The sequence below is a fragment of the Robbsia andropogonis genome (assembly GCF_034047095.1).
Taxonomy (GTDB): domain Bacteria; phylum Pseudomonadota; class Gammaproteobacteria; order Burkholderiales; family Burkholderiaceae; genus Robbsia; species Robbsia andropogonis.
The window spans coordinates 1-461,373 of record NZ_CP139164.1; the positions used below are offsets into that span (position 1 = coordinate 1).

Genomic DNA, 461,373 nt, shown 5'->3' on the forward strand with positions numbered 1-461,373 from the left:
GGCTAAAAGTGCCCAACGCCCATAAATGGAAAATCCCCCTGTACCTCCTGCCAGACAAGGCTTTCGGGAGGACGTATCGGGTTTACGGGCGCTGAACCTGGGTGCGAAGGTTTTCGATCCGCAGCGCCATGGGCTCAAAGATGGCGCGCATCGTTTCCCGGGAGACTTCCGGGACATCGGCCTGCAGCAACAGGGCAGGCAATTGCGCAAGCAAGGTGGTCCACTGCTGCCAGGTGTGCTCCAGCAGTTCGGCCTTCACCCAGAGATCGCGCTGCGGACGGGCATCGAGAATCGTCTGGAACTCGCGCTCGAGCGTCGCGCCGTCCGAGAGAAGGCGCAGGACGGTGGGCTTGATGGAATCAGGCAGCTCCTGTCCGGACTTTGTCCTGCCGGCATCCTTGAGCCATGCCTGCTCGAAGAGCTCGCCATAGCGGTACAGGCCTGGGTACGTCTGGCACAGCGACACGAGCAGTTCGTTGGAGGTGGTGTTCCAGAGCCGTTGCAGCTCGGGCGTATAGGCAGCCATATGCGCAAGCAGGGCTGCGCCGCGGATGCCGTTTGCTTCAAGTTGACGCACGCGCTGGTCGATCGCGGCGGCGATCCGGTGCTCGTCGGCAAATCTTCGCTCCTTGCCGGGCACCTGAATCTGCCCCGTTGCAATACCTGAGGCAACCGTTTCAACGATTTTCGCATAGCGATAGAAGCCGGCAAACTCACGCGCCAGAAGATTGATGGCGGCGTTTTCCAGCTCCGTCATCAGGCGATGGAAGTCAGGCATATGGTCGACCATTGCCGCCATGATCTCCGCTTCGTCCAGCCCTGCGGCCTGGAAACGTTGCATCTGCGCGTCGATGCGCTCAGCGAGCTCCCGCTGTTGCGGTGTAATCGATGCAGCAGCCTCGTTTGCCCGGCGTTTTGCCTCACCCATGCGATTCTCCGTGATCGGTCCGCCGGACTTCCCGTGGGGCGAATGCTGCGCATGGCAGCTATACGTCCGGCCGTGTCTGCCCCGGCCGGGCAATCCTGCTCCACCACGCTGGATCGGCATAGAACGCGGCCAGCGCATCGATGTCGACGTTGGCACCGCCCGGCGTGAACTCGAATGCCCCGAACAGGTTGATGTGCTGCCAGGCGACGGGCGACATGCTGGCGATCAGCGCCATTGCGGCATCGTCGCTCGCGGCGCGCTTCTGCTCGTACACCCGCGAAAGCAATGCCGTGTTGTAGTGAATGATCGCATTGGCAATCAACCGCGAGCATTCATTCCAGATCTGCTGTTCAGCCTCTGTCTGCACGCGAAACCTGCCAGCGTTGACGAAGGCAATCGCACGGCGCAGGCGGTGATAGGCTTCGCCGCGGTTCAGGGCTTTCTGCACACTCTGGCGCAACCCGACATCATCGATGAATTCCAGAATGTAGAGCGTGCGGCACAGATTGTCGAGTTCCCACAGCGCCTTCTTTGTCTGGTTCTGGCGGGCATAATTGCTGAGCTTGCGTACGATGGTTGCCTGCGTCACATTCTTCTGCGCGAGCGAGGCCATGATGCGCTGGATGTTGGGCCACTCGCGGATAATCAGTTCGTCGTCGGACCTGCGCGACGGCCGGATCAGCCAGTCTTCATTGTAATGACCCGGCGGGTGACGGGCGACCAGGCGATCGATCTTTTTGTGCAGATTGCGATAGCGCGGCGCGAACTGGTAGCCGAACGTGAACAGCGTGAAGAAATTGACCTGATTCGTGCCATGCGTGTCGGTCGAGTGGCGATCGGGCTGGATGTCGGACGTGTTGTTGTAGAGCAGGTCGAATACGTAATGGGATTCGTGCTCGTGTGTGCCGATGATGGTCGCATTGGCCGGTACATGATTGGCGACCAGCGTGCTGGCGCTCACGCCCTTGTCCAGACCGAAGTACTTTGGCGAGTATCGGGCGTTGAACGTGTCGATCTGCGTTTCGAAACGCTGTCCATCGCTGCTCGAATGAATCTCGTCGCGGATGTCGAACAGCCGGAACGCCGGCAGGCTGGCCGTGGCGTTGCTGATCGCATCGTTGGCCCCATGCAGGGTTTCCGGGCGCAGGTAGTTCCTGGCGGCGGTGAGCAGGCTCGCGTAGCTCAGGCCCGAGACTTCGGCCATCCGGCGCAGCCCCATGTTCGTGCCCATGGCGACCACGCAGGCGAGTATTTCACGTGGATCGGCATCCTGGCGTGCGTTACGTTCGAGCACATGAGTGAATGCCTTCAGGAAATCCGTACGGCCCGCGACGAACCACAACAGATTGGCGATGCTCACGCCTGGCAACTGGCCGTAAAACGATCCGTTGACCGTTTCGTCGATTTCAGGGTAGAGCAGCGTCCACCGGCGCACGCCCTTGCGCTGGCCGATGTTGATGTGCGTGTTCTCGCCGCTGTCGATACGCTCGTTGACGCGTTTGAAGCTGGCGTCGATTGCATCGTGGAACATCGTCAGGGTCTGTTCGATGGGCGCGAGCAGAACCGGCGCGCCGATGTCCCTGAGCAGCGCGTCCTTCTGTTCCCAACGGACATCGCTGATCAGATCGTCCTCGAACCGGCGATACTCCGTGCTGTCCTCGCCGTACACGTCACCCGCTTCAAGCGCATTGCGCAGGAGCCGATAGACGAGGAATTCATAACGGTCGACATCGAGCTGTTTCTTCCGGCCCGGCTCCGATGTATAAAGATAACGCTGCAGGTTCTTCGGGATCAGCGCCACGGGAAACGTGGCCGGTTTCACCTGCCGCAGCGAGCGGCCATTGCGCAGCAGATCATGCAGGAATGCGATGGCCTCTAGGAGCGGCGCATCCTCGATGCGACCGGAGAACTCAAGTTCACAGAACAGGTGCCGCAGGTTGCGCTTGATTTTCGCTGACAGCGTTGCGTAGTGCGCCCACTCGAAGCCGGCGCGATCAAAGGCGACGTTGCGCAGATAGCCCGACACCGGCTCGAACTGCTCGCGCTCGAGTAGCGCAAAGGCCTGCTTTCGAACTTTCGAGAACGGCGTGCTATCCGCAATCGTCTCGTCGACGAACAGGCCCAGCACCTTGCCCGCGGCCTGAAGGCGCGAACCCGCATCAGACTGCGCCTTGAGCATGGCCTCCTGGGCTGCAGCGCGAGCCCACTTCTCGTACTGGCGAACAAGATGGATGAATGCATCGATCAGGTTGTCGTTGATCTGCCGGAACCGGTGAAACGCAAAGCACAGCAGATAAAGTCTCGCGACCCGCGCCGGCATGCGTCCGAGCTTGTAGACGGTGTAGTACCGGACGAGCGACGCGTAATACCGGCCACTCTCGGTTGAGATGCCGGCGAGCTCGAGAAAGCTTCGGGCAAATTCGTGCAGGCAGGCGAAGGACTGTCGGCGGGCCACTTCCTCGCGCAGTTCACGCCAGCTGAAATCCCGCGGTTCGCGCTTCAGAAGCGTGATCCGGTAGGCGGATTCGTCGGCCTGCAGCAGCGCGTCAATCTGGTGTGCGATGTCTGGCGTGAGCGCCTCATCCAGCAGTGCAGTGATGCGCTGGCGCTCGCTGGTCACGACCCGACCGGTCATGTCCTGCAGGATGGCGTAGGCCGGGGCGACGATGTGTTGCTGGCTCAGGTACTGCAACATCTCGCGCAGGAGGTAGACAGGTTGCGTCGAGCGCATGGCGATACGCTGTGCGCGACGTTCAAGGTCCTCGCGCGCTACGCTGTCGCACAGGCGATATCCGGACAGATCGAGAATGGTGTCCCTCAGGGCTCGCCGTGTGGGACGGGACGGCAGACTGATAGTAGCCGGATCTACCTCGGGAAAGTGCCGCCGCACGACATAGTCCAGATCCTCCCGCACCGCCTCCAGGCTGTAATCGAAGAACTGCCGCTTCGCCCGGAAGTACCCAAGCTGCAGCGTCAGGTGAACGGCAACAGGTGTCGTGCGGGAGTGGACCGCACGCGACTCCGGTTCGTCGAGTTCAAAATACGTCTGACGCTCCTCGCCGGTAAAGCGCGGCACGCCATAGAGATCGTCGATCTCCTGCCGGGTGAGGATCGACAGACGGTGCGAGCGCTCCGGTGCATGCATGGGCGGTTTCTGGTTACCAGTTCGGGTCAGGCCATTCAACGCCTTCCCATCGCTTTAGTTCGCGAGGTGATATCGATTCCGGGGTGTGCCGTCCGTTCGCAGGCGTGGAATAACGGTCGTACATAAAGTCGAAGCTCAGCAGCAGCGAAGCCAGGCGACCCGCCCGCTCGGCCTTCGACCAGGAACAGAACATGGCGCCCCGGCTGTCGAGTTTTTCGAAGATGTCCGCAGTGGGATCGATTCGTAGCCAGTGATCGACCATCGCTTGCCCCTGCGCACCAAAGTCTTCCCGCAATGCCGCCTCGATGACCGCTTCCAGCGAGTAGGTGATGGCCTGATGCCGCCTGGAATGGTCAAGGTATCCGAGTGAGACCCGAAGCATCCGATGCTGCACGAGGAGAACGGGCCAGAGAATCTCCACACCGTAGCGCACGCCCATTTCCTCGTAGCCTTCGGGCGGTTGCAGGATTTCCCGCTGCTGCTCATAAACCTTGCGCACATCATACGCGAGGCCTAGAAATGGCCCTTCTTCCTGCGGGATCAAGGGAGAGCGTTCATTGACGTCATGGACGACCTCGTGCAGCTCGATGAGCGAATGGTAGTCGCCGACGAGCAAAATGCCGGCATGATTTTTCAGCAACTGATAGTCAAGCACAGGCGTCTCCTTCCACATCAAAACGGTGCAAATTCGAACTCTGGCCTGGCGCGTACGAGCTTGCAGCGTTTCAGGTTCCTGACATCTTCGAACGCTGCAAGGTCCTGCTCGAGAGTCCAGATGTTGTTCTGGAATTCCCCGATCTCGCTGGCAAGATCACGCAGGACCGTATCGGGTGATATCGGGCCGAACGGATCCATCCCATACGCATCCCGGAAGGCCGATTCGACGTGAAGGATTTCCTGATCGAGTTCGCGCACCTGACCCCGCAGGATCGTGTTGTAGTGCTTCAGCCGCTCCTCACTCAGGCCGTTGAGCGCGTGCTGGTCAATGTGCTCGAGTTCAAGCTGCAGTTCCAGTAACTGCAGCAGATTGTTTTTCTGGTAGACCTCGTTCACACGCTGCATCAGACAGGTCTTGCGCTCCCGCTCCTGAGGGTCGGTTTCACGATCAGGATGCAACGCGCTGGCCAGTTTGCGGTAAAACCTCGCGCAGGGACAGGTTGACCTGCGCCTGCTGCTCCTGTGCCCGCGCCTCGGCGGCCTGCTGTCTGGATGATTTTTTCCGTTTCGCACGCCGGGTATCGCGTTGCACATTCTCGCTTTCCCATTGCGCCTGGGCCTGCTGGAGATGGACCTGCGCACGCTGCAGCAGATCTTCCGGGGAATTCAGGTCTTCATCGTCTCCCAGGTCAACGCCGAACATCGTCTCGATCATGCTCTTCATCCCGTCGACCTCAGCGGCCACCTGACTGTCGTAGCTCTCTGGACTGTATCTGTCGTGGATGATCTTCATCTGCCCTTCGTCGTCTTCGCCGCCTATCAGCTCGCCCGCCAGATCGACAATCACGAGCGCCACCTTGCGGCGTTCAGCCTGGGTCAACTGGTCATGGGCCTGGTCGAGACGGCGCGCCATCCGGTGCCTGCAACTGTGCCGACGTTTTATCGAGGGGCAGAATTTCATCGACATATTGCTTCTGGAAGACTGGCGTCACCGTTTCCCAGTCGCGCAGGCGCTTGCGTCGTTTGCCTATCTGCCCGATCAGTGAGTTGAATGTCTTCCGGGCTTTTGACAGTGCTGACGGAGTGTGGTCGTGCGCAATGCTGATGGACCGCGATGTGCTGGTCATGAGGAGATTTTCGCTGAAGACAATGGAAGGCAATCGCTGCGCACATTTTACCCGACGGCACAGCGTCTGAATCGGTCCGTCGGTCACATGGAGGTGAGCGCTCTCGAATGTCTATCGCTAAGGCTTATTAGCGATAGACTTCTGTTTTATACTAAAACTTCCGTTTTGCAAAACGCGTCTCACCTGGCTGGCACACCATCGCGCTGTCGTATCTATAATCGAAAGATGCCGAACATAGACCCATCCTTCACATTTCCCGATACCCCGTCGTTATCCGTGCTGCGCGCGTGGTACGCTGGCATGGGTTCGCGTGAGGCTGTCGAGCGCTATCAACCTGAAGCGCTCGGGGACGGTACGTCAGCACGCGGCGTAATCGGCCGCATTCGCCGGCAGATCGTCGAATTTGCCCTCAGTCGGCATCGCGAGGATGTGGCCAGACTCTTCCAGTGTCCCGCGGATGAACGTGAGTCTTATCGCAAGGCGGCCAGCCGGGCGCTTGATATACTGCCATCGCTGCAGATCCCACAACCTCAGGTCTCTGACCAGGTCGACGTCTGGCTACCGGCACGGGTTGTAGCAGTCCTGCATCGGCACGGTATCCATACGCTCGCCGATCTGACCGTACGCATCCCCCGCCGGCGGCGCTGGTGGCTTCCGGTGGCCGGACTCGGCGAGCGCAGCGCACGCTGTATCGAAGCATTCTTTGCGGCTCATCCCGCGCTCACCGAGCGGGCGCGCGCACTGGTTGCCGTTACATCCCCCGAGGGTGTGGTGCCGTGGGAAAACATCCTCGTACCACGCGAAGTCGATGGTTCGCGCGGCCTTTTTCGTGCGCCGAAATCCATGTGCGCGCTCGAGGCCGATAACGACTGGCAGGCCATCAACGCGTGGCTCGAACGGCACGAAGCCCGTGACACGCAGCGCGCCTACCGCCGCGAGGCAGAACGGCTGCTGTTGTGGGGCATTGTCGAACGCGGCAAGGCGTTATCGTCACTGACCAGCGAGGATGCGGCGGCCTGGCGTGCCTTCCTGCGCCACCCCGCGCCCCGCGCTCGCTGGGTTGCACCCGCGCGGCCACGATCGTCGCCCGAATGGCGGCCGTTTACGGGGGCACTGTCGTCGGATTCCATCGCCTATGCGCTGTCGGTGCTCGGCGCCATGTTCCGCTGGCTGATCGAGCAACGTTATGTGCTGGCCAATCCGTTCGCGGGTCTCAAGGTGCGTGGTGCGCGCCGCAAGGGCAAACTGGACAGATCCCGGGCCTTTACGACTGGCGAATGGGAGCTGGTACGCACGATCGCCGACGGGCTCGAGTGGTCGTATGGCTGGGCAGTGCCGGCTGCACAGCGCCTGCGATTTCTGCTCGACTTCGGTTACGCGACCGGCCTGCGGGCCGCCGAACTGGTTGGTGTGACACTCGGCGGCATCGAGCATGGCGCACGCGGTGAGCGCTGGCTTCACCTCACGGGTAAGGGAGCGAAACCCGGCAAGGTGGTCCTGCCGTCACTCGCAAGCTTCGCGCTGGACCAGTATCTGGCACAACGCGGTTTGCCCGTCACGCCGTCCCGATGGGCACCTGATACGCCGATACTGGGTCACCTCGGCGAGCCGTGCGGCATCACCACGCCGCGCCTGAGGCAGATGCTGCGCCGGTTCTTTAGCGACGCGGCCGATGCCATCGAAGCCGACCATCCACCTCTCGCAGACAAACTGCGACAGGCCACGCCGCACTGGATGAGACACTCGCACGCGACACACGCACTGGCCGGTGGGGCAACGCTCACGACCGTGCGCGATAACCTGCGGCACGCATCGATTTCCACGACCTCGGTCTATCTCGACGACGACGAGGTGCGGCGCACGCAACAGATCGAGCATGTCTTCACGCGACGCTCGCCCGCGTAACGACTCGCCCGCCCTCCCCAAAGCCTCATCTGACAAGGGTTACGGATGGATTTTCCATTTATGGGCGTTGGGCACTTTTAGCCAAGCTGCGCGAGGCGCACGGCTTTGGCCTGTCGGTGGCGACCGTTCGTCGGATAATGACTGCGGCGGGCTTGTGGATACCGCGCAAACAGCGCCCACCGAAAGTGTATCAGCCGCGCAATCGCCGAGCGTGTTTGGGCGAGCTGATCCAGATCGACGGCTGCGACCATCTGTGGTTCGAGGATCGCGCGCCATCTTGCACATTGCTGGTGTTTATCGACGACGCGACGAGCAAGCTGATGACGCTGCATTTTACCGAGACCGAATCGACGTTCAGCTATTTTGAGGCGTTGCAGAAATATCTGACGGCCCACGGTAAGCCTCAAGCCCTGTATAGCGACAAGTACTCAGTGTTTCGCGTCAACGCCAATAACTATGCAGAAAAGACCTTTGGCAAAGGCATTACGCAGTTCAGTCGGGCCTGCTACGAGCTCAACATCGACACTTGGTGTGCCAATTCGAGCCAAGCCAAGGGCCGGGTTGAGCGCGCCAATCTGACCTTGCAGGACCGGCTAGTCAAGGAGTTACGCCTGCGGGGCCTCAGCACGAAGGAAGCGGCCAACGCTTATGCGCCCTCCTTCATTGCCGATTACAACCGGCGTTTCGCCAAACCGGCCAGAAGCCCGCATGACGCTCATCGTCCCATGCGCGATGACGAGGTCTTGCGTTCAATCTTGACAGTGCGCGTGCTGCGTAAAGTCACCAATACGCTCACAGTGCAGTACGACCGCGTGATGTATCTGTTGAATGATACGTCGTTGAATCGTTCGCTGATTCACACTTACGTCGATGTGCTCGAGTTTCCCGATGGCGAGGTGGAGATCCGCGCGGCCGGATGCTCCCTGCCCTATACACGCTACGATCGGCTCGCGAACGTCGATCAGGGGGCGATCATCGACAACAAGCGGCTGGGGCACGCGTTACGCATTGCGCAAGTGATGCAGGCACAGCGCGACAATCGTCGCATCGGCACCGCCCCGTCGCGAACGCATCGAGGCGAAGCGGTCAATCCAAAACGTACACTACCGGGCCTGAAAAAGCAGCGTGCGATCACGCAAGAGGACCTCAACGAAGCCATTGAGAAGACTGCCAAAGTCTGGCAAAGCCCTGAACAGATTGTGATAAAGCAGACAGCAAAACCCAGAAAAAAAGCAGTCTATAGAAAGGTAAAACCGCACTAAGGCCCGACATTTCTATTAATTTCTAGGTACGACATTTGAATTCAGCCTAGACACGTGTGTAGAAACTTTTTAGATGGAATGGCCGCCTCCCGCCAATCCCAGGTGCCAACCTAACGAATCGACAGCGCCACAGTGCTAGCATGACCTGACCCGCATAAGAAGCCTTTCACTAGGAGATGCAAAATGAACGAGATTATCGCAATCGATTTGGCGAAGACGGTGTTCCAGTTGCATTTCGTGGAGGGCTCACCGAGCGTCATCCAGCGCAAGGTCTTGAAGCGGCAGCAGATATTGACTTTCTTCTCGAATCGCACACCTTGCCGCGTCGTCATGGAGGCGTGTGGTAGCAGTCACTATTGGGCACGCAAATTACGAGCGTTCGGACACGACGTCCGATTGATCGCCGCACAATTCGTCCGGCCATATGTCAAATCGAATAAAAATGATGCCGCCGATGCAGAGGCGATCTGGGAGGCCGCACAACGACCCGGAATGCGCTTTGTAGCCGTGAAATCTGCCGATCAGCAATCTATTCTGGCGCTGCACCGGATTCGCCAGCAGATAGTGCGAATTCGTGTCATGCAGATAAATCAGCTTCGTGGATTGCTCTACGAGTTTGGATTTATATTTCCGGCAGGTCGCAGTGCATCGATCAAGGCAATCAGAGATCAACTTCCGGAAATGGAAGCTGATGTCCCCAGAATGTTGCTCGATAGCGTCGAGGAACAACTTGGGCGATTAGCATTACTTGACGAACAGGTTGCCCGCATCGAAATGCGAATCACCGAATGGCGACGCAACGACGAAGCGTGTCGCCGCATTTCCGAAATCCCTGGGGTCGGGCTATTGACAGCGACGGCAGCCGTGGCGGTGATTGGCGATGCAAAAACCTTCCGCTCCGGTAGGGAGTTCGCGGCCTATTTGGGACTCGTCCCGCGACAAACCGGAACGGGAGGTAAAATCCGGCTTGGGGGCATTAGCAAACGTGGGGACGTCTATCTCCGCACGCTGTTGATTCACGGCGCTCGATCCGTGATTGCCTGTGCGAAGCGTCTGCCAGATCAGACCCAAAAGCTTCTGGCGCGACGCCCTACGAATGTCGTGGCTGTCGCACTTGCTAATAAAGCGGCTCGGATTATCTGGGCCCTATTGGCCCATGACCGACGTTACGAGCCAATCGCAGCTTGACCGCATCGCACAATTCTTTTCTTCGTACCTTCTACATAGTTGCAGAGGCGTTATCGATCGATGGCAAGATAGGTTGGACCGCGCAAAGGCAAACCTGGGACATTACATGAGCTTCGAGCTCGTTATTTAGATTAGGACCTTTGCGGCGCATGCCATCGGGGCCACAAGCAAAATGCTTGTTAGAGTCCGGATATAAGTCCGCAACTACCCTCCTCGCCTAGAACGAAATCGCTTTGCAAATGGGAGGCGACCATATAAGTAATGTCTGGTTTGGGGGTGCGGCGGATTTCTTGGACTACCTGGAGGTAGTTCATGTATTCGTACGAAGACCGTATTCGCGCTGTCGAACTCTCCATACGACTTGGCAAGAGGTGGCACCGGTCATATTGGCACGTAGGGCTTGCGCCATCAAACCCACCGAGCGGCGAACTACCGAAACTGGAACGGAGACAAGCAACCCATCTGACATGTTAAGGGACAGCGACAAAACGTCCCCGCACGCATCGAGGCAAGCGTCGCTTGATAATTGAGAGAGGTCATTGGTGACACATTGCCCCACGAAAGACGCTTGCGTATCTCGAACGCAGCCGTTCGAAATGTCCTGAGTGTCGCCGGTTGTGCTCCTTGGTGCTGTGCTTGCGTTTGCGTTTGCAAAACTGTTGCAGTGACCACCCGAGGTTAAGAAAAATGAACTATCAAGGCTCGCTATTCTCTTCGACTATGTCGCCATCCAGAGATTCACCGAATTTCAATCACTTATTCTCTTTTCTATAAGGCTCAAAGCGACGCCCACTCGCACTCACAGATGAACGTCCTTTTTCTGTCCGCGCTTTGTTGGTCGACACACGGCGCTCTTGCTCTTGCAAATGCTTTTCTAGCTCTGGCTGATACTTACGTAAGCGGCTGGTGATCCCATCTTGACGATGGTGGATGACGGGTTAGGTTGCCGTGGGCTGCCAGTTGTGCGGCAAGAGATCATCGATCTGCCGTGCCGGATGGGTTGGCAATCGATTTAGTACGTCTTTGAGATAGGCGTACGGATCATGGCCATTGAGCTTGGCCGACTGAACGAGACTCATGATTGCCGCCGCGCGTTTGCCTGCCCGCAATGAACCCGCGAACAGCCAATTCTTCCTGCCCAGCGCAATTTCCCGTTCATTCTGCCCATATCGGGCAGGAAGTCGAGATTCATTATCGTTGGCATCCGCTGTATGGGCGTCGCGTCAAGGTTAAAGACATCGAGCGTCGCGGCGGAGGTCAGGTCGTCCATGTGGAGGCGGACCCCGGTGTAATCAGGATGATCGCGGGATGGATGCTCGATGCCGCGATTTGTTCAGCGATGGTTCTCGGCGAACCGAGAGTTACCGTAGCGACACTGCATAATCTGCATCAATTGCTGGTCGATCTGCATTTGCGGGGAAACTCTCCGGACGGTTCCACCAACGTCCGGGAGAAACGCAATGGGCAATCTGCCAAACGTCGCTCCAGCAGGTCAACAGTTATCGCGGTCGATGCCGCCCCAGATGAACCTGATGTTCGACGCGGTCGAGCTTCAGGGGATGAACGCGGTGCAACGGGCAAACACGCTCAGGCATCTCGCATGCCTGTTGATGCAGGCGGCGGGCATCCCGACTGCGAAGGGGCGTAACGATGACGAATGATGATCGTTTGCCCGCAGATCTTCTTAAACGCAAGGCGGTAGTTTATGTCCGACAGTCCAGCCGAACGCAGGTCCAACTGAACCTCGAGAGCCGGCGCCGGCAGTATGACCTCGTGCAGGAAGCAAAGCGACATGGATTTCGCGACGTCGAAGTCATCGACGACGACCAGGGACGCTCGGCGAGCGGCACAGTTGCGAGACCGGGCTTTGATCGTCTGGTCGCGTTATTGTGTGCAGGCGATGTCGGCGCAGTGCTTTGCCTGGACGCCTCACGCCTTGCCCGCAATGGACGCGACTGGCATCATCTGCTCGAGCTCTGTGGTCTCGTTCAAGCGCGGGTAATCGACCTTGACGGTGTGTACGATCCTTGCCGGGCAAATGACCGGCTATTACTTGGCATGAAGGGCAGCATCAGCGAATTCGAACTCAACGTGCTTCGAACGCGCATGCACGACGCCAAACGAGAGAAGGCACACCGTGGTGAATTACGTATCAGCGTGCCGGTCGGCTATATCTGGCATCGTGATGTTGGTCTGGGTTTCGATCCAGACGCACGGTTGCAGGAAGTCATACGCCTGATTTTTACTCGTTTCCGGCAACTGGGCAGCGCGCGGCAGGTTCTGCTGTCGATGAACGCTGAACAGGTCCACTTCCCGCGCCCCTCTGACGGCCGGACGCTGACGCGGGTCGACTGGACTCCAATACGCTACCGTAACGTGATTTCGGTGCTCAAGAATCCGTTCTATGCTGGTGTCTACGCGTATGGCAAGAGCGGCAAGCAGATGACGATCGTCGAAGGCCGGGCACGCAAGAGCTACAAGCACCGCAAGCCGTTTGAGAACTGGGACGTCATGCTCCGGGAACACCACGAAGGCTACATCGACTGGGCGGAGTTTGAACGCAACCAGAAGAAGCTCGCGACAAATGCTTACGGCAAGGCGGGCGACGTAAAATCCGGTCGTGGTGGCCGCGCGCTGCTCGCTGGCCTGCTTGCCTGCGCACGCTGTGGACGTCGCCTGTCGGTGGCCTACGCTGGACGTATCCCGCAGGCCGTGTACCGGTGTGACCGCTTCGACACGTCAGCGCGATGTATGAGGTTCGGTGGTTCCCGTATCGATGCGACTGTCAGCAAGGAGCTTCTGCGCGTCGTGGAGCCATTGGCGATCGAAGCGGCACAACAGGCTGAGCAAATGCACATGGATACCCTGAACGAGCAGCAACAGATCGTGGAACTCGAACTGCAGCAGGCCCAGTACGAGGCCACGCTGGCTGAGCGGCGCTACGCCGCCTGTGATCCCGAGAACCGCCTGATTGCCGCGCAGCTGGAGAAGAACTGGGAAGCGGCATTACGTCGTGTACAGGCCTGCCAGACGCGCGTGGAGACGGTGACTGCACCAAAGGCGCAGGCTCCCCTGCCTGACTTTACGAAGCTCGCCGAAGATCTTCATGCTGCGTGGAATGCACCGAGCGTCGCCATGCGCACACGTCAACAGCTTGTTCGCGCGCTCATCGTCGATATCGTTGCCGACGTCGACGAGGCTACACGCGAAATCATTCTGACGATCCACTGGCAAGGCGGTCAACATTCCCGGCTACGGATTCGCAGGCCGCGAACTGGCGAGCATGGCTGCAGTACGTCAGACGAAGCGCTCGCGGTTATTCGCAGCATGGTAACCCGATGGTCCGACGAGGACATTGCTGCATCACTGAACCGCATGGGAATACGCACAGGACAGGGCAAGACCTGGACCGCACATCGTGTCAGCTCTGTACGGCATGTCCGCGATATCCACGCCTACAAGTCGGCAGATAAGGATGGCGACTGGCTGACGATGTCTGAGGCAGCGAAGGAGCTTGGTGTCACTCACTACATGATCCGGCGTTTGATCAACGATCGGATTCTGCCTGCCGAGCAGGTCGTGCCTGATGCCCCATGGCAGATTCGGACGATCGATCTGCACAGCGAAGCGGTTACCGCAGCACTGGCGCGCAAGTATCGCCCGTGTCGCAACGATGTCGAAGGCCAGATCCCAATGTTTATCCAGGTTTCAGAAGGAGGTGCACAATGAACGCCCCGTTGCGATCGGGCGAATTTGATTTTCTGCCCAGTTGTTATCAATGGGCAATTGGCTATCGTCCAAGAATCGCGTGAGCGCTTCCCAGCGACGTAGGCTGTAGTCGAGCGCCTTGGCAATCGCCGAGCCTTCGCTCACTTGCTGACGGTGCAGCAGCATCCAAGTATGAAGCGCATCGGCAATGGGCCGACTTCGTTTCTGTCGTCGTTCGTGACGCTCATCGGGTTCTAGATTTTGTACTTCGCGCTCGATGTCGTAGAGCTGCCCAATGTGGGTTAACGCCTCTTCGGCAATCTGGCTTTTATTGCTCGCGTGCAACTCGTAGAACTTGCGCCGTGCATGCGCCATGCAGCCGATTTCCGTCACGCCCTGGGCGAATGAGGCTTTGTATCCGCTGAAGTCGTCGCAAACGAGCTTGCCCTGCCAGTTGCCGAGGAAGGCACGAGCATGTTCTCCCGCACGGCTCTCAGCGAAGTCGTAGACCACGCCCTTCATTGACTCGAACGCGCCAGGACAGTAAGTCCAGAGATAGGATCGGTGCGTCTTCTGTTTGCCTGGCACCAGCATCGAGACCGGTGTTTCGTCCGCTTGCAGCACGCGGTGCTGAACAATTTGCGCACGCAGGGCGTCAACTAACGGCTGCAACTGCACCCCGCATGCGCCAATCCACGCGCCCATGGTGGAGCGAGGGATGGCGAAGCCCGCGCGCTCGAAGATGCGCTCTTGGCGGTAAAGCGGGAGATGATCGCTGTATTTCGCGACCAATACGTGGGCCAACAGCCCCGCCGTAGGAATGCCTTTATCGATGACGTGCGCGTCGACGGGGGCTTGGATCAGCGTCTCGCACTTCGCACACGCCCACTTGCCCCGGATGTGTCGCTCGACCGTGAACACGCCCGGCGTATAGTCCAGCTTCTCGCTGACATCCTCGCCAATGCGTTTGAGTTGGCAGCCGCACTGGCACAGCGTTGACTCGGGTTCGTGGTGTAAAACGACGCGCGCCAATGCTGCTGGGAGCGCCGCGCGGCGCGGCTTGTTCGCCTCGGTCTCGCGCGGCGGCTGCCCGGACATGTGCGCGAGTTCGTGTTCGACGGCAATCAGGTCGGCATCGATTGCCTCGTCCAGCAAGCTACGCTGCTCGGGCGGCAACTTCTCGCTCTTGGCGGCGAACTGCAAACGCCGCAGTACCGCGATCTCGTGGGTGAGCTTCGCGTTGACGGCCTCTTTGTGACGCACATCCGATATCAACTGCACGGCCAGTGCACGCAGTTCTTCTGCGCTCATGGACTGGAGTTGTGTCGGATCGATCATAGGCGCTATTGTGCCAGGGCAAGAGGACCTCGCCTATTGGCGCACGTGCCGATTGTCCTTCAGGTGACACGCACGACCGCGTCTTCTCCCAGGCGTTGCCAAGGTAGGCCGAGCACCAGTGCTGCGAGTTGTTCCGAGGACAGTGGCAATGGTTGCCCGACGCCACGTTGCGGCCAGACGAAGCGGCCCGTGTTCAAACGCCTGGCTGCCAGCCACACGCCAAATCCATCATGCACAAGCACCTTGATCCGATTGGCTCGGCCATTGGCAAACACATAGGCATGGTGCGGGTGTGCGGCGCCGAAGACCTTGACCACACGTGCCAGTGCGGTCTCGGTGCCGGCACGCATGTCCATGGGCTCGATGGCGAGCCAGATGGCGTCGATACGGATCACCGTAAAATCTCCCGCACCCAGGCGGCACTGTCGTTCAGGCGCTCAGCAGGCCAATCAATGGCAATCGTGATGCCGTTGCGCTGCACTTCGATGCGCATCGGCACCGCAGGGCTCTCGGGCGCAGGTGGCGTGAGCGCGATTGGCAACGGGATGAAGGCCGGCACCGTATCAATGTGCTGCGTTGCCTTCTTCGGTGCGGGTGTCTGCCCAGATTCTTTGATCCAACGACGCAGCACATTGGGATTCATGCCATGCGAGATCGCGAGTGCGGAGCACGACATGCCGAGTTGCTGACTTTGTGCGACCAGATCGGAGCGAAATTCACGCGAATAGGTACGACGGGTTCTGCCTTTATGGGACTGCTCTTCTATAGGGTACACGTGCCCGCTTCCATGATCGTGGAAACGTATGCTCTTACACGCTAATGTCGGACGCTAGATGGGATGACCGGCCGCTTACATACTTACCGTGTTGTCTCTCGACCCAACCCTTTATTTCATCGGTCATATCATTCCTTCGGAGTTCGAATATGTCCTTCGCACCCGACTGCAACCGATCGATCTTAGTGTGGCGGATCGTTCCTGGCTCCGTTCCGTTCGCGTGCATATGGATTTCAGTTAAACTACCTGACCTGTGGCGAACATTAACAGATGACAGATGCTTCCCTGGCGTGTAATTTATTGACTCAGCCTCTAGCAAACCATTTCGTGTTCCGTGCTTCGAAAATATCTCTTTAAATAGCGTGCTGTTTATCCGCGTAAAGCTATCTACGGTAGGCTGGCTCCAGTGATTTACCGTTTCTGCACGCACCTTCGGTTTATCCTCGCTTATCTCTGGCTGCGAGTAATCACGCCCTTTTCTTCTGCGGTCCATCCGTTTCTCCTTAAATAGTCGGAATCGGTGATTGAATGCCTATAATGCGCGGTCTTTAAAACTACAATTACTGATCGACGCAGACATGGCGCGTTTTGCAATTTCCGGGCCATCGTCCATTTCAGCACGTCGCAATATCGATATGAGCAAGCAAGGTAGGTACACGTCTCAGGCCGGCAATCGGTAACACCATAAATTTGCGGTGACGATTACTTCGCTAATACCGACAAATCACGGCAAGCGGAATCACTTTCTAGGCGCAGCATAGCCAATACACTGGTCGATCCGACACCCTGCGAATTTAAGCGCACACACCATGAGGTCGGGAACCTCTAACACGAGACGCTCGCCTATTCGGGCGGAATCACAGGCACACCACGCGTCGTCACGGCTTCGCTAGCGTGACGGGGCCCTTTTCTGGGGCATCCAGTGCTTTCATGTTCTCTGTCACTTGTTTGAACATAGATGGAGCTACCTGTATATCACCACGGAAGGCCAATCAAGTACAACAATGAGTACCAGCACGAGCATCGTGGCGACAGTCACACCGCTCGCCATCACCATGTGCATATGCAAGCTCGGCATGCCAAACAAAAACGTGAACCCGATCGTCAGCACCATACCGAGAAGGACAATAATCCATACCACCGGTTCGAGGCCATTTTCCGACGCGTTAAGGCGCTGACGGCGGATGTCGTAGAGCGTGTTCAGTTCGTCGAGAATTTCGCGCATGTATACAGTTCGTCCGCTGTCACTCGGCTCATACTCTGAAAGCATTCTCTGGATACGCTCCAGGGGCCGCCATCCTGCGACAGGTTCTTCACCGCGAGACATCGCTGGCCATTCGTCTTCGATGACCGTGCGCACGTAGGACCTGAGGTTCGAACGCAACTCCTGTTCCACGCCTGGCCCCAGTCCCCGGGGCATCTCGATACATATTGCCTGCTAGTTCTGCTTCCTTGCTGGCGACAGCCGTGGCGTTGTCGTATGCGCCCCAAACGGCAACTGCGACGAACGCGAGCAATACGGCGTAGTTGATGCCGATAATCGCGACGACATAGCCTGTGTACTCGTTGTGTGCTCGACGCGTCTCCAATGGAAAGAAACGATGAAACACCCGTAAGGCGAAACACACCACGATCACTGGCACGAAGATAAGTACGATTCCAACTAACCATGTCGGATGGTCGTAAAGTGCATTTAGAATGCATTTCCGTCCTGGATTAGGTTCATTATTGAGAAACTACGGTTTACTTACCATTTATTTACATCCATCCACACCACACAATAAAAGCAGTTTTCGTACCATGAAAAAATCCCGATGAAATGACGATGAACATAAGAGATCGCCAATTTATTTGGGTATAAACTCACCAAGGGCCGGGCGAAAATATGCCTCAATATGATCAGAAGATCACGCATTGCACGCGACATCTGCATTGCTATTCGGCACACGTCCAGGGTGATCGCTCACCCATGTGTTCCGCATCGGCCCAGTCTACCGCCACGGGCATCGCGTTCAAGCATCACAAGCTTCGAGGCTCCATACACTTGCGTTGCTGGCTGGGTAGCGACCTGCCCACTGACTCTTACGCGCCAAGAGCCAATTACCGGAATAATCAACCGCTTGCGAACATGGCACAGTCATTGCGTTATACAAGGCGCGAAACGGTTAGCCATCGCCCGGATTAGATCCACGGGAAAGCGGGATTACCGCTAAAAATCGAAATGGTCTACATCTCCGACGCTGCGCGACATTACCCAGTGCTCCGGGCTAGTGTCGTGCAGGCATCGGGCGTTTAGAACGCGTATCACGCGGACCGCGAGAACGTTTCGTAAGCGACTATTTTGTGTTTGAGAAGTGTGCCGTCGATGTCCGTCGGTCGTCTTCGATGATTGGCCTACCTATCTCATGGCCCTGGGTCGTTCCGAGGCCAGAGGTCAACAGTTCGCCGTGAAAGTTACGTTCACGGAGCGTTTTTTAAACCGCATTTAAGAGTCGACAACTCGAGGTCAAATCATGAGTGAAAGCGTGCAGAAGAAGCTCCTGCGTATCCGCCCTCCCCGGGTCAAGATCACGTATGACGTGGAAACCGGCGGCGCTATGGAGAAGAAGGAGCTGCCTTTCATCGTCGGCATTCTCGCCGACCTGCAGGGCGAGCGCGCGAACGCTGAGAACTATCCGGCACTCAAGGAGCGCGCCATGATCGAGATCGATCGCGACAACTTCAATGACGTGATGTCGAAAATAGCACCGCGTGCGACTTTCGACAATCTGAAGAAGGTTGATACTGCGATCGCCACTCTGCTCAAAGCAGACGGTAACAACGAGCTGACATTCTCCAAACTAGAAGCATTCGAGCCGCTACAGGTAATCAAGGCGCTGCCAGCACTGAAAGCCATCTACGACAAGCGCGGCAAAATCCGCGACCTGCAGGCGCGCGCGGAAGCGTCGGGGGCGATCAGCGATCCGCTCACCTTGGTCATCTCAGGCGCCGACGTTAAGCCGGGCACGGCGGCAATAGCCGCAGTCGACGATAAGCCGGGCCAAGACGCGGCACCTTCGCTTAAGGCTGACGCGGAAAACATCGTCAAGGCCAGAGCTGCCCTTGTCGCGCTCGATCCTAAAGACGACAAGACCTCAACCGTGACGAAGCCGTCAAACGGAGAGATGTTTGACGTGTTCGTAGAGCAGTTCAACCTTTATTACGTCGGTGCCCTCACCCAGACCACCACCGTGCCCGGCACGCCACCTTCCTCGCTCGTACGACAAGGCCCCCGTTCCTCCGCGGACCAGATCGAGAGCGTGCGCGCACGCGGTGCAATCGCAGTGATCGACACGCTTGTCTCGTTGATCGACGAGCAACTGAGCAGTGCGCTATCAAGCATCATGCACTGCGATGCGTTCACGAAGATGGAGGCGACCTGGCGCGGCCTGAACCATCTCGTGATGAACACCGAGACCAGCACGATGTTGAAGCTGCGTGTGTTCAATGCGACCAAGAAAGAACTCTGCGACGACATGATGAAAGCGGTCGAGTTCGACCAGAGCGCCCTCTTCAAGATGATCTACGAAGCCGAGTACGGCACTTTCGGCGGCAATCCGTACAGCCTGTTAGTGGGCGACTACGCAATCGGCAACGTGGATGCCGACATCGACTTTCTGACGAAGATGGCCGAAGTCGCCGCTGCCGCGCATGCGCCATTCCTTGCACAGGCTTCGGCCAATCTTTTCGGCCTGAGTGGCTTCGACCGGCTCGACAAGCCGCGCGATCTGAAGAAGATCTTCGAGGGCGTGACCGCTGAAAAATGGCGCGAGTTCCGCGAACTCGAGGACTCGCGTTACGTCACGCTAGCCCTGCCGCGCGCACTGCTTCGACTGCCCTACGGCACACCCACCAAGCGCAACACGACGCCCTGTGAAGGCCTCAACTTCGATGAGCATGTAGGTCCAAGCGGCATTGACGAGACGTTCTACGTCAAGAAAACGAACGAGATTCAGAGCTACCCCGAGCCAGAACAGAACCACTTCCTGTGGGGCAACCCGGCCTACTTGCTGGCCGAGCGCATCACCAACGCGTTCGCACTCTATAGCTGGACCGCAGCAATCCGCGGCGTGGAAGGTGGTGGCCTGGTAGAGAACCTACCAATCTACACATTCACTTCAGAACACGGCAGTGTTGAACTGCTCTGCCCGACCGAAGTGTCGATCACCGACCGCCGCGAGAAAGAACTGAACGATCTCGGCTTCATCACGCTCTGCCACTGCAAGGGCACCGGCAAGGCGGCATTCTTCGGTGGCCAGACCACTAACCAGCCAAAGAAATACTTCTCTGACTCGGCCAACGCCAACGCCCGCATCTCCGCACTATTGCCGTATATGCTGGCTGCGTCGCGATTCGCGCACTACATCAAAGTGATCATGCGCGAAAAAATCGGTAGTTTCATGACGCGCGGCAACGTTGAAGATTTCCTCAACTCATGGATCTCCAACTACGTTCTGCTCGACGACAACGCCTCGCAAGACGCCAAGGCCGCCTATCCACTGCGCGAAGCGAAGGTGATCGTCACGGAAGTCCCCGGCGAGCCTGGCTCATACCGCGCGACCGTACTGCTCAAGCCGCACTTCCAGCTTGAAGAACTGACCACTTCGATCCGTCTTGTGGCCAACCTGCCAAAATAATTTTTCTCATCTTTCCATTTCTAGGAGTTGGTTATGGATCTGATTCTCTTCCAGCCGGGTGATCAATCGATCATGAATAATGAGGGTAGCGAGATTGACAATGCGGGGTGGATGGCCGACGGCCCAAGCGGGCTGTGTATCGAAATCGTATCACTGCATCAGGGCATGAAGCAGCAAGTCACCACGGACGTCAGCAACAATGCACGAACCTCCGGCCGGCCCATCATTACCGAGTTCACGCTGGTCAAGTACGTCGACCAAACCTCAGTGAAGCTCTACGACTACTGCCTCGGTGCCAAGCTACTCGGCGACGGAGCGGGCGCGCCGAGTACCATCTACATCGGGCGGGAATCGGGCGGCAAGACGATGAACATCATCAAGATCCAGTTGAAGGACGCAATCATCAGCGAGATCCAGTTGCAGACGCACCCGAACGACATGCCTACCGAGCAGTTCAAGCTTAACTTCACCGAAGTGATCTGGACGTACACGCAGCAGCTCAACAACATGAAACCGAAGGGCGTGAAGACTACCGGGTGGAGTCTCGCTAAAAACGCACCGATAGGAGGCACGTTCTCGCAGCTCGTTTAACGCAGTACGGCTCAGTTACTCATCCGGCGACGCACCGCCTAACCACAAGGAGAAGGCATGCAATTCCTGTTCGAGCGCTTGGCGGATCCTCCGTCGTTCGACGGCTCGCAGACATTTGATTTGCGCGCCGCCGTCGCAGCGCAAATCCAGCGTCTCGTCAGTGCACGCACTACACGCGTGGGCAGCGACCTGGACCTGCTCGACTTCGGCTCGCAGAGCGTGGTCGAGATCGCACTAGAAAGCAAGCCTCAACTTGAGTTGTACGCGCAACGCCTTGCCCGCCTCGTCTGCCGCTACGAACCACGCCTGAAGTCGCCGAAGGTGCAGATCGAAGCGTGCAGCGAGACGCTCCGGCCGTATCGCCTCGCAATCTACGGAACGCTTGATCAAACCAACGGAGTGGACGTCTTCCACTTCGAACTACCCTCCCACTGAGGTCCTGATGCAACCTGCCGCCGCCGTCACGCTGAGCGACTGCTTCCGCGAGGAACTGGCCGCACTGCGCACCGAGTCGTTACAGTTTAGCGATAAGCATCGCGAACTGGCCCGCACGCTTGGGCTCAACGCGCGCGAGGCGAGTGACCCCCAGGTCGAGTTGCTATTGCAGTCGTTTGCGTTTCTCACCGGGCGCCTGCGTCATCAGGTCGAACAGGACAAGATGCGCCTGCCCGACACGATGCTCGCGTTCCTGTATCCGCACCTGGAAGCACCGATCCCGTCGATGTTAGTTGCCCGCATCGACGTCAAACCGAACGGCACTGATTTCTCAAAGGAGCAGTTGCTGCCGCGCGGCCGCACAGTCACAGCGCTGACCACCAACCACCTCGGACAGAGCACCGAATGTCGTTTCCAGACCTGCTACGACACGCCGCTGCTGCCGCTGAGGCTCGACACGGTCGCGCTTGAATCGGCGCGCGAGTACCCATTTCTCGGCGGCACCTCGTCGTCGCGTTCGGTGCTGCGCATCCGCGTGCGTCCCGACGGCATAGGCACGCTGCAGGCCAAGGGCCGGGGCCCGTCACGCCTGCGCTTCTACATCAGCGACGCTCAGCCCGACGCCGTAGCGCTCTATGAAATGATCGCGCTGCACCTGGAAGGGATTTACGTGCTGCCACACGCCGCTGCGCGGCAACCGCGCCGACTGCCGCCCGAGGCACTACGCTGGCTGGGCATGGCACCTGACGAGGCGGTACTTAGCGCCAACCCGCATACGCATCCGGGTTACCGGCTGCTGCAGGAATATTTCGCATTCCCGGAGAAGTTCTGCTTCTTCGAAGTAGGTCGGCTCGACGAGCTCGACTTTGCAGAGGTCGGCGACTATTTCGACCTATTGCTATTGCTCGACATGCCACTACAGCTACATCTGAATTTTTCTGCCGACTCGTTGCTGATGAACTGCGTGCCGCTTGTTAACCTGTTCTCGCAGCGCATCGAGCCGATCGCACTAAGCCACAGTGAATACGAATATCACGTGCAGGGTGACCTTAAGAACCACCGATACTGCGAGATTCATTCGATTCGCGACCTCGAATCGATCTCAAGCGAAGGCAAGCCGCGGAAGATCGCGCCGTACTTCGCGATGGACAACTTCAGCCAGCTCGACGGGCAGGATTATTTCTATTTGTGCCGGCGTCTACCAGCCACCGCCCCAAACGTGACGGGCAGCGAAACCTACGTGTCGTTTCTCGACGAACAGTTCAACTTAGGTCACCCTAACGACGAGGTGGTGGGCGGCACTGCGCTCTGCACTAACCGGCGCTTACCCGAACGGTTGATGTCAGGCAGCGCGCTGCATCTGGAGGGCGGTGGACCGGTAAAGCGGATTGTCGCGCTGACCAAACCGACGCCGCATCATACCCCTGCGCAGATCGGCCATCGTCCGTGGTCGCTGATCTCACAGCTCTCGCTTAACCATCTCTCGCTAGACGGTGGAACGGTCGCGCTTGCGGCGCTGAAGGACATCTTACGACTACACGTAGGCCCTCACCGGGAAGGTGGTTGGAAACAGATCGATGCGATCACCGAGCTGCGCAGCCGCAGCATCATGCGCCACGTCGGGCGCGACGGCTGGCGCGGCTTCGTCCGCGGTTCGGAGTTGACCGTGGTGATGGAGCCGATCGACATCGGTGCTGGCAGCGTGGTGCTGTTCTGCTCCGTGTTGCGCCAGTTCCTGCGCGGCTACGCAAGTGTCAATCATTTAATCGAAGTCGCGCTCGAAACGCGTAACCTCAAAGGGAGCCCGAAGCAATGGCTAGCATTGGCCGGCACCGCTATCGCACTGTAAGGGAGTACATGCTCCAGCAGCACGAGGACTTCAACGTGTTCCAGTTGATGCGCCTAATGGTGCGCGATACCGACAAGCGCCTGCCGATTGGGCGGCGCCTACGGTTTCACGCTGACCTGTCGGCTGCCTTCCCGGCTAGGGAGTTCGCGAGCGTCAAACTGCTCCCTTATGGCACGGACGACGACTTCGTTGCCGACACGCCCGAGCAACGCTTCGAGATCAGTACCGCGAACTTCTGCGTGGCGAGCGTCACGGGGCCACTACCCGAGCCTTTCACGGAGTGGGCACGAGAGCTATCCGCGCTACGCGCCACGGCGATGGCCGATTTTTTCGACATCTTTAACCAGCGCGCCAATGTGCTGCGCTACCAGCTCAAGCAGGAGTTGACGCCCAGCCTCGACGACCAGCCACCGGCCCAGACCGAGATGGCGCAACGCCTTGCGGCATTGGTCGGTCTGGGAGATGTGAAGCTGGCCAATCAAGTGCCGCTACCCAAGCGCGCCTGGCTCGGCATTGCCGGGCTGCTCGCTAATCAACGTAAACAAGCGTCCACGCTGGAGCACGTACTTGGGATCGCGCTCGGCGCGTCCGCCAGACTGACCGAGAACGTCGGTGCATGGCACGAACTGGACGGGCGCGACCGCTGCGCGCTTGGCCGTCGTAACCACAGCCTCGGCCAGACCTGCGTCGTCGGCCGCCGCGTATGGGATCAGCAGGCGCGCGTGCGTCTTGAGATCGGCGTACTCGATTACAAGACGATGTGTCAGTTGCTTCCCCCGGCACGCGGCATCAGAGCGGCTGCCATGCCGCAGGACTCGATCGGCACGCCCCAGCCCGGCTACGCTATGTTGCGCGGCCTTGTAAAGTTGCTCGTCAATTGCCTCGCCGACGTCGAAATCGTGCTGCACGTAGCGGACTCAAGCGTGCCGCCCACGCCGCTGCCTCAGCCCGCTCACTACACCGACAGCGGCGCGATGCGGCTCGGCCAGAGCGCCTGGCTTGCAGGCACGCCCGTACATCGCCATGCCACACGCCCTGTCAGTTTCCTTATCAAGACGCGCCATCCCGGAGAGTTTGCATGAACGACATCATCGGTGTCAGCTCGGCTAGCGCGTTTTCCGTCAATCAGCTTGGCGCACCGGAGCCCGACGTCTACCTGCATTGCGCAGTGTTCGTGACGCGCAATCAGATCCTTGGTGCAGAGACGTTCCGCCTCGAAAAATTCCAAGGGCAAGAGAAAGTGTCGGAGCTGTTTGAGTTTCAGCTCGAACTGGTCGCCAACTCAGATGGCCCTGACTTCATCGCGCTACGCTTCGACGATCTGATAGGCCGTCCGATCACGGTGGGCATCGGCAAACGCCGCGAGCCTGGCGCAAGCGCCGTGGAATTCCGCGCGGCGCTCCAAGGCAACCCCGTGCCAGGTGCGCAACTCTCACTGTTCAGCGGCATCGTGACCAGCGTGGCGGTGAAGAACCGTGGCACCTATACGATTACAATGAAACCAACGCTGCATCGGTTGAGTCTGACCAACAACTATCGCGTGTTCCACCGCCGCACTGTGTGGGAAATGATCGAGCAGTTGCTCGACGCGCATCACATCGCTTATCAGCCGTTCCAGCACACGTCGCGTAACCTGGCCGTGATCCGGCGCCAGGACTGGATGCAGGCCGGCGAGAGCGACCTGGAATTCCTCAAGCGGTTGATGAGCAAGGCGTTACTATATTTCTACTTCGTCCACACCGGTGACGACCACGCGCTGGTCTTCTCGAATCTGGCGCAATATCCGCCGGCGGTGCCGGACGACCGGCCGCTGCGCTATACCTACACCGATGTGACAGCACTCGGTATGGAACAGGAGGATGTTATCTCCGAGTTCAGCATGAAGCGCTCGATGGGCAGCACCGGCGTGCAGGGCGTACTCACACAACAGGATGGCGCCTGGTTGACCAATCCGGTGGTGGAGTTCAATTCGTACTATGCCAATGATCGGCAAGATGCAAACCCGCTGCCGTTCAACCTCTATAAAAGCTACCAGTACGGCGGCAGCACCGAGGAGGCGCAGCATCTGTCGAGCGCGACGCGCAGCACCCTCGACAGCAGCCGCAACGAACTGTCGGGCACCAGCAATTGCGCCGCGTTCCGTGTCGGGCATCGCTTCACGTTGAAAAGTAGCGCGGTGCCGACCAATCCGCGTGAACCATTCCTCGAAAACGGCACATTCGTGCTGACGTCAATCGAGCACCAAGCGAGCGCCGACGGCACGTATCGCAACGAGTTCCAGGCGGCCGACGCGTCCTACCTCATCACGCCCTACTCGATCCAGTCGACTCAGCAGGGCAGCGTGCTGGCCAAGGTCGTATCAAGCGGCACCACCGAGGCAATCAATGCAGTCGATTTCGGCGCGCCGGGCTCGTTTGAAGTCGGCAACAGCAGTTTCGGTGACGCACAGAACGGCGCCACCTATCCGCAGATCGGCGTCTACGTGCGCTTCTCTACGGCGGCACGCGACGCTCTACCAGTATGGGTTAAGCTGTCGCCATCGATGCAGACCGCACCGACTGTCGGCTCAGTGGTGGTGGTCGGGCGCGCCCAGGACGAATCGGAACTGCCCGAGATCCAGAACGTGATCCAATCCAATGGCAACGCACTGGTCGTGCCAGGTGGTTGGCTGTCGAACACGCACGTAGGTAACAACTACTCGACCAATTACGGCGACAACAAGAGCGTCAGCTACGGCGCAAACTCGTCCGCCGACCTTGGCCAAGCCACGCAGATCGTCACGAACGCCTACGGCACATCACGCTTTAACAACGCCAATTTCTCGCAGGGATCCAGCTACAGCTTCTCCACCGCTAATTCGCGTGCGGACGGTGCAAGCTCGAACACCGTCGAACTGTACGGCGGCGTGGTGGCGGACGATCTCCTCAGCGCCTCGGAATCGCTCGGCTCGACCTACAGCCGCCAGGTCGGCAGCATCAGTCACAACTACTCGCAGATCGACAACGCCACTGCGGTCAACATCAACGTGACCAATACCTCGACCACAACGATCGGCGCATCGACTACAAATTCCAACATCGGTACCTCTACCACCAATTCGAATATCGGCGTCTCGACCAATGTCTCGTTCACCGGACAGGTGATTACAACCAGTGTAACCGGCGATTCGCGGGAAAACATTACGAGCGGCAACACCACCCGCACCTCCGAAAGTGGCAATCTGAATGAGACCAGCGTATCAGGCAACATCACGCGTACTTCGACCTCCGGCGATATCAACGAAAAAGTATTCACCGGCAACACCACACGCTTCACGGTGACCGGAAACGTCTTTGAGAACAACGAGGTCGGTAACACAAACCGCACGTCGATCTCGGGCGATATAGAAGAAAGAATCGTGGTGGGCAACACGATCCGAGACTCGTTGGCTGCCAACATCACCGAGACTTCCGTGCAGGGCGACATCACACGCGACACTGTCTGCGGTGCCTTGACAGAAAACGGTGTGCTTATCTCCTACAACGGCGTAAAGACGGCAGGCACCGCCGAAGAAGTGGAGGTGAAGGGCTCCGCTACGGTCACGTCAACGACTGGCGACGCCACTCGCATCGAAACATCGGGGGCCACCTCGAACATCATCACCAATGCCGAGCTCACCGAGGTGGCAACGGCTGGCCCCGGCGCACGCGTATCGAACAATGACGAGACGCCGCACGTCGACAACATCGTCACGCGCGTCTACATGATTGAAGCCACTGTCATCTTCATGTGAGCCGCGATGAAAATCATCAAACCCCAATCGCTCGGCGTACTCCAAAAGCCCTACACCTATCTCGGTCGGCATCGGCTATCGGTGGCGGTGCTCGGTTTCTTCCGGCTTGGCGCGCCAAACGAACGCTTTCTCGCCGAAAGCACCCAATGGCCACGTGTGCTCGCAAGCTTGCCCGCCGGCCAGGTGCTCGACGAGGTAATGCCACGTCAAGGCGCCGAGGTGCTGCTACTGGGCTCGGCCTATGCACCTGGCAAGCAGGCAGTCACCGGCGTTGACGTACTGCTGCGCGTGGACACCGTTGACGGCCAGCCCGCCATTGGCAAGTGTCTTTCCGTCTGCGGCGAGCGTGAATGGCGCGGCGCGCTTAGCAAACGCCGCACTGGTCGCGCCAAGCCGTTCCTTGCAATGCCGATTACGTACGCGCGCGCGTTCGGCGGAGCGCGTAACCCCATCAACCCGGTCGGTTGCGGCAGCCGCGAATCGTGGTTCGGTAAAAGCGGTGGCGCAATGCCGAACGTGGCCTACGCAGCCGGCACAGTTGACGCCCGCTGGCGCACCAGCGTGCCAGCCGGCTTCGGACCGATCCCTGTCATCAACCAGGCGCGGCGTGACAAGTTCGGCAGCTACGGTCGCACTTGGCGCCGCTATGACGCTCCCGGTTTCGCACGCGACATGGACTGGAGCATCTTCAACATGGCGCCACCCGACCAGTGGCTGCCGGCCCCCCTTCAGGGGGGAGAACGCTATTTACTGCGCAACCTGCATCCGCAACACGCTGAACTGACGGGGATGCTACCGGACCTGGCCGCGCGCGCGTTCGTGACAAAGCTCAACGAGACGCCTGAGGCAATGCGCGAGGTCCTACTTGTAATGGACACGATCTGGTTCGTGCCTGACCACAATCTCGGCATCGCGATCTACCATGGCACGATCGAGATCGACGACAGCGACGCGCTCGACATTGGTACGCTAATGGTTGGCTACGAATACCGCGACAGCCCGAAAAGCATCGGACACTACCGTGACGTAATGCAGCTGCGCCTCGATCCAGAAGTCGGACGCATGCACGTATTCAACGAAAGCCAGCTCGCGCCAGAGCGCTCGGCGGCCGAGCAGGCACGTCGCGCTGCCGAGCAGGAACGCGCCGAACAGGCGGTGCTCGCCCGCGGTCAGCGTCGCCTAGATCTGCTCGACGCACAACACTGGGCACGGCGCGGCACGGTGCCCCCGGCCGACCATCAGGTCGCCCGCGCGACACTGCCAGCGCTTGGCATCATGACCTCGCAAACCGTAGCCGAAGGTGACTTCGACCTGACAGAGATCGTGACTCGCGCCAAGGCGCTAGCGGCCGACGCTGAGCAACGCGGCAAGGAAGCGCTAGCGCGCCTGCCAGCCCGCACGCTGGCGCCGGTCGACGCCGCGAAGCTACTGATCGACGCGCTTGAGCGTGCGGCCATACCAGCGTACGACCTGCTACCGCCGGAGCTGACAGGCCGCGATCCGCAGGTCGAAGGCATGCTGGCGCGGTTGCCGGTGCCGCCAGAGGGTGCCGATCCGAAGCAGCAGGCGCACTATGACAAGTCACGCGCCGCAATTATGAAGATTCCGTCGCTGCACCGGCAGGCGCGGCGCGCGGCGCCGAAGGTCACGGTCGCAGCGCTGCCCTATCCACCCGAGACCGCGCGCGGGCTCGGTGATCGGGTCCGGAAGTGGCGCGCGGCGGGCGTGCCGCTCGCCGGGCGCGACCTAGCCGGCGCAGACCTAGTAGGGATTGATTTCTCCGGTGCCGACTTACGCGAGACGATGTTCGATGGCGCCGACCTGAGCGGCGCGAAGTTCGTCGGTGCCAACCTGCAGGGCGCCGTGCTGGTGGGCACGCGCCTTGATCGCGCCGATTTCTCAGGCGCCGATCTCACGCGCGCGAATCTCTGCGCGAGCAATGGTCGAGCCATTTTGTTCGAGGGCGCGGAGCTCGCCTACGCGCAGGCGCTCGATGCACAGTGGCCGCAGGCCAACCTGCGTCGTACCCGACTGTACCGCCTGTTGGGCCTGCGGCTCGCTTGCCCTGGCGCGACGTTCGATGGCGCCGACGCAAGCAAGGCCACACTGTTCGATATAGAGGCCGACGACAGCAACTGGGAAGGTGCGACGCTCGAGAAAGCAGTGTTCATGCGCGCCCACCTGCAGCGCGCGAGCTTCGCGCACGCAACGCTGAAGAAAGCCGTCTTCAACCTAAGCAACCTGCAGGCGAGCCGCTGGGAGCGTGCCATACTCGACAGCGTGCAGGGGGGTGGCAAGACAAATTGGCGCGACGCCACACTGACCGGCGCGATGGCGCGCAACTGCGGCTTTCACGGCGCCGATCTGTCGCACGTCGACATGGAGGCGGCCCGCTTCCTGCGCTGCGACTTCGGGCAAGCCAACCTACGCGCCGCACGTCTTGTGGCGAGCCTATTCTCACGCTGCGGCTTCCACGCCAGCCAACTGCGCATGATTGCGGCGGCGCAAGCCGAATTTTTTCAATGCCAGTGCCGCAAGGCCGACTTTACTGGCGCGCGGCTCGCCGACGCCACGTTCGTGCAGTGCGAACGCACCGGCGTAGTTCCACCAGAAGGCGTGGCCAGCGGGAGCCCCACATGACGACGATCTGGGACGACATCGCGCTCGCGATCGAACTGAGTCAACCTGTCGCGCGACGCGACCTGCACGGATTCGATGCGCGCCGCCGCGACCTGGGGCGCGCGATTTTCAGCGAGGTTGATTTCTCGGGCACCTCATTCGTCGACGCCGAACTCGCACGCGCAAAGTTCGTGAATTGCAACCTAAGCGGCGCCGATTTCGGCAACGCCGGCCTCGACCACGTGAACTTCATCCAATGCGACCTGTCGCAGGCCCGCATGAATGGCCGCAACATGGAGCACGCGTGCTGGGTGGACTGCAACCTCACCGATAGCGATTGGTCACATGTTCAGCTACAGGTCAGCTCGCTCGTGAACTGCACGCTGCACGGCGCACGCTTTGACGCCGGCTCGCTCACGCGCTGCACACTGATCAACGACCGTTTCGACGGTGTCAGCGTGGCCAATGCAAAGTTCGAACAGTGCGTAATCAGCCCCGCTGACTGGCGCGCTGTGACGTTGCGCGGTCTAGACGCAGACGGCGTAACGTTTTCGAACGCGAACTTCACGGGCCAGGTGATGACAGGACTGCGACTGCGGCGCTGCACGCTGAGCGCAGCCGAGCTGGTGCAAGTCGATCTGGCTGGCGCCGACCTCACGCGGTCGAGCTTTTATCAGGCGCATCTTGCCGAGGCCAACCTTAGCAACGTCGAGGCAACGCACGCAATGCTTTACCAAGCGCGGCTCGAAACAGTGGATATGTCCGACGCGAAGCTAGAAGGCGCGATCTTTCAGCAAGCGCAGCTCTCGGATTGCCGGCTGGACGGTGCAAAACTGAAAACCAGTATCTGGAACAAGAGTCGTCACCAGAACGTGTCGTTCCAGAGCGCCGATCTCTCCTACGCACGCCTCGAACACATCATAGGCGGCGAGGTAGATTTCTCGGGCGCTAATCTCGATCACGCCCAATTGCATAACGCGACGCTCACCGACGCGCGGTTCCGCGGCACCAGCCTGCGCCAAGTAGGTCGTACGAATCCCGCGCGCCTCGCAATCGAAGCCCGTACCCTTACCCTGGAGAATGAATGATGGGCGCCTCCCAGACCACCAACAAACTTCCGCAACCGCTTCCGCTACATCTACTCGAGGCCAGGGTGATCGTGGCGCTGGAGCAGCATGCCTATTTACTCGACGACGGACGCGTCGCCTATCAGGCGCTCAGTTGCCTGATCCGCCCGGAGGTGGGAGACCACGTACTCGTGGCCACCTGCCAAAACGATGCGAGCTACATCCTGCACGTGTTGCATCGCACCGACGCGAAACAGGTGCAGCTAAGTGTGCCAGGTGCAGAAATGCTGCGCATCGAGCAGGCCCGCATCCAACTGACAGCCATCGAGTCGATTGCGCTCGACGCATTGAGTGACGTTGAGATCCGCGCCGCCACCGGCACGTTGAACCTCGCCGCACGCAACCTGTTCACCAGCGCACAGGACACCCTCGTCGAGAACGTGGGGCAGTTCGTCGGTCGCGCCGATCGCTATCTGTTGGAGGTGAACGAATTGCTGTGCCTGCATGGGCAGCACGCGATCATCACTGCCGATGAAGACGTCAAGGTGGACGGCGAACGCATCAGTATGGGCTGACGCACCTCGTACGCCACCTTTATTCAGGAGCCTTCATGTTCGCCACCAATAGCCTTGACGCAATGTCGATGTCGACGATCCCTGACGTCTGTAAGACGCCAGCGCTCGTGCCAGTCCCCATTCCCTACGTCAACATCACGTACTCATCGATGCATATCCCTTCGGTGTTCAATGTGATGATTTGCGGCGGTTTCGCGGAGAACCTGCTGACCGAAGGCACTACCAGCATTGGCGACGAGCCCGGCGTACTAGGTGGCATCGTCTCGAACGTATTCATGGGCCCCGACACCTACCTGACCGGCAGTCTCAAAGTAATGTTCGGTCCCGCCTTCGCGGCGCGCATGACCTCACTGGTCGGCATGAACGGCATGCCATTTAACACCGTCGGCATCTCAATCGTGCCAGCGCAATTTCGTGTACTTCTGCTGGCCTGACCATGACTCGTCCATTCCGCTTCTTCCGTCCGTCCGGCACCAGCGCGCTCCCGCAACTCGCCGTACTTGGCGCCAGTATCCTGTTGGCTGCATGTAGTTGGCTCGGCCTTTCGAAGTCCACCGCAGTCTCGCAGATCAAGATCGTGGCCGAAGTCAATGCTAACCAGAACGCCGCCACTCAGCTCGACGTGGTGTTCGTGTACGACAGCAACGTCACAGCGATGCTGCCCGCCACTGGCTCCGACTGGTTTCAAAAGAAGGGCGCGCTGATGGCCGGGCTCGCCACTGCAATCGACGTAGTGAGCCTGCAGGTGCCGCCCGCGACGTTGAGTACGGCAAAGCTGCCCAAGCGCCACGGCAAGGCGATCGGCGTCTACGTCTATGCCAACTACCTGAGCGCAGCCGGACAACCTAAGGGCAACATCACACCCTACAAGAACGTAACGATCTGGCTCACGCCAACGACGGTGACCTACCAGTCGCAGTGATGCCAGCTAGCCCAGGAGCGATCAGGCCATGACACAAACCACTCACCTCCCAGACGCGGTCCAATGGTCGGAAGGTATGATGCTATCGCCGCAGCATCTGCAGCAAAACGACCGTTACTGGCACGCGCACCTGCGCCATCGCGTGCAGGCCGTTGCGCCACATTTCTGGGGCTTGTTGACGCTGCGCTTCGAGATGGTCAAAGGGATTCTCAGCATCGGCGAACTCGAATGCATCCTGCCTGATGGACTACTCGTAGCGTTCCCCGGTGGCCTGCCACGCAATCCGCCTGGCAACGTCGAGATCGACGTCGGCGCCGCTTGCAAGAGCGGCCAATCCCCCGTAAAAGTTTGGTGCTGGGTTAATCCACGCGGCCCGTACGCGGCCGTGCAGGACAGTCAGGAGCGGCGCTACAACTCGGTACTCGACGAACCGAGCGTGGATGAGAACACGGGCGACAGCGCACTCGCGCTGCCACGCATGCAAGTGCGCTTCCAGCTTTACCTCGGCGCGAACTCGCCCGCGCCGGCCAGCGCGGTGCCACTACTCGAATTCGTGCGCGGCGAAAATCAGTCGCTGCAGATGACCACCTATCATCCGCCGATGCTGCACATCGATGCAGCAGACTGTCTTGGCACCTCGAACCTATGGCGCAGCCTGCACGACCTCCACGACCGTCTGTGGGAGAAGCTTGCGCAGCTCGCCGAGTCAGGCAAAGGCGGCGACACCGATGACAGCATCGGCAACGAACGGCGCCAGCACCTGTTGGCCGCGCGTGCAATCGGTATCTGCCTGCCACCGTTCTCGACACTGCTAGATGGCCGCACTCACCCAGCAGCGTTGTACGAGGCGCTCGCTTGCATCGTCGGCGCGGTGTCCGCTATCGGCACCAATCCGCTCCCGCTCCTGATGAAGCCGTACCAGCACGATGACTGCCTCCCACAATTCCAGCAAGCGATAGACTTCGTGCAAACGCGCGTCGATACCGTCGACACTCGCTACGAGACGCTGCAATTCCTTCGCACCGACCAACACGACCCGGGTCTGCTCGACGCCTGCTTCGAGCGCCGAATACCGAGCGGCATGGGCGATGAGCTGATCATCGAAGTCGAACCGCGTGAGGGTCAGACGGCAGCGCAGTTGCTGGCGTGGCTCAACGAAGCGCTGATCGCCGACGCCTCGGTGATACCGCTGTTGCGCCGCGCACGCGTGGCTGGTGCCTCGGTGCGGACGCTGCAGCCGCACGAGATCGAGCGCGAAAAACTGCGTTCGCAGGTCGGTCTGTTCGTCCTAAAGAACCAATCGCTCGATCTCGACGACCAGGGCACGCAGCACGTGTTCGGGGACGGCGTACTACTTCAAATCGTAGGCCGCAAGAATGACGCTCTGCCAGCCTCGATTGTGCTTTATCGGGACAAGCAGAATCACGGCGCGGTGACCGCGTCCGCTCAGCCTCAACCGACCACCGAGGCGCCCATAGAATCGGTCACGCCCCCAACCAGGTTGGGAGAGGGCCATGCGTGACGCCCCAACCTGGCCACAGCAGCGCCACAATCATTCCAACCTGGTGGCGCGCTTTGCTGATTTCTATCAGGAACTGGCCGCAATCAAAACGGCCCAAACGGGCGGCTGGCTAGCAGCCTATCTGGCCAGTGGTGACCTGCCTCAACCCGTCACTGACATCGAGTTCGCCAAGCGGGTAAATGCACGGCTGCTCGCACGGCTGCAGCGCCAAGCGCGGCGCCACGCTGACGACACAGGCACCCCGGCCGGCCACGCCGCACGACAGGCCCGCTACTTGATGGCAGCGCTGGCCGACGAGGTGTTGATCTTCGAGCTCGATTGGCCGGGGCGCGACGCTTGGCTGTCGGTGCTGCTTGAGCATACGATGTTCGACTCCAGCAACGCCGGCTCGCGTTTCTTCGTGATGGCCGAGCAGCTAGTCGGCGAAACACCGCGCACGCCGCTGCAAGCCGAACTTGCCTCGGTGTTCCTCCTCGCGATGGAACTCGGCTTCAAGGGCCGCTATCGCTCGCGCCAGGCGCAGCCTCACTTGGAGAAGATCCGAGGCCAGCTCTACGAGGTCGTGTTCGTCGCAGGCGGCAGACTGAACGACGAGCAGCCTGCTTTCGCCAACGCCTACGCCTATCCGCTCACGGGTCGTTACGACGAGCGACTCGCGCCGCTTTCACCGTGGCGCAATCTAGCGCTCTACGGGCTGATCGGCTACCTGGTGTTGTCACTGGTAGCGTGGTTCGTTCTGATGCACCCATTCGAACATTACTTGAATAGCTAGCAGCGTCAGGCAGGAGCGCAATTCGTGGACGCATTACAGAAACCGATCGCTTGGCTGAAGGCACAGACCGGCTGGGCTCCCAACGCTGGAACGCTGAAGCTCGTGCTGATGTCGGCCGCCGCCGCGCTCGCCTTGCTTGTCCTGCTAAAGCTGGCGGGGAAGCTGTGGGCCAAGCTCAAGCCACTCGTCATGGCACCAGCCGTACCGCCGCTGTGTGGCTGCGAACCGACCGCCAAGCCCTATGTAAAAGGGTGGATCGAGCGCGCCACGCTCGCCCTCGACTACCTGCGCACTTCCCGTGAGTGGCGCTACGGTACGCCGTGGGTGCTGATGCTTGGCCAAGCCGGTGCTGGCAAGACCAGTCTGCTCGAATCGATCGGCCCGCAGCACACGCAGCCGCTCGACGAACGCCAGAAACAACTGGAACTCGAGGGTGCCACTTGGTACGCGCTCGACCAGGGCTTAGTGCTCGATCCGGACGCCAAGTGGCCAGAGTCGGCCGCCGCCGTGGCGCTCGGCGACGGCACATCCGACGGTGCAGACTTGCGCCGCTGGCAAAAATTCCTTGATCAGCTAGACGCGCTGCGCCCCGAGCGCGCGCTTGACGGCATCGTGTTGGCAGTGTCGGCAGGAACCTTCCTGCAGCGCGATCCGGCACGATTGATGGCTCTAGCGCAGAACGCGTGCCAGCAACTGCGCAGTATCGAGGAGCGGCTCGAGTTCGCGCTGCCCGTCTACGTGGTAGTGACCGCCTGTGATCACGTTGAGGGTTTCAGCGCGTTCTGGCGCTCGCAGTCGCCGCAGCGGCGCACTGAGATGGTCGGATGGTCAGCGCCGAGCCAGTTGTTCGAGACGCCGCCCGAGCAGTGGGGCGCCGCCATCTTCGAGGCCATCGGTGCGCAATTGCAGGCACTGCAAGTGGAAACGGCGGCGCACTGCGAACGGATCCCCGAATACGACGCCGATCCAATGTTCCTCTACCCCCTGCGCTTCGCTCAACTGCAAATGCCGTTCGAGCAGTGGCTTGCCATAGTGTTCCAGGTCTCGGCCTGGGAAACCACGTTTTTTCTGCGCGGCGTCTACTTCACCGGCACTGTGGCGGGACACGGCGACCAAATCGAGCATCGCGACGGCCCACGCCACGACGTGGCGTTCGTGCGCGACCTGATCATCGACAAAGTTCTCGCCGAGAAACATCTTGCGCGCCCGACACGGGCCGGCGTCTGGTCGCGCAACCTGCTAATCAGGCGTGTGCAGTGGCTCGGCGTGCTCGGCTTTTCGGTGTTGGTGATCGCGTTCGCAGTTCGGGTTTGGATAATCGATTCCCGGATCGGACACGTGATACAGGCGCTCGAAAGGATGCAACAGTTGCAGGCGCCCGCGCCCGGCGCCGGCTGCATCGCGCAGGCCCCTGCTTACCAATTGATCGAACAGGTTGCACAGATCAATGCTGATGTGAGCAATTGGCTGCTGCCGGTGTCGCTGGTCGATTCACGCCTAAGCCGTCAGAGCGCGCGACGCGTGATCGACACCGCGTTCCGTAAGGTGATACTGCCGGGGCTTGCGTGCCAGTTATCGCAGCGCGCCGACAAACTCGGCTCAGAGGCAACCCGCGGTATCACGGCCGAGCTCGACTATTCGCAGGCGCTCCGCAATTTGAACAGCTTCGTGCAACGCGTGGATCTGTACGAGCGTAACGCCAGTCGCTTCCAACGCTTGCTCGGTAAGACACCCTACGCGAAAGACCGCGTGCCGCTGCCAAGCTTCTTCGATCTGCTCGAATACGCCTACCACACACCGGTACCACCCTACGTACGCAGCCGCCCCGGCTTGCTGCCGCTCACCTTAGCGGCGCTCACCGACGAGGATTTCACCGGCACGATCACCACCCCACCGCAGTTGAAACAGAATGTCAGCGATCACATCGCCGCACTGGCCGCGCAAGCGAGCATGCTGCTGCAGTCTGAATTGCGGGCCGGCCTGCCGCTGCTCCAGCAGTTGCAAGTGAAGGAGCAGCCAATCCTGCCACACGTGCAGCAGTTCACGCGCTGGTTGAACTGGATCCGCACAGAGTGGCTCGGCTCCAGCGCTGACAACAACCCAATCCTGAGCGTGCAAAACCAGTTGGTAGCAAGTCTCAAACCGCTCGTCACCGATTTCGGCTATCCGTCCTATCTTCAGTCGCAGGTCGGCACACAGTTCGACGCCGCGCATCAATACCCACTGGCAATGCAGACGCTCAACAGTCTGTCGCTGCCTGGCTACGGCGCACTGTTCGTCAACCTCAACGGACAGATCGCACTGAACCCAGCAATGCAGGGCGAGCTGACCGGCCTCAACGCGCTGAGCAGCCTCAGCTACATGTCCATGGCCCCTCTCACCGAGTTCAACTGCACGGGCAACCTCGCCAACTGGAGTCCGAGCCCGCTGAAGGACGCGAATCAGAACGTGGCAGACTACCAGAAGTTCCTGGCAGAGCCGACGCTGAAGGGAGACCGGCCCGACGCGCTTTATCGGCAGCTAGCCCGCTACCAGCTCGAACTGGCAGTCAACAACAACCTCGCACAAGCGCAGGCCGCCGCTGACCTCGCCATGAGCAGCACTGAGGCACAGTTGAGCGCCGACAGCGGTAACTTCGCCACGATCTCGCCGCTGGCGCTGAACATTGAGAAGCAGTTCCGCACGCTCGGCATGGACGGCAGTGCCACGCAACTCACGCAGTGCGCGCACCAGTACGCCAACGGTCAGCTCGGTCGCATCTCGCTGCTAGCCGATCAGAGCCAGCTCTACCAACCCAGCTACCTTCCCGCCTCGCAGGACCCAGAGGCGTACTTCTTCGATCTCGGCAGTACGCCGGTGGTGACCGACATGCTAGCGCGTCAGGTCAGCCGCGTGCAGGTTCTGGTTGGCTACGCCCAGCCATTCCTCACCTATCTTGGGCAGGCGGAGTCCTGGGCCTCGAGCGCCAGCGCTAACACCGCGAACGCAGCCTACTGGAACAATACCGCGAGCGAGATCAAACGCTATACCCAGGGCAAAGACACGAACTCGCAGCCGGCAGTGCTCGATAACCTGTTCCTGAAGGTGCTGTCGACGCTGCAGAACAACAACTGCAGCGAGCAACTGACCGCGTATTCATCGCCCCCGCTCGGCAACGACCTGTTCTCAAACTATCGCGGCCGACTCATGCAGAGCGTTCAGATGCGGTGCAAAGGCGAGCGCTACGCGCAGGCGCAAAACGCCTACCAGCCGGTGGCGAGTCGCTTCAACCGCGAACTGGCTGGCCGCTATCCGTTCGGTGCACTCGACGCCGACGACGCGGGTCTCGATGCCGTGAAGCGCTTCTTTACCGACTACGAAAGCCGACGCGCCGCACTCGAGAAGCAAGTGACGGGGCTGAAGGAGCCGTACTGGAAGAACGTGCGGCAGTTCCTGGCACAGCTCGACCAAGTGGACGCGTTTCTGCAGGGCAACATGGTGTCGACGACGGTGCCGGGCGACACCGCTGCCACAGGCAACGTGGCAGCCACCGCCGACGACGCCCCGCTCGTCAGCCTGAACGTGAACTTCCGCGCGCTGAAGCCCGGCGCGAACGGCAGCAACCAGATCAGCGAGATGACCCTAGTGTCGGGTACCAAGGGCGTCTCGTTCCCTAACGGTGGCAGCGCCATGGACTGGCAGTTCGGTCAGCCGCTGGTGCTCGACCTGTCGTGGGCTGGCTTGTCGCTGTGGCGACCGTCGCTGGCAATCACAGCGCCTGACCTGCAGGTGGACGGCAACACCGCGACGTTTGCCGCCACCGGCAACTGGGCGCTGCTGCGCATGATCGAGCGCCATCGCCCGGACTCGGAACCCGCCACCGATCCACGTGATGCGTCGCGCGCGCTGCTGCAGTTCGACGTGCCAGTGCTGCAGTCAAAGCCAGCCGGCAGTCCCGCCACCGACACCGCGCATGTGTTCCTCAGCATTCGCGTGTCGAACGTGAATGCAAAGACAGCAACGCCGCTAAAACTGCCGGCGGCATTCCCAATTTCCGCCCCCCAATGAACGCCATGACGACGAATTTAGCTCAGCTCGCCGACGCCGACCGGCATTTCCAGGCCACCCTTAACATCAGCCTAGACACGCTGCTTGCACCTATCAAAGCGGCGATGCCATGCGGGCGACCGGCGCGAGACAGTCCGAGTTACAGTCAGATCGCGCAAGAACGGCGCCACGACGACCCCAGCCTGCCGATGGGCGCCTGGCAGCGCGACCTGAAACGCGCCGACTGGCTCAAGGTTAGCCAGTTGATAACCGAGATGCTGATGTACGAAAGCAAGGACATACAGTTGCTTGCCTGGCTCTACGAAGCGCAGCTCAAGCAGTACGGCATCGCCGGCATCGCGCCAACCCTGGTGTTGCTGTGCGAGATGATCTCGCGATACTGGGATCACATCCATCCGTCTCCGAGCCAGGGTGACTACGAACATCGCGCCAACCTCATACGCTCGATCTCCGACAAGAATCTGGCGGCACTGCGGCTTGCACCGCTGATCCAGCTTGAGGACGGGAAGACTTATTGCTGGGCTGACTGGGAGCGCGCGCACTATCACGAACGCGCACGCGGCGGCAGCAGATCTGACGTAGACACAGAGAGCGCCACACTGGCACAACTGCAAGAGGCACTAGATGCCACCTCGGCCGCCGACTTCCTAGAGCTGCGTGCACGCCTGTCTGACGCACTGAACCGGATCGACGAAATGAACACGGTGCTCGATCAGCGTTTCGAAGGCGAAGCGCCTAGCCTGCACAAAACAACAGAACTGCTAGGGTCGATCCGTTCACTCGTCGACGGTGAACTGCACAAACAGGGCGTGCCGCTCAAACCACCGGCGGTGCACGAACCGCTCGCAGCGGGTGTTGGGCTGGACAGTGCGGAAACTTATACCGCGCCCCCCCCACCCGTAAGCGGCACGCCCGAGACGCTGGCTGTAGCAACCGCGGTCCGCGATCGTGCCGACGCCTACGCGCGACTCAAGGAAATCGCCGAGTTCCTGATCCGGCTGGAGCCGCATAGCCCAGTGCCATACCTAGTACTACGCGCCACCCTCTGGGGCCGCATGAACACGACCGAGCTATATCAGGAGGTGTTCATGCGATTGGGCGGACAGCTCAATATTTTTGAGATGGTGGGCATTGAAAGCGCACAGCCAAGTAATCCGTCCTAATGCACCACCGCGTCGCCTCTTTCGGGTCGACACAACCGCTCTCCGGACCGGGTCCGGAAAAGGAGATATAGATGGTTTTCCTCGCTAGACAAGCCGGCATGGAGCTCGCCCCGATGCTCGGCAATGGTTCTCGGTTCGCGTCGTCACGGTTTGCTTCGTCTACGTCGCAATTCAGCTCACTGCTGTACACGCAAAAACGCAGCATCAGCTACGCATCCAAGGCTGCACAGCAGCATGTGGAGGCCCAGCGCATGCGGGCTCCCGAGGTCAACGAGATATTTTCCCGCATCGAAGACCACGAGCGGCAGCATCCAGGACGCCCAGAGCTTCACGTGCAATTAGGAAATCAGAACATCTACCAGCCTCAGAACAACACACTCACCGTCAAGATGTCGAGCCCGTATCCTGCGGGCGATCTCGCGCATGAAGGCCGCCATCGCCACGACGACAACCTTGGCCTGCTGACCGACGACTTGCTGATCCAAGGCGAGTTAAATGCCATCGAGTCTCAGCGCCGGGCCTCAAACCAAGCAGGCGAATCGCATCATCCGATCCTCAGTTGGAAGGAGATAGACGTCAAGCGAGCGTATGCCAAGCAATACGCTATCCCCAGCCTGCCGACGACGACGCCGGGCAAATCCTTAACCTGATCGGAGCAATCCGGATCAATCACGAACGCGTCGTCCTTGGGCGATGCAGGAGCAACCGGGATGTTAATGCATGCGCCGAAGGCCGACACGCACCGCCAGGCGTCCCCCTTGCCAGCAGACGCTGCCCCGCTCGCCGCTGCCATGCGGGCGCTGGACGCTGCAGACTGGCACTCGTCGAGCGTGCTTGTTTACCTGCCCTCTTTACTCAAGCACGCCGAAGCCCTCGCGCCGTCGCACCGCGCAGGCTGGCTGATCGGCCTGAATCGCTGCTGGGAACACCATCACGCCGCGTTCGACTCGGTAGCCAAGCGTACCTTGCTGACACTGGCAGCCGCATGGTCGTACTGGCCGCTCGTACTAGCCGTGGGCGACACCCTCACACCGTTCGAGCGACGTGAGCCTGACGTGCTTAGCCTAGTAGGCCACGCCTACCACCTGACAGGTGACGTTGACGCCGCGATCGACATGGCAGTGATTGCGCAGCTCGCCGAGCCGGGCCACCCAGGCCACGCAGCCGCCTATCGCAACCTGATCGCTTGGCGCAACTGGCGCCGCAGCTTGCTACCGATGCACAGCATCGGGAACGACGATGCGATGCTCTACCTCGAACCGCTCGGCCATCACCACGTCGCCGATTTCTGCTGGCAGTATTACGATCCAGCGATCGCCGAATGGTGCGGCCTGCCGCATTTCCACGAAGCCGCCGCATGGCACCGCTGGCTCGATGCCGGCTATGCCCAGGGCGACCAGCAGTTCGCGGTGATTCATCGTGCATGGGGATTCATCGGTAACGTCGGCCTTACACCGTATCGCGACATCGGTTTTTTTTACTACTGGATCGGTCGCGATTTTCAGGGCCACGGCTTCGGCTCTAGCGCCGCGGCCCTGCTAATAGAGGCTGCGCATCGGCACCGCTGCATGCGCACTTGCTACGCCACTGTCTACGAGACCAACACCGCGTCACGCCGGGCACTGGAAAAGATTGGCTTCATTGATACAGGCGTCCGCGGCGCAGCGCCGCACGATAACCACCTGTTCTACCGGATCGGACAGCCGAATACACAAGCGCGAATCGCTTGCGAGTTGCATACCCTGACCGACTGGCTCGACCTCGACGTGCGAGCCGCAGTGCCACTGACTAGTCGAGATACATAAAAACAGACATTGAGTATAAACGCTACGACCATCCGTCCCATTATGTTTCAACCACGTGTACACAAGGAGATAGCGCATGAGCTTCAGACGCAAGGCAATGACCCTGGTTCCACCGATTGGTGGGTTCTTCCTGTCCGCCTTAAACCATCCCGATGCAAAAGTGCAGCGCACCGAGTTCAAGCAGCAAATCGCACACCACGATTCGCCGTATGGAGATGCCGTCAAGTTCGCGAACGACGGGCTGCTGGCGGCTAAGGTGCCCCTCTCGCCAATCGCAGGCGGTGCTATGAAAAGCGCAATGGATGCTATAGCGGAAAAACGCATGTCTAACACCACGGCGGCAACGTTTGCAGAAACGGCGGGATTCATGCACAGCGCTGGCAACGCCGCCTGGAACCTCGACGTGCGCGGGCTGGCCGCAGCCACGCTCGGAGTCATCGCTACGCCTCTGCGTGGCATCGCCGTCCATCTGCACGCCGCCGAGATACCGGGCACGCCGGAACACGATTACTACAAGAGCGGCCGCCATCTCAACGAATAGCCCCTGCAATCCGTACGCTCAGTGGCTGGCCAGCACTCATTGCACAAGCTAGGCGTTCAATCAGACTCGCGCAGTTCTGGCACGATCAATGTCTCGCCGCCCGTGCCGCCAACATCGCCATTGCGCGTCGACGCATCGCGTCCCGCCCCGTCGCCGTCCAGGCGCTCGCGCACCTCGCGCGGCAGCCGTTGCGTGAGGATGGTCTGCGCACGACGCGACAGTTCGACTTCAATCGCGACGAGCGGCTGTTGGCGCGGCGAGCGCCCCGCGCTGCCCGCGTGCTCGATGGTGGCGGCGCGCCGGTCCTCGTCGCCACCAGGACTACGCGTACCGAGCACCGGTCGCGTCGTGCCATTCGGCATGATTACCTCGACACGCTGGGCATCACCACGCAGGCGCAAAATAGGAGAAAATGATGTGTCTTTTCGCATGACGGCCCATCGGGTTTCAACATATTGGTGGTATATCTGCGCAACACAGAGCAACCGAAGCAGTCTCCTGCTGCTCGCGCGGCACTAGCACAACTTGCTTTTCTGACTGCCATCTTCTGATCAGGAGTAACTCATCCAATGGCACGCATCTATCAGACCAGCAACATGGGCGAGGCACATTTTCGCGTCAACCTATCCGACCGTGGCACCGCGGACCTGCTTGTCCACCGCGTCAATAGTTACGGGCTCGCGCACGGAGACGCACGCTGGTACATCACCCGCGACAAGCAGGAAGCCGACATCTGGCTGTACTTCACGAGCCTGGGCATGGCACAATTCAAGGTCTGTTTCGTCGACAGCTACGGTGAGGCGGGCTGGCAGCGGCCGCACCCGTTGCAAGGCCGCCTCACGCGCTGACCCCTTGGGAAATCACGCGTAGGCGCAACGCTTTATCAGCCGCCATCGCGCGGCGCATGCCACAGTATGCGGTTGCCGATCGGTATGCGTACCACCTCACCGCGCGCAAGCAGGTACTCAAGCGCTGCCTGCGTGACGTCGAGCGAGTGTTGCGCGGATTGCGCGCCGACCCAGAAATGGTGAATGCCTTCGACCGTGTCGGCCGCAACGGGATTCATCTGCAAATAATGCGCAATCTGGGTGGCGACGTTCTGGACCAACGCATCATTCATGGAACGTACCCTGCCATCGATAATTCGTAAAGCCAACAGCTTACCTCAATCGCTACGCCCAACTCAGTTTGAGCGATCCCGCACGAGACCATGCTTGCGCACCAGCTTCCCAAACGCGCTACGCTCTTCACCCGCGAGCCGCGCTGCCAACGACAGATTACCGTTGGCTTCAGCTAACAGTCGCCGCAAGTAATCGACTTCAAATCGGGTGATCATCGCTGAGCGCTCCGCCTTGAACGGACGTCCGGCAGTTGGCTCTGCTCCGCCGAGATCTTGCGTGCTGACCACGCTGCCGAGCCGCACAAAACCGTCCTCGCTCAACAGGAAAGCGCGATGTACGCTGTTTTCAAGTTCGCGCACGTTGCCTGGCCAAGTATGGCTGCGCAGATGCGAATACGAGGTGTCGTGAAAGCGCATCGCAGATTTTGTGTAGCGCGTGCGCAATCCATCGAGGAACGCCTCGGCCAACTCAACCGCGTCATCAGCGCGATCGCGCACAGACGGGATCCTCAGCGTCACCACGTCCAAGCGATACAGCAAATCGCGTCGGAACTGCCGTGCTTCCACCAGAGCGGCGAGATCTGCGTTGGTCGCAACCACCACACGTACATTCGCGTAGCGGATCTTGGTACCACCCACACGCCGGTAGCCGCCGTCCTGCAGGAACCGAAGCAACGCAGCCTGCGCCTTTAGCCCGAGCGCGTCGATTTCGTCAAGGAACAGCGTGCCGCCCTCGGCTTCTCCGATCAGACCGCCGCTGACAAGCTTGGCGTCGGTGAACGCGCCGCGTTCGTGGCCGAACAGCTCGCTTTCGACAAGCGCCTCCGGTAATGCGCCGCAATTAACAGGGACGAACGGCGCCTGACGGCGTTCACTGCAATAATGGATGGTCCGCACGGCGAGTTCTTTGCCAGTGCCGGTCTCCCCCAACACCGTGACCGGCACGTCAACACCTGCGATTTTTTCGATCTGACGCCTGAGGGCCTCCATAGCGTCGGACGAGCCGAGCATCTTGAGGTGGGTACACTGGTTCATACGCACTCCGAATCTGGTCGATTAACTGTTCAGAGACGTGCGATAGCGAACGTCATCTAGCAGTCGTTTATTTTATTTCAGCTGGTACGGATGCACTTCGATGTAATGCCGGACTGCTGCGCTTTCGATGCTCCCCGATATGGTCGCCGTTCACACGACACCTTGCATCATGCGCGAGCATAATCTTAATTTGGATTTAGCAAAGTGAAAAGACCTCTCTTTAATAAATCTCACAAATATAAACGATAAATGACATTGTCACACTCACGAACGCCAACTGACCGTCAAGAGTTAAAACTATCCCGCATCTTGTTCGTATTTCATGAGATCAGAAGTTTGTAAAAACAAAGCAAAAAAATTCATAAATGACCGCGTGCGCGCCAGATCTGGAGACGTTGGCGGTTAGTCGTCTAGCGCACTGGTTAGTTAAAGTGCAACGGAGGCCGGTGATATACCACCAGTGAGTGGCATCGCATGCTTTTTTAGCCACTGCGTCAACTGCTCGTGATGTTTGCACTCGCGGAAAGTTAACAAATAAATGGGTATTTCAATCGAATCCTTAAGCAGATCGTAACCGCGAGGAAATCGCCCGGATCGCCGCCCTCCCTGGAAAAGAAAACGGGGCGTTCATTGTGCACCTCCTTCTGAAACCTGGATAAACATTGGGATCTGGCCTTCGACATCGTTGCGACACGGGCGATACTTGCGCGCCAGTGCTGCGGTAACCGCTTCGCTGTGCAGATCGATCGTCCGAATCTGCCATGGGGCATCAGGCACGACCTGCTCGGCAGGCAGAATCCGATCGTTGATCAAACGCCGGATCATGTAGTGAGTGACACCAAGCTCCTTCGCTGCCTCAGACATCGTCAGCCAGTCGCCATCCTTATCTGCCGACTTGTAGGCGTGGATATCGCGGACATGCCGTACAGAGCTGACACGATGTGCGGTCCAGGTCTTGCCCTGTCCTGTGCGTATTCCCATGCGGTTCAGTGATGCAGCAATGTCCTCGTCGGACCATCGGGTTACCATGCTGCGAATAACCGCGAGCGCTTCGTCTGACGTACTGCAGCCATGCTCGCCAGTTCGCGGCCTGCGAATCCGTAGCCGGGAATGTTGACCGCCTTGCCAGTGGATCGTCAGAATGATTTCGCGTGTAGCCTCGTCGACGTCGGCAACGATATCGACGATGAGCGCGCGAACAAGCTGTTGACGTGTGCGCATGGCGACGCTCGGTGCATTCCACGCAGCATGAAGATCTTCGGCGAGCTTCGTAAAGTCAGGCAGGGGAGCCTGCGCCTTTGGTGCAGTCACCGTCTCCACGCGCGTCTGGCAGGCCTGTACACGACGTAATGCCGCTTCCCAGTTCTTCTCCAGCTGCGCGGCAATCAGGCGGTTCTCGGGATCACAGGCGGCGTAGCGCCGCTCAGCCAGCGTGGCCTCGTACTGGGCCTGCTGCAGTTCGAGTTCCACGATCTGTTGCTGCTCGTTCAGGGTATCCATGTGCATTTGCTCAGCCTGTTGTGCCGCTTCGATCGCCAATGGCTCCACGACGCGCAGAAGCTCCTTGCTGACAGTCGCATCGATACGGGAACCACCGAACCTCATACATCGCGCTGACGTGTCGAAGCGGTCACACCGGTACACGGCCTGCGGGATACGTCCAGCGTAGGCCACCGACAGGCGACGTCCACAGCGTGCGCAGGCAAGCAGGCCAGCGAGCAGCGCGCGGCCACCACGACCGGATTTTACGTCGCCCGCCTTGCCGTAAGCATTTGTCGCGAGCTTCTTCTGGTTGCGTTCAAACTCCGCCCAGTCGATGTAGCCTTCGTGGTGTTCCCGGAGCATGACGTCCCAGTTCTCAAACGGCTTGCGGTGCTTGTAGCTCTTGCGTGCCCGGCCTTCGACGATCGTCATCTGCTTGCCGCTCTTGCCATACGCGTAGACACCAGCATAGAACGGATTCTTGAGCACCGAAATCACGTTACGGTAGCGTATTGGAGTCCAGTCGACCCGCGTCAGCGTCCGGCCGTCAGAGGGGCGCGGGAAGTGGACCTGTTCAGCGTTCATCGACAGCAGAACCTGCCGCGCGCTGCCCAGTTGCCGGAAACGAGTAAAAATCAGGCGTATGACTTCCTGCAACCGTGCGTCTGGATCGAAACCCAGACCAACATCACGATGCCAGATATAGCCGACCGGCACGCTGATACGTAATTCACCACGGTGTGCCTTCTCTCGTTTGGCGTCGTGCATGCGCGTTCGAAGCACGTTGAGTTCGAATTCGCTGATGCTGCCCTTCATGCCAAGTAATAGCCGGTCATTTGCCCGGCAAGGATCGTACACACCGTCAAGGTCGATTACCCGCGCTTGAACGAGACCACAGAGCTCGAGCAGATGATGCCAGTCGCGTCCATTGCGGGCAAGGCGTGAGGCGTCCAGGCAAAGCACTGCGCCGACATCGCCTGCACACAATAACGCGACCAGACGATCAAAGCCCGGTCTCGCAACTGTGCCGCTCGCCGAGCGTCCCTGGTCGTCGTCGATGACTTCGACGTCGCGAAATCCATGTCGCTTTGCTTCCTGCACGAGGTCATACTGCCGGCGCCGGCTCTCGAGGTTCAGTTGGACCTGCGTTCGGCTGGACTGTCGGACATAAACTACCGCCTTGCGTTTAAGAAGATCTGCGGGCAAACGATCATCATTCGTCATCGTTACGCCCCTTCGCAGTCGGGATGCCCGCCGCCTGCATCAACAGGCATGCGAGATGCCTGAGCGTGTTTGCCCGTTGCACCGCGTTCATCCCCTGAAGCTCGACCGCGTCGAACATCAGGTTCATCTGGGGCGGCATCGACCGCGATAACTGTTGACCTGCTGGAACGACGTTTGGCAGATTGCCCATTGCGTTTCTCCCGGACGTTGGTGGAACCGTCCGGAGAGTTTCCCCGCAAATGCAGATCGACCAGCAATTGATGCAGATTATGCAGTGTCGCTACGGTAACTCTCGGTTCGCCGAGAACCATCGCTGAACAAATCGCGGCATCGAGCATCCATCCCGCGATCATCCTGATTACACCGGGGTCCGCCTCCACATGGACGACCTGACCTCCGCCGCGACGCTCGATGTCTTTAACCTTGACGCGACGCCCATACAGCGGATGCCAACGATAATGAATCTCGACTTCCTGCCCGATATGGGCAGAATGAACGGGAAATTGCGCTGGGCCGCAAGAATTATCTATTTGCTGGCTCGGAGTCAGGGGGCGACAGGGCTGCTGCCATGTACAGCCTGATCGGTACGGCCAAACTGAACGGCATCGAGCCCGAAGCGTATCTGCGCGAAGTGCTCACGCGCATAGCCGACCACCCGGTGAATCAGATCGACGATCTGCTGCCGTGGAACATCGCTTCCAGCAAACTCCACGAGGCTTAAAAAGCTTATTGAAGTGCCCATTTATTTTTTAAATGGGCACTACCGGCATGCCGCCAATCGATACCCGGCCACATGAAATACGCGGCTGACAAGATGCCTTCGGTCGACGCTTACCTTATTGCAGCAGTACCGATAATGAACAACTGTTTATAAGTCTCTCCCTCGTGCGTAAAAGGATAGAAAGCCCGTACGCGGCAACGGCCTGAAAGAGCGCAAATCCCACCGTGGCGGTTCGCCAAGCTGGTCCATGTAAAGAAGGATGATGCGCAAGGATCTCGTGAATGCGCCCGAGGACGAGCGGGACAGTACCAGTGACAAACGCCCCGACAATGATGCTGGACACGATCAACAACGAGGCGGCGACAGTCAGCGCGGGAATGACAATGCCAAAAATTTCCAGAACGAATCCAATTCGAAGTGCAAGGCCGAATCCTGTTTTGTCAGCCAGCATGCCTGCCAGCACTGGGCCGACCGCTGCAGGGCAGCCTTTTCCAAGCAATTGACGTCAAGATAAGCGACAACGACGACGCATACGTATCAAGTGCAATGACCGCGTTCTTGAATATAGCGAACCTGGCGCACAAGTAAAGGTCTGGTGGATGAGTTGATGCGGCGCGTGGTTGAATCGGCCGTGGCGGATTCAACCGGTCGACTTATACAAACCCAAACAATCTGCGCGGGGTTTCCCACAAGATTGTCCTACGAACGACGCCGTCAGGCACCAAGGTTTCAAACAGGCAAAGCAACGGCGCATAATCAAGGCGTTCGGGGGCTCGCAAAAACGGCCAATCCGAACCCCATACGCAGGCCTCCGGGCCGAACGTGGAGATAAGCGCACGCGCGTACACCTGCGCATCTTCGTATGGATGTGATTCGCTGGAGATCTTTTGCAGCCCGGATATCTTGACGACCGTACGGCCATTCTTCGCCAAGTCGAGCAGTGCTTTGAATCCGGCCTGATGCAGACCCTTTTGAGGATCTGGTCGTCCGCAATGATCGATCAAGATACGCGTTCGTGTCTTGTCGATCAAGCCAGTCAATGCCAATAGTTGATCGCCGGCTACCTGAATCTGCGCGAACATATCCAGGTCAGCCAAGCGGTGAAAAAGTGGTTCGGCATCGGCAAGCGCCTGGACACCTTCCATCGCGGGATTGAATGCGATGCCGACCACACCGGCATCACGCAGTGCCAGCAGTCCGCGTTGATCGATCTCGTTTTCAACTACCGCAATGCCTTTAAATCGCCCTTGCCCCTGCGCAATGGCATCGAGCATGCAGGCATTATCGGTGCGATAGCCACTCGTAGGACCTACCAATAATGCATGCTGCACGCCGCTGGCGTCCATGACCGTTTTAAATTGGGCCGATGTGCCCACTTCCTGGCCGGACGGCCGATACACGGTATCACTGCGGTAGGGAAAACGCACGGGATCGAATAGGTGGTTATGGCAGTCTATCTTTTTTTCGTCGAAGATACCCATCCCACTCCTCTATATCCCGTGCGTTTGAAAGCAGGCCTAACGCCCAGAACGGCGTATCTCGAAAGAGGGCCCGTGGCGTTATCGTACTACGCACTTCCGCTATCCGAAACCACCCTCCTCGATTCCATGACCCTATCCACGCATAACATCAACGCCTGCGAAAAATCCACGCCACCTCAGCGCATCCATGCCCACTGGACGCCCTCTCCGAATGACTACCAGGAATCTCGCCATTTCTGTTCTGCTTCGGCTGCATATAAAGCACGCCCCACGGAAAACAGCACATCCAGATCCGAGTGGTCCAAGCGTGCCGAATTTTCAGCGATCCATTTCGCCAAGTCACGTGACGTGCCATTCGGTACCTGTGCAAAAGGTTCTGCTTCGCCGCGGAACTGCTTGCTGATGTGTGTAGCGTTCATTGCTCCCTCGTAGCAAATCATCCGCGTCTCCAACCCGACGCGCAGGTTTTGGCGTATCCGACGGAACATGTCACCGACCAGTTCTCGTGAGTCCGATAAACATCAACTCGGACGCCATGCTTGGATAACGACCAATTTGACTACTCCTTTAAGGTAAATTACAGATATCGCAGTTTTTAGGTATCACATATGTTGATTACGCCATCAATAAACGCCGTAAATTACCCGCAAAATTGGCATTTATTCATACAAATGAATATTCATTAAATATTTCACCATAATTAATGCCTAGGCATATAATTTCTCGATGTGAGCGTGATCGGAGACGTGTTGAAGCATCCGATGGCATCATCAACCGTACTCAGGAGGGAAATGTGCATATTGACGTCGACGGAACCGGCCGGCCAGACCTGATTTCAGAACAAGGTTATTTGTTTCTAGGAAGTCGGCTAAAACGCCTGGCCGAGCATATGCAGTCAGATGTAAGTCGAATTACGCAACGTGCGGGCATCAGTGTATTTCCGGGGCAATTCCCTCTTCTTGCGATGTTGTCCGATGGACCACAAACGGTAGGGTCGTTATCTCAAGCCACTGGCATCAGCCAACCCGTCACCACGCGTAACGTAAAGAAGTTGATCGAAGCTGGGCTGGTCACGGCAGACCCATCGACCTTCGACGGACGAAGCAAACGGTTATCGTTGACCACGGCAGGTATGCAAGTGATGGATCGTTCGAGAAAGACGATCCTTCCGTTTGTGGAAGCCGCGGTCAAACAAGTCGCCGATGGTCTGTCGGGCCCGTTGCTGAATCAGCTCTCGACCATCGAAAAGGCACTTGCCGATCTATCGCTCGAAGAGCGATCACGACAGATCGCCGCGCGCCAATTAACACCCGCGAACGAAAGCGACATCCCGACAATTGTCTTGATGATGAACCAAGCCTATCGTGGATCGGGCTCCGAATCCAACTGGGCAACCGAAGCGGCATACATCTCCGGAGATCGCACGAGCGAGGTATTACTCCGCACGGAGATACGCGATAGCCCAACCGGGTCGCTTTTAACATGGCGTGACTGTCCTGGGATGCCGTTAAAAGGGTGTGTATGGCTTGAACCGCGGGAAAAGGACATCTGGTATCTCGGCTCGCTGACCGTCGATCCACAACAGCAGAACCGTGGTCTGGGCCAAGCCTTGCTCTATTGCGCCGAACAGTGGGTTCTGGAGCACGGGGGTACCCTGGTCCAAATGACGGTCGTGAATGTGCGCGATAAGTTGATCGAATGGTATGAACGGCGCGGATATCGTGATACGGGTGAAAGATGGGAATTCCCTTACGACGATAATCGATTTGGCACACCGCTACGTGACGATCTCAACTTTGTTGTATTGGAAAAAAACCTTGTTCTCGCGTGAACTCAGCACTTTCATCTCATCCGGGTTGAATCGAGCAGCCTTGTCAGCGAAGTATTGCAACCGTCGATACACGTTCTTATAGATCACCAAACAACGCCGCGACACCTTCTTCCGACGTCAACATGCTGTCTCCATCATGTCCGACGCCGGGCACGACCTTCAGATGATGCGCTATTTGCCGGGCATCGTCTGGACTTGCCATCGTATCGGTGATGCCGGCACGTGTATTCGCATGTCGTCTCTGAAGATATCGAAAATAGTATTGTCCACGCGCTAACCGATGTGGACCTTGTGCCATGGCTGCGCAGGATACATCAAGCGCAGGATGTGTCGGAGAACAATCATGCTCTCCTAGAAGATACCAGACATCGCGACGCATATATTCGCGTTCCAATAAGGCAAAGTCGCGATCACCGATGTACTTCGGGACGGCCTTCGGACCATACTTCCAATGATTGAACGCAGGGCAGCGTGACGCATCGAATGGCACGAACACGCCATCGGCGCATGGCCTTTGGTCGTCAAAATATACATAAGACGACGGATTTGCTATCACAAACCGTGCACGCAGACGATGCGTCGCCAGAACTGCCCCGACACGGGTAACGACGGCATATCGATGCACCACCTGCGCGCCGCCGGAATGGCCCGCAATAATAACTTGTCGCAACGATGGAAAGCGCCCGGCCGTTGCAATCTGTTCCACGATCGCGTCCAGCACTTCAAAGGAACTGACCGGAACCGGGCCAAGCGATGTATCCCCGCCCATCCAGCTTGTCCATTCCCAATGCAGAACATTGCTCGGTAAGTTATGTCGTTCGATGTCAGCATGCGCAAGATATTGCGGCACGACCACAACCGTATTATCCAATGATCGTCCAGCAGCTTTTACTGCACGTAACGCGGAGGCGTAGTACGCATCCGCGTTACGTAGCCGACCATGCAGGATAATCAAAGCCGTGTCGACGGTCGACGCGACGGCGCAAGACGACCACGCCGACGAGGCGTAAACAGGCACACAATGCGTTGCGTCCACTGTCAAGAAGGACCTTGCAACCGTTTCTACCGGACGTTCGTTGGGAGCGCGTTCATCATTACGATCTAATGCGTTGGAAAACATATCGGAATGAGCGGTCATCGGGAAGCAATTTCCGTTTTTGCAGAAAAGTCGATCGAATGCCCTTGGTCGACACGCAACGCGCCTTTTCCGGTACGCGTGAAATGCACCAGCCCCAGCGACACGACCGCCGCGAAAATGATATAGAAAGCCGGCATCATTGCGCTACCAGTCCAGTTTATTAGTGTAGCGACACTCAGCGGCGCAAGCCCGCCAAACAACGTAACGGCAATGTTGTACGACAACGCAACGCCGGTGGAACGAGAGCGAACAGGAAAGATCATAGCCAGCATACCTGGATGGGAACCCGACATCGCTGCCAAAAACACCGTGGAAACAACCTGCGCGAACATTAAACGCCCTGGAGACGGTGCGGACACTACAAACCAGAATAGTGGGTAGACGCACGCGGCCCAGCACAATACGACTGGATAGAGCAATCGATACCCGCCGAAGCGATCCGCAAGCTTTCCCGCCAGGGGATACAGAAACAAATTCATGAAGCCCGATACGAAAGCGCCGACCAGGGCGGACGACAAAGGCAGGTGCAATTCACGCTCGGCATATACAGGTATATAGGAATGCCATATATAGTTTGTAGCAGCGCCAACGATGATCACGCCCATCGCGCACAATGCAGCATCACCATTTTCTCGAAAAAATTGACCGACCGTCATTTTCGATCGAGGATGGGAAGCGCTTTGAGCCTGCAACGCGAGAAATTCCGGCGACTCGTCCACGCGATGCCTAATATAAAAGCCCAATGGTCCGACCAACGAGCCAAGCAGGAACGGCACACGCCAGCCCCATGCGATCAACGCATCGTGCGACAGACCCGTGGTCAACAGCCAGCCGCACCCAGATGACAGCAGTAACGCCAATGCCTGTGACGCCATATTGAAACTGCCATAAAACATCTTCTTGCCGGGCGGCGCGAACTCTACCAGCATTGCGGATGCCGTCGCGAACTGTCCGCCAACCGCCAGCCCCTGAATCAATCGTGCAAAAACGATAATCAGCGGCGCCGCCAGACCGATCGATGTATAACCCGGTGTGATGCCCATCAGGAATGTGCCCGTGGCCATCATCATGATCAGCACGGACATCGCACGTGTCCGACCGCATCGGTCGGCATATAGACCGAACAATACGCCTCCCAACGGCCGCACAATGAATCCAATGGCAAACGTCGCCAATGTCAACGCGAGTGAGACAAAACCATTTGCACTCGGGAAAAACACATTCGCGATGGTTTTTGCAAAATAACCATAGGCGAGGAAATCGAACCATTCCAGCCCGTTTCCGATAACCGACGTCACAATTGCGCGCTGAATCTGCCGTCGGGTCAGCATGGAGGGAGCTGAGTCAAGTGTCCCGGTATCGATGGTGTCGTTCATCTTCTTGTCTCCGTGCTGCCATATTGGGCTTCTATCGTTCTATTGCTTTCAATCACATCCCGCCGTACCGAAAAGTACATGGCGCGCGCATACCGATTTGAACATCCTTGATTCGTTATGGCCGACACCCGGCACAATGTAGAACGGTTGCGCTACCGTCAAATTGTCCCGTTGATGCAAATAGGCTTGATATGCTGCCGCACGCGCGACGCGCTGCGGCCCTTGCGCCTCCGCGGCGCAACTCTTGTCCAATGCGCTTTGCTGCGGATCGTCATCGTTACCGCCCACCAGATAGGTCAGGTCAAGCCGCATATACGCTTGCTCGCGCTTTTCCGCGCCCTCTTTTGTCTGTGCCCACTGATCCCGAACATACGGCGATAGCGCATTCGTGCCGTATTTCCAGTCGTTAAAATTTGGGCAATGCGCGCCGTCAAACGGTTCGAAATTCACGGACAACGGCGCTGTCTTCTCATAGCCTGCCGCTACCTCCGAAGGACTGGGCGCTGACACATCCGGTGTGCTTACCGGACGCTTTTCATCGAAATACAGATAGCTCGATGGGCTGGCAACAAGAAAACGGACGGGAATCCCTTGCCGCGTCAGTGCGGCCGCGGCCTGCGACGCAAACGCGTAGCGCTGTACCACCTGGGCGCCCCCCGAATGACCGGCCAACACGACCTCCCGCAACTGTGGAAAACGTGATCGATCGGATAATATTTTAAGAAATGCATCCAAGGCGGCATATGAACTCACCGGTGAGGGCGCCACCGCAGGTTCACCGGCCATCCACCCATTCCCCCGCCAACGCAGCACATCAGGCGCAACGTGATTCGGTGCCGTGTCCAGCATTGACAGGAATTGCGGCGCGATAACCAAGATTTCACGAGAGGCCGACGTGCCCTCCACCTGCGCCGCCTCCTCATGCATGTTCGCGTAGTATTGGTCAGCATTGCGCAGCTTGCCGTGGATCACGATAATCGCGCGCCGGATGTTTGGCTGCGGCTGCTGCAAATCCTCCGACGCGTAATAGGCCAGCGCTCCGCCCGCGACGGTCAGCGTGGTATGGGAAACGGCTTGGACGGGCCGCAAATGCGATTGATGCGCATCCCGGGACGCTGCCAACGCCGATGAACCGGCAACATAAGGACCGCTCAAGGCGAGTGCTGCCGCCCACGCCGCCACATGACGGGCAATAAAAGGACATTTCGCATGCAACCGCTTACGAGCGTGAACTTTCCAATGCCACATGCCGTCTCCCTTTTTATCGATTTTTCCATCCCCGCGATTACTTATAGCCGCAGCGCGCGATCTTTACGATGCCTCATGCATATCGAGGAACAACATCATCTTAGAAACCTGGATGCCGGATGTAAAATACATAAAAATGGCACCTGCCATATGATATTTATATGACAGCAATGTCCATATACCAAAGGCATGCAAGTTCCTTCTTCGGGATTTGGGAGTCACTTCATGGAATTAAGGCAGCTACGATACTTTCTTGCAGTGGCTGAAGAAAAACAGTTCACGCGCGCCGCCTCGCGCCTGTTCATCGAGCAGCCGCCCCTTTCACAACAAATCAAGGCGCTTGAAGCGGAACTCGGGTTTTCCCTATTCTCCCGCTTACCGCGAGGCGCAGAGCCTACCCCGGCTGCCGTCTCATTGGAAGGAGATGTCCGGGATATTCTTGTAATGCTCGATCGCGCCGTGCGCAAAGCTGGCCGGATTGCGCAAGGCGAGTTGGGCCAGGTCACGATGGCGATGACAAGCTCCGCGACATTTCATCCGCTGTCTTTGTCCACCGTCCGTCTGTTTCGTCAGCAATATAAAGACGTCACGGTCGATCTGCTAGAACTCAATGCAGCCGAGATTATCGAACGCATGCTGCTTAATCGCGTACAGGTAGCCATTCTCAGAAAACCGACCAATACGCCGGATGAGATTGTATTCACTCCATTGGTTGATGAAGAAATGGTCGTTGTTCTGCCGGAAGCCCATCGCTGCGCCAACGACAATGACATCACGTTGGAAGCGTTGCGTGGCGAAGGCTTCGTGCTGGTGCGTCGACCCGGAGCACCGGGCCTGTACGCGGATTTCATCGCCGCGTGCCAATTGCAGGGCTTCGAGCCAAGGGTCCTTCAGGAAGTGCCTCGAATGGGCGCGGCCATCAACCAAGTCGCGGCTGGCTTGGGCATCACATTGGTACCGGCGTCGATGCAACGATATGGCCAACATGGAGTGGTCTATCGGCCATTCGCGGCCGATTCGCGGATCGGAGCGCCGCTTCATATGGCAACGCTTCGTGACCAAGCGAACGAGGCCGCCGCAAAGGTCGCGGAACTCCTTCGTGAAAAAGCCAGGAAATATCGATAAGTACAAACGTTCTTAACCCCTACAAAACCTATTGGGAAAGAGCACGGCATAATATCGTCACAATAGCAAGGAGCCTTCCCGATGACCGATCATTCAAACAGCGCGCAAGCGCATGCCCATCGTTCCGCCGACGTCACGCCGGAATCCATCCGGTCCATGTACTTCCAGCGATACCGTGAGGCATTACCCACTCAACAGTGGAACGAAACACTTTCTTTGCTGTTGCAACATCGATCTATACGAAGCTTTCTTTCAACTCCCTTACCTGAAGGCACGATAGAAGCACTCGTTGCGGCAGCATCATCGGCACCGACTTCATCGAATGTACAAGCGTGGAGTGTTGTCGCAGTCACGGACCCCGTAACACGCGCGCAACTTTCAGAGGTTGCCGGTAATCAGCGTCATATCGTGGATGCGCCATTGATCCTGGTCTGGATTGCAGACCTGGCCCGCGCCGACGCGATTGGTGCCGCTGCAGGCCAGAAGCTCCAGTCGCTCGACTTCACTGAAACGGCGATTGTCGCCATCGTCGATGCCGCTCTCGCGGCGCAAAACGCGCTTACCGCAGCGGAATCGTTAGGGCTTGGCACCGTCTATATCGGTGCACTACGCAATGATCCGGAACGCGTTGCGGCCTTGCTCGGTTTGCCGCAGCGCGCATGGGCCGTCGCGGGGCTTGTCGTGGGCCATCCAGACCCTGCCGTGCAAACCGCCGTGAAGCCGCGTTTGCCGCAGCGTGCCGTACTGCATAGGGAGCGATACCAGCCAGACCAACACACTGCTATTGCCGACCACGACAGGGCAACGGCAGCGTTCCGCGACGAGCAGGGTTTGCCGCCGCAATCATGGAGCCAGTTGATTCTGGGTCGCTTAGGCCCTATTTCCGCATTGAAAGGTCGGGATCGTCTGCGACAGGCACTGGCGAAACTTGGCGTGCCTCTGGTTTAGGCCGGCCGATATTTTCATTGCCATACACGCGCCGCATAGTCTGCAAATTCGAAATCGCTTGGCACATCCAACGCCAAGCGCTGCGTATGTTTCTCGATATCTGCTAAAAACAGATCCCGACTGATACGGCGAACGATTGCGGGAATATCTCTTCGCATACTCGGCACGTCACCGATGGGAACACCACCACTTACAAATCCAGCTGGGTTGTAGACATGGATGTGTTTTAAATAAGGCACCATGCCCGGTGTTTTTTCGAGGTATTTGTGCGCACTCCCTACACCCGTGTAGCGTAACGTACGGGAATATCCAAAAACGTACGGTACCACGCCAAGTATTCGGCCCAATCCTGACGCGTCGCGCGATCTAAGGCGTTATATGCAGCCTCGCTATGTCGCGCTTAGTGCCATGCTTGAAAGCCCAACTCTGCTATTGCGCCCTCACGCCCAACCAAGATCTTTGGCGTTCGCAACTTCTTCATTCGGACGCGAGGCAACCAGACACCTGTGAGGCTTGCGTTCGGCGCCGCGTCGACAATGCTGTCCCGATCAATGCCCGCGCGTTGCAATGCGAAAGCAAAGGCCGTCCCGCTCTGCCCGTCAACAATCAGCACGCTGTGATCAATTCCTTCACGTTCCGGTACCCATTTTTGGTCGCGACGTCCACAACGCGCGCGCGGATAAACACGACCGATACAACTGCGGCGTCGCTGTCTTCCAAAAATGACTCATTGATGTCAAGCCACAATGCATACAGCGATCTGACCTCAGATGTCCCCTGTCATTGATAACGCAGCGCGCTGCGTTGCCGCTCCGTGCGATGCCTGCCGAACCTCTTACATGCACAGCGTCGTCGCATGCATTAGCGATAGGTCGTCCATATTTTTATGTCGCTCAATAAAGTCTGTTAGTTGCATAAGTTACAGCGAAAAACGAATAGCGACGCCCGTACTAAAAGCCGTGATCAGCTTTCAAATGAGCCGGCAAGCAAACCGCACGTGCTTTCCTCCGTCTTTGGATCTTGACCGCTTATACGATTCGATTGCGGCGCTGGGGCAGCTCCAACAGCACGAGGAACCATGTGCCGATCAAACAGATTTCAGATAAGACAATCTCTGCGCTGTCATGTCGCTACGCTCTCTCTTGAACGGGCAGCGCCTGATATTTGCTGCCATTAGCGCGTTTATCGATACGCGTCTAAAAATAGATCAGCCGATGTAAAAATCGAACCTGCCTAAGATCAACCCCTCAATCCACATGTAGAAAACGCAAAAGCGTATGATGAAATAAAGGAATCAAGATGGAGACAAGCATGACGTTATACGACGGTCCAGTCGTAGATTCACATATTCATCTATTTGACACACGTCGTCCCCAAGGTATTCCGTGGCCAGAGCCAGGCGATGTGCGTTTTCACCCCAGCCTGCCCGAACACTACGGTCCGCTTGCCGCGTCGCACAGAATCCAACGCGCAATCGTTATTGAAGCAAGTCCATGGTATGACGACAATCTCTGGCTTTCTCGAATCATTCAAGGCGCCCGGACTGGACTTATCAACAATGGCGTCGAAATGGCGGGCTTCGTTGGTAATCTCGATCTTCGCGATATGTCAGCCTGCCAAAGGCTCGGCGAACTGCTGCAACTACCGCCCTTCCTCGGTATTCGTTATGGCAATCTTTGGGGGCGTGATCCACTAAACGATCTGCAACGCCCACACTGCGTCGCAGCCTTGCGCACGCTGGCGGCCGGTGGATATGCATTCGATAGCGCCAACCCAGATCCGAAGTTGATCAAGGCGTTATTGCATGCAACCGATGCCGTTCCGGATTTAACCGTCATTGTCGATCACCTGCCCAATGCAAACGTTCCTGAAAAGGAGCGTACGAGTTACGAACACGACCTCCTGGAACTCGCTGACCGCCCCACTGTGTTTGCAAAATTATCAGAAATTCCAAAGCAAGTAGATGGAAAGACGAATTTGGACGTTACCGGTTACCAGACGCGCTTTGATGACCTGTTCGACTGTTTCGGTGAAGACCGGGTAATGTTCGGCAGTGATTGGCCTAACAGCAATGCACTGGCGTCATTTGACAATACCGTGACGCTTACAAAGCAACTGATGCTGCAACGAACCAGGGAGGCGTGCCGAAAGTTCTTCGCAGATAACGCCGAGCGCACTTACAAGCTTACATCCCGTAAGACCGAACCGCGTTAGCCAACGCGATCTATCCCTCGACAAAAACGTGAGCCAAACATCCCCCGTTTTCGTTAGACATCCATCGATAACATTTTCGGATCGGTTTCCATGTTTTTGTGATTGGAAGATACAAGTCACCGTCGATTAGACTCCTCCTACGAATCGGCGGGCGTACGCTTGGCCGATCCGAGACGGGACATCGCGCCACCGCAGACGGTACTGAACCCTGGCTGGCAGGGGCCGCCTGGTGCGACTCTCCATAAAAAAGTAGGAGACAGATGGAAGTTATATTTCTCGGCGTGCTGCTGCATTTCATCGGCGGCTTCGCATCAGGCAGTTTTTATATCCCTTATAAAAAAATCAGAGGATGGTCCTGGGAGAGCTACTGGATTGTCGGCGGCCTATTTTCATGGTTGGTCGTACCATACATCGCAGCCACATTGACGGTCCCGGATTTCACACAGATCATTCGGGATGCAGATAGCGGCACATTGCTATGGACATATTTGTTCGGTGTACTATGGGGATTTGGTGGTTTAACATTTGGCCTCACGATGCGCTACCTTGGCTTATCGCTGGGTATGTCGATAGTGCTCGGACTGACGTCGGCCTTGGGCGCATTGATGCCGCCACTGTACCGCGACTTGTTTACGTCCGAGCGACATGGCACCTTGACCGCCATGTTTCATTCCATTGGTGGGCAATGGGTCTTGTTTGGCGTCGCGGTATCTTTGCTCGGCATTGCCTTATGTGGACGTGCCGGCGCAATCAAGGAAAAAGAAGTCCCGGACGAAACAAAGTTTGAAAGCGTCGCCGAATTCGCCCTGATCAAAGGCATGATTGTCGCATTGATTTCAGGCATCCTGAGTGCCTGCTTCAGCTACGGCATCTCCTCCGGCAAACCCCTTGCCGATGCGGCAATCGCGCACGGCGCAAACAGTTTATTTCAGAACAACGTTACGTTCATGGTGATCATGTGGGGAGGGTTGACCACAAACGCAATCTGGTGCGCCTTCCTGAACGTTCGCAACAAAAGCTTCAGCGATTATAGGAACCGTCAAACACCTTTACTTGCCAATTACGTATTGGCGGCTTGCGCGGGAACACTGTGGTTCTTGCAGTTCTTCTTTTATGGGATGGGCGCGAGCCGAATGCATAACGACGCCAGCTCATGGGTGCTACACATGTCATTCATCATCATCGTCTCGAACCTGTGGGGCCTGGTTTTCCGCGAATGGCGTGGCACAAGTCGGCGCACGCAAAGGGTCCTGATGTTCGGCATAGCCGTCATTCTCGGCTCCATCTGCATGGTCGGTTACGGCAACTACCTGAGTTGATGGCAATAGCATGGTAGGTAGTACCCCCGTATCAGGCAGTTACCCTGTTTGCTTACGCATTAAGGAGTTGCGATGCTTCTCAAAGACAAAACAGTCATCATCACCGGCGCATCGCGCGGCATTGGCCGTGCTGCCGCATTGGAGTGCGCACGCCAAGGCGCGATGGTCGTAATAGGCCATAGCGGCAGCGATGGCGGCAAACGCGCCGCAGCTTCATTGATCGACGACATTACCGCCATTGGCGCTCGCGCCGTTGAGGTTGGTTCCGATGCGGCCGATCTCGGTACCGGCGACCGTCTGGTCGACGCAGCCGTGGATGCATTTGGTAGTGTCGATGTGTTCGTAAACAATGCCGGAATCTGCCCATTTCATTCATTTCTCGATATGCCACGCGAGATTTATCTGAAAACGGTAGACACGAATATGAGCGGTGCCTACTTCGCCGTACAGGCAGCGGCAAAACAGATGAAACAGCAAGGGCGAGGCGGTGCAATCATTGCCGTCAGCTCGATCAGTGCCTTGGTCGGCGGCGGTATGCAAACGCATTACACGCCGACGAAAGCCGGTCTGCTGTCCCTGATGCAATCCTGCGCCATCGCGCTCGGCCCTTACGGCATTCGCTGTAATGCGGTGCTACCAGGCACAATCGCCACCGATATCAATAAAGAGGATCTGAGCGACGTGGAGAAACGAGAAAGAATGATCCAGCGAACGCCGCTTGGGCGCCTGGGAGAACCGGAAGATCTGGCAGGACCAATCGTTTTCCTGGCCTCCGATATGGCGCGCTATGTTACGGGCGCATCCCTCTTGGTGGACGGCGGGTGTTTTGTGAATTTGCAATAAAACAGAAAAACGTGCCGATATGGCCTTTCAGCGCACAAAGTGCGCTCAGCTGTTCCGTACAAACGTGAACAGATTGGAAATCAGGCCCGCGATTGTCGTCCTATAGTTCGTACCCAGACCAACGAGCGCCATCACGGCGATTCCAGCTAGCAAGGTATATTCAATTGCGCTGATGCCGCGTTCGTCACGGACGAACAATTTTAGAAACTTCGACATGACGCCATTCCAGGGAGCAAAGCCCACGTTACCCAACGACTCGGGAAGATAATAAACGCCCCGGAAAAACGGGTGTTAGACTTCGTTTCGAAAAGTCCGGCGTTCGACGGATTATACCGAACTCGCCCTACAGTGTAAGCAAATGTAATTTTAGATCGTGCAGCGGTCGATGTTACGCCGCAACGCATTCTCGGCCGCTGTTTGGCAATATGCGCCATTTTTGGGAATGATCGCCTTGCACAATTAACCCAGTGCCCGGCAAAATGCGGTACGGTCTGATTTACTCCTTGTCACATTCCCTTTCGCTTATGAATTTCCCGTCGCAGGCCGATGCGTATCATTTCGCATTTGCAGGCGTCCAGTGGAGCCTGATCCTCCAATTGCTTATTCTCGACATCACGCTCGGACTAAACAATATTGTTGGTATCGCTCCGGTATGTGCGTCGATACCCCGTGGCCAACGCCGTCGCGTGCTGGTGCGCGCTTGTATCAGTGCATTTCTATTACGGGTGACAATGCTAACGGCTGCGCAAGCGTTGACGCTGGTACCACACCTGTCGTTTTTTGCGGGTATCTACCTCTGCTACCTTGCCTATCGCCTCGTTGTGGAGCACCGCCCACATCGCGAACCCGTGGCGGACTCGATCCCCGTCATCCGCCCTACAAGGAATCAGTGGCGTATCGCCGGGACCATTGCCTTTGTCGATGCGTCATTAAGTATCGACAACGTTATTGCACTCGCTGCGGCAATTCACGCGCTGCAGGGCGCGAACATGGTGCTCACGCCCGTTTTTCAAGACACCATAGGCTCCGGCGCATCCACTCTCTCGGTATCGATCATGGGACTCTTGTATGCCGCCACCGCTGTCGCCATCAGTATCCCGTTGGTGCTGACAAGTGCTGTCGCGATCGCCCCTGTGCTCAATCGATCGCGCTGGCTGACCTGGGGCGGCGCGGTGCTCCTTGCATGGGCCGGCATCAGCGTAGCCGTCGCGGATTCCTGGTTCCAGGAGACGTTGCGATGGATACAACGTCTCCACGGACATTAGCCAATTACAGCGCATCTTTATCACACAAGCGAGTAATCTTACTGCACCGTGGCGCGCCAATGCGCAAGCGCAAAAGCCTTTCGACGATTACTGCGTCAGGCGCAATATTCCCAGGTTACCTGCGATCTGGTTGAAGATCGTATTCAATGAAGCGTTATCTGGTGCGTGATAGTAGTTGCCGCTGGTGGCACAACTTTGCATGGTCGCCTGAGCCACGTTTGACACCGATCCAAACGTGATGGCATAGATCGTAATGCCGCTATTCTTGATCGCCGTACACGCGGCTAGCTGGAAGGTATTGATATCGTCCGGCCAGCCGTCACCGCCCGATTGCAACGTGTTGTTATGCAGCTCGATCGAATCCATCCGACCGTTGGAGAGCGTCGTGCCGTCATTCCGGACCACTGTTGGGGCAGTCAATGTTCCGTCACCCACACCAGATAGACCGTTGAAATAGAGATCATTCGGTGTAAGGTATTGCACCCCTACATCGTTTTCGCCATCAGTCAACACGATCATTACCCGTTGCAGGCCGGTTGTCGTTTCCGGCTTCGGGAAACTTGTATCGGTGTTCACCCACCCATTTCCGGAACCGGCAATCGCTTGCGACCAGGTGGACGAAAGCATGCGCCAGCCCCACAGCACACCGACCGGAATAATGGTCGAACCATTAGGCGTCATGTTGCTGATCGCTGTCTTCAATGTGTTCGAGTTACTGGTCAGGAACGTCACAGGCTGAGAAATACAGTCCGTATTCTGAGACACTGATTCATCGTAAAGGTTGTACGACGATGAAGTATCCCAGTAATACGTAATGCCATTGCCAACAGCGTCCCCAGAAAACCCACAATAGTTGGGCACCCCGTTGGACAACGTTATGGAACCGCCTAATGGCAGACCATACACAGTCGATGCGTTGAAGGTATTGGTACACAAGGTACCGTTGCTAATACCATTTCGCCCGATTGAACGGGAGTAGTCACGTGTTGTCAGACCGCTAGGTGGAACGTTGTAGTAATAAGGCGTAAACTTCGTCGACGAATTCGGTGTATAGGCCTGCGGGTACAGATACTTGGTGGATGCTGTCCGCGGTTCAGCCACGCAACCGCCCCAGTTAGCCATGTTCACGCCGTTGCTGTTGTAGCTGAACGTCTGCGACAACCAAGACCCGCTGGTAGACAATGCACCCTTCACGTTGACGGTGCTAGCGAAGGGTACGAGGCCAATGTACGTATTCGTCGAAGTGGACGTCAATAGATTAGCGATCAACGTGTTAGCGGCGGCCTTCAGGCCATCCATCTTGCTCGCGCTTGAGCCAGTGGCCGCTGCTTGTGCCATCGATCCCGTGTTATCGAGGACCATGACCAGTTCAAGCGTACTTTGCGGGATGCTGACGACGGTGTTCGTTACCGTCAGATTCGCGGTCGAGCCGGAAGTGGAACTCGTGCCGATAACCGAACTACCTTGCAAACCAAACGCACTCGTGACTGCATTGGGCGCAATCAACCCGACGGTGCCCGTTACCTTCAGTGAGAAGGTCTGCTGGGTTGACGGCGTCCCACTGATTGTGAGGACAAAATTCGATGCCGGGATAGAGGAGTCGGCGCCATCTCCTTGGGCGTTGGCTTTATAGTAATTTGCCGCATCCGCTTGCAGTTGTGCCGTAGTAAGCGAGGTCTTTCTAGCCGATAACGCCGTCGCGATAGATGCGACGTCGATGGCGTTTTGCGTTCGCGACTGACTCCAGCCATACTCGATCAGCGACACCATTCCGGTCATCGCCAGCACGAGCATGCCACCCATCACGGCAAACATCAGGGTGACGGCGCCACCTTCGTCCGCCACCCATGTGGATTGCGGTGCAATACTACCCGATGTCGTGTCACGCAGCACCGGTGCTGGAGCGAAGACTGTCTTCATGGCTTACTCCAGACTTTGGTCTTTCAGTGGCAGGGGCACATTCGTACGCGGCCTGGCGTATACGCGCTTGTACAAAGTCGTTTTCCCCGGTGCCGAAGGCCAGAAGCCGCGCACCAGCGGGAACGGATCGTAGACATAGAACACTTCAACGACGATTGCCGAATCGCCACTGCGGAATGGCCAATACGTCGGCAGAATCGTCGACGTCGTTTCCTTGGTCACCGCCTTGGATGTGTTCCATGGTGCCGATGCCTGCCACCAGATCTTGGGGGTGCCCGCCGTCGTAGCGGTATTGGGTGTCGTAGAGGTACAAAGTGGACTGTCACATACGGAAGTGATGATCACGCCACCATTTGTCGACAGTGCGAGTGGCTGGGCGATCAAATTAGCAGCGTTCCATACCGATCCGAGGGCATTCGCGTTGGTTGTCCCGGTGTCATTGAACACAGTCGTCATCATCGACAGTGAATCGGCCAACATAAAGGCCGTGTGTTCGACCGTACTCTGGGTCCGCATGAAATTATAAATGTCGAGAAAGCCCAACAGCACCATCAGCATAAGTGGCATGATGATGGCAAGTTCGAGCGACGCGGCGCCGCGCTCCAACAGCGACCCACGCCTCACGCGACGTCCCCTGGCCCCGATGCGCAGGACATCCGCCTGCCGCCTTTCAATGGAGAAATGGGTCATTTTTCGTTCTGCACCATGAACTTACGCGAGAAAGTCAGGGTATTGATACCGAATACTTTCAATATCCCGGTCATCCCTGTAGTAGTCAACGTGACCGAATACACGACAATATCGCCGTACGTACCTTGGCTACCCGACGTGCCTCCTGTCCCTGCGCTCGCCGCGCCATAGCTAGAATACGAGACGGTGGAGTAAGACATTGTCGTGCCGGGCAGCTTCAACCAAGGTCCCATAACGCGATTCAGTACCGCCAGGGTTTGCGCGTCACGCGTGCTGTTCGCTGGCACCGTTGTAGTCATGCCAGCCCGCCCGGCTTGCTGGGTTGCTGTCTGGAGAGTCGCGTCCATCATCATGTCGAAACTGATTTCGAACGACGCCAGTACGACCAGCATCATGAATGGCGCAGCCACCGCAAACTCGATAGCCGTAACACCGCGCTCCTCGCGAGCAAACTTGCTAACGAGATCGCGCAGACGTGGCACGACGCCAAACCGGTGGCAAGAAGACCTCATTTCATATCCCGCGTATCAGTCAAGGGACCACGCAGTTGCGTCAACGGTGCGGAAATCACGCCAGACTGCCCGTCCGGCGATGCCGCGCTGTGATAGCCACGATGAGTGCGCAGATATTCGTAGTACTTCAAGTTATTGTTGACGTCTTCCCGCGACATGTTCTGTTGTGTCAAAAGTTCCGTTGCCACTTTGTCATCACCCAGCATGGCGTAAGCCAGCGCCAGGTCATCTTTCGCCTGCGGTGGCGCCGCGGGAAAGCGTGTAACGTCCAATAGCACAACGGTCGCGGCCTTTGGATCGCCCCCGCTCAGTAACGACATACCAAGGTTTGTCGCCAAATAAGGGTCACCGGGATTTGCAACGAGTGCTTGCCGTAAAACGGCTTGCGCCCCGGCATGATCACCGCTCATGTCCAACGCGGTACCCAGACCCGCGGCGGCCGCGGAATTATTCGGGGACATCGTCAGCGCCAAGCGATACATCCGAATCGCTTCGTCGAACTTACGTTGACGAATGGCGATGCGCCCGAGATCGACAATCGGTTCGAGCTCATTCGGCGCAAGTTGATGCGCATGTTCGTACAGCACGGCCGCCCGCGTGAAATCACCGACGGCATACAAGGTGTCGCCAAGCCCCACCAACCCTTCTACCGAGTCCGGGTTATTGGCAACAAGCCGTTCGTAAATCGTGCGCGCCATCTGCATATCGCCATGCGCCAGCGCAATTTTTGCGATCCTTACTTCTTCGGCCGGCGTTGCCTGCGACTTCAGCGGCCCTGATGCCGTTCCCGAGGCATGCACCGTCATCTGCGTCGTGCAAGCGCTCGTCGCGATCAGGAGCGCACACCCAATAATCAACACGGTCGGCCGGGGGAACTTCTGCGGCAAGAGAAACAACCACGGCATAGAGGGTTTCTGGCTCATTGCTGATTCACATAGGAGAGCAACTGGATAACCGCGGGGCCAGCCGAAATCACGACCACCGCAGGCAAAATAAAAACCAACATCGGTAACACCATCTTTGGCGCCAGTTTCGCAGCCTTCTCTTCAAGATTCACGATATGGGCCAGACGCTCGGTACGCGAAAGTGTCCGTAGCGCTTGTGTAATCGGCGTCCCGTAACGCATCGACTGAATCAATGTCCCGATCAATGCTTTGATCGAAGGCAGATCCACACGTTTTCCCAAGGCATGAAGTGCCGTGGCCGTATCCCCGGACAATTTCAGCTCGTCGGCCGTCAAGGCAAACTCTTGCGCCAGCGGCGGGCAGATATTGGTCATTTCATCGGCAACACGGCGCAAGCTCAATACAAAGCTATTACCGGCATTCGTACAAATCACCAGCAAGTCCAGCGCATCCGGCAAATAACCGGAAATCGCCTTCATGCGACGTGCTCCAATCCACATCAAGACGTATTCGGGGAGGATCATGCCAACCATGAACGCGCCGAGCATCGCCACACCCCGCGCAGCGGGAAAGCTGCCGACGAGTGGCAAGCGGGACCCCATCAAGATAGTCGTCACGGCAACAATGACGCCAAACGAGAATTTGATCGCCAACACGATCGACACCGCGTTCCGACTCCGCATGCCGGCTTTCAGGACCGTGCCTTGCAATTTCGCACGGGTCTTTGCATCGAACAACGGCATCTTGTCGCCAAACGTGGCGAGGCGACGCGCCAATCCGCTAAAGCGCCCTGATCCCCCGGCATGTTCGTCCTCGAGGACCGCCAATGCGTTCTCGTCTTGTTGATCGATTGCGGCCAGTCGCGCGCGTTCTCCGATGCGGCTACGCGCACTACCATGCTTCACCATCCACCACACAGCCAATGCAAGAAAACCGGCAAGCATGATCGACAAATTAATCAAGATATCGAGTTCATGTTTCATCGCGAGGTATCCAATTTCGACATCTTCGTAATGACGATCACACCAAAGATCATCGCGATAGCGGCGGCGCTCAGCAGCTTGTGTCCGGACTCCGTGGTGAAGAGCACGAGCAGGTAATCGTAGTTAAGGAAGTACATCCCACCCATCACCGCGAAGGGCAATGCAATAAGGATCTTGGTCGTGATTCGCGCTTCACCGGTCAGCGCCTTCGTCTTCTGTCGGATTTCGCGACGCGTACGGACGATGTTGGCGAGATTATCCAACGTCTCGCCCAACTGACCGCCTGTTTCACGCTGCAATGTCAGGCACACGCAGAAGAACGCAAAATCGGCTATTTCAATACGGCGTGTCGCCGTCTCCAACACGTCCGTGATATCACGCCCCACTTGCAATGAGTCCGCCATGATGCGGAACTCGCCGCTCAGCGGCGCCGGCGATTCATCCGCCACGGTGGCGATCACCTGCGTGACGGGAACACCGGCGCGAACTGCACGGAGAATCGTATCGATGGCATCCGGAAACGCTTCGAGGAACCGACGACGGAATCGCTCCACCAGCATACGATAGGTTGCAATCACCGCCAACGGCATCTCCACGACGACCGATATCACACGCACCCAGCCTGGAATCGGCACGAGCTTCGCGGCGATCAACGACTCGACAAGAACGATTATTGCCACACCGAAAATGATCTTCAGGCCATTCTTTCCGGCCACCGTCGATAAACGGACCAGTTTTGGCGTCATGTACGTTGCCCACAAACCCTCTTCCGGCCTGTCGACGGTGAACAGCACTTCGTCCTGTTTTGGTTTCCTGGAACGCCTCGATTTTTCCTTCTCGATGCCGAATTCGCCTTCCACCCGCTGCCGGATGCGGGCATCGGGTAGTTGCTTGCGCAAGTCCTGTAACAACAGCACCATCGCGCCGACAATGAACGTCAGCAGCGCGGCAAGCAGCGGGATGATCGTATCGAGCGTCATGCGCGCATCGCATCCATCAGCGCCTGTTCCAAACCGTAATATGCCGCGCGTGGCATGAACGCCGGGCGAATCGCCGCGCACTCGAACGTCCCCTTCACTTCCTCGCTGTATGCGGACGCATCGTACTTGAATGCAAACAGATCTTGCGTGATGATCACGTCACCCTCCATACCGACAATTTCGGTGAGTCGCGTAACCCGACGCATCCCGTCACGCATCCGCTCAACCTGCAGAATCATATGGACAGCACTGGCGATCTGGCGACGAATCGACAGTAGCGGCAAGTTGCCATTCGCCATCATCACCATGCTTTCGAGACGCGTGATGGCGTCACGTGGTGAGTTCGCGTGGATCGTCGTCATCGAGCCATCGTGCCCCGTGTTCATGGCCTGCAGCACGTCGAACGCTTCCGCGCCCCGGGTTTCACCCAGAATAATTCTGTCCGGCCGCATCCGCAGCGCGTTCTTTACAAGATCGCGTTGATTGACCGCACCGAGACCTTCTGTATTCTCTGGCCGCGTCTCCAGACTGACCACGTGGGGTTGCACCAATTGCAGTTCAGCTGCATCCTCGATGGTCAACGTCCGCTCACCGAGACCGATAAAATGCGACAGTGCGTTGAGCAGTGTTGTTTTCCCGGACCCGGTACCGCCGGAAATCAAGATATTGAGCCGACAGGTACTTGCCAATTTCAAGACATTCGCCATTCCTTCGGACAAGTTGCCTTGTTGCGCCATTCGGAACAACGTAATGTTGCGCTTCGAGAACTTACGAATCGAGATACAAGCCCCATGAATCGCCAAGGGCGGCAGCACCACGTTGACCCGGCTGCCGTCGGCGAGGCGAGCGTCCACCATGGGACTGCTTTCGTCCACGCGACGCCCGACGTTCGCGGCAATCCGCTGCGCAACCGTCACGACATGGCTGTTGTCTCGGAATTTATACGGACTCAGCTCTAGCTTGCCACCCCGCTCGACATAAATCTGGTCGGGGCCATTCACCATGATGTCGGTCACCGCTTCATCAGCAAGCAATGGCTCAATCGGGCCGAGCCCGAACATATCGTTGAGCAATTCGCCAACAATCTGGCGCTGCTCGGTCATCGTGATATTCAGTTGCTCACGCTGCGCGATGGTCGCAACGAGTTGATCGACAACCGGCTGCATCTGCTCGCGCGTGCGGCCCACCGCAGCGGAAGCGTTCATTGAAACAAAAACGCCCTGCCGGATGGCTTTGTATTCTTCCGATCGGATCAGTGCGGCATTGCCTTCGCCAGGCTGCGTTTGCGAAGCGGCGCTGGTGGGGGGAGTGACCAACTTGGTCGCGGCGCCAGTGCCAGGCGCGCTCGCCGCCGGCGGTGAAACAGGCTTCACGGGAACCGGCATCACGGATTGCGCTTCCATCGCTGGCGTCATGGCGCTGGACGAAGTTGCAAGCGCCAGCATGGCCTGCGTCGCCATCTCGGTTGCCGATGCGTCGATTTCAGCGGAAACGAGTGTCTCGTCCACCATGCTGGTGGACTCCGGCGCCTCCAAATTAATCGCTTTCGCGCGTCTCTGTCCGAACATCACGCCCTCTTCAGCTTGCCTTTCATCTTGTCCATCCAACTGAGCGTCTTTTCCGTGCGCTGGCCAGTCAAGTCGTTCGCCAACGTGGTGATCGCCTGATTGAACTGGCTGCCACCACCGTCTTTCGGCGCCTCGCCCAGGTTCTCCGCAACCATCAGCGTCTTCGGCTCGAACCGGAACTCCTGCAACGTAGTACGTCCCAGCGCCGCATCCAGATCACTGATATCCACTTTTCCCGCCACGGCGCCATTCGGATTGTTGACCAACACCGATGTCTGCGGGTTGTGATCGCGTTGTTCGATATGCTTTAGCAAGCGCACGGTTTGGCGTGCCGAATGCACCGTGCGATCCGACACCACATAGACGCGAGCCGATCGATCGAATGCTTCCTCGATCAGCGGCGTCAGCGTACGCGGCGCGTCCATGAGCACATAGTGAAAGCTGTTGCTCAACAACTCCAAGACCCGTGTCAACGACTGCGCCGCAAAATTCGCTTGCTTGTCCAGATCCAGCTCGGCGCTCAGCATGAACAAGCGATTTTGATTCGACGTCAACGTGCGTTCGACATATTGCGGGTCCAGTCGGTGCGCGTTTTCCAGTACATCAACCAGTCCACCATTGCTTTTAAGGCCGAGCATCGCATTTGCACCGCCACCATGCAGGTCGAGGTCGACGTACACGACACGGCGGTGCGTGCGGCCGGACAGATGTCGGGCGAGGCCAACGGCCAACGTTGTCACGCCCACACCACCGCGAGTACCCGTGAAGGTGATGATCTTGCCGGTGCGCGACGACGCGACATCCCGCACACGCCCCTCAGAAAAGTCGAACGTACGAGTAAGCAGTTCGACGGTCAGCGGCTTGACCAGATAATCACGTAATCCAATCTTCAGCAAGCTGCGATAAAGGCCGACGTCGTTGCGCTCACCCAATGCAACCACTTGCACTGACGGCTCGCAAACCTCGGACAATCGCATCAGATCAGACAACGGCATTGCCGAACCATGCAGGTCGATCATCAACAACATCGGCGATCTGTCGACCTTCGCGAGATAGGCGATGGCTTCATCGATCGTCCCTATCGCGACATGCACATGCGGTAACGCCTGATCCAGCACGTAACGCCGTAATACCTGTTCCGTTTCCTTGTCGGAGACGAACGCGACAAAGTCCGCCACGCGTGCAGCGCTTGCTTTGCCGGTAACAGGAATAGCTGGACTCATCTTTTGCAACGCTTTTTAAACAGTAGTGATCGATTCCGAAATAGGGACAGCCCGACCCTTGCCTGCTACATGCCCCCGGAAGGTCAGGCATGCGACATGGCGTGGCTTATGACCCGCCCGGTTTCACCGAATTATTGTCCTTCAACGGCATGACCGCGCCGTTCTGATACCGATGCACCGCACTTGCCGCAACCGCTGCATCCGCAGGCGTCAAGGCATGCGGGGCAACCAAGTCTGATGGCTGCGCCAATTGCGCGGCCAGATTCGTATATGTCGCACAACCCCAGGCCATCTTCGGTCGCGGTGTCGTGCCGCCGAAGACCACCGAATCCTCCGACAATTGAGAGCAATCCGGTGCAACCGCGTGCTTGCCGTCATAGCCGATCACGTCGACGTCACGCATCCCAAGCGGGGGCTCGGCGCAACCGCACACCAGCAGTGCGGCCAGGATCGACAACCGTGCCCGACGAGATCTTCCGCGCCGGGTACGGGAATCGGTATAAGTAGGAGTCTTCATGATCTTCATCTCAATACACGTAACCGGCGCTGCCGCGCAGACGCGGCGCGTTGTCATCCGGTGACGCGCCGCTCGCGCGGCCCATGCTGTACTCGGCGTCATTACGAATACCGGTCAAGCTGTCGAGTGGATTGCGCAATTGCCCCGGATCGGTCGGCTTCGCCAGATAAGGGGTGACCGTGATGACTAACTCGGTCTTATTATTCGTATACTTCTTCGACGTGAATAGCTTGCCGATAATCGGAATCGACCCCAAACCTGGCACCTGCGATACCGTATCGCTCGACATCGCTTGCAACAAACCGGCGATCGCGAAACTCTGGCCGCTCGCCAGTTCCACCGTAGTATCCGCGCGGCGCACCGAGAGTCCGGGAATCGTGATCGAATTACTCGTCACACTCACGGTCGAATCGATCTGGCTGACCTCGGGACGAACCTTCAGGCTGATTCGGCCATCATTGAGGACGGTCGGCGTGAAATCGAGTTTGACGCCATACTGCTTGAATGACACGCCGATCGCACCGTTCGTCTCCGATACCGGCACCGGATACTCGCCGCCGGCAAGAAAGCTCGCGGTCTGTCCCGACAACGCCACCAGATTCGGCTCGGCCAGCACGGAGATCAGCCCTTCCTGGTTCAGCGCATCAAGCACGCCTTCGATATCGGTATTGCCCACCTTGAATCCGCCAAGGAACGAGTACACGTTGCCGGACTGGATCGTGACCGGATACGTACCTGCCGCCTGACCCGTGACTGTCTGCGAATAATCGTAAATCGACCGTCCGTTATACACTCCGCCAATAAACTTTCCCGCCGCGGTGCCGAAGGCGTTCCAATTGATGCCCAACTGCTGCGTGACATTACGATCCACTTCCGTGATCCGCACGCGCAACTGGATTTGCTGCGATTGACTGACCGTCATGCGATTCACGACACTGGTCGTGTTGTTCGCGTATTGCTTCACTGCCTGCACCACAGCATCCGCATCCGACGCAGTGGGCGCGGAACCCGTCAAGATGATCGCACCATCAGTGACATCCATTCGCACCGGCATCGACGGGAAACGGGTCCGAAGCACCTCGCGCAAGCTGTCGAGCGCCGGTCCGACTTGCACGGCCCGCTCCAAGATCGTCCGTCCATCAGCAGCCATCACATACACCGTGGTGGTACCCCATTTCTTGCCGAGCACGAACAGGTTGCGCGCCGTAGGGGCCTGTACGTCCGCAATCGCCGGGTCCACGACAAAAACGGATGCAGCGGGGGCCGGCAACGTCAGCATCGCGCCCTTGCCCACTTCCAGCGATAACACTTTGGCCGGCACCGCATTGATGCCCATGCCCGGACTATTGATTGCGCCCTTGCCAACCACGGGTGCCGGCGACGAGGTATCGACGGTACTGCCCGTCCCACTCATGATCGTGACACCCGGCGCCGCAAGCACCGGCAACGTCCACACGCTCGCGCTGGCCAGCGCGAGCAAGCAGTACGGGGCCATCCGATGCGTATTACAAGACTTGCTCATGTGAGATGACATCCAGACTGACCGACGCCAGACCGGCGTCTCGAAAAGCGGCGTGTCGGACCTACCGACACGAATAAGGCTGCCGGGTTGGCCAAGCCGACAGCGAAGCCGCGCGGATATCTATGCGGCGGTGCTGCTTTCACGCACTATACCGTGCTGCATAACCTCGCCAAGCGACCCATGACTGCTGGCGATACCCCATCATTGCGCGCGGGGCGTCATCATACCCTGCGGTAACGGCGGTGTGCCTGCGCCACCGGACATCGATCCACCCGCGGTATCGGTGCCCGCCGACGACCCGCGGTAAATCACGACCGGGCGTTGCACGGGTGCGACGCTAGCAGGCGCCCCTGACGGCGGCGGCGCCGGGGCTTGCAACGCCCGCGTCACATCGCGTGACCATACAGGCGGCGGCAGCGCATCGGTCGTCGGCCCGACAGGCGTGATACCTTGCAGCCCGCTTGCCGCCAGCAAACCAGGGTTATCCCGACTCGTGGTGGCAAAGCTACGCAATGCCAACGACAAGCTGCCAAGGCGCCCCGCCACGGAGACCACTTCACTCATATGCGGCGTGACCTCCAAAGTGACCGTTCGCGCGGAACGCCGTTGATCGCTACTGCCATCCGGATTTTTGGGACGCTCCAGTTCCGAGCCGGACGCCAACACGCGGACATGCTGCAGGACGGTCTCGCTGACATACGAATGCGCATTGCCGCTGTTATCGTAATCCGGTGCTTGCTGGGTAAGGAGAAGATCGACGTAGTCACCGGGTTCGATGAGCCCCGCATTGCCGGACACATCATCCACGGCAACCGACACCGCCAACATGCCGGGCTTCAACGTCGCGGCAAGAAAGCCAGGGGCATTCGGGAGAATCACATCGGCGGCATGGAGCACCGTGCCTGCGACAACGGCATGACGCAGCAATGCGCCTTTCAAATCCGGTGCGCCCGCCGCGCCAAGGATGATGGCATCGGATGGTACCCGATCGGCGGGAACGTTCTTCCACTGGAGGTCGTCATCGCGCAGCAACAAACCTTGCGGCAAGTCGGCGGCACTGACGCGAATTTTGGGTTCGGGGGGCGCCTGCTCCGGACCACGCGTGCTTAGCGAGATCACCGTCTTCGCAATGAACAGCACGAGGACCGAGCCCACCAGCAATAACAACAACTTGATGAAATTCGACATGACAACCTGAGCGTGGGCGTCAGTGGAGCGGATACTGCTGGGTCATCAGCAACGGCATAAGCCCAGGCAGTATCCATGGCCACAGTACCATGCAGCTTCCCCCGGAGGCTATCGCCACCCCGTAAGGTACACCGCGGACGGCCGAAAACAACGCCAGCACGCGTGCGACGCCGCTCCCTTTGCCCGGTTCGAGGCGTCGTGTGGCGAAACTCAAAATGCCCACGACGGTCCCCGTCAGCGAGATCACGGTCAGCATCGGTGCGGCAAGAAGCGGGCCGGACCAAAGAAACAAGACGGATAACAATTTTGCGTCGCCGCCGCCCAATACGCGCAACGCGAATAAAGCCAAACAGATTAGCAGTGCGACACCACCAGATAGCAGATGCATGCCGAACGCATGCCATCCAAGCTGCTGCAAAGCTGCAAATATCAGAAACGCAGCACCAATCGCCACGACCCATGCATTGGCCAGACGACGATACCTGACATCCGACACGGCCAGCCAGAGCAACCCTGCCAACACGAATACCCGCAGACCCGATGAGACCAATTGAATTGTCACGATATCGCCCCGGGTGCTCGTGTTGGCATCCTCCTCCGACGAGAAGGATGCTGTGTGCGCCAAACCAGCGATTAGCTGCCGCTCTGCGTCGTGTTTGCCTTGCTGAACAGCGTGGCGAACATCGTGCTTACTTGCGTCTTGAAGGAGGTGCCGATACCTGCCAGCGCCAAAACGACGATACCTGCCAGCACTGCGTATTCCATTGCACTGACACCGCGCTCGTCACGAACAAAAGCCTTGAAGAACTTTGACATCTGGGATTCCCCAATAAATAAATACAACTTGAATAGAGCAGCCTTTCGGTGCCACTGTCACACCAACCCGTACCGCATCGCCAAAAGGATCAGTAATTTATCCCGATCGCTTTTCAGCAAACCAACATGCAGCGCACACATTTGCTGAAGAATTTACGTATTCTGATGGTTACGTTGAATTCGACCGCATTATATACAAGCACTTACGCCAAGGAAGTGAATTTTATGCAACATGACGCCATGTCGCAAAAATTACCTAATATCCCTTATTGCTCGACCTGTCTCCGACGCGTCACACCGATTTCACCGGGACTGACCTACTCGATAACGGCCCACCCCCGATGAACTTGAGTATATATTTGGTCACGCGCGGGCAATTGCGCTAAGTGCGAGGTTTTTCAGGCTTTTATTGACGAATTGGAGAAACGGCGGGGTTCGGCTCGATGACGGATTCGGCTCCCAAACCAACGCTTGTCAAGCCACCATCGGTCACATAAGGGATAAAACCTAGCTGGACAATTTTTATTACCGTTTCTTTCCTGCAATTAGCGTTATCAATAGAACAATAGTCTATTGCGATAATAGGTATTTTATATTGCTCACGAATTTTATTCACTTGCCCGAGCAGCCAGTCACGATCATTTTGGGGTACCGCCACATAACGTTTTTCTGATGCGTTCCATCCTTGATACAACGATTCGAACGCGACCATCTGCACGAGTGAATGCACATCGGGCAAGATTTCGAAGCCACGATTGAATATCAGTTTGGCCTGCGGGTAGCGTCGTGCCATCAGACGCACGACTCGCTCGAGTCCGTCTTTCTGCGCGGCACGCTCGGCATCAGTGGTGGCGATCAATTGGAAGGAATCCAGCGTATCAAGGAAAAAACCGCGATAGCCTTTCTTCCAGAGTGGCGTCACGACCTTGTCGACAAAGAAAGCTGGCCAACCCGGGGCGGTCTGGTCGATGACATCCGACGCCCATGCCTTGTTTTGAGATGGTCGCCACGATTTTGGAATCGCTTTGTAGTAACTGCGATTTGGATGAACCTCACCAACGCTTACATAGGCATACCACTTTGTATGGCCGACGGATTGCGTCCGCGGATCAAATTGCGCATCCGGGTCCAACACGACGATATCGAAGCGGCTGAGGTCATCGATCGGCGGCGTGACACCGTAGTACAGCGCCACTGATGGCAACGGCGCGCTAGCATCGGCCGTGGCGAACTTCGCCGGAAAGAGCACGGCAAGCAATGCCATGGCAACATTGGCGATATGTCCGATGCCACGTGACGTGGCGGTGCTGCGATACAACGGCATCAACTCATTCTCCTTCAGAACAGAACAGCGCCATACGGAGAGCAAGACCCGCCCCGCCGATCGTCGCGCTTCAACGATGCAGCATATAGGTCTCGTATTCCAGCGTGCTGAACTGGCGATCCAGAATGCGTACCGATAGCATCACCACGATCAACAATGCCGCCGCGAATCCATAACCGAACGCATCAGGACCGATGACCAGGGTAATACCGGTGAAGAGCGCGTTCAATACCGCGAACAGCGCCGTCAGAAACAATACGGTACGGCGGCGGTCCAAATAAAAAAATACGTTCAGCAATCCTAGCAGTAACACCTGCAGGCTTGCGGACACGACGTCGATCACCAGCAAGGGTAAATAGAGAGGCGTGATATTCAATGCGTTCAACAACGGAACGCCGATGGCGGCGATCAACAGCATCACCAGCAATTGCACCTTGATGATCTCGTACAACCCTGCACGTACGCTGGATACCATCATGTTACGCATGTCCTGGATATGCGCATAGGTCGCACCATTACGCACCGCATCGTAGAAGCCATCGTAGAACTCGACAAAGTCGGCTTCGATACGCACAAGGAAGGCCGCCATCCCGGGCATCACGCAGACATAGGCAATGAAAATCGGGATGTCGTAGATTACCGATGCCCGCAATGGTCCGATCACCGGGCTGCTGGTGGCCGGCCAGAACCAGAACATGAACTTGTCGATCCACACGCCAAGATTGAACAGAAAACCGACCCACGCCAGTGTCGGGTAGGTGAATTGCCGGTCGAACACCTCGAACGAGACGAACCGGTGACTACGATAATCGCGATAGATCAACGCATTCAGTCCTCCGAGAAGCACGATATGACCAATGACGAAACCCGCGAGCAGCCCCACCAGCCCATACCGGTTCAACGCCAGCGCAAGTCCGACCACACAGCCATAGCCGATCGCGAAGACAATCAGTATCTGCCGATACTGCTTGACGCTCGAGAGAAAAATCACCGCAATCCAGATGTTGCTCACCACGGTGAATCCGATGACCATCAAAACCCGATACGTCAACGGCGTCTCGTGAAAACTGAATACCATCGCCCCGACGCCAACGATTCCGGACAAGATCGCCGCCACCAATACCACGGCGTTGTAGTTCGACAGCACCAGATCGTGACGCTTCTCGAACAGACGATCCGAAATGAAACGGGTGAATGACAATTGCAACGGGCCGGTCAATATCAAGCTCAACGCAATGAGATACGTCACCGACACCTGAAACTGCACAATGGCGAATTTCGGTACGACGGTGGCAATGCTCAGCAGACCAATGATCAGAATGCCAAAGATCGACAGAATCAGCGGTCCTGAACTGATCAGCCCCGCGTACGCGTAAGCGCGCGCAGCACCGGCAAGCGTTTCCCGGCGCAAGATCTTGCGCAGTTCGAATCCGATGCCGGCCATTTACGTCACACTCCCGGATTCAAGGGATGCGTCATTCCGCGAACGTAAAGCCGGCATGAAGAGCGCTTTCAACCTGGCGGCAATGCGGGCGACGTCACGCTCAGCATCTTCCGCCTCGATCACCTGGCCACTTCGACCGAACCCCATCGGACATTGACCGCCTCCCATCGCATTTACCCGGCCTGGTGTGGTGTCCATCGGAAGACGTGTATTTCCAGCGGCGACAAACGCGTTCAATGCCGCAATACCCGCATCGGTTTTCGCGACGTGCTTATCCCGAGCGCTCGTATTGAACCAGAAAGCAAACCGACGCCGAGACGTCCCACGTTTCGATGCATCACCAGCCCCGCCCCCATCGGAGCCGGAATCATTTCCGCCGGACGGAGCCATCGGCATCGACAGCGTCGGCGCGCGTGACAGCTTGTCGTATAAATCCCGATAGCTGCCCACCATCTGCGCCTTTGTGTAGTATCGGCGTACTCGCGCGATCCCTGCCTGCTGTGCCTCGATCCACCGGGTTTCGTCGCCGAGCAACGCAACGGTGGCTTGCGCGAACATGGCGGGATTGGCGATTTGCACTACCACGCCGGATGCGCCAAGCGCGCGGTCAGCTTCATCGTTACCCTCGATCAACTGCCGGCATGAACCGACATCGGTCGTAATAGCGGGAACACCGGACGCGAACCCTTCCAGCAACACCAGGGGCAACGCTTCGCTGATGGACGTCAGCGCGATCAGGTCGATCTGCGGCATCATGTCGTCGATGCGCTGGAATCCCATGAATTTCAGGCGTGACTGCAAACCGAGGCTTTCAACCAAGGCCCGACACTCCTTGGCGTACTCGGGATCCTCCTCTTCCGGTCCGATGATCCACCCCTCGATATCAGGCATTGACCGCGATGCGATGAAAATACCGCGAATGAAGGTCTTGATGTCCTTGATGGGAACCACACGCCCAATCAGCCCGACAATCCGGCGGCGCCCTTGCGTACGCTTGGCGATCAAAGGCGCGAGCCGTTCGACGTCGATCCCGTTTGGAATGCTGCGGGTGCGCTCCGCGCGCGCGCCGTCGGCGACTTGCCGCAAACGATTCGTCTCATATAGCGCGACGATATCCGACGATGCATCGTAAGCAAGTCGGCCGATCGCCTCGAAGAACCGCACCCACAATTCTCGAAAATAACTAACGCGAGAAATATCGCGTTCGAAGAGCCCACGGTTATCGCGTATCCACTGGCTCTGAAGCAAGTCGATCTTGCGCTCCTTCGTGTAGATGCCGTGTTCCGAGATCAGCAGTGGCCGTCCCGATCGATAATGCAACAACGCGCCCAGGAAGCCCGCATAGCCCGTCGAGACCGTGTGATATACCTGCGCCTTCGGCACCGTGCGGGCCACCTCGGCCAGTAACCATAGCGGACGATGCATGGTACGCACCGTCCAGAAATAATCGGTGAATGATGGGTCCGTGCAGAACCGTTCGTAGCGATCGACAATCGATTCCCATGCACGCCGACTGTTCAGGAAGTGTGCTTCACTCAAGCCCCCATCGGCACTCAACATCGGAATCAAATCGGCAATCAAGCTACCGATCGTCTGCCCCCCTCGCGGATCACGCATGGCGTCATGCAACGCGGACGCACGTTCAAAGGCATCGTGATTACCGTCCACCGCAAATGGTCGAGCCGCATCGACCGCCACCGGTGCATACAGGAAGTGCGTCTCTATATGCACCACATTGTCAGGTAACTCATAAGCGGGCGCACCGTAGTCCGACCGCTGGCTTCCAATGAAGACAATCGCGAAACGGATATCTGGAAATGCACGGATCATCTCGTTCACCCAGCTGGACACGCCACCGCGAACATATGGGAACGTGCCTTCCAGCAACAGGCAGACATCGGCATGCGCCGATCGACGTTCAGGGAGTGCTTTCATGTCGACCAGTACTCCACGACGGGTTTGAAAACAGGCAAGGCATTTCGGCCCCGCAACGCTTCCAGCAGCACATGCACGGACGCGTAGTCGCGGTTGAGGAAGGCCGCTTCGGCCATCCAAGGCGCCAACCGATCACTCGGGAAACCCAACTCGCGCGCGTGCTCGAACGCTTCCCTGGCAAGTACCGGATCACCGTTGACAAGTGCCAGGCGGCCGCGGCGTAACCATAATGCGGCGTCGCCGCCGCCGATCGCGAGCGCGGCCTGCGCATGCTGGTCCGCCTGTTGCAATGCGTGGGTCTGAACCGCACCCTGCACGATATTTTGATACGCCAATTCGAAATAGAGCTCCGCAAGCAAGCGGTGCACGGCTTGCAGTTGCGCTTCATTTGCAGCATAGGCTATCTGCTTACGCGCCGCGAAGATCTTCTGCATGATTTCATTTTCCGCCTGGTCCATCCGACCATAAGCGATCAGGCGTACATCCTCCAACGGGTCTGTCAGCAGTTCACGCAGTAAGGGGCTGGTTGTCCGCGTGGGCATCTGCTGAATGGCAACCAGCGCGGACAAACGATCCGACGCTGGCACCGCGACATTGGATACGCGAGCCTGCAAGCGGGCGCCACTGCCATGCGTCACTTGAGAGACGAGATTGGAGACAAATGTCGGACGCGGCACCGATACGATCTGTACGCTCGGTACCCGACCTGGGAACCACTTCGCCCATCCGCAGGCGAACAAGATCACGAAGCCGCCGATCAACGGCACAAGGGTGCAAGTCAGCCATAGCAACAGGAACGTGGCCTTGCGGGGAAACCGATACGCAAGCGGCAAGCACTCGCGAAACATGACCGCTTCAGCAAGGCCCGCGACACATTGCCATCCGAAATACAGCAGGAACGGCGTGCGATCGCTCGAGACGTCGATACCGCGCACCAAAATGGAGACAGCAACTGATTGCGCGATGATCGTGCCGACAAAACCCAACACGAAAAGCAATATGCGCCGGGCACGTTTTTCCTCGGCATGCGCGGTGCCGACTGGGTCGTTGGCATCACGATGCCCTGTCTCAGACGGAGCAGGTGCCCCAGCTTCTCCGGTGGCCCGATCGGTAGGGGTTGGCTTAGTCATCAACGCCGCTGAGGGTCAGAATACGTTGTAAAGCCAGCGCCGGGTCCAAGTCTCCGAGCAACTGTGTGTGCACGGCGACACGCGCGGTTTCAAGGTCCATCGCAAACTGCGCGCGCAAGCTGGATTCGATCCGCGCCAGATACCCGTTGATGCCGCCCATGTCGGTGACCGGCATCAGGTTTACGACGATCGAGTGCTCGGCCGTCTGGATTTCCCAGAAAACATCCAACGCCCGTCGTCGGCGCGAAACATGCTCGAACAGCGAGTCGCTGGCTTCGGTCCGCGGGAACGTCAACGATACCAGTGATGAATGTACGCCGGTACGCGCCGCCATTCGCCCGAGGCGGCTTAATTCGAGCGCGAACTCCACAGGACAATCGGGCACCACGTCAATGACGTGGCGCACCAGTTCGGCATGCTCCAGACCATCGCCAAAATAACCAAGCAATACCTGGATCAACTGTAGGTTGTCAAATGTCAGCGACAGGAATGGCATCCGTCTGATCACCAACACACCACGAATCGAGCCGTCGGCCGCCAACAACGGCGCACAGACCAAATAGAGGCTATCAGGCAATTCCCCCTCGTCCATTTTCAAATGGGCGAGCGCGCCGTTCTCCAATGCATGCGTGATCAGTGCATCGCCGGGCACCAGGTCGAACGGATCGCCCACGATGGCCATCGCGACGGTGCTGACACGGCCATTGCGCACGGTATAAAACGCGGCCTGTTCGAGACGACAGATCGGCGCGATATACCGCATCAACTGTTCGGCCGACATCTTGCTTTCACCGGGGTCTTGCAAGCCGCCTTGCACCGACATCCTCCGCAGCTCGACGATCGAGTCGCGCAAGGTCGTTGGCTGCGACAGCAGGTCCTTTTCGAGACGATCGTGCGACATCCGCAACAAGTAATGATTGTTCGTCAGCGCGACGAGTCGATCGCTGAGATAGTCGTTTTTCGCACCGGCCTGGATGGCACGGGCACCCCACGTATCACCGAAATGGCCGACGACGATCACCTGCACCATCCCACCGGCGAAGAATCCCACCGGGAACGCACCGCTTCCTACACCCGAGTGTCCTATCAACACCCATTCCACCAGCATGAAGGCCCCTCCGAACAGCCCGAGTAATGTGCCATAGCGCAACGCCAGCACCATTGGCGCCAACCATATCCACGGGAATGCCGCAGCCAGGGCGAGCGGATCATGAGGACGCAGCATGGCCAGGATCGTCAGGACGATCAGCATGAAGGCGGCACTTTCCACCAACGCGAACGGACGCTGCACCGCCGGCGCGATCATGCGCCGGATGCGGCCGACGTTACCGAAGGCGCCGGTCTTTCGCAGCGCGCTACCCTCCGTGGGTGCGTCGGCGGCACCTGCGGTGCGCCCTTCGCCCTTGGACGCCTGCTGTGGCGTGGGAATGGCCATGATGTATCCGTCTATTCCGTTGGAACCTGCCGTGTCGCCGATCAGCGTTGCCGCGCCAGCGGCGCCAGCGTCTTGAAGATCAAGCGCGTGGCAACCGTCGACAGGCTCGAACGGCTGAAGCCGCTCTTCGTCCCCGTGGCGCTCCAGACCACCTTGCCGGAATCCACATCGGTCAGTTCGTATGTCACCCCCACGACCGGCTCGCCGTCCACGCCGGTCTTATAACGCCACTCTTCCACCGCGCCACTCAATACATAACGTGCCTTCTGCGAACGTGCCCACGTCATCGTACGCTCGACATCCGCCCGGGCGCTTGCCGTGAACAATGCACTGGCGCTGCCATTGCCCGTTGCAACCGGCGCAAGGCGCACGTCTATACCGGATGCCCGCAGCGCATTGGCCGTAATGGACTCGGCGCTATGTCCGGCATCGGGCGTCTCCGTAAAGTTTGCCATCGTCGCCAGCACGATCTGGTCACTGCCGCTCAGGGCCGGCGCACCACTTTGCCGCACGGTTCCGCACGCCGCCAACGCGACGGCCAGCATTATCACCGTTGCGGCCTGTGCGCCGCGCTGCATCAGTTTCGTCATCATGTCTCGACTTCCTCGCTTGTCGTCACTTACGGTCGTTACGTACTGTCGCCTACCTCAACGACGTCACGCCTAATAAAAATAGATATAGTTGACGCCCATCAGCGTCACCGCCGTACCCACACCGGATACCTGCTGGCGCGAGAAATAAAACACCAGCCGATCGCCGCCAAATACTGATCCGCCGATACCCACGCTTGCCTGAGGGCCCCAGCCCTGATTCGAGTCGTGCACGATGCCAATATCGGCGTACGGACGCCACGACCGCGAATACGTGTCGCGCGCATCGGTGCCAAAGCCGATGAAGGCGCCGTATTGCGTATAACTCTGCGGCATCACGGTGGCCGACGTCGGCGTGCCGGCATCCGACGGGATCAAGCGACCCAACAAGCCGTCAGGCGATCCGCTCGCGTGATAGTCCCCCCGCACACCGATCACACGCACCGTGTAATCAGGATAGGTCGTCCGGACGCGATATCCCAATTCCGCGGACACGTTGGTGCCGCTACCCACATTATTCCGGGCTTGACTGTAGTAACGCGCTGCTTCGAACGTGGCCGATGCGTAAATCCGGTTCGTCGCATTCCACCGAGCACTGACGGTGGCATTGTCCTTGACGCCCCCCACCGATAGAATTTGCGATTCGTTTGCCGCCTGATCCCGCCCAAGGCTGACCTGGCCGGACAAGACGCCGCCCCGGTTCACCTCGGCCGACACCGACATCGGATAGACGGTCGACGCGCCATGGCGAACCCCTGCGCTTGCTTGCACAGCCGTCGATTGCGTCTGGCGTCGCACATACACGCTCGTGGTGGTATCGAGGCCTGGAACGTTGGTCAACTGCGTGCTGTCGGCCGAACGTTGAAAACGTTGGACGTTGTCGACGCCTACCATGTAATGCTCGCCAATCTTCACACTGCCCGACGCGCGCTGTTCAATCGTATCCAAAGGGTGCGCCGTCGTGCTGTCGACACCGGCGCTCAACGACTGCGGCCAGTTCATCGCGGTATCGAGCAAACGGTTGTGCAACACGTCCGACGCCGACGCGCCATCGAGCCCCCGATAGGCCAATTGTTCCGCCTGCGCCGGACGATCCAGCGCGATGGCCGCGTCAATGGCGCCAGTGACCGACAAATTACCTTTTCCCTGATCCAATAACTGCTGGATGCGGGGCTTGTCATCATCGGCCAGCGCAATGGCCATCGCCTGTTCCCGCGGAATCATCAACGCACCGGCGTACTGTCGCGCGAGCCAGCGGCGTGCAATGCCATTGCCTTCATGTGACAAGGCCCATGCCAGTGCCACATCCTTTGCCACCGACGACGTTAACTTGTCGCTGGCAACGTCTTTGCCAGCGGCGCCGACGTCGGTCGCTGCATCGGCGGCGGCGAACCCCGTACCACGCAGCGCCGCGCGTAAGGGCGCCAACCCCGGCGGATCGCCGATCATCGACGCGCGTGCCGCATTCGCCTGGCCTGTCATGTCGCGGCGACCGGCGTCGCTGTCCAGCACATCGCGCAACAAGGCGCGCGACGCATCGGCATTCTCAAAAATCGCGGCCAGCGAGGCCTGCTGGCCGATGATCTGTTCGCGCGCCTCGGCTTCTGCGGCAAGACGTCCCGACGTTGGCCGCCCACCAGCGTCCGTCGCGGTACGTTGCACGCCCAGCGGGCCGGAACCATCGCCACCTTTTGCCATGGCATCACGCATGCCGCGCCACACCGTGCGGCGCAGTGTCCAGGCCTGCTCGTCGTGACCAGCCTGGTCCAACGCCTCCGCATACGCCATCAGCCACAGCGGATCACGCGACATCGATGCCGCCTGCAAGCGGAAATAACGCAACGCGGCATCGGGGCGATTCAAGCGCAATTGCGCAGCGGCAAATGGTCCCCACAATGGTGGCGCGGACTGAACGCCATCCGGCCAGGTAGCCAATGCACGACGGATATCGTCATTCGTGCCGTAGTCAACGAGCGACCAGAGCCAGGACACTTGCACGTCCTGCGTTGCACCAGGCAGCTTGACGGCGCGATCGAGATCCGCCAATGCCTTGTCCGGTGCGCCGATCGCCCGATAGTAATCGGAGCGCACGCGCAGGAATTGCGGATCGCTCTCCAACGGCGGCAGACGATCGGGCGCAATGCCGTCGAGAAGATCCTTGGCAGCGTCAAGCGCCCGGGCATCCGTGTAGTAATGCAACGCCGCCTGCAACGATTGCGACGAGTGATCCAAACGATACTGTGCCTCCGCGGTGCGCGCGGCATCGATCGGGAATGGATCGTAGAAGAACGTCATCGCGGCAAGATCATCCGGCACCACCTTGCCGGTCGCCAATAAACGTCGGTACGCGTCATTGGCAATCTCATCCTTTTGCTGGAGTCGGGCGAGTTCCGCCACTGCCCGCCAATAGAGGGCGGCATTGTCATCGTTGGCGGCAATATTTCCGCGCACCGACACCAATGTCTGCAACGCGGTTGCGTAATCGCCGTGACGATACTGCAGGTTGGCCATGCGCAACGCGTGTTCCGCATTCGCGGGGTCGCGGCGCAACAGATCCTGATACGTCGCAATGGCGTCGTCGTCATGACCCGCACGCGTCTGCAGGGTCGCCATCCGGCTCTCCACGGCAATCAACGCCGCGCCACGCCGTACTTTCATCCGGGCCTTCAGATACGCAATGCCATCGTCGGGACGACCCAGTCGCTCATAGGTCGCCGTAACCGCATCCAGCAGTTTCAAGTCGTCAGGACGGGCGTTCGATGCCCGGGTTACCGCGGCCAGATAGGCATGATCGTCATTCAGCATCGGTGCTAGGCGCAGGACGTTCTGCCAGCCTTCGGGGTCCTGCGTACGCTCCGCGTAAGCCATCCACATCTGCAACGCAACGGTTGGCGCACTGTTCCATTCGGCAACCTGCGCCAGGCGACGGGTCCAGATCGGATCATCCGGATGCTTTGCTAGCTGTTCGTTGGCAAGGCGTTGCGCACTGGCCAAATCGCTTGCCTCAAGGAACGATTGGTACAGCAGGGAGGGCACATCGCCCTCATGTCCCACTCCTGACTGCGCCGCGTCCGACGCCGCCGTGGGCTTGGTCGCCCCCGTGTTGGCCGGCGGCACGCCGGGCACCGCCGATGCGGCCTGCGGCTTCACTGGGCCATCCGACGACGTATTGGTCGCGGCCCGGATTCGGTTCGGGTCACGCGGGTCCACGACAAACTGTACCCGGACAATCGCCCCTTCTGCCTCGTCCATCGCCGTGCGAGGCGCCGCAGGCGAGCGCGCGCGCACACGGTAGCCGGCAGGATGCGTGCCGTCCAGATACCCGCCCTCACGCGCCGCATGCAGCGAGGGTCTGGCCAAGCCGAGCGCGTCATACCACGCGCCGGACATGACAATAATCCGGCTGCCGTGCCCATCATCTTTTATCTCCGGCGCGGCGGCCAGCAATGCCGCATCCGGTGCAGGGGTCGCCTGCGCGTATCCGGCCAGGGCCTTCGCATATCGGTCGACCCGATCGGTCGCCCGGGCCGCGCGCGCGAGATTCAACAGCACGATAAGCACCTGCCGATCGTGCATGAATGCACCGCCATAGCGGTCAGCAGCGCCCAATGCAGCGTCGAGCATATTGCCGGACTGCAGCACACGGATGCCGGCGATGAAACAGCGGCGCTGCTCGTTGACATCCGTCGCCCGCTGCTGCGCGCGGAACCAGCCGTCGGCGGCGGTACGATAGTCGCCGTCGAACATGGCATAGCGGATCACCTCGGCGTTCCAGCGCTGGGCATTCGCCTTGTCCTGATTTTCGAGGCGGGCATATAACTGCTTGGCCACCTGCTGCGCATTCGTCGACGCCGCGGTCGCCGCCAGACGCTGCAGTTCCGGCGTCGACCAGTTCAGTCGCGCGGCATCCGCCAGCTCCTGGCGCACGATATTCAACTTCACGGCTCGCCCCGGATCGCTTTCCTTCAACGCGTTGGCAGTCCGGACATCTACGGCGATCTTCAACAGCACGGCGGTGCGCTTGACCCCGTCACCAGGCATGGTCGCCAGCCGATTGGCGATATTCCGCGCATCGTTGTCACGTCCTACCTCGTAATACTGGTTCCCGAGGAAAGTCAGCAAATCGACGTCGGTGGGCTTCGAACGCAGCAACGCTTCGAGATACGCGATGCTTAGCGCCGTAGGCGAATCGGTCGCCGCCAGACGCGCCTGGATACCGCCCCGCGGATGCGCGACATAGAGCAAGCCGACGACGGAAACCGACATCACACCGACAAGCCAGGTAGGCGCGATGCGCAGACGTTTAGCGGCCACAGTGCAAATCTACCTGGTCGTACTGCATCTTCTCCGGCAACTGCGCCGGCAGGTCGATCCGCAACGCACTACCGGCCACGCCGTCCGTGCCCGCTTCGCGCCGCGCGTCACGACGTTGTCCGTTTACCGTTACCGAACACTGACCGGCGTTTTCAAATCGGATATAGGGTTCATAGTGCCCCGCGAAAGAAAACCGCATGCCGTCAGGCCGCACGACAGCATCCTTCACAAACCCCCGGGCGAACGGAATATAAGGCTGGGTCGGTCGCGCCGACGCGTTCGGATTGATCGCCACGCGCGCATCGCCATCCTCTATATGGATGTAGATGCCGTCCGGGCCGGGCGCATAGCCGGTCACGTTGTAAGCATGGCGCAGATCCGGCGCGCCGCCCGGCTGCCAATGCACCTCGCGCACGGCACCGTTACCACGGAATCGCCATGCCGCTTGACCGGTTGCATCCGCCTGAACATCGCGCGACACGGCGAAGGAACGCCAGTCGAGCACTTTCTGGATATATTCCGTCACATACACCGGCAGTACTGGCTGCTTCAGCACGGCATCGAAAATCTGTTCCAACGAATGAAGCGATGCCTCCTTCGTGCCGGTGTACATGTGGTAATAGATATCGATAGGCTTGAAACGCAGCGGTGCATCGGTCATTGCAAACGTTTCGAGCACGCGCGAAAAACCATAGAACGGCCCTTGCCAGTCATTCGTATAGACATTTTCGTCTTGATTTGGCGCATAGACCTGGTAAGCACCCGGCCCCTTGTCAACACCTACCGGTGAGATATTGGTCCAGCTGTTCGCCGATTTCGTAATGACGGTATCGCCGCCGTTAAAATTATAGACTCCGGCTTCGTACACCTTGCGAATCGCCAGCGCTGGCGGGTGGCAATCGCCGGACCATTGCAGTACCTCGACCTTCTTTCCGGGTGGTGCGAGACGCGTATTGATGTAATCAATCGACCCACCAATCTCGCGATCCAGGTTGAACGTATAGTTCGGGATATTCAGTGAGAAAGCCGCGTCGCCACCGCCGGCATCGGTCTTGGCGCCCGTCTCCGCATCGACCTCGTCCCACTGGAATGGATGCGAGTATGTGTGGCTGCCGATCTGTACATTCGGCAAGGCGAACATCGCTTTCGCGATCTGCTCCAATCGAGGCGAGATCTTCGGATAGAGCCCCGTGGGCCCCACTTCCCCCTCGATCACCGATAGCAACATCGGTATCTTGTAACGCGTGAAGATACGGTCGTACAACGCCTGCCCGGAATAATCAGGGCCCGGGAATTCGGCCCGCGAGGCGAAACCGTCTCCATCGACGTGCGTCATGAGCAGTCGCAAGCCATTCTCGGTGGTCAGGCTCGGCGACGGCAACGTCGGCAACCGCAGGGCACGTGTCAGGAAACTGAGGGGATTGATGGCCCAGCGCTGCAACTCGATACCATTCAGTGACACCACTTTATAGGGCGCGAGTGCATATCCGCCCCACGGCATCATCCCGATTTCATCGACCTGCTGGCCGTTGACATTCAAACGCAGTAACGACTGTCCTTGCGGGTCCGTGATCCGCACCCCTTGAATGTCCCGCGGATCAACATTTGGTTGAATCTCAAAGCCCACCAACGGATCACTGTGCACCACGTTGACCGGGGCAGTGAAAGGACCTTGCACGGAACGTAAGCCCAACGCCTGCCCCGCACCATCATTCAAGTTGAAACCGAATCGTCCCAAAAAGGCGATCGGTACATGCGCATCAATACGCCCGCCAATCCATTCACGCCACGCCTGCACATTCGGTACGTTCTCATCGTCGATCCAGACAACAATACCGGCGTAACGATCCGGATTGACATTCTCAGGGAACGGTTTATCCAGATCCGCGTATTCCGCTTCATAGCCAAGGTAATTCAGCGGCGCGGCAATATTGTGAACACGTACAGCAAGATCCAGCGCCTCATTGGTATTTCGGTCTTGAACGACCAGAACCTTGCGCGGCATCACCTCGATGCGGCCCATACCCACTACATCGAACGCACGATCCGTAACATAGGGGAAGCCACCCGTGCCAACCACCTGTTTTGCAACACGACGCGCGCAGTCACGATCCGGTCCGTCGCAAAATTCGACATCGATGACCGGCACACCGGTCTTTGCGGTGAACGCGCGCGATGCGGCGAGGCGCTGCGCACGCGCGTCATCGGACACCGGAACCAATGCGCCACCGCGATCCACCTCCAGGATCAGCGACGGGCCTACCACGGCATACAGCGACGCCGCATACCCGGCCGCGCGCGTGACCGCTTCATCACCTGCCACCATCAGCTTGGCATCTGGATACTGCGCGTGAACGCGTGCGATAACGTCGCCGCCCACCGTGTCATCCAGCATGAAACCGCGAAATCCACGTTGCCACAACGGCTGAAGGACATTCTGTATCAACGCCGCGGCATCCGCGCCCGACGCGGCGGACGAGTTTGGAGACACACGGGCGATCCATGTCGTGTGCGGCAAAGGGCGCGTGCCGGGGTCAAACGCATTACGCGGATCGAGCACGACGGCATCGAAAGCCTGCAGCATTCCGACTGGCGCCTGCGCACCGTAGTAGAACGCAATATTCGGCGTTGCCAGGGGGCCGGTTACGGTCGTCGACCCTCCGGTCGTCACACCGCCGTTTGCATTGAACGTTTGATTGCCGTCGGTGGCGGCCACTGTGAACGCAGACGGAAACGTGAGCGCGAGTGCCAGCAAGATGCCGCGTGTCCAGAAAGATGCCATCTGGATGGGCCGGTGCCGGCTAGGACCGATCGCCCGCCATTCCTGGCGGACCTGTAAAGCATGATTCTCTGCCACGTGTTAGAGCCCGATGCGTGGTTCGTCGAGGTACAAAGTCGGAGCGACATCCAGCATACGATATTCGCTGTTCAAGAGCCCGGTCCATGACCCCTTGCGCAGCACGCGGTAGGGTACGCAACGCGCCCATCACCCCGTATCACACGTCCGATCGACCACCGGTCAATATCGGAGCGCCGCCCTTCGTTACCAATTTTTGTAGACGCATCGATTATGCGTCGTCCGAGCGGATATGGCAGCATGCGGCAAACAAACTGTCGTCGTTTCGAGACAACATCGTTGTTCCACTCCTCCCCCGGCACCATGGTCAAACACACGCTTGTCAGTTATCACGAGGGTAGACGACACAACGACGTTCATGACAAAAGGCATGAAGAATGTCGAACGTCAAAGCAACGTGGACGTCGACGTCATGCCCGGCGGCGGCTGCAATGAAGGGATACCAAGACACAATTCGCTTAGCCAATCAGAAAACGCCACGACTTTACGCAGCGGCGTACCCGGCGCGCGAAGCAGCCACATACGCCGCGGCGGTGGCCGGTATGTGCTTAATACTTCACGCAGCGTGCCATCGTCCAGGTGTTTTTGCAGGGAGAACAAGGACGTCATGACCAACCCCAAGCCAGACAAGGCGCATTGTGCAAATGCATTCGCATCCGAGACGACCACGGCATCCTTCATATCGATCAAGACATCGGCACCGGCGTCATCGCGCAAGGACCATGGACGAATCCGCCCTGTCTGGGCCGACCGATAATTCACCGCGCGATGATGCGCCAGATCGGCAAGCGTCAGAGGCGTGCCATGCCGGGCCAGATAGTCCGGTGTCGCGCACACCAGGGTTGTCGCCGCCCCGAGCGGCTTTGCCACCAGATCAATGTCATCTAGCATGCCCGTCCGAACAATGCAATCGAGCCCTTCCTTGACCAAATCCACGCGCCGATCAGTCGTGCTTAACTCGACACGCAAGTCGGGATAACGCGCAAGAAAGTCAGGCAAAGCGGGAATGACGATGTGGTGTGCCACGATTGCCGGCAAGTCGACCCGCAAAACCCCTCGCGGCGAGGCATCCGCGTCGATCATCTCGTCTTCTAGCGTGTGCAGGTGCTCCAGAACAGCGCGGCAATGCGCAAGACAGCGCTTGCCATGCTCGGTCACGCTGACATGGCGGGTCGAACGATTCAGCAGGCGGGTATTGAGGTGCGCTTCCAGCGACTGCACGGCCCGGGTGACGCGGGGCACCTCCATCTGTAACGCATCGGCAGCCCTTGTGAAACTGCCCGTCTCCGCCACACGGACAAAAACCTGCATCGCGTTCAACAAATTGATAGCCACCAACGTTCCCTTGTTCACATCCGATGTACGTCGCGCGGCGTCCCGGAATACGCGCCAGGCGAGCGTCCACGCCAACACCCCCACGGCATGCCGCTTCGTCAAATTATAAGATGCCCAAAACGGTGCCTGACAGGATGGCGCCGTGTGCGTGAGTGTAGCGTATCCGCGTCGGTGAAGTCATGACAGGCGCGCGGAATGGATCGTCGTCGCGGCGAGTCAACGCTCAGCAAGGAAAATGTGATGGATTACACCGCCCCAGGTGGGGATACAGGTAGAATTCGGCTGCACCCGGCGCGATTGCGCTGGATTGCATGTTTTTGTAGCGCGTATCCGCCCAGGCGCGATGACAGCCATCTTTTTACCGGTGTGCTCGATGCCTGTGCGGGTTCCCCACCTATCGTCGCGCCCTGTCGCATGCCCCGCCCGCTTTTGTTGCGTACTCCGGCGATGATCGGATCAATACTGATCGTCGTGTTTTGCACGTTGGCCGGTGCGGCCATCGGCACTGGCATTGGCCAGACGACCGCCGTCGCCCAACAGCGTACGGAAGCTGGCGTGCTCGCGCAGTTATGGCTACGCCGCGTAAAGGAGATCGGCGCTGAAGCAGACCGTGCGCTGGCAGCCATCAACCAGTATCCCGCCCCCCTTTGCTCCGATGCCGACATTGCGCATCTCCGTGCGATTGTTCTGGAGTCACGGTTCCTGAAGAGTGCCGCCAGAGAGCGAGACGGCAAAATCATCTGCACATCCACGGATGGCCGCGCTGATGATCCCATAACGGTTCCCACTGTCGATTTCGTCAACAGCAAGGGACAGCAGATTTTGCTGAACCCGAACGTTGACGGTGTGAGCGGTGCGCAAGCCATTGTAATCCGGCAGGGGCACGCCGCGATCGCTATCCATTACCCCGCGTACGACGTCATCGTCGACCCGCGTGTCGACTATATGGGCGTCAGTATTCAAGGCACGCAACGTTTTTTGTTGACCAGCTCCGAGGTCAGCGCATTGCCGTCCGGCATCGTGCTGCATGACAAGACACCGGTTCGCCTTGCGAACCATCGCTTCGAAGTACGCTGCACGCAGGGGGGCGACGAATGTATTCTGGCGCGCATGCGCGATGCATCTTCCGCGTCCGGCCTCGGCTTGAGTCCCGAACTATTGGGCTTCCTGACGTTGGGGATGATGGCCGGTTTCGGCATCGGCATGGGGCTGTGTTCCGCGATGCGCCGCGCGAATTCAATGGCACGGCGGATGCGACGTGACTTGAAGCACGGCAAGTTGACACTTGAATACCAGCCCGTCGTGCGACTTGCCGATGGTCAATGGGTCGGGGCGGAGGCGTTGCTGCGCTGGACCGAAACCAATGGCCGCCACATCAATCCGGACCTTTTTATTCAGCTTGCCGAGGACGAAGGCTTTATCCAGGAAGTTTCACGCTATGTGGTGACGCGAGTTCTCGATGAACTGGGCGACACGCTACGCGCCCGCCCCGACTTCAAAGTCGCGATCAATATCTCCGCAACCGATGTCTTGACGGCCAGTTTCCCCGCGTGGGTCGCGCTGCGGCTGGCTGCCGCCAACGTCGCACCTTCATCGATCGCTTTCGAAATCACCGAGCGGACCACCGCGGAACACTCGGTACTTGCACGTGGCATCAAACGCCTTCGCGATAACGGACACGCCGTTTATATCGACGATTTCGGCACGCAATATTCCAGCCTGTCCTACCTGTCGTCGCTACCGGTCACCGCGGTCAAACTCGACAAGTCTTTCTGCCGTGGGCTGCCGGAAGACGAAAAGCTCGGCGTCGTCGCCTCGCGTATCGCCGCAATGGTGGCGGCGCTGAAACTCGACTTGATCGTCGAGGGGATAGAACACGCCCCGCAGGCGGTGTGGTTCCAGCATCTCTATCCGCCGCCACTGGGACAGGGTTGGCTCTTTGCACGCGCCATGCCGGCAGCCCATATCGCCGCACATTGTCACTGCCAACCGCCGAAGAACGAACCCACCACGGCGAGCATCCACGCGTCGTTGGCATAGAACAATACGATGTGACTCGTCTACAATCGGCAATCCGACCCACTTGCCGATGACGCCCATCATGCCCGACTCCCCCGCTTCCATCACCCTCCCGACCTATGACGACGTGGTCGCCGCAAGCAACCGTATTACCGGCCATGCGCATCGCACGCCGGTCATGACGTCACGTATCCTGGACGAGGGATCAGGCATGCACTTGTTTTTCAAATGTGAAAACCTACAGCGGATCGGGGCCTTCAAATTCCGCGGCGCCTTCAATGCCCTGTCCCGATTCAACGACGCACAACGCCGTGCCGGCGTGATCGCCTTCTCCTCAGGCAATCATGCGCAAGCAATCGCACTGTCGGCGAAGTTGCTTGGCATTCCCGCGACGATCGTCATGCCGGAGGATGCTCCTGAAGTGAAGGTGGCGGCGACGAAAGGCTATGGCGCGGAGGTCGTTTTCTACGATCGCTATACCGAAGACCGGGAAGCCATCGGTCGCGCCCTGGCGTCCGCCCGCAACCTCACGCTGATTCCGCCCTACGATCATCCAGACGTCATTGCCGGGCAGGGAACAGCCGCCAAAGAGTTATTTGAAGACGTCGGCCCACTGGACGCCTTGTTCGTCTGCATGGGCGGCGGCGGCCTGCTGTCCGGCAGCGCGCTTGCGGCCCGGGCGCTCGCACCACAATGCAAGGTGTTCGGCGTGGAACCGGAAGCCGGCAATGATGGCCAACAATCATTTCGCTCCGGCCGGATCGTTCATATCGATACACCGAAAACAATTGCCGATGGTGCCCAAACTCAGCATCTGGGCCAGTACACGTTCGCGTTGGTACGTCAAAACGTCGATGACGTGCTCACGGCCAGCGACGCACAATTGGTGGCGGCCATGAGGGAGATCGGCAGTTATATGAAGCTGATCGTCGAACCGACGGGTTGCCTGGGTTATGCGGCCGCCCTTGCCGCGAAAGCGCAATGGGCCGGCAAGCGCGTAGGCATCATCCTTAGTGGCGGCAACGTGGACATGCAGCGCTACTGCGCGCTTCTCGCACAATAATACTTGCGCCGCTTTTAAAGTCACCAACACCCCAACACGCCGACGAAAAGCAGATGCATGCCGTCCGGCGCCAATCTTTTCTTACCGTGCATTGGACGCATCCTGGAGGCGTCAGGGCGAACAGACTTACCAGAAATTGCATCCAGACGACATTACCACTCGCGCTGTTATTCGCCATTCACCGTTTTTTTGACAGTCGTCATCATCAGGACACTATTTCAAGTCTTGCCGTATCGTTCTTAAAAGCCACATGCGCTGGAGATTTGTTTCCGCAAACCGTCTCGCGTCATGGTTCAGTCCTCGATTCCCAAAAAAATTAACAAATCCCTCACCGATCTTTGCATTTCGGAAAAAATGATATGTCCCCACCATTCGCTGGAGACAAAATCTTTAAAGATATTTATCTCAATTTATTCATTGATTTACGTGACAACAACGGAATGATTGTACGAATCGTCCTACGAGATTCGTACCGTTGATACCGCTAGGCCAACTACACGTGTCATGGTTCGTCGCATTTTCTTATTGACGTCTCAAAGACATTTGCCAACAATACACACGCAGTACTCATTTTGTGGCGGCGCGCTTTCCATATCGATTGTTCCGCGCTGTCCGTCTCAATGCACAACTTGGATGAAACATGGCAACCGGTATTGTTAAGTGGTTCAACGACGCGAAGGGTTTCGGCTTCATTACGCCTGACGATGGTGGCGAAGATCTGTTCGCGCACTTCTCGGAAATCCGTGCTGACGGCTTCAAGTCGTTGCAGGAAAACCAGAAGGTCAGCTTCGACGTGAAGCAAGGCCCGAAGGGCAAGCAAGCGTCGAACATCCAGGCGATCTGAACCCGATACGTCCGGACAGCCCGCCCTGAAGGTCCGCTTGTGGTGGACACCTTCCTGCGAGTTGCTTGCGGTTTACCGTTACGACTCGCCGCCGAGTAACGCCTTCAGGGTCCGATGGGTGAGGGGCGGCACCGCTGCTGCAGTGCGTCATCCGTTGGTACCGCTCATCATGGCTCCCGCATGAGCGCACTCATTACCGCGAAAGCACCTTACCCTCGCGTCACCCTTCAAATCTCCCACCGCTTTCACCATCCTGTCATACCCGCCTCGCTGCATCTCTCTGTTCTTCTGGGACGTTAGCCTGCTGGTGCCAAGCAGCAATGCGCCAAAGCTGTCACACTTACGCCGTTCCGTGGCCGATCGACATTCATGAGCGTATCTCCTCCCACATCTCCCTCGACAAGCGTCGGTTCGCCTTCGCATGCCAGTGCCCAGACACCTGCCGCGCCTGCCCCGTTTACCGGTGGCAAGCTTATTTTGGCCACCCTCGCGGTCGCGTTGGCAACGTTCATGAACGTGCTCGATTCATCGATTGCGAACGTCGCCATTCCGACCATTTCCGGCAATCTCGGTGTTTCCGTGGACGAAGGTACGTGGGTAGTCACGGTATTCGCCGCCGCCAATGCCGTCTCTATTCCTTTGACGGGCTTTCTCACTCAACGGCTTGGACAGGTCAAGCTCTTCGTCGGCTCGATCGTGCTGTTCGTGATCTCCTCCTGGCTATGCGGTCTGGCGCCGAACCTGCCCGTCCTGTTGGCGGCGCGTATCTTGCAGGGGGCCGTCGCCGGACCGCTGATCCCGATGTCGCAATCAATCCTACTCAGCTCCTATCCCAAGGAGAAATCGTCCATGGCGCTTGCGCTATGGGGAATGACCGCGGTGGTAGGCCCTATTGCGGGACCGTCATTGGGCGGCTGGATTACGGACAGCTATAGCTGGTCCTGGATTTTCTATATCAATATCCCCGTCGGCATCTTCTCGGCGGGTGTAACGTGGATGCTGTACCGGAAACGCGATACGCCCACGCGCAAAGTCCCTATTGACCTGATAGGTCTGGCATTGTTGATCACCTGGGTCGCATCCTTGCAGATCATGCTCGACAAAGGCCGGGACCTCGATTGGTTCGCCTCCCCCGTGATCCGCATTTTGGCTATCTGCGCGGTGATTGGGTTTGCGTTCTTCGTTGTATGGGAGCTGACAGAAAAGAATCCCGTAGTGGACCTGCGGCTCTTCCGCGGTCGAAACTTCTTTGGCGGCACCGCGGCTGTGGGTGTTGCGTATGGCGTGTTCTTCGGTAATCTCGTGTTACTGCCGCAATGGATGCAGCAGTACCTCAATTATCGATCGGTGGACGCCGGACTGGTGACCGCGCCCTTGGGGATTTTTGCTTTGATCATGTCCCCTATCATCGGCAAGGTGCTACCTAAAATGGACGCCCGGATCATTGCGACGGCGGCGTTCGTCGGGTTCGCGATCTGTTTCTTCATGCGCGCGAACTACGTGCTGGAGGTGGATACGTTCCATCTCGTCTTGCCCACCTTGTTGCAGGGTATCCCAATGGCGATGTTCTTTGTCCCGTTGACCTCGATCGCGTTGAGCGGCTTACCGCCAAGCCGCATTCCAGCGGCAGCAGGCCTGTCGAATTTCGTGCGGGTCTTCTGCGGTGCGGTGGGCACGTCGCTCGCAGGCAATGAGTGGAACAATCGTATCGCCCTCCATCATGAGCGGCTTACCGAACAGGCGAACATCTATAACCCGACATTCCAGCAATCGTTGCAACAGTCGCAGCAACTGCTACATATCAACGAAGCACAAGCACGGGGTTTATTCGATCTCAATCTGACGGCGCAGGCCGCGATGATGGGCTTGAACGATATTTTCTTCATCTCGGCCATCATCTTCCTGGCGATCATTCCGCTTATCTGGATCACCAAGCGTTACCGTTCAGGCAGCGCGGCCAGCACGGATACCGCTGCTGGTGCGCACTAACTGGCCCGATTTCAGTCGTTGGCCTGCTGGTCCTGCTCCTGCCAGATCTTTTCGGCCAAATGGAAGGCCGAGTTTGCAGCAGGCACGCCGCAATAAATCGCGCACTGCAACAACACCTCCTTGACCTCCTCGCGCGACACGCCGTTGTTGCGCGAGGCACGCAGATGTAGCGCCAACTCCTCGCCCCGGTTCAACGCGATCATCAACCCAATGGTCAACAGACTGCGGGTATGCCGCGGCAAGCCGTCGCGGGTCCAGATGCCGCCCCATGCGTAGCGGGTGATCAGATCCTGGAATTCCTCGTTGAACGGTGTGAGATGCGTAAGCGATCGATCGACGTGCGCCGAACCAAGGACTTCACGGCGTACCGCCAGTCCCATTTGGTAGCGAGTCTTTTCCTGCAAGGCGCCACGATCGAGAAAGTCCAGCAGCACTTGCGTATAGTTAGAGGCTTGCTCGATATTGGCAATATGGCCGGTTGCCAGCTCCTTGTACCGCGCGCCTGCTATCTGCCCATGCAGCCAACGGCCCTGCTCGGCACTGGTCGATAAATCATAGGTGCCGGCGATGACGAGCGTAGGTGTCTTGACCAAGGCCGCCTGCTCACGCAAATCTGCGCTCGCCAGCGCGCCGCAGTTCGCGCAATAGCCGTCCTGCGACGTGGACTTCAGGACGGCACGCAACGGTGTCAATGCTTCAGGATGCGCGGCCCGAAACCCTTCCGTGAACCATCGCGACAGGATCGTATCGGCAAACCCCGCCAGCGTCTTTTCCCGCACCGTATCGACACGCGTTTGCCAGGATGCGTCCGTGCCGACCTTCGCCGCGGTGTTGCTCAATACCAGTCGGTCCAGGCGATCCGGATGATGGATCGCCAACGCAAGCCCGGTCAACCCTCCCATCGAGATACCGCAAAAATGGCTACGCGTCACGCCGAGATGATCCCATAGCGCGATGACGTCGTCGCGTAATTGCTCGATCGTATAGGGGCCCTGCGGCGCGCTCGACTGGCCGTGTCCCCGCGTGTCATAGCGCAGCACGCGGAAATAACGCGATAGCACATCGGCTTGTGACCACCACATCGTCAAGTCCGTTCCCAATGAATTAGAGAACGTCAACCACGGCGCACCGTCGGGTCCTTCGACACGATAGCGCAGGCGCACACCATTGACGTCCGCCCATTGGTCTTGCACCTGAGGTGTCGCGCGATCCGTCGCGTTTGGCTCCATCGATTGTCTCCAGTCAGAATATGCGAATGTTGGTGTATCAGTTTGCAGCGTCAAATCGGGCGAGCACGGCATCGACGAACGCGCCGGCCTGGCCCGTGTAGTGCGCCGGGTCCAGCAACCGCGCAAGTTGCGACTCGGACAATTGTGCGCGGACTTCCGGCTGCTCCTGTAGCAGATCGCGCAGTGGCCGCTTTTGCGCTACCGCCGCTTTTGAAGCGGCTTCCACGAGATGATGCGCTTCCATTCGGCCCAGGCGCTCGCCCAACGCCAGCATTACCGCCTCGCCGAGAATCAAACCGCGGGTCAGCTCCAGATTCGCCGACAGCCGCGCCGTATCCACATTCAACCCATCAAGCATCGCGTTTGTCGCATCCAGCGCGCCGCTGGTCAGCCGTGCGATGTCGGGGAGCGCGTCCCACTCGGCTTGCCATCCCCCCAAGGCCCGCTCGTGTTGCTGCACCATGCCACCCAGCATCGTAGCCACCAGCGACGGCACCCGGTGCGCCGCGGTCAGCACCGCAGCGCAGCCGACAGGATTGCGCTTATGGGGCATCGTCGACGAACCGCCTTTGCCCGCGCCGGCAGGCTCCGCCAATTCACCTATCTCGGTTTGCATCTGCAAGGCGACGTCATTGGCAAGTTTGCCTAGACTTCCTGTCAGCATGCCCCAGCCGCATGCCAACTCGGCCAAGCGATCGCGCTGAGTATGCCAGGACACATCCGGCACCCGCAGATCAAGCATCCGCGCCAAGGTGACGAGCACCGGCTGCGCAAGCGCCCCAAGACTGGCCAACGTCCCCGCGGCCCCCCCGAACTGCAACACGCGCACTTGCTCGCGAGCGCTTGCGAGCCGGGCGCGATGGCGCAACATCGCATCGAGCGCTTGCGCGAACTTCAGCCCCAATGTGATCGGTAGTGCCTGCTGCAGCCACGTTCGCCCGACTTGCGGCGTGTCACGATGGGCGCGTGCCAGCGTCGCGAGCTGGTGGCTGAGGCGCTGCAACGCGGCGTCGATCACGTCACAGCTTTCCAGTGCCTGCAGGACGGTCGCCGTATCGATGATGTCCTGGCTCGTCGCGCCCCAATGCACGAAGCGCGAAGCATCCGCGTCGCGGACCTTGACCACCGCTGTCAACTGTTTGACCAAGGGAATGGCTGTGTTACCGGCCGTCGCGCTGGCATCCAGCAGTGCGGGTATGTCGAGGTTCTCGACACGACACGCGGCGGCAATCGGCTCTACCGCCGATCGTGGCACGACACCGACTTCCGCGCTGGCCCGCGTCAACGCCGCTTCCACATCAAGCATGCGTTGTAGCGTGGCTTCGACATCCCAGATCGGCAGCAGCGCCCGGCCACCGTAAAGCGTGTCGGTCAGGCGCCCGCTGGCTTTTGCCTTACCGGAATGCGGAGTCTCGGATATCGGATGCATGAATAAACTCGTGTATGTTCGAACAGCGAACGTATATTCTTTAAGCGAACAAGTTTTTTATAGTAGGGGTCCGCCAAGACCGTTGTCAACGGACGCAATCGTGCAAGGAGAAGAATCACCGTGATTTTTCCCGTTTCACGGGTAAACCATAGCCACCGCCTCTTGGCACAGCCCGATGTCGAGCAATCGCATGAAATGCATCGGTGGATCAAGCAAACGTACCGCAACGCCAGCGAGGTGCGTCATCGGTCCGCTTGTCTGGCCAGATGCTCGCCGTTCCGACCGGAACGCTTGCATCCGGCATGCCGAAACACACTGCACTACCCATTCGCGCTATCTTAATTTAGCAGCGTCGCGCAGGCAGCTCAGCCAGCCCAGCAATGCAGCGGGAGCTTGACGATCCACTGGCAAGATCATCCCGACAGGCTCTTCGGAGCCGGCGGTGGAAATCGGAAGGGTGGCGAGCACACCCCGTGTCACATCCAGTCTCACCGCACTATGGGGCACAAACCAGACAAAATGATGCTCGCGAGTCAGCTGGCGACCTACCGAAACCGATACTGTCTCGATATTCGGCCCATTGGCCAGCGCGGCGCCATCCTGCAGCGTTGCGAGGATGCGATTGGCCGCTTCCCTTATCAACGTGCCCGCTGGCGGCAATATCAACGGATGGCGCTGCAATAGCGTGGCCGTGATACGGCCTTCCGATAGCAATGGATGCGTCGGGGACACGCACGCGCACAGCGGCTCGCTGCGCAGGAATTCGAAATTGAGCCCGGCCATGGCCGCCGGATCAGCAATACGCCCCAGCGCCATATCGAGCTCCGCGTCGCGCATACTGTCCAACAGCATGCGATTGGTGCCGGTAGTCAGTGACAACGTGACATGCGGCCAGGCTTCGCCGAAACGACAAATCGCGTCACTCACCCAGTCACTGACGAGTGTGGGCAAAACACCCACCCGGAGGCGTTCGGGACCGAGATCCGCTGCATGCATCGCCGCATGCACGCCATCCTGAAGACTGATCATGCAGGCGGCGGCGTGTCGTTGAAAGACCATGGCCGTCGGCGTCGGGGTCGCGCCGTTACGGCCGCGGGCAAACAGCGATACCCCCAGCGCGTCTTCCAACTCCGTCAAAGTCTTCGAGGCCGCGGGTTGGCTGATCGACAAGGCATCGGCGGCCTTCTGCAGGCTGCCCTGTTGCAAGACGGCCAGGAAACATTGGAGATGACGCAACTTGATACGATTGAGCGTATTCATGAAAACGGCTTCGACTTGAAACAGGGTGGCTTTAAAGGGAATAGGTTGCGATATAAGGGTTAACACCCTGAAACCGCCGGTTTGGATAACCCTGAAAAAACACCATTTTGCATGCGAATCAGTTAAGCATACAGTGTCGACATTGCAGCGCCGATTAAAAACCCCGCAATAAGCGGCACCGTTCCGCTGCTCGGATACACGACGCGCCCCTAATAATAGGAGACATGACATGTCCACGGTATTGATCACCCCACGCGATTGGGAAACGCAGCCCGCGTATTCCACGCCCCCTTATCGCTCAACCGCACTGCGCGCGCCGAGCCACGGGTTGATTCCGCTCCCTGCGAAACTGCGTGACCTGCGTGCGCCGGTCTATGGCGCTGAACGGCTTGGTGCGCTCGATCACGACTTGACGCGCAACGCGGCCCGTAACGGTGAGCCTCTCGGCGAACGCATCATTGTCACGGGACGTGTGCTGGACGAAGGCGGCCAACCAGTCCGCAACACCTTGGTCGAAGTCTGGCAAGCGAACGCCGCCGGACGCTACGTGCACAAAGTGGATCAGCACGGTGCACCGCTCGATCCGAATTTCCTCGGCGCCGGGCGATGCATGACCGACAACGATGGACGCTACCGTTTCATGACGATCAAGCCGGGCGCGTACCCGTGGGGCAACCATCCGAATGCGTGGCGCCCGCAGCATATCCATTTTTCATTGTTCGGCGATTACTTTGCCTCGCGGCTGGTGACCCAGATGTATTTTCCGGGGGATCCGCTGTTTGCATTCGATCCTATCTATCAAGGTACGCCGGAAGCCTATCGCGACCGGCTGGTCGCACGCTTCGATCTGGATACGACGGAGCCCGACTTCGCCCTGGCATATCAATTCGATATCGTCCTGCGCGGTCCGCAACAAACGCCGATGGAGTAAGCCGACATGACCACAACCACACAAAACGCCACCTCGGCCAAGCACAGCACGACGTCGGATCATCCGCTCAAGCAGACACCGTCGCAGACTGTCGGTCCGTATTTTGCCTATGGCTTGACGCCGACGCAGTATAACTATGGCTTCGAAAGCCTGTTCACGCCCGTCATCGCCCAGCCTGAGGCAAAGGGCGAACACATCACGATCACGGGACAGGTGTTCGATGCGAACGGGGTGCCCATCGCTGATGCCCTGCTGGAATTTCTGCAACCGAATAGCGAAGGTCGATATATCGGCACGCCGCAGGAAGCCGCTGAAACCGGCTTCAGCGGCTTCGGTCGCGTTGGTACCGGAACGGACCCGAAGGCACGTTATACGATCGACACGTTGAAGCCAGGCGTTGCCGTCGCGGGAGACGCGCCGCACATCAATGTCATCGTGCTGATGCGCGGTCTGCTGGTGCATGCGTTCACGCGCATCTACTTCGATGACGAAGCGGCCGCGAACAGCAATGACCCGGTGTTGAGCACGGTGCCCGCCGAACGCCGTGCGACACTGATCGCCAAGCGCGAACCGATTTCCGGCAAGAAGACCTATCGATTCGATGTCCGCATGCAAGGCGATGGGGAAACCGTGTTTTTCGACCTGTAACGCGACAACGTCGGTTATCTCGCTCATGGCCTATCGTGGCGAGAGATAGCATGATGAAAGGAAAGAGGCCGGGATCATGCGTCCCGGCCCCTTTCCTTTTATTCAAGACCCCCGGACGACTCGCGTCGGCGCGTGGGGCACCGCCTTATTCGTCGGCGTTCGCCAATTCGAAGCGAACTGGCTGAGCACCTTCCCATAGCGTGCGCACGCCCAGGTCACGCAGCTTCTCCTTGCCTTCGACGATGGTCAGGAAGTGATTGCCGGCCAGTTGCCCTAGCTTGCTGGCAAAGCAGCAGGAACCATATGCAAGAATGATTTCGGTCTCGCTATAGCCGCCCGGATAGAACAAGACGTCGCCGACGGACGGATGGCTCGTGTGATTCTCGAAACCCACGGGCTGTCCGTCGAGTTCCAGTTTCCAATCACCCAGCGGTACCCAGCAACCCTCGCCGCTCCACCGGACATGGATCAGCTTTTGTTCGTACGGTAGCAACGATAGGAAGGCCTTGACCGTATGCGGTGCATCGGGGTGGGTTTCAGCAATGAATACGTCGTCGCCAGAGGTGATCTTGATTCGGGTCATGGTAGTGGTGTGGTGTTCGTATCGAGCGCGGGCCTAGCCAAACGGGCCGGACACCGCTGTTTTATGCAACCCGGCAATGATGCCTTCGCCGCTTTCCGTACGCAACTCATCGTACCAGGCTTGTGTCGCGGTCGCGTCGCTCCCGTGAAGCAATGCGGCGCGGGCGCGGGCGCGCTCAATCACCTGCCTGACGCGCGGCAAGCGTGCTTGCGCAAATATCTGCAATGCCTCCGGCAAGTCATCGTGCCGTCCCGCGTCCAACGCTCGCGCCAGCAGCCACGCATCCTCCATTGCGAGGCAACCGCCCTGGCCGAGGTCCGGTGCCATCGCATGCGCCGCATCGCCGATCATGACCACGCGACCGTCGTTCATCCGGGGAACCGGGTCCGTATCATAAATCGCCACCCGCGCAATCGTCTCGGGGTCGAGCCGCTCTATCAAACGCTTCACCTGCGGCGCCCAACCCGCGAAATGCATTTCCAACGCGCGACGATGTTGCTCCGGATCCGTCTCCGCCGGCATGTCCGCCTCGGCTTCCGTCATGGGTACATCGAAAAAGAAGTAAAACTCGCCGATTGCCCCCCCGCGTCCTCCAGGGTGACCTCCGGTTCCCATCGGCATCAATGACACCCGCTTGCCTTCCCCAACAAATTGCTCCCACGCATCGGGCTCCGCCAGGTCACGCGACACTGGAATGCGCCCATTCCAATTGACGTACCCCCGATAGCGTCGCGGGACCGGCACGCCAGCCACCTGGTCGCGCAATCCGGACCGATTGCCGTCCGCCACCACGAACACGTCCGCGCGGTGCATTTCCCCGTCGTCCAGCGTCACGGTCACACCATCGGCGTCCTGCGAATAGCCGACGCATGCCGCCCCAAGCACCACATGCGCCGGATCCACCGCTTCGAGCAATAGTCGCTGCAGCGCGGTACGCGCAATAGGTTTGGCGCGCTCGTGTACCGATTCGTAGAGAGGCCGCAGCGCGAAACGCGTCATCAGATGCCCCCCCTGATCGCGATAGCTCATCGTGTTCATCGTGCCTGCCGCGACGTCCATGCCGACGCCCAAGCCGAGCGCGCGCAGCACCTTCACACCGTTCGGCCAGACGGAGATGGCAGCTCCAATCGGCTGCAGCGCACGGGTGCGCTCGAAAACACGAACCAAGTGACCTGCGCGGCGTAATGCGAGCGCCGCGCTCAACCCGGCGATGCCCGCTCCCGCGATAATGATATCGAGTGGTTTGTTCGTATCCATTGCGGCATCTCTCACGATCAATGCAACGTCTCGAAAACAACGCGACGGATCAGGTTCGAATGCGATCCAGCTCCGCCACACTCCGCCATTCCTCGGCAGCCAGGCCATCCACCGTGTCCCGAAACGCTTCGCCCGCAAGATCGAGATCCTCGGCTGACACGGTCTCCAGTGGATTATGGCTGATACCGCCGTTACCGCAACGAACAAATAACATCCCGACATCCGCGATGCGGCTCATTTCCACCGCATCGTGCCCCGCCCCCGACGGCAGGTAACGCACAGGCACGCCCAGTCGATCCAATGCCCGGCCAAACCGGGACTGCAACCCCGCCGCGCACGGCACCGTGTCCGATGCCAATATCAGTTCCGTCTCCACAAGCACACCACGGCGATTGCAAATTGCCTGTATCCGTGTCATGACATCCGACACTGCGGCATCGCGCACCACGTCGTCTCCCGCGCGGATATCGACCGACAACAAACAGCGGCCCGGCACCACATTGACCGACCCGTTCGGCACCTCCAACCGTCCCACCGTCCCGACCAACGTCGGCACACCGCTACAGCGCTGCTCTACATACAGGGTGATTTCCGCTGCCGCGGCAGCGGCGTCACGCCGCAAATCCATCGGCATGGCACCGGCATGTCCGGCCACGCCGGTCAGGTGTACCAAATAGCGCTTGCTACCAGATATCGCCGTTACCACGCCTACCGGCAATTGCTCGGTGAACAGTACGGGTCCCTGTTCGATATGCACTTCCAGGAACGCCACTAGGGTGGCCGGATCTCGCTTCGCTTCACGTAGCGCCAGATGCAACAACGTAGCGGGATCATCGATAACGCGACCGTTCGGCCGCCCCGCCTCGGCAAGTTGCGCCGCGTGCGTGACGATGACATCACGCAGCGTCTGACCGGTTTCGTCCGCGCGCGCAAGCACCGTATCGTCGATATTGCCGGTCAGCGCGCTACTGCCGAGAAACGACGTCTTGAAACGGACGCCTTCCTCTTCGGCGAACGCGATCACATCGATATGAAACGGGAATTGTTCGCCGCGCCGATGCATTTCGGCGATCAGCGATATCGGCAACAGGATGCCCACGCGACCGTCATACTTGCCGCCATTGCGTACCGTATCGTAATGCGAGCCCGTGATAAGCGTGCGCGCCCCCGCCACCGACGACCGATATCGGCCGATGACGTTGCCAAATACATCGACATGCGCTTGCATGCCGGCTTGCAGCATCCACCCCATGATCAAGACGGCACAGGCGCGATGCGTCGGAGTCAGGTAGGTACAGGTAAGTACCGGAGTGCCATCCGCTCCGTCGCCGGGGCGGTCCTCGCTATGCTCGGCCAGCAATTCGCACCAGCGCATGACCTCCCGGCCATGAAACGCCTGACGGCCAAGCAAGTGGTTCAGCCGCAATTCGGCGATGCGATTGACCTGGCGGACGGCCTCCGCAAGTTCATCGCGACGTTGCGCACGCATCCGTCGCCGCAGCGTCGCGAGTACCGAGTCAAACGATATGCCGGCGGTCCATTCCGCGTCCCGTGATCCTTGCCCCGCGCCGTCAGACCACCCGGAAGCAGCACGGCTGTCATGACCTTCCACGGCCAGGACGAACGGAAAACCGAATCGTTTGTGATAGGCCCGCTTTTCCGCGGCCAACGCCTCGCGCCGCGCTTTCGCAGCGGCGGAAGCGTCTCCTGGCACATCCGGATTTCCATCATGGACAGTCGATCTCGCGGCCGTGGCGGGCACGGTCCAATCGTCATCCAGCGTCGCCGCACCGTCCGCCCCGTCCGCAAGGTCCGCGTGTGCCCGAATCACGGTCAACTGCTCGTCCTCGGTGGCGGTCGACACGCAGCGCCACAATGCGTGCAGCAACGCAGGCGCACTGACAAACGGGCGCGCCACAGAGATGCGACGAATGACCCATTCATTGTGGGCGTACAACCCTTGCAATGCGACGAGGAACCCGTCGTCGTCCTCCGCATTCAACTGTTCGATCGTGATTTTTCGCTTCATCATGGCCTTCCCCCGCTGCGCCGCATTATCGCTCAAGCGCGGCCCTGGCGTCAGGCTCACTGCATTGGTGTTGCTGAAAACGCGCGCCCAGGGGTGCGGAACATCAGCCCGCATCGCCCCCGGCGAGTTTTCTCAGCAGGAACAGCACCGCCACTCGCTCCACCGCAGTCAGTTCGGCCATTGTCAGTTCGCTGATGCGCGCGGCCGATGGCGTTGCCTCGGCCACCCGTTGCACGCCGGCCTCGGTCAGTTCGACGACAGTCTTGCGCCGGTCCGACGCATCGGTACGCAGCGCGATAAGGCCACGGGCGCGCAGTCGCTCGATGATGCCGCGTGCGGTCGCCGCGTCGATCGCCGTCGCCTTCCCCAAGTCGCTCATCGATGACGGCCCCATGCGCCGGCTGGCGCTCAGCACCGCGAATTGCACGGCGGTGAGTTGTGGATCTGCGATGTTTTGACTGAAGATCGCGAGGTGACGTTGATAGGCCTTGCGTAACAGATGGCCGATCTGCTGCTGCACGTCGTAGTCCGCCGGCATCTTGGCATCGGGGCGATCCGGTTCTGCATCGGACGGAAAAAGGGAGCGGGGAGAGGATTCGGTCTGCATGGCGCGATTGTAGTCGATCGACGTGGTGGATCTACCGCGTTGCGTGTTCGTGAATCAACGCGGCACGTACGCGCGCGGAAGCGGCACGCAGGTCCGTCCAGGCGCCCCGCGTTGGCGCATGTTCCGCCCGGAGATAGCCGGCAAGCGCGGCAATCTGCGTGTCGTCATAGGCATCCGCGAAGCCGGGCATGAAACCCAGCTCCGGTGTGGCCGGCGCGTCTATACCCGCGAGAATCACGCGTAGCAGGTTATCGGGATTATCGGCTTGGATACTGCTGTTCAAATGCATTTCGGGACGTACGCCGAAATGACCGACCCCCGTTTGCGGCACGTGGCAGACGGCGCACGCGGCCTCGAAAACACGCTTTCCGGATTGCAACGCAGCGTGCGACACCATGGTGCGCGAGGGTCGAACCCTATCGGTGGGCGTCGCCAGCGTCGTTGTCGCTGATCGTTCCACCGCCGCCTCCGACGCCATAGGTGACGATGCGACGATCGTCCCCGCCTGTCGGCGTATCGGCGCCGATGTGGTGGATGGATCGATCGTCGCCCTGCTCGGCTTACTATCGTCCCGCCACGATGCGATGTAATGCGCGATGGCCCGGATATCGGCATCCGGCAGCGTATTCAGATTACGCACCACGGGTGCCATCGGCCCGGCCGCCACTCCATGTTCCGGTGAAAACCCCACGCGGAGATAGTCGAACAACGCCGACTCCGTCCACGCTTTTGGCGCATCGCCTCTGCCGATCAACGCCGGTGCGCGCCAACCGTCGGCGTCACCCCCGCCGAGATACGCCTTGCCGCCCGGGCCGCTGCGTTCGGCGCCCAGGGCGTTACGTGGTGTATGGCACGCGCCGCAATGTCCCAGGGCCTCGACCAGGTAGGCGCCCCGCGACCATTCGGCGCCTCGGGACGGATCAGGAAGAAACGGCTTGTTATTGAGATAAAGCGTATTCCAGGCGGCCAGCAACGGTCTCACCCGCCAGGGAAAACCAAGAACGGTATGGCGTCCCGCCAATTCCGCTGGCGTGCGCTCGGCCGGGCGCGTCATCAGAAACGCATAGAGCGCCATCATGTCGGCATCGGTGATCTTATTGAATGCCGTGTACGGAAAGACGGGATAAAGATGCCGCCCGTCGCGCGAAATGCCCTCGCGCAGCGCACGCTCGAAAGCCACGAAAGACCAGCCGCCAATGCCATCCTTTACATCGGGCGTCAAGTTGGTGGAATAGACGACCCCGAAAGGCGTATCGAACGGCCGTCCCCCGGTGTTCGTCACGGCACCTTCAGCCGTGTGGCATACCGCGCAATCCGCCGCCGCGGCGAGACGTCTGCCCCGTTCGATCGTCGCGGCACTCCAGGTATCGAGCGGCGGCGGCGCCACGCGCGCGATCTCGCTACGAAACGGTCGCAGCGGACCGAGCAGACGCAGCGCACCGTCCGACACCAGCGCTTGCCAAGACAGCGCCCCGACGACCATGGCACCAGCGGTGGCCAGCAATCCCCCTATCCATCGACGATCGGCCCGTGCCATCACGCCGATATCACGCGACGCCTGCGTGTCGACCGAGTGTGTGGCCGCATGTTGCAAAGGAGCGCGCGCGTGAACAGCATCCTCCGGCTGCGGTGCCGCAGTCTGCGCTCTGACCGCCACGTCCAAATCACTGAATGCCGCCGGCATCGACCGTTGGCGTCGACCCGTCACGGCAAATACCGCATTGGCGACCGCCGCCGCGGCCAGACCGGACGCAATGCGCTGCCAAGCCGGCGTCCCGCCGCCGTTGCATGGCGTGGCATCGTCAAGCAAGGCTGCCGGCCCGGAAAGGGTGACGGCGGATCTGGTTGACGAATGGGGATGCAAAGCACGCACGCCCCCTGCCGACATCGCGGTCCTGATCCATGGTGTGCTGCCTATGGACTCGTCGAATGGCACGGACAATAGCGGCACGGACCTGCCCATCGAATTCACCAGCCCGCGCAATGCCTGGGACACCAAGGCCTCGGTGAAACCCTCGATGCGAAACGTGCCGTCGGCGCCATGCGCCGGCGGGGTACCCTTTGCACGACCGGCGACCACCCTCCGTAGTTGCATGTCTCCAGTGCGCGAATCGAAGGCAAGGTCCACGATCCATGCCACATACGATGGCGCCGCATGGTCGTCAACCTCAGATCGGATAGAGCGATCGACTGCCCCGTCCACCCCTGCCACGTCATTGCGCAACGTCGCGTAACCCACGCCGCGACCGACCACATAGCCGGCAGCATCACGCGTACCCCGACCATCCATCGATGCGTTCGCCGGGCCTGATCGTTCCGCAAGCGCGCGTAACAAAACCTTGCCGCCAGCCTCCTCCACCGGATCGAGTAACGCACCCCGCCATGCAATCGGATCGCTCGTCGCAGGGCCCGGCATGCTGCGGTCCCGCGCATCGCGGCCGTCGCGATCGGCCACCGCACGACTTGCCGGCCCCGTGGGCGTTACCGGCGTACCGGCTTGGGCGACGGCCTCGCGCAGTTCGTCGATCAGGCTTTCATGCGCGAAATGCCACCCCGCGTCGGCAAGATCAGATGGCGCGCCGGCAGCGCCGATCGCGACATCGATCAATCGATAGCCGACACCGTCCTGCCCCTCGTCCGGTAAGACGCCATCCTCGCAAGCAATGGCCGCGGATGCATCCAAAGCGACCGTCGATGCGCCGTCACCACGCCAGCGATAGTGTGCTCGTGCCTCAACGCGGCGTACTTTCACAGGATCGATCCGTGCATGTGGCGCGCCGCTCAAGGGGGCCTCTGTCATTGCGGCACCTGCTTCATGTAGATGGCCGCACGCTTGACTGCGCGCAACACCTCTACATGACACCCGCAGCGGCACAGATTGAAACGCAGCGCACGCCGGATATCCTCGTCGTTGGCATCAGGCGAACACGTCAGCAGGGAGACGGTGCTACAGATCATGCCATTCAAACAATAGCCGCATTGCGCGGCCTGCTCTTCGATGAAAGCCCGCTGCACCGGATGCATCGAAGCGGGACCGGCGACGCGGCCATCGATCGCGTCCGACAGCCCCTCCAATGTCGTCACCGCACGGCCCACCGCTGCTTTCACCGGCAGCACGCAGCTCCGTACGGCCGCCCCGTCCAGGAGCACCGTACACGCACCACACTGCCCTAGGCCACAACCGTACTTCGGACCGTTCAGTAAAAAATCGTTCCGCAATATGTACAGCAACGGCGTTTCCGGCGTGACCTCAACGTCCCGAACCGCGCCGTTCACCTGCAAGCACAGTACCTCCGCACGCGGCCAGCGCGGTGGCTCACGCATCGCGCAGCGGTGCCTCGAACACGTCATAGCCGAACACCCAGGCCGGATCTTCGTTCGTTCGCAGCCATGTGTTGTTATGCGATACAAGCTGAACCTTCGATGCCCGCTCCGCACGATTCGCCTCGTAGAGCCTGAACGCAGTTTCGTAATCGCCGACGCCGGTCTCGCCGAGACAGCGTACGAGCATTGCCGCGTCTTCGATGGCCATGGCGGCGCCTTGCGCCATATGCGGTTTCATCGGATGACACGCATCACCTAACAGAACGATACGGCCTCGGCTCCACAAAGGGAGCGGATCGCGTTCGAGCAATGGCCATTTCGTTACTTCCGGCGTGGCATCGATCAGCGCCTGGACGGTGGGATGATATCCCTCGAAAGCCGTGCGCATTTCCTCACGACTACTCGGCAGCATCGAAACACCAGCCGGCCATTCCGGATGCGGCACACCTGTCACGTAGTAAATCTCGTCCTTCGCGCTGGTCACGTAATAGACCATCATATGACGGTCCTCTGACCACCACTTCACGCATAGATCGACATTGGCGGCATGCTTGCCCAACAAGTGCGCCGGATACACCGCGCGGTGTGCAACCCAGCCGGTGTAACGCGGTGGCTCGGGGCCGAGCAAGTGCTCGCGCAGTTTCGAATCGACACCGTCCGCGCCGATCGCCAAGTCCGCAGTCTCGGTCGAGCCGTCCGAGAATGTCATCCGGACGCCGTCGCCGTGGTCCGCGATGTCGACCAACCGCTTATCGAAGGCGATCGTGCCCGCCGCCAGTTTTTGCGTCAGCAGTGCATGGAAATCACCACGATGCACCGTCAGATAACACGCGCCATACTCTCGAACGGCAAAATCGCCCAGCGGGATCCGCGAAATCGCTTCACCGGACTGCCAATCACGGCTGTACCAGAAATCGGGATGCGAACCCATGATGTTCATTTCATCCTCGATCCCGATACGACGCAGGATCTTCATCACGTTTGGCCCCACGTGGATACCGGCACCCAGGCGCGAGAACATCGGCGCCTGTTCGTAGACCCGTACGTGATAACCCGCCTGCTCCAGAAGCGCTGCCGCCGCGCAGCCCCCCAAACCCGCACCAATGACCGCAATACGTGGTTGACCAGCCTTGCTCATCGTTCCTCTCCTTGTTGCGGCAAGCGGAATATCGGTGGAAACGCGCGTCGGATGGCGCGCTGTAGATTGAGTGTACACATCGTATTTTTCTGGGTAAAGCCTCTCAAAAAAACCGCATATTGCGCGCCGCATTTTGGTGTGTACACTATATTCACCGATTCAAACGGGTACCTGGGAGAAGTGCATGCCGATATCTGACTTTGCGATGATTGATGCCTGGAAGCAGGTGTTGACCCTGTCGAAACTCGAAGCAGGCCAGACGGTCACGGTCTTGACCGGTGCGGCAACGCATCCGCAAACCTTGCAAACCGCCTTGATCGCCGCCCAGTCCATGGGGGCCATTGTCAATCGTCTCGATCTGCTGCCTGTGAATGGCGAGAAAGCATTGAGCCGCGACGCGCTGTCTTTCCTGGGCGAAACACCGCTCACCGGCAACCATGCGGCCATTGCGGCATTGACGGCCAGTGATCTCGTGCTCGACCTGATGACGCTGCTCTTTTCTCCCGAGCAGTTGGATATCTTGAAAACAGGTACGAAGATCCTCCTCGCAGTAGAACCGCCGGAAATACTGGCGCGGATGGTACCAACGCTGGAAGACCGCGAACGCGTATGTGCCGCGGCGGAACGGATCCGCGCCGCGCGGGAAATGCGCGTGACATCGCCGGCTGGAACGTCGCTCATTTGTCCGTTGGGTGAATTTCCGGTGATCACCGAATATGGATTTGTCGATGAACCGGGACGCTGGGATCACTGGCCAAGCGGCTTCGTCCTGACCTTCCCGAACGAAGGGAAGGCGAGTGGCCGCATCGTCATCGATCGTGGCGACATCTTGCTGCCACAGAAGAAATACGTCAGCGACCGGATCGAATTGACGGTGGAGCATGGATATGCGACGCATATCACCGGGGGCCTTGATGCGGATTTGCTGAAGGACTATATGGCGTCGTTCAACGACCCAGAGGGATATGCGATTTCACACATCGGATGGGGCCTGCAACCGCGCGCAAAGTGGTCGACGCTCGGTCTCTACGACCGCGAGGCGACAATCGGCATGGATGCCCGCGCCTTTGAAGGAAACTTCTTGTTTTCACTCGGCCCGAATAACGAGGCCGGCGGCAAGCGCACCACGGCTTGCCACATCGATATTCCATTGCGGCATTGCGACGTTTCGTTGGACGACGTGGCCGTGGTGCGGAACGGGCGCGTGGTGGGAAGGTAGCGCGTGCGTCCGGCCGTCAATCCGCGGGGCGAAGGGTCTTCACCTCCTCATCTGATGGTTGAACGCTGGCACCGTTGACGTAATGGTAGTCAACCATGACGCCCTTGCCATCCTTCAGCGCCGTGGTACCGACATAGGCGCCCATTGTCGATTGATGGTCCTGCGCCCGATACGTAATCGGCCCTAGCGGAGACGGCACCGTCAGGTTCTGGAACGCGGCCGACAGCGCATCGGAATCCGTCGACTTTGCCTTTGCAATACCTGCCGCCAGCGACTTTAATGCCAGGTAGCCGACGACCGAGCCCAAACGCGGATAGTCGTGATATTTGGCCTGATACGCTGCGACAAACTGCTTATGTTCCGGCGTCGTGATCGAATACCATGGCCAACCCGTCACCGTCCACCCGACCGGTGCCTCGGCCCCTAATGGATCGAGATACTCGGGCTCTCCAGTCAGCAGCGAGACCACCGCGCGGTCCTTGAAGAGCCCGCGTGTATTTCCCTCTCGAACGAACTTACCCAGATCGGCGGCAAATTCCACGTTGAAGATCGCATCTGGTTTTGCGTCGGCGAGTGCCTGTGTCACGGCACCCGCATCCAACTTGCCGAGCGGCGTAGCCTGATCCGCAACAAATTCGACATCCGGCTGCGCCGCCTTAAGCAACTTCTTGAACGTGGCAACGGCCGATTGCCCGAACTCGTAGTTCGGATACACCACCGCCCACCTTTTCTTATGAAGCTTGATTGCCTCGGGCATGAGCATCGCCACTTGCATATACGTCGAAGGACGCAGGCGATAAGTGTATTTGTTGCCATTCTGCCAGACGATCTTATCCGTCAACGGCTCGGCTTCCAATGTGAATATCTTCCGTTGTTTCGCGTAGTCCGCAAGCGCAAGTCCGGTGTTCGACAGGAAGCCGCCAAACAACATCTTCACCTGCTCTCCAGCAACCAGTTCCTGCGCAACCCGAATCGTATCACCAGGGTTGCCGTTGTCGTCTCGTGAGATCACTTCCAGCTTCCGACCGTTCACGCCACCTGCGGCGTTGATCTCGTCAAGCGCCATGTTCCAGCCATTCTTGTACGGAACCAGGAACGCCGGCTGCGCCTTATAGCTATTGATCTCGCCAATTTTGATTGTCTGCGCGTAAGCGCATACCGGCACCATGAGCAACATTCCCATGGTCACCGCGATACCTGCTGTCGATTTACGAAACAGGGGAACGCATACACCGTCCTTCTTCCCTATCCCCCATACCCCCCCGCGCCCCACCCCCGAACCCTTGTTCATCAATGGCTTCTCCAAGAAAAAGACGAATACTCCTGCCCCGCGCGTGCCCCGATCCGGGCACTCTGCCTGTAATAACGGCCGTTTAGCTTTTCAAACACTCAGGTAAGCGCGCTGCACCGCTTCATCCTGTGCAAGTGCATCGATACTCCCGCTGAAGCGCACTTGCCCCTTTTCCAACACATAGGCACGATCGCTGACCAGCTCGGCAAAGTGCATGTTCTGCTCCGACAACAAGATCGATAAACCCTCGCGCTTTAATTCGAGGATCATATTCGCCATCTGCTCGACAATCACCGGCGCCACGCCCTCCGATGGTTCGTCCAGCAATACCAGATAAGGATTGCCCATCAACGTGCGGGACACCGTCAGCATTTGCTGTTCCCCACCGCTCATGCGGCTGCCAGGACGGTGCGGCATCTCACCCAAGTTCGGAAACAACGCGAACAGTTTCTCCGGGGTCCAGTACGGGGCATCGGCGCGACGTGGCTGCCTGCCCATATCCAGATTGTCCAGCACCGATAAATCCCCGAACACGCGCCGGTCTTCCGGCACGAAGCCCATGCCGAGTCGCGCGATTCTGTACGGTGCCCAGTCATTGATCGATTGCCCGCGGAACGTGATATCACCGGTGCGCGTGGGTAACATTCCCATCAGCGCTTTCATTGTCGTCGATTTACCAGCGCCGTTGCGCCCCATCAGCGCAACCACCTCGCCTCGCCTCACTTCAAGCGAGATATCGTAAAGCACCTGCGCACGGCCATACGCGGCATTCAGGTTGCGCACACGTAGCATTGGGCTCGTTGCCCCACAGATGTCCGCCTGCGTACCCACGTCGGTCGCCGCCAGGGTCGCATGTCCGACAGGAGACGAGGAAACCACCTCTTCGCGCGCACTCATCGCGCCACCGTCATTGGCGACGCTGCGGGGCTTACCACCTGCGTGTCTGTCTCCTTGCGCCGTGGCATGAATGTTTTTCCCGTCCCGAAATAGACTTCGCGCACGACGGGATCATTGCGCACCGTCTGCGGATCGCCCGCCCCGATGAGCCGGCCTCGCGCCAACACAATCATCGTATCCGCATAGGCAAATACGACATCCATGCTGTGCTCCGTAAATAGCACAGCGAGTTGCTGCTCGATCACGAGTTGCTTCGTCAATGCCATCAGCGCGTTGCGCTCCTTCGGCGCCATTCCCGCGGTAGGCTCGTCCATCAACAACAGACGCGGCTTATTCGCAAGCGCGATAGCCAGCTCCACGCGTTTGACATCACCATACGCCAATACGCCGCACGCCCGTCGAGCGTGGGCCGCCATGCCGACGCGGTCCAATAAGACCATCGCTTCATCTCGGTACACATCCGCCACGGAACGCCAGACATTGAACAGTCTGCCCGCATGCGACAGCAACGCCATCTGCACGTTTTCCAGCACGGTCATCGACGCGAAGGTAGCGGCAATCTGAAATGTACGCCCTATGCCCATGCGCCAAATGTCCTTCGGCTTGCGCCCCGCTATATCCTGACCATCGAAACGAATGCTCCCGCCGCTCGGTTTCAACTGCCCGTTCAGCATGTTGAAACATGTCGATTTGCCGGCCCCGTTCGGGCCGATCAAGGCGAGCAGTTGCCCTGCAGGCAACACAAAACTGACGTCGTCGACAGCCTTGACACCGCCGAACGCCTTGCTCAGATGGGACACCTCCAACAAACTCATTAGCCCTCTCCGCCATGCGCCACTTGCTGCGTACGATTAGACGGCGCGCCAGACAGGTCGGACACCGAGAATTCAACGGGATTACTAAGCGAGGACGCCTCTGCTGCTCCCGACGGCCCACGTTGTTCCGTCTTCACGTCCCTCCCGGCATCCATATCGCCGTCCCCCGGAAGATCGAAACGCGCACGGACGAAACCAACGATGCCTTGCGGAAAGGCCATCACCATCAGCAACATCGCCAGGCCCAACAGGGCCTCCCAGTAATCCGTCTGACGCGCCAGGGTATCCTGAAGCCAGGTAAATACCGCCGCTCCGACAATTGGTCCGCTCAATGTCTGAATCCCGCCCAGCAATACCATCACCAATCCGTCCACCGAACGTCCCACGCTGATCGTTTCCGGTGAGATCGTCCCTTTGGAAAAGGTATACAGCGAACCGGCCAACCCGCCGAATATCGATGCAATGACAAACGCCAACCATTGCACGCGCTTGATATCGATGCCAATTGCCTCGCTCCGGAGTGGCGAATCACGGGCGGCACGCAGTGCATACCCCATTGGCGCAAACAGCATGCGACGCATCAGCCAGACGCCCCCCAACGCAATGACGACCGAGAGGTAATAATACGCAACCGGGGAACCGAGCCAGCCGGACGGCCACATCCCGAAGATCCCGTTGCTGCCACCAGTCACATCGTCCCATTGGTACACCACGGACCAGACAATCTGCGCAAACGCGAGCGTCAACATCGCGAAATACACACCGGACAACCGTACGCAGAACCAGCCGAACACCAAAGCGCCGAGTGCCGCAAGCACGGGCGCCAGCAATAAAGCGGCTTCCATCGGCAGATTGAACACTTTCAGGCACAACGCCACGCCATAGGCACCCAAGCCAAAATAAGCGGCATGGCCAAACGAATGCAGTCCGCCAGGACCCATGATGAAATGCAAGCTTGCGGCAAACAACACCGCCACTAGGATTTCAACCATCAGGACGGGAATATACGGGAAGCGCCCTGCCACCAGCGGCAGGGCCAGCAACACGATCACGGCCACGCCGGCCGCGTAGCGAGTACGCATGGCCGCCGGACGCAGCGGCGTATCGGGCAGCGCAGCGGACCGGACGGCGGCATGCGGACGTCCGAATAGTCCCCATGGGCGAAGCACCAATACCACCGCCATCACGACAAACTCCGCCACCAGCGTAAATTTGGTCAGGGAAAACGTCAGGCCGAACAACGACACGGTACCGATGCCAATACACATCGCCTTGATCTCGGCGATTAATACCGCGGCGACGAAAGCCCCTGGAATCGAACCCATGCCGCCCACCACCACCACCACGAATGCATTGCCGATGGTATCGAGGTCCAGCGAAAGACTGGCAGGTGACTTCGGCACCTGCAATGCGCCGCCCAGGCCCGCGAGAAAGGCACCGACAAAGAACACGCCGGTAAAGAGCCAGGCTTGGTTGATGCCGAGTGCACCTAGCATCTCCCGATCGCTGGTGGCCGCGCGAACGAGGCGCCCCCAACGGGTACGCGCAAGTGCATACCAGAGCAGGCCGAGCACGACAGGCCCCACGACCATCAGCAAGACGTTATAGCTTGGCACCGCGTTGCCGAACAGGGTAAAAGCGCCGCCCAATCCAGGCGCACGCGGCCCAAGCAGATCTTCCGGCCCCCAGATAAAGAGCGCGCCATCGCGAAAAATCAGCAGCAACGCAAACGTGGCGAGCAGATGAAACAACTCCGGCGCGCGGTAGATACGTCGCAACACCACGCACTCGACCAGTGCGCCAAGACACGCCACAACGAGCGCGGACAACAGCGCTGCTCCCCAGAATCCCACCACGCTGCCGCCAAGCCGTGTCGTCAAGCTGTAAGCCACATAGACGCCCAGCATATAAAACGAGCCGTGCGCGAAGTTGACGATCCGGGTAACGCCAAAAATCAGCGATAGGCCCGCGGCGACAAGAAACATCGCCGACGCATCGGCGAGCCCATTAATCAACTGAACGAGTAGATTCGAAAACATCGATGCCCCATGTCACGACTCGACTTGCACACGCGCTCTCACGGCTACCGCTACTGAAAGCGGCCGATGATTCCTTCGCGACGCACATAATTGGTTCGTCGCCTCACAGCGCATTGCGAGACCAGCATAGCATGTCAAAAAACGTGTACTACCTATTCACCGCCGAAGAGCGCCATGCAATACAATGTACACATTTGAATTCCCCTCCATGTCTGACATGGCTAGATACATCACCGCCGCAGATTAAGGAAGCAACGCAGGCAGCCGGCGGCAATATGGTGCCCCGGCTGTCGGAAGCATGAGCACACGCTCGGCAAGCTCGGCAAGCTCGGCAAGCTCGGCAAGCTCGGCAAGCTCGGCAAGCCGGGATTATAAGCAGATCAGGGAACGCGTTGGCGCGCGCCGGTGGCAGCGCGGGGGAGAGACGAAACGGGAGTCAGGCGTGGTGAGCGGAGGCGGCGGGAAAGGCGCAGTCCCGCGATTCGATAACAAATGGGATACGCCGGAACTGCAGATACAGGACCACTAACGCCCGGTGTGGACTCGCGGCGGCAACACTGGCACATAACTGACGTCGGGCATCCAGCGGCTCGGCCGTAGCTGCACTTGCAGAAGAGATGGCCACGGACATCGCCGACGAAAGCGCATGCATCCGAACGTCACCCCTGCGATGTGCCAGATGAAATGCACGGCGCGCACGACGACGCAGGGAAACAATCGATACCGCAACAGCCAATACCATGCCGAATCGAAAAGTCGGCCCCTGAAACACGGACTCCGGGACCTGGAACAACATCATCGCAAGCAGCATAAGAACTTGCGCTGAGCAGACAGTCGCAATCGAAGGGAACAAGTAGGCCCTGGCCGTGTCGGCAATGGACGGTTTCATCGCTTTGCTTCACTGAAAAGGTGGTCGGTCGGACGTACCATCCGAGAAACAATCCTGCAAAGCACAAAACATTCCAACAAGCCGTGAAGGTATGAAATATTGTAGGATGCGCGCTACGCGCCATGACATCACACCGTGCAACGTGCCTTCGCTCGCGATGGCATTACTCCGCGCTACGCCGGCACATCAGGCGGGTAAGACTGTGACCGCAACCGTCGGGGCGCGGACGCTGCGCACGTAGTAAATATCGACATCTTGCTCACCTGTTTTTACAAACCCGTGACGCAAGTAAAACGCATTCGATTCGCTACCGCGCAGTGCGCCGAGGACAATGGGCAGGTGCAGCATTGCCGCCTGGTCGATGATCATGCGCAATACGGCACTACCAATGCCACAACGCTGAAACCCCGGCAGGATATACAAATGATCGAGCAGAAGATGATCGGCGCGGATGCGCGTGACCGTACAACCGGCACGGAACCCATCGACGAGGATATGTTGCGCGCATGCGGGATCGAAGTTGTCTAACATACGGGCCCGAGCGCGATGCAAATCAAACCGCCCTATTCGCATCAAGCTATCTCGCATGGCCGCAACGCGCAGATTCGCCAGGTAGTCTGCGTCCTCCCACTTACTTTGCTCGAGACGGATGTTCACCGCGAGACGCCCCCGCTACGCGCCACTACTCACAGAATAAGCAGGATTGCCCGGACGCTGGATGGTCTGATGCACCCACTTTTTTCAACATGATAAGCGAGAAGAGAACGTACGCGCGATCGATACTCATCGGGAAAGTGTGGACAAAATGGCACGCTGTAGAAAAACAGCGCCACGCATTATTTCAACGCGTGGCGCTGCGCGCATGCGGCGGTGACGTCGGACATCAACCATTGAAATGCGCGAAGCGCGTAGTGCACGCGGCCCACAACACGGATGGAACCAGGCACGGTAATGCTCGGTGGATCAGCCGGAGCACCGATAGGATGCCCTTCGCAGGATGGGAGCGCAGCCCTCACTGCTTGCCTGATGTTTCGACGTAAAAACAGTGTACTGCGGCTTAGCGAGAATTCGGTTCCTGATTTCCTATAGAATACGGACATAAAGGAAAGAATCTTTCTCGATAAAGGTATTTTTCGAAAGAAATGTTTTCAGGAGAGACATGCGATGCCTGCCGCCTTGGATGCATTGGATCGTCATGACCGTGCGATCCTCCGTGAACTGCAACAGAACGCACGCCAGCGTAATGCAGAGCTCGCTGAAAAAATTGGCATCTCGGCTAGCGCATGCTGGAATCGCACCCGTCAGTTGGAAAAGGACGGGTATATACAGGGATACACGGCACTCCTCGATCAAACCAAACTGGGCTTTTCAGATACCGTACTGATCGAATTGACATTGGACGGCCACGAAGACGAAAGGCTGGCCCGGTTTGGAGAGGAACTCGCGGCATTGCCGGAAGTGATCGAGGCCTATTTGATCTCCGGCGAATATGATTATCTCGTGAAGGTAGCGGTCGACGGCACTGCTGGCTACGAACGTTTTCTACGAGAAAAACTCTACAAGATCAGCGGCATACGACACAGTCGATCGATGTTTGCCCTGCGCTGCATGAAGCAGATTCCGTCGGTGCAGCTATAGTTTATTGACGCGTGGTTTGTGTTCGCGATCGTTTGTTTTCCCGTGGGCGACGCGGTGCGCGACGATATGGCCGATATGCGTCTGCACCCAATCCGCAAGACCTTCGAGTCGTGTAGCAACCGCTTCACCCATCGATGTGAGATGGTATTCGACCTTGGGTGGCACCACCGGATATGCAACCCGGCGTACGAAACCATCCGCTTCCAAGGTCTGCAGCGTCTGCGCCAGCATTTTCTCGCTGATACCTCCGACTTTTCGCCGCAATTCGCTGAAGCGATGCGTACCCGCCATCAATCCCACCAATACCAGCACCGCCCAGCGACTGGTAAGGTGTGTGAGCACCTCTCGCGACGGACAATCCTGTGCAAATACATAGCCTTGACGCATCAAATCGGCGAGGCGAACGCCGTCTGCGTTGATCCGCATGTCTGTGGCTGCTTCCGCACCAGCTGCGCCTTTCATGCCGACGTTGTCCTGTCCGTCTTCGGCGCTTTCCACTGTTCCAATATGCTGTCTTCGTGTCACCACACCCTCCGCTTCACGCCCACCATGCTTACTTTTTCGTGCGTACTTTCGGAAAGTAAGCACTTACCGTATTCTGCCATGAGGATCGCGTGCCCCTTACACAAAAACGGAGTTCCATCATGATCGTCATCACAGGTGCAACAGGTCAACTGGGCCGTCTCGTCATTGCCGCACTGCTGCGCCGTGGCGTGGCGGCAAATCACATCGTTGCGGCAGTGCGCAGTCCCCAAAACGCCACGGATCTGGCCGGACAAGGTGTGATCGTCCGACGCGCGGATTACACCGAACCGGCCAGTCTCGATAGTGCCTTTGCCGGCGCGGAGAAGGTACTGCTGATTTCAGGCAATCAAGTAGGTCAGCGCGTCCCGCAGCATCAAGCCGTGATCGACGCGGCGAAACGCGCCGGCGTCGCGCTGCTGGCATACACCAGTCTGGTGCACGCGACACAATCGCCACTGGCCCTGGCGGCCGAGCACCGTGCCACGGAAACCGCGATCGCAGCGTCCGGCCTGCCTACGGTCATCCTGCGTAATGGCTGGTACAACGAAAATTTTGAGACGCGCATTACCGGCGCAGTCGCGACCGGTGCGATCCATGGATGCGCCGGCACGGGCCGGTTTTCGTCTGCATCGCGTGCCGATTACGCGGAAGCAGCGGCTGCGGTACTGACGCGCAGCACGTCATCTGACATCCAGATCCTGGAATTGGCGGGGTCTGAAGGGTATTCCCTAGCCGATCTTGCCGGCAAGGTTGCCACGGCATCGGGAAAACCGGTGCAGTACCATGATCTTTCTCAAGTGGAATACGAAGCTGCATTGCTGAAACATGGTCTACCGGATGCGTTCGCCAAGATCCTCGCAGACTCGGATGCGGGCGTCGCGACCGGCGCACTGTTCGACGAAGGCAAGACGCTCGAAAACCTGATCGGGCGGCCGACGACATCCATTGACGAGACGATCGCCGCGATCCTCCAGCGCTGATCGCGTTCTTGAACCGGAGGGGTTTTGCCTACAACCTTAGAGGGTCACCACGAAGCGCGCTTCATGGTCCTCGAAAATGGCATCGAACGTGCCACCGTGGCCCGTGAAAATAGCATTGGCGATGAAAAGCCCCAGACCCAGACCGGAACGGTTGTTCAAATTGAGCGGGCCGCCCTTGAATGGATCGATCAGACGACGGAATGGTACCGTCACACGATGGGTTGTTTTGTTTTTGACCTCGATTCGTCGACGCCCGCCATCCACGCGAGCAACAATCTCAATGGGTGCATTGGGGTCACCGTGCTGTCGCGCATTGCTGAGCAAATTGCTCATCCCCTGCACAAAGCGGTCTTCATCGAGATCGGCCTGCCCAAGCGCATCGCAGTCCAAGCGCACATCGTTTCCAGGATAGCTGAAACGTATTTCCTCGACCATGGCGAGCAATACCGCATCCAACGAGGTAGGTTGTCGGGCGAGGCTCAAGCCGATACCCGAGCGGATGCGGCTGACGTCCAAAATATAGCTGATCAACGATTGCATGCGACGGGTCGAGCCTTCTACACGCTTTGCCGTATCGGTCGACGTCGCCAACCCCTTACCCATCAACTGCACGGCCAGATTGATTGCCTGTAACGGGTCACGCAAATCGTGCCCCAACGTAGCCAACAACGTCATCCGTTCGCGGTCGCTTTCCCGCAGCCGTTCCAGCGCGACATCCTGCAACACCGCCTTCACCGCACGCGCCGCGCTTTGGTCCACATCTGTCCACTCGCGACAACTGCCGCGGACAATCTGCTGCCAGACTTCAAACGAGCCCCTCGGCGTCAGCCGACGGCCATTAGGCCCCGACGCCACGATCTTATCTGGTGGTCCGGCCCAACAAATCGTCTCGACCAACTCGTCGCGAAGCCAGGCCACGGTAATGCGCGACTCGCTGGATACCTGGATTGCCAGCAGGCCCGCCGCTTCACCATTTCGCGTTAACGGCCGCGGCACATCAGGAAGATCGTGCGAAATGGAGCGTGCGACCACAATATCCAAACGGGCATCCGCCATATGCTGCGCCAGTTCCAACATTCCCTGCCCGTTGGCACCTGCACCCAGCAACAATACACGCTGGTCGATGACCACGGACACACCGTCGCAATCCATCATCTTGCCAATGGCGTCGCCGGCTGCAGCGAACCCGGCCGACAGTTCGGGCGCGTCCGCCATCAAGCTGGCGATTTCCAACCCTAACGCGTTCCACGACACCTCGGCGGACATGCGACGCTTGAATTCGATCCGTTCGATCAGTATCGATAATACTTGCGTCAGTACCGTGCATGAAAGGCGCACCGCGAGCGGCGAGCGGTACGGCTGCATGTGATGGCAAGCAATTAACCCCCACAAACGGCCGTTGATCACGATCGAAATACTCATGGACGCCTTGACGCCCATGTTTTTCAGATACTCGATGTGAATCGGTGACACACTGCGCAGGATCGACTGACTGAGATCGAAGGCTTGGCCCGTCCCCGAATGGAGTGCCGGGAAGATAGGAGATGGAATCGCTTCGACCGACGTGATTTGCCGAATCGGCTGGAGTACATAAAGCCGACGCGCTTGCGCAGGGATATCACCGGCCGGATAGCGTTGCTGCAGAAACGGAGACAAATCATCGCGCTTGGCCTCGGCAATCACTTCACCGCTGTCATCCTGGAGAAAACGATAGCCCATGACACGATCGAAGCCGGTCATCGACCGCACGGCTTCCACGGCATCCTGCAGCAGACCCGATACCGAATCGTAATCGGTGCGTTGCAACCGCTGGATTGCCCGCTGGGCAAGTGCTGCATAGTGCCCAGAATGCGACATCCCTGGTGGTACGTCGCTAATGGACTCCCACTCGGCAATCAGCACATCCCCGGACCAGTGCACGACCATGTCGAAACGCATCCCGGCGTGACCCGCCACCTCAACGGACTCAAGCAGCGCACGCCGGTCCGTCAACGCCAGAGAAAGCAATTGCCGGGCTTCCACGCTGAAATGCTTCTCGGCGAACCGAGCCCTCAACGGCGGGAGCTCGCCGAGAAACCGGGCCGCGGATTCACTGGCAGCCAATAAACGACCAGCGTCATCAAAGCAGAGCAACGCACCGTGCGGCTGCACACTGCCCAGGGCGTGGATCGGCTCCTGGTCGCAATTCGCAATGACGTCCGTCAAACCGTTCTGCATTCGAACTCGTTTCCGTGTTGAAATGCCCTCCCCATTGACGGCACTTTGCAGATTGTAATCTTGATTTCAACAGCGGACGAGCCGTCACAACGAGAATACAGTCAACTGTATTTTTTTCACTTATGCAGTGTCAACGCAAGGTAAAGCACGTAGAACGCGCCGTTCACGGCGAGCGCGCCCACCCACAGTCCGTTGCGCCTCGACATCACCCGTAGCCACGCCGCGGCCGCAATAGTTATCAACACGCCCGTCAGCACTTCCACGCGCGGCTCCCACGGCGTCAGCAGGATGCCGATAGCCGGTAGCAGCGTTCCCTGAAACACCATCGCGCCTGTGATATTGCCGAACGCCAAGGTATCCTTTCCCCGCCTGATCCAGACAATACTGTTGATCTTCTCGGGCAGTTCCGTCGCGATCGGGATGATCAGCAACGAGAGCAGCAACGGCGAAATGCCCCACAATGCCGACACGCCCCGCACGCCATGGATAAAGCCTTCCGCGCCCAACAGCAGCAGGAGCACGGCAGCCAGCAATTGCAGCACGATCGTCACGAGATTTGTCGGCAGGCCGAGTTTCGCCGCGAACATCGCTTCGGGTGCCTCGGTACCATGCCCGGCATCCACCAGCGAGGCCGATGCCCTGAACGTCATCACGACATACACGACGTACACCATCACCAATGCGACACTCAGTCCGATGCGGATGGCCAATTGATGATGCGGGACGAACATCGCCACAGTGGCCAGGACGAATGCGGCAAGGAAGTATTGCAGGTCCCGGTTGAACCCCGTACGCTCCGGCACGATGCGACCGGACGGTCGCCGGCTGCGCCAGACCGCCAGGGCCATCAGAAAGGTCGACAGCGTCCCCAGCATCAACGGCGCGCCCAAAATGGCGCCAACCCCAATTTCCTGGTTGACCTGCTGCGCCCCACCACCGCCAAGCACCGCAAGCAAGGGGACGATGGTTTCCGGCAATGCCGTACCCACCGCTGCAAACAGCGATCCGGTCACACCCTCGGATATCTTGAGACGCTCACCGAGGTGTTCCAACGCATTCGTGAACAACTCGGCGGCGGCGAGAATGATCGCCAGCGTCACGAGCAGTTCCAGCATCAAGCGCATCATGCCTGGCCTGCCTTTACCGCTGCGGCGCGATCGATCGTCAGTAGGCGCTCCAAGCATGCCGAAGTGACGAGGCGGGTGCGGTGATGATTGACAAAGACGTGACAAGGATGGCGGACAAGCGAAGTGACGACCAGGGCACATGCGCCGGGATGACGACGTATCATAATTATGGGAACTCTCCAGGGCCGGACGGTGCGAAACCATGACGCCGACCTCCCGCCCAGCCCTGGACAAGATCAGCGTCGATAGTCTCGCCAAACCGGTTGGTTGGACACGCCACGGCAAGCGCCGAGAATGTTGACGTGTCCGCCCCCCATTGCAGGAGGCAGGCTACTCCCTAAAGACGGCGCGATTGTAACCGCGCTTTCGTGACACGTGCAAGTAGAAGGGAAAGATTTCCGACTAAGTCGATGAGGGAGCCTGCGACCGCTGCAGCGCCGCCAAATTGCCTTCGCCGAAACCAGGATGCCCACGCCGTTCGACGATCTCAAAAAAAATCTCGCCGGGCGCATGACGCAGGAAAGCCTGCAGGAACAAACGCGGCGTGCCATCGGGGTCGATATGCCCATCAACCAGTATCTGGCGCGCGCGCAACGCGGCGACATCAAGGCCGTGCCCGGGCAGACGTGCGTCCATCTGATCGTAATAGGCATCAGGCCAGGCGATGAACGTCATCCCCCGCGCCAGCAATGCATCGACGGACGCGACGATGTCGTCGCTCGCCAGCGCAATGTGCTGGACACCTTCGCCGGGATGATCGGGCAGAAATCGGTGCATGGTTTCCGTCGGCTGGGCGCCCTCCTCATACAACGGGATACGGATGCTGCCGCAGGGAGACACCACCACGCGAGCGCCCGTCGGCGCCAATCCATCCGGATGCAGATCTTGCAGCGCATGGAAATGCAAGAGTTCCGCATAGAAACCGAGCCACTCGTCCATCCTGCCCGCGCCCACCGTCTGCGTGAAATGGTCGACTCGCTTCAAATGCGTCGACGCCGCGTTCCCCGCGGCACGTTCCGCGTTCGCCGTGAGGTCGGCACCATCGATCGGGGCGAAATCGACCTCGTACAACGATGGTGCGTGCGTCCCATAGGCATCGTCCGGACGTCCCGGCCAGCGATCGATGAAGTAAATATGCGAATCACCGATCCCTTGAATCGCGCGCAACTTCAATTCGTGCGGTCCCGTGCGTTCTCCCTCGAAAGGCCAGGCTCCCATGGTCAACGCATGCTTGAAAGCTTGCTTTGCGCTCAGCACGCGGACCCCGAGCGCGCATACGCCCACGCCATACTCACTGGCATAACGCTGTGCGAACGAGTCAGGCTCGCCGTTCACGAGAAAACGTATGTCGCCTAATCGGTAAAGCGTCACCGCCTTGCTGACATGCCGTGCGACGGGCTTGAGGCCCAGCCGCTCGAACATCGCGCCGAGCCGTTGTGGGTCCGGCGCGGCGAACTCCACGAATTCGAGGCCGATCATGCCGAGCGGGTTGTTCGGGTCCACGGGTGGCCGGTCCGGCTGCACATCGGGCGTGGTCAAGGGCGTGGTTGTCGACGTTGTCGACGCAAACGCAGGGTCTTCAGACGGTGAAGGGCTCATAGTCAAGATGTCAGTCACCCGGGCACAAAGATAGATCGCGCAATTATTCTATCGCGTCATGCCGTCGGCAAACGCAAAATCAGCGCAACACCGCGGCACGTCCCAAATATTGGCACCACGAATGTCGATACATATAGCAGGCAGCTTCCCTGATGTTCAGGCCGAATGGGGTAAGTTGTGCCACAATGCGCACCGTATTGCGTCCGCATGCCGTGTGGCATCCGGGATGCATATCGCTTCCTTGCAGCCGCTTCGTCGTGGCTACCGCGTGGCCGGGCGAATTTATTTGATCGGTGCGGCATGCGTGAGCCTGCTACACTCGGCGTAAGGGACGTTACAATACGCCGCCAGCGTGCTTTCGACGCCGGCGACCGTCTCCCCGTCACATGCGCCGGTTTTCGGCGTGCGTGACGCGTTTTCTCTTTTTGGCCGTCGGGGTGGGACGCTGTCATTGGACGATGCTGTCACGATGACAAATAGGTCAGGTCCGGCCGGACTTGGCCTATCACACCGCCTGTCGGCCAACTGCATCGACGCGATTTAGACGACTGAACATGGGTTTTGAAGAACTGGCAGCACTGAAGCAGCAGCTCAGCAAGCAATCTCGGGGCAAGCGCGAGGGGAACAGCGACACGTCCCGAAACGTACGCGCGACGCAACCTGAACGCGAAGCCCCGGCCGCTGCTGCGGCACACAGTGCGGAGCAGTCGCGCACGACCGAGCCACGGGCGGAGGGCGGCGCTCGCCACGCCCCACACGATGGTCGAAAGCGCGCGCCGGGCCAGGCACCGCGGCCCACCGGCAGTCGCGGGCCGCGGCCTGAAGGCGCGCGTGCCGACGGCGCACCCCGCCAGGGGGATGGCGCACGTCATGGACCGCGCAGAAACCATGGCGCGCCGAATCGCGATATGACATGCGGTGAGGCGAATTCGAGCAATGTCACCCCGGCGGAGTCGAAAGCCGGCACTGGCCAATTTCCGGCCCGGTCTGGGGCCGGCAAGCGGCCAGCACGTGACCGACAACCGGGCGTGGGGCATCCCACCCGCCCGACGACACGACCGGAACGACAGGTAGATCCGGTCGTACTTACCATCGGTCAATTGCAAAAGCATTTCCCGCTGGCTTTCCCCAAAAACCCGGAACCCAAGAAGCCGCTGAAGTTAGGTATCAGCAAGGACTTGGCGGCGCAGGCGGAAACGCTGTCACTGACGGAGCCTGCAATCCTGGAAGCGATCAAGGTCTGGTGCCAAGGAAGTCGTTATTGGGCTGCCATGACCAATGGCGCCGCGCGCGTCGGCCTGGACGGTCAGCCCGACGGCACGGTAACACCGGAACAGGCAGGCCATGCGCGGTACCTGGCCGCTGCAGCACGCCGCGCGAAACGGCAAGATAAGCAGCCGGACGCTACTGCCGCGAGTGCCGACAGCACCGGCACGCCTGTTGCATCAGGTGGCGTACCCCCTGATGCCGACGCCCCCGTTGGGGACAGTGCCGACGCCGACGGCGCCACATCGGCTACGTCGACAGACGTGCCGGCGGCCAAGGAAGGAGCGCCTGAAGAAATAACGGCGACTGCTTCCACGACAACGACGGAACCGACCGCCAAGCCAGCAGATAACACCAACATCGATACCCTGTCGGTGTCCAAACCAGCCGCACACTGATTGGACGCGGCGGCCATGCAAAGGGGCCGCCATGAACCTGTCTTCACGGTACTGCGCGAATAGTGCGTGGCAAATTCACGACACCCCACCTCGCTACGCACTTTTTGAGACTTGCGCTATTGCGCCGTAAGGTCGGTATACCGACCCGCCGGGCAAGCCCACCTGCATTGCCAACAGCGAACCGCACACTTGTCGTTACTGGCATGGAGATCGATTTGCGTAATCCTGCTCCCGACCCGACTGGCCAGGGGTCGCTTGCCGAGAGACAGGACATGCCGAGGCCCTACTGACCAATCGGCCTAGTAGACTCGCATCCACCACGCATTACATCGGCGGCGCGACGCCGTCCTTCTCGACAGCGATACGCGTGGCGGTGTACATGCCATCACTACCTTTCGTCGCAACGACAAACACTTTCTTGCCCGACACCAAGTCAGCGTGGGTCGCTGGTGCAAACGTCACGACCGGTACATTGTCCGGCACGGCGATCTGGCTCGTACCGCCTTTGTACGAAACGGTGAGGCTTCGGCCGTCAGCCGACTTCACTTCGGCGTCCACGTTGCCGTTGGTCATCGTGCTGTTCGCACCCAGGTCCCATTCGTAGTGACCTTCACCCGTACCGCGCGCCGACTCGGGAAAGACCACTACTTCACGCGCGGTCATCTTGCCGTCGACACCCGTCGTCGCGGCGGTACCGATAAATGCGCCCGCCTTGATATCGCTCAGCTTGATGTTCTTAAAGGCGCCGATCGGAGTCTTGTCCGAGATCATGATCTTGACGTCGTCACCGCTGTTCCGGTGCACGGTCAGCTCGTTCGGCGAGACAGCCGTGATGGCGCCCCGAATGCGGGTCGGCTTGGTCGTCTGCGCGGAAGCTTGCGACGATGCCAGCATGCACGCGGTGGATACTGCGACGGCGGTAAAGGCGGCAAGCGCGCGGATACGGGAAAACGTCTGGCGTTGCAACTTCATGGGAAAACTCCTTCCTTGGGTGATCGATCGTATGACGGTCATGAACCGCCGAACCAGTTATAGCCCTGATTCTCCCAGTAACCGCCGGGATAAGTGTTCGTCAGCGAAATCGCGACGATATGCTTGGGATTTTTATAGCCCAATTTTGTCGGCATCCGCAATTTCATCGGAAAACCATATTTCGGGGGCAACGTCTGGCCGTCGTAGCGCAACGTGAGCAGCGTTTGCGAATGCAGCGCCGTAGGCATATCGATACTGGTCGTGTAGTCATCGGCACAATGAAACGCCACGTATTTCGCATGCGTGTCCGCACCGCATGCGGCCAGGAAACGCGAGAAACGTACCCCCTCCCAATGACCGATCGCACTCCATCCTTCAATGCAGATATGTCGCGTGATCTGGCCCTCTTGCGGGAGCGCGTTCAATTCATCCAGCGTCCAGACCTTCTTGCCTCCCACCATGCCCCCCACTTCGAGCTTGTAGGTCGCCGGATCGACCTGGGGTACGTCGTCGATATCGTAAAACGCATTGAATGGAAACGGCCTCGTGATCATCGACTCTGGATACGTCGGCGCCATCGTGTCCGGATTGAACATCCAGCCTTGCACCGTATCGTTGAATGACGAGATACGCCGCAACGCGGTGTTGACCGACTTGTCGTTGCTCAGGTCACAGCCGGACAACATCGCGATGCCGCCCAGCGTCAAGAGGCGTTGCCCGAACAGACGGCGTGACGGGACCGACAACGTACGTTGGACGTCGTGGACGATATCGTCTGCATTCGGAATCTCGCGGCCATACAGAAACGCGCGGCGTGATGGGGATTTCTTGGGGGACATGCTGGCTCGATTCCGCGGAAGAATGATGGACGATCAACGCCCACGCAGCATCAATAGCAAACTGCGTGGAACCAAGAGCACCATCAGCAGGTGAATGACGATGAAACCCACCAGGAAACTCATTGCGGCGAAATGCACATATCTTGCCGCATCGTAGCCCCCCATCAAGATGCGCAACCACGACAACTGGACTGGCTTCCACAACGCGAGCCCCGACAGAACGAGAATCACCAGATCAAGCATGGCACACAGATACGCCACTTTCTGCACGGCGTTATAGCGACTTGGATCCGCGTGCTTCAGCTTCAGTGTCAGGGCGGCGACCAGGTCCACGATAAATGAACGCGGCCGCCACTGTCCGAACCGCCGCACGAGCCGCCCGGTCAGCAAATTAACCAGTAAATAGATACTGAAACTGCCAAATAGCAGCCACATGCCAGCGAAATGCCACTGCAAGGCGCCGCCCAGCCATCCACCCAGTGTGACGCTGGACGGGAAAACCCACCACGCGAATAACGGCGACGCGTTGTAGACCTGCCAACCGCTGGGAACCATGATCACGATCGCCAGCGCGGTCAGCCAATGGGTCAAGCGGACCCACCATGGCTGAATGATCTTGCGGCGCCCCTGCCCTGCGGCACCGACTTCTTCCGGTATCGACTGCTGAACATTCATCCAACTTGCTCCCTTCTGGGATACTCATAGTATGAAAAGCGTTCTGACAGGCACATGACGCAACGATGACTTTTTTGTCATTCCGCGCCCATCTGATTCCCCTAGAATACAGGGACGTGAAGAAAAGCATCGTCCACCGATTCGATTCGGTCCACGTTCATTCCGAGAAGTATCCTCTGGCGCGGCAAGCGGTCCGCGCCGCTTATCCCGATTTTATTGCGATCATGACCCTGCTCGTTATTGAGGACGACCCCAAAACCGGCGATTACCTGAAAAAGGGCCTGGGTGAATCCGGCTATCAGGTGGATCTCGCCCGCGACGGGGCGACGGGACTACAGTGGGCATTGAACCAGGACTATCAATTGATCATTCTGGACCAGATGTTACCCGGCATAGATGGCTGGCAGATCATGGCAGCGCTGCGAGCAAAACGCGATACGCCGGTCATTTTTTTGACGGCGCGCGATCAATTGGAAGATCGGATACAAGGACTGCAACTTGGCGCTGACGACTATCTTGTCAAGCCCTTCTCCTTTATTGAGCTGACCTTGCGCATCAAAACGCTACTGCGACGCGGCGTGACACGCGAGTCCGATACCTTCCAGGTCGCGGACCTCCATGTCGACGTGCTAAAGCGCAAGGCGAGTCGTCAAGGCATGGACATTACCCTGACCAATAAGGAATTCGCGTTATTGCACCTGTTCTGCAAGCGCGAAGGCGAGGCGTTGTCCCGAACGTTGATTGCATCGGAGGTCTGGGACATGAATTTCGATAGCGACACGAATGTCGTCGATGTGGCCGTGAAGCGGCTTCGCGCGAAGATCGATCAACCCTTCCCTATCAAGTTGATCCATACCGTGCGCAGCATCGGTTATTCGTTTGGAATCGTCGAAGGTGGCTGAGGCGCGCGAACAGCGCGAATGGCAACCGGACGACGTGCGCGGGTCAGCCACCCCGGCCGGGAGCGCCGCCACGCGGGAGGCCCTCCCCGCTCGAAAATCCGGTCTACGTCGGCGCTGGCGTCGTGCATCGATCACCACGCGCGTCAGTTGTTTGATCGGGGTATTGGTCTATCTGGCACTGGCCGGGGTGGGAATGTCGCTCTATGATGCCACGCGGGTCGCCTTGAACAAACGCGCGGACCTCCAGTTGATTGCGCGTATCGAGCACATGCGCACCCTGTTACGCGACTTGTACACGGTGCAGGAAATCGAATCACGGCCTGCCCTATTCGAGACGATGATGGGCAATGAACAAGACGTCATCGTCATCCGTCGACCCGGCACGACGCCCTTTATCAACGTCAATCCGCAACACACGCCCTTACCTGCACTGGCACCTGTACGCCCAGGTCAGCCCATTACGTTGACAGCGCTCGCCGACGGTCGCAGCCCCGACGGTTGGCGTGTGCGCTGGATCGCGGCCAATGCGGTCATCGGCAACCATGGCGAGACCATCGAGATCGTCGCCGCACATGTAATGACACAGGAAGAGCGCGTACTGGCGCTATATCGTCAGCGGGTCATCGCCACGATGTTGGCAGCATTGGTCGCCACGCTGACCTTGGTTGCATGGAGCCTTAGACGCAGCCTGGCACCGTTGCGGCAAATGGCCGCTCGCGCGGCCGATGTAACGCCGGAGAATCTAGCAGTACGACTCGACGCAAGCGCGGCACCGGCGGAACTCGAAACCTTCGCCGCATCGTTCAATGCAATGCTGGATCGCTTGACGGCCGGCTATCAACGGTTGCTGCAGTTTTCAGCTGATCTGGCCCACGAACTTCGCACCCCCATCGGTGTACTGATCGGGCAAACCCAGGTATTGCTCGTGCACCCACGTAGCGCGGCCGACTATCGGCAGGTGCTGGAATCCAATCTCGAAGAACTGGAGCGACTCGCGCGAATTGCGGAAAACATCCTGTTCCTGGCCCGCACCGATCACGAGCGGCAAGGCCTGCCAGACAACGCGCGTACGCAGATGCCGCTACAGCCTCTTCTCGAGACAATCGGCGCCTATTTCGAAGGACTGGCCGAAGAGCGTAACCTGCGCTTCGATATCATGGCAACCGGCACGGTAAGTGCCGATGCGCTGATGTGTCGGCGAGCCATCAACAATGTCGTCGTCAACGCGGTGCGCTATGCAACGCCGGGAACCTGCATCACGCTGCGCGGCGGCGAGGGCCGGATTGTAATCGGCAACCAGAGCGAACCGATTCCGAACGGTGAGCTTGCCCGTTTATTCGATCGCTTCTACCGCCGCGACCCGTCCCGCACTGCCTCGACCGAATCCAACGGCCTTGGACTCTCGATCGTCCACGCGATCATGCGTGTGCATGGTGGCGGGGTCTGGATACAATGCGACGTCACCGGATGGATCACCGTTACGCTGGATTTCCACGTCAACACCCCCCCCACCGAACCGACCGTTTCCCCTGTGGCATAACCTAATGACGATAAGTGATTTCCCCCGCTGGCACGGGTATGGGACGATGCCGTGCTGTGCTGCTGGCGTCTAGGACCGCCCGCAATGCACTAACATCCCACGGCAGCAAGGAAATGGCTTCATGAAACGTCGTCACTGGCTTCACCGCATTGGTTTCGCATCGCTCGGCCTGGCCGTCTCGCTTCCCGGCATCACCGCGCCCACCGCATACGCTGCGGACGCGGCAGTGACCAAAATCGTCCGCCTGGGCACGATGAGCGGCCCCGATGCCGATATCTGGCAAGTAGCGCGGTCGGAAGCAGCCAAGCACGGTCTGACCATCAAGATCGTAGAATTCAACGACTACGTACAACCGAACGCCGCGCTGGACGCGGGTGATCTCGACGCCAACGCTTTTCAGCATAAGCCCTATCTCGATAGCCAGCTACAGCAACGAGGTTACAAGATTGTCAGCGTGGGCCTGACCTATATCGCGCCGCTGAGCATCTATTCCCATAAAATCAAAGACCTGTCAGCATTACCGAATGGTGCCTCCATCGGCATTCCCAATGATCCGTCTAATGAAAATCGTGCACTATTGCTACTTAAAGCGCAGCATTTGATCACGCTGCGACCGGGCGCCGGCCAAGATGGCCATAACGCCACGGTCCTCGACGTCGCCGGCAATCCGAAGAAACTGAAGTTGCTTGAAATGGACGCGGCGCAACTGCCCCGTGCGCTGGGTGACCTGACCGCGGCGGCGATCAACAACAACTTCGCGATCGATGCGGGCTTGAAACCGCAATCGGCATTGGCCCGCGAAGGCGCGGACAGCCCCTATGCGAACCTGATCGCCGTTCGAACACAGGACCAGCATGCGCCGTGGGTGAAGACACTCGTTGCGGCCTACCAGTCCGCGGCAGTCAGTGCCTATATAAAATCCCACTACCACGGCGCGATCCTGCCGGCATTCTAAGGACGCACGATGAATTTCCAGCAATTGCGTTATGTTCGCGAAGCCGCACGCCGCAACCTCAACCTCACCGAGGTGGCGAACGTCCTGCACACCTCGCAATCCGGAGTCAGCAAGCAGATCAAGGACTTCGAGGATGAACTCGGCATCGAGATATTCGTTCGCCGCGGCAAGCGTCTGACCGCGTTGACGGACCCGGGCACCGGGGTGCTGAAGCTGATCGAGCGCATCCTGCTAGATACCGAGAACCTGAAGCGTGCGGCAAGCCATTATGCGGCACAGGAAGCCGGCCGCCTGGTGCTTGCCACCACCCACACCCAGGCACGCTATGCATTACCGAAAGTCATCGAGCGTTTCCGCGAAGCCTACCCGAAGGTGCATCTGGCGTTGCGCCAAGGCAGCCCGACGCAAGTCGCCGAAATGGTGCTAAGCGGCGAGGCCGATCTCGGCATCGCCACCGAGGCGCTGAATCGCTATCCCGATATCACCACGTTCTCGTCGTATAGTTGGCACCACGTCATCACCGTCCGGCGCGGGCATCCACTGGCGGAGGCCAAGCAGGTCGGCCTTGCGGACATTGCCGGCTATCCGATCATCACCTACGACAAGGATTTTTCGGGTCGGCCGCATATCGACGCTGCTTTCGAGAAAGCGGGATTGGCGCCCGACATCGTCCTCACCGCGATGGATGCCGACGTGATCAAAACCTACGTGGAAGTGGGTTTGGGCGTAGGTATCCTCGCCGCGATGGCCGTAGACCCGGTGCGGGATGACCATCTCGTCGTGTTCGATACGCCTGATATGTTCGAACCGAACACGACGCGCATCGGTATCCGTAACGGCACCTATCTGCGGACATACACATATCGCTTGATCGAAATGCTCGCACCGCATCTTCGGGAGGACGAGATCCGCTCAAGGCTCAGCGAAGAGGACTGAATCGATCGGCCGCGCAACGATCCCCTACAATGGGATTCCTCACCTTTCCGGAATCCACTTTCTCATGCGTCCGCGCTCGCTTATTACGCACTACCATGCCCGTCGCGACGATATCGGGGATCTCGTGACTCGCCGTCCGCTGCCCGGACCCGGTATTGACCAGCTAGACCCGTTCCTGTTTCTCAATCATCACGGCCCACAAAATTACCCCCCCGCATAACGACGGATTACCATTCGGGCCACACCCGCATCGCGGTTTTGAAACGGTCACGTTTATTCTGGAAGGCGACCTCGCGCATCTTGATACCGGTGGTCACGAAAGCGTTATCAAAGCGGGGGGCGTGCAATGGATGACTGCCGGAAGCGGTCTGATTCACGCTGAAATCTCTCCCGATACGTTTAAGCGCGAAGGGGGTCCACTAGAAATGCTGCAGTTGTGGATCAATCTTCCCCGTCGCTTGAAAATGACGCCACCACGGTACACCGGACTGCAACGCGACGCGCTGCCAACGGTGCGAACGAGCGACGGAGGCGCCGATGTCACCGTTATCTCCGGCGTATTCCAACATGGCGACACCCGGATCAGTGGGCCTATCGCATCGCTTACCGGGGTGCAGGCGCTTGTGATGTCGCTAAAGGCGGGCGCAACGCTCACGGTCCCGGCTCCGAAGGACAAACAGGTGTTCCTTTATACCGTGTCTGGCCAGGTCGACGTTGCAGGAGCAACGCTGCCCGAACATCATCTGGCACGTATTGACAACGACGGCGATGCGTTGCTATTGCATGCAACGGAGGCGCCAACGCGCCTGCTTTGTTGCCTGGCGGATCCGATTGGCGAGCCCGTGGTGTCGCATGGCCCATTTGTCATGAATACCCGGGAAGAAATACATCAAGCGATCCGTGACTACCAAGCGGGGCTTTTTGGCCACGGTTTGGAACATCTAGGCTAAACGCACCGATTTGCTAGGGGTTAACCCTTGCGCTCGGCAATGAACGTCCTATAATAGGGTTAACACTTAGGGAAACAGCTAGACAACGGCGCCGGGCGGCGTCGACTGACCCTGAAACGTGTGAATCTGTTCAAATAGGACCTATCATGAGCGCCTCGCCGACTCCCTCCTTTGCTTCGAACGCTGCAAAATCGCGCGCACAAGGCAGTGGTGTGCGTCGCTTCTTCCGGGAAGTGTGGCAATCGTACCTGCGCCATTCCGAACTGCGTGTCATGCTTGCCAGCGGACGCTGGTCGCCACAAGCCGAATTGTCGATCCGCAAGCGCACCGACATGTAAGCTTATCAGCCGTGTAAAACGCGTCGCTTCTTTTGCGGGCGACGCGGCCGTTCAGGACAGGCCGTGGACTGGATGTCCCGTCATGTCGAGAATTGAATTACCGGCTTGCGTCATTATTGCATGCGGTAAAGCGTAATGAAAACGCTGTCATTTTCCCGCTCATTCCGTGCAGCCGTACTGTTTTGGCTCGCTCGCAGCGTACAGGGCGCGTTCGTTTCCACAATGCGATGTTCGATCATCTCGCGTACGTTCGCACGGGCATTCTCAACGCCGAATAGCGTGTTTTTTTGCAATAAATATGGCTGTTAGTTGCAATCCACCAGTGCATCATCCTTTAGCAATTCGCCTTCGACGACTGGCTTTCAACGGCCGGACTGACGGCAGATCTCCCGATCAGGGTAGCGTTAACGTTATCAGATGAGGTGGTACGCAGCGGCGGTGACTCTTGGGGAATGTCGAACCACCGAATCCAATCGCTCTCCGGTTCGACGCAATGGCTGTCCGCCACGCGCTGCGTAAAGCCGATGCGATCGAAAAACTCAAGAATCTGAATCGCACGTTTGCGACCGACACCCGTGGCGTCGCGAAAGATCGCTGCTGCCACCTCGCCTTTAGCGCCACTGTTCGATCCCACGCCCAATTGCGCGAGTGAATGTAGCAGGCGCGCAAGGATTGCGATCTGGAATCGGTCGTAGAATAGATCGGGAACAACTTCATAGACGCGGCCTTCATGCGCCAACTGCTGCAGGATCCGTCGCACCCTGGCCTCCGGCAATTGTCTGTTCGCGGCAATATCACGCACCCACGGTGGATTAAAACGGCCCGTCGCAAGGTCAGCGACGATGCCGCTGACCGGCACGCCATCCGCATCCGGCATCTGCCGGCGATGCTCCGGCAACTGCAAGCAGGCACCCGATCGTACCAAGCGCCCTTGCATACATAACGCGTCGGTAATGGCACGCCAAGCGGCATTCGGTATGTCGATCTGCAGAAGCTTGCGCAATAAGGACGCGGCCAGCCCTTCGTCGTTTGGTACAAGCGCATGATGCGCCTGTAGCGCATCGATTGCCGCGCCCGTCCAGGCCACGAAATCGTGCGCGTCAACCAACCAGGTACCGTGCTCCCTTGACGGTACGAGCGTTACGCTACTCCGCCCCTCGAGGTCGGCGCGAACTTCCGCCACGCGAATACCCGTACCGTCGTAAGAAAGCACGTGTTCGACGCACACCGTCCGGAGCGCGCGCGGCGTCGCGGTGGCCGCTAAAGCGGTGAGATGGTGCCGCAGTGCGTGGACTCCCACATCGAAAGGATCCGTGGCACATGTCTCAAAAATAGTGAGGTGCGTGTCACCGTTCGCTCCCAGACGCTGCCGTAACGCCCTGCGCGCTTGCTCGGCGGCAGCGGGGGCCAGCGTGTCAAGACGCGTGAGAACCACGATGCAATGGAGACCGTCAGGACATGCGCGGGCGCAAAAAGCCTCGGCATCGATCTGGGCGTCGATGTCGTCGGCAGCATCGACCGCCCACAGCACGACATCGACGGCATCCCAATGCGCCTGACGCACACGGGTGCTGGGCGGCCCGTCGAGGACCGCAAGCACTGCGTCAACACCCAAGCGGACACCATTTACTGGTGCCGGTGCTGACGAAAGATAACTATACGCCGGGATGACCCACATACCTCCACGTGATTCGTCCGAGAGGCCGGCAGAATCAACCCCCGTCAAAACACGTGTCAATGTTGTCTTACCCGATCCCGCCCGGCCCGTCATTGCGACAATCATCTTCGCCCCCCTCGTTCCCGAACGCGCAGTGGGGACACATCGCGTAACAGGCCGATCATGCATTGCGATCTATTGCCGCCTCAAAAGACGACATCACGCCCGCATATAATTGCGTACGCAATAAAAATCGCGAATCGGTTGGCAGTGCCAACGACCAAACCGAACGAACGTCCGTTCCAGCACCGATTCTTTCGCCTGCCGCACTATCCCAGTGCAACGCCGCACGGCGCAAAACGGCGTGGCCGCCGACCAGGGATGCCCCCTCAAACGACGTGTCATTCGCAACAACATGACCCCCCACCGCGATGCATGCGTGCCACCCGATGCATCACTGCAGCTTGCTTATCACGACCAGCAGTTGACTGCTTCGAGGATGGAATGAGTATAGAGTCTTTCGTCGCGCTTGCGGCCGCGTTTCACCGTTCGCCTTAGGCCCGTAAGCCGGCGCGGGCATAAAACAACAGTTTGCTCGGCGCGACGGCAACACCCTAGCGTTACCGGATAGGACTTTTGACCGGATGACGCACCGCCATTACAAGGGCGGCTACTACTCGCGCGGCGGGATTTCTTGCTCTCAGTCCCCAATGAAACTGAGGATTTCGCGATTGAATTCGCTTGCATGTGTCAGGTTCATGCCATGAGAGGCGCCGCGCAGCACGATACGCTGTGCGTAAGGTAACCACTCGGCCAACGTTCCCGACGTGGCTAGAAATCCGGGTGGACTCTTGTCGCCATTGATGATCAACGTCGGGACCGTCACACAGCTTGCCAGTGCCCGCGTGTACAGTGGCAAAACATCACGAACTTGCCGTGGCAAGGTGGCCGCGTTATCGCGTGCCATTGTGCGGAACGCATCACCACTGCGGCCCCAATAACCTGGGCGGCTCACCGCATCGACAAACATCTCCAAGCCACCATCGATGTCCCCGGACTCCACACGACCCGCGGCGACCATCCGCGGATCATCGGCGGAATAGGCACCCTGCGGGCGCCCGTTCGCGTCGATTTTCACGGTCGGGCGTGGGTCCTCGCCTGCTTTAGCCGGCTTACCGCCCGGATCAGCCAATACGAGGCGATCCACGAGCGACGGATCCTGGCTCGCCGCGTGAAACGCCACGCAGCCGCCACGTGAATGTCCCACCAACGTCACTTGCCCCCAACTACGCGAATGTATCAGACCGAGCAACGCGTCAACATGTGGTTGTATTCCGAAAACGGCACCCTGCGGCGCAGAGACTGGATAGAAATACGGAAGGCTGACAGCAATAACATGCCGCCTCTCGGCCAGCGCTGCAATCTGCGGCTCCCAATAGCGAAAATCGCAGAGAGAACCGTGCACCAATAACAATGGCGGGGCATCACGGTGCTCGGTTCCGGTCTCAAAATAGGCGATCCGACTCGCCGATGGGAGTTCGACGATCCGGGTGTGTTCAAGTTCAAACATAGTCGTTTCCTGCGCTGCAGGGAGTAGCGAGAAGTCTTATTGTGGGGAAACCGTTCCGTGGCACGCGGCCCGTAAATCCCTCTCACAGTGCGGTGAATGGGTAGGCGGTCCCCTTTTGTCATCCGACGATACTGCATTGCAGCATAGTCTGTGTAGAGCGGATTATGCCTGTCCTGCCCGCAAATCGCTTGCATTCACAAAAAAACAGCAGCAAATAAAACAATCGATGCGTGTCTGACACACGGACAGCACACTCGAAAGCGGGCGACGGGATGAAGCACATCCTTCACCGAGGCGCAATCACACACCGGACGCCATCGATGTCGATTTGCCTGCGGCCCATCGCAAGGCAATCCCGTTGCGCTTTTCTTAACGGCTATCAGACACCTCCTAAATCGCATTACAGACAAAACAGAATCTCTTGATACCAACGCATTGGAGCAGGACGCTGGCAAATCGCTTGCGGGACCGGTCACACGCAACATCACGCCACAGGCGCGCGTTGCAATCGCGCAGCCCCGCCATTCCAATACAGCAATCCATGGCACTGCAGCCTGGTCCGCCTATCCGCTAGAGTCCCCTTGTCGATTCATCTTGCCTATTCTCGCGATCCATCGTACCGAACCGACAACGCCGGGCCCATGCCGGTCGACGATACACGGTCGCACGAAGCGAATCGTCGTACCTCGCGTCGGATGCGACAATGGCCTCAATACGTCATTCATTCGTTCTCCTTATGGATCATGCCTAAGAAAATGAATCAACCTGACCCGAACGTACCGCCTCGTACAGGCTCCAAAGTCGACGACGCTGCCAATACCTACGTGCAGCGGGATAAGGTCACCGCACCGCCGGCGCCTGACGGGATCGACCCCGACAATGCGTCGCACCTTCAACGCGGTCTGCACGACCGACATCTACAACTGATCGCGATTGGCGGTGCCATCGGCACGGGGCTTTTCATGGGTTCGGGCAAGACGATTGCCCTTGCCGGCCCTTCGATCGTCCTGGTGTATCTGATCATCGGCGTAATGCTGTTTTTCGTCATGCGCGCGCTCGGTGAATTATTGCTATCGAATCTTTCATACAAGTCGTTTACGGACTTCTGCGGCGACCTGCTGGGTCCGTGGGGGGCTTTTTTTGTCGGGTGGACATACTGGCTCTGCTGGGTTGTAACCGGAACAGCCGATGTGGTTGCCATTGCCGCCTACATGCAGTTCTGGTTGCCCGACCTGCCCGTCTGGATACCGGCGCTTGCTTGTATAACGTTATTACTGTGCCTGAACGTTGTCCATGTGGCTTTGTTCGGAGAGATGGAGTTCTGGTTCGCAATGGTCAAGATTATTGCCATCGTGGCATTGATCATCACTGGCGCCATCATGGTTGGAACCGGCTTCATGGTACCTGGCTCGCCACCAGCATCGATTTCACATTGGTGGCGAAATGGCGGGATCTTTCCTAACGGGGTGTCAGGCTTCTTCGCAGGCTTCCAGATTGCCGTCTTCGCCTTCGTCGGCATTGAACTTGTCGGCACCGCAGCCGCCGAGACGCACGATCCACGACGTGCCTTACCACGCGCCATCAATGCCATTCCCATTCGTATCCTGGTGTTTTACATCGGCGCATTGCTGGCGATCATGGCCGTGACCCCGTGGTCTAGCGTGTCCCCGGACCGCAGCCCATTCGTCGCGTTATTCTCGCTCGCCGGGCTGCCAGCAGCCGCGAGCGTGATCAATTTCGTCGTGCTGTCATCGGCGGCGTCATCGGCGAACAGTGGCATTTTTTCCACCAGCCGGATGCTATATGGCCTCGGCTTGCACGGGCAAGCGCCGCGCGCGTTGACGCAATTATCCGCACGCGGGGTACCGGGACGGGGATTACTGTTTTCATGTACATGCCTGCTTTTCGCGGTCGCTTTGATCTATTGGATTCCCGACGTCATGAAAGTCTTCACGCTGATCACCACCGTATCGGCGCTCTTGTTCATGTTTGTCTGGACCATGATCCTGCTTAGCTATTTGCAATACAGACGTACGCGACAGGCGTTGCACGCAAGCTCCAGTTATCCCATGCCCGGCGGACGGCTGATGTGCTGGGTGGTGCTGATATTCTTCGCCGCTATTTTGGTGATGTTGTGGCAACGCCCGGATACGCGGGCAGCCCTGTGTGCCACACCGATATGGTTCGGAGTGTTGGCGTTAGCCTGGTGGCGCGTACGCCGCTACTGAAAGAACTGCGGGCATGGGGCGGGAAAGACGGCCGCAACGCGCCGCCGCCCAATAAACCTAGCGCACTTCCGATGCGCCAAATACTCGCTCGCCGAACGGACGAGCCGCCGTCACGGTATTAGGGGCATCACCACACGATAGATCCGCTAGCCTCCGCACGATTAGGCTTTATCTTAAGCCGTTAGGCTAGCTTGAAAGCACGACAAGAAACGTATTAAATAGCTATATGCCTTGATCGTTGGTATCACATGCCGCCTGGCTAGCGTACAGACATCCACATTGATCGGAAAACCCACATAGATGATGAGTCGTCAGCGTAAGGATGCAATGGGACGACATACGATGGATGACGCTTCACCGCAGATTTTTACGGTTTGCTCGCATCGCCGACCTGGCGATTCACCTACACCGGAAAACGCAATGGAAACAAGAATATCCAGGCTTGAAGTAGCCATCGAATACATTCAACGCGACCTCGGCGATTTGAAAAAAGACATGCGTTCGATGAGGTGCCACATCGAGACCGATTTTCGTATTTTATTTGGCGCCATCACGGCTGTCGCTATCGGCCTTGCTGGCTTGATGGCCAAAGGCTTTCAATGGTTGTGATCGATCACATACGCGTCGTTCAGGACGGGCTATTGTCAAAAAACGCCAGGCGGTCGCGATAAGCGGCAATAACATTCACATGAATAGCACCCGTAACTACTCAGTGCCATCGGCTGTCGTCGCCCCATTCGGTTTCAAACCATCCCAGCGACGGATATCAGGATGCACCAAGCCAAATTGGTCGAGTAGGCGCGCCGCCATCTGCGTATTGACGTCATCCATGCTGGTGGGAAGCAAATAATACGCAGGCATCAAGGGATAAATCGTCACGCCCATATTCGACAACGCCAGCATGTTCTCGAGGTGGATCGAATTGAATGGCGTTTCGCGCACGGCGAGCACAAGTTTGCGACGCTCTTTCAACGTCACGTCAGCGGCACGCGTAATGAGATTATCGGACAAACCGATACGGATGGACGCCAGCGACTTCGTGCTACAAGGTACCACCAACATGCCATCATGCCGAAATGAGCCGCTGGACACCGGTGCTGCCAGGTTTCGCGCATCGTGTACGACACTAGCCAACGCCCGCACGTCCTGTACGCTCTGGCCGCACTCGGTCTGCAACGTCACCGAGCCCCATTGCGACATGATCAGGTGCGTTTCCACCCGGAGCAACTGCAACGCTTCCAACACTTTTACCGCAACGGGCGCGCCCGTCGCACCGGTCATACCCACGATCAATCGCATAATCACCCTGGCCCGCATTCCGAGCCGCCTGCGTCTAAATCGCCAGCTTACCGGATTTCTCACCAACCTGGCCTGTCCGAGGCCCATACCAATGGCGCCCGGAGCAGTCGGGGCAGACTCCCTCCCTCAGGCCGCGTGATCGTTGTGCGCATGCGGCAACCGTGCGACCACGGCATGAAGCGCATGCATGCCGGCAGACTGCGCCAGCGACGCATTGCGGATCTCTCCAAGCTTCCCGGTCACACGCTCCACCGAACCGACAATCTCGAACATCGTCTCACCCGCGGCGGCCACCCGCTGCGCGTTGACACCGACCTGCTCCACCGAATTACTGATACGGTCGCGGACCTCTTTCGCCGAATCCGCACTGCGTTGCGCCAGTGCCCGCACCTCATTGGCGACGCCGGCGAACCCCTTTCCTTGCTCACCGGCCCATGCGGCTTCGATCGACGCATTCAATGCCAGCAGATTGGTCTGAAAGGCGATGTCATCGATGACGTTGACGATAGACGAAATCACTTCCGCGCTTTCCTTCACTTCGCGCATTGACTCGATCACTTCATCCATGACTTGTCCTCCGCGCAGCGCCACCTCCGACGCATCCTGCGCCATATTGCTGGCTTCTTTCGCATTCGCAGCGCTGGTACGCAATGCCGCCGAAAGCTTCAGCACCGCGTCCTGCAAGGTCCGTGTCGCAACCGTCTGCTCGGTCACGTCAGTCGCGTATTTGATGACCTTGAACGGTCGGCCATTGCAATCGAAAATCGGATTGTACGTCGCTTGCAGCCATACCGTGCGACCGCTTTTCGATACGCGCGGATAACAGCCCGCATCGTATTCGCCCTGGCCGAGCTTTTCCCAAAAACGTTGATATTCAGCATTCTCGCGATCCATTGGCGCAACGAGGCGTCGATGATGCGTGCCATGCAACTCTTCCATGCGATAACCGAATGTCCGCAAAAAATTGTCGTTCGCCGTCAGCACATTGCCGTCCAGATCGAATTCCGCAACCAACTGGGCTTTGCGTATGGCCGCAATCTGCCCGTCCAGTTCCGCCGTGCGTTCGTGTTCCTCGGTAATGTCCGTCGCGTACTTGACTACCTTGAATGGGCGGCCGTAAGTATCAAGCAGCGGATTGTACGTCGCCTGCAACCACATTTCGCGACCGTCCGCAGCCAAGCGTTTATAGATACCGGCATCGAATTCACCGCGCCCCAGCTTGTCCCAGAAACGCCGATCTTCTGCGCTGGCGCGCATTGCCGGTTCAACGAATATCCGATGATGCTTACCAATCAGAAATTTACGTGAATAGCCGGAAAGACGACAAAAATTCTCATTGGCGTCCAATATCCTGCCATCAAGCGAAAATTCGACCACCGATTGCGATTTGTCGATCGCCGCCACTTGCCCGGTCAGATCGTCTACGGAATGTGAACCCATCAAACGTTCACGGAACGAGCGGAAAAACGAGGTAACGTTCATGACTGAAATCGGAAACGAGGATACATGGAAGCACGCGTAACCGAATCGCGTGCGGACATTCGAGGCGGAATACATCCCGCATTACATACTTCGCCATGCTGGCAACCGGATACCGCCGGCGCGTCGCCCACCTGGCGCAACAACGGCACGGCATGCCTCGCGAGCGGAACATTGGCTGAACCGGTCATCACACCGTTTGATGCGCGAGCCAGTGCCGGTCGAATGGCGCTGTCACTTTCGAGCACGTGCGCCACGGCGTCGCCACTGCCCTCATCGATCCCAAGGCCCCTTGCGATGCGCAACGCTTCCTCGCTTTCCAGGCCTTCGACGCTGACGCGCATTTCCAATGTGTGGGCCAGTGAGACCAAGCGCTGCACTACCCGTGCGTGCTTTGGCGTGCTGCGCACGGCTTCGATGACCCGAAAATCAAAGCACACGGCCGTCAGGGGCAGCGTTGGCAACCAGCGCACCGTATCGAAGCCTGCGCCAAATCCGGTGACGACAACGCCGATCCCCAATTCGCGCCATGCCCGAATCCGCTTTTGCGTATCGGCAAAGCGCTCGCAAAGGTGCGCGAGCGGTACCGCTATTTCCACTTGGGCCGGCAGTAAGCCGACATGCAGCAATGCATCGAGCCATTGTCTTGGCGATTGCGCCAGCAACGTCGCCCCGCCTCGGATTTGCAGTCGCGCGGAAGTGCGCCGCTCCATCGTCCACCACCGTGAAAACCAATCGAGGAGCCCATGCCGTTGCGTCGCATCCAGCACGGCGCACAACTTTTCTCCAACCACACCTTGAGCCGCTGATGTCAGCGACACCACCCCATCTGCCGTGTAAAAGCCGGTACCGGGTGCCTGGCCCGTGCCATCATCAATACGCTCTTCCGGCAAAATCACGTCAAATCCTTCAGCAATGGCCGCACAGAGATTGACACGCATCTGGCATCCATCTCGAACCGGTGTGTAGGACCCGGCCATGCGAGGCGATTTCGTGAGCGCGCCGATCGTGCTTACGGCATACTCCTGGCCCGCGCCCTTACCTGCGCCGGACGCATGCGCGGTGCGGCTTGTATCGAACGCGATGGACCGGCGTACTTCCCGGGTGTGATGCACGGCGACACGCGGCGCCATCAACGCGGTGATCAGATCGTGACTACTGTTACACGCGTCCACCCGCATCGCCACGAGTTGCATCTCACCCGCACACGCATTCATTTGATCATCGTGCGGCCCCTCGGCAATGGCCGTCACCATGCGTGCAAACCGGGCTCGCGTACCTGCCGCGTCATCAGGATGCAAATCAGATGCGAGCGCGGCAATCGTTTTCGCTATATCGGCACGCGGCATGGTCGCAAAAAAGGCCAGATGTCGTGCTGACAACCGGTACACACCATCGCGGGTCACGACAGCGGATCGGAGCCAAGCGGCCATATGCTCAATGTGCTGGTCAATTCGCTCCGGCTTGCCGCACGCCAGCCAGTCTTCCGCGCGTCTGGCCGGCACGGCCTCGAGACAAACGGCCCAATATGCACTCGCCATGTCGCTCGAGGCAGGCAGCAAGCCCTGCCGGGCGGCATACGCCCGCCATTTGCCCGTACCTGGAGACTTGCTCGTTTCCGCGCCAACGTCATGGCCTTGCCCGCAGGCCAACGTCGTATGGTCGCCTTCCGTCGCCAACAAGGCACTCTCGCGCAATGCTGCGGCGTTCTCGTGGAAGCGGCGCTGGTTTGGCAGATTCGACGCGCGATCGACATAATGCGACGAGCGATGCATCCGGATCATTACCTCCACCGTCTCGGCCATGTCCTCGAGCATCTTCAGCACGTGTGGCTCGACACTGCCACGAGGCGCGACATCGGCAACGCACAATGTGCCAAGCGGCATGCCATCTTCACTACGCACCGGAACACCTACGTAGAACCGAACGCCTGGCGGCGAGGTGACCAAGGGATTGTCCGCAAACCGCGCGTCGCAGCGCGCATCCAGTACGATCAGGGGCTCGCGCTGCAAGATCGCATACGCACAAAACGCATCTTCGCGTGCAGTGTCGGTCAGACCCACCCCGACCGACGCCTTGAACCATTGCCGATGCTGGTCGACCAACGATATGCCCGCAATAGGTGCCTGCAACAGCTCCGACGCCGCCTGCGCAACCGCATCGAACGCGGGATCTCGCGGTGTGTCGAGGATGCAGCTGTCCCACAACGCGCGCAGGCGTTCTGCATCGTTGAATGGCAAAGGAGGCGAGATTCGGTGCAAGGCATCCATCGTATGGCCTGACATTATGTGCCGCGAAAAAGCAATCGCGACGATTGGTTGTTGCGTGTTAAGACAATATATACACGAGATTATCGAATTAACGCATCATTTTCGAAGACGTTACGTACCGTTACGGTTACGTAACATACAGACGAGCGTTTGAAAAATCGACTCGAATCGAGGGGATGCAAACCTCGCGGCACCACGGGAACGATTTCACTAAACCACGGAGTTACCGCTCAATCGCTGCCAAATCGACGATGTAATCAACCCTTTCACCGATCACTTTCAATGTGTCTTCTTGCACCGATACTTTCCGTAGTCATTTAGAACCGTATACGGCCAGTCATTCAATTCGGATCAGCCATATTTCCGCTTTGCGACAAAAGAACTGTGCGATGCAATTTCGCAACATTCAATCCGAAAAGCTTGATCAGGCAAGGCTTAGCAGCCTGCCTACGTTATGACGTCTCGTCACCTCCGTTGCTCAACGTCAAGCCTCAACCACGGAATACATCGCAAAACACCGGAAGAGGACGGGCTTATTTATCTAATTGATTATTCATTATCCACTCACTTCGAGTGCAGACCGAAAAAGGAAGCGGCGTGCTACCGCGTAGCGGTACGTCGCTGCCTGTTACCTTCCTTTATCGCGGCAATACGAAACACCTGACGTAGCTGTGCACCTGGCATGACATTTTTGCTATGGTGTAGGCTCGCCACTGATGGCCCATGTCCCGCATCGATGCAGGGGCAGACGACAAACCGGCCGCCGCTTAACCGATACAATGCCTGACGCCTTTACTTCCGCTGCCCCCTCCGCAATGCCCATCCGCACGGCTCCCGAACCAACGTCTTCGATCGCCCCCCTTCACGTCGGCAATGCCTTACCTGCCCGCTGTCACACGCTGATGGTGCAAGGCACGACATCGGATGCAGGCAAAAGCACGCTGGTAGCGGCGCTTTGCCGATTGCTGGCAAGACGCGGCGTCAAAGTCGCGCCGTTCAAACCACAAAACATGGCGTTGAACAGCGCGGTCAGTGTGGACGGTGGCGAGATCGGACGCGCGCAGGCCTTGCAGGCCTATGCGGCTGGTATTGCGCCGCATACGGATCTGAACCCCGTGCTGCTGAAACCGGGCAGCGACCGCACGGCGCAAGTGATTGTCCACGGCAAGCCAGTCGCCAACCTGAATGCGCGCGATTATCACGCCTACAAACCCGTTGCGATGGACGGTGTCCTGCGCAGCTACAGGCGATTGCAACAGCAATACGACGCAATATTGGTGGAGGGTGCGGGGAGCCCGGCGGAGATCAATCTGCGTGAAGGCGACATTGCCAATATGGGATTCGCCGAAGCCGTCGATTGCCCGGTCATCCTGGTCGCCGATATTGATAAAGGCGGCGTATTCGCACATCTGGTGGGCACCCTGGACGTCTTGGCACCGTCCGAACAGGCGCGCATTGTCGGCTTTGTCATCAATCGCTTTCGCGGCGATCCGGCGTTACTGGAACCCGGCCTGCGCTGGCTTGAGGCCCGTACCGGCAAGCCGGTGCTGGGCGTACTGCCTTTTATGCAAGGCCTGTATCTGGATGCGGAAGATGCGCTACCGGACACCCGAACCCCCATGTCTGCAAACGCGCTCATTCGCATAGTGGCGCCCGCTTTTCCTCGGATCTCGAACGCGACGGACTTCGACGCGCTACGATTGAACGAGTCAGTGGATTTCCGTTTTGTTCGAGCAGGCGAACCGTTGCCACCCGCCGATCTCGTGATCTTGCCCGGCAGCAAAAGCACGCGCGCCGACCTCGCGTGGCTGCACGCACAGGGCTGGGCTCCCGCATTGCGCCGTCACCTGCGGTACGGAGGCAAAGTCATCGGTATTTGCGGTGGATTCCAAATGCTTGGGCATCAAGTTCACGATCCCGAGGGGCTCGAAGGACCACCCGGCAGCAGCCCCGGCCTCGCCTTGCTTGATATCGAGACAACGATCGGACGGCACAAGCACTTACGCAACGTGCGCGGTACGCTGACCCTTGCATCGCACGGCACGCCGAGCAGTAGCTTGCAACCCATGTCGATTCCCGTGATCGGCTATGAAATTCATATGGGTACCAGCCATGGTGCCGGCCTGTCACGTCCGCTTGTCCGTATCGAGGAGACACGCGCCGATGCGATCGCCCCCCTGTCACCGACGACGGGAACGGGCGACGCCAAGTGCCGGGAAACCGATCCAGGCGCACCGTTACCCGATCGCGCGGGCGCTTGCGAAACAGATGTGCCTGATCCCATCAGTGTTCGATTCGATGGTGCGCAATCCGACGACGGTCAGATTCTGGGGACCTATCTACATGGCCTTTTCGATCATCCCGACGCCGCCCAGGCCCTGCTCGGATGGGCAAGTGCTATCGATGCGTCAACGGTACTTCCTCCGTGCTTATCGGAAGGGACAACCAGCCCCTCTTCCGCATTGGCCGGTTTAGACCTGGCGGCTCGCCGTGAGCGCGACCTGAATCGATTGACCGATGCCGTGGAATCGCACCTTGATCTTGCACGGCTTGCAAATTGGCTGCCGCTACCCTTGACCGTCGTGCCGGATAGCGGCAATGGTTCGCAGATGGACGGTTCGGCGACATGATCGGCGCATTTTCGTTCCTGACGGGCAGCCTGCTTGCCCTTGCCGCGGTCGCCGTTGACCGATGCCTCGGCGAGCCTGCACGCTGGCATCCCCTGATCGGTGTCGGGCGAGTGGCCAACGGCATCGAGCGCGCATTCAATCGAAAGGCCCCCTCGCGGACGCACCACGTGCACGTGCCACGCTGCGGCGAGGATGAATGTGACGATGTTCGCGCGCAGTCAGCCGATCGCGCCGCCGCCGCGATAAGCGCACGGATGCGTGGGTTCCTTGGATGGGCATGCGTGGTGCTTCCGCCCACGGCCGCCGCCGCGTTCATCCTGCACCGTTGCCCCTGGCCAATAGCGGCGTTACTGCATGTGCTGTTGTTGTGGTTCGCCTTGGGCGCGCGCAGTTTGCGCGATCACATTGCCCCGGTTGCGCAGGCATTGGCGCGGGCGGACCTCATGTCCGCCCGGGCAGCGGCGGCGCGTGTCGTGTCGCGCGACCTGACCCATGCGGACGAGACTGCGGTCGCCAAAGCCGCGGTCGAGTCCACGCTGGAGAACGGCAGCGACGCGATCTTCGCACCACTGTTCTGGTTTCTCATTGGGGGTGGCCCGGCCGCGTTGGCGTATCGCCTGATCAATACGCTGGATGCGATGTGGGGCTATCGAACGCCACGCCTGCTGCATTACGGCTGGGCCGCGGCACGAATAGACGACATCGCGAATTGGATCCCGGCGCGGCTGACCGCGATGGCCTACCTTGCCCTTGGAGCCGCGGGTGACGGATGGCGTTGCTGGCAACAACAAGCCCCTGCCTGGGACAGTCCCAATGCCGGGCCGGTGATGGCGGCGGGCGCGGGGAGCCTGCAAGTACAGCTGGGCGGTACCGCACGCTACCACGGTCGTGACGAGCACCGCCCCTTGCTGGGCTGCGGTGCCCCGCCGATGGCACGGGATGTGACACGCGCCCTTGCCTTGGTCCAGCGTACGCTTCTGCTTTGGCTGGCGATTGCCATGGGCATCGGCGTCACCCTGGCCCTATGGCCACGCGCCTGGTCATGAGCGACCATTACGCCAGCATCCCATCATTACCGCCGCGCCCGTCCGTGCGACGCGACGTTGTCGTACATGGCGGTGATTTGCAGCGTGCCATCGACCGCTACAAACGCCCCCGGGGAGCCTGGCTGGACCTGTCGACAGGCATTAATCCGCAGGCCTATCCGGTATCGATGCCGCCCCCCGGAATCTGGCGCATGCTACCCGATGACCACGACGACTTGGCCGAGGTTGCGGCCGCCTATTATGGCTGCCACGCAAGCGCGATATTGCCGGTGGCGGGCACGCAAGCCGTCATCCGCGCCCTCCCGGGCATTCTCGCGGCCATGGGGTCCGTCCCGAACGCGATGGCGCCGGAAAGCACTTGCAGCCCGCCAGCGCCACTGCCGCTCGGCGACGCCGCCGTGGCAACGTTGACTTATGGTGAATATGCGCCCGCATTCACCGCCGCGGGGATTCGCGTACATCGATTCGATCCAGCGGACCCCGCGCCGCTCGATACATTGCCGGATACGGTGCGTTATCTAGTCGTCGTCAATCCGAACAACCCGACCACGGATCGGCACACGGTGGCACGACTGCATCGCTGGCGCGAGACGCTCGCACGGCGCGGCGGCACATTGATCGTCGACGAAGCATTTGCGGACGCCTATGCATGTGCCCCCGTCGACGCGGCGATGGACCGTGACGTGGCGGAAACGCCGACGGACGTCCCGACGCACCCTACCGCGCCGTTGTCTCCACCGGAGCCGGGATGTGCTTCAATCATCTCGAAAGACATCACACAGGATGGCTTGATCGTGCTGCGTTCCGTGGGGAAGTTCTTTGGTCTTGCCGGTATACGCGCCGGCTTCGTGGTGGCGTCACCCGCTGTGTGCGACGCCTTACGCGGACACCTCGGCGCGTGGACCGTCGCCGGACCGGCCCGGCATGCGGCGCGCGAGGCGCTACAGGATCGGCCTTGGCAGGAAGCCATGCGCCAGACACTGCGCGCCCAAAGCCGCGGATTGTACGCAATACTGGTAAAACACGGCTTCCCCGCGCGCATCACACCGTTGTTTGCCTGGTGGCCGTACGCCGAAGCGCTGACCTTGCAAGCCCAGCTCGCGGAATATGGCATCTGGATACGCTGTTTTCCAGCGCCCTCCTTCCAGACATCGCCAAGCGTGGCACCGGATAGATCGGCCGATCGCGCAGACGGTTTGACGCCGACACCCAGCCTGCCGAGCGTGCGAATAGGGCTACCGGGCACCGATGCCGCGCTGACACGACTGGACCAGGCGTTACAAGCGATCGGACAGGCCAAACGCAGCGCATCGGCATGAGCCATGACGCTGAACCGTGGTAACGAGGCCCCGCGCCGAAGGTCGGCAATCGGGACCTCGACAAGAAAAGAAACAAAGGAGACAGATGAGGGATGCCGTATGAAGTCGCTTACCACGCTTCGCACACTGGCGCCGGCCGTGCTGCGTATTATGCGCACGCACGGCCGCATGGTGGCCCGGCTGTTGATCGGCGCTTTCGGGTCCTACGCCTGCGCCGAGTATTTCGGCTTCGCGCAAAGCTTCTGGTCGGTCATCACCGCCTTGGTCGTGATTCAGGCCAATGTGGGAGGAACCGTTACCGTCAGCATCGACCGCCTTGTCGGAACTGTCGCGGGTGCCCTGGTCGGCGCATTGGTCACGCCCCTCCTCGCGCTGGCGGCCCCGGTATGGCTCGCACTCTTGATTGCACTGGTACCGCTCGCCTTCATGGCGGCCACCCGCCCAGGTTATCGTATCGCGCCGATCACCGCGGTGATCGTGATTCTCGCCGGCGCGGACTTTCATCCGTTTTGGCTCGGTGCAGCGTATCGGGTGCTGGAAATCTCCCTCGGCACGGTCTTTGGCGTGCTGGTCTCGTTGTTGGTATTCCCATCACATGCGCATCGGGCGATTCGCCGACAATGCGCGCGGGCCATGGGCCCACTGGCCGATCTGCTCGATCGCTTCCTGGTCGAGCGTGGTCGTATACAAAGCGATCGCATCATCCCGCTTCATGACAAGGTACGCGCGGCGATCGCCGCCGCGGAAAAAAGTGTGCAGGACGCCCGTCGCGAGCCCGGCGCACGTCATCTTGATCTGGGCGTGGAAATTCGCGCGCTGCGTCGCATCCATAGCGATGTGATCTTTGTCGGTCGGGCAACGGATGACTGGCCGCAAGCCGCGGAGTGGCCCGAACTGGACAGTGCGATCGAAGGACTTGCCGACGTATCCCATCGCGCCTTCGAGGCGTTGGGGCATGCGCTGACCCATGGCGGATCGACGAGCGCAATCAAGGATCTCGACCAGGCCGTCGGCAAGGTCATCGAGGTGCTGTCGATGGCCTCGGAAAGGGCCCCGGATCTGGCTGCCGCCGCGCAGCAGAAACTGGGAGTGTTGCCGTTCACGATTCAGACGTTGCGCCGCGATATCACGGATTTGGCCGATCTGCTGCAAGGCGCCACGGACACCGAAACCAAAGCCGGCGAGAAAAATGACGGTCAAGACGATGACCGGGACAGAGACGAAGATGGGGACGACGGGATGGAAAACACGCCGCGTAACACGCGCGTAGGGGAATCTACTGGCGGCGCCGGCCACGCGGCGCTATCATGACCAGTTGCCATTGTCGTCGCCGTCCTGCTGCCATGCGCCACGCACTCCAATCCCTGTCGTCAATGTCACCACGCCGCTTGTTTGCCGCTATCCCATGGGCGGTACCCGTGGCGCTATCATCGCTTGCCTTGCTTGCGGGCTGTGGCTCTTCGCAGAAACCGTTCCAGCCGGATCTGTTTTCCACCAACATCAGTCCGTATGCGCATACATTCAACGCGACCAGCGCGCAAGCCTGCGAGGCCGCGCGCCGGGCAGTCTTGAGCCAGGGCTATACGACATCCACGTCGACATCGGATACCGTGGACGCGACAAAGGGGTTCCAACCGAGCGCGGAAAATCACGTATCAGTGTCGTTTCACATCGTCTGTACGCCGAGCGAGTCGTCGTCCAGCGCGAGCGTGCTGTACGTCAACGCGGTACAGGACAATTACGCGCTTAAAAAGAGCGACACGTCCGCAAGCGTGGGACTGAGTGTCCTCGGTTCCGTTTCGCTGCCGATTCGTTCGAACAATGATTCGATGGTGAAAATTTCGAGTCAGACCATCCCACCAGGATTGTTCTATGAGCGATTCTTCGGTCTGGTGGATCACTATTTGAAAACGGTTGTTCGCGCAACGCCTGTGTCGGATGCGGACGTGATCAGCAATAGGCTCGCACCACTTGCATCGCCGAAGCTCGGTAATGCGGAGCCAGTGCCGGTCGTGATTGGCACGACACCCTCGACGACCGATACCATCGCCCCCTTGCCCACACCCGCGCCGCCACCGATAACCCAGCCGGCCGCGGGTACACCAAATGCGGCCGCGGCATCATCCGCACCCGCGAGCGCCGCCACATCGGCTTCAAGCGCCTCGGCCCCGGCTGTTCCTGCCGCCACCGCGGCGGCGCCTACAGCCTCGTCAGCCGCATCCGGCGTTGCGGCCGCGTCATCGCCTACGGCGCCCAGCGCGGCAAAATAGCCCGTATCAGACGCGTTGCGCGTCTGGGGCGATCCAATCCACTACCTCCATTATGTTTTCGATCACGGGCACCGGGCGGCTCAAGCGCGCCTTCACGTGGTCCTCAAGTCGGTAGCCGACAACGTGCACACCGGCCGCAAGTCCCGCCTCGATACCAACGACACTGTCCTCGACGAGTAGGCAGTCCAGTGGCGCTACCCCCATCGCGCTGGCCGCATGCAGGATCAACGCAGGATCGGGCTTCCACGCGCCAACCTCATAGGCACTGAAAATGCGATCCGGGAAATACGCAAGCAGACCGGCCGCACGCAGGCAGACATCCAACTTATCGCGTGGCCCGTTCGATGCAACGGATATCGGCACCCGCAGTTCACGCACAAGGGCGACCGCATTCGGCATTGCCTGCAATTGGGCGGCATAGCGTGCCTTACTGCGATCACGGAATCCATCTGTGAAAGCGTCCAGCTCGGTCAAACCCGTGTCTTGCGCCAACGTTGCGAGAAATTTGGCGAACTCGCACCCCCGGAATCGACGCAATGCGTCTTCCTCATCCATGGTGATGCCCTGTTCGGCCAGCATTTCCACCACGACTTGAGCCGACAAGATTTCGCTGTCGACCAGCGTACCGTCGCTGTCGAAGATTACGCCGCGGATCTGTCCTTTACCGGACAGATCGATATGCGCTGCCTCCCCTGCAGGGGATTGCATTGCATGAGTCCCAGCGCGTACAACTGCGGTCATTCCTTATTCCCAGGAGTGTATCTATCGTTCCGTGATCTGCCGCCGAGACCAAACAGGAGATACGGCAACATGACACGCCATCCCTTCAGGCGGCGCGCCCCTCCTGAAGCAAGGCCAACACCTCGGTCGCCCCCATCGTACGGGCCGCGACCCGGGCATCATTTCCCTGGGCGTCGCGTGCGTCGGGGTTGGCGCCGCGCGCAATCAACTGGCGCACGATATCAATACGATTGAACATTGCCGCGATCATCAATGCGGTGCGACCGTCAGGCGATGCCCCCTCCACGTCAGCGCCATGCTCGAGCAAGGTATCGATGATCTGCCGATAACCCTTGAAAGCCGCGCCCGCAATGGGCGTCTGCCCCTTATCGTTGCGTAGATCGGGATCAGCGCCGCCGGCAAGCAAAACCTTCACTGCATCGACGTGCCCGTGATAACTGGCAAGCATCAACATCGTGTCGCCGTTTTCGTTGCGCAGATTCACGGGCAGGCCTTTCTCGATGAGCTTGCCGAGCATTGCGGCATCACCGCGGCGAGTACAGTCAAACACCTCGCGGGCAAATGCCATCGCTTCCTCGTCGGGTGCGGGTCCGCCCTGCCCGGAGGCATTGGTCGCGCCGGTTTCGCGGCTATTGGACGCTTCATTCATTGCGACTGTATCCAAAAGCGGTTTTTATTCACCACGTTGATCGGCAGGCTGCAATAGTGCGTTCACATCGCCGCCAAAAGCGCCATAGGCACTGGCGGGTTGCCCGGAATGCTGCGCAACCGCGGCGGCAATCTTCCGGGCCGCGGCATAATGCGACATATGTCCCACGCGGGGCAGGATACGCAGATCACTATGGGGGATGTCACGATGCAGCCGCAGCGATTGCGCCCCGGGATCGACGACCGCATCGGCGTCACCCACGAAGATCGTCGTGGGCTGCAGGATTTCCCAATAGCGTTTGCGCAACTTGAAAACGCCCGGGAGCATCAAGGCTTTTTCCCGTGCCGCCGCGCTTACCTGGGACGGGCGCGCACGCATGCCGCGCGGCACCAGCGCTTCAAAGCTCGGTGTCACCGAGTGCGGTGCAAACATACGCTTGGCAGCCCGACGTGCCAGCAGTCGAACCGCGAGTGGGGTGACAGACTGGCCGATCAATCTGCCAACCAATGGTAACTGCTGCAAGCTCGCCAATGCCTCCAGATGCATGCCAGGATAGAAATAGCCCCCCAGCAGAACGAGGCCTTTCACGGATTCAGGAGAAGTCAGTGCCAATGCCGCAGCGACCGTGGCGCCAAACGAATGTCCAACGACCACCGCCTCGTCGATTTCCATGAAATCGAGGAAGTTTCGGATGGTGGCTGCTTGCGCCATGGGCGACACGGGCATATCGGGGTGCGCCTGTTCCGCCGGCGTGAATGGGTCCGCAAGCAACCCCGCTTCACCATATTCGTCATCGGCGATGCGCAGGCCATGCAGGACCGGACCGCCATCAGGCGACACGCCGCTATAGCCGAATCCCGGGCGGTCGATCGCAATCACACGATGGCGGCGCGCCAACACATCGAACAAACCGCTGGCGACGAAGTCCGTGGCTTGCAAGCCCGTCCCGTGCAACAGCAATACGACCGGACCCTGCCCCTTCTCAAGATAATGCAGGCGGACCCCCGCGATATCGACGAAGCGCCCTTGTGCCGGTGCCCGTCGCTCAGCGCGGCTGGCCTGGCGTTTGTTCCACAGAGTCGTTCCTGCCAGCGCCACCGCGGTCAACGCGACGCCTCCGAGGATCCAAGGCAAGCTCCCGCCGCGTTCCGTACGCTCCGTCATTCGTCCGTCTCCTTGTTTGCCATGCGTGAGGGGTCGGGAGCGGAACGCCACCGGCCGGCCCATGCGCTAATTTACCGGGCGGGCGGACTGTGTGGCGCAAAATTTACACTTTGAAGCGAAATGTGGGACACAGCAGCGCGCCGACGTTCGGCATCTCTCCCTTATGCTATAGCGAAACCGCAATGGCTGCGCATTCCGTGAATCAATCGCAGATTACCCTTGTCCGTATAAAGCCGGGCTCGGCACGCAGCGCGTCGATGGCTTGCACGGAAGGCGTCCGGTCCAGATCCGTTACGACATACCCCAACTCTCCCCGGGTTTGCAGCTGTTGGGACACGATGTTCGCTTCATTGGTCGCAAACGCCGTGTTCAAACGCGCAAGCGCACCCGGGACGTTGGCATGCAGATTCAGCACGCGGCACCGTCCCTCCAAGGGCCCCGGCGTGATTTCGGGCACGTTGACCGCACCAGTGGTGGCGCCGGTTCGCATGAAACCAACCAGTTTCGCCGCAACCTCTACCCCGATGTTTTCCTGAGCTTCCTGCGTGCTGCCACCGATGTGCGGCGTCAGAATCGTATTTACGGCACCGCGCAGCGGGCTTTCGAACGGCTCTTGATTGTTCGCCGGTTCGGTTGGATATACGTCAATCGCCGCGCCACCGAGTTGACCATCGTCAAGCGCCGCGCGCAGGGACGGGATATCGACAACCTTGCCCCGCGATGCATTGATCAAGATCGCTCCGCGCTTGAACTTGCGCAACAGGTCGCCGTCGATGAGATTCGTCGTGGCCGCAGTGGCAGGTACATGCAGTGTGACGATGTCTGCCTGCGACACCGCGTCGGCCAGCGTCGGTGCCGCCCGCGCAGTGCCCAATCCCAGCTTCGCCTGCAAATCGTAATAGACCACACGCATGCCGAACGACTCTGCCAATACCCCAACCTGGGAGCCGATATTGCCATAGCCCACGACGGCGATCGTCTTACCGCGCGCTTCATAGGCGCCAGCCGCGCCCTTGGCCCAGATACCGGCATGCGTCAATGCCGTCTTCTCCGGCACGCGGCGAAGCAGCAAGACGGCTTCGGCGATGACAAGTTCAGCGACCGATCGGGTGTTCGAGAACGGTGCATTGAATACCGGGACGCCGGCACGGGCCGCGGCGTCGAGCGCGACTTGGGACGTGCCGATGCAAAAACAACCCAACGCTTGCAACGACGGCAACGCTAGAAAGTCATCCGCGCAGAGGTGGCTTGCTGAACGGATGCCCAGCAGCGCGCTGTCGCCCACGGCGTCATGCAGTGCTTTACCCGTCAACGCCGAGGCGTGCCGACGTACATCGAGGCCGGCGTCTGTCAACAGATCCGACGCGGTTTTATGTATCCCTTCCAACAACAGAATAGACGTCATTGATGCACCAAATGAAAAAGGCCGGTGAAAGTCGGCGGCCGATGCCGTACCGCCATAAGCGTTGCAAAACGTCTGCGCCTTATAATCGGAGGATATCGGCAAACGCGGCCCACCGTATGACACCGCGCCAAAGACCCTTTGGAGGCTAATGGCGATCACGTCTTCGGCTGCGCGCGCCCTCTCGATCCACCACCTTCACGTTGATCCCGGTCACCCATGTCTTCGTCACCGCAGCCTTCCTCGCCATCGTTGCCGCAGTTGGCATCGACCGATCAGAACGGCGACATCCGTGCGCAATCGCCGACGAAGCAGGCTTGGGACGTGGACCCTCGTCGAGCATTCGACGACTGGCTTGCGTTGCAACGTTTCCGCACCTCGTCGGTACTCGTCTATCGTGCGCAATGGCACCACTTCCTGGATTGGCTTGCCGCACGCGGACGAACACTACGCGGTGCCGAACCGGCGTTGATCGATGAATTCGCCGCAACGATCGATGTCAAACGCCAGCAACGCGCGCGTTACCTCCGAATCATGGAGCGGGTATTCGATGATATGACCGGGCAGTCGCAAGCACAAGGCAACCCAGCGCGCGCGGTGACGCGACGGATCGATGCTCCTTGGACCGATACCGTGTCGAATGCGCCAACCGGCTTCCTCGATGCAACGGAACGCGGGCGCCTATGGGAAGAATTGGCGCGTACGATATCGCCCGAAGGGCAGGTACTACCGTGGCGTGACCTACGGGACCGGGCGATGGCGGCAATGTTGCTCGGCGCCGGTCTGAAGTTGAATGAACTCGAATCGATGCATCTGCGCCAGTTACGGATTGCCTGGATGCCACCGAATACCTTGGCGCGGACAGATAGCGACGCAAAACCGGAGCGCGCGGACGATGCTCCGGCCCTATGGTCCCCTGAACAGGAAACCGATGAACGTGGCGGAGTTGTCTTGATCCCCCGAGCTGCCGCGGGCGGAAATGGCCGCGCCGGCAAGGGATCCGAGACAACATCAAAGGCGACGACGGGCGGGTATGTCCACGATGATGCCGAAGACGCGGATAGCACCGTCGGCGTAAACGGCACCGCCGGCGGCGACGGACAGCGCACCGTGCCATTTCCCGCTCACGCGGCCGAGATCCTGCTGTGCTGGTTGCGGGCGCGAACGGATCAGGGCGTGGAAGGCGAACTGGTATTCCCCGCGGGACGAAGTGGCCTGAAAATGCATAAGGCCACCGCACTACGGGCGATCGACGCGTTGGTCGAACGCTGTGGATTACATGCATCCCATCATGGCCGCATCAGCCCGCAGACGTTACGAAATGCATTTGCCGCCGCGCTGTTCACAGCGGGCCATACGGACGAACAGGTCGCGGAACGGCTAGGCATGATCAAAACGCTGTCGGCGCGGCGTTTGCGGGCCGCATGGGATCTGGCCCGCGCCGCACCGGCAGCACTTGCGGCGGGCGAAGGTGCCACAAGCGCTCGCCCCTCCCGACGACGCGACAACGATCAAAAGGTGCGGTAAAACCACGAAATCACGTCAATAACGCAATGGCATCGGATAACTGTTTCTGTCCATTTGCAAACTTGGCGATGTCAGGCAAGTTCAGTGCATCGGGGCCGATCGTACCGAGGCGATTGGCGCGGAATGCCGGCATCCCGAGCCGCATCGCCTGCACCAGATGCATTGCATAGCAGACAAAACCGTATGGGTAGGTGCGGCGCAACTCCTGAACCTGCTCATCGCTCATGTCGTTCATCCACTTCAGTGCGCGCTCGTGTTGACCACTGCGATAGCAAACGATGCCAAGGTTGCCGCGATACACTACGTCTCGCAACGATTTACGAATTGCGGACTCATAGCAATCCGCTGCCTTGTCGATACGATTCTGTTTCGAATAGCAAACACCACCCAGGTTATCCAGCGTATGGTGGACAAAGTTGGCCTCGCGGAAACGCTCATAATCGACAATCCCCTGCGACGCCCGCACCGCATACAATGCCTTTAACAATTCCCGTGCACGCGGCAGGTTGAACGGGATCAAGTTGATCTTTGCCCGATCCATCCGATCCACTCGCTCCAAGCCATAATCAGACGCCGCGTATTGCGCGAAATCAACCGCATAGCGTGGATCGACGTCCTTCAATCCCACCCCTACCGTGGCATCGTCGGCGAAGAAATAACCGCAAATCAATTCCAGATCGTCCAGTGCCGCACACGCCACAAGCGCCTTGCGCAACACCCCCGGCGTAATCGATACTTCCCCGCCCGCCACACAGATCGAGGTCTGGTCGAGCACCCCAACGGTGACATCGGGAAAGATACGGTTCAAATCCGAATACAGCTTGGCGAGATTCCGGTTGAACGCACCCGTTCCAAATTTCTTCGTGAAAGTCGCGGCGTTCTTGAAACGAAACACCGCCGCGGCGGGCATTTCATTGCGACGCAGTGCATTGAACACCGCCGTGTTCAATTCCTCACTGCCTTGCGTGGCGGCATTATCGAAGACCGTACCGGGAAAGCCCTGATCGCTGGACAATCGAATCAAATGGGAAATACTCCCCAACGGCACGGCTTCCAGATGCGCCCCCACCGGAACCGGCACCAAACGGGTGTGGTCCGCCGGCAAGGCAAACGCGATTTCATTCTGAACGTTGAACACCACCACTCGCACCAGTTCGCGCTTGGGATAGTGACCGACGACCTTTCGGGTACGGCCGTCATCGGTGACAAACGGCACCTTGCCCGAATACGTTTCGGGATAGACAACGAATTCCTGTCCAACCGCCACGCCCACTTTCGAACCGATATCGATCGCGGTTACACCGGTCTGGCCATCGTATTCGAGGACTCGCCCGCAGTTATGGATGATCTCGTCGAATACGGTAACCATATTGCGGCCCCGTGCTTTCGACCGCGACAAAGCGGTGTCCGCGTTATCAAGCAATGCCAACACCTCGGCATCGGCGCTGTTCGAGTGATTCGGCGTATAGATGGCCACGCCGGCGCTGGTCGTCAGATGCCGTTCGCTTGCCAACGGAAACTCGATTTCCTCGATCTCAGGCTGCTGACTGATCAAAGCCGACCATTCCGCTTCCGAAGGCAGCGGCTCATCCTCTATCCGAAAGCAAAACCGCTCGGCCATTTCGCGGATCATGCTCGCTTCCACGGCACCTTCGATCAGCACCAGATACTCTTCACCAGACGGGTGGGCAACACGAATGTCCACGTCATCGTGCTCGGCCATGATGGCGCGCGCGACCTGATCCAGGCGACGCGCGAACGTTTTCAATACCTGATCGCCGTACAAGTGACCGAAGTTGTCGTTCACCTGCTTGAACCGATCGACATCAAGGGACATCACGGCCAGGATCTGCGACTTGCCTCCTTCCTGAGCGATCTTGCCGTTGTTCAGGTAATGCTTGATCTGGTCTACCTTGTCGCGCAAGATCGACCGAAACGAGTCACGTGCGAGCAGGTCCGTCAACGGGTTGTGCGAGACGTGATAGGCATTGATCGCGTGTTGCAGGATCGTGCCGATCCGTGCCGTGCATAGTCGGACGGTTTCGACATCAGGTTCGGTCGCGAAGCGAATCGACGCGGCCGCACGGAGACCCGCGATGTCGAACCACAAGGCACCCGAATTCGGGGCGACCCGATGGGTACCTTGCACGACCTGCTCATTGGGCAGCCGAACCGAGTCGGGCGCGTCATAGTCGGCGGAAGACATCGCTCGCCATTGTTCGCCATCGTCGAAAAAGAGGTCGAGCTCGACCTGCCCCACGTCCAAGTCCCGGCGTAATGCCTTGCCCAGTACCCGCAACTGCTCTTTATTGACCATGCTTCCCCGAACACACCTCATGCGCGCCTGGCTGGCGGGCGCGCTTCGTTTAGAGCATCTGTCCGTGACGACGCTCGTGTCGATAGTCGCGTTGCGACTGATGAACATTACTGCACTTACCTGCACCAGGACAGTGAGATCGACGTGTCGCTGAATACTTCCGTGCAAATACCAGACATTTTTACCGAATACCGCCACGAATGACCAGGAGAAACCTGGTGCCAACATGCTTTACTGCAACACGCAGCCGTTTCACGAAGCAATTGATGCGGGCGAGAATACCATGGCACCCCTGATGCCATTAAAACGAATCGTGTCGTCACCCAACGCCGGAATCACAACGCAGCATCGAAGATGCGGAGCGACCTTGGCAACATTACAGATACGACCAGCGCATCATCAGCTTTAAAAAACAACTGCATAGCCACCGAACCGCTGAGCGTGTATCGGCATATTTCAGAAAAACTGAAGAGCAGCATCCACTGCCCGAAAGGTCTACGTGCAACATAATAAAAATGCAATATTTTTTTGAACAGACGTGTATAAAACTCCTCTTTCAAAAATATTTATAACGTTTTTAAAAAAAACGGGCCAAGCATAATGCATGGCCCGGCGCGTTGATCTGGGAAATTAAGACTTCAATGTCGCCGTCATGGTAATTTCTGCGTTCAACAGTTTGGAAATCGGACATCCCGCCTTCGCGGCGGCCGCGCATTCATCAAACTTTGCTTTATCGGCGCCAGGGATTTCGACGACGACATCAAGATGCGACGCTTTTACCGCAAAACCATCGCCCTCCTTATCGAGTGAAATGGTCGCCTTGGTATCGATCGACTTGGCTACCAGACCCGCATTGCCCAGAATCATGGACAATGCCATCGAGAAGCAACCGGCATGGGCAGCCCCGATCAGTTCTTCCGGGTTCGTGCCGGGACCACCTTCGAATCGCGCATTAAAACCGTAAGGCGCAGCCTTCAGCACGCCGGTTTCCGTGGAAATCGTACCGCCTCCTTTCTTAAGGTCGCCTTCCCAATGTGCCGATGCGGATTTCTTGATCATTGCCTTCTCCCATTACACGTTGCGACACCCGCAAGGGATATGAGCGCCAACGGACAGCAGACGTTACGTCGCACGCATCACCTGCTCTTCGCCATTGCATCCCTATCGGGTCCAGCAACCAGGGTAGCTCGGAACCGCATTGCTTGCTGATCGCGCGACGAGCGGTGCACATCACGACGACTGACTCAAGATGACGGCCATCAGACCAGGGAAGCGGGCATCTAGCTCCTCCCGTCGCAGCGAATTATGATGTGTCGTACCCATTACATCGGTACGCACCAGGCCTGCCTCACGAAGAATGCGGAAGTGGTGTGACATCGTCGACTTGGGGCGGCCACCCTCCAATGCCGCGCAACTCGCCTCACGTACCTTTGCCAGTTCCCGGACTATTTCCAGCCTGACAGGGTCGCTCAAAGCATCAAACAGTCTCTCGAGAACAACGTCCTCAAGGGCGGGATGGGTATAGATTCGCATGCGAAGAAAAAAATAGAACGAAAAAACAAAGCAGTGCACGCCATCTTACAAGAGAAGTCGCATGCAGCACCTGAAATTCGTTAGTTCGAATATAATCGAAATATAAGGATTTGGCGGCTTACCAGGTAGCTGCGCAGCCGGCATGGATGTCGGCCTATTTTTCTGCGCGGCTTTCCAACAACTTCGCGGCACAAGCAATGGCGGGCGGCACGCATGCTCCCCGGAAACCCAGGAGTTATTTCATGGCAGGTTTGTTCGATCCCTTTTCCCTCAAGTCCGTGACGCTGCGTAACCGCATCGCCATACCGCCTATGTGCCAGTACATGGCGGAGGACGGTGTGTTGAACGATTGGCACGCAGTACACCTGGCCAGTCTGGCAAGGGGTGGTGCCGGCCTGGTGATCGTAGAGGCGACGGCGGTGTCGCCGGAGGGCCGCATTACCCCCGGATGCACTGGACTGTGGAACGACGTGCAGGCTGCCGCTTTCTCGCCTATCGTGCAAAAGATCAAGGCTGCGGGCGCCGTCCCTGGCATTCAAATCGCCCATGCCGGCCGCAAAGCCAGCGCCAACAAACCCTGGGAAGGGGACGATCACATCCCGGCCACCGATCCTCGTGGCTGGCAGACCATTGCCCCTTCGGCGATCCCATTCGGCGCGCATCTCCCGAAAGTCCCCACGGCAATGACGATCGATGACATTGCCCGGGTACGCGCCGATTTCGTCGCCGCGGCGAAGCGCGCACGGGATGCCGGATTCGAATGGTTGGAATTACATTTCGCGCACGGGTACCTTGGGCAAAGTTTCTTTTCGCGTCATTCGAACCATCGGGACGACGCCTACGGCGGCAATGCCGAAAATCGTGGCCGCTTCCTGACCGAAACGCTAGCCGCCGTACGGGACGTCTGGCCCGCGCACCTGCCTCTGACGGCCCGCTTCGGCGTGCTCGAATACGATGGTGAAGACGAACAAACACTGACCGAGTCCATTGATCTGATCAAGCGCTGGAAGACCGAGGGCCTCGATATGCTGAGCGTATCGGTCGGGTTCTCAACGCCGACGGCGAATATCCCATGGGGTCCGGCGATGTTGGCTCCTATTGCCAAACGCGTACGCACCGAAACCGGTCTGCCAGTGTCATCGGCATGGGGCATCGACACGCCACGGCTCTGCGATCAAGTCCTGCGTGCCGAGCAAATGGACGTGGTGATGGTGGGACGTGCGCATCTTGCCGATCCGCACTGGCCCTACCATGCCGCAAAAACATTGGGCGTCGACAAGCCGTCCTGGACGCTGCCCGCCCCATACGCGCACTGGCTCGAACGTTACGCGCCAGCGGCCTGAGGTCGGAATGCCCACCACCGGCTGCCGCAAAAGTTATAGATCAGGCCAATACCGGTGGTGATCACCTGCGCGACCCAGTACGACCAGCCCAGGTAGTGGGCAAAGAGCCACATCAGGAGATTGTTCAGACACCAACCCACGCCGAGTAGGGCAAAGTAACGTGGCGCGGTGTGAAAGTGCCCATGGGTCGCGCGAAAAGTGATCAGATAATTCAGCGCATAGTTGCAAACGGAACCAAGCAAATAGCCCACCGCGGAGGCACTCACGGCCGTGGTATGCAGACCTTGCACGCCGATCCAGAGCGTCAGGTACTGCACCGCAGTGCCTGAGAGGCCGACGGCCGCAAAGCGGCAGAACTGGAGGAATAGCGGTTGGTAAGTAGACACGATGTATCGAATAGCGCAACGGTTTCGGGCTCGGAGCACGCGTCACGGGTCGGTGGCACGACCGGTAACCGGCTGGGGAAATTTTCCCACACAAATCATAATCTCCCTTACGGCGGAGAGCCAGGAAGCAATTGCGACGTTCCAGCAAGCGTTGAAACCAAATGCAACCGGCACCAACGCTGCACATTGCCGACGTAGTGTCTTCAAAACCCGCTTGCCGGTGGACGCCGTGCTTTATAATCCAGCGTGGCTACCCGCATCTCGGACGCAGGCCCTCTCGCAACTCGTATCGCCGCATCCCGGAATCCGCGCATCACCCTCTTGAGGAAGAACAGCGAGGTCCCTGCCCTACCATCGGGACGGGGCTGCATGCATGTGCGGCGCGGCGGAACATATAAATACAACACGGACGCGAAGCCACCGCTCTCCAGTTTGTCTCACGGTGCACCAACAACATGAATTTGATAGCGCAATTTACTCGCCTCTTCCCGCTGTGGGCCATTGCCGTCTCGGTGCTCGCCTATTTTGCGCCAGGTTCATTCGTCGGCCTGCTGCCACACGTGCCACAGCTACTGATGCTGGTCATGTTCGGCATGGGAGTAACGTTATCGCTAGGCGACTTCAAGCGCGTTCTTGCGCGTCCGACGCCTGTCATCGCCGGCACGGTCATTCACTATCTGGTCATGCCGCTGGCGGCGTGGCTGGTCGCGAAACTGCTGCATATGCCACCAGACCTGACCACCGGCATGGTATTGGTAGGCAGCGTGGCGAGCGGCACTGCCTCGACGGTGATGGTCTATATCGCGCGTGGCGACGTGGCGCTATCGATCTCCATCAGCGCGGTGTCGACGATTGTCGGTGTAGTGGCAACGCCGCTCCTGACACGCCTTTACACAGATGCATCGATACACGTGGCCATTGGCCCGATGATGATGAGCATCCTGCAGATCGTCGCCGTTCCCGTTGGTCTCGGCTTGCTGGTCAACACGCTCTTCAATCAAACGGTACGTCGCGTCGAACCGGTGTTGCCGGTGGTCTCGATGGTGGCGATTCTGTTGATCATCGGTGCCGTGGTGGCGGGTACGCATTCAGCCATAGCGAGTGTCGGCCTGATCACCATCGTCGGCGTGATCCTGCACAACGGCCTGGGCCTGCTCGGCGGCTATTGGGGCGGCCGGATGCTGGGTTTCGACAAGTCCGTTTGCCGGACACTGGCGATTGAGGTCGGCATGCAGAACTCCGGGCTGGCGGCAACGCTTGGCAAGCTGTATTTTGGTCCGACCGCCGCGCTGCCCGGTGTGCTGTTCTCGATCTGGCATAACCTTTCGGGGTCGACCCTAGCCGGATGGTGGTCCAATCGTCCCACCGGCGTACAACGCACACCCGAAGAGGAAGCAGAAGCGGCAGCTGCCGCGGCGAAACATTGAAGCGTACTGATGCGTGCCGCCACAAGCGGCACGCATCTCGAAAAGCAAGCTCCCAGGATTTGGCGGCTGTCCGATCTGGACCGATTGCAGCGCACTTCCCCAATCTCTAGTAGAACCGGCGATGACGCAAAGCTAGGATGCGCTGGTTGGGCGATAGCTACTCGCGCATCGGCGGCCTGTAAAAGCGAATTGGTAATCCCACATTTTGAACGGTCGTCGAGGGTAGAGGCTAGGCCGCAATGGCCAACTTCTGTTTCGGCGGAATGCCGCAAATAGCTGTATTGGGCCGCTCATGGTTGTATGACCACAACCACTCGGTCGCATAGTCTTGCAACGCAGCAACCGTGTCGAATTGGTAATGGGCAAGCCAGTCGTATATCACTGTTTTGTTACAGCGTTCAATGTAGGCGTTCTGTTGTGGCTTGCCCGGTTGGATAAATAGCAGCGTGATGCCACGCTTTTCAGCCCAGTCTTTCAGTGCTTCGCTGACATATTCCGGGCAGTTATCGCACCGAATTTTTTGCGACGCTCCACGCCAATCTATGACCCGCTTCGTCGTCAGCAGAAAACAAGTCGTGCTGCACCCACTCCTGCGCAGCGAGCGCAGGCTCCGCGCTCACGAGCCCACCTACTCTCACGCCCAACAAGCGTAGTTTTCTCTCCAACGGGACGCGCTTCAGACACTCCCCCGCCGCCCGTCGAATCTCCACCGCATCGGCTGTGGGTACCTGACGCGTGACATCACGCGTAACGGTCTTGAAATCGTCATAGCGTAATTTGATGCCGATCGTATAACCAACATAACCTTTGCGTCGCAGGTCTTCGGCTACCCGCTCACACAATGTCGTGAAAGCAGTTGTCAATGCTGGACGATCCTGTTTGGCATGCAAGTCGCGCTCGAACGTTGTCTCGCGACTCATTGACTTTGGCGTCGAGTCTACGACCACCTCCCGGTCATCCCGACCGTTCGCCACAAGCATCAACCACGCGGAGTAGCTTCGACCGAAATGAGCCTGTAATAGTGCCGCATCCGCCTTGGCGAGATCTCCGACGGTATGAATGCCAATGGCCGCTAGTTTTTCGCTGGCCTTCGGTCCGATGCCGTTGACCTTTTTTGCAGGCAACGGCCAGATGCGCGTTTCAAGGTCGGACATTTCCAGCAATGTCAGCCCGTTCGGCTTGTCGAGTTCCGATCCGATCTTTGCCAACAACTTATTCGGCGCGATACAGATGGAACATGTCAAGCCGGTAGCCCCCGCCACTGCATCCTTGATGCGCGTGCCGATTTCCGCCATGCTAATTTGCATTTCCGCGGCGAGCACCGTCAGATCAATATAGATCTCATCAATCCCACGATCCTCGACGCGATCCGTGAACGTCCGGACTGCAGCCTTGAATAAACGCGAGTAATTGCGGTATGCCTCAAAATCGGTTGGCAGCAAAAAGGCATCCGGCGCTAGCTGCGCAGCTTTCATCATGCCCATTGCAGAAAACACGCCTAGCGCGCGTGCTTCATAGGTCGACGTCGTGACCACGCCTCTTCCAGCATAGTCACGGAGCCGCGCAAATTGTCGGCTTCCATCGGCTTGCTCGACCGGTGCAGCTTGTCGGCCGCCGCCAATCACCACGGCATGCCCTTTTAATTCAGGGTAGCGCAGCAACTCGACCGACGCATAGAACGCATCCATGTCCAAATGCGCAATGCGCCGGACCGGAAGGTCGTGCAAGCCAGGACTGAGAGCAGGATCGACGGCAGACGGCATGTCAGCAGTGAGTCGGTTCACCAGATGCAACAGAAGAAATACATTCCGGCCGTGACGCCGGACAGACACCTTAGACAGACGACGAAGCATGCCGGGCATCTCATCCGCCACCCCTTCGCACACAGCCGCATGGCGAGAATAACTGTTTATCCGTACAGTATCACAGATCGATCGAAAGAGCGTTGCATCGCGGATACGTGGTTAAAACCGTGCATCGATCCACGGCAAGAAATGCCAGTCTAGAAAGTGGAAAGCGGCCACCGCGTACCGATGGCGTCGGACAAAAAAACCGCCGCGAAAAACACCCCGAAAATCGGACGAAAGTCCGAGGTCTGGGGTGCCATTCAAACGGCGGGTTTTCTATTAAGCGGGCGGAGAGCGGGACGGTCGCCCGCAGGGCCAGTTCACAAGGTGCATGCGGCCAGACTTCTTGCCTATTCCTTCGCGTCAGTTGACAACTGGGCGCGCACCTTCGCGACTTGCGAGGCCGAAACGCTACCCCCCTTGTTACCCCAACCAGAGCGAACGAACGTTGCCAACTGCGCGACCTCGTCATCGTTCATGCGGTTCGCGAACGCGGGCATCGGCAGACGCTCCGGCGACTTCGCTGTCGATGGCGCTTCGGCGCCACGCAGGATCGTCTCGATCAAACCGGTCGGGTCCTTGGCATTCACCATTGAATTGCCGGCGGTAGCCGGGAAAACGCGTGCCGCACCGTTACCGGTCACGGTATGGCAACCGGCACAGTTGTCCAGATACAGACGCTCGCCCAACGACAACTGTTTTGCCGCGGTCAGATGCGCCTGCGTTGCAGCCCGGGCAGCGTCGTCAATTGCCGGCGTTGCCGTCGCCTGGTTGACGCTCAGCGTTTTCAAGTACTCCGCAATGGCATGCAGGTCGGCATCCGTCATATGCGAGGTGCTGTGTTCGACCACCGACTTCATCTCACCGCCTACAGTAGTGTGCACATTACGGCCCGATGACAAGTAATCGACGACCTCGTCCGCATTCCAGCTCGCCACGCCGCCAGCTTTGCCGTTGGCACGTAACTGCGGTGCCCACCAACCATTCAGCGTTGCACCACCGAGGTAGTCAGCACCAGTGCCATCGAGCGCCTTTTCCTGCATCGCCACGCCACGGGCGGTGTGACAGCTACCGCAGTGGCCCAAACCTTCCACCAAGTAAGCGCCGCGGTTCTGGTCTGCGCTTAACTTCGTATCCGGCTTGAACACCCCTGGTTGCGTGAACGCCCAGTTCCACAGACTCAAGCCGAAACGTAGATTGAACGGGAACGACAAGGCGGTCTGTGGCGGGGTGGTATCCACCGGCTTCACACCCTTCATGAAGTAAACGTACAAATCGTGCACATCGGAATCTGTCAGCTTGCTATACGAAGGATACGGCATGGCCGGGTACAGATTCGTACCATCAGCCCGCTTGCCATCACGCAATGCCGCCGCGAATTGCGCTTCCGTGTAGTTGCCAATGCCGTGTTGCGGGTCCGGTGTGATGTTGGTCGAGTAGATCGTACCTAGCGGACTCTTGATGGCAAGCCCGCCGGCGAATGGTTGACCCGCTGGGTTCTTTCCCGAGGGGGCGGCTGTGTGACAGGCAACACAGTCGCCCACGCGTGCCAGATACGCGCCGCGCTGAATCGCCGCGTCGGAGACACTGACACCGGACGCGGGTTGCGCCGATGCTGCAGCAGTTGATGACGCCGGTGTGTCGGGTGCCGCGACGGCAGCAGCGGCATGAAACCACGCAGACAGTCCGAATGCGCCGACAACCACGCCGGCGCTCAGCGCGCGAACGGCCGGCCGCTGCCAGGCCGCGCGATGTGTAGAGACCTTCATCTTCTTTTTCATCCCAATGTGCGCGTTATGCCTGAACCAGCGGGCCCGGATTCTTCAGGTACTGATTGATGATGGCATCGACTGAAAAGTAAGTCAGCGCGCCAATTGTCCCGGTCGGGTTGTTCTGGAAGTTTTGCGGAAATGCATTGCCGCCCGGCACGAACACGTTGTGTACATCCCAGCTTTGCATGAACTTGTTCAATGCCGAATTGCTCGGACTGTCGCCCATGATCGCCCCTCCCACGTTGTGCGTGGATACGTAGCCGACCATCTTCACATGGCTGCCCGGCTTGATGATCGTATCGTCCATCCGGTCCGGTTTCAGTTCCGCAGCAATTTCCCGTAGCTTGCCACCCAGATACTGCGCAACGTTGATCTCGTTGTCCTTGTAGTCGTAGGTCATGCGCAGCAACGGCTGACCGTAAGGATCCTTGTAGGTCGGATCCAGGTCCAGATATACGCCGCGATACGACATGTTCGTCAGCGACATCGACAACTTCATGTGATGACCGTAATAATTCTTCAGCGCCGACTTATAATCCGCCCCCCACTTCTTCGTACCCGCCGGCAACGTCGTCGACATCGGCGTACCGGTAGGCTGCGAACCGTGTAACTTCGCCCCACCAATAAAACCATATTTCGCCGCATCGAACGTGCCCGGCGAAAAGTCGTTGATCATCTTGCCGGTCGTGCCGGCCGAAGCGAACGGATTGAAATGCAAGTCCTTGAAGAACATTTGCAAGTTCGTACCCATCTGCCACGAATAATTACGCCCGACTTGCCCTTCTTCCGTAACCGGGTCGTACGGCTTGCCGATACCCGACAGCAGCATCAGTCGCACGTTGTTCAAAGAGAACGATGACAGGATCACCAGCTTGGCAGGCTGGAATATTTCATTGTTGTGCTCATCGACATACGTCACGCCCTTCGCGGTCTTCTTATCCGCATTCAGGTCCACACGAATCACATTGCTATTGGTGCGGTAAGAGAAATTAGGCATACGACGCACGGCATCGAGAATCGTCGTTTCCGGCGAGGCCTTCGAGAAGTTCACACATGCGTAAAAACTGCAGAAGCCGCAATAGTTACACGGGCCCAACTGCATGCCGTATGGATTTGTCCAAGGTTGGGAAACGGCTGCGGATGGATTCGGGAACGGGTGGTAGCCGAGGTTGCGTGCCGCTTTGTCGAACATCGCGCTGCTCAAGCTGTCTTTCAACGGCGGCAACGGATAGTGATTCGAGCGCGGACTTTCGAATGCATCGCCCCCGTCGAACAGTTTGCCCTGGACATTCCCGGCCTGGCCGGACAAACCGCAAACTTTCTCATAAAAATCGAAGTGCGGCTCCAGCTCCTCATATGAAACAGGGAAATCTTGCAGCCGCATATCGTCCGGCAACTGACCCTTGCTGTAGTGCTCTTTGGCGAACGTCGCTATTTTCAAGTCGGTCGCTGTAGAACGCATCAATTGACCGGTCCAGTGCAAGCCCGCACCTCCCACGCCGTCTCCCGGGAGGAAGGGGCCGAGCACACGATTAGGCAATGCGGTTTGATCGATATTTTGACGCACCGTGATGGCCGCTTGTTTCGGTCGCATCATCAGTTTATGGCGCTTGCCATACATCAACTCATCGGCGGCCTTCGGATAGGCAAACTCGGAATTCTTGCGATCGGCGCCGCGCTCGAGTGCAAGCACTTTCAGCCCCTGCTTCGCCAATTCGATACTCATGATCGAACCGGTCCATCCCAAACCGACGATCACGACGTCGACTGGATCTTGTGTGATAGCCATCTTGTGTCCTGTTGAATCGCGCTGCAGCGCATCGCTTTCTCGCGCAATGATCTTTCCAAACGCCTACGGCAACCTTGCACCCCGCGCATATCGCCTATCAGCGACATGGACAAGCACGCTGTCGCGGGAGTCGTCTGACCACTTCAGCTGGGGGCGCCACCACGGCGTCGCCAATCGCGGCAATCATGTGGGGGCAATGCAAGATGACAACTGATTTGTCAGTTGTCGCATAAAAGGCATCGGGCAATGGAATCAGCCTCGTCGGCCGGCCAGATCAACCGGGCCCAACGGATAGGGCACATTATGCTGGTCGATCCATTCGGTATAGCTGGCACGTGCACCCGGGAACCCCATCATTTTCCACGAACCCATATCGCGATTGCCACCGTGGATCGGGTCGGACAGATAGCCTTCCTGCGTATTGCCTAGCAGCGCACTAAAAAACTGCGCGGCGCGCAATTGCTGTTCGCCGAACGCCTTGAAGTCAACCTTGTTCTTCTCCAGCGCGGTCAGGACATCGTCGCGCGTCTTTTCATCAAGTGCTTCGAACGATTTTTGATACTGCTGCTGGCAGTACTTCTGCGTCGCCCCGATGCCGATGCGATACATTTCCCGCGGGGAATAAGGCAACTGATAGCCGAAGAGGGGATCCGCGTTGACATCGAATGGGCCCTCCATGTACCAGTCTTCCGCCGCACCGTAGCCGCTCGCTAATTCGCGATCGATAAAAACCGGAACGTTGGTCTCCAGGGCCCCCGGACCGTCGCTATTCGCTGGAATCAAGCGATCGGTGGCGGCTTTGATGAATGCCCATTCAACTTGGTTAAAAAACGTAGGCTGGTACTGATCTAGCGGGGCGGCGGGTGGCGCTTCCGCAAATGCGGATTTGATCAACGGCGCACTCGCGCCGGCCACGGGAATCACCGGAATGACGGCCGCGGAACCGCGCAGAAAGCGGCGCCGATTAGCACTCACCGGCGCGCCGTCGGACACGTCCGCGGTGGTCGCCCGCAGCGCATCGTTGGAAACGTTTTTGTCGGACACGATGGACTGGCTTGTATTGTGGGAAATGGAAACAACAGCCGTAAGATATTACTAGGGTTGTCCCGGTGTCATCATACAACCAAATGAAAAAACCCGCGAAAAATCGTCGCTGTGCGGAAACGACGCATATGATTATTGACAAGTCAGATGCACATGCTGTAAACCCGCGCGGGAAAAACCTAGCTAACATCGCGGCTTTCATGGCCTTACTCTTGCGTTACAAAGTCGCGTCAGCTTGACCAATAATGGAGGAGACAGCCGTGACCCATATTCATATGCGGCAAGCGATTACCTTGTTGGTGATCTTGATGCTTGGATTCCTGGTGGCACACAAGGCCATTCAACATGCGCAAGCAGCGAATGCCGATGGCAGCCAGACATGTCTCCAGCGCGCGGCGGCAAAACGGGCTGAATCACTGGCGAACGGCTTCTCGAAGGCTGGCGCTTTTGCCCAGGCCGAAAACGTGCTGGCGCGTTGTTTGATTGATCGATAACCATCCCAAGTCAGGCGTGCAGAAAGCTAGGGGGTATGCGCACAAGCACTGGTAAAGGTTTGGGCCGGGCAATACCCCTTCCCTGCGCGCGGAACGCGAACAACCTATGATGGCGTTTTATTTCTTATTCGCGTTTTTTCAAACGCCGCGCCAACATGTCAGATTCGCTGCCATTTCCCGCCCCACCGTCTTTTGCTGAACGCACGGATGACGACCGCGTTCCGTGCGCAGCGCCGTTGCACTCCGATGTGACTGACATCGACGAAGAGGCGCTATCACTATCCGCGTTCCCGGTTCCTCTCTCGCTGCTCGATCTCTCGCCAATCGTAGAAGGCGGCAGCGCCGCGCAATCATTCCGATGCACTGTGGATCTCGCGCGGCATGCCGAGAAATGGGGATTTCGGCGATACTGGTTGGCCGAACATCACAATATGGCAGGTATCGCCAGTTCCGCCACGTCGATACTCATCGGACAAGTCGCTGCGGCAACCAAGCGAATCACGGTGGGATCAGGTGGCATCATGTTACCGAACCACGCTCCGCTGGTTATTGCCGAACAATTCGGCACATTGGCGACCTTGTTCCCGGGGCGGATTGAATTGGGCCTGGGCCGAGCACCCGGCTCCGACCAACTCACCGCACGTGCGCTACGGCGAACATTGCAGGATAGCGCCGAACGCTTCCCGGAAGACGTGCTCGAGTTAAGAGACTATTTCGCACCGGCCGTGCCGGGCCAGCGCGTCTTGGCCGTACCGGGCGTAGGCACGGAAGTACCAATCTGGTTACTCGGATCAAGCTTATTCAGTGCGCGCCTAGCGGCGGCGCTCGGGCTGCCTTTCGCCTTCGCATCGCACTTCGCGCCGGACCTCCTGAATGCGGCACTGGACACCTACAGACACCACTTCGAACCATCGCCTACCCTCGCCGCACCCTATGCGATGGTTGGCGTCAATGTGTTTGCTGCCGATACTGAAACCGAGGCGCGCCGCATCATGACTTCGGCGCAGCAGCAGTTTCTTGCGTTACGACGCAATAACCCCGGTCGCCTGAAACCGCCGGTGGACACCATGGAAGGAATGTGGCACGAAAGCGAGAAAGCAAACGTCGAACGCGCGCTGAGCTGCGCCGCGGTGGGCGACCCTGCGCAGGTGCGAAACGCACTACAGGATATCGTGGCGCGTACGGGTGCCAATGAGTTAATGCTCGCCGGACAAATATTCGACCACTCGGCACGCCTGCATTCGTTCCATATCGCCTCGGAAGTGGCAAGAACACTGCAACCCGCGTCGACCTGAACGCATTGCGCCATGTCGCTCGCCTCCCTCCTGCCAGGGCGGGCTGCCCAACAGAAATGGCAGCGCGCGGCAAGACGATTCAGCGCTGGAGCATCCGTAATGCGCCATATCCGGCAACAGCCCCGGCGGCGGTGACAATTGTCCCCCAGACCATATCGGCCACCACCAGCTTCAACGTCCACCGTGCCAGTGTTGCATGATTTGTCAGTTCGTAGGTCGCGTAGGCGAGAAACCCCAATGCAGCGCCTCTTACCAATGCCATGGTCCAATCTGCCACGGCAACGCCGGGCAACACGGCAAAATAGACGATACCCAGCACATAAATTACGTAAAACGCCACCGCCGGCCCCATTCTCACCGGGTCGACGAGATAGTCCCCCAAGGCCGAGCGATATAAAGCACCGCCAATCCAGCGCAGGTAGACCGCGTCCAGCAACAAAAATACAACCGCCGTACCTACATACGCAATTCCACCACGTAGAAGCCATCCCATCGTTCCACCTGTGGCCAGGTCACCCATTCGCCTTCTCCTCTTCTTGCGTTTCGTCATCGATTGACCATGCGCATTGTTCGTGCCGTGTGACACCGAACCTTAAAAAGTGCTCGGCGCCACGTCTCGGCGTCTTTCAGGATCACGTGTGGTTTACGTCGGTAAGAGGCGTTTTGGATCATATTTTCCTTTTGGGAAGCCTGCAATACGCGATAAATCGGCTTGCTCCACTTTCTGCCTACGGCGATAGAATCACGTTCTGATACTCGCCTGAAATGGAGACATGGACACATGGACTTGCAACTGACGAAAAAGCGCGTTGTTATCACCGGTGGATCACGCGGCATTGGGTTTGCGTGCGGGAAGGCGTTCGCGGAAGCCGGGGCCGACGTCACATTGATCAGCCGTCAGGAGAAAAGCCTTGATCTGGCAATCAAGAAGTTAAAATCTGAAAATAACCTGACCGTCTCGACGTTGTGCGCCGATCTATCAGCGTCAATATCACCGGAACTAGCCGACCTCGTGTCGACGGCAGACATCCTTGTGAATAATGCGGGTGCCATTCCAGGCGGCGATCTCGAAAAAATTGACGAACAAACGTGGCGGACGGCGTGGGATCTGAAAGTGTTCGGCTATATCAACCTGACCCGCGCTGCATTTCCCGCAATGATCAAGCGCGGTAGCGGCGTGATCGTCAATATCATCGGCATGGCCGGAGTAAATCCGCGGTATGACTACATCTGTGGTGCCGCGGGTAATGCGGCATTGATTGCATTTACCCGCGCCGTAGGTGCGCATGGATCACAGCACGGCGTTCGCGTTTTCGGCATCAATCCTGGCCCTACCGAGACCGATCGACTGGTAACGCTCTACAAAGCGCGGTCGGAACACAAAACCGGTGACCCGGAAAAGTGGCAGGACTTGCTAAGAGGGATGCCCTTCGATCGCGCCGCAAAACCGAGTGAAATAGCCGATCTCACTCTTTTTCTCAGTTCTCCACGGGCTGGCTACGTCAGCGGTGAGGTGTTTAATATAGACGGCGGAGCGACGTATTCAGCTTGATATCGAGAGACCGCTCATCCGCCGGCAATGTACATACCGCGACATCAGTCAAATATCTCTCGCAGGCACCGATGAAGAAAGCGCATGTCGCGTCTGCGTTTCCGCCAAAGCGCGGTCGGCGCTGCGCGTTCAGCACATCGGGTAATCTCGTGGATAGATCGGCCGGTAGGCCGACGTCTTTAATCAGGAGGGACACAATGGCAGGTATCTTGCAGAACAAAATTGCCGTCGTCACCGGTGCCGCATCGGGCATTGGCCTGGCGAGCGCGGAAGCATTGCTTGCGGCGGGAGCGAAAGTGGTACTGGTCGACCGGGACGAAACCGCATTGACCACGCTTTGCGGCAAACTCGGAGCCGATGCGTTGCCGCTCGTTGTCGATCTTCTGGATGCCGAGGCGTGCGCGGCACTCGTCCCCCGCGCGCTGGCCCTGGTCGGGCATATCGACATCCTGCATGCCAACGCGGGCACCTACATAGGCGGTGATCTTATTGAAGCTGATACGGGTGCGATCGATCGAATGCTGAACCTGAACATCAACGTTGTCATGAAAAATGTGCATGACGTATTGCCACACATGATTGCCCGTCAAACAGGGGATATTATTATCACGAGCTCGCTTGCGGCGCACTTCCCGACCCCATGGGAGCCGGTGTATGCGTCGTCGAAATGGGCGATCAACTGTTTTGTTCAGACGTTACGGCGACAAGTTTTCAAACACGGAATCCGCGTCGGATCGGTGTCACCGGGCCCTGTTGCTAGCGCCCTCTTATCGGATTGGCCTGAAGAAAAACTTGCGGAAGCCAAAGCGGCGGGTAGCTTGCTCGACACAAGCGAGGTCGCGGATGTCATACTTTTCATGTTGACCCGCAAGCGCGGCACCACGATTCGCGACGTGGTGCTGATGCCATCCAATTTCGATTTGTGACGATTAGAAGTCACATCCGACTATCTCTCTTGCGTGGCGTCTTTTTTACCACCGTGCCCACGCGCAGGCGGCTACCTATTCCGTCGTAGCCCCATCCGCCGGTTGCCACGTATTCGGGGTTCGACCGTGAACGTTGATCTCCTCTTGCAATTTCACGAGATCCCGCTTCATCGGACCCGCTTCGTAGACCGCGCCGTCCGACCTGGCTTTTTTGATCAACGTCTCAAAATTGTTGTAAAGAACTTTCTCACGCGTTTCCTGTGGCACGTAATCGAGCAAGCCGCGTTTAGCAAATGTCCCAGCCGCCTGACCCTTATTCGCCTACAAATCATAGGTTGCGGAGATCGACTTCGGATTACGCGACACCAAAGCATCACTGCCATAGATGAACCGATCCGGATGATCGCGGACCAGCATCGCCATTTCCTCGATACGCGCTTTACGCTCCGCCCCATCGTTCTGGCGCCGAGGGTCACCTACGTCATATTTTGAATTGGATGAATAGGCTTCAGCGACCACATCCCAAGAAATATCGAGCTTGTAATTCGGATGCTTTTCAAGCATCTGACGCAACTTCTTCGCATGGTTCGGCTCTGGCGACACATACTTGCCTAGCCCACCAAAGTGGGCGTGCACGAATGTCGTATTTGGATGCCTTGCCACGGTCGCATCAATGCCGTCCCAATGCTCACCTTGTCCCGGTTCCCCACTCTTGATGCACTTCTCCGCATCACTCGAACCGCAATGCAGGACGATGGGCATGCCAGAATGTCCACCAAAGCGAAACACGTCGTTGACCGGCGCCTTTTCCCGAAAATCAACCTGGTTAACTTGGTTTTGCTTCCCACGAACTTTTTGTGCATGGTCACTTCACCCATGAGGTAGAAGCTGTCCGGGTACGCTCGCTTCAATGCATGTATTGCATGGACCGAATTTCCGTTGCCCACCACAATACCGGTGATAGAGGGATGCATCGGTTCGGCCAAATCGGGTCGCATCCGCTTCACCGCGTTATACGCCTTGCCGACCGGCCAATCGACACTTGTGTTATCGCTTTGTTTGCCGAGTTTCGTAATGGTGTCGTACGCTTCACCGGTCATGGGCGCCCCATTGCGGAACGACTCTGGCATGTAGTACGTTTTACCGCCGATTGACGGACCGCCATGAAACCCGGCCTGCTGTGATGCGGCGTCATGCGAGTTATTCGCCGGTACATCAACGCCGTGATCATGATCGTGGTTACCGCAAGCACCCATCAGAACAGACTTGCCCTCGACAATAATCGTAGGAATGGGTTCCCAGACGAAGTGATGCACGCCAGCTTCATCAAACAAAGACATCTGTGAAATCGCATTCTCGGCCAGAGTCTTACTAAAGTCTTTCACCTCCGTATGCGAGTAGCGGGGACCGATCGTGTGATTATGGATATCGTTCACTTGTTCCTGCGCCTGTACTCCTACATCGGTTGTGGAATACGCCGATTCCAGGGCTTGGCCCTTACGTATCAATGGCTTGAATTCTTCCGCGGTAGCAAGGTGGCCTCGTGGAAGACCTAATTGCTCCGTCTTTCTCTTCACATGAGACGGATTGACCTGTTGATCGCTCGTGTCGAAGCGCGACGAGCCGGTGCTACTCGCTCCCGCACTGCCGTGCGGGTTACGTTGCGTGCGCCGCAGAGCAGACCGGATTCTCCACCGCGCGATACCGTATTGCTCAATCCCGTTAATGCCCCTCGCGACTGGATTGAGGAGGCGATACCGGGGAGGCAGCCGAGTTCGGGTGGCACCTCCGAAAGCTTTCCAAATGAGTCTTGCCAATACGTTTGCGTGCCAGCGTCAACAGCTATTTTGGTCATCATCGTCACCGAGCGGTTGTAGATTGGGCGGCTTAGACGGCCGACATCTCCTCGTATTTCAAAAAAACGAAGCGTTTCAGCAAAACCCGAAGTCAAACGACGCCCATGAGGCCCTAAAGACTATCGCGCCAATAGTACTCGTACCTTGCAGCAATCCTAAAACGGCAACCTCATCCCAGCCACCGTCGGGTCGATTCAGTTCGTAGATAACCATGCCTTTCACAACATTATCTTTGTCTCCAAACACCTGCCATACCTGCCTTTTCAGTTGTCATCAGACGCATTAAGCCCTGTTTCCAAAACTTACCTATAACGCCTTTGTAGACAATTGCGTTCGTGCGAACCTTGATTGTCACGCCCTGATCGGCTCCACCGAGTCGGGACATGACATTTGTATTTTACTTACTAAAGGAGCGTTTTATGAATCGCATTGATTCAGTTGTCCTGACGCAAGGTATGCGTTTCACCCCATTGGACAAGTTGGTGGACCAGCGGGTGGAAACGAAAGCCGAGCGTTTACCGTTTACAGTGAAGGTGGTAAGTACAGCCGCCGAACTCGACCAGGCCATCTTGATGCGCCGCGCCGCCTACGGAAGGCACTTGCCAGAATTCGCGGAGACGATGACAGTCGAAGCCCTGGATGCTCATCCAGACACCGTCGTACTGCTTGCGCAGTCGCGGCTGGACGGTGGCCCGTTGGGTACCATGCGGATTCAAACGAATCTGTTTGGCCCACTCGCTGTCGAGCAGTCGGTCCAGTTACCCGACTGGTTGGGTAATGCGCGTCTCGCCGAGGCAACACGGCTCGGCGTCGCCCGAGGTGCAATTGGGCGGATGGTCAAGGTCGCTCTGTGCAAGGCTTATTACAAGTATTGCGTAGAAAACAACATTGACTGGATGTTGATTACGGCACGCGCGCCGCTTGATCGAGAATACGAGGCAATGCTATTCAGTGATGTCTACGGCAGTAACGCATTCCTGCCGATGACTCATGTGGGAGGTATGCCGCACAGGGTCATGGCGAAGCCGGTCGCGACGGTTCGCCAACGATGGGCGCAAGTGAATCATCCCTTCTTCGGGTTCTTTTTTGAGACGGAGCACGTTGATATCGACGTCACTGTTGCGGCATTACAAGCCGATATAGGAGAGACTAGCAACTGCGATACATTGCCTGACGGTACCCCTGAAGACGATCTGTCCTTGAACGCTGCATAAAGCAAATTGTCCGCTCCGATCCATTCGGGCGGACAATACGCCAGCGGCGAACTGGGGCCCTTCCCTTTTCATCGCTGGCAAAAAGAAAATTGTTATGGATTCGAGAATGAATTTGTTTGGAATCTTCAGCAAATGATCCGCTTCAAATGGGCGTTTCGAGACAGGCTGACGGGTTGGGCAGTCCACCGATTCTCAATCTTTGTCGCACCATTCGTGATTGCGTTTGGCAGCATTCTTGTCATTCTCTGCCTACCGCGTCAATTTGATACGTCGGGCCCAATTACGCTAAGTTTTCCCGTGGTGGCCGATGCTGACGCAAGCCTGACACCCACTCAGGCCCTGCAGCGTTTGGACCGTGCGCCACCAGCGCGCCGCTATGGCACCCATCTCGCTGAAACGCCATTCTGGTTCTTGCTGACGATACCCGTCGTGACTGGCAGGGGCGTACCGTTCATCGAGCTGCCGTCGCGTCACGCACAGACGATTTCGTGCTGGCTGACCACACCCGGCTTCCCTCTACTGGGCGCAGGAAATCGATACAACACCAGTGGCGAGATGCGTTCGAGCAAAGCGGGATTCTCGTTAAGATTGATCAACTTGGCGCCAAATGAGCAAATTCTATGCCGTGGCACCTTTTCAGGGCCGGCGTATATCAGTGCGTTGGCGTTGAGTGCTGCCCAGTTGACGGAAACGAACCTCGACTATCAGCAAAGCGCCTCCCTGATCACGGGCGGTTTGCTTACGCTCGCGATATTCGTTTTTGTCACGGCCATTATCAATCGCGAATGGACTTACGTTATCTTTGCCGCATGGCTCATCGGCAATCTGAGATTAAGCGCGAATGCGATTGGTTTTGATACGGAATGGATGGGCCGCGCCATTCCTCCCGATCATATCGCGTTCTTGCGTGAATTCACCTTCGCTGCCTACTATCTACTGACCACAACGCTTTTTGTCGAGCTTTTTCGTCGGGAACTTAAGAGCATTGGAACGCACTGGAGCCTGCAGGCGGTGCGCTATGGCGGCTGTTTGTTGATGCTTGCGGCGTTCACCCTTGATTACCAGCATTTCATTCCGGTTTTATGGGCGAGTGCCAGCTTCTGCGTCGCGGTGTTGACCTACTTCCTCGTGCAGTTGCTCATCAAGGTGCGCTCGCGCACAGTACTTTGGTACGTCGCTTCAATGGTCGTGGTGCTGGTGGCTATTTTATCGGAAGTTTTCGCGGCAGCATTTGGTTGGAAAGCGCTATCCGGTGCGCATAGCCCCGTGGTCACAGCCCTATCATCCAGCATGCTGTGCGCCTTCGCCATTGCCGAACGTATGCGGGGAGACCGAGAACGGCGACGGCAAATGCAGGTCGCATTGCGTAACACCTACGATGTGACCCCGATCGGGCTTTTCACGCTGAGCCGCACGGGCTATTTCGTGCGGGCCAATCCTGCCGCGCATGCGATGCTGGGCTTGCCGCTACAGCAATATGCATCATGCAAATGGGCGGATTATTTTGCACCCGGCGCAGAAGAAGCACTTTCTGACCTTCTTACGCGGCATGATTCGTCTGCAATCGAAATTGATGGTTTGCCCGGCACGAAAACGGGTGCACGGCGCTATTCCCTACGCGCCATTCGCGCAAACGACTTTATCGAAGGGGCGCTCGAGGATGTCACCGAACGCGCAAAAGCCGTCGAAAGGTTGCATTTCCTTGCCGAACATGATTCGCTGACCGGGCTTCTGAATCGCCCAGGCATAGAGCGCGCGATAGAGGAGCAATGTGCGAAAGGCGCCTCCTGGGCACTTGCTTATCTCGACTTAGACCGTTTCAAGGTGTTTAACGACCTGTTTGGCCACAGCACAGGCGACGAAATATTGCGGCTGGTGGGTGCACACCTGGGTGAACGTTTTGGCGCGGACGTGCGAATTGGTCGCATCGGCGGTGATGAGTTTGTCTGCGTGTTAGCCAACATTACCGTTGACGACGCCATCGCGCGTTGCCGCGATATCGTCGTCACCCTGAATTCCATGCCGTTCCAGGTAGCCACTCGAGCCTTTCAGGTGCGAGGGTCGATCGGCGTTGTTGAATGCACCCAAGGCGATCGGGTACTGGATGCGCTAGCCTACGCGGATCGCGCCTGCCGTGCGGCGAAGCGTGGCGGCAATGCACGTGTGGTCGCCTTGCGTAAAGGATCCTCGGCATTCGAGGAACGTGCTGCGGAATTGACCTTGATCGAGGCCCTGGGGCAAACACGATTGCCCGAGAGCCTGTTCCTCGTCATGCAGCCAATCATGTCAATGCGCGCGCCCACACAAGCGTTGGATTTCGAAGTGCTATTGCGTATGCGTGCGCCGGACGGCTCCGTGACCACGGCGACCAGACTCATCGCCGCCGCCGAGGACTCGGGAAATATTGTCGCGATTGATCGCTGGGTGCTGTCGACGACGTTGGCATGGCTCAGTAAGCATCACACCTTGCTGACCAATACCAATTTCGTTTGTGTCAACTTGAGCGCCGGCTCGCTGAACGACGAACAGTTTCTGGATTCTCTGTTCGAGTTGTTCTCCCGGCACGAAGACGTGGTGCATTTTCTCTGTCTCGAAATCACGGAAAGCGTGGCGCTCCATGATCTTGAGCACACTGAACGCTTTATCTCACGCGTGCATGACATCGGTGCGAAGATCGCAATCGATGATTTCGGCGCGGGGCAGACATCATTGCGTTATTTGAAAATGCTCTCGGCCGATGCGCTGAAGATCGACGGTGAATTCGTACGTACGATGTGTAAGCATCCCGCCGACGTCGCAATCGTCGAAGCAATCGTTACCCTTGCACGAAACCTTGGCATGCGCAGCATTGCGGAATGGGTCGAGGATTTCGAGACCTTGCGCGCTTTACAGGAGCTGGGCGTGGATTATGTTCAGGGCTTTGGGATTGCAACACCCCAATTGCCCGACGATGTGCTCGCCGCCACCTCCGCGGCCAGCTTCGTGACGAACGCCGAACTCATGAACTATCTGCTTGCACAGGAAACGTCGGCAAACGGGTCTGGCGCCAGCATATGACGTGTGTCGTATTAACTGGCGAGGGGTACGAGACGAGCTAAATGATTTACCGGATCTCTACTGTCACACCATCGATACGATCCGGTTCCGGCACTTCCAACCGAAACTGCTCGATGATGCGCTGGTTGTAATCGTCAAGATAATCTCGCAATTCACGCCGACTGACCAGACGTACCAACGCGACATCGGCCAGCTCGAGGGCTGATGTCGTGAAATAAGAATTAGTGACAACCATTGCCTCATCGCACCCATAGAAGCTTTTCGCAGAGATTGCTTCCTGAACGGCGGCATTGCCAACGCTTCCGGAATAATGCTTCACCTGAATGACGATTTTCTTACCAGAGCGGCTGACAAAGAGATCGGCCCCTTGATAACCGCTTCGCTTCGTTCCCTCAACGTCATACCCAGCGGTTTGAAAGATGTCAGCCAAGAATCGCTCAAAATCCCACCCTGTCATTGCATCGACTTGATACATCGTGACAAAACGGCTTGGATCGAAGTGCTCCAGCTTGCTGGTCATTCGCTCGACAAGGATGTCCAAATGCAACTGCTCACACATGCGAAGCCATTCCTGGATAAGATGCCATGGCACAAGCGGCGTGCCGACTGTCACGGCGGCTTGCTCTGAAAACGTCACATCATCGAATGCGATATCGTTGTCCCATAAAAAGTACAAAAAGAGACTGAGATCGTCACGGAAGACTTTACCCCCTTCGCCAATCCAAGACGTGAGACTATCCTTCATTGAGGCGAGAATATGTTGGGAGATCTCGCTAGAGAAACCGAGGTATGCGGCGTTGAACCCTGTCGACAAAAGCTGTTTGTCGAAAAGCAGCGGTAACTCTTCTAGTTCAGTAAATCCCTTGCGGATTAGCACGGCACGAAATAGCTCGCGATTTGAATACGTGCCATCCTTTTGTGCACCGGGAATCACGATAGCATCTGGCTCGTTCGCTTGCTCCCTCACTGTGTGAAAGGAATTTGGAAAGTAAGGTCTTTTTAAGTTGCGCGTACTTCTCCAAGACGTCATTCAGCAATTCATTGAGCTGGGTCTGCTCCCGCTTTTTCCCGAATAGATCCTTGAAGAATCCTTTGGTTTGATATTGAAATTCCGGGAAAAAAAAGGGCCAATGGGACTTGGTGTCGCTTTGGTGACGGCTGGTTGACCGGCCCTGCCGGAATAGATGCACATCAAGGACACGACGTCTCGAACGACGTTCTATTGCAGGAACTGCATTGGTAAATCACGAATGCTCTCCAAACAGTCTTCGTTTCTTACGACGGATTCACTGCTATTGAAAGAAATCGTCAGTATTTTGATATGAAAATAAAATGAAAACAATAGATAAGCCCCTAGCGCAATCGAGATATAACAACATTTCCGACCGGGAAAATTCACGACGGTAATTTACGATGACCTGAAATACCTATCGCGCGCTTTATGCCGCATGATCGATAACAAGGCGATAGGACGTGATGTGCTTCAACTTTTGGGCTCGAAGATACCCCCGTACCTCCACTCACGCCGCGCGGAACGGATCGGACGTGACACGTTGCGCAAATTTCTGTGCATTCAATCCGTCGGAAAAGACGCCAATGGTTTTCAAATCTTGTGCGTAAGCGGCGATTTGTCCTTGAAATACAGTACCAATTTGCTGATCATGATGTGCGTGCTCTTTCAGCATGGCCGTCAAGTCGTCGACTGGAACCTTCGGCGCGTATCGTGCGAAAACCGCCGCAGCAACGGCGGGTTGTTCGCCAACCACCCTCCCGCCTTCCAAGATACTTCGGACCAGCGCGTTTGCGATATAAGGCTCTTTGCGCAGTAGCTGACCGCGAATCCCTATGACGCAGCACGTCCGATGCGCATATACGCCATCCATGTTGGTTGCTATCTGATGCAAGTTATGCTGTTTGCGGAACTCCCAGGCGAGTGGATCGCCGCCGCATATCGCCGCAACTTCGCCCCGTTGCAATGCGATGGGCAGAAGGTCCCCAGGAAATGCACGCCACGTCACATCCGAATCTGGATTAAGGCCGGCTTGTTTCAACAGTATCGAAAAAAAAGCCTTGTCCGGACTGGCGAGATCCGAGGTACCAATTGCCTTACCTTTTAAATCGGACAACGATTTCACACCGCCTGTCGAATTCGACAGTAGGCGCATGCAGCCCCCATGTAAGCCTGCAACCAGCTTGACGTCGAATCCCTGATCCAGCGGCTTAAGCCAGCGCAACGCCATGCCCACCGCCCCGTCGGCCTTGCCAGTAGCGATGGCTTCCAACAATTGATCCGTCGATCCCGAGAAATTGACAAAATCGACCGATAACCCGTAGCGGGTAAAGATCCCCTGTTTTATTGCCACCGGAACGGCTGCTGTGCAGATGGCATTTTCATTCCATGCAAGCGTGACCTTTCTCAAGGTTTGGGGCCGCAGCGGCAAAGGCCCGAGATCAGGAAATGGTGCACCGTGCATTGCCATGCCAGCCATATCGTCCGCGGCAAACGCTCTGCTCGTTGCCAGCCCGACGGTACCAGCCATCAACGTTGCAAGCGCTCGACGGCGAGACAATAGCGCGTTATTTGAAGAAAACATGCACTTCCTTGATATGCGTTGATCAATGTGTAATTTAAAAAGCATGCAAGGTCGCCACGCTGAGATAGCGCGCGCTCCAGGGTATATGCCTAAACTATTTTAAATCTCACATATCTCCGTCAACAAAGAAGAAAAGCGACTTACGTTATATCTAGTTGTCGCTGAACAAGTCGCGGAGCCTCAAGGCGTCAGGCTTCGGTGTGATATTCGATTTGAGGAATTTGCCATAAGCAGACGTATTAAGAGTGGCTAACAAAAGTCACCCACCAATCTGGAACAAATAATCGCGGCGGCGAGTGAGAGGAGAGCACGATGGGTACTGAGGGCACGTTCAAAGCGGATACGCAGCTTTGCGAAACCGGCAAGCCAGGCGTGAGTGCGTTCAACGACCCATTGATGTCGGACCAGCCACTCTTTGCTTTCAATGCCTTTGCGTGCGATTCGCGCTGTGATGCCACGACGCTTGAGCTCTGCGCGGCACCGCCGACAGTCATATCCCTTGTCCGCATGGAACTTCTCAGGACGTTTGCGGGGACGCCCATTGAGCCCGTTCACCGCTGGTATGGCCTCCCGCGTTGGCTTGAACGCAATCGAGTCATGTCGGTTCGCCCCGTTGACTGTGATAGCCAACGGTACGCCCCGTGCGTCTACGACGAGATGGCGCTTGCTGCCGAGTTTGCCTCGATCTGTGGAGTTAAGTCCTGTTTCTTGGCCCTCCGGTGGCTGGACACGTTCGCGCTATCGATACTCAGTCGGCTCCAGTCGATCTGGTCGTGTTCGCGTAAGCGCGTAAGCATTGCCAGGTGGAGCTGCTCCCATACGCCACAGTCCTGCTACTCACGTAGTCAGTGCCAACACGTCATACCCGAGCCGAAGCCCAGTTCTTGCGGGAGATCTTCCCGAGGCACTCCCGTTTGCAGCACATACAAGATGCCATTGAGCAGGCTGCCGGATCTGAAATCTTTCGCGGCTGACCTTTGTTCGTGAGTCGCATCACCGCCGGAATCAAAGACTTAAGCGCCGCGCATACTTCATCGCTTACTTTCGTCTCGTGATGGACGGCAAAATATGACCCATCAACTCACGCCGATATTAGACTCGGCTCATTAATGTTAGCCTCTCTAAATCCCACCCGCCGAAACGGAGAAAAACCACGACCGTACCGGTAAAATCGATAGCCCTAACAGTATCGACCTAAAGCAAATGGGTTCCACCAAACTCAGGAGTGCTCACCTACAGCGATTTACAGTCGGATATTAACGCGATTATACTAGAATAGCATTCATCCTGACTCTTCACGCCTATTTCTCAAAAAAAACCAACCTACGCCATCAATGTCCAAGCGAATTCCACACACAGACATCAATGTTTTTCACAGTTGCATAAGCATGAAATGTTTGATGAAATGATGTACATCGCTCTAAATGAACACTCATACACCCACTCAAACCGGAACATATGCTAGCGCAAAATCGTTTAATTTTCTAAAAAACACTAATGAAAAATTTATCTGCAATTTATCAAATAATAACTACGCAATTACTCTACCGCTGGCGACTTGGAAAATTGGGGGCCCGAGTAAAAATTCAATCACCGCTACTACTTTCAGGCCTTAAATATGTGACGATTGGAAACCAAGTACTAATCCGTAAAGGGCTCCGGCTTGAAGTGTTACATTTAAACGGACGAACCCCGAAGCTATCAATCGGAAATCGAGTGAACATTGAGCAAAATGTACACATCATATGTCATTCGAAAATAGTGATTGGAAATGACGTTTCCATCACAGGGAATTGTGCTGTAGTAGATGTCACCCACCCTTATGGAAATGAATTTTCCGGAAAAATTGGGGAACGAATCCTCAATGCAGATACTTTCGTAGAAATTAGTGATGGCTGCTTTATCGGTTATGGCGCGGTTATCATGCCCAACGTAATATTAGGACCCGGATGCGTAGTCGGGGCTAATTCAGTTGTTACTAGAAGCTTTGAAGCCCGCTCTGTCATAGCGGGCTCCCCAGCGAAACTAATAAAGATATATTAAAATCATTTTTTCGGCAAAGTCAAAATAAAATATAAACATCGTCGAACACTATGAAAAATTACTTTGTAAAATTATAAGCGCAACATTTAAATGGGCATGACCCACAATACAAAAGCTGCTTAAAAAATAACGGATCAGAACCGGAATTAGAACTACTTGATGATCCGTCTAAATTTTAACTCAATAGATAAAATCCCAGTATCCAAGAAATTTATTTATCGACTATCCATTTTGCCGTTTTACTATCATAAAATTTCATTAATTTTGCAGGGGACCCGCCAATCATTGAAAATGCCGGGAAACTCTTTGTCACGACAGATCCAGCCCCAACAACACAGTTGTCACCCAAACTGACTCCCGACATTATTATCGCCCCCATACCAATAAAAACATTTTTCCCAATAGAAATTGGACCTTTTGACGACAACTCTCGCTGCATAATATTTATTTCAGATGGCTTAAAGTCGCCATGAGCACTATCAACGATATAAACAAAATCGCTTAAAACGGATCCATCGCCGATAGATATATGGTGAATTGCATGTAACTGACAGAATGCACCGATATACACGTCAGATCCAATAGTCACAGCCCCATCGTATTTCCATCCCGCATATTCTTTTATGCAACTTACCGTCAGCGAACCTTTCACCAAAGTACGCTCACCAACAATCAATGACTGCGGACCCGATATTTTCCGGGGCAATCTAATAAATGATCCTTCCCCTAACCGGACTCGTCTCGGTCTGAATAAAATCCTCTTTATTACTTTCTTCATCATCTTCCCCCCTGAGTCTATAAATTTCATCAGTCAAAAATATAAAATTAATTGTCAATTTAAAAATGATTTTCGATTTTTCATAGCCAAAAACTCTACGTCAAAAGAAAGATTTTTTATAATTTTAAAAATTAAAAATTAAAACTTTATCCGAAATGAATTTTCTATGCAAATAGTGTGTAACACCTAAGATCGCATCAAAGATACGGCCCTAGATAACCGGCATTATCCGATCCATATGCAACGATTCGGCAATTCGAAAATAGCAAAAAATGCATCATCCCTTAAATTCCGTATTGCCTTATATTATACGACGGAATACTAATCATTTTTTTGCTGCATCAAAAACATTACGGCGCAAATATTTGGCGTAGGGCTTTAAAATTCTAATGGCGAAATTCATTGCTGGATATAATGCCCGCTTCATAGCACTCTCCCCTCCCATCCAAATCACTGAGCTATCGCTATACAATTCAGATTCCGGTCTAGTGTCGGTATAGTAATATAGAGCAAGCGATTTTCGGGCGTTACCATTTGGACAATTCACTGGTCCAACCCCATGCCAACTTGTTCTGGTAGTTGCAAATAAGACAGCGCGGTTAAACGCTGGCATTACACTTTGACATAACTTCTTTGGTTTATTTTTCTCATCACTCCAGAGTTGCAAATCTCCACCCCAGTTTTCCGACCATCCTCGATTTAAATATACAATCAAATTTAAACGACGATGCATCATCTTATCTATAGGGTGAAAGTTAGCGTCAACATGTAAATCCAAAAATCCATTGGCCGGGCTCTGATGTAGGCCACCGCCAGCGAGAATCGAATCATCTTTTAAATTACAAATCCCGGATATTTTTGAGAAGAAATTGCGAGTTTCTTTAGATTGCAAGACCCGGAAGATTTCAGAAAACTCTGGCCACTTCCCATCGATGTCACTTAGTTGTCCTTTATAGGACATCGGTTCACGGAAAACGTTCGGCATCTGGTCCATAGTAGGGAATTTCGTGGCCAGGAATATAGCAACATCATCGACAAAAAAGTTTTCCATCACCACGTGCGGGAACGGATCTCCGTGCTTGAATTGCTGCGCCAAGTCTTCAGCAGCATCAAGGATTTTAGATGAAATGATTTCGTTCATTTTTACTCCGACATGTGCTTAACTACGATAGGATGTACATGACTCGTCGTTCTATTAACGGTTACACCCGCTGTTATTAGAATGCTGATTATTTACAAACGTGCTATATCCTTATATGGGTCTCATTGAATATCGAATTTAGATATAACCCATAAGCGTTCTTCATCAGCGGCTTTGCCAGTTCCTCGAGCTTGGCGGCATCGATCCACCCTGCAAGGAAGGCGATTTCTTCCGGACAGGCCACCACGGTACCTTGGCGCTTTTGCAGCGTTGCGATATATGCGCCGGCATCCAGCAAGGAGTCGTGCGTACCCGTGTCAAGCCATGCAAAGCCGCGGCCCATGATCTGCACGTTCAACTTGCCGTCGGCCAAGTAGTGTGAGTTGACGTCGGTGATTTCCAGCTCGCCGCGCGACGAGGGTTTGATGTCCGCCGCGATATCGCAGACCGAGTTGTCATAGAAATACAGACCGGTTATCGCATAGTTCGACTTCGGCTTTGCCGCCTTTTCTTCGATGGACATTGCCTTGAACTGATCATCGAACTCGACCACGCCGTAGCGCTCCGGATCCTGCACGCGATATGCATACACCGTCGCGCCATCGGTCTGCTGATTCGACACCACCAGTTGCTTGACCAGATCGTGGCCGTAGAAAATGTTATCGCCCAGGATCAACGCCGACGGATCATTGCCGATGAAGTCCCTGGCGATGATGAACGCTTGCGCCAAGCCGTCCGGGGACGGCTGCACCGCGTATAGCAAGTTGAGGCCCCATTGGCTTCCGTCACCCAACATCGCCTGGAAGCGCGGCGTATCCTGCGGCGTGGAAATAATCAGGATGTCGCGAATCCCGCCGAGCATCAGTGTCGTCAGCGGGTAATAGATCATCGGCTTGTCGTAGACCGGCAGCAACTGCTTCGATACCACGTGTGTGATGGGATGCAGCCGGGTACCTGAGCCGCCTGCCAGTATGATGCCTTTACGTGCCATTGCGGCCTCCTTATGGGCGCTAATTCGTTTATGCACGACCCGCCGTCATCTTGGACAAGGTCGCGATAGTGTGTGGTTGCACCGTGCGTCACGGCTTACCGCGGCATGCGTTTCCGATAAGTCGTCGGCACGCCCTCGCTTACACGCGGGCCGCGTAGTTCGTGTCGACCCAGTTGCGGTATTCGCCCGACATCACGTTCTCGACCCAAGGCTGATTATCGAGATACCAGCGGACCGTGGCTTCGATACCAGTCTCGAAAGTCTGTGTCGGACGCCAGCTAAGTTCGCGCTCGATCTTACGTGCATCAATCGCATAGCGGCGATCATGGCCCGGACGACGCTTCACGTAGGTGATCTGGTCCTTGTACGATACGCCCGACTTCGGCTTGAACTTGTCGAGCAAGTCGCAGATAGATCATGCGTCGATGTCTACAATCTCTCCGCGGGAGCATTAAACGAGTCAAGTACGAAATCCACACGATCACAATAAGCATCTCAAAAGTTAGGTAGCAACTATTAAATATTCACCAAAACGAGATAAATATTTATAACCACCCCATCCAAGCAGAAAAAAACAAAATTATCCGATCAGAAAACCGCCGTCTTCCGCATTTCAGGACGAATATAGCTTTACGCATACGCAAGGTACTCGCTCCGAATAGGACTTTCTTTGGTCGGCCAGATATCTGATCTAAAGAAGCCTTCACCGCTATTTGATAAGCAACGAATACCTGCTTTGAATACCATCCCGACCGAATGCGCGACAGCCGACTTTTTACCGCGGATAAGCCCTTACGTGCGCCTATTTCATTACTTGAATGCTGACGATACATGATATGAGAATTTAGATCAAAAACCCACTTCTCACCCCAGACTCGAAGAAGCAGATAAATTAACCAATCATGATAATGAAAACTTCGAACCAAATCTGAATTACCACGGAAAAATTCGGCTATACGGCGAAAATGCTGTTCTCTAATTATAAAGGTACATCCCTGGCCTGCTCCCTCAAATAAAAAATCAAATTCTCTGATATTCTTACTCTGAATCAGCTTTTTTTTCCTTCCATCAGACCAAAACGCTGTCACAGAAGATGAATAGGCTGCGGCTCCTTCTGACCCGAGAATAGAAATTGCAGATGCAATCTTGTCGTTAAGCCAAACATCGTCCTGGTCTGCCAACGCTACATACCCATAACCAGATGAATCAGCTCTCTTTATAAGGTTTATAAAATTTTGCCCCGCTGAACCACTTGGCACAACATTCTCAAGCAAGTGGACATTAGTTCCGTAAAATTCATAATTTCTAATAATATCTATAGTTTTATCCGATGAGCCGTCGTCCGATATCAATACATCAATATCCACATTTAGTTGTTCAGTAAGCGATCGAAGTTGCTCCTCGAGCCAGAGAGCACCATTAAACGAAGCCAACAGAACAAGAACGCGCTCTTTGGTATTGTATTTCATTGCCTTAATATTCGGAATTTCGCATTATTTTCTTCAATCGCGTCGAACTTGCATCACAAATCCATCAACGATTCCTTTTTTAATAAACTTTCGCTGCTCCGAATTAAATTTAAAAAACTTAATACACAAAGTCAAAGACAAATAAAAATAAAATAACATACGAAGAACCAACCCATAATGTTTTTTCGCGAAAAACACGCGATTTCTGAAACAATAGTACAGAGAAAAATTACTCTCGACGCCACCCGTGCTAAAGCTTACCTTATGCCAGACTTCTTTTTCAGAGAAATAGAAAAGACGTAGATTTTCTTTTTTCATCCTCCAAAGAAAATCTGAATCATCGCAATAAACGAAATACCGCTCATCCATATTTCCTATCATTTTGAATACTTGAGCATTAAAAATCATAAAACACGTTGGGGAATACTCCATCAACTCCGACTTTTCAAATTGCCCAACATCAACCTGTCCATATCCTATGTGTGGATTAGTAACAGCAAATTTCCTAAAGAATCCGCCTGCGCACCAGATACGTTTTTTATCAGTAAAGAAATATATTTTAGGCACAACCGCGTGGACCTTCTCTATGCGGAGCGTCTCCAGCAAGTCCGAAAATAGCGATTCATCGTAAAATTCGATATCGTTATTAGCAAGTAAAATTGATTTGCATCCATCGACCAACGCAAGTTCGATACCCTGATTATTTCCTTTCGCAACACCAACATTTTCGTCATTAAATATAAATCGCGAATCAATATTATATTTTGCGGCGAGATCCATGCTTATTTGAGTGCCGCTATCAGTCGGACTATTGTCGATAAGATATAATCGATAGGAAACGTTAGCCTGCCTCGCAAGACTCTCGAAAAATCCAGGCAATACCTCATCGCTATTATAGAGTACTGTTACCACACCAATCATAATATGGCTCTCAAAGAAATTTCCAAACAATTAACAACTGGACTGGAGCCGTAATAAAAATTGGCAACAACATTGACCTCATCATAAATCGTAACGGATCAGGAGTTAGTTCTTTAGTACTTCTCAGATTCATTAAAAGCCCCAAACCTATGCCTAAAATAGCACCTACGCCGGCACCAATGGCGACTCCGATTACGCCCCAATAAATGCCAAAAAAAATCGATACAAAGATGTTCGCGATTGCTTCAAATATAGCACTCAGCATAGCTCGTTTATGTAATCCCGTAGCCATCAGCATTAAAGCATACGGCGACATAATATTTCTGTAGCAATATACGGGAACTAAAATTAATGCCAGTGGATAAGCCTCTTGCCCAAGCTTCGGTCCTAGCCACAAAATCATCAGTGGCTTACAAAATAATAACCATAAACATACTAATCCACTGATTGCCAACGCTGTGCGACCTGTAAGCTTCCTCAATAAATTAGGCAGTTGGCTACGAGTAGAGCTATTTGCATATAGTGCGGCAGCAGTGGTCATCATAGGAGACAAAACAGCGCCAATTACTCCGATAACAATGGTTGATGCCGTCATCGCAACCGCATAAGCGCCGGTTTTATGAAAATCAACGATGCCGACTACAAAAATTCCAATCGAATTTACCAACAAAGTCGAAATTGACCAGACTGACAATGTGCCACAATATTTAAGCAGATCAGAACGAATAACAGACGAAACATTCGTCCGTTTAATTTTAGTGGACCAAAGGATATTCCGCCGGAAGATGAAAATCATCAACGGCCAAAGACTAAATCCACCGAGAGAAAAAAGCGCTGCCAGAAATGGCAGGTGCAACCCCTCTTTAACACCAATCCAAATTAAAATTACTGAAATCAACTTACTTACAGATTGACCGAAGACAAATAAATAATTTTTATGCAGACCTTGAAAAATAGCCATATACGGCTGACTTAATATTTGAAATACCGCCGACAATGAAAAGAAAAACAGCACAAGTCGGAAGGAAATACAGAGTGCTTCAGGAACAGCACGAAAAAAATACGGATAAAATATTATAAAAAAAATTGCAATAAATAGCGCTGCGAAAGCCAGATACCGACTCAACGATTGAGTCGACCGGTGAATTTCTGATAAACGATTATCTAATCCGGCTTCGGCTGATTCTGCACTATGCGCAATTGCCCGTGCACCTGCAGACTGGATTCCAAGGCTAAGCAAATTAACGTAAGCAATAACCTGCATAGCGAGATTCCACATGGAGAACTCGACTCCATCCATGGCCTTTCCTATCAACGCAGGAATGACAATACCGACGATCGCCGACACGCCTCCGCCAAGCAAATTTGCGACGGAATTGTTAAACCAGCGCGATCGTATATTTTTTTTCATAGTAACGTTTTTAAATCTATATACTTAACAATAACCCGCGCTCACGATATAAATATAACGAATTACTATTTCAATCAAAATAATAAATCAAATATTTTAAGGCCAACTAAAATTTGAAAATATTTTAACGCAATCCTAAATTGGTTCAATTCTTTATTTAGATGCTCCGAGACCAAGCTTTGTTAACTCTGACAATGCGTTCTCCGAACGATCTTCCGATATGGCTTCGCCTTCCAGCCAGCTACAAAATCTTTCAAGACCTACTTTTAAATCGATCTGTGGCGTAAAATCAAGCAAATTCCTCGCTACCGTGAGATCCGCATAACAATGCCTTATATCGCCAGCACGGAAGTCGCCTGATATTTTAAGAGGCGAGTTGCTTCTTAAAATTTCTTTTAAAGCTAAGGCTACATTCATGACACTTGTAGCTTTTCCCGAGCCAATGTTTATTACGTTATATCCTGAGAGACCCTTCTGAATAGTAGTTGAAATAGCCGAAACGACGTCGGAGACGTGAACAAAATCGCGGCTCTCGTTGCCGTCCTCAAAAATATTTATGTCGAGATTTTTCCTCATTCTATTTGAAAAAATAGATAAAAGACCCGTATACGGATTCGATAGTGACTGACCTTCGCCATAAACGTTTTGGAAGCGAAGAGCTGTTACTGACAAGCCATAATTATTCGAGACAATCTTCCCCAAGGCCTCGTTTGCGAGCTTGGTAGCAGCGTAAACCGATGCAGGCGATACACCGGCACTTTCCGCAGTGGCAACAAGTTCTAATTGCTCCCCATTAACTCCCATTGGTTCTAATATTCCCGCCTTCAAATTATTCAGCGTGCGAGCGGGAGGAATGATATCCACCCCGGCAAGTCGGTAGGCTCCCTCGCCATACACCGAACGACTGGACGCCAATATAACTTGCTTTACACTTTTATGTTTTCGACAAATTAGCTCAAATAGCTTCGCCGTCACTTGCTGATTAACTTCATAATAATGAGCTATTTGATACATTGATTGACCTGTTCCGGTTTCTGCAGCGAGATGGATCACGGATTCTATATTTTCAAGTGCCGTATCTAAGGCAAAACTGTCTCTAATATCAGCGCGAATAAATGTAATACGGGAATCATCCAAAAAACCGAAATGTAGCCTCGGAAGTGCGCCATGTATTTGTGGACTCAAATTATCCAATATAACAATGTCGTGCTTTTTTTCAAGCAAGTTAACTACAACACGGGATCCAATAAATCCCATACCACCAGTCACGAGAATTCGCATAATGCCTTCAATAAATAATTTTTTCTGAAAATCGTAATTTCTATTGGACAAAATAGTTTTATAAATTCATCCCAAAGTACTTTGGATAACTGATAGCGTTTCATCAACCGTCCTGTCCCACGTGAATTTGCCTGCCCGGGCTCGGCCGATAGGAATAAGAGAATCTCGTAGTTTTTTATCGGTCGCCATCCGGACTAATTTATTCGCAATGTCATCCAACGAATTCGGATTAAAATAAATTGCTGCGTCGCCATAGATCTCCGGCATTACGGAACTTCCAGAAGAAACGACGGCGCAGCCAGCTGACATCGCTTCCAGCGGCGGGAAACCAAACCCTTCAAATAATGAGGGAAATGCAAATATTTCTGATTCGCCATATTGCCGTAACAAATCTTCTTCCGGCAGATATCCTGTCGCTAAAAAACGTCCAGAAGAAGATAGGCGTCCTATCATTTTCTCTGCCAAGAAATCGGTTGAAATCACGCTTCGTGATGATCCAATTAATACCAGTTGATGAGGTATTAGATGCATTACACGCTCAAACGCCTGTAACAACCTTACGATATTCTTATTTTTATTTTGTGCAGCGACAACAAGAATTATTTTTTTCTTGGGCATATCAACACGAAATTTACTGGAGATTCCATGATATACAACATGTAATTTATTTTTTGCCTTGGGAAAATATTGAGCAATGTTATTCCGTTCCAGTTCTGAAATACAAATGATTGCATCGGCCCTCGATACAATTAGGGGTAGAACTCGTTTGTAGTAGGCATTATATTTCCAACTATATAAATCCGGATGCCGCAAGAACGCAAGATCATGAATTGTTGTTACTATTTTTATTTTTCTTGATAAGAATAGAGGTACATCCATAACGGGACAAAAAACCGCAGATGCACGCGCATCCTCGGCAAATTTTCTTAAACCCGTCTGCACCCACAAATGCGCATGCAGAGTACTATCCTTGTCAGGGTAAGCCACTTTAAGCTTGCAACGGGACTCTAATCGCGTGACTAATTCATGCGCGTACCGTTCAACACCCGTAATCTGCTTGCGCAACAAAACTCGTCCATTAAATATGATCAAATCGACCTCAATGATCGTTACAATTTTTGAAGAACATTAATTTTTGAAACCGAAAATCCCAAAAATAACACGATCGCCCATAATCCATATATATATGAATCGGTAGATAACGTCATTGTAAATGTCGAAAAGAAAAATATTTTAACAACCCCACTCACTTCTTTTTGGAGGATTCGACGAATTATAAAAAATAATAAAATAATGGTCGGAACGATTCCGATTTCGACAAAAAGTCGCACCCAAATATTAAAGATCGGCACACGCCACGTCGCATCGCCATTTATCATATCGTGAAACTCAGCACTGAATGTCATAAATGAGGGAAAATCTAATATTGGATATAGAAAATGTGAGTCTCCGAATCCAACTCCAAAAAAATACGCAGTGATTAATCGCGTAAATTAAAAATGAATAAGTGTTCCCAAGCCGATAGGCAGAGCTCAAGCTATCTTCCACCGAAAAAACGCTTAGATATGAGCACACGACGAGAAGCATACAACTCAGAACGGAAAAGCTTAAAATTGTCTTTAATCCAACTCCCCAACGGACCCAAATTAAAGTGAATATCCCGGCACCATAGACGAAAAAAAAAACTTCTCACATCGCCCCAAAAAAAAGCCGCACCCACAATAGCGCTAACTACAACGATAGTTCGAATCTCCCGATCGTATAATACAACCGGTATAACGATTCCACAGAATGCGGCGAAGTACGATGGTTCGCTAAATACCCCTGTAGGAAAAATACGGGTTTTTGCTCCCTCATTCAAAAATATTTTGACGAATGGCCGATCAAGGTCAAAAAGAATCGCTGCAAGATCAATTCCAGTAAAAATCATTGCTAAAATCAGAGCCCATCGCGCTGCGGTAACAATTTTCCTCGCTTCAATTTGGCAATTTACCCTTATTATCAAAGGACTAAAACCAATCAGGAAAAGTACAGAATGTGCAACAAATTGCGGAAAAGGCTGCTTGCCAGAAAAATCTGCCAGCTGACTGCCATATAGAGCAAATTCAACGAGAGTCAACAACTGCAAAAATGTAAAGCCAACAAACTCCGTTTTAGAAATAGACGCGATTCGACTCGATATTGCGTACAATCCGATAGCTACGTAAAACAAGAAAAACGGGCGCGCACCGATCTCCTTCAGCATAGGTAGCAACCCAAAACCATCTATCCCTGCGACGAAAAAGATGAGTCCGAGCGTAAATGTACCGTTCGAGGAGTCCGACTGCTCACGAAGGCTCGAACGCGTGTTCTGCGTTGAACGATTCATCATTTTTTTGACAGTGACCATGCAGCTTTCAGTGCCACACCTTTTCCACTCATTTTTATATTCGTTTTCCACATATTTCGGGAAAATATAAGAAAAATCCCGACCACAATCCCGAAAATGATAGACACAGGGAGAACAATTGACCACCGGGGGAAGCTTTTCCTCTGAGGAATTTCTGCTACGTCAACTTGCTGTACTAGCGGGCCTTCTCTTGCTTCATCGACTTGCGCGAGATTTAACTGCGTGTTCAGTTGCTGCAATACAGCTTGCTGATATTTTATTTCTCGAAATAATCGGGCATTAGTCAATCCCTGATCGTCATTTTTTTCACTTCTATCACTATTTCCAAATTCAAGTTTATCCAACTGCTTCTGAAGAGCATCCTTCTTTATTTTGAGTTGGATCACAGCAGGGTTACTGTCAGTAGCATAGGCACTCATAGTGCGAAGTTGAACATCAATATCTGCGACATTCGCACGGAGCGTCGCGACTGTTCGAATTGTCTCTTCAACAGAGCCATCTAAACTCAGGATTCCAGAATTTCTACGTGCGAAATCGAATGCTTCTTCAGCGTTATCCAGTTTTTGCTTAGTTTCGTTGATTTGTCGAGCGAAAAAAATGCGTCGCCTCTGTGCCTCAGTTACGGCGAGCTTGTTAACGATATCTTTGAGCTGATCCACGTATCCATTTGCTAACTCCGCCGCGAATTTGGCAGATTTTTCCTTGACCTCGATCGATATAAATCCGGACTTTTTATCGCTTGTAAATCTCACTTCTTTTTGTAATATTTTACGAACATCAGACGTATATTTTTCTTTGTATCTTTCTTTTAAGTGAAATCTTTCAATTAAGCCATCAGCGACAACATTGCTTCGTAGTAGAGCAACATACATTTCGTCCGGGGTTTTTATACCGATCATGCTGTCCAATGCGCCTGCAGCGCCGAGTCCCCCCAATGTTGCAGAGGAGCCAGGCGTTTGCTGGGGTGGCATTAGTAAGGATTTAGCTTGATAGGTCGGGGGCAGCAATAATCCCACCAATATCCCTATCACAACGGTAATTATTACGCTCCCGATTAGCGTCCTCTTTTGCTCACCAGCGATAACCAGAAATTCGTAAATATTTAGGGTTGCCGATTCTGTCGTTGTACTCATTTGGTCCCGTACCGAAATGGCCTTATATTCGGTTAATTTATTTTTCATCTCAGTCACTTCAAGATTTTGATCGCCGCTGCACCAAGTCCAAAATTTGCGAATACAGGGGTCCAATCCTTCAATCCAGCTAGGAATCTTGTCGTCGGCGAACGGGGATCGACTCGTTCCGGGACTGCTACCGTGTCACCTGGCATAAGTTTGGTGGATTTGAGCGAACTGAACCACGAGGTCGAATCTTGCGCGAAGACGCTCCCGTCAGCTCGCAAAATAAACGTCGAATCTACATCCGCAATGTCTTTTTGAATCCCCGCGACCTTCATAACATCTCCTACGGAGCGGCCTGGCTTCAACAGTATTGCGTTTTCATTATTCACTGCTCCCACGACGGTCACGAATGCCGGCATAAGTGGTACGTAGAAAGCATCCCCGTTTTCTAACGGAACATCCGGTAAGTCGCCGATCATGTGCGCTTTCGTATTGAGCTCCAGAGAGACTCGCCCGTTGGGCTTGAGCGTTCTAAGAGTGGCTAACATTAATGAGCCGAGTCTAATATCGGCGTGAGTTGATGGGTCATATTTTGCCGTCCATCACGAGACGAAAGTAAGCGATGAAGTATGCGCGGCGCTTAAGTCTTTGATTCCGGCGGTGATGCGACTCACGAACAAAGGTCAGCCGCGAAAGATTTCAGATCCGGCAGCCTGCTCAATGGCATCTTGTATGTGCTGCAAACGGGAGTGCCTCGGGAAGATCTCCCGCAAGAACTGGGCTTCGGCTCGGGTATGACGTGTTGGCACTGACTACGTGAGTAGCAGGACTGTGGCGTATGGGAGCAGCTCCACCTGGCAATGCTTACGCGCTTACGCGAACACGACCAGATCGACTGGAGCCGACTGAGTATCGATAGCGCGAACGTGTCCAGCCACCGGAGGGCCAAGAAACAGGACTTAACTCCACAGATCGAGGCAAACTCGGCAGCAAGCGCCATCTCGTCGTAGACGCACGGGGCGTACCGTTGGCTATCACAGTCAACGGGGCGAACCGACATGACTCGATTGCGTTCAAGCCAACGCGGGAGGCCATACCAGCGGTGAACGGGCTCAATGGGCGTCCCCGCAAACGTCCTGAGAAGTTCCATGCGGACAAGGGATATGACTGTCGGCGGTGCCGCGCAGAGCTCAAGCGTCGTGGCATCACAGCGCGAATCGCACGCAAAGGCATTGAAAGCAAAGAGTGGCTGGTCCGACATCAATGGGTCGTTGAACGCACTCACGCCTGGCTTGCCGGTTTCGCAAAGCTGCGTATCCGCTTTGAACGTGCCCTCAGTACCCATCGTGCTCTCCTCTCACTCGCCGCCGCGATTATTTGTTCCAGATTGGTGGGTGACTTTTGTTAGCGGCTCTAAAACTAGGTCGAATTTTTGCATTGAGTTAATTCTAACAAAATTAATTCGCATGAAGTACATTTAAATTATAAGACTGATCTCATTTTCTCAATGATACATTCAGCAATAAAAACCAGCATTCCCTGAAAATAAAACTCACGAAATACTTGAGATAAATCCGAATAATCAGCCAAATTGCAAGAAATGCTGCGTCAACAACAGCTCTTTGCTGCTAATCTTCAATTTAAATAGATGCACTAAAGATAAAAATTGAAAATGCTAATTTATTGAAAAGTGAGACATAAGACAAATGGCTTAATTCAGCATAAATATTAAACTAAATCATAATATTGAAAATAATTTTTATTAAATATTCCTATAAATTTTAATTATTATTTTTCGAAGGACTTTAATTGACCTGCGGAAATTTTAAAAAATGCATATTTAAAAAATTATATTATACGAAAGACGTTATTTTTGTACTAACAACTGCTTTATCTGGATATATGTCCAATTCCATTATTCTAAAAAACATTTCAACTATTACCATGCCGGCTGTTCAGTTCCTGATTTTATTCAGCGTACTTCCTGCACTTTTTATTTTCGAATATTTTAGATTGCATTTATATTGTCGAAATGAATCCATCATCACTTTGCGCACGCAAAGTCTCTTCGTATGGAGTGCTATCTGGTCCGTTAGCGTTAGCCTAGTTCACATACTGCAATTGAACGACAACTCTCTCAGAGAATGGGCGTTGATTTGGTTGGCTTTCGTAAGCTTGTTGCTGGTGCTAAGCAAATTTACTATCCAGCGCGCGTTTCAACAGTTTTGCTTCTCAAGTGAACATAAAAAACATGTATTCATCATAGGGGACGAAAGATTCGGTCAATCACTTCATTTGCAGGCGGAGAAAATCCTCCAATATAGATATCGCATTATTGGTTGTTACAACCGGCAAGCCACTTCGACGACTCTGCAGATTAGTAATATCGACTCAACCATTCCGCTGATGAATCAAATTACAACAATCCGACCCTTTCTCGTTGAGAATCATGTTGACGAAGTGTGGTTGATGTTGACGCTAGAGGCTTACGCTGAGATACAAGCAATTCTTGCCCAACTTCAAACGGTGCCAGTTAAGATACGATGGCTGTTGGACCCGTGCGCTTTGGACTTAATTTCGCGGCAACGCAGTGAAGTGCTAGGTTATCAAAGTATTGAGATGAACCAAACGCCCGCACCGGGCGTGCAAGGCTATTTAAAAAAAATATTTGATCGCAGCATTGCCAGCTTTTTGTTAATACTCACGTTGCCAATATTCATATTGCTTGCCCTCACCATATATCTAACCTCGCCTGGCCCCGTGTTCTATGGTCACACCCGTATCGGCGCAAATGGCAAAAAATTTCAGGTATACAAATTTCGATCCATGATCACAAATTCGCAAGAAATACTGGAAAAAATCCTATCAACGAATCCGATCGCACGTGCGGAATGGGAAGCGGATCACAAATTGCGTAATGATCCCCGTATCACCAAGATCGGTAAACTCCTACGTGCCACCAGCCTCGATGAGCTACCGCAGCTTTTGAACGTAATTCGCGGAGAAATGAGCTTAGTAGGCCCTCGTCCCATCGTAGAGGCAGAAATCATCAAGTACGGTAAGGCAATCTACTATTATTATGCTGCCCGCCCTGGCATCACCGGCTTATGGCAGGTCAGTGGCCGAAACGACGTAACCTACACATCTCGCGTGCGCCTGGATACCGAATATGTAATGACATGGTCCCTGATGCGTGACCTGACCATTCTCGTCAAAACGATAAGCGTGGTGTTCGGACGGAAAGGCGCTTATTAAGCGCACGGCCCTCGATTCGCTTGAATCATTCACCCTACCGGCTTCTCCGCCGTGGCGGTCGTTGTCCTGGTGGTTATCGGTTTGCTCGGTGCATTTTCGATAGGTTGTGCTTTCTTCGGCATATCCGCGGGATAAGCATACCCACTCCTTATCAACCATTGAACGGCATTACGCACGCGCTTTGCATAGGCATCGCGGAACGCGGGCGTGGCGGAATGATACGAACCAATGGCTTGCCAATTGTTCCCGTATTTGTCCATTTGCTTTCGCAGAATCCACGCGCCGGTGTAGACATTCTTACAGCCGTCGTAGAGATCATCTTTTTTCACCCCGTACTTCGACAGCTCTGGCAGATGGATGGAGTTGATCTGCATCATTCCCATGTCCGTCGAACCATTGGTGTTGACGTTCGTTGCATTCGCCCGCAAGCGGCTTTCGACAATGGCAATGCCCAGCAGGATCGTGGGATTGACCTTGTGATATTTCGCGGCGTCCATCACGCAATCCGCCGACGCGTAGCCCGGCCTAAAGACCGCCATGGCGATCAGCACGGACACTACAAGCGGCGGTGCCGATGCAGACGACCGCACCCGGCGCAAACCGGGTGACAGACGCAACGCAAAGGCGGCACGCTGCGTGACGCGGAATATCTTTGGAATCGCCACTGTACGGGATGGGTAAAGAACGACGGGCCATTCTCCCATATCCAATACAGAGTAGGACGGCCAATAGGGTGCTTGGTGCCTTTTCGTCGCTTACGAGCGACTGATGGGTCGACAGCGTCAGACTGGCATGGACCGGCGCATGACCTTACTGTTAGCGCCCAGATCGCGGTCGTGGTTCCCTGTCGTTTTAGCGAAAAATCGAAATTGCAACGTCTATGGCCCCGCTCACGGCCAAATAGGCCGAGACCCCGCCACGAGTGACCAAACTAGCGCATGACTATGCCACCGATGCCATCGATTTCACCGGCGTACAAAACGCCAGCGTATTGCGTACGCATTGGACAGCCCGCTCGACGTCTGCAACTGTTGTAAAGCGGCCGAGGCTGATCCGAACGGAACGCGATGCCGCTTCAGTCGTCAGACCAATGCCGGTCAGCACGTGTGACACCGCGCCAGACGCCGAATTACACGCGGACGTACTCGACACCTCCAGTTCGCCACCAAGCAACATCGGCATGAACCCCGGCAGATCGATGCACAAGCTAATAATATTCGGGATACAGGTCGCCGCGGCACCGTTGCGGCGGATTGCCGGAACATCGGCAAGCCCGCGCAGCAATTGCCGGTTCAAGGCTGCGATATGTGCATGATCTTCTGCGAGCCGCCTTTGTGCTACCGCACATGCGCTGCCCATGCCAACGATCTGATGCGTGGCCAGCGTACCCGAACGAAGTCCTTGTTCGTGACCTCCGCCGTGTATCTGCGCACCAATCTGGTCCTTGATGGCGCCCTTCACGTACAAAGCGCCAATGCCCTTGGGACCATAAATCTTGTGCGCCGACATGGAGAGCAAGTCGATACCGTCACGGACCACGTCGATGTCAACCTTGCCCAAGCCCTGGGCGGCATCCACATGGAGCAACGCACCGCCAGCGTGTGCGACCTTTGCGACTGCCGCCACATCCGTCAATGTGCCAATTTCATTATTGACGATCATTAACGAAACCATGCGGGTGTGTGGGCGCATGGCGTTGGCCACCGCGTCGGCGGTGATCGCGCCGGTGGCGTCTGGCATCAGTCGCGTGGCCTCGACACCTAGCGTCTCGAGGTGCGTGACCGTATCCAGAATTGCCTTGTGTTCCAGACAACTGGTGATGATGTGACAAGGAGTCCCGTCCGCCAGCACTTTTTCCGCCAGGCCCTTGAGCGCCAGGTTATTCGATTCGGTGGCGCCGGAAGTCCAAATCACATCCGTATGCACCGCACCAATCAGCGCCGCAACTTCCCGCCGCGCTTGCTCGACCGCCGCCTTTGCACGGTTACCGCTACTGTGTGAGTGAGATGCCGGATTGCCAAATACGCCATCGGGCCCAAGGCATGCAATCAAGGCCGGGATCACTTCAGGGTCCACTGGCGTGGTAGCGGCGTAGTCCAGATAGACAGGCTTTGATGACATTGGGGCGTCCTTTTTACATGGGCTGATTCATGCGAAAAATAGTACGTCCGGCGGACAGCAAAAAATTTTCCGATTTGATGTCATTTATCTATTTTTAGACAAATAGATGCTCAATTACCAATTAATATTAGTATTTTCTACTCCGCGTCACGCCACTTCTTTCGATCTGGATTAGAGCGACGTCAGGATCGACAACATACCGTCTATCGGCAGCGGCTTAGAGAAGTAATGATCGAACCCTACCTCGCTAGCCTTCACGTGGAATTCCTTAGACGAATAGCCGCTCAGAGCGATGTGGGTTGCACGCGGCGGATAACGTTGCGGAGACTGGGTGGCGGCCTGTCGTAGCGCCGTGGACAGATCGAAGCCGGTCATATCGGGTAGACCGATATCGATAATATAAACCTGGGCAGGATGCTTCGCATTCAGTGCCAAGGCGCTCGCGCCATCGTAGGCAGTCAGGCAGGTGCAACCTTCCAACTCGAGCAGGGCGGCCAATGCGCTGACCTCATCCTGGTTGTCATCCACCAACATGACAGTCAGCCCGGTCGGCAACGGCGGCAAACTGGTTGGCGCAAGTGCTTTCGGCAATGACTCGTTCACAATCGGCAGCTCGACGGTGAAACGGCTTCCGGTCCCCGTGCCGGCACTGTATGCCGAGACATGTCCCCCATGATCGGACACTAGACGCTGCACCAATGTCAAACCAATGCCCAATCCGGCTTCCTGTCGGTTGACGTTGTTGAACTCCTGCGCAAACAGGTCGAATACGCGCGGCAGCATCAGCGGACTGATGCCCATGCCGTTGTCCTCCACGGTAACGGAGGCCGCGCTGTCGTTGACCGTGATGTTGATCGACACCTTGTCCGACTGTGGCGTGTAGCGCGCGGCGTTATGCAGAATATTGCCAAACACCTGCTTCATTCGCGCAACATCCACGCGAACAATCACCGGTGACGCGGGCGGCGTGAATGCGATCGAATGCCCCCGTCTCTCGAATTCAGGATAGGTCATCTCGATCGCCCCCGCGACAATGGCGTTCAAATCCGCGATCTCGGTGCGTAAATCCACCTTGCCGCGTGTGACCCGCGAGACATCGAGCAAATCGGCGACCAGACGCGACAGGTGTGCCGTCTGCCGACCGATGACGGCAAACGCGTCCTTGGTATTGCCCGTCTTCGCCCCAAGTTCCAATGACAAGCTGATGGCTGCGAGCGGATTGCGCAATTCATGCGCAAGCATTGCCAGGAATTCGTTCTTGCGGTCGTCGGCGACTTCGAGTTCGGCCTTGCTTCGGCGCAGTTCGTCAAGGGTGAGCAGCATTTCATGGTTCTGCTGTTCGATGGCCTCGATGGGCGTCTGCGGTTTCTTGCGCGCCATCTGCCCGACAATCTCGTTGATCTGTGTCACCGAGTACAACGGCACTTCACGAGGCAAGTACATCTCGATGCCCACCTGCGTGCCGTCACCGCGAACAGATTCGATCCAAAAATCATCGACAAGGCGACGCGTGCCCGGGATTCCCACTCCGCCGGATATCAACGATGGATGACGCGCATTGACGAGCAAGGCGACATTGTCGATGCCGGGCCCGGTATCGATGATTTCCGCGCTGACACATTGAACGCCTTTTGCGCTGCTCGCCTCGCCGACAAAAAATGTCAGGGTTCCCCCCTGAGCATATTGAATTGCGTTGCGTGCGATCTCGGAAATCGCGGTGGTAAAGCGTGTGCGCTGGATTTCTTCCAGACCGAACAGTTCAGCGATCTGCCTCGACCGGTCCCGTATGGAGACGAGACTGAGGATCGACGTGATCTGGACGGACACAATGCGGTGGCGCATGAACTAAGCCTCTTTAACGACCACCACGGTGGCGTCGTCGGTATCCCTTGCAAAATCACGGTGCAGCACCGCGGCAATAAGGCTCGGATGGTGTTCCAACAGATCAGGATGTCCATTCAGGGTCCAGCGCGTGGACAATCCATCGGTGCTGGCGATGTACACACTTTTCGCGTTCCAGTCAGCCTGCGTCGGCCTGACTCGCTGCATCATATATCCGACGGTACCATCGGTAGAGAGCAGACGTGTCGCGGTGCGGGCGGTAAATACGCCGGCAAGAATGTTGCCGATGCCCGTAAAACGCAGCAATCGCTCCTTCGGCGCGATCTTCGCCAGCCCCACCACGGCGCCACGCGTGCCCTTCAAAGCCGCATGCAGTTGCTGCGCCAACGCTTCGGGCGTATCGAAAACGGCAGGTCCGCGAAAATAATCAAGCCCCTGATTCGACGCTTGGTGGGCGAGTGGGCCGTGTCCTAGACCGTCTAGAATTGTTACCCACAGCGCGTCGCCGCGAAGCGATACAGCCCACGCGTCGCCGCACATGTCCTGTCCCGCGCGGGGCGTCGCCCGCGCACCAACGACAAAGCCCGGCAACGTTGTTGATTCGGTGCGGCCGGCGGAGAATTGCGCAAGCACGGCGGTGCCACGCTCGGGCAGTGAATAAAGATCAAAAAACGACGCCCGGCGCTTCATGGTGCCAAGTCCCGCGCCCAAACTGCCACCCGTGGAATGGCCATCGCGCATGGCTTCGTCGATATTGCGGATGCCCGGCCCCTTGTCCACCGCCAGCATTTCAAGCGACGTGACCGCGCCGGAGTACATCGTGGCGCGCAGCAGTATTTCCCCCCGCTGCGCATATTTGACGATATTACTGGCGGCTTCAGAGACCACCAACGCCACTTCTCCGTGCAATTTATCAGGCAAGCCAACCCATTCAGCCATTTTGGCGGCTGCACGTCGCGCCTCGGCGACGCCTGTCGCGTCGTCGACGATTACCGTCGTTTCCACTGCGTAATGCTCACTGTAGTGCCTACGCCAACCTCGCTCCTGATGGAGAACTCGTTGACAAGGCGTTTTGCGCCACCCAATCCCAAACCCAGACTCTTTGCAGTGCTATAACCGTCTTCGAGCGCTTGGTCGATGTTCGCAATACCGCGACCGCTGTCTTGAAAAACCGCTTGCAAGCCAATTCGACCATTAACGTTGCATTCGGTCAGATCCATGTATCCACCGCCGCCATGGACCAAGGTATTGCGCGCCAGCTCGGACGCTGCCGTTACAAACTTCGTCTTGTCAATGGCGCTAAAGCCAAGCTTCGTTGCCCAGTCCTGCACCAAACGCCGCGCGGCGCTGGCCTGCTCGGCCGTCGTGATATCGACCTTGACGCTGTTTACGCTGACGATGACGGGTCTCCCGCGTCACCAACACGGGAACGTAACAGTGCCATTCCTTTGTCGATATTCAACGCCGTGGAAATCCCTGTCAATGGCATGCCCAATTCGACAAGCGTAATGGCAACTGCCGGCCGCATGCCGACCAGGACCGTGGCGGCGTCCATGATTTTCGACATCGCCGCGATATGACCGAGAATCCTGCCAATAAACGAATCGACGATTTCAAGCGCCGAAATGTCTATTAACACCCCCTTCGCCTTGTGTGCCGTAATCTGCGCCGCCAAGTCATCCTGTAGGGAGAGTGCTAGCTCGTCATGCAGTTCCACCTGGATGGAAACGAGCAGGAAATTGCCCAGACGCAGAACCGGAATTTTTTCCATGGTGCTTATCTGGCTTCCACGCGCTGTTCGCGGACGATATTCATTCCCACACGCTTCAAAGCCAGCTTCAGCGCATCTTCCAATGTCGCCTTCGTCACCACGTTACCAAGGTCGACGCCCAGGTGCACAATGGTTTGCGCGATCTGCGGGCGAATACCGCTGATGATGCACTCGGCGCCCATCAAGTGCGCCGCCGCCACAGTTTTCAATAAATGTTGCGCAACCAAGGTATCGACGGTGGGCACACCCGTGATATCGATAATGGCAATCGCGGCTTCATTGGCAACGATCGATTCCAGCAGGCTCTCCATAACCACTTGCGTACGCTCGCTGTCCAGCGTACCGATCAGTGGTAAGGCAACCACGGAATCCCACAAGCGGACAACCGGCGTTGTCAGATCCAGCAACTCCTGTTGCTGGCGCTCGATGATGCGCTGACGCGTGGCCTGATACGCCTCCACCGTCAAGAGGCCCAGCTTATCGATTGTGATCGTCAACTTCCACAACGCATCGGTCAGCGCATCGGCTTCGACGACACGCGCACGCAGCGCCTTGAACAGTGGCTCTTTCAGCGAGAAAACAAACATCGCCGTCTCGGACGGCGTGAAACCCTGCGTTGCACGGTGCCCAGACACGGTCACCAGATGCGATTTCAACGCATCCCAGTTTTCACCGCTGAGAGACGCATCGTAATCGCGCGTCACTGCCTTGGTAAACAACGAGAGAAAGGAACGGCTCGCTTCCCTCACCTCGGACTCGGAGATCAAACCACGCTGGGCGTTCCCCCCCAACTGCACCGCCACCCACTCTTTCAGTATGTTCTCTTCTTCAGTGGTCAAGAATTGTTCAAGGCTTTTATTGGCTTGCAAAATGGGCTCCTGGGGGCCGCCGGGCTTTTATCATCGCGTGGATACGCGAGTCGTACGAATACCTGATCGCTTTTTACCCTTCTCGAGACATGTATATCACGAAGGTGGTTCAACGACGGCAAAGCATTCTATCCCGGATTTTTTGGATAGCGAGAGAGTATGCGCTGTCTTGCGCGTCGCTGCTGCATCAACGGTCAATAGGCGAGCTGCATCGCTCCGGCAAATCGGATATCGTGAGAGACTCCCTTTTCTTTGTTGGATTTTTCCGTGTTACAACAACGAACCTGGTGCTGTATTTTTTGGACGGTATTCGGATTGAGCGCGTCGGCACATGCGGCGACAGATGTCAATTGCAGTACTGCACGCGTGCCGGGCCAACGTGTGATTTGCGATTACACGATCGTCGGTCACGAATACGACGCGCTTTACGCGGAACAGCAGCGAATGGCCGCGGCAGGAATGCTCTCGCAAGGCCAAGTTGCTGATTTCCGGGCACGGCGTGATGCGTGCACGGATGTAGGTTGCGTAGAGAAACTGATCAACGATTGGCAAACGCATGCAAAAGCGCTTAATCGAGCGCAGACCGATGCAGCTGGGATGCAAGCGGTAGGGGCTGGCGCGGCGCCGAATGCCGTATCGATGCCATCTGCGTCCAACCAGCCACCGCCACCGCCCGCGCAGGACCCCAATGCACAACCCACGGCGGCGCAGACGCAGTTTGGCGCGCCTACGCAAATTACGAACAACCTGGTCCCGGTATCCCCCGATGCCGCCTTCGGAACTACGACGAGCGAGACAGCTGGCGCGGCAGCATCGGCTGCCTCTGTGTCCGATGCCAGCACACAGCCCACCGCCGAGCGGAATGCATTGCAAGCGGCGCAGGACGGACGACCATCCAACGGCAGTTTGTTGCGTAACGGCGCATTGCTGATTATTTTGGTGGCCATTGGCGCCGCGACGTGGCGTACGCGCCAACGCCTGCGGAATCGGGCGGGAGATCGCCGCGACGATGCGCCCTACGAGCGTCGTCCGCCGCGCTGAACGGATGTCACATTGCAACGCGCAAGCCGCCACACTCAACCGCGCGGTATCGCACCGCGCCCCAGGAGCGCTCCATGAACGCGCGACATGACGACCCAAGCCCGATATCACACGCAAGCGATGCGCAAAAAGCGCGTCCGATCGCCCACATCCGCGTGCAGACTAAAGGAAGCGGGCTCATCGATATCACCGCGCAATTGCGTCGCTTCATGGATACACAACCCGCCAGCGACGGACTGTTGACTGTGTTCTGTCGGCATACCTCGGCATCCTTGCTGATCCAGGAGAACGCCGATCCGTCGGTACGGATTGATTTGGAAGCGTTTTTCTCGCGTATTGCGCCAGAATCCGGCACGCTTTACCAGCACGATACCGAAGGACCGGATGATATGCCGGCGCATCTACGTACCGCGTTGACGCAGGTACACCTATCAATTCCCGTCGATCAAGGGCGGATGGTGCTGGGGACCTGGCAGGGCGTCTATCTGTTTGAACACCGGCATGCCGCCCATCAGCGTGAGGTGGTACTCCATTTCCTGCCGAATATCAGGACGCCGTAGGCATACGCTCCAGCGTGCGCATCGCCGCGAGAACGCCAGACAACACTTTGTCCGCAACTTGCTCGGAAAACCCCGGTGGCAGGTCCGCGCGGACTTTCTCCACCACCTCGGGTGTGCGCGTGATGATCTCTTGTAGCAGCGGCTCCGCACTGTTACCGTAGCCCATTTTCTTGGCCGTGCTGTTGAAATGCCGTCGCGCAATCTTATGCACGTGATAGTGCTTATTTTTCCCGAGCAACGCCATTGCCAGTTTGATTTCTTGCTCCGCCCATTGATTTGGCCCGTCACCCATGACCGGGTAAGCGGACATCACGTCATACAATGGCGTCAGCTTGAAACTGCTTACGCCGCCGGCGAGCAGCTGGATGCTGAAGTTTTTGGCATGACCGTCCGGCGCACGCATCATCCAGAAGAGAATCTGGGAAGCCATGAGGGTACGCATGTCGTCCACCGCTTGCTGCGATTGCAGCAATAGCGCGGACATCTGCTGCAATCCCGGGCCGCCCTCGCTCTCGTATTTGATCAGCGGTGACGTGCCAGTTGCCTGGCAAAAATCCTCCTGGATAAGCCGAAAAAGCTGCGTTCCATCGCGGGAGCGCACGCGGTCGAAACGCTCGACCACGAGCACCCGTTGTGTGCCAAATGTCGCAATGCGTGCGTCCGCGGTAGGGAGGCCGTATTCCTTCAGTAGTCGCAGGCACAGCCACTCATTGTCCACCGATGTCGTGAAGTCAGCTTTGCGCCCGCCCACCATGCCAATCGGGAGCTTGAGGATGTGGGTGGTCGGCGTGGCGCCACGCGGCTTCATCCATTGCCCATCCCACCAGAGAAAGGCGTCCTTCTCTTGCGCGCCAGCCAGCGAGATGCGGAAATCGTCGTCAGGGTCCTTCGCCGCGGCGAAACGATCGGGACTGACAACTTCGAGCAAGTGCCGCTCGATGGCTTCTTCGTCAACAACGATGCCCTCAATCTTGCCCACTCCCTCCGGCACGGCGTCGTCCGGCAAAAGCTGCAACGCACCAACGCAGTCGCGACCAATCGCCGCCAGGAGATCGAACGTCGCGATGGAGCCCGTCTTGAAACGCGCCGCGACCCGTTTTCGAATCGTTTCGCTATCCGGCAGCAGGCCATCGAAGTAGTGGGATACACGCGCGCCCTTCAATGGCTCGTTGTGCAGGTTAAAGGGCAATGAAACGGATATCGGTCGCCCACGTGCGGATTGTTGCCACGCCGTATCGTATTGCAGCTCGGATTTGCCATCCGCACCGATGGTCCAGCGTCCGACAAAATCGCCGTTTGCCCACATGGACAGGGTTTGACTGTGCGAGCGGCGCCCCATATTCACCACTCCGAGATGTCCGTTGACGCAACGCCCTTCCGTTCTCCAAGATGCAACGCAAGCCCGATGACCGCACACCAGCGGAGTAACTGCCCGAAGCTAATCTCATCCGCATTTTTTTCTAAATACGATATGCGATTCTGACTTAGGCCGACGCGATGCCCAACTTCCGCCTGCGTGAGCTTGTGCCGCTTGCGGGACGTCACGAGCAACTGACCGAGCTGAGAAGCGGTCATCAGGCGTAATGCAGAAGGGGGAGCAGACATGAATGTATCCGGTATTCAGCCATTATCATTTTAGCTGTCATACGGATAAAGTCAAATTAGCTGTTATACGGATAAATTGCTTTTATCCGTATAACAGCTATCAGATAACGCTGGCACTAGCCCAGGATTTCGCGGACAAATCGTCCATAGGCGCGGGCCACAATACATCAAACTCTCGCATCTGGGCTTCGCTAACCAAACCTGCTCGGAAAAGGGCGAGGAGTTCGGCACGCAGGTATCGAATCCGTTCATTCATCGGTGCGTACCTGACCTCGTCCACGCTTATCCAGCATATGGACAAAAAAGCCCGCCAGAGCCGAAATACAAACTAACCGGCGAAGGCGGGTGTGTTGGCGATGACCATGAGAATGGTCAACACCGGAGCAGCAATCGTCGCTGCGATGAGCGCGCCGGTGACGATGGGCGTGGACATGGAATCCTCCTGCAACTTTCGTGCGGTACACCAACCTCGTGTCAGTGCATAGGCAAATACTAGCCTATTGTAAGGAGAATAGCAATAGATGGTGGTTATTACATGCCGCAGCAGAAGTTGCTGCAATTGATCGGAAATCGTTACCGGAACAGGCGCAAATCACAAAAATTTAACGCTAAAACAACCATTTGGATAGACAATTCGACGGCAAGCAAGGCATCTTGACAAAACTGTTTTGCTAAAAATAATGAATATCTTCCTTACCCAGAAAACCCATTTTGTAGAAGTTTCAACCTTACAAACTGGCGCCATTTGCGGAATTTGGCGACATTCCATCCAATAGATTGTGACGCGGACCGGCACCACGGACACGGCTGATCTCAGCGTCGATGACCATATGGAATGGCTCAGGGGTATGGATGTGATAACCCTGGAAAAAGTCCACTTCCATTTGGCGCAGCAGGCTCAACGTGGCGGCGTTTTCCACGGACTCCGCGACGGTACGCGCGCCAAGATCGCGTGTGATCTGATGAATCGATTTGACAATATTTCGATCCACCGCGTTCTCGATCATATTGACGACGAAACCGCCGTCGATCTTGACCAGGTCGACCGGAAAATTTCGCAAATAGCCGAACGAACTCATGCCAATACCGAAGTCGTCCAAGGCCACGTGTACCCCTGCCCCGCGTAACGCGTTGATCGCCACCGTCGCGGACGCGAGATTGCGCATCAAGGCTGTTTCCGTGATTTCAAACGTCAACGCGCCTGGCGGTACATTGGACGCCGAGATCAACTTCAACGCATCACCAACGAAATCGGGATCATTCAGTGAATTCGCCGACATATTGACGTGTACCGCGCACAATGCACCGCCCGCCATCCCGCGCTGTAGTTCTGCCAGCGCGCTCGACAATGCCCAACGGTCGATGTGCACCATCAGGTCATAGCGTTCCGCGGCCGGAATGAACACCGAGGTAGGAATCGGCGTGCCGTCACGATCGAACATGCGAGCCAGCAATTCCCATCGTGGCACGGCGCGCGCGTCGCGTGGCAATACTTTTTGCGCATAGAGGAATATCCGCCCCTCGCTGATCGCTTCGGTGATGCCCGCTGCGAGGACAATCTTTCGATGCCAATCCGCCGCGTCACTTTGCCCTCCGCGATAAACACTGACCATGTTTCGGCCATTGTCCTTGGCCGAGTAGCAAGCGGCATCTGCTTCGGTCAGCAGTGCGTTTGGCGACTCGGCATGCCGGTCGATCGCGGTCAGACCGATGCTTGCCCCCACGCTATACGTCCGGCCGTCCCAAACAAACTGCAGTGCATTGATCGCCGCAATCAATTTATCCAGCACGACCTTGGCCTCATCGATCGTACAGTCATGGAGAATAACGCCCAACTCGTCACCGCCCAACCGTCCCACGAAATCCGTAGCGCGCAATTGCGCCGGCACCAGCAGGCCGATCTGCTTCAGCAGCATATCGCCAGCCCGGTGTCCGGCCGTGTCGTTGACGATCTTGAATCGGTCGAGATCGATGAAGGCAAGTGCATGCTGCCGATCCGACATCTGGACCTCGAGCAATGCCTGTTCCAATGCATCGCCAAATGCAGTACGGTTGGGCAGGCTGGTTAATGCGTCGTGGCTGGCGTTGTAAGCAAGCTTGCGTTGCAATTCGCGCGACTCGCTGACGTCTCGCATCACCAATACCGCGCCAATCACCGCACCTTCGGCGGTGCGCACCGCGGCGGCGTTGCATGCTACTTCACGGCGCCAACCGTTCCGGTCGATCAAGACGCCCACGATACTGACGTGAGAGGCGCGCGGCGTCCCCAACGCACGACGCACCGCATCCTTGACCGGCTGCCCGGTGTCCGGGTCGCGCAACGAGAATACCGTCGCGATGGGCAGTGACAAGGCATCACTATTCTGCCAGCCAGTAATGGCCTCCGCGGCTGGGTTGACAAACTGCACCATGCCATCGTTATTCGTCGTGATCACCCCGTCGGCAATCGACGCCAATGTCACTCGCAGATGCTCGTTCTGTTCGCTCAGCAACTGCTGGGTTTGCATTCGCTCGGTAATGTCTTGCACCTGGGCCACGAAAAACCGCGGACTGCCTCGCTCGGTACGCGCCAGGGTAACCTTCACCAACGCGTCCACCAGCCGACCATCCGGATGCGTGAAGCGTCGCTCGATCACATAGGCATTGATGCGGCCTTGTTCCAACGACGAAAACCCGGCCTCGTCGTTATGCCAGAACTGCGGCCCCAGCAAGTCGTGCAAACGGTCGCCGAGTAGCCGCTCCTCGGACACTCCCAGTAGCGCGATCAATGCCGGATTGACGTAGGACACATAGCGGTCCAGTTCGACCAGCGCGATACCGACGGATGCGCTGTTCATCGCCCCTTGAAACAGCGACTCATTGCGCACCGCCGCCAACCGACCCAGGCGACCGTGTTCGTACACGCGTCGAAACAACAACGTCAAGCCAATGATACAAAGGGTCAAAGTCAGATCGAGTAGCCCCAGCAACTGCGCACGCTCACGCCAGCTTCCGTAGACCCGCTTCATTGATTCTCCCAGCGCGAGCAAGATCGGAAAACCGTCCACATCGTGATAGACATAGAGCCGTTGAATACCGTCGATCTTGGATCGGCCTTCGAAATAACCGTGCTTCTGCATCGGGAAGTAACGCCACAGATCGCCGTTCGACACATTCGTATTGAACGAAACACCGGTATCCGGCTTCCGCGCCAAAACCGTCCCATCATTGCGAAGGAGTGCCGCGGCGCCTTCGTCATCGATCGGCAACAACGAGAACGCACGATCGAATACCGATTTCGGAATCGATGCAAACACGACCCCGGCGAAGCGGCCATCGGCGGTCGATAAGCGACGGCTCATGCAGACGTAGTATTTCCCATCAAGCGGGCTTTGAATCACGCGACTGATAAAGGGCTGATCCGTGGCATCACGGTCACTGCCAGGCGGCGCGGCCGGCGTGCCCTCATGTACCTTGAAGAAATCCTGATTTGCCACATTGTTGCGCCGCGGCGGTGACGAACGGGAATCGAGCACCAGATCGCCGTTGGTATCGGCGACCAATAGCGAACTGGCATGGCGCAAACCGTCCCCGCGTTGGAACAACGCCAGCAAATGCGCGGTAGGTCCTATCGCGGCAGGCATGGCGGATGCGCCAACTGGCGCGCCAGATGCCCCCGCACGCGCCGCCGCGGCAGCCAACTCAGCAGCAACGGCTTCCGCGGTGCGGTCGGGCGACATGCCAGTGGCCCCCGACGCCGGGCTAACCGGTGCCGCGGCGTCGTTCCCTGAGGGGCTTGTCTTATAAAGCGTTCGAACGGCTGCCTGCAGCGACGCGTCGACAACGGACAACCGTGCACCCAAATCGGCTGCAAGCGTGCGGTTGGCGTTAGCCAATAAGGACAGCGCGCGGTCGCGCGCGTCGTGGCGCTCACGTAGCAGCGTATAGGCAAAAATCGCGTTCAGTGCGATGGCCAAAGCCACCATGCCCCAGATCAAATGCCGAGCGGCGGCGCGGGGTGCCGATGTCTTCTCCAACGGCTCTACAGCAAGCGATTCGTGTCCGGGCTGCGACGCGCGCGCATGCTCGGCGTCGGTTCGGCGGATCAACAAGGCTTTTTTCGATTTAGCGAGATTGTGGCGCTCAATAAGTCAATCGGCGCCGTCCCTTCAACAAGCGAACGGCGCCGAGTCCGGAATCCAGGAAACGGATGACTGAAATAAGACTAGCCTGCCTACGCCCTAGCCTCAAGCTCTAATGCCAAATGTTTCAAACTGACACAAACGCCAGCTTCAATATGTTTCAAGACAGCAATTTCAAGGAAAAATTTCCCGGAAAACACGAGAACGTCCTTATCTGAAGGGTGTTTTTTCCGCACCATCGGACATCGATAAACGACGCCTAAACAAGGAGGCTCCGCATTAATTTATCGAGAAACGACTCACACGCCACGATCTGCTCCAAGGCGACGTATTCATCGGCACGATGCGCTTGTTGAATGTTGCCCGGCCCGCAAATCACGGTGGGAATGCCGGCTTGCGCGAATTGACCACCTTCGGTCGCGTAAGCGACTTTCCTTGTCTCGGTATCGCGTGCCAATGCACGCACCAGCGTTGTCACCGCGGCTTGCTCGGCGGCGTCCAGTGCGGGTGCACCAGCAGTACGGATCAACTCAATCGCCGCGGCCGGGTGGTCTCGCCGCATTCGCGGCAACAACTCGGTCTGGATATAAGCGCGAATGCGGGCCTCGATGCCTGCGGCATCGACACCGGGCAAGTTGCGATATTCAAACTGGAATTCACAATCGGCCGGCACCGTATTGATGGCATTGCCTCCCTTGATCAAGCTTGTCTGCCCGGTTGAAAACGGCACATCGAAGTCGGCGTCGAACGGCCCCTTCGCGCGGAATTCGTCCACCATATCGCGGATAAAACAGATAAGACGGGCCGCATGTTCGATCGCGTTTGCCCCGCGCGGCGTCAATGACGAGTGTGCCGCATGTCCGTGTACGTGACACCGGAAGGTGTTGATTCCTTTATGTGCGACGACCACCCGCATTTCGGTGGGTTCGCCAACAATACAGCCCGATGGCTTTACACCGCGGGCCGCCAGGTCCGCCAGCAGGACCGGTGCGCCGAGACAACCCACTTCTTCGTCATAGGTAAGGGACAAATGGATTGGCTGCCGTAACGGCTTGGCCGCAAAGTTCGGCAGTTGCGCCATGACGGTACCAATAAAGCCCTTCATGTCGGCTGTACCGCGACCATAGAGCAGACCATCACGGATTTCCGGCTTGAACGGATTCGACTGCCATTGCTGGCCGTCGACCGGAACGACATCGGTATGTCCGGACAGCACGATGCCTCCATCCAATTCGCCTGACGCCGCTGCCACCGTGGCGAACAGGTTGGCTTTCTTGCCCGTCCGGTCGTATGTCAATACCGGCGCCTTGCCCGTAATGCGCTGAACGGCGTCGCGGATGGTTTCGATCAGACCGAGATTCGATTCCCGGCTGGTGGTGTCGAACCGTACCAATCTCTCAACCCACTCGAGCGACGCGGGGCGGTGCACCGCAGCGGAATTCGTGGCGCCGTCAGCACCCGCGCGGGCAGGAGAACCATTGGTTCCAGTAAGGACATCGGTCGCGGACCCGCTGCGAGGCGAAGCAAGCGATTCAGAGGAAAGCGTTGTCATGGTTTCTATCGGAATGGCGCGCCGTGGCGGCGCAGCCGGTCGAAACGGACCGTAGGTCCAGTACAGACCGGCGCGCCATGCTGGCAAGCGCGCAAATAATTTGTCACAAAATTGAGACGTTACGCGAAAACATCAGCACGCGCTGCACAATTCACCGCCGGACGGGGCTGCTACGCATACAATGGCGCCGCCGTGCCGCCGTATAGACGAACGCGCGGCGCGCTACAAAAGGACGCGCTCGCTATAATCGAATTTTGTCCGCGCCGCGGGAGCAATTCAAGAGCATGAACACTGCAAGGCCGCTCGATCGCGGCACGATCGTGCTGATCGAGGACGACGCACACACGCGTGAAGCATTATCGACATTGCTATCCGACCTAGGCGCCACGGTGCTTGCCGTAGCGGATGCGGAGGACGGTTGCGCCACCGCCATCGAAGCCCTCCCGGATGCCGTCATCTGCGATATCGTCTTGCCCGGCATGGACGGCTTCTACCTCATCCAGTCGCTCCGCGAACACGAAATCAGACACGGCGTGGAGCCTGCCGTCGCCATCGCCTTGACAGGTCACGACGACGAGGTCCATCGACTGCGCAGTTTTGCCGAAGGATTCCAACATTTCCTCACCAAACCGGCCGATATCGACGCCCTGGTCGCGGTTCTGACTGCCGCCATCAACCGCCGTGCCCGATAAGGCGGACCAACGCAGTGGCTCAACCACCTGCCGCCTTCACTAGCGCATACACATGATTGAATTGCGGTGGCGCCGCGCAATGCCCCGCGCTGAGCCGATCTGTCTTATTTTCCCGATTTACCTGACCTGGATTTGCCTGTAACTCAGGGCTTACCCTTGCCGATTATTAATCGGTCATTTTCGCCTCCCCAATTACTTTCAGCTGGTTTACCATGCCGCGACAACGTTGTAATTCATGCTATTTCTGCGCAAATGACGCAGGATCGTAAAAAACATAATCATTGGGCCGCAGACCATCCGGATTACTTTCCGGCCGTCCAGTGCAGCATGAAAACACCAGTTAATAAGCGGTGATCTCAGGCCGCGTATCTCGGAGGCAGTAAATGACGCAGTACATTGATCGCGCGGCGCCGCGCGACCGCAAGCAACGGATCTTCGCCATCATCGGGGCATCTTCGGGAAATCTGGTGGAGTGGTTCGATTTCTACGTTTATTCCTTCTGCTCCATTTATTTCGCCGCATCGTTTTTTCCAAAAGGTGATGCCACCACGCAGCTATTGAATACTGCCGGCGTATTTGCCGCGGGCTTCCTGATGAGACCAATCGGCGGTTGGTTTTTTGGTCGCATTGCCGACAAATTCGGACGTCGCCGCGCCATGCTGGTCTCCATCACCATGATGTGTGGCGGTTCGCTGGTGATTGCTTGTCTGCCAACCTATGCCACGATCGGCGCCGCGGCGCCATTCCTGTTACTTTTAGCACGCTTGTTCCAAGGCCTGTCGGTGGGCGGCGAGTACGGCACCAACGCCACTTATATGAGTGAGGTCGCCATCCGGGGAGAACGCGGTTTCCTGGCCTCGTTTCAATATGTAACGCTGATCGGCGGTCAATTGCTGGCCGTGCTGGTGATCGTTATTTTGCAAGCCATCCTTAGCGATGCGGAGCTGCGTGCATGGGGCTGGCGCATCCCATTCTTTATCGGTGCGTTGTCCGCTGTCGTGTCTCTCCTGCTGCGCCGCTCCCTGACGGAAACCGTGTCCGACGAGACACGTCAGCGCAAGGATGCAGGCTCGTTGTCCGCGCTGATGAAACACAGCCGTGTGTTCATTACAGTGGTGGGCTATACCGCCGGCGGCTCGCTGATCTTCTATACGTTCACCACATATATGCAAAAGTACCTGGTCAACACCGCGCATATGTCAGCGAAGACCTCCAGCACGATCATGACCGGCGCACTGTTCGTCTATATGATTCTGCAACCGGTATTCGGTGCGCTGTCGGACCGCATCGGCAGACGGAATTGCATGCTCACGTTCGGCGTGCTGGCCACCGTCTGCACTTATCCATTGTTGACGGCGCTGGGCAATGTCACCAGTCCATGGGCCGCCTTCGGCCTGATTGTCATCGCGTTGGCGATCGTGAGCCTCTACACGTCGATCAGCGGTTTGATCAAGGCGGAAGTGTTCCCGCCAGAAGTCCGTGCGTTGGGCGTGGGCCTGTCCTATGCCGTTGCCAATGCGGTATTCGGCGGCTCGGCCGAGTACGTTGCCCTGTGGATGAAACAAGGCGGCAACGAATCCATGTTTTACGTCTATGTATGCGTCATGATGGCTATCGGCATCTTCTTCTCCCTGCGCATTCCCAAGCCAGGTGAGGGTTACCTCGAGCATGTCGATTAAGGGTACGATCGCGGTGCCGCTTGTCCTGCATCGGGCGACCGGCGCGGAAGTTGTGCATCGTATGTGTCTGCATGATCGCAGACGAACTTATTCGCGAAATTGCGGCGAATAAAAGTAACTTTTGCGGGGCAAACTTCGTTACGATCCGGTGACTGTCTGCATTGCTGTCCATACCGGTTCGGAGACCTGCCTTGCCTCGCCCCATTCTTGCGCGCATTCACGCGCACGCTCTTGCCCATAACCTGTCGGTCGTCCGCGCCTGCGCTCCCCATAGCCGCATCTGGGCCGTCGTCAAGGCGAACGCGTATGGTCACGATATCGCACATGCCTATCCGGGTCTGAAACAGGCTGACGGCTTCGCGCTGCTCGATCTGGACGAAGCGGTGCGCGTTCGTGAACTGGGATGGACGGGACCGATCCTGCTGCTCGAGGGTATCTTCGAGATGCGTGACTGGGACATTGTCGAGGCCCATGGCCTGACTGCTGCCATTCATCATCCGGATCATCTACGCATGCTCGCGGAGCGCAAGCCGGCGCGACCGCTGCCAATCTATTTGAAGATGAACAGCGGGATGAACCGCCTTGGTTTTACGCCTGACGCGTATCGCCACGCGTACACGCAAGCCCGCGCCCTGCCCGCCGTGGGCGCTATCACGTTGATGACGCACTTCGCCACCGCTGACGGTCCACAAGGTATTGCATCGCAGATGACGGTATTTGAGCAAACCGCCGATGGCCTGTCCGGAGAGCGGTCGCTCTCCAACTCGGCCGCCACGTTATGGCATGCGAACGCGCACGGAGACTGGGTGCGCCCTGGCGTCATGTTATACGGCGCCGCGCCGAGCGGCGTGGCGAGTGATATCGCCGGCCGGCTGAAACCGGCAATGTCGTTGGAAAGCCGCTTGATATCCGTTCAGACTCTGCGCCCAGGTGACACCCTTGGTTATGGCGCCACGTTCACCGCGCAGGCAACCATGCGCATCGGCGTGGTCGCTTGCGGCTATGCCGATGGCTATCCACGCACGGCCCCCGTGGACACCCCGGTCGTCGTCGACGGCATAAAAACGCGCGTGGTAGGTCGCGTCTCGATGGACATGCTCACCGTGGATCTCACCCCCTGCCCGAATGCCAACGTCGGCGCACCGGTGGAGCTCTGGGGCGCGCAATTGCCGATCGATGACGTTGCCAATGCCTGTGGCACGATAGGCTACGAACTGATGACGGCGGTGACCGCGCGCGTGGCGCGCGTGGCGGGGTAAAAGACCGGGCGTCACCCATTTCCCATCGCCGAACCAGTGCGAAGCACGTCATCACGCGCTGAAGGCGAGCGGCACCATAACCATTATCTAAACAGATACAGGGATATCCCGAATACTGCGAACCGGCAACTGCCTCGACAATAACTGGGAACCGATTCCATTTCATTCCCATGTGCCCCGCCAACACCACGCAATCCTTACACGATGGCCCAATCGATTTTCTGACGTATGGCGAGGCGATGACACTTTTCATCGCCGAAACGCCAGGTGACCTGGCGCTGGTCGAGCGCTTCTCGCGCCGCGTCGCCGGCGCCGACCTGAACGTCGCGATCGGCCTGTCCCGACTCGGCTATCGGGTCGGCTATCTGAGCCGTGTGGGCAAGGACAGTTTCGGTCGCCACGTTCTGGCGACCTTGGCAGAGGAACATATAGACAGCACGTGCGTGACGGTGGACGAACGCTACCGTACAGGATTCCAACTCAAGGAAAAGGCCCTGCAAGGGGCCGACCCGATCACGGAATATTTTCGTAAAGGTTCGGCCGCGAGTCATCTTAGTGAAGCGGATTTTGATATCGCTTACATCGCACGTGCGCAAGCATTACATCTGACAGGGATTGCGCCAGCTATCTCGGAAACATCGCGCGCACTGGCCTTCAAACTCGCGAAGCATTTTCGCGAGACCGGCAAACCCATTTCATTCGATCCCAATCTACGACCATCGCTCTGGCCGTCAGAGCACGTCATGATTGACACGATGAATCAATTAGCCGATCTCGCGGATTGGATTCTCCCCGGCATCGGCGAAGGCAAACTGCTGACCGGTGCCAAGACACCCGAAGGCATCGCGGACTTCTACCTGAAGCGCGGTGCCACCGGTGTGGTCGTGAAACTGGGAGAAAAGGGCGCGTTCTACGCGTCGGCCGCCGGCGCAAGCGGCTACGTGGATGCGGTACCGGTCACGGAAGTCGTGGATACCGTGGGGGCCGGCGACGGCTTTGCGGTGGGCGTCATCAGCGCGCTGGCCGCAGGCAAGTCGCCACGTGAAGCAGCATTACGCGGTGCACTCATTGGAGCATTGCAGGTGCAGGTGGTCGGTGACAGCGAGGGACTGCCCACTGCTGAGCAACTGGCCCGTCTGGAGCATGATCAGGCAGCGTAAATCCTCCAGCAGAACCACGATGCCATCGCCGAACGTATCGGCGTGCCAGCACACGGGTGCGCCGACCGGCAAAGAAGGAATGGGGGACAAACGCTCGTGGGGGCGTCGTTCCGCTGCGCGGGACAGACGCCCCCGCCTGCAACGTCGCCGCCAATCCAGATGTTTTAGAACACTGATAAAAAAACAATGAGTGCACCGACCATTAGCGACGTGGCCAAATCGGCAGGCGTTGGCAAGACCAGCGTCTCCCGTTATTTGAATGGCGAAACCGCAGCCTTGTCGCCCTCGTTGCGGGAGCGGATCGAACATGCGATAACCTCGCTTAACTATCATCCCAATCAAATGGCGCGGGGATTGAAACGCGGACGCACGCGCTTGATCGGTGTGTTGCTGGCGGACCTGCAAAACCCCTTCTCCGTGGCGTTGATACAAGGTATAGAGGCGGCGTGCCGGGGCTGCGGCTTGATGCCAATCATCTGCAACACCGGCAATGAGATCGAACTGGAAAACCGTTACATCGATCTGCTTCGCACCTATCGGGCGGAGGGCTTGCTGGTGAACCCGGTGGGACTGCCGGAATCCGCGTTACGTACGGTCGTCGAAGGCGATATCCCGGTCGTCTTGATGGATCGCAAGGTCGACGGGATAGCGTGCGACAGCGTTGGCCTGGATAACCTGTCCGCGTCCAAGCAGTTGCTGGCCCATTTAGCGGCGTCCGGATTTCAGTCGGTCGCGTTTGTCGGCGAGGCCTGGTCATCGATCAGTACGCGCCGCGAACGCGAGGCAGCGGTGCTGTCTGAAGCGCACCGCCACGGTATGTCCAGCCGCGCGCTCGAACTGGATCGTGGGGATGAAGCCAGCATCGCCGGCGTCATTGATGTGGTGCGCGAGTCCGCTACGCGATCTCGAACGGCCGTGGTCACGGCAAACGGACAGGTGATGCTGGCACTGGCGCTCGAACTGGCACGCCGTCGCGACACCGGCCAGTCCGGCGTGGATGCACCGGTCGTTTATCGCGGCGAGGATGCACCACTCGGACGACTTGGCCTTGCCTCATTCGATGATCCTGACTGGGCCGCGATAATGACGCCTGGCATTACTACCCTACGCCAACCCACTTTCGATATTGGCGCCCAGGCGCTTTACCTGCTCAACGATCGGCTCGACGGTCAGGCCCATGCGCAACGTGAGAAGCGCATGCCACACACCGGCGCACATGCCATGGGCCTGTCGACACCGCGCAATCGGTCATTCGAAGGGCAGTTGATTATCCGTTCTTCCACACTGCCAACGTACGCGTAGACAAGTTGACAGACCGAGGGAAGTCAATGCCGCCGGCCCATCGGTCAGGCTGGTGGAAAAGCACGTACTCCCTTACGATACGGTCGCATCATCGATATCCCTTATATATCGTAAAATCATCTTTCTACGTAGAAAGTAATGGTTTTTTGCATAATAAGACGAGCAAGGCGAGTAGACAATGATGGGTCATGCGCCCCCTTGGCCGATTCGCCCCTCGGAAGGCACCTTATCCCCTATCCATACAAAATCTTGATGCAAGTGCTGCCTGGAAACGAACATAAATTGAAAATGATGAAGCGCGTGGCCACCAGCTTGCTGGTCGTGGCCGCCGCGTTACTCGCCTTGGCCAAATTTCACCACGATGCCGGTCCATGGGCATGGCTTAGCGCGTTTGCCGAGGCATCGATGGTCGGCGCACTTGCGGACTGGTTCGCGGTGGTCGCGTTGTTCCGGCGTCCGATGGGACTGCCGATCCCCCACACCGCCATCCTGCCAAGCAACAAGGCCCGCGTTGCCGATGCGCTGGCGGTATTCGTCCGCGATAAATTCCTCGGCACCGATGCGTTACTGGCGAAGATTCCAGCGCTCGATCCTGCCGCCGCCCTGGCCGACTGGCTCCGGGAACCCAAGCAAGCCCGGCTCGCCGCGGACAAGCTCGCCGACGGCATTGCCGTATTCGTCCGCGCTTTCGACGATACCCCGCTGAAAGACGCGCTGGCAGGTCTTGTACGGGAGCGTGCGCGAGATGTCGACGTCAGCGGCGCGGTGGGACAGATGCTTGACCTTTTCACCGAGAACCGCCGCCATCAGTCGTTGTTGGACGAGGGCATCAAACGCGCGGCGCTCTGGCTCGACGACCCCGCGGTCCAGCAGTACTTCGCCAATCGCATTGTCGCAGTGGCGGGAGAAGAATATCCGACGCTCATCAGTGCATTAGGGTTGTTCGGCGTGAAAACCGAAGAGGTTGGCGTCAAGCTGGCAGGCGCGTTGGTGCGAGGCTTTCACGTCTATCTGCATGAGATCAGTGAGAACCCCGAACACGAACGGCGCCAGGCATTCGACGCCGCGGTGCAAGGCTTTATCGACAAATTGAAAATCGATGAGGCGTTTCTGTCCAGGATAGACGAGGCAAAGCTCGCCTTGCTCCGCAGCCCGGCCCTGTCCACGCATATCGATCGCATCTGGGAGTCCGCGCGCGAACATCTGTTGCTGGGACTGGCCACGTCAGGATCGTCATTGCGCGTGGGTTTGACCGACGCATTAGCGACGTTTGGCGACACGCTGCTATCGTCGCGGGCATGGTGCGATGCGCTGAATGCGCAATGCGCAACGTTTGTCGCGGCGATTGCCCCAGCCGTGCGGGAAACGGTATCCGCCCATATCGCACAGACGGTCCGCGAGTGGGACGATGCGGTACTGGTCCAAGAGGTGGAGCGAAGTGTCGGCAGCGACCTGCAATTCATCCGGATCAATGGAACGATCGTCGGCGGTCTGGCCGGACTGACCATTCACGCCGTGACGACGATCCTGGCCTGACCCGCAACCTCGATGGTTTGCCCCGCGCGGATCTTGCAGGTCTTGCGCGTTTCCACCGTGCCGTCCACGCGAACGTCCCCTTGCGCGATCAGCATCTTTGCAATGCCGCCGCTAGGCGTCACCCCGGTGACCTTCAACAAGTCATTCAGGGCAATATGCTCCCCCTTTAGCGCAAACGTAAAGTTTTCCATCGATCGATCCTGTGGCGCTAGCGCGCGATAATACGCGCGGACATGATGCGCCGGAGAAAGCGGTCGATGTTGCCCGGGAATAACATGACGGTCAAGTCCGCCATACCGCTCTTAATGCCCTGCCAATAACCTTATTTTTTTGGGCTTGTTCAGGCAAAGGGAATAAGCTCACCCTGTGACATGAGCGCCTCCCGATGTCGAACGGTACGCAAAACGAGGCTGAAAGCTTCGGGCGTGTTCATGCCCGCGCTGGTTAGCATCTTGCTGATCGTACCTTCCAAATATAGAGGGTCAACAGAGATACCGAACGCCATACTGATCAGCACGGTCCGCTCCAAAGCTTCGCGATCCTCCAGACGGATTGAAAAGCGGTCGAAGAAACAGTCGAGTTTGCGTCTTGTGCCGGGCGCCTGATCGGCTTTATCCGGCAGGTCGGCAAAATGCTGTCCTGCCACATTGCAGAGATGCGCAGCGAAAGCGGGCGACGCATACGGCATGGATGACTGCGGATCCATTACATACTCCGCGGTCCACGTCGAAAAGCTGACGCTGTCCACCAAAGGCTTATCAGCCGCGGCGAATTCGCTCAACATTGAAAACATGGCACCACGCGATGCAACAGGACACGACGCAAAAACACGCTGTAGTATCTCGGTCGCTTTCGACGGCACGTCAGCGGGGTTGGCACCATTGGCCCACGCACGCAGTTCCGCGACATGCGCCCGGACGGCACTTTCAGGGTCGCCGCGATTCAACGACACAGCCGCATAATCCTCTCTCCAGACTCTCACCTGCTCTAGTAAAGAAGGCTTTTCCGGTAGGGCGTTTGTACTGCGGTCGACCATTGCCGCCCATCGGTCCGTAAGGATGGCTTGAGCAGAAAAAGGCATTGTAGATATATTGCTCAATTGCGACATAACATGACCAGGCTCAGACATGTCATTACAAATGTCGAAATAGGCAAACATCAAAACTTGGTCCATCTTCGCCGCACTACTTTCGTCCAGCGATTTAAAGGCCTGAGGTTCTACCTGACGAAAGTATTTGTCAATCGTCACGGTCCATGCGTTAAGATCAACCGTTTTCAGGTCGCTTAGTCGTCCTGGCGTTGCCATTGCAGACCAATCGTCACCAACGGTCAAAAACCGTGTGTAGGCACTTTCGCAGAGGCAACGCTCAATCAATGCGATCAATCTGGTATCGACGAATCCAAGACCGTCAAGTGTCTCTCTCAAGCCTGGGCCCTCCATCACCATCGCCGCGATTTTTATCGCCATTCTTGGAAACAGTAATTGATCTCGTTGCCGGTCAGTGATCCCAAAACGCTCCACCAGCGTCGAGAAAAGAGCGGCATCAATATACCTCTGCCCATTGCCTAAAAGCGCCACTGCCGTTCGATCTGATACGTGATCAAGATAGACAGGGGGATTTTCCATCGCGTCTTCTAGCAGCTGCCAGTTCAAGCCTCGATGGTCCGCCGCGGCGGCATCCAATATGTCGGGCCAATAGGACGGCGGGATGCTCTTCAAGCGGCCATAGAGTCTTTGCTCAAAAGCCGCGTAGTCGGCAGGATCAGAGGGAAAAGTCGTTAAGCATGCGGCAACTTCGAGATGGGCGAGACATTCCGGGGCCTGTGCCAGTCGCGGGTCATTTGCAATGGCTTCGCGCGTCTCGGCAATTATCGTACGCCATGCGTCGCGATCACTATTGCTCATATCCACCGGGGACTGCATTGGTTCACTGGCGAATCCGCTCAGGAATATCGGCCGTGAGGCAAGGCGGATTTCGCGGATGTCATTCAGCGTGCCGACAACCGTTCGGGCATGTGGATCGCTGATCGGTGACGTTTTCCCGGATGTGCCTGCTAGCGCATCCGGGTGCGATTGACTTGTGTCGTATGATTCAATTGGAAAATGTCCACCGCCACGATTTCCAACATCCATTTTCTGCTCCTAGTCACGACACATGAGATACACGCTTGACCTGCACGATTGCCGGTGGGTGCATTACAACCACCTATCGTTCCGCATCTATGTTCAATGGTGAGCATTCAAATGCGTCTCAGGAACTGGGAAGCATCGATAAGTTGCTGCAGGCAAAAAGCACGGCTTAGAGACAGACACCCGGTTGGACGTGACTTTAAGAGATTCGGTTGGCACCGCGCAGGTTACGCTGATGCTCTAGCACCTGGACAAACGATGCCTCGTCATAGAACCCGGCATTGGCGAGCTCTTTCTTGATTTCCATTCTCAATCGCGGTGCGGTCAATGCAATACGCCGGGACACCCCCATCAACACCTCTTGCTTCATCTGTTCTCGTATCACAAGGTTTAGGGAAAACCGTTCACAAAATCGGTCGTACTTTGTCTTCAGACCGTCTGCCTTATCCGGCAGTTCCGCGAAAATGGGTCCGGCAACCTTGCAAAGATGCATTAAGAAGTTGAAGGTTGTATAAGGCAAGGAAACCGCCGGGTCCTTTAGAAACACGCCAGTCCACATTGCCAATGTTTCTGGTTCCACCAACGGATCATCCACGATCGCGGACTCTCCCAGATAGCCCAGCATGGCGCCCCAAGCATTCGTCGGCATCCTCTCGAACATGTGTAACGTGAGCGATTTTGCGATTGCCCCCCATACTTCGCGCTTACCTGAGATGTTCACCCAGGCACGGAGTTCGGCCACGTAGGCCCGCACGGCGTTGACAGGCTCTTTCTCGTGCAACAGGAACGTATTGCACATCTCTACGCGCCAGTCGGAAATCGCTTTTAGTATGTGGGTATATGCAGTATTGTCTTGGTCCTGGTCAATAAGCGCTGCCCAGCGGTCCAGCAACGCGGGTTGATACCCCAACGGACTCCTCCATACATTGTGCAGACATGAAAGAACATTCTTGGGATCTTCCATATCGAGCGTTAATTTCGTAAAAGCGTCTATCAAAGACTGGCACTTTTGTTCTGGCGAACCGTTCCCTCCCCACACCGACGTAATGGCAGCCGTCTCCACGGACTGAAAAAGGGCTGACGCCATTGCCCGCCAGCGCGCCGCGGCTTGCTCAGAAATAAATTCTGCCGACCCAATTGATCCGAGTGGTTGCCAATACGGTTTCGCGCAATAGAAGTACTCCAGCTCCAACGCCAGATCGCTTTGCTCGGCTAACATGACGACTTCTGGATGCACGTCACCATACAAGTTCCATACCGCCGCATAGTCCGCGTTCAGTTCCTTACGCTGCGCGGCAATCTTCATGGCTTCGACCGGATAGAGCAATACCATGCATTGCTCCGCCGTTACCCCGAAATGCGTTTGCAACACGTCGTAAGTACGAGGACCCAGAAACGACAGCGTTGCGTTTGCCAATACGATTGCCGAGCGATCCGAAATGCAAGGAAATCGTATCGATGCATCGTTGACAAACGCTTCCAGATCGAGCCATGAGAGCATGGGATGCGTCGCGACCGACGCATCCAGCAATTCAGGCCAGTATCGGGTTGGGATATCTCGCGCCCGGGATACAAATTCTTGATAAAACGGCCGGTTCTTCGAAGGAATGCCAGTAAAGCAGCAAGTACGCAATGCAGCAATATCAAGGTCTACTTGCAATCTCTCCGAATAAGCAAAGCTTGCATCCTCGCTAATTTGCCGCCGCGTTTGCGCGATAATGCGCTCCCACTCTTCATGTGCCTGTAACACCGTGCTTCTACTGTACGAATCGATCCCCGGTCCCAGCAAATTGCAAGCAAACGTCCGTAAAGTACCAGGGCGCAACGGCAAGGGTAACGTGGCTATTGCCTGGAGAACCGTTACGACATTGGCATCGGCCACGTCCTCCGTTAGAGCGTGTGCGATTTGTGGGAGCAGAATTGCATAAAGCGACATCTTGCCAACAATCACGTGAGAAATCTTGTGACACGTCATGCTTAGCGCGACGACATCCACGATGGGAAGCATCGTTACGAGATAATTTAAAGGGTCCGACGGCAAGTCAGCCAGTCCAATGGGAGGTATGTCGCGTGTTGCCACGCCAATAGAAAAACCACCATCAATGTGAGTGCTGATCACAGGACGCCTCTAAAAGAATGCCGATACACATCCTAGGCTTATGACTGTCTCAGGAAACCAGATGATGCGTATTTACGGCACCCACCGCGAAGCGACAATGATCGCGCGAACGAATGTCCACAGCGGCGCTCGTCATACAAGATTCGCAGGAATCGGCGTCCGGCCCACGCATTGATGCTCAAGAAAAGTGCACTCAGGTGGACGTCGGAGCAAGCAGGCATTTCAATCTGCATAGAGTCGACAAGCAATGCCAACACGTTGGAAAAATTCCGCAGATGCAGCGACCCGATGTAATCGGCCTTCCGGCACCAATTTTTAAACCCCGTTAAAATGACTTCGCAGCCATTGACGTTGGGTGCCTCGATTTTTGCTTGGCGATAATAGACGGCGTCGCCAGGAGGTCGCGCGTTTCTTTCGTCTGTCTATCCGCCATCTCTGCTGCCCTACGGAATCTCCATGCGTAGTTTTTTTGTTCGTGTCATCACGATTGGCGTCTTTCTACATGCCTACGTGGGTTTTCGCCTGATCCCTGCTTTACCTGGCAACGTGATCGTGCATACGGCGTTGGCACTGTGGCTGGTTTTTTCCTGCCTTATCGTGCCGCTGGGCATGCTCCGGCGTGACGGTGGCGCTAGGGGTCTGCGGGCCTTCGCAACCTGGGTCGGCCTACTGGAAATGGGTTTTTTCTCTTTCCTTTTGACGCTGACACTGATCCGCGACGTACTGCTGCTGATCTACGCGATCATTGCCGCCACGCCGTTCGCATTTGCAACAACGCTGCAGACGGCGCTCCCCATACCCGTGGTTGTGCGTAGCAGCGCGGAGACCGTGCTCGCATTAGCGCTCCTGATGTTGCTTACCGGGGTATATAACGCACGTCGGCGGGCGCCCGTGGTGGATATCGAGATTCCGATACAAGACCTGCCCGCGGCATGGCACGGCTTCACCATTGCACAATTGAGCGATATTCACGTCGGCCCGACTATCCGCAAGCGCTATCTCGACCCTATCGTCGACGCCGTCAACGGGCTAGATGCAGATATGGTGGCGATCACAGGCGATATCGTCGACGGGAGCGTCGCCGCTTTGAAAAAGCATACGGCCCCGCTATCGCGCTTGAAAGCCAAGCATGGCGTCTTTCTGGTAACAGGTAATCACGAGTACTACGCCGGTGCCGATGCGTGGGTGACCGAATTCCGTCGCCTCGGCCTCCAAGTGCTCATGAACGAACACGTCGTCTTGACACGCGGTGAGTCGTCGCTGGTACTAGGCGGGGTGACCGATTACAACGCAAGTCACTTTAGCAGCAAGCACAAAAGCGACCCCGTCAAGGCGATGTCCGGGGCACCGGCGGACGCGGCACTGCGCGTTCTCCTGGCGCATCAGCCGCGCTCTGGCAAAGCTGCGGAAGCGGCCGGCTTCGACGTGCAATTATCGGGGCATACGCATGGCGGACAATTCTTCCCCTGGAATTTCGCCGTTCGTGTGCAACAGCCCTTCACCGCCGGCTTGGTTCGCAGCGGCAGGATGTGGATGTATATCAGCCGCGGCACCGGCTATTGGGGACCGCCAGTGCGCTTCGCCGCCCCATCCGAGATCACGCGGATTCGGTTGGTGCAGGCCAAAAATGCATGAGCCCCGTCACGGCGCGATATAAAACCGCGCCACCGCAGGCGACCCAATTCTGCAACGGCGTATTCGCGTGGAACATGGCGCTTCCGTTGATCACCGCCTCGGTTTCAACGATTTTCATTCGGATGGCAGGCCCTCCCAATTTCATTCGTGGAAATCACGCAGGATTTTCGCGTTTTCGACCGAACTATTTCCCGGCCTCGGGTCGGCAATGCCAATCCGATCGAGGATTGGCGTAAAACACCGCCGCGTTACTTCACTTCCCCACTCCAGAATAATCACCAGGGCATCATGCCGGGCATCGCCCACAGGGATCGAGGCCTTCATTAGCATGGCCATCATTAGCATGGCCTTCGTCAGTACGTTATAACACGACACCCATCGCCCCCATCTCTGATCGGCCGGCGACGCCCTACCCAAAGGCTGACGCTCAGGCGCTCGTACTTTCTGGCGTTTGCCCCCCCGGGACTTGCCATTTTTCCATGGCGTAGCGTCGCTCCACATGCTTGTAATAAATGATCGAGCCCGCCCTGTTTGCGTAAATACACCCCAACATCATGACGCAACCAAAGACGGATGCAACGCCTGCGCCAGGACGACGGTTCAATCCACACGCGCTAACGTGGCAATCCCATCTGATGCCGTGCCATGCCGCCACAATTTTTCAAAGCCATCCATTTCATAAACGTAATCCGTGACTCACTTCCCGAAAACGTCGCGCAAAAACGGTTTGTCAAACAGACATCGCGCGCTTATCCAAGCAATCACAGGATCGGTAAATATTTCATAGAAAAATACAATGGGTATTTTTTACAATATTTCTCAACTTTATCACTTACTTGCCGTTTAACGGTGATAGATGGGCCAAAAGAACTGATGAGGATCAATTAAATGAAAAAAATGAACGTCTCAGCCCGACTGGCATTAGGTTTCGGCTTAGTGCTCACGCTGCTAATCATCATCTCAGCGCTTGGATTTTATGCGGAAGGAATTCTTTACAATCGCCTCGATAGTATCGCCCGGGTCAATAACGCGGAGGCGAAACTTGCGAATGCGCTCAAGTCAACAGTGCGTGACCGTATCATTGCCCTGCGTAATGTCGCGCTCCTGAGCGACCCGGACGAGGTGTCCAGGCAGGTCGCCATAATCGGCAAACAGGATCTGGCATATCAAGATGCATACAGAAAACTGGGGCAGATCTTCGCACAGGAAGTAGGCACAACCCAACGCGAACGTGATCTGTACGCGCAACTGAAGGACGATGAGCTTGCAACCAAGCCTTTATGGGATAAGGCGATCAAACTCGGCGAGGCCAATGACAAGGTTGGTGCGACAGACGTGATGCTCAAGCAAGCCCGAATTAAGTCAAACGCATGGATTAGTCGTCTTGACGAACTTGCCAACTTCGAAGGCGAGCTTAACGATCAAGCGGCGACAGACGCCGCCAACACCTATGCAACGATTCGCTTGATAACGTGGTCGGTGGTCGCATTGGCGTTGGCAGTCGGAACACTAGCGGCAGTAGTCATCACCCGCGGTATTCTGCGGCAGTTGGGAGGTGAGCCTGCCGCAGCACAAGAGGTCGCCAGCCAAATCGCTGACGGTAATCTCACCGTGAAAGTGCAACTGACCGAGGGGGATAAGTCCAGCCTGATGGCATCCCTCGAATTGATGCGTAAAAATCTAAGCGATATCGTATCGGGGATCAAGACCTCAGCAGAGTCCATCTCTGTAGCAGCGGGGGAAATCGCACAGGGTAATGTGGACCTCTCGCAGCGAACCGAGGAACAGGCCGCTTCCCTGGAGGAAACAGCCGCAAGCATGGAGGAACTGACTTCCACGGTTCGGCAAAATACCGACAATGCGCGTCAAGGCAGTACGCTCGCGGCCGCAGCATCGCAGACGGCGGCGGCGGGCGGCGAGGCGGTTCAGAAAGTCGTTGCAACGATGGAGGACATTTCGGCGAGCTCAACACGTGTAGCCGAAATTATTTCGGTAATCGAGGGTATCGCCTTCCAGACGAATATCCTCGCGCTGAATGCCGCGGTCGAGGCTGCGCGGGCTGGAGAGCAAGGCCGGGGATTCGCCGTGGTGGCAGGCGAGGTACGGACACTCGCACAGCGTAGCGCCACGGCCGCCAAGGAGATCAAGGATCTTATCAGCACCTCTGTCGAGCACGTCACCGCGGGTTCGCGGCTGGTCAGCGATGCCGGTAATACGATGAGTGAAGTGGTACGCTCAGTGCAACGCGTAAGCGACATCATCGGCGAAGTCGCCTCGGCGTCGACTGAGCAAAGCACCGGTATCGAGCAGGTCAATGTCGCTGTCAATCAGATGGATGAAGTGACGCAGCAAAATGCCGCATTGGTCGAACAGGCGTCTGCAGCCGCACAGGCCATGTCGGATCAAGCTCAGAGCCTACGAGACGCGGTTGCCATCTTCCGTATCGAATCACGTACGGCGATGCAGCAACAAGCGGTGCGTGGCAGCCCAAAGATTAGCAAGGCGACGAATGCGATAGTAAAAAGGCCGATGCAAGTGCTTACCGTGGCGAAGCCCCGGCAACCGATAGCACTGTTTCAGGAAGCGGAGTCGGCCAATAACTGGCAAACCTTTTAGAATATTTGTATGCACCAGTGCCTCATTCGCGTGGTGTTGATTATAAGATTATCGTTTTGCTGCCGCAGTTCAAATGCGGGCGTGGTCAAACACGCTATGGCTAGACACAACGTGCTGAAGCTACTTGAAGATCGCGGTATAGATGGTCATGTTCCGTATGCTGAGGTTGCCGCCGCATCACTCGCCAATTGACTTACCGACGATCAAGGGGCACTTAGCCGCAGCGAGTGAGCTTAATCTACTACCACTGGCAAAACGGGATTCAAGAATTCGACGGATGAGCGACTAGAATGGGATTCTCCAGGAAGCACGGAAACTGCCTTGTTATTAGCGCGCCTGCGCGAAACCGAATAGGACATGTATTCGCACGGCATCCGTTTGACTACGGTGATTATTACGCGAGAGTGGTGATCGCGATATACGCAAAAATCGGCGCGTGTCATGACAATGGGCTGGGCAGAATGCATTGCCCTGCCGAATGCTCGATTGCCTGGCTTCATTCTTTCGGGGGCAGGAAGATTCGCTTTATGACATGCCGATATGCAAAACACATTGCTGTCGCTCGCATGTTCGTTGATGTGCTGACGCAAGGGAAGACCATTCCCCTACTCATCTCCAAACAGATTTAAAAAGCGACCCGCCATTGACTAAGCAACAACGCGGTTAGTTAGATGGGTTTCCGAGAGTTTCGTTGCAAATGCGCGTTAGGCTAGAAAACGGTTTCGACATGGCAAGGCGCTTTAAGAGAGAATCCCGATGAGAGGCTACCCGGTTCCCGCGAATGAGCTCGAGCGCATTCAAGCATTGGATTCGTTTGCTCTGATGGATAGCCCGCCTGAGCGAGATTATGATCAGATCGTTCAGATGGCCGCGCGGATTTTCAATGCAGAAATTGCCCTCGTTTCGCTTCTGCACAGAGATAGGCAGTTTTTCAAAGCAAGTGTCGGCGTGGACTTTTGCGAAACCAGTCGCGAAATATCTTTCTGTACGCATGCCATTCTTGGCGAGAATGTATTTTATGTTCTCAACGCCGCGACGGATGAGCGCTTCCGCACAAACGATCTTGTGCGCGAGGCGCCGCATGTCCGCTTTTATGCTGGCGCACCGCTTATTACTTCCGGCGGATATGCGCTGGGGACACTATGTTTATTAGATACTTCTCCGAGAGAGGTATTCTCAGAACGCGACCAGTTAATTCTCAAGGACCTAGCCAACCTAGTGCTTGAACGCATGGAATTGCGACGCCTGGAACAGCGAAATCGCGAAATCCGCATGCGCTTTATGCACATTACCTCAACCTCGCCCGATGCAATCATTTGTGCGGATAGCAAGAATCAGATCATTTCGTGGAACAGTTCGGCTGAATCGATTTTTGGACATACTGCCGAGGAAGCGATCGGGCAAACTCTAGACCTCATCATTCCCAAGGGGATGCGTGCTCGGCACATATCTGGCTTTAATAAGGTCGTCTCCGGTGGGCAAGAGCGCATCATAGGCACCTCGGTCAACTTGACAGCACTACACCGCGATGGCCACGAGATACCGATCGAACTATCTTTGTCGCGTTGGACCGAAGGCGGGGAAGCACAATTTGGCGCGATCATTCGCGATATCACCAGCAGGGTGGAAGCGGAAAAGCTACTTAAACATGCAGCGGAAAACGATCACCTAACGGGTCTGGCTAATCGCTCCTTGCTAAAGCGGCATCTGCAGGAGGTATGCAGTTCAAACATGAATGCGGCCATCCTGTTGATTGATCTAGATGGATTCAAAGAAATCAACGACACGTTGGGGCATGCTGCCGGAGACTTTGTCCTTCAGGTAACCTCACAGCGCATTCGTCAACACGTGCCGGCCTGCCATCTTGTGGCTCGACTCGGCGGCGATGAATTTGTCGTGCTCATGTCCGGTAGCGCAGACCAAACGGAGGCAGTCGAGCTGGGTTTCGCGTTGGTCGCGCTGATTGAAGAGCCAGTCGAGTTTGATGACAACTCTATCTATATTGGCGCGAGCATCGGCGTATCGATGAAGACGGATAACGACATGGATAGCGAGCAGATCCTAGGCAATGCAGACCTGGCCCTATACCAAGCGAAAGCCGATGGTAGGTGTCTGGTCCGTGTTTTTACGCCTGAGCTTCGGCAGACTGCCTCTAGAAAAGGAACGCTCAATTCCTCGCTGCGTCAGGCATGGGAAAACAAAGAGTTCGAAATGTACTACCAGCCACAAGTGCAATTGAGGGATGGCAGCATTTCTGGTGCAGAGGCGTTAATACGCTGGAATCATCCAACCCATGGTGTTGTCTCCCCTGCGTTTTTTTTGAATGTGCTGGAGACTAGCCTTCTTGCAATACCGGTAGGTGAATGGATATTGCGAACGGCCTGTGAACAAGCGGCCAAGTGGCGAAGCGCCGGCCACCCGGGCTTCAGAATAGGCATTAACCTGTTTGCCGCACAGTTTCGCGTGCGCGACTTTTCCGAGGTCGTTGAACGGGCTCTAAACGACTTCGCTTTACCGCCCAGTGCGCTCGAACTTGAGATTACTGAAAACATTATTTTACGCAACGAACTGAGGATCATGCAGCCGCTACATCATCTGCGTTCACTCGGTGTCGGCATCGCATTCGACGATTTCGGAACAGGCTATGCTTCGTTAAGCCTGCTGAAAGACTACCCAGTCACCCGCCTGAAAATTGACCGCTCCTTTGTCAGCGGCGCGGAACGCAGCGAGAAAGACCAAGTGATCATCGAAACGGTCATTCGCCTTGCGGCTGGTTTCAATCTTGAAGTGACGGCTGAAGGTATCGAAACCCAGGAACAGGAAGACTTGATGCGCCGTTATGCCTGCAATGAGGGACAGGGCTACCTTTATGGTCAGCCGATGACGGCGAGTGAATTTACCCAGCTTTATATTTCTGAATGTCCCTGGGGTGCTGTAGATACTTCTGGCCTATAACGGGTGCAGTTCATCGCAGCGGACGCCTGTACCCTATCCTCGATCAGCGATTGATGGGAAGTGTGTCGTGACGACCGGCAGGGAGGGAATGTCCGTTCAGGATGTACAAAAGGCGGTCACGCTTTGCCGCACTGACGAAGGTCACGAGTATTCGGCCATGATGCCAATCAAAACCGATTGAATCCCTTCACGGCGTGATATAGCCTGCGCTACCGCTCGCAACCTGGTTCTGCAGTGCCGTGTTCGCGCGGAACATGGCGCTGTCGTTAATAGGCGCGGTGGTTTCACCGATCTTCGGCTGAATCGCCGATGCGGGGCCAGTAATCTTTGCGGTTTCCTTATTGATCGGATCCACCAAAGGCGCGGTCGTCGAAGAGATGGCCCCGGTGACGTTGTCGCGCACCACCGGAATGGAGACACTCCCCGCATAAGCGGCCAGAAAAGGAATGCCAGCTAGCCCCGTGGCACACACAGCCGTGCGCAGCACGCGCCACATGCGTGCAGACTTTACCGTACTACTGTCGAAACTACCGTTTTCGCTATTGCGCATGCTGACCTCGTGGTGCCCGTAGACCCGTAATCGCCAAGTGCAAAAAGCCGTCCCTGCAGGACGTGCTCCGGTACACCCGGTCCGCGGTATCAGGCAAGGACCCCGTTGGGTGGGGTTTTCATGCTACCGCAAAAAATCGACAAACCCCATCAGTGCACATAAAGACCTCGCCAAATCATTCTTTTGACGAAGCAATACTATCCTGGCCCGAAGTTTGCTTACGTAAACGCGTCGAATCTTGGGGAATGCCCCAAGGTCACGAAGACACCCATTCAGGCATCATCGCTCTGACTGGGACCGGGCCTAAAAATGTACAACAGCGCTCGGACTTACAAAACAGTACAGAAGTAACACAGGTGCCACGCTACGATGGTACCGTTGTTAGCATAAGAAGGAGAATGCAATGAATCGAATTCAATCAATCCTGTTGGTCACCGCCACCGCTTTTTCGGTCAATCTGGTGTATGCGCAAACGCAGCCAGCCGCCGACTCTGCGGTCAATAACGGGATGAACAGCTCGCCCGCGCCGGTACGCATTGTCACGCCGACCACCGATCCCATGGTGCAAAAGCGAAACGATAACGCCTTGGCGAACGAGCAATATCGGGCCAACAAAAAGGCAGCAAAGCAGGAATACAAGCACAAAGTGAAAGCGGCCAAGACAGACCAAAAGCAATTCAAGAAGGATGCCACCGCGCAAGAGAAGGCGGCGCTAAACGGAGAGGTTCCGGCGGCGCCTCTGCAAGCCGTTCCTACGGACTCGGCATCGAAGTAAGCGATTTACTACACCACCAGTGTTAATGTGTGGTGATGGTAAGTTGCAATTTGTGTAAAAGGCGAGATATGCGGAAACCGCATATCTCGCCTTTTATTTTGGAAAACGCTCAGCCCATCAGCCGTGTTTCCCAATCCAATCAAACCCGCTCGATTGCGATGGCGATGCCTTGCCCCACGCCGATACACATGGTGCATAAGGCGTAACGGCCGCCAGTACGTTCGAGTTGATGGAGCGCCGTGGTCACCAATCGCGCACCACTCATGCCTAATGGATGCCCCAACGCAATCGCGCCGCCCTGCGGATTGACGCGCGGGTCGTCATCGGCAATACCCAATTCCCGCAACACAGCCAAACCCTGACTGGCAAATGCCTCATTGAGCTCGATCACATCGAACAGATGGTGTTTCATTTCCAGCCTCGCCAGAAGCTTCCGCGTAGCCGGAACCGGACCGATACCCATCACACGGGGTGCCACACCGGCGCTCGCCATACCCAGCACGCGTGCCCGTGGTGTGAAGCCCTGTCTGCGCGCGGCAGATTCGGAAGCCAGGATCAATGCTGCCGCCCCATCATTGACACCCGAGGCATTGCCCGCAGTGACCGTGCCGTCAGGGCGAACAATCGGCTTCAGTTTCGCCAACGTTTCCAAGCTGGTCTCGCGCGGATGCTCATCGCGATTGACGATCAATGGATCGCCCTTCTTTTGCGGCACGGCCACCGGAATCATCTCGGCATCGAACCAACCGGCCGCCTGCGCGGCCGCGGCCTTCTGCTGGCTACGCACCGCGAAGGCATCCTGGTCGGTACGGCTGACTTTATAATCATCGGCGACATTCTCGGCGGTTTCCGGCATGGCATCCACGCCGTATTGCTGCTTCATCAGCGGATTGATGAAACGCCAGCCGATTGTCGTGTCCTCCAAACCAGCACTGCGCGAAAACGCACTCATCGCCTTGCCCATGACAAACGGCGCACGGCTCATGCTTTCCACGCCGCCGGCAATCATGAAGTCTGCCTCTCCGGAACGGATTGCGCGCGCTGCCGTGCCTACCGCGTCCATGCCCGAACCGCATAGACGGTTGATCGTCGACCCAGGCACCGCTTGCGGCAAGCCCGCCAGCAACGAGGACATTCTTGCCACATTACGATTGTCTTCCCCGGCCTGGTTCGCACAGCCGAAAATGACATCATCAATTGCCGACCAGTCGGCGTTGGGAAACCGCGCGATCAGTGCTTTCAGCGGCAAGGAGCCAAGGTCATCGGCACGAATCGATGACAACACGCCACCGTAGCGACCTACCGGCGTACGCACCGCATCGCAAATAAAGACTTCACTCATCCTCTGCTCCGGTTTCAGGATTGCGGCTGGTAGGTCATCGGCACGCCCGTCTTTGCCACCAGTTCATCAAACGGCATATCGGTGAAAAGGTCGCGCACCACCAGTCCGTCAGGGGTGACATCGATCACCGCCAGATCCGTGTAGATACGGCTGACGCAATGCACGGCCGTCACGGGATAGCCGCACTGTGCCACGACCTTGCTCTCACCTTGTTTCGTGAAATGCTCCATCATCACGAATACGCGCTTTGCTCCCAGCGCCAGATCCATCGCACCACCCACGGCAGGGATGGCATCCGGTGCGCCGGTGTGCCAGTTCGCGAGATCTCCCTTTTCCGACACCTGAAAGGCACCCAGCACGCAGAAATCCAGATGGCCACCGCGCATCATGCCGAACGAGTCGGCGTGATGGAAAAACGATCCCCCCTGCAGCAGGGTCACATACTGTTTGCCGGCATTGATCAGGTCGCCATCTTCCTCGCCGGCCGCCGGCGCCGGCCCCATGCCCAGCACGCCGTTTTCGCTGTGCAGGAAAATTTCCTTGTCGGCGGCCAAATGGTTTGCCACCAGCGTAGGAACACCGATACCCAGGTTCACATACGCGCCCTCGGGAATATCGGCTGCCACGCGCTTTGCCATGTCGTCTCGGCTGAGTCGCTTCATCATTGTTCTCCTAGTTCAGCGTCACAGCGGACGCGGCGTCAGTTGCACGACACGCTGCACAAAGATGCCGGGCGTCACCACCGCTTCCGGATCCAATTGCCCCAATTCAACGACCTCGGATACCTGCACGATGGCCGTCTTCGCGGCAGCCGCCATGATCGGCCCGAAATTTCGCGCGGTCTTCCGATAAACGAGGTTACCCCAGCGGTCCGCCTTGAACGCCTTGATCAACGCGACATCCGCATGCAACGGACTCTCGAAAACGTAGGAGCGGCCATCGATTTCGCGGACTTCCTTGCCCTCGGCCAGCTTTGTGCCAAAGCCAGTAGGCGTGAAGAAGCCACCAATGCCCGCCCCCGCCGCGCGAATCCGCTCGGCCAGATTTCCCTGGGGCACCAATTCCAATTCAATGTCCCCGGCGCGATATAGCGCGTCGAACACATGAGAGTCCGTCTGACGCGGGAACGAGCAGATAATCTTTTTCACCCGCCGCGCCTTCAGCAACGCCGCCAACCCCGTGTCGCCATTGCCGGCATTGTTGTTGACGATCGTCAGTTCGCGCGCGCCCTGGTCGATCAACGCATCGATCAGCTCGGCCGGCATCCCGGCATTGCCAAAGCCACCAATCATCACTGTCGATTCGTCACGGATATCGGACAATGCCGCCGCCGCACTTTCGTAGATTTTATTGATCATCTGTCCTGCCACTCCCAGCCGGTCTGGGCGGTGTCGCCCGATTGACGCGCTTCATACCGAAAATGGGACCCATGCCGGCATCGCCACCCGTCCGTTTGCGCTTACCCCATTGTCCTCGCGCCGCCTAACCCGATACCTTCGGGTTTTCACGGCTTGACTTGTTCGCATATCGAACATACATTCGCTAAACGAACATTTGCGGTCATACTAGGTTTCTCCTGCTTGCGTGGTCAACAAGGGATAACCCTTGGTTACGTTTGAGCGGCATACTGGATCTGGCGAGGACGGTTCACATGTCCCTCCCGCTGGCCTGTAGAACACGCGGTAACGCGTCCATTTTTCCGTGGCAGTACCCTCTCTATCGCGTTTTGCTCCCTTCCTGATGTCCGATGACTATGACAGAAGACTTTTCTCGCACCGCGCCAAATGAATACCCGATGTCGTCGCGCAAGCATGCCGCCCCGGACCTGACACGCGAAGCGGACCGCCCCGGCGATACGTATGTGCAATCGTTCGCCCGCGGCCTGAGCGTGATCCGATCTTTCAATGCAGAGCGACAAGCGCAAACGTTGACGGATGTCGCTGAAGCCACCGGGTTGACGCGTGCAGGCGCGCGCCGAATTCTATTGACCTTGCATACGCTCGGTTATGTGGAAACGGAAGGACGCCTTTTCCGCCTCACGCCCAAGATCCTGGAACTGGGCTTCACGTTTCTCACATCCCTCCCTTTCTGGAACCTGGCCGAGCCGGTGCTCGAGCAGTTATCCGCCAGCGTCAGGGAAAGTGCATCAGCGGCGGTGTTGGACGGACATGAGATCGTGTATGTGCTGCGTGTTCCAATGCAGAAGATCATGACGATCAACCTTTCGATAGGCAGCCGCTTGCCTGCATACTGCAGTTCGATGGGCCGGGTGCTGTTGTCCGGGCTGGATGACGCCGAGATTGATGCGCGATTGGCGGCGTCGACATTAACCCGGCGTACGCCAAAAACGATAACGGACCCCGGGGCGCTAAAAGCCGAAATCACCCAGGTGCGCGAACAAGGCTGGGCGATCGTCGACCAGGAGCTGGAAGCGGGCCTGATTTCAATCTCCGCGCCCATTCTCGATCGACAGAACCGCATCATCGCGGCGATGAATATCAGCGGGAATGCGCAACGGAAAAACGCGCAGGAACTGATCGATACTTATCTTGCGCCGCTCCGTGGTGCCGCCGATGCCGTATCGCGTCTGGTCGCGCAGCGCGGGTAACGCAGGCAGCGTAAGGTGTCGTTCGTCAGCGAATGCGCCCACTCGGCAACCTGCCGGTACAATAGCGCTTTTTCCAGAAAAGCCGCTTGCCAGCGCCGCGCGTCGATCTGTCAAAGTGGTACCCTCCCTGTCACGCACCATGAATTGTCGGGATCATTGCGGTGCTTGCTGCACCGCGCCGTCGATCAGCTCTCCCATTCCAGGCATGCCGGACGGCAAGGCCGCAGGCGTGCGTTGCGTGCAGCTCGACGCCGCCGAACGGTGCATGATCTTCGGTGATCCGCGACGGCCCGCCGTCTGTGCATCGCTCCAACCGAGTGCGGCGATGTGTGGCGCCTCGCGTGAACAGGCGATGCGCGGCCTTTTGTGGCTGGAAGCGGCCACCGCGCCTTGACCCGGGAGTCCGTTCTCGATGCCTGTCAGCCCATCGGTCCCGAGGCAACACGCAGCCGTCCAACCCTGTTGCAAACAAGGTTGCCGAACCGGCGATTGACGCATCGCGCAACACAAGCGACGATACGTGCTATCGATATAACAAAAGATGCGTAGATACGGCCTCGCCGGTCCTATCGCACTGCCGCCTCATGACTGCTCCCTCGCTCGACGACACGCTTAGCCCCGATGCACCCGGACGTACCGATACCGACCTCATGTGGGATCGTATTCGTGGAGAAGCGTTTGCGTTGGCTGAAGCGGAGCCATTGCTGTCGATGAGACTATCGCATCGCATCCTTCAATGGTCGACGCCCGCGCATATGCTAGCCGCTTCATTGGCGGCACGACTCGCGTCCTCCGATTTGCCGGAAACGGCGCTGCGTGAACTGTTTGTCACGGAGATGGCCGACGGCGGGATTCTCGCAGCGGCAACACGCGATATCGCTGCCGTTATCGGCCGCGATCCCAGTTCACCTTCCCCGCTCCAGGTCGTGCTGAATCAGAAAGGCTTCCATGGTCTGCAGATACAGCGCGTTGCGCATCGTCTCTGGCATGCAGGCCGATCGGGTTTTGCGCTGACGTTGACCAATGATGCCTCGATGCGGTTCGGCGTCGATATCCATCCGGCGGCACGGATAGGATCCGGCGTGATGCTCGACCATGCTACAGGCATCGTCATCGGCGAAACCGCCGTGCTTGGCGACGACGTGTCGATCCTGCAGAACGTGACCTTGGGTGGCACGGGAAAAGAGTGCGGCGATCGGCATCCGAAGGTTCGGGACGGAGTCATGTTGGGGGCCGGTGCCACGGTGCTGGGAAACATCGAGATCGGGGCGTTTGCCAAGGTAGCCGCCGGCAGCGTGGTGCTGTCCGCCGTACCACCGCATTGCACGGTGGCGGGCGTCCCGGCCCGTATCGTCCGCCGCCTGACTGACGATACGGTGCCCGCAAAAGAGATGTGCCAGAAAATTTAAGTGACTACTTTGCCGCCGACTCGAACGCGGCTACCCATTCACGATACTGGGTACCAATCCTGGCGGCGGCGTCTTCACGGAACAGCAACCGCTTCTCATAACCGTCCACGGCATCCCAGAAACTCGTGCGTCCGACGGCAAACCCGGTAAATCCCGGCACTGCCGCCGCGGTGGTAAGCCAGAAGACCACTTTCTTCGCGTCCGCGCCGCGCCCTAGGACAATGCACCCGACCTTGTCGCGGCCGTCACGTCTCGCCGCCTTGACGACCATCGCCGCATCTTCTTTCGTATCGAGTCCCTCGATCTTCCAGATTGCCGGCTCGACGCCGTCATCCTGCAAGCGTTCGATGGCATCGCGCATCAGCCTCGGGCGCAGCTTGACGTCGAATGCTTCCTTGTCGCCGCCGACGGAGGCCAATTGCGCATCCGTTGCCGGCACCAACAGTTCGAACATGAACGGCAATCCGCGTTCGATGCAGAAATCCGAGAGCCGCTTCAGCCTTACTGTCTGGCGCGCGTTCATGTCCGCGTCGCCCTCGGGGTTATAGCGTACCAACGCTTTTGCAAAGGTGGGCTTGACCGCATCCAGGTGCGCACCGAAATCGTCGCCATATTCGAAGTCGAATTCCTCACTTCCACTTCGCTCCGTCGATACGGCGGTGAGAAATCCGCGCCTTGCCGCATCTTTCAGGATCTCGGCACCAAATTCCTCGTCCACCAGGATGCCGGCCGTCTTGGGGTCCACGCCCTGCTGCAATGCAGCCTTGAATCCCTCGTAAATCAACTGCTTACTATCCGACACCTTCGCATGCTGCGCCGCGGTGAGAGGCGGTTTCAGCGCAAACATACCCAAGATATAAGACGAGCGATGGTCAAACGGCAGGATATATAGCGGCTTGTCGTAGCCAGGTCTGGTGTGTCCGGTTGGCATCTGCGTACCTCCTTCATTTCGATGGGCATGATGCACGGGCGGCGACGCATGATCGCGGCCGCCGCACGCACTGCGAAAAGACTTGCACCATTATCACGCCGCGCGGCGGCGCGTGCAGGGCGGCCATGCTCGTGCCTGCTACTAGAGGAAAGTATTGGTAAGGACTTGGACAAAAGACAGCAGTGATCCGCCGATGGAATGACAGCCCGGGCAGCGAAGATTGTTCGGCAGCATCGCGCTCCATTCGAAAACGAGGACCCAAAGTGCAACGCTCGACTCTCTTTCGCTCGCCCGCCGCCGGCGGTGCCCTGATTCGCCGCGCCGTGGGCGCCGCGTTGGTTTTGGCCGCCGGGGCCAGTATCTCGGCTCATGCAGCCAGTTTTGACTGCAAAAAAGGCCAATCATTCTCGGAAAAGGTCGTCTGCGAGACGCCCTATTTGTCACGACTCGATGACCAGCTAGCCGCTGCCTACAAGCATGCGCTGGATGTCACTCCGGATCGCCAGGCGCTGGAAGACAGCCGGGTCGCCCAATGGCAATGGCGGCAAAAGAATTGCCGCGACGCGGCGTGCGTGACGAATTGGTATGAACGCCGCCTCAGCGAATTGCACGCGGACGTGGCGCAAGGTCAGAAGGCGCAGCGCGTGTCATTCGAGCTGCACCTGGATGGCCAGAATTTGGCGCCGGAAGCCGCCTCGGCAGTGCGTCAGATGAAAGCGCCACAAGCCCAACCTACCGCCGCCGCGACCATGCCGGATGTGCCGGTCACCACGTCGACGAAGGGCTTGACGATGCCGGCCCCGCAATCCGCGCACGTGGAAGCCGGTCCGGCGAAGGTCATCGGCACCAATCCCTGACCTGCCACTGCCAGGAATCGCCGCCCGGACGTTCTGGCATGTCGCCGGGGCGTGCGAGCGGTGCGTGATGGGGTGTCTCGAAGTGCGCTAGCTGATACGGGGCACCATCGCCTCACAGGGTATCAAGCAACGGCGGCAACGTCCCGTTGGAATAGCCCGAGATGAAGTGCTTCGGTGCCCCACCGTCTTCCGGATACACCCATCGGGCGACTTGTCCGATATCGGCACCGTATACATGGATGCTGATCGACGTCTGATCTTGGTAAAGATTGGATACCCGATGAATGTCGCCAATCGTCGGCGACACGGCTTCCACCGTGCCCGGTCGCAGGATCACATCGTGGCCGGTAGCGACTACGGCGCCGGATGACGTGCGAGCGAAAGACTCGGAGGCTTCCGCGCCGCGCAGCATGCCGATCAAACCCCAGACCGTATGGTCATGAATAGGCGTGCGCTGCCCCGGTCCCCATACAAAACTGACCACCGAAAATCGCGCAGCCGGATCACGGTAAAGCAGAAACTGTTGATACCGATCGGCCGAGGGCTGCGCATAAGCGTCGGGCAGCCAGTCATCGACGGCAATCAAACGACGTAACGCGTCGGTACAGCGCGCAAGCAGTGCGGCTTCGCCTCGGGCAACAGCAGCCGCTTCCATGGCCACCGTCGGTGCCGCATTTTCGGTGGTGACAATCCGCGTCAACGTCTCGACGAATGCACGAAAGGAAGTCGATCCGGGCGAGCGGATTTCCGGCGCTCCGCCAATCGCCGATGCATTGGCAGCAGACACCATGGCCGTCCGCACATCGGCATCGGCATCGGCATCGGCGTCCAAGAGGGTACGTTCGATAATCGTTGTATCCGACACGCCATCACGCAGCTTGACCATATCCGCCTCCTGGTTTTTCTTCCACACCTAGCCGATCCAGCAAGGTGCGACGAAGTGTACCAAAGCGCGGCGCCGTCATATCGCGCGCTTCGGTGGGTCCAAGATCAACCTGCACTTCGTGCGATATACGCCCTGCTTCCATGACAAGAACCCGGTCCGCCAGCAACAGCGCTTCATCGATATCGTGCGTGATCAACAGGACCGCGCATCGATGCGCGCGCCATAGTCGGCTTACAAGGCGCTGCGCGTTGCGCCGGGTCAGTGCATCGAGTGCGCCGAACGGCTCGTCGAGCAGCAGGAGTTTCGGTTGACGCAGTAGCGCCCGCGCCAGTGATGCGCGTTGCGCTTCACCACCGGACAGCACACGCGGCCAGGCATCCCGCCGCTGCGCCAGCCCCACTTCCTCAAGGGCCGCGTCCACGCGCTGACGGTGCTCCAAAGCGCTACCTTTACCCACGTCACCGAGTGCAACATTGCGCGCCAGCTTGAGCCAGGGAATCAGGCGTGGGGCTTGAAACGCCACGGCGCGCCGTTCCGGAACCATCACCTCGCCACCGTCCGCCTCGTCGAGCTTTGCCAATACGCGCAGCAACGTGCTTTTTCCACAGCCGGAACGTCCAACCAAGGCGACAAATTCGCCATCGGCGATGTCGAGATCCAGTCGGTCGATCACGTTCCGCTCGCCGAAGCGTCGGCTGAGCGCGCGGGTTCGCACCACGTTGCCGTGACCGGAATGATCGACGTTGTTCAACGCATCGTTTTCCATCGGTTCTCGTGTCATCCGCACTTCGTCATAAGGGCGCGCAAGCCGCGGAGGCAATGGCGATTGCGCCAACGCGCCGATCTGCGCCCCGTCTCCGGTCAGCCGCCGTCGAACGCGGGACGCCAGTCCAGCAGCCGTTTTTCGAGCCAACGAACGATCAGGTCACCTGCCAGCCCCAGCAAGGCGTATACGATCAGGCACACGATGATCACGTCGGTCTGAAAAAGGTCCCGTGCATTACTCAGCAAATATCCGATGCCAGCGGTGGCATTGATCTGTTCACCGAACACCAACGCGAGCCAGCTCGCCCCGAGGGCGTAACGCAAGCCGGTCAGCAAATTGGGTAACGCGCCGGGCAGCACGATCAATGCGATCAGCCTGGCTCGCGACAATTCGAGCACGCGCGCCGCTTCGATCAACCCCACATCCACGTTACGAATGCCGGCATACACATTCAGATACAAGGGGAAAGTGCTCGCCAGCGCGATCAATGCAATCTTCGGCGTTTCGCCAATGCCGAACCAGATGATCAGCAGCGGAATCAGCGCGATATGTGGCACCGTGCGCAACATCTGCATCGGTGGGTCCACGAGGTCTTCGGCAACGCGCGACAAGCCGCATAGCAAGGCCAGGCCGACTCCGGCCGCGCCACCGATCCCCAGGCCGATCAGGACACGATGCAGTGATACCCACAACGCCGCGGGCAGCTCTCCATCCTGCCACAACGAGACCGCCGCGGACAGGATCGCGGGCGGCCCCGCCAGCACTTCCGGACGTAACACGCCGGTTGCCGACAAACTCCACCATGCGGCAAGGATCACCGCGACGCCCACCGTCCGCCGCAACGATCGCGGCAAGTGCTGCCAGGATAGAGGCGACGCCTTGCGTGCACGCGCATCGCCTCCTTCCTGCCGGGGATCGGAAGACGGAGCGCGCGACGAGCCCGGGGCGCGGAGGGATTGTGGATCCGCACTCATGCCGTTATCCCATGATAGAGGTGGGCGGCGAGATCGACACCCGGTTGCAACAAGCCCGCGCTAATCCACGTCTTGTACGTCGCGTCGACGCGCTGCCGCACGCCATCCCCGATAGGCTGGCGTTGATAGCCCACGGCATCGTTATAAGTGCCGGCGGCGACTTGATCGTCCTGCTTGGAAAACCGCTTGAACCAATCGATATAGCCCGCGCGATTGCCCCGCCCCCATGCCAGGGCCCGATCCTGCAAACGTGCAAAGTGGGCGATGGCGGCCACTTTCGCGGGGTCCTTCAACGCCTCCGGATGCGCGCTCAACAGCGACAAACCCGAATTGATGCGTGCACCGTCATCGAGCGTCTGCGCATGCAGCACGCCGACCGTGCGGGCTCGAAAAATCCCCCAGGTCGACCAGGCATCAATGCCCCCGCTCGCAAACGCGGCGCTGGCGTCGGTGGGCGCGAGGAATGCGAGCTTCACGTCGCTCAGCGGAATACCCGCCTGCTGCAACAGCCCGACAACCAGGAAATGACCAACGCTGCCGCGCGTGGTCGGCGAGATGGTCTTGCCCCGCAACCCTTGCAAAGATGCGATGCCGCTATTCGGCCGCGTCAGCAACGCCGTATCGGTCGAATGGGTACGCTGCCACGCAGCCACCACCTGCACTGGCGATCCACCGACAATGGCCGTCACCGTGGGTGAGTCGTTGGCCGAGCCGATATCGGTCGCATTGGCTTTCAGGGCTTCGTGCAACGCGGCGGCGGTGGGAAACACCGACCACTCGATCTTGAAAGGCACGTCCTTCAGCAGGCCGGCAGCCTCGAAAAGGCCGCGGGTCGCGCCAGTCTGGTCGCCCACGCGCAACGTCACATTCCGCAACGCCGCATCGGACACTTGCCCGGCGCCTGATGCAGTGGAAACCGCCCAAGCCGGCACGGACAAGCTTGCCGAGGCGGCCGCTGCGCCCAGCGACACGGCCTGTCGCAGCCATGCACGCCGCCCCGCGTCGCCACGTTCGCGCAAGTCGTCGCCGGCGGTCAGTGCGTCGCCGATCGATGCCCCGGCACCGATGGTCTGGCGCCAGGACTGGAACGCCCGAAAAGACGGGAGCGATGAAATCAAAGGCTTCTGCATGGATCTCGTTTCCAGAATATCCGGACATCATTACATGACCTTTCATGCTAGTAGCAGGCTCCCCCTATCCCAAACAACGATTTCTAAGATGAATAGAAATCATCCATGCATATCCTTATCGAAATTCGTCGTTTGCGATCCGAAGGCGCACATCGCTATGGTGTTCGTGGAATGGGACAACGATCCCTGCATGAAAGTCTTCTTGGAGAACCCGCATGAGCATCGAATTCATCGGCTATGTCAGCCACCAGGAGTCCAGCGAGACGCATTTGCCTCAGGGACCCACGCTAAATGTGCCCTATATTGGCTCGGTGGCGCAGGCCCATGAGTTCGGTGGTTTCGACCGGGTACTGATCGCGCATTCCAGCGCCTCACCGGATGGCGGCCAGATTGCCGCGTACGTGCTGCATCAAACCCAGCGCCTGGGGGTGTTGCTCGCCCATCGACCGGGCTTTGTCGCGCCCACCCTGGCAGCCCGGCAATTGTCCACGCTCGACCATTTCTCCGGGGGGCGGCTCGCGGTGCATATTATTTCCGGAGGCGACGACACGGAGCAGCAACGCGACGGTGATTTCCTCGACCATAGTGCCCGTTACCGCCGCACCGATGAGTACCTGGATGTCGTCAAGACCGCCTGGACCAGCGATGCACCGTTTGACCACCAGGGCGAGTTCTACCGGGTGAAAGGTCACAAATCGCAGATTCGCCCCGTCCCCCGAGCCAACCTGCCACATTTGCCGGTGTATTTCGGCGGCGCATCGGATGCCGCGATCGAAGTGGCAGGCAAGCACGCCGACGTGTATGCGCTCTGGGGTGAATCCCTGGATCAGGTTGCCGAATTGGTCAGGCGCGTGCGCGCGGCGGCGGCACGATATGGCCGGCAAGACAAGATTCGCTTCAGCCTGTCATTGCGTCCGGTCATTGCCGCGACCGAAGAGGCCGCCTGGGCGCGTGCCGATGCGATCCTCGAACGTGCGAAGGAGGTGGTCACGCGTTCCCCGAATTTCACGCGTCGACCGCAAGATCCGCAAAACGTGGGCGCAAAGCGCTTGCTCGCCGCGGCAGCACGAGGTGCGGTCGTCGATCGGCGCTTGTGGACCGGCATGGCGGCGTTGACCAAGGCCGCCGGCAATTCCACTGGCCTGGTGGGCACGCCAGAACAAGTGGCCGAGGCGCTGGTCGAATACTATCGCCTGGGTATCACGACATTCCTGGTGCGCGGATTCGATCCCTTGGAGGATGCGCTGGCGTACGGCCGTGATCTCTTGCCGATCGCCCGCGAACGCATTGCCATTGAGGAAGACAAGGTGGCACGCACCGGTCAAGCCGCCGCCTGAGCGGCAGCAAACGCCCTGCAGCAAAAAGGACTGACTAAGCGCGAAGGACCGCATCGGAGGTAGCATGATACGGTCCAATCGAATTGTCGCGAGGTGTCGTCCATGTCGTTCAAGCTGCCCGTCCTGTCACCTGGCGCATTTCGTCTGTGGCTTGCGTTCGTCGTCTTTGTAACGCACACCACGCCGTTGAAGCTGGGAGCGTCGGCAGTCTTCCTCTTTTTCGCGCTAAGCGGCTATTGGATCGACCGGATGTGGCACGCCGAATACCGGCATGTGGCCCGCCCGGTACGCACCTTCTACCTTTCTCGACTCTGGCGGATCTTTCCGGTCTTCTATGCGGCGCTGGCGCTGATGCTGATCTGCGCGGCCTGTGGCTGGATCGCCTTACCGCATCCCCTGCTGTTCCCGCCCACTGTGCCACCCGGCCTGGATACCGCCGCGTCGAGCAATGTGGTCGGGAGCACGACGTCCGGCCCGTTCGCGGCAATCCATTATTATTTTTCGCATGTGCTGCTGTTCGGTTACGCGACGATCACACCAGCGTGGCGCGTAATCGGTCCGCTGTGGTCGATCGATATCGAATTGCAGTTTTACGTGGTGGCACCGCTTGTCATCTGGCTACTGGACAAGACGCGCAGGATGCAAGGCAGTCCGACGGACGGCACGACGGCAGACGTGGAGATACCGTCGGTCGGCGCGCGGACCGGGCGGATTTTCCTGTTCGCGGTGTGCGTCCTCGGGTTGCTGCATATGCTGCTCGCATACCGGGGGGATGATTCGACGATTGGCATCTTGCCGGACTACCTCGCCTTCTTTGTCGCGGGTGCCTGGGTAGCACGCCGTGACTGGCGCTTTTCGGCGACCCAGGTGCAGTCGGGCGCGGCCATCGCGTTGGCCATCCTGCTGATCTGCGCCGTATATCGCCCGCTGCGCGGCGTCATGTTCTTTGGCAGCGCTTACGGCGAGATGTCGTACTTCAATACGCTGGCCAACCTGTTTATCGCCGTCGCGCTGCTGCCCTATGCGATGACGACTACCCGGAAACGTCCCGGCAAGGAAATCACAATCGAGAGAGCGGGCGTGATGCGGTGGCTACATCGCCGCATCGATCCGGCGCGCCTCGACCGGCTCCTTGGGGCATTGTCCTATGAGGTCTACCTCCTGCACGGCATCGTGCTTCTGGCCATGCACGATCGCGGTCTGCTGCCGACCGGCACCCTTGCCCGTCTACCCTGGCTGCCGTTGCCCCTCGTCATCATCGTCGGCCTGTCCTTGCTGGTCTACTATATTGTGGATCGGCCGCTGGAACGGGCACGCCACCGCTGGGTACGCACGCAACCCGGTTATCCCACACGGCCTGCGGCCACGGGCAGTGCCGCAGCCATCCCGCTCAGCAAGCAGACCCTGCACTGACGAAGGTTGTCCGGCACCGCGGAGCGTCTGTCATCCGAGTCCGCTACACTAGCGGTCGTCTTACAGCAGACTGACAATGCGCATCCGGTGCGTGGCACGTGCCTTTAACAGCCGGTCCGTGCCCATTTCCGTGTCCCGGCCGCTGCCCGATTTTCGTGCCGGTCACCCTCCGGCACCGCCGCAACAGCGTTTCTATGCAATCCATGTCCTTGTTACGCCTTCTGGCGACTTTTACCCGCCAGCAATGGCGTCCCTACGCTGCATCGGCCGTGATGCTGGCAGGCGTGGCCGTGCTCAGCGTGATGATTCCGCGCATGGTCGGACGTATCATCGACGGGCTTGTCGCGCATCAGTTGCACCTCCTCGCGCTCATGGGGGATCTGGCGATTTTGCTGGCAATGGGATTGGCAATCTATTTTTTGCGGGTTGGTTGGCGTGTGACGTTGTATGCAGCCGCCTACAAGCTGGGCACGTCGCTGCGCGAGCGGATCTACCGGACGCTCGCGCTACAAAGTCCTGGTTTTTTCCATCGGCACCGTACGGGCGACCTGATGGCGCGCGCTACCAACGATATCGACGCGGTGGAAATGACTGCCGGCGAGGCCTTGTTAGCCGGCTTCGACGGCTCGATGACGCTGATCCTGGTTGTCGCGATGATGACCGGCGGCATTGATTGGCGCCTGAGCCTCGCCGCCTTGCTGCCCTTCCCGTTCATGGCTTTCGGCTTCTGGTTGATCTCGAACCGGATTCACCACGCCTGGCGCGACTCCCTTGGCCGATTCAGCACATTAAACGACCACGTCCAGGAAACACTCAGCGGCGTGCGCACCGTCCGCGCGCTTGGACTGGAGGCGCATAACGCGAACGTACTCGCCAAACTGGCGCGTGACGCAGCAAACAGCAATCTCGAAGCACAGCGGTGGGAAGCGGCGTTCTCGCCCGTCGTCGGTATTGCGCTGACGGCATCGACGACCATCACATTGGCATATGGCGGCTACCTGGTGTGGACTGGCCAGATGACCATCGGCAACCTGACCAGCTTCAGCATGTATCTGGGGCAACTGATCTGGCCCATGTTCGCCGCCGGCTGGGTGCTGTCGCTGATCGAGCGTGGCCGCGCCGCCTGGACGCGCTTGAACCCCTTGCTCTCGGCCGAATCGGAAGTAGACGATAACGGCACTGGCGGTACGGCCGAGCCGTCGGCCACGACGCGTGCAACGGACGCCGACAACGAGCGGGAAGGGGTGTCGACCGCCGCCACGGCGCAGACATCCGACGAACCGGCATTGGTCTTCGATGCGGTGACGTTCTCGTATGCGGATCAACCCCACGCGGCGATCACCGATGTGTCGTTCCCGGTGGCGGCGGGCAGCACGCTGGGCATCGTCGGCACCACGGGCGCCGGTAAATCCACCCTGCTACGTCTTTTGCTGCGACATTATCCATTGCAACAGGGCGACATCCGCTGGCACGGAGCATCCCTCGCCACCTATTCGCTACAGGCGCTGCGCGAGCAAGTGGCCTGGGTGCCTCAAGAGGCGTTCCTGTTTTCGGCGTCCGTGGCCGACAATATCGCACTCGCGCGCCCTGACGCAAGCCGCGAGGACATCGCGCGGGTGGCCCGTCTTGCCGCTGTCCATGATGACATCCTGCGATTACCGCAGGGTTATGAAACGCCGGTCGGCGAGCGCGGAGTATCGCTGTCGGGCGGGCAGCGGCAGCGTATCGCCATTGCACGCGCGCTGCTGGCCGACGCGCCGCTCTTGTTGCTCGATGATGCCTTGTCAGCCGTGGACACCGGCACGGAAACGCAGATTCTGCGGCATTTACGTGCCGCACGACGCGGGCGCACCGTATTGATCGTCAGTCATCGCCTGTCCGCGGTGGCCGATGCGGACGATATCATCGTGCTGGGCGGTGTCGAAAGCCGTCAGGAGGGGCACATCATCGAGCATGGCAATCACGACACGCTGCTGGAACGGGACGGTTGGTACGCCCGCCAATGGCGTTACCAGCAATTGGAGGCAAGCCTGGATGCCAGCTGACATGCCTGACACCGCCCACACGACGCGCGACACCGGCGGCGGCAAAGCCGAACGCCGTGCGGCGTTCGCGCTCTTACGTCTGGCCGCCGCGCCGGAACGTCGACACGTTCTAGTGGGCACTGCCTGGCTCACCGTGGCCGCCCTGCTGGAAGCGCTGTCGCCGCTGCTCGGCAAACGATTTATCGATGCGTATCTGTTGCCGCATCGGCTTGCCTGGACACCGATCGTCATGCTGCTCACGCTTGGCGCCGTCAGCGCTTGCGTGGCGGGGGTGATCCGTTACTTCCAGTTGACGCGTCTGGCCGGCGTGGCGATGCGCTCGGTAAGACGCCTCCGGGAACAGGTGTATGGCCATGTGATGCGCTTGCCGATGGCATTCTTCGACAAGGCGATCACGGGCCAGTTGGTCAGCCGCGTCACCAACGATACGGAATCCGTCAAGGCGCTTTACGTGCAGGTGCTGTTCGTCATGCTCGACAGTTGCATCGTCGTAAGCGGGGCACTGCTCGCTATGGCCTGGCTCGATTGGCGCTTGATGCTGATCGTGCTGACCCTGGTGCCGGCGATGGTGCTGATCGTCTGGTTATATCAACGCTGGAGCGCGCCGTCCGTGGCCCGTGCCCGGCAATTGCGCAGCGATATCAATGCGCAAATGGGCGAATCGATCGCCGGCATGCCGGTTGTCCAGGCCAGCAACGCCGCCGGGCGGTTCACGCAACGTTTCATCACCACGAACAACGCCCAATACCAGGCCCGCCGCGCGGAACTGGTCGTCAACGCCTGGCTGCTACGGCCCGCGCTGGATTTGCTGAATGTGCTGATTTTGGTGGTCGTGCTGTATGGGTTCGGCATTCAGGAAATGTCGAATGCACAAGTAGGGATCCTGTACGCATTCGTCAGCTATATCGCCCGTGTCGTGGAGCCGTTGATTCAGATCACGATGCAGTTCAGCCAGTTGCAGCAGGCCGTGGTGGCCGCGGCGCGCGTCAACGGCCTGTTGCACGAAACGTTACCGCCGGCGGTGGCGGCGTTGGATAACGATGCCACCTCGCAGGGCAACGCCCTCACAGGCAGCGACGCCAACACCCACGGGGGGGCGGTGCGCTTCGATCACGTGACCTTTGGCTATGATCCGATGCATCCGGTGCTGCATGACATCGCATTGGCGATTCCGGCGGGTGCGTTTTACGGGATCGTCGGTCATACCGGAAGCGGCAAGTCGACGCTGCTGTCATTGCTGCTGCGCTTCTACATCGCGCAACACGGAACGATCACGATCGATGGCCAGGACCTGCGCACGATCGGCGACGCAACCTTTCGTGCCGGTGTCGGACTGGTGCCGCAAGATCCTTTCCTGTTTGCCGCCAGCGTACGCGAGAATATCGACATGGGTCGAGACCTGAGCGACGCCCGGATCGAGGAAGCGGCGCACGCGGCCGGTGCCCATGCCTTGATCATGGCGCTACCGCAAGGCTATGCGACCGATATGGGGGAAAACGGCGGACGCCTGTCCAGCGGGCAAAAACAGCTGATTGCCATTGCCCGTGCGCTCGCCGGGAAACCCAAGATCCTGCTGCTGGACGAAGCAACATCCCATATCGATAGCGAAACCGAACAGACGGTACAACGCGCGCTGGAAGCGCTGCACGGCAAAGTGACGATGATTTCGATCGCGCACCGGCTCTCCACCATCCGGCGCGCGGATCGTATCATCGTGCTGAATCATGGACAGATTGCCGAGTCCGGCGATCACGAGACATTGATGGCCATCGATCGCGGCATCTACCAACGGCTTTATCTGCTTCAGCAGATGCAGGGCGAAGTCACTGAGCAAAGGTAGAAAGGCTTCTGGCGACGCCCCCTCTGGCCCCGTCCACTCTTATTTTGGTGGCAAGGTCCTCCTCGTGAACGCGGATGCCGTGCGGTATCCGCCGTACCGGCGTAAGCGTGACGGTACGGCTCAGGCCCGTTACTTCGTTTTCTCGATTTGCCCACGGATTTCACCACCCGGATTCGCGGCAGTGTGAACGTTGAAATACCACTTGCCTGCCAGCAGGTCCTTGGCCTGTTCGGGCGTCAGCGTCTTGCTGCCCTTAATCGGGCTGGCAAGCGCATCCGCGGCAATCGGAATCACGGGCTTGGCGTTCTCGCCCGCAAGCGCCGGACCGTGGAAATGCGCGGCCGTCGCCGGGCCGGTCAGCTTGTCATAGCTCACCTCGTACTCGAAGTTCTTCGACTTCGTATCGTAGCTTGCCGTCAACGCCCCCGTGCCGTCCGTCTGGTGCGGCGGCACTTCATTCGCCGCGGTAAGCGTCGAGCTGAAGTGGACGACTTTCGCCATGGCCGGCAGTGAGGCGGTCATCGTGGTCAATACGATAGCCGACGCCACCAGCGCGCCACGTGGCATACGGATCAACGGGTTCGAGCGCAACGTTTCGATCGACATGCATCCTCCTTGATAGTTTTCAGGACCGCAACTTCAATCAACGCAATGATTGCCGGCGACGCCGCCAGCCTGATCGATAGTAGCGCACAACGCATGTTCATGACGGATGTGATAGCGTACTGCTCTTGCCGGGTCCCGCCGCCCGCGAAAGACACGCATGCGTCCCTTTCCAGGCGCGCCGCGGTCGACGCTTACGGGACCGGTACCCGTGACCCTCGCCAAGGACAACGCAAATGGAATACAGAAAACTGGGTGACAGCGGCATCGACGTCAGTGTGATCGGTCTGGGCACCATGACCTGGGGTGAACAGAATACCGAAGCCGATGCACACGCACAGCTCGACTATGCGATCTCGCGTGGTGTCACGCTGATCGACGCGGCGGAAATGTATCCGGTACCACCCCGCCCTGAAACGCAAGGTCGAACCGAGCAATACATCGGCACCTGGCTCGCCAAACATCCGGAGCGGCGCGGCAAGGTGGTGCTGGCGACAAAGATCGCCGGACCGGCCCGTCAACCGCATAATCCCAGGCACATTCGCGGAGAGACCAACCAGTTCGACCGGGTCAACCTGCAACAGGCGGTCGACGGTAGCCTGAAACGGCTGCAGACAGACTATATCGATCTATACCAGTTGCACTGGCCTGACCGCAGCACAACGACGTTCGGCCGATCAAACTACCCATGGATCGACGATCCGTATTCGGTACCCATCGAGGAAACATTGACGGCCTTGGCGGAGCTGGTCAAGGCCGGCAAGATCCGGCACATCGGTGTATCGAACGAAACGCCATGGGGCGTTGCGCAATTCCTGCATGCGGCGAAACGGCTGGATCTGCCGAAAATCGTCAGCATCCAGAATCCCTACAGCTTGGTAAACCGTACGTTCGAAAACGGTTTGTCCGAATTCACGCATCGCGACGGCGTGGGGCTGTTGGCGTACTCACCGCTCGCGTTCGGCTGGCTCACGGGCAAATATGAAAATGGCGCCCGTCCGGCCGGCGCGCGAATTACGCTGTATGAACGCTTCGCGCGCTACAGCAAACCGCAGTCGGTCGCGGCAATCAGCGCGTATGTGGCATTGGCAAAGGCGCACGGACTGTCGCCGACGCAGATGGCGCTGGCGTTCATCAATGGGCGTGCGTTCACGACCAGCAACCTGATCGGTGCCACTACGCTGTCACAATTGAAGGAAAATATCGATAGCGCCGACGTCACATTGAGCGAGGAAATTCTCACGGAAATCGACGCGCTTCACGAAAAGCAACCCAACCCGGCGCCCTGAGCAGGCGCGGTCGCCGGCGGAACGGAATGGATGCGTATAATCGAAAGGTTTAGTATTCCGCGATATGACGCATTCGGTGTGGGCTACCCGCAACGAAAACCGCGTTTTGAACCTTTTTACGCAACGCGTGCAACATGCACGCGCCGGGAGCATCCATGGCTTTACCCAACGACAGCGTCAGCATGGCGCTTTTCTGTGATTTCGAAAACGTCGCGCTGGGCGTGCGCGACGCGAAATACGAGAAATTCGACATTAAGCCGGTGCTGGAACGACTGCTGCTCAAGGGCAGCATTGTCGTCAAGAAAGCCTATTGCGACTGGGATCGGTACAAAGGTTTCAAGGCCGCCATGCACGAGGCGAGCTTCGAACTGATCGAAATCCCGCACGTCCGCCAAACCGGCAAGAATTCCGCCGATATTCGCCTGGTGGTTGACGCACTCGATCTTTGCTACACGAAGTCTCACGTCGACACCTTCGTCATCATCAGCGGCGATTCCGATTTCTCGCCGCTGGTGTCCAAACTTCGCGAAAACGCCAAGAAGGTCATCGGCGTGGGTGTCAAGAATTCCACGTCGGACCTGCTGGTTGCAAACTGCGACGAATTCATTTTTTACGACGATCTGGTGCGCGAACAACAGCGCGCCCAGGCCAAGCGTGACGCGGCAACCCGCAAGAATGATGAAGACCGCGCGCCGCGCCAGAAACCGGGGAAGCAAGATTCCCCCGAAGTAGAAGCGCGTAAGGAAAAAGCCTTTGCGCTTGCAGTGGAAACGTTTGATGCACTGGTGACCGAACGGGGCGATAGCAACAAGATCTGGGCATCGGTGCTGAAGGAGGCCATCAAACGCCGCCGCCCCGATTTCAATGAGTCGTATTTCGGCTTCCGCGCATTCGGTGGCCTTCTAGACGAGGCACAGGCGCGAGGACTGTTTGAAGTGGGTCGGGACGAAAAGTCGGGCACCTATGTGTTCCGAAGCGCCCAGGACATCGGCAGCCGGCTGGAAGAGCCGCCGGCATCTGCCGCGCCCGCTCCTCAATCGCCGAACCGCGGCGCACGCCAGGATTTTGCCGCTTCGCAGGACGCCAACGTCGCCGACGAGGGATCGCTTGGCACACAGCGCAGCGCAGCCCCCCGGTCCAACGAGGCGGTAACCGCGGACCGCGCACCCGCGAAAAAGTCTCGGCGTCGTGGCCGGGATCGCGATCGCGGCCGCGACGCAAATAATGAGCGCGACCCAGGCAGCGACCGTGGTAGACGCGACGCGGAGTCGGTTGTCGAAGTCGACCAAGGTGCATTTGCCGAGGACGCCAATACGGCGACGACGGCAGATACCGTGCTGGCGATTATCGACGCCCCGTACGGCGATGCTGGCGATGCGTTTGCAGACGACGCACCTCTTACGGCCGATGCTACCGGCACGAGCAAGTCACCGGAAGCGGCCGACGCCCGCACCCATGGCGCCGAAGCAGGACTCTTCGACGAAGACACCTCCGATACGTTGACCAGCGCACCAGTGGCCAGCGATTCCGCGCACTATCTGGCAGCGGACCGGGATGCGGACGCCTTGTCACTTGGCGAGCGACCCCGCCCCGGCAAAGCCTCGGCCGCACGCCGTGCACGGCGTGCCCCATCGAAGCGCGCGAGCACGGTCGTCACGGAAATGCTCGAACTCGATAGCGAGGCACCGCTTGAAATAGCCACTCCGTCCGCCGACACGCTGGCCGTCAACGTAAGCAGCGTTGTGCCACCGAGCACGGTTGCCGTTGCCGCAAGCACGCCAGACGAAGAAGTCGATGCGGTCACGCCCACGGCGGAAGCAGCACCGGCGAAACGCGGGCGCAGACCCGGCGCCTCCGCGCGGCGCGCGCGCAAGACACCGCAATTGTTCCCCGAGGAATAACGCGGCAGATCGGGCCGTTGCGCGATCACGGCAACGGCGTCTCCCCGAAAAACATGATTTTCGACAACCCATAAGCAAACCAGACAAGTGCCTTCCCGATGTAAGCAGCACGGAGCAGAAGCCCGTTCCGTCCATACGCTGCTTAGAAAGCACATGCCTCAGTCGAAAATCGTCGTCGTCACTTCGCCGCGGGCAAAGCGGAACGCATCGAGGATGTCACCGACGATCGTCCGTCCTTCGGACAGCGGTGGCAGCGCATCCGGTGAAAAAAACCCAACTTCGGACGTTTCGACACCCACCCGGGGCACCGCTCCCGGTTCCGATTCGCATAGGAAATACAGCTTGTAGAAATCACGGGGGTCCAATTTGTACGCGCCCTTGGCCTTGTGTCTCACGCTGAACAATGACTTCACACTCACGCGCAAGCCGGCCTCCTCCCATACCTCCTTGGCCGTATTCTCCGCACCCGACAGCCCGACGTCGGCATAGCCACCCGGCATCGTCCACAAACCATCGAATTTCTCGCGAACCAATAAAATCTGGTCGTCAACGATTACCGCACCCCGCACTTCGATAAGGGGTGTGGCATAGGCGGTGCCCATCGGAGGCATCAGGTCCGGAATGTGGTTGATCGGCACATTGCCAAGATCTGCAAGCATCGCATTCGAAATGCGCGCTATTTCCTCGAAACGTTCTCTATCAAACACGCCCTCGGCAAAGTGCAATCCCGTCGAGGCGATGGCCTGGAGGCGTTTTACGTAGGTAAGCCACTGATTTTCCAAAACTTTCACGCGTCAATATCCCCATCGAACCCATGAACCCATAGCCGTAACGATAAACCAGCATGGACGCACATGGGTTGACTGTACGGTAACAGTGATAGTGCAGCGCAAAGCCGCTTCAGACCCATGACATATACGACACGTTTTGGCGTGGAATACCCGCCACGGCAATTTCCCTGCTAAATCTTTCATTTTTCGGTAGCATCGTGGTTTTCCGTGTTTTCAAGAAAGCGCTTGCCATGATCGCCTCCACACCGACGCTGCGCGTCACGCCTTCCGACCATATCCTGAGCGATGCCGAACGCATCGCGCGTACGACCGGCCCGGGCTTCGGTCGCATATTTACGGATCACATGGTCGTGATTCCGTACCGGGACGGCGCATGGCAGCAAGGCGAGCTGAAGGCCTACGGCCCATTGTCTCTGGACCCCGCCACCTCGGCGTTGCATTACGGTCAAGCGATCTTCGAGGGCTATAAGGCCTTTGCACAACCGGACGGCAGTATTGCCACGTTTCGCCCGGACCAGAATGCCGAGCGTTTCAACCGTAGCGCGGCGCGTCTGGCCATGCCCGCGCTGCCGCCGGAACGCTTCCTGGAAGCGGGTGATGCGCTGATCTCAATGGACCGCAAGTGGGTGCCAACGCCTGTCGGTGAGAGTCTGTACATGCGTCCACTGATGTTTGCATCGGACGCTTACCTGGGAGTACGTCCGTCGGATGAATACCTCTTCCTCCTTTTCGCATCGCCGGCCGGTGCGTACTTCGCGCAAGGCGTAAAGCCGGTGACCGTATGGATCAGCCAGGACTACGTACGCGCGGCACTCGGCGGCACCGGCGAAGCGAAGTGTGCAGGCAACTACGCCGCCAGCCTGGCGGCGCAAGCACAAGCCCAGCAACACGGCTGCGACCAAGTCGTCTGGCTGGACGCCGCCCATCGCGAAGATATCGAAGAAATGGGCGGCATGAATTTGTTCTTCGTCTACAAGGAAGGCGACAAGGTCACGCTGGTCACACCGGAACTGACCGGTTCGCTGTTGCCAGGCGTCACACGTCGCAGCCTGCTGGAACTGGGCCGCGACCTGGGATTCCACACGGAAGAACGCAGGATCTCTGTCACACAATGGCGTGAAGACCTTGCAAATGGTCGTATGTCAGAAGTATTTGCTTGCGGCACCGCTGCGGTAATCACACCCGTGGGCAAGGCCAAGGCGAATGGTTTCGAAATGACCATCAATGGCGGCGAAAACGGTCCCGTGACGATGCAGTTGCGTCAGGCACTGCTGGACCTGCAACACGGCATCTCGGAAGACAAACGTGGCTGGCTGCACAAGGTCTGTTAAAGGCCGTTCGATAAGGCGCGACGCGTAGCAGCGTTGCGTCAGCATTGCAAGAAGGGAGGCACGACGGATCGTCATGCCTCCCTTGTTTTTTTGCTCGCCAATCTCATCGCTTGATGAAAGGCGCGCTCTGATAGCGATATCCGAAGTTGATCAACCAGGCACGACAGAAAACCGCGCAAACTTCATTTTTCGTTTTCTTACTCGGGTACGAACGATGGATATCACAACCACCAGCGTGTTGGATGGGATAGACAGATACATCCCTATAGGTCCGTACGGCGAGAGCGTCTTAATGCGTGACCACGTCGCGTCTATCATAGTACACGTTGATGCGCGTGACGCAGTCTGTTTCGCCATGTCTTGCAAACCTGCCTTGGCGATACTGGGGTGACTACGTCCACTGCACGCAGGCGTTTACCGCTTTGCATAATGTGCAAAATCAAAACGGGCTGGATGTGGCATTTCAATCCATCGTGAATATGCGCCAGGAATGGCAACCGGCATTGCTCCTGGAACGTGCCAATATCCCCCTTGTAGACTCGGACAATATCGACTGGATTGGGCTTCACCGCCGCGATACAAAAATTAATGAAATGATCACCTGGGTCACGTCAAAACCCGAGTCGTTATGGCGTGCCACGTCATTTGGGCAGCTCTACACCGGAAGGTATCTCAACGTATGGCAACCTCGACAGTACTTTCGACACCTTTTTCCGACCGTCACCCCGTACCCCGGAGAGTTCAAGGATATTGCACTTAGGTACTGGCCAGATGCGCTCACACCAATATTGGAAAGCAAGGTCGACATTCCCATTCGAAGTGTCCTCGCCGACTTTTTCGACCGCAGCGAAATCACGTTTGACGCGGTGTCCCTGGCCTTTGCGTGCGAGGCGGCCAGTCACTTGTTTCGTCGTTTCGACGGCGTCAAGGTACGCGAGACATTGCATTGTCGATACGGTGTGAGGCACTTTACACACTGGCAGGCGGTTGAAGAGTGCGTCATCACCGACATTTTCCGAAGCGTAAAAGACAGCAACGACATCGCGTTCATATGCGCTGCTGCCCATAGATGGCGGCCTGACGACTGGACGTTCGTTGCGGCAGTGAAGAATCGATATGTACTCGATTGCGAATATGCGCATAATCGTTGCACCGACGACGACACTAACGAGATTAACCTGCTATCCACATTTCGGTGACCAGACTGAACACTGGTAGCTAGCCGCTTAGCGGCGCACCACTGATAAACGTTCTATTGCATCGAAGCGATATCGTTATTTACCCGCACGGCCGCTCGGGCACGTCTTTCATAACAAATGCGCGCCGTGAACCCGAGACGACAGGTTCGCTTCGTTTTGCGCGATAAATATGCGTTGGTCAGACGAACGTCGACAATCTGAACGGTACTCATCGTTTTTATAAACGATCTTTTCCGTCCATCGCCATGCGAATCATCACCTATGCATTGACGTATCTCTCCTCGGAAAGCGTTGAGCGGGACAACAGTGATAACAACGAAAATATTCACAGGCAACCCAATCCAGGTACGCTGCAAAAACTACCCGATGAGCTTTTAACCACCATTTTCACCGCGCTTCAAGCGCGTGGGCTTTTCAACATTGGATTAGTGAGCAAGCGGCTCCGGACACTTATTGTTCCCCTATCTCCGTCAAGTATCACCGCGATTCAAAAAATTGGAAAAGTGCGGACGGGACGACCCGCTGGCTGGCTCTTCTTCCAGGCGATCAAGAGTATCGAAGCAGCAAGCGTATCCGCGCACCGGCCTGCGCTGCTTCGAGAACTGATCTTGGCCGTCCCGACGAACTACAGACGACGCGGTTGTACCTGGGACACAGAGTTCTTCGATAACGGCTGTTTTTTTAAAGCAATCAGCGCGCAATACGCCATGATCACACCGCAGCCGAAATTGCTATCCGATACGCTCGCATTGATCGATTTGTTTGTCGCCCATTTCGTTGCCTACGAATCTTTTGATGACAACGCAATGCAACCTATCGATCTCATGAGAGTAACCGACAAAGCATTTTGGCCGGCGATGCTTGACTCATTGTTGATGGACGTCCCTGCGTGTCATCTGAAATCCGAGATCAGACTATTTTGTGACGAATATCATGGCCCCGAAAACACGATTTCGTGGGCACTCGCGTGGCAAATGGCAACTTCCCGATTCAGGTAGAAGCAGTCTCAACGAACCTCACTTCCTCCATGCGAATCCGGTGATCGACCGATGGCCTACTGCTGTGCTGTTTTTAACAATGGCGCAACCTGCCAAAAGGGGCACTGGTGCAAATAGCCGGTGGGAATCGGTTAAAGTATTGAGCCCAACAATCGGGTGAACGCTGATGAGCAAGCGCAAAGGCGGAGATGTGCTGTCTAATAGTCGACATTTTGATCAAGAAATCATCGTCCTGTGCGTGCGCTGGTACCGTCGCTACAAGCTCAGCCTACGTGATTTGGTGGAAATGATGGCAGAGCGCGGTTTATCGCTGGCTCACACCCCCGTCATGCACTGGGTGATGCGCTTTACCCCGGAGTTCGTTAAACGCTGGAACCGATTTGCGATCCCTTCGGGTCGATCGTGGCGGGTCGACGAGACCCATATGAGGATTCGTGGCAGATGGGTCTACCTGTACCGGGCGGTCGATCGAGATGGCCATACAGAGGACTTCTTACTCGGGGTCAAACGCGACGTGGCCGCAGCCAAAGCCTTTTTTCGCGAGGCGACCAGGCACCAGGGCCAGTCACCAGAGACTATCACGCTCGACGGTTACGCTGCCTCGCACCGCGCGGTGCGGGAAATGAAGGTCGATAACCTGCTGCCCGAAGACACGAAGGTCCAATCCTCGAAGTATCTGAACAATCTGATTGAGCAGGGCCATCGAAACATCAAATCGAGAACGAACGCGATGCTTGGCCTCAAATGGTTCGCAAATGCCGCGGTAACGATCTCTGGCATCGAATTGATGCATCGCATTCGCAAGGGCCAGTTCGATCTGACTAAACTCGGTCTCAAGCATGCCGCTATGCCTGCCGTATGGAATGCTGTTCTGTCTTCTTCATACAATATCCTACATGTAGGAACATTCTCAACACTCTTACCTGTTTGCACCAGAACCCGCAAACCCAACATGCGAACCCAAATCGCACCGTTACGAATCGCCGTCGATCGTAAAAGAGTTGATCGATCCGTTCCGCCCTGAGATACGATCAACGCGCATACCGGGAGAGCCCATTGCAGCACCGTGCTTGCACTTAGACCGAACGAAGACCTAGCCACCCGCGGCTTGCAAACTTTCCCCGCGATGAACCGCACGCTTTCCAGATTTCATGCTTTCCACTTCGTAGCGTGGATCATCGGCACTGGCATCAAACGTGTGACCATCCAGATGCACTCGCTCACGCAAAATGCGTACTATTTTTCCTTTCGTTTCACCCTGCGGTGTCTGCCACTTGACGTGGTCGCCGAGCTTCCACTGATTGATCATGATGCCGTTCCTTGATCGTAATATCGTACCGGAGCGTGAGCAAATGTCGTGCCGCGCCCATTTGGACCGTGACAAAGCAATGAACCATGCCGAATGTTAGGTTCCAGCCGAAAGAGTCCTTTGCTGAATGGTGTTTGGACATTATCGGACGCCTTTGTCATCATGCGCTGTTCCATGCTCCACTGCATTTGCACTGTTCCACCTCGAATTTACACGCAAACGTCTCCTTGCCCTGTTGCAGTTCGAATATCAATCAAGCTTTCAGCAAATCGGCTGACCGACGATGCTGGGTTTATTGTTAGACGGCTCGGCAGCGAATTTGAGATATGAATTCACGCTATTTTTTGAGAAGTATGATGGGCTTGGTAACCCAATGTATTGAGAATCTGTGTCGCAAGCAGCCACCGCGCAGCGCAGGCCTTCGTCAATCTCGGTTTAGCAAAAAAATCTCTACGCGCTTTTGCAACCAACCTTGCAATCCAGTTTTTAGACATTTCATCGGTTGAAGCAGCGTGCCGAAGGTCTGCAAAGCAGATAAAGTATGAGCAAAAATTGAAGGCAGCGGCCGATAGAGATGCCACACTTGTCATCGAGCAAACCAGTTTATCGGTTGCCTCTTCTGCGCATCAGAATCACGCTGAAGGCTTAAAGCCCGGTTTCTTGCGGACTGCGCCGACACCAAACGCAACGAGCACAAGTGCCTCTTCGTTTCACGAGATGTCTTTTCTCCAGCGCCCCCGAACCTGCACATATTGCAGGTTACCTACACCTCATACGTCTCTCAATAAAAGGCGCGGATATCATTCGGCATTTCTTCAAAAAGATGCCGTGTCTCTGGGCGTTCCAACGCTCATAACAGTGGGATAAATAATCATGCAAGCTTTGAACGATATTTTTTCTTATTTTTGGAACGACAGCGAAAATGACAATCTGCTCATCGGCAAGGAGCCGGCGCCTGCCGATAAAACAAATCGAGACAATCCTTTTAACGTACCGGAAAAGATCGTCGATGCCTTTGCATCACTTCTGTCCGCACGGACCCTGCTCAGACTTGCATTGGCAAATAAACGCCTTCATTTTTTACTAACATCGAATTTCCAATCCACTTTCACAGCTCTTTCCATGATCGAAGCAGCGCGACGGGATACTTCCGTCGCTTGGCCCTTCGTTCGCGCCATCGAGAGCATCCAGACCGTCAGCATTAGCGCACAACGACCAGCCTTGTTCAGACAACTGGCTTTAACGATATCGGGCCCTCGACAATTCGCATGGTCCGACGACGATCAGCGAAATTACATGTTTGACAGCAATAAATTCTACAAAGCGATCGCAGATGAAACTCGACTCATACCATTGCCGCCACGGTGCACGCTCGACGCGCTTGCATTGATTGATCTGACTGTTGCCACTTCCACCGGGTCGCGGGTTTTCAAGCCTACGGAGATAACGCATTTTAATTTTTTGAAAACAAGCGAAAAAGCATGGTGGCCTGCAATGCTCGAGTCTTTGATCATTGATATCCCGGCACAAGATTTGAAGGCGGAAATTGCTACATTTCTGGAAAAGTACGACGATCAGATGGTGCAGATATCTGACCCGCTTGCTTGCGTTCTGGCAACTACTTTGTTCTTCGGCAACACGCGGTCGGGCGCAGATGTCCGTTCAGAAATGCAAAGACGTTTTGGCGTTACGCGTTCAGAGCAGTGGCGTACTATTGATCACGCCATCGCATCACACATTCATCTCCATTTCCGTGCGGAACCGCCCGGTCCGGCGTTCGATGCAGAATGCACACGATGGCGCACCAACGATGAGAAATTTGTAGTCTTGGCAGAATCAGCAGCCCTCGCCGCTAACCCGAGATATGATTTTGGCAACAGACCGATGATCAGCATGCCGGATAAAACATGGGGCTGGAGTATCTGGTGAACATTCTCCACCGATATCTGGTTTAGACAACATCATCGGTTGGACGTTCGTCGTTTTAATTGCGGTTGCTTCGCGATAGCGTTGGACGGCATGCAATTCTACGTTGCCTCCACGCTTGTAACATAAAGGCGTAAAGCGCACCGCATATGCGTCATGGCAGACTCATAGGTTCCCATCGGCAGCCCCTTCCTTTGCCGCATCTGCGGATGATGGCGGCGCCAAGCATATCAAATAAATGCATATTGCCATCATCACTCTTCGTTTTTCCAACCAAGTGTTCGCTACCTATTCAAACTATCTGGTTCGTGAAGTCACTCACGAACTTGGCAGGCAAATTTTCCGAGTAATAACCTATGCAAAAACTTAGTACCTTATCGTCCGACGGGTATCGTGATCATGTTAATGCAGCCCCATCTCATGACGTCCACCCGATCGCGGAAATAAGTGATACCTATCATGAGGCGCTTATGGTGCGGGCTGTCACAGAGCGAAACGTAGGGAATTTTCAAGTATTGCCGGACAACCTGATTGTCCAGCTGGCAGCGCCCCTTCCCGCAAACACGTTATCAAATCTTAGAATATCAAGCCGATATCTCAGCGCCTTATTGACGCCAGATATCATCTCGAACGCTATGGCATCCGAAGACGTCGTAAGGACCAGCGCAAAGACAGAAATGGACTTCTTAACGGCAGCAAATGCCTATATAAATTCCTATAAACTGCCGTCTCCCCTTACACCTGCGTCGATTCGGGCCGACGCCTTGACGCTTCCTTACGTTGATGGTTTGGTCGATAGTGAGATATCTGTCAGACACCGAGGATATATCTACCTTCACGTTTTGTCTGGTGCAGTCAAAGCCGCCAAGCAGTGCATAGAACTGCCACTGCAATCGCTAAGAGCCGCCCTCGATTTAATCGACCTCGAAGCAGCGGAATATGCTGGAAGAGACTCTTTTAGTCACGGTGAAAGCAATCCTTATTATTTATTTACCAATACAAACCCATTATTTTTACCTGCGATGCTCGAATCACTAGTGACGACGGTCCCGGCTGCCGGTCTAGTGTTTGAACTCAGTATATTTTGCAGAAGGTTCGACGGAACATTAGACGCGGTATCAGACACGCTGGCGGGGATGTTAGCTGCAGAGCTTTTTTTTAACGGACCATTGCCCCCGCGAATTCATCCTCATGCAAAAGGGCCCGCCGTTCGCGAAATTATGCATCGACGTTTTGGGGTAAGCAGCGAAGCGCAGTGGAAAGCAGTCGATCGAGATATCGCTTCGGGAATATATCGACGATTGGATTATCCAATCGTTCCCCGCATCGAACAGTTATGTCAGAATTGGCGTCTCCATGACGCGTCGTTCAGGAAACTTGTGGAAGATATTCTCCTCGCCGAGCGTCCTATTCTATACAAAAAATTCATCGAATCGCGTTAAACCTCTTGCGCTTTCTCACGAAAAAAGAACAACGATAAGCCAAAAGCAACGCCAAGCTTACCTTTGTTCTTCCCAACGCCGTCCGTCCACCAAGGATGGCGAAGGTCAGACGGTGTCAACACATCGCGTAGAGTCTACTTGCCCAACAAATCATCTTCGACAGCCACTTTTACTTCGCTTTTTATTATATTTTTTCGCCGCTTTTGCAAATTTAGTCAGACAGAAGGTTACTATACTCAATCGTATGCGACTCGACCGGCACAGCTACCATGCAACTGTTAGGCAATGCGTTGGCATATCTAGGCTTGTGGAGCACACTCTACAACGATGTGGATGAAACCTCAGCGTGTTCCATTAATAGCGCTAAACAGCGCCACCTGTTGGAACTATCAAGTGACCTCGTGATTGTCGTCGCTGCATTGCTCCCAGCGCATTCAATCGTGCGATTCGCGTCAGCGAATCAGCAACTCCACACCCTTTTGCGCTGTAGGTTCCCTGCAACATTTCAAGCTGTCGTCGATATCAAAAACCTATCTTCGGGCACGCCGGTGGGTAAGCTTTTCACGCAAGCGATAAACAGCATTCAAGCCATTAGTATTCGTACGCAGCAGCCGGCATTGCTCCGCGACCTGGTATTGACTCTAGAAGCAGGATCGCAACGTTTCGATACCTCGCCTGGAGGCTGTGATGATGGTTTTGATAGCGGGCCTTTCTACGATGCCATTTCGCAACAGGAAAGCGAAATAGCGGTGCCTCCCCGATGTCAATCTGATGCGCTTTCTCTAATAGACCTTATTGTTGCCCGATATGCAGGTTGCGCATCGTTCAAACGATGCGCAAACCGCCCTTTCGATTTGCTGAAAATGACAAACAAGGCGTTCTGGCCTGCAATGCTTGACTCCTTGATGGCGAACATTCAACCAGACAAACTGAAACGGGAGATAACATTGTTCGCCGAGGAATACGAAGGAACGGTCCATAATATATCCACGCGACTCGCCGCCGAGTTGGCGGTGATCATGTTAGTCAATGACTGTAATGATTGGGGTGACGTACGATCAGTCATGCATCGTAGATTTGGTGTAATGACCGAAGCACAGTGGCATGCGATCAATCATCGCATTGCAACGAGGGTCTATGTGAGTTGCCTCGTCTAAATCCTCAATATTCCAGCCTCCGCGTATGCTTGGCGCTCACGTCGCAGACCAAGTGTCCATGCCACAACAAGCGATATCGGCTTCCATAGGTCATCAGAGCTACGCGTTCTCGCTGCTGAGAACCATGCATATTTTGCCAAGTCGGGTAACTGGCATCGTGTTATCGCGGATTGCGTAGCGGATGCGTGCTCGTACGCCACATCGTCTTGCAGATTTGTTCAGACAGCATTGCCCCAACCTCACCATCGCCGGCACAAAGCATTACCTACTCTAATAACGACACGATTGACGAGGTGAACATTCGCATGGCGAAACATCTCTTCGGCGACGCTACGAACTGGGACGGCTTAAATTTCACATACCTTATCAATACACAACTTTCGCACGCACAACCATGCAGATTCTGACTGATTTATTGAGCAGTACCTTACCCGGTGTATTTTACCAAAATACCGATGATGATCTTATCGTCGCACAAGCAACGATCGAGTCCAGGAAAAGCGTATATTCGGACTATTTGAATGAGCTCCCCGACGAACTATTCAGGGCGACCACATCATGCCTCTCGATGCATGCAATACTGCAACTCGGATCAGCATGTAAGCGCCTTGATGCCCAAATGGTCGCGTTGTTCCCTACCCTCTTCAAGGCGCTTTCAGAAATCAAGGCTACCCGAACCGCATCGGTTCCGGTCTTTTCATTCCCCATTATTCTATCAAGTATAAAAGATGTCAGCATCGAACGAGCACAGCCGGCTTTATTACGAAAATTACTTGTAGACGTACCACGCAACAGGCGTTCTTTGGATACCCGCATTCCTGCAGAGCAACGCGTCTATGTCAATCATATCGAAACCACCGTCGCGCAACAAAAGGATCTGATATCGTTCCCATTTTTATCTCAGGCTGATGCACTTTCTTCCATCAACCTTATAGTTACGCAACATCTCTGCGGTCCTGCTGCGATTAGTACGAGCAAGGAATTGATTTATTTGATCTCGAACACGAAATACGCTTTCTGGCCTGCCATGTTTGATTCAGTGCTAGTCGATATCCCAGCAGATCACATCCTGGAAGCAATCAAAATTTTCCTGGATCGCTACGAAGGCACCGTAGAAAAAGTGTCGGATTCATTCGCGAAAGCTTTGGCAAATGAGATGTTTTTCCATCGAGACTTACCCGGTGCTTTTCGGGATAGCAAAAATAAAGGCACCGTTATTCGAGAAATGCTGCAAACCCGCTTCGGAATAACACGCGATGTGCAATGGCAAATCATTGACGAAGGTATAGCCCTAAATCTTCATAAACATGTGAATCCCTCACCAGGAGCAAGCTTTGATAGTCTATGCGAAAATTGGCGTGCCGACGATACCGCTTTCGTGATTCTTGCCGAGAAAATGACAGTTGCGAACGCACCGTATTTTAACTTTGGGAACCGATCGATGCGCTCTGCCAACTGGATAAACTGGTTGTCTTCCATTGGAAGTTGAAGTATTTTCTGGCAGCGGCTGTGGTTCATTCCGAACTGCATGTTCGGCAAGAATCCAGCCACCGATGCCCGCGCCGTTGACGACGTACCCCGTAGGTACGGCACGAGAGATCGCACGTGTCTTACTGGTCTCGTACTGTGCTGCATTCAATTCAAGGGGGCGCGGAGCCGCATCATGCATCCATGCCAAAAACTTCATGATCAGCACGTTGGTTTACCACCATCTCGTTACGTCTACAGCAATTCATCAACGACCATCTGGTTTTCTTGTAATTTTCAATTTCATTGTACGCAATAGCGCAGTTCTGCGTTAAATCGGTTATGCATCTCAATGTTAATTTGATCTATATCAAGCTTCTTTTTAAAAAATAAACATTCGAAAATCATCTTTTGGATATTCGGAGAAATGTACCCGGCTGAGCCGTCGTACTCTTCAATGAATAGCGTCATTGCATCGCTTAAATTTTCTGATGGAATGGACGATAGAAGCGAGTCGAGCATTGCTGGCCAAAGGACTTTATCTGTCTTTTCTAGCAAATTGCTTGGCGACATACAACAACTATCAAACGTATGATGCACAGTCCACCGTGCGACTATAAGATCAATCAAGGCGAATGCGTCGGATTTAGCTAGGGGTAGTGAATCAGCAGTGGATAATGTTTTTACCAATTGCTCCTGTTTGGTAAGAACGTCACAAAAAGCGCTAGTATCAAATCCAAGTTCGTTTAAATTAATTTTACCGTTCCCGTTCAAATAACATATCGGCTTTTCTAGCAAGCTCAAGATCGGAACAACGGGCAAGGAAAAAGCATGAAACACCTTATCCATCCCCTTATTTATTAATGACACAAAGGCATCAGACTTGCTCGTTGGAACATCGTATTGCTTTAAGCAAAAATCTGGCTGTATGATTTTGAGAGCGGCTAAAGGTACGGATTGTACGTAAGAACGCAAAAACGACGGTTGCATCGTGCAAATACTGGTGATCCGGATAACTTTAAGCGCATCAGCCTCTGAAGTCATAATACTCTTCATAATTACGAAGTCGTATGGATCGCTTTCCATGCTCGCCTTGTACACATAATCGTAGAATGATTTCGTTATCTTGATAGATTTACATTGCAAGCAGAATATTTTATAAAATTTTTGGTTTATAGATGCAAGATTGAATAGATGTCGCTCCGGCAACCGAAATGCAAAGTCATAAATCAACTCATTTGGTAGTTCACAAATAATATTTCGATGTGCACTTTCGTCGGCGTCAAAAAATACTTGATCATCATGGGTCACTAAGTGCCGCAAACTTGAAAGCGTACTTCTTGCGATATCCATTTTAAATTTCCAATAAATTCATCGTACAACAAATTTTATCATGCATGATCTGACTTAGTTCGCATCGCTTTAAAAATTGAGGATTACCATGAAATCGAACCCTATTAAAAAAAATAATGATTGATGTTCAGGAGTTTGGCGTGGAAACCTATGTCCACTAATAAAATTCCTCCACCGCCTTAGCGTTCAATCCAAACCTAACAATACGTGGCCCATGCAAGAAATGCCGTACTCCCCTTTACCCCTTCGTAAGGACTAAAGCACCCTTCAACATTTTGCAGAAATTTGTTCCAGCAAAATAGTGTTTAATCTTTAATCTTATTAGTAGCTCCATGGGTCATTCCGATTAAATAGGCAAAGCATCACATCCTCAATTTGATCTTTGTTATAATTTTTTTCGACAAGAAACCAATCTACGACTTTGCTCCTGACATTGTTGGAAATACGACCGCCTGATCCATCATATTCTTGAGCGAATAGCCCGATTTCGCTTTGCAAATACGTGACCTCTATAGGTGCCGCTAACAGCGAATCAAGCATTGCGGGCCAAAGCGCTTTATCTGTCATCTTTAACAGATCGCAAGGTGACACGCGACAATCATCGAACGTATGACGTACAGCCCACCGTGCCACTGCAAGGTCGATCAAGGAGAGTGCGTCGGATAAGGACTCAGGTGGCGTGTTTATCATATTCTCCTGCTGGGTGATTAGTTGACAAAAAGCATCAGCATCAAATTCAGCAAGCGTATCTTTATTAGCGTTCGGGTCTTGATAAATTATAGGACCGTAATCTTTAGCCGCAACCACCGGGGTGGACCAGAACAACGTATTTAGCACCTTTTGTATTAAGGACGGTTGAATCTCAGACACGCTGATCGTCACGTCAGCTTGTTTTTTAAAAAATCCAGGAACTATTGTTTCCAACGCGTTGATGGGTACTGCCACCAGTAAATCACGTAGCATTGAAGGCCGCATCGCTGAAACGTTAACAGCGCGAATGGCGTTAATCGCAACGTTCTGGTTATATTTCAGATCGTCTAGGAGTGATGGCATACGATCCGCCAAATCCCCATATGCCAATGCGGTTTTCGCGTAGAAATCCTCGACCATACGAATCGATTGACGTTGTGACAATAAGTCTGTATAAAATCGTCGATTGGTTGATGCTAAATTAAGTAGATCGCCTTTCGGAAGTAAAGATGCGATATTAATAATAAGCTCATTCGGTAGAGTGGGCACATCATTTCGATGCGCGTTTTTTCAGAATCAGGACTTACTTCATCAGCGCGCGAGGTGTCGTAAGTTACCCATTGTCATAGGCTCGAAAGCGCATTTCTTGCGATATCCATTTTGCCTTCTCCTAGAAACAAACAGTAGATGAGACTGAGTAACCATCAACCTTATTTAGTTCGCGTTCTTAGCAAGATCGCTGCACGCCGTATCACTTGATCATCATTACAGATGAGCATGATCAATGAGCCGAGTCGTATATTCGTATGCTTCGATACGCCATTCTGGCGCGCGTGCAATACAAAGGTGAGCGATGAAGTGTGCAAGCCATACTTGGCCAGTGGAGCTGGCAGCGGTACCATTTAAAAAACACCTTGCTCGGTATAGCGCCAAGCAAAATTTCCCTGTACTCCTTTATCTGCTGAAAACAAGAACATCTCGGACGAGGAATGCCAGAAGAGCCAAATTTTTACTTAGTATGACTTACTAACTGCACCCCTATGCGTCTTGAAAGACTCTGTTGACTGGAAACGTAGATACCCTGTCCCAGCCTCCTAATAATTAAGGGTTACGGCACAACGCTGCTTGCTTGCTGCTTGTATTGCCTGTAGCACTTAGACAGAATAGCTTTGTACGATCCAACAATTCGCGACTTTTCACAACAACAGAAACTAAGGTGTCCAGATCACTTACCGCGCTCGATTAAATATCTTATATTGTGAGCGCGCTATAAATTGGCCGGGTAACGTGCCATCACGCAGACTTCATGGCGAACCTAGTTCAATGATGCCGCCGCTAAAACCCAACCGGTCGCCGCTCAGATATTGCGGTATTCTGGAGAGCGACTTTTCGAACATTGCACAAAGAGTCCGCCGAAATGATTGTATATAGGCGGTCGAAATTCTGGATGCGCCTGCTTTAGAAACAGCAGCACAAGCACATAGGCGCCAGATGCCAGTTCATTTTTCCCGATCGAGGCTGGCCCGCACGTATGTGCCAGACGGTCGGGATGGAACACGGCAACGTAGCGGAAACCATCGGTTTTGCTACAATCGATCTCAGTATCGTCTTTTGCGTTGACAGACAGCGATAATTCCATTGTTGTAGCAGCCGCGCAGCGAGTCATCGCTACGGGGTCGTGATTGCCGCGTTCGCCTAATGACCGGCGTGTTCCGGATCGTTATCTTCCTTGGCTTCGTCGAGGTAAGGCGTCCGATAGCCACTGCGCACACCCCAGCTATAAAAAAGGAAGGCAATGACGGCGACGATCAGCATGTCCCAATTTTCCGGCAAATAACCTTTGCCACCAAACTCTCGGCCACCGAAGTAAGACAGTAATGCCATGACGAACAGATAGGCGATCAGCCAGCGCGCCGCACGCCAGTCATGACTCCACCCCTGCCACCCATGCTTGGCTTGGTAATACAGATACACCGGCAACGCCACGGCCATCAGCACAATGATCTCGCCCGTCAGCGGCCAGCGCGCCCAGTACAGAATCAGCGAAGCAAACACAAACGCCAACGGCGCGACAATACCCATGCCGGACAGCACCAGCGGTCGCTTCAAGTCCGGCGCGTGGCGGCGCAGCGCCATCACGCTGACCGGTCCTGTCAGATAGGAAATCACGGTTGCAACAGAGATCACCGCTGCCAGTGAACTCCAGCCACGGAAGAAGAACAGGAAAACAAACGAGACAGCAAGGTTGAACCACATCGCCGGACGCGGCACACCATATAGCGGATGCACATTGCCCAGAATTGCCGGCAGCGTGCCATTGCGTTCCATCGCGAAGATCATCCGCGACGTGGTAGCCATATAGGTGATACCCGTCCCACTCGGGCTGACAAACGCGTCGATATAAAGCACTAACGCCAGCCAGTTCAGGCCCAAGGCAATTGCCAGGTTGGCAAACGGCGAGCTGAAATCGATATGATTCCACCCCTGCGCGATTTGCTCAGGCGTTACAGCGCCAATATAGGCTGCCTGCAACAGCACATACAACACCAATGCGAGCAGGATCGAGCCAATCACCGCGAACGGGATACTGCGCGAAGGGTTGCGCGCTTCACCCGCCAGGTTAACGGGGCTCTGAAAGCCATTAAATGCAAAGATGATGCCGCTAGTCGCCACGGCAGTAAACACCGCCGACCAGCCGTATGGCGCGAATTGCCCCAACACGCCCCCGCCAGCGGCGGCATCGGTAGGCGCCGATAAGTGACCGAAGTTCGCAACGGTAAATTGGCTGCCCATCAGACCAATGACCGTCAGCCCAGGCACGACGAACTTAAAAATCGTGATCAGCGAATTGGCACGGGCGAAAATCTGCACGCTCCAATAATTCAGGAGGAAATAAACAACCACGAGGCCGGCGGACAACAGCAAGCCTGTTGTGGAAAGTGTCTCATTTTGATAAAGCGCATGGGCCCACGGAAAAGGCCAGGAACTCATGTATTGGATCGACGCTTCGGCCTCAACTGGAATCACCGAGACAATCGCAATCCAGTTCGCCCAGGCACTGATGAAACCTACTAACGAGCCATGTGAATAGCGCGCGTAACGCACCATCCCACCTGATTCCGGAAACATGGCGCCCAGCTCCGCGTAAGCCAACGCGATCGCCAAAATCACGAGTGCCCCGATCACCCATGCCACCAGCGCGGCCGGACCGGCGATCTTCGCCGCTCGCCATGCACCAAATAACCAGCCTGAACCGATAATCGAACCGAGCCCTGTCAACAACAGTGCAATCGGACCAATGGACCGATGGACGCGTGAGGCGGACCCGCCACCATTCCTCGTCTGTGTTCCCTGCATGCGTACTCCAAATCAGATGCCAACGAAAGTACTAAGTGTGGCGAAGGAGCGGTAGTTTATCCGACTACCGCTCCTTCGTCTTATTAAATCTGTCTTTTCAGAATGGTGTCTACTGACTCATTCGAAAGAATCGAAAGAAGGGAAAATACTTGTCGCAATGGTGAGATTTATGTTGATCTGCAAATGTCTCTAAAAACACGGAAGTTTTTCTATAGTTGACTCAAGTATCTCGAAATATCCACGATCAGCTGTATGTCAACGACTCACAAAAAACCGTCGACGTGACACCGCCAATCGATTTTAAGGATTACCCTGATAGCAATCGTAGCAAGCCGGTGATAAAGAATTGGACTTGCTACGCAATTGCCAGAATACCGATTACTGCTTTCGGCCGAACATGTCCATAAGGCCACCCAAGGCAGACAGAACATTATCGGATTTCAATTGGCCGTCTTCCGGTAATTTACCTTCCGGCGTTGCACGATCCACCACGCCGGGTAGCACCATCGCCAATATCCCGGTCAATTGTTCGACCGGCATGCCAACCTTCGACGCTAAAGCCTCCAGCATCGGTTTACCCAACACGGTGAGCAATGTCGCCGGATCGATAGGCAGGTTTGCGCCTTGCCCGATCCACGACGACACGATCGCCCCGGCACCGGCGTCATGAAACTTTTGTACAAAACCATTCAACCCGCCGGGCTGGCTGTTAACAAATCCAATAGCCGCATCGACCAGCCCATTACCGCCTGCGGCGCCTTGGGCACCCAATCCGTCTAAAATGCTCATCGCATCCTCTTCTGTCAGTTGGTTTCGCGGCGTGTTCACGCTTTGTTAGCACGGACATACGCCTCATGGCGCGGCATTGTACCGGAGAGGACTGACACGTCATACCGCATCGCCTGCAGGCTGTCATAACAAGACAGCCGTACCGCCTCTATTGAAGACGTGGTCGCCACCATCGACAATCCCACGAGAAGCAGTAACGCTTCGGGCAAACGTCGATCATCTCGGCGTCAAAAGCCTCGGGATCGAACAGGACGAACAGGCAGGTCGGCAGTCTTACGCATTTCCGGCTGGTCGATTGTGACATCACTGTCAGGATAGGCAATACAGGGAAGAATCCAGCCTTGCGCGCGTTCATCAGCCGTGACGCCTGGCCAGTCGATGTCGTAACGGACCGCACCTGCCACACAACGGCATAGGCAGGCGCGACAACTGCCGTTTCGGCAGGAGCTGGGCAGCGTCATTCCTTCGCGGGCCGCCGCGGCCAATATTGTCGTTTCACGGGCCGCGGGTACGGTGCGCCCCGCCGGCAGCACGGTCAGCCACACACCACTCGCGGATGACCGCTGCGCATGTCCCGGCGGGGCCTGCTCGCCCGCCTTGCTGTCGATCGTCCCACCACTCACGCTAGCCGCTGATCGTTCAATCATCGTATTTTGTGCAATGTCGGCCACAACAAGGCAACGCTGCCTTACGCGGACATCGCTGTCGTGCGCCGCCACATCCACAGCCCCAATAACAGACAGCCTGCCAGCAGGACCAGCGCGAACGTCGCCACACCCGGCCAAGCACCCCGCTCCCAGAAATGACCGCCGACGGAACCAAGAAAGCTTGAACCCAGATAATACGCGAGTAGGTAAAGCGACGACGCATGGCCTTTCGCGCCCACCGCCAGACGCCCCACCCAGCCACTGGCAACCGAGTGCGCGATAAAGAAGCCGATGGTCAGCGCGACAATGCCCGCAATCATCATCGCCAGCGCTTGTGACAGTGTCAACAAGACACCCACGATGGTCAATACGATCCCTGTAACCAGCACCGGGCCACGACCATACCGGTCAGCCATGCCGCCCGCGACCGACGACGCCACGACACCAAACAGATAGGCGCTGAAAATCAGTCCAGATTCAGCGCTGTTCAAGTTGAAGGGCGGTGCGATCAGTCGAAAACCTGCGTAGTTGTAGATCGTGACAAAGGCGCCCATGACGAGGCATCCGATACCGAACACCATCGGCAACATCGGATGCGCAAGATGGCGACGCCACAGCGCCAGATGATGCGTCGGCCCCAGACCTACCTTGGATGTGAAGTTGCGAGATGGCGGCAACAGCATCACAAAGGCCACGGCGGCAATGAGATCGATGACGCCGAGCGACGCCATTGCCGTGCGCCAGGAAAACCAATCGGTCAAGACGCTCATCCCCACACGGCCCATCATGCCGCCGAACGCGGTGCCCCCGACGTACAGGCCCATCGACATCCCAAGGCCTCTTGGATCGATTTCCTCCGCGAGGTACGCCATGGCCACTGCCGGCACGCCGCCAAGGACAAAACCTTCCAGCGCGCGCCCGATCAGGATCAGGTGCCAGCTCGGCGCAAACGAAACCAGCAGGTTGCACAGCGCCGCAAGCATCAACGACCCGAACATCAATCCGCGTCGGCCGACTCGCTCGGATAGCGGTCCGGCGCACAGGATCGAGAAGGCAAGCAAACCCGTGCTCAACGACAACGCCAGCGAACTTTGCGCGGCACCGATGTGAAACTCGCCAGTCAGCACCGGCAACAGCGGCTGCACGCAATATAACAACGAGAATGTCGAGAACCCCGATAGAAACAAGGCCAGACTGATCCGCCGGTAATCGACCGAACCACGTTGAACGCCGGTCCAGACCGGAGCCGGAGGGGATGACAAGGGCGGCGTGCCGCGGAAGGTAGAAACGATCTTTGAGTGCATGGGAGTTACAGGCGTCCGCCCGGACGGTATCCACCGGGAACGTCGCGACGTCCTTTGTAAAGTTGCCGGCAAGCTCGCGGATCGCCGCAAAATCAACCTTGCAACAATGAACTTGCCACTTCGATAGTGTGCGCTGATAGCGATATACTGTCCAATATATGGAAGTCTCATCTCCCATACACAGGAGATATAGTATGGAGTTGCGGCATCTTCGATATTTCGTCGCCGTCGCGGAGGAAGCGAACTTCACCCGTGCGGCGGCGCGGCTTGGTATAGGGCAACCGCCGTTAAGCCAGCAAATCAAGCAGCTGGAGGCATTAACCGGCGTGCGCCTGTTTCATCGTGGCGCGCAAGGGGTGAGCCTGACCGAGGCTGGGCAGGCGTTCGCCCCGGAGGCTCGCGCCGCATTGAGCGCGGCAAGCCGGGCGTTGCAAGCCGCACGACGCGCTGCACAAGGGGAAATCGGCCGTTTGAGCGTGGGCTTCACCAGCTCGGCATCGTTCAACCCCGTGCTTCCGCAGGCGATCCGCCGCTTCCGGCGCGCCTTCCCCGAAGTGGTTTTATCCCTGGTCGAAGCAAACACGCAACATTTGCTTGATGACCTTCAGGAAGGTCGGCTGGATGCCGTGTTTATTCGCCCCAGTGATCAAGCAATCGACGGCTTGATGCTGCATCGATTCGCGGATGAGTCGATGAAAATCATCGTACCCTCCGACCACCATCTCGCCTGCGGCAAGCCATTGCCACTCACCGTGCTTGCCGGTGAACCTTTTGTGTTTTTTCCTCGAGCGAATGGCATATCACTGTTCGAAGAGGTATACAAAGCCTGCATCGGCGCAGGGTTTACGCCTCTTCTCGCGCAAGAGGCGCCGCAGATATCGTCGGTGGTCAATCTGGTGGCGGCGGGCCTGGGCGTCTCAATCGTCCCGGCCGCCATTGCGACCGTGCGGGTTGACGGTGTGCAGTATCTGGATATTGTCGGTCCCGCGCCCAAGGCGCGCCTGGCACTGGCGGTCCGCCATCCAGGCGACGCGGAAGATGGAAATGTCATGCCCTTGACACGTGCGTCCTGCGTAAATGCAGGGGAAGCGCTGTCACCGTTGCTACGCAATTTCCTGGCGTTACTGCCGCCGCCGCATAACGCAGGGCTTCCACCAATTGGCTGAAACCCCCGTCAGGCATGGATTTCAGCGTTTTTAGAAAGACGACGTTCATGTTCGCCGATCCGAAAATGACCGGGCGAAATAGGGGCGAGAGAGGAATGCTGCAGTGCAAGTCTTATATTAGACCCAAGACCTGTTCGGATTCTTGCTATACTCGAACCCGCTCATGGTCCTCACCCGGAAGCCCGCCCGGCACACCACCGTACGGCCTGTAAAATGCGCCAGTGGATGCGAGACGCGGGATCGGGCGACACCTTTATGTGGAAACCGAGGTAATCAGAAAAATGTCCAAGACGTCGAAGATCATTTATACCCTGACTGATGAAGCGCCCGCGCTCGCGACCTATTCGCTGCTGCCCATCATCAAGGCGTTCACGCACTCGTCGGGGATCGACGTGGAGACCCGCGACATCTCCCTGGCTGGTCGTATCGTGGCGCAATTCCCGGACATCCTGGATGCCGCGCACAAGCAAAGCGACGACCTGACCGAACTGGGCGAGCTGGCCACCACGCCGGAAGCGAACATCATCAAGTTGCCGAACATCAGCGCCTCGGTGCCGCAATTGAAGACGGCCATCAAGGAACTGCAAGCACAAGGCTACAAGTTGCCGGAATATCCAGACGAGCCCAGGAACGACGCCGAGAAAGACATCAAGGCACGTTACGACCGCGTCAAGGGCAGTGCCGTGAACCCGGTGCTACGCGAAGGTAACTCAGACCGCCGCGCACCGCTCTCCGTGAAGGCTTATGCCCGCAAGCACCCGCACAAGATGGGTGCTTGGTCGGCCGATTCGAAGTCGCACGTCTCGCATATGACGAGTGGCGATTTCTACGGCAGCGAAAAATCCGCGCTGATCGCCGAAGCCGACACGGTCCGTATCGAATGGGTTGGCAAGGACGGCACGGTCAAGGTTCTGAAGGAAAAGACCGCGGTGAAGGTGGGTGAAATCATCGATTCGGCTGTGCTAAGCAAGAACAAGCTGCGCGCTTTCATCGTCGAGCAAATCGCCGATGCGAAGAAGCAAGGCGTATTGCTGTCGCTGCACTTGAAAGCAACGATGATGAAGGTGTCCGATCCGATCATGTTCGGCCATGTCGTCTCGGAGTTTTATAAGGACGTACTGACGAAACACGCTGACGTATTGAAGCAAGCCGGCGTCAACGTCAACAACGGGATCGGTGATCTGTATGCGCACCTGTCGGATCTGCCGGCGGACAAGCGCGCCGAGATCGAAGCCGACCTGAAGGCGGTGTACGCGCAGCGTCCGCCACTGGCCATGGTCAATTCGGACAAGGGCATCACGAACCTGCATGTGCCGAGCGATGTCATCGTTGACGCATCGATGCCGGCGATGATTCGTGACTCGGGCAAGATGTGGGGGCCGGACGGTCAACTGCACGATACGAAAGCGATCATCCCAGACCGCTGCTATGCAGGCGTGTACCAGACGGTAATCGAGGACTGCAAGAAGCATGGTGCGTTCGATCCGGTAACGATGGGTAGCGTACCGAACGTCGGCTTGATGGCGCAAAAGGCGGAAGAATACGGCTCGCACGACAAGACCTTCGAAATTGCCAACGACGGTGTAGTCCGCGTGGTGACATCGAAAGGCGCCGTTCTGCTGGAACAAGCGGTGGAAGCAGGCGATCTATGGCGCATGTGCCAGGTAAAGGACGCACCCATTCAAGACTGGGTCAAGCTGGCTGTCACGCGTGCCCGCGCCAGCCAGACACCGGCCGTGTTCTGGCTGGACGAGCATCGTGCACACGACGCGCAAGTGATCAAGAAGGTGCAACAGTACCTGAAAGACCACGATACGTCGGGCCTGGAAATCAAGATCATGTCGCCGGTAGCGGCAACGCAGTTCTCGCTGGACCGCATCCGCGCCGGCAAGGACACGATCTCGGTGACCGGCAACGTGCTGCGCGACTACCTGACCGACTTGTTCCCGATCATGGAACTGGGCACCAGCGCGAAAATGCTGTCGATCGTTCCGTTGATGGCCGGTGGGGGCTTGTTCGAAACCGGCGCGGGCGGCTCGGCACCGAAGCACGTGCAGCAGTTCCTGGAAGAAGGTTTCCTCCGCTGGGATTCGCTCGGAGAATTCCTGGCGCTGGCTGCGTCGCTGGAACACCTGGGTACCGTGTATAACAAGCCGAAAGCAAATGTGCTGGCAAAGGCGCTAGACCAAGCCACCGGCAAATTCCTCGACGAGAACAAATCACCGTCGCGTAAGGTGGGCGGCCTGGACAACCGTGGGAGCCATTTCTACCTGGCGTTGTATTGGGCACAAGCACTCGCCGCGCAAACCGAAGACACGGCGCTGCAGGCAGAGTTCAAGGACATTGCCCAATCGCTGACGCGGGATGAGAAGAAGATTGTCGACGAATTGGCTGCCGCGCAAGGCAAGCCCAATGACATCGGTGGTTACTACCACCCCGACGCGGAGCGTACCGGCCAAGCCATGCGCCCGAGCGCCACGCTGAACGCGGCGCTGGCGACGCTGACGAAGTAAGCATCGCGCAACGGCAAAGGGCCGGCGGGGATTGATACCTGCCGGCCCTTTTTATTTGTCAAAGCGCGATTGTCAGTCCATGGTCAGGACGTGCCATTCCGACATTGCATCGCACGGACATGGTGTTGCTCAGGAGCGTCTCCACGCTATCCCGACATGTCAGTTCAGATAGCGGCTGCGTTCCGCAGTTCAGCCAGCAGCGCCTTGCATCACGTTTTGCGCGGCGTGCAATGTCCGGCGGAAAATAATCGATCCATACCGTCAGCGCGCCTCGTTCACCGTCGACGTCCGCGGCCCCGCCATTACCCTTTCCTGGCGCTTCAGAAGATCCAAGGCGACGTCGACAATCATGTCTTCCTGCCCCCCCACCATCTTGCGTCGGCCGAGTTCTACCAGAATGTCCACGGTCTTCAGATTGTATCGGCATGCCGCAACCTCGGCATGCCGTAAGAAGCTCGAATACACGCCCGCGTAACCCAGCGCAAGGGTCTCGCGGTCGACTCGAACGGGCCGATCCTGCAAGGGCCGTACGAGGTCGTCGGCGGCGTCCATCAGCCGATACAGATCGCAACCATGACGCCAGCCTTGACGCTCCGCGGCGGCAATGAAAACCTCGAGCGGCGCATTCCCGGCGCCAGCGCCCATGCCGGCAAGACTGGCATCGATCCGGTCGCAGCCTTCCTCTACCGCAACCAGCGAATTGGCAACGCCCAGGCTCAGGTTATGGTGTGCGTGCATGCCCGTCTGGGTTTCGGGTTGCAGCACATCCTTTAGCGCCTTGAAGCGGTCCCGGATGTCGTTCATCCCCAATGCACCGCCCGAATCGACGACGTAGACACAGGTCGCACCGTAGGACTCCATCAACTTCGCCTGCTCAGCGAGTCTTATTGGCGTGGTCATATGGCTCATCATCAGGAACCCTACCGAGTCCATGCCGAGTTCGCGCGCGTAGTCGAGATGCTGGCGCGAGACATCCGCCTCAGTGCAATGCGTCGCAACGCGTACTACCCGCGCCCCCGCATCATAAGCATTGCGCAGATCATGCGTGGTGCCGATCCCAGGGAGCAGCAACGTGGCGACCTTTGCGGTTCTGACACTTTCCGCAGCCGCGGCAATCCACTCGACATCACTATGGGCGCCAAAACCATAGTTGAAGCTCGATCCTTCCAGACCATCACCGTGCGCCACTTCGATACTGTCAACGCCCGCTTCGTCCAGGGCGGACGCTATCGCCTTCACGTGGGCAATGCTGTATTGATGCCGGATCGCATGACTGCCGTCGCGCAACGTGACATCTGAAATATAGAGTTTCTTATCGATGTTCATTGCCAAGCCTCCGCCTGTCCGCGTGCGACGCCGCTCGCCAGCCGACGGCGTGCCATCATGTCACCGCACGCCAGTGCGGCCGACGTCATGATATCGAGATTACCGGCATACGACGGCAGGTAGTGCGCTGACCCCTCCACCTCCAGAAACACGGAGGTCTTCAAGCCGCGTTGCGGTCCAAGGCCAGGTACATTGACCGCTTTATCGATGATCTCGAATTGGACCTTCTGTTTCAAGCGATAGCCCGGCACATAGGATTGCACCGACGCTACCATTGCCTCAATGCTGTCCGCGACCTTCTTCTCATTGACGAGCTCTGACAGAACGAATACCGTATCGCGCATGATCAACGGGGGTTCGGCGGGATTTAGAACGATGATGGCTTTGCCACGCGTCGCGCCGCCCAGTTTCTCGATGGCACTACGGGTGGTCTCGGTGAATTCGTCGATATTCGCACGTGTACCAGGCCCTGCTGACTTGCTGGAGATGGATGCGACGATTTCCGCATAGTGGACCTTAGCAACCCGCGAAACGGCCGCAACGATCGGGATGGTCGCTTGGCCACCACAGGTCACCATATTCATGTTTGTTGCGTCTTCCGCCTCGAGATTGATGGCGGGAATCACGTAAGGCCCAATGGCGGCAGGCGTCAGATCAATGACCTGTACCCCATGCGATTGCAGTATCTCGTCATGACGTTTGTGCGCTCCCGCCGATGTGGCATCGAACACGATATCGATCGATTTGAAAATATCGAGATTCACCAGTCCATCGATACCCTCGGACGTCGTGGCAATCCCCAGCCGCGCCGCGCGCGCGAGGCCGTCCGAGTTGGGATCGACCCCTACCATCGCCCCCATTTTCAAGTGCTTACTGTTACGCATCACCTTGATCATCAAATCGGTCCCGATATTGCCAGGTCCGATGATCGCCACTTTGACAGTCGCTCCCATACCTATCTCCGCTGTTATCCGTCGCACGGCTCACTCGGTGACATGGAAGCCGGCACTGCCCATGCCTTCCATATCAACGCCGACGTATTGGCCCGGCGCAAGCCATTCCGCGGAAGTGGCACCGCCCGCCATCACGATCCAGCCCGCTTGCAAGGGCTCGCCGGCTGCCGCCGACAGTCGCGCCGCCGCCACCAGGGATCGCAGCGGATGCCCGAGCAATGCCGCCGTCGACCCCACCTGCATCACACGGCCATCGATCTGCAACGTTAGGCCAAGGTTGCCGATATCGCGCTGCGGCGATTGCCATTTGCCAATGACGAAACCACTCGAAGACGCGTTATCCGCGATGACTTCCGACAAGGTGAATTTGAAATCCTTGTACCGCGAATCGATGATCTCCAGCGCGGGCGCAACGGCCTCCACCGCCGCAAGCGCCTCCGGACCGGTCACCTCTCCCGGCAACGATCGTTTCAGCACAAAGGCGATCTCAGGCTCGACGCGAGGATGGACGAAACGACGGAAATCGATCGCGGTGCCTTCCTCGACCTGCATTCCCGACGTCAGACGTCCCCAGATAACGTCGGACAGACCCATTTGCAGCATCTTGGCACGGCTGGTAAAGCCCATCTTGACGCCCACCCGCGTCTCGCCGCGTGCGACGCGTCTTTTGATCGATTCCGATTGGATGGCATAGGCGTCCGCCAGCGACAATTGCTCGTCGGTATCGAATTGCGCTAGCTCTCGGCCCTCGCGTGCGGCATCGTCGAGCAGCGTCGCGTACTTTTCAATGTCGACTGCTTGCTGATTCTGGCTCATGCTCTTACCTCATTGTGCGGGGAGTGCGAAAGCAGCGCGTACCGTGCCCAGCCCGTTTATGCGAGCCTCGAAAATGTCGCCAGGCATGACAGCGGCCATCGGCCCCAGCGCCCCCGACAGCACCAGATCTCCTTTCCGTAAAGGCATGTCGAAAGAAGCCATCGTGCGTGCCAGCCACACGACCGCATTGATCGGATTGCCAAGACAAGCCGCGCCTGCACCGACCGATACCGGATCGCCGCGACGCTCCAATACCATGCCGCACAGTCGCAAATCGAACTCGGACAACTTCTTCGGCGATGTGCCCAGCACGAAAGCAGAGGAAGACGCGTTATCGGCGATCGTATCGGCGATGCGGATGTTCCAGTTCTCGATCCGGCTTCCTACGATCTCAATGGCGGGCAATGCGTAGTCGATAGCGTTCAATACGTCAAGGTGACTCGGATTCGGCATGCTCAGATCGTGCCGAAGCACGAATGCGACTTCCGCTTCTACCTTTGGTTGATGCAGGACAGAAGCGGGAATCGGCTCACTGTCGCCAAAGCTCATGTCATCGAAGAGCATCCCGAAATCCGGCTGATCGACGCCCAATTGTTTCTGCACCGACGCCGATGTCAGCCCGATCTTGCAGCCGACAATACGCCGTCCCTGGGCTATACGCCGCTCCGTGTTCATTCGCTGAATGGCGTAGGCACTCGGAATATCGATGTCCGGATAGGTTTCCCGTAGCGGCGGCAGATACTCGCCGGTGCGCGCCGCCTCGGACAATGCAGACGCGGCTTTTTCTATCGAGTCCGGTGTCATCGTCCATCCTTTGTTGTGTCGTTTCTGTGGGCGTCGATGTCGTCCTTCGTCGCATCACCAACCGCCCAATGTGCGGCCGGTACCTGGGTCGCGTAGACCCGTACCGTCGATAGCGGTGCGCCAAGGGTCTCGCTTACCGTTCGCGCTACCGCCTTGATGCATTCCTTGATGCGCGCGTCATCACGTCCTTCCACCATCGAGATATGGACAATGGGCATAAGCTTCTCCTTGGTATATGAGCAGGGTCAGGCTGTGCGGATGCAGTGAGCCTGAAGACGCGCTCATTCCGTGCGCGCCAAAATCTTGAACACCGGACGCGGTCCAGACGCCTTGCCGGTAATAGGCGGCGCCGGCAAACGTGCTTCACCCGCTTCTATCTTGAAATGGTGATCGAGTGAATACCATTCCCCCTTGATGTCGGCCGAAGGCGCGGGTTCACTGCCTCCATGATGCTTGACATAGTGGCCGACCAAAGCCCGAGTGACGCCGAATTGCACGTCGGTTTCGAGATTCGGATCATCACTCGAATACACCTGGGAAAACTGCGTTTTGAATCCGGGTTTGTAGATCATGAAGTGAATATGCGCAGGCCGCATATTGTGCCGTCCCTGTGCTCGCAGCAATTCACCCACCGGGCCGGACAAGGGAATCGGATAGCCGGCAGGCTTCACGCTGCGAAAAGCGATGTGCCCGTTCGCGTCGGTGGTGAATTTCCCGCGCAGATTCATATCGGCCTGTTCTGGATCCTGGTTCTCGTAAAACCCTTCAGCAGACGTATGCCAGACATCCACTTCGGCATCCGCCACCGGCTTGCCATCCAGATCCCTTACCCAGGCATTGACGAACAACGGCGTCCCTGAGGTGTTTGAACGAACGATGGACGCACCATTGACTTCCCGCGGTGAATCCATTCTCCAGAATGGTCCCATCAAGTTCGCGGTCGTATCCGTCTGTCCATGATCCCCGTTGTTCAATAGGCAAATCAACGACGAAAGTCCAAGGGAACCGGCGATCAACACCACTTCATTATGGGAAGCCGTTGTCAATTGCCCCAGCTTCGCGATAATGCCGCAAGCCTGATGAAATTCGTGTTCAGTCAAGCGGGCGTCGCGCGCGAAATCATGCAGATGGCGAACGGCCGCGGACATGATTTCCTTGAAACGGGGATTGGATGCCCGGCGCAGTTCGTCAAGAACCGCGCGCGTCACATCCTCCTGTTTTTCGATGATCATTGCTGCCTCCCATTGACGGATGCCCCTGCCCGGCCGGTGCGACGACGCGGCCATAACCGTCTGAATTATTTTTTGCAATGATGCGCGCCGCCCTTCTGACCGTCCAATACCGTTTATCCCAATTTTGATACCATCCAGGTATCGGAATCGACGGTGGAGCAAAATGGATCTGCGACAAATGCGGTATTTCGTGGCACTGGCGGAGGAACTGCATTTTGGCCGGGCAGCGGAACGACTCCATATGGCGCAACCACCCCTGACGCGCGCAATACGTGCCTTGGAAGCGGAACTCGATACTCAGTTGTTTCAGCGTACGACCAAGGGAGCGGAGCTTACAGAAGCAGGCCAGGCGTTACTAGAAGACGTTCCCACTATCCTTGCGCTGTCCCGGCGTGCGGAAGAACACGCCAAGCTGGCGGGACAGGGATACGCGGGTCGCCTCGATGTCGGTATTTTCAGCTCTGGCATCCTCAATATCATCCCGAGGCTGTTGGCGGCATTCCATATCGAGCGACCCGAGGTCAAGATCGGTTGCCACAATATGTCGAAGGTCGAGCAACTTATCGCACTGCGCGAGCGGCGTTTGACGATCGGTTTCAATCGCCTCGTGCCGGATGAACCGGATATCGTTGTCGAAACCGTCCGCCGAGAAGCCTTTTTGGTCGCGTTGTACGAAGGACATCCCCTGTGCGAGCGGGAGACAGTAACGCTCGCCGAGCTCGATGCGCAGCCGCTGATTTTGTATCCGAACGCGCCCGTACATGGTCTCGCGCAGGAGGTAGCCGCCGCGTTTCGTGCTGAAGGCGTCCGACTGCAGGTAGAGCAGGAAGTGGAAGACGTGGTCACATGCATCGCATTGGTGGCAAGCCGCTTTGGTCTGGCGGTAACGACGCAATCGGCCGCCAATCTGCGGCTGCCGGGGGTGGTGTATCGGCCACTCGCGTCGCCCCATTTGCGCGACATCGCGTTATGCTGCCTGTACCGACGTGACGACCGGTCGGCAGCGCTTCACGCATTTTTGGCATTGATCCGCCGGATGCGCGCCAACGCGATTTCGGAATAGGCCGCACGCTGACGCTTCCACGGATGCGTTCGGCGACGATCTATTGCCAGGCGATGAGCATCGTCGTTACAGTACATTCAGCATAGACAAGGCGGTGTCACGTAGCGCTTGCAGGACACGCGCCACGGCGGCCTCCGTCGTTTCCTTGCCAATCAGCATGTTCGTGCTGAGCGCGGCAACCACCTGCCCATGTCGATCTTTCAATGGCACCGCGACGCCGCGCACGCCAACTTGCAATTGCTGCTCGATCACAGCGTAGCCATCGTGTTTGGCGTGGCGGACCTTTTCCAATAATCGGTCCTTATGTGTAATCGTATATGGCGTGAAAGGCGTCAGGATTGCCGCATCGAGCCATTGCGCTAATCCCTGCTCATCGTCCCGCGATGCGAGCAAGACCACCCCTGCCGATGTCAGCGGCGCGGGCACCCGCGCCCCTAGCACAAAGCCCGTGCTCATCACGCGGGATGTGCTGTTTCGTGCGATGAACACCAGTTCCCAGCCATCCAGCACGCTGACATAGACTGGTTCATCGATCGTCGCACTCAGTTGCTGCAGGTAAGGCTGAACCATTCTTGGCAACCTCGCCGAATCGAAGTACGACCATCCCACCCGGAGCACGCGTGGGGTCAGCTCGAATAGTTTGCCGTCGCCCCGCACATATCCCAGGTACTGCAACGTCAACAGATATCGGCGCGCGGCGGTGCGCGTCAATCCCGTGCGCGCGGCCGCTTGCGTGGGTGTCATCCGAGGATGCTCGGCATCGAACGCCTCGAGGATAGCCAATCCCTTCTCCAGCCCCGCAATCCAGTCCCGTCTGTCCAGCATCGTCGCCCCTCGTTAACCCCATTCGCATCCAATCAGTGAACGCATACGAGCGATTATCGCGCAAAAAGGGCGCGCTGTGCTTTTATGAGTGTTCTCATCGCCTTAAGCTAACGAGGTGCTTGTGCGACACCTTGACGAGGCTGTTGTGCGGCCAATTCGCATGGATAGCCTCGTCAAGATGAAATGTTCGCAACACGAGCCTGAAAATAACCAGTTATCGCGTTTTGACGGGCCGAAGCGATTGCAATTTGTATCGCGACATGGTGTGATCGCAGCCCTTGATCCCACCATCGGTCCCGCCTGACAGCATGGCATGCTCCGCACCGCTGCCGATAACGATGACCAACGACTTATCGAGACCATCATGACCAGCGCCCTCCGTAGCCCAACACAACAACATGCCGATGCCATGTCGCTCGCCCCCGCGCGTGCGCGCAAAGCCGCGCTCGGCAGCTTCGTCGGTGCGGTCGTCGACTGGTACGACTTCCTGTTGTACGGGATTGTCGCCGCGCTCATCTTCAACGCGGAGTTTTTCCCAAAAATCAGTCCTGCAATGGGCACGCTCGCGGCATTCGGCACCTTTGGCGTGGGCTTTCTGTTCCGCCCGCTGGGTGGTTTCGTATTTGGTCACTACGGCGACAAGCTGGGCCGCAAGCGGATGCTCGTCCTGACCGTCACGCTAATGGGTCTGTCCACCGCGCTGATCGGCCTGCTCCCGACGTATGCCAGCATCGGTTGGTGGGCGCCCGTGTCGTTGATCGTCCTCCGCGCCATTCAGGGGTTTGCCGTTGGCGGCGAATGGGGCGGTGCCGCATTACTTGCCGTTGAATCTGCGCCGGAAAAACGCAAGGCGTTCTATAGCTGCGGTGTGCAGGTGGGATATGGCGTCGGTCTCGTGCTTGCCACCGGAATTGTGTCGATACTGAATACAACGCTCGATAACGACGCCTTCCGTATATGGGGCTGGCGCCTGCCCTTCCTCTTCAGCGTTGTACTAGTGGCTATCGGCTTGTGGATCCGGACGACCATGGATGAGTCGCAAGCCTTCGAAAAAGACGTGGTGACGCAATCCAAGCAACCGGCAAGGTTACCGATCTTCGAAGCCTTGCGCGAAAATCCGAAGGCCTTCCTGCTGATCATCGCATTGCGGCTCGCGGAATTGTTCACGATGTATATCGTGACCGCATTCGCGCTCAGCTACTCGACGTCGAATCTCGGCATGCCCCGCCAGTTCTTCCTTAATATCGGCCTCGCAGTTGGGGCGATCAGCATTGTCACGATCCCTGTTTTCGCCTGGGCCGCGGATCGGTATGGACGCCGCCAGGTGTACATGTTGGGCGCATTGGTTGGCGCACTAAGCGCGATTCCATTCTTTCTGGCGCTGGATGCACGCTCAACAGTCTGGATCGTGGTTTGTGCCGTGTTATTGGCAAATGTTGCCCATGACATGGTCGTATCAGTGCAGCAACCTTTGTTCACTGAACTCTTCGGTACCCGCTTCCGCTATAGCGGCGCGGGTGTCGGATATCAGGTCGCAAGCGTGGTCGGCGGGGGTTTCACCCCCTTCATTGCAGTCGGACTAGTCGGTATGGCCGGCGGTAGTTGGCACCCAGTAGCGGGTTATCTACTGGCGGGTTGTATTATTTCGTTTTTCGTATCCTGGAAGATGAAGACACGATGACCCGCGCAGGCGTGACGTCACTTTGATTTCTTGAACATCGCACGGCAGGCAGGCGTAAGTTGATTACGCTTCTTCTGCAAGCAGGCAGCGATCTTCTCCTTATTCGGGATTTCATCGGAACAGAGCTTCATGGCATCGCCCCTGCAGGCTTTTGCCTGTTCCTCTTCCGTCGCGGCGTGCGCCGAATTCATGTACGCCGCGGCCACTACCGGCAGCAACAGACATGCCGTCATCCTGCATATCGGCACGGCACCTGATCGGGAATACGCGCGCTGATGCAGCACGTCGCTCGCATTCTCGTTCAACGGGCGAAGCTGGATGCATGCGCTTGACACATCACGGCTGGCGGAAGAAAGACGGGGGGAAAAGCAGCGGGGAATGGCACGAAGGATGGCACGCATGGAAGCAGTCTCTCTGTTATCTCGTCGCTGATGGAGCCGCCCACGTCGGCACGCAAATGCGCGAGACGAGGTCACCCCACAGTAAGCAAGCCGGGTTGGCTCTACTGTACTGAGCAACTTCCGTGCCGTTTTACACGTTACCCTTCGACGCTTTCAAACCAAGTGGCCGCTTAAAACGCGACAACGGCAAAATCAGCTTTCCCTACATCACATAGCGGGCACCGCCAGTCGTCGGGAATATCCTCGAAGCGCGTACCGGGTGCAATCCCTTCCTCGGGCAAGCCCGCTTCTTCATCATAAATCCAGCCGCAGATCACACAGACCCATTGTTTGAATGCGACGTCTTCGTTATGCCGCACATCAGGCGAGTCAAGTGTCCCAGCAACGGCGGCAGTTGTTGCGCTGGCGGAAGCCGCAAGCAACATGGCCCCTGCTGCCGCAGCGTGCGTCGTAGCAGCAGGGTGCCCACCGGAGTCCCCTTCCCTGCGCGGGGGGGTTCTTGATATTGCTACTTTGCTTTGCACCGTATCGGCATGATTGTCGTGTTCGCCCAAACTCAATACGAAGGGCGCACTGATGTCTTCCTTGACTAGACGCTGCCGCAATCGATCCAGAAGTGCGCGCGCCTCATCAGGTGTCAACGTCAACGCATACGTGGGTATCGCTGAGCGCGCTGTATTGTCATGCGATACGGGCGAGGTCGACCCCTCGCTGTTAGCCTGCAACGTTCCGGTACGCACCATCCGCTTTCCCGGAAATTGCAGTTCGAGTACGACGCCTTTCTTGTACATGAATGATCCGGCGTCACTTTAATATATCGGCCAGATAGGCACACAGCGCTGCGGCACCAGAACCGGCAATACCGACCAGCATCAGGACTTGAATCAACGAAAGGGAACGCGATGATTTTGTGTGAGTGGAGGTCGCCTGCATGGTGTCAACTGTCGTTTAAGGTCGTCATTACCGTCCGACGATTGCCAGAATATATGCCTGGCAACCACCGGTAAGGTCTGCAACCTGTGGAAAAATGTCCCGCACATCGAACGGTAGTAGCGGAGTCAAGGTATGTCAACGTACCGGACTGACTGACTTGATCCACATCATTCGATGTGGCTACCGCACCCGTGGTACAGCGGGCGGGGTGCTGGATTTCGCGTCGCAGTCTAAAAGGAATTCGCGCTTCGTGAAACCCCTCGATCGAGATTCTTTATCTCGACAAGTGCCACGGCGGCAGAAAATACAACGCTTTTTTCCACCCATACGTCATGAACAGGTCAACATTGTAGCGAACGGAAAAGCGTAAACCCTAATTACGATTGATCAACGCGCGATTCGCGCGATTATCGGACAATCGTTGAGAGGTCCACAGCGCCCCTGCAGCACATCGGACTATGCTGTGGACACCATGAAGCGCGTCCGCTTTCTTGTCCCGCTAACCGACGGTAGTTTCCCCGAAGACCTACTCGTCTGCGGACCTGGCTTGTCCCTCGTGCGAGCGAACAAAACGAGGACGGCGAGCCAGTTGATCGACTTGATAAAAGCAAATCGGACGCGCGTTTTTTTGAGAGGGGCCGTGATGACGACCAACACCGACTGGACAAACCTGAATCATGACACCGAGGCGGTGCTGCGTGATCTCTCGAATCCGTTTTTCATCAATACGATCCTGCTGGGCGGCCCCACCACGGACAAACTCGCGGCGGCGAAAGCGGCCGGCTTCGCCCAAGTGGAATTGTGGCGCCAGGACGTAGAGGCTTATGACGCTGGCGCGCAAGCACTGGGGCAGCATATGCGCCAAATCGGATTGGGATTAACCGATCATCAGGTTTTGCTCGACTTCGACGGCGCGCCCGACGAGATCCGCGATGCCAAGCGGCAGGAAGCGATCGCGTTGCTGGACCGGGCCACGGCGCTTGGTGCCGATACAGTGCTCACACCCGCGTGCACGCACAAGGACTGCGTGGCCGAGCGCGTCGTGGACGACCTTCGGTGGCTGGCCCGTGAAGCTGCATCGCGTGGCTTGCGGGTGGCGTATGAAGGGATGGCGTGGAGCACACTGACCTACACCGTACCGGCCGCATGGGCAACGATTCAGGCGGTAGGCGAGCCGAATATGGGGTTGGTCGTTGATGCCTTCCATATGTTCTCGCGAGGACGTGATGTGAGGGACCTTCAAGGCATTCCAATGGATCGGATTTTCCTGTTGCAGCTCTCCGATATCATGGAAGAAATCGATCTCCCGAATATTATCCAGATTGCACGGCATCGCCGCTTGCTTCCGGGGCAGGGACGCTTCCCGGTAGTAGACCTGGTCGCAACGATGCTTGAATCGGGCTACAAAGGCCCGATAGGACTGGAAGTATTCAATGACGCGATGAAAGCACGGGATCCAATGGAGGTGGCGCGTGAAGCCATGTCGGCGCTGCGTCGCACCGTGGCAAAATCCATCACCGAGGCGACGGCGCACGTCTCTCACTGAAGCACGCTGAGGCATATCGCATCCGGCACGTGCAATATTACGCGCTCATAGGCAGGGCTGGCATGATAGTCGATGGTCACGCCGCAATAATGTGGTTATTCACCCCACGCTGATTTGTCGATGAATACAGCTGCGGAGACTTTCGCTATGATGAAGACGCCACGTTCCAAGCCTGCCGAGCCATCCCATGCGTCCGCCGCCCTATCGCCATGCCTTACCTAAAATAATTGCCTGGCTCGCATTGCGCGTTGTAGTGGGGTTCGCAATGCTGCCGCTCACCGTGTCGGCTGAATCCGGAACAACTGCATCGGAATCCCATAAAAAGGACGCTGCGCAAGATCCCACGTTGTCGACAGCGCTTCAGGACTATGCGCAGAGCAACTATCCGGTGGCACTACGTGAGTTTCGCGAGGCGGCGCGACGTGGCAATCGCATCGCGCAATTCGACTACGCGATGATGTTACTCAATGGCGAAGGCACTGAGCCGAATCTGCCTGAAGCGTTGCAGTGGCTGCGCAAAGCCGCCGATGCCAATATGACACACGCCCAGTACATTTACGCGAAGATCTTCAACGATGGGCAACTGGTGCCATCGGACCCGACACTCGCGCACCGATGGTTCTTGCGCGCCGCACGCCACGGTCACGTTGGCGCGGAAATCGCACTGGCGACGCAGTTCATGGACGGCCGCGGTACGCCGCGTGACTATCACGCCGCGTTTACCTGGTATCTGCGCGCGGCACGCAAGGGCGACGGGACATCACAATATATCGTCGCCAGCTTTTATGAGAAAGGCGGTGACGGCGTCAAGGTCGACCTGGTATCGGCGCAGCTGTGGTATGCGCTGGCCGCCGCGCAAGGCGACCCTGCCGCTATCGGCAAGTATGCGGAAGTATCGGAGCGCTTGAAGGCAGAGGGGCATCATGCCACAGACGGTACCACCGCAGCGCCGCGGCGCACCCCGCCAAGTACGCCGTACGTGCCCCATCCCGCGCCTGCCGGAGCACCGTCCGAGCCTGTTCCCTCCGCGGTTTGACTGCCCTGACGGCCCCGCTGACGTGCCGCTGCGCGGGTTAACCCACCTGACCGCAAACGTCGCGATTTCGTAAGCTGACACCTCTAATGTTCGCTCAATGAAATGCTGTTCGATAGTCGAACAGTCCGGGGAAGCCAATGTCATCTCATATACAACCATCCGTCGATGTACAGCAGTTCATCGATCAACAGCCGCTGTCGGCAAGACAGTGGTTGATCTTTGCAATGTGCTTTTTGGTCGTGCTACTCGACGGCTTCGACACAGCGGCTATAGGCTTCATTGCACCATCGTTGTTAGGCGAATGGGGCGTTGCCCGTGCCGCCCTATCCCCGGTGCTAAGCGCCGCACTGTTCGGCCTTGCCTGTGGTGCATTATTCGCGGGACCGCTCTCGGATCGCCTGGGCCGTCGCGCCCTCCTGTCCGGTGCCGTCGCCATTTTTGGGATAGCGTGCCTGATATCGTCGCAGGCGGGTAATCTTATCGAACTGACCGCGCTGCGCTTCGTGACCGGCATCGGTCTCGGCGCCGCCATGCCGACCGCAGCAACGATAATGAATGAATATTGCCCTCGGCAGAAGCGCGCGACGCTCGTCAATCTGATGTTCTGCGGCTTTCCTTTAGGCGCCGCGTTCGGAGGTTTCCTCGCCGCGTGGATGATCCCGCATTTCGGTTGGCGCAGCGTGCTGATCCTGGGCGGCGTTACCCCATTGCTGCTATTGATCGTACTATTGGCGGCGCTGCCTGAATCGGTCCGTTATCTGATTGCCAGCCTTCAAGACAATGCACTGATTAGACGGACCTTGGCACGTGTCTGGCCTCACGCTGCGGTTTCCCTCGATCCAACGGCGACATTCACTTTAACGGAAACGACAAGCGACAATGCCAGAAGCAACGCGGAAGGTCATCGTGGTCTGCGACTGGTGCTATCGCGGCCTTATCTGCTTGGCACGTTGATGCTGTGGATTGCCTACTTCATGGGCTTGGTCATCTTCTATGCTTCCATCAACTGGATGCCCATCCTGCTGCGCGAAGGCGGCGTCGCACCTGCCCATGCCGCGTTGATATCCGCGCTGTTCCCGCTGGGCGGCGTGGGTGCGGTGTTATGCGGTTATCTGATGGATCGCTTCAACGCAGATAGAATCATTGCACTCTGCTATGCACTCACGGCCGTCAGTATGGTAGCGGTGGGACAGGCCTTAGGGCATGTCGGTTTACTGGTACTCGTCGTGTTTTGCGCGGGCGTGCTGATGAATACGGCGCAATCGTCGCTGCCTGCGCTTGCCGCCGCGTTCTACCCCACGCAGGGTCGTGGTACAGGCGTCTCGTGGATGCTCGGCATAGGGCGATTTGGCGGCATCGCGGGATCGTTTCTGGTTGCCGAACTCGGCCGTCGGCACTTTACGTTCGGCGGAGTTTTTGCGACGGTGGCATTAGCAGGCGTCGTTGCCTGCGTGGCGCTGCTCGTAAAGCATCGCGGACGCACGGTGCATCCGATTGATCCGTTGCGCCCTGCATCGGTGAACGGATAAGTCGGTTGCAAGACCACACGCGCCCTAGAAGTCGCACTCCGACGTCGCCACGGCGCGCAAGGCTTCTGGCTGGCATAGTGCATCGATCTTGCGACGTGCCGATTGCGCCTCAGCCAGAGACACTTGCTTGAATCGGATCGTCTCGTTCGGGCGCGCCTGGCCCAGGCGCCATAGATCGGCCTTCGGCACCGTGAACGGCACGATGAAACCGCCCGCAGTAGGCGAATCCTGCACGAACACGATGGGGGTCTGCCCTGCTATGCTGATGCCACCCAATGGATAGCCGTGATCGAGAATGTTCGACGGATCGGTGCCGTGCTCGGGGCGCTTGTCATACGCACATGGCGCAAAGGTAAACGCCGGCCCCTTGAGGCGGATTCCCGTGCGATTACTTTGCGGGAGCACCGTCCAATCGCTGTCGTAAAATCGCGCGATGCCGGCTGCGTCAAGCCAAGCGTCGTTGGGGCCGAGCAACGCGGCAATGCGATCGTCGGACCTGTCTCGATCAGCCGCATCGATCGGTGGTCGTGCGGCCTGGGGAACCGTGTAGCAAAGGGAAGCGTTCGCTGAAAGAGGGGTATCGTCACCTTTCGCGCCTATCGCAACAGTATCGCCCTTTTTAAGCGCACCGACCGATGGGCCACCGATACCGGCCATATGAAAGGTAGCACTTGATCCAAGGATTGTCGGACTAACGACGCCACCCGATATCGCTATATAGCCGCGCGCGCCTGTTTTAGCGCCGGCGCAGACGAGCGTCTGCCCAGCTCGCACCGGAAGTGTCTGCCAAAGCGGCACGACGACGTCATCCAGCTTTGCCACGACATCGGCGCCCGACAACGCAATGCGCACATCAACCAGGAAGCGAATCGTAGGACCCACAAACTGCCATTCCAAAGCCGGGGCGTCACGGTGGTTTCCAACCAGAAGATTCGACAGACGAAAAGACCATGCATCGGCGGGCCCCGAACACGGAAACCCGCGCTCGAGAAAACCGATACGTCCCGGAAGCGACTGGACCGTGGTCTCCAGACCCGGCTTGAGCACCTCAAACATGGACAGTCTCCTGCAAAGGTCCTGTACCGTCTGATGCGGTTACCGGGTCGAGCGATTGCAGCCACGCGCGATAACGCGGCACCGAGAACGTCTGGTAGTCCACCATCTGATGCACGTAACTGCCATCGGCTACCCTCGCTTCAATGTCGTCATACTCTTCCCGATCAATCGGTACGAAACGAACGCGATCACCGGGCTGAAACAAGGCGACACTCTCCTTGAACGCGGCGAGGCGTTGCTCTCTGTCCCACACGGGTATGGGGGTGCGTGCGAAGATTTGATACCCCCCTGGTGTGGGATCGGGATAGATACACGACAGCCCCCCACCAACACCAATCGTCCCCTTTGGCGTCCAGGTCCGTGGCGGGTTGTACTTGGGTGCATTCAAGCGGCATCGCGGGTCCAGTGGCAACAACGAACAGAGACCCGGCCAGAACCCAAGCGCTGCCGCCCAATATTCGGTGCCTGAATGCAGTCGCTTCAATTCCGCGATATCTTTCAGCCCGTTCTCGCTGACCAGAAGTAACGGATCTGGTACCTTTTCCGTATGCTGACGACAATAAGCCTCGACGCACTCCGTTGTCCACGGGTCGAAATACAGGGTCGGTACATAGAAAAGGCGACTCGGCATTTCATCATTGGCATCGTCGCCACTTGCCTCGGCACACTGACGAATCTCATCTACAAGACGCTCGTAGGTAACGCGATCCGGATCGTACGACACCAACATCGATGCCAGTTCCGGAACAAGTTCAACGATACCGTCGATTCCTGCCGCGCGAATCGACGCAGTCAGCGAATGCACCCGGACATTGACGTCGAAACTCATCTCGTCGCCTAATTCGACTTCTATAAAGGAATCGCCCGCCGGCCGAAAACGCGGTTGCGTGTAGAACATCGATAACCTCTGTGACTAAAGCAGATTAAAGACGACATTTTCAGGACACACAAGCAAGCCGTCCGTGCACCACGGCTCAGCGCACCAGACGTGACATACAAGGGAGCAAAAGGGATCAACTCTTGTCCATGCGCACGAACAATACCCAGAACAACGCCGCCAACGACGGTAATACAACGAGTAAGACGATTGTCTCCAAGCCGAAAATCACTGGCACTTGAGATTGCTGCGACGACGCCATCGTCCAGTTCCAGATTGGCATCGTGGTTGCGGTACCTCTCAGGAAAACGGAGCGCTGCACCTCATTGAATGAGATCAGAAACCCAAAGGTCGCGGCACCAACGATGCCGGGGCGCAAGATGGGCATTTCGATATCCCAGAACGTGCGCCACGCCGATGCACCAAGATCGGCCCCGGCTTCAATCAAGCGGTTGTCGAATCGCGTCGTCAGCACGAGCACAATCAACAGCGAGAATGGAAAGGCCCATACCACATGTCCAAGAAAGATGGACCAGAACCCGAGCGTCATTCCCAGCATGGGCCGCAGAAAAATAAACATCGCGGCGCCCATCGACATACCTGGAATAAACAAGGGCAAGATAGCTAGCAGGACCAACGTGCCCGAGCGGCGGGAATGCGGCAATAGCCGTCCAACGAGGGTCGCCGTGATTGCCGTGACGGCACCCACGCCAATCGCGATCAATACGCTGATGCCAAGCGGTGCAACCCAGTCCAGTTTGTGGAACAGTATGCGATAACTGCTCAAGGAAAACGGTAGCGGCAAACCGGACAACGGCTGCGCGCTGATGGACATCAACGCGAGCCACATCAAAGGAAAATAGATGAGCGCAACTGTGCCAAAGACGAATGCCTGGGCGATCGCGCTCCAGCCTTTCCAGTAGCTCCATGCGCGCCCTCCCACCACCGCATAGGACGATGCCGCAGGCATCGGGATGGTCGAATTTTTCAATTCTGCAAGCTCCGAAACGCACTCGACAAATCCGTGAAGCGGCGCGTGAGGAAGACCAGCGCGATCAACAGAACGCCGATAAGCAAGATAACGAGGCTGGACAGCGCCGCCACCACCGGGTAGCGCAGCGCGCTATAGGCACTGTCGACGGAATTGCTCAGCATGTTGACGAACCCGCCACCCAGCATATTCGGCTCGATCCACGACGCCAGGGCCGGCCCCAAGGTAAAGACGACGCCGGCCAAAATGCCGGGCATCGACATCGGCAGGATGATGTCGACCAGAATTCTGGCTGGCGAAGCGCCAAGGTCTGCCGCCGCCGCGATGAGTGTGTCATCGATGACGCTGATCGCCAGATAGATAGGAAGAATCATCACGGGGAAATTCGTGATGGCCATGCCGAACTGCACGGCGCCTTCGGTGTAGAGCATACCGTGAATCGGACTGTCGATCAGATGCAAATGCATCAGCACGTAATTGATCAATCCATTTTCGTCAAGGATACCTCGCCAGACAATGATGCGTGACGAGAGATCAAGGAAGAAGGGAATCGTGAACAGGGCGAGCATGATGGCTCGAGTACTTTTGCCGCACCGCCCTTTCGCCAGCCAGAGGGCAGCCGGGAATGCCAGTAGGAGATCCACGGCCGTGACGCTCAAAGCGATTCTCAACGTGCGCAGCGTCACTTCAAAGCGGCCCGACTGGAAAACGCTCTCCCATGTATGAAACGATGGCGAATAGATCATCGCAAAATTGCGGCTTTCAAAAAAACTGTACGCCAATAGCACCAGTAGCGGTGCGATCACGAGTACCAGCCACACACACAAAAACGTTGGCAGCAGCCAGGGCGTCCGCTCTAAAGGCGTACGCATCGATCGTCGCCGTGCTCGCTTTTCCGGCCCGCCTGTGGGCTTACCCGATGGGAGACCCGACATCTCTGGCGTCACTCCCTCCAGCGTGGAACGGGGACTCATCATGGCGTCCGGCATCGCGCCCTCCATTCGATAGACCTCGTACGAATCAAAAGTCATGCGTTCAGAAAGCGCTGCCATTCGTCCTCGATCGCGTCCGAATGTGTTGGCGTCGTCGTGCTGACGAAAGGTTTGGCAAACTTCCGATCGACCTTTTTCTGGGTATCTTTCAACTCCTGAACCTGCTGGGCGGACCAGTTATGGCTGGTCGCATACTCGACACCCAGATCCATGTTGGGGCCGGCGTAACCACGATCGCGGGCTTGATAGGCGCGGTATTCGCCGTCCAGGAAGTAGTTCAGCATCTTGTAGATGTTGTCCATATTGCCGCGAGACTTGGCCTGTGACGCAATATAAGCGCCATGCCCCCATTTATAATAGCCTTCAACCGTGTACGCATAACGCGTTTTGCCCGCACCCAGTTTTGCATTCGCCTCTCGCACTGCCGGTTCCCAGCAATTCAAAATGTCAACTTCGTGGTTCGTCAGCAGTTGGATCTGTTCTTCAAACGACGAGACCAAGGTACGGAACTGCCCTGCCTTTTTACGCACGACCAGAAAATCGACGATCACCTTGGCCTCGGCCGGTGTCGGATCCGCCGGGTTTGCTACCTTTGCCTTGCCGGTCGCGTTCAAGTACATGCCCGCAACGCCGATCGAATAGTTCCACGTCTTGTCGTAGCCAACCCGGCCGCGCGTACGCTCGTCCTCGAACATCATCTTCCAGGACACATCGGCCTCGCCATCCGCGCTGACCCCGATCTTGTCCGGAAAATACCCGAAGCTGTCGGCATTACCGATCACTGGCACGCCGTACTGCTTCCCGTCCTTGCCCATGACCGTGGCCGAATGCTTCCAGGTATCCGCGGTACGGTCCCAGAGCTTCAACGCAGGATGCTTCTGATCAATCACTTGATAGGCGCCTTGAGGCCCTAAAATGTCCTGCGTCCCCCCCTCGAAAATAAAGAGATCGACCTTATTCCCCATCTGCGACGCCATCACGTCACGCATGAAAACGCCAACGTCGTTATTCGAACCGACATATTGCATCTTCAACCCGGTCGACTTCTCGAGAAGTGACCAATCCTTCAACTGCGCGGTTGTGACGCCATAGGCGCTAACGGTCGAACTGGCTGCGGCGTTGGCCGGCCGACTTAAACCGAAAGCCCCCGCCAGGGCAAGCACGCCAGTTGCCGCTGTGCCTTTGAGCAGATCGCGACGGGCCAAATCCAGTTGCGATGTAATCGAATGCCGGTCTTTCATCTTGATCGCCTTCTTGTTGTATGAACTGACTAGGAGGGAAGAAGCACGCAATCCTGTACACGGCAGTGCACTGTATCGAAAGCACCGGTCAATGTGTTCTGATCCCAGGACCGGATTTTGATTTCACCGTCGCCTGCATACCGGGCCGTTTGATCGGTGTATTTGCCACGATACATATGGCGTATCGGGGTGCAGGTAATCTTGTTGCGTTCCATGCCGTCTAGAGCACCCATCGCATCGCTTATCCCGCCCGACACGCATTGATCACCGTTTGCCATCGATAGAGAGGCAGACCGGGCTGCAATCAGCCGCTCCGCACGCACCGCCAAGGTCATGACATCGCCGGGTTTGATCGCAAGCGTTGGAGCGCATACGGCGCGCACGACCTGGTCACCCAGCGCAACGCGGGCGATGTTATTCACGTCTGGAGCGTCTATCACACAGCATGGCAATACGTTGTCAAAGCCCATGAAGCGTGCAACGAATTGGTTGACCGGGCGATCAAAGAGCGCTTCTGGCGCACCACATTGTTCAATTCGACCTTTTCGCATCAGCACGATCCGATCGCTCATGGTCAACGCTTCTTCCTGGCTATGTGTGATGTAAATAAACGTCATGCCGAGCGCTTTGTGAATGTCGACCAATTCCGCCTGCATATCGATACGGAGACGCTCGTCCAAGGCACCAAGCGGTTCGTCCAGAAGCAGGATTGCCGGCCGGGTGACAACGGCGCGCGCAAGTGCGACGCGCTGGCGCTCGCCACCAGACAATTGCCCGATACGTCGACCCGCTTTGTCGGATAGACGCACCATGGCCAATGCGTCGTGGGCGCGCTTGCGGCTATCGTCACGCGGAATCCCGCGAACGCGTAAGCCGTAGGCAACATTCTCCTCCACCGACATATGCGGAAATAGTGCATAGCTTTGAAACACGGTCGTGCAGTTACGCTTTGCCGCGGGGGTGTCCGTTACGTCCACGCCGTCCAGCGTCAATGTCCTCACTTCCGATGCGCGTTCCAGGCCTGAGATCACACGGAGCATCGTGGTTTTGCCTGACCCGCTCTCGCCCAGAATGGTAAGGAACTCCCCCCGCCGCACATCAAGCGAAACGTTGTCGAGTGCCGTCACGTTGCCATAGCGATGCACGATATCGCCAGCACGTAGGATGACATCGTCGTGCTGGCCGAGTAGCGCATTATTGGCCACCGTCCCATGCTCGATGGCGGCGCCATTCCGTATGACAAAAGGCCTGGATCGCGGCACCGCGACATTGCTTATCGGCGTTCGCGCATTAATCTCGTTACCGGTGCTCATATCCTTTCTCGCATGATCGTAAGCGTTCATCGCATTGGCCGTTGTCAGGCAATCAATACTTCAATGCCGATCAGCGCTGTCGTCAGCGACAGCGAACGCCGCAACAGATCCGTCGTGGTGCACAGGGGATCCACTACCGTCCTTTCTCCAAACGCCCCGTCGTTCAGCACAATCTGACGTCTGACGGCACGGCATGCCGCTGCGACGACCTGTATCGCCGCCCACTCGATCTCGTCCGGCGGCGTTGCCACGGAACGCATCGCGCTGTCCGACTGCATCATGTCGGCGAGTCTTTCCAACGCTTTACCGCCTCCAGGAACCACGCCGTCGGCCTCGCTGGCTCGCAAGGCATGCAATGCCGCGCGCGCCTGAACAAGGAACGCTTCCGTTTCCCACATGGTGCGTCCCGCAACCCGCATTTGCGCCCACCCACCGCGTAGACGTGCGGCGCGCCGCAACAGACGCTCTCGATCCAAAGAGACATGACGCTGGCGTTGCGCGTCCCGTTCAAGATCTTGTCGACGTGCCAAGACAGCGGCGACTTCTCCCTCAGCTTGCGCAAATACAGCACGACCATTTTCGATGACGACACTTTCAACACGGCCCAACATCGCAGGCCTGACCGATGCCATGGTCGTACCCGTCTCCTCACTCACAAGCGTCGCTCCGGTTACGACGCATAAATCCTCCAGAACGCCAACGGCATGCATCGCCACATCGGCAAGCGTGACCCCGATCACATGCAAGGTCAGCGCCTGATGATTCGCACTCAGCACCGCTCTAGCCGCACCGGTAAATCCTCGCGCGACAATCAGCAGCGATTTGGCTCGCGAGACAAATTGTTCGAGCACAGGCAATAACGGCCCGAAATCATCCAGCACCTCATTTACAACCAGGACATGTACTGCATGCAATGCAAACCGCTGTCTCTGTTGCAAGGCCGTTGGCCCGATCACGGCATCGCCAACGTCGACGCAGTAACCCGAGAAACGTTCCACAACAATGCCCGGCTCGACGCCAGCGATGATCTCCAACGCCCCCTCTTCGGGCAAATACGCGAAAAGTTCAGCAACACGATGTGCAAGCGCGTCGTCGTCGCAGGCCGAGGCCGCAATTGCCGCACGCGATGGCATCGGACAGCGTTGCATGGCGAGAAGCGCCGGTAGACGCCGCGCGACGCGCTCGATCGCACGACCTAGCTTGATCGGCGCCATGCCATGCGCCACATGCCGAAGCGCCTCCCCATACGCGCCATCCACCATGCAGGCGACACGCGCGGTGCCGTCATGGAGGTCTCGCTGTACTTCCCACAGCGTTTCCTTTAACAGCTTCGGTGCAACGGATTTGACCCCCTGTTCAGGACATACCTGCCGGGCAATCGAGAGACCATCGCTTGCCTGAAGGACACCGGCCGTTCCTGCGTCGTACATCAAGCGCTTCGACGACGGCCCCAACGACCCACCTATCGCCCGTACCGCTTCGCTTAGTGAGCGTTGTAAAACCCGACGCGCCGCCGAACCAGTGATTACTCGTACAGAAGTCACGGCCATGACGATATCGTCCTAAAGACGGTCTGCCACGGCATCGTGGACAGCTCGCGCTAGCGGCAAAGCGCCAGGCGTATCGCTATGCACGCAAATCGAGTCCACCGCGACGTCGACCAGCTTTCCGTTGACGGATCGTGCCTGCCGATTAGACAAAGCAAGACGGACGCGCTCGACTGCCAGTTCCGGGGAGACAGGGTCATGTTGCATGGAGATAATCTGCACACCGTCGTCGTAGTAGTCCAGATCGCAATAAAACTCGCAACTATACGAGACACCGCGAGCGCTCAGCACACGCGTCATCTCACTATTCCAGCAGGCAATGACCGGGAGATGCAATGCCAGCGCGGCGTCCGCCACGCCCTCGGCGACGTGCGCATATTTCATTGCCATACCCATCAATGAGCCGTGCGGCTTGATATGGGTAAGCGACATGCTTTCGGCATTGAGGAATGCCATCAATGCGCCCGTTTGGTAAAGAACCAGTGCCGCGACCTCATCACGGGTCATCTTCATTTCCCGCCGACCAAAGCCTTCCCGATCCGGCAGGCCGGGGTGCGATCCGACATGAATACCATGCCGTTTCGCCGCCTTGACCGTGCGCCACATCACGCTCGGATCGCCCGCATGAAAACCGCAGGCGATGTTCGCGTGAGTGACATAAGGCATCACTTCTTCATCGTCGCCAAACCGATAGAGACCGAAGCCTTCTCCCATGTCGCAGTTGATCGTCAGCTTTTCCATCGCTCGCCCATTTCCGTCAAAAAATGGCGGTCGCCGCGTCGTGCGAAACCGCTAACTCGCCGTTTGTTTCGCTCATGCGCCTGGCCGCATGGTTCCATGCTTTACCTAGGATGCACCACTGACCACAATCGCCAGATAGCATCAAATTCATGAAATATGATATATCGTCTTTTCTCGTAAAAATAAAGTTTTGGCAAATTTATATTTGCTGCCGACGAGAATCCGCCTTCATGCCGCGATGCGCCTCGTCGCTCGGGCACGGCAGCCACCACCAGACCCCACGTGCACTTCGCAAGATGCGTAAATTTTTTGTTTCTCTTCCACATTTGCGATATATCATATCTCAAAATTTTGAAGAGATTGGATGTTCTGAACGGGATGATCATGGGTCGCAACGACGGTGGTGCAACAAATGAAGCACTCGTGAACGAAAGCCTCAGCAAGGCTTCTTCGCGCGTGAGCCTGGCGCACGTTGAGGGGATCGTGCATCAGCATTACGGTATCCACGGGCGAGCCACCGTTATGACAAGCGAGCGTGACCAGAACTTCAAAATCACGGCTCCGGACGGGCGCGAGTTTGCGTTTCGTGTCAGTAACCCCGCCGAGCCACCGGAGGTCAATGACTTTCAGCTTGCTGCCATGCAACACATAGCCTGCGCGGACCCTGACCTTCCCGTGCCACGCGTGATCAGAACGCTGAACGGTGAAGCCCATTTGTCATTACCCTTCGACAAGGGTGAATTACGATCCGTACGCATGATCTCGTACCTGCCTGGCGATGTCATGCTCGGGGTGCCGCGTTCGGCCGCTCTACGACACAATCTCGGCGACGCCCTCGCAAGAATGGGACATGCATTGAGGGATTTCCATCATCCTGGTGCCTTCCATGAGCTGGCCTGGGATTTAAAGCATACGCCGCGCGTGCGAGGCCTCCTTGAACATATCGATGATGCCGAACTGCGCGCACTAACCCAAAGCTTTGCGGACACTTTTGTCACGCGTGTCGCCCCGGTGTTACCTACGCTGCGTGCTCAGGTCGTACATAACGATTTGAATCTCCATAACGTGCTCGTGGACCCGGCCCAACCGGAACGCGTTGTCGGCATTTTAGATTTCGGGGATCTCGTACATACCGCACTGATCGTTGACGTTGCCGTAGGCGCCTCTTATCACTTCGCCGACTCCGCTACAGATCCGTGGCTTAAGGTGATTGAATTCGTCACGGCCTACCATGCGCGCGTCCCTCTGAGTGCCCAGGAATTGGATCTGCTGTACGACCTTATCGCTGCACGCTACGTGGTGACGATAGCAATCACCGGTTGGCGTGCGAAGCGCTATCCGGAAAATGGCGGATACATCTTAAAGAATCACGCAAGGTCCTGTACGGGTCTGCACCTTCTGTCGATATTGAACCGTGACGACGCAAGCGCGCGCTTGCGTCTCGCTTGCAACATGGAGTAAAGGAAATGCCAAAGATATTGATGGTCAATGCATTCGATCCAAAAAAAGCCGTGGGGCTCGACGCATCGCGACAGCGGCTACTGGAACGTCGGAGTAGGGTTTTAGGGCCGTCGTATAAACTATTCTACGAAGAACCGCTCCATCTGGTCCGCGCGCAAGGCGTCCATATGTACGATGCCGACGACACCGCCTATCTCGACGTCTACAACAATGTTCCGTCTGTCGGACACTGCCATCCGCATGTTGTCGAAGCGATTTCGAAACAAGCAGCCATACTGAATACCCATACGCGCTATCTGCATGAACTTATCCTGACATACGCGGAAAAGCTGATAGCGACATTTCCAAGTGCGCTGTCCAATGTGATGTTCACATGTACAGGAAGCGAAACGAGCGATTTGGCGCTCCGCGTGGCGCGCAACGCGACACGGGGTACCGGTATCATCGTCACACAGACCGCGTATCACGGCATTACCAGCGCCGTATCGGAAATATCGCCATCGCTCGGCGACAACGTGCCGATGGGATTGCATGTTCGGACGGTGCCGGCCCCGGATGCGCTGCGCATTGACAGCGCTGGCGACGAAGATCTCGCCACGGCGTTTGCACGACATGTCGAAAGTGCGATTGAAGATCTGAGGCGCCACGGCGTCAAGGTTGCCGCGCTGATCGTAGACACGATTTTCTCCAGTGATGGTGTCTATAGCGATCCGGCGGGCTTTCTTGCTCCCGCCGTGGAGATCATTCGGAAAGCGGGCGGCGTGTTTATCGCTGATGAAGTGCAACCGGGGTTTGCCAGGACAGGCGATGCAATGTGGGGATTCCAGCGGCACGGAATTGTCCCGGAACTCGTCATCCTCGGAAAACCGATGGGCAACGGCTTGCCAATAGCGGGACTGGTTGCAAAGCCAGAGGTGCTGCAGGATTTCGCGTTGAAAGCACGCTACTTCAATACGTTCGGCGGTAATCCCGTTTCCTGCGCCGCAGGCTTGGCCGTACTCGAAGTCATCGAAGCTGAACGCTTACAAGAAAATGCGCGTTTGGTCGGTCAGTATATCCGTGATGGGCTTCACGCTATGGCGGGGCGCTTCGAGCAGATTGGCGAGGTCCGGGGAGCCGGTTTGTTCATCGGCATGGATCTCGTCAAGAACCGCGAAACGCTGGACGCCGACCCGGGGCTGGCTATCCGCGTTGTCAACGCATTGCGAAAGCGCCATATCCTGATCGGCGCGTCTGGCCCCGAAGGACATGTATTGAAGATTCGACCACCGTTGCCGTTTTCCCTAGGCAACGCGGACCAGTTTCTCAATGCGACCGAGGACGCGCTACAGGAAGTGCTCGCGCAGTAGTCGTCATTATCGCGACGTTGGCCGGCACGGCATCAGCTCAACACTTTCGCTTCGGCGTCGACGTCGATCAACGTCTGCAGACGTGGCAATAATGCTTCCCGGGCAGCGACGATATCATCAACAAGTCTTTGACGTGCGGCATGCGCATCACGAGCCTTGAGTGCATCGACGATCGCGCGGTGATGCAAATTGGCATGCGTTCCCCCGTAATCCGGGTCATCGAACAGGCCGTAGAAAACCGGTCCAACCTGGCCCCACAAATTTTGAATGATTTCAAGTAAACGCGGCGATCCCGCTTTCTCATAAATCGAAAAATGAAAGCGCTCGTTCAACTGCCTATATGCGGTCTTGTCCCCACCCGCAATCGCTTTGTCGATACCATCCATTATCTTCGTCAACCGGTTGACATCGGCGGTGCGGCAGTGCGCCGCCGCAAGCTCTCCCGCCAAGCCTTCCAATTCGCAGCGTATGCGATAGATCTCTGTAAATTCATCCGCCGAAAGGGTTGGCACGATGATTGATCGGCTCGCCGTCATGACAAGCAATCTTTCGGCTACGAGCCTCTGAAGCGCTTCTCGCACAGGCGTGGGTGAAATGCCGTATCGCTCGGCAACGGTTCTGATGATGAAGTATTGACCAGGGTGAAATGATCCGGAAATCAGTCCGCTTTTGATAATGGCATAGGTACGATCGTTAAGATTCTGATGCTCCAGTTTTTCTGAAGAGTCTGGTTGTGCCGCCGCGCGCATGGTTTTGTTCCGGTTTGCTCCCATTTCGTGATATATGATATCAGAATTGCCATGGCGAACATCCAGAATCCGGACGGCGTCCCCTGCGCCGTGAAGCAAACATCTGCTTGTATATAGCGGAAAGACAGGGTTCAGCGGGCAACAAAAACTGCTCCGCATGACCCAACGAATTGCCGAGGTTTATTCCGGACCTTTCGCCGTTGGCCCGGCATGCCGTAGGCTGCCTTATCCGGTCTACAGGTTTTCAGGCCAGGATGTGTTGTTCCGCGCCATGAGCGCGTACGATGCAGGCGGCCCATAAGTGCCGGCAGCATAGCGATGTGTACGAATACCCAGCCGCTTCCAGCCGTTCAAGATCTCTTCCACCCACGACCATGCCGCTTCGAGTTCATCGGAACGCATGAAGTGTGTCAGACGTCCCCGGATAACATCGATCAATAAACGTTCATACGCTTCCGCGCGGCGTCCCGACATCGCGCTTTGGAGATCCAGGTCCAAGCTCACCGGCAACGTGTTCAAGCCGCTACCCGGCTCCTTTGCCAACATCTGTAATTGAATGGATTCTTCCGGTTGCAAACGGATTACGAGGCGATTCGCGCTCCCTTCACCTGAGCGCGGAATGATCGAGAATGGCATGTCGGCAAATTCGATGACAATCTCCGAACGCCTCTCGGGAAAACGCTTGCCGGTGCGCAGGAAGAACGGCACGTTCGCCCAACGCCAGTTGTCGATCATCACCCGCAACGCGACAAAGGTTTCCGTATCGCTATCCGCGGGCACATTGGCCTCGTCACGGTAGCCCTTCACGGGCGCGCCATCGACCACGCCACCATGATATTGCGCGCGAATCACGTCGCGCGAGATCGATTCATTCGACATCGGCCGCAACGAGCGGAGAACCTTGACCTTTTCATCGCGGACCGCATCGGGGTCGAGCGATACCGGCGGCTCCATTGCCACAATGCACAGCAACTGCATCAGGTGATTCTGGACCATGTCACGCATCGCGCCGGTATGGTCATAGAAGTCCGCACGACTTCCCACACCTACGGATTCCGCCACGGTAATCTGCACGCTCTTGATATACGGCGCCTGCCACAACGGTCCAAAAATCGGATTGCCAAAACGCAGCACCATCAGATTCTGGACCGTCTCCTTGCCAAGATAATGGTCGATCCGATAGATCCGGTCTTCAGGAAAATATTGTGTCACCGTCGAGTTGATCGCTTTTGCCGACGCGAGATCATGACCCAGCGGTTTTTCCAGAACAACCCGCGCGTGGGTATCCGCCAGTCCGACGCGCGACAAGTTTTCACAGACCACACTGAACAGATCCGGTGCCGTGGCAAGGTAGAACACCTTCAAGGAGCCGGCTTGGCACGCAGGCACCAGGCTGTCGTAATCAGCCGATACGCCCGCGTCTATCACAACGTAATGCAAACGCTCCAGAAAGCTCGCCCAGGTTTGTTGCGTGGCAGCACCTTTGTCGATGAAGGGCAACGACTTCTCGTTAATCAACGCAAGATAGTCTTCCCGCGAATACTTGGTCCGCCCGACAGCGATGACGCGTGTGGAATCCGGCAGACTCTTGTGTACGTACGCCATGAACAACGCCGGCAGCAATTTCCGGATCGAAAGATCACCGGCACCGCCGAAGATAACCATGTCGAGCGGTTGCTCTTGCGGAACCGAATTCGCTTTGCTCATGATGGTGGACCCAAAAGTAAGAGAACGCTTGCACGTCACGCCGGTCAGGCGGCCTGCGCGACCGGGACGATAGCGAGGAATGTAGCAAAACTGCGTGACAAGACAACTCGCGCCACCGCCCAGCATTGCACATCGGGACCGAGTATTTTACCGCCTCCCTGGCAACCTCGCTTTTTCGTATCCGCCCCGGGGCGGCGCCTTATCCCGCCTGCCGTAGCGCCGCCGCTTCTTCGGCCATGACCTGTGTACTCAGGGCCAGGAAGGCTTCAACGATCGGATTCCCGTTGCGCAGTTGAGGGCAGACCGTGAAGCCGCGAAACAGAATGCTGGGCGCGAATGAGCGAAAAACGACGCGTCGCGGATTCACGTCCCGGCTGGCCAGCGGGTTGACGACGCCTACCCCTAGCCCGCGTGCCACCATCGCGCAAATTGTCGCGCCATACGGCGTTTCGATCGTTGGAACCTGCGTAACATTTGCCTGCCGTAACGCCCGATCAAGCGCCGACCGGGTGTCATCGGCGTAAGACGGCAGGATCAGCGACTCACCCCGCAAATCTCGCGCGTTGATCTTGGCCCTGGATGCAAGGCGATGACGCACGGGGAGTGCGCAGACACCTTTCAATCGATAGAGCTCGGTGCCGGTGACACCGAAGGCGTCCGGGGTCGTTGTCGCAAAACCGATATCGCAATATCCCGACGATGCCCAGCGTTGTATCGTGCTTTCACTCCGCATTTCCAGGGAAACGACAATCCGAGGATAGGCTGCGAGAAATCGCTCGATGACCTGTGGCACCAAGCCAAGCGCGAGCACCGGCGCGGCAACCAAGCGCAGCCTCCCGCTACCGTACTGCTTGATCTCCCGCGCCGAATGGGCCAGCTTGCGCAAGCCGACCACGCTGCGATCCACTTCCCGATAAAATGCGCTCCCTGCATCGGTCGCCTGCACGCGCCCACCGGCACGATTGAACAGCACCAGTCCCGTAGATGCCTCCAACTCCGAAATCAAGCGACTGATGCTGGGTTGCGACGTACCCAATTCGTCGGCCGCGGCCGTCATCGACCCACGCAGCATTACCGCGCGAAATGCATCGATCTGCTTCTGATTCATCACGTTCTGCCTCCCCATCACGCCGAATTCCAGCTGGTCTCGAACCAGCATGTCATATCAAAAATGAATAGCGCGCGTTTTTGGCCGTATTTGACCGAATGCCTGCATCAAACCTAGACTCGATCATGCGTATTCCGTGAAGGATGATCATGCGTCCCGATGCACTACTTTTCCATGACGACTTTCGCGTCGCCCCGTATTGGTGGGATGCTGCACCGCCGCAGACGATCCATGCTCCATTGCCGAATTCGGTGGATGTGGCCGTTGTTGGCAGTGGCTATTGCGGACTGTCCGCTGCGGCGGAATGTGCGAAGGCCGGGCAGCATGTCGCCGTACTCGATGCTGCGGAAATAGGCGCGGGCGGTAGCACGCGTAGCGGGGGTATGGTTTCCGGCGGCCAGAAGCTGGCACTCACGGGCGCGATCCGCGGCGTTTCGGCCGATCGCCTGACGCGGTTGATGAACGAATCGATGGCGAGCTTTAAATACTTGCAAACCCTGATCGCCACCGAAGCACTCGATGCGGACCTACAGATCACCGGACGCTTCTTCGGGGCATACACCCCGGATCACTTCGAACGCCTTGCCGCGCAAGGCGCGCTACTGCGGGAGAAGACCGGCGTCACGGTCCATCTGATCCCACGTGAGGCGCAACGTTCAATCGTGGGCTCCGACTACTATTACGGTGGCATGCTGGTTGAAGAATACGGCGGCCTGCATACGGCAAAATTTCATCGCGCGCTCCGGGGTCTCGCCACCGCCCGCGGCGCGACCTTGCATTCCCATGCAAGCGTGACGCGTATTCGCGGGGGGAGTGGCCACTTTATCGTCGACACCGCACGCGGCACGCTACGGGCACGTCAGGTCCTGATTGCGACGAATGGTTATACCGGCGGTCTGCTGCCCTTTCTCGAACGCCGCGTACTACCGGTTGCCAGCTATCAGATTGCCACCGAGCCGTTGCCTGCCGGTTTGATGAGCGTGCTGAATCCGGGGCGACGAATGATCAGCGACTCTAAACGCAACCTGTTTTACACGCGACCGTCGCCAGATGGCACGCGGATGATCTTCGGCTCCCGCCCTGCCATTCTCGAACTCGACGAACGCTCCGCGGCGCGACGGCTTTACGCAAAAATGGTGCAGCTCTGGCCGGCGCTGCGCGACATCCGCATCACGCATGCGTGGAAGGGCTATGTCGCCATGACGGGTGACAAACTGGCGCATATCGGCAACCACGACGGCTTGCACTATGCGCTGGGCTGCAACGGCAATGGCGTTGCATTGATGACGTATCTTGGACGGCAGATCGCGCAAACAATGCTCGATACCGAAAGACGCATCGGTGCTTTCGGCGAAGGTGCTTTTCCCGTAAATCCCGGCAGTATCGCGGCACCATTCTCCGTACCAATTGGCACTGCACTTTACCAGTTTGGCGACCACTGGAGCGGCCGCGTAAGGGCTGCATTGTCCTGAACCCTCTACAAACCATCACTCCCTCAGGAGCACATCATGCTGTTTCGCCGATTCCTGCGTGTTGCCGCGCTCGCGATCCCATTGTGGCTCACTCTCGCGATATCAACGGCGCCCGCAGCGTACGCCGACGATTTCGACACGCTCAGCGCGGGCAAGCTGATGGCGGGCGTGGACGCCAATAACAAACCCTATTCGTATATCGACAATGGCAAAATGACCGGCTTCGATGTCGAGTTGTTACGTGCGATTGGTGCCAAGCTCGGCTTGACCGTCGAGTTTCGATCCCAGGACTTCAGCGCACTACTGCCGGCTATATCGAATCACCAACTCGATATCGCAGCAGGTTCCATCTCGATTACCAAAGAACGCCTGAAGATGGTTGACTTCTCCGAGGGCTATCTGACAGGTCTGCTAAGCGTGGCGACCTTGCCGGGCAGCCCCATCACCAGCGACAAGGCATCGGTCAAAGGCAAGCGGGTTGGCGTGATACAAGGCACCATTGAAGATACCTATTCCGCCAGCTATATACCGGGTGCGGAAATCGTGCGTTTTCCCAACTTGAATGCCGGATTCCTGCAACTGCGTTCCAAATACATCGATGGCTTTTTTATCGATAAAACGCTGGTGGACGGGCTGATCGGCAAGTACCCCGATATGCATCTGTCGGCACGCCTGGATATTTCCGCGGTGAATCTCCCTGCCGGCTTTCCGATGCGCAAGGGCAATACAAAACTGAAAGCGGCAGTGGATAAAGCGATCAACGAGCTTGTTGCGGATGGCACCTGGATGAAGCTATACACGCAGTTCAACCCGACCTATCCGAAACCCACGAGTCTGCCGCCGTACGAGATGGCCGGCGGCAACTGACACCAGCGAGCCGTTCGGCGGCCCGCCTTTTTCAAGAGAGCGCGCGATGCACGACTTCTTGTCCAATTTCCTAGACTGGCCGCTCCTGGTGGGTTCGCTGCCAAGCCTGCTCATCACGGGCCTCGTCAATACGTTGACGTTATCGGTTTTCTCGACGCTGCTTGGCCTGATAATTGGCATGGTATTGGCGTTGATGATGGTTTCCGCACTTCCTCTGCTCGGCTACCCCGCACGCGCTTTTGTCGACATTTTTCGCGGCTTGCCGGCCGCCCTGGTGATCCTGCTTGTCGGCCAGGGATTGGCGCCCCTTGGGCTGACACTGTTCGGACCCAACCCTTACCCACTTGCCATTGTCGCGCTTGGCCTGATTTCTTCGGCGTATATCGCGGAGATCTTCCGCTCCGGCATTCAGAGCGTGGGAAAAGATCAGATGGCGGCCTGTCAGGCATTGGGTATGAGCTATTGGAGCGGCATGCGTCACGTTGTCGTGCCTCAGGGAATTCGGCGAATACTGCCGGCGCTTGCAAACCAATTCATCTCGATCGTCAAAGATTCGAGCCTGGTTTATTTTCTCGGTTTGCTGACGTCGCAGCGTGACCTTTTCACGATCGGCCAGAACGCGTCGGTCAATACGGCCAATCTCTCGCCATTGGTGGCGGCCGGCGCGGTCTACCTGTTGATTACGATTCCACTGACACACGCTATCAACCATATCGATCGATGGACCAACCGTCACGCGAATCCGCGTGGCGCGGCAACGCGAGCAGGCAAAATAAAAAGCGCCCGCAAAAGCCGAGGCCGGGAAACCCGCGCTGCCCGTGATGTGGATGATGGCAGCAAGCGCGGTGATGTACTCGCGCGTTAATCGCACTGACGTCATGTCTAGAACGCGTTGGAAATTGGGGGGAAGATGGGACCGCAAGTCGAAACCGTCGAACGGGACACGACGCTGCCCGCCGAGGTGGACGTCGTTGTCGTCGGCGGTGGCATCATCGGCGTCAGCACGGCACTGTATCTCAGTGAAAAGGGGTTGCGCGTTGCCGTATGCGAGAAAGGCCATATCGCCGGGGAACAGTCCAGTCGCAATTGGGGCTGGGTACGCGTCACGCATCGGGATATGCGTGAATTCGAACTCGCGATCGAAAGCCTCAAGCTCTGGCGCACACTGGATCGGACCCTGGGCATCGAGACTGGCTTCACGCAGTGCGGCATTCTCTACATGAGCGCCAATGAGGCGAAGATGGCAGAGCATCGTCTTTGGCTGGAAAAAGCGCGGGCGCTCGCGGGTAACGCTTTCGACACTCGGGAAGTCGACGCCGCGACAGTCGCAGACCTGCTCCCCGGTGCATCGCGTTCCTTCGTTGGTGGGCTTTATACGCCAAGCGATGGCCGCGCCGAACCACAGCGCGCGGCGCCTGCCATCGCCAATGCGTTACGCAAACGGGGCGTCAAGGTGCTGACGCCCTGTGCGGTACGCGGCGTGGAGACTCAGGCCGGCAAAGTCAGTGCAGTGGTCACCGAGCATGGCGTGATCCGCTGCAACAGCGTGGTGGTGGCAGGCGGGGCGTGGACCCGCCACCTGTGCCGCAGTCTGGGCATTGATGTACCACAGTTGCTGGTGCGGGCCTCGGTCCTACGTACGGAACCGATCGACGGTGGTCCGGCGGTGAGTGCCAGCAACCGGGAATTTGCATTTCGCAAACGCGCCGATGGCGGCTATACGATTGCGCCGGGATTCCGCACCTGTAGCGATCTCACTCCCGATTGCTTCCGTCTTTTCTTCAAGTACCTACCCGCACTGAAGAGTCAGATAGGTGCAATGCGCCTTGGAATCGGTCGGCGATTCCTGGACGAGCTGTGCCGTCCCGGGCGCTGGCCTTTGGACAAGCCGACCGTGTTCGAGCGGGTGCGAACATTGGACCCGGAGCCGATTGTGCCTTACACCGATATCGGGCTAGCCGAATTCATTAAGGTCTTCCCGCACTTGCGCGATGTGCGCGTCGCGCAACGTTGGGCGGGCTACATGGACGTGACCCCGGATGCGATCCCCGTGATTTCAGGTACGGACACCCTTCCCGGCTTGTTCATCGGCACGGGTTTCTCAGGGCATGGATTTGGCATCGGACCTGCGGCGGGCAAGCTGATGGCGGACCTCGTCGCGAATGATCGGCCTCTTGTCGACCCTCGAGCATTCCGGCTGAATCGCTTCAGTGACGGCACGAAAATCGTCATCGATGCAGGATTCTAGGCGACAGACCCAGTATCGACGCGCATCAGTTACACAACGCGATGCGCCACTGACGCATTTACCGCCTCCACGAGCTCGAACAACGACACCGGTTTCACAAAATGACGCGTAAAGCCGGCTTTGGCCGCACGAGCCAAGTCGTCCGCCTGACCATAGCCGGTCAGCGCAAAAAGCGGCAGATCGGCATGCAAAGGTTGGGTGTGCAATGCCACCGCCAGCTCATATCCATTCATGCCGGGCAGACCGATATCGAGTACTGCCACGTCGGGCCGGAATTGCTCCGCCAGATCCAATGCCCGTGCTCCGTCGGTCGCCGTGGCAACGACAAAACCCATCTCTGAAAGAAACGCTTCCATCGCCAACAGGCCATCGACATTATCGTCAACGAGCAGCACGCGCACCCCGCCTGTGACGCCAGCACTCGGAGAGTGGGTGACATCGGCTGACAGGGCGTCGGAAAGCTCGATCGACGTCGCCACTGGCAGGGCGATGGTAAAGGTCGCCCCACACCCCATGCCATCACTTTTCGCATGGACCTGGCCACCATGCAGCTCAACCAGGTTCTTGACCAGCGCCAAGCCAATACCAAGGCCGCCATCAGAACGATCGATCGTCACGCGGCCTTGCTCGAATATCCGAAATAACTTAGGCATCAGTTCTGCACTGATGCCTGCCCCGTTATCGATGACCGCAATCGTCAGTCGGCTCTCCGCGACGTGTGCCTCAATGCGAATCTGGCCTCCCGGCTGCGTATACTTCGCTGCGTTGTTCAACAAATTGCTGAAAGCCTGGGTCATGCGCGTCAAATCGGCAAAGATCAGCAGCCCGTCATCGGAGATATCCACCACCAGTGTTTGTTTGCGTTGCGCGATCAGTGGGCTGACGGCCTCCACCGCGCGCGTAATAATCGACGCAATGCGTAATGGCTCACGCTGCAATAAAATCTTTCCTCGCGTGATGCGACTCACATCCAGAAGATCTTCAACAAGACGCGAAAGATGCTCGACCTGACGTTCGATGATGTCATGGTATTTTTCGGGGACATTGCCGCGTTCGCGTCGTATCAACGCCAGCGATGTGGTGATTGGTGCAAGCGGATTCCGTAATTCATGCCCCAGCATGGCGAGAAACTCGTCCTTCGCGCGATTCGCTTCCTCTCGCTCATGCGCGGCGCGTGCGGCCACGATGCCGGTAGCGGCAAGCGATGTTGCTGCGCGCAGCAAGGCGATCTGACTCACCGTTGGAAATGTCGACTCCGTCGCACCGAACCAGACACTGCCTTGTCCGGAGCTGAATCCCATGCTCAACCGAATCATTCGGACGGGACCGATAGGCGTGCCGCACCATGCCACCCTGGTCCCGATCGGCAAGCCATGCCATTCGTCGATCGCTTCCCGCCAGTCCTTGATATCGCCGTCTGATACGTCGCGACCATAAAGACGTAGTCGAACGAACGATGGCTGATCCCGTAGCAGCGGAAGGTCCACATAGCAGATCTGCAGCGCAACAACGCTTTCAATCGCCTGCGCCATCAATTTTACGATGGTTTGACCATCGCGACCTGGCCACAGGGCCGGCAGCGCGAGTAGCCCCATCAAGTCCCGCAGACTCTGTTCCGGTGCCTCCCCGAAAGGATTGAAAACACGGTCGCCCGACATTTTTTGCTCTTTTGAAAGGATCTGCCACCGATCTTGCTCAACGCGCGTTCGCAAGCGCCTTGCGGGCTTCGATTTCCTTGACCATCTCGGAAGGGGGGGTGAAAAACGGATTTTCTTGTACAACGCCATTGATCAGCGTCAACGGGTGCGTCCGCAAAACGTCCATTAACGTTGCACCCGACAGCTTCGCCAAGTCGTAAACACAAACGGCAGGCTGACAGTTTCGCTCGAGCACTTCGTTGACTTCCGCTTCATAGACGATAAGGTCCATCGCACTAGGGCCGTCTTGAAAAGCCCAGTCCATATTTCCCATGATGCGGAGTCGCGAAAACCCGGCGGCGCGAGTATCGTGCGTGAGACGGTCGATCATCTCCAGCATTCGATTCTTATCGAACTTTCCTTCCTCATCGAAGTACGTCTGCTGCCAGGTCGCAATCTGCAACTGACCACAGGCCTCGCATTGGTGCGCGTTGATTCCCGCCGCCACGAGACGGGCACGATGATCGTCAACCAGGGCGACATCGATAATATGAATGTTCTTCTCGCCGTTATCGAATCCCTGCTTGAAAAACGGCGTAAGCACATCGTACTCTTTATCGCGACTGTCAAAAAAAGCGCAGACGTGAAAAGCATCCATCGGCGTGCCTGCCAAGGATAACTTATTCATCGTACATCTCCTCAGGAGACAGGAACGGGACATCAGAACGTCAATGATGCACGTCCTTGCCTTCAAATAGGGAATAATACACCCAACGTCGCGGAATAATCCCGCAGTCGCGCGCGGCTTACAACGGCACATACGCGCGGCAAAATGCGCCAGCCAGGACTTGCATCCGGAGCTGAACGAATCGCGATCATGCCGCGATCGGCGGCGATACCCCGTTGGTCAGCGGCGTGTTACCTGATGCGCGATCAACGCACGCAGGTCATCGGCGAGTTGCAAGCGTTCGTTCAGAGGCGCGTCGGCGCAAGCCGACACGCCTTTGAGCAACAACAGAATGACTTTCGCGGACGCCAACGCCCGCGCGGGGGAGACGTCGGTGATCGTTACCAGCAACGCCTGCAATCGCGCCAGCATCGCGCTATGAAGACGCACGCGCAACGAGGCCGCCGTCGCATTCTGCGAATCGACCAAGGCAAGCACCGACGCACGCTCCGCCAACAACGTCTGCATCATCGTGACCAATGCGTCGGCCAACTGGGCGGCCCCCGCCTCGGGATCTCGCGCACCTGCACACCGCCGCGCCACACCGTCCAGATGCGTCATTACATGAGCGGCGTAGTGCTCCACCAACATTTCAGCAAGCGCTGACTTACTTGGGAAGAACCGATACAGCGAGCCGATCGCGGTGCCAGATCGCGACGCTATTTCGGTCATCGTCGCGGCGTCGTACCCCTGTTCCGCGAAGATTTCGGTGCTTGCCGAAAGAATCGCTTCCACACGCAAACGGCCTCGTGCGCGCTTCGGTGCGATCGCCCCTCGATCGGTCGGCGACATCTTCGCGCCCGCCGTGGATTTTCGCCGCGATGTCAACGCACCGTCGACCGTCGACATTTCCATGGAATCGGTGACATCCAAACGATTTGACTTTTGTGAGTCCATCCTCAACAATTCCGCCTGTTTATGCGAGGACTCCCTCGCATAAGTAATCGTCGCATTATGACATAAGCATCGCCCCAGTCGGCCTAAATACGATGCGATGAATCGCTGCTTTGCAAGCATCCCAACTGATGGACAACGTGTCTTTTATGACTTTTCTTTCCCGCTCTCTGACAGACGGCGCGCTACGTACGATCCCGGCGCAATGGAGCACCCTGCTAGCGTTTTCGGTGCTGGCGTCCTGGCTGATGCTCAAGGCGGGCCTGTCCGCCTCGTTGTTGCTCGGCCCCTTGGTGGCAGGTATCGTGCTGGCCACGCAGCGCGGCACCATCAAGGTCCCGAAAATCCCGTTTTATATCGCGCAGGGCATTGTCGGCTGCATGATTGCAACAAAGGTCCCGCCAACGATATTTGCCGAGGTCGGAAAACACTGGATCATGTTTGCTTCAGCGGTATTGTCGGTGTTGCTGGCAAGCTGTCTTCTCGGCTATTTACTGGCGCGCCTGCAGGTACTGCCCGATACCACGGCCGTCTGGGGCAGCTATCCCGGTGCAGCCACCGCCATGACATTGATGGCGGGGTCGTTTGGCGCGGACACGCGCTTGGTGGCGTTCATGCAGTATCTGCGCGTCGTCATCGTGGCAGTGATTGCCTCGGCAGTGGCGCGATTTAGCCTGCATACCAGCGCGGCACATGGCATCACGCATGCTTTGCCCAATCCGGTGTGGTTTCCGCCGGTGCAATGGGAATGGTTAGGCGTCACCCTGGCGCTTGTCGCGATTGGCATGACGCTTGGTTTAAAAATGCGCATCCCAGCCGGCCCGTTATTGATCCCAATGGCCCTGGGCATCGTCCTGTCACATACGGGCCTGGTGCAAATCGAATTGCCACACTGGCTACTCGCCGCCAGCTATGCATTGGTCGGATGGACAATTGGCCTGCGTTTTACACGAGACGTCGTCAGTTACGCGGCAAGTGCGTTCCCGCGTGTATTGTTGTCGATTGTCGCATTGGTCGCATGTTGCGGCGGATTTGCTGTCATTCTGGTGAAAGTGGTCGGCGTGGACCCACTGACGGCCTATCTGGCGAAGAGCCCGGGCGGCGTTGATTCTGTCGCCATCATCGCGGCGGGCTCGCCGAACGTGGATATGTCGTTTGTCATGTCGCTTCAGATGGCGCGCTTTTTGACCATATTGATCATCGGTCCTTCCATCGCGCGTTGGACGGCGCGGTCGTTGCAGAAGACGCTGGCGCGCAGATCCCGCGCCACGTTGCAAAGCCGGGCCGCAGCGGCGCCATCAGCCACGAAAAAAAGCGCCCGCGCTTCGGAAAAGACACATCAGGCGCGATAGAAGCCTTTCCCATCCAGTGCGTCACGTCCGTGTGGTTGGTCCAGCGTATCGGCTGGGCCAACCGGCACGATGCGGTTCGGATTGATCGTCGGGTGACTACCGTAATAGTGCCCCTTGATATGGTCAAACGCGACGGTCTCCCGAATTGCCGGTATCTGGTACAACTCGCGAACGTAGCCCGATAAGTGGGGGTAGTCGGCAATGCGTCGGACATTGCACTTGAAATGACCGAAGTAGACGGCATCAAAACGGATCAATGTCGTAAAAAGGCGGATATCCGTTTCGGTAATATAGGCCCCCATCAGATAGCGTTGATCGGACAGCCGCTCTTCCATTTCGTCGAGTGCCTCGAACAAGCGACCAACGTGCCGCTCATAGACAGCCTGTTCTGTCGCGAACCCCGCCTTGTAGACGCCGTTGTTGATACGATCGTAAATATAGTCGTTCATTACGTCGATTTCGATCGACCATGGCTCGGGATACAGGTCGATCGTATTGCCGGTCTGGCTATTGAATGCGGTATTGAGCATCCGCATGAGCTCCGCCGATTCATTGTTGACGATCGTGCCGCGCTGCTTGTCCCACAGTACCGGGACCGTCACGCGGCCGGTGTAGTGCGGATTGCTTACCGTGTAAAGCTCGCGATGCAAAGCCTTGCCATTCAACGTGTCGCCGGTGGAACCCGTGGCAGTGTCATACGTCCAGCCGTCGTCACCCATCAAATAACTGGTGATTGACACGTCCATCACCGGCGCCAAGTCCTTTATCTTTCGCACGATCAACACCCGGTGCGCCCACGGACACGCCAGGGAGGCATATAGATGAAAGCGGTGCGGTGTGGCGAATACCGCTTGTTCCGTTTCACGCCTGCCGGCTTCCGGATCGATCAGGGTGCCTCGCAACTGGGCCTTTTCCCGGACGAATTCACCGCCATGCGCCTTTGTGTCATACCAATCGGTGCGCCATTGTCCATCTACCAGAATGCCCATTGCATTTTCCTCTCGTGCGGTTCGATACCATTCCCTACAGCATAACCCGGACCCGCATCATGTCTTGTCAACCTTTCGATCGACGCATCGCATCAGGCGTCTCATACGGGCCTCCTTGCCTTACGCCATCGCACCGACGTGTGCGCGTGCCGGAGCGTTACGCGATCGCCCGCCGCGACGGCATGAAAAGGCGATTCGATGCACAAGTACCCAGCCGCACGGTACACTGCGCGCCGACCGCGCAATTCCTGACGGGTTGTGCTTGATTCCCGATTACCTTCGTCCTTAAGACAGAACGCCATGGAACACGATATCGTGATTGTGGGCGCCGGCATGGTCGGCGTCTGCTGCGCACTGGAACTACAGCGCCGTGGCGCGCGGGTGACGTTGATCGACCGCCGCGCTCCTGGTCTGGAAACGTCCTTCGGCAACGCGGGCTGTTTCGCCCGCAGTTCCATCGTTCCCTTCAATAATCCGATGCTGCGCCACGCACTCCCCAAGCTGCTGCGCAACAATACGCCACAGTTCCGCTATCGTCCGGCGTACCTGCTGCGGGAAGCCCGGTGGGCGCTGTCCTTTCTTGCGCATTCGCGCACGCGCGTATTCACCGAAACCGCTACGGCGCTCGACCAATTGATTCAGTTATCCACGCGGGAACATCTGCGCATGATGGCAGATGCTGGCATCACGGGACGCTTGCGAGAAAATGGCTGGCTGTTCCTGTACCGTTCCGAAGCCGGGTATGCGAGCAGCGCGTTTTCGCAAAAAGTGTATCGCGAATTCGGCATCGATATCGAGTCGGTGGACGCAGCCGGTGTTCAGGCCTTGGAACCAAGCCTCGCGCCGTTGTTCCCGCGCGGACTGTGGATCAAGGACAGTCGCTCAGTGGATAATCCGGGCGCGGTGGTCGCCGCCTATGCGGCGCTTTTCCAGGCACGAGGCGGCCGTATCGAACAAGCCGATGTGACCGCTGTCCAGCGGCAGGGTCGGCAATGGTGCGTGACGGCGGACGCGCGTCACTGGCAGGCGGCGCATGTCGTGGTAGCGCTTGGCCCGTGGGCAAAAGCGTTATTCGCACGCATCGGTCTGACGGTGCCGATGGCTTTCGAACGCGGCTACCATCGGCATTTCGGGGCGCAACCGGGCGCTACGCTGCATCGGCCGATCTACGACACCGCCGCGGGCTATGTCATGGCACCGATGGAAATGGGACTGCGCTTGTCGTCCGGAGTCGAGTTAAATGAGTGCGATGCACCCGCTCGCCCGGTGCAGATGGCCCTCATCGAAACATCGGCCCGCGAAGCGTTTCCGCTGGGCGAAGCACTGCAGTCAGCGCCGTGGATGGGCCGTCGGCCCACGCTGCCGGACAGCCGACCGATGATCGGTGCGGTACCCGGGCGCGACGGACTATGGTGCGCGTTCGGCCATCAGCACATCGGCTTTAGTACCGGCACCGGCACCGCGATATTGCTCGGCGCGTTGATGCATGGTGAAACGCCGCCTATCAATGCAACGCCGTTTGCACCATCACGGTTCTTGTAATACAGGAATGGACCACCTGGTCCACCGCTGTAACCACGACATCGCGGATCATGTAAGCTGGGCGTCTACCCACTGTCGCCCGATACGCCATTGACTTCGCACAAATCCGCGCCTGCCACCTCTTCTCCTCTCGTCACGATCGGTCGCGCCGAGCAATGGGCGACCCGATGGGTCTTCCTTGTCTCCGGCCTGGCCACCGCGATGTGGGCGGCCCTCGTGCCGTTCGCAAAAGCACGCCTCGATGTCAATGACGGCACACTGGGCCTGCTATTGCTTTGCCTGGGTGGCGGCTCCGTTGCAGCCATGCCCCTCGCCGGCGTCGCCGCGGCGCGGCTCGGTTGCCGTACGTTGATCCTGATTGCCGGCGCGCTTGTCTGCTGCACGCTGCCGCTACTCGCGACCACGGCAAGCCTTCCGCTCTTTGTCATCGCATTACTGCTGTTCGGCGCCGGCATCGGGACCCTCGACGTGGCGATGAATATGCAAGCGATCATCGTCGAGCGCGAAAGCCAACGGGTGATGATGTCCGGTTTCCATGGACTGTTCAGCGTCGGTGGCATCGCCGGTGCCGGTGGCATGAGCGTCTTGCTGGCGTGCGGCCTGTCGCCGTTGTGGGCAACGCTGGCAGGCATCACGCTGGTCGTCGCGTTATTTTTCCAGATGGCGCCCGGCCTGCTGCCTTATGCCAATCCGAAAGAGGGGCCGTGGTTCGCATTGCCTCGTGGCATCGTGCTGCTGATCGGGGCCATGACCTTTGTTGTGTTTCTCACCGAAGGTGCCGTGTTGGACTGGGGCGCGGTGTTCCTGATCCAGACACATGACATGCCTGCCTCGGGCGCCGGGCTTGGCTATGCCGCCTTTGCGACCACAATGACCATGGGCCGTCTGCTCGGGGACACGATCGTCGCACGGCTCGGCGAACGAAAGATCATCGTCGGTGGCGGACTCGGTGCCGCGGCAGGAATGTTGGCCGCGACGTGGCTGCCATGGTGGCCAGGTACCTTACTCGGCTACGCCTTGGTTGGGGCCGGGTGCGCGAATATCGTGCCCGTGCTTTTTACAGCGGTCGGGCGCCAGACACGGATGCCACAGAGCGTTGCCGTGCCGGCAATCACGACATTGGGATACGCGGGCATTCTCGCGGGTCCCGCGGCCGTCGGATTCGTCGCGCATACCAGCAGCCTGCGCTTCGGCCTCTCTTTGGTCGCGTTGCTACTGGTAGGGGTGGCGATCGCAGGCGTGATCAGTGCGACCCGCTGGACCCGTGGGCGCAACGGACGTTGAGCCCACGGGTCAGGACTATCCCGGCCCAAGGACAAAACGCCCGGATCGACTCTTCGAAATGGCACCATCTGGCGCCATCAGGCTGCCTGCCCCTGATCGTTTTCGACATGCGCCAGCCCCGGACAATTCATCAGGTCACCGGAGCCGGGTTAAACAACACCAGCGCGTTATGCAGCTTCAACGTTTCGGCGCAGGTCTTTTTCCTACCGCTGGCAACATCGAGCATGTAATGGAACAACTCCCATCCCACATCCTCGATGCTGGCGTCACCGGTAGCGATCCGCCCCGCGTCGATATCCATCAGATCGTGCCACCGGCGCGCGAGATCACTGCGGGTGGCCATTTTGATGACTGGCACTTCGGCGAGACTGTAGGGGGTACCGCGTCCGGTCGTGAACACATGCAGGTTGATCCCCGCTGCCAGTTGCAGCGTCCCGCAAATAAAGTCCGAGGCAGGCGTGGCAGCATAGATCAGGCCCTTCTGCTTTACTTTTTCGCCTGGCGCTATGACACCGCTGATCGGTGCGTTACCGGACTTGATGATCGATCCCATCGCTTTTTCGACGATGTTCGAAAGACCGCCCTTCTTGTTGCCCGGCGTGGTGTTCGCACTGCGGTCCGCACCGCCGCGCTTCAGGTAGTCATCGTACCACTGCATTTCGCGGATGATGTCCTGCGCCACCGCCGGCGTGGCGGCGCGACGCGTCAACTGATCCACGCCATCCCGCACTTCGGTCACTTCCGAGAACATCACCGTGGCACCGGCTCGTACCAGCAGGTCTGTTGCAAACCCCACCGCCGGATTGGCCGTCAGGCCGGAAAATGCATCGCTGCCGCCACATTGCACACCCACCACCAGGTCCGCCGCGGAACAGGTTTCACGCCGCCGCCGATTCAAGCGTTCGAGATGTTTCTCCGCAGTCCGCATGATCGACGCGATCATGGCGCCAAATCCAACGTTCTCGGGGTCTTGCAGCACAACCACGTCACCATTGTCGGGGGACGCGCAGGCGTCGGCGGCAACCGGCGTACCCGCCTTATCCAGCGCCGGCATGTGCACCAGCGGAATCGTGCCCGCGGGCATCAACCGTTCCGGTTGCAATTTCTCGCAGCCGAGGCTCACCATCATCACTTCGCCGCCGAAGTTCGGATTCAGACTGATATTGCGCACGGTACGAATAGGCACGATGGCATCGGGCGCATCGATCGCGACGCCGCAGCCATATGTGTGCTCCAACCCCACGACGTCATCGACGTTCGGATAGCGCGGCAGCAACTCAGCCTTGATCCGCGCCACGGCATGTTCGACCACCCCCGATACGCATTGCACCGTTGTCGTAATCGACAGGATATTGCGTGTGCCCACCGATCCGTCGGCATTACGGAAACCTTCAAAGGTAAAACCTTCGAGCGGAGGCATCGTCTTGTCACCGGCCGTGGCAATCGGTAGCCCTACCAGCGTAGGTGGCTCAGGCATCCGTGTGACGTGCTCGTTAATCCAGCTGCCGCGCGGCAACGCCTTCAACGCATAGCCGATTACCACGTCATAGCGAATGACCGGATCGCCTTCGGCCAAATCGGCCAACGCCACCTTGTGGCCTTGCGGCACTCGCTCCCGCAGCGTCAACCCGTCGGAAAACGTCGCGCCCTCGCCCAGGCCACCGTCATTGACCACAATGGCGACATTGTCATTCGGGTGCACCTTGATATAGAGGGGACTCATCACGGAACGGGTGTCCATCATTTTTTTGCCCTTTGCAGACAGTGATCTGAATTTATCGGTCATCCTACAACTAGACATCGCCTTTATCGATGTTTCTCGAACCAGTATTTACCCTATCTAGCAACTTAAAACGAACCTCCCTACCATTCGCTTTATGTTGTACGACAACCTATGAGATGCATCGTTGGCGACGTACGCACCTACCATCCACGGACGACACACGGATCATGACGACACCTCAAGAGCTCAAAACCATCGTTTCCGAAGGCCTGCTCTCCTTTCCAGTCACGGACTTCGACGAAAACGGCGATTTTCGCCCGGCTACCTATACCGAGCGGCTCGAATGGCTGGCACCGTATGGCGCGAGCGCGCTGTTTGCAGCTGGCGGCACGGGCGAGTTTTTTTCGTTGACGAAAAGCGAGTACTCGAATGTGATCCGCACAGCCACGGAAACCTGCAAGGGCAAGGTGCCGATTCTGGCCGGCGCGGGTGGCCCGACGCGCGTGGCGATTGAATATGCGCAGGAAGCGGAACGCCAAGGCGCGAACGGCATCCTGTTGATGCCGCACTATCTGACCGAAGCGAGCCCGCAGGGTATCGCGAATCACGTGGAAGAGGTGTGCAAGGCCGTCAAGAACATCGGTGTGATCGTGTACAACCGAGCGAATTCCAAGCTGAATGCCGACATCCTGGAGCCGCTGGCCGACAAGTGCCCAAACCTGATTGGCTTCAAGGACGGTGTGGGTGAAATCGAAAACATGGTGACGATCCGTCGACGCCTCGGAGATCGTTTCTCCTACCTCGGCGGCTTACCGACGGCGGAAGTCTACGCGGCAGCTTACAAGGCGCTGGGCGTGCCGGTCTATTCGTCGGCGGTATTCAACTTCATTCCGAAGACCGCAATGGCGTTCTATCATGCCATTGCAGCGGACGACCACGAAACGGTCGGCAAGCTGATCGATTCGTTCTTCCTGCCCTATCTGAAGATTCGTAATCGCTGCGCGGGTTATGCCGTCAGCATCGTCAAAGCCGGTTGCACGCTGGTGGGCCATGATGCCGGCCCGGTGCGGGCACCACTGACGGACTTGACTGCCGCCGAATCGGAAGAACTGGACGCACTGATCAAGTCACTTGGTCCGCAATAAACGCGGTCCGCCGAGCAATAGCGGCGGAAGTAACACGTTGTCACTTCTTGCGGCAATGCGACCCCCGTGGTCCTATTGTGCTCGCGGCTCCCGGTTCCTTGCCATTGACGCATTCGCGCAATGGCACGGGCAATACAACCGGGCAAGGTAAAACAACAATACCAGGGACAATCGCCATGGATGCGAGCCGGGTCGGCAGCGCCGCTGGAGTCATGAAGCGCACGAACACGCGTTTTCTGATCCTGGCAATGCTTTTTATCATCACGACGTTCAACTACGCCGATCGCGCGACGTTATCCATCACGGGTAGCGAGATGTCCAAGGAATTGGGCTTCAGCACTGTGCAGATGGGCTATATCTTTTCGGCCTTCGCCTGGTCCTACGTGATCGCCCAGGTGCCGGCCGGCTGGTTACTGGATCGTTACGGCGCGCGCCGTGTCTACGCCACCAGTATCTTCGTCTGGTCGCTGTTCACGATGATGCAAGGTGCGGTTGGCATCACCGGCTCCGCGGCCTTCGCCGTTGGCGCGTTGTTCGCGTTGCGTTTTCTGATGGGTGCGGCGGAAGCACCGGCGTTTCCGGCCAATGCCAAGGTCGTGTCGAGCTGGTTTCCAACGAAAGAACGCGGCACGGCCTCCGCCATTTTCAATTCCGCGCAATATTTCGCGGCAGTCGTGTTCACGCCGCTGATGGCTTGGATCACGCACACGTTTGGTTGGCATCACGTCTATACGGTAATGGGACTAGCGGGTATCGTGCTGTCCTTCATCTGGCTGCGGACGATGAAATCGCCTTCGCAACATCCAATGGCGAACAAGGCGGAAGTCGATTACATTCGTGACGGCGGCGGTATCGTCGACGTGATCGGCAGTACCGCATCAACCGACGGAAAACGTCGCGACCAGAGCTGGTTCTATGCGAAACAGCTGCTCAAAAGCAAAATGTTGTTGGGCATCTATCTGGCGCAGTTCTGCATTAGCGTGCTCACTTACTTTTTCCTGACCTGGTTTCCGATCTATCTCGTCCAGGCACGCCACATGACGATCCTGAAAGCGGGACTGATTGCATCGTTGCCTGCGATTTGTGGTTTTATCGGTGGCGTCTTGGGCGGTTTCATTTCAGACTGGCTGATCAAACGCGGCCACTCGCTGACCGTTGCCCGGAAGGTGCCGATCGTCACTGGCATGTTGCTCTCCTCCAGCATTATCGCCTGCAACTATGTGTCCGCCACCTGGCTGGTCGTGCTGTTCATGTCATTGGCCTTCTTTGGCAAGGGCATTGGCGCATTGGGCTGGGCCGTGGTGTCGGATACGTCGCCTAGAGAAGCAGTGGGCCTATCCGGGTCGATCTTTAATATGTTCGGCAATATCTCCGGCATCGTGACGCCGATCGTGATCGGCTATATTGTCGCCACCCGCGGCTCGTTCAACGGCGCGCTGGTCTTCGTCGGCATTAACGCACTGATTACCGTGTTTTCCTACCTGTTCATTGTTGGTGACATCAAACGATTCGAACTGAAGCAACCGTCCTGACCGAAAAGCGCGCCGCGGCTCGCGCCGAGACGTCGGCAGGTGGTGCGGGTCCGCGCCGGTATAATGATTGAAAAGAACGTGACACAATATTGTGTCTCAGACACCGTGCCGGAAAGCCCGCGTTTCTTCCCGCTTGAATCCTGAAAGGAAAATGTCATGTCCGCGTCCTTGACGTCGCTCGCCGCCCCGCGGCGTGCCCGCAATCTGGCCGGGCTCGTCGTCGACTACGTGAAAGAACGCGTAGAGGCGAACATCCTGAAACCTGGCGACAAACTGCCCACCGAGTCTCAACTGATGCTCGCCCTCGGCGTCAGTCGGACGGTCGTCCGTGAGGCCATCTCCCGCCTGCAAGCGGGTGGGGTGATCGAAACGCGTCATGGCATCGGTAGTTTCGTGCTGTCGCCGCGGCAAGAAGCCTTTGATATCGACATGGTCCCCGCGACCACGCTGCGCGACGTGCTCAGTGTGCTGGAGCTGCGCATCAGCCTTGAAACCGAATGCGCGGGTCTGGCGGCGCAGCGCGCCACTGCCGATGATGTAGCGCGGATGCAGGCCGCGCTGGAAGGGATCGAGGCCTCCCACGGTATGGTCGACAATGGCGGCACCGGCCCCAAGCAGCGGACCGAAACCACCAAAGCCTCGCTCGACACCCCATCGTCCGAAGACGTGGATGCCGGCGGTGCCCGGCGGCGCGATCGTAGCGTGTCAGCCGACCTCCAGTTCCACCTCTCCATCGCGCAAGCCACTGGAAATCGCTATTTCGTCGACATCCTGACGCAAATGGGAACCGCCTTGATTCCGCGCACCCGGATTGATTCCGCTGGTATCGCGCATGCGGACCCCAAAGCCTATATCGCCCTCGTCAATGTCGAGCACAAGAGCATCCTCGACGCGATCCGTCGTGGCGATGCCGACGGTGCCCGTGCAGCGATGCGGCTGCACTTGTCGAATAGCCGTGAACGTTTGCGCCAGGCAAGCGAACTGAACGCCGCCAAGTCAGATCCGCATGCGCAGGGTCGGCCCGTGCCCGCCGTATCCTGAACACCGGCGCGGGCCTGATATTTTCTCTGGCCTGCGCTCATTGTTCGGACAGCCAGTATCCATCGCCTTTCCCTTTCCCCCGCCTTTCCCGTCCTCTTTCTTAACGAAGCTGATGCATCGCTTTGAGAAGACGCCGCCGACAACGCGAGCATGGTGCCGACGCAAAGGTTGTCCGTCGGTCTGATTCTTCGTCGTGACCTGTTGTGTAAGCGATCGACGCACTTATTATTGGCTCTCTCAGGCGGCGACGCGTCTGCTCCTTCAGGCATGTCGTCCCCAACATCGCCTGGTCAGGTTGCTGTCGCGAGAATCGGCCAAGAGGAAGGTGAATTAGGAGACAGGACGACGATGGCGGTTCAAGGAACAGACACATATCGCGGCGAAAGATCGTATGGCACCCACGCGCTCGACGCAACCCCGTCCGCATCGGACCCACGTAGGCGAACCGTTTCTCGACGCACCCGCGGATGTAGCGATCGATGGCATCTCGCTGGAATCAGTGCCTGTATCTGGGCTGTCAGTGAAACAGCCGGCGCGGGCACCGTTACACTGTACGGTCTGGCAGATGTGGCAATTCGCTTTGAATCGAACCAGGACGCTCGCAACCGTAGCGTTGTACGCATGACCGAAGGCGCGATCTCACCAAGCCGGTTCGGCATGCGTGGCAGCGAAACATTGAGCACCGATCTGCGCGCATATTTCCAGATCGAGGCCGGCTTCGATCTGGAGACCGGCGCCATGGTCGCTGGCGGACGGCGGCTCTTTCATCGTTGGGCGTTCGTAGGACTGGAAAGCAAGCGGTTCGGCCAGATCGCGTTCGGTCGACAAGGGTCCGTGATGTTCGACTCGCTGACCACGACGTTCGACCCAATGACATTGGCAAACTACAACGGCAACAGTTGGCTCACGGGTGCATTATCCGGCGGCATTTTTCTGGATAATACAATCAAGTACCGCTTCACGCATGACGGACTGACCTTGCTTGCCGCCTACTCGATGGGGTATGACACATTCGGCACCGACGCCAACGGCTTTTCCGGCAATGTCCCCGGGCGAATTGGCGCGGGAAGCATGCGGGGCCTGGGCGCGATCTACCAAACCGGCCGGTGGGGCTTTGCCGGCATCTGGCAGCAAGGGCGGGACAACAGCAATCGGCGTCGTGATTCGTTCAATGCCGCGATGACCTACCAGCTCGGCCATACACAAATTGCCGGCGGCTACATGCATTCACGTGACAATACCGGTGGTTTGGACGCGCGCCTGAACCGCGGACTACCCGGACGCTCGCCGGCAGCCTACAAAGGGACAAACCGCCTCGACGATGGCGTCTACCTGGGCGCAACCTGGCAGCCGAATGCACATTGGCGGTTGATGGGCGCCTGGTATTTCGATCGGATGCGTAACGCGACGCATGCGTTCACCGCCGCCGGCAGTCCGATCAAAGGCATTGGCTATCGACACAGTTGGGCGCTGCATGTGCAATATGCATTCTCAAAAACCGTCTACACCTACGCGGAAGCCGACTATGGTGTGGTCACTGCGGCCGCCCGTGCAAATTTTCCGGGAAGCCGTCACCAGTACGGCGCAGCGGTCGGCATCGGAAAACGGTTCTGACGGCGTCGGCGGAGCGCGGAGAGACAGACTCGCATATCATACGAGCCTGCGCGTTCTGATCGGCGAACGACCATCTTTGTGGGCTTCCCAGGATGCGTCGCGCGATCTTTTGTTCGACTTATACGTTCGCGACGCTTATCTCGGAAACCTTGATGCCTCAGCCTGATCCCTCCTCTCCTACGCGCGGCGACTCAGCGCCCACGCCACCCGAGGCACCGTCTCAGAATCCATACACCCAGGACAGATGGCTTCCCTATTTGCCGTTCCTGGTAGCCGCCACCTTCTTCATGGAGTACCTGGACACCACGGTCCTGGCGACCGCGTTACCACAGATGGCGCACTCGTTCAACGTCGTTCCCAGCGCGCTGAGTATCGGGATGAGCGCCTACATGCTCGCGCTAGCCGTGTTCATTCCAGTAAGCGGCTGGATGGCCGACCGATTCGGCGCGAAAACAATTTTCAGCCTGGCCATCGTGATCTTCACCTTGTCATCGATCCTCTGCGGTCTGTCGGTTGGTCTTTTATCCTTTACCAGTGCGCGGATACTGCAAGGCATCGGCGGTGCAATGATGGTTCCGGTCGGGCGGTTGATCGTCGTGCGCGCGGTGGACAAGGCGGACCTGATGCGGGCGATTGCGACCATCACCTGGCCGGCAATTGCCGCGCCCGTGATCGGCCCTCCAATCGGTGGCGTGATCACAACCTATGCTTCCTGGCGCTGGATTTTCTTGCTGAATGTCCCGTTCGGCATCGCGGCGCTGATTGCCGCTGGCATCATGATCCGCAATACGCGTGGCACCACACGGCGTCCGTTGGACATCGTCGGGTTCCTCTATTGCGCGCTGGCGCTGACCGGAATCATGTACGGCACGGAACTCGCCAGCCAGCAAGACGCCAATCTTTGGATGGCGGCAGGCTGTTTCTTCGGCGGCATTTTGATGGGGACCATCGCGGTCCGGCACCTGCGCGGACATGCGAATCCCCTGATGGATCTGTCGGCCATGCGTGTGCCGACGTTTTCGGTGACGGTCCTCAGCGGCACAATGACGCGGATCGGCATCAACGCCATTCCATTCCTATTGCCACTGCTCTTTCAAGTCGGCTTCGGCATGTCGGCGTTCCATTCCGGTATCCTGCTGTTCGTCAGCGCGCTCGGAAATTTCGGGATGAAGGCGGTGACAACCAAGGTGCTGATGCGCTTTGGATTCCGCGGCACTTCGCTGGTCGATGTGACGATCGCCGGCATCGTCATGATCGCGTGTGGCTTCTTGACGCCCGATACGCCAATGGCCGTCACGCTGATCGTGATTTTTATCTACGGCTGTACGCGGTCGATGCAGTTTTCGTTGCTGGCTACACTGGCGTATGCCGATATTCCGAAGGACCAGGTCAACAGTGCAAATACGCTATGGAATGCAGCGCTGCAGATGGCCATCGGACTCGGCATCGCCTTTGGCGCATTGGGCCTTAGAATTGCTGCTTCGCTACGGGCCGGTGATGACGCCCATGCCACGCACCATTTGGTGCTGTCCGATTTTCGGCTCGCGTTCGTGGCAACGGGCGTCGTCACCTTCCTCTCACTGTACGGTTATTGGCGCCTGGCACCACAGGCCGGCCGGCATTTGAGCGAAAAATAACATCGCGAGCAAACGGCTAGGCGGGAGTAGCACCCGTCCGCAACAGCTTGTTGTAGCGGGCAATCGCGCGATCGCGCTTCAATTGGGACAAGCGTTCGATCCAGAACACCCCGTCGAGTTGATCGATTTCGTGCTGGTGGCATACGGCGCGAAATCCATCCGCCTCCTCTACCTGCTCCGCTCCGTCCAGGTCTTGATATCGCAACCGTATCTTGGCGCTGCGACTCACCTTCTCCACCACACCCGGCATCGACACGCTCCCCTCGTCATGGACGATCATCTCGTCGGCACGCCAAACAATTTCAGGATTGACATAGCAGCGTGGGGACGGATCGTCAGGCAACGCCAGCACGACCACGCGTTGCGCCATGCCGATATGCGGACCCGTAATGCCCACGCCGTCGACAGTCAGCATTGTTGCATGCAGGTCGTGCGCCAAGGTACGAAGCGCTTCATCGAACACGGTCACCGGCTGCGCCGCGGCATGCAGTGCCGGATGCGGATAACGGACAATGGGGCGAGCAGGCAAGATGGGGGCTCCTTGAAAGCGAATCCCGCATCGTACACCGACACAAGATGCATCGTCGCATTGCTATACTGGTTGTCGGGGTCGGACGATGGCGCAACGGCCTGCCGCGCTATCATGCGCCCTGAACGTCGATAACGATACAGGAGAAACACCATGCAGATTCATCGAATGATCACGATTACCCTGGCCGGAGCAGGCCTCGCTTTAGGCGCACTGACGGCCAACGCGCAAAACGCGGCATCCGCGCCCTTGTCACCCGCCGACAAAGGCGATATCGCCCAATCCGCTACGCATGCCGACAAGAAAGCCAGCAAGGCCCGGAAAAAGGCCATCAAGGCGCAGAAGAAAGCCGAGGCGAAGGATGCCGAGTGATCCGGGAAGGGGTGAAAAGACCTATCCCGCATGACACAGGGAGTGGAGCATGTTTCAGATTCGCGAGATGACGATCGACGATTACGACGGGGTTCGAGCGATGTGGGAAGCCACACCGGGCGTCTCCGTGCGCGACGCCGACTCGAAAGCGGCCGTCACACGATATCTATTGCGAAACCCCGCCCTGAGTTTCGTCGCCCTGGCCGATGACCAGATGGTTGCCACGATCATGGCCGGGCATGATGGCCGACGTGGCTATTTGCAACATCTGGTCGTGCTGCCAGCCTATCGTCGACGCGGTATCGCCAATGCCCTCGTCGAGCAAACGCTCGCGGCACTCGAAGCACTCGGTATCCATAAGAGCCATCTCGAAGTGCTATGCACCAACGTCGAGGGCGCTGCCTTTTGGGCTAGACAGGGTTGGCAACGCCGCGATGACATCACGCGATATTCATTCATCCGTAACGCCGGAGCGAATTGTTGAGCGTGTATTGCGAGATGCGCCTCATAGCTCCCCTTGACGCGCGGCAACCATGCCGTCATTGAATTTCTTGTAGAACGCCGCATACGCTTCCGCTTTGTCCGCCCCACCCTCGGCAAAGCGCAGCGGCTTTACACGCTCCACGAGGATTTCCGTCGCATCCGGCTGCGTTTCCAGGATGGTAAGCACTTCATCAATGAAATCCTTCAACGGCATCGCGTTCGGATCATTGGCTTGGCGCTCTCCCATCAAGCCCGTTTGCACATACGGCGGCACCAGTTCCAATACCTGCAAGGGGGTGTCCTTGACCTGATAACGCAGTGACTGCGTGTAAGAGTGGATCGCGGCCTTCGTCGCGGCGTAGGTTGGCGTCATGGAAAGCGGCAGATACGCCAGCCCTGACGACACCGTCATCAATGCCCCGTTTTGCTGCGCGGTCAAATGCGACAGCAACGCGGCCGTCAAGCGAATCGGCCCCAACAGGTTCGTGGCGATGGTCTCCTCCGCTGTTTCGGTCTCGCCCTTCAGCAGCGCCTCGTTCCTCATGATCCCGGCATTTTGAATGACGACGTTCAGCGCCGGGAATGCCGACGTCAGTTGCGTGGCGAATGTCTTGATGGCTTCAGTGCGAGTAATATCCAGTGTCAACGCCGCCATGCCAGGATTTGCCACCAATGTCTCCTCCAATGCATCGCGACGCCGCCCCGAAATGATTACCTGATTGCCGCGCTTGTGAAAGGCTTCCGCCAACGCACGGCCAATACCTGATCCGCCGCCGGTGATCAAGATCGTGTTTCCGGTCATTTGCATGATGTGTTGCTCCTTCGAAAGAGGGATGTTGCTTTGTAAGCTCGCCGGCACGCACGTCCGCGAAATCGTGGAACGGATCGCGGACCAATGCGCCATGGCCGTACTTGAAACCCTCGGAAAGCATGGCACACTTCGCTTCACGTAGTTATCCGCTCGAATTGGCAATGTCGGCCAGAAGACGTTGACCAAAACAGAGCCCCAAATGGAAACCGACGACTTGGTGTAGTGGACCGTTTCCGCCATTATTTAACCGGGTCAAATACCCACTCACAGACATGGCACACAGTCTCGGGTCAGCATGCTGCGACTTCTGGTGGGGGTCGAGCGAAATGGCCAAGCCATGGCCAACGCTCGCCCCATGCCGCCTTGATATGAGAAACCGCAGGCAGGTAAGCCAACGCGTAACGACGGGCGCGGTCGCATCCACCCTACTTTTAAAATAGAATGCTTTAGTAATCTGACTGACGCGCCATGGATTTGATTGTTCTCATGGTATGCGTTGCGCTTTACAATTTTCTTTCTACGGATGTTCGATGGCCTATCCCTGGCAATATTTCCGCGCCGGCGGCGTGGATCAGGTTGCAATTCGCTCCGGTGCGGACCTGGCGCATCTTCGTGAACTGGATCAAAAACAATGGGTTGCGCTCGCTTGCCCCACCCGCGGCCTGGAGTTCGATGCCCGCACGCTCGACCTGCTCGATACCGATAACGACGGCCGTATTCGTCCCCCCGAGCTAATCGCCGCGTGCGAGTGGGCGTCCGCGCAATTACGCGATCCGGATGATCTGATCCAAGGCGGAGACGCCATCACAGTCGAACAGATCGCCGAGAAGGAAGAAGATTCGGCAGGCTTGATCATAGAAGCAAAGCGCATCCTCGAACTGCTGGGCAAGTCGCCTGATGCGCCGTTGACCCTTCAGGACGTCAGCGATCGCAGCAAGCTGATCTCGGCGATGCGATTCAATGGCGACGGTGTCATTACGCCCGATACTGCCGCGGATGATGAGACCGTCAGAACCACCTTGGAAAAAATTATCGCAACGCAAGGCGCGGTAAAGGATCTAAGCAGTGCCGATGGCGTAAATCTGGAAAAATCCGATGCATTTTTCGCGAATGCGGTGGCCTTACGCGATTGGCACGCCAAGAACGCCGGGGATGAGGCCATCATGCCGTTCGGCGAAGGCACGGCCGCGGCCGCTGAAGCCTTCGACGCAGTACGCACCAAGATCGACGACTTTTTCGCACGTTGCAGCTTGGCCGCCTATGACGCACGCGCGACCGACGAGCTTAATCCTTCGCAAGACAACTACAAGGCGATCAGTACGCTATCGCTTTCCAGCAGCGCGCCTGAGATCGCCAGTCTGCCGCTCGCGCCGGTCCAACCGGGTCGGCCCTTACCGCTATTAGGCGATACTGTGAATCCAGCGTGGAGCAATGCGCTTGGCACGTTCTACCGCGCGGCGTTTGCACCGCAATTCGGCCAGTCCCAGACAACCCAGCCCACCATGACGCAGTTGCAATGGCAAACATTGCAGAATCGCCTGGCACCATACCGCCAGTGGAGCAGTACACGGCCGGCGTCGAGTCTGGACAGCCTGACAATCGACGAAATCACGCAGATCGCCAATAGCGACACGCAGGCAGCCATTAATGCATTGATTGAAGAAGACAAGGCAATTGAGCCGCATAACGCTCGGATCGTCGATCTCGAACGGCTGCTGCGCTACAAGCGCGATCTGCTCCGCCTCGTGCATAACTTCGTTTCGTTCAAGGATTTCTATCGCCGCGATGGGGCGATCTTCGAAGCCGGCAAGCTTTACCTGGACAGTCGCAGTTGCGACCTGACCGTTGAAGTTGCCGATATGAACCGGCATGCGCAGCTTGCCGGAATGGCGAAGGCTTGCCTTGCATATTGCGAATGCCGTCGGCTGAACCAGAAAATGAATATCGTATCGGCGTTCACTGCGGGATCGACGGATTTCCTTTTCGTCGGCCGCAACGGCGTGTTTTATGACCGCCAAGGCAACGACTGGGACGCAACCATCGTCAAGCTGATAGATAACCCGACCAATGTCTGGCAGGCCTTCCTGTCACCGTATAAGAAATTCATCCGCGCGATCGAGGAGCAGGTCGCCAAGCGCGCCGCCGCCAGCGATGCGAAAGTCCAAGGCAATCTCGGTTCGCTGGCGACCAACATCGCATCGACAAACGCCACAACCGCTGCAACGGCGGCCGATCCGAAAGCCGCGGCAATCAACAGCAAGATCGATGTAGGCACCGTCGCCGCACTGGGCGTGGCTCTCGGCAGCATCAGCGCCGTGATCGTCGGGGTCTTCGGCAAATTCGTTGAATTGGGATGGTGGATACCGGTCGCCCTAATCGGCATCATCATTGCGATTTCCGGGCCAAGCATGGCAATTGCCTGGCTGAAGCTGCGGGAACGCAGCCTCGGACCTATTCTGGATGCCAGTGGCTGGGCCATCAATGGCCGCATGAAGGTCAATGTCCGGCTTGGAACGATGTTGTCGCAGACCGCGCGTATCCCGCTTTCTTCGCGGCCTGTCAAGGACCCCTACGCGGATCGACACACGGGCGGTTATATCACCGCGACCTTGTTGGTCCTGGCCGTCGTGGCGATCGTTGGCTGGCGCTTCGGCTGGGCTAACCGCTGGCTACCAGCCGGTGCGCATTTCGCCACCGTGCAGGCACGTGTTACCGGCGCGACACCCGCCACGCCACCGGCACGATAGGCGTCAACCACCAACCATTCAACGTGCTTTCTTCAATGCACGTTCAGCTTCCCGGTAGGCGATCTCAGCCATCAACTCCGCCCAGGTCGCCAGCAGCGACTCGTCGTTGGACAGGAACAGCGGGTCCCTGATCCAGACGATTTCGGTCTGCGCAACAGACGCGGTGTCATCCGCCCGCCGCCAGCTCGTCTCAAAAATCCGCAAATCTTCGTCGTCACTGTTGCCCTGGGTGACCAGTTCGGCATGAGAGGCCACGCTGCGCACGGCTACCTCCGTAGTGGGTACCTGCCGCAACGTCGCCAAGACCTGCGCCGCCTTACGTACGGCCGCGCCGCGCGCACCGGCCTGGATAAAAATCACTGTTTCAGGCAGCGGCGCTTCGCAAATCAGCCGAAACAACGTGCTCTTGCACCGCTCCGAAAGACTCATCGCAAAGCTCGAATAAACAAAAAGGGGACACAAACCCGACCGCGATCACATGGGTATAGGTTGCCTGACAAAAAACGTATTGTCGAATTATAGGCAAAAATTGCCAATTCGAGGCGGCGAAACGCAGAACGGGCCCATCCCGGCCAACGCCCGCGTCCGCGCCATGACCGGCGGCATGTTCCTGATGCGTGCCGTCGCCCTCAGCGCGCGCGCTCGTCCGCCGACGCGGGCTCCACCATCGTGGCCGACGCATCAATGCCTCCCCCGAGCGATTCCGCGGCATTGTCGAGTGTCCGTTCCCGGGTCTCAGGCATCGCCAGCCAGACAGTCAGAACGGCCAGCGCACCTACCGCAGCCAGTCCGAAAAAGGCCATCGTGCTACCAAAGCGATCAGCCGCAAAACCCGCCAGCGACGTACTCAGCGTTGCCCCCACGCCGGCGGCCAATCCGAAAAAACCGATACAGAGGTTATATCGACCTTTGCCACCGGCAACGTCGGCGGCGATCAAGGGCAGCATCACGCCGAACACCGCCGCGCTCAGGCCGTCGAACGCTTGAACCGGAACCAGCAGATACGGACTGTTGCTAGTCACCGCAAACAGCAAGGCCCGAATCGGGAGGGCCGAAAAACCGAGCACCAGGATGGGCCGTCTGCCCCACCGCTGGGAGGCGCGGCCCACCCACGGCGACATTGCCGCGACGATGATCTGTGGCACCACGATACAGGCGGCAATCACCAACTGCACGTGATCGCCCATTTTGAGCGTCACTTCGCCGGCAGCGAGATTCAACATAGCCGCATTCGACAGGTGGAACAGCACGATGCAGACCGCGAAGGTCAGCAGCCGCCGATCTCGGACCAAGATCCAGATCGACTCCTTTGGTTCGTCTTCGAGCGTCGATGTTGTAACGGCGGCCTGTGCCGCACGGGCCGCAGCGGCGCGCGCGGCGGACGCTGCGGCACCACCGGGTCCATAGGCGGCGTTATTCGTGCCGCGCCCCTTGAAGCGGGCGAGCAACCGGTCCACCCAACGGAAAGAATCACCGCCGCCCTCGATCATCACAAGGGCGAAGATCGAGGGGATCGTCAGCGCGGCAGTCAGCCAGAAAATCGCCCGGACCGATACATATTGACCGAACAGCCCCATCAAAAGCGCGGCGAAGGCACTCCCGATGGACGCCCAGCGGGCATTTCGTCCAAGCCGATCGCCCAGGTTCGCCCGACCGACCAGTTTCAATGAGATGGCCGCCAATGCGGGCACCAGCATGCAGCTCGCAAAACCGTGCAAGACTTCGGCGCCCACCACCGAGATCCACGCGGTACTGAGCGCGAACATCAACGCGCTGATGGTAACAGCGACGATGGCTGAAATCGCCGCAAAATGCTTGCTGCGAATCGCGTCGACCACCGCGCCGGCCGGCAACTGACTGACCATGGCAGTGATCGTGCCGACACTCAGCGCCACCCCGATCTCACCTTGCGTCCATTTTTCGGATGCCAGGTAGGAGGCAATGAACGGCCCAAAACCGGTCTGGACATTGGCAATAAAAAAATTCAGCCAGTCCAGTGCGCGAAGACTACGAATCGTGACCATGGGCGATCACTGCTTCGCCGAGCTAGGAGCGGGGGCACTGCCCCCGGCCGAAGCCTTGGCGCTATCGGGCGTCGACTTGTCGTCGCTGCCGGTGTCCGCCGTGGGCGGTGACACAAGCCGGATCGGCTTGCCGCCAACGTATTCCGGCGAGGCCTCGATCTGCTTTTCGTCGAGGTCAGTCTCCAACCGCGGCGATTTCGGGTCCCCGCGCAGATGCACGGTGCTCCAGGCAGCCGCAATCAGTTGCTTGTCGTGAATCAGGGAGTCACTGATGTTCAGCACCACCCCTTGCAACTGACCCGTTGCATCCACCAGTACATCGACCACATGCCCGACTTCCTGGCCCTTCGCGGTACGAACGGTGGCGTCGATCAAGTTCATCATGCCCGGCGGCGGCGCGGGACTGCCGCCCGACCCGGGACTGGACGCCGTTGGTTCGACCGTGTCCGACGTCAACGTGAAGGGTGGTTGACCATGCGGGGCGGGATTGAAGCGCATGCTCTGCCAGGGTAGTCGGACCTTCCGATCGCCCACGCCCATAAATCCGACCAGGTTCACGACGACAGCCTGCGGGGTGCCATTCATCGCGGCAACCGCGTCCACCGCGCGACCGATGACTTTGCCATTCGGCCGTTGCACCTCGGCGTCGAGCATGCCCCGCATCTTGCCTCCAGGAATGTCTTGAATGCGCACGATAAGCGGCGCCTTGGGTGGAGGCGGAGGCGCCACCGGTGCGACCGCTTCCTTGCGCGGAGGCGGGGGCTTGCGAACCGGTCGCGGGGGCGGTCGATGCACAGGGCGCGGCATCGTAAAGAAGACCGGACCGGGCGCCAGCGCCGCAGGGACAGGCAACCACACCGCTGGCTTGGGTTCGTCGTTTGGATCAGCCGGCAGAATATGCGCGTCCTCGACCGGTGCGGGCACGCGATCGGTCATCGCGCTGCAAGCCGTCAACAGCGCGAGTACAGCGACACAGGTCAGAGACCGCCACCAGGCCATTACCGCGGCCGGCAACGCCCGCCACAGTGGCCAACCAATCAAGCGGGCGGACTCAAACAACAGGCGGCACGTCCTCATGAGCGGGCTGCATTCCTCTTTCAAACTGACGACAGGCGCCAAAAATTATTACGGACAACGCCGGCAAGAACGCGTCCTTCGTCTACGATCAGCACAAAAAACACTTGTCATACAGCGATATCGACTACCGGTCAGAACAGGCGCTTTCCCAGTCCGCGCCCTGCGCAACGCGATGCAAGCCTATCTCGCGCAGCACCCCGCCGCCAGCCCCATAACAACGATAACGCCATAATGAATTTTTATAGCAAATTCGCCGATGTTGGAGGCAATTAGTGGCCACGTTTACCGAATTCTTGCAATATCTTCCGACGCTGCGGCCGTCTATAGGACAACCGCCATCTATACTAAGGCATTCTCCTCGCCACCGTCGAGGTGGGATGGCGGTAGTCAGACACCACACGACACCTCGATCCAGTCTATCCAGAACACTCCTCGGCCACATCATTCAAAACGGATGAAATGCGCCACGATGTTATTTGAGTAATCAAAAGATTCGCTTTTACCTGTAAAGTCCTATTTTTGATATCGCAAGGATAAATGCGTGATGCATCCCTGCCAACGCGGACTTTGCTTAGCCTGATGAAGCGCTTTCTCATCGTCAAAATCACATCGCTGGGTGATGTCGTCATGGCTCAGCCGGTTGTCAGTGACATTCGGCGCGCCTACCCCGAGGCGATCATCGACTGGGCGAGCGACGAAGACTATTCCGAGATCCCTTCCTGGAACCCTGATGTTGCGACCGTGCATTGCGCGCCGCTAAGGCTGATCAAGAAGCAGCGAAACCTGACCGGGGTGCGACAAGTAATACGCGCCGTGGCCGGCATGCGCGCGCATCGCTACGATGCTGTCATAGACATTCACGGCGCCTACAAAAGCGCGATCGTCGCTTTCCTGGCACGCGCCAAGCAACGCTACGGCTACCCCAACACGTCGCTCGGGGAACGCGGCGCCGCCTTTGCCTATAGCCGCAGGATGAGATTCTCGCCCGGTTGCAGTGCCGTACAGATGATGCGAGAAGCCGCCGGGAGCGCGCTCGGCATCACGATCAGCGGTGCGCCGCACTTTGGCCTGCAACCGCCGCCGCTACCTGCTGAGCAACAACGGGCCTGCCGCCTGCCGCCACGCACGGCGCTGCTATTGCATGGCGCATCCAAACCTGAGAAATGCTGGCCCGTGTCATCTTGGACAGCCATTGGACGTGCCTTGTATTCGATGGGCATTTCCTGTGTGCTGCCGTGGCATTCGCATGAAGAGCACGAACGCGCGCAAGCCCTTGCCGCCGCACTCCCTGGCGCCCGGGTACTGCCAAAGATGTCGCTAGCCGAATGCGCACATGCCATCGAGTCAGCCGCATTGGTCATCGGCGTGGATACAGGGTTGACCCACCTCGCTTATGCGCTGGCGCGTCCCACGGTTGCAATCTTCTCCGCGACGTCGCGTAACCACTTCGGCTTCGACGTGCCGGGCCGGGCTTGCTCGATCGGTGACGAGGGACGCGTTCCGGATGTAAATGAGGTACTGGACGCCATCCAGCAATTAATGCGGCCCCCAAAGCCACCTTGTGATGACGTGACACGGCCTCGCACAATCGACGGTGGCCCTGCTCGCGCACCGCATTCCCTTCCGGATGTCTTGGACGCGGATAGCGCCCCACCCAACCCGATCGTCATCGCGTCTTGAAACATCCAGGCCAGGTGGAATCGCCTGGCCCTGCATGCGGCCGCCTTACGCAACGCACGGGAGCGCGCACGCCATCTCGCGACGCGCGAATGTCAAAAGGCTGCTCGCCATCGTGCCGTTGCCGTGGTTCACGACATGTCCTCCGATAGTTCGCTTTATTCCCGTTTGTTCGCATTACCAATCAAATTCTCGCTTGGCCGTGACCCATAGACGATAACGAACCCTATAGTTTGCGACGCGAGACTATCGCCGCGCCGGTGCCGCCCGTTGAAGAAGATATTCACGAGAGATCCAGTTTGCACCGACGACGCATTCCAGAGGAGACAAATCCATGAGCGACGTCACCAACCCAGGCGCCCCCGCATTTCACGCGCATTATCTTCCATACGAACCACCAACCGCTGATCGGCGGTGCGTACGACATCGCAAACAGTACGATATCAGCAAGGTCGCCCTCACGACCCTATGCGGTTTATTCCCCTTTCTCGACTGCAACCCGGCACACGCGGAAACCAACCTTACGCTTTATGGTCGACTGGACAACGGTGTTGAATATCTGAATGGCCTGACCGATGCAAACGGCAAACGTACCCATCGCTGGCGTGGCCAAAGCGGGGACTGGGGCACCGGCATGTTGGGCCTGCAGGGTGAGGAAACGCTGGGGGCTGGCTTAAAGGTATTGTTCAATCTGGAGCAAGGGCTCAACACGATGAACGGCGCTGTGGACGGAGGTCGCATGTTCAACCGGTGGGCATACCTGGGAATGTCCCACCCGTCATGGGGCACCTTGTCGGGCGGACGGATGTTATGGCTTTCGAATGGTGTCTGGGAATTCGATCCCTTCGTGCAGCAGATCTGGTCAAGCGCGTCACTCGTGAGAGGTCGCACCTGGCACCAGACAAGTAATAACGTGCGCTATCAATCACCCGTCTTCGCAGGCTTCGATGTGAGGTTGCAGATGGCATTGGGAAATCAGACGGGCTTTAACCTAGGCGCGTCTGGCGACTTCGGCCGCGCGAGCGGCGCGCAATTGACCTATACGCATCCATCGTTTCAGCTACGTGCCATATATGACGACCTACGCGATCCGAATGGCCGGTTTTCCGACCTCTATCGACATTCACGGGAATGGATCGGCGCGGTCAACGTCGTTGTGGGCCGCATCAAGATCCAGGCGGCGTGGACGCATATGTGGGCCGGCGATACGGGCGGCAACGGCGCACCGGATCGCGCCGATCATCAATGGCTTGGCGTCACATACCAAATCAACCCAAGCCTGGCTTCGACGATTGGCGCTTTTCACCTTCGCGCGAATGGCGACGCCGACAAAGGAGGCGGACGGGCAACGATTATCGAGGCCGGCACCACGTATAACCTGTCGAAACGGACCATGCTATATGCCACTGTAGCGCACGTGCGCAACAGTGCAGGTGCCCGCTTTGGCCTGATCCCGGACCCGATCACATCCGCCAATAATCCGGTCCCGGGCGGCCGGCAAACCGGAGGGTACATCGGCGTCAACCACAGCTTTTGAACACGACTCGGTCGATCAGGTACGCACGCGATTTCGGCCATCCCGTTTCGCGCGGTAGAGCGCGGCATCGGCTGCTTCTATCAACATCGTCGGCGGCTGTCCCTCCATCGGGTCGAGAATGGAGACACCCACGCTGACGGTTACACATTGCGCGGTTGACGAACCGCTGTGCTCCACGCCCAGTTTCTCGATTAACAACCGTGCCTTCTCGGCCATCATCCGCATGCCCACGGGTGTCGTGCCGGGGAGAATCACGGCGAACTCCTCCCCACCAAAGCGGGCCGGCAAATCGGCGGCGCCCGCACCCACTTGTGTCAGAACGTGTGCTACACGCTTCAAAACTTCGTCACCGGCCACATGGCCGTACGTATCGTTGTACGACTTGAAATGATCGACGTCGATCATCAGCATGCCAATCGAGCGGCGCTCGCGCACGGCCCGTCGCCACTCCGCCGCCAGATATTCATCGAAATACCGGCGGTTCGACAGCCCGGTCAACCCATCCGAGTGCGTAAGGCGCTGCAATTCCAGATTGGTTTCCAGCAGCTGCTGCTGACTTTGCCGCAGCGCCCGATAGGCTTCGTCGCGCTGCTGGAGGTTCATATAGGAACGCGAGTGATAGCGTATCCGGGCGATCAATTCGATTGCGTCCGGTAGTTTTACCAGATAGTCGTTAGCGCCCGCCGCAAAGGCCGCACTCTTGATCTGTGGCTCTTCCTTCGTCGACAAGACGATAATCGGAATTTCGCGGGTTTCGCGGCGTGAGCGATAGCGCTGTACCAGCGTCAGTCCGTCGATGCCCGGCATGACGAGGTCCTGCAGGATCACCGTCGCGCGCGTATCGATGACCGCGCGCAATGCCTGCTCCGGGTCCGTGCAGTAATGAAAGTCGATATCCGGCGCCGCAGCCAATGCCCGCTTGACGGCTTCCGCCACGATCGGCTGATCATCGATCAGCATCACCATTGCATGGCCTGCCTTATCGTCAAGCTTGCCCTGAGCGGGGTCTCGCGCTCCTGGCCCGGCAGACTCATCACCATCCGCGACCGGCGCTTCGGATGACGTTATCGCCATTTGCTGGTCCAGTCGCGCGTCGGCATTGCCTTCGCCTGCTGGGGTAGCGGCCTGAGCGGAGGTTCCAGTTGGGGTCGATTTAATACGATCGTCCATATAACTCTTGGAGAAAGCGTCTTCGCTAGTGCGAGCATTGCGATGCGGAAGGGCCGGTTGATTGTCGCTCGGCGGCATCATCGCATCTTTCATCTTAAAAATGCGACGCGACCGCGTTCGCAATATGACTTAACGGCAGAATGTCCACCGCCGCATGGGCTTCGGCCGCTGCCTTTGGCATCCCATAAACGGCACTGGACTGCTTATCTTGCGTGACAGTATAAAACCCCCGCTCACGCATTGCCTTCAAGCCGATCGCACCGTCCCGCCCCATGCCGCTGAGGACGACCCCTACAGCCTTGCCCTTCCACACTGCCGCGACGTCGCCCATCAAGGCGTCGACCGAGGGACGGTAAAAGCTTTGCGCCGGTTCCGCACTGTAGCGCAACGTCCCGGCCGCGTCGAGTCGGAGATGGTCGTTGGTGCCCGCCAGCAATGCCGTGCCGGGCTGTGGCATCTCGCCATTGCGCGCAATCCGCACTGGCATTACAGCACTTTGCGCAAGCCATTCCGCCATTCCGGGCGCAAAGGCGACGTCCACGTGTTGCACCAACACCACTGGGATCGAGAAGCCGACAGGGAGTCGCGAGAGGAGATCCGCCATTGCCGCCGGCCCACCCGCCGACGCACCGACGATCAGCAGCGGGCTGTGCGTACCACTACGCAATACTGTCGGGGAGAGAGCGGGCTCGCTGTCCTGTTTCATCTGCGACTGCTGTGCAATCCGCTCCAGCCGGTTATGCAACACCGCCGCAGTCTTTGCAAGCTCGTTACCGGCGAAAGAGGGAGTATCCACGGCATCCAACGCCCCGTGCCCCATGGCCTGGTAGACAAGGGGCACGTGCGCACCAATGTCGCTGGTAACAATCAGAATTGGACACGGAGACGCCTGCATGATCCGGCGTGTCGCCTCCACACCATCCATCACCGGCATCAACAAATCCATCAACACTGCGTCTGGCCGCTCGGCCGCGCAAAGTTCGACGGCCTCGGCACCGTTGTGCGCAACCCACGCCACTTCGTAGCCTGGACGTAACGCCAAGGCGCGCCGCAGTACCTGAATGGCGAGGTCCAGATCGTTGACGATGCCTATCTTCATCCAGTGGGGTCTCCTATCAAATCGCGCACGGCGTCTAACAGCGCCGCATCGTGAAAGCTGCTCTTGGCAAGATAATGATCCGCGCCGGCATCCAGCCCGCGTTGGCGGTCCGCTGCCCGATCCTTGTAGGATACGATCATCACCGGCAGCGTCCGGAACTCCGGATCGCGTCGAATCATCGTTACCAATTCGATACCGTCGACACGCGGCATGTCAACGTCCGTCACCACCATATCGAAGCGGCTGGACATTAACGCATTCCAACCCTCCATCCCGTCAACGGCGACGCTAACGTCGTAACCGCCATTGGTCAATAGCTTGCGCTGCAGTTCGCGTACAGTCAATGAATCGTCAACGACCAGTACCCGCTTCCGTGCCGCGCGTGACGCATCGGCACTAACACGCGAGACCATGTCGACCCGGGTAGAGGACGACAAACGCGCCATCGAGCGAATCACATCATCAACATCGATGATCAATACCGGCGTGCCATCTTCCAGCAGACTTGCGGCGGCGATATTGGTAATCTTTCCCAAACGGGAATCGATCGGCTGGATTACCAACATCCGCTCCTCGCGGAATTTATCCACCACCAGCCCGTAGCGTTCGTCGTCGCCACCCAACACAACCACTTGCATGCTGCCATCCCCCGGAGGCGGCGGCGCGCATCGCAACACCTGAGATGCCAGCACAGGCGCAACGGAACGACCTTCCAAGGTGAAGTGAGGCCTGCCCTCCACCGTCTCCACCGCGTCGGCTTCCACGCGTAGTGCGCGCACGATATGGGCCAACGGAAATGCATAAGGCTCGCCGCCAATATCAGCTACGAGGCAACGCATGACTGATAATGTCAGTGGTAGTTGCAACTGGAAGCGCGTACCAACGCCAGCCGTCTGTGTGATGCGCATATTGCCGCGCACCTGCCGCACCGTGGTTTGGACGACGTCCAAACCGACCCCGCGGCCAGAAACATCGCTGACCGTTTCGCGCATGCTGAAACCAGGCAGCATCAGGAACTCCAGCAACTCGGCCTCGGACAACCGCGGCGCGACCGAGGGATTGACCAGCCCCCGCTTGACGACGCGAGCACGGACGGCTTCAATATCCACCCCACCTCCGTCGTCGACGATGTCGATGACGAGCGTCCCGGCGACATGCCGTGCATCAATGCGGATCTCACCTTCCTCAGGCTTGCCCGCCCGCTGCCGGATAGCCGTGGATTCAATGCCATGATCCACCGCGTTGCGCAGTAAATGACCGAGCGGGGCATCCAGCAACGCCAGAATATCCCGATCGACCGGTACCGTTTCCCCGACGATCGTCAATTTCACTTGCTTGCCAAGGCTGCGGGACACCTCCCGAACCATCCGCGCATAACCGCCGGTAATGTCGGCAAAAGGGCGCATCCGAGAGGCCAAGGCCGCTTCGTATAACTGGTTCGACAAGCCATGATGACGCTGCTCGACCTGTTCGATCAGGTTGACCCCCCCCATGGTTTCATCGACCAGGCCGTCAACCAGCCGGGCGGTCGCGTCGAACGATGCAATGGCCACTTCATCGATCCGCGCATCGATCAAACGATTGCGTAGCGATTGCATCGATAAGATCGTCTCGCGCTGTCGCTGCATCAGGTTCAACATGCTTGCGATCAAAGGTCGGAAAGTCCGCGCCTCGACCACGGCCTGCCCGGATAACGCCAACAAGCGGTCCAGATTGCGCGCCGCCACACGCAGCGTGCGCTCCGCCGATGCTGGCGCGGCTGGCGTCGCGGTTGTTGGCGCTTGCCCGGCTACCGCGACTGAACCGGGCGACAGCGTAATCGATGGCGCAGGTAGCGTCGGCGCAGGTGGCATCGGTACGCTGACGACTGACGCTCGCGCTACGTCCACGGAGGGATTACCGGAAGGCACAACACCTGACGCGGTGGAAACCGCGTCAGCATCGACATCGACATCGACATCGACATCGACATCGACATCGGCATCGGCATCGGCATCGACATCGGCATCGACATCGGCATCGGCATCGGCATCGACATCGGCATCGGCATCGGCTTCGGCTTCGGCTTCGGCTTCAGCATCGGCTTCGTCGACCGGAGCATGCCCACCCGCTTCGGTCGCATCGTCCGTCGAACGATTCGCATCCTCTACGCGCGCCTCTGTCAGTTCGCCAGATGCAGCCATTTCATCCGTGCCGGGCGTTCTCGGAAAGTCAAAAGCCGGAAATGGCGGTGCGGCGTCCGGAAAGCCGTCGTGGTGCGTGTCTCGATCATCGTCCAGCCGGATCGGCCCTGCATTCAGCGACGTGGTCGGCGGCGCCGCGGCTTGCGTCCCCGGATGCTCTCCGGCGCAGACTTGTTCCAATGCCGCGATCACTTCTGCCATTGTCGCCGGCGCCGCGGCCCCTTCACCTGCCAGCGCAATATCACGCAGTAGGTCGACCCCTCGCAGCAGCAAATCGATGTCGCCCGCGTCAAGCCGAATGTCATGCCGCTGCGCCTGGACGAAACACTCCTCCATTACATGGGCGATGGCCACACCGGGCGCAACCCCCACAATTCGCGCTGCGCCCTTCAACGAATGCGCGGCGCGCATGCACGATTCCAGTGTTGCGGCGTCCTCGGGGGTGCGCTCAAGCGTAATCAAGCCATTACCTAGCAACGAAGCTTGGGCCTCGGTCTCCTGGGCAAACAGCCCGAATAGCGACACATCGCCGTAATCGTCGCTCATCCGAGGCTCCTTCTCAGGGTTTCGAATAATTTATCGCCGTCCAGCACACCCAGCGTGCCATCTCGCCAATCCGCGATCGCTCGCGTATGCGAAGCGCTCGCATGCGAAAGCGTTGCCGGTACCGGTCGATAATGCTCACGCTTGAAACGGGCAATGCCATAGACCTCATCGACTGGGAAGACCGTGCACGGCTCATCACTGCGATCCTGGCCCACGAGGAAGCGTGCCAAAGGTGCATGCACCGAGCGTGCACTTGTCAACGTGGATGGCACCGCCGATTCCGGGCTTTCTGGACGTTCCTGAAGATCGAGCAGGCGCGCCAGTGACACGCATACCGTTAGCTGGCCTCGGATATTCACTAATCCCAACACTGCTTTGCTACGCAAACGCGGCAACGAATGCACCGCTCCCGTCTCGGCAATCTGTGCGACATGCCGTGCAGGCAAACCCAGCCATTCGCTGCCGATGCGAACCACGAGCAGCGGCTCCCCCGTGGAAGAAGAGAAGGCTTGCTTGTCGCGTTGAATCGATGCGAGATCCAAGCCGCCAACATCGATGTCGCCCCCCATCGATCCCACAGCCACATCGGCGTCATCCTCGGCGGCACGGGGAAGCCGGTCGAGCAAATCGGCGGCGCCACGCGCATATACCTCGCAGTTACGGCAATGGATGTACGTCGCCAGTTTTGCGCAGGATTGGTCACCATGAATGCCGATGCGATTCCAGCAATCGTCGATCGGCGGCACGGGAACAGACAAGGTTTCGATCATCGATCAGCTTCGATCAGAAAAGGTCAGGGTGAGCACGGCGGGCTCGGGCCATTAACCGTTGCGCCCCCGCGTCGTCGCCTTCCAGCGCCAAATGCTCGGCAAAATGCACCAAGGCACCAGCGTGATTGGCTTCCAAATATAAAGCGCGCCGAAAATGCTCGCGCGCATCCGCACTACGGTTGCCGGCATCCGCCAACACGCCCATCAGGCAATACACATCCGCATTCGCCATCCCGGCATCGACCAAAGTCTGGCAAAGCTGCGTTGCCTGGGCGATATAACCAAGATTCGCGAGGCGCTCTGCCTCGGCATAGGTGGCAGCAAGCGGTTCCATTTTTATGGTCACGGCGTGGGCCGACGGTGCGGGCGTACCACTCGCCCGCACCGCGTTGCCGGCTTGGACTCTTCTTCCGACACCGCCTGATGGGTTCCCCGACGCTCGTGGCACACTGTCGATGGCGACTGGCCGAGGGGCCCCAAACGATGGATTCGCCGCACCAGTGGCACGCGCGACGGTATTCGCGGGCCGCCCTGCAGCGCCTTCGAAAGGCAACGGTGCCGCATTACCGGTCGACAACGACGCGCCTGTCTGTCCGCCCCGTGACGGAGGAGTGCTCGTTGTCCAACCCGGTTTCGGTGGGGACATCACGCCAATCACACCTGCGCCGCTCACGCCCTGCGCGACGGCAACGGTCTGCTTCGCAACCGACGGCACATCGGGCGACATTGCACCGCGCCCCGACATCGCAGATCCAATGCCTATCGGACGAGACGTGGTGACCACCGCCGGCACGTCACGATGAAAGGCGAATGCCAGCGGCGCCGCCGCGGCGGCAAGTCCGACGCGACTCACCAATGCCGCTTCCGCGGGTCCCACCAGCAGAAAACCACTCGGACGCAAGGCACGGCGCAACTTCTCGATGACGGCGGCCTGCGTCGGGCGGTCGAAATAAATCAGAACGTTCCGGCAGAAGATGAAATCATATGTCCCTCCCTGCCCGGTATCCCCGCCTACCCGGGCATCCGATACAAGATTCACCCGCTGGAAAGACACACATGCGCGTGCTTCGCGATTGATTTCCCATATAGATTCACGGATTGGGGAACCAGGGACCAGTTGGCCTTGCAAAGTGAAAAAGCGGTCTCGCAAGGCCTCCGGGCAGCCACGGAAAGCGTTGGGACGATAGCGACCCGCAGCGGCCTGCGCCAGCGCTACTTCGCTGATATCCATCGCGTCAATCAAGAAGGCACTTGGCGGCAGGCCGTCAAGCAACAGCGTCATCGCAATCGAGTAGGGTTCCTCGCCAGTCGAACACGGTACGGAAGCAATCCGTAACGGCCCCGGCGCGACGCCGATACCCCCACCACGAAAATGCCGTTGGCGTGCCTGCAGCGCGAGGAAATCGAACGATTCGCGATGCCGGAAAAACCATGTCTCCGGTACCACCGCGGCTTCGATCAGCCATTGCCGCTCATCGGCGTCCTGCTCGATACGCGCAGGGTATGACCACGGATCAGCGATCACCTTGCTTGCGATGAGCGCCTGAATACGTTCGCCCACCGCACGCTCAACGCTGCGGGCTCCCACCAGATCGATTTCCAGGCCGGACAACTGGCGAAGGGCCGTTGCAATATGGACCGCCAACGCATCGGGCAAAGCATCGCGCGGACGACGCGATCCCGCATCATCGACGTTAGCGCCGCCGGTTGCGCCGCCCGCATCGGTGCCAGCACCATTTTCGGGACCGAAGACGCGTGCGCCAGATGCGGCAATGGCCGCTGCCGACCGAGGCGCGCTCGCGATCATTGCATTCTCCTTCAATAGAGCAAGCGACCCAGGCCGCGTTCCACTCAGGGACGCTCCTGTACCATTACCGCGCGAACAGGCGCTCGCGCACCGATCCGGGTAGCAGGTCACGTACCACGACCCGCTGTATCACACGACCATCTTCGTGCTGCAGTACCGGACCCAGATAAGGCGCCTCCGGCGTCGCCAGACCGGGATCGACGAAATCTTTGTCATCGGCCGCAAGCGTCGATGTCGCTTGCTCGACGATCACGCCGAGGCGTGGCTCCTGCACCGTTGCCGACGCCCCTTCCGTGTAGCGCAGCACAGCCATGCGCGTGGACATCACTGCCCGCGCCGGACGATTGACGGCCAATGCGCAGAGATCGATCACCGGAAAAGATCCGTGCCCATCGCTCGCCAATCCCGCCACCCACGGTGGCGTGGACGGCAAGGCCTTCACGGCAGGGACCGGTCGCACCGCGAGTACGTCCGCCGTGCTCAGAGCATAGCGGTCCGTACCCAGCGAGAAGATCAGATACAACATCAGGCTTGCAACCGGAAGCGCGTGACACCCGTGCGCAGTTGATTCGCGACCAACGTCAAGCCGTCGATCGCTTGCGTCGACTGATGCAACGATTCCACCGTCTGCTGCGCGGCCTCCGTCAATTGGGACAGCGCTTGCGTGATCTGCTCCGCACCACTTGCCTGATGCTGCATCCCTTCGTTCACTACCTGGAAGCGCGGCGCCAGCGCTTGCACTTGCACAATGATTTGTGACAATTGGCCGCTGGCTTGCTGCACCTCGATAATGCCGCGCCGCACTTCCTCCGCGAACTTGTCCATACCCATCACGCCGGCCGAAACAGCCGACTGGATCTCCTTGACCATCTGCTCGATGTCGAAGGTCGCCACGGCGGTCTGGTCCGCGAGGCGGCGGATTTCCGTCGCCACCACACCAAAGCCTCGGCCATACTCGCCAGCCTTCTCCGCTTCGATGGCCGCGTTCAACGATAACAGGTTTGTCTGATCCGCCACTTTTGTGATCGTCGACACCACCTGGTTGATCTTGCCGGCCTTCTCGTTCAGGATCGCCAGCTTCGCATTGACGGAGCCCGCGGCCTCCATCACATGCTGCATGGTCTCGCTCATGCGCGTCAGCCCTTCATGGCCGGTATCCGCCAGCATCGCGGTTTGTTCGGCAACCGTCGACACTTCGCTCATCGTGCGAACAAGATCTGTAGAGGTGGCGAGCATCGTACGGGTTGTCGCGCCGATCTCAGCGGTGGTCGCGGCGGTCTCGGTAGCCGTCGCCTGCTGTTCCTTCGACGTGGCCGCTATCTCCGCCACCGATGTGGTGACCTGCATGGACGAATGCTGGGCCTGACCGACCAGCGCCGTCAGTTCTTCGATGAGACGATTGAAGCCCACCTCGAGCATCGCGAACTCGTCACGGCGCCGCAGATCCAAACGGCCCGTGAGATCACCAGTACGCATGACATCCAGCGCATCAACGATTTCACGCATTGGCCGAGTGATTGCGCGGAACAGCAAATAGCCGAAAAGGATCGAGCACGCCAGGGCGACACCCAACGTAATGGCCATCGCCTTTTGTGCATCGAGTACCGATTGGCGAATCGCTTGCGTTGCCTCGTCCGTGCTCTTCTTATTGATATTGACGATGTTGCGCAGTGATGTCCGACCATCATTCCACGGAGGTGTCAACTGTGTCACGAAGGCTGCGTCCGCGGCTTCGTGTGATATCTCCCGAGCGGCCAACACAGCATCCGCCGCCTTTGTGAATCGGCTTGCAGCATCTCGAAAAATCGCGGCCTCCCGCTGCTCGACGTCCGAATCAACGGTATGGCCGTAGTGCTCTATGAGCTTCCCCATATTCTGGCGAGCTTCCTCGAAGCGCTTTCGGTCGGCCGCTACCTGCTCCTCGGTCGTATCCACATAGACCATCCGCAAGGTCGACGAGTAGATTTCATTCCAGGTTGCTCGTAATGAGGTCGCATCGAATAATCCTGGCACGCCGTCGTTCTGCACCCGATCCGCTTCCAGATCGATCACAAGCAAACGATTGTAAGACACGCCCGCCATCACGATCATCAGGATGAAGATCACTCCCAGGCTGGCTATGATTCGTTGACGAATCGATCCTTTGACCATATTTCCCCACGTTGACCGAAGATCCTTGTGGGGCCGAGTGTATCGGTTTTTTTTAACAGATCAAAGAAGAAGGGATAGATGAGGCCATTTGGCCGGGGAAGATCCCCGTTGCGCGATTAGCTGTCGTAATGACGCAACTGCCATCTCACAAAAGGCGTATCACGACGCGCCTCGCGACCCGAGAGCACGGGGCACGGGGAAACCCTGGGAGGGCAAATTGAATAGTCTGGCGTTAGGGAGCAACGCATTGGCGCCGATGTGTGCATGGCATCCATCCGGCGCCGACGGATCAGCGCAAATAACCTGCTTCGCGGAACCAGTCGATCGCATCGACCAGGGCATCACGGTGAGGCCGTGCGGTGTAGCCCAGTTTGGCTTGCGCTTTGGCACTGCTGAAAAACATCATGTAGCGCGACATATTTAGACCGTCTACCGTGACGAAAGGCTCACGCTTCGTGATCTTGGCCAATCCCTCGGCAGCAGCGGCGAGTGGGTACAGCGGCCAACGCGGCAACTGCAGTATCGGGGGCTTGCCGCCGGTAATGCCAGCTATGGTCTGCAATAACGTACCTAGCTTCACGTCGTCGCCACCAAGTATGTAATGCTCGCCGACCGGCCCTTTGAAGAGCGCTAGCAAGTGCCCGGCGGCAACATCATCGACATGCACGAAATTGAGGCCTGTATCGACATAACCTGGCATTTTCCCGGCGGCGGCCTGGACAATCAATCGGCCTGTGGGAGTCGGTTTGATATCACGCGGCCCGATTGGCGTAGACGGGTGCACGATCACTGCCGGCAATTGCCGGGTAGCGATCATGTCTTCCACGACCCGCTCAGCCGCTACCTTGCTGCGCTTGTACGCACCAATGGCCTCGTGTTCATCCACCTTCGCCGTCTCGTCGACCGGCCCGATCGCGCCCTTGACGCGCAACGTCGCGACACTGCTGGTGTAGACGATCTTCTCAACGCCAGCGGCGAGCGCCGCGTCCATTACGGTGCGCGTGCCGTCGACGTTGGTACGGATGATCTCGCGAGGATCGGGCGCCCATAAGCGATAATCCGCCGCGACATGGAAAACGTAACGCACCCCCGCCATCGCACGCCGCATTGCATCGGCATCGCGCATGTCGGCTTCCACGACCTCGTAGCCATTGCCGTCGATGTTGCCACGTGGACTCGTACGGCGCACCGTCACGCGGACGGCGAAACCGGCTTGCTGAGCGTGTTGCGCAACAGCGGCACCGACAAAACCGGAAGCACCGGTAACCAAAACAGTATCAGCGCTCATTCAACTCCGATATTACGCAACGTCAGATCAGGCGATCTGGATGATTGCCTTCTTGAGACTATTCGCACGCATCACGTGCCGCGAACGACATCCAGCTTGGTTTTACCCTGCTTCGAGAATACGAACCAGGCTCATGTTGGCCATATTGTAACGAGGGCGGTACGACGGTGCGCCAGATGCATACCGACTAGGGCGAACCGCTGACCGCCGAAAGAGTCGACTCGCCCGCGACCTCTGATCGCACGGCGCGATGTCACCTCACGCTACGGCCGGGGCCTGCGCGTCACGCTGCTGGCAGTCCGGGCAAATCCCTTTTAATTCCGCTGCATCACTTGCCAATTTATAACCGGAAAGCTTAATGCGCTCGAATAAAACCCGCTCAATCTCGGGTTCATGCATTTCCAGCACGGCGCCACACTGCTGACACACCAACAACATGCCGTGATGACAATGCGTCAGATCATGGCACGCTGCAAAAGCGTTGATCGATTCAACGCGATGTACAAGCCCGACCGACAGGAGAAAATCCAGCGCGCGGTAGACAGTCGGCGGCGCCGAGCCAGAGTGCACCTTACGCATCTCGTCCAATAACGTATACGCCTTGGTCGCACGCCCGGACGACAGCAACAGGCCAAGCACCTTGCGGCGAATCGGCGTCAGGCGTTCACCTCGTCGTTGACAGAATGTATCAGCCAGCGCCAATTCCGCTTCTACGTCGTCATCAGAGAGACCAACCGCCGCGTGGCCATGGCCGTCGGACTCGCGGGTTTGCGTGGCGTGTTCATGCGCATGGTCGTGCGAATGGCCGTGAAAGGCGCGCCCGTCAGTCCGCCGGTCGTGCGCATGCACCTGCCGACGCTCAGAGTCACTGGTGTCGGCGGACCGGCCGTTTACCGCACCGGCATCTGCCTGAGGCCCCGACAGGTCCGACGCGACGCGGCGCGGCCTTTTGCCGGTTCGGCTCGTCTTGACTGCCAGCGGGTCGGCAATAGCTTGCGGCCTGCTGGCAGGCGTGGCCGGATCAACGGGGGAATCGCTCACGACCGCATGAAGATGATTTGACATACCCCGATTCTACACGGTCTGCATCGGCCAACGCCGCGCGGCGGATTACCCCTTTTTCCCGGGAGCGCACTGCGCCGCACATTCGTGCAACGGTTGATGCCGTATTTCATCTGCTTCTTGAGACGCGCACCGAACGAAAGTCGATTGAAAGTTGCCGTAGCTAATATATCCCTGCAGAAATTTAGACAGCGTCGAGCTACCTGTCACGACGCGGCGTCAATAAATGCAAACAAGGAGAAGCCGCCTCATGAACGAAAAATGGACATCGGTCCAGCGCAATACTGTTATCGCCGCCGTGGGCAGTTGGACACTCGATGCGTTCGATTTCTTCTTACTGACATTTCTTTTGAGCAATCTGGCAAAAGCATTTAGCGTCGACATCAGTAAAGTCACGTTTTCGATTTTGCTGACCTTGGCGGTTCGGCCGATTGGTGCGTTTATTTTTGGGCGTGCCGCCGAAAAATACGGCAGACGGCCGGTCTTGATGGTGAATATCGTTATTTTCTCGATCATGGAATTGGCATCGGGGCTTGCGCCATCGCTTGAGGTGTTTCTGATACTGCGTTTGATATACGGTGTCGCAATGGGCGGCATCTGGGGCGTCGCCTCATCTTTGGCCATGGAAACCATTCCCACGCGCTCGCGCGGTCTGGTGTCCGGCATGTTCCAGGCCGGCTATCCAGGAGGCTATTTGGTTGCTTCCATTGTCTATGGCTTATTTGCCTGGCTTGGATGGCGCAACTTGTTCTTCATCGGAACATTGCCGGTCCTGATGGTGATCTTTATCTGGTTCAAGGTGCCGGAGTCACCGGTCTGGTTGGCCGCACGCGAACAAAAAGTGCATACCGCCTTGTTGCCTGTCATCAAGAGGGAATGGAAGCTATGTCTGTATGCGGTGCTGCTGATGGGTTGTTTTAATTTTTTCAGTCATGGTACGCAAGACATGTATCCAACGTTCTTGAAGGTACAGCATGGCTTTGATCCGCATACCGTCGCCATCATCGCCGTGGTGTACAACATTGCCGCCATCTGTGGCGGCCTTGTGTTTGGCTCGCTATCCGAAAGAATCGGACGACGTCGCGCCATCATCATTGCCGCCTTGCTGTCGTTGCCAGTCCTGCCGTTGTGGGCGTTTTCGAGCGGCAGTATTGCCATAGGCATAGGCGCCTTCATGATGCAATTCATGGTCCAAGGTGCCTGGGGCGTGATCCCGGCCTATCTGAACGAACTGGCGCCCGAAGGCACCCGAGCGGTATTGCCGGGTTTCGTCTACCAGTTGGGAAATTTCATCGCGTCCGTCAACGGACCGCTTCAAGCGGGATTTGCCGAGCGGCACAACAACAACTACGGAATGGCGATGGCCATGGTCGCAGGGACCGTGGCCGTACTGATCGCGATGTTCATCTACTTCGGGCGGGATACACGCGGCCAAACCTTTGTCGGCAAGGCAAGTGCCGTTTAAACCGTTTGAAGAAAACCCATCGCCCTGACGACCGTCAGGCTAGTGTGCCCACCCGCCTGGGCGCTTAAGCAGCCGCCGACGCGGTATCCGCTTGCGCATTACCGGTGCCTGCCGATGCTAAAGACGCCGCGATCGGCTGAGGTAACCGGTCCAATGCGTTCACCGTGGCGGTGCAGGCATGCGCTGCTTCCGCTCCCTTCTTCACAAAGTGCGCATGGAAATAGTCGGTGTGCGCTTCTTCGTGGAAATGATGGGGCGTCAGCGACACCGAAAATACCGGCACGCCGGTATCCAACTGCACGCGCATCAGGCCATCCACCACTGCGGCAGCGACAAAATCGTGGCGATAGATGCCGCCATCGACGACCAATGCGGCGCATACCACGCCAGCGTAACGCCCCGTCTCGGCGAGGCGCTTTGCGTGCAACGGTAATTCGAACGCGCCCGGCACCGCGTAATAATCGATCGCGTCGTCGGAATAGCCGAGTTTCGCCATTTCGGCGGCAAAGCCGACACGGGCCTGGTCGACGATATTCGCGTGCCAACTGGCTTGAACAAACGCAAAGCGAGGAGGCGTAGCCGAAGACGACGCATCATTTGCGCCGGCGGCAGAAGACAACACTGCAATGTTGGACATGGTCGGTTCCTGTTCAATAAAGAAACAGGGCGATCGGCCGGACGCGGCATCGATAAGGTCGACCAGCATCGGTGGGACGTCTCAACGCGTTCATACAACCGCTCGAACCGCACACACCAAGCCAGCCCGCGAATCACGCCGCGAACCGCTTCTCTCTTTCATCCGGACTATACCGTCGGCCCCGGAATCACACCGGATCTGCTGACCCTGGAGATGTCATCGCCAGGCGCTCGCGGGCTGGATGCGGCGGCTATCGATATCATCAGCCAGACACTAAGTCCGAATCGACACCGGTCACCTTAACCACATCATCACCGCCGGTGGGGAATCTCACCCCGCCCCGAGAGCACTTCAAGAAGTGCGAACCGCAAAGTAGCATGAATTATGGCGATATGCAGCATTCCTGCGGCGACAACTTATAACGATTGCATCGATGCTTTGGCCTAGAAGTGGGTTAGCGCGATGCCAATGCGTTATCACTTTGATTTCATGATGTTTTTACAGACTCACAATATGACCATAAAGCGAGCGCAGTGCACATCATTTTTTAAAACGCATTGAATGGTGCAAGAGGTGGCGGGTATAAAGCGATTCGACGGCAGTTGAAGCGATGAAGCAGCGCGTTATCTCCGTCTGAATGTGCAGTTGCCCGCCTGTGCGCAAGCGGGCGCCAGTTGGCACCTAAAGATTAGTAACGCGCACTGGGCTCGAATTCCGGCCCTTGTCGTGTGCGTGAACACTATGCCGCGAGTTGATCAAGAGCCATCGTCCACGAGCGTTGGTTCGACCGTAGGAATTCCTCTATATGCGCTGGGAGAAAGCATCGTATATTCTCCTCCGGAATCACACCGCATTGTTAATACATTTTTACGACCTCGATTAATGTAGATTCCATCTGCAGAACCTTCAAATAAAACATAATCATACGCACCCGATTTAAATTTCAAATGAACAAAACTTATATTTCCCAAAACGATATCACTAATTGAAAATTTACCCAGTGGAGCTACCAAGGTTTTGGGGAAACGCATTTCTACATTTTCCGGCCGACCATACCGATATTGTACATAACCTTTGTCAGGCGCTATATTTTCTGCAGCACAAATCGACATAATTTTATCTTTAATAATACAACTAAAATAAATTTCCTCCTCATCTTCACAAAGAGTTTGAGTAAAATACTGGGGATTCTCCATTGCATTATATGCATTTACGGACATGCTATACGTGATCGATAGAAAAAATACAATCACAACTTGAGAAAAACTTATTTGAGAAATTCGCGCCACGACTCTTCCTCTTTTGTTAAAAAATTGCGTGGAAGACCTTTAAAGGCGCGCGATGATATAGTGGCATAATCGCCACCTGGTTCGCATCGGATTGTTCGCACATACTTGCCATTCTGAAATATTAAAAGCTCTGAATTGATCGCCTGTGATAATACGAAATCAAATTCTTGTGATTTGAATTTAATTCGAACAATTATTTCGCCATCCTCAACAATAGTATCAATAGAAAATTTTCCACGCGATAATGATCCTATCTTTGGATAATGCAAATCGAAAGTGGATTCAACATCAGAATCGTAATCACCATAACGAAACTCAACACGACCATGCCATGGCGTAACATTTCCGACGGCGCAAACGGAAAGTAATTTTCCATTGGCTTTACAACTAAAATAGACCTCCTCCATTCCTCTACACAAAGTCCGCTCTTCGCTTTGGCTACCCCTGGTACTGCAGTCAAAGCACATCCCCTCAGAATATCTAGAAAATAATAAAAATACGAAAAGAAATATAGCTTTATTCAAAATAATATCTTTTTATCAAAAATAAGTTTGAAATTTGCATTGCGTTGAACACGACTATTTGTATTAGCGTTAACGACATTTGTGATAAGTCCTACCGTCTCTGAATTGCCTCCCTGATCGGCTACTTCCGCCAAAGCATTGTTCACCCAAAAAAATGCGGCGGATCGAGCAGCGTATTTCATGTCAGTCAAAATATCAGGATTTTCTAGGAAGCTAACAACGTCACTTGGCCAACGATGCTGGTGGACTACATGCCAACGCGAGAACTTCCCGTACCCATCTCGTCCCGTCACATGCTTCAAACCCCGCCCTCGGAACTTCCATCCATCTCCCGATTCCATTGAACCATTTCCTAAGTCGCTTCGATCTCCATAGGCACGATTTGCAATAGCAACAAAGTCTTGCTTGCTTACGGCCTTCCCGTCTGCTTTGTAAGGGCGCACGGCGCCATATCCGTGCTTTCGCGCCTCTTCAGGATGACGCTCAAAGTTCCTAAACAACCGGATAAGTGCCGATGAGGCATAAATAAACCGCTCTTCGACCTCAAGAGCCGTCCCAACCTCCTGGCGAATTTGCGCAAAGAAATGCGATCGTCTGAGCGGCGTATCAAGCTGGTAGAAATGGATATGCGCATTTAATTCGTCGCACACCGCTTGCAGATCAGGTACTTTCGCCAGCGGAAAAATCTGCTGCAACATCAGGGCCGTAAAACGGAATCCATAGGAGGCAAAATTCATGCACAAGCGTATGGGATGCACGTGATACACCGTGAGAGATAGCCGATCACCAAGTACAGATTCACATGCCTCCCATATACGCAACTTCTCGATGCGCGCTTTTTCGGTCTGCCAATATGGCAATCCGCCATTCATCAACGAGTCAATCGCATCCCACTTTTCCATTCCTCCACCCCACTCGGTCTCGTACCTCGTTATCAGGTGATTGATGCGATCGGCTTTCCAAGGTTCATTCACAGCAGTGAGGAGATCGGCCCCTTGCACCTCTCCTCTCGGCTGGCCTTCCGGCACAAGGATCTCATCCAGTTTTGCAATAAGGGCATCGGCTCTCGTGTCATTAAAACCCGCCACCAATGCGGATTGCTCTCGATCGGAAGCCGGGCCGCCTTGCAAATACAAGTGGCGCATGAAAAGGTCTTTGTTCGACAACCGACATGTAAGCATTTCAAATCCAGGCCACGCCCATCGGTTATGCAGCGAGACATGCGGCTGCCCCGATGCGCAGACGTAACCGTGCACGGTCTCCATCGCCGCATTACCGACATCAACCGGATACCAAGCGTTCCGGCCATCGTCGTATGCCGCGGCACCTCGCGACACATCCATAATGCGAGAATGACCAACAGTCCCCGCGATTTCTCCTGACAAGGAAAGCGGAAATTCGGACCATGCGTCCCTAGGCAGGGTATCGTTCCCCACGACACTGCGCAAAATCCAAAACGTTCTGCCTCGAAATTCAGTGCCACCCGCAGCCACCGTCACTTTGGTCCATATCCCCTTTCTTGGCGCATCCGATGTCACCGTTACCACCGTTCTGGCGGGCAACCGTAGTGTTGCCGCCATTGGCTTGTACAGACTTGCGCCGTTCTCAACCCATAGCTTCGTCCGCGGCTCGTTCGTCAGTATGGCGGCGCGCTGTCGGCTTCGATCGATAAACGCTCTGAGTTCGTCACCGGCAAACACCTCCACATGCACCAAAGCGTTCTTCGGAGTCGGTGGCAGCGCGGATGTGTGTTCGACATCCTGATATTCACCAGGATAGCCAACCAAGTCGCCGGCGCTGACTTTCATCGGCGTAGTTGGCAGGCAAACTTCACCGATATTACGCACATGTATCTTGCTCGCCAGTGCTTGCAAAGAAACAAGGCCGTGACGTGCTTCGGAGGCAACCACACCACCGGGGTCTAACGATGCAACCTCCCCGGACATAATCGTTTCGATTTTCCCAAGCCCCCTTTTCAGATCGTGCGATTGGATAATCGTAACGTGGCTTCCAAGTGGCAGTAAGCCGATTGGCACTCCCAATCCGCCTCTTTTATTTTTATGAACGTACACACCCATCAGCGGCTCGCCGGCTCCCGTTCCCCGCTGGCTACGCGTTGCTGCTTTCGGGGTAACCGTCCAGATCTCTACCGCGCCGTAGTAGTACGGCCAGACTTTCTTGTGCCGTTCCCTTCTATTCGCCTTGTAAACCGAGGCAGGCGCAAGATGCATGTACAAGCTGAAAAATATGATGGAATCCCCTTCCATTGTTGAAGCGGTATCCTTCATTACAGCCTTGGTGTCATCTGATGCAACCTCTCCCATGGTCGCCACAGCGCCTTTCGACATCGTTGTTTTGCCGTGTGTAGTCCCTCCAGGACTCGGTACCGGCGGTAGCGTCAGCTTATGCCTTATCAACGTAAAGCCCGTTGAATAAAGTGCGACGGCTTCTTCGGGATAGAGAAGTCGCTGGTAATCCTGGTCTATTTTATAGGCCACCACTTCGCCATCGGCGATGCATCTCACCCCTCCTGAAACGGCCCCATCCGCATCGACAGGTGCAAGATGCACTCCCCCGTGTAAAAAACCGTTGACGCCTAAAGGATAGGATCCACCATTCGATCGAATCGCTGCAAGATAGCGATCGATACCGACATCCTCGCCAGCGTCCTTCATCGAGACCGGGTAGCACCAGCCTTTAATCGATTGCATACCCGTTTTATCCACCACAGTCTTTTCCCTTCCCATCCACATTTCCCGCTTTCGACTCAGGCCTAACGCGGCATTACCTTTACTTTACGCCAGCGACTTTTCACTTCATGTGTTTCTCTATTGCATCACTGCGAAAACGTCGTTCTGCGTGGAACCGGCGTCCCTTCCGCCACCCGCCATTCCGGAAATACCGGGTCCATTCTCGTAGGCCCCGAGAAATCGTGGGCAGCACCCTTGACGTCCACCGCCCCAGGCGCATGAATCTGAATATTGCCATCGGCAATCTTGATATAAGCGCCGCCACTCATCAGCGTGATCCCTCCTTTGGCGGCAATCTCGATGGCGTCGGTCGCTGAGACCATTTTCAAGCGCTTCTGCGCGATAAACGCCATCGCATCCGATTGTGCCTGAATGCGCACCGTGCCCTTCCCCGCGAACAATTTAATGCCAGCGTTTTGCACGAAGACGCTCAGCGCTTCTTTCACCGATGCAATCAAGGAACGCCCCACCGCCAGCGACGTATCTTTTCCGCTCACCACATTGACGTTCTTGTCGGCTACCATATGTATGGATGCTTGCGATGCCAGCCCGATACCGCTCGGACTGGCCATAAGTAACATTGGCGCCTTGAACTGATTCGCCTCTCCCGTGCCGCCCGCCGCCGTATGACCGCCAGTTTGCATCACGCCGGTTTTCCGGTGCATGGTGGCTTCAGTAAACTGCTTCATCGACATACAACTTGCGCCAAGCCCGTTCGCTTGTGCATTTGTAGATGCTTTGGACAGAGCAGTCATTACACTTTCAGAAAGTGCCAATTGCGACACCGCATCGCTCGCGTCCATCGGCTCGGACTTTCTCGGATGCGTGCTGACATACAATCCCTGGCTTGCGCGTATTGCGCCATACGCACCAGAACTTAAATCAAACCCACTTCCGAGATAACGACCTCGCGCATTGCCGCTGTATCGAACCAGATAACCGAGGTGCAAGACCGTGCCTGCGGAACTACTGGCAAGTTGCACGCCATTTTGGCCCGTAGCGTCATCCATCACGAGTTGGTTATAGCCCCTGCCGCCATATTCTTTTGATTTGAATCCCGAAAGGATGCCGTTCGAATGCCATGCCGGTGTGTCGCTACCGTTATGCAGTCGCCCCATTACCACGGGTCGATCGCAATCGCCGTCCAACCACGACACGATGACTTCGTCACCGATACGCGGGCAATGCACTCCACCATAGCCGCTGCCGCTGTCAGACTGCATGACACGAATCCAGCACGATGCATTCTCATCGCCGTCGTTCAAGCGGTCCCAATGAAAGCGAACCTTGATGCGATTCAATGCATCGGTATAAACCTCTTGCCCCGCGGGCCCGACCACGATCGCGCTCTGTATCGTCACTCGCGGCTTTGCATGTTCAAACGGACTACGAAAAGGAACACTCCTGCGCTGCACCTCGATTTCAACCCTGTAGAAACCTTCGTTGTCATCGCCACTCGGCCGATTGGCGACCCCACGCGATGCCTTCAAAGCACCTGATGCCCCATGCCCCGATACCGCCGACGCCCCTACGCACGCTTGATGCGCCGCCCGGGTTTCATCAACGCGTCTCTTTAAGCTGAATGGATAATCGGCTGTCGCATGCGACGTCGGCACGTTGTTTTCAATTACCCAACGTGCCTCGATCACCGCAAATTGGCGCTCCGATGTACCGGAAGCGACGTGCACCGGATGGTTCTCCAGCGTGAACCACTGACCGGCATCGATACCTCGCGCCCCACCCGCTCCGTGAAAACGCTTCGCGCGCGACTCCCACTCCTCCACCCGTATTGCCGAAAGCGCGTTACCCCGTGCTTGCGCATCGTAGGTATAGGCGCCCGTGTACTCATACACTTCGGCTTGCTTCGGCAAAGCGCCTTGGTTCGCCATGGTCGGTGTATGCGTGCCTTTACCGAACGACATGGCGGCGGGCTGCTTGTAGTCGGATGTTCGCGTGCGCAGTTCGGTACTTTGCATCACGCGCGCGGCGCTCCAATGCGTCAGCGCATCCACTTCGCTTGCTCTATCGGCGCGGTAGAAACCAAGCGTCCGCCGAGGACTCTGGGGCAAGGCATACAGATCGTCGGTTATCACGAACATATGCGACCTGCCATCATCGGCCTGCTCGTAGAATCCGAACAGGCCTTCCTGTTCCAGGATTCGATGGACAAAATTCCAATCGTCCTCGTATTGGACGCAGAATGAACGCTTGGGCACATCACGTGACAGCATGAATTTAAATGCGCCTCGAGCTTGCGGATGCGCGTTGAACACATCGGTCAGGATGTCGTCCGCCGACTTATCCTGCCAAATACGGGCATCTTTCCGGAATTTCAGGAAATGAAGCCAGCTCGCAAACGCGATCTGATAAGTGGTCAGCGCCCCATCGGTCCCCAGGCGCCGAGCCGTATGCACATAGCCATGACGGGCTACATAGGATTGATCATGCTGCTGAATCCACAACGTCACTGGTTTTGCTATCAAGGTTTTGAGCGCCACGTCCGCGGCCGGCGACACCACATCGACGATAAACCCGTACTCCCGACCTATTTTGCTTTCGCCGATAGCGCGTACCGGTATCAGGTGGGAGGTGATCAAAGGCATGTCCAGCGTCAGCAAGCGCCCTTCTAGCGGAACCCCCATGCACCCCGCCGACCTACCTGATGTCTCCGCCACTCGGCCCCCCGTGAGACTTATCTGTACCATGCTCAATATTCATGCTGAAATAGAATATATCGAATGATGACTGCACTTATCGCATTACGCAAAATGCGACGATTTCTATTAATCGATCATTTAATAAAATTTGTATTATCAATATGCGGCGGTTCGTCGACTTATTCGATCACATCCCACAATGGTGTACGGGTCGTAACAGACGACGTCGTCCGAGAACGGCGGCACCGCCAGCAGATCGCGCGGAACATCGCACCGAACGAGTGGAATGCTCACTGATCACGGCTCGAATCGACTTGGTCATGTGGACGTGCGTCGCCGACGATAAAATCAAATGCTTCCGAAAACATTCCTATTTCAGGAAATATCCCGGCTTCTGCAGAGCCTATCGCCCTCGTGCTACGCTTCGATCATTGGCGTCTGAACCCGGCGCGACAGCGATCTATCGCGCCCTCTGCCCGGCCTTCCTTTTTCTATGCGCTAGGAGCAATACACGACATGGCACTTCGCTCATTAGGACAATCCGACATCCAAGTCTCGCCTATCGTATTCGGTGGCAACGTGTTCGGCTGGACGATCGATGAAGCAACATCATTCTCCATCCTCGATGCGCTCGCCGATACAGGCATCAACTTCATCGATACGGCGGACATGTATTCACAGTGGAAGCCAGGAAATGAGGGCGGGGAGTCCGAGACGATCCTGGGTAAGTGGTTCAAACAGCGTGGCAAACGCGACCAGTTCGTGCTGGCTACCAAGGTTGGCATCATGACGAGGCGCCCGGGTCTGTCGCGTACGAATATCATGCAGGCAATCGATGATTCTCTAAAGCGGCTGCAAACGGATTACGTTGATCTGTATTTTTCCCATCGTGACCTCCCGGATAGCGCACCGCTGGAAGAAACCCTTTCCGCATACGACGCCTTGATCAAGGCGGGCAAGGTACGTCTGATCGGGGCGTCGAATTATTCCGGGGCCCGTCTACGTGAAGCGGCCGCGATCAGCAAACGTGATGGCTTGCCGGCCTATACCGTCGTCCAGCCGGAATACAACCTATACGATCGATCGGCCTATGAAACCGACGTCGAACCTGCCGCGCAAGAACTGAAACTCGGTGTCGTAAACTATTATGCGCTGGCGAGCGGCTTTCTGACCGGCAAGTATCGAACAATGGAAGATGTGCAGAACGGGAAGCGTGGTGACAAGGTTCGCACGTTCATGAATGAACGCGGCTTGAAAATCCTGAAAGCGCTTGACGACGTGGCCGCCGCGCATGAAAAGCCGTTGTCGAGCATTGCACTTGCGTGGCAGATCGCTCGCCCCAGCATCACCGCGCCGATCGCCAGCGCCACCTCGTTGACACAATTGAAGGCGCTAGGCGATGCCATGCAAATTACGCTAACGCAGGAGCAAGTTGCCGCGATTGATAAAGCCAGCGCCTATTGAGCGTTTTTGCCGTTCGCGTTGTCGAGATCACGCGGCAAGCGGGCCGCCATCGCCATGACCAGGGACTGTGCGGCACACATAGGTGCCGCCAGTGACGAAGCAAAATCGGGATCGCCCGTGGGCACGATCACGTTGGCTAACGCATGCATCGTCAGCGGTGACAATACGCTGTCGGTGATAGCGAGTACCGGCACGCCTAGCCGTGCGCGCTCCCCTACCATGTCCACGATCTCCTTCGCATGCAATCGAAAACTGACAGCCACCAGTACATCGTCGGGACCGCTCAGTTGTGCAATCTCGGAAGCCAATCCAGCCCCCACGCTTACCAAGTGCACGGGGCGCCGTAGATGCAGCATGGCGTAATGCAAATACGCCGCGATGGGAAATGCTTGTAACTGCCCTGCGATAAAAATCGTCCGCGCATGCGCTAGCGTATCGGCGGCCAACGCCAGCGTCGACTCGGGTACAGACCATGCAAATTCACGCAGTGCCGCCATCTCATGCGCGACCAAATCCTGCACGGCACGTTGCAAAGTGCCTTGCGCTGCAACGGGCCGTCCTGCGTCGACCTTTGCATCCCACACGGTATTGCCGGGGCTTCCGAATGAATCGCGCAGCCGATCCAAGGCCATATCGTCAACAACGCCGCCCGCATCCGCATGTGGTCCTGCGTCTACGTCCGGACGCGACGCGTGCATGTGTTCGGCCCGTCCAGGCGCTTCTGCAACCAGGCGCGCCTGGAACACACGCTGCATTTCCGAGAACCCGGCGTAGCCAAACCCTTGCGCGAAACGCACCAGATTGGAAGACTGGACACCCATCGCTGCCGCCAACGTCTTCGACGACGATAACGCAATATCGTTTGGATACTGGATGACGAAGCGCGCGATGTCCCGCGCACGGCGACCCAGCGTGTCATGCCGGGCCGTGATCGCCTGGATCAGACGATCATAGCTATCCGGCCCCGCCACCGCGTGCTCCGGTTATCAACTGATAAGATGTCGTGTCTCGCACTGGATAAGGTCTTCCTGCATGCTCCCACTTCATGGGTTTTCAGGGCGCGCCGCGCCTTTCGCGGCCCAGCCCTCCTTGCCCAGCACCATCGTCGTGCTGAGACGTGCTTCTCCTGCGCCGTTCAAGGTGTTCTGCACCTCCGGAAATGCCGCGCCGAATGTGGGCGTCTTTGCCCATTCGGCAACCTGATTGACTTGATACGTGTAATGGACCACGGCTTCCTTGCGGCCATCCACCGTTGTCGGGCCATCCCAGTCGATCACCTTGTCTACTTCGATTTTCCCGTAACATAGGTCGCTGCGCTCCGTTTCGCGCTTACCGGTTGCCTGGACTTCGTCACCGACGATCTTACGTAACGCATCGCGCCCCGCAGTCGTCAGCGTGTAGCGACGAACCATTGCACGCCGGCCGGTCAGATGTCGATCAACGTACGCCAATTCGCCTGTCAGTACGTCAACGGAACTGACAAGTCCGGTCCGCTGCAATGCGGCCATCTCCGCTGCCGGACCGTCCGGCGTCGTGGGCTGCGCTTTCAAATCGCCTTCACTGATATCCACGGGGAAGCGGCCGACGTTGAGGCAGAGATCCCCGTCGACCTCGAGATAACGTCCCAGCGCAGTCGAGAAGTTGCTCGAGGAAGCGTCCTGTTTGCTGCTGCAGGCCGTCAAGACCCCAAGTGCGGCAAACATCGTCAAGGCCGCAACGCCGCGCCGGGAGCGGTGCGACACGTGATTGACGGGAACGATCGACGCAATCCGCGTTGATGGCAGATCCTGCTTGGTCTGGCTCGCTGCTCTCATGCAATGCATCCTTTGTATGTCCGGTATCCCCAGATAGTGTAAAGGATGCGGCCCGATAGGCCTACGCGGCACGCAGTCTAATCGCGTGGTGATCGAGCGCGGCATCGTGAAAGTCGCTCCGACGCCGATCATTTGATAGGGTTTACATCTCGAAAAAGTGCGATGTTTTCACGGCGCGATCAGGCGTTGACAACGTGAATGCGGCGCGCCTCTGGAGCACCATCGGCACGGGCAGGGGGATGGAGTTCGAATTCCAGCACCACTTGCCGCGACGGCAGCCGTGCCGCCACTTGGGCATCAACCAGGCTGGAAAGCTTGAAATACGCCGGCTTTGTCTCGGTAGCGGCAAGGATAGGCGTTTCAGGCAAGGCCGACCAATACGCAATAAAGCCGTATCCGTCCTCTATTGAAAAACGGTTACAGATACCTCGTACTTTCGCACCGTATTGGCCCCAACGAGCGCCAGGCGTCGGATTGTCTCGCAGCGGCAGCAAATTAGGCACCAGATAGCCATTGATGAACTGATCCGCGCCATCTCGCAATTCACGCGAAACATTATCGAACCCTAGCACCTCCACGCGGCAGCCCTTGCTCTGCAGCGCCCGTACCACGCGGATGAAGTCCCCATCGCCCGTGGCCAACAACACCGTATCGAGACGTTCGGACTCCGTCAATACATCAACGGCCATATCGAGATCAGCATTCGATTTTGTCGTCTCAACGCCTTCCTCGTCGCGGTAGTACTTCACAGGCTTCACCGTGACGCGAAAACCCTGGTCACGTAACGCCGCCTGATATGCCAGCGCCCGTGCCCCATATTCGGCAAATGTCTCGGCGCGGCGTTCATCAAACGCCAGATAGACATTCAAACGCTGCGCTTCCCCGTCGTCTCGGCAAGCAAGGGCACGCAACACGTCATAGCGCATGCCATGTCCGCCATTCATCCCAATATTGCTTGCATCGACGTAAACACCAATTCTACGAATCATTTTTTTCCACGTGTGGCAACCGGCCAGCCCTATTGTGCCTGCCACGTGTAGATTCGGGCAATCTCGATCACATCATCTGGTGCAGTTTCCGCCATTGGCACGATCGGGCATCGTTCAACATTGGATTTTCCGGCCGCCAGACTCGGCTGTAGTGCGACGTCTTCCAGGCAACCCGCATTCGCCTGGCAATATGGCGCCAGACGTTACCACACCGCATCGGCGGCAGGCGGATCCGCTGCCACAGGCGCGGCCACAGAAGGAACCGTCTGGCCCAAGGCCCGCGCGCAATCGGCAAAATCATCTTCGGTCATGACCCACAACGCCGGCGCGACGAGCTGCAGCGCTACCGACGGTGATAACGCGGTCTGCGGACGCACCCTGTCCCGCCACGCGCCATTCGTCATCATCATTCGGCACGCATACAGCACGTCGGCACAATCCAGCAATGGATGTGCCAAAACAAACTGGTCAATCCAGGCGCGTAAGGTGGTTTCCGCAGCACTATCCAGCGGGCAGGCGGCTCCTGGCCCCGGACGCGGCACCTCGCCCGGCGCAACAAGGTCAGCCCCGCGGTCCTCCGCATTGCCAACGCCGCACGGTGCGGCCTGGGTGGCGCACAGCGCCATCCAGCGCGTACGGGTCCAGACGGCAAATCGGCAATCGTCGGATAAGCCATCGTTATCATCTTGCGCTGATAAATCGTCCGGGCCATGCCGTAACGCTTTGCGGGAGGCGGTTTGCGTCAGGAAATCGATAACCGGCGATGCATCCGTTTCGATCTTCTTCAGTGCGTTGCGAACGCTTGCGCGAAGGGCAAGACGCGTGTCGCCGTTCGACGCCTCGGGCAGCGCGCCCAGTTCGTCAAGCAACGTGGTCAGCGCCCGTGCCGCGGCCGGATGATCGGCCGCCAAGCGGCGCCAGAAAGCGAGCGATCCGCCGCAACGGTCGGCGCTCGCGATCAGCCAGGCAAACGCCGCCTCCTCGAGCGTCCGCGACGGTATTCTCGGCGGCGATACATCAAGCAGCCAGATGGGCGCGATCGGGCCGTCTCGCAAAGTGCGCCTGACCCGCATAGGCAAGGGATTGTCGTACAAGCGGACCACGCACGCGGCCGGCAACCAGCGCATGGCGTCCGGCAAGGACGTCAGCATATTGTCTGACAAGTCGAATTCCCGCAAAAGCGGCAAGTTTCCGAGCGACGGTGCGACCCAACGCAAAAGACAGCCATCGGCGCGCAGAATCTCCAGGGCAGTTGCTTCGCCCAAGGCGTCCGGAAGGCATTCCAAATCATTCGCCGCCACATTGAGATGGGACAACGCGGATAAACGCGCGAGGGCATCGGGTAGCGTTGTGAGCTGATTGTGCGCCAAACTCAGGTGCCGCAACGAGACAAGACGACCGATATCGTCCGGAAGTACGCGTAAACGATTACCGTCCAGCAACAATTGCCGCAGATGGCCCTTGACGTGCTCTGATCCTCGCTTGCTGCCCGCAGAGCCGAACGCCACGCACGCGGCGTTTTCGTACAGGGCATCAACGCCGGCCAGTGCCTGCCGATCTATTGACCACAAACCCGTCGGCAATGTCGACAGACGCAAATTGCGCAGATCCAAGGTGGGCGCCCCGGATACCCTGCATGACGCGATCCGGAGTACCGCCTCTTCCCGTTGCTCATCCGCACCTTGATTGACATCAGTTGCCCATCGGATGACGTCATCCCAGGCAGCGCCTTCAACATTGCTTCCGCGGATGTTGGAAGACATGTCGACCGGTGCCGCCGCGTTGGCCTGGGATACACCAAAACGCCATGCCATTGCTCGAGCCGTTTTCCCTGCTTGCACACCGTTTTCATCGGAAGCATCCACGCCTCGATCCTCCTGACCGTTGTTGTCTTGCGTCATCGCCGTCACCATTCGCGCCAAGCGCCTTGCCATCTGGCCAAACCATCGTGATGTCATCGTAGTAGGCAACTGGCCCGCCCGTACAGCGGTCGCATGTAGGAACCGTCTGAACCTTGGAGACTCCGTTCGCATAGCCCCATACCGCTTCGGGCGTCCAACCTGATGCACGCAATGATTGCAATCTCAATCCTGAATGAAACGAAATACGTGTCATCCGCGCGAATTGCGGAACTGCCGTTTCGCTTTTTGTTACATAAAGTTAAGGAATGGCCCCATTCGCCAGGCAGGCCAGTAACGCGCGTTGCATTTGCGCGAGACCGGTGCTGTATTCGACGTCTTCGTCGCCTTGATTTACTACCGGTGTCCCCGTGAAACTTGCCATTGTGACCACCAGCCAGCGCTTCCAAGACGCTGTAACAACGTGCTTCACCGACGACACAACGATTGTCCCTTTTGCCGATGACAAGGCATTGATTCGAGCGTTGACGCGGGACATGTTCGAAGCCATCTTGATGGAGGCGAGTGACACCGCCGCGCTTCGGGAAAGTCGGCCGTTGTTCGTTTCGCGCCATTGCCAGTCGCGGCTGCAAGTTCCGTTGATCCTTGTCGGTCATTTCGCCAGTCGGGCGTCGCTGGATCTGGCGTTCTCGCTGGGTGCGGACGATATCGTACGGCTGCCTATCGATCAGGACGAGCTGTTCGTTCGGACCTCTCGCGCCATACAACGTGCACAGCAAGATCCGGTAACGGGCGAGACGCTGCGCCTTTCCGAGTATCGACTGGAAAAGCGTATTGGGGTTGTCGTTTTCAATGGGCAAACGGTGCAACTGACGCCGCGCGAATTTGCCATCGCATGGATGCTGTTTTCGCGTCCTGGGCAATATCTCAGCCGCAAACAGATTTCCATTGCCATTTGGGGCTGCGGAGAAGAGGTCGCGGGCCGTACGCTTGAACAACACATCTACAAACTGCGCAAGAAGCTGCTGCTGACCGGTGCGCACGGAGTCCGTCTTAGTACACAGTATGCTCATGGCTATCGTGTTGAAACGTTCGGTGCACTGGACCAGTCGTCCACGCCACCGACGACGGCTGATTGCTCAACGAGTAGCAGTGGCAATGCTGGTACGTCGGGTAACGCCATCGACCCGAACAGCGATGCCGCCAGCAATAAAGCGCGTTGCTACTCCGCGCAAGAAGACACAGACGATAAAGGCCCCCTGGCCCTGGACACGTGCGAGCATAGCCCGCTCGGCGCGATATAAGAACATCCACCAGAACCATCTCACCCGATGTCGACTTTTTGAAAAGTGACATAGTCACATCACATCTTCCCAACACCAAATTGTTGTATTAACAATAAATAGGACAAAGAAAGTGCCGACACTGTTGAGCGCCATGCACAGTGATCGACGTCGTTGTCATTTCTGAGAGAACACGGTCGAGAAAGAGACCGTCGCCACGACCCCATCCCCTTTCCCTGCGATTACCGCGACAGCGTTTCCGATGGCACCTCATCGAAATACTTACGATAGCCGTTTACCAGGGTCGAGCGGTGCATCACCCCCCAGCTGTTTGCTACATCGAGCACCGTCTTATCATTGCCCTCATGTGACAACTCGGCATGGATCGACTCCATCCGGCGGCGGCGAATCACCTCGGTAGGGGTCAAGCCGACAAAATTCTTAAACGCTGTCTGCAATGCCCGTTCTGTCACATTAATCTCCGCAGCAACTTCACGGACCGACAAGTCCCGTCGATCCAGGTTGGCCAGGAGATACCGATACGCCCGTCGGTATTTTGCGGGCAGACGCGCACCAACATCATCGAGCGGCGCATCCGGTCGCGCCGCTTCGCGCACCGAGTAAGGCGTAGGGACCCGCGCATCGTCTCGGCTGGCCCGCAGGGACAATAACGCATAGCGACTATATTTCTGGTGCCAGTCCGCGGTGCGACCTTGCTCGCGCCGTACCTTCGCGGTGCAGTAGAGATGCTCGAGCTGAAGGCGACCACCTGTATCCCGCGCGTGATCGGTCAGCGGTTGCAATACCTGCTCGGCGATTCCGAAGCTGCTGCTACTCAAGCTCGCTACTGCGATATCCACCCGCAAAGCGCGCTGATATTCGACCTGGTTTTCTTGATTCGCCCAGCGCAGGTGGGCATCCAGGCTGGCAAACGCATCACGTGCCCCATTTGCCAACATTCGAAGGTCATACAACGCCTGGTAGCGCAAACGCAGTAATGCGGACGTCGGTGGCGCTTTCGGCGCCTTGGCTTCCGGGCCGGCGGTATCACGCCGGATCGATTGCCAATAAACATGATCTTGTAACGCTTCGGATTGCCGAATCTCGTTTTGCACAGCCATATCGAATCGCATCAGCGACGCCAATTCGGTCCACATCGGGTGCCCATCGACCACGTCCTCCTCGAACGCATCCATTGCCCGATCCATTTCCGTCAAGCGCCCCAGCTCGCCGAGCACAGCAACAATGGCGAAGCGTGCCTCGCGACGGCGGTCAGGTTCCAGATTCGGTTCACCCAAAACGCGGACCCAACAGCTCAAGGCCGTGCCGCTGCGGTGCCGGAACATCGCCTGCCAACCGGTGTCCCGACACGACATGGCCCGTAGTTCATGCGATGCCCGCATGATCCGCAGCGTGCGCCGATATCCGTCCTCCGCGTCCTCCGTTTGATCGGCAACCAAACGCAGATCCGCCGCTAGCCGGACGATATCGGCATTTGATTTTCCCGAGGGAGAGTCAAGCACCCGCGCTGCGGCCGACAACGCATCCACCAATCGGCCGTCAGACACACGGCTGATAATAGAGGGTTCGTTTGCTGCCAGCGCCGCGACGAGAGGAAAATACACGGGAGAAAACATGCACGCACTCCTGTTTCAAGCCGATTGATGTGTGAATCGCGTACGGGACCGTGCACGTCAGGTTAGTGACGCTACGCACGCAGCAAACGGGATGCTGGCACACCATGCCACCGGCTATGCAGGCGGACCACCCGTCGGAATCCACTCTATCAAAACGGGTGTTCGGTATTTTCAACAATTTTTAAGATCGTCAATAAAAAGCATTGTTTGTTATTGGTTTTCACAATAATCGAGCCGTGTTTTATCAGAGATTTTCCGATAAGCCTGTGTTGCAAACCGTCGACATATGGAAAAGATATAAAACTCGAAGTTGGCGGTATGATTTATCGCTGTTGCCGCAACGACTCCGTGTTTGGCAATACTGTCTGTAATTCGGGATTTCTTCCAATATGATGAAGACTGTGGATGCGCAACTTCCGCTCGCTATCCGGCGCGCGGCCACCTTGGAGACAACGCTTTGGTCAAATGGCCGGGGCGCGAGTTGTGAGGTCGCGATCTGTCCTGAGAGCGCCTCCATGGACAATTTCATCTGGCGCGCAAGCATGGCGCAGGTATCGGTCGACGGCGCATTTTCGACATTTCCCGGCATTGACCGCACGCTCGTTTTGCTGGGGGGCGCGGGAATGGAACTTGATCTCACCCGGCATGTCAATGCCGGTTCCTCGCATGCCCTGCGCGAACCGCTCAGCACATTCGGCTTTGAGGGCGAAACGCCACCGGAGGCCAAGCTCGTTGATGGCCCCACACACGATTTCAACCTGATGGTGCGGCGGGAGTTCGCCACCGGACAAGTCGCCGTCTGGCGCGGCCCAGGTCAGTTCGTCTTGCCTGACGATCTGGTTTTATTGTTTGTCGTGCATGGCCGTGTCGCACTTACGGGCGTGGACCTGAACGATCCCGAGCCGATTCCGCTAGAGGCATGTGACAGCGTGAAGCTCAATGGTATTGCACGGCTGAACCTGTCCATATCGTTGCCAGAGAAAGCCGTCGTATTGGCGGTTCGGGTGCAAATGCATGACGATGATGCTGACACCGGCGCGCCAACGCAGGGCCGTGACATCGGGCATGCGCGATAGTCTTGTTCTTTCCGCTCAGTTCGGATCGCTTTCCAGGCGCAAATTGAGGACGTAACTTTTCAGCACGAGGCGCTCCGTGGGTGGTAATGGCCCGAATGCAAGGCCATGAATCCACTGTCCACGCTCGTCTTCGGGAGCCTTGCGCAGCTTGATTGTGCGGATGCCGCACTCGGCTTCGACAGCGACCGTCACGCCTTCCGCTTCCACGTAGAACAGAACGTTCACGCGTTCGCCCACTACGCCTAATGGACAATCCGTTGCCAATGACATACCAACGGTACTGATGTCCATCGCGACACCGAGACCGGAAAGCGTCCGAGGCGTGACATGAGCGTCTTTCACGGCGTCGGGAATTTCTGGAGCGGTATCGGTTGCCGAAGGCTGCGTAGCAGACGGCGGGGCGACAGCATCCACCTGATCCGCTTTGCTCATGTCGGTTGCATCATACATTACCGCTAGCCGTGCAGCGGCACGAATCGCGCGGCGTTCCCGCAGTTTTCGCACCCGGACAGGTGGTGACAGCACCACATATTGAAACGGCTTGCCAACAACCCATTCGACGGTGCAGACAAACAGATAAACCGATCGCGGGCAGACGGCCACCACTTCCACCGTTTCCCCTGCCTTCAGCTCAAGACGCGCCTGATCGAGCGTTGGCGGCATTACCAGCAATGGACCGTGTGGCGCCACGCCGATAAGTCGGCTGGCATAAGCCACACGGCCATTTCCCATCGGCAACCGGATACCGAGGCGCGTGCCAATGGACAGGACCATCTCGCTGGCTGCCAGACCTGCGAGATCCGGGTCGTCGTCGATCGACACACGGCCGGCCGGTGATGGAGGAGCGGCCGCCGATCCTATGCCGGCAGGCGCTCCAGCGCCGGGCGGTTCAGACAAAACGTTGCCTTCGCCTGGCGGGTCCGCCTGATTACGCTGACCGTGCGGCTTGAAGTAGCGAAACAATTGCTGCCGCCGCGTTTCATCGAGTATCGCGCCGATATCGAGCAACAGCGTGCCATCCGCGTCCATAACGCGCAGCGTCAGCGGGCTGTCCACGGGCAGTGCGTCCACCGCTAATGGGTCGCCTGGTGTTGACACCCATTGCGCATGTGCGCCTACCTGTTGCGCGCCGAGGTTCGTCGCCAACTTCTGCCCTCCGAAAATTGTCAAATTGCCGGCTCAATGATTTTCGGTCATGCTTCGCGGTACGCCAAGCCATTTAGCGTGTCTCCGCATCTTTCCGCCGTGCCAGGTTGCTCCACGCCCTGGCACGGCCTGCTGCATCGTGACACGCTCCTGTGATCACGCAGGCGACGGGGCCATCCGCGGGAACATGCTGTTGCCGCGTGTGCCCGATAGGTGGGCTTGCTGCCGCACGCCTGCCAACCTCCATTCGATTTATGCTCGACGCCGTATCCACCGCCTTGTTCAGCGACCACACCGACGCCCGCATCCCCGGGACCGACCTATGCCACGCCAGGCCGTTGGCAACCGGCACCGATGGCGCACCGACACCCGCCACCGGTTGGCAGGCCCGGCTTACCATGCGCTTTGCCACCCGTGCAACGCGCGCAACACCAGAGAACGTAGCACCTTCGGCACCGGCCAGCTATATGGCGTACTGCCGTCACACCGGTCCGCTGCGCATCCAGAAAACCTTGTTTCCAGAAGGGCCGAGGATTTGCCACGCGCTGATTGTCCATCCACCGGCAGGCATCGCCGGCGGTGACACCTTGCGGATCGGCGCCGAATTGTCACCAAACTCACACGCCGTCCTGTCCACGCCCGGTGCGACCAAATGGTACAAGGCGAATGGCCGGCGAGCATCCCAGCATGTGACCTTGCGCGTGGAAACCGGCGCACGCCTCGATTGGCTGCCGCAGAACAACATCGTTTTCGATAACGCCCGAGCAGACATGTCGGTAGAGGTAGAGGTGGATGCGGACGCCTCGGTCATCGGCTGGGATGCGACATTGCTCGGACGTCAAGCCTCAGGGGAAACGTGGTGCGATGCGGATATCCGTGCAGGCGTGCGGCTACGCCGTCCGGACGGCACCCTGCTCTGGGCGGAACAGGCGGTGCTGTCCTCCGACGATCCAATACGACTGGCCGCACAAGGCCTCGACGGCTGGTCCAGCTTTGGCACCTTGTGGGCGGTGGCGCCTTCCGCACGCGGCGCGACATTGCACACGCATCCAGCACTGGAGGATTTGCGCGCAACGCTGCCATTCGATGACAACCTGCGCGCGGGGGTCACGTGCCTGCCCAATGGCGTAGTATTGATCCGCGTCACCGCACGGCGCATGGAGGCATTGCAGCAGTTGCTGACCACATGCTGGACGGCGCTACGGCCGATGATCCACAATGTGCCAGCACGGCCACTGCGGATCTGGCGCACTTAATCCGCTTGCGGCTGTTATTGGTCCCGGCCACATCGTTACCATTCTTTTTTGCCTCACTCCCCAAAAAACCCGTCATCCAATGAACCTCACACCGCGAGAGAAAGACAAACTGCTGATCTTCACCGCCGCGCTGCTGGCCGAACGCCGACGCGCACGTGGGCTGAAGCTGAATTATCCGGAAGCGGTGGCGTTTATCTCGGCCGCATTGATGGAAGGCGCCCGTGACGGCCAGACCGTTGCCGATTTGATGCATTACGGCACCACGTTGCTGTCGCGTGACGACGTGATGGATGGCGTGCCCGAGATGATTCCTGACATCCAGGTGGAGGCCACGTTCCCGGACGGCACGAAACTGGTGACCGTGCACCAACCGATTCCTTGATCCCGTACATGACGAAACGCGTGAGCAGCACCGCCAGCCCCGTCGGCGGAACGCCGAAACGACGAAGTTTGCAGACGTTTACGCATCCCGCCATGGGAAATCTCTGCATCACCGCCGTTGGCGCGTGGTTGCGATTCCAATTTGACGTTCTCAGATCTCGACGAGGCTTGCAATGATTCCCGGTGAACTGTTGACCCAACCAGGCGAACTCGAATTGAATGCCGGCCGTGTAACGGTCAACGTTACGGTGTCCAATACGGGTGATCGGCCAATCCAGGTGGGCTCGCACTTCCATTTTTATGAAGTGAACAGCGCCCTGTCTTTCGCGCGCGAACAAGCGCGTGGTTTCCGGCTGAATATCGCCGCCGGCACTGCCGTGCGCTTCGAACCGGGTCAGGAACGGACCGTCGAACTGGTGGCGTTGGACGGTGACCGGATTGTCTACGGTTTCAACGCCAGGATCATGGGACCGCTGTAAATGCCGCAGGCCCATCGATCAGCCCCTTTTCAAGATAGACGTGCGGCAGTACCTCCAATGAGGTACCCGCCAACCAGGACGAGCACATGACGCTTCGCATCGACCGCCGCGCTTATGCGGAAATGTTCGGCCCCACCACCGGCGATCGTATCAGGCTGGCCGATACGGAACTGTTCATCGAGATCGAGCGTGATGCGACGATCTATGGTGAAGAAGTGAAATTTGGCGGCGGCAAAGTCATCCGCGACGGCATGGGTCAGTCGCAACGCTGCCACGCCGATGTCGTCGATACCGTCATCACGAATGCGGTGATCATCGACCACTGGGGCATCGTCAAGGCAGACATCGGCATCAAGGCCGGACGCATTGCCGCCATCGGCAAGGCCGGCAATCCGGATATCCAGCCAGGAGTAACCATCGCGATAGGTGCAGCGACCGAGGTGATCGCCGGCGAAGGCAAGATTGTCACGGCCGGTGGCATCGATACACATATCCATTTCATCAGTCCGCAGCAGATTGACGAAGCCTTGTGCTCGGGCGTCACGACGATGCTGGGCGGCGGCACCGGTCCAGCGACCGGCACGTTCGCGACCACCTGTACACCCGGCCCGTGGCACATGGAACGGATGCTGCAAGCCGGCGACGGCTGGCCCATCAATCTGGGCTTCCTCGGCAAGGGCAACGCCAGCCAGTCCGCACCACTGATGGAGCAGATCGCCGCAGGCGCGATTGGCCTGAAACTGCACGAGGACTGGGGCACCACGCCAGCCGCGATCGATACCTGCCTCGGCGTGGCCGAGGACACCGATACTCAAGTGGCGATTCACACCGATACCTTGAACGAGGGCGGTTATCTGGAAGCCACGGTCGCCGCTTTCAAGGGGCGGACCATCCACACTTATCACACGGAAGGTGCAGGCGGCGGCCATGCACCGGACATCATCGCCGTGGCAGGTGAGCCGAACGTACTACCGTCGTCGACGAACCCCACGCGACCCTACACCGTCAACACGTTGGACGAGCACCTCGACATGCTGATGGTCTGCCACCATCTGGACCCGTCGATTGCTGAAGATATCGCCTTTGCCGAATCCCGTATCCGGCGCGAGACGATTGCCGCGGAAGATATCCTGCATGACCTGGGGGCGTTGTCGATGTTGTCGTCAGACTCACAGGCGATGGGGCGCGTGGGGGAGGTCATCATGCGGACCTGGCAGACCGCGCACAAAATGAAAGTACAGCGGGGTGCGCTGCCACAGGACAACACCCGTCATGACAACTTCCGCGTCAGACGCTACATCGCCAAGTACACGATCAATCCAGCGATCACCCATGGCATCTCGCACGAAGTGGGATCGCTCGAAGTGGGGAAATGGGCCGACATCGTGATCTGGAACCCGGCATTCTTCGGCGTGAAGCCCGCGTTGATCTTGAAAGGGGGCATGATCGCCGTCTCGCTGATGGGCGATCCGAATGCCTCTATTCCAACACCGCAACCGGTGCATTACCGCGAGATGTTCGGTACCCGCGGCGGTGCGCTTGCGCGCAGTTCCCTGACCTTTGTCTCGCAAATGGCGCTGGATGCCGATATTCGCGGGCGCTACGGATTGAACAAAGAGCTTGCTGCCGTAAAGGCCTGCCGGAACATTACTAAAGCGCAGATGATCCATAACGCCTGGCAACCGAAGATCACGGTGGACCCGGAAACATACCAGGTCGTGGCGGATGGGCAACTACTGACGTGCGAGCCCGCCAAGGTGCTACCGATGGCCCAACGCTACTTCCTGTTCTGATTAGGCCCCTGCCCGGAACAGCGAAAGTCAATGACATGACGGAATGCAGGAGAAACATCATGCGTAAGATCGAAAGACGTCTCGACCGCAGCGTGCGACTGGCCAGGCCGCTCGTGGCGCGAGCCGGTGTGCTGACGTTGCCGTATGAAGCGCGTTGTAAGAGTCGGCAAGCGGCGACGTTGGACAACGGTGAGGAAGTCGGGCTCGTGCTGCCGCGTGGCACGGTGCTGTCCGAGGGCGATGTGCTGGTGGCCGACGACGGTGGGTTCATCCGTGTGGTCGCCGCTGCGGAAACCTTGATGCGCGTGACGGCGACCAGCGAGGCACGCCTGATTCGCGCCGCCTATCATCTGGGCAATCGCCACACCCCTGTCGAATTTGGAGACGGCTATCTGCAGTTGGAAACAGACAGCGTGCTACGGGCGATGTTGCAAGGTATCGGCATGACCGTCACTGCCGTGGATGCGCCGTTCCAACCGGAACCGGGCGCTTATGGCGGGGGGCACAAACACGGCCATGATGCCACGTTCGCCGAAGACTATGCGCTTGCGCAAAGCGTGTATGCCGAACATGATCACGCCCGTGATCATGGGCATCCACACGACCATGGACACGCGCACGATCACCGGCACGTACCTGACCATCAGCACGGCCATGATAACAGCCAGCACGGGCATGATCATGTGCATGATGCGTCCTGTGGTCACGACCATGGAAATGCACCTGTGCAGTTTCATCGAAAAACGCCCAACCGTACACAAGGCGACGGACCCAGGCACGATCACGATCACGATCACGATCATGGGCATGGGCATGGGAATGGGCACGCGTACAGCCGCAAGCACGATGATCACAAGCACTGACAACGCATTGACCGGGACGTCAGCGCGAACCGCCCCCTCGATGCAAAACGACGCGCGCGTATCGGACCACGTTACGCCTACCGGCGACGATGCATCGAATCGCGAACTGATCGCCTTGTTGCATCTCGCGTCGCCCGCACTGCCGATCGGCGGTTTCAGTTACTCACAGGGACTGGAAGCCGCGGTGGACGTGGGTTGGATCCATGACGGGGACTCTGCGGGCAAATGGGTCCGCAGTGGCCTGACCACGGTGTTGGCACGCTGCGAGTTGCCATTTCTTGCACAACAATGGCACCGGTGGGATACGTTACGCCAGCAGGGCGCGGCAGACACCCACGCATTGCGCGAGGCCGATGCCTGGTTTCTCGCCAGTCGCGAGTCGGCCGAATTGCGCCAGGAAACCGAGCAGATGGGTTGGTCGCTGTCGCAACTCTGCGTGTCACTCGAATGGGGCGACACGGTGATGCGCGAGGTGCTGGGATCCATGAAGCCGCTCTCGCTGCCGACTGCATTTGCGTTTGCCGCACGCGCGCATGACGCTAGCGCACGGTCGACCTGTGCCGCTTACGCGTTCAACTGGGTGGAAAACCAGGTCGCGGCCGCGTTGAAGGCGGTGCCGCTGGGCCAGCTTGCCGGACAACGGGTGCTTTGGGGCTTGCGTGCCGATATCGCGCAAGTCGCCGCGGCGGCAGTGCAAACGCCACCCGACGCGATGTCGACGTTCTCGCCGCTGCTCGCCATTTTGTCAGCACGCCACGAATCCCAATATTCACGATTGTTTCGTTCTTGACCATGACTACTTCCTCTTCCATCACTTCCGCCGTCTCCGGCGTTCGTACCAAGAAACTACCTCCGCTACGCGTGGGCATTGGCGGCCCGGTGGGTTCGGGCAAAACGACGCTGGTCGAGATGCTATGCAAAGCAATGCGTGAACGCTATGACCTGGTGGTGATCACAAACGACATTTACACGAAGGAAGACCAACGTCTGTTGACCGTTGCTGGCGCCCTGCCAGCAGAACGCATCATGGGTGTGGAAACCGGTGGCTGTCCGCATACGGCAATCAGGGAAGACGCCTCGATCAACCTGGAAGCGGTGGATAGGATGCTGATACGTTTTCCGGATGCTGACATTGTTTTTATAGAATCCGGCGGTGACAATCTTGCAGCCACATTCAGCCCCGAATTGTCTGACCTGACAATCTATGTCATCGACGTCGCCGGCGGTGAAAAGATCCCGCGCAAGGGCGGTCCTGGTATCACGAAGTCGGACCTTCTGGTGATCAACAAAACGGACCTTGCGCCGATGGTCGGTGCATCGCTGGATATCATGGCAAGCGATGCACAGAAGATGCGCGGTGCCCGCCCGTTCTTCATGTGTAATACGAAGGCCGGCGCGGGGCTTGACGAAGTGATCCGCTTCATCGAGCGAAAAGGCTTGTTGCAGGATGAAGGTGCAATGTGATGCGTTTCAGAAAACGTAGTACAGCTTAAATGGTGCCTACTGCGATTGACGTTATTTCAACGGCGCGCAAAAGCCAAAACCACCTACGACCTCTTGCGCCAAATCTGCGCTGGTCATTGATATAAAACGGATATCAGCGCCGATATCTATCATTGCAAACGTATTGGAAGGCGAAGATATGCCCATATAGATAGCAGGCAGACCGTAAATTTCCATCGTTGGAATCAAACTAAAGCCGTAGTCGATTTTGTGTCCATACCGTCGCGCGCTTGAACCGAACTTCGCTGCCGTTAATTCAGGTGCCAGATGAAGTCCGCCAGCGATATTCGTTCGTCTTCCATCGTGCAGCACGTTGACAACACACTGATAATTTCCGTGCATGGTTTTTGCATTCAGTGGCTTTGCTGGCACCCAATACATATTCGATGAATAGCCGATGTCTGTCCATTGGACCATTGCACGATATTGACCATCCAGATAGGTCATATAGAGACGACCACTGGCCGCGGTGTCGGGATCCCGCCATTCCATTTCACCCGGTGTCTCCACCTGATTACTCGATGGAGCAAGCACACCTAGCAACGGGATGAGATCCGTTTTCATAACGGAGCAACGAAGCGGGTGCAGGCATCCGCGAAGCGAACCGTCTGCCCCTAATATGATCTGACTCATCACCGGATGAGAAGTCGGCGCAAAACCATTGCCAGCGTCCGTTACAAAAGAGGCCACATAATCATATTCGCCTGCTAATTTCGATACGTCGGTTGTGACAGGTATCGTCGCCTGGAATGAATAACCGAAGTTGTCGACCTCCCCTATCTTTGGAAAGTCGAGCCGGCCGAATACCATGGAGCCGGTCGCCCCTTTCACGACGCTGAATGTAATGGCCGCAACGCGAAGCTTGCTCCGCATCATTGCAGGTACAGCATTGTCGAGCGACAGGCCATCGACGATATAGGCGCCATCCGCGGATTGCTTATAGGAACCCGAGACTGTCCCGCTCAAACCAAGTGTTGACCTGACAAATGTCATTTCAAGACGCCCTTTCATGGGGCTGTCCATATCAATTCTAATGGTATCACCAGCATCCATAAATCCCATATAGATCACCTTGGGCGGTGCCTTGGAAGAAGTGGGTGCTTTCGACTTATTCGTGATCGGATCTGGTGTCGATTTATCTGTAAGCGGATCTGGTGTCGTTAAATTCTCCAGTTGGGAATATGGCAAGTCATGGTTGATGTTGCTATCAGCGTGTCCATCAACGGCGTCAGGATCTGCGTTTCCACTATTGCAAGCATTAAGTGCCAGTACCACAAATAGACCTGCCAGCAAGCCAATCTTTTTTGATATGCATTGCTCAAAAATCAGTTTTCCACTCATTAACGATATTGTTCCAAAAATAGATTTATCAGATGCGTAACGTCTCACGAAAGCGCAGCTACCTTGTGTCGGAGATCGGTTTAAGGTTCCGTATTGGAACTTTATTGAGGAAAACGAAGTGAGCGATTTACAAGGAAATCAAGGTATGCCGTTCCATTTACAAACATGGCGACAGCCTTCGCCATCTTGCACGAATGCGATTACGACACGCATTGCGTGCCGTTCAGATGAAACGTATGTAGTAGCAATAATCTCGGCTTGGCTGACTGCCGCCTTTTAGGAAGATGAGTCCGCGGTGCGGCTTAGATAGCGACCAGTCGATCGCGGGAGATCGTAGCAATCGACGTTACACCAAGCATTCCCATGTCACGGGACACTTCTTGACGCAACAGGTCGACGGCATGCAGAACACCACCGCGGCCACCCACGGCCGCGGCGTACGTGAAAGGCCTGCCAACGAAAACAAAGCTGGCGCCCAGGGCGAGCGCCTTCAAGACATCGGTGCCGCGCCGAATACCGCCGTCGAGCATCACCGGAAAATCCGGCAGCGCCTCGACGATACCGGGCAGCACCGTCAGCGGCGCAACGGCCCCATCCAACTGTCGGCCACCATGATTGGACACGATAATGCCATCGGCGCCAATCGCACGCGCGGTACGCGCATCATCGACATCGAGTATGCCCTTGACGACGAGCAGGCCTTGCCATCGCTGACGAATGCGTTCGAGGTGCGTCCAGTTCAAATGACCGCGATCCGCAAAGTCACGCAAGACAGACTTCGACATGATCGGTACACCCCGCGTGGCGTAATTATTCTCGAAATGCGGCATCCCATGTCGCGCCACCGTTTTCAGGAACGTACCAAATAACCAGCGCGGGTGCGTAAGCCCATCCCACGCCAGTTGGAGCGACGGCCGCAACGGCGTGGAAAAACCGGCGCGCACGTTATTTTCGCGATTGGCCGCTACAGGCGTATCCACTGTGACCACCAATCGTTTAAAACCCGCCATGGCGATTCGATCGAGCAGTGCATCGATCTTTGCCTGTTCGCCCGGCAGGTATGCCTGAAACCACGCATCCGGATTGACCGCCGCCACCTCTTCCATACGAATCAGTGACGAACCGCTCATGATCATTGGAATGCCGGTATCCGCGGCGGCCAACGCCAGCACTTCATCACCACGATACGCAGAAAGCGCGGCGATCCCCATCGGCGCAATACCGAACGGCGCCTCATATGTCGCACCGAGCAAGGTAGTCTGCATCGAACGGCGCGACACATCAACCAACACTCTCGGAATGAAGCGATATCGCTGAAACGATTCGCGATTAGCGCGCACGGACACATTGTCCTCAACGGCACCATCGATATAACCAAAAAGCGGGCGTGGCAAATGACGCCGCGCGGCCACTTCGAAATCATCCAGGCAGAGGATCGAGCGGAACCCCACCGCGCCGGAAGACGTCCGGTCGGGCACGACTGCCGCCTGGGGAGACTCGCCGGCAGTGTCAGTGCCCATACCCGGGGTACGCGCGGTAATGCTGCGGTCGGCCCCGGCAAACAATGGGCGGGTCACCGCATCCACCACCGGCTCGGTGGTCGGCCCGCGCGACTTGCCACCTGATCGCGTTCGAGGTTTGGCCGCCGTGCGGCGCGTACTTGGCGGAATGTCCAACTCGGACACTGCTTCCGAGGTCGGCTCATTGATCGCGATCGGGGAAGTGGCAGTACTGTCGCCCGAGTTCGCGCCCCGCACGCTATCTTCGTGATTACCACGAATGGCGAGGGGATTCGAGTCGGTACCCTTGAGCGGCTCGACAAGCGGGTCTACGGCAGGCAGCTTCATGGAAATGAGGCGTAGGCGTCAGACATCAAACGATAATGCAGCATCTTACCGCATGCATCACGTCTGCCCAACTCGCTAGACGCACTTACCGCTCGAACATGCCGTCCATGCTATTGAATCCCTTGACCTCGATCGGATTGCCGCACGGATCCAGGAAGAACATGGTTGCCTGTTCGCCTGGCTCTCCCGGAAAGCGAATCTGCGGCGCCAACACGAAATCCAGCTTCGCCTCGGTCAGTCGCGTGGCCAGTGCCTTCCAGTCGGCCATCTCCAATACCAACCCAAGATGCGGCATGGGCACCATATGATCGCCGACACGGCCGGTATTCGTCACCGGGAACGGTTCCCCGAGATGCAGCGAAATCTGGTGTCCAAAAAAATCAAAATCGACCCAGGTATTCGTGCTGCGGCCTTCAGTGCAGCCCAGCAAGGTGCCGTAGAAAGCGCGCGACGCGTCGAGATCGCGGACGTGATAGGCAAGATGAAAGGCAGTTTTCATGGAATTGACGGCAAGCGGCTGGCCGGTCTGTGCGCAAAATCGCAGCGTAGCATCGCCTATTCAAAAGAGATAGCATGTAATTTTTTATTCAATCTAAAGGTATTCTTTTGGATACGCGCTATCTTCGTAGCCTCTTGTCCGTCATCGATACCGGCTCGATCGCGGAAGCAGCGCGGACGGAAGGCTTGACGCCGGCCGCTGTCGGCCAGCGCATTCAGGCATTGGAACGACAGCTTGGCGTGCTGCTGATGTCGCGAGCCCGCCATACGGCGCGCCCTACCGAGGCATGTTTGAATCTCGTGCCGCGTGCGCGGCATATTGTCTGCGAAGCCGCCCGTCTGGCCGCGGATATCGATCCGGGCGGCGTGCGAGGGACCTTGCGGGTGGGTGCCATCTCGACCGCCCTCACGGGCTGGATGCCGTCGATGCTGCGCACACTCACCGCGGACGCACCCGGCATCAGACCAATGATCACACCCGGGACATCGCGCGAGTTGTATGAAGCGGTGGCCACCGGATCACTCGATGCGGCCCTATTGGTCGCGCCGCCCTTCGCGGTGCCGAAAACATTGCAGGCAATCACGCTGTGCGAAGAACCGCTGGTATTGGTCACCCCATTGCATGGCCCGAATCACATTGATGGAGACGGTGAGATCGCGCACGCCCGGCTGCAAGACCTGCCATACATCCGGTACGACCCGCAAGCCTGGGGCGGCAGGCACGCCGCGCAGTGGCTCGACGATCACGGTCTGGCACCATCGGTGGTTTGTGACCTGGACGCGTTGGAAACCATTGTCATGCTGGTATCGGACGGCGTGGGGGTCAGCCTGCTTCCACAATGGCAAGGCATCGCGCGGCTGGCGCAAGGATGCCGGTGGACGCGCCTTGCCGTGGCACACCGTCAAGCCACAGAGAATCGGCTCGGCAACGCCACCTCGAAAAGCAAGGCCCGCCAGCCCTTGACGGTCAGTGGCACTGACGAGGGCGAGGGCCGCTACGCACGACGGATCGTGCTGTTGCAGTCATCACACCCCGAGCGCCCCGGCATGCTGACCGCGCTGGCGCAGGCGTTGGGCATCGAAAGCACGGGATTGGTATCGACGAACGGCAACGCCCGCTAAGGGAATCGCACCTACATATTGGCGCGGCGGGATGTACGTCCCCGCCCCCTCGCGTCACACAGCACGCCGCACGATAAGCGCTTGGATCAGACCGGTAATCGCATCCAACGAGCAGCCTTTCTGGCAATAAGCATCAAAGCCCGCCGGAAGACCCTGTCGCGCGACATCGGGGGCAGACAGCGCCGTGAAGGCAATGATGCCGGCGTTGCGCGTATTGACGAGGCATCGCAGCAAATGAGCCGTCTCGAACCCGTCATACTCGGGCATGTTGATGTCAAGTGCAATGATGTCCGGCACCCAATGGGATACCAACTGAATGGCTGACACACCGCCAAATACATAGCGTGTCTCATAACCGTCCTCGGCCAACGCCAACGACAGCGCTTCGGCGGCGGTTTCGTTGTCGTCCACGACAAGCACGCGTACTGGCCTGTCTCGTTCGATGGCGAGTCGGCGCTCGGTCCACATCGCGCAGCGAACCGACGCGTCGCGCAGCGACGTCGATTCCGCCAATCCGAATTCGGGAGATTCTGTAGATCGCATAGAAAACGAAAGTGCAGCACGATCGATGACTGCCATTGCACCCTATCGCCTCCGATAAGAGACAACACGACAAAAGCCAGGCACTGATCCCGGTAGATTGCATAATTACACAAGCCGCGCAAAGGCACTGCGCGCTCCCCACCCTCGTACGGATAACGGCGCGTTTTGCCAATCCTGAAGTGCCAGTTCTCGTTATTTTGACAACGATCCGGCACGCTTCTTTATCCTTTACCTGGTAAAACACGAAAATCTACGGCCCAGTCAGCAAAGTCATGTCAAAAATGGCATAATACCGAGATTCCAGAGTCAGTTCGTCCACCAACGGCGCGAGCGCTTCAGGCTGGCGCAACGATAAATGCGGCGAATTCCTTCGCCCCGGTCGGTGCCCATCAAGTCCCGGTGTGTGATGCCCGTTGGTTGAACCGAACGTCGGCTCACAACGTTGCCGCTTGCCGGCGACGCAGCCTGTATTTCCCGGATGTGTAATGTGGTTACCGTGGCGCTTCATTAGGCCGCGTCGCGACGGGCGGTCCTGATTTAGGAATCGCATGAATGCCACCCATTTGCGCCAGAATGTTCTGGCTGGCTTGACTTCTTCGTTCGCGCTGGTGCCGGAGTGCATCGCGTTTGCGTTGGTTGCGCATTTGAATCCGTTGATGGGGCTATATGGCGCCTTCATCATTTGCACGATCACGGCGATATTCGGCGGTCGTCCGGCGATGATTTCAGGTGCCGCCGGATCAATGGCCGTCGTGATCGTGGCGCTGGTCGTGCAGCATGGCATCGACTACCTGCTTGCGACGGTCGTCCTGTCCGGCGTCGTCATGGTACTGTTTGGCGCGCTGCGCCTCGGCAAGCTGATCCGGATGGTGCCGCACCCGGTGATGCTCGGTTTCGTCAACGGCCTGGCGATCATCATCGCGATGGCGCAGCTTGAACACTTCAAGGTACCGGCCGCCAATGGCGGCACGCAATGGCTGCACGGCGGTCCGCTGTGGATGATGCTGGGGCTGGTTACCTTGACGATGGCAATCGTCTACCTGCTGCCCCGCTTGACCAAGGCTGCGCCCGCCGCGCTGGTGGCGATTATCGGCGTAGGGTTACTGACGCAGTTATTGCATCTGCCTACCCGCGTGCTGGGTGACATGGCGCACATCGCGGGCGGCCTGCCTGTCTTTCATATTCCCAGCGCGCCATGGAATACCGAGACGTTGCGAATCATCCTGCCGTACGCGGTGCTGATGGCGATGGTCGGCTTACTGGAAACATTGCTGACCTTCAACCTGACCGACGAGATGACGCAAACCAGCGGTCAGCCCAATCGTGAATGCGTGGCATTAGGCGCGGCAAATATTGTGTCAGGCCTGTTTGGTGGCATGGGCGGCTGCGCAATGATCGGACAGACGGTCGTCAACCTGTCGTCCGGCGGACGCTCACGCTTGTCAGGCATCGTGAGTGGGGTGATGATCCTGCTGTTCATCTTGTTCCTGTCCCCGCTGATCGAACGTATTCCGATGGCCGCACTGGTCGGCGTCATGTTCGTGGTAGCGCAGCAAACCTTTGCATGGGGGTCGCTGCGCGTCTTGCACAAGGTGCCGCGCAACGATGCAATCGTGATTATTGCCGTCACGATCATTACCGTTTTTACGGATCTCGCGATCGCGGTGGTCTGCGGTATCGTGATCGCCGCATTGAACTTTGTCTGGCAGCATGCGCATGATATTCGCGTCGATGTCATCGATGACGAGCGCGAAAACGACACTCCCGGCCGGAAAATGGCAGCGCAACCCGGCGACAAGATCTATCAGCCGCACGGCACGCTTTTCTTTGCGTCGACGACGCGGTTCCTCTCTCTTTTCGATGCCAAAAAGGACCCGGCGCGGGTAGTCATCGACTGCCGCTTTCTACGAGTGGCCGATCATTCGGCAATCGCGGCACTGGAGAGCTTGTCAGGGCGCTATGCGCAAGCCGGCAAGCGTATGGAATTGCGACGCTTGTCGCCGCGCTGCGCACGATTGCTCAGCCGCGCAGGTGTACCAGTGCCCGAAGGCGTACGCTAGGAACGCGTTGTGTGGGCAACGACGTGCGCCATCGTGCGCCAGGCACTTCAAGGTGTTAACGCATGTTGCCGGTGTGACCGAGTGAATAACGCCCCGGCTGCGGCCAGACGGTCAGGCCGTGAGGCTCCATCCCTACCTTTATCGAACGCGTCATCCCGGTAGCGGTGTCTATTGCATACACCACATCATCGAACCGGCCGGACAACCACAGGGTCTTGCCATCCGCACTGACATTACCCATATCCGGGCTGCCGCCCCCGGCGATCGGCCAGGTATGGACGACTTGCTTTGTCTCAAAATCAATCACGGACACGCTGCCCGGACCGCGGCGTGCGCCATGAACGCGATGCGAGCCGCGATTCGCGACGTAGAGATACTTGCCATCGCGACTCGGATACAAGCCGTGCGTACCGATACCGGTGGCAATAAAGCCGACCTTGGTGAACGCATTGCCATCGACGACAAACACGCCATCGGCCATCATATCGGCCACATAGAACACACGGCCATCTGGCGAGACGCGAATATCCTGCGGCATGCCTCCCTTGTTCAATTCGAGGTAGCCGACGACCTTGCGATTCGCCATATCGATTTTCGCTAGTTTGCCGCCAAATTCACAGGTGAACAGTGCGTACTTTCCGTCGATCGAGAAGTCCGCGTGGTTGATACCCTTGCACTCCGGCACCTCCAGACTCGACTGCAACGCCATGGTATGTGCATCGCGGAAGTCCAGTCGTGCGTGCGCCTCCGCGACAACGATGGCTTGCTTGCCATCCGGTGTGAAATACATATTGTACGGATCGTCCACCGCCACGGACGCACCCGGCTTGCCGGTAACCGGATCGATCGGCGTCAAGCTGCCGTCGTTGTGTCCTTCCGCATTGTTGGCCACCCACAGCGTCTTCAAATCGTAGGCTGGAACCACGTGCTGTGGGCTGCGCCCAACCTTGAACTTGTCGACGACGCGAAAAGTTTCTGGATCGATCACATAAACGTCGTCAGAGCGCAGGTTTGGCACATAGACGCGCGGCAATGCCGACTTGACCGTCGGGCTCATGTCGCTCGACGTCGTGTCGCTGTAAAGATTGTTGGGGTCCGTGACCGGCATCATGCCCGAAATGGTTTGAATCGGCGTGGGCGAGCCATTCGTCGCGGCGGCGGGCCCCTTGCCCGAATCAGCGGCGTGGGCCACCACCGCCACACTCAACGACGCGGCCAGCGCCGTAATGACCGCTCGGGCGATGCGTGAATTTTGCAAAGACATAAACGAATTCCGGTGGATCAATATCAGGGATCGCGCGATGCGGGCCGCTCCGCGCAATCACATTTCAAGCCTAGCATCGTACGCGCCGTGCGGCGCCGCGCTATCCCCACATTTTTTGATACCGCACAACACAGCGTCGACGTCGCCCTCACTGCGCCTCTCGGATGGCCGCGACGGTGTTCGAAACGATTGCATCGACACCCAACTGACCCAATGCCGCGGTAGCACGACGCGGATCGCCGCCATACACACCATCTGCCGTCCCCGGCTTTGGCGCTGTTCGCATTGCCTCGGAGCGCACCATCGACGGCGCAACCGCCATCTGCAACGCGGCGTCGGCCAACCCAGCATGGGTGCCGATCTCGTCGTCGCGGAAGCCCTTGGCACGGAGGATGGCATTAAATCCCTCGGAGCTTGTTTGATAATAGGTCTCCGGCACCAAAGCACGCGCCTTACCGCCCGCCCACTCGCGATTCAATTGCGCCACGACCTTGCGAACATCGCCTTGGTAACCGCCGTGATCGCCGAGGAACACAATGCGCGTGAACCCATGCACCTTGAAGCTGTTCGCCGCGGCAACCAGCGTTTTCTCGAACACATCATCCGGCACCGTGATAGTCCCTGGAAACCGCATATGCGACGTCGGCGGCGCATAGCCGCCTTCCGGCACATAGGCAATCACCGGTGCGACCAGCGCATTACCCAACGTGCGCGCGATACGCTCGGACAGTATCCCGACCCGTACGTCGTGCTTTCCAACGGCGATATACGGACCACTCTGTTCGGTACCACCGATTGGAATCAGTACCGTGGTCCGGCCAGCGCTCACCGCGTCGCGGATCTCGGGCCATGTCATTTGTTCGACCCGCACCTCGTCCGATCTCGCCGAAGCAGCCTGGCCGTTTGCTGCCCCGCCTCCGTTGGCGGACCGCGCGGGCTGCAAGGCACTACCTAACGCCAGCACGCACATCGCCACTACGGCGGGCAACCTTGAAATCTTTCTCACTTTTGCAGTCTTCTTCGACACGTTGCGCCCTCAAGTCGACGATCGTTCGAGCGAATATGCCGGACGCGTCGGATGTTGGTTCCTGCGCCGCAAGTCTATCGACTTAGTCGACACAAGACAAATCGAACTCCCGGCCCCGATGCCGCCTGTCCGACGTCGTGACCTCGTGCATTATAGACACACGTGGCCACGCGCTTTTCCACAGTAGCTTCATAGACAATCGTTGTGCAGGGCGTCGACGCATCTGATAATGCATGCCTTGATAGCGGGGAACGAAACCGATGGACCCGGAAGACTTGCAACGCCTGGTGACGACACGCATGCCATTTGGCAAATACAAGGATCGGGTAATAGCGGATCTACCTGGTGCTTATCTGGCGTGGTTCGGACGTGAGGGTTTCCCGCCCGGCCAGATCGGCCGACTGCTCGCGCTGATGCACGAAATCGATCACAACAATCTGCGCACGTTGCTGCAACCGTTACGTCGCTAATCAATCAGGCTGCTGGCAAGGCGACAAGGGCAATCGCCTTTGTATTGGCCGCCGCGAGCGCCGCCGCTGTTGCCGTGAAAAAACAGCTGCGACGGCTATCATGCGCGCCGCCGCCCCGACGCACATTGCATGCGCCGCTAGTGCGATCCTGCGATCATTCCTCGGACGTCACCGTCTTGACGGCGTCCCACTTGCCGCCTGTCACCTTGTATAAAGTGGTCTTCGCGTGGCGCAGGTCACCGTACTGGTTGAACGTGATATGTCCCAGCACGCTATCGAAGGACAATTTCGCGATGGCCGGTCCAAACACCTTCGGATCCGTGGAGTTCGCAGCCTTCATCCCTTCGATCACAACCCATGCTGATTGGTAGGCAAACACGGCATAGCCGACCGAATCCCCCTGGTACTTGGTACGGAATGCCGTCAGGAATTTCTGTCCTTCCGGCGTCTTGTTCAATTGCGCGCCTTGCTCGAAGGCGTACATCCCTTCCGCCGCGTCGCCAGCCAGCGTCAGGAACTTCGCATTCGCAAAGCTCGCACCTGCCATCAATGCGCCCTTGTAGCCCAATTGGCGGGCTTGCTTGACGAACATCGAACCCTGTGGCGCAAGGCCTGCAAAGAAGATCAAATCGGCGCGTTTACCTTTCAGCGACGTCAAGACCGCACGGAAGTCAACATCCTGGTCACCGATATACTCATGCGCCACCATGTTGCCGCCATCGGCCTTCACGGCTTTCTCAAACTCCTCGGCAAGACCTTGACCATAGGCGGTACGGTCATCGACCACCGCAATGCGCTTTAAATGCAGTTCTTTCACCGCATAATCGGAAGCCGCGGTCGCAACGGTGTTGTCGGTACCGTACGGGCGATACAGTAGCTTATACCCATGCTTCGAAATGCCGGGATTGGATGCCGACGGGACGATTTCAGGGATACCAGCCTTATCATAGTAGGACGACGCGGCAATCGTTGGACCGGAGCCATAATGGCCAACCACCGCTACCACTTTCTGGTCGACAAGACGATTGGCGCCTTGCACAGCAACACGCGGATCACCCTGGTCATCCTGCGCAATCAGTTCGAACGTAATCGTCTTGCCGCCGATAACCAGATGCTGCGCGTTTGCTTCATCCAGCGCCAATTGAGCACCCTGCTCCTGATCCTTGCCGTAGTTCGCCAACGGCCCAGTCAACGGCCCGTTGTATCCGATCTTCACGGTCTCGGTACTTTGCGCATGGGCCGTCATCGGCAGTGCAGTACCCGCTACCCAGGCCAACAGCGCGACGGACACGGTCCGACGCGCGCGCCGTCCCATGCTCGTGCAGCGTGCCATTACGCTCATCGCCTGACTCCGTTCCATCTCATCCCGTGCTTCCATGCAATACTCCAGACCAAGTGTGATAAGGCTAGGGCGAAGGACGCCTGTCTATACGCAACAATGTCACGCCGTCCAGCAGATGCCTGAATCTTCAGGCCTGCCGGACAGCAAACGATAAGGCTGTTAATGACTCCGATCACGCCGCCCGCATCAGACAATATGCTTTCAATATTCTTATAACAATGTCTGTCAAATTTACGTGTGGCGAACATCGCCTAACGTATGCCCATCCGCATCGACCGCGCCGGACTTTGTAGCGATCTACCAACTTCGCAGGGTTTGCATCTAGGTTGATCGGCCAAATGTCACGGGCGATCATCCCGCATCCACGCTATCTCGGCTGTCGCGTGACTGTCCGTCGCCAGCAACCAAATCGCGTTTTTTGATCATCGTGAAAATTTGTCTGATCAAAAAAAGACTTACAGTATGCAATTTGAATAGACAACCCAGTGAGTAGCGGAATGAAGCAGATCGACATCAACTCGGATATGGGAGAGGGTTTTGGCATCTATCGTGTTGGAGACGACGCCGCGATGCTGGACATTGCCACCACGGCCAACCTGGCTTGCGGCTATCATGCAGGCGATCCGTCGATCATGACGGCTATTTGCCGCACTGCGAAAATCAAGGGGGTGGCAGTTGGCGCGCATCCAGGCTATCCCGACCTATGGGGTTTTGGCCGGCGCAATATGCCATTCACGAAGGACGAGACGATGGCATTGCTTGCCTACCAGATCGGCGCATGCGACGCGATAGCGCGATCCGTGGGGTACCAGATGACGCACGTGAAAACGCACGGCGCGGTGGGTCATGTGATCGCCAATGATCCGGAAATGGCGGAAGCGTTCGCGCTGACGGTGCGGCGCATCAATCCCGAATTACGCATTGCGGTGATGTCCTGCACATTGCTAGAAGACGCAGTCGTGGCGGCGGGCTTGCCGATTTTGCGGGAGTTGTACGCGGATCGAGCCTATCTGGATGATGGCAGGCTGATGCCGCGCAACCGCGCAGGCGCGGTGATCCATGACGCGGAAGACGGTGCTCGTCGCGCGGTCGCAATGCTCGAAGCCGGTGGCATCATCACCGAATCCGGCAAGATCTTGCCTGTGGCAGCGGATTCGATCTGCATTCACGGCGATACCCCGGGCGCACTGGATATGGCCCGCGCGGTCAAGGCGCGGGTGATCGAGGCCGGCTGGAAAGTGCGGCCATACACCGCGGCCTGAAAGACTCCCGAGCCGCGCAATGGCCCGCTCCGCCCGACTGGCTAACGTCACCCGCCACTGCTTCGTCCCCACTATTTTGGAACAGCCGTTTCCGATGCTGCACGCATCAGACGTAAAAACCACGTAACGAGGCCAATTTGGGGACTGGAAAGACTCGTTTCGCGCGCTTTACCGCCGCTGTCCGCACCAAACTTGACGCCTCGCCGTACCGTGGCGCACGATCCTTACGCACGCGTGAAGCGTCCTCTTACCGTAACATTCCCTTTTGTCATGAAAACGCTTGCTGTCGAACCACTCACCCGCGACGTCTTCGCACCCTTCGGCGATGTCATCGCATTGGAAGGGGCGCGCCAGATTCCCATTAATCTGGGTACGACCATCCGTTTTCACGACCTCGCGAAAGTCGATGTCGAAGAGGCGGGTGGCCGTACCGCCATCAACCTATTCCGTGGCCAGCCCCGGACCTTGCCCTTCGAGATAAAGATGATGGAGCGTCATCCCCTCGGCAGTCAGGCATTCATTCCCTTGACCAAGGCGCGCTACCTGGTCGTGGTCGCACCGGCCGGCCCCCTCGATCCGTCGCGGATCCGCGCTTTTGCCAGCAGTGGCTGGCAAGGAGTGAACTATGCGAAGGGAGTCTGGCACCATCCGCTGCTGGCACTTCCGGGAACCACGGACTTCATCGTCGTTGACCGGGTTGGCGATGGCTTGAACCTGAACGAACAGGATTTGGATGTGCCGATATGGGTAACGATGCCTGACGCTTGATCGGCCGAAATCCAGGGAATCGGCTGAAATTCAAGATAAACTGCCATACATCCATCCGTCGTTGAACCGTGATGTCTGTCTCTGCCCACGCCACACCCGCACCAGCCTTTCCTGATGAAGATGCACGCGTCGCGCTGCTACAACGCCTGAATCTGCTGGACACGCCGCCCGAGGAGACGTTTGATCGCGTGACGCGGTTGGCGTCGATCATTGCCGGCACCCCCATGGCAATGGTGACCCTGGTCGACAACGAACGTCAGTGGTTCAAGTCCAGCGTTGGCATAGAATCAAAGCACACGCCGCGCGATATCGGGTTCTGTCCCCACGCGATGGTCAGCGATGACCTGTTCGTGGTGCCCGATGCCGAAAATGACCCGCGGTTCCAGCACAATCCGCTCGTTACCGACAGCCCGCATATTCGCTTCTACGCCGGCATGCCATTGCGTTCATCGCAAGGGCATGCGCTGGGCACCCTGTGCGTCATCGACACCAAGGCTCGACAACTGACGTCCGAACAGGAAGAAGCGTTACGAGACCTTGCCGCGATTGTCCGGCGGGAATTGCTGCAGCGCGAGGCCACGGTGATGTCACAGTCGATGCAACGCGCCGAGGGTCGTGCGCTGGAAGAATCGAGCGCAGTTCTGCACGCCACGTTTCACCAGGCAGCGGTCGGGATGGTCGTGCTAGGAATGGATGGACGTCTGCAGCAATTAAATCAGCGCTTTGCATCGATGCTCGGCTATACGGTAGAGCAGTTGCAAGGCAAGCATTTCAGTGAATTCACGGATGCCGACGACGTTGCATTGGCGGCGGCGGATACGGCCCGTATGCAGAGCGGCGCCATCAGTTCATATTCACGTGAACGGCGCTATCGCCGGCGCAATGGCGAATATGTCTGGGTCAATGTGACGGTTGCGTTGGCCCGCACGTCGGATACGCAACCGCTGCACTATATCTCCGTCGTCGAAGACATTTCGGAACGCAAACGAAGTGACGATGCCCTGGCGGAACTACGCGCGGAACTGGAAGCGCGTGTGGAGCAACGTACGGCCGAATTGAAAGCGGTAAACACCGACCTTGCCCATGTCGTAGCCGAACGCGATCGGACGATTGCGGCACGACGACTGATCGAGGAGGCGTTGCGCACCAGTCGTGAAACATTGCAGACGATCACGGACAATCTGCCGGTTCTGATCGGTGATATCGATGTGGATCTCCGTTATCGATTCACCAACGCCACATATGGCGAGGTCTTCCACTGCGACGCCTCGCAGTTGCCGGGACGACGTGTCGCGGACGTCGTCCGGCCGGACCTGATGGCCCGGCTCGCCCCGATGTTAGAGCGCGTGCTGGCCGGGGAACGCGTCGTTAACGAGAACGTCGTCTATGACGAGGCCTCCGGCCGTGTATGGAGCGCGACCTACATCCCCCACTATAAACACGACGTGATCAACGGCTTCTATGTCGTCAGCTATGACGTAACCGAACGCAAACGCCTCGAGTCGTCGCTGACGGAGCAGGCATTGCAAGACCCATTGACGCTGTTGCCAAACCGTCGTGCCTTACTTGCACATGTCAGCGATGCTATCGCTGACAGTGCACCACTGGCCATCCTGTTTCTCGACCTTGACGGCTTCAAACGCGTCAACGATCTTTACGGACACGAGAGCGGCGATGTGCTGTTGACAAGAGTGGCCGACCGATTGCGCGCGACGGTACGCGCCAGTGACGTGGTTTCCAGGTTGGCAGGCGATGAATTCGTGCTGGTGCTACATGCGTTAAACACGCACCACCTCGTCGCCGCCGATGCGCGACGCGTGGCAAGCGGTCTGATCGAAGCGCTGAATGTGCCGGTCGATATCGGCACGCACCAAGTGCGCATTGGTGCAAGCATCGGCATTGCCTATTACACCGGGCGACCTACGCGCCCGATCACGGCGAAAGGCTTACTCACCTGCGCCGACCTAGCCATGTACGAGGCGAAAGCGTCGGGCAAAAACACCGTTCGCCTGGCAAACGAAGATCGTGTGCTCGCCCACGCGCCGCGCACGCATGACGAGACGGCAGGTTGAACCTCGTCATGTGTCCGATTGCGCGACGCTGCGCGTGTTGGCCACCCTCAACCCAGCGTTCGGGCCGTAACACCCAGGTCTCGCCAGTGCTCCGGATGGCAGGTGAATAGAAGAATCTGGTGCCGCGTTCCGGCATCGAACAACGCTCGCTTCATCTGCGCGAGGCGTATCTCGTCGCTGTGTACCAATGCATCGTCCAGCATCAGCAAGGTCGGATGCCCGGCCTCCCGCAACAAGTCGGCGTAGGCAAGGCGCGTGAGAACACCTAATTGCTCGCGCGCGCCGAAACTCAATGCGTCGACATCGGCCTGCTCGTCACCCGCACCCGGTGGTACCCCGCTGGCGTCGCCGACTGCGTCACCGATATGACGATATCGTTCCCGCACCAATGTCACGGGTTGCATTTGCGCATCCAGCATTAATGCCGCGCCTGGGAACAGCAATGACAGGTAATGCTGAAGATAACGTTGCAATGGCGCCTGCAACCGCTGTACCAATGCCCTCTGTTTGTCGCGGAGCAACATCAGCAAATAATCGAGCGCCGATGCCCGCCGCCGCATCTCGTCGCGGCGACGTTCCGCCTCGGCCAAGGCCCGTGCAACATCGGCGGCCAACTCATCAAGCCCCTGTGCACCCGCAGCCTCCAGCGATACTTCCAATTTCAGCAGCGCCTTGCCTCGCGCATCGTGTTGCAGAGCGTGTTGCTCCGCACTGCGCGCGAAACGCGCGATATCCTGGCGCAGAATGTCCGGCCGCGCCTGCGCGATTTCACGCTCCTGTTGGGCAATGCCATCCTGCAGTGTGCGGGCCTGCGCCAATGCGTCAGTCAATTGCCGGGCGATGGCCGTGACCCGCGCTTCACGGTCTGGGGCCTCTAGCGCCGACTGCGCCTGCTGCCGCTCGCGCTGCGCGGCCTCGGCCCCTGACTGAGCCTGCGCAGCCAGCAGTCGCGCATCATGCCACTGCCGCGTGATCCGCTCCATCTGCAGCCGCGCATCCGACTGCGCGGCAACTTGCATCGCTGCCTCCGCTTCAAGCGTAGCGACGTCCGCCATGAGATCGGCGTTGGCGTTGGCGTTGGCGTTGGCGTTGGCGTTGGCGTTGGCGTTGGCGTTGGCGTTGGCGTTCATGGTGACGGCGATATCTTGCGTCACATCAACATACGCCTCGATACCAGAGGGCGGTGTCCGCAAACGATCAGCGCTGTCGCGCAAGGCGTGATGGGCATCACGCAACGCCTCCACGCCTTGCGGCGCCAGGGCGTGGAGCGCCGCTTTCGCTGCCTGCAGATCCGCCTGGGCAATACGCGACGCCTCACGGCGTTCACGTGCCGCGTCCAGATCAGTCAACCCGTGTACGGCCAATAACGCATCGTGTACGCCCTGCAATGCCGCTTCGTCTCGCGCCATTGTTGTCAGGTCGGCTCCCCCAGGAACAATTTCAAGACGACCGATATCCGGGATAACGATTGTCTTCGCGGACAGCAACAACTGCTCACCATCTCCGCTGAGCGCGAGGTCGCCTATTTGCAGCGTGGCGCCGGGAAGCAACGCATGCCGCACACGCGTGGCCGCCACTTCGCGTCGCACCCGAAGATCTCGCAAAGCGTCACGTTGTTGCTGAAGCGTCGCCAGCACCCCGTCGTCGATGGCAAGCGCCGATGCGGCGGTCTGGCATGCGCGTACCCATGTTTGGGCATCCTCCGCCTGCTCCAACTGATGTTTGGCCTTCTCCGCCGACGCAATGGCATCGTCACGTTGACGCCACCATTGCAGCGCGCGCAGCCGGCCCTGCAAGCGGGTGACCTGTCGATCCGCCTGGTCCAGCGTTGCTTCAGCTTGCTCACGGCGAGCGGCGCATTGCTTCAATACGGCATCGGCCTCGGCGCGCTTTTCTGCTGCCATCGCTTCCGTGGTCTGCCGCAGTTCAAACGCGCTGCGTTGCGCGTCAAATGCTTCGCGCTGTTCGCGCAGCAAGTCGATCCGCGCATTACATTGCTCCCAATGTCGACGCGACTCCTGCAATGCCTGCGTCAACGCATCCACCCCGGCGAGCTGCTGTTCCGCATCCCGCTGCCGCGCACGCAACGCTTGCCAAGGCTGCGCCGCGCTGTCTTCGGCATGGGCACGACGCAATGCGCTTAGCGCATCGACTTGCTGGCGATACGTCGCGATCTGCCGCGCCAGGGTCTCGCGTTGTTCGGATAGGACCTGATACCGCGCGATGGCTTCCGCATACGCACCGCGGGGCGCCCCGGTAGTTGGTGTCAGCAATATATTACGCTCCGCTTCCACCTGCGCCGTCACCGCGTCAGCGCCCGTACTCGATAGCGCGTCCAGGTTGCCCTGCAACACGCTTCGCAGATGATCGGTCGCATAAGTGATGGCCTCCCGAAAGGCTTGCCCGCTACCTTGCTGAATCCAGAGCAAGCCAGGCACCCCCCACTGCGGCGCATCACTCGCGCCGCGCGAAGCATAATGAAACCCAAGCAATTCGGCCAGTTTATCTTCCGCGGACGCACCATCGAGCGTTGTTGCAGCAAGCCGAGTGCCAACGTGGGCGATCGATGTCTCGCCAATACGTAGCATGCAGCGCTTACGTTGCAAAAACCGCTTCGACAATGCATAGGATCGACCGTCGATCTCGAAGTCGATATCGATTTCCGGCGCGGCGGCACTGTCACCCCACGGTCGTAGGTCTTCAACCCCATTTGATCGATGCCGTTCCAAAAAGGCCGCGCGGATAGCGGCGACCACCGTACTCTTACCTGCTTCGTTTGGGCCACTAAACAGATTGATACCATTGTCCAGGTCTCGCAGTTCCAAAGGCTGCCGGAACTGCCGAACCTGTTCGAGGCGAATGCGTTGCAGTTTCATTGACGATCCTCGCCAGGCTGCAGCATTCCGGCCAGCAGCACGAGGGCATCGTGCGCGCATTCGGCTTTCTCTACATCGGGCTGTTCTTGCACATCGCGTAACGTCGCGATCACGTCGCCCAGATAGCCATCCGCATGAAGAGCGGCGATGTCCTCCGCCGTGGGCTGCAAGCGCAGAGCGCGCATATCGGCGGTCACGCTGCGGGCGCGCCCTTGCGCGCGATCCAGTGCACGCTGCAGTCGTTGCTGCCCGGCCAGGTCAACCTGCCCCGCCACCTGGTATTGCACGACATCATTGGCCTGCAACGCGGCGACATCTTGCAGCAACGCATCGAGATCACTGTCGACCTGTAAGGAAGCGGCATGGGCGCGCCAGCGATATTGCGTGAACGGCAACGGTACGACCGTCGGCAGCTCGCGACGCGCCGTGCCGGCACGCGGCACATGGTTGTCGGCCGGCGCCGCGGCCCAGGACACCAATAATATTTGTCCAGAGTCGTTGGCGCGGAAGCGATCCGTTTCCGGTGTGCCGCTATACCAAGTGCGGGCATCGATACGGCGCGTACCGTGCCAATCCCCCAATGCCAGGTAGTCCAACGCCGCCTGGTCAGCGCGATCCGGTGCGATCGGGTTACTCGAATCGATATCATCGGCAAGGATGCCCTGCACGCTACCGTGTGCCAGCCCGATGCGCCACCACCCTGGCGGTGTGTCGGCCTGGGCGAACCACTCAGTCAGGTCATGATGCGTATGGCGTTGCGTCAGCGGTGCCGGCAGAATCGCCATGCGCAACGGTTCGAACAAATGAACGCGTGGCGTCAGACAAAGATGCACGTTGTCGGGAACACAGCCTAAGCGTTGCGCACGCGACCAGATGGATTCGGACAGCGCCGCATCATGGTTACCCGGCAACATCAACCAGGGGCCGGAAAATGCCGCGAGGCTATGGAACAAGCGATGGATCGTGCGATCACTGAGTCCTTGCGCATCGAACACGTCGCCCGCGACCAGCACGGCGTCCACTTCTTCCGCCTGCGCATGCCGCGCAATACGCTCCACTACCTGAAAACGGGCCTCGACCAACATAACGCCGTCTTCAGTCGGGAAGTTGTTGTATGGCTTGCCGATTTGCCAATCCGCCGTATGCAGAAGGCGCAACCCGCGTCGACTGTCAGTGACGGCGACCTGATCCGCAGCGGGTTCCGGCGAGGTTGGCGTGCCGGCCCGCGTCGTCGCGGCGGGTGGCGCGGCATCCGGCGCCATGGCAGCTGCGTCAAACCAATCGGTGGGGCCCACAGTATCGGGCGTATCGAACATCGGCATGGGGTCCAGGCAAAACGCGAAAGAAATGACAAAAGACAAAAGACAAAACGGCGACGGCGCCGGTCGTCATGTTACCAGCCGCGCGCCCACTACCTGCCATGCTGGTCAGACCGATCCCCTCACCGTACAATGCTTTTCCGAAACTTTATCGAGATGGCCGCATGTCGACTGAATGGACTTTTCGTTTGGCGAAACCTGACGATACCGATGCCATCGTGGCCTTGATGCAATCGGCGTATCGAGGTGAATCCGGAAAACAAGGTTGGACGACGGAGTCTGATCTACTGGATGGTCAGCGAACCGACGCGGCCGAAGTCCTCGAAACCATCACCAATGCCGACAGCGTCGTCATCGTCGCATTTGCATCGACACCGACGGGGCCCCGTTTGGTGGCAACCTGTAACACCGCCCGCGACGCGGTTGCTTCGGCAGCCTATTTCGGCGCGTTTGCCGTCGCGCCGGACTTGCAGGCACGCGGACTCGGAAAGCGTATGTTAGAGCAAGCCGAAAAGCATGCGCGTCAAGCCTGGGGAGTGGACACGATGCGACTGTGCGTTTTACATACCCGTGAGGAACTGATTGCGTTCTATCGGCGTCGAGGCTATGTGCCCACCGGCGAAACCGGACCGTTCCCCTATGGACAGCCGCGCTTTGGTATTCCAAAAGTTCAGGGACTTATGTTTCTCTGGCTATCGAAAACTTTACCTTGACTGATTTAAAAACACTCGTTTGAATAAATCGAAGTAATCCACTAATGCTGCACTATATTTGATCGTCCCCCTTCACTAGTGTCATTCCGAGTCGTTAATCGCGATGCGACCGGCAGAAGCGCGCGACGTCAACGCAATGGCGAGGGTTACCGCCACGGCAAGTAGTTTTGTCATTCAAAGCACATTGCGCTACTTCGGCCAGCCTCATTTTTATTTTTCGGTTTAGCGAGCGCATCATCAACGCATAGCCGGAAAAAGTGCTTCTTTCTTTTTATGCACCAAAACCGCATTGGACCACCGCCTTTTTGCATATTTAAGCGCAGCGATCCAATGCGGCTGACAAGGCCGACTTTCCACCGAGACGCGCAATGAATCTTGCCAACATGACCATAAAAAACAAGCTAATCGCCGGCTTTGGCGTATTGGCGTTGCTCGTGATGATCGTATCCGCGATGTCGCTTCGCGCGCTGGGTTGGGCGACGGATGGCTTCTCGCATTTCGTCGACGGCGTTAGCGCACGCGCCGACGTCGCCAGCCAGTTCCGCACGGCAGTTGATCGCCGTGCCATCGCCGCGCGGAACTTGGTCCTGGTCACGAAGCCGGCCGATGTCACATTGGAACGCGCCGCCGTTGAACAGGCGCAAGGCGATGTCGTCAATCGCCTCAAGCAGTTGAACGACATGATAAACAATGCGCGTGATGCCAGTGACAAGGCCAGGTCCCTGGTTGCCGAAATGAATCGTATCGAAGCGCTATATAGCCCGGTCGCGTTGAAGATCGTCTCCCTGGCCTTGAGCGGCGATCACCAGCAGGCCGTTGTCATGCTGGACGAAGACTGCCGCCCTTTGCTGACCGCATTGATCGCCGCGACCGATGCGTACGCGACGTACACCCGCGAAGTGCAACGCGAACGCGTCGCCGAATATGACGCGCAATTCGTGATTCAACGTAATCTCCAGATTGCCCTGTGCGTGGGCGCCGTGGCGTTGGCGACCCTAGCCTGCTGGTTCATTACCCGCTCTATCACCCGCCCTATCGACCGTGCGGTCCGGGTGGCGCAAACCGTCGCCAAGGGTGACTTGACCAGCAAAATCGTCGCAACATCGAACGATGAGACCGGCACCCTGCTGCGTGCCCTGGCGGAAATGAACGCGCATCTACGGGAGACTGTCGGACGCGTACGAAATAGCGCAAATTCAATTGGTACCGCAACGCGTGAGATCGCTGCCGGCAATATGGATCTGAGCCAACGTACCGAGGAACAAGCCGCATCCCTCGAAGAAACGGCAGCCAGCATGGATGAATTGACGCAAGTGGTGCATCAAAACGCCGAAAACGCGCATCAAGCAACGGCGCTTGCGACCAACGCATCGGAAATTGCAACAAAGGGTGGCGATCTCGTCGATCGCATGGTGAACACGATGCATGACATCGAACGCAGTTCATCAAAGATTGCCGACATCACGGGTTTGATCGAAGGCATCGCGTTCCAGACCAACATTCTGGCGTTGAACGCCGCGGTGGAAGCGGCGCGGGCAGGGGAAGAAGGGCGCGGCTTTGCGGTGGTGGCCGGGGAAGTCCGGAACCTGGCACAGCGGTCCGCTTCTGCCGCGAAGGAGATCAAGGAACTGATATCGACGTCGGTCGTTCAGGTCCAGCAAGGCTCCACGCTGGTCGGCGAAGCGGGGGGCACGATGCATGAAGTCCAACAGGCGATTACCCGGGTCAGCATGTTGATGGCGGACATCGCCAGCGCATCGAACGAGCAGGGACATGGCATCGGACAGGTCAACGAAGCCGTATCCACGATGGACAAAGTCACCCAACAGAACGCAGCGCTGGTCGAAGAAGCGGCGGCGGCCTCCGAATCGCTGCGCCAACAAGGTCGGGAACTAACCGACGCGGTGGCGTTCTTCGTCTTGGAAGCAGGCCAGAGTCATGCCATGGCGCTCGGCGCGAACGACGACGATTTGCACAGCAAACCGCCGACGCGCCCTCGTAAGCCGACCCGCACGGTATCGCGCGGTCATTCAGTGCCTGCCTTCCCAATTGGGGTTGGCGCGCCGGCGATGGCCCGTGTTAGCGCGATAGACTAGGGTTCTCGTTCCGCGCAATCCTGATTCCGTCCCACCGTGGACGGAGGCCACACCTACGCGCTTGACCATCGTCCGCTTCGGCCGTTTTTATCTGCAGAAATTACCTGAATCAATGCGTTTAGTGGCTCCTATTGATCGAATTTACCGATTTATCAACATTCAATGATCAAGATGTCGGGTTCATGGTGCAGTAACGGTTAAAAAATAAATTCTCAAAAAAATCCTAAAGTTCTTCCCGCGTGCGCCGTTTACTCCGTTGTCGACATAAAACCAGCAGCCGATCCGATAAAAAGCGGACCCCCTGCCCCGACTCACACCCTATCTATCGCCCGGGGATTGACGATGCTCAGACAACGACTCTATGTGTGGCTGCGTGGCAAACTGTTCGCGCAACAATATGCACAAATGGACGCACTGTATGGTGACAGCGCCCGACCCGCAGGTCCCGACGTGTCGGCACGCGGCCAGTTTGCACAGGTGTCGGATACGCTAAGCACGGCTGCCGGGGCAGTGTCCGACAGTTTGGCAGCCGCTACCGCCAGCGTGACCGAAACGATCGTTGCCGCAACGGAAGCCGCCACCGGCGCAATGGCGGCATCGGTCAACGCCGTGTCCGCGGCATCGGCCGTCTCTCCGGTGAGCATCGACTCGGCCACCGTTCCCGTAGCTGCGCATTCCTGATTTTGAGTGAGGGGTTTGACGTGCATGGATAGGTACGCCTGACGGTTGTCGGTCGGGCTGCGCTTTTGCGTTTGACTGTCAGTGATCCGCCTTTGGCTGAGTCCTGGACTATTTCCCGGATTGGCTGGTCGCACGCAAAAAATAGCCGTGGTACCCACCGCCATCCCTCTCACTTTCTATCTGGGCCACGATCAGTATCCTGTGTCAGTCACCGCGAACACATCTTCCTTTTCGCCAAAGAAAAGCGTCCTCGGCCGTAAGAATGCGATAGTGCCGGCGTCACTTTCCCCTTGTGCTTTGGCGCAGTACTCGCGGGCCTGCTTCATGAAAGCGATGGCGCACGTCTGCGATGCGCCATTCTGTATAAGAGCTACCGCCGCCTTGTCTCTGTAATGCGCCCAGGCGGCCTGGCTGTCGTGCATGTAATAGTCGAAGAATTCAATAACGTCGGCCGATAGCGGACGGGGATCGGACCAGGCCTCGAAAATCGCTTTTTGCCATGGCAGAGCGCCCCTCCTCGACGAGGCGCAAAAGCGCATTGGCTTCCGCTAGCGTGGTGTGGTCCGCCTCTTCCCAGGAATAGGCCTGACGTTCACGGAGAATCGCCTGACGCCGTTGACGATGCCGACACGATCCATGTCCGTTGCTTTTCCCCCTCGCCTCAGTATCTTGAAACGCCGCGGATGAATGCGGCGCGCTAGACTATTTTGGTCACGTCAGGATCGTGATTGCCGATATTTCATTGGGAGATAGCGCACGAGCGGCTCGCTACCGTACAATGCCGGCCGCAGCTCGTCGATTTGTCATGCTTGGCCTACTCGCCACCGCCGACGGTTGACTCGCCGCCGCGCCATTGAAGGTGCGAGCAGAAATACAGACAGGCCGTGCAATTGCGCTTTGTTGGTGATCCCGACACCGCGCACCGCGCGGCACTTTGACATTCAGGGAGCATTCCCTAAAGACAGGTGGTTGCCACAAGCGACTTCCTGCCTCGGTCTGGACTCATCGATCATGATCAACGCCGCCGCACTCGGCACGCTACGCCACGTACGCGCCGACGAACTGAACAGCACGCCTGCCCTGGCCCATTTGCGCTACGGCCTCGTCAGCGTCACTGCTGCCGCGACCACCGCGGCCCTGACCGTTCCCACCTTACATTACCTTGGATTGCCGATTCCCATGGCGGGCGTGGGCGTACTGTTCGGGATGGTATGTCCGCTGTTCCTGCGCGACAGCACGCAACACAATGGCGCAGAGCATGATCATCGAACGCGTTGGTGGCACACGCTGTTCATCCTGTACGGCACGACATGTATCGCCTGGTTGGCGGGTGCGCTAATGAACTACTCGGTCGTGACTGCAGGCATCGGCTTTCTGGCTATTTTCTTTGTCGGACTGCTATTGCAGAACTGGGGGCCACGTGCGATTGGCGCAGCATTGAACGCCCTGGTCGCCTACTACCTCGGCATTTATTTACACCCTGATGCGGACCACACCGCGTTAGCGTTGGCGGTGTCATTGGTAGGACTTGCCGTTGTCATGATGACCTGTCGTTGGATATGGCCGATTCGTGCGCCAAGCGCGCGATCCATTGGCGACGCCGGCGCTCCCGACAATTCATCAATCCCCGTGACGTCATGGCGTGAGATGCACGCTTCCCTCTGTTGGTCGCCAGCGGTACGTGGAATGGGCGCTGCCGTGCTCGCGATTGCCGTAGGCCATTCTTTGTCGCCGGAACGGTGGTGCTGGGCCGTGATCAGTGTCTTCGTCGTATTCATGGGCACGCGCTCCCGGACCGACGCGCTGCGCCGCGGTCTTCAGCGTCTGGGCGGCACAGTCGCCGGCGTGCTGGCAAGCGCCCTACTGGTAACGTGGATCGGCCATTCGCTATGGTTCGATTGCCTGTTGATGGCGCTCTGTGTTGGCGGCTGGGCGTATCACATCCTCCACGCCTATGCGCGCGGGGTTTTCTTCATCACGATTCTCGTCGCGCTGGTCTATGCCTCGCTCGGTTTTGCCATGACACCGCTGTTGGAAGTGCGCTTGCTGGAAGTCGTCGCCGGATGTTTATGCGCGTTCGCTACGGCGTTGATTCCGGGCTCCGCGTTCTTTACACGTACAAACGTCACCACTATGGGCGATACGCCCGCGGGAAAGACAGTGAATGTATGTGCTGCAGCCGTCACCGCCGTCGCGGAAGATAGGGGTGGTATCGAGCCGGTGCGTCCGGGCTTTTTCCCGGCGGATTAATCAGTCATAGCGAGTAGGCAGTGTGCTCGGCCACCATCAGGTATCAGCGCGCCAAACAGTGCGCGATAGCCCAGCTTGCAGGTTTGATCTGGCCCTCTGGGCCAAAGGCCAACGGTCGTTGCGCCAATGGTCCATTGCCTGGCGTGGCGCCCGTGCGATGTGGCGTGTCCCACACGCCCCACGTGATGACGGTTGATACGGCGCGTGTTGCAAGCACGACTTCGAGATACCGCTTATACGTTGCCGCGACGATATCATCGCGTTCATCCATAGATCCTGTAAGACGGCTGTCATCCACATCCAGCTCGGTTACGAGAACCGACAATCCAAGATCGCGCACCGCGAGAATAAAGCGTGACAACCCCGCGCCAAATCCTCTGACTTCACCAGCACGCAAATGCGATTGAATGCCCAGCGCGTGAACCGGTACACCACGCTGCCGCAGCCCCTGCAACATCGCCAGTACGGCCGACCGCTTTGTGTCGCCATAATGGCCGTCATTCTCGAGGCCGTAATCGTTATAACAAAGCACCGCGTCCGGATCGGCTTCGTGCGCGGCGTGAAACGCCAGGTCGACATAGCGTTCGCCCAACATTTGATACCAGAATGCGTGCCGCATGCCTCCTGGCAAACCATCTTCCACCTGAATTGCTTCGTTGACGACATCCCACGAAACGATCTGGCCCCGGTAATGACGTGCGACCGTATTGATATGCATTGTAAGGACCGCTTCGGCATTGGCTGGCGTCACCGCATGCAGCAGCCAGTCCGGCAACGCCCGATGCCAGCAAAAGGCGTGCCCCCGCATACGCTGGTCGTGCGCCTTCGCGAACGTTGCGATGCTGTCTGCCGGCGCAAAATGGTATCTTTGCGGTTCCGGATGAACCGTCGCCCACTTCAACGCATTCTCGGGTACGACAATACTGGCCTCACGCATGACCAACGCGCGGTACACCTCATCCTGAGCCAGCTTTGCAGCGTCCAGTGCAAAACCAAACGTCAATCCCCTCGCCGCGGCAACTTCACGCAATGGTACAAAGCGTTCCGCCGCACCCGCCATGCGAATGCGTAAGAATGGCATCGTTGCCAAGCCGCAGAATGCGCGGTGCACGAACTGACGTCGGGTTAAAGGGATCATGACCTGGTAGTTTGCTCGTCCGTGATGTCCATCGTGTCACCGTCGCCTTCCGACCGGACGGTATTGCCGATGCAAGCATGGCTGAGTATGTATCATTTAGAACGATTCAAGGCCCTAACACCACTTCAGGATAAACATCACATGGGCCACAAGTAAAAAAGTCGACCCGCAGGCCGACTGATCTTACATCACCCTACTGAATTAGCGATCAACTCCGCTTGGTATAGATCTGATCAAAGGTACCGCCATCGGCAAAGTGCGTTTTGTCCGCCGTCGACCAGCCGCCGAATGCACCATCGATTGTCACCAGCGTTAGATTCGGAAACTGGCTTGCATATTTCGCTTTCGCCACGGCACCAATAGGCCGGTAAAAATTCTGGCCGATAATATCCTGCGCCGGGTCCGAATATAGATATTTCAAGTACGCTTCCGCGACCGCTCTCGTACCCTTGCGATCGACGTTCTTATCCACGACAGCCACTGTCGGTTCACACAAGATACTCACGCTCGGTGCGATGATTTCGAACTGCCCCTGGCCAAATTCTTTTTCGGCAAGATGCGCGTCGTTCTCCCAGGAGACGAGCACATCGCCCACGCCGCGTTGCGCGAACGTAATCGTCGATCCTCGAGCGCCGGAATCCAGCACCGGTGTGTTCTTGAACACCTTCTGGATAAAGTCCTTCGCACCCGCATCCCCGCCGAAATGCCGACGCCCGTACTCCCATGCAGCCAGATAATTCCAGCGCGCACCGGCGGATGTTTTCGGATTCGGTGTGATTACCGCTACACCCGGCTTTGCCAGGTCACCCCAATCCTTGATGCCCTTTGGATTACCCTTGCGCACCACCAGCACGATCGTCGATGTATAGGGCGCCGAGTTGTTTGGCAGACGCTTCTGCCAATCGGCCTGGATCAGACCGCCATGCTTGACCAACGCGTCGACGTCCGGCGCCAGCCCGAGCGTCACGACGTCGGCCGGAACGCCATCGATCACCGATCGCGCTTGTGAGCCGGAACCGCCATGCGACTGCCGGATCGTCACGTCCTGCCCGGTTGTTTGCTTCCAATGCGCCGCGAACACGGCGTTGTAGGCCTGATATAGCTCACGCGTGGGATCGTACGAGACGTTCAACAGTTCGACTGCCTTCCCCGCCGCCTGCGCGCGGGTACTGACACCAGCCAGCGCAGCCAGGCCACCAGCCGCTCCCGCCAGCGCCAAACCACTCAATGCCACGCCTTGCTTCAAGAAAGTTCGCTTTTGCTTATGCACGTTCCGTCATCCTTTCCGATCCTGTCGGATCGATTTGTTCTTGCATCAACGCCGCCCTGAAGAACACCTCTGGCGTCGCGAGGTTATTATTAACCGTTGATTACAACCAACAGGTAGTATAAGAAGCCGTTGATGGGTCCCTACGAAGCATTTCGTATATCCATTCCCATCTTCGGAATATTTGGAGCACCGTTGTTGCATCTCTGGCTGGTGTTACCATGCGCAGGTTCGCTCTCTTTTCAGAAACAGGATTGTTTTCGTGGAATCTGCTGACCTCGTTAAAGATTTTCGTGACGCCATGTCACGCTTTCCGGGTGCCGTCACCGCCATCACGACGCTCGATGGCGACGCGCCCGTGGGCCTGATTGCCACCGCGGTCTGTAGCTTGTCCGCGGAACCGCCGTCGTTGATCGCCTGCGTGAACCGCAGTTCTTCCACACACGACATCATTCTGCGTAGCGGCTTTTTCGCCGTCAACGTGCTGAGCGGTGAACTGTCCAATGTGCTCGAGCAATTCAGCACCCGCCGTGGCGCCGAGCGCTTTGACGGGCTGACGTGGACCGCCGGCGTCACCGGCGCGCCTTTGCTCGCGGGCGCACATCTCGCGTTTGATTGTGAGGTGGCCAACGTACATGATGGCTTTTCCCATTCGATCATCGTCGGCACAGTGCGGGCAATCGAGCAGCACGCATCGCTGGAAGCCCATGCCCTGTTGTGGCAAGGGCGCTCGCTGCATCGTGCGATAGAAATAGAGAAGGCGGAGTAACCCCTCTGCCAAATTGCCACCGCCACGCATGGCGGTGGCACGCACACCGCCGATGCCTGGCCAAGTGGTTCTCTGCATATCGTTATCGCAAACGGTTATTTCCCCTGCGCTGGTGCGTTCGGTATCGTGACAACCATTCCAGTTGTCAATGATCCGCTCTCATGGTGACGCGTGGCTGCCTTACTACCGGTGCATTCCTGTCCAGCCTGGCCGGCGTGCCGGCGCACTTGCGTTGGTCGACCGCCGCCATTGAAGCATCGATGCATGACACGCTGGCGCAGCTAGCCTGCGCGAGACCGGCTGCGGCGGATGCCTCACGGACCGGTGACGTCTGGCTGTTCGCTTACGGCTCACTGATATGGAATCCGCAGTTACGGCACGGCGCGCAACATATTGCGACCCTGTCCGGGTGGCATCGCCGCTTCTGCCAAAAATTGATTGCTGGTCGTGGCTCGCCACAATTACCAGGGCGGATGCTGGCCTTGTGCCCCGGCGGTGAAACCCGTGGCTTGATCTATCGCATTGCTGCTGCCGACCTGTTGAATGAGTTGCGTCTGGTCTGGATTAGGGAAATGGCAATGGGTGCCTATGTTCCCACATGGGTTGAAGTGACATTGGAAGACGGATCCCAAGTCAAGGCTCTCGCGTTTGTGGCCAACAGCACGCATCCGCACTTTGACGACGAAGGCGATCTACCTAGCGTCGCGGCCGCCATTGCCCAAGCGCAAGGGCCCTGGGGTAGCAACGCCGAGTACTTATGGCGTCTACAGAGCGCGCTTTCCGCTCACGCGATCGAAGACGCCTACATTCACAACCTCGCAGACGCGGTGAACCACGTCCAGCAAGGTGTTATCGAAGCGCTGCGCCAACAGCGCTCCCGCAGCAGCCTGGCGCTGGCCGCGTGACGGGAGCAGGCGGTCAACAAAGTCAGGCCCTTTTCCACTGCATCTCCTGCTGACCGTCGATCTAAGCACATAACCAGAAAAGATTTAAAAGATCCTTTCCGTCATCTTAGAATTCGCGCACGTTGCCCTGCGCGCGCCTCAACGCGCCTCTAGCAGCTTTTTACACGTTCGCGATATTTAATCAAGTTCCATGCGTTCCACCGCTTCTCCGTCGTTGCCGCTCCGCCCGATCATTCGGCGCGCGAGCGATGTCTCACATCTCATTAACACTGGCGCAGTCCACGGTGCTGATGCGCGTGTCGTCGTTGCGATTGCCTTGGGCGGCGTCTTCCTCGATGCTTATGACCTGGGTGCACTGGCGTTCGGCGTAAAGGATATCACCAAGGAATTCGCACTGACGCCATCAGGCCTTGGCGCGGTAACCTCCGCTATCACCTTCGGTGCGGTGATCGGTGCATTTATCGGCGGTTATCTCACCGACCGTATCGGTCGCTATCGCGTCTTCATGGCCGATATGCTGTTTTTTGTCGTGGCTGCGATCGTATGCGCGCTCGCGCCGAATGCCTGGGTATTGGGCGGCGCCCGTTTCGTCATGGGATTGGGCGTGGGTATCGATCTTCCTGTCGCCATGGCCTTCCTGGCGGAGTTCTCGCGCCTGCGGGGACCCGGCAACAAAGCGTCACGCGTGGCAATGTGGTGCCCGGTCTGGTATGCCGCAATCAGCGTCAGTTATCTACTGGTACTTGCCGGCTTCACTTTCCTACCCGAAAGCCATTCGAACCTGCTATGGCGCCTGACGCTTGGCTTTGGCGCAGTACCGGCGCTGGTAATCATCGCGGTGCGTAGCCGCTATATGAGCGAGTCCCCGGTATGGGCGGCAAACCAGGGCGACCTGGAAGGCGCGGCGCGTATATTAAAAAAGTCCTACGGGATCGACGCGGTTGTCGCGCCGAACACCGACAGCGGACACAATCCCGCAACGGATCGGCCGAAACGTGTACGCTGGCGCAGTTATGGGACGTTGTTTCAAGGCATCTATCGGCGCCGAACGATCCTGCATACGGTAATGGGTTTCGCCTCATCATTTGCCTACAATGCCGTCGCTTTTGGCTTGCCCGTCATTATTGCCAGCTTCCTCGCGCAGAACGTCCTGAATACAATCCTCGCTTCACTGGTCCTCAATCTGTGCTTTGCCTTCGTAGGTGGGATGCTGGCCGTTAAATACGTACCAAAATGGGGCGCATGGCCGATGACCGTTGCCGGCTATGCCTTTCAATTCACTGCGTTACTAGTATTGGCAGTGATCGGCCGCCCCGGCACCAGTATGGAGGTGGTGATCTCTTTAGCGATGTTGGCGCTATTCCTGTTTGGCCAAGGCATGGGACCAGGCTCGCATACGATGACCTACGCGTCGCTGAGCTACCCTACGTCGCTACGCGGGATGGGCGTCGGACTGCATCAAACCACCGTCCGTATCGCATCCACACTATCGTTATTCCTGTTCCCGATTCTGGCTCACGCGCTAGGTACGCAAGTGTTCTGGGTGATTTCCGTGGCGCCGTTGATCGGCTTGACAACGCTGTTGGTACTGCGATGGGAGCCATCGAATTACGATGTCGACGCGGAAGACTTTTCAGTGGAAGCGAAAACGGTGCAACCGCTGGACGCGGTTCATACCGCCTGAACGATAACAATTGACGCCTGGTGCAACGCGGCTCGCTACCTGCATCAACAAATCCGTATTAATACCGCTTGCCACGAAAATCGACCTTCATCCGGAGGTCGACTTTTCTTTGCTTATCGACCGATCAACGCAATGCGGCCATAGCTGCACGCAAGCCCAGTAAATAGCTCTCTACACCAAATCCCGATATCTGGCCTTTCACGACTTCCGAAAAAACAGACACGTGACGGAACGCTTCGCGGGCGTGTACATTCGACATGTGTACTTCGATGATCGGCACTGTCAGAATGGCAAGTGCATCGCGAATACCATAACTATAGTGCGTCCACGCACCCGCATTGATGACGACCGCATCCACTTTGTCGGCGAATGCCTTGTGAATCCGTTCCGCCATCTCGCCTTCGAAGTTGCTTTGAAACGCTTCCACCTCTGCGCCAAGCTCTTTTCCGAGCACCGTTACCTGGTGATTGATCTCGTCCAACGTTGCAGTGCCGTACTGCTTCGGATCGCGTTTACCAAACATATTCAGATTGATGCCATGGAGCACCAGTACGCGTTTTGTACCTGCGGTCATGCTTTTCTCCCAAAGACTTATAGAACTGGCAAGATGCGGCAACGGCTGGGCGATGCCTTAAATGACCGGCGATGAAGTCTCACGCCTTGTCGCGGTTCATGACGTCAATCAGCGCTCCCGCCGGGCACACGCATTTACAACGCCGCCATTCGACCGCCTACGGCGCAGCCGCATCCAACTTTGCAGCACTATACCGGATTGCGAATGCAAAAAAGCCGCTCTGATGAGCGGCTTTCCCGGGATGCAATGTCGAGACAGATGTTGGCATGGATACTGCGTCAGCCCCCATGGTGCTTATCTGGCACCTACAAGAGCCTATTATGAGTGGCTGTAATCGACCGGGTTCGGGTTCCAGTCCCCTGACTTATCCGATTGGCGTACACCCGAAGCGGTGCTACCCGACGTCGACGAACCTGACGACTGCGCTTGCGTATTTTGAAGGCGCCGCTCGGCGTTTTGCAAATTAACCGGATAATTCAGACGGTCTGTTTCCGGGCGGTAGCCGGCGTTTTCAAGCTGGATCAGTTCCGCTCGGACACTGGCACGCGTAGCAGGTACGTTGGATTGCGCATGCGCAAACAGCGGGGCGCTCATGCTTGCTGCAATGGCGATAATGGGCAGAATCTTGGTGTTCATGGTGATGACTCCAGTTATGTTATTCGCTTGGAAACCTGGGCATCTCTTTGTTTCGATGTCTCACGCAATTGTTGTGACGCAATTGATTTTGGTTTCTTGACTACAGTTTATGTCCATGCGATATCAGCAAAAACCCTGTACCAGGCAAAAGATTCTTACGCAAAACGATCGAAATGCCTATAAACAGCACTCTTTGCACCTAAAAAAATAAAAAGCGCCGCATGATGCGGCGCTTTCTAAGTGGAGAATAAAACCATCGTGTCTCGCCGCGTCGTCTGGCCGGGGGCATGGCAGTCGGCGCGGCGTACGCTAGGAACAATTCTCGTTAACACATGTCATATTGCGCATATACCGTCCACGCATTGATCAGGCACCCGGGTGGTTGTCCACCGGGTTAGGATTCCAGCCTTGGCTGTTGCTGTTATTACGACCAGGAGCCGAATCCGACGAACCCGACACCGAACTGCCCGACGAGTTGGACACATTCGAACCGCCAAAATTGATACGGCGTTCCGCACGTTGCAAGTCCACCGGGTAATTGGCACGGTCAGCCCCCGGGTTGTAGCCTGCGCTTTCCAACTGCGACAGTTCGCTCTTCACTTCCGCACGGGTCACTGGACCGTTTGCAGATTGTGCATGCGCGAAAACCGGTACGGCGAGGGCTGCAGCGATAGTAACGATCGGCAAGAATTTGGTGTTCATGTTGGACGCTCCAATAGGTATCAGGTTGGAAACCGTGGGCACCAGAGAGCTGATGTCGTTAAGGACAAGCGCTAATGCTTTGACGCGTTGTTTTTGGTTTCTTGAGTACATTCTAGGACTCTGTTTGCCAGTCGTCCTCCCTATCAAGGGTAAAACTTTATTGTCTTTTTTGATGATATGGTAACGGGGCACTAACATTTATTGATAAAAATCATATTTATCAATGACTTAAGCAATTATTTTGGTAATAATTCGTCATTTTGAGAGACACTTTCTTGCAAATACTCTCTTCTCGTTCCCCTATGTGCCCCAGGGAATAACGACTGCTCGAATATCACACGGGCTTTTGATGTCTAACGCTGATTAAACCGAACATCGAATATTTCCATAGGCCTACCAATACATTACGGTTCGACGCGTAAACGCGGGACATTCTCTTGAATAAAAAAGGAATTGCAAGTAATCGCCGTGTTGGGATTAGCGACCGGAGATTATCCGTCCGGGCTCTACCGGGAATCCGGTGGTCAGCGCGACATCACAAACCAGGCACTAGTCCTTCGGCTTCACAAGGAACAATCACGGTCACGCAAGCGCCGTCCCTGTTATCAAACCGTACCGTACCCTCACAACGCCGCACGCGCTTGGCAATACTCAGCAGTCCGGCCCCAAAGCTCGGCGAGTCATCGTTTCGCGGAAAGCCGATGCCGTTATCCTGGACAATCAAAATCAATTGGTGAGGAACCGCGCACCACGTAACGTCGACACGCGACGCGCCACTATGCTTCATGACGTTCGTCAACGATTCTTGCAGGATACGCATCAACTCCAGATTACTTCCCGCTGGCAACCGACAAGATGCGAGACCGGTAATATTCCAATGACAATCGATATTTTGCGCTTCGAGCAAACGCGTCCACCGGTGCCGCATCGGGATCAGCACGGCTTGAAGCCCATGGTCACTCGCGGTCGCTTGCGACGACGTATCGATGATGATACGAAGATCATCGCGCAACTCCTTCAGAATCGGCAGGAAGCGTTCCGCAGGCAGCTCGCCCTTTTGCTCTAGAAGCGCGATGCTGCTTACTAGCGTGCCGCCCAGCCCATCATGCAGATCGTGTGCCAGGTTCAACCGCTCGTTCAACCGTGCATTCGCCAGTTGTAGTTCGTATTGACGCTTCAACGTGCTTTCGAGCCCCTGACGCACTTCCTCTACCTTTAGTTGAAGATCTTCATTGAATCGTTCAACACGACGAATGTTTGCGACGAAGTCATTGGCCAGCGCAAAACCGATACAAACAATCTGTACCTGGGATGTCAGTGCATTGATGTACAGATTGTCTGAGAGAATATTCATCCACGTTAACAAATCGTGGGCACCCGCGACCACAAGCACAAGCGTGGCAATCGCTACGATACGATGCTTTGTCAGGCCATACCGAAAAGCGAAATAGACAAAGCAAAGCGAGGCTCCGAGAAAGATCGCGGCGGCAAGTTGCATTGAAATGATTTGCCCGCTTCTCAGCACGCTTTCAGGGAGCGCAATAAGGGCCAAAATGATTCCAATGTCGAGATAGACGATTCGTCGCAGCCATCGCTCCGCTCGCGGAAGGCGCTTGTCCGCGAACCGAATCATACCCATCGCATACGACCATGCGTGAACTACCACGGCGAGCATGATCAAAGTTTGCCACTGAGTCGTACTGTTGAACGGCCACGGTGATCTCGCAACCTGACTGTAGCCAACAATCATCCAAGCGATGGTAGTCAGGCAAAACCAGCCATATATAGGTTGCTGTCGGCGCATCACCCATAGGGCCAAAACAAACATGCCGACGGCAAAACTGACTGCAACGCTGAACAACTGCCAATCGTGCCGGAAAAACATATCGTGGCCATAGAGCCAGCGCAACTCACCTAAACGACCGGTTGTAATCGAGCCCAAACCGGGATCCTCAAGTGCCAAACCGGAAATACGCACCAATATCGTATTGTCACCTTGGCGCAACAAGGCATCGGGGAGTATCACCAATCGTGGTGTATTCCAGGATCGGCTCAGCGGCTCAACCAAGCTGACATCGCGCTCAAGCAAGGCACCATTGAGATACAACGTACCCGCCATGCTCCAGTATGAAACGAGGATAGCGTGAACTGCGTCCGGCGGCCGGGCATCGAATCCCGCCGGCGAAAGGCCGGTGGTCGCGTCGGGGCCCGGCATCGGTGACGCATCGAGCCGCCAAGTAAAGCGATACCAGACGACACCAGTGTAATTCGGCCAGCGCTCCGTCCATACATCCGGCAATGCAACGGGTTGCCAACCATTGACAGGTGGGACGTTATCTTTCTCGTCGCCGCGCACCGCCTCTACTTTGACGATCTTTTGCGTGGTATCGTCAGAAAGCTCGCTGTGTGCCACAGGAGCGGTACGTGGTTGGCTGCCGTCTTCGTCATCACCTGCGTCCTTAGCAAGTAATGCCATAACATCAGTCATCTTAGACTGTGTGGACCCCATGGCCGATATATCGATCGGACTATGGGATGCGCCGCTCGCCTTGGCACTACTTGGGAGAAACCAAACAGCCAGACACACGGATGCCGCACACAAAGATACGGTCCAGACAGTATTTACCATCCCAAATATCAGGCAGCCGGGCTAGATTGTTATGGAAGCCTCGACGAGGCCTCCTCCGAGGAGTCACCTCGATGTGTAACAACAAAAGTTTATTCGTCTCAGTCGCATCTCGCGTACTACCGGATGTCTACATCTACGGCGAACACTACTTTACGCTTAATTCTCACGGAAGTCAGGGCAACTTTTTGAGATTAACAGATAACTGGCTCTTTATCATTAATAATATATCGACTGCATTTTAAATGCATGAATGGTTTCTCAAAAATATGCAAATAAAAAAAGCCGAGGCGAATCGCCTCGGCCGGTTATGCGAGATCAGCAGATCAAGCTTACTTAGAATTTATGACGGATACCGACGCGAGCAGCGATCTGGTTCGTCGAACCCGAACCGGAGTTACCAAAGTAACTCGTGCTCGAACCGATTTCAGCCTGATTCGTCACGCCGTTATTGCTGCCCACAGCCTTTTGGTAGACACCTAGCACATAGACATCGGTGCGCTTGGTCAACGCGTAATCCATTGTCAGGTTGACTTGGTGCCACTTACCCTCGTAATTGCCAGTCAGGTCAGTGAATGTGTATGCCCCGCTCAACGAAAGTGCCGGCGTCAATGCGTACAAGACGCCTATTTCACCGATATTGACCGTGGAGCTAGGTGTGTTCACTGGCGTGAAATGCGTATTGGTCCAGAGGCCCCAGACTTGTGCCGGGCCGAAACGGTACTTCGCGCCCAGTCCGAACGTACGCAGGTCATGCAGGCCTTGCGTGTTCACGTTTGCCAGTGACGTGCTGAAGCCATCAGCACCCGGGAAGTGAATGTCCGTGTAGGCTGCGCCAGCCGACAGCGGGCCCATCGCATATGACGCGCCAAAGCTATATATGCGTGAAGCAGACGTCAGCGAGCCGCTAAACGCACCTGCTGTATTCGAGAAAGCATACATCGCACCTAACTTCAGGCCGGCAAAAACGTCCGACGTGTACTTGATCGCGTTGTTGGCGCGGCTCGACGTCAGTTGGTCGATATCGTTGATATGGAAGCCGTAGTTACCCGCAGCGGTTGTATTGCCGCCTGAAAACGGTGCCAGGAAGTCCGTCGAAAATGTGTACTGACGACCCAACGACAACGTACCGACACCCCTCTGCGTGAGGCCGACGAAAGCTTGGCGACCGAACATCCGGCTACCTTGGCCCAGCGTGCCGGTACCCGAATTAAAGCCGTTTTCCAAAACAAAAATCGCGCTAAAACCACCACCGAGGTCTTCATTGCCCTTCAAGCCCCAACGACTGCCTTGTGCAACGCCGTCGTCATACTTGAACAGGCTTTTGGAACCACCGGTAACCGCCGCGTGATTCACGTAGCTCACGCCGGCGTCGATAACGCCGTATAGCACAACGCTGCTTTGTGCCTGCGCAGCCGATGCCCCGATCAAACCTGCGCTTACTAACGCCAATGCAATAACTTTGTTCTTCATCTCGATTTTCTGTGGTTTAAAAACATATCGCTATTAGTTAACAGCGGATCGAGTATGCAGACACTTCTTTTCAGTATTGTGTCGCTGATTTTCGGCGACCAAGAGCGACGCTTATACACAACGCAAATACCTAAGTGGACTTTTTCTCTAAAATACGCCCCCAGTAGATGCAGAGATGACTAAATATATAACTTTGGTGTATGTACCGACATTATTGAGATCAATTGATAAAATAAAAGGCATTTAATTAATACAATGTAGGCGTCGATAGGCCCACGTCCATTTCTTTCTAACAGTTCACAACATACGACTCAGCCGCCGTGCAGAATATATTATCAAGCGCCACAGGAGGGCGGCGCGGATCATGCTGGATAACAGGATTATCGTTGCAGGAAGCTGCCATGAGCCAAGATACCACGCAGCCCCCCATACTGGATCAACGCGCCACCCAAAAGGCCAGGCCAACACGCTCAGCGGCCAAACCCGCACCTGGAACCGCAGAAAAGTGGAAACATATCAAGGAGTCAATGCGTGACCCCGAAAAGCACCGTAACAACGGGTATTAACCGCCATTAACAGTGACCCTGCGCCACTCACCCACTAGTGGAAAGGTAAGGAACGGGCGAGTGCCGTCGTCTTGATAGCAGACGGCGGTGTCTAGCCGGCACGATCGATAAGGCAGTATTCTGTCATTTTTAACACGGCAGGCGAAGGCGATGACAACGCGCATGAAGCAGATAAAAATCGCGGCTACGGTTTTGTTCGTATTCTCGGTCAGTGCCGGAGCACAGACGGTGTCATGCGACAAGATTAACGTTGAGATCGACCGCAACCAGAAGATCTTAAGCGTCTCGGCACCAATCGGCGAAAACAGCCCGATTCGGGAAAACAACCGGCTGTTGGCGCATACGATCGCCGCGTCGCTAATCCAGTCGAATCTGATTCTTTTGGCAGCGAATCACTGCCGGATGCCGACCGAACCGATCAGCGACACGACTTATACAAAAAACGCGATGGAGTGTGCGACACTGAAAATGCAGACTGGCATGGATGATGCAGTGGTAAGGGACCGCTGTAATATCGCGCTCTGGTCGAGAAATTTTAACGCTCAGTAGAGCCCCACAATTGCCAATCGTTACAACACGGACACGTTCAGGCGGCGCGGCGTCTCATGACCAGCCGGATTAGCGCCAGACTTGCCGCTACTCTTTGAATTCGTCCGCGTAGCGACGATTCGATACGTTCTTCGTGCTATCAAAACCCCGCCTTTGCTGTACGTCGTTTTAAGGCGTGGTCATAATGCACTGAGCAAGCGCCTACTACACTTTTCGCACGGTACCGGCGCATCGAACGCAGGCAATACACGCCATCGCGCCCCTATCGCGGTGCTTCAAAGGCTTTGTTACGGAGGCAGATACGTTTGCGAACCCGGACGTAGAGTGCCCACGACGCGCGGGCGCTAAATCGGCCTAAGTAAAAGTCAAGGTTTCGCAGTTTTCAACGACGCGATAGGATGACAGGAAACGTTCCGGCCGTTCGCGAAGCAGACTGGCCAACTTTGGAAATCTACCTGACAAGGCTTTGCTATGCGAGTAAGCCGCGACAAGATGCTAGTACTTTTCACAGAGCGATACCTCTCTGAGCCTGACGACGAGGATAGCGTCACCGCTGACTTTGCCGAGTATCTTGAAAAACGCCGCGACGCAATGAGCGCCAGCGATTTTACATTTTTGATCCGGATTGGCGCTCAACTCGTGTCTAGGAGCTTGGAAGAATCCTGGAATGTTATCCGTGCCGTTGAGTCAACCACCATCACGCGAACGGTTTCAACGAAAATTCGCGCGTGGAGTGCTCTCCACGATGATGCGTTTCGCCGCAATCCATTAGACAGGCGTGACACGACGCCTGCAAATGCCCCGTTATTCAACTTGCCACTCGTTACGACGGGTATGCAAACAAACATTCGCCCGTTCAGCAAGCTTAAGACGCATGGCAATGCTGGCAACCGCGTCATCCATCAGGAATGTGCTGATCTCGATATGATCGCGCTGCGCGTTCCATTTTGTGAAAGGCGGCAAACTCGAAAAGAGGAATGGCGGGCTAAAGCGGCTTCCTTCGAGGCAATATTGGCACTCACACGTTCGACGCAGGCCCGTGCGCGTAAAACAGTAACGCGGTCGCGACAAGGATTGAACGGTGAACAAACGGTCATATAAGGTCGTTCGCCACGCTTTGCGCTCTTAACAAGGATTGCCGACTACCGGCAGTCGTGATTTTCCGCAAGCAACAACCAGCACACAGGCCCTGCCCTGGAAAATTTTTATTGCGGCGCGCGCACTGCCAAAACGCGGCATGTCTTTGATCTGCTCGAGAACTTCGAGCGGGGCGAAGTGCAGTTCAAGGCCGCCAAGAAGCTAGATCCGATGCCTGCCGAGTTTCAAGCGGCGATCCGGCGCGCGCGGCCGACAGAAAACGCTAACGAACCAAGTGGTCAGCAGGCACTTTGACAGAGGCATCCTCTAAACATTCAGGGTCGGCGCATGAAAGGCGCGCTGCGGAATTGGGATTGGCTTCAGAAGCAAAAGGTGTAAGCTGTTAAAACCCAAGTAAGGCGCTAACAAGATAACGCCATGATTATCCAAGATCCAACAGATAAAATCCGTGCACTCGAAGAAGTGCTGGGCGTTTTGATTCGTTCGCTTCCCGTGGATAACCAAGCCATAGTCGGCGAGTTCCTCGACGTTAAAATTCGACATCATGCCGAGCAGATCCAAGAAATTCCAGCAATGCATATCCGCCCTCTTGGACCGAATGAGGTCTCGCCAGTGATATCGAATCGCCATCATCAACGGCAACTCGCTCTCTTCACCGAGATACGAGATTCAATCTTCCCGCAAAACAGTTCTCGTGCATGATGAAAACCTCAGGCTCTGTCCCATTCCAGTCAAAACGATTGCCGGCTGAGTCGATGCTCGACAATGCCGCACTGAAGGACCACGTTCGCCAAAAGTAGTACGCCTGCAGGCCAAGCGTGAGGCGGTCCGCAAGTTGATGAGCGAACGCGCTATGGGAGTTACCCGTGCCTGCGGGCTTGTAGAAATCTGGCGCTCGCTCTTCTTTTATCACGAGTCGACGCGAGCCAGCGATACCGAGTTGACGGAGCGCATGGCGCCATCGCAGCTAGCAAGCGACGATACGGCTACCGCCGTATTCACGTGCTGCTGCGCCGTGAAGGCTGGATGGCGAACCATAAAAAGACATGGCGGCTGTACAGTTGGCCGGATTAAGCGTTCGGCGGCGCAAGCGCAAAAGGATAGCGGCGGTCGAACTTGCTGCTCGGCCATTGCCGAGCGGGCCGAATCAAAGCCGGTCGACGGACTTTGTTTCTGATGGACTTGCATACGGGAGACGTTTCCGTTGCCTGAATGTTGTCGATGGCTACACGCGTGAATGCTTGGCTATAGAAGGCGATACGTCGCTGCCAGGAATCCGCGTTAAACAAGTGATGCACCGCCTAAGAGAAATGCGAGGCTTAGCGCTGTCGATTACCGTGGACAATGTACTAAATGCAATAGGCTCAGACAAAAAAGTTACAGCATCCCCTGGCGGCGAGATTTCGCTCGTCGCACATTTAAAAGAGCGCGTCCTGCAACATTCCTAGCGGTCTTCCGCTCTGTAACGGGCTCGCCCAGCTCACCATAGTAGAAACAAGATTCGAGATGCCCGCACCTCGATCTTCACGTTACTTAAAACAGCATAAGGGCCCAGCGGAAGGTCCAATCATTATCTACGAGGTCACTTGCTGCTGTGCCTCAACGGCCCTGCAGAGAGGGATCGATCCGCTGGGTAAGCTTTGTTCAAAGAACCGCTGATACGGACGGTTCGTTTTAATCATTCCGTGTGCGACTCGCGCCATCTTCGCGCAAACAGCAGTGAGGGCTTTGCGCTTTAAGTCGGCGTTGCCAGGATCGGACTTGATATATCGATCGTATTTATCTTTAAATGAATTCTCACGTAGGCGAACTGCGACAGTGCCTGCCATCCAAAATGCCAAGCGCAGTCTCGCGTTTCCACGTTTGGACAACTGCTCACGACCTCGTGCCGTTCCAGACTGATGCTTGGCCAGATCAAGGCCACAATATTTCAGGAATTGCCGATAATGGCGGAATCGGCGCAAATCACCCGCTTCCGCGAGAATGGTAAGTGCGATGATCGGACCAATACCTGGCAACGTTCGCAAACGTTCGTAGTCGGCATTGTTCAATAATGCCGCTTCGGCACGCTCCTCCAAACTCGTACGCGCTTCGTTGAAGTGCTGAAGTTGCCGAAGTGACAGTCGAAATGTTTCTACGGCTAGGCTGTCTGGGTGATGCGGCAGCGCAGCTGACTGTTGTGACATGTCCCAGATTTCACCTAGTTTTTGGGTCTTCTCGACCTTGCGACCGACAAGGTCCCATGCCGCTTTTACAAACTCTTCTCGCGTCAGCCGTTGCACATGAGCCGGCGTCGGAAATTCCAGCATGAATCGTATCCACCACTCACTGCGGCTGCTGCTCCAGTACTTGTACATCTCCGGAAAGTACAGAGGGACGTGGTGATTGATGATTGAATGCTGAACGCGTGTTCGCAACCTCGATATCTGGAAGTAAGTCTTGGACAGCTCTTGCAGATCATGGTTGCCAGCGATCATCGGGTCAACGTATTGCTGCACGATGCCGTGTTTCAGCATATCCAGAATCACTGAGGCGTCTTTGGGATCATTTTTATCCCATGAGTTGAATTTGGCCTCGCGGTAGCGAGCCTGTGCGACCGAAGACACACTGACAAGATCGACACCGGCCATCAAAAGTCGTGAGCTATTGGGCGGTGGTAATCGCCGGTCGGCTCCAGTGCACCTTTACACCGACCTCCAAGGCTTTGAATGAATTGGATAAGCCGGTCAAAATCCTGAGCGGAGTTTGCCATCTTGAAGCGATGCTTCATACCGGTCGCGGTTTCGATCAACACAGCGTTCCATTGCTTTGCAACATCGATTGCAAGGAAATGCACGTCAGTCGTAGTATTGGAAGTGTCAGCCATCACGGTGTCCTCCTGTGGTCCTCGAGAAACCTAAGGATGCCAGTCACTGGGATTGGCTGACCACCATTCTGCATTTACTACGGGCCCGAATTTGCAGGAAAGGTGCTCGATGCTTGGGCCTACGAGGCTGGTGTTACCTTGTCGTTCATTCGACCTGGCAAGCCAGTGGAGAACGCCTACATCGAGAGCTTCAACGTAAGCGTCCACCCAAGGCATCTTTCGTCGCGACATGAACGTGCTCATGCTGTCGGATTTTTCGACGGATGCAGACGATGGAAGGTAAGCAAGTGGTACCCGTGACGCCGCGCACTGCGCGACGCAGTTTCACCAAGGAATTCAAGCGAGAGCTTGTGCGCCAGTCCATGCTGCCGGAGGTTTCTCGTGCAGCTCTGGCCTTGGCCAACGGCGTCAACGCCAATCAACTGGCACGCTGGTGTCGCGAGCATCAGCGTGCCGACCACGTCACTTTCGTGCCCGTCGTCAGCGCCGCATCCACTGCTTTAGAATACGCTCGTGCTCCGCTAGCCACAGTTCCCCCGACTGAGCTCGAGTGGCTGCATGGCCATACCAGGATCGTCATTCGGGGGAACGTCGAGGTCGAGATTCTGCGCACGATCATCTCGCAAACCTTGGCATCAACAAGCGCCGCATGATCGGCCTACCTCCCGGCACGCAAGTGTGGCTGGTTGCCGGCGTGACCGATATGCGGCGTGGCTTCGACGGTTTGGCCGCTGTCGTGCAAACCAAACTTGCCAACAACCCGTACGGCGGCCAGGTGTTCGTCTTCCGAGGTCGGCGCGGCGACCGAATCAAGGTACTCTGGTGGGATGGACAGGGTCTGTGTTTGCTCTGCAAGCGCCTCGAACACGGTTACTTCGTCTGGCCGCAGGCCGATTCCGGTAGCGTGCATTTGAGCGCTGCGCAGTTGTCCATGTTGCTTGAAGGCATCGACTGGCGCCGACCACAGCGCACCGCCACACCCCGTGCGGCGTAGTCGTAGCAGTTGGTATACGGGGCCTGAAATGCGTAAACTGTCGCCATGGCCGAATCCCCTAACAGTGCGCTCCCCACCGAGGTCGTTGCGCTTCAGCGCATGGTCGCGGATCTGGCCGGCCAGGTGCGCAAACTCCAATCGAATCTGAGCGCACGCGAACTGCTCATCGAGCATTTACAGATTCAGATCGCGGCGCTTCGCCGCCAGATGTACGGCCGCAAGTCCGAGAAGCTGGAGACCGAGATCGGTCAGCTCGAGCTCAAGCTCGAGGAATTGCTGCTCGACAACGGGGAAGATCCGCCGCCCGCCACACCTGTCGAACAAGAACGTAAAAACCGCTCTCGCAAGCCGCTGCCGGAGGACCTGCCACGCGACACGCTCGAGCATCTGCCCTCAGGCGATGACTGCCCGGACTGTGGCGGTGCGCTCAAGCCAATCGGTGAGGATGTCGCCGAGCAGCTCGAGTACTTGCCCGGGAGCTGGCGTGTCATTCGACACGTGCGCCCCAAATTCAGTTGCGCATGCTGTCAGACACTCGTTCAAGCGAGCGCGCCGTCACGACCCATTGCCCGAGGGTTAGCCGGTCCCGGTTTGCTCGCACACGTCATGATCGGCAAATATGCCGATCACCTGCCGCTGTACCGACAGTCGCACATCTATGCACGTGACGGACTGGACTTAGATCGCTCGACGCTGAGTGAATGGGTCGGCGGTGTCACACGACTGCTGCGCCCATTGGTAGAGGCGCTGCGCCGATATGTAATGGCGGGGCCGAGCGTGCACGCTGATGACACGCCCGTGCCGATGCTGGCACCGGGCAAAGGCAAGACTGTCACGGGTCGGCTGTGGGCGTATGTGCGTGACGAACGCCCAGCGGGCTCGGCAAATGCCGCCGCATTATGGATGGCGTTCACGCCCGATCGTCGCGGCGAACATCCGCAACGACATCTCGGCGAGTTCAACGGCATCATCCACGCCGACGGATTTGTGGGATATGACGCGCTGTACGGCGACGCGCGAACGCAGGCGGCCTGCTGGGCGCATGCCAGACGCAAATTCTACGAACTCACGAAGTCGCATCCGTCACCGGCGGCAGGCGAAGCGGTGCGCCGCATCGCGGCACTGTATGCAATTGAAGAGCAGATCAGGGGGGGAGCCGCCGGACAAGCGTTTGCAAGTGCGAACCGAACACAGCAAGCCGCTGCTCGATAGTATGCGAGCGTGGTTGGACTCGCTGATCCCAACGCTATCGACCAAATCGGCGCTCGCCGGTGCGATCCAGTACGCGCTCAATCGATGGGAGGCGTTGAACACGTTCGTGCAGGATGGCCGGGGCGAGATCGACAATAACGCCGTCGAACGCGCGTTGCGCGCCGTGGCAACGGGGCGTTCATTGTGCACCTCCTTCTGAAACCTGGATAAACATTGGGATCTGGCCTTCGACATCGTTGCGACACGGGCGATACTTGCGCGCCAGTGCTGCGGTAACCGCTTCGCTGTGCAGATCGATCGTCCGAATCTGCCATGGGGCATCAGGCACGACCTGCTCGGCAGGCAGAATCCGATCGTTGATCAAACGCCGGATCATGTAGTGAGTGACACCAAGCTCCTTCGCTGCCTCAGACATCGTCAGCCAGTCGCCATCCTTATCTGCCGACTTGTAGGCGTGGATATCGCGGACATGCCGTACAGAGCTGACACGATGTGCGGTCCAGGTCTTGCCCTGTCCTGTGCGTATTCCCATGCGGTTCAGTGATGCAGCAATGTCCTCGTCGGACCATCGGGTTACCATGCTGCGAATAACCGCGAGCGCTTCGTCTGACGTACTGCAGCCATGCTCGCCAGTTCGCGGCCTGCGAATCCGTAGCCGGGAATGTTGACCGCCTTGCCAGTGGATCGTCAGAATGATTTCGCGTGTAGCCTCGTCGACGTCGGCAACGATATCGACGATGAGCGCGCGAACAAGCTGTTGACGTGTGCGCATGGCGACGCTCGGTGCATTCCACGCAGCATGAAGATCTTCGGCGAGCTTCGTAAAGTCAGGCAGGGGAGCCTGCGCCTTTGGTGCAGTCACCGTCTCCACGCGCGTCTGGCAGGCCTGTACACGACGTAATGCCGCTTCCCAGTTCTTCTCCAGCTGCGCGGCAATCAGGCGGTTCTCGGGATCACAGGCGGCGTAGCGCCGCTCAGCCAGCGTGGCCTCGTACTGGGCCTGCTGCAGTTCGAGTTCCACGATCTGTTGCTGCTCGTTCAGGGTATCCATGTGCATTTGCTCAGCCTGTTGTGCCGCTTCGATCGCCAATGGCTCCACGACGCGCAGAAGCTCCTTGCTGACAGTCGCATCGATACGGGAACCACCGAACCTCATACATCGCGCTGACGTGTCGAAGCGGTCACACCGGTACACGGCCTGCGGGATACGTCCAGCGTAGGCCACCGACAGGCGACGTCCACAGCGTGCGCAGGCAAGCAGGCCAGCGAGCAGCGCGCGGCCACCACGACCGGATTTTACGTCGCCCGCCTTGCCGTAAGCATTTGTCGCGAGCTTCTTCTGGTTGCGTTCAAACTCCGCCCAGTCGATGTAGCCTTCGTGGTGTTCCCGGAGCATGACGTCCCAGTTCTCAAACGGCTTGCGGTGCTTGTAGCTCTTGCGTGCCCGGCCTTCGACGATCGTCATCTGCTTGCCGCTCTTGCCATACGCGTAGACACCAGCATAGAACGGATTCTTGAGCACCGAAATCACGTTACGGTAGCGTATTGGAGTCCAGTCGACCCGCGTCAGCGTCCGGCCGTCAGAGGGGCGCGGGAAGTGGACCTGTTCAGCGTTCATCGACAGCAGAACCTGCCGCGCGCTGCCCAGTTGCCGGAAACGAGTAAAAATCAGGCGTATGACTTCCTGCAACCGTGCGTCTGGATCGAAACCCAGACCAACATCACGATGCCAGATATAGCCGACCGGCACGCTGATACGTAATTCACCACGGTGTGCCTTCTCTCGTTTGGCGTCGTGCATGCGCGTTCGAAGCACGTTGAGTTCGAATTCGCTGATGCTGCCCTTCATGCCAAGTAATAGCCGGTCATTTGCCCGGCAAGGATCGTACACACCGTCAAGGTCGATTACCCGCGCTTGAACGAGACCACAGAGCTCGAGCAGATGATGCCAGTCGCGTCCATTGCGGGCAAGGCGTGAGGCGTCCAGGCAAAGCACTGCGCCGACATCGCCTGCACACAATAACGCGACCAGACGATCAAAGCCCGGTCTCGCAACTGTGCCGCTCGCCGAGCGTCCCTGGTCGTCGTCGATGACTTCGACGTCGCGAAATCCATGTCGCTTTGCTTCCTGCACGAGGTCATACTGCCGGCGCCGGCTCTCGAGGTTCAGTTGGACCTGCGTTCGGCTGGACTGTCGGACATAAACTACCGCCTTGCGTTTAAGAAGATCTGCGGGCAAACGATCATCATTCGTCATCGTTACGCCCCTTCGCAGTCGGGATGCCCGCCGCCTGCATCAACAGGCATGCGAGATGCCTGAGCGTGTTTGCCCGTTGCACCGCGTTCATCCCCTGAAGCTCGACCGCGTCGAACATCAGGTTCATCTGGGGCGGCATCGACCGCGATAACTGTTGACCTGCTGGAACGACGTTTGGCAGATTGCCCATTGCGTTTCTCCCGGACGTTGGTGGAACCGTCCGGAGAGTTTCCCCGCAAATGCAGATCGACCAGCAATTGATGCAGATTATGCAGTGTCGCTACGGTAACTCTCGGTTCGCCGAGAACCATCGCTGAACAAATCGCGGCATCGAGCATCCATCCCGCGATCATCCTGATTACACCGGGGTCCGCCTCCACATGGACGACCTGACCTCCGCCGCGACGCTCGATGTCTTTAACCTTGACGCGACGCCCATACAGCGGATGCCAACGATAATGAATCTCGACTTCCTGCCCGATATGGGCAGAATGAACGGGAAATTGCGCTGGGCCGCAAGAATTATCTATTTGCTGGCTCGGAGTCAGGGGGCGACAGGGCTGCTGCCATGTACAGCCTGATCGGTACGGCCAAACTGAACGGCATCGAGCCCGAAGCGTATCTGCGCGAAGTGCTCACGCGCATAGCCGACCACCCGGTGAATCAGATCGACGATCTGCTGCCGTGGAACATCGCTTCCAGCAAACTCCACGAGGCTTAAAAAGCTTATTGAAGTGCCCATTTATTTTTTAAATGGGCACTACCGGCATGCCGCCAATCGATACCCGGCCACATGAAATACGCGGCTGACAAGATGCCTTCGGTCGACGCTTACGCTTCAACGGCAAATTCCGAGATGAATGTTTAAACGAGCACTGGTTCACGTCGATGCGCCACGCGAAGGCAATGATTGAAGCGTGGCGCGTCGAATACAACGTCGAGCGACCACATAGTTCGCACGGTTATCCGACGCCTGAGCAGTTCGCCACCGCACACAGCCAGAAAGCGTTTTTAACGACGGACTCTACAGCCGTTTCCGATAAATGTCGGGGGCAGGTCACTTTCACGCAACACAGGATCATCCAAAGCGGGCGACGCCCCGCATCCTGCGACCATGTCGTATTACTTCAAGGATTTTATCAAGGCGGCGGACTACGTCTGCGAGGATGGCAAAACTGTCCCGACGTTTCACGAGATCCGGTCGCTATCATCGCGCATCTATACCGACATTCATGAGAAGGATTGTAAGCGATCAATAAATAACGCCCCTCGGTTATCGAAGAGGTAAGATCCTTCTGATATCCTTTTCTCCAAAGCCAGTGACCGGGAGTAGTGGTATGCGTTGGATATTGACCATTTTGCTCGCAATCGTTTCTACGTGTTCGGTGCTAGCTGCCCCAGCCGCCTTTAACGCTGGCGTAACCCGTCTTTCGGTGGCCGACGGAGCTGCTTCTCTCGACACGGTTGTCTTTTACCCTACGCATGAGCATGAGGCTCCATGGCAAGCCGGTCCGTTCACTGTGGAGGCGACACGCGATGCGCCTGTCGAGCATGGCCACTTTCCTGTTGTATTGATTTCACACGGAAGAGGTGGCGGCCCTTTCAGTCACCGTGAATTAGCTAGCTCTCTAGCTCGCGCCGGATTTATCGTTGTCTTGCCGACGCACGTTGGGGATGCTTCCGGCCATCCCAGGGCTCTTTCCCAGGCGCAGATTCTGATTGATCGCCCACGGCAGGCAGAGGCCGCACTCAACGCTGTCCTCACCGACCCCCGATTTTCGGCAAGTGCCGATGTCGGCCGAATTGGCATGATTGGCTACTCGGCGGGTGGCTATACTGCGCTGATTTTAGCGGGAGCAAAACCGGACTTTGCGTACGCCAGTGCATATTGCGCGAATCACGATGATCCGGGATCGTGCCCACATCCAGCAGCTCGCAATAGTGCAAACGGCACACACGGTATTCCTGCGGTATCGGCTGAATTGGTAGCCTGGCAACCATCAAGTGATCGCCGTCTGAAGGCCTTGGTGCTGATGGATCCACTGGCCATGATGTTTGAACCGTCGGGCTTATCGGCTGTACGCATACCGTCTATGCTGTATCGACCGCAAGACGACAGCTATCTTGGTTCCGCAAGGAATTCCCTCGCCGTCGCGTCGAGCTTGCCTGTACCGCCTACAATCCACGTGGTACCAGGCAACCACTTCGTTTTCATTGATCCTTGTCCGGCTGCAGTCGCGGCCAGTGTGCCGCTAATCTGTCAGGACGCTCCCGGGATCGATCGTCCGAATATCCATCGCCAGATAGAACATGAGGTCGTGGATTTCCTGCATGCAAATCTATAACGCAGGCAAAGCTTACATGTTCCAGGGAAGCAGCGCCTCGTAGTCGTCGACGGTCGTGGACAACGGCAGCTTTTTGAACAGCCAGGTGAGGTAACGGTAGGGAGCTATATCGTTAGCTTTGCAGGTCTCAACCAAGGTGTAGAGGTTCGCGCTGGCGTTTGCACCGTCGACCGTATCGCTGAACAGCCAGGAACGCCTTCCCACACAGAACGGGCGAATCGCATTCTCGCAGGCATTGTTGCTTATCGGCCAGTCGCCATTTTCTACGTAGCGCATTAGCTTTGGCCACTGCGCGCGCAGGTACGTCAGTGCACGGCCCAACAGACTTTTCGGTGCAACACCAGGCAAGTGCTCAACCATCAGCGCGTGGATGATCTCCAGCACGCGTGCACTGTATCGTCGTCTCAATCGCTGTCGTCTCGTCGTAGGCCATTTCTCGCTATGCGCCTCGGCGGCGAACAACTTGCCAATGAGCTTTATGAAGTGCGTAGCGAGCAAATCAGGTGTCCGCGCAGCCTTGGGCACGCTCTCTTCGGCTTTCACGAAGTAACGTCTGGCGTGCACCCAACACCCAAGGTGCACGAGTTGGTGGCGCCGGGCGATATCGTTGTAGGGCTCGTATCCATCGGTCATCAGTACCGCACCCTCGCGGATTCCGGTGAACAGTTGATCGGCCAGCTTCGTGCCGCGCCCGGGGGTGTAGGTAAAGCAGCGGATCGGTACGACCGAATCTGTCATCTGCGCCCAGAGATAGCTCGTCGTTTGTGGTCGACGTCCTTTTTCTTTCAACACCTGCAGCGTCGTCTCGTCGCAATAAATCAGCTCGGCATCAAGCAGTGCGTCGCGCAGCAGGTTGATCACGGGTTGCGTGGCCAGTCCGACGCGCACCATGCTCGCCGCGATCGTATTCGACGACAGGTCGCCACCGAAGCGCCGTAGCAGACCCGCTTGGCGGTAGAGGGGCATGCCGAACTGATACTTGCCGGTGGCGATCCACGCAAGCGCCGATTCGCTCAGTAGCCCGCGAGGGATGATGCGTGCCGGCGCCGGTGTTACCTTGATGCCCAGATCACAGCACGTGCACGCATATTTGACCCGCTGGTGCTGAATCACCCGAAGCTGCTCAGGAATCACGTCAAGCTGCTCGCTGATCTCCACACCGAACTCGACGAGCGCATGTCCATCGTTTGCACAGAAACGCTGCGCTTCGGGCAGTTCGTGCCGTACAACGTCGCGCGGCAGGCTCGGATCAAGTGGCTTACGATGACCGCGCTTTTTGCGCGTGTGGCCAGAGACTGTCGATTCAGGCGCATCTTCTAGAGCGGGCGTGCTGTTTGTAGCCAGTACTTCGGCTTCGTTGAACAAACCCGGTTGATCTGAATCACGTGCCTCGCTCTTCGCGGCAAATAACTCCCGGCGGTAGGCCCGCAGCCGCTCCTCTGCAAGATCGCGTTCGGCCGTCACCAGCCGCAGCGCACCGCGCAGCGCCTCCCGCTCGGCGAGCAGCGCTTTGAGTTCCTCGGCGTTGATCGTGATGTTGGTCGGCATGCTAGGTTAGACCAGCATGTCGCGCGCACGTTCAGCTCACGCGCAGATATTCCTGCAACGGATGCCGGCGCACTGTCGTGATGTCATCGCCATCAAGCAGCGCATGCAACACCCCGGGCGTCATCATCACAACCTCGGCCTTTTTGTCGGGCCAGATGAAACGGCTTGCCTCAAGGCGTTTGGTCATAAGCCAGAACCCGCTACCATCCCAGCAAAGGATCTTGACCCTGTCGCGGCGGCGGTTCCCGAAGATGTAAAGCGAGCAGTCCATCGGGTTCAGGTGCATCGCCTGTTCGACGATAATCGACAGACTGTTCATGCCGTAGCGGAAATCGACTGGATCTCGATGCAAATACACTTTTAGTCTGTCGTCGAACCGGAACACGGCAAGCTCCCCAGCATTTGCACGATCGTTGCAAGCGCTTCTATGCTCGCTTTGCCCACCTCAAGCTGTACGCCGTTTGCCAGTCGAACGTGTAAGCCGATTGGAACCGGGGGCATTGCTCTGCTGGCCATCGATTGCGCACGCAACGATTCCAACGACGAGATGACGCGGGCGAAGGCCGGGGAGGATGCAGTTTGCCGCTGTTGCTGCAACGGTTCGGGAACCACATCATTGGGATCGCGCGTTTGAGCTTTTGGTTCGACGGCCTCGCGTGGCGTCTGCGCATCGATGGGCCACGCACTGCGTTCACGCTCCATCAGGTATTTGTTAATCCACTTGCGCAGCAAGTTCGCATTCACGGCATGTTCTTGTGCAATGCGTGCCACCGATACACCGGGTCGAAGGGCCGCTTTGATCAGTTCGAGCTTCGAACTTTCGTCGTAGCGCCTGCGACCATCGCGGCGGCGGTGCAGCACGCGCAACTCTGAGTCATTGTGAGTCATAGAAGGTGTCCACCTAGTAGGTGGACACCTTTTTCTCACACCCCAGCATTCCTCGATAGGGTGTCGTTCACTGATCGCTTACGAAGGATTTCACCCAGGCACTGCTTGGGCATAAGACATCAGACATGGCCGATATATACCGCGACTCGCGAGGCGCAGAGTGGGCCGAAGTGAAGATCAAAGCATCGTCGTTTTGAACGAATTTCGAACGAGGCTCTTCGCTACCTCATCAGCAACCAATTTATTCCTTTAAAATCAATCCTGCTTCACGTAGCGCGGCTGTTCTTGATGAGACGGCGAGTTTCTTGTAGATAATCTTAATTGAAAATACGAATTTTCTATTGCAATCATTGAGTTAATGTAATTTTCCGGTGTGCGAGAACCCCGTTAAAGTAACAAACTCACCCTTGAGTAAACAAAGGGTTACAAGCGGGTTTTGAACGAACCTGACGCGAGATCTGTAGGATAAAACGCAGACCTGGGGGCAAATGTGCAATCCTGTCGGTCAGTCGACGAATTCGAGTGGTACGAGGACACTCGGGAATTGAGCGATGCCCCGGCATGACGTGCCTGCGCTGATCGAGACGCAGAAGTAAGCTTCAGCGCGACATTGCGTGATCCGATTCACTCGACGCTTCAAACTCGATGAGGATACTTGCTCCGACCGAGGGCGAGAACTGCACGATGTGCCGCATCTCACTCGGACGAGGCGAGTCGGTCTGATCCAATAAAAGAACGGCGTCTGCAAACTGAGCACTGTCCGGATCAAGAATTTTCGCCTCATAAACAATATTTTGAGTGTTGAAGCCGTCCACTCGAACTCGCGTTACGCCCATAAATGATAGCCGCTTCCGAGTCGTGCCAACTTCGCTAACAAGGTCTACGTCTACCTTTCCAGGTATCGGGGCAGCGATCGAATGGATAACCCAGTCGTGAAATGATTTTATGGCCATGATCAATACGGAATGATAGAAAGCGGCACGCCAGGAGAGCGTACACCGTTATCCCAATTGTGACCGTGTGGCGTGCCGGCGCCGTGGTCTGCATGAAAGTCAATATCGTACGCAGCGTTACCCGCTGAGTCATATCGGCGCATCTGGCCACTCGGTAATTCAAGCCATCCGTCGGGCGGCCCGCCGGTTCTCGGCAAACTCTGACTTGCTGCTAATTGAATGCCGTTGCTCGGATCTAGCGCAAACGAATCTTCGACGCTGATGGCGTTTTGTGATGTCGATAGCATGTAAGGGCGATGAAGACATTTACAGGCTATCGAATCGTACTCAAGCGCGACTTCTTTTCCCAAGTATTTGGAGCGGCGGGGGCCGCCTGATTTCACAATTGGTGCATAACTGCGACACGAATTGCAATAAGCCAGGCTGCCTATTAAAGCTGCCTGTGCTTTGAATATCGTTTTTGTAGCTGCTACATTAGTCGATAGCACATAACCACCAGATGACGGCTGGTCACTAGCGGTCACAACGCGTCGCTGCACTTATTTTCTCGCAATAATAATACGAGTCTGTAATATAACCCATTTCCATTTAACAAGTCGCACGCGATAAAGTGATAGGCTTCTCGTTAGCCATCGGCCCGAAGCCGACAAGCCTTTACGGCAAGGATTACACATAGGCATTACTCGATGATAAGACATCCCGAATGGCCGATATGTACCGAAATTCGCGTGGCGCGTAGTGCGCTGAAGTGAAGGTCAAGACGTCGTAGTTTTGGATAGCCGAATTACTTGCCCAATCAGCAACCAATTTATTCCTGTAAAATCAATCCTGCTTCACGTAGCGCGGCTGTTCTTGATGAGACGGCGAGTTTCTTGTAGATATTTTTTATATGGCACTCTACCGTCAGTTTTGACAGCGCCAATCGTTCAGCAATTTCGCGGTTTGACAGCCCTTCCCCTACGGCCCCGAGAATCTGCCGCTCTCGCTTGCTTAATACCGACGCGCGCTCGGTAGAGGCAACAACCGCTGCCGCTACGACGGCATAGTTAACAGAAGGCGCCACAGGCCCCTCGGATGACGCTATCGTCAAGACTTCCGCTTGCACGGCATCCGGCCCTGCAAGCGTCTGCGCCACCAGCGCTGCTGCCCCGTCAGCACTATGCATCTCGGGCCGTCGACCGCCAGCATTGACTTCGTTTAACGGCGCACTTGATATTGGCAAGGCGACCGCGCCAGCTTGCCGCTCCGATGTCTGACCAAAAAGATGCAAGATATATCGCGCGACAAAAGGATCGATTGGTGCCCCCCCACGCAATGCACTTCGAATACTGACAAGAATCTCAACATCGTCGCGCTCTTTCAATAGATAGCCCGTGGCGCCAGCCTGCAGAGCCCCGACGATGATCGTCTCCGTACTCCAAGACGATATGACCAGGATTGGAAGCGAAGGATCGCCAGCATGCATCTCGGCGATCAGATCGATACCACAACCGTCCGGCAGACCAACATCCACCAAGGCCATGGCCACCGGCTCTTCTTGCAATAACGCTCTTGCCTCGCCGATGGTACTCGCGAACAGCAACGCGTCGTCGCGATAGCCCAGTTGTCGGAGAATGTGCTTCTGACGTTCCCGCATGACTGCCTCATCTTCCACCACCAACAAGGGAGACGGCAGTACGGAATCAACTCGTGAAACGAGCAAGTCGGACATGGTCGATCCGTAAAGAACGCTTGGATGGCGCGAAAAGAACGGCAGTCCGATACAACCGGCGCCAACGTAAGAACCTTCACCGCACTTCGGGGTAAGTGCGGGCCAGACTATCACTTACCTACGACATGAAACGCGCGTTTCAGCATTGGACGCCATATCGCGTCTTTTGAATATCCCTAAAAACAAGTAATTTTCACTTTCTTCTAGCACGCCGTACTGCCCTTATTGCCTCAAAAAACGCGCAAGGTGCCCCGAGCACTGGTATACGTCACGCTTGGCATCGTCCCCATACCTGCAAAATCATTACATTCGATAGACAACATCCTTCCAAAAAACAATTGCGACACTATGTCGCACGTCGGAATCACAGGCGAAGCGAGCCAAATCAAAATCGACAATAGGAATCATTCTTATTATGGTTTAACATTGTTACTGCTACAACAAGCAACATTGATAACGGGGCCGAGCACATTCGGCCCCGTCCTGCTTTTAAAGGAACCGAAGTGAAGAGATTCGCCGTTGCAGTGATGGTTGCCACATCGTTGGCGTTCGGCTTGACCTGCGTGTCCGCATACGCAACGCAGTACCCGGTCACCGTCACCGATACGGCGGGACGAATGGTCACCATTGACCAGGAACCCCAACGCGTGGTCATTCAGGATGGTCGGGATATTCTCACCATGGCCCTGCTGGATCGTCAGGACCCGTTTAAACGACTGGTAACCTGGAACAACTTGATCAAACGCGGCGACCCAGGGTTATGGCAAACCATGTCGACGCACTGGCCGGACGCAAAAAAGATTCCTGATATGCAGTTCTCGGATCAAGGCAACGTCAATCTCGAAACAATCATTTCGAAACAGCCCCAGTTGATCATTGCTCAGTTGCGGGCAAAGTCTGCGTTTGAGCAAAGTGGCGTCATCACACGCATGGACCAATTGCATATCCCGATCGTCTTCATCGATTCGGAGCAAGACCCCGTGGCGCACACCGCAGAAAGCGTTGCAATACTGGGCAAGGTGCTGAATCGCGAAAAAGAAGCAGAACAGTACGTCAATTTTTATAATCAGCGTCTACAAAAACTGCGAACAACCATCGCAGCGATTAACGCGCCGCGACCACGCGTGTTCGTAGAAGCAAAGGCGGGGTTCACGGGGGGCACCGACTGCTGCTTCACCCATGCGACCGTCGGCTATGGCCAGTTATTGAAAGCCGTGGATGCCGTCAACGTGGGTGCGGAACTACTGCATACGCCGTCCGGCAACGTAACGATGGAAAGCGTGATTGGCGCCAAGCCGGATATCTACATCATGACGGGTGCCAATGTCACCGGCAACAACAATATCGCACTGCCCTTCGGCTATGGCACCACGCTGCAGCAAGTAAATGCGGCATTCGCCAAGCTCGAAGCACGCCCGGGCTTCATGCAAACAAAGGCTGCACAGAATGGACAGATCTACGGAATCTATCATCTGTTCTACAACCATGCTTATAACATCGTGGGCATGGAGTATCTGGCGAAGATACTGTACCCCACGCAATTTGCCAGGTTAGACCCCGCCGCGGATTGGCAGACCATCATCTCGCAATTCACGACGATTCCGGCCAAGCCCCTGCTACTGGAAGCCAAAGCCCCAGCAAAGTAATACATGGCTGATATCCCGTCCCTTGATCAGAATATCGCGAATATGACCGCTCCCCAGAGCGTAACGCCGCTTGCGGCACGCGGCGAACACGTGACCAGTCGATCAGCACCCAGACCAGGAAGCAATACGATTCCCGAGGACGACATGGCCTCCGGCGTCCTTGCCGCGCGTTACCGTCGTGGCATTGCGAAACGCTTGCTACTCTTGACGGTTGTAACAGGGCTAGGCGTGGTCGCGATACTTGCTGACCTCGCAATCGGATCCGGCACCTTGACGTTGCAACAGGTATTGACAGCACTGCTCCACCCATCCGAAGTCGATATTGGGACCCGGGTTATCCTGCATGATATCCGCATGCCCATTACCTTCACCGCGGCACTGTCAGGCATCGGACTCGCACTGGCCGGCACGTTGATGCAAACGTCGCTGCAGAATCCCCTGGCCGAGCCTTTCACGATTGGCATTTCGTCAGCAGCAGGCTGCGGCGCCGCCATCGCCATCGTATTCCAGGCCTCCCTCGCAGGCTTCATGCCCTGGCTCCCGCCGGACTTATTCGTGTCGATGAACGCGTTCGTGTTCGCATTGCTGACGGTCCTGTTCATCAGCATCTTTGCGCGCAGTAACGGCCTGGGCGTGGAGACGGTGACATTGCTGGGAATCGCGATCCATTTCGTCTTCGCCTCCGCGTTGGGAATGATGCAATACTTCGCCGACGCGGATCAGTTGCAAACGTTGGTGTTCTGGTTGATGGGCTCACTACTGAAGTCCAGTTGGCTCAAGGTCGGACTGAATTTCGCGGTGATCGTAGTCTTGATGCCCCTGGTATTCTTGAACAGCCGGACCATTACAACGCTTCGCAGCTTCGGAGATCAGGCTGCCACGCTAGGCGTCAACGTCGCACGTACGCGTTTCCTGATGTTGTTTGCCGCCGCATTGCTTGCAAGCGGCATCACCGCTACCATCGGTGTGGTCGGGTTTATCGGGCTGGTTGCCCCGCATATATCGCGACTGCTCGTGGGTGAAGACCAGCGTTTTTCGCTACCCATGACGGCGGCATGTGGCATGTTGGTCATGACACTCGCATCGGTCGCCAGCAAACTTATTCTACCAGGCGGAATCCTGCCGATCGGCATGGTGACCTCGCTACTGGGCGTACCGTTCTTCCTGGCACAGATCCTGTGGCTTAAAAAGCGAGGAATGCGATGAATCGTCCTGGCGTCGAGGCTATCGATGACCTGGTGCAATCTGGTCTGCGCATCCGTAACATCCATGTCGCCATCGGGCGCAAGCGCATCGTCCACGATGTCAGCTTCGATGCCGGTGCCGGTGAATGCCTCGCGGTGCTCGGTCGAAATGGCGCGGGGAAGACAACCCTGATCCGTGCCCTGGCGGGCCTGCTACGTGCAGAAGGCAAGATTGTTCTGGATGGGCAAGACTTGGACACCATGCCGCCCTACGCCCGTAGCGCACTGATTGGTTATGTTGCACAATCCGTTGCGCACGGCGATGTGCAAATGTCAGTGTTCGAATTGCTGCTCCTGGTCCAGAACGGGCAAACGGCGGGCATGATCGGTCATCATTCCCTGGCCACGCCCGCATCTCACCTCGCACGCGCGGAGCGGGTGTTGCACGAATTGAAATTAGAAGCACTGGCAGAGGCGAAGCCGGGTAATCTTTCAGGTGGCCAGCGACAGATGGTCGCCTTGGCGTTGGCGCTGGTCCGCGAGCCACGCTTGCTATTACTCGACGAGCCGACATCGGCATTGGATTTAAATAACCAATTGCATCTGCTCGAGTACGTGCGGGACTACACTCGCACGCATCGGATCGTCACGTTGATGATTTTGCACGACTTGAATCAGGTCAGCCGCTATGCCGATCGCGTGCTTTTGCTTGATCAGGGCGCGACGGTCGCTTTAGGTGCAACCGAGCAAACCCTGACAGCAGAGCGGCTGCGTGAGACCTACCGCGTTGAATGCCAGATCGTGGCGTTACCAGACAACCAACGCGCGATTTACCCGTTGCATCGCGCGCTCTAAGCGTATGCAGCCCTCCATTGGTGCACGGCTGCCGGACGACATGACATCATAGCTGGGTACGAACGCTCCACAATTCAGGGAATAGTACGGTATCCAGCATCTTGCGCAAGTATTGCGCACCGTTGGTACCACCCGTTCCCTGCTTTGCGCCAATCACCCGCTCCACCGTGGTGACATGGCGGAAGCGCCACTGGCGGAACGCGTCCTCAAGGTCCACCAACTCTTCGCCCATCTGGTAAAGCTCCCAATGCGCGTCAGGCTCGCGATAAATCTGCAGCCACGCCGCCTCCACGGAGCTATCCGCGACGGTCGCCTGCGTCCAGTCCCGCTCCAATCGCGATGCGCTAATCCGAAAACCTCGACGCGCCAGCAGACGCACCACCTCGTCATAAAACGAAGGAGTATGGAGAACGGCACGTGTGGCTTCGTAACGCGCGGCATGATGCGAATGTGGCTGCAACATTCGGGCATTCTTGTTACCCAACAGGAATTCGATCTGTCGATATTGAAACGACTGAAAGCCGGAAGACGCTTCCAAATAAGGGCGCATTGCCGAGTATTCGGATGGGGTCAACGTCGAAAGAACATTCCACGCCGTCACCAGTTGCTCGAATATCCGCGACACACGGGCCAGCATTTTGAACGATTCCTGCAATGCGTCTCGCTTCACCGCGTCCAGTGCCGCGTGCAACTCGACCAGCATCAGACGCATCCACAGCTCCGACGTCTGATGCTGAATGATGAACAGCATCTCATTATGGTCCGGGGAGCGTGGATGTTGCGCTTCTAATATCTGGTCCAAAGCCAGGTAATCGCCGTAACTCATCGACGCGGAAAAATCGAGCTGCGCGTCGTGCCAGCCCTCGGCAGGTGCCGTTTTTCCGGTATGCGATTGCGTTGCCTGGGCCGCGGCCTCCATCAGCGGCGCTGCACCGTCGGTGGCTGCTACCGCACCGGCACCATAACCGAATGGGCATACCGCGCTTTTGGGTGTCGGTTGATTCATGATGTCTCAATTTTCATCGGGTATGGTTTGTATGGCTGTTCCGTCGATCGGTCAGGTCACTTGATCGCGGGTCGCCTTTGCAAACTGTCGCCACGCACCGCTATCCAGGATGTCACCCAATATCTGCGCCGCATCCCATACATCGACAAAACGCGTGTAAAGTGGCGTGAAACCGAAACGAAGAACCGACGGTTCGCGATAGTCACCAATCACGCCGCGCGCGATCAATGCTTGCATCACCTCATAACCATGCGGAGAGGCAAAACTGACATGCGAACCGCGTCGTGCATGGTCGCGCGGCGTCACCAATGTCAAGTCATGGCTGCCGCATCGTGCTTCCACACAAGCAATGAACGCATCAGTCAAGGCCAGCGACTTGCGGCGCAGTGCCGCCATATCGGTTTTCGAAAATGTGTCCAGACCGCATTCAACAAGCGCCATTGACACAATGGGTTGGGTACCGCACAGGAAGCGGGCAATGCCGGGATCGGGGCGATACGCTGACTCCATTGCAAAAGGTGCCTGATGCCCCCACCATCCGGACAGCGGTTGCGAAAAAGCGTCTTGATGACGCTTGGGAACCCATACGAATCCAGGAGAACCCGGTCCGCCGTTCAAATATTTATATGTGCACCCTACCGCGTAGTCCGCGTTCGCACCATTCAGGTCGACCTCGACAGCGCCCGCCGAATGTGCGAGATCCCAGACGGCGAGCGCACCGCGCGCCTGCGTCAAGGCTGTGAGCGTGGCCATATCATGCAGATAGCCGGTCCGATAATTGACCTGCGTCAGCATTACGATTGCGGTGAACGCATCGATGACATCGGGCAGTTCCGACGGATCATCGATCAGCTTCAGAGTATGTCGCCCTCCCAATTGGGCGATGACGCCTTCGGCTATGTACAGATCCGAGGGGAAATTGGAGCGCTCCGAGATGATCACGGTACGCGCGGCGTCGCGTTGCTGCTGCATACCCAACGCCGCCGACAAGACCTTGAACAGATTGATTGAAATCGTGTCGGTGATGACGGTCTCGTCCTGCGCCGCACCAAGCAAGGGAGCAAGCTTGTTCCCAAGACGCTTTGGCAAGTCGAACCAACCGGCAGTATTCCAACTGCGAATCAATTGTTCCGACCACTCACCCTCTATGACCTGCTGGGCTCGCCGGACGGCAGCCGCCGGCGATGCACCAAGTGAATTACCATCCAGGTAGATAACATTCCCCGGCAACGAGAAAGCATCGCGCAACGTAGCAAGAGGGTCGTTCTTGTCATATTGCAGGGCGTCGTCACGCGATGCAAAAGACGAAAAGTGCGTTAGTGTCATGGTGCTATCCAATTTCTCAAAATAGTTCGGCTTACGCATCGGACACGGGGCCGCGCAGGACCGCCCGTACTGGGCTCGCATCTGCCGTCGTGAGCTTCAACGGCAACGCGATCAATTCGTAGTAGTCGGGCTGTATGTCATCGAGTAAAAGCCCTTCAAGAATGGCCATCCGATGTGCCGCGACACGACGGTGTGCATCCATCGTTTTCGACGTTTGCGGATCGAGCGACGGGGTGTCCACCCCGATCAATGTGACGCCCTGCTCGGCCAGCCAGTCAATCGCCTCTGGCGCAATCGCCTTGAAATTCGTATCCCAGGTAGCTTGTGGCGCAACACGGTATGTCCGCACCAATACCCGTGGCGGCATCCTCCGGCCGCGCAAGGTGACAGCCGCCGCGGCGACGATGGTGGACACACCGACCACAGGCACGGCATCGACCAGGGCGCAGCAGTCCAGCACCACGCACGTCCCAATATAGGTCTCCAATGGCACAACACCAATCGGCGCACCGTTCGCCTCATAATGCAATGGACCGTCAGCATGCGTGGCCGTGTGCGGCGACAATGTCAACCGCGCGACATTGACGGGCGAACCAGACTCCATATGCCATACCGGCTCGACCGACACGGTCGTATCGCCAGGCCATACCGGCGTTGCGTCATGAATGGGAGCACTGATATCGAATAAGGAGAGAGGCATCGCTCGGAAACTCCCATCGGAAACGAGCAGCGGTGAAAAATGTCATGTTATGACGATCCAGCCGGAGAATTTCTCCTAAAAATATACATTCCTCCTCTATAAATCGCATAAAATTCCATTTCTAATCTTATTTCTCGAATAATATGCAAAGTCTATTGCTCGATGCCGTCGACATTCATATTCTCGACGTCCTACAGCGGCATGGGCGCATCAGCAACCTCGATCTCGCGGACCGGGTGTCACTTTCCGCGTCGGCCTGTCTTCGACGCACGAAACTCCTGGAGGAACGCGGCATCATCGGCTCGTATCAGGCGCATCTATCGACGGAAGCGCTTGGCTTGACCCTGGAAGCATTCGTACATGTATCGATGCGCAACGATGTGCCTAATTGGCACGAAACATTCACAGCCGCAATTGAAGGTTGGCCAGAAATCGTCAGCGCCTATGTAATCACTGGCGACAGTCATTATTTGCTGCGTGTGGTAGCCCCGGATCTGAAGCATTTTTCCGCATTCATCTTGAATAAGCTGTACAAAGCACCTGGCGTGATGGATATCCGATCGAACATCGTGTTGCAGGCCGTCAAAGACACACCTGGTGCGCCGGTCGGCTTGATTCGCCTAGCCAATACAGCAGTAGGCTAATCTTCAGAACGTATGGCGCAATAATTGTTACGGCAATCGACTGGTCATTTGTATATAAAGATCCGAAGCAACCTGCCGATAACCTATTCAAGAACGACGTGGCGCGCTGCTGCGTTGGTAAGGGAGCCGGGATCGGGGAACCGTAATGCAAGTCGCGAGTAGCCAAGCCGAAAGCAAACAGTTGACCACCACGGCGGCTTCGCGCGCGAAAAACGACGCGCCGAAAGCTGCCGAGGCGTCAAAGAACGATAGTGCAGCAGCCCCCGCGAGCAGCACGAAAGTCACGCTATCGGAATCCGCTCGCCAGTTGCAAGCGGAAGACAGCAAGAAGGCGGATAAAACAGATACCAGTCGGCCCGAAGTGGCACCAACGTCGGCAATGGCCAAGTCGGCCGATGCCGAGAAGACCGCCGAAAAACCATCACCCATCAAGTCTCTTACTTACGGCGCTTTAGGATTGCCTAGCCCTGAAGAGCAGGCAAAGAATACGAATAAAGCCTATAGCGCGGGCAAATGGATCGCCGCACTTGGTACCATCGGCGGCATCATTGCAATGATTGCGCGCTTCGTTTAAGTCACACGTTTCTTTACCGGCATGTTTGCGTGTCCGGATCGACAGGTGCATGTCTATGGTACTCAGAATAGCCACCGTCCTACATTGCGCACAATTAGCCGCCTGGTTTAACGTGTCTACCGCGATTTTGGAAGCCGCTGGAACCATAGGCATGCACCTATCGCATTTCACGGACGTGCCTGGTCACGTGATGGCGTATCGTTGAACATCTGATGTTACTTCTATCCGCCTTCATTACTTTCTATGTAGAAAGTGGTGCACCCTAGGAGCGCTGGGGCTATAGACAATCAATAGGATGTCTCCGCGCGGCCGAGACCGCCCTTGACGTCATGGCAGGCGTGACAAATAAAGCATCTCCCCCGTCATCGGTTGTTGTCAAAACCTGGGCTACGTCTCGCGGACCTGGTCAATGAACGCTGGATTCCGCCGCGCTCGCAGTCACCGGCATGACTGCTGTTCGACGGACTGTTCATACGCAAGCGGCTGCGCGCACCACAGCCGGTTGTGGAAACGGCAGATCTCGCTGTGATCCGCAGGCTGTTGCTTAACACCGATATGGTTGCGGTGCTCTCTGCCGGACAGTTGCATTTTGAACGGGAGTCGGGCCAGCTCGATGTCCTGAATATCGAAGACATGCTTGCACAACAAACGCATCGATAGATCAGCCTTACGCAACGGGCCGCCCGTGAACCCTCGCCAGCGGCAACTGTAGTATAAAAATACACTCAGATTGCATATAATTAGTATTACTAAAATTTTATGTTATCGCTTTTGACAGGAATTGCAATTTTCAGATTGCAAGAGGTGGCACTATTAAACATCACATGTATGATTCTTGTGCGAGAGCGTGAAGCCAGATGCCTGAAGGCATTGTTGCACGCATCAGGCGCCCTAGGCGATTGCTCGTGCCGATAACGCTGCAAGCCTGTGGCATGATGATATCGATACAGTGAACATCATGGTCACGACATGACACCGTAGCGGCGGCACGGGAGGCAACTATCTAGAACCAAAAACGTACACCTGCATCGATGCCGACCTCGTCGAGCGTGGTACCCCTGCCACGTAACATCGCGGCCGTCGCCCCAAAGGGGCGCTCCCAGGTCAAACCAATATACGGTGCGAACTTCCGCGTCACCTCATAACGTAACCGAAGTGACGCGGTCATATCGGAAATGCCAGCCCCAACACTACGGGCCGCGTCACGTCTACCATAGGCGTTCACCTCAAGTTCCGGTGTCAATACGAGCCGCTGCGTGAAGCGCCAGTCATAATCAGCGCGCGCCCACAACGCCGTGCGACCCGACGGATCGACATATGCCATCGCTGACAAATTGACGTACCACGGCATTACCCCCTGGACGCCCACCATACCCCAATAGCGAGTCGGGCCGGATCCAAGATCGGTGCGCATTCCGAGCAATGTGTTCCAATACCGGTCAACGGCGTGACGCCACGCCCCTTCGATGCGCACATCGCTCCAGTTGCCACGGATACGCTGTCCCTCGCTGCGGAAGAAAAACCGGTCGCGGTCCCCACCGATCCAGCCAGACATGTCCCAACGCATACCTGAAACACCGCGAACGCTTTGATAGCCGAATTGATCAAAAAGAATCTGATGATAAATCGCATCGTCATGCATATCCATGCCCGACATTGCCATACTCAGATTCGGGGCAGTCATCCGCACCGGGTCGATCTTGTCGGGCAGAATCACATTCGCCGGTGCAATCGCTGCTGCGGGCTGAGACGTCAAGGTATCACTTGACGACGTTGTCGGCGCGTCATGCCCGCCATGTGGATCGCTATTCATCTCCGGCATGTCGTGCATAGATCCCGACACGCCAGTATCGGGTGCCGCAGTGACATGCGTGTAGACCGCTATTGCACCCACGCACACGAAAACCCGAGACAGGTTCATCGCCAATTGTTTTGTTGCTGGCCGTTTGCGCAACAGCGTTTGCGGGCGCGTTGCCATCATGCAACCACCACCTTGCGAAACATCCCGGCCTCCATGTGATACAGCAGATGACAATGAAAGGCCCACTGTCCTGGTGCATCGGCAGTAACAAGCGCCGAAAGCTGTTTTGCCGGTTGGACGTTGATCGTATGCTTGCGCACTAGGAACGTTCCGTCTTCGCTCTCCACCTCGAAGAACATCCCGTGAAGATGAATTGGATGATTCATCATCGTGTCGTTGATCAACGTGATCCGGAGCCGCTCACCGTAATAAAATCGATACGGAGGGGCCTCTGAATATTTGAGCCCATCGAAACCCCATATGAAGCGCGACATATTTCCGGTGAGGTGAATGACCATCTCCCGGGACGGCGGACGCGGATCGAGCGGACCACCAATGGTGTGAAGGTCCGCATAGGTCAAAACCCGCCACTCCGATGCCCCCTGGGTCTCTCCTGTTCTCAGACGAGGACCAGGATCATCAAGGCGCTTCGAAGGCATTGCAATTCGCATATCGACCTCCACGCCCGTTGACAACGGCGCATCGGTGTCGGACCTGGCGGACGTGATGTCAGGCGATGGCGCATGAAGTACCGCGGTCTTGGCCGAAGACAACGGGTGCATGTCCATGGTTCCCATGGCCATGCCTGGCATCGTCGTATCGTGACGCTTCCCGCCATGGCCCATGTCCATGCCATGCATCGGCATCGGCATCGGCATCGCACCCATCATGTCTTCGTCGGCAAGCCAGGTCTTAGCCCGCATCATAGGCACGCTACCCACCATATCCATGCTTGGCGCCAAGGTTCCGCGAGCATAACCACTACGATCTATCGACTCGCTGAAAATCGTATAGGCCCGATCGTCCGGCATCGTGAACAAGACGTCGTAGGTCTCTGCGGCCGCAAATCGGAATTCATCCACGTCGACGGGATCGACTTGCTGCCCATCGGCTGCAATCACCGTCATCTTGATGCCAGGAATACGCACGTCGAATATCGACGATGCGCTTGCGTTGATGAAACGCAAGCGTATGCGCTCGCCCGCCCTGGCAATTCCGGTCCAATTCGCCGCTGGCGACTTCCCATTAGTGAGATAGGTGTATGTGGCACCGGACACATCGGCAAAGTCCGTAGGGTTCATGCGCATGGTATTCCACATGCGGCGTTTCAGAATCGCGGCGTGTAGGCCTTCGGTATGCACGTCCCGGAAAAATCCAGGAACCGTCGGCATCTGACGATTGTAATAATCGCTATCGGCTTTCAGATTGGATAAGATCGTCGACGGTTTTTCATCAGTCCAGTCACTCAACATCACCACATAGTCTCGGTCCGGCCTGACCGTATCGCCATCCTGCGGAACGATGACGATCGGCCCATACAGCCCCAACTGCTCCTGGAAGCCGCTATGACTGTGATACCAGTATGTCCCCGCCTGGCGTACCTTGAATCGATACGTGAACGTTTCGCCCGGTGCAATGCCCGGAAAACTGATACCGGGTACGCCATCCATCCCGAAGGGCAACACGATACCGTGCCAGTGGATCGACGTTACCTCGTAAAGCGCGTTGCGAACCCGTAACGTGACCGTATCGCCCTGCCGCCATTGCAGCAACGGTGCCGGCATGCTGCCATTCACGGTGAACGCACGCCGTGATTTGCCGGTGAGGTTCACGGCGCGCGTTCCAATTTCGAGATCGAACGTATTGCCAGTAAGCGGCTCGGCACGCGCTGGCTGCTCGGCTGCAACCGGCAGGTCAGCAGAGTTGCCGGATACGTTCTCGTCACGTACTGTCGCGTATGCTGAAACGACCCAACTTCCCGCGAACGTCGCCGCTGTTGCTGCGATGCCTTGAACAAAGCGGCGCCTGCTCAGAGGGGTGGCGTCGTCGCGCGAAGGTATCGCGTCATGACATGTGTTGACGCCAACTTCGGCGCCTATACCACCTCGTGGCGGTAAGTTCATACACTTCGCTCCCCATGCGACCATTGATGAGATATATCCGCATTAAACGATAGTGCAGAGCGGATAAAGCGTAAGCGTAGTCCATTGCTCAACACGAAGACCGAAGACAATGCCATCGCCGCAGCGGCAAGCATCGGCGACAATAAAAGTCCAAGGAGTGGATAGGCAAGTCCGGCGGCAAGTGGGATCAACACGACATTGTAGCCAAACGCCCACACCAAATTCTGGTGAATATTGCGCATCGTTGCATGGCTGATAGTCACAGCGTCCACCACCCCATGCAATGCACTGCGAGCCAGCACGACATTGGCGCTCTGTATCGCCACGTCACTGCCGGAACCAATCGCAATGCCGACATCGGCATGCGCCAAGGCCGGCGCATCATTCATGCCGTCCCCCACGAAAGCAAGCAAACCGTATTGCGCGCGCAATGCATCGAGGGCCGCTACTTTGCCATCGGGCGTTACATCGGCACGCACGTCGTCGATACCCAATATCGATGCCACGGCTGCAGCGGTCGCGGCCGCATCTCCGGTGATCATCGCCATACGTAATTGACGTGCACGTAACGCTGCGATGACGGTAGCCGTTTCTGGACGGATCGGATCGGCCACGGCAAGCGCGCCCACGACCCGCCCCGATAATGCTACGTACAGGACCGTCTTCATCGCCGCGTGCCACGGCGCGACAACCCTTTGGAGCACGTCGTCATCAGGCATCGCGGGTGCTGCTCTGTCGGCAACGCACTGATGCGCCATCCAAGTCGCATTGCCTATTGCTATAAGGTGACCGTCTATGGTTCCAGCGACCCCTTGCCCTGTGCTGGAAACAAAGTTCGATACGGTATGCGGTGACAAGGCCGAAGCGTTTTCGGCCAAACCAATATGCCGCGTGGCGGCAGCGACGACCGCATGGGCGAGTGGATGCGCCGATAAACGTTCCAGTGCCGCCATACCCGACCATAGCGCCACTTCATCGACCGAGACAAACCAGTGCGTATCCGTGACCGCGGGCTTGCCTACTGTCAGCGTGCCGGTCTTATCGAACGCGACAACCTTGCATGCCTGCAACGTCTGCAACGCATCGCCTTGGCGAAACAACACCCCAAGGCGCGCTGCCCGGCCGGCGGCAACCATGATCGACGTCGGTGTCGCCAAGCCCATTGCACAAGGGCAGGCGACGATCAGTACCGCCACCGCGGTGGAAAGGGCAAATGCCACGTCGCGACCCAATGCCATCCACGCGGCAAACGTCAACACGGCAGCAACCAATACAGCCGGCACGAACCACGCTGTAACAAGATCGACTTTCTGCTGGATCGGCAGCTTCGCACCTTGAGCGCGTTGCACCAGGGCGATGATCCGCGACAGCGTCGCATCGGCACCGACGCGTGTAACACGGGCCCGCAAGATACCATCGCCGTTCACCGTTCCGCCGGTGAGGTCGGTTGCCACACCGTGTCGTTTCTCAACCGGCATCGACTCGCCGGTCAGCATACTTTCGTCGACATACGATGCACCGTCGATCAATACCGCATCCGCAGGCACCCGTTCGCCAGGGCGGATCAAAATGGCATCGCCCACTTTCAAAATGGCCAGAGGCACATCGCTTATGCGACGATCATCACCATTGTCCAGACCGTCGAGACGATGCGCGGTATCGGGACGCAGCGCCAGCAGGGCGCGAATCGCATCACCGGTCCGCCCCTTTGCACGCGCTTCCAGATACCGACCCAATAAAATCAACACGACGATCACCGCCGCTGCTTCAAAATACAGATGCCGTGCCTGTTCCGGTACCCAGTCAGGGCGTAGCGCGGCAATCATCGAAAAGCTCCATGCGGCACCCGCGCCCAATGCCACCAGCGTATTCATATCGGGCGCCGCGCGCCGCGCGGCCTGGGTACCTTTAATGAAGAATTGCCGGCCCGGTCCAAAAAGCACCAATGTGGTTAAGACCGCTTCAATCGTCGTAATCGTGCCGGTGCCAACGCTGCTCACCAACAGGGGAATAGCCGACAGCCCAAGATGGCCCGCCATTTCGAAAAGGAACACCGGTAACGTCAATGCGATCGCCAGAATCAAATTCCGGCGCTGCTGCATCACATCGCGGGCTTTACGTGCCGCCTTGGCATCGGAGGTGCCAAGCTCCGATCCTTCACGGGAAACAACCTCAGCGCCACCATTCAGCGTATGTGTTTCCGAACCGGGGAGGTCGGTAACAGGTAGCGTTGCTGGAGAAGCGGCAATGCGGCGTACTGCTTGCGTTGACCGCGAGTCCATCTGAGGCGCCGCCTCCGCAGGCTGCCTCCATTCATCCGCCATTTGAAGTTGGGTGGGATAGCCTGCGGCGGTACCCGCTTCGGCGATACGGGTGGGCTGTACTTGCGACGGATCGTACCGAACGAATGCAGTTTCACTCGCCAAATTGACCGCTACATCCGCCACACCGGGAATGGCTTGAAGTGCCTTTTCCAGGCGCCGCACGCACGATGCGCAGGACATGTCGGCGACGTCAAATGTGCCCTCTTCGAATGACGCGGATAAGCTGGGAGCACTTGCAGAAGGCGCATTCGGCGATATGTTTTCTGAGTTAGCCATATTGTGCTCCACGTTACGTTTCCACGACGATCACCTTAAACCTTCCAATTAGGTCAAGGTCAAGCGATGATTTTCAATGTCATGACATAAATAGCCATAGCAATCAAATTGGCGACGTCCCTTGGCTTGTCAGAAATGGCAAGTTTGGTAGCAAAACGAAGAGCATCGCTGTTGCAGCCATGCAAAATGATTGCAATTCGCATTCCTTCAAATTCATCCTTACGCGAGTTCTGGTAGACCGTCCCTTCACTTTGATGCACCATCGCCGCGATAGATGATGACTTGTTTTAAGTGGACCCTACGTAACGTCGCGCCAGCGTTGCGGCTGGTCTGAACAAGCGTGCATTTCGCGTCTGTTTTACACGCTCGTACCTTACGTTCGTTTGTCTGAAACCGCTCATTGAGCAAAGCCTGGTCTTCCCATGCACGTTCGCCCCGTTCGTACCAACTCTTTTATCTGGACTGGTTCATTGCTGGTCTGCCTCCTTGTCGCATTCGCCATCGTCTGGTTCGCGCCATTGGACTTGCGCCATCTCATTCCAAACGACGAAGGTCGCTATGCGGAAATGGCCCGGGAGATGTTCACGACCGGCGACTGGATCACACCCCGATATAACGGCTACAAATACTTCGAAAAACCACCGTTGCAGACCTGGGCAAACGCATTGACGTTTGCATGGTTTGGCATTGGTGACTGGCAGGCTCGGCTTTACACCGCACTGACGGGGTTCGGTGGCGTGCTATTGCTTGGCTATACGGCAACGCGGCTTTATGGTGCCGCGACGGGTTTTTATGCCGCCGTCATCCTCGCCGGCGCACCGTACTGGGCAGCGCTGGGCCATTACGACACGCTGGACATGGGCCTGTCTTTCTGGATGGAATGGGTGCTATGCGCACTGCTACTCGCGCAGCGCACATCTGCGACCACAAGGCAACGGCACGGCTGGATGCTGGTATGTTGGGCGGGGATGGCTGCAGCGGTGTTGTCCAAGGGGCTGGTCGGCTTGATCCTTCCCGGCTCGGTTCTGATCGTGTATTCGATCGTCAGCGCTAACCTGCGCGTATGGCAGCGCCTGCACATTCTTGCAGGGCTGACGTTGTTCATGGTCATTGTGCTGCCGTGGTTTTTCCTGGTTCAGAAAGCCAATCCTGAGTTCTTTCATTTCTTCTTTATCGTTCAACAATTTGAACGCTACCTTACGCCACAACAGAATCGGCCCGGCCCGTTCTTGTATTTCGTGCCCGTCATCCTGCTTGGATTTTTACCTTGGCTCACACTTGCATTTCCGACAGCCGGAACAGTAAAGGCATGGCGCCATCCAATTGACACCTTGCGCCGCGCCGTGTCCGTATGGCGCGCCGATGGCCGTCAGGGCGCGATCAATGGCACTGCCTTTACCGTGGTCTGGGGCGCTTTTATCTTCTTGTTTTTTAGCGTTTCGCATTCGAAGTTGATCCCCTACGTGCTGCCGGTTGCACCAGCCATCGCACTCCTGCTTGCCCACGGCGCGGTCTTGATTCCCTCTACGCGCTGGCAACGACATCTCCAAGGTTATTTGATCTTTTTGGTCATAGCCGCAGTTGCATCATTTGTCATTCGGTTCGTGCGAACACCGCGTGACTCGCACCAAGCGTTTCAAACCTTCCAGTGGTGGGTGTTCGCCGGTTTCGTTTTCTGTGCGGTGATGACGTGGTTCGCCATGTATCTGGCGCGCAACCCGCGAAGAATGCCAGCATCCTTCGCGGCGGTAGGATGCGGCTGGTTAGGCCTTTGTCTGATCGCCGGCACCGGGCACGACGCCTTGGGAAAACCCATGTCGGGAGCGCCGCTAGCCCCGGCGATCAAGGCCGCGATGGCGCGCGCGCCCGCCGATACACCCTTTTATGCGGTGGAAAAACTTGACCATACATTACCGTTTTATATAGGTCACACCACGATCATGGTTCAAGGAGCAGATGAACTGGCGTTTGGCGTATATGCAGAGCCAGAAAAATGGATTCCGAACATCAAGGACTGGGAAGCACGGTGGCGCGCCGAGCGGTATGCATTCGCGTTAATGAATCCGGCACAGTATCGGAAACTGGTGATGGAAGGGTTGCCCATGACAGTCATTGCGGCCGACGCCTGGCGCGTGGTGGTCGAGAAACCGCAAACTGCACCCTCGTCACCTTAAGCAAGGGCAGCGTTGGTCAGGGACAGGAAAGACGGCGCCGTAATCGTGCACTCCGCGAAGTCGCGGGAACGCCTCAAGCGAGAGCATCGCGTCAAAAGCCCATGGTGATCTTTCGACCAATCGATTGGCACGTCACTTGCTTGTAATTCTGCGCCACTCGGCGCGATGCTTAGTGGACCATCTGCTCATTTCTTGCGCCGACGGCCACTGGCCGGGATCGCAAGACGCATACGCCCCTGATTTGACCAACCCAGGTCGCCACAAAAATTTCACAAAAAAATCATGGAACTAAGCTATTCGCACTAGGAGAATTAACAGAGATATCCACAAAATCTGTGGATATCTTTTCGCCAGCGGCGCCATTGCGAAGCCAATGACCGTCCTCGAATAAATGTTCGGGGCACGACCTTAAATAACATGCTGCTCACACCGGGGGCGCATGGAAAACCGTCACGGCGTCACGATGTCCCAGTGGTAGCGACCATGGCGCCGTGAGCGTGCATCGTCGCCGCAAAACGCGCGAGTACGCGGACAAGCGTACCAGCGGGAACCGCGGCGGACTGCGGGTCGAATCCTGCGGCAGTATGCCGGAGGAAAAGCCACGCATCGGGGCTGACCGGCCCTGATTGTGCTTCGCGAAGCGCAAGATAGTCTGATAAAGCGCACTGGAGTGTCTCGATGGATAATGACGTTGCTTGAACCCCCGGCGACAGTTGCACCCGACATGCATCGGCTTTTGGGTAGCGGCAGCGTTGCCGCCCCCGACGCGCCGTCACCAATGTCGTGGCACGCACGACCGGCATGTCCTGCTGAATAAGCGCATCGATATCCCGAACACGCAACGTTGCCACTTCCGACATTCGTAGTCCTGTCACTGCGACGACATGCGCAAGCAATCGCATACGGGCCACATGTATTGCAAGAGGCGGTCGTCGACTGGATGATGTGCTCGCCATCGATGCACCTATGTCACACCACGCTTTTGCAGACTGCGGTATCGCGGAAACAACATCAGTGCGCGTATGTTCGATCTCTGACTGCGCGACTGGCTTGATCGAAGGCAACAGCGAATCGAATAGCCCGTGGCGAACCGAACCCGCGAGCGCCAGATGCCCGAACAACACCTTCAACGTACGACGGGCAATTCTGACCGATGCGTCGCTGGCGGGGCCTTCGAATGGACGCCAGGTCGGCAGACCGCGCTCCACCTTAGGGCCACACCATTCAGAATCAGGTGCACGCATAAATGCAAAATATGCTTCCACATCGATCACGCGCAATTGCCCCAGCGTGGTTTGTCGTATCAACGCGGTCCATAGCAACAGGCGTTCCGCCTGCAGGCGGAAGCATCGATAGGTGCTGGCGGACTGCTTATACCGGTCAAGGACGCGAATAAGCATATCGCGGTCGGCAGCCACTAAGGCATCCGATGGGGTGAAGTACTCGATGGCGGCCAATCGATCACTTGTGACACGGCGCGCGGCGTCTACATTTGGACTCCATTGCCGACGCGGTGTTGCCGCATGTCGGGCAATGCGAGCGCCAAGGTCGACGGCGTTCATGGACAGCCAATCCTGAAGTCGTTGTGCCGCGCGCAGGCCGATCCGGGGCACATCCCGATACCAGCGAAAACCTCGACGATTGATCATCGACAATAGATCGCCTACAGTCTTCACATCGACCGCTTCCAAGCGGCGCGCCAAGACAGGATCGATCCAATCGCCGATGAAATGATGCAATCGAGGTGGTTCGACCAAAGTGGCTTCTAGTCGATCCAACACCTCTCTACGTCTGGCGCGAAGGCGCTGATTACGCGCCTCTCGTCGCACGGCCCGGTCCGCGATTACACTCGCCTTTTTCAAGGCCATATCGGGCACGGTCGCCAATAATGCGGACGGGGTTTGCATACCCGTCGTGTCGTCGACCAAACGGGCGGTAGACACAGCGAAAGTTGACGCGCCGCGACCTGCCTTGAGTCGCGCTTCCTCGTACAAAGCGATCAATTCAACTTCTGAATACACGCCGTCCGGATCATGGGTCTCGCGAAAATCATCAAGTGACGCGAACACATGCGTCGGAGCGTCTCCTGGCATGACGCTTACCGACGCCGGCACCATCGATGTCTGTCGAACCGTGCCTTGCAACGGTATGGTGGGCTTTGATAAAGGAGTCGCGCGATCTCCCGTACGAATTGCCCCACCAGGTTGCAAGCGTGTGTCGTCTTGCCACGTATGAATGACGGTCGCATCAAACGGCGTATCGGCAAGCTTCGCGGTTGGCAAGCGCAACAAGCGGGCGCCGGCACTGTCACCGCGCTTTCGCGCGGCATTTGACAATTCCTCGACGAGCCAACGCAGCGTGCTCTTCACTCGCCTGCGATCACCAAGCGTGCCGAGATACTGCTCGGCTAACGCACCGATATCGAGCCCTTCATATACCCCACGAATGAACGCCATGTGGTGTAAGCCGATTCGCCGTCGATGTAGACGATCAGCCGACGCGCCTATTGCCTGCGGCGTCTTTATTTCCGGGACGGCCCCGATATCAAGATGTGCCGCCACTTTGACAGGATTTTCTGGCATATCAGGGGAATGACTGAATACATTCGAATGCAATTGGCCGATTACGGGGTATCTACGGCAGGCTTGTGATTCATTATAGCGTGTTATCAGGCTATCATCTTTTTTTCAACAAACTCGGACGATTCATTACGTTTTGCGGAAATATACGCAAATACAAGCACTTAAGCACGGTCGACTGACATGCTCTCCGAATCGAAGTCGGCGGTGAACGAGGTCTACCCTGCTCTGTCCATGGTACGGTTTGCCATCGAACTGACACACCAAAGCGCTGGAGAAGAATGAGACTGCGTTACGACACTGCGACCTTGTATAGACGTGACTTTTTTGTGTCCGCTGAATTCACACCTTGCAATCATTGCTTTTAGTTGACCCGATGAGCATTAGTGCGATCAGTTTCCCCTAACCCAAATGTCAATTGTGTTGAGTAAATAACAACTTTCCCATTTACTTTTGGATGCACTGCACGCTTGGATGTCTGCCAGACATATGACGGATATCATTATCCGGGGCGCATTTCGTTTTTTTGTGGCCTCCATGTCGGCGTTGCCCCAGCCGGATGTACGATAGGGACGCGCAACAAAGTCAGTCGCCATTTGATTGTGTAGATAGATTTCATCACTAGTAATTAAAAATATATTATTATTTTTATACAACCGGATTCCATCGATGAGGCGAGTCATCGTGCTGGCTGCCCGTGATCGATTCGCTAAATATGGTGTCCGGAGGCAACCGACTGGTGAAGTAAGATTCATGTGAACGCTGTTATCTACTATCAACACGGGAGTGCCATCAACTGTAGCCATCGGACTTTCTACGTAGAAAGTCCACCATCTGGGTGCGGAATGGCATCGCGTACAAATTGGCCTGAATCAAAGGCCGACCTTGTTGCGACAGCTGATAGTTTTGCTGCTCTTGTGTATTGCAAAGGCTTATGCATTCCTGGCATAGGTGACTTTCTACGTAGAAACTGCCCATCACTGCATCATACGAATCGATACTGCCGAATTTCCAGGTCCGTATTTCATGGTTCGGCCGAAAACCTTGCGGATGCTCCGTGAGAACTAACCAAACGTAACCCTAGGAACCTAGTCACAGTGACGACCGGCAACAAGACACCGTTACGTGCCTTCACGACTATGCCGCCTGCTCACATTGCAGTCGATCGAAATTACGGATTCAGGCAAATCTGGCATTGTGTTGCCCAATATCGACCGATCAGCATCGCCCTTTTTCATCGACGACGCCCTTACTTACGTAGCGACAGCCTCGCCGTGCGATTATGAATAGTCTTTCTAAAAAGGCGCAATACCAGCAAGTCATTTAAAACGTGCCGTGCAGGGTCAGATCGGATGGCTATCACTTCTGCGAGCAGGTTTCTACGTAGAAAGTCCTTGCTGCGCACGTTGCTTTAGCTCACGCAATAGCATTATGTGTAGAAGATCAACGACAGATCATCGACTACACGCACTCACGGGCTACAGTCGAATACCAAGAGAAGGAGTATGCGTAGCCCAATGCTCTTAAGTCAAAGTCAATGCGGAATCTGAAGATATATCCGGATCTGACGCAGCGTAAAGGTAGAAAAGTTTGGCGCCGGACTCCTCGCATTCACATGGCTCTTTCTACGTAGAAAGTCGTACCAAGTCGAACAAAAGCCTGATGCTGTTCGCGTGTTTCAGCGATCTGGGCACCCCTGACAATGAAAGCTGTCGCGTTTCATGCCGTGATTAGCCACATCGATTAAACCGTGTGGAGGGATGTTGGAATCAATATTCTTCCTTGTACATGCTCACCGTACTGAGCGTCGTCAGTTAAACATCGATCAGTCGGTGCGTATGACAGGAATGCGCAGATGGCTCCATAAGATTTTTTGCAGAACGCTCAAGATTAGCTCTCTCGAGATATCGTTCATTAATACTATCTTTCTTTGTTTTTATTGATTGAATAAGCCTTTCTTGGTTACAATGCTGAAACGACTTTCTACGTAGAAAGTTTCGGCGTATTCGCGGGAGGCAGGTACAAGATGGCAGCGAAAATCATTACAGTGTTCAATCAAAAGGGTGGGGCGGGCAAAACCCTTGTCAGTTGCCATCTTGCAGAAACCCTCGCTTTGCGTGGAAATAAATCCCTGCTGGTGGATCTCGATCCGCAAGGGACCGCCACCATATGGGCATCCATGTCTAGCGAGGATCGTCCCGTCAAAACTAC

General features: G+C 57.4%; 375 protein-coding genes, 20 pseudogenes and 2 riboswitches (1 of these 397 only partly in view). Of the genes and pseudogenes, 166 read left to right on the forward strand and 229 right to left on the reverse strand.

What is annotated here, in order from left to right:
* Window positions 1-82 precede the first annotated feature (82 nt).
* Genes SJQ66_RS00005 through SJQ66_RS00030 form a run of 6 tightly spaced genes read right to left on the reverse strand, consistent with a single transcriptional unit; the run spans window position 83 to window position 5,857 of the window.
* The gene (locus SJQ66_RS00005; protein ID WP_320533719.1) at window positions 83-928 is read right to left on the reverse strand and encodes a hypothetical protein; all 846 of its coding nucleotides are present in this window, start codon (window positions 926-928) and stop codon (window positions 83-85) included.
* Window positions 929-986: 58 nt separating this feature from the next.
* Window positions 987-4,073, reverse strand: coding sequence for a Tn3 family transposase (locus SJQ66_RS00010; RefSeq protein ID WP_320533707.1), 3,087 nt, complete (start codon window positions 4,071-4,073; stop codon window positions 987-989).
* 13 nt (window positions 4,074-4,086) lie between these two features.
* On the reverse strand, window positions 4,087-4,728 hold the full coding sequence (locus SJQ66_RS00015; RefSeq protein ID WP_320533706.1) for a DUF6904 family protein: 642 nt from the start codon (window positions 4,726-4,728) through the stop codon (window positions 4,087-4,089).
* A gap of 17 nt (window positions 4,729-4,745) precedes the next feature.
* Window positions 4,746-5,189 (reverse strand): hypothetical protein, encoded by a 444-nt coding sequence (locus SJQ66_RS00020; protein WP_320533720.1) that lies wholly within the window; start codon window positions 5,187-5,189, stop codon window positions 4,746-4,748.
* Window positions 5,179-5,643, reverse strand: a complete 465-nt coding sequence (locus SJQ66_RS00025) for a hypothetical protein (protein WP_320533721.1) — start codon at window positions 5,641-5,643, stop codon at window positions 5,179-5,181. The genes SJQ66_RS00020 and SJQ66_RS00025 overlap by 11 nt, the downstream gene beginning before the upstream one ends.
* Window positions 5,615-5,857: a hypothetical protein gene (locus SJQ66_RS00030; protein ID WP_320533704.1), complete on the reverse strand. Its 243-nt coding sequence runs from the start codon at window positions 5,855-5,857 to the stop codon at window positions 5,615-5,617. The genes SJQ66_RS00025 and SJQ66_RS00030 overlap by 29 nt, the downstream gene beginning before the upstream one ends.
* Before the next feature lie 225 nt (window positions 5,858-6,082).
* Between SJQ66_RS00030 and SJQ66_RS00035 the strand changes: the two genes are divergently transcribed.
* The 3 genes and pseudogenes from SJQ66_RS00035 to SJQ66_RS00045 all read left to right on the forward strand — a co-directional run bounded on the left by SJQ66_RS00035 (window position 6,083) and on the right by SJQ66_RS00045 (window position 10,212).
* Window positions 6,083-7,762 (forward strand): site-specific integrase, encoded by a 1,680-nt coding sequence (locus tag SJQ66_RS00035; RefSeq protein WP_320533703.1) that lies wholly within the window; start codon window positions 6,083-6,085, stop codon window positions 7,760-7,762.
* 29 nt (window positions 7,763-7,791) lie between these two features.
* Window positions 7,792-9,024: pseudogene (locus SJQ66_RS00040) on the forward strand (ISNCY family transposase); the annotation flags it as partial.
* Between the two features lie 183 nt (window positions 9,025-9,207).
* A complete protein-coding gene (locus tag SJQ66_RS00045; protein ID WP_320533722.1) occupies window positions 9,208-10,212 on the forward strand; it encodes an IS110 family RNA-guided transposase in 1,005 nt (334 codons plus the stop codon).
* Window positions 10,213-11,150: 938 nt separating this feature from the next.
* Here SJQ66_RS00045 and SJQ66_RS00050 read toward each other — a convergent pair.
* Both SJQ66_RS00050 and SJQ66_RS00055 read right to left on the reverse strand, forming a co-directional pair.
* Window positions 11,151-11,366 (reverse strand): annotated as a pseudogene (locus tag SJQ66_RS00050) (transposase domain-containing protein); the annotation flags it as partial.
* Window positions 11,288-11,482: a hypothetical protein gene (locus SJQ66_RS00055; protein ID WP_320533723.1), complete on the reverse strand. Its 195-nt coding sequence runs from the start codon at window positions 11,480-11,482 to the stop codon at window positions 11,288-11,290. The gene SJQ66_RS00055 and the pseudogene SJQ66_RS00050, both read right to left, overlap by 79 nt.
* Before the next feature lie 190 nt (window positions 11,483-11,672).
* On the opposite strand from SJQ66_RS00055, the gene SJQ66_RS00060 reads away from it, so the two are divergent.
* Both SJQ66_RS00060 and SJQ66_RS29535 read left to right on the forward strand, forming a co-directional pair.
* A complete protein-coding gene (locus SJQ66_RS00060) occupies window positions 11,673-11,873 on the forward strand; it encodes a hypothetical protein (RefSeq protein ID WP_320533724.1) in 201 nt (66 codons plus the stop codon).
* Window positions 11,863-13,941, forward strand: a complete 2,079-nt coding sequence (locus SJQ66_RS29535; protein WP_320533729.1) for a recombinase family protein — start codon at window positions 11,863-11,865, stop codon at window positions 13,939-13,941. The genes SJQ66_RS00060 and SJQ66_RS29535 overlap by 11 nt, the downstream gene beginning before the upstream one ends.
* Here SJQ66_RS29535 and tnpC (SJQ66_RS00070) read toward each other — a convergent pair.
* The 5 genes and pseudogenes from tnpC (SJQ66_RS00070) to SJQ66_RS29845 all read right to left on the reverse strand — a co-directional run.
* A pseudogene (tnpC, locus tag SJQ66_RS00070) lies at window positions 13,939-15,258 on the reverse strand (IS66 family transposase); the annotation flags it as partial. The gene SJQ66_RS29535 and the pseudogene tnpC (SJQ66_RS00070) sit on opposite strands and share 3 nt — an antisense overlap.
* Before the next feature lie 59 nt (window positions 15,259-15,317).
* A complete protein-coding gene (gene tnpB, locus SJQ66_RS00075; protein ID WP_176026082.1) occupies window positions 15,318-15,653 on the reverse strand; it encodes an IS66 family insertion sequence element accessory protein TnpB in 336 nt (111 codons plus the stop codon).
* On the reverse strand, window positions 15,650-16,033 hold the full coding sequence (locus SJQ66_RS00080; RefSeq protein WP_320533725.1) for a transposase: 384 nt from the start codon (window positions 16,031-16,033) through the stop codon (window positions 15,650-15,652). The genes tnpB (SJQ66_RS00075) and SJQ66_RS00080 overlap by 4 nt, the downstream gene beginning before the upstream one ends.
* Before the next feature lie 964 nt (window positions 16,034-16,997).
* On the reverse strand, window positions 16,998-17,429 hold the full coding sequence (locus SJQ66_RS00085; protein ID WP_320533726.1) for a bestrophin-like domain: 432 nt from the start codon (window positions 17,427-17,429) through the stop codon (window positions 16,998-17,000).
* Window positions 17,347-17,676 carry a bestrophin-like domain gene (locus SJQ66_RS29845; RefSeq protein ID WP_456153915.1) on the reverse strand — a complete coding sequence of 110 codons (330 nt, stop codon included), beginning with the start codon at window positions 17,674-17,676 and terminating at the stop codon, window positions 17,347-17,349. The genes SJQ66_RS00085 and SJQ66_RS29845 overlap by 83 nt, the downstream gene beginning before the upstream one ends.
* An 870-nt stretch (window positions 17,677-18,546) precedes the next feature.
* Between SJQ66_RS29845 and tssC the strand changes: the two genes are divergently transcribed.
* The 18 genes from tssC (at window position 18,547) to SJQ66_RS00175 (ending at window position 42,389) form a co-directional block, all read left to right on the forward strand.
* The gene (gene tssC, locus SJQ66_RS00090) at window positions 18,547-20,709 is read left to right on the forward strand and encodes a type VI secretion system contractile sheath large subunit (RefSeq protein WP_024904507.1); all 2,163 of its coding nucleotides are present in this window, start codon (window positions 18,547-18,549) and stop codon (window positions 20,707-20,709) included.
* A gap of 33 nt (window positions 20,710-20,742) precedes the next feature.
* Window positions 20,743-21,300, forward strand: coding sequence for an Hcp family type VI secretion system effector (locus tag SJQ66_RS00095; RefSeq protein ID WP_024904508.1), 558 nt, complete (start codon window positions 20,743-20,745; stop codon window positions 21,298-21,300).
* Between the two features lie 57 nt (window positions 21,301-21,357).
* A complete protein-coding gene (locus SJQ66_RS00100; RefSeq protein WP_024904509.1) occupies window positions 21,358-21,735 on the forward strand; it encodes a GPW/gp25 family protein in 378 nt (125 codons plus the stop codon).
* A gap of 7 nt (window positions 21,736-21,742) precedes the next feature.
* Window positions 21,743-23,584, forward strand: coding sequence for a type VI secretion system baseplate subunit TssF (tssF, locus tag SJQ66_RS00105; protein WP_046154212.1), 1,842 nt, complete (start codon window positions 21,743-21,745; stop codon window positions 23,582-23,584).
* A complete protein-coding gene (tssG, locus tag SJQ66_RS00110; protein WP_081765044.1) occupies window positions 23,548-24,666 on the forward strand; it encodes a type VI secretion system baseplate subunit TssG in 1,119 nt (372 codons plus the stop codon). Before tssF ends, tssG begins: the two co-directional genes overlap by 37 nt.
* Entirely contained in the window at window positions 24,663-27,356 is a 2,694-nt protein-coding gene (locus SJQ66_RS00115; RefSeq protein WP_046154211.1) for a contractile injection system protein, VgrG/Pvc8 family, read from the forward strand. Before tssG ends, SJQ66_RS00115 begins: the two co-directional genes overlap by 4 nt.
* Window positions 27,357-27,362: 6 nt before the next feature.
* The gene (locus tag SJQ66_RS00120) at window positions 27,363-29,996 is read left to right on the forward strand and encodes a DUF2169 family type VI secretion system accessory protein (protein ID WP_024904513.1); all 2,634 of its coding nucleotides are present in this window, start codon (window positions 27,363-27,365) and stop codon (window positions 29,994-29,996) included.
* Entirely contained in the window at window positions 29,993-31,063 is a 1,071-nt protein-coding gene (locus SJQ66_RS00125) for a pentapeptide repeat-containing protein (RefSeq protein WP_024904514.1), read from the forward strand. Before SJQ66_RS00120 ends, SJQ66_RS00125 begins: the two co-directional genes overlap by 4 nt.
* On the forward strand, window positions 31,060-31,617 hold the full coding sequence (locus SJQ66_RS00130; protein ID WP_236693670.1) for a DUF3540 domain-containing protein: 558 nt from the start codon (window positions 31,060-31,062) through the stop codon (window positions 31,615-31,617). Before SJQ66_RS00125 ends, SJQ66_RS00130 begins: the two co-directional genes overlap by 4 nt.
* A 35-nt stretch (window positions 31,618-31,652) precedes the next feature.
* A complete protein-coding gene (locus SJQ66_RS00135; protein ID WP_024904516.1) occupies window positions 31,653-32,051 on the forward strand; it encodes a DUF4150 domain-containing protein in 399 nt (132 codons plus the stop codon).
* Window positions 32,052-32,053: 2 nt separating this feature from the next.
* On the forward strand, window positions 32,054-32,539 hold the full coding sequence (locus SJQ66_RS00140; protein ID WP_024904517.1) for a hypothetical protein: 486 nt from the start codon (window positions 32,054-32,056) through the stop codon (window positions 32,537-32,539).
* A gap of 28 nt (window positions 32,540-32,567) precedes the next feature.
* Complete coding sequence (tssK, locus tag SJQ66_RS00145; protein WP_236693669.1) at window positions 32,568-34,061, forward strand: type VI secretion system baseplate subunit TssK; 1,494 nt, start codon at window positions 32,568-32,570, stop codon at window positions 34,059-34,061.
* Complete coding sequence (locus tag SJQ66_RS00150) at window positions 34,054-34,833, forward strand: DotU family type IV/VI secretion system protein (protein ID WP_046154209.1); 780 nt, start codon at window positions 34,054-34,056, stop codon at window positions 34,831-34,833. Before tssK ends, SJQ66_RS00150 begins: the two co-directional genes overlap by 8 nt.
* Before the next feature lie 24 nt (window positions 34,834-34,857).
* The gene (locus tag SJQ66_RS00155; RefSeq protein ID WP_320533727.1) at window positions 34,858-38,880 is read left to right on the forward strand and encodes a type VI secretion system protein; all 4,023 of its coding nucleotides are present in this window, start codon (window positions 34,858-34,860) and stop codon (window positions 38,878-38,880) included.
* Window positions 38,881-38,885: 5 nt separating this feature from the next.
* Window positions 38,886-40,043, forward strand: a complete 1,158-nt coding sequence (tssA, locus tag SJQ66_RS00160) for a type VI secretion system protein TssA (RefSeq protein ID WP_036011411.1) — start codon at window positions 38,886-38,888, stop codon at window positions 40,041-40,043.
* Window positions 40,044-40,114: 71 nt separating this feature from the next.
* A complete protein-coding gene (locus tag SJQ66_RS00165; protein WP_157685112.1) occupies window positions 40,115-40,693 on the forward strand; it encodes a hypothetical protein in 579 nt (192 codons plus the stop codon).
* 60 nt (window positions 40,694-40,753) lie between these two features.
* Entirely contained in the window at window positions 40,754-41,848 is a 1,095-nt protein-coding gene (locus tag SJQ66_RS00170; RefSeq protein WP_176026214.1) for a GNAT family N-acetyltransferase, read from the forward strand.
* Between the two features lie 76 nt (window positions 41,849-41,924).
* On the forward strand, window positions 41,925-42,389 hold the full coding sequence (locus tag SJQ66_RS00175) for a hypothetical protein (protein ID WP_024904524.1): 465 nt from the start codon (window positions 41,925-41,927) through the stop codon (window positions 42,387-42,389).
* A 56-nt stretch (window positions 42,390-42,445) separates the two neighbouring features.
* Here the strand turns inward: SJQ66_RS00175 and SJQ66_RS00180 are convergent, their stop codons facing one another.
* Window positions 42,446-42,820 carry a hypothetical protein gene (locus tag SJQ66_RS00180; protein WP_024904525.1) on the reverse strand — a complete coding sequence of 125 codons (375 nt, stop codon included), beginning with the start codon at window positions 42,818-42,820 and terminating at the stop codon, window positions 42,446-42,448.
* 138 nt (window positions 42,821-42,958) lie between these two features.
* Between SJQ66_RS00180 and SJQ66_RS00185 the strand changes: the two genes are divergently transcribed.
* A complete protein-coding gene (locus SJQ66_RS00185) occupies window positions 42,959-43,237 on the forward strand; it encodes a 7(1) septoil knot domain-containing protein (protein ID WP_024904526.1) in 279 nt (92 codons plus the stop codon).
* A gap of 35 nt (window positions 43,238-43,272) precedes the next feature.
* Here the strand turns inward: SJQ66_RS00185 and SJQ66_RS00190 are convergent, their stop codons facing one another.
* From SJQ66_RS00190 to SJQ66_RS00205, 4 genes are all read right to left on the reverse strand, one after another.
* Window positions 43,273-43,509 carry a hypothetical protein gene (locus tag SJQ66_RS00190; protein ID WP_024904527.1) on the reverse strand — a complete coding sequence of 79 codons (237 nt, stop codon included), beginning with the start codon at window positions 43,507-43,509 and terminating at the stop codon, window positions 43,273-43,275.
* Between the two features lie 63 nt (window positions 43,510-43,572).
* Window positions 43,573-44,544, reverse strand: a complete 972-nt coding sequence (locus SJQ66_RS00195) for a sigma 54-interacting transcriptional regulator (protein ID WP_320533728.1) — start codon at window positions 44,542-44,544, stop codon at window positions 43,573-43,575.
* Between the two features lie 627 nt (window positions 44,545-45,171).
* The gene (locus SJQ66_RS00200) at window positions 45,172-47,250 is read right to left on the reverse strand and encodes a recombinase family protein (protein WP_320533729.1); all 2,079 of its coding nucleotides are present in this window, start codon (window positions 47,248-47,250) and stop codon (window positions 45,172-45,174) included.
* Window positions 47,240-47,440, reverse strand: a complete 201-nt coding sequence (locus SJQ66_RS00205; RefSeq protein ID WP_320533730.1) for a hypothetical protein — start codon at window positions 47,438-47,440, stop codon at window positions 47,240-47,242. The genes SJQ66_RS00200 and SJQ66_RS00205 overlap by 11 nt, the downstream gene beginning before the upstream one ends.
* Before the next feature lie 306 nt (window positions 47,441-47,746).
* Between SJQ66_RS00205 and SJQ66_RS00210 the strand changes: the two are divergent.
* A pseudogene (locus SJQ66_RS00210) lies at window positions 47,747-47,971 on the forward strand (transposase domain-containing protein); the annotation flags it as partial.
* A gap of 115 nt (window positions 47,972-48,086) precedes the next feature.
* Here the strand turns inward: SJQ66_RS00210 and SJQ66_RS00215 are convergent.
* The 3 genes from SJQ66_RS00215 to SJQ66_RS00225 all read right to left on the reverse strand — a co-directional run bounded on the left by SJQ66_RS00215 (window position 48,087) and on the right by SJQ66_RS00225 (window position 49,871).
* Window positions 48,087-48,422: a YbfB/YjiJ family MFS transporter gene (locus tag SJQ66_RS00215; protein WP_236693717.1), complete on the reverse strand. Its 336-nt coding sequence runs from the start codon at window positions 48,420-48,422 to the stop codon at window positions 48,087-48,089.
* A gap of 202 nt (window positions 48,423-48,624) precedes the next feature.
* The gene (locus tag SJQ66_RS00220) at window positions 48,625-49,452 is read right to left on the reverse strand and encodes an amidohydrolase family protein (protein ID WP_024904532.1); all 828 of its coding nucleotides are present in this window, start codon (window positions 49,450-49,452) and stop codon (window positions 48,625-48,627) included.
* Between the two features lie 215 nt (window positions 49,453-49,667).
* Window positions 49,668-49,871, reverse strand: coding sequence for a hypothetical protein (locus tag SJQ66_RS00225; protein ID WP_046154522.1), 204 nt, complete (start codon window positions 49,869-49,871; stop codon window positions 49,668-49,670).
* 374 nt (window positions 49,872-50,245) lie between these two features.
* On the opposite strand from SJQ66_RS00225, the gene SJQ66_RS00230 reads away from it, so the two are divergent.
* A complete protein-coding gene (locus tag SJQ66_RS00230; protein WP_186303543.1) occupies window positions 50,246-51,283 on the forward strand; it encodes a GNAT family N-acetyltransferase in 1,038 nt (345 codons plus the stop codon).
* Between the two features lie 76 nt (window positions 51,284-51,359).
* On the opposite strand, the gene SJQ66_RS00235 is transcribed toward SJQ66_RS00230, so the two are convergent.
* From SJQ66_RS00235 to SJQ66_RS00245, 3 genes are read right to left on the reverse strand one after another with little or no spacing between them, the layout of a single operon-like run.
* Window positions 51,360-52,421, reverse strand: a complete 1,062-nt coding sequence (locus SJQ66_RS00235) for an alpha/beta fold hydrolase (RefSeq protein ID WP_320533731.1) — start codon at window positions 52,419-52,421, stop codon at window positions 51,360-51,362.
* Complete coding sequence (locus SJQ66_RS00240) at window positions 52,418-53,797, reverse strand: MFS transporter (RefSeq protein WP_051504599.1); 1,380 nt, start codon at window positions 53,795-53,797, stop codon at window positions 52,418-52,420. Before SJQ66_RS00240 ends, SJQ66_RS00235 begins: the two co-directional genes overlap by 4 nt.
* Before the next feature lie 48 nt (window positions 53,798-53,845).
* Window positions 53,846-55,045, reverse strand: a complete 1,200-nt coding sequence (locus SJQ66_RS00245; protein WP_081765046.1) for an alpha/beta fold hydrolase — start codon at window positions 55,043-55,045, stop codon at window positions 53,846-53,848.
* Window positions 55,046-55,270: 225 nt separating this feature from the next.
* Here SJQ66_RS00245 and SJQ66_RS00250 point away from each other — a divergent pair, with 225 nt between their 5' ends.
* Together SJQ66_RS00250 and SJQ66_RS00255 are read left to right on the forward strand one after the other, a co-directional pair.
* The gene (locus tag SJQ66_RS00250) at window positions 55,271-56,170 is read left to right on the forward strand and encodes a LysR family transcriptional regulator (protein ID WP_046153547.1); all 900 of its coding nucleotides are present in this window, start codon (window positions 55,271-55,273) and stop codon (window positions 56,168-56,170) included.
* Between the two features lie 81 nt (window positions 56,171-56,251).
* On the forward strand, window positions 56,252-57,118 hold the full coding sequence (locus tag SJQ66_RS00255) for an NADPH-dependent oxidoreductase (RefSeq protein ID WP_024904539.1): 867 nt from the start codon (window positions 56,252-56,254) through the stop codon (window positions 57,116-57,118).
* A 14-nt stretch (window positions 57,119-57,132) separates the two neighbouring features.
* On the opposite strand, the gene SJQ66_RS00260 is transcribed toward SJQ66_RS00255, so the two are convergent.
* Both SJQ66_RS00260 and SJQ66_RS00265 read right to left on the reverse strand, forming a co-directional pair.
* Window positions 57,133-57,360 (reverse strand): hypothetical protein, encoded by a 228-nt coding sequence (locus tag SJQ66_RS00260; protein ID WP_157685114.1) that lies wholly within the window; start codon window positions 57,358-57,360, stop codon window positions 57,133-57,135.
* Window positions 57,361-57,518: 158 nt separating this feature from the next.
* Window positions 57,519-57,731, reverse strand: coding sequence for a hypothetical protein (locus SJQ66_RS00265; RefSeq protein WP_024904540.1), 213 nt, complete (start codon window positions 57,729-57,731; stop codon window positions 57,519-57,521).
* Between the two features lie 698 nt (window positions 57,732-58,429).
* Here SJQ66_RS00265 and SJQ66_RS00270 point away from each other — a divergent pair.
* From SJQ66_RS00270 to SJQ66_RS00280, 3 genes are all read left to right on the forward strand, one after another.
* Complete coding sequence (locus tag SJQ66_RS00270) at window positions 58,430-59,332, forward strand: amidohydrolase family protein (protein ID WP_320533732.1); 903 nt, start codon at window positions 58,430-58,432, stop codon at window positions 59,330-59,332.
* 260 nt (window positions 59,333-59,592) lie between these two features.
* Complete coding sequence (gene rhaT, locus SJQ66_RS00275; RefSeq protein ID WP_024904542.1) at window positions 59,593-60,651, forward strand: L-rhamnose/proton symporter RhaT; 1,059 nt, start codon at window positions 59,593-59,595, stop codon at window positions 60,649-60,651.
* Between the two features lie 72 nt (window positions 60,652-60,723).
* Window positions 60,724-61,494 carry an L-rhamnose 1-dehydrogenase Lra1 gene (locus SJQ66_RS00280; RefSeq protein WP_024904543.1) on the forward strand — a complete coding sequence of 257 codons (771 nt, stop codon included), beginning with the start codon at window positions 60,724-60,726 and terminating at the stop codon, window positions 61,492-61,494.
* Between the two features lie 45 nt (window positions 61,495-61,539).
* Here the strand turns inward: SJQ66_RS00280 and SJQ66_RS00285 are convergent, their stop codons facing one another.
* Window positions 61,540-61,710 (reverse strand): Flp family type IVb pilin, encoded by a 171-nt coding sequence (locus SJQ66_RS00285; RefSeq protein WP_024904544.1) that lies wholly within the window; start codon window positions 61,708-61,710, stop codon window positions 61,540-61,542.
* Between the two features lie 287 nt (window positions 61,711-61,997).
* Between SJQ66_RS00285 and SJQ66_RS00290 the strand changes: the two genes are divergently transcribed.
* Complete coding sequence (locus SJQ66_RS00290) at window positions 61,998-62,759, forward strand: TerC family protein (protein ID WP_157685115.1); 762 nt, start codon at window positions 61,998-62,000, stop codon at window positions 62,757-62,759.
* Window positions 62,760-62,846: 87 nt separating this feature from the next.
* Here SJQ66_RS00290 and SJQ66_RS00295 read toward each other — a convergent pair whose 3' ends face one another.
* The 22 genes and pseudogenes from SJQ66_RS00295 to SJQ66_RS00400 form a co-directional block, all read right to left on the reverse strand.
* Complete coding sequence (locus SJQ66_RS00295) at window positions 62,847-64,679, reverse strand: vWA domain-containing protein (RefSeq protein ID WP_024904546.1); 1,833 nt, start codon at window positions 64,677-64,679, stop codon at window positions 62,847-62,849.
* Between the two features lie 3 nt (window positions 64,680-64,682).
* Window positions 64,683-65,369, reverse strand: coding sequence for a TadE/TadG family type IV pilus assembly protein (locus SJQ66_RS00300; protein ID WP_024904547.1), 687 nt, complete (start codon window positions 65,367-65,369; stop codon window positions 64,683-64,685).
* Window positions 65,366-65,881: a TadE/TadG family type IV pilus assembly protein gene (locus tag SJQ66_RS00305; protein WP_046153549.1), complete on the reverse strand. Its 516-nt coding sequence runs from the start codon at window positions 65,879-65,881 to the stop codon at window positions 65,366-65,368. The genes SJQ66_RS00300 and SJQ66_RS00305 overlap by 4 nt, the downstream gene beginning before the upstream one ends.
* The gene (locus SJQ66_RS00310) at window positions 65,878-66,804 is read right to left on the reverse strand and encodes a tetratricopeptide repeat protein (RefSeq protein WP_081765048.1); all 927 of its coding nucleotides are present in this window, start codon (window positions 66,802-66,804) and stop codon (window positions 65,878-65,880) included. The genes SJQ66_RS00305 and SJQ66_RS00310 overlap by 4 nt, the downstream gene beginning before the upstream one ends.
* The gene (locus tag SJQ66_RS00315; protein WP_046153551.1) at window positions 66,801-67,769 is read right to left on the reverse strand and encodes a type II secretion system F family protein; all 969 of its coding nucleotides are present in this window, start codon (window positions 67,767-67,769) and stop codon (window positions 66,801-66,803) included. The genes SJQ66_RS00310 and SJQ66_RS00315 overlap by 4 nt, the downstream gene beginning before the upstream one ends.
* On the reverse strand, window positions 67,766-68,749 hold the full coding sequence (locus tag SJQ66_RS00320; RefSeq protein ID WP_253464993.1) for a type II secretion system F family protein: 984 nt from the start codon (window positions 68,747-68,749) through the stop codon (window positions 67,766-67,768). The genes SJQ66_RS00315 and SJQ66_RS00320 overlap by 4 nt, the downstream gene beginning before the upstream one ends.
* On the reverse strand, window positions 68,746-70,317 hold the full coding sequence (locus tag SJQ66_RS00325; protein ID WP_236693578.1) for a TadA family conjugal transfer-associated ATPase: 1,572 nt from the start codon (window positions 70,315-70,317) through the stop codon (window positions 68,746-68,748). Before SJQ66_RS00325 ends, SJQ66_RS00320 begins: the two co-directional genes overlap by 4 nt.
* Window positions 70,317-71,540 carry a CpaE/TadZ family protein gene (locus tag SJQ66_RS00330; RefSeq protein ID WP_253464995.1) on the reverse strand — a complete coding sequence of 408 codons (1,224 nt, stop codon included), beginning with the start codon at window positions 71,538-71,540 and terminating at the stop codon, window positions 70,317-70,319. The genes SJQ66_RS00325 and SJQ66_RS00330 overlap by 1 nt, the downstream gene beginning before the upstream one ends.
* Window positions 71,541-71,646: 106 nt before the next feature.
* Window positions 71,647-72,057 carry a CpaD family pilus assembly lipoprotein gene (locus SJQ66_RS00335; RefSeq protein WP_046153567.1) on the reverse strand — a complete coding sequence of 137 codons (411 nt, stop codon included), beginning with the start codon at window positions 72,055-72,057 and terminating at the stop codon, window positions 71,647-71,649.
* Between the two features lie 10 nt (window positions 72,058-72,067).
* Complete coding sequence (locus tag SJQ66_RS00340) at window positions 72,068-73,393, reverse strand: type II and III secretion system protein family protein (protein ID WP_036011446.1); 1,326 nt, start codon at window positions 73,391-73,393, stop codon at window positions 72,068-72,070.
* A 387-nt stretch (window positions 73,394-73,780) separates the two neighbouring features.
* On the reverse strand, window positions 73,781-74,767 hold the full coding sequence (gene cpaB / locus SJQ66_RS00345) for a Flp pilus assembly protein CpaB (protein ID WP_320533733.1): 987 nt from the start codon (window positions 74,765-74,767) through the stop codon (window positions 73,781-73,783).
* A gap of 19 nt (window positions 74,768-74,786) precedes the next feature.
* Window positions 74,787-75,329, reverse strand: a complete 543-nt coding sequence (locus SJQ66_RS00350; RefSeq protein WP_157685116.1) for an A24 family peptidase — start codon at window positions 75,327-75,329, stop codon at window positions 74,787-74,789.
* Between the two features lie 71 nt (window positions 75,330-75,400).
* Window positions 75,401-75,583 carry a Flp family type IVb pilin gene (locus SJQ66_RS00355; RefSeq protein WP_024904558.1) on the reverse strand — a complete coding sequence of 61 codons (183 nt, stop codon included), beginning with the start codon at window positions 75,581-75,583 and terminating at the stop codon, window positions 75,401-75,403.
* A gap of 406 nt (window positions 75,584-75,989) precedes the next feature.
* Window positions 75,990-76,907 carry an endo alpha-1,4 polygalactosaminidase gene (locus SJQ66_RS00360; protein WP_024904559.1) on the reverse strand — a complete coding sequence of 306 codons (918 nt, stop codon included), beginning with the start codon at window positions 76,905-76,907 and terminating at the stop codon, window positions 75,990-75,992.
* A 70-nt stretch (window positions 76,908-76,977) separates the two neighbouring features.
* Entirely contained in the window at window positions 76,978-78,351 is a 1,374-nt protein-coding gene (pelG, locus tag SJQ66_RS00365; protein WP_024904560.1) for an exopolysaccharide Pel transporter PelG, read from the reverse strand.
* Between the two features lie 405 nt (window positions 78,352-78,756).
* Window positions 78,757-80,286: pseudogene (pelF, locus tag SJQ66_RS00370) on the reverse strand (GT4 family glycosyltransferase PelF); the annotation flags it as partial.
* Entirely contained in the window at window positions 80,283-81,416 is a 1,134-nt protein-coding gene (locus SJQ66_RS00375) for a hypothetical protein (RefSeq protein ID WP_024904562.1), read from the reverse strand. The pseudogene pelF and the gene SJQ66_RS00375, both read right to left, overlap by 4 nt.
* Window positions 81,409-82,851 (reverse strand): PelD GGDEF domain-containing protein, encoded by a 1,443-nt coding sequence (locus SJQ66_RS00380; protein ID WP_024904563.1) that lies wholly within the window; start codon window positions 82,849-82,851, stop codon window positions 81,409-81,411. Before SJQ66_RS00380 ends, SJQ66_RS00375 begins: the two co-directional genes overlap by 8 nt.
* Window positions 82,852-82,892: 41 nt before the next feature.
* The gene (locus SJQ66_RS00385) at window positions 82,893-83,444 is read right to left on the reverse strand and encodes a penicillin-binding protein activator LpoB (protein ID WP_253465000.1); all 552 of its coding nucleotides are present in this window, start codon (window positions 83,442-83,444) and stop codon (window positions 82,893-82,895) included.
* A 69-nt stretch (window positions 83,445-83,513) separates the two neighbouring features.
* Complete coding sequence (locus SJQ66_RS00390) at window positions 83,514-87,755, reverse strand: tetratricopeptide repeat protein (protein WP_320533734.1); 4,242 nt, start codon at window positions 87,753-87,755, stop codon at window positions 83,514-83,516.
* Window positions 87,745-90,537, reverse strand: a complete 2,793-nt coding sequence (locus tag SJQ66_RS00395) for a sugar ABC transporter (protein ID WP_320533735.1) — start codon at window positions 90,535-90,537, stop codon at window positions 87,745-87,747. Before SJQ66_RS00395 ends, SJQ66_RS00390 begins: the two co-directional genes overlap by 11 nt.
* Window positions 90,538-90,999: 462 nt before the next feature.
* Entirely contained in the window at window positions 91,000-92,049 is a 1,050-nt protein-coding gene (locus SJQ66_RS00400; RefSeq protein ID WP_052738393.1) for a LysR family transcriptional regulator, read from the reverse strand.
* Window positions 92,050-92,142: 93 nt separating this feature from the next.
* Between SJQ66_RS00400 and SJQ66_RS00405 the strand changes: the two genes are divergently transcribed.
* The 4 genes from SJQ66_RS00405 (at window position 92,143) to SJQ66_RS00420 (ending at window position 97,862) form a co-directional block, all read left to right on the forward strand.
* Window positions 92,143-93,987 (forward strand): EAL domain-containing protein, encoded by a 1,845-nt coding sequence (locus SJQ66_RS00405; protein WP_051504610.1) that lies wholly within the window; start codon window positions 92,143-92,145, stop codon window positions 93,985-93,987.
* Window positions 93,988-94,048: 61 nt separating this feature from the next.
* Window positions 94,049-95,029, forward strand: coding sequence for a threo-3-hydroxy-L-aspartate ammonia-lyase (locus tag SJQ66_RS00410; RefSeq protein ID WP_036011482.1), 981 nt, complete (start codon window positions 94,049-94,051; stop codon window positions 95,027-95,029).
* Window positions 95,030-95,669: 640 nt separating this feature from the next.
* Window positions 95,670-95,873, forward strand: coding sequence for a cold-shock protein (locus SJQ66_RS00415; RefSeq protein ID WP_024904570.1), 204 nt, complete (start codon window positions 95,670-95,672; stop codon window positions 95,871-95,873).
* A gap of 369 nt (window positions 95,874-96,242) precedes the next feature.
* The gene (locus tag SJQ66_RS00420) at window positions 96,243-97,862 is read left to right on the forward strand and encodes a DHA2 family efflux MFS transporter permease subunit (protein ID WP_046153558.1); all 1,620 of its coding nucleotides are present in this window, start codon (window positions 96,243-96,245) and stop codon (window positions 97,860-97,862) included.
* 11 nt (window positions 97,863-97,873) lie between these two features.
* Here SJQ66_RS00420 and pcaDC read toward each other — a convergent pair whose 3' ends face one another.
* The 3 genes from pcaDC to SJQ66_RS00435 all read right to left on the reverse strand — a co-directional run bounded on the left by pcaDC (window position 97,874) and on the right by SJQ66_RS00435 (window position 101,780).
* Window positions 97,874-99,091 carry a bifunctional 3-oxoadipate enol-lactonase/4-carboxymuconolactone decarboxylase PcaDC gene (pcaDC, locus tag SJQ66_RS00425; protein WP_320533736.1) on the reverse strand — a complete coding sequence of 406 codons (1,218 nt, stop codon included), beginning with the start codon at window positions 99,089-99,091 and terminating at the stop codon, window positions 97,874-97,876.
* Window positions 99,092-99,128: 37 nt separating this feature from the next.
* Window positions 99,129-100,520, reverse strand: a complete 1,392-nt coding sequence (locus tag SJQ66_RS00430) for a 3-carboxy-cis,cis-muconate cycloisomerase (protein ID WP_320533737.1) — start codon at window positions 100,518-100,520, stop codon at window positions 99,129-99,131.
* Between the two features lie 333 nt (window positions 100,521-100,853).
* Window positions 100,854-101,780, reverse strand: a complete 927-nt coding sequence (locus SJQ66_RS00435) for a LysR substrate-binding domain-containing protein (RefSeq protein WP_024904574.1) — start codon at window positions 101,778-101,780, stop codon at window positions 100,854-100,856.
* A gap of 229 nt (window positions 101,781-102,009) precedes the next feature.
* Between SJQ66_RS00435 and pcaH the strand changes: the two genes are divergently transcribed.
* Window positions 102,010-102,711: a protocatechuate 3,4-dioxygenase subunit beta gene (gene pcaH, locus SJQ66_RS00440; protein ID WP_024904575.1), complete on the forward strand. Its 702-nt coding sequence runs from the start codon at window positions 102,010-102,012 to the stop codon at window positions 102,709-102,711.
* Window positions 102,712-102,717: 6 nt separating this feature from the next.
* Complete coding sequence (gene pcaG, locus SJQ66_RS00445; RefSeq protein ID WP_024904576.1) at window positions 102,718-103,359, forward strand: protocatechuate 3,4-dioxygenase subunit alpha; 642 nt, start codon at window positions 102,718-102,720, stop codon at window positions 103,357-103,359.
* 145 nt (window positions 103,360-103,504) lie between these two features.
* On the opposite strand, the gene SJQ66_RS00450 is transcribed toward pcaG, so the two are convergent.
* The 7 genes from SJQ66_RS00450 to SJQ66_RS00480 form a co-directional block, all read right to left on the reverse strand.
* Window positions 103,505-103,942, reverse strand: coding sequence for a DUF3830 family protein (locus tag SJQ66_RS00450; RefSeq protein WP_024904577.1), 438 nt, complete (start codon window positions 103,940-103,942; stop codon window positions 103,505-103,507).
* Window positions 103,943-103,975: 33 nt separating this feature from the next.
* The gene (locus tag SJQ66_RS00455) at window positions 103,976-105,199 is read right to left on the reverse strand and encodes an FAD-dependent monooxygenase (protein WP_046153575.1); all 1,224 of its coding nucleotides are present in this window, start codon (window positions 105,197-105,199) and stop codon (window positions 103,976-103,978) included.
* A 49-nt stretch (window positions 105,200-105,248) separates the two neighbouring features.
* Window positions 105,249-107,231, reverse strand: a complete 1,983-nt coding sequence (locus SJQ66_RS00460; protein ID WP_320533738.1) for a hydantoinase/carbamoylase family amidase — start codon at window positions 107,229-107,231, stop codon at window positions 105,249-105,251.
* A 100-nt stretch (window positions 107,232-107,331) separates the two neighbouring features.
* Entirely contained in the window at window positions 107,332-107,835 is a 504-nt protein-coding gene (locus SJQ66_RS00465) for a MarR family winged helix-turn-helix transcriptional regulator (RefSeq protein ID WP_390174018.1), read from the reverse strand.
* A 31-nt stretch (window positions 107,836-107,866) separates the two neighbouring features.
* Entirely contained in the window at window positions 107,867-110,635 is a 2,769-nt protein-coding gene (locus tag SJQ66_RS00470; RefSeq protein WP_320533739.1) for a c-type cytochrome, read from the reverse strand.
* On the reverse strand, window positions 110,632-111,159 hold the full coding sequence (locus tag SJQ66_RS00475; RefSeq protein ID WP_320533740.1) for a (2Fe-2S)-binding protein: 528 nt from the start codon (window positions 111,157-111,159) through the stop codon (window positions 110,632-110,634). The genes SJQ66_RS00470 and SJQ66_RS00475 overlap by 4 nt, the downstream gene beginning before the upstream one ends.
* Window positions 111,152-112,297 carry an FAD-dependent monooxygenase gene (locus tag SJQ66_RS00480; RefSeq protein ID WP_036011511.1) on the reverse strand — a complete coding sequence of 382 codons (1,146 nt, stop codon included), beginning with the start codon at window positions 112,295-112,297 and terminating at the stop codon, window positions 111,152-111,154. The genes SJQ66_RS00475 and SJQ66_RS00480 overlap by 8 nt, the downstream gene beginning before the upstream one ends.
* 184 nt (window positions 112,298-112,481) lie before the next feature.
* On the opposite strand from SJQ66_RS00480, the gene SJQ66_RS00485 reads away from it, so the two are divergent.
* Window positions 112,482-113,516 (forward strand): 2,5-dihydroxypyridine 5,6-dioxygenase NicX family protein, encoded by a 1,035-nt coding sequence (locus SJQ66_RS00485; protein ID WP_024904583.1) that lies wholly within the window; start codon window positions 112,482-112,484, stop codon window positions 113,514-113,516.
* A 16-nt stretch (window positions 113,517-113,532) separates the two neighbouring features.
* Here SJQ66_RS00485 and SJQ66_RS00490 read toward each other — a convergent pair whose 3' ends face one another.
* The 6 genes from SJQ66_RS00490 to SJQ66_RS00515 form a co-directional block, all read right to left on the reverse strand.
* Window positions 113,533-114,699, reverse strand: a complete 1,167-nt coding sequence (locus tag SJQ66_RS00490) for an ABC transporter substrate-binding protein (protein ID WP_036011513.1) — start codon at window positions 114,697-114,699, stop codon at window positions 113,533-113,535.
* 198 nt (window positions 114,700-114,897) lie between these two features.
* Window positions 114,898-115,599, reverse strand: coding sequence for an ABC transporter ATP-binding protein (locus SJQ66_RS00495; RefSeq protein WP_036011531.1), 702 nt, complete (start codon window positions 115,597-115,599; stop codon window positions 114,898-114,900).
* A 101-nt stretch (window positions 115,600-115,700) separates the two neighbouring features.
* A complete protein-coding gene (locus SJQ66_RS00500; protein ID WP_253465015.1) occupies window positions 115,701-116,519 on the reverse strand; it encodes an ABC transporter ATP-binding protein in 819 nt (272 codons plus the stop codon).
* The gene (locus SJQ66_RS00505) at window positions 116,519-118,558 is read right to left on the reverse strand and encodes an ABC transporter permease (protein ID WP_024904587.1); all 2,040 of its coding nucleotides are present in this window, start codon (window positions 118,556-118,558) and stop codon (window positions 116,519-116,521) included. The genes SJQ66_RS00500 and SJQ66_RS00505 overlap by 1 nt, the downstream gene beginning before the upstream one ends.
* A 436-nt stretch (window positions 118,559-118,994) precedes the next feature.
* Window positions 118,995-119,447: a hypothetical protein gene (locus SJQ66_RS00510; RefSeq protein WP_157685117.1), complete on the reverse strand. Its 453-nt coding sequence runs from the start codon at window positions 119,445-119,447 to the stop codon at window positions 118,995-118,997.
* Between the two features lie 186 nt (window positions 119,448-119,633).
* The gene (locus SJQ66_RS00515) at window positions 119,634-120,104 is read right to left on the reverse strand and encodes a GNAT family N-acetyltransferase (protein ID WP_024904589.1); all 471 of its coding nucleotides are present in this window, start codon (window positions 120,102-120,104) and stop codon (window positions 119,634-119,636) included.
* Window positions 120,105-120,611: 507 nt separating this feature from the next.
* On the opposite strand from SJQ66_RS00515, the gene SJQ66_RS00520 reads away from it, so the two are divergent.
* The gene (locus SJQ66_RS00520) at window positions 120,612-121,085 is read left to right on the forward strand and encodes an Lrp/AsnC family transcriptional regulator (RefSeq protein WP_024904590.1); all 474 of its coding nucleotides are present in this window, start codon (window positions 120,612-120,614) and stop codon (window positions 121,083-121,085) included.
* Here the strand turns inward: SJQ66_RS00520 and SJQ66_RS00525 are convergent.
* Window positions 121,080-121,511 (reverse strand): winged helix-turn-helix transcriptional regulator, encoded by a 432-nt coding sequence (locus SJQ66_RS00525; RefSeq protein WP_036011541.1) that lies wholly within the window; start codon window positions 121,509-121,511, stop codon window positions 121,080-121,082. The genes SJQ66_RS00520 and SJQ66_RS00525 overlap by 6 nt on opposite strands.
* Before the next feature lie 218 nt (window positions 121,512-121,729).
* Here SJQ66_RS00525 and SJQ66_RS00530 point away from each other — a divergent pair, with 218 nt between their 5' ends.
* Window positions 121,730-122,590, forward strand: a complete 861-nt coding sequence (locus tag SJQ66_RS00530) for an SDR family oxidoreductase (RefSeq protein ID WP_024904592.1) — start codon at window positions 121,730-121,732, stop codon at window positions 122,588-122,590.
* A gap of 36 nt (window positions 122,591-122,626) precedes the next feature.
* On the opposite strand, the gene SJQ66_RS00535 is transcribed toward SJQ66_RS00530, so the two are convergent.
* The 3 genes from SJQ66_RS00535 to SJQ66_RS00545 form a co-directional block, all read right to left on the reverse strand.
* Window positions 122,627-124,807 (reverse strand): GAF domain-containing protein, encoded by a 2,181-nt coding sequence (locus tag SJQ66_RS00535; RefSeq protein ID WP_024904593.1) that lies wholly within the window; start codon window positions 124,805-124,807, stop codon window positions 122,627-122,629.
* A gap of 116 nt (window positions 124,808-124,923) precedes the next feature.
* Window positions 124,924-125,934, reverse strand: coding sequence for a sodium:calcium antiporter (locus SJQ66_RS00540; protein ID WP_024904594.1), 1,011 nt, complete (start codon window positions 125,932-125,934; stop codon window positions 124,924-124,926).
* A gap of 184 nt (window positions 125,935-126,118) precedes the next feature.
* Window positions 126,119-126,285, reverse strand: a riboswitch (yybP-ykoY riboswitch).
* A 51-nt stretch (window positions 126,286-126,336) separates the two neighbouring features.
* Window positions 126,337-127,533 carry a 4-hydroxyphenylpyruvate dioxygenase family protein gene (locus SJQ66_RS00545; RefSeq protein ID WP_024904595.1) on the reverse strand — a complete coding sequence of 399 codons (1,197 nt, stop codon included), beginning with the start codon at window positions 127,531-127,533 and terminating at the stop codon, window positions 126,337-126,339.
* A 554-nt stretch (window positions 127,534-128,087) separates the two neighbouring features.
* Between SJQ66_RS00545 and SJQ66_RS00550 the strand changes: the two genes are divergently transcribed.
* Entirely contained in the window at window positions 128,088-129,197 is a 1,110-nt protein-coding gene (locus tag SJQ66_RS00550; RefSeq protein ID WP_052738395.1) for a ProQ/FinO family protein, read from the forward strand.
* 324 nt (window positions 129,198-129,521) lie between these two features.
* Here the strand turns inward: SJQ66_RS00550 and SJQ66_RS00555 are convergent, their stop codons facing one another.
* Genes SJQ66_RS00555 through SJQ66_RS00565 form a run of 3 tightly spaced genes read right to left on the reverse strand, consistent with a single transcriptional unit; the run spans window position 129,522 to window position 131,683 of the window.
* Window positions 129,522-130,169: a DUF5666 domain-containing protein gene (locus SJQ66_RS00555; RefSeq protein ID WP_024904598.1), complete on the reverse strand. Its 648-nt coding sequence runs from the start codon at window positions 130,167-130,169 to the stop codon at window positions 129,522-129,524.
* A 38-nt stretch (window positions 130,170-130,207) separates the two neighbouring features.
* Complete coding sequence (locus SJQ66_RS00560; RefSeq protein ID WP_024904599.1) at window positions 130,208-131,008, reverse strand: molybdopterin-dependent oxidoreductase; 801 nt, start codon at window positions 131,006-131,008, stop codon at window positions 130,208-130,210.
* Between the two features lie 33 nt (window positions 131,009-131,041).
* Complete coding sequence (locus SJQ66_RS00565) at window positions 131,042-131,683, reverse strand: cytochrome b/b6 domain-containing protein (RefSeq protein WP_024904600.1); 642 nt, start codon at window positions 131,681-131,683, stop codon at window positions 131,042-131,044.
* A 224-nt stretch (window positions 131,684-131,907) separates the two neighbouring features.
* Here SJQ66_RS00565 and SJQ66_RS00570 point away from each other — a divergent pair, with 224 nt between their 5' ends.
* The 6 genes from SJQ66_RS00570 to SJQ66_RS00595 all read left to right on the forward strand — a co-directional run bounded on the left by SJQ66_RS00570 (window position 131,908) and on the right by SJQ66_RS00595 (window position 137,304).
* On the forward strand, window positions 131,908-132,585 hold the full coding sequence (locus SJQ66_RS00570; protein ID WP_024904601.1) for a heavy metal response regulator transcription factor: 678 nt from the start codon (window positions 131,908-131,910) through the stop codon (window positions 132,583-132,585).
* Window positions 132,563-134,125: a heavy metal sensor histidine kinase gene (locus tag SJQ66_RS00575; protein WP_236693581.1), complete on the forward strand. Its 1,563-nt coding sequence runs from the start codon at window positions 132,563-132,565 to the stop codon at window positions 134,123-134,125. The genes SJQ66_RS00570 and SJQ66_RS00575 overlap by 23 nt, the downstream gene beginning before the upstream one ends.
* Before the next feature lie 121 nt (window positions 134,126-134,246).
* Window positions 134,247-135,080, forward strand: a complete 834-nt coding sequence (locus SJQ66_RS00580) for a MetQ/NlpA family ABC transporter substrate-binding protein (RefSeq protein WP_024904603.1) — start codon at window positions 134,247-134,249, stop codon at window positions 135,078-135,080.
* 9 nt (window positions 135,081-135,089) lie between these two features.
* The gene (locus SJQ66_RS00585) at window positions 135,090-136,016 is read left to right on the forward strand and encodes a CysB family HTH-type transcriptional regulator (protein ID WP_024904604.1); all 927 of its coding nucleotides are present in this window, start codon (window positions 135,090-135,092) and stop codon (window positions 136,014-136,016) included.
* A 203-nt stretch (window positions 136,017-136,219) separates the two neighbouring features.
* Window positions 136,220-136,966, forward strand: a complete 747-nt coding sequence (locus tag SJQ66_RS00590; RefSeq protein WP_320533822.1) for a pirin family protein — start codon at window positions 136,220-136,222, stop codon at window positions 136,964-136,966.
* 146 nt (window positions 136,967-137,112) lie between these two features.
* Window positions 137,113-137,304 (forward strand): hypothetical protein, encoded by a 192-nt coding sequence (locus SJQ66_RS00595; protein WP_024904606.1) that lies wholly within the window; start codon window positions 137,113-137,115, stop codon window positions 137,302-137,304.
* Between the two features lie 334 nt (window positions 137,305-137,638).
* Here the strand turns inward: SJQ66_RS00595 and SJQ66_RS00600 are convergent, their stop codons facing one another.
* Window positions 137,639-138,919, reverse strand: coding sequence for a SelB domain-containing protein (locus SJQ66_RS00600; RefSeq protein ID WP_162199092.1), 1,281 nt, complete (start codon window positions 138,917-138,919; stop codon window positions 137,639-137,641).
* Between the two features lie 742 nt (window positions 138,920-139,661).
* The gene (locus SJQ66_RS00605) at window positions 139,662-140,531 is read right to left on the reverse strand and encodes an alpha/beta fold hydrolase (RefSeq protein WP_024904610.1); all 870 of its coding nucleotides are present in this window, start codon (window positions 140,529-140,531) and stop codon (window positions 139,662-139,664) included.
* A gap of 755 nt (window positions 140,532-141,286) precedes the next feature.
* On the opposite strand from SJQ66_RS00605, the gene cycA reads away from it, so the two are divergent.
* Together cycA and SJQ66_RS00615 are read left to right on the forward strand one after the other, a co-directional pair.
* Complete coding sequence (cycA, locus tag SJQ66_RS00610; RefSeq protein WP_081765064.1) at window positions 141,287-142,759, forward strand: D-serine/D-alanine/glycine transporter; 1,473 nt, start codon at window positions 141,287-141,289, stop codon at window positions 142,757-142,759.
* Between the two features lie 342 nt (window positions 142,760-143,101).
* On the forward strand, window positions 143,102-143,368 hold the full coding sequence (locus SJQ66_RS00615; protein WP_236693630.1) for a hypothetical protein: 267 nt from the start codon (window positions 143,102-143,104) through the stop codon (window positions 143,366-143,368).
* 96 nt (window positions 143,369-143,464) lie between these two features.
* On the opposite strand, the gene SJQ66_RS00620 is transcribed toward SJQ66_RS00615, so the two are convergent.
* The 3 genes from SJQ66_RS00620 to SJQ66_RS00630 form a co-directional block, all read right to left on the reverse strand.
* Window positions 143,465-144,076 carry a UbiX family flavin prenyltransferase gene (locus tag SJQ66_RS00620; protein ID WP_313905208.1) on the reverse strand — a complete coding sequence of 204 codons (612 nt, stop codon included), beginning with the start codon at window positions 144,074-144,076 and terminating at the stop codon, window positions 143,465-143,467.
* A gap of 108 nt (window positions 144,077-144,184) precedes the next feature.
* Window positions 144,185-145,540, reverse strand: coding sequence for a methyl-accepting chemotaxis protein (locus tag SJQ66_RS00625; RefSeq protein WP_024904613.1), 1,356 nt, complete (start codon window positions 145,538-145,540; stop codon window positions 144,185-144,187).
* On the reverse strand, window positions 145,537-147,807 hold the full coding sequence (locus SJQ66_RS00630) for an EAL domain-containing protein (protein WP_320533741.1): 2,271 nt from the start codon (window positions 147,805-147,807) through the stop codon (window positions 145,537-145,539). The genes SJQ66_RS00625 and SJQ66_RS00630 overlap by 4 nt, the downstream gene beginning before the upstream one ends.
* 779 nt (window positions 147,808-148,586) lie before the next feature.
* On the opposite strand from SJQ66_RS00630, the gene SJQ66_RS00635 reads away from it, so the two are divergent.
* The 5 genes from SJQ66_RS00635 (at window position 148,587) to SJQ66_RS00655 (ending at window position 155,072) form a co-directional block, all read left to right on the forward strand.
* Window positions 148,587-150,437: a cobyric acid synthase gene (locus tag SJQ66_RS00635; protein WP_407691460.1), complete on the forward strand. Its 1,851-nt coding sequence runs from the start codon at window positions 148,587-148,589 to the stop codon at window positions 150,435-150,437.
* Window positions 150,434-151,483, forward strand: a complete 1,050-nt coding sequence (locus tag SJQ66_RS00640; protein WP_024904616.1) for a CobD/CbiB family cobalamin biosynthesis protein — start codon at window positions 150,434-150,436, stop codon at window positions 151,481-151,483. Before SJQ66_RS00635 ends, SJQ66_RS00640 begins: the two co-directional genes overlap by 4 nt.
* The gene (locus SJQ66_RS00645) at window positions 151,480-152,802 is read left to right on the forward strand and encodes a threonine-phosphate decarboxylase (protein WP_320533742.1); all 1,323 of its coding nucleotides are present in this window, start codon (window positions 151,480-151,482) and stop codon (window positions 152,800-152,802) included. Before SJQ66_RS00640 ends, SJQ66_RS00645 begins: the two co-directional genes overlap by 4 nt.
* A gap of 99 nt (window positions 152,803-152,901) precedes the next feature.
* Window positions 152,902-154,113, forward strand: coding sequence for an FUSC family protein (locus SJQ66_RS00650; RefSeq protein ID WP_157685892.1), 1,212 nt, complete (start codon window positions 152,902-152,904; stop codon window positions 154,111-154,113).
* Complete coding sequence (locus SJQ66_RS00655; RefSeq protein WP_253465051.1) at window positions 154,110-155,072, forward strand: DUF2242 domain-containing protein; 963 nt, start codon at window positions 154,110-154,112, stop codon at window positions 155,070-155,072. Before SJQ66_RS00650 ends, SJQ66_RS00655 begins: the two co-directional genes overlap by 4 nt.
* A gap of 6 nt (window positions 155,073-155,078) precedes the next feature.
* On the opposite strand, the gene SJQ66_RS00660 is transcribed toward SJQ66_RS00655, so the two are convergent.
* The 4 genes and pseudogenes from SJQ66_RS00660 to serA all read right to left on the reverse strand — a co-directional run.
* Window positions 155,079-155,780, reverse strand: coding sequence for an HAD family hydrolase (locus tag SJQ66_RS00660; RefSeq protein WP_052738452.1), 702 nt, complete (start codon window positions 155,778-155,780; stop codon window positions 155,079-155,081).
* A 118-nt stretch (window positions 155,781-155,898) separates the two neighbouring features.
* Window positions 155,899-156,381 carry an ankyrin repeat domain-containing protein gene (locus SJQ66_RS00665; RefSeq protein ID WP_046153966.1) on the reverse strand — a complete coding sequence of 161 codons (483 nt, stop codon included), beginning with the start codon at window positions 156,379-156,381 and terminating at the stop codon, window positions 155,899-155,901.
* A 105-nt stretch (window positions 156,382-156,486) separates the two neighbouring features.
* The gene (locus tag SJQ66_RS00670; RefSeq protein WP_046153955.1) at window positions 156,487-157,626 is read right to left on the reverse strand and encodes an alpha/beta fold hydrolase; all 1,140 of its coding nucleotides are present in this window, start codon (window positions 157,624-157,626) and stop codon (window positions 156,487-156,489) included.
* A 202-nt stretch (window positions 157,627-157,828) separates the two neighbouring features.
* A pseudogene (gene serA / locus SJQ66_RS00675) lies at window positions 157,829-159,034 on the reverse strand (phosphoglycerate dehydrogenase); the annotation flags it as partial.
* 213 nt (window positions 159,035-159,247) lie between these two features.
* Here serA and SJQ66_RS00680 point away from each other — a divergent pair.
* Window positions 159,248-160,555: a tyrosine-type recombinase/integrase gene (locus tag SJQ66_RS00680; RefSeq protein WP_024904624.1), complete on the forward strand. Its 1,308-nt coding sequence runs from the start codon at window positions 159,248-159,250 to the stop codon at window positions 160,553-160,555.
* Between the two features lie 10 nt (window positions 160,556-160,565).
* Here SJQ66_RS00680 and SJQ66_RS00685 read toward each other — a convergent pair whose 3' ends face one another.
* From SJQ66_RS00685 to SJQ66_RS00695, 3 genes are all read right to left on the reverse strand, one after another.
* Complete coding sequence (locus tag SJQ66_RS00685; protein WP_157685120.1) at window positions 160,566-162,872, reverse strand: diguanylate cyclase domain-containing protein; 2,307 nt, start codon at window positions 162,870-162,872, stop codon at window positions 160,566-160,568.
* 630 nt (window positions 162,873-163,502) lie between these two features.
* Window positions 163,503-163,928 carry an OsmC family protein gene (locus tag SJQ66_RS00690; protein WP_024904626.1) on the reverse strand — a complete coding sequence of 142 codons (426 nt, stop codon included), beginning with the start codon at window positions 163,926-163,928 and terminating at the stop codon, window positions 163,503-163,505.
* A gap of 174 nt (window positions 163,929-164,102) precedes the next feature.
* A complete protein-coding gene (locus SJQ66_RS00695) occupies window positions 164,103-164,405 on the reverse strand; it encodes an ArsR/SmtB family transcription factor (RefSeq protein ID WP_024904627.1) in 303 nt (100 codons plus the stop codon).
* Between the two features lie 242 nt (window positions 164,406-164,647).
* On the opposite strand from SJQ66_RS00695, the gene SJQ66_RS00700 reads away from it, so the two are divergent.
* Complete coding sequence (locus SJQ66_RS00700) at window positions 164,648-165,748, forward strand: NADH:flavin oxidoreductase/NADH oxidase (RefSeq protein ID WP_024904628.1); 1,101 nt, start codon at window positions 164,648-164,650, stop codon at window positions 165,746-165,748.
* On the opposite strand, the gene SJQ66_RS00705 is transcribed toward SJQ66_RS00700, so the two are convergent.
* A complete protein-coding gene (locus SJQ66_RS00705) occupies window positions 165,730-166,134 on the reverse strand; it encodes a GtrA family protein (RefSeq protein WP_036011550.1) in 405 nt (134 codons plus the stop codon). The genes SJQ66_RS00700 and SJQ66_RS00705 overlap by 19 nt on opposite strands.
* A 461-nt stretch (window positions 166,135-166,595) precedes the next feature.
* Between SJQ66_RS00705 and panS the strand changes: the two genes are divergently transcribed.
* Entirely contained in the window at window positions 166,596-167,561 is a 966-nt protein-coding gene (panS, locus tag SJQ66_RS00710) for a ketopantoate/pantoate/pantothenate transporter PanS (protein ID WP_024904630.1), read from the forward strand.
* Window positions 167,562-167,790: 229 nt separating this feature from the next.
* On the opposite strand, the pseudogene SJQ66_RS00715 reads toward panS, so the two are convergent.
* The 5 genes and pseudogenes from SJQ66_RS00715 to SJQ66_RS00735 all read right to left on the reverse strand — a co-directional run.
* Window positions 167,791-168,114: pseudogene (locus SJQ66_RS00715) on the reverse strand (integrase core domain-containing protein); the annotation flags it as partial.
* Window positions 168,065-169,324: a DNA polymerase IV gene (gene dinB / locus SJQ66_RS00720; protein ID WP_051504613.1), complete on the reverse strand. Its 1,260-nt coding sequence runs from the start codon at window positions 169,322-169,324 to the stop codon at window positions 168,065-168,067. The pseudogene SJQ66_RS00715 and the gene dinB, both read right to left, overlap by 50 nt.
* Window positions 169,325-169,758: 434 nt before the next feature.
* Complete coding sequence (locus tag SJQ66_RS00725; protein WP_081765066.1) at window positions 169,759-171,177, reverse strand: c-type cytochrome; 1,419 nt, start codon at window positions 171,175-171,177, stop codon at window positions 169,759-169,761.
* A gap of 25 nt (window positions 171,178-171,202) precedes the next feature.
* Entirely contained in the window at window positions 171,203-172,969 is a 1,767-nt protein-coding gene (locus tag SJQ66_RS00730; protein WP_024904633.1) for a GMC family oxidoreductase, read from the reverse strand.
* 252 nt (window positions 172,970-173,221) lie between these two features.
* Entirely contained in the window at window positions 173,222-174,013 is a 792-nt protein-coding gene (locus SJQ66_RS00735; protein WP_024904634.1) for a gluconate 2-dehydrogenase subunit 3 family protein, read from the reverse strand.
* Between the two features lie 260 nt (window positions 174,014-174,273).
* On the opposite strand from SJQ66_RS00735, the gene SJQ66_RS00740 reads away from it, so the two are divergent.
* Window positions 174,274-174,507 (forward strand): hypothetical protein, encoded by a 234-nt coding sequence (locus SJQ66_RS00740; RefSeq protein WP_157685121.1) that lies wholly within the window; start codon window positions 174,274-174,276, stop codon window positions 174,505-174,507.
* Between the two features lie 248 nt (window positions 174,508-174,755).
* Window positions 174,756-175,802, forward strand: a complete 1,047-nt coding sequence (locus SJQ66_RS00745; RefSeq protein WP_320533743.1) for an LLM class flavin-dependent oxidoreductase — start codon at window positions 174,756-174,758, stop codon at window positions 175,800-175,802.
* A 79-nt stretch (window positions 175,803-175,881) separates the two neighbouring features.
* Here SJQ66_RS00745 and SJQ66_RS00750 read toward each other — a convergent pair whose 3' ends face one another.
* Window positions 175,882-176,322 (reverse strand): DUF2177 family protein, encoded by a 441-nt coding sequence (locus tag SJQ66_RS00750; protein WP_024904637.1) that lies wholly within the window; start codon window positions 176,320-176,322, stop codon window positions 175,882-175,884.
* Window positions 176,323-176,583: 261 nt separating this feature from the next.
* On the opposite strand from SJQ66_RS00750, the gene SJQ66_RS00755 reads away from it, so the two are divergent.
* Entirely contained in the window at window positions 176,584-177,354 is a 771-nt protein-coding gene (locus tag SJQ66_RS00755) for a short-chain dehydrogenase/reductase (RefSeq protein WP_024904638.1), read from the forward strand.
* 197 nt (window positions 177,355-177,551) lie between these two features.
* On the forward strand, window positions 177,552-178,280 hold the full coding sequence (locus tag SJQ66_RS00760; RefSeq protein WP_024904639.1) for an SDR family oxidoreductase: 729 nt from the start codon (window positions 177,552-177,554) through the stop codon (window positions 178,278-178,280).
* Window positions 178,281-178,601: 321 nt separating this feature from the next.
* Here SJQ66_RS00760 and SJQ66_RS00765 read toward each other — a convergent pair whose 3' ends face one another.
* Window positions 178,602-178,997 (reverse strand): amidohydrolase family protein, encoded by a 396-nt coding sequence (locus SJQ66_RS00765; protein WP_253465074.1) that lies wholly within the window; start codon window positions 178,995-178,997, stop codon window positions 178,602-178,604.
* The gene (locus tag SJQ66_RS00770; RefSeq protein WP_046153959.1) at window positions 178,892-179,857 is read right to left on the reverse strand and encodes a hypothetical protein; all 966 of its coding nucleotides are present in this window, start codon (window positions 179,855-179,857) and stop codon (window positions 178,892-178,894) included. Before SJQ66_RS00770 ends, SJQ66_RS00765 begins: the two co-directional genes overlap by 106 nt.
* Before the next feature lie 698 nt (window positions 179,858-180,555).
* On the opposite strand from SJQ66_RS00770, the gene SJQ66_RS00775 reads away from it, so the two are divergent.
* Together SJQ66_RS00775 and SJQ66_RS00780 are read left to right on the forward strand one after the other, a co-directional pair.
* Complete coding sequence (locus SJQ66_RS00775; protein ID WP_253465060.1) at window positions 180,556-181,350, forward strand: N-acyl amino acid synthase FeeM domain-containing protein; 795 nt, start codon at window positions 180,556-180,558, stop codon at window positions 181,348-181,350.
* A gap of 132 nt (window positions 181,351-181,482) precedes the next feature.
* Entirely contained in the window at window positions 181,483-184,407 is a 2,925-nt protein-coding gene (locus SJQ66_RS00780) for a putative bifunctional diguanylate cyclase/phosphodiesterase (RefSeq protein WP_320533744.1), read from the forward strand.
* A gap of 46 nt (window positions 184,408-184,453) precedes the next feature.
* Here SJQ66_RS00780 and SJQ66_RS00785 read toward each other — a convergent pair whose 3' ends face one another.
* From SJQ66_RS00785 to SJQ66_RS00795, 3 genes and pseudogenes are all read right to left on the reverse strand, one after another.
* Window positions 184,454-185,341 carry a restriction endonuclease gene (locus SJQ66_RS00785; protein ID WP_244141704.1) on the reverse strand — a complete coding sequence of 296 codons (888 nt, stop codon included), beginning with the start codon at window positions 185,339-185,341 and terminating at the stop codon, window positions 184,454-184,456.
* 586 nt (window positions 185,342-185,927) lie between these two features.
* Window positions 185,928-187,001, reverse strand: a complete 1,074-nt coding sequence (locus tag SJQ66_RS00790) for an ABC transporter substrate-binding protein (protein WP_253465062.1) — start codon at window positions 186,999-187,001, stop codon at window positions 185,928-185,930.
* A gap of 249 nt (window positions 187,002-187,250) precedes the next feature.
* Window positions 187,251-187,995 (reverse strand): annotated as a pseudogene (locus tag SJQ66_RS00795) (IS5 family transposase).
* Between the two features lie 503 nt (window positions 187,996-188,498).
* On the opposite strand from SJQ66_RS00795, the gene SJQ66_RS00800 reads away from it, so the two are divergent.
* Window positions 188,499-189,044, forward strand: coding sequence for an acyltransferase (locus tag SJQ66_RS00800; protein WP_253467040.1), 546 nt, complete (start codon window positions 188,499-188,501; stop codon window positions 189,042-189,044).
* A 211-nt stretch (window positions 189,045-189,255) separates the two neighbouring features.
* Here the strand turns inward: SJQ66_RS00800 and SJQ66_RS00805 are convergent, their stop codons facing one another.
* The 12 genes and pseudogenes from SJQ66_RS00805 to SJQ66_RS00860 form a co-directional block, all read right to left on the reverse strand.
* The gene (locus SJQ66_RS00805) at window positions 189,256-189,825 is read right to left on the reverse strand and encodes an acyltransferase (protein WP_253467037.1); all 570 of its coding nucleotides are present in this window, start codon (window positions 189,823-189,825) and stop codon (window positions 189,256-189,258) included.
* A 322-nt stretch (window positions 189,826-190,147) separates the two neighbouring features.
* Window positions 190,148-190,963 (reverse strand): 2OG-Fe(II) oxygenase, encoded by an 816-nt coding sequence (locus SJQ66_RS00810; protein WP_320533745.1) that lies wholly within the window; start codon window positions 190,961-190,963, stop codon window positions 190,148-190,150.
* Between the two features lie 103 nt (window positions 190,964-191,066).
* A complete protein-coding gene (gene rfbA / locus SJQ66_RS00815; RefSeq protein WP_320533746.1) occupies window positions 191,067-191,954 on the reverse strand; it encodes a glucose-1-phosphate thymidylyltransferase RfbA in 888 nt (295 codons plus the stop codon).
* Between the two features lie 139 nt (window positions 191,955-192,093).
* Window positions 192,094-192,369: pseudogene (locus tag SJQ66_RS00820) on the reverse strand (GDP-mannose 4,6-dehydratase); the annotation flags it as partial.
* 130 nt (window positions 192,370-192,499) lie between these two features.
* Complete coding sequence (locus SJQ66_RS00825) at window positions 192,500-193,423, reverse strand: glycosyltransferase (protein ID WP_320533747.1); 924 nt, start codon at window positions 193,421-193,423, stop codon at window positions 192,500-192,502.
* Window positions 193,424-193,456: 33 nt separating this feature from the next.
* A complete protein-coding gene (locus SJQ66_RS00830) occupies window positions 193,457-194,344 on the reverse strand; it encodes a glycosyltransferase family 2 protein (RefSeq protein WP_320533748.1) in 888 nt (295 codons plus the stop codon).
* Between the two features lie 10 nt (window positions 194,345-194,354).
* Entirely contained in the window at window positions 194,355-195,755 is a 1,401-nt protein-coding gene (locus SJQ66_RS00835) for a lipopolysaccharide biosynthesis protein (RefSeq protein WP_320533749.1), read from the reverse strand.
* Window positions 195,756-195,908: 153 nt separating this feature from the next.
* A complete protein-coding gene (locus tag SJQ66_RS00840; RefSeq protein ID WP_320533750.1) occupies window positions 195,909-197,087 on the reverse strand; it encodes an NAD-dependent epimerase/dehydratase family protein in 1,179 nt (392 codons plus the stop codon).
* Between the two features lie 15 nt (window positions 197,088-197,102).
* Window positions 197,103-198,101, reverse strand: coding sequence for a glycosyltransferase family 4 protein (locus tag SJQ66_RS00845; protein ID WP_320533751.1), 999 nt, complete (start codon window positions 198,099-198,101; stop codon window positions 197,103-197,105).
* A 472-nt stretch (window positions 198,102-198,573) separates the two neighbouring features.
* Entirely contained in the window at window positions 198,574-199,425 is an 852-nt protein-coding gene (locus tag SJQ66_RS00850; protein WP_320533752.1) for a hypothetical protein, read from the reverse strand.
* Window positions 199,404-200,606, reverse strand: a complete 1,203-nt coding sequence (locus SJQ66_RS00855; RefSeq protein WP_320533753.1) for a GumC family protein — start codon at window positions 200,604-200,606, stop codon at window positions 199,404-199,406. Before SJQ66_RS00855 ends, SJQ66_RS00850 begins: the two co-directional genes overlap by 22 nt.
* A 5-nt stretch (window positions 200,607-200,611) precedes the next feature.
* Window positions 200,612-201,088: pseudogene (locus tag SJQ66_RS00860) on the reverse strand (capsule biosynthesis protein); the annotation flags it as partial.
* Window positions 201,089-201,191: 103 nt separating this feature from the next.
* On the opposite strand from SJQ66_RS00860, the pseudogene SJQ66_RS00865 reads away from it, so the two are divergent.
* Together SJQ66_RS00865 and SJQ66_RS00870 are read left to right on the forward strand one after the other, a co-directional pair.
* Window positions 201,192-201,951 (forward strand): annotated as a pseudogene (locus tag SJQ66_RS00865) (IS5 family transposase).
* Window positions 201,952-202,352: 401 nt separating this feature from the next.
* Entirely contained in the window at window positions 202,353-203,798 is a 1,446-nt protein-coding gene (locus SJQ66_RS00870) for a sugar transferase (protein WP_320533754.1), read from the forward strand.
* A 181-nt stretch (window positions 203,799-203,979) separates the two neighbouring features.
* Here SJQ66_RS00870 and SJQ66_RS00875 read toward each other — a convergent pair.
* The 7 genes and pseudogenes from SJQ66_RS00875 to SJQ66_RS00905 form a co-directional block, all read right to left on the reverse strand.
* A pseudogene (locus SJQ66_RS00875) lies at window positions 203,980-204,337 on the reverse strand (lytic transglycosylase domain-containing protein); the annotation flags it as partial.
* A gap of 436 nt (window positions 204,338-204,773) precedes the next feature.
* Window positions 204,774-205,919: pseudogene (locus SJQ66_RS00880) on the reverse strand (cysteine desulfurase family protein); the annotation flags it as partial.
* Between the two features lie 171 nt (window positions 205,920-206,090).
* Window positions 206,091-207,761, reverse strand: a complete 1,671-nt coding sequence (locus SJQ66_RS00885) for an ATP-binding response regulator (RefSeq protein WP_320533755.1) — start codon at window positions 207,759-207,761, stop codon at window positions 206,091-206,093.
* Between the two features lie 3 nt (window positions 207,762-207,764).
* Window positions 207,765-208,766: an ATP-binding SpoIIE family protein phosphatase gene (locus tag SJQ66_RS00890; protein WP_024903805.1), complete on the reverse strand. Its 1,002-nt coding sequence runs from the start codon at window positions 208,764-208,766 to the stop codon at window positions 207,765-207,767.
* Complete coding sequence (locus SJQ66_RS00895) at window positions 208,751-209,161, reverse strand: anti-sigma regulatory factor (RefSeq protein ID WP_036010276.1); 411 nt, start codon at window positions 209,159-209,161, stop codon at window positions 208,751-208,753. Before SJQ66_RS00895 ends, SJQ66_RS00890 begins: the two co-directional genes overlap by 16 nt.
* Complete coding sequence (locus SJQ66_RS00900) at window positions 209,149-209,532, reverse strand: STAS domain-containing protein (protein ID WP_024903803.1); 384 nt, start codon at window positions 209,530-209,532, stop codon at window positions 209,149-209,151. Before SJQ66_RS00900 ends, SJQ66_RS00895 begins: the two co-directional genes overlap by 13 nt.
* A gap of 5 nt (window positions 209,533-209,537) precedes the next feature.
* Window positions 209,538-210,401 carry an STAS domain-containing protein gene (locus SJQ66_RS00905; protein ID WP_024903802.1) on the reverse strand — a complete coding sequence of 288 codons (864 nt, stop codon included), beginning with the start codon at window positions 210,399-210,401 and terminating at the stop codon, window positions 209,538-209,540.
* Window positions 210,402-210,668: 267 nt separating this feature from the next.
* Here SJQ66_RS00905 and SJQ66_RS00910 point away from each other — a divergent pair, with 267 nt between their 5' ends.
* Together SJQ66_RS00910 and SJQ66_RS00915 are read left to right on the forward strand one after the other, a co-directional pair.
* Window positions 210,669-211,442, forward strand: coding sequence for a hypothetical protein (locus tag SJQ66_RS00910; protein WP_157685057.1), 774 nt, complete (start codon window positions 210,669-210,671; stop codon window positions 211,440-211,442).
* Window positions 211,443-211,516: 74 nt separating this feature from the next.
* A complete protein-coding gene (locus SJQ66_RS00915; RefSeq protein WP_024903800.1) occupies window positions 211,517-212,002 on the forward strand; it encodes a secondary thiamine-phosphate synthase enzyme YjbQ in 486 nt (161 codons plus the stop codon).
* On the opposite strand, the gene SJQ66_RS00920 is transcribed toward SJQ66_RS00915, so the two are convergent.
* The 4 genes from SJQ66_RS00920 to argE all read right to left on the reverse strand — a co-directional run bounded on the left by SJQ66_RS00920 (window position 211,989) and on the right by argE (window position 219,280).
* On the reverse strand, window positions 211,989-213,341 hold the full coding sequence (locus SJQ66_RS00920; RefSeq protein WP_024903799.1) for a type II toxin-antitoxin system HipA family toxin: 1,353 nt from the start codon (window positions 213,339-213,341) through the stop codon (window positions 211,989-211,991). The two genes, SJQ66_RS00915 and SJQ66_RS00920, sit on opposite strands and share 14 nt — an antisense overlap.
* A gap of 2 nt (window positions 213,342-213,343) precedes the next feature.
* Window positions 213,344-213,607 (reverse strand): helix-turn-helix domain-containing protein, encoded by a 264-nt coding sequence (locus SJQ66_RS00925; RefSeq protein WP_024903798.1) that lies wholly within the window; start codon window positions 213,605-213,607, stop codon window positions 213,344-213,346.
* Window positions 213,608-214,335: 728 nt separating this feature from the next.
* Window positions 214,336-217,698 (reverse strand): EAL domain-containing protein, encoded by a 3,363-nt coding sequence (locus SJQ66_RS00930; RefSeq protein ID WP_157685872.1) that lies wholly within the window; start codon window positions 217,696-217,698, stop codon window positions 214,336-214,338.
* A 289-nt stretch (window positions 217,699-217,987) separates the two neighbouring features.
* Window positions 217,988-219,280 (reverse strand): acetylornithine deacetylase, encoded by a 1,293-nt coding sequence (gene argE / locus SJQ66_RS00935; protein ID WP_320533756.1) that lies wholly within the window; start codon window positions 219,278-219,280, stop codon window positions 217,988-217,990.
* A 284-nt stretch (window positions 219,281-219,564) separates the two neighbouring features.
* Between argE and SJQ66_RS00940 the strand changes: the two genes are divergently transcribed.
* From SJQ66_RS00940 to SJQ66_RS00965, 6 genes are all read left to right on the forward strand, one after another.
* Complete coding sequence (locus SJQ66_RS00940; protein ID WP_046153802.1) at window positions 219,565-219,972, forward strand: response regulator; 408 nt, start codon at window positions 219,565-219,567, stop codon at window positions 219,970-219,972.
* Window positions 219,973-220,355: 383 nt separating this feature from the next.
* Entirely contained in the window at window positions 220,356-221,651 is a 1,296-nt protein-coding gene (locus SJQ66_RS00945) for an MFS family transporter (protein WP_024903793.1), read from the forward strand.
* Between the two features lie 191 nt (window positions 221,652-221,842).
* On the forward strand, window positions 221,843-222,910 hold the full coding sequence (alr, locus tag SJQ66_RS00950) for an alanine racemase (RefSeq protein ID WP_024903792.1): 1,068 nt from the start codon (window positions 221,843-221,845) through the stop codon (window positions 222,908-222,910).
* A 170-nt stretch (window positions 222,911-223,080) separates the two neighbouring features.
* A complete protein-coding gene (locus tag SJQ66_RS00955) occupies window positions 223,081-224,070 on the forward strand; it encodes a sugar kinase (protein WP_051504472.1) in 990 nt (329 codons plus the stop codon).
* 186 nt (window positions 224,071-224,256) lie between these two features.
* Window positions 224,257-225,372, forward strand: coding sequence for a LacI family DNA-binding transcriptional regulator (locus tag SJQ66_RS00960; RefSeq protein ID WP_024903791.1), 1,116 nt, complete (start codon window positions 224,257-224,259; stop codon window positions 225,370-225,372).
* Between the two features lie 252 nt (window positions 225,373-225,624).
* A complete protein-coding gene (locus SJQ66_RS00965; RefSeq protein WP_024903790.1) occupies window positions 225,625-226,908 on the forward strand; it encodes a DUF445 domain-containing protein in 1,284 nt (427 codons plus the stop codon).
* On the opposite strand, the gene SJQ66_RS00970 is transcribed toward SJQ66_RS00965, so the two are convergent.
* From SJQ66_RS00970 to SJQ66_RS00980, 3 genes are all read right to left on the reverse strand, one after another.
* Window positions 226,881-227,099: an RNA-binding S4 domain-containing protein gene (locus SJQ66_RS00970; protein WP_024903789.1), complete on the reverse strand. Its 219-nt coding sequence runs from the start codon at window positions 227,097-227,099 to the stop codon at window positions 226,881-226,883. The two genes, SJQ66_RS00965 and SJQ66_RS00970, sit on opposite strands and share 28 nt — an antisense overlap.
* A 149-nt stretch (window positions 227,100-227,248) precedes the next feature.
* Window positions 227,249-228,814: a hypothetical protein gene (locus tag SJQ66_RS00975; protein ID WP_157685871.1), complete on the reverse strand. Its 1,566-nt coding sequence runs from the start codon at window positions 228,812-228,814 to the stop codon at window positions 227,249-227,251.
* A 424-nt stretch (window positions 228,815-229,238) separates the two neighbouring features.
* A complete protein-coding gene (locus SJQ66_RS00980; protein ID WP_157685870.1) occupies window positions 229,239-230,372 on the reverse strand; it encodes a hypothetical protein in 1,134 nt (377 codons plus the stop codon).
* Window positions 230,373-231,614: 1,242 nt separating this feature from the next.
* Between SJQ66_RS00980 and SJQ66_RS00985 the strand changes: the two genes are divergently transcribed.
* Window positions 231,615-232,793: a metallophosphoesterase gene (locus SJQ66_RS00985; RefSeq protein WP_176026076.1), complete on the forward strand. Its 1,179-nt coding sequence runs from the start codon at window positions 231,615-231,617 to the stop codon at window positions 232,791-232,793.
* 141 nt (window positions 232,794-232,934) lie between these two features.
* Here SJQ66_RS00985 and SJQ66_RS00990 read toward each other — a convergent pair whose 3' ends face one another.
* Window positions 232,935-233,117, reverse strand: coding sequence for a hypothetical protein (locus tag SJQ66_RS00990; RefSeq protein ID WP_176026077.1), 183 nt, complete (start codon window positions 233,115-233,117; stop codon window positions 232,935-232,937).
* A gap of 564 nt (window positions 233,118-233,681) precedes the next feature.
* Here SJQ66_RS00990 and SJQ66_RS00995 point away from each other — a divergent pair.
* Entirely contained in the window at window positions 233,682-235,409 is a 1,728-nt protein-coding gene (locus SJQ66_RS00995; RefSeq protein WP_024903784.1) for a methyl-accepting chemotaxis protein, read from the forward strand.
* A gap of 756 nt (window positions 235,410-236,165) precedes the next feature.
* Entirely contained in the window at window positions 236,166-238,364 is a 2,199-nt protein-coding gene (locus tag SJQ66_RS01005; RefSeq protein WP_024903783.1) for a putative bifunctional diguanylate cyclase/phosphodiesterase, read from the forward strand.
* A gap of 187 nt (window positions 238,365-238,551) precedes the next feature.
* Here SJQ66_RS01005 and SJQ66_RS01010 read toward each other — a convergent pair whose 3' ends face one another.
* Window positions 238,552-238,914 carry a hypothetical protein gene (locus SJQ66_RS01010; RefSeq protein WP_024903782.1) on the reverse strand — a complete coding sequence of 121 codons (363 nt, stop codon included), beginning with the start codon at window positions 238,912-238,914 and terminating at the stop codon, window positions 238,552-238,554.
* A 403-nt stretch (window positions 238,915-239,317) separates the two neighbouring features.
* On the opposite strand from SJQ66_RS01010, the gene SJQ66_RS01015 reads away from it, so the two are divergent.
* A complete protein-coding gene (locus SJQ66_RS01015; RefSeq protein WP_024903781.1) occupies window positions 239,318-239,689 on the forward strand; it encodes a hypothetical protein in 372 nt (123 codons plus the stop codon).
* Window positions 239,690-239,828: 139 nt separating this feature from the next.
* Here SJQ66_RS01015 and pcaF read toward each other — a convergent pair whose 3' ends face one another.
* From pcaF to SJQ66_RS01030, 3 genes are read right to left on the reverse strand one after another with little or no spacing between them, the layout of a single operon-like run.
* Window positions 239,829-241,031: a 3-oxoadipyl-CoA thiolase gene (gene pcaF / locus SJQ66_RS01020; protein WP_320533757.1), complete on the reverse strand. Its 1,203-nt coding sequence runs from the start codon at window positions 241,029-241,031 to the stop codon at window positions 239,829-239,831.
* A gap of 14 nt (window positions 241,032-241,045) precedes the next feature.
* The gene (locus SJQ66_RS01025) at window positions 241,046-241,693 is read right to left on the reverse strand and encodes a 3-oxoacid CoA-transferase subunit B (protein ID WP_046153817.1); all 648 of its coding nucleotides are present in this window, start codon (window positions 241,691-241,693) and stop codon (window positions 241,046-241,048) included.
* Between the two features lie 21 nt (window positions 241,694-241,714).
* Window positions 241,715-242,389: a 3-oxoacid CoA-transferase subunit A gene (locus SJQ66_RS01030; protein ID WP_024903778.1), complete on the reverse strand. Its 675-nt coding sequence runs from the start codon at window positions 242,387-242,389 to the stop codon at window positions 241,715-241,717.
* Between the two features lie 437 nt (window positions 242,390-242,826).
* On the opposite strand from SJQ66_RS01030, the gene SJQ66_RS01035 reads away from it, so the two are divergent.
* The 3 genes from SJQ66_RS01035 (at window position 242,827) to cysE (ending at window position 245,048) form a co-directional block, all read left to right on the forward strand.
* Window positions 242,827-243,639 carry an IclR family transcriptional regulator gene (locus SJQ66_RS01035; RefSeq protein ID WP_046153816.1) on the forward strand — a complete coding sequence of 271 codons (813 nt, stop codon included), beginning with the start codon at window positions 242,827-242,829 and terminating at the stop codon, window positions 243,637-243,639.
* A 139-nt stretch (window positions 243,640-243,778) separates the two neighbouring features.
* Window positions 243,779-244,033 (forward strand): YkgJ family cysteine cluster protein, encoded by a 255-nt coding sequence (locus tag SJQ66_RS01040; protein ID WP_081764960.1) that lies wholly within the window; start codon window positions 243,779-243,781, stop codon window positions 244,031-244,033.
* Between the two features lie 190 nt (window positions 244,034-244,223).
* The gene (cysE, locus tag SJQ66_RS01045) at window positions 244,224-245,048 is read left to right on the forward strand and encodes a serine O-acetyltransferase (protein WP_024903776.1); all 825 of its coding nucleotides are present in this window, start codon (window positions 244,224-244,226) and stop codon (window positions 245,046-245,048) included.
* A gap of 4 nt (window positions 245,049-245,052) precedes the next feature.
* Here cysE and SJQ66_RS01050 read toward each other — a convergent pair whose 3' ends face one another.
* The gene (locus SJQ66_RS01050) at window positions 245,053-245,979 is read right to left on the reverse strand and encodes a 2-deoxy-5-keto-D-gluconate 6-phosphate aldolase domain-containing protein (RefSeq protein ID WP_320533758.1); all 927 of its coding nucleotides are present in this window, start codon (window positions 245,977-245,979) and stop codon (window positions 245,053-245,055) included.
* A gap of 263 nt (window positions 245,980-246,242) precedes the next feature.
* Between SJQ66_RS01050 and SJQ66_RS01055 the strand changes: the two genes are divergently transcribed.
* A complete protein-coding gene (locus SJQ66_RS01055; protein ID WP_320533759.1) occupies window positions 246,243-246,836 on the forward strand; it encodes a lysozyme inhibitor LprI family protein in 594 nt (197 codons plus the stop codon).
* A 112-nt stretch (window positions 246,837-246,948) separates the two neighbouring features.
* Here SJQ66_RS01055 and SJQ66_RS01060 read toward each other — a convergent pair whose 3' ends face one another.
* From SJQ66_RS01060 to SJQ66_RS01075, 4 genes are all read right to left on the reverse strand, one after another.
* Complete coding sequence (locus SJQ66_RS01060; RefSeq protein WP_046153813.1) at window positions 246,949-247,491, reverse strand: cysteine dioxygenase family protein; 543 nt, start codon at window positions 247,489-247,491, stop codon at window positions 246,949-246,951.
* Window positions 247,492-247,705: 214 nt separating this feature from the next.
* Window positions 247,706-248,635, reverse strand: coding sequence for an ABC transporter ATP-binding protein (locus SJQ66_RS01065; protein WP_407691461.1), 930 nt, complete (start codon window positions 248,633-248,635; stop codon window positions 247,706-247,708).
* On the reverse strand, window positions 248,584-249,462 hold the full coding sequence (locus SJQ66_RS01070; protein WP_024903771.1) for an ABC transporter permease: 879 nt from the start codon (window positions 249,460-249,462) through the stop codon (window positions 248,584-248,586). Before SJQ66_RS01070 ends, SJQ66_RS01065 begins: the two co-directional genes overlap by 52 nt.
* Window positions 249,459-250,592: an ABC transporter substrate-binding protein gene (locus tag SJQ66_RS01075; protein WP_052738426.1), complete on the reverse strand. Its 1,134-nt coding sequence runs from the start codon at window positions 250,590-250,592 to the stop codon at window positions 249,459-249,461. Before SJQ66_RS01075 ends, SJQ66_RS01070 begins: the two co-directional genes overlap by 4 nt.
* A 215-nt stretch (window positions 250,593-250,807) precedes the next feature.
* On the opposite strand from SJQ66_RS01075, the gene SJQ66_RS01080 reads away from it, so the two are divergent.
* The 4 genes from SJQ66_RS01080 (at window position 250,808) to SJQ66_RS01095 (ending at window position 257,227) form a co-directional block, all read left to right on the forward strand.
* Window positions 250,808-251,929: an LLM class flavin-dependent oxidoreductase gene (locus SJQ66_RS01080; protein ID WP_046153730.1), complete on the forward strand. Its 1,122-nt coding sequence runs from the start codon at window positions 250,808-250,810 to the stop codon at window positions 251,927-251,929.
* A gap of 102 nt (window positions 251,930-252,031) precedes the next feature.
* On the forward strand, window positions 252,032-253,342 hold the full coding sequence (locus tag SJQ66_RS01085; protein ID WP_320533760.1) for an acyltransferase family protein: 1,311 nt from the start codon (window positions 252,032-252,034) through the stop codon (window positions 253,340-253,342).
* A gap of 203 nt (window positions 253,343-253,545) precedes the next feature.
* Window positions 253,546-255,387: an ABC transporter transmembrane domain-containing protein gene (locus SJQ66_RS01090; protein WP_024903767.1), complete on the forward strand. Its 1,842-nt coding sequence runs from the start codon at window positions 253,546-253,548 to the stop codon at window positions 255,385-255,387.
* Between the two features lies 1 nt (window position 255,388).
* Window positions 255,389-257,227 carry an ABC transporter ATP-binding protein gene (locus SJQ66_RS01095; protein WP_320533761.1) on the forward strand — a complete coding sequence of 613 codons (1,839 nt, stop codon included), beginning with the start codon at window positions 255,389-255,391 and terminating at the stop codon, window positions 257,225-257,227.
* 129 nt (window positions 257,228-257,356) lie between these two features.
* Here SJQ66_RS01095 and SJQ66_RS01100 read toward each other — a convergent pair whose 3' ends face one another.
* Window positions 257,357-257,833: a CHRD domain-containing protein gene (locus SJQ66_RS01100; protein ID WP_096335574.1), complete on the reverse strand. Its 477-nt coding sequence runs from the start codon at window positions 257,831-257,833 to the stop codon at window positions 257,357-257,359.
* Window positions 257,834-258,066: 233 nt separating this feature from the next.
* On the opposite strand from SJQ66_RS01100, the gene SJQ66_RS01105 reads away from it, so the two are divergent.
* Together SJQ66_RS01105 and SJQ66_RS01110 are read left to right on the forward strand one after the other, a co-directional pair.
* Window positions 258,067-259,119 carry an NADP(H)-dependent aldo-keto reductase gene (locus tag SJQ66_RS01105; protein ID WP_024903764.1) on the forward strand — a complete coding sequence of 351 codons (1,053 nt, stop codon included), beginning with the start codon at window positions 258,067-258,069 and terminating at the stop codon, window positions 259,117-259,119.
* A 155-nt stretch (window positions 259,120-259,274) separates the two neighbouring features.
* Window positions 259,275-261,020, forward strand: a complete 1,746-nt coding sequence (locus SJQ66_RS01110) for an NYN domain-containing protein (protein WP_024903763.1) — start codon at window positions 259,275-259,277, stop codon at window positions 261,018-261,020.
* Window positions 261,021-261,178: 158 nt separating this feature from the next.
* On the opposite strand, the gene SJQ66_RS01115 is transcribed toward SJQ66_RS01110, so the two are convergent.
* Window positions 261,179-261,811, reverse strand: coding sequence for an NUDIX hydrolase (locus tag SJQ66_RS01115; protein WP_201779149.1), 633 nt, complete (start codon window positions 261,809-261,811; stop codon window positions 261,179-261,181).
* Between the two features lie 230 nt (window positions 261,812-262,041).
* Between SJQ66_RS01115 and SJQ66_RS01120 the strand changes: the two genes are divergently transcribed.
* From SJQ66_RS01120 to SJQ66_RS01135, 4 genes and pseudogenes are all read left to right on the forward strand, one after another.
* Window positions 262,042-263,142 (forward strand): branched-chain amino acid aminotransferase, encoded by a 1,101-nt coding sequence (locus SJQ66_RS01120; RefSeq protein ID WP_253465978.1) that lies wholly within the window; start codon window positions 262,042-262,044, stop codon window positions 263,140-263,142.
* Window positions 263,143-263,471: 329 nt separating this feature from the next.
* A complete protein-coding gene (locus SJQ66_RS01125; protein WP_320533762.1) occupies window positions 263,472-264,341 on the forward strand; it encodes a hypothetical protein in 870 nt (289 codons plus the stop codon).
* A gap of 245 nt (window positions 264,342-264,586) precedes the next feature.
* On the forward strand, window positions 264,587-265,339 hold the full coding sequence (locus SJQ66_RS01130; RefSeq protein WP_320533763.1) for an F-box-like domain-containing protein: 753 nt from the start codon (window positions 264,587-264,589) through the stop codon (window positions 265,337-265,339).
* Between the two features lie 166 nt (window positions 265,340-265,505).
* A pseudogene (locus SJQ66_RS01135) lies at window positions 265,506-266,153 on the forward strand (IS6 family transposase); the annotation flags it as partial.
* A 279-nt stretch (window positions 266,154-266,432) separates the two neighbouring features.
* Here SJQ66_RS01135 and SJQ66_RS01140 read toward each other — a convergent pair.
* A complete protein-coding gene (locus SJQ66_RS01140) occupies window positions 266,433-266,648 on the reverse strand; it encodes a hypervirulence associated TUDOR domain-containing protein (protein WP_024903757.1) in 216 nt (71 codons plus the stop codon).
* 873 nt (window positions 266,649-267,521) lie between these two features.
* Here SJQ66_RS01140 and SJQ66_RS01145 point away from each other — a divergent pair.
* The 4 genes from SJQ66_RS01145 (at window position 267,522) to SJQ66_RS01160 (ending at window position 272,662) form a co-directional block, all read left to right on the forward strand.
* Entirely contained in the window at window positions 267,522-268,577 is a 1,056-nt protein-coding gene (locus SJQ66_RS01145) for a hypothetical protein (protein WP_046153736.1), read from the forward strand.
* 353 nt (window positions 268,578-268,930) lie between these two features.
* Window positions 268,931-270,016 (forward strand): hypothetical protein, encoded by a 1,086-nt coding sequence (locus tag SJQ66_RS01150; protein WP_320533764.1) that lies wholly within the window; start codon window positions 268,931-268,933, stop codon window positions 270,014-270,016.
* 269 nt (window positions 270,017-270,285) lie between these two features.
* The gene (locus SJQ66_RS01155) at window positions 270,286-271,173 is read left to right on the forward strand and encodes a hypothetical protein (protein ID WP_024903754.1); all 888 of its coding nucleotides are present in this window, start codon (window positions 270,286-270,288) and stop codon (window positions 271,171-271,173) included.
* Window positions 271,174-271,567: 394 nt separating this feature from the next.
* Entirely contained in the window at window positions 271,568-272,662 is a 1,095-nt protein-coding gene (locus SJQ66_RS01160) for a hypothetical protein (protein ID WP_320533765.1), read from the forward strand.
* Window positions 272,663-272,943: 281 nt separating this feature from the next.
* On the opposite strand, the gene SJQ66_RS01165 is transcribed toward SJQ66_RS01160, so the two are convergent.
* The 7 genes from SJQ66_RS01165 to SJQ66_RS01195 form a co-directional block, all read right to left on the reverse strand.
* Window positions 272,944-273,993 carry a hypothetical protein gene (locus tag SJQ66_RS01165; protein WP_320533766.1) on the reverse strand — a complete coding sequence of 350 codons (1,050 nt, stop codon included), beginning with the start codon at window positions 273,991-273,993 and terminating at the stop codon, window positions 272,944-272,946.
* Between the two features lie 321 nt (window positions 273,994-274,314).
* Window positions 274,315-275,232, reverse strand: coding sequence for an F-box-like domain-containing protein (locus SJQ66_RS01170; RefSeq protein WP_157685051.1), 918 nt, complete (start codon window positions 275,230-275,232; stop codon window positions 274,315-274,317).
* 808 nt (window positions 275,233-276,040) lie between these two features.
* Complete coding sequence (locus SJQ66_RS01175; protein WP_024903749.1) at window positions 276,041-276,322, reverse strand: hypothetical protein; 282 nt, start codon at window positions 276,320-276,322, stop codon at window positions 276,041-276,043.
* Window positions 276,323-276,378: 56 nt separating this feature from the next.
* Complete coding sequence (locus tag SJQ66_RS01180; RefSeq protein WP_320533767.1) at window positions 276,379-278,040, reverse strand: APC family permease; 1,662 nt, start codon at window positions 278,038-278,040, stop codon at window positions 276,379-276,381.
* 378 nt (window positions 278,041-278,418) lie between these two features.
* Window positions 278,419-278,829, reverse strand: coding sequence for a YidB family protein (locus SJQ66_RS01185; protein ID WP_024903747.1), 411 nt, complete (start codon window positions 278,827-278,829; stop codon window positions 278,419-278,421).
* 227 nt (window positions 278,830-279,056) lie between these two features.
* Window positions 279,057-279,476 (reverse strand): 2Fe-2S iron-sulfur cluster-binding protein, encoded by a 420-nt coding sequence (locus SJQ66_RS01190; protein ID WP_081764957.1) that lies wholly within the window; start codon window positions 279,474-279,476, stop codon window positions 279,057-279,059.
* A gap of 41 nt (window positions 279,477-279,517) precedes the next feature.
* Window positions 279,518-280,780 carry an MFS transporter gene (locus tag SJQ66_RS01195; RefSeq protein ID WP_024903745.1) on the reverse strand — a complete coding sequence of 421 codons (1,263 nt, stop codon included), beginning with the start codon at window positions 280,778-280,780 and terminating at the stop codon, window positions 279,518-279,520.
* A 194-nt stretch (window positions 280,781-280,974) separates the two neighbouring features.
* Between SJQ66_RS01195 and SJQ66_RS01200 the strand changes: the two genes are divergently transcribed.
* Window positions 280,975-281,946: a LysR family transcriptional regulator gene (locus SJQ66_RS01200; RefSeq protein WP_024903744.1), complete on the forward strand. Its 972-nt coding sequence runs from the start codon at window positions 280,975-280,977 to the stop codon at window positions 281,944-281,946.
* A gap of 281 nt (window positions 281,947-282,227) precedes the next feature.
* Entirely contained in the window at window positions 282,228-284,459 is a 2,232-nt protein-coding gene (locus SJQ66_RS01205) for an NADP-dependent isocitrate dehydrogenase (protein ID WP_024903743.1), read from the forward strand.
* A gap of 261 nt (window positions 284,460-284,720) precedes the next feature.
* Here the strand turns inward: SJQ66_RS01205 and dmpG are convergent, their stop codons facing one another.
* The 6 genes from dmpG to SJQ66_RS01235 form a co-directional block, all read right to left on the reverse strand.
* Window positions 284,721-285,785, reverse strand: coding sequence for a 4-hydroxy-2-oxovalerate aldolase (dmpG, locus tag SJQ66_RS01210; protein WP_024903742.1), 1,065 nt, complete (start codon window positions 285,783-285,785; stop codon window positions 284,721-284,723).
* Window positions 285,782-286,738 (reverse strand): acetaldehyde dehydrogenase (acetylating), encoded by a 957-nt coding sequence (locus SJQ66_RS01215; protein WP_024903741.1) that lies wholly within the window; start codon window positions 286,736-286,738, stop codon window positions 285,782-285,784. The genes dmpG and SJQ66_RS01215 overlap by 4 nt, the downstream gene beginning before the upstream one ends.
* Window positions 286,739-286,768: 30 nt before the next feature.
* Window positions 286,769-287,554 carry a 2-keto-4-pentenoate hydratase gene (locus SJQ66_RS01220; RefSeq protein ID WP_024903740.1) on the reverse strand — a complete coding sequence of 262 codons (786 nt, stop codon included), beginning with the start codon at window positions 287,552-287,554 and terminating at the stop codon, window positions 286,769-286,771.
* 9 nt (window positions 287,555-287,563) lie between these two features.
* Window positions 287,564-288,358, reverse strand: a complete 795-nt coding sequence (locus tag SJQ66_RS01225; RefSeq protein WP_320533768.1) for a 2-keto-4-pentenoate hydratase — start codon at window positions 288,356-288,358, stop codon at window positions 287,564-287,566.
* The gene (locus tag SJQ66_RS01230) at window positions 288,355-288,576 is read right to left on the reverse strand and encodes a tautomerase family protein (protein ID WP_024903738.1); all 222 of its coding nucleotides are present in this window, start codon (window positions 288,574-288,576) and stop codon (window positions 288,355-288,357) included. The genes SJQ66_RS01225 and SJQ66_RS01230 overlap by 4 nt, the downstream gene beginning before the upstream one ends.
* 63 nt (window positions 288,577-288,639) lie before the next feature.
* Complete coding sequence (locus SJQ66_RS01235) at window positions 288,640-289,590, reverse strand: dioxygenase family protein (protein ID WP_024903737.1); 951 nt, start codon at window positions 289,588-289,590, stop codon at window positions 288,640-288,642.
* 163 nt (window positions 289,591-289,753) lie between these two features.
* Here SJQ66_RS01235 and SJQ66_RS01240 point away from each other — a divergent pair, with 163 nt between their 5' ends.
* Complete coding sequence (locus tag SJQ66_RS01240) at window positions 289,754-290,653, forward strand: LysR family transcriptional regulator (protein ID WP_024903736.1); 900 nt, start codon at window positions 289,754-289,756, stop codon at window positions 290,651-290,653.
* Window positions 290,654-290,719: 66 nt separating this feature from the next.
* On the opposite strand, the gene SJQ66_RS01245 is transcribed toward SJQ66_RS01240, so the two are convergent.
* Window positions 290,720-291,478 (reverse strand): IclR family transcriptional regulator domain-containing protein, encoded by a 759-nt coding sequence (locus SJQ66_RS01245; protein ID WP_046153746.1) that lies wholly within the window; start codon window positions 291,476-291,478, stop codon window positions 290,720-290,722.
* Between the two features lie 364 nt (window positions 291,479-291,842).
* On the opposite strand from SJQ66_RS01245, the gene shiA reads away from it, so the two are divergent.
* Window positions 291,843-293,159, forward strand: coding sequence for a shikimate transporter (shiA, locus tag SJQ66_RS01250; protein WP_320533769.1), 1,317 nt, complete (start codon window positions 291,843-291,845; stop codon window positions 293,157-293,159).
* A 17-nt stretch (window positions 293,160-293,176) separates the two neighbouring features.
* Here shiA and SJQ66_RS01255 read toward each other — a convergent pair whose 3' ends face one another.
* Both SJQ66_RS01255 and SJQ66_RS29540 read right to left on the reverse strand, forming a co-directional pair.
* Window positions 293,177-293,560, reverse strand: a complete 384-nt coding sequence (locus SJQ66_RS01255; protein ID WP_320533770.1) for a hypothetical protein — start codon at window positions 293,558-293,560, stop codon at window positions 293,177-293,179.
* Window positions 293,561-293,730: 170 nt separating this feature from the next.
* Complete coding sequence (locus SJQ66_RS29540) at window positions 293,731-294,351, reverse strand: rubredoxin (RefSeq protein ID WP_407691462.1); 621 nt, start codon at window positions 294,349-294,351, stop codon at window positions 293,731-293,733.
* Between the two features lie 785 nt (window positions 294,352-295,136).
* On the opposite strand from SJQ66_RS29540, the gene SJQ66_RS01265 reads away from it, so the two are divergent.
* The 3 genes from SJQ66_RS01265 to SJQ66_RS01275 all read left to right on the forward strand — a co-directional run bounded on the left by SJQ66_RS01265 (window position 295,137) and on the right by SJQ66_RS01275 (window position 298,604).
* Window positions 295,137-296,039, forward strand: a complete 903-nt coding sequence (locus SJQ66_RS01265; RefSeq protein ID WP_046153748.1) for a sugar phosphate isomerase/epimerase family protein — start codon at window positions 295,137-295,139, stop codon at window positions 296,037-296,039.
* Between the two features lie 187 nt (window positions 296,040-296,226).
* Entirely contained in the window at window positions 296,227-297,075 is an 849-nt protein-coding gene (locus SJQ66_RS01270; protein WP_320533771.1) for a tetratricopeptide repeat protein, read from the forward strand.
* Between the two features lie 137 nt (window positions 297,076-297,212).
* Complete coding sequence (locus tag SJQ66_RS01275; RefSeq protein ID WP_024903730.1) at window positions 297,213-298,604, forward strand: MFS transporter; 1,392 nt, start codon at window positions 297,213-297,215, stop codon at window positions 298,602-298,604.
* A 24-nt stretch (window positions 298,605-298,628) separates the two neighbouring features.
* On the opposite strand, the gene SJQ66_RS01280 is transcribed toward SJQ66_RS01275, so the two are convergent.
* From SJQ66_RS01280 to pxpA, 8 genes are all read right to left on the reverse strand, one after another.
* The gene (locus SJQ66_RS01280) at window positions 298,629-299,660 is read right to left on the reverse strand and encodes a 5-oxoprolinase subunit C family protein (RefSeq protein ID WP_024903729.1); all 1,032 of its coding nucleotides are present in this window, start codon (window positions 299,658-299,660) and stop codon (window positions 298,629-298,631) included.
* Window positions 299,653-300,558 carry a 5-oxoprolinase subunit B family protein gene (locus tag SJQ66_RS01285; protein WP_024903728.1) on the reverse strand — a complete coding sequence of 302 codons (906 nt, stop codon included), beginning with the start codon at window positions 300,556-300,558 and terminating at the stop codon, window positions 299,653-299,655. Before SJQ66_RS01285 ends, SJQ66_RS01280 begins: the two co-directional genes overlap by 8 nt.
* 115 nt (window positions 300,559-300,673) lie before the next feature.
* Window positions 300,674-301,528 (reverse strand): ABC transporter permease, encoded by an 855-nt coding sequence (locus SJQ66_RS01290; protein ID WP_024903727.1) that lies wholly within the window; start codon window positions 301,526-301,528, stop codon window positions 300,674-300,676.
* Entirely contained in the window at window positions 301,525-302,580 is a 1,056-nt protein-coding gene (locus SJQ66_RS01295) for an ABC transporter permease (protein WP_024903726.1), read from the reverse strand. The genes SJQ66_RS01290 and SJQ66_RS01295 overlap by 4 nt, the downstream gene beginning before the upstream one ends.
* A complete protein-coding gene (locus SJQ66_RS01300) occupies window positions 302,556-303,761 on the reverse strand; it encodes an ABC transporter substrate-binding protein (RefSeq protein ID WP_320533772.1) in 1,206 nt (401 codons plus the stop codon). The genes SJQ66_RS01295 and SJQ66_RS01300 overlap by 25 nt, the downstream gene beginning before the upstream one ends.
* A 29-nt stretch (window positions 303,762-303,790) precedes the next feature.
* The gene (locus SJQ66_RS01305) at window positions 303,791-305,074 is read right to left on the reverse strand and encodes an ABC transporter ATP-binding protein (protein WP_157685049.1); all 1,284 of its coding nucleotides are present in this window, start codon (window positions 305,072-305,074) and stop codon (window positions 303,791-303,793) included.
* Window positions 305,075-305,118: 44 nt separating this feature from the next.
* Window positions 305,119-306,624 (reverse strand): TCP-1/cpn60 chaperonin family protein, encoded by a 1,506-nt coding sequence (locus SJQ66_RS01310; protein WP_253464547.1) that lies wholly within the window; start codon window positions 306,622-306,624, stop codon window positions 305,119-305,121.
* Window positions 306,625-306,636: 12 nt separating this feature from the next.
* Entirely contained in the window at window positions 306,637-307,362 is a 726-nt protein-coding gene (pxpA, locus tag SJQ66_RS01315) for a 5-oxoprolinase subunit PxpA (RefSeq protein ID WP_320533773.1), read from the reverse strand.
* A gap of 384 nt (window positions 307,363-307,746) precedes the next feature.
* Here pxpA and SJQ66_RS01320 point away from each other — a divergent pair, with 384 nt between their 5' ends.
* Window positions 307,747-308,823, forward strand: coding sequence for a phosphotransferase (locus SJQ66_RS01320; protein ID WP_320533774.1), 1,077 nt, complete (start codon window positions 307,747-307,749; stop codon window positions 308,821-308,823).
* Between the two features lie 5 nt (window positions 308,824-308,828).
* Window positions 308,829-310,172 (forward strand): aspartate aminotransferase family protein, encoded by a 1,344-nt coding sequence (locus SJQ66_RS01325; RefSeq protein ID WP_320533775.1) that lies wholly within the window; start codon window positions 308,829-308,831, stop codon window positions 310,170-310,172.
* 32 nt (window positions 310,173-310,204) lie between these two features.
* Here the strand turns inward: SJQ66_RS01325 and SJQ66_RS01330 are convergent, their stop codons facing one another.
* The 4 genes and pseudogenes from SJQ66_RS01330 to SJQ66_RS01340 form a co-directional block, all read right to left on the reverse strand.
* On the reverse strand, window positions 310,205-310,684 hold the full coding sequence (locus SJQ66_RS01330; protein ID WP_320533776.1) for a GntR family transcriptional regulator: 480 nt from the start codon (window positions 310,682-310,684) through the stop codon (window positions 310,205-310,207).
* Window positions 310,685-310,699: 15 nt separating this feature from the next.
* A pseudogene (locus SJQ66_RS29545) lies at window positions 310,700-311,080 on the reverse strand (GntR family transcriptional regulator); the annotation flags it as partial.
* 75 nt (window positions 311,081-311,155) lie between these two features.
* Window positions 311,156-312,631, reverse strand: coding sequence for a glucose-6-phosphate dehydrogenase (gene zwf, locus SJQ66_RS01335; RefSeq protein WP_024903718.1), 1,476 nt, complete (start codon window positions 312,629-312,631; stop codon window positions 311,156-311,158).
* A gap of 196 nt (window positions 312,632-312,827) precedes the next feature.
* A complete protein-coding gene (locus SJQ66_RS01340) occupies window positions 312,828-313,736 on the reverse strand; it encodes a LysR substrate-binding domain-containing protein (RefSeq protein WP_320533824.1) in 909 nt (302 codons plus the stop codon).
* A 149-nt stretch (window positions 313,737-313,885) separates the two neighbouring features.
* Between SJQ66_RS01340 and SJQ66_RS01345 the strand changes: the two genes are divergently transcribed.
* Genes SJQ66_RS01345 through SJQ66_RS01360 form a run of 4 tightly spaced genes read left to right on the forward strand, consistent with a single transcriptional unit; the run spans window position 313,886 to window position 318,323 of the window.
* Window positions 313,886-315,208 (forward strand): NAD(P)/FAD-dependent oxidoreductase, encoded by a 1,323-nt coding sequence (locus SJQ66_RS01345; protein ID WP_024903716.1) that lies wholly within the window; start codon window positions 313,886-313,888, stop codon window positions 315,206-315,208.
* Window positions 315,209-315,244: 36 nt separating this feature from the next.
* Window positions 315,245-316,075 (forward strand): ABC transporter substrate-binding protein, encoded by an 831-nt coding sequence (locus tag SJQ66_RS01350; RefSeq protein ID WP_024903715.1) that lies wholly within the window; start codon window positions 315,245-315,247, stop codon window positions 316,073-316,075.
* A 46-nt stretch (window positions 316,076-316,121) separates the two neighbouring features.
* Window positions 316,122-316,940: an amino acid ABC transporter permease gene (locus tag SJQ66_RS01355; protein ID WP_024903714.1), complete on the forward strand. Its 819-nt coding sequence runs from the start codon at window positions 316,122-316,124 to the stop codon at window positions 316,938-316,940.
* Window positions 316,941-316,985: 45 nt separating this feature from the next.
* Window positions 316,986-318,323: an NAD(P)/FAD-dependent oxidoreductase gene (locus SJQ66_RS01360; RefSeq protein WP_024903713.1), complete on the forward strand. Its 1,338-nt coding sequence runs from the start codon at window positions 316,986-316,988 to the stop codon at window positions 318,321-318,323.
* Between the two features lie 29 nt (window positions 318,324-318,352).
* Here the strand turns inward: SJQ66_RS01360 and SJQ66_RS01365 are convergent, their stop codons facing one another.
* The 3 genes from SJQ66_RS01365 to SJQ66_RS01375 form a co-directional block, all read right to left on the reverse strand.
* Window positions 318,353-319,981: a hybrid sensor histidine kinase/response regulator gene (locus tag SJQ66_RS01365; RefSeq protein WP_024903712.1), complete on the reverse strand. Its 1,629-nt coding sequence runs from the start codon at window positions 319,979-319,981 to the stop codon at window positions 318,353-318,355.
* Window positions 319,982-320,018: 37 nt separating this feature from the next.
* Window positions 320,019-320,648, reverse strand: coding sequence for an MEDS domain-containing protein (locus SJQ66_RS01370; protein WP_024903711.1), 630 nt, complete (start codon window positions 320,646-320,648; stop codon window positions 320,019-320,021).
* A 219-nt stretch (window positions 320,649-320,867) separates the two neighbouring features.
* On the reverse strand, window positions 320,868-321,542 hold the full coding sequence (locus tag SJQ66_RS01375) for a TetR/AcrR family transcriptional regulator (protein WP_157685846.1): 675 nt from the start codon (window positions 321,540-321,542) through the stop codon (window positions 320,868-320,870).
* Window positions 321,543-321,730: 188 nt separating this feature from the next.
* On the opposite strand from SJQ66_RS01375, the gene SJQ66_RS01380 reads away from it, so the two are divergent.
* Complete coding sequence (locus SJQ66_RS01380; RefSeq protein ID WP_320533777.1) at window positions 321,731-322,933, forward strand: AbrB family transcriptional regulator; 1,203 nt, start codon at window positions 321,731-321,733, stop codon at window positions 322,931-322,933.
* On the opposite strand, the gene SJQ66_RS01385 is transcribed toward SJQ66_RS01380, so the two are convergent.
* Window positions 322,921-323,922, reverse strand: a complete 1,002-nt coding sequence (locus SJQ66_RS01385; RefSeq protein WP_320533778.1) for a glutathione S-transferase family protein — start codon at window positions 323,920-323,922, stop codon at window positions 322,921-322,923. The two genes, SJQ66_RS01380 and SJQ66_RS01385, sit on opposite strands and share 13 nt — an antisense overlap.
* A gap of 300 nt (window positions 323,923-324,222) precedes the next feature.
* Between SJQ66_RS01385 and SJQ66_RS01390 the strand changes: the two genes are divergently transcribed.
* Both SJQ66_RS01390 and SJQ66_RS01395 read left to right on the forward strand, forming a co-directional pair.
* Entirely contained in the window at window positions 324,223-325,464 is a 1,242-nt protein-coding gene (locus SJQ66_RS01390) for an NAD(P)/FAD-dependent oxidoreductase (protein ID WP_024903707.1), read from the forward strand.
* Between the two features lie 90 nt (window positions 325,465-325,554).
* Window positions 325,555-326,748 carry an MFS transporter gene (locus SJQ66_RS01395; protein ID WP_046153627.1) on the forward strand — a complete coding sequence of 398 codons (1,194 nt, stop codon included), beginning with the start codon at window positions 325,555-325,557 and terminating at the stop codon, window positions 326,746-326,748.
* A gap of 130 nt (window positions 326,749-326,878) precedes the next feature.
* On the opposite strand, the gene garD is transcribed toward SJQ66_RS01395, so the two are convergent.
* Entirely contained in the window at window positions 326,879-328,489 is a 1,611-nt protein-coding gene (gene garD / locus SJQ66_RS01400; RefSeq protein ID WP_253556593.1) for a galactarate dehydratase, read from the reverse strand.
* A gap of 209 nt (window positions 328,490-328,698) precedes the next feature.
* Here garD and kdgD point away from each other — a divergent pair, with 209 nt between their 5' ends.
* The 5 genes from kdgD to SJQ66_RS01425 all read left to right on the forward strand — a co-directional run bounded on the left by kdgD (window position 328,699) and on the right by SJQ66_RS01425 (window position 335,440).
* A complete protein-coding gene (gene kdgD, locus SJQ66_RS01405) occupies window positions 328,699-329,616 on the forward strand; it encodes a 5-dehydro-4-deoxyglucarate dehydratase (protein ID WP_024903704.1) in 918 nt (305 codons plus the stop codon).
* A 176-nt stretch (window positions 329,617-329,792) separates the two neighbouring features.
* The gene (locus SJQ66_RS01410) at window positions 329,793-331,148 is read left to right on the forward strand and encodes an MFS transporter (protein ID WP_024903703.1); all 1,356 of its coding nucleotides are present in this window, start codon (window positions 329,793-329,795) and stop codon (window positions 331,146-331,148) included.
* Window positions 331,149-331,304: 156 nt separating this feature from the next.
* A complete protein-coding gene (locus SJQ66_RS01415; protein WP_024903702.1) occupies window positions 331,305-332,189 on the forward strand; it encodes a FadR/GntR family transcriptional regulator in 885 nt (294 codons plus the stop codon).
* 348 nt (window positions 332,190-332,537) lie between these two features.
* Window positions 332,538-333,803 (forward strand): porin, encoded by a 1,266-nt coding sequence (locus SJQ66_RS01420; protein WP_320533779.1) that lies wholly within the window; start codon window positions 332,538-332,540, stop codon window positions 333,801-333,803.
* Window positions 333,804-333,955: 152 nt separating this feature from the next.
* Window positions 333,956-335,440, forward strand: coding sequence for an MFS transporter (locus tag SJQ66_RS01425; protein ID WP_046153642.1), 1,485 nt, complete (start codon window positions 333,956-333,958; stop codon window positions 335,438-335,440).
* 16 nt (window positions 335,441-335,456) lie between these two features.
* On the opposite strand, the gene SJQ66_RS01430 is transcribed toward SJQ66_RS01425, so the two are convergent.
* Entirely contained in the window at window positions 335,457-335,969 is a 513-nt protein-coding gene (locus SJQ66_RS01430) for a peptide deformylase (protein WP_320533780.1), read from the reverse strand.
* Between the two features lie 153 nt (window positions 335,970-336,122).
* On the opposite strand from SJQ66_RS01430, the gene SJQ66_RS01435 reads away from it, so the two are divergent.
* Window positions 336,123-336,341, forward strand: a complete 219-nt coding sequence (locus SJQ66_RS01435) for a hypothetical protein (protein ID WP_024903698.1) — start codon at window positions 336,123-336,125, stop codon at window positions 336,339-336,341.
* Between the two features lie 49 nt (window positions 336,342-336,390).
* The gene (locus SJQ66_RS01440; RefSeq protein ID WP_024903697.1) at window positions 336,391-336,825 is read left to right on the forward strand and encodes a GNAT family N-acetyltransferase; all 435 of its coding nucleotides are present in this window, start codon (window positions 336,391-336,393) and stop codon (window positions 336,823-336,825) included.
* A gap of 21 nt (window positions 336,826-336,846) precedes the next feature.
* On the opposite strand, the gene SJQ66_RS01445 is transcribed toward SJQ66_RS01440, so the two are convergent.
* The gene (locus SJQ66_RS01445) at window positions 336,847-337,632 is read right to left on the reverse strand and encodes an SDR family oxidoreductase (RefSeq protein WP_024903696.1); all 786 of its coding nucleotides are present in this window, start codon (window positions 337,630-337,632) and stop codon (window positions 336,847-336,849) included.
* Between the two features lie 533 nt (window positions 337,633-338,165).
* On the opposite strand from SJQ66_RS01445, the gene SJQ66_RS01450 reads away from it, so the two are divergent.
* A complete protein-coding gene (locus SJQ66_RS01450; protein WP_024903695.1) occupies window positions 338,166-340,382 on the forward strand; it encodes a hypothetical protein in 2,217 nt (738 codons plus the stop codon).
* An 18-nt stretch (window positions 340,383-340,400) separates the two neighbouring features.
* Here the strand turns inward: SJQ66_RS01450 and SJQ66_RS01455 are convergent, their stop codons facing one another.
* The 3 genes from SJQ66_RS01455 to SJQ66_RS01465 form a co-directional block, all read right to left on the reverse strand.
* Window positions 340,401-340,811, reverse strand: a complete 411-nt coding sequence (locus tag SJQ66_RS01455; RefSeq protein WP_024903694.1) for a hypothetical protein — start codon at window positions 340,809-340,811, stop codon at window positions 340,401-340,403.
* A 200-nt stretch (window positions 340,812-341,011) separates the two neighbouring features.
* On the reverse strand, window positions 341,012-342,406 hold the full coding sequence (locus SJQ66_RS01460) for an MFS transporter (protein ID WP_253464553.1): 1,395 nt from the start codon (window positions 342,404-342,406) through the stop codon (window positions 341,012-341,014).
* Between the two features lie 6 nt (window positions 342,407-342,412).
* Window positions 342,413-343,465 (reverse strand): PRC-barrel domain-containing protein, encoded by a 1,053-nt coding sequence (locus SJQ66_RS01465; RefSeq protein WP_157685848.1) that lies wholly within the window; start codon window positions 343,463-343,465, stop codon window positions 342,413-342,415.
* A 555-nt stretch (window positions 343,466-344,020) separates the two neighbouring features.
* Here SJQ66_RS01465 and waaC point away from each other — a divergent pair.
* Both waaC and SJQ66_RS01475 read left to right on the forward strand, forming a co-directional pair.
* Complete coding sequence (gene waaC, locus SJQ66_RS01470) at window positions 344,021-345,163, forward strand: lipopolysaccharide heptosyltransferase I (protein WP_052738404.1); 1,143 nt, start codon at window positions 344,021-344,023, stop codon at window positions 345,161-345,163.
* A gap of 331 nt (window positions 345,164-345,494) precedes the next feature.
* On the forward strand, window positions 345,495-346,697 hold the full coding sequence (locus SJQ66_RS01475) for a porin (protein WP_024903690.1): 1,203 nt from the start codon (window positions 345,495-345,497) through the stop codon (window positions 346,695-346,697).
* A 15-nt stretch (window positions 346,698-346,712) separates the two neighbouring features.
* Here the strand turns inward: SJQ66_RS01475 and SJQ66_RS01480 are convergent, their stop codons facing one another.
* From SJQ66_RS01480 to SJQ66_RS01520, 9 genes are all read right to left on the reverse strand, one after another.
* Complete coding sequence (locus tag SJQ66_RS01480) at window positions 346,713-347,771, reverse strand: diguanylate cyclase (protein ID WP_036010137.1); 1,059 nt, start codon at window positions 347,769-347,771, stop codon at window positions 346,713-346,715.
* 190 nt (window positions 347,772-347,961) lie between these two features.
* A complete protein-coding gene (gene cheB / locus SJQ66_RS01485) occupies window positions 347,962-348,966 on the reverse strand; it encodes a chemotaxis-specific protein-glutamate methyltransferase CheB (protein WP_024903688.1) in 1,005 nt (334 codons plus the stop codon).
* Window positions 348,963-351,695: a hybrid sensor histidine kinase/response regulator gene (locus tag SJQ66_RS01490; protein WP_320533781.1), complete on the reverse strand. Its 2,733-nt coding sequence runs from the start codon at window positions 351,693-351,695 to the stop codon at window positions 348,963-348,965. The genes cheB and SJQ66_RS01490 overlap by 4 nt, the downstream gene beginning before the upstream one ends.
* Window positions 351,692-352,465 carry a chemotaxis protein CheW gene (locus SJQ66_RS01495; protein ID WP_024903686.1) on the reverse strand — a complete coding sequence of 258 codons (774 nt, stop codon included), beginning with the start codon at window positions 352,463-352,465 and terminating at the stop codon, window positions 351,692-351,694. Before SJQ66_RS01495 ends, SJQ66_RS01490 begins: the two co-directional genes overlap by 4 nt.
* A 13-nt stretch (window positions 352,466-352,478) precedes the next feature.
* On the reverse strand, window positions 352,479-354,272 hold the full coding sequence (locus SJQ66_RS01500; protein WP_024903685.1) for a CheR family methyltransferase: 1,794 nt from the start codon (window positions 354,270-354,272) through the stop codon (window positions 352,479-352,481).
* 64 nt (window positions 354,273-354,336) lie between these two features.
* Window positions 354,337-354,798 carry a chemotaxis protein CheW gene (locus tag SJQ66_RS01505; protein WP_024903684.1) on the reverse strand — a complete coding sequence of 154 codons (462 nt, stop codon included), beginning with the start codon at window positions 354,796-354,798 and terminating at the stop codon, window positions 354,337-354,339.
* Window positions 354,798-356,423 carry a methyl-accepting chemotaxis protein gene (locus SJQ66_RS01510; RefSeq protein WP_024903683.1) on the reverse strand — a complete coding sequence of 542 codons (1,626 nt, stop codon included), beginning with the start codon at window positions 356,421-356,423 and terminating at the stop codon, window positions 354,798-354,800. Before SJQ66_RS01510 ends, SJQ66_RS01505 begins: the two co-directional genes overlap by 1 nt.
* A 289-nt stretch (window positions 356,424-356,712) precedes the next feature.
* Complete coding sequence (hpnA, locus tag SJQ66_RS01515; protein ID WP_024903682.1) at window positions 356,713-357,711, reverse strand: hopanoid-associated sugar epimerase; 999 nt, start codon at window positions 357,709-357,711, stop codon at window positions 356,713-356,715.
* A 258-nt stretch (window positions 357,712-357,969) separates the two neighbouring features.
* On the reverse strand, window positions 357,970-358,560 hold the full coding sequence (locus SJQ66_RS01520; RefSeq protein WP_253464605.1) for a Fur family transcriptional regulator: 591 nt from the start codon (window positions 358,558-358,560) through the stop codon (window positions 357,970-357,972).
* A 463-nt stretch (window positions 358,561-359,023) separates the two neighbouring features.
* Between SJQ66_RS01520 and SJQ66_RS01525 the strand changes: the two genes are divergently transcribed.
* Window positions 359,024-360,238, forward strand: a complete 1,215-nt coding sequence (locus SJQ66_RS01525) for an MFS transporter (protein ID WP_024903680.1) — start codon at window positions 359,024-359,026, stop codon at window positions 360,236-360,238.
* Window positions 360,239-360,302: 64 nt separating this feature from the next.
* Here the strand turns inward: SJQ66_RS01525 and SJQ66_RS01530 are convergent, their stop codons facing one another.
* The 5 genes from SJQ66_RS01530 to SJQ66_RS01550 all read right to left on the reverse strand — a co-directional run bounded on the left by SJQ66_RS01530 (window position 360,303) and on the right by SJQ66_RS01550 (window position 368,080).
* Entirely contained in the window at window positions 360,303-360,875 is a 573-nt protein-coding gene (locus tag SJQ66_RS01530; protein ID WP_081764953.1) for a 6,7-dimethyl-8-ribityllumazine synthase, read from the reverse strand.
* Between the two features lie 146 nt (window positions 360,876-361,021).
* A riboswitch (FMN riboswitch) is annotated at window positions 361,022-361,227 on the reverse strand.
* 403 nt (window positions 361,228-361,630) lie between these two features.
* Window positions 361,631-362,164, reverse strand: coding sequence for a hypothetical protein (locus tag SJQ66_RS01535; protein WP_320533782.1), 534 nt, complete (start codon window positions 362,162-362,164; stop codon window positions 361,631-361,633).
* Complete coding sequence (locus SJQ66_RS01540; protein WP_320533783.1) at window positions 362,143-362,571, reverse strand: hypothetical protein; 429 nt, start codon at window positions 362,569-362,571, stop codon at window positions 362,143-362,145. The genes SJQ66_RS01535 and SJQ66_RS01540 overlap by 22 nt, the downstream gene beginning before the upstream one ends.
* A 113-nt stretch (window positions 362,572-362,684) precedes the next feature.
* A complete protein-coding gene (locus tag SJQ66_RS01545) occupies window positions 362,685-365,435 on the reverse strand; it encodes a glycoside hydrolase family 19 protein (protein WP_320533784.1) in 2,751 nt (916 codons plus the stop codon).
* Between the two features lie 89 nt (window positions 365,436-365,524).
* Entirely contained in the window at window positions 365,525-368,080 is a 2,556-nt protein-coding gene (locus SJQ66_RS01550) for a type VI secretion system Vgr family protein (RefSeq protein WP_320533785.1), read from the reverse strand.
* A gap of 531 nt (window positions 368,081-368,611) precedes the next feature.
* Between SJQ66_RS01550 and SJQ66_RS01555 the strand changes: the two genes are divergently transcribed.
* The gene (locus SJQ66_RS01555; RefSeq protein WP_024903676.1) at window positions 368,612-369,559 is read left to right on the forward strand and encodes an aldo/keto reductase; all 948 of its coding nucleotides are present in this window, start codon (window positions 368,612-368,614) and stop codon (window positions 369,557-369,559) included.
* On the opposite strand, the gene SJQ66_RS01560 is transcribed toward SJQ66_RS01555, so the two are convergent.
* The 5 genes from SJQ66_RS01560 to SJQ66_RS01580 all read right to left on the reverse strand — a co-directional run bounded on the left by SJQ66_RS01560 (window position 369,553) and on the right by SJQ66_RS01580 (window position 374,645).
* Window positions 369,553-370,530: a MurR/RpiR family transcriptional regulator gene (locus tag SJQ66_RS01560; RefSeq protein WP_024903675.1), complete on the reverse strand. Its 978-nt coding sequence runs from the start codon at window positions 370,528-370,530 to the stop codon at window positions 369,553-369,555. The two genes, SJQ66_RS01555 and SJQ66_RS01560, sit on opposite strands and share 7 nt — an antisense overlap.
* Window positions 370,531-370,602: 72 nt before the next feature.
* Entirely contained in the window at window positions 370,603-371,373 is a 771-nt protein-coding gene (locus SJQ66_RS01565) for an SEN1982 family lipoprotein (protein ID WP_253464567.1), read from the reverse strand.
* Window positions 371,374-371,552: 179 nt separating this feature from the next.
* On the reverse strand, window positions 371,553-372,362 hold the full coding sequence (locus SJQ66_RS01570; RefSeq protein WP_024903673.1) for a LabA-like NYN domain-containing protein: 810 nt from the start codon (window positions 372,360-372,362) through the stop codon (window positions 371,553-371,555).
* A gap of 203 nt (window positions 372,363-372,565) precedes the next feature.
* Window positions 372,566-374,263, reverse strand: coding sequence for a leucine-rich repeat domain-containing protein (locus SJQ66_RS01575; protein WP_157685043.1), 1,698 nt, complete (start codon window positions 374,261-374,263; stop codon window positions 372,566-372,568).
* 259 nt (window positions 374,264-374,522) lie between these two features.
* A complete protein-coding gene (locus tag SJQ66_RS01580) occupies window positions 374,523-374,645 on the reverse strand; it encodes a hypothetical protein (RefSeq protein WP_269083098.1) in 123 nt (40 codons plus the stop codon).
* Here SJQ66_RS01580 and SJQ66_RS01585 point away from each other — a divergent pair.
* The gene (locus SJQ66_RS01585) at window positions 374,632-375,525 is read left to right on the forward strand and encodes a response regulator transcription factor (protein WP_157685041.1); all 894 of its coding nucleotides are present in this window, start codon (window positions 374,632-374,634) and stop codon (window positions 375,523-375,525) included. The genes SJQ66_RS01580 and SJQ66_RS01585 overlap by 14 nt on opposite strands.
* A 221-nt stretch (window positions 375,526-375,746) precedes the next feature.
* On the opposite strand, the gene SJQ66_RS01590 is transcribed toward SJQ66_RS01585, so the two are convergent.
* A complete protein-coding gene (locus SJQ66_RS01590) occupies window positions 375,747-377,141 on the reverse strand; it encodes a helix-turn-helix transcriptional regulator (protein WP_024903671.1) in 1,395 nt (464 codons plus the stop codon).
* A gap of 389 nt (window positions 377,142-377,530) precedes the next feature.
* Between SJQ66_RS01590 and SJQ66_RS01595 the strand changes: the two genes are divergently transcribed.
* Complete coding sequence (locus tag SJQ66_RS01595; RefSeq protein WP_052738409.1) at window positions 377,531-378,217, forward strand: HutD/Ves family protein; 687 nt, start codon at window positions 377,531-377,533, stop codon at window positions 378,215-378,217.
* Between the two features lie 15 nt (window positions 378,218-378,232).
* Here SJQ66_RS01595 and SJQ66_RS01600 read toward each other — a convergent pair whose 3' ends face one another.
* A complete protein-coding gene (locus SJQ66_RS01600) occupies window positions 378,233-379,363 on the reverse strand; it encodes a flagellar brake domain-containing protein (RefSeq protein ID WP_320533786.1) in 1,131 nt (376 codons plus the stop codon).
* Window positions 379,364-379,761: 398 nt separating this feature from the next.
* On the opposite strand from SJQ66_RS01600, the gene SJQ66_RS01605 reads away from it, so the two are divergent.
* From SJQ66_RS01605 to ureG, 7 genes and pseudogenes are all read left to right on the forward strand, one after another.
* Window positions 379,762-380,619 carry an urease accessory protein UreD gene (locus tag SJQ66_RS01605; RefSeq protein ID WP_046153650.1) on the forward strand — a complete coding sequence of 286 codons (858 nt, stop codon included), beginning with the start codon at window positions 379,762-379,764 and terminating at the stop codon, window positions 380,617-380,619.
* Window positions 380,620-380,698: 79 nt separating this feature from the next.
* Window positions 380,699-381,001: an urease subunit gamma gene (locus SJQ66_RS01610; RefSeq protein WP_024903667.1), complete on the forward strand. Its 303-nt coding sequence runs from the start codon at window positions 380,699-380,701 to the stop codon at window positions 380,999-381,001.
* 172 nt (window positions 381,002-381,173) lie between these two features.
* On the forward strand, window positions 381,174-381,479 hold the full coding sequence (locus SJQ66_RS01615; protein ID WP_024903666.1) for an urease subunit beta: 306 nt from the start codon (window positions 381,174-381,176) through the stop codon (window positions 381,477-381,479).
* 86 nt (window positions 381,480-381,565) lie between these two features.
* Window positions 381,566-383,272, forward strand: coding sequence for an urease subunit alpha (gene ureC / locus SJQ66_RS01620; RefSeq protein WP_320533787.1), 1,707 nt, complete (start codon window positions 381,566-381,568; stop codon window positions 383,270-383,272).
* A 59-nt stretch (window positions 383,273-383,331) separates the two neighbouring features.
* Window positions 383,332-383,955 (forward strand): annotated as a pseudogene (ureE, locus tag SJQ66_RS01625) (urease accessory protein UreE); the annotation flags it as partial.
* A 163-nt stretch (window positions 383,956-384,118) separates the two neighbouring features.
* Window positions 384,119-384,925 carry an urease accessory protein UreF gene (locus SJQ66_RS01630; protein WP_320533789.1) on the forward strand — a complete coding sequence of 269 codons (807 nt, stop codon included), beginning with the start codon at window positions 384,119-384,121 and terminating at the stop codon, window positions 384,923-384,925.
* Between the two features lie 2 nt (window positions 384,926-384,927).
* Window positions 384,928-385,599 carry an urease accessory protein UreG gene (gene ureG, locus SJQ66_RS01635; RefSeq protein WP_036010054.1) on the forward strand — a complete coding sequence of 224 codons (672 nt, stop codon included), beginning with the start codon at window positions 384,928-384,930 and terminating at the stop codon, window positions 385,597-385,599.
* A gap of 51 nt (window positions 385,600-385,650) precedes the next feature.
* Here the strand turns inward: ureG and SJQ66_RS01640 are convergent, their stop codons facing one another.
* The 3 genes from SJQ66_RS01640 to SJQ66_RS01650 all read right to left on the reverse strand — a co-directional run bounded on the left by SJQ66_RS01640 (window position 385,651) and on the right by SJQ66_RS01650 (window position 389,325).
* Window positions 385,651-386,979 (reverse strand): hypothetical protein, encoded by a 1,329-nt coding sequence (locus SJQ66_RS01640; protein ID WP_320533790.1) that lies wholly within the window; start codon window positions 386,977-386,979, stop codon window positions 385,651-385,653.
* A 302-nt stretch (window positions 386,980-387,281) separates the two neighbouring features.
* Window positions 387,282-388,499, reverse strand: coding sequence for an alpha-hydroxy acid oxidase (locus SJQ66_RS01645; RefSeq protein WP_081764945.1), 1,218 nt, complete (start codon window positions 388,497-388,499; stop codon window positions 387,282-387,284).
* A gap of 412 nt (window positions 388,500-388,911) precedes the next feature.
* Window positions 388,912-389,325, reverse strand: a complete 414-nt coding sequence (locus SJQ66_RS01650; protein ID WP_024903659.1) for a VOC family protein — start codon at window positions 389,323-389,325, stop codon at window positions 388,912-388,914.
* 107 nt (window positions 389,326-389,432) lie between these two features.
* Between SJQ66_RS01650 and SJQ66_RS01655 the strand changes: the two genes are divergently transcribed.
* Window positions 389,433-390,446, forward strand: coding sequence for a LysR family transcriptional regulator (locus tag SJQ66_RS01655; protein ID WP_024903658.1), 1,014 nt, complete (start codon window positions 389,433-389,435; stop codon window positions 390,444-390,446).
* Between the two features lie 54 nt (window positions 390,447-390,500).
* On the opposite strand, the gene SJQ66_RS01660 is transcribed toward SJQ66_RS01655, so the two are convergent.
* On the reverse strand, window positions 390,501-390,989 hold the full coding sequence (locus tag SJQ66_RS01660; protein WP_081764944.1) for a response regulator: 489 nt from the start codon (window positions 390,987-390,989) through the stop codon (window positions 390,501-390,503).
* A gap of 548 nt (window positions 390,990-391,537) precedes the next feature.
* Between SJQ66_RS01660 and SJQ66_RS01665 the strand changes: the two genes are divergently transcribed.
* Window positions 391,538-393,049, forward strand: a complete 1,512-nt coding sequence (locus SJQ66_RS01665; protein ID WP_036010052.1) for a SulP family inorganic anion transporter — start codon at window positions 391,538-391,540, stop codon at window positions 393,047-393,049.
* Between the two features lie 55 nt (window positions 393,050-393,104).
* Here the strand turns inward: SJQ66_RS01665 and SJQ66_RS01670 are convergent, their stop codons facing one another.
* Together SJQ66_RS01670 and SJQ66_RS01675 are read right to left on the reverse strand one after the other, a co-directional pair.
* The gene (locus SJQ66_RS01670; RefSeq protein ID WP_024903656.1) at window positions 393,105-394,313 is read right to left on the reverse strand and encodes a YncE family protein; all 1,209 of its coding nucleotides are present in this window, start codon (window positions 394,311-394,313) and stop codon (window positions 393,105-393,107) included.
* A 148-nt stretch (window positions 394,314-394,461) separates the two neighbouring features.
* The gene (locus tag SJQ66_RS01675; protein WP_253464586.1) at window positions 394,462-395,319 is read right to left on the reverse strand and encodes a creatininase family protein; all 858 of its coding nucleotides are present in this window, start codon (window positions 395,317-395,319) and stop codon (window positions 394,462-394,464) included.
* A gap of 281 nt (window positions 395,320-395,600) precedes the next feature.
* Here SJQ66_RS01675 and SJQ66_RS01680 point away from each other — a divergent pair, with 281 nt between their 5' ends.
* Window positions 395,601-395,810, forward strand: coding sequence for a DUF3820 family protein (locus SJQ66_RS01680; RefSeq protein ID WP_024903655.1), 210 nt, complete (start codon window positions 395,601-395,603; stop codon window positions 395,808-395,810).
* Window positions 395,811-395,964: 154 nt separating this feature from the next.
* Here SJQ66_RS01680 and SJQ66_RS01685 read toward each other — a convergent pair whose 3' ends face one another.
* Window positions 395,965-397,188 carry a branched-chain amino acid ABC transporter substrate-binding protein gene (locus SJQ66_RS01685; RefSeq protein WP_236693589.1) on the reverse strand — a complete coding sequence of 408 codons (1,224 nt, stop codon included), beginning with the start codon at window positions 397,186-397,188 and terminating at the stop codon, window positions 395,965-395,967.
* Window positions 397,189-397,649: 461 nt separating this feature from the next.
* Here SJQ66_RS01685 and SJQ66_RS01690 point away from each other — a divergent pair, with 461 nt between their 5' ends.
* From SJQ66_RS01690 to SJQ66_RS01700, 3 genes are all read left to right on the forward strand, one after another.
* Window positions 397,650-398,414 carry a LamB/YcsF family protein gene (locus tag SJQ66_RS01690; protein WP_024903653.1) on the forward strand — a complete coding sequence of 255 codons (765 nt, stop codon included), beginning with the start codon at window positions 397,650-397,652 and terminating at the stop codon, window positions 398,412-398,414.
* Window positions 398,415-398,684: 270 nt separating this feature from the next.
* The gene (locus tag SJQ66_RS01695; RefSeq protein WP_036010049.1) at window positions 398,685-399,182 is read left to right on the forward strand and encodes an ureidoglycolate lyase; all 498 of its coding nucleotides are present in this window, start codon (window positions 398,685-398,687) and stop codon (window positions 399,180-399,182) included.
* 71 nt (window positions 399,183-399,253) lie between these two features.
* Complete coding sequence (locus SJQ66_RS01700; protein ID WP_024903652.1) at window positions 399,254-401,254, forward strand: sensor domain-containing diguanylate cyclase; 2,001 nt, start codon at window positions 399,254-399,256, stop codon at window positions 401,252-401,254.
* Between the two features lie 47 nt (window positions 401,255-401,301).
* Here the strand turns inward: SJQ66_RS01700 and SJQ66_RS01705 are convergent, their stop codons facing one another.
* Together SJQ66_RS01705 and SJQ66_RS01710 are read right to left on the reverse strand one after the other, a co-directional pair.
* Window positions 401,302-404,130 carry an AAA family ATPase gene (locus SJQ66_RS01705; RefSeq protein WP_320533791.1) on the reverse strand — a complete coding sequence of 943 codons (2,829 nt, stop codon included), beginning with the start codon at window positions 404,128-404,130 and terminating at the stop codon, window positions 401,302-401,304.
* The gene (locus SJQ66_RS01710) at window positions 404,127-405,446 is read right to left on the reverse strand and encodes a metallophosphoesterase family protein (protein WP_313905201.1); all 1,320 of its coding nucleotides are present in this window, start codon (window positions 405,444-405,446) and stop codon (window positions 404,127-404,129) included. The genes SJQ66_RS01705 and SJQ66_RS01710 overlap by 4 nt, the downstream gene beginning before the upstream one ends.
* Before the next feature lie 167 nt (window positions 405,447-405,613).
* Here SJQ66_RS01710 and SJQ66_RS01715 point away from each other — a divergent pair, with 167 nt between their 5' ends.
* The 3 genes from SJQ66_RS01715 to SJQ66_RS01725 all read left to right on the forward strand — a co-directional run bounded on the left by SJQ66_RS01715 (window position 405,614) and on the right by SJQ66_RS01725 (window position 408,939).
* Window positions 405,614-406,162, forward strand: a complete 549-nt coding sequence (locus tag SJQ66_RS01715; protein ID WP_320533792.1) for a GNAT family N-acetyltransferase — start codon at window positions 405,614-405,616, stop codon at window positions 406,160-406,162.
* Between the two features lie 368 nt (window positions 406,163-406,530).
* Window positions 406,531-408,258, forward strand: coding sequence for a methyl-accepting chemotaxis protein (locus tag SJQ66_RS01720; protein ID WP_024903648.1), 1,728 nt, complete (start codon window positions 406,531-406,533; stop codon window positions 408,256-408,258).
* A gap of 342 nt (window positions 408,259-408,600) precedes the next feature.
* The gene (locus SJQ66_RS01725; protein WP_024903647.1) at window positions 408,601-408,939 is read left to right on the forward strand and encodes a hypothetical protein; all 339 of its coding nucleotides are present in this window, start codon (window positions 408,601-408,603) and stop codon (window positions 408,937-408,939) included.
* A gap of 191 nt (window positions 408,940-409,130) precedes the next feature.
* On the opposite strand, the gene SJQ66_RS01730 is transcribed toward SJQ66_RS01725, so the two are convergent.
* Window positions 409,131-409,478 carry a hypothetical protein gene (locus tag SJQ66_RS01730; RefSeq protein WP_253464589.1) on the reverse strand — a complete coding sequence of 116 codons (348 nt, stop codon included), beginning with the start codon at window positions 409,476-409,478 and terminating at the stop codon, window positions 409,131-409,133.
* A gap of 472 nt (window positions 409,479-409,950) precedes the next feature.
* Here SJQ66_RS01730 and SJQ66_RS01735 point away from each other — a divergent pair, with 472 nt between their 5' ends.
* Complete coding sequence (locus tag SJQ66_RS01735) at window positions 409,951-411,189, forward strand: FUSC family protein (RefSeq protein ID WP_024903645.1); 1,239 nt, start codon at window positions 409,951-409,953, stop codon at window positions 411,187-411,189.
* Between the two features lie 43 nt (window positions 411,190-411,232).
* Here the strand turns inward: SJQ66_RS01735 and SJQ66_RS01740 are convergent, their stop codons facing one another.
* Together SJQ66_RS01740 and SJQ66_RS01745 are read right to left on the reverse strand one after the other, a co-directional pair.
* Window positions 411,233-412,327 (reverse strand): endo-1,4-beta-xylanase, encoded by a 1,095-nt coding sequence (locus tag SJQ66_RS01740; protein ID WP_046154136.1) that lies wholly within the window; start codon window positions 412,325-412,327, stop codon window positions 411,233-411,235.
* 208 nt (window positions 412,328-412,535) lie between these two features.
* Window positions 412,536-413,555, reverse strand: coding sequence for a sulfate ABC transporter substrate-binding protein (locus SJQ66_RS01745; protein ID WP_390174010.1), 1,020 nt, complete (start codon window positions 413,553-413,555; stop codon window positions 412,536-412,538).
* Window positions 413,556-413,856: 301 nt separating this feature from the next.
* Between SJQ66_RS01745 and SJQ66_RS01750 the strand changes: the two genes are divergently transcribed.
* The 3 genes from SJQ66_RS01750 to SJQ66_RS01760 all read left to right on the forward strand — a co-directional run bounded on the left by SJQ66_RS01750 (window position 413,857) and on the right by SJQ66_RS01760 (window position 416,952).
* The gene (locus SJQ66_RS01750) at window positions 413,857-414,363 is read left to right on the forward strand and encodes a flavin reductase family protein (protein WP_024903642.1); all 507 of its coding nucleotides are present in this window, start codon (window positions 413,857-413,859) and stop codon (window positions 414,361-414,363) included.
* 161 nt (window positions 414,364-414,524) lie between these two features.
* Window positions 414,525-415,268 carry a gamma-glutamylcyclotransferase gene (locus tag SJQ66_RS01755; RefSeq protein WP_024903641.1) on the forward strand — a complete coding sequence of 248 codons (744 nt, stop codon included), beginning with the start codon at window positions 414,525-414,527 and terminating at the stop codon, window positions 415,266-415,268.
* Between the two features lie 190 nt (window positions 415,269-415,458).
* Complete coding sequence (locus tag SJQ66_RS01760) at window positions 415,459-416,952, forward strand: MFS transporter (RefSeq protein ID WP_024903640.1); 1,494 nt, start codon at window positions 415,459-415,461, stop codon at window positions 416,950-416,952.
* Between the two features lie 124 nt (window positions 416,953-417,076).
* On the opposite strand, the gene aroQ is transcribed toward SJQ66_RS01760, so the two are convergent.
* The 5 genes from aroQ to SJQ66_RS01785 all read right to left on the reverse strand — a co-directional run bounded on the left by aroQ (window position 417,077) and on the right by SJQ66_RS01785 (window position 422,963).
* On the reverse strand, window positions 417,077-417,526 hold the full coding sequence (gene aroQ, locus SJQ66_RS01765; protein ID WP_024903639.1) for a type II 3-dehydroquinate dehydratase: 450 nt from the start codon (window positions 417,524-417,526) through the stop codon (window positions 417,077-417,079).
* 318 nt (window positions 417,527-417,844) lie between these two features.
* Window positions 417,845-418,162 (reverse strand): DUF4148 domain-containing protein, encoded by a 318-nt coding sequence (locus tag SJQ66_RS01770; RefSeq protein WP_046154137.1) that lies wholly within the window; start codon window positions 418,160-418,162, stop codon window positions 417,845-417,847.
* A gap of 366 nt (window positions 418,163-418,528) precedes the next feature.
* Window positions 418,529-418,864 carry a DUF4148 domain-containing protein gene (locus SJQ66_RS01775; protein ID WP_024903637.1) on the reverse strand — a complete coding sequence of 112 codons (336 nt, stop codon included), beginning with the start codon at window positions 418,862-418,864 and terminating at the stop codon, window positions 418,529-418,531.
* A 535-nt stretch (window positions 418,865-419,399) separates the two neighbouring features.
* Complete coding sequence (locus tag SJQ66_RS01780; RefSeq protein WP_024903635.1) at window positions 419,400-421,340, reverse strand: sensor histidine kinase; 1,941 nt, start codon at window positions 421,338-421,340, stop codon at window positions 419,400-419,402.
* Window positions 421,341-421,826: 486 nt separating this feature from the next.
* On the reverse strand, window positions 421,827-422,963 hold the full coding sequence (locus tag SJQ66_RS01785) for a porin (protein ID WP_320533793.1): 1,137 nt from the start codon (window positions 422,961-422,963) through the stop codon (window positions 421,827-421,829).
* A gap of 716 nt (window positions 422,964-423,679) precedes the next feature.
* On the opposite strand from SJQ66_RS01785, the gene SJQ66_RS01790 reads away from it, so the two are divergent.
* The 4 genes from SJQ66_RS01790 to SJQ66_RS29550 all read left to right on the forward strand — a co-directional run bounded on the left by SJQ66_RS01790 (window position 423,680) and on the right by SJQ66_RS29550 (window position 426,250).
* A complete protein-coding gene (locus SJQ66_RS01790; protein WP_024903633.1) occupies window positions 423,680-424,078 on the forward strand; it encodes a hypothetical protein in 399 nt (132 codons plus the stop codon).
* Window positions 424,079-424,570: 492 nt separating this feature from the next.
* Window positions 424,571-425,179 (forward strand): hypothetical protein, encoded by a 609-nt coding sequence (locus tag SJQ66_RS01795; RefSeq protein ID WP_024903632.1) that lies wholly within the window; start codon window positions 424,571-424,573, stop codon window positions 425,177-425,179.
* A gap of 414 nt (window positions 425,180-425,593) precedes the next feature.
* Window positions 425,594-425,878: a hypothetical protein gene (locus tag SJQ66_RS01800; RefSeq protein ID WP_157685924.1), complete on the forward strand. Its 285-nt coding sequence runs from the start codon at window positions 425,594-425,596 to the stop codon at window positions 425,876-425,878.
* Between the two features lie 258 nt (window positions 425,879-426,136).
* Window positions 426,137-426,250, forward strand: a complete 114-nt coding sequence (locus tag SJQ66_RS29550; RefSeq protein ID WP_407691465.1) for an IS3 family transposase — start codon at window positions 426,137-426,139, stop codon at window positions 426,248-426,250.
* Between the two features lie 500 nt (window positions 426,251-426,750).
* Here the strand turns inward: SJQ66_RS29550 and SJQ66_RS01805 are convergent.
* Window positions 426,751-428,042 (reverse strand): annotated as a pseudogene (locus SJQ66_RS01805) (IS110 family RNA-guided transposase).
* 81 nt (window positions 428,043-428,123) lie between these two features.
* Between SJQ66_RS01805 and SJQ66_RS01810 the strand changes: the two are divergent.
* From SJQ66_RS01810 to SJQ66_RS29555, 5 genes and pseudogenes are all read left to right on the forward strand, one after another.
* Window positions 428,124-428,267: pseudogene (locus SJQ66_RS01810) on the forward strand (integrase core domain-containing protein); the annotation flags it as partial.
* A 47-nt stretch (window positions 428,268-428,314) separates the two neighbouring features.
* Window positions 428,315-428,695, forward strand: a complete 381-nt coding sequence (locus SJQ66_RS01815; RefSeq protein ID WP_320533794.1) for a transposase — start codon at window positions 428,315-428,317, stop codon at window positions 428,693-428,695.
* A complete protein-coding gene (gene tnpB / locus SJQ66_RS01820; RefSeq protein WP_046154715.1) occupies window positions 428,692-429,036 on the forward strand; it encodes an IS66 family insertion sequence element accessory protein TnpB in 345 nt (114 codons plus the stop codon). The genes SJQ66_RS01815 and tnpB (SJQ66_RS01820) overlap by 4 nt, the downstream gene beginning before the upstream one ends.
* Window positions 429,037-429,081: 45 nt before the next feature.
* The gene (tnpC, locus tag SJQ66_RS01825) at window positions 429,082-430,248 is read left to right on the forward strand and encodes an IS66 family transposase (protein ID WP_407691463.1); all 1,167 of its coding nucleotides are present in this window, start codon (window positions 429,082-429,084) and stop codon (window positions 430,246-430,248) included.
* 13 nt (window positions 430,249-430,261) lie between these two features.
* A complete protein-coding gene (locus tag SJQ66_RS29555) occupies window positions 430,262-430,447 on the forward strand; it encodes an IS66 family transposase (protein WP_407691464.1) in 186 nt (61 codons plus the stop codon).
* On the opposite strand, the gene SJQ66_RS01830 is transcribed toward SJQ66_RS29555, so the two are convergent.
* Together SJQ66_RS01830 and SJQ66_RS01835 are read right to left on the reverse strand one after the other, a co-directional pair.
* Window positions 430,427-432,505: a recombinase family protein gene (locus SJQ66_RS01830; RefSeq protein WP_320533729.1), complete on the reverse strand. Its 2,079-nt coding sequence runs from the start codon at window positions 432,503-432,505 to the stop codon at window positions 430,427-430,429. The two genes, SJQ66_RS29555 and SJQ66_RS01830, sit on opposite strands and share 21 nt — an antisense overlap.
* Window positions 432,495-432,695, reverse strand: coding sequence for a hypothetical protein (locus SJQ66_RS01835; protein WP_320533730.1), 201 nt, complete (start codon window positions 432,693-432,695; stop codon window positions 432,495-432,497). Before SJQ66_RS01835 ends, SJQ66_RS01830 begins: the two co-directional genes overlap by 11 nt.
* A gap of 306 nt (window positions 432,696-433,001) precedes the next feature.
* Here SJQ66_RS01835 and SJQ66_RS01840 point away from each other — a divergent pair.
* The 3 genes and pseudogenes from SJQ66_RS01840 to SJQ66_RS01850 all read left to right on the forward strand — a co-directional run.
* A pseudogene (locus SJQ66_RS01840) lies at window positions 433,002-433,226 on the forward strand (transposase domain-containing protein); the annotation flags it as partial.
* A gap of 116 nt (window positions 433,227-433,342) precedes the next feature.
* A pseudogene (locus SJQ66_RS01845) lies at window positions 433,343-433,492 on the forward strand (integrase core domain-containing protein); the annotation flags it as partial.
* A 398-nt stretch (window positions 433,493-433,890) separates the two neighbouring features.
* On the forward strand, window positions 433,891-434,850 hold the full coding sequence (locus SJQ66_RS01850) for an alpha/beta hydrolase family protein (RefSeq protein WP_320533795.1): 960 nt from the start codon (window positions 433,891-433,893) through the stop codon (window positions 434,848-434,850).
* Between the two features lie 12 nt (window positions 434,851-434,862).
* Here SJQ66_RS01850 and tnpC (SJQ66_RS01855) read toward each other — a convergent pair whose 3' ends face one another.
* The 6 genes from tnpC (SJQ66_RS01855) to SJQ66_RS01875 all read right to left on the reverse strand — a co-directional run bounded on the left by tnpC (SJQ66_RS01855) (window position 434,863) and on the right by SJQ66_RS01875 (window position 439,950).
* Window positions 434,863-436,398, reverse strand: coding sequence for an IS66 family transposase (tnpC, locus tag SJQ66_RS01855; protein WP_320533796.1), 1,536 nt, complete (start codon window positions 436,396-436,398; stop codon window positions 434,863-434,865).
* A 31-nt stretch (window positions 436,399-436,429) separates the two neighbouring features.
* Complete coding sequence (tnpB, locus tag SJQ66_RS01860) at window positions 436,430-436,783, reverse strand: IS66 family insertion sequence element accessory protein TnpB (RefSeq protein WP_046153875.1); 354 nt, start codon at window positions 436,781-436,783, stop codon at window positions 436,430-436,432.
* Window positions 436,759-437,286: a transposase gene (locus tag SJQ66_RS01865; protein ID WP_046153876.1), complete on the reverse strand. Its 528-nt coding sequence runs from the start codon at window positions 437,284-437,286 to the stop codon at window positions 436,759-436,761. Before SJQ66_RS01865 ends, tnpB (SJQ66_RS01860) begins: the two co-directional genes overlap by 25 nt.
* Window positions 437,287-437,885: 599 nt before the next feature.
* Window positions 437,886-438,101 carry a hypothetical protein gene (locus SJQ66_RS01870; RefSeq protein ID WP_157685174.1) on the reverse strand — a complete coding sequence of 72 codons (216 nt, stop codon included), beginning with the start codon at window positions 438,099-438,101 and terminating at the stop codon, window positions 437,886-437,888.
* Window positions 438,102-438,241: 140 nt separating this feature from the next.
* Window positions 438,242-438,778 carry a PAAR domain-containing protein gene (locus tag SJQ66_RS29560; protein WP_157685175.1) on the reverse strand — a complete coding sequence of 179 codons (537 nt, stop codon included), beginning with the start codon at window positions 438,776-438,778 and terminating at the stop codon, window positions 438,242-438,244.
* 269 nt (window positions 438,779-439,047) lie between these two features.
* Window positions 439,048-439,950, reverse strand: coding sequence for a LuxR C-terminal-related transcriptional regulator (locus SJQ66_RS01875; RefSeq protein WP_320533797.1), 903 nt, complete (start codon window positions 439,948-439,950; stop codon window positions 439,048-439,050).
* Window positions 439,951-440,453: 503 nt separating this feature from the next.
* Here SJQ66_RS01875 and SJQ66_RS01880 point away from each other — a divergent pair.
* The 3 genes from SJQ66_RS01880 to SJQ66_RS01890 are packed head-to-tail and all read left to right on the forward strand — an operon-like array spanning window position 440,454 to window position 443,635.
* Window positions 440,454-441,596: an ABC transporter substrate-binding protein gene (locus SJQ66_RS01880; protein WP_024905300.1), complete on the forward strand. Its 1,143-nt coding sequence runs from the start codon at window positions 440,454-440,456 to the stop codon at window positions 441,594-441,596.
* Window positions 441,597-441,599: 3 nt separating this feature from the next.
* Window positions 441,600-442,802 (forward strand): FecCD family ABC transporter permease, encoded by a 1,203-nt coding sequence (locus SJQ66_RS01885; RefSeq protein WP_024905301.1) that lies wholly within the window; start codon window positions 441,600-441,602, stop codon window positions 442,800-442,802.
* The gene (locus tag SJQ66_RS01890; RefSeq protein WP_036012603.1) at window positions 442,799-443,635 is read left to right on the forward strand and encodes an ABC transporter ATP-binding protein; all 837 of its coding nucleotides are present in this window, start codon (window positions 442,799-442,801) and stop codon (window positions 443,633-443,635) included. Before SJQ66_RS01885 ends, SJQ66_RS01890 begins: the two co-directional genes overlap by 4 nt.
* 46 nt (window positions 443,636-443,681) lie before the next feature.
* On the opposite strand, the gene kynA is transcribed toward SJQ66_RS01890, so the two are convergent.
* From kynA to kynB, 3 genes are read right to left on the reverse strand one after another with little or no spacing between them, the layout of a single operon-like run.
* On the reverse strand, window positions 443,682-444,641 hold the full coding sequence (gene kynA, locus SJQ66_RS01895) for a tryptophan 2,3-dioxygenase (RefSeq protein ID WP_024905303.1): 960 nt from the start codon (window positions 444,639-444,641) through the stop codon (window positions 443,682-443,684).
* A 51-nt stretch (window positions 444,642-444,692) separates the two neighbouring features.
* Window positions 444,693-445,967, reverse strand: coding sequence for a kynureninase (kynU, locus tag SJQ66_RS01900; RefSeq protein WP_320533798.1), 1,275 nt, complete (start codon window positions 445,965-445,967; stop codon window positions 444,693-444,695).
* Window positions 445,968-445,998: 31 nt separating this feature from the next.
* Window positions 445,999-446,667: an arylformamidase gene (gene kynB / locus SJQ66_RS01905; RefSeq protein WP_024905305.1), complete on the reverse strand. Its 669-nt coding sequence runs from the start codon at window positions 446,665-446,667 to the stop codon at window positions 445,999-446,001.
* Window positions 446,668-446,810: 143 nt separating this feature from the next.
* Here kynB and SJQ66_RS01910 point away from each other — a divergent pair, with 143 nt between their 5' ends.
* Together SJQ66_RS01910 and SJQ66_RS01915 are read left to right on the forward strand one after the other, a co-directional pair.
* A complete protein-coding gene (locus tag SJQ66_RS01910; RefSeq protein WP_024905306.1) occupies window positions 446,811-447,311 on the forward strand; it encodes an Lrp/AsnC family transcriptional regulator in 501 nt (166 codons plus the stop codon).
* A gap of 145 nt (window positions 447,312-447,456) precedes the next feature.
* Window positions 447,457-447,885 carry a hypothetical protein gene (locus SJQ66_RS01915; protein ID WP_024905307.1) on the forward strand — a complete coding sequence of 143 codons (429 nt, stop codon included), beginning with the start codon at window positions 447,457-447,459 and terminating at the stop codon, window positions 447,883-447,885.
* 438 nt (window positions 447,886-448,323) lie between these two features.
* Here the strand turns inward: SJQ66_RS01915 and SJQ66_RS01920 are convergent, their stop codons facing one another.
* From SJQ66_RS01920 to SJQ66_RS01940, 5 genes are all read right to left on the reverse strand, one after another.
* Window positions 448,324-448,560, reverse strand: coding sequence for a hypothetical protein (locus SJQ66_RS01920; protein ID WP_157685176.1), 237 nt, complete (start codon window positions 448,558-448,560; stop codon window positions 448,324-448,326).
* 328 nt (window positions 448,561-448,888) lie between these two features.
* On the reverse strand, window positions 448,889-449,866 hold the full coding sequence (locus SJQ66_RS01925) for a copper resistance protein B (protein WP_081765155.1): 978 nt from the start codon (window positions 449,864-449,866) through the stop codon (window positions 448,889-448,891).
* Window positions 449,863-451,809 carry a copper resistance system multicopper oxidase gene (locus SJQ66_RS01930; protein ID WP_320533799.1) on the reverse strand — a complete coding sequence of 649 codons (1,947 nt, stop codon included), beginning with the start codon at window positions 451,807-451,809 and terminating at the stop codon, window positions 449,863-449,865. The genes SJQ66_RS01925 and SJQ66_RS01930 overlap by 4 nt, the downstream gene beginning before the upstream one ends.
* The gene (locus tag SJQ66_RS01935) at window positions 451,806-454,409 is read right to left on the reverse strand and encodes a heavy metal translocating P-type ATPase (protein WP_320533800.1); all 2,604 of its coding nucleotides are present in this window, start codon (window positions 454,407-454,409) and stop codon (window positions 451,806-451,808) included. The genes SJQ66_RS01930 and SJQ66_RS01935 overlap by 4 nt, the downstream gene beginning before the upstream one ends.
* A 59-nt stretch (window positions 454,410-454,468) precedes the next feature.
* The gene (locus tag SJQ66_RS01940; protein ID WP_024905312.1) at window positions 454,469-454,672 is read right to left on the reverse strand and encodes a hypothetical protein; all 204 of its coding nucleotides are present in this window, start codon (window positions 454,670-454,672) and stop codon (window positions 454,469-454,471) included.
* 159 nt (window positions 454,673-454,831) lie between these two features.
* Between SJQ66_RS01940 and SJQ66_RS01945 the strand changes: the two genes are divergently transcribed.
* Complete coding sequence (locus SJQ66_RS01945; protein ID WP_024905313.1) at window positions 454,832-456,583, forward strand: glycosyltransferase family 39 protein; 1,752 nt, start codon at window positions 454,832-454,834, stop codon at window positions 456,581-456,583.
* 458 nt (window positions 456,584-457,041) lie between these two features.
* Here SJQ66_RS01945 and SJQ66_RS01950 read toward each other — a convergent pair whose 3' ends face one another.
* Window positions 457,042-459,039: a phage integrase family protein gene (locus tag SJQ66_RS01950; protein ID WP_320533801.1), complete on the reverse strand. Its 1,998-nt coding sequence runs from the start codon at window positions 459,037-459,039 to the stop codon at window positions 457,042-457,044.
* A 2,149-nt stretch (window positions 459,040-461,188) separates the two neighbouring features.
* Between SJQ66_RS01950 and SJQ66_RS01955 the strand changes: the two genes are divergently transcribed.
* A protein-coding gene (locus SJQ66_RS01955; RefSeq protein WP_024905315.1) for an AAA family ATPase crosses the window boundary here: on the forward strand, window positions 461,189-461,373 show its 5' end (the start). It continues 466 nt past the right edge of the window; the window shows 185 of its 651 coding nt (coding positions 1-185); its start codon is at window positions 461,189-461,191; its stop codon lies off the right edge, out of view.

Excerpts from the sequence above, each read along its gene's own strand:
- SJQ66_RS00005 (WP_320533719.1), bottom strand. The coding sequence starts at position 928 with ATGGGTGAGGCAAAACGCCGGGCAAACGAGGCTGCTGCATCGATTACA.
- SJQ66_RS00010 (WP_320533707.1), bottom strand. The coding sequence starts at position 4,073 with ATGCATGCACCGGAGCGCTCGCACCGTCTGTCGATCCTCACCCGGCAG.
- SJQ66_RS00025 (WP_320533721.1), bottom strand. The coding sequence starts at position 5,643 with ATGGCGCGCCGTCTCGACCAGGCCCATGACCAGTTGACCCAGGCTGAA.
- SJQ66_RS00030 (WP_320533704.1), bottom strand. The coding sequence starts at position 5,857 with ATGACCAGCACATCGCGGTCCATCAGCATTGCGCACGACCACACTCCG.
- SJQ66_RS00035 (WP_320533703.1), top strand. The coding sequence starts at position 6,083 with ATGCCGAACATAGACCCATCCTTCACATTTCCCGATACCCCGTCGTTA.
- SJQ66_RS00045 (WP_320533722.1), top strand. The coding sequence starts at position 9,208 with ATGAACGAGATTATCGCAATCGATTTGGCGAAGACGGTGTTCCAGTTG.
- SJQ66_RS00055 (WP_320533723.1), bottom strand. The coding sequence starts at position 11,482 with ATGGACGACCTGACCTCCGCCGCGACGCTCGATGTCTTTAACCTTGAC.
- SJQ66_RS00060 (WP_320533724.1), top strand. The coding sequence starts at position 11,673 with ATGGGCAATCTGCCAAACGTCGCTCCAGCAGGTCAACAGTTATCGCGG.
- SJQ66_RS29535 (WP_320533729.1), top strand. The coding sequence starts at position 11,863 with ATGACGAATGATGATCGTTTGCCCGCAGATCTTCTTAAACGCAAGGCG.
- tssC (WP_024904507.1), top strand. The coding sequence starts at position 18,547 with ATGAGTGAAAGCGTGCAGAAGAAGCTCCTGCGTATCCGCCCTCCCCGG.
- SJQ66_RS00095 (WP_024904508.1), top strand. The coding sequence starts at position 20,743 with ATGGATCTGATTCTCTTCCAGCCGGGTGATCAATCGATCATGAATAAT.
- SJQ66_RS00100 (WP_024904509.1), top strand. The coding sequence starts at position 21,358 with ATGCAATTCCTGTTCGAGCGCTTGGCGGATCCTCCGTCGTTCGACGGC.
- tssF (WP_046154212.1), top strand. The coding sequence starts at position 21,743 with ATGCAACCTGCCGCCGCCGTCACGCTGAGCGACTGCTTCCGCGAGGAA.
- tssG (WP_081765044.1), top strand. The coding sequence starts at position 23,548 with ATGGCTAGCATTGGCCGGCACCGCTATCGCACTGTAAGGGAGTACATG.
- SJQ66_RS00115 (WP_046154211.1), top strand. The coding sequence starts at position 24,663 with ATGAACGACATCATCGGTGTCAGCTCGGCTAGCGCGTTTTCCGTCAAT.
- SJQ66_RS00120 (WP_024904513.1), top strand. The coding sequence starts at position 27,363 with ATGAAAATCATCAAACCCCAATCGCTCGGCGTACTCCAAAAGCCCTAC.
- SJQ66_RS00125 (WP_024904514.1), top strand. The coding sequence starts at position 29,993 with ATGACGACGATCTGGGACGACATCGCGCTCGCGATCGAACTGAGTCAA.
- SJQ66_RS00130 (WP_236693670.1), top strand. The coding sequence starts at position 31,060 with ATGATGGGCGCCTCCCAGACCACCAACAAACTTCCGCAACCGCTTCCG.
- SJQ66_RS00135 (WP_024904516.1), top strand. The coding sequence starts at position 31,653 with ATGTTCGCCACCAATAGCCTTGACGCAATGTCGATGTCGACGATCCCT.
- SJQ66_RS00140 (WP_024904517.1), top strand. The coding sequence starts at position 32,054 with ATGACTCGTCCATTCCGCTTCTTCCGTCCGTCCGGCACCAGCGCGCTC.
- tssK (WP_236693669.1), top strand. The coding sequence starts at position 32,568 with ATGACACAAACCACTCACCTCCCAGACGCGGTCCAATGGTCGGAAGGT.
- SJQ66_RS00150 (WP_046154209.1), top strand. The coding sequence starts at position 34,054 with ATGCGTGACGCCCCAACCTGGCCACAGCAGCGCCACAATCATTCCAAC.
- tssA (WP_036011411.1), top strand. The coding sequence starts at position 38,886 with ATGACGACGAATTTAGCTCAGCTCGCCGACGCCGACCGGCATTTCCAG.
- SJQ66_RS00165 (WP_157685112.1), top strand. The coding sequence starts at position 40,115 with ATGGTTTTCCTCGCTAGACAAGCCGGCATGGAGCTCGCCCCGATGCTC.
- SJQ66_RS00170 (WP_176026214.1), top strand. The coding sequence starts at position 40,754 with ATGTTAATGCATGCGCCGAAGGCCGACACGCACCGCCAGGCGTCCCCC.
- SJQ66_RS00175 (WP_024904524.1), top strand. The coding sequence starts at position 41,925 with ATGAGCTTCAGACGCAAGGCAATGACCCTGGTTCCACCGATTGGTGGG.
- SJQ66_RS00180 (WP_024904525.1), bottom strand. The coding sequence starts at position 42,820 with ATGCGAAAAGACACATCATTTTCTCCTATTTTGCGCCTGCGTGGTGAT.
- SJQ66_RS00185 (WP_024904526.1), top strand. The coding sequence starts at position 42,959 with ATGGCACGCATCTATCAGACCAGCAACATGGGCGAGGCACATTTTCGC.
- SJQ66_RS00190 (WP_024904527.1), bottom strand. The coding sequence starts at position 43,509 with ATGAATGATGCGTTGGTCCAGAACGTCGCCACCCAGATTGCGCATTAT.
- SJQ66_RS00195 (WP_320533728.1), bottom strand. The coding sequence starts at position 44,544 with ATGAACCAGTGTACCCACCTCAAGATGCTCGGCTCGTCCGACGCTATG.
- SJQ66_RS00200 (WP_320533729.1), bottom strand. The coding sequence starts at position 47,250 with ATGACGAATGATGATCGTTTGCCCGCAGATCTTCTTAAACGCAAGGCG.
- SJQ66_RS00205 (WP_320533730.1), bottom strand. The coding sequence starts at position 47,440 with ATGGGCAATCTGCCAAACGTCGTTCCAGCAGGTCAACAGTTATCGCGG.
- SJQ66_RS00215 (WP_236693717.1), bottom strand. The coding sequence starts at position 48,422 with ATGCTGGCTGACAAAACAGGATTCGGCCTTGCACTTCGAATTGGATTC.
- SJQ66_RS00220 (WP_024904532.1), bottom strand. The coding sequence starts at position 49,452 with ATGGGTATCTTCGACGAAAAAAAGATAGACTGCCATAACCACCTATTC.
- SJQ66_RS00225 (WP_046154522.1), bottom strand. The coding sequence starts at position 49,871 with ATGAACGCTACACACATCAGCAAGCAGTTCCGCGGCGAAGCAGAACCT.
- SJQ66_RS00235 (WP_320533731.1), bottom strand. The coding sequence starts at position 52,421 with ATGACCGCTCATTCCGATATGTTTTCCAACGCATTAGATCGTAATGAT.
- SJQ66_RS00240 (WP_051504599.1), bottom strand. The coding sequence starts at position 53,797 with ATGAACGACACCATCGATACCGGGACACTTGACTCAGCTCCCTCCATG.
- SJQ66_RS00245 (WP_081765046.1), bottom strand. The coding sequence starts at position 55,045 with ATGTGGCATTGGAAAGTTCACGCTCGTAAGCGGTTGCATGCGAAATGT.
- SJQ66_RS00250 (WP_046153547.1), top strand. The coding sequence starts at position 55,271 with ATGGAATTAAGGCAGCTACGATACTTTCTTGCAGTGGCTGAAGAAAAA.
- SJQ66_RS00255 (WP_024904539.1), top strand. The coding sequence starts at position 56,252 with ATGACCGATCATTCAAACAGCGCGCAAGCGCATGCCCATCGTTCCGCC.
- SJQ66_RS00260 (WP_157685114.1), bottom strand. The coding sequence starts at position 57,360 with ATGGTGCCTTATTTAAAACACATCCATGTCTACAACCCAGCTGGATTT.
- SJQ66_RS00270 (WP_320533732.1), top strand. The coding sequence starts at position 58,430 with ATGACGTTATACGACGGTCCAGTCGTAGATTCACATATTCATCTATTT.
- rhaT (WP_024904542.1), top strand. The coding sequence starts at position 59,593 with ATGGAAGTTATATTTCTCGGCGTGCTGCTGCATTTCATCGGCGGCTTC.
- SJQ66_RS00280 (WP_024904543.1), top strand. The coding sequence starts at position 60,724 with ATGCTTCTCAAAGACAAAACAGTCATCATCACCGGCGCATCGCGCGGC.
- SJQ66_RS00285 (WP_024904544.1), bottom strand. The coding sequence starts at position 61,710 with ATGTCGAAGTTTCTAAAATTGTTCGTCCGTGACGAACGCGGCATCAGC.
- SJQ66_RS00295 (WP_024904546.1), bottom strand. The coding sequence starts at position 64,679 with ATGAAGACAGTCTTCGCTCCAGCACCGGTGCTGCGTGACACGACATCG.
- SJQ66_RS00300 (WP_024904547.1), bottom strand. The coding sequence starts at position 65,369 with ATGACCCATTTCTCCATTGAAAGGCGGCAGGCGGATGTCCTGCGCATC.
- SJQ66_RS00305 (WP_046153549.1), bottom strand. The coding sequence starts at position 65,881 with ATGAGGTCTTCTTGCCACCGGTTTGGCGTCGTGCCACGTCTGCGCGAT.
- SJQ66_RS00310 (WP_081765048.1), bottom strand. The coding sequence starts at position 66,804 with ATGAGCCAGAAACCCTCTATGCCGTGGTTGTTTCTCTTGCCGCAGAAG.
- SJQ66_RS00315 (WP_046153551.1), bottom strand. The coding sequence starts at position 67,769 with ATGAAACATGAACTCGATATCTTGATTAATTTGTCGATCATGCTTGCC.
- SJQ66_RS00320 (WP_253464993.1), bottom strand. The coding sequence starts at position 68,749 with ATGACGCTCGATACGATCATCCCGCTGCTTGCCGCGCTGCTGACGTTC.
- SJQ66_RS00325 (WP_236693578.1), bottom strand. The coding sequence starts at position 70,317 with ATGTTCGGACAGAGACGCGCGAAAGCGATTAATTTGGAGGCGCCGGAG.
- SJQ66_RS00330 (WP_253464995.1), bottom strand. The coding sequence starts at position 71,540 with ATGAGTCCAGCTATTCCTGTTACCGGCAAAGCAAGCGCTGCACGCGTG.
- SJQ66_RS00335 (WP_046153567.1), bottom strand. The coding sequence starts at position 72,057 with ATGAAGACTCCTACTTATACCGATTCCCGTACCCGGCGCGGAAGATCT.
- SJQ66_RS00340 (WP_036011446.1), bottom strand. The coding sequence starts at position 73,393 with ATGGGCATCAATGCGGTGCCGGCCAAAGTGTTATCGCTGGAAGTGGGC.
- cpaB (WP_320533733.1), bottom strand. The coding sequence starts at position 74,767 with ATGTCGAATTTCATCAAGTTGTTGTTATTGCTGGTGGGCTCGGTCCTC.
- SJQ66_RS00355 (WP_024904558.1), bottom strand. The coding sequence starts at position 75,583 with ATGTCAAAGTTCTTCAAGGCTTTTGTTCGTGACGAGCGCGGTGTCAGT.
- SJQ66_RS00360 (WP_024904559.1), bottom strand. The coding sequence starts at position 76,907 with ATGCCGTTGTATCGCAGCACCGCCACGTCACGTGGCATCGGACATATC.
- pelG (WP_024904560.1), bottom strand. The coding sequence starts at position 78,351 with ATGGCCGGCATCGGATTCGAACTGCGCAAGATCTTGCGCCGGGAAACG.
- SJQ66_RS00375 (WP_024904562.1), bottom strand. The coding sequence starts at position 81,416 with ATGACTAAGCCAACCCCTACCGATCGGGCCACCGGAGAAGCTGGGGCA.
- SJQ66_RS00380 (WP_024904563.1), bottom strand. The coding sequence starts at position 82,851 with ATGGCCATTCCCACGCCACAGCAGGCGTCCAAGGGCGAAGGGCGCACC.
- SJQ66_RS00385 (WP_253465000.1), bottom strand. The coding sequence starts at position 83,444 with ATGATGACGAAACTGATGCAGCGCGGCGCACAGGCCGCAACGGTGATA.
- SJQ66_RS00395 (WP_320533735.1), bottom strand. The coding sequence starts at position 90,537 with ATGGCATCTTTCTGGACACGCGGCATCTTGCTGGCACTCGCGCTCACG.
- SJQ66_RS00405 (WP_051504610.1), top strand. The coding sequence starts at position 92,143 with ATGGATCGTCGTCGCGGCGAGTCAACGCTCAGCAAGGAAAATGTGATG.
- SJQ66_RS00410 (WP_036011482.1), top strand. The coding sequence starts at position 94,049 with ATGCCCGACTCCCCCGCTTCCATCACCCTCCCGACCTATGACGACGTG.
- SJQ66_RS00415 (WP_024904570.1), top strand. The coding sequence starts at position 95,670 with ATGGCAACCGGTATTGTTAAGTGGTTCAACGACGCGAAGGGTTTCGGC.
- SJQ66_RS00420 (WP_046153558.1), top strand. The coding sequence starts at position 96,243 with ATGAGCGTATCTCCTCCCACATCTCCCTCGACAAGCGTCGGTTCGCCT.
- pcaDC (WP_320533736.1), bottom strand. The coding sequence starts at position 99,091 with ATGGAGCCAAACGCGACGGATCGCGCGACACCTCAGGTGCAAGACCAA.
- SJQ66_RS00430 (WP_320533737.1), bottom strand. The coding sequence starts at position 100,520 with ATGCATCCGATATCCGAGACTCCGCATTCCGGTAAGGCAAAAGCCAGC.
- SJQ66_RS00435 (WP_024904574.1), bottom strand. The coding sequence starts at position 101,780 with ATGAATACGCTCAATCGTATCAAGTTGCGTCATCTCCAATGTTTCCTG.
- pcaH (WP_024904575.1), top strand. The coding sequence starts at position 102,010 with ATGTCCACGGTATTGATCACCCCACGCGATTGGGAAACGCAGCCCGCG.
- pcaG (WP_024904576.1), top strand. The coding sequence starts at position 102,718 with ATGACCACAACCACACAAAACGCCACCTCGGCCAAGCACAGCACGACG.
- SJQ66_RS00450 (WP_024904577.1), bottom strand. The coding sequence starts at position 103,942 with ATGACCCGAATCAAGATCACCTCTGGCGACGACGTATTCATTGCTGAA.
- SJQ66_RS00455 (WP_046153575.1), bottom strand. The coding sequence starts at position 105,199 with ATGGATACGAACAAACCACTCGATATCATTATCGCGGGAGCGGGCATC.
- SJQ66_RS00460 (WP_320533738.1), bottom strand. The coding sequence starts at position 107,231 with ATGATGAAGCGAAAAATCACGATCGAACAGTTGAATGCGGAGGACGAC.
- SJQ66_RS00465 (WP_390174018.1), bottom strand. The coding sequence starts at position 107,835 with ATGCAGACCGAATCCTCTCCCCGCTCCCTTTTTCCGTCCGATGCAGAA.
- SJQ66_RS00470 (WP_320533739.1), bottom strand. The coding sequence starts at position 110,635 with ATGACAGAGGCCCCCTTGAGCGGCGCGCCACATGCACGGATCGATCCT.
- SJQ66_RS00475 (WP_320533740.1), bottom strand. The coding sequence starts at position 111,159 with ATGCGTGAGCCACCGCGCTGGCCGCGTGCGGAGGTACTGTGCTTGCAG.
- SJQ66_RS00480 (WP_036011511.1), bottom strand. The coding sequence starts at position 112,297 with ATGAGCAAGGCTGGTCAACCACGTATTGCGGTCATTGGTGCGGGTTTG.
- SJQ66_RS00485 (WP_024904583.1), top strand. The coding sequence starts at position 112,482 with ATGCCGATATCTGACTTTGCGATGATTGATGCCTGGAAGCAGGTGTTG.
- SJQ66_RS00490 (WP_036011513.1), bottom strand. The coding sequence starts at position 114,699 with ATGGGAATGTTGCTCATGGTGCCGGTATGCGCTTACGCGCAGACAATC.
- SJQ66_RS00495 (WP_036011531.1), bottom strand. The coding sequence starts at position 115,599 with ATGCTACGTGTGCGCAACCTGAATGCCGCGTATGGCCGTGCGCAGGTG.
- SJQ66_RS00500 (WP_253465015.1), bottom strand. The coding sequence starts at position 116,519 with ATGAGTTTGTTGGAGGTGTCCCATCTGAGCAAGGCGTTCGGCGGTGTC.
- SJQ66_RS00505 (WP_024904587.1), bottom strand. The coding sequence starts at position 118,558 with ATGTTTTCGAATCTACTCGTTCAGTTGATTAATGGGCTCGCCGATGCG.
- SJQ66_RS00510 (WP_157685117.1), bottom strand. The coding sequence starts at position 119,447 with ATGAAACCGTCCATTGCCGACACGGCCAGGGCCTACTTGTTCCCTTCG.
- SJQ66_RS00520 (WP_024904590.1), top strand. The coding sequence starts at position 120,612 with ATGCCTGCCGCCTTGGATGCATTGGATCGTCATGACCGTGCGATCCTC.
- SJQ66_RS00525 (WP_036011541.1), bottom strand. The coding sequence starts at position 121,511 with ATGCGGATCAACGCAGACGGCGTTCGCCTCGCCGATTTGATGCGTCAA.
- SJQ66_RS00530 (WP_024904592.1), top strand. The coding sequence starts at position 121,730 with ATGATCGTCATCACAGGTGCAACAGGTCAACTGGGCCGTCTCGTCATT.
- SJQ66_RS00535 (WP_024904593.1), bottom strand. The coding sequence starts at position 124,807 with ATGCAGAACGGTTTGACGGACGTCATTGCGAATTGCGACCAGGAGCCG.
- SJQ66_RS00540 (WP_024904594.1), bottom strand. The coding sequence starts at position 125,934 with ATGATGCGCTTGATGCTGGAACTGCTCGTGACGCTGGCGATCATTCTC.
- SJQ66_RS00545 (WP_024904595.1), bottom strand. The coding sequence starts at position 127,533 with ATGAGCCCTTCACCGTCTGAAGACCCTGCGTTTGCGTCGACAACGTCG.
- SJQ66_RS00550 (WP_052738395.1), top strand. The coding sequence starts at position 128,088 with ATGGGTTTTGAAGAACTGGCAGCACTGAAGCAGCAGCTCAGCAAGCAA.
- SJQ66_RS00555 (WP_024904598.1), bottom strand. The coding sequence starts at position 130,169 with ATGAAGTTGCAACGCCAGACGTTTTCCCGTATCCGCGCGCTTGCCGCC.
- SJQ66_RS00560 (WP_024904599.1), bottom strand. The coding sequence starts at position 131,008 with ATGTCCCCCAAGAAATCCCCATCACGCCGCGCGTTTCTGTATGGCCGC.
- SJQ66_RS00565 (WP_024904600.1), bottom strand. The coding sequence starts at position 131,683 with ATGAATGTTCAGCAGTCGATACCGGAAGAAGTCGGTGCCGCAGGGCAG.
- SJQ66_RS00570 (WP_024904601.1), top strand. The coding sequence starts at position 131,908 with ATGACCCTGCTCGTTATTGAGGACGACCCCAAAACCGGCGATTACCTG.
- SJQ66_RS00580 (WP_024904603.1), top strand. The coding sequence starts at position 134,247 with ATGAAACGTCGTCACTGGCTTCACCGCATTGGTTTCGCATCGCTCGGC.
- SJQ66_RS00585 (WP_024904604.1), top strand. The coding sequence starts at position 135,090 with ATGAATTTCCAGCAATTGCGTTATGTTCGCGAAGCCGCACGCCGCAAC.
- SJQ66_RS00595 (WP_024904606.1), top strand. The coding sequence starts at position 137,113 with ATGAGCGCCTCGCCGACTCCCTCCTTTGCTTCGAACGCTGCAAAATCG.
- SJQ66_RS00605 (WP_024904610.1), bottom strand. The coding sequence starts at position 140,531 with ATGTTTGAACTTGAACACACCCGGATCGTCGAACTCCCATCGGCGAGT.
- cycA (WP_081765064.1), top strand. The coding sequence starts at position 141,287 with ATGAATCAACCTGACCCGAACGTACCGCCTCGTACAGGCTCCAAAGTC.
- SJQ66_RS00615 (WP_236693630.1), top strand. The coding sequence starts at position 143,102 with ATGGATGACGCTTCACCGCAGATTTTTACGGTTTGCTCGCATCGCCGA.
- SJQ66_RS00620 (WP_313905208.1), bottom strand. The coding sequence starts at position 144,076 with ATGCGGGCCAGGGTGATTATGCGATTGATCGTGGGTATGACCGGTGCG.
- SJQ66_RS00625 (WP_024904613.1), bottom strand. The coding sequence starts at position 145,540 with ATGAACGTTACCTCGTTTTTCCGCTCGTTCCGTGAACGTTTGATGGGT.
- SJQ66_RS00630 (WP_320533741.1), bottom strand. The coding sequence starts at position 147,807 with ATGGATGCCTTGCACCGAATCTCGCCTCCTTTGCCATTCAACGATGCA.
- SJQ66_RS00635 (WP_407691460.1), top strand. The coding sequence starts at position 148,587 with ATGCCTGACGCCTTTACTTCCGCTGCCCCCTCCGCAATGCCCATCCGC.
- SJQ66_RS00640 (WP_024904616.1), top strand. The coding sequence starts at position 150,434 with ATGATCGGCGCATTTTCGTTCCTGACGGGCAGCCTGCTTGCCCTTGCC.
- SJQ66_RS00645 (WP_320533742.1), top strand. The coding sequence starts at position 151,480 with ATGAGCGACCATTACGCCAGCATCCCATCATTACCGCCGCGCCCGTCC.
- SJQ66_RS00650 (WP_157685892.1), top strand. The coding sequence starts at position 152,902 with ATGAAGTCGCTTACCACGCTTCGCACACTGGCGCCGGCCGTGCTGCGT.
- SJQ66_RS00655 (WP_253465051.1), top strand. The coding sequence starts at position 154,110 with ATGACCAGTTGCCATTGTCGTCGCCGTCCTGCTGCCATGCGCCACGCA.
- SJQ66_RS00660 (WP_052738452.1), bottom strand. The coding sequence starts at position 155,780 with ATGCAATCCCCTGCAGGGGAGGCAGCGCATATCGATCTGTCCGGTAAA.
- SJQ66_RS00665 (WP_046153966.1), bottom strand. The coding sequence starts at position 156,381 with ATGGCATTTGCCCGCGAGGTGTTTGACTGTACTCGCCGCGGTGATGCC.
- SJQ66_RS00670 (WP_046153955.1), bottom strand. The coding sequence starts at position 157,626 with ATGACGGAGCGTACGGAACGCGGCGGGAGCTTGCCTTGGATCCTCGGA.
- SJQ66_RS00680 (WP_024904624.1), top strand. The coding sequence starts at position 159,248 with ATGTCTTCGTCACCGCAGCCTTCCTCGCCATCGTTGCCGCAGTTGGCA.
- SJQ66_RS00685 (WP_157685120.1), bottom strand. The coding sequence starts at position 162,872 with ATGGTCAATAAAGAGCAGTTGCGGGTACTGGGCAAGGCATTACGCCGG.
- SJQ66_RS00695 (WP_024904627.1), bottom strand. The coding sequence starts at position 164,405 with ATGCGAATCTATACCCATCCCGCCCTTGAGGACGTTGTTCTCGAGAGA.
- SJQ66_RS00700 (WP_024904628.1), top strand. The coding sequence starts at position 164,648 with ATGGCAGGTTTGTTCGATCCCTTTTCCCTCAAGTCCGTGACGCTGCGT.
- dinB (WP_051504613.1), bottom strand. The coding sequence starts at position 169,324 with ATGCCGTCTGCCGTCGATCCTGCTCTCAGTCCTGGCTTGCACGACCTT.
- SJQ66_RS00725 (WP_081765066.1), bottom strand. The coding sequence starts at position 171,177 with ATGAAGGTCTCTACACATCGCGCGGCCTGGCAGCGGCCGGCCGTTCGC.
- SJQ66_RS00730 (WP_024904633.1), bottom strand. The coding sequence starts at position 172,969 with ATGGCTATCACACAAGATCCAGTCGACGTCGTGATCGTCGGTTTGGGA.
- SJQ66_RS00750 (WP_024904637.1), bottom strand. The coding sequence starts at position 176,322 with ATGGGTGACCTGGCCACAGGTGGAACGATGGGATGGCTTCTACGTGGT.
- SJQ66_RS00755 (WP_024904638.1), top strand. The coding sequence starts at position 176,584 with ATGGACTTGCAACTGACGAAAAAGCGCGTTGTTATCACCGGTGGATCA.
- SJQ66_RS00760 (WP_024904639.1), top strand. The coding sequence starts at position 177,552 with ATGGCAGGTATCTTGCAGAACAAAATTGCCGTCGTCACCGGTGCCGCA.
- SJQ66_RS00775 (WP_253465060.1), top strand. The coding sequence starts at position 180,556 with ATGAATCGCATTGATTCAGTTGTCCTGACGCAAGGTATGCGTTTCACC.
- SJQ66_RS00780 (WP_320533744.1), top strand. The coding sequence starts at position 181,483 with ATGATCCGCTTCAAATGGGCGTTTCGAGACAGGCTGACGGGTTGGGCA.
- SJQ66_RS00790 (WP_253465062.1), bottom strand. The coding sequence starts at position 187,001 with ATGTTTTCTTCAAATAACGCGCTATTGTCTCGCCGTCGAGCGCTTGCA.
- SJQ66_RS00800 (WP_253467040.1), top strand. The coding sequence starts at position 188,499 with ATGAAAAATTTATCTGCAATTTATCAAATAATAACTACGCAATTACTC.
- SJQ66_RS00805 (WP_253467037.1), bottom strand. The coding sequence starts at position 189,825 with ATGATGAAGAAAGTAATAAAGAGGATTTTATTCAGACCGAGACGAGTC.
- SJQ66_RS00810 (WP_320533745.1), bottom strand. The coding sequence starts at position 190,963 with ATGAACGAAATCATTTCATCTAAAATCCTTGATGCTGCTGAAGACTTG.
- rfbA (WP_320533746.1), bottom strand. The coding sequence starts at position 191,954 with ATGGCACGTAAAGGCATCATACTGGCAGGCGGCTCAGGTACCCGGCTG.
- SJQ66_RS00825 (WP_320533747.1), bottom strand. The coding sequence starts at position 193,423 with ATGAAATACAATACCAAAGAGCGCGTTCTTGTTCTGTTGGCTTCGTTT.
- SJQ66_RS00830 (WP_320533748.1), bottom strand. The coding sequence starts at position 194,344 with ATGATTGGTGTGGTAACAGTACTCTATAATAGCGATGAGGTATTGCCT.
- SJQ66_RS00835 (WP_320533749.1), bottom strand. The coding sequence starts at position 195,755 with ATGAAAAAAAATATACGATCGCGCTGGTTTAACAATTCCGTCGCAAAT.
- SJQ66_RS00850 (WP_320533752.1), bottom strand. The coding sequence starts at position 199,425 with ATGGTCACTGTCAAAAAAATGATGAATCGTTCAACGCAGAACACGCGT.
- SJQ66_RS00855 (WP_320533753.1), bottom strand. The coding sequence starts at position 200,606 with ATGAAAAATAAATTAACCGAATATAAGGCCATTTCGGTACGGGACCAA.
- SJQ66_RS00885 (WP_320533755.1), bottom strand. The coding sequence starts at position 207,761 with ATGCGCCACCGCATTGTGTCCGTCCAGATCACGTCGATCCTCAGTCTC.
- SJQ66_RS00900 (WP_024903803.1), bottom strand. The coding sequence starts at position 209,532 with ATGGAAAAAATTCCGGTTCTGCGTCTGGGCAATTTCCTGCTCGTTTCC.
- SJQ66_RS00915 (WP_024903800.1), top strand. The coding sequence starts at position 211,517 with ATGAACGCGCGACATGACGACCCAAGCCCGATATCACACGCAAGCGAT.
- SJQ66_RS00920 (WP_024903799.1), bottom strand. The coding sequence starts at position 213,341 with ATGGGGCGCCGCTCGCACAGTCAAACCCTGTCCATGTGGGCAAACGGC.
- SJQ66_RS00925 (WP_024903798.1), bottom strand. The coding sequence starts at position 213,607 with ATGTCTGCTCCCCCTTCTGCATTACGCCTGATGACCGCTTCTCAGCTC.
- argE (WP_320533756.1), bottom strand. The coding sequence starts at position 219,280 with ATGACAACGCTTTCCTCTGAATCGCTTGCTTCGCCTCGCAGCGGGTCC.
- SJQ66_RS00940 (WP_046153802.1), top strand. The coding sequence starts at position 219,565 with ATGAACACTGCAAGGCCGCTCGATCGCGGCACGATCGTGCTGATCGAG.
- SJQ66_RS00945 (WP_024903793.1), top strand. The coding sequence starts at position 220,356 with ATGACGCAGTACATTGATCGCGCGGCGCCGCGCGACCGCAAGCAACGG.
- SJQ66_RS00955 (WP_051504472.1), top strand. The coding sequence starts at position 223,081 with ATGTGCCCCGCCAACACCACGCAATCCTTACACGATGGCCCAATCGAT.
- SJQ66_RS00960 (WP_024903791.1), top strand. The coding sequence starts at position 224,257 with ATGAGTGCACCGACCATTAGCGACGTGGCCAAATCGGCAGGCGTTGGC.
- SJQ66_RS00965 (WP_024903790.1), top strand. The coding sequence starts at position 225,625 with ATGCAAGTGCTGCCTGGAAACGAACATAAATTGAAAATGATGAAGCGC.
- SJQ66_RS00970 (WP_024903789.1), bottom strand. The coding sequence starts at position 227,099 with ATGGAAAACTTTACGTTTGCGCTAAAGGGGGAGCATATTGCCCTGAAT.
- SJQ66_RS00975 (WP_157685871.1), bottom strand. The coding sequence starts at position 228,814 with ATGAGCAATAGTGATCGCGACGCATGGCGTACGATAATTGCCGAGACG.
- SJQ66_RS00980 (WP_157685870.1), bottom strand. The coding sequence starts at position 230,372 with ATGGTATTGCTCTATCCGGTCGAAGCCATGAAGATTGCCGCGCAGCGT.
- SJQ66_RS00985 (WP_176026076.1), top strand. The coding sequence starts at position 231,615 with ATGCGTAGTTTTTTTGTTCGTGTCATCACGATTGGCGTCTTTCTACAT.
- SJQ66_RS00990 (WP_176026077.1), bottom strand. The coding sequence starts at position 233,117 with ATGAAGGCCTCGATCCCTGTGGGCGATGCCCGGCATGATGCCCTGGTG.
- SJQ66_RS00995 (WP_024903784.1), top strand. The coding sequence starts at position 233,682 with ATGAAAAAAATGAACGTCTCAGCCCGACTGGCATTAGGTTTCGGCTTA.
- SJQ66_RS01005 (WP_024903783.1), top strand. The coding sequence starts at position 236,166 with ATGAGAGGCTACCCGGTTCCCGCGAATGAGCTCGAGCGCATTCAAGCA.
- SJQ66_RS01010 (WP_024903782.1), bottom strand. The coding sequence starts at position 238,914 with ATGCGCAATAGCGAAAACGGTAGTTTCGACAGTAGTACGGTAAAGTCT.
- SJQ66_RS01015 (WP_024903781.1), top strand. The coding sequence starts at position 239,318 with ATGAATCGAATTCAATCAATCCTGTTGGTCACCGCCACCGCTTTTTCG.
- pcaF (WP_320533757.1), bottom strand. The coding sequence starts at position 241,031 with ATGAGTGAAGTCTTTATTTGCGATGCGGTGCGTACGCCGGTAGGTCGC.
- SJQ66_RS01025 (WP_046153817.1), bottom strand. The coding sequence starts at position 241,693 with ATGAAGCGACTCAGCCGAGACGACATGGCAAAGCGCGTGGCAGCCGAT.
- SJQ66_RS01030 (WP_024903778.1), bottom strand. The coding sequence starts at position 242,389 with ATGATCAATAAAATCTACGAAAGTGCGGCGGCGGCATTGTCCGATATC.
- SJQ66_RS01035 (WP_046153816.1), top strand. The coding sequence starts at position 242,827 with ATGTCGTCGCGCAAGCATGCCGCCCCGGACCTGACACGCGAAGCGGAC.
- SJQ66_RS01040 (WP_081764960.1), top strand. The coding sequence starts at position 243,779 with ATGAATTGTCGGGATCATTGCGGTGCTTGCTGCACCGCGCCGTCGATC.
- cysE (WP_024903776.1), top strand. The coding sequence starts at position 244,224 with ATGACTGCTCCCTCGCTCGACGACACGCTTAGCCCCGATGCACCCGGA.
- SJQ66_RS01050 (WP_320533758.1), bottom strand. The coding sequence starts at position 245,979 with ATGCCAACCGGACACACCAGACCTGGCTACGACAAGCCGCTATATATC.
- SJQ66_RS01060 (WP_046153813.1), bottom strand. The coding sequence starts at position 247,491 with ATGGAAGCGGCTGCTGTTGCCCGAGGCGAAGCCGCACTGCTTGCGCGC.
- SJQ66_RS01070 (WP_024903771.1), bottom strand. The coding sequence starts at position 249,462 with ATGAGTGCGGATCCACAATCCCTCCGCGCCCCGGGCTCGTCGCGCGCT.
- SJQ66_RS01075 (WP_052738426.1), bottom strand. The coding sequence starts at position 250,592 with ATGCAGAAGCCTTTGATTTCATCGCTCCCGTCTTTTCGGGCGTTCCAG.
- SJQ66_RS01080 (WP_046153730.1), top strand. The coding sequence starts at position 250,808 with ATGAGCATCGAATTCATCGGCTATGTCAGCCACCAGGAGTCCAGCGAG.
- SJQ66_RS01085 (WP_320533760.1), top strand. The coding sequence starts at position 252,032 with ATGTCGTTCAAGCTGCCCGTCCTGTCACCTGGCGCATTTCGTCTGTGG.
- SJQ66_RS01090 (WP_024903767.1), top strand. The coding sequence starts at position 253,546 with ATGTCCTTGTTACGCCTTCTGGCGACTTTTACCCGCCAGCAATGGCGT.
- SJQ66_RS01095 (WP_320533761.1), top strand. The coding sequence starts at position 255,389 with ATGCCTGACACCGCCCACACGACGCGCGACACCGGCGGCGGCAAAGCC.
- SJQ66_RS01100 (WP_096335574.1), bottom strand. The coding sequence starts at position 257,833 with ATGTCGATCGAAACGTTGCGCTCGAACCCGTTGATCCGTATGCCACGT.
- SJQ66_RS01105 (WP_024903764.1), top strand. The coding sequence starts at position 258,067 with ATGGAATACAGAAAACTGGGTGACAGCGGCATCGACGTCAGTGTGATC.
- SJQ66_RS01110 (WP_024903763.1), top strand. The coding sequence starts at position 259,275 with ATGGCTTTACCCAACGACAGCGTCAGCATGGCGCTTTTCTGTGATTTC.
- SJQ66_RS01120 (WP_253465978.1), top strand. The coding sequence starts at position 262,042 with ATGATCGCCTCCACACCGACGCTGCGCGTCACGCCTTCCGACCATATC.
- SJQ66_RS01125 (WP_320533762.1), top strand. The coding sequence starts at position 263,472 with ATGCGCGTGACGCAGTCTGTTTCGCCATGTCTTGCAAACCTGCCTTGG.
- SJQ66_RS01130 (WP_320533763.1), top strand. The coding sequence starts at position 264,587 with ATGCGAATCATCACCTATGCATTGACGTATCTCTCCTCGGAAAGCGTT.
- SJQ66_RS01140 (WP_024903757.1), bottom strand. The coding sequence starts at position 266,648 with ATGATCAATCAGTGGAAGCTCGGCGACCACGTCAAGTGGCAGACACCG.
- SJQ66_RS01145 (WP_046153736.1), top strand. The coding sequence starts at position 267,522 with ATGCAAGCTTTGAACGATATTTTTTCTTATTTTTGGAACGACAGCGAA.
- SJQ66_RS01150 (WP_320533764.1), top strand. The coding sequence starts at position 268,931 with ATGCAAAAACTTAGTACCTTATCGTCCGACGGGTATCGTGATCATGTT.
- SJQ66_RS01155 (WP_024903754.1), top strand. The coding sequence starts at position 270,286 with ATGCAACTGTTAGGCAATGCGTTGGCATATCTAGGCTTGTGGAGCACA.
- SJQ66_RS01160 (WP_320533765.1), top strand. The coding sequence starts at position 271,568 with ATGCAGATTCTGACTGATTTATTGAGCAGTACCTTACCCGGTGTATTT.
- SJQ66_RS01165 (WP_320533766.1), bottom strand. The coding sequence starts at position 273,993 with ATGGATATCGCAAGAAGTACGCTTTCAAGTTTGCGGCACTTAGTGACC.
- SJQ66_RS01175 (WP_024903749.1), bottom strand. The coding sequence starts at position 276,322 with ATGGAATTATCGCTGTCTGTCAACGCAAAAGACGATACTGAGATCGAT.
- SJQ66_RS01180 (WP_320533767.1), bottom strand. The coding sequence starts at position 278,040 with ATGCAGGGAACACAGACGAGGAATGGTGGCGGGTCCGCCTCACGCGTC.
- SJQ66_RS01185 (WP_024903747.1), bottom strand. The coding sequence starts at position 278,829 with ATGAGCATTTTAGACGGATTGGGTGCCCAAGGCGCCGCAGGCGGTAAT.
- SJQ66_RS01190 (WP_081764957.1), bottom strand. The coding sequence starts at position 279,476 with ATGATTGAACGATCAGCGGCTAGCGTGAGTGGTGGGACGATCGACAGC.
- SJQ66_RS01195 (WP_024903745.1), bottom strand. The coding sequence starts at position 280,780 with ATGCACTCAAAGATCGTTTCTACCTTCCGCGGCACGCCGCCCTTGTCA.
- SJQ66_RS01200 (WP_024903744.1), top strand. The coding sequence starts at position 280,975 with ATGGAGTTGCGGCATCTTCGATATTTCGTCGCCGTCGCGGAGGAAGCG.
- SJQ66_RS01205 (WP_024903743.1), top strand. The coding sequence starts at position 282,228 with ATGTCCAAGACGTCGAAGATCATTTATACCCTGACTGATGAAGCGCCC.
- dmpG (WP_024903742.1), bottom strand. The coding sequence starts at position 285,785 with ATGAACATCGATAAGAAACTCTATATTTCAGATGTCACGTTGCGCGAC.
- SJQ66_RS01215 (WP_024903741.1), bottom strand. The coding sequence starts at position 286,738 with ATGGGAGCGACTGTCAAAGTGGCGATCATCGGACCTGGCAATATCGGG.
- SJQ66_RS01220 (WP_024903740.1), bottom strand. The coding sequence starts at position 287,554 with ATGAGCCAGAATCAGCAAGCAGTCGACATTGAAAAGTACGCGACGCTG.
- SJQ66_RS01225 (WP_320533768.1), bottom strand. The coding sequence starts at position 288,358 with ATGACACCGGACTCGATAGAAAAAGCCGCGTCTGCATTGTCCGAGGCG.
- SJQ66_RS01230 (WP_024903738.1), bottom strand. The coding sequence starts at position 288,576 with ATGCCCATTGTCCATATCTCGATGGTGGAAGGACGTGATGACGCGCGC.
- SJQ66_RS01235 (WP_024903737.1), bottom strand. The coding sequence starts at position 289,590 with ATGATCATCGAAAAACAGGAGGATGTGACGCGCGCGGTTCTTGACGAA.
- SJQ66_RS01240 (WP_024903736.1), top strand. The coding sequence starts at position 289,754 with ATGGATCTGCGACAAATGCGGTATTTCGTGGCACTGGCGGAGGAACTG.
- SJQ66_RS01245 (WP_046153746.1), bottom strand. The coding sequence starts at position 291,478 with ATGCTGGACAGACGGGACTGGATTGCGGGGCTGGAGAAGGGATTGGCT.
- shiA (WP_320533769.1), top strand. The coding sequence starts at position 291,843 with ATGACCAGCGCCCTCCGTAGCCCAACACAACAACATGCCGATGCCATG.
- SJQ66_RS01255 (WP_320533770.1), bottom strand. The coding sequence starts at position 293,560 with ATGCGTGCCATCCTTCGTGCCATTCCCCGCTGCTTTTCCCCCCGTCTT.
- SJQ66_RS29540 (WP_407691462.1), bottom strand. The coding sequence starts at position 294,351 with ATGTACAAGAAAGGCGTCGTACTCGAACTGCAATTTCCGGGAAAGCGG.
- SJQ66_RS01265 (WP_046153748.1), top strand. The coding sequence starts at position 295,137 with ATGACGACCAACACCGACTGGACAAACCTGAATCATGACACCGAGGCG.
- SJQ66_RS01270 (WP_320533771.1), top strand. The coding sequence starts at position 296,227 with ATGCGTCCGCCGCCCTATCGCCATGCCTTACCTAAAATAATTGCCTGG.
- SJQ66_RS01275 (WP_024903730.1), top strand. The coding sequence starts at position 297,213 with ATGTCATCTCATATACAACCATCCGTCGATGTACAGCAGTTCATCGAT.
- SJQ66_RS01280 (WP_024903729.1), bottom strand. The coding sequence starts at position 299,660 with ATGTTTGAGGTGCTCAAGCCGGGTCTGGAGACCACGGTCCAGTCGCTT.
- SJQ66_RS01285 (WP_024903728.1), bottom strand. The coding sequence starts at position 300,558 with ATGTTCTACACGCAACCGCGTTTTCGGCCGGCGGGCGATTCCTTTATA.
- SJQ66_RS01295 (WP_024903726.1), bottom strand. The coding sequence starts at position 302,580 with ATGGCAGCGCTTTCTGAACGCATGACTTTTGATTCGTACGAGGTCTAT.
- SJQ66_RS01300 (WP_320533772.1), bottom strand. The coding sequence starts at position 303,761 with ATGAAAGACCGGCATTCGATTACATCGCAACTGGATTTGGCCCGTCGC.
- SJQ66_RS01305 (WP_157685049.1), bottom strand. The coding sequence starts at position 305,074 with ATGAGCACCGGTAACGAGATTAATGCGCGAACGCCGATAAGCAATGTC.
- SJQ66_RS01310 (WP_253464547.1), bottom strand. The coding sequence starts at position 306,624 with ATGGCCGTGACTTCTGTACGAGTAATCACTGGTTCGGCGGCGCGTCGG.
- pxpA (WP_320533773.1), bottom strand. The coding sequence starts at position 307,362 with ATGGAAAAGCTGACGATCAACTGCGACATGGGAGAAGGCTTCGGTCTC.
- SJQ66_RS01320 (WP_320533774.1), top strand. The coding sequence starts at position 307,747 with ATGGGTCGCAACGACGGTGGTGCAACAAATGAAGCACTCGTGAACGAA.
- SJQ66_RS01325 (WP_320533775.1), top strand. The coding sequence starts at position 308,829 with ATGCCAAAGATATTGATGGTCAATGCATTCGATCCAAAAAAAGCCGTG.
- SJQ66_RS01340 (WP_320533824.1), bottom strand. The coding sequence starts at position 313,736 with ATGAATCAGAAGCAGATCGATGCATTTCGCGCGGTAATGCTGCGTGGG.
- SJQ66_RS01345 (WP_024903716.1), top strand. The coding sequence starts at position 313,886 with ATGCGTCCCGATGCACTACTTTTCCATGACGACTTTCGCGTCGCCCCG.
- SJQ66_RS01350 (WP_024903715.1), top strand. The coding sequence starts at position 315,245 with ATGCTGTTTCGCCGATTCCTGCGTGTTGCCGCGCTCGCGATCCCATTG.
- SJQ66_RS01355 (WP_024903714.1), top strand. The coding sequence starts at position 316,122 with ATGCACGACTTCTTGTCCAATTTCCTAGACTGGCCGCTCCTGGTGGGT.
- SJQ66_RS01360 (WP_024903713.1), top strand. The coding sequence starts at position 316,986 with ATGGGACCGCAAGTCGAAACCGTCGAACGGGACACGACGCTGCCCGCC.
- SJQ66_RS01365 (WP_024903712.1), bottom strand. The coding sequence starts at position 319,981 with ATGTCGGGCGACCGTGTTTTCAATCCTTTCGGGGAGGCACCGGAACAG.
- SJQ66_RS01370 (WP_024903711.1), bottom strand. The coding sequence starts at position 320,648 with ATGAATAAGTTATCCTTGGCAGGCACGCCGATGGATGCTTTTCACGTC.
- SJQ66_RS01375 (WP_157685846.1), bottom strand. The coding sequence starts at position 321,542 with ATGGAAATGTCGACGGTCGACGGTGCGTTGACATCGCGGCGAAAATCC.
- SJQ66_RS01380 (WP_320533777.1), top strand. The coding sequence starts at position 321,731 with ATGACTTTTCTTTCCCGCTCTCTGACAGACGGCGCGCTACGTACGATC.
- SJQ66_RS01385 (WP_320533778.1), bottom strand. The coding sequence starts at position 323,922 with ATGGGCATTCTGGTAGATGGACAATGGCGCACCGATTGGTATGACACA.
- SJQ66_RS01390 (WP_024903707.1), top strand. The coding sequence starts at position 324,223 with ATGGAACACGATATCGTGATTGTGGGCGCCGGCATGGTCGGCGTCTGC.
- garD (WP_253556593.1), bottom strand. The coding sequence starts at position 328,489 with ATGGACACCCGTTCCGTGATGAGTCCCCTCTATATCAAGGTGCACCCG.
- kdgD (WP_024903704.1), top strand. The coding sequence starts at position 328,699 with ATGACGACACCTCAAGAGCTCAAAACCATCGTTTCCGAAGGCCTGCTC.
- SJQ66_RS01410 (WP_024903703.1), top strand. The coding sequence starts at position 329,793 with ATGGATGCGAGCCGGGTCGGCAGCGCCGCTGGAGTCATGAAGCGCACG.
- SJQ66_RS01415 (WP_024903702.1), top strand. The coding sequence starts at position 331,305 with ATGTCCGCGTCCTTGACGTCGCTCGCCGCCCCGCGGCGTGCCCGCAAT.
- SJQ66_RS01420 (WP_320533779.1), top strand. The coding sequence starts at position 332,538 with ATGGCGGTTCAAGGAACAGACACATATCGCGGCGAAAGATCGTATGGC.
- SJQ66_RS01425 (WP_046153642.1), top strand. The coding sequence starts at position 333,956 with ATGCCTCAGCCTGATCCCTCCTCTCCTACGCGCGGCGACTCAGCGCCC.
- SJQ66_RS01435 (WP_024903698.1), top strand. The coding sequence starts at position 336,123 with ATGCAGATTCATCGAATGATCACGATTACCCTGGCCGGAGCAGGCCTC.
- SJQ66_RS01440 (WP_024903697.1), top strand. The coding sequence starts at position 336,391 with ATGTTTCAGATTCGCGAGATGACGATCGACGATTACGACGGGGTTCGA.
- SJQ66_RS01445 (WP_024903696.1), bottom strand. The coding sequence starts at position 337,632 with ATGCAAATGACCGGAAACACGATCTTGATCACCGGCGGCGGATCAGGT.
- SJQ66_RS01450 (WP_024903695.1), top strand. The coding sequence starts at position 338,166 with ATGGCCTATCCCTGGCAATATTTCCGCGCCGGCGGCGTGGATCAGGTT.
- SJQ66_RS01455 (WP_024903694.1), bottom strand. The coding sequence starts at position 340,811 with ATGAGTCTTTCGGAGCGGTGCAAGAGCACGTTGTTTCGGCTGATTTGC.
- SJQ66_RS01460 (WP_253464553.1), bottom strand. The coding sequence starts at position 342,406 with ATGGTCACGATTCGTAGTCTTCGCGCACTGGACTGGCTGAATTTTTTT.
- waaC (WP_052738404.1), top strand. The coding sequence starts at position 344,021 with ATGCGTGATGCATCCCTGCCAACGCGGACTTTGCTTAGCCTGATGAAG.
- SJQ66_RS01475 (WP_024903690.1), top strand. The coding sequence starts at position 345,495 with ATGAGCGACGTCACCAACCCAGGCGCCCCCGCATTTCACGCGCATTAT.
- SJQ66_RS01480 (WP_036010137.1), bottom strand. The coding sequence starts at position 347,771 with ATGGCGATAACGTCATCCGAAGCGCCGGTCGCGGATGGTGATGAGTCT.
- cheB (WP_024903688.1), bottom strand. The coding sequence starts at position 348,966 with ATGAAGATAGGCATCGTCAACGATCTGGACCTCGCCATTCAGGTACTG.
- SJQ66_RS01490 (WP_320533781.1), bottom strand. The coding sequence starts at position 351,695 with ATGAGCGACGATTACGGCGATGTGTCGCTATTCGGGCTGTTTGCCCAG.
- SJQ66_RS01495 (WP_024903686.1), bottom strand. The coding sequence starts at position 352,465 with ATGATCGAAACCTTGTCTGTTCCCGTGCCGCCGATCGACGATTGCTGG.
- SJQ66_RS01500 (WP_024903685.1), bottom strand. The coding sequence starts at position 354,272 with ATGATCGCGAGCGCGCCTCGGTCGGCAGCGGCCATTGCCGCATCTGGC.
- SJQ66_RS01505 (WP_024903684.1), bottom strand. The coding sequence starts at position 354,798 with ATGTTGTATCTGATCTTCTCGCTGGGTACGGACCGCTATGCTCTGAGC.
- SJQ66_RS01510 (WP_024903683.1), bottom strand. The coding sequence starts at position 356,423 with ATGGTCAAAGGATCGATTCGTCAACGAATCATAGCCAGCCTGGGAGTG.
- hpnA (WP_024903682.1), bottom strand. The coding sequence starts at position 357,711 with ATGAGCGCTGATACTGTTTTGGTTACCGGTGCTTCCGGTTTTGTCGGT.
- SJQ66_RS01525 (WP_024903680.1), top strand. The coding sequence starts at position 359,024 with ATGAACGAAAAATGGACATCGGTCCAGCGCAATACTGTTATCGCCGCC.
- SJQ66_RS01530 (WP_081764953.1), bottom strand. The coding sequence starts at position 360,875 with ATGTCCAACATTGCAGTGTTGTCTTCTGCCGCCGGCGCAAATGATGCG.
- SJQ66_RS01540 (WP_320533783.1), bottom strand. The coding sequence starts at position 362,571 with ATGGAGGAGGTCTATTTTAGTTGTAAAGCCAATGGAAAATTACTTTCC.
- SJQ66_RS01545 (WP_320533784.1), bottom strand. The coding sequence starts at position 365,435 with ATGGGAAGGGAAAAGACTGTGGTGGATAAAACGGGTATGCAATCGATT.
- SJQ66_RS01550 (WP_320533785.1), bottom strand. The coding sequence starts at position 368,080 with ATGGGGGTTCCGCTAGAAGGGCGCTTGCTGACGCTGGACATGCCTTTG.
- SJQ66_RS01555 (WP_024903676.1), top strand. The coding sequence starts at position 368,612 with ATGGCACTTCGCTCATTAGGACAATCCGACATCCAAGTCTCGCCTATC.
- SJQ66_RS01565 (WP_253464567.1), bottom strand. The coding sequence starts at position 371,373 with ATGAGAGCAGCGAGCCAGACCAAGCAGGATCTGCCATCAACGCGGATT.
- SJQ66_RS01570 (WP_024903673.1), bottom strand. The coding sequence starts at position 372,362 with ATGATTCGTAGAATTGGTGTTTACGTCGATGCAAGCAATATTGGGATG.
- SJQ66_RS01575 (WP_157685043.1), bottom strand. The coding sequence starts at position 374,263 with ATGACGCAAGACAACAACGGTCAGGAGGATCGAGGCGTGGATGCTTCC.
- SJQ66_RS01580 (WP_269083098.1), bottom strand. The coding sequence starts at position 374,645 with ATGGCAAGTTTCACGGGGACACCGGTAGTAAATCAAGGCGACGAAGAC.
- SJQ66_RS01590 (WP_024903671.1), bottom strand. The coding sequence starts at position 377,141 with ATGTTTTCTCCCGTGTATTTTCCTCTCGTCGCGGCGCTGGCAGCAAAC.
- SJQ66_RS01595 (WP_052738409.1), top strand. The coding sequence starts at position 377,531 with ATGATGAAGACTGTGGATGCGCAACTTCCGCTCGCTATCCGGCGCGCG.
- SJQ66_RS01605 (WP_046153650.1), top strand. The coding sequence starts at position 379,762 with ATGCGCTTTGCCACCCGTGCAACGCGCGCAACACCAGAGAACGTAGCA.
- SJQ66_RS01610 (WP_024903667.1), top strand. The coding sequence starts at position 380,699 with ATGAACCTCACACCGCGAGAGAAAGACAAACTGCTGATCTTCACCGCC.
- SJQ66_RS01615 (WP_024903666.1), top strand. The coding sequence starts at position 381,174 with ATGATTCCCGGTGAACTGTTGACCCAACCAGGCGAACTCGAATTGAAT.
- ureC (WP_320533787.1), top strand. The coding sequence starts at position 381,566 with ATGACGCTTCGCATCGACCGCCGCGCTTATGCGGAAATGTTCGGCCCC.
- SJQ66_RS01630 (WP_320533789.1), top strand. The coding sequence starts at position 384,119 with ATGATCACAAGCACTGACAACGCATTGACCGGGACGTCAGCGCGAACC.
- ureG (WP_036010054.1), top strand. The coding sequence starts at position 384,928 with ATGACTACTTCCTCTTCCATCACTTCCGCCGTCTCCGGCGTTCGTACC.
- SJQ66_RS01640 (WP_320533790.1), bottom strand. The coding sequence starts at position 386,979 with ATGAGTGGAAAACTGATTTTTGAGCAATGCATATCAAAAAAGATTGGC.
- SJQ66_RS01645 (WP_081764945.1), bottom strand. The coding sequence starts at position 388,499 with ATGGGCACTGACACTGCCGGCGAGTCTCCCCAGGCGGCAGTCGTGCCC.
- SJQ66_RS01650 (WP_024903659.1), bottom strand. The coding sequence starts at position 389,325 with ATGAAAACTGCCTTTCATCTTGCCTATCACGTCCGCGATCTCGACGCG.
- SJQ66_RS01660 (WP_081764944.1), bottom strand. The coding sequence starts at position 390,989 with ATGCGATCTACAGAATCTCCCGAATTCGGATTGGCGGAATCGACGTCG.
- SJQ66_RS01665 (WP_036010052.1), top strand. The coding sequence starts at position 391,538 with ATGAATGCCACCCATTTGCGCCAGAATGTTCTGGCTGGCTTGACTTCT.
- SJQ66_RS01670 (WP_024903656.1), bottom strand. The coding sequence starts at position 394,313 with ATGTCTTTGCAAAATTCACGCATCGCCCGAGCGGTCATTACGGCGCTG.
- SJQ66_RS01680 (WP_024903655.1), top strand. The coding sequence starts at position 395,601 with ATGGACCCGGAAGACTTGCAACGCCTGGTGACGACACGCATGCCATTT.
- SJQ66_RS01685 (WP_236693589.1), bottom strand. The coding sequence starts at position 397,188 with ATGGAAGCACGGGATGAGATGGAACGGAGTCAGGCGATGAGCGTAATG.
- SJQ66_RS01690 (WP_024903653.1), top strand. The coding sequence starts at position 397,650 with ATGAAGCAGATCGACATCAACTCGGATATGGGAGAGGGTTTTGGCATC.
- SJQ66_RS01695 (WP_036010049.1), top strand. The coding sequence starts at position 398,685 with ATGAAAACGCTTGCTGTCGAACCACTCACCCGCGACGTCTTCGCACCC.
- SJQ66_RS01700 (WP_024903652.1), top strand. The coding sequence starts at position 399,254 with ATGTCTGTCTCTGCCCACGCCACACCCGCACCAGCCTTTCCTGATGAA.
- SJQ66_RS01705 (WP_320533791.1), bottom strand. The coding sequence starts at position 404,130 with ATGAAACTGCAACGCATTCGCCTCGAACAGGTTCGGCAGTTCCGGCAG.
- SJQ66_RS01710 (WP_313905201.1), bottom strand. The coding sequence starts at position 405,446 with ATGTTCGATACGCCCGATACTGTGGGCCCCACCGATTGGTTTGACGCA.
- SJQ66_RS01715 (WP_320533792.1), top strand. The coding sequence starts at position 405,614 with ATGTCGACTGAATGGACTTTTCGTTTGGCGAAACCTGACGATACCGAT.
- SJQ66_RS01720 (WP_024903648.1), top strand. The coding sequence starts at position 406,531 with ATGAATCTTGCCAACATGACCATAAAAAACAAGCTAATCGCCGGCTTT.
- SJQ66_RS01725 (WP_024903647.1), top strand. The coding sequence starts at position 408,601 with ATGCTCAGACAACGACTCTATGTGTGGCTGCGTGGCAAACTGTTCGCG.
- SJQ66_RS01730 (WP_253464589.1), bottom strand. The coding sequence starts at position 409,478 with ATGCGCTTTTGCGCCTCGTCGAGGAGGGGCGCTCTGCCATGGCAAAAA.
- SJQ66_RS01735 (WP_024903645.1), top strand. The coding sequence starts at position 409,951 with ATGATCAACGCCGCCGCACTCGGCACGCTACGCCACGTACGCGCCGAC.
- SJQ66_RS01740 (WP_046154136.1), bottom strand. The coding sequence starts at position 412,327 with ATGATCCCTTTAACCCGACGTCAGTTCGTGCACCGCGCATTCTGCGGC.
- SJQ66_RS01755 (WP_024903641.1), top strand. The coding sequence starts at position 414,525 with ATGGTGACGCGTGGCTGCCTTACTACCGGTGCATTCCTGTCCAGCCTG.
- SJQ66_RS01760 (WP_024903640.1), top strand. The coding sequence starts at position 415,459 with ATGCGTTCCACCGCTTCTCCGTCGTTGCCGCTCCGCCCGATCATTCGG.
- aroQ (WP_024903639.1), bottom strand. The coding sequence starts at position 417,526 with ATGACCGCAGGTACAAAACGCGTACTGGTGCTCCATGGCATCAATCTG.
- SJQ66_RS01770 (WP_046154137.1), bottom strand. The coding sequence starts at position 418,162 with ATGAACACCAAGATTCTGCCCATTATCGCCATTGCAGCAAGCATGAGC.
- SJQ66_RS01775 (WP_024903637.1), bottom strand. The coding sequence starts at position 418,864 with ATGAACACCAAATTCTTGCCGATCGTTACTATCGCTGCAGCCCTCGCC.
- SJQ66_RS01780 (WP_024903635.1), bottom strand. The coding sequence starts at position 421,340 with ATGGCATTACTTGCTAAGGACGCAGGTGATGACGAAGACGGCAGCCAA.
- SJQ66_RS01785 (WP_320533793.1), bottom strand. The coding sequence starts at position 422,963 with ATGAAGAACAAAGTTATTGCATTGGCGTTAGTAAGCGCAGGTTTGATC.
- SJQ66_RS01790 (WP_024903633.1), top strand. The coding sequence starts at position 423,680 with ATGACAACGCGCATGAAGCAGATAAAAATCGCGGCTACGGTTTTGTTC.
- SJQ66_RS01795 (WP_024903632.1), top strand. The coding sequence starts at position 424,571 with ATGCTAGTACTTTTCACAGAGCGATACCTCTCTGAGCCTGACGACGAG.
- SJQ66_RS01800 (WP_157685924.1), top strand. The coding sequence starts at position 425,594 with ATGATTATCCAAGATCCAACAGATAAAATCCGTGCACTCGAAGAAGTG.
- SJQ66_RS01815 (WP_320533794.1), top strand. The coding sequence starts at position 428,315 with ATGGAAGGTAAGCAAGTGGTACCCGTGACGCCGCGCACTGCGCGACGC.
- tnpB (WP_046154715.1), top strand. The coding sequence starts at position 428,692 with ATGATCGGCCTACCTCCCGGCACGCAAGTGTGGCTGGTTGCCGGCGTG.
- tnpC (WP_407691463.1), top strand. The coding sequence starts at position 429,082 with ATGGCCGAATCCCCTAACAGTGCGCTCCCCACCGAGGTCGTTGCGCTT.
- SJQ66_RS01830 (WP_320533729.1), bottom strand. The coding sequence starts at position 432,505 with ATGACGAATGATGATCGTTTGCCCGCAGATCTTCTTAAACGCAAGGCG.
- SJQ66_RS01835 (WP_320533730.1), bottom strand. The coding sequence starts at position 432,695 with ATGGGCAATCTGCCAAACGTCGTTCCAGCAGGTCAACAGTTATCGCGG.
- tnpC (WP_320533796.1), bottom strand. The coding sequence starts at position 436,398 with ATGCCGACCAACATCACGATCAACGCCGAGGAACTCAAAGCGCTGCTC.
- SJQ66_RS01865 (WP_046153876.1), bottom strand. The coding sequence starts at position 437,286 with ATGACTCACAATGACTCAGAGTTGCGCGTGCTGCACCGCCGCCGCGAT.
- SJQ66_RS01875 (WP_320533797.1), bottom strand. The coding sequence starts at position 439,950 with ATGTCCGACTTGCTCGTTTCACGAGTTGATTCCGTACTGCCGTCTCCC.
- SJQ66_RS01885 (WP_024905301.1), top strand. The coding sequence starts at position 441,600 with ATGGCTGATATCCCGTCCCTTGATCAGAATATCGCGAATATGACCGCT.
- SJQ66_RS01890 (WP_036012603.1), top strand. The coding sequence starts at position 442,799 with ATGAATCGTCCTGGCGTCGAGGCTATCGATGACCTGGTGCAATCTGGT.
- kynA (WP_024905303.1), bottom strand. The coding sequence starts at position 444,641 with ATGAATCAACCGACACCCAAAAGCGCGGTATGCCCATTCGGTTATGGT.
- kynU (WP_320533798.1), bottom strand. The coding sequence starts at position 445,967 with ATGACACTAACGCACTTTTCGTCTTTTGCATCGCGTGACGACGCCCTG.
- kynB (WP_024905305.1), bottom strand. The coding sequence starts at position 446,667 with ATGCCTCTCTCCTTATTCGATATCAGTGCTCCCATTCATGACGCAACG.
- SJQ66_RS01910 (WP_024905306.1), top strand. The coding sequence starts at position 446,811 with ATGCAAAGTCTATTGCTCGATGCCGTCGACATTCATATTCTCGACGTC.
- SJQ66_RS01915 (WP_024905307.1), top strand. The coding sequence starts at position 447,457 with ATGCAAGTCGCGAGTAGCCAAGCCGAAAGCAAACAGTTGACCACCACG.
- SJQ66_RS01925 (WP_081765155.1), bottom strand. The coding sequence starts at position 449,866 with ATGATGGCAACGCGCCCGCAAACGCTGTTGCGCAAACGGCCAGCAACA.
- SJQ66_RS01930 (WP_320533799.1), bottom strand. The coding sequence starts at position 451,809 with ATGAACTTACCGCCACGAGGTGGTATAGGCGCCGAAGTTGGCGTCAAC.
- SJQ66_RS01935 (WP_320533800.1), bottom strand. The coding sequence starts at position 454,409 with ATGGCTAACTCAGAAAACATATCGCCGAATGCGCCTTCTGCAAGTGCT.
- SJQ66_RS01940 (WP_024905312.1), bottom strand. The coding sequence starts at position 454,672 with ATGGTGCATCAAAGTGAAGGGACGGTCTACCAGAACTCGCGTAAGGAT.
- SJQ66_RS01945 (WP_024905313.1), top strand. The coding sequence starts at position 454,832 with ATGCACGTTCGCCCCGTTCGTACCAACTCTTTTATCTGGACTGGTTCA.
- SJQ66_RS01950 (WP_320533801.1), bottom strand. The coding sequence starts at position 459,039 with ATGGCGTTCATTCGTGGGGTATATGAAGGGCTCGATATCGGTGCGTTA.